Origin of the sequence: Gimesia fumaroli (genome assembly GCF_007754425.1) — a bacterium.
Classification (GTDB): Bacteria; Planctomycetota; Planctomycetia; order Planctomycetales; family Planctomycetaceae; genus Gimesia; species Gimesia fumaroli.
This window is the reverse complement of the sequence record NZ_CP037452.1, coordinates 5,223,390-5,684,762: the sequence shown is the minus strand read 5'-3', so window position 1 is coordinate 5,684,762 and position 461,373 is coordinate 5,223,390. Positions and strand designations below refer to the sequence as shown.

General features: G+C 49.0%; 367 protein-coding genes, 4 tRNA genes and 3 pseudogenes (2 of these 374 running past the window's edge). 185 read left to right on the top strand and 189 right to left on the bottom strand.

Annotated elements, in window-relative coordinates; translation table 11 throughout:
- On the bottom strand, window positions 1–748 hold the 5' portion of the coding sequence (locus Enr17x_RS21655; protein WP_198000723.1) for a phosphohexomutase domain-containing protein. The gene continues 770 nt to the left of window position 1, outside the view; only the first 748 of its 1,518 coding nucleotides appear in the window; its start codon is at window positions 746–748; the stop codon falls past the left edge of the window.
- Between the two features lie 111 nt (window positions 749–859).
- On the opposite strand from Enr17x_RS21655, the gene holA reads away from it, so the two are divergent.
- From holA to murJ, 3 genes are all read left to right on the top strand, one after another.
- Window positions 860–1,876 (top strand): DNA polymerase III subunit delta, encoded by a 1,017-nt coding sequence (gene holA / locus Enr17x_RS21650; protein WP_145311779.1) that lies wholly within the window; start codon window positions 860–862, stop codon window positions 1,874–1,876.
- A gap of 233 nt (window positions 1,877–2,109) precedes the next feature.
- Window positions 2,110–2,532, top strand: coding sequence for a hypothetical protein (locus tag Enr17x_RS21645; protein WP_145311778.1), 423 nt, complete (start codon window positions 2,110–2,112; stop codon window positions 2,530–2,532).
- Between the two features lie 15 nt (window positions 2,533–2,547).
- Complete coding sequence (gene murJ / locus Enr17x_RS21640; RefSeq protein ID WP_145311777.1) at window positions 2,548–4,233, top strand: murein biosynthesis integral membrane protein MurJ; 1,686 nt, start codon at window positions 2,548–2,550, stop codon at window positions 4,231–4,233.
- Window positions 4,234–4,299: 66 nt separating this feature from the next.
- Here the strand turns inward: murJ and Enr17x_RS21635 are convergent, their stop codons facing one another.
- Window positions 4,300–5,334, bottom strand: a complete 1,035-nt coding sequence (locus Enr17x_RS21635; RefSeq protein WP_145311776.1) for a DUF1559 domain-containing protein — start codon at window positions 5,332–5,334, stop codon at window positions 4,300–4,302.
- Between the two features lie 386 nt (window positions 5,335–5,720).
- Here Enr17x_RS21635 and hemP point away from each other — a divergent pair, with 386 nt between their 5' ends.
- Window positions 5,721–5,903 carry a hemin uptake protein HemP gene (hemP, locus tag Enr17x_RS21630; protein ID WP_145311775.1) on the top strand — a complete coding sequence of 61 codons (183 nt, stop codon included), beginning with the start codon at window positions 5,721–5,723 and terminating at the stop codon, window positions 5,901–5,903.
- A 67-nt stretch (window positions 5,904–5,970) separates the two neighbouring features.
- Here the strand turns inward: hemP and Enr17x_RS21625 are convergent, their stop codons facing one another.
- Entirely contained in the window at window positions 5,971–6,537 is a 567-nt protein-coding gene (locus Enr17x_RS21625) for a hypothetical protein (RefSeq protein ID WP_232100807.1), read from the bottom strand.
- A gap of 296 nt (window positions 6,538–6,833) precedes the next feature.
- Here Enr17x_RS21625 and xylA point away from each other — a divergent pair, with 296 nt between their 5' ends.
- From xylA to Enr17x_RS21615, 3 genes are all read left to right on the top strand, one after another.
- Window positions 6,834–8,144, top strand: coding sequence for a xylose isomerase (gene xylA, locus Enr17x_RS21620; RefSeq protein WP_145311774.1), 1,311 nt, complete (start codon window positions 6,834–6,836; stop codon window positions 8,142–8,144).
- Between the two features lie 277 nt (window positions 8,145–8,421).
- Window positions 8,422–8,586, top strand: a complete 165-nt coding sequence (locus Enr17x_RS29710; RefSeq protein ID WP_198000059.1) for a hypothetical protein — start codon at window positions 8,422–8,424, stop codon at window positions 8,584–8,586.
- A 768-nt stretch (window positions 8,587–9,354) separates the two neighbouring features.
- The gene (locus Enr17x_RS21615; RefSeq protein ID WP_145311773.1) at window positions 9,355–11,556 is read left to right on the top strand and encodes a serine/threonine protein kinase; all 2,202 of its coding nucleotides are present in this window, start codon (window positions 9,355–9,357) and stop codon (window positions 11,554–11,556) included.
- Window positions 11,557–11,598: 42 nt separating this feature from the next.
- Here the strand turns inward: Enr17x_RS21615 and Enr17x_RS21610 are convergent, their stop codons facing one another.
- Window positions 11,599–12,909, bottom strand: coding sequence for a radical SAM protein (locus Enr17x_RS21610; RefSeq protein ID WP_145311772.1), 1,311 nt, complete (start codon window positions 12,907–12,909; stop codon window positions 11,599–11,601).
- A 317-nt stretch (window positions 12,910–13,226) separates the two neighbouring features.
- Here Enr17x_RS21610 and Enr17x_RS21605 point away from each other — a divergent pair, with 317 nt between their 5' ends.
- Window positions 13,227–14,393 carry an N-acetylglucosamine-6-phosphate deacetylase gene (locus Enr17x_RS21605; RefSeq protein WP_145314094.1) on the top strand — a complete coding sequence of 389 codons (1,167 nt, stop codon included), beginning with the start codon at window positions 13,227–13,229 and terminating at the stop codon, window positions 14,391–14,393.
- Between the two features lie 368 nt (window positions 14,394–14,761).
- Window positions 14,762–16,258 (top strand): protein kinase domain-containing protein, encoded by a 1,497-nt coding sequence (locus Enr17x_RS21600; RefSeq protein WP_145311771.1) that lies wholly within the window; start codon window positions 14,762–14,764, stop codon window positions 16,256–16,258.
- A 24-nt stretch (window positions 16,259–16,282) separates the two neighbouring features.
- On the opposite strand, the gene Enr17x_RS21595 is transcribed toward Enr17x_RS21600, so the two are convergent.
- The gene (locus Enr17x_RS21595; protein ID WP_198000722.1) at window positions 16,283–17,299 is read right to left on the bottom strand and encodes an AAA family ATPase; all 1,017 of its coding nucleotides are present in this window, start codon (window positions 17,297–17,299) and stop codon (window positions 16,283–16,285) included.
- A 341-nt stretch (window positions 17,300–17,640) separates the two neighbouring features.
- Between Enr17x_RS21595 and Enr17x_RS21590 the strand changes: the two genes are divergently transcribed.
- The 3 genes from Enr17x_RS21590 to Enr17x_RS21580 are packed head-to-tail and all read left to right on the top strand — an operon-like array spanning window position 17,641 to window position 20,907.
- On the top strand, window positions 17,641–20,097 hold the full coding sequence (locus Enr17x_RS21590; RefSeq protein ID WP_145311770.1) for a DUF4159 domain-containing protein: 2,457 nt from the start codon (window positions 17,641–17,643) through the stop codon (window positions 20,095–20,097).
- A 47-nt stretch (window positions 20,098–20,144) separates the two neighbouring features.
- Window positions 20,145–20,549, top strand: coding sequence for a hypothetical protein (locus Enr17x_RS21585; RefSeq protein ID WP_145311769.1), 405 nt, complete (start codon window positions 20,145–20,147; stop codon window positions 20,547–20,549).
- On the top strand, window positions 20,542–20,907 hold the full coding sequence (locus Enr17x_RS21580) for a hypothetical protein (protein WP_145311768.1): 366 nt from the start codon (window positions 20,542–20,544) through the stop codon (window positions 20,905–20,907). Before Enr17x_RS21585 ends, Enr17x_RS21580 begins: the two co-directional genes overlap by 8 nt.
- A gap of 25 nt (window positions 20,908–20,932) precedes the next feature.
- Here the strand turns inward: Enr17x_RS21580 and Enr17x_RS21575 are convergent, their stop codons facing one another.
- The 3 genes from Enr17x_RS21575 to Enr17x_RS21565 all read right to left on the bottom strand — a co-directional run bounded on the left by Enr17x_RS21575 (window position 20,933) and on the right by Enr17x_RS21565 (window position 26,041).
- Complete coding sequence (locus Enr17x_RS21575; protein ID WP_232100806.1) at window positions 20,933–21,796, bottom strand: dolichyl-phosphate beta-glucosyltransferase; 864 nt, start codon at window positions 21,794–21,796, stop codon at window positions 20,933–20,935.
- A gap of 211 nt (window positions 21,797–22,007) precedes the next feature.
- The gene (locus Enr17x_RS21570) at window positions 22,008–23,804 is read right to left on the bottom strand and encodes an outer membrane protein assembly factor BamB family protein (RefSeq protein WP_145311767.1); all 1,797 of its coding nucleotides are present in this window, start codon (window positions 23,802–23,804) and stop codon (window positions 22,008–22,010) included.
- Entirely contained in the window at window positions 23,804–26,041 is a 2,238-nt protein-coding gene (locus tag Enr17x_RS21565; RefSeq protein ID WP_232100805.1) for an outer membrane protein assembly factor BamB family protein, read from the bottom strand. Before Enr17x_RS21565 ends, Enr17x_RS21570 begins: the two co-directional genes overlap by 1 nt.
- A 287-nt stretch (window positions 26,042–26,328) precedes the next feature.
- Here Enr17x_RS21565 and hemB point away from each other — a divergent pair, with 287 nt between their 5' ends.
- The 3 genes from hemB to argF all read left to right on the top strand — a co-directional run bounded on the left by hemB (window position 26,329) and on the right by argF (window position 29,804).
- Window positions 26,329–27,315, top strand: coding sequence for a porphobilinogen synthase (gene hemB, locus Enr17x_RS21560; protein ID WP_145311766.1), 987 nt, complete (start codon window positions 26,329–26,331; stop codon window positions 27,313–27,315).
- Window positions 27,316–27,566: 251 nt separating this feature from the next.
- A complete protein-coding gene (locus Enr17x_RS21555) occupies window positions 27,567–28,772 on the top strand; it encodes an aspartate aminotransferase family protein (RefSeq protein ID WP_145311765.1) in 1,206 nt (401 codons plus the stop codon).
- A 114-nt stretch (window positions 28,773–28,886) separates the two neighbouring features.
- On the top strand, window positions 28,887–29,804 hold the full coding sequence (gene argF / locus Enr17x_RS21550) for an ornithine carbamoyltransferase (protein ID WP_145311764.1): 918 nt from the start codon (window positions 28,887–28,889) through the stop codon (window positions 29,802–29,804).
- 685 nt (window positions 29,805–30,489) lie between these two features.
- Here the strand turns inward: argF and Enr17x_RS21545 are convergent.
- Window positions 30,490–31,959, bottom strand: a complete 1,470-nt coding sequence (locus Enr17x_RS21545; RefSeq protein WP_145311763.1) for a YeiH family protein — start codon at window positions 31,957–31,959, stop codon at window positions 30,490–30,492.
- A 252-nt stretch (window positions 31,960–32,211) separates the two neighbouring features.
- Window positions 32,212–34,563: a cytochrome c biogenesis protein CcdA gene (locus Enr17x_RS21540; RefSeq protein WP_145311762.1), complete on the bottom strand. Its 2,352-nt coding sequence runs from the start codon at window positions 34,561–34,563 to the stop codon at window positions 32,212–32,214.
- 288 nt (window positions 34,564–34,851) lie between these two features.
- Between Enr17x_RS21540 and Enr17x_RS21535 the strand changes: the two genes are divergently transcribed.
- The 6 genes from Enr17x_RS21535 (at window position 34,852) to Enr17x_RS21510 (ending at window position 44,757) form a co-directional block, all read left to right on the top strand.
- Window positions 34,852–36,201, top strand: coding sequence for a hypothetical protein (locus Enr17x_RS21535; RefSeq protein WP_145311761.1), 1,350 nt, complete (start codon window positions 34,852–34,854; stop codon window positions 36,199–36,201).
- Window positions 36,202–36,364: 163 nt separating this feature from the next.
- Window positions 36,365–39,691 carry a PVC-type heme-binding CxxCH protein gene (locus Enr17x_RS21530; RefSeq protein ID WP_145311760.1) on the top strand — a complete coding sequence of 1,109 codons (3,327 nt, stop codon included), beginning with the start codon at window positions 36,365–36,367 and terminating at the stop codon, window positions 39,689–39,691.
- A 162-nt stretch (window positions 39,692–39,853) separates the two neighbouring features.
- Window positions 39,854–40,726: a DNA methyltransferase gene (locus tag Enr17x_RS21525; RefSeq protein WP_145311759.1), complete on the top strand. Its 873-nt coding sequence runs from the start codon at window positions 39,854–39,856 to the stop codon at window positions 40,724–40,726.
- Window positions 40,727–40,953: 227 nt separating this feature from the next.
- Entirely contained in the window at window positions 40,954–41,904 is a 951-nt protein-coding gene (locus Enr17x_RS21520) for a universal stress protein (protein WP_145311758.1), read from the top strand.
- A 286-nt stretch (window positions 41,905–42,190) separates the two neighbouring features.
- Complete coding sequence (locus tag Enr17x_RS21515) at window positions 42,191–43,465, top strand: molybdopterin-dependent oxidoreductase (protein ID WP_145311757.1); 1,275 nt, start codon at window positions 42,191–42,193, stop codon at window positions 43,463–43,465.
- Between the two features lie 131 nt (window positions 43,466–43,596).
- Entirely contained in the window at window positions 43,597–44,757 is a 1,161-nt protein-coding gene (locus Enr17x_RS21510) for a tetratricopeptide repeat protein (protein WP_145311756.1), read from the top strand.
- A gap of 47 nt (window positions 44,758–44,804) precedes the next feature.
- On the opposite strand, the gene Enr17x_RS21505 is transcribed toward Enr17x_RS21510, so the two are convergent.
- Window positions 44,805–44,993: a hypothetical protein gene (locus Enr17x_RS21505; protein WP_145311755.1), complete on the bottom strand. Its 189-nt coding sequence runs from the start codon at window positions 44,991–44,993 to the stop codon at window positions 44,805–44,807.
- Window positions 44,994–45,154: 161 nt separating this feature from the next.
- Entirely contained in the window at window positions 45,155–46,141 is a 987-nt protein-coding gene (locus Enr17x_RS21500) for a DUF1559 domain-containing protein (protein ID WP_145311754.1), read from the bottom strand.
- A 418-nt stretch (window positions 46,142–46,559) separates the two neighbouring features.
- On the opposite strand from Enr17x_RS21500, the gene Enr17x_RS21495 reads away from it, so the two are divergent.
- The 3 genes from Enr17x_RS21495 (at window position 46,560) to Enr17x_RS21485 (ending at window position 48,058) form a co-directional block, all read left to right on the top strand.
- Entirely contained in the window at window positions 46,560–47,054 is a 495-nt protein-coding gene (locus Enr17x_RS21495; RefSeq protein ID WP_198000721.1) for a DUF6717 family protein, read from the top strand.
- A 106-nt stretch (window positions 47,055–47,160) separates the two neighbouring features.
- Window positions 47,161–47,234 (top strand) — tRNA-Arg (locus Enr17x_RS21490).
- A 59-nt stretch (window positions 47,235–47,293) separates the two neighbouring features.
- Window positions 47,294–48,058, top strand: coding sequence for a hypothetical protein (locus tag Enr17x_RS21485; RefSeq protein WP_145311753.1), 765 nt, complete (start codon window positions 47,294–47,296; stop codon window positions 48,056–48,058).
- Here Enr17x_RS21485 and Enr17x_RS21480 read toward each other — a convergent pair whose 3' ends face one another.
- Window positions 48,059–49,051, bottom strand: a complete 993-nt coding sequence (locus tag Enr17x_RS21480; protein WP_145311752.1) for an adenosine deaminase — start codon at window positions 49,049–49,051, stop codon at window positions 48,059–48,061. It abuts the gene before it with no gap.
- A 54-nt stretch (window positions 49,052–49,105) separates the two neighbouring features.
- Here Enr17x_RS21480 and Enr17x_RS21475 point away from each other — a divergent pair, with 54 nt between their 5' ends.
- The 12 genes from Enr17x_RS21475 to hslU all read left to right on the top strand — a co-directional run bounded on the left by Enr17x_RS21475 (window position 49,106) and on the right by hslU (window position 65,895).
- Window positions 49,106–49,792, top strand: coding sequence for a hypothetical protein (locus tag Enr17x_RS21475; protein WP_145311751.1), 687 nt, complete (start codon window positions 49,106–49,108; stop codon window positions 49,790–49,792).
- A 106-nt stretch (window positions 49,793–49,898) separates the two neighbouring features.
- A complete protein-coding gene (locus Enr17x_RS21470; RefSeq protein ID WP_145311750.1) occupies window positions 49,899–51,236 on the top strand; it encodes a neutral/alkaline non-lysosomal ceramidase N-terminal domain-containing protein in 1,338 nt (445 codons plus the stop codon).
- 702 nt (window positions 51,237–51,938) lie between these two features.
- The gene (locus tag Enr17x_RS21465) at window positions 51,939–53,999 is read left to right on the top strand and encodes a PrkA family serine protein kinase (protein WP_145311749.1); all 2,061 of its coding nucleotides are present in this window, start codon (window positions 51,939–51,941) and stop codon (window positions 53,997–53,999) included.
- A 107-nt stretch (window positions 54,000–54,106) separates the two neighbouring features.
- Window positions 54,107–55,213: a DUF444 family protein gene (locus Enr17x_RS21460; protein WP_145311748.1), complete on the top strand. Its 1,107-nt coding sequence runs from the start codon at window positions 54,107–54,109 to the stop codon at window positions 55,211–55,213.
- 82 nt (window positions 55,214–55,295) lie between these two features.
- Window positions 55,296–56,825 (top strand): SpoVR family protein, encoded by a 1,530-nt coding sequence (locus tag Enr17x_RS21455; protein ID WP_145311747.1) that lies wholly within the window; start codon window positions 55,296–55,298, stop codon window positions 56,823–56,825.
- A gap of 24 nt (window positions 56,826–56,849) precedes the next feature.
- A complete protein-coding gene (locus Enr17x_RS21450; protein WP_145311746.1) occupies window positions 56,850–57,344 on the top strand; it encodes a hypothetical protein in 495 nt (164 codons plus the stop codon).
- Window positions 57,345–57,483: 139 nt separating this feature from the next.
- On the top strand, window positions 57,484–58,293 hold the full coding sequence (locus Enr17x_RS21445; RefSeq protein WP_145311745.1) for an IclR family transcriptional regulator: 810 nt from the start codon (window positions 57,484–57,486) through the stop codon (window positions 58,291–58,293).
- A 29-nt stretch (window positions 58,294–58,322) separates the two neighbouring features.
- The gene (locus Enr17x_RS21440; RefSeq protein ID WP_145311744.1) at window positions 58,323–59,474 is read left to right on the top strand and encodes an aminotransferase class V-fold PLP-dependent enzyme; all 1,152 of its coding nucleotides are present in this window, start codon (window positions 58,323–58,325) and stop codon (window positions 59,472–59,474) included.
- 216 nt (window positions 59,475–59,690) lie between these two features.
- Window positions 59,691–62,189 (top strand): PSD1 and planctomycete cytochrome C domain-containing protein, encoded by a 2,499-nt coding sequence (locus tag Enr17x_RS21435; RefSeq protein ID WP_232100804.1) that lies wholly within the window; start codon window positions 59,691–59,693, stop codon window positions 62,187–62,189.
- Window positions 62,190–62,251: 62 nt separating this feature from the next.
- Window positions 62,252–63,670 (top strand): DUF1501 domain-containing protein, encoded by a 1,419-nt coding sequence (locus Enr17x_RS21430; protein WP_145311742.1) that lies wholly within the window; start codon window positions 62,252–62,254, stop codon window positions 63,668–63,670.
- A 312-nt stretch (window positions 63,671–63,982) separates the two neighbouring features.
- Entirely contained in the window at window positions 63,983–64,543 is a 561-nt protein-coding gene (gene hslV / locus Enr17x_RS21425) for an ATP-dependent protease subunit HslV (protein WP_145219567.1), read from the top strand.
- Window positions 64,531–65,895, top strand: coding sequence for an ATP-dependent protease ATPase subunit HslU (hslU, locus tag Enr17x_RS21420; RefSeq protein ID WP_145311741.1), 1,365 nt, complete (start codon window positions 64,531–64,533; stop codon window positions 65,893–65,895). The genes hslV and hslU overlap by 13 nt, the downstream gene beginning before the upstream one ends.
- A 97-nt stretch (window positions 65,896–65,992) precedes the next feature.
- Here the strand turns inward: hslU and Enr17x_RS21415 are convergent, their stop codons facing one another.
- Window positions 65,993–66,904: a DUF1559 domain-containing protein gene (locus Enr17x_RS21415; protein WP_145311740.1), complete on the bottom strand. Its 912-nt coding sequence runs from the start codon at window positions 66,902–66,904 to the stop codon at window positions 65,993–65,995.
- Between the two features lie 363 nt (window positions 66,905–67,267).
- On the opposite strand from Enr17x_RS21415, the gene Enr17x_RS21410 reads away from it, so the two are divergent.
- Genes Enr17x_RS21410 through Enr17x_RS21400 form a run of 3 tightly spaced genes read left to right on the top strand, consistent with a single transcriptional unit; the run spans window position 67,268 to window position 69,267 of the window.
- Window positions 67,268–67,531 (top strand): zinc ribbon domain-containing protein, encoded by a 264-nt coding sequence (locus tag Enr17x_RS21410; RefSeq protein WP_145311739.1) that lies wholly within the window; start codon window positions 67,268–67,270, stop codon window positions 67,529–67,531.
- A gap of 2 nt (window positions 67,532–67,533) precedes the next feature.
- Window positions 67,534–68,160, top strand: a complete 627-nt coding sequence (locus tag Enr17x_RS21405) for a Maf family protein (protein ID WP_198000720.1) — start codon at window positions 67,534–67,536, stop codon at window positions 68,158–68,160.
- A 36-nt stretch (window positions 68,161–68,196) separates the two neighbouring features.
- Entirely contained in the window at window positions 68,197–69,267 is a 1,071-nt protein-coding gene (locus tag Enr17x_RS21400; RefSeq protein WP_145311737.1) for a tRNA dihydrouridine synthase, read from the top strand.
- Between the two features lie 98 nt (window positions 69,268–69,365).
- Here the strand turns inward: Enr17x_RS21400 and Enr17x_RS21395 are convergent, their stop codons facing one another.
- Together Enr17x_RS21395 and Enr17x_RS21390 are read right to left on the bottom strand one after the other, a co-directional pair.
- On the bottom strand, window positions 69,366–74,396 hold the full coding sequence (locus Enr17x_RS21395; RefSeq protein WP_145311736.1) for a GEVED domain-containing protein: 5,031 nt from the start codon (window positions 74,394–74,396) through the stop codon (window positions 69,366–69,368).
- A 389-nt stretch (window positions 74,397–74,785) separates the two neighbouring features.
- Window positions 74,786–79,504, bottom strand: coding sequence for a peptidylprolyl isomerase (locus Enr17x_RS21390; protein WP_145311735.1), 4,719 nt, complete (start codon window positions 79,502–79,504; stop codon window positions 74,786–74,788).
- A 658-nt stretch (window positions 79,505–80,162) separates the two neighbouring features.
- Between Enr17x_RS21390 and Enr17x_RS21385 the strand changes: the two genes are divergently transcribed.
- Window positions 80,163–82,103, top strand: a complete 1,941-nt coding sequence (locus tag Enr17x_RS21385; protein ID WP_145311734.1) for a preprotein translocase subunit SecA — start codon at window positions 80,163–80,165, stop codon at window positions 82,101–82,103.
- A 6-nt stretch (window positions 82,104–82,109) separates the two neighbouring features.
- On the opposite strand, the gene Enr17x_RS21380 is transcribed toward Enr17x_RS21385, so the two are convergent.
- The 4 genes from Enr17x_RS21380 to Enr17x_RS21365 all read right to left on the bottom strand — a co-directional run bounded on the left by Enr17x_RS21380 (window position 82,110) and on the right by Enr17x_RS21365 (window position 86,859).
- Window positions 82,110–82,889: an amidohydrolase family protein gene (locus tag Enr17x_RS21380; protein WP_145311733.1), complete on the bottom strand. Its 780-nt coding sequence runs from the start codon at window positions 82,887–82,889 to the stop codon at window positions 82,110–82,112.
- Complete coding sequence (locus tag Enr17x_RS21375) at window positions 82,886–83,668, bottom strand: amidohydrolase family protein (RefSeq protein ID WP_145311732.1); 783 nt, start codon at window positions 83,666–83,668, stop codon at window positions 82,886–82,888. The genes Enr17x_RS21380 and Enr17x_RS21375 overlap by 4 nt, the downstream gene beginning before the upstream one ends.
- A gap of 18 nt (window positions 83,669–83,686) precedes the next feature.
- Entirely contained in the window at window positions 83,687–84,958 is a 1,272-nt protein-coding gene (locus Enr17x_RS21370; protein ID WP_145311731.1) for a DUF6807 domain-containing protein, read from the bottom strand.
- Window positions 84,959–85,143: 185 nt separating this feature from the next.
- Entirely contained in the window at window positions 85,144–86,859 is a 1,716-nt protein-coding gene (locus Enr17x_RS21365; protein WP_145311730.1) for a COG1470 family protein, read from the bottom strand.
- A gap of 252 nt (window positions 86,860–87,111) precedes the next feature.
- Between Enr17x_RS21365 and Enr17x_RS21360 the strand changes: the two genes are divergently transcribed.
- Together Enr17x_RS21360 and Enr17x_RS21355 are read left to right on the top strand one after the other, a co-directional pair.
- The gene (locus Enr17x_RS21360) at window positions 87,112–88,080 is read left to right on the top strand and encodes an amidohydrolase family protein (RefSeq protein WP_145311729.1); all 969 of its coding nucleotides are present in this window, start codon (window positions 87,112–87,114) and stop codon (window positions 88,078–88,080) included.
- Window positions 88,081–89,107: 1,027 nt separating this feature from the next.
- Window positions 89,108–90,061 carry an IS110 family RNA-guided transposase gene (locus Enr17x_RS21355; protein ID WP_145311728.1) on the top strand — a complete coding sequence of 318 codons (954 nt, stop codon included), beginning with the start codon at window positions 89,108–89,110 and terminating at the stop codon, window positions 90,059–90,061.
- A gap of 52 nt (window positions 90,062–90,113) precedes the next feature.
- On the opposite strand, the gene Enr17x_RS21350 is transcribed toward Enr17x_RS21355, so the two are convergent.
- The 3 genes from Enr17x_RS21350 to Enr17x_RS21340 form a co-directional block, all read right to left on the bottom strand.
- On the bottom strand, window positions 90,114–91,478 hold the full coding sequence (locus tag Enr17x_RS21350; protein WP_145311727.1) for a hypothetical protein: 1,365 nt from the start codon (window positions 91,476–91,478) through the stop codon (window positions 90,114–90,116).
- A gap of 182 nt (window positions 91,479–91,660) precedes the next feature.
- Window positions 91,661–93,112, bottom strand: a complete 1,452-nt coding sequence (locus Enr17x_RS21345) for an APC family permease (protein ID WP_145311726.1) — start codon at window positions 93,110–93,112, stop codon at window positions 91,661–91,663.
- Window positions 93,113–93,164: 52 nt separating this feature from the next.
- Window positions 93,165–93,827 (bottom strand): class I SAM-dependent methyltransferase, encoded by a 663-nt coding sequence (locus tag Enr17x_RS21340; RefSeq protein ID WP_145311725.1) that lies wholly within the window; start codon window positions 93,825–93,827, stop codon window positions 93,165–93,167.
- 330 nt (window positions 93,828–94,157) lie between these two features.
- Between Enr17x_RS21340 and glgC the strand changes: the two genes are divergently transcribed.
- A complete protein-coding gene (glgC, locus tag Enr17x_RS21335; RefSeq protein ID WP_145311724.1) occupies window positions 94,158–95,393 on the top strand; it encodes a glucose-1-phosphate adenylyltransferase in 1,236 nt (411 codons plus the stop codon).
- 517 nt (window positions 95,394–95,910) lie between these two features.
- On the top strand, window positions 95,911–97,329 hold the full coding sequence (locus tag Enr17x_RS21330) for an arylsulfatase (RefSeq protein WP_145311723.1): 1,419 nt from the start codon (window positions 95,911–95,913) through the stop codon (window positions 97,327–97,329).
- Window positions 97,330–97,420: 91 nt separating this feature from the next.
- On the opposite strand, the gene Enr17x_RS21325 is transcribed toward Enr17x_RS21330, so the two are convergent.
- A complete protein-coding gene (locus tag Enr17x_RS21325) occupies window positions 97,421–99,307 on the bottom strand; it encodes a DUF1598 domain-containing protein (RefSeq protein WP_145311722.1) in 1,887 nt (628 codons plus the stop codon).
- 265 nt (window positions 99,308–99,572) lie between these two features.
- Here Enr17x_RS21325 and mutM point away from each other — a divergent pair, with 265 nt between their 5' ends.
- From mutM to Enr17x_RS21300, 5 genes are all read left to right on the top strand, one after another.
- On the top strand, window positions 99,573–100,418 hold the full coding sequence (gene mutM / locus Enr17x_RS21320) for a bifunctional DNA-formamidopyrimidine glycosylase/DNA-(apurinic or apyrimidinic site) lyase (RefSeq protein ID WP_145311721.1): 846 nt from the start codon (window positions 99,573–99,575) through the stop codon (window positions 100,416–100,418).
- A 205-nt stretch (window positions 100,419–100,623) separates the two neighbouring features.
- Window positions 100,624–102,351 (top strand): ATP-binding protein, encoded by a 1,728-nt coding sequence (locus Enr17x_RS21315; RefSeq protein ID WP_145311720.1) that lies wholly within the window; start codon window positions 100,624–100,626, stop codon window positions 102,349–102,351.
- A gap of 92 nt (window positions 102,352–102,443) precedes the next feature.
- Window positions 102,444–103,205: a 23S rRNA (guanosine(2251)-2'-O)-methyltransferase RlmB gene (gene rlmB / locus Enr17x_RS21310; protein WP_145311719.1), complete on the top strand. Its 762-nt coding sequence runs from the start codon at window positions 102,444–102,446 to the stop codon at window positions 103,203–103,205.
- A 388-nt stretch (window positions 103,206–103,593) separates the two neighbouring features.
- Window positions 103,594–104,568 (top strand): SDR family oxidoreductase, encoded by a 975-nt coding sequence (locus Enr17x_RS21305; RefSeq protein WP_145311718.1) that lies wholly within the window; start codon window positions 103,594–103,596, stop codon window positions 104,566–104,568.
- Between the two features lie 84 nt (window positions 104,569–104,652).
- On the top strand, window positions 104,653–107,031 hold the full coding sequence (locus Enr17x_RS21300; protein ID WP_145311717.1) for a polysaccharide biosynthesis tyrosine autokinase: 2,379 nt from the start codon (window positions 104,653–104,655) through the stop codon (window positions 107,029–107,031).
- A 12-nt stretch (window positions 107,032–107,043) separates the two neighbouring features.
- Here Enr17x_RS21300 and Enr17x_RS21295 read toward each other — a convergent pair whose 3' ends face one another.
- Together Enr17x_RS21295 and Enr17x_RS21290 are read right to left on the bottom strand one after the other, a co-directional pair.
- Window positions 107,044–108,399 carry a sigma-54-dependent transcriptional regulator gene (locus Enr17x_RS21295; RefSeq protein WP_198000719.1) on the bottom strand — a complete coding sequence of 452 codons (1,356 nt, stop codon included), beginning with the start codon at window positions 108,397–108,399 and terminating at the stop codon, window positions 107,044–107,046.
- Between the two features lie 24 nt (window positions 108,400–108,423).
- Window positions 108,424–109,884, bottom strand: coding sequence for a sensor histidine kinase (locus Enr17x_RS21290; protein WP_145311715.1), 1,461 nt, complete (start codon window positions 109,882–109,884; stop codon window positions 108,424–108,426).
- Between the two features lie 463 nt (window positions 109,885–110,347).
- On the opposite strand from Enr17x_RS21290, the gene glgA reads away from it, so the two are divergent.
- From glgA to Enr17x_RS21275, 3 genes are all read left to right on the top strand, one after another.
- Window positions 110,348–111,862, top strand: a complete 1,515-nt coding sequence (glgA, locus tag Enr17x_RS21285; protein WP_145311714.1) for a glycogen synthase GlgA — start codon at window positions 110,348–110,350, stop codon at window positions 111,860–111,862.
- A gap of 46 nt (window positions 111,863–111,908) precedes the next feature.
- The gene (locus Enr17x_RS21280) at window positions 111,909–112,904 is read left to right on the top strand and encodes a galactose-1-phosphate uridylyltransferase (RefSeq protein ID WP_145311713.1); all 996 of its coding nucleotides are present in this window, start codon (window positions 111,909–111,911) and stop codon (window positions 112,902–112,904) included.
- 353 nt (window positions 112,905–113,257) lie between these two features.
- On the top strand, window positions 113,258–115,453 hold the full coding sequence (locus Enr17x_RS21275; RefSeq protein WP_145311712.1) for an alpha-amylase/4-alpha-glucanotransferase domain-containing protein: 2,196 nt from the start codon (window positions 113,258–113,260) through the stop codon (window positions 115,451–115,453).
- 40 nt (window positions 115,454–115,493) lie between these two features.
- On the opposite strand, the gene Enr17x_RS21270 is transcribed toward Enr17x_RS21275, so the two are convergent.
- Window positions 115,494–116,774 carry a DUF1501 domain-containing protein gene (locus tag Enr17x_RS21270; protein ID WP_145311711.1) on the bottom strand — a complete coding sequence of 427 codons (1,281 nt, stop codon included), beginning with the start codon at window positions 116,772–116,774 and terminating at the stop codon, window positions 115,494–115,496.
- Between the two features lie 72 nt (window positions 116,775–116,846).
- Window positions 116,847–118,715: a DUF1549 domain-containing protein gene (locus Enr17x_RS21265; protein WP_145311710.1), complete on the bottom strand. Its 1,869-nt coding sequence runs from the start codon at window positions 118,713–118,715 to the stop codon at window positions 116,847–116,849.
- A gap of 175 nt (window positions 118,716–118,890) precedes the next feature.
- Here Enr17x_RS21265 and Enr17x_RS21260 point away from each other — a divergent pair, with 175 nt between their 5' ends.
- Genes Enr17x_RS21260 through Enr17x_RS21250 form a run of 3 tightly spaced genes read left to right on the top strand, consistent with a single transcriptional unit; the run spans window position 118,891 to window position 121,625 of the window.
- Entirely contained in the window at window positions 118,891–120,594 is a 1,704-nt protein-coding gene (locus tag Enr17x_RS21260) for a GntP family permease (protein ID WP_145311709.1), read from the top strand.
- 45 nt (window positions 120,595–120,639) lie between these two features.
- Window positions 120,640–121,221, top strand: coding sequence for a hypothetical protein (locus tag Enr17x_RS21255; protein ID WP_145311708.1), 582 nt, complete (start codon window positions 120,640–120,642; stop codon window positions 121,219–121,221).
- A gap of 20 nt (window positions 121,222–121,241) precedes the next feature.
- Complete coding sequence (locus Enr17x_RS21250; protein WP_145311707.1) at window positions 121,242–121,625, top strand: VOC family protein; 384 nt, start codon at window positions 121,242–121,244, stop codon at window positions 121,623–121,625.
- A gap of 127 nt (window positions 121,626–121,752) precedes the next feature.
- Here Enr17x_RS21250 and Enr17x_RS21245 read toward each other — a convergent pair whose 3' ends face one another.
- Window positions 121,753–122,274, bottom strand: a complete 522-nt coding sequence (locus Enr17x_RS21245) for a leucine-rich repeat domain-containing protein (protein ID WP_145311706.1) — start codon at window positions 122,272–122,274, stop codon at window positions 121,753–121,755.
- A 376-nt stretch (window positions 122,275–122,650) separates the two neighbouring features.
- On the opposite strand from Enr17x_RS21245, the gene Enr17x_RS21240 reads away from it, so the two are divergent.
- Both Enr17x_RS21240 and Enr17x_RS21235 read left to right on the top strand, forming a co-directional pair.
- The gene (locus tag Enr17x_RS21240) at window positions 122,651–123,583 is read left to right on the top strand and encodes a phosphatidate cytidylyltransferase (protein ID WP_145311705.1); all 933 of its coding nucleotides are present in this window, start codon (window positions 122,651–122,653) and stop codon (window positions 123,581–123,583) included.
- 3 nt (window positions 123,584–123,586) lie between these two features.
- On the top strand, window positions 123,587–124,228 hold the full coding sequence (locus tag Enr17x_RS21235) for a lysophospholipid acyltransferase family protein (protein WP_145311704.1): 642 nt from the start codon (window positions 123,587–123,589) through the stop codon (window positions 124,226–124,228).
- 82 nt (window positions 124,229–124,310) lie between these two features.
- Here Enr17x_RS21235 and Enr17x_RS21230 read toward each other — a convergent pair whose 3' ends face one another.
- Together Enr17x_RS21230 and Enr17x_RS21225 are read right to left on the bottom strand one after the other, a co-directional pair.
- The gene (locus Enr17x_RS21230; RefSeq protein ID WP_145311703.1) at window positions 124,311–124,718 is read right to left on the bottom strand and encodes a hypothetical protein; all 408 of its coding nucleotides are present in this window, start codon (window positions 124,716–124,718) and stop codon (window positions 124,311–124,313) included.
- A 132-nt stretch (window positions 124,719–124,850) separates the two neighbouring features.
- Entirely contained in the window at window positions 124,851–125,810 is a 960-nt protein-coding gene (locus Enr17x_RS21225; protein ID WP_145311702.1) for a DUF1559 domain-containing protein, read from the bottom strand.
- Between the two features lie 532 nt (window positions 125,811–126,342).
- On the opposite strand from Enr17x_RS21225, the gene Enr17x_RS21220 reads away from it, so the two are divergent.
- Window positions 126,343–127,929, top strand: a complete 1,587-nt coding sequence (locus Enr17x_RS21220; protein ID WP_145311701.1) for an arylsulfatase — start codon at window positions 126,343–126,345, stop codon at window positions 127,927–127,929.
- A 39-nt stretch (window positions 127,930–127,968) separates the two neighbouring features.
- Here the strand turns inward: Enr17x_RS21220 and Enr17x_RS21215 are convergent, their stop codons facing one another.
- Both Enr17x_RS21215 and Enr17x_RS21210 read right to left on the bottom strand, forming a co-directional pair.
- The gene (locus tag Enr17x_RS21215) at window positions 127,969–129,504 is read right to left on the bottom strand and encodes a hypothetical protein (RefSeq protein ID WP_145311700.1); all 1,536 of its coding nucleotides are present in this window, start codon (window positions 129,502–129,504) and stop codon (window positions 127,969–127,971) included.
- Between the two features lie 152 nt (window positions 129,505–129,656).
- The gene (locus Enr17x_RS21210) at window positions 129,657–130,625 is read right to left on the bottom strand and encodes a C-terminal binding protein (protein WP_145311699.1); all 969 of its coding nucleotides are present in this window, start codon (window positions 130,623–130,625) and stop codon (window positions 129,657–129,659) included.
- A gap of 352 nt (window positions 130,626–130,977) precedes the next feature.
- Here Enr17x_RS21210 and Enr17x_RS21205 point away from each other — a divergent pair, with 352 nt between their 5' ends.
- The 12 genes from Enr17x_RS21205 to Enr17x_RS21150 all read left to right on the top strand — a co-directional run bounded on the left by Enr17x_RS21205 (window position 130,978) and on the right by Enr17x_RS21150 (window position 147,063).
- Window positions 130,978–131,424, top strand: coding sequence for a hypothetical protein (locus tag Enr17x_RS21205; protein WP_145311698.1), 447 nt, complete (start codon window positions 130,978–130,980; stop codon window positions 131,422–131,424).
- A 146-nt stretch (window positions 131,425–131,570) separates the two neighbouring features.
- On the top strand, window positions 131,571–133,076 hold the full coding sequence (locus Enr17x_RS21200; protein ID WP_232100803.1) for an efflux RND transporter periplasmic adaptor subunit: 1,506 nt from the start codon (window positions 131,571–131,573) through the stop codon (window positions 133,074–133,076).
- A gap of 74 nt (window positions 133,077–133,150) precedes the next feature.
- Window positions 133,151–136,387, top strand: a complete 3,237-nt coding sequence (locus tag Enr17x_RS21195; RefSeq protein ID WP_145311697.1) for an efflux RND transporter permease subunit — start codon at window positions 133,151–133,153, stop codon at window positions 136,385–136,387.
- Window positions 136,388–136,454: 67 nt separating this feature from the next.
- Window positions 136,455–137,012, top strand: coding sequence for a hypothetical protein (locus tag Enr17x_RS21190; RefSeq protein ID WP_145311696.1), 558 nt, complete (start codon window positions 136,455–136,457; stop codon window positions 137,010–137,012).
- A 349-nt stretch (window positions 137,013–137,361) separates the two neighbouring features.
- The gene (locus tag Enr17x_RS21185; RefSeq protein WP_145311695.1) at window positions 137,362–137,796 is read left to right on the top strand and encodes a hypothetical protein; all 435 of its coding nucleotides are present in this window, start codon (window positions 137,362–137,364) and stop codon (window positions 137,794–137,796) included.
- A gap of 133 nt (window positions 137,797–137,929) precedes the next feature.
- Complete coding sequence (locus Enr17x_RS21180; RefSeq protein ID WP_145311694.1) at window positions 137,930–138,631, top strand: RNA polymerase sigma factor; 702 nt, start codon at window positions 137,930–137,932, stop codon at window positions 138,629–138,631.
- Window positions 138,628–140,649, top strand: a complete 2,022-nt coding sequence (locus Enr17x_RS21175) for a hypothetical protein (RefSeq protein ID WP_145311693.1) — start codon at window positions 138,628–138,630, stop codon at window positions 140,647–140,649. The genes Enr17x_RS21180 and Enr17x_RS21175 overlap by 4 nt, the downstream gene beginning before the upstream one ends.
- Window positions 140,650–140,843: 194 nt before the next feature.
- Window positions 140,844–142,151, top strand: coding sequence for a tetratricopeptide repeat protein (locus tag Enr17x_RS21170; RefSeq protein ID WP_145311692.1), 1,308 nt, complete (start codon window positions 140,844–140,846; stop codon window positions 142,149–142,151).
- A 72-nt stretch (window positions 142,152–142,223) separates the two neighbouring features.
- Window positions 142,224–143,879: a CRTAC1 family protein gene (locus Enr17x_RS21165; protein ID WP_145311691.1), complete on the top strand. Its 1,656-nt coding sequence runs from the start codon at window positions 142,224–142,226 to the stop codon at window positions 143,877–143,879.
- Between the two features lie 185 nt (window positions 143,880–144,064).
- Window positions 144,065–145,063, top strand: coding sequence for a DUF1559 domain-containing protein (locus Enr17x_RS21160; RefSeq protein ID WP_145311690.1), 999 nt, complete (start codon window positions 144,065–144,067; stop codon window positions 145,061–145,063).
- 507 nt (window positions 145,064–145,570) lie between these two features.
- Complete coding sequence (locus Enr17x_RS21155) at window positions 145,571–146,566, top strand: DUF1559 domain-containing protein (RefSeq protein WP_145311689.1); 996 nt, start codon at window positions 145,571–145,573, stop codon at window positions 146,564–146,566.
- Between the two features lie 176 nt (window positions 146,567–146,742).
- The gene (locus Enr17x_RS21150; RefSeq protein WP_145311688.1) at window positions 146,743–147,063 is read left to right on the top strand and encodes a hypothetical protein; all 321 of its coding nucleotides are present in this window, start codon (window positions 146,743–146,745) and stop codon (window positions 147,061–147,063) included.
- A gap of 70 nt (window positions 147,064–147,133) precedes the next feature.
- Here the strand turns inward: Enr17x_RS21150 and Enr17x_RS21145 are convergent, their stop codons facing one another.
- The 4 genes from Enr17x_RS21145 to Enr17x_RS21130 form a co-directional block, all read right to left on the bottom strand.
- Window positions 147,134–148,090, bottom strand: a complete 957-nt coding sequence (locus Enr17x_RS21145) for a serine/threonine protein kinase (RefSeq protein WP_145311687.1) — start codon at window positions 148,088–148,090, stop codon at window positions 147,134–147,136.
- A 79-nt stretch (window positions 148,091–148,169) separates the two neighbouring features.
- On the bottom strand, window positions 148,170–149,930 hold the full coding sequence (locus Enr17x_RS21140; protein ID WP_145311686.1) for a radical SAM/SPASM domain-containing protein: 1,761 nt from the start codon (window positions 149,928–149,930) through the stop codon (window positions 148,170–148,172).
- Between the two features lie 73 nt (window positions 149,931–150,003).
- Window positions 150,004–150,963 (bottom strand): hypothetical protein, encoded by a 960-nt coding sequence (locus Enr17x_RS21135; protein WP_145311685.1) that lies wholly within the window; start codon window positions 150,961–150,963, stop codon window positions 150,004–150,006.
- 38 nt (window positions 150,964–151,001) lie between these two features.
- Complete coding sequence (locus tag Enr17x_RS21130; RefSeq protein ID WP_145311684.1) at window positions 151,002–152,027, bottom strand: hypothetical protein; 1,026 nt, start codon at window positions 152,025–152,027, stop codon at window positions 151,002–151,004.
- Between the two features lie 655 nt (window positions 152,028–152,682).
- On the opposite strand from Enr17x_RS21130, the gene Enr17x_RS21125 reads away from it, so the two are divergent.
- Window positions 152,683–154,128 (top strand): DUF1501 domain-containing protein, encoded by a 1,446-nt coding sequence (locus tag Enr17x_RS21125; protein WP_232100802.1) that lies wholly within the window; start codon window positions 152,683–152,685, stop codon window positions 154,126–154,128.
- Between the two features lie 84 nt (window positions 154,129–154,212).
- Here the strand turns inward: Enr17x_RS21125 and Enr17x_RS21120 are convergent, their stop codons facing one another.
- Complete coding sequence (locus Enr17x_RS21120; protein WP_145311683.1) at window positions 154,213–155,502, bottom strand: outer membrane protein assembly factor BamB family protein; 1,290 nt, start codon at window positions 155,500–155,502, stop codon at window positions 154,213–154,215.
- Window positions 155,503–155,611: 109 nt separating this feature from the next.
- On the bottom strand, window positions 155,612–156,607 hold the full coding sequence (locus Enr17x_RS21115; RefSeq protein ID WP_232100801.1) for an NAD(P)H-dependent glycerol-3-phosphate dehydrogenase: 996 nt from the start codon (window positions 156,605–156,607) through the stop codon (window positions 155,612–155,614).
- A gap of 385 nt (window positions 156,608–156,992) precedes the next feature.
- On the opposite strand from Enr17x_RS21115, the gene Enr17x_RS21110 reads away from it, so the two are divergent.
- From Enr17x_RS21110 to Enr17x_RS21065, 10 genes are all read left to right on the top strand, one after another.
- Window positions 156,993–157,232, top strand: a complete 240-nt coding sequence (locus tag Enr17x_RS21110) for a hypothetical protein (protein ID WP_145311681.1) — start codon at window positions 156,993–156,995, stop codon at window positions 157,230–157,232.
- 584 nt (window positions 157,233–157,816) lie between these two features.
- Window positions 157,817–158,902, top strand: a complete 1,086-nt coding sequence (locus Enr17x_RS21105; RefSeq protein WP_145311680.1) for a hypothetical protein — start codon at window positions 157,817–157,819, stop codon at window positions 158,900–158,902.
- A 51-nt stretch (window positions 158,903–158,953) separates the two neighbouring features.
- Window positions 158,954–159,700, top strand: a complete 747-nt coding sequence (locus Enr17x_RS21100) for an NTP transferase domain-containing protein (protein ID WP_145311679.1) — start codon at window positions 158,954–158,956, stop codon at window positions 159,698–159,700.
- 215 nt (window positions 159,701–159,915) lie between these two features.
- On the top strand, window positions 159,916–160,863 hold the full coding sequence (locus Enr17x_RS21095) for a ribose-phosphate diphosphokinase (protein WP_145314087.1): 948 nt from the start codon (window positions 159,916–159,918) through the stop codon (window positions 160,861–160,863).
- 55 nt (window positions 160,864–160,918) lie between these two features.
- Window positions 160,919–161,419, top strand: coding sequence for a hypothetical protein (locus Enr17x_RS21090; protein ID WP_145311678.1), 501 nt, complete (start codon window positions 160,919–160,921; stop codon window positions 161,417–161,419).
- 39 nt (window positions 161,420–161,458) lie between these two features.
- Entirely contained in the window at window positions 161,459–162,373 is a 915-nt protein-coding gene (locus tag Enr17x_RS21085) for an SDR family oxidoreductase (RefSeq protein WP_145311677.1), read from the top strand.
- A 133-nt stretch (window positions 162,374–162,506) separates the two neighbouring features.
- Window positions 162,507–163,793: a 3-phosphoshikimate 1-carboxyvinyltransferase gene (gene aroA / locus Enr17x_RS21080; protein WP_145311676.1), complete on the top strand. Its 1,287-nt coding sequence runs from the start codon at window positions 162,507–162,509 to the stop codon at window positions 163,791–163,793.
- Window positions 163,775–165,220 (top strand): 16S rRNA (cytosine(967)-C(5))-methyltransferase RsmB, encoded by a 1,446-nt coding sequence (gene rsmB, locus Enr17x_RS21075; protein ID WP_145311675.1) that lies wholly within the window; start codon window positions 163,775–163,777, stop codon window positions 165,218–165,220. The genes aroA and rsmB overlap by 19 nt, the downstream gene beginning before the upstream one ends.
- 214 nt (window positions 165,221–165,434) lie before the next feature.
- Window positions 165,435–166,760, top strand: a complete 1,326-nt coding sequence (locus Enr17x_RS21070) for a DNA-directed RNA polymerase subunit alpha C-terminal domain-containing protein (RefSeq protein WP_232100799.1) — start codon at window positions 165,435–165,437, stop codon at window positions 166,758–166,760.
- Window positions 166,761–166,900: 140 nt separating this feature from the next.
- Window positions 166,901–166,971, top strand: a tRNA-Gln gene (locus tag Enr17x_RS21065).
- A gap of 73 nt (window positions 166,972–167,044) precedes the next feature.
- Here Enr17x_RS21065 and argS read toward each other — a convergent pair.
- From argS to Enr17x_RS21020, 9 genes are all read right to left on the bottom strand, one after another.
- Entirely contained in the window at window positions 167,045–169,009 is a 1,965-nt protein-coding gene (argS, locus tag Enr17x_RS21060; RefSeq protein WP_145311674.1) for an arginine--tRNA ligase, read from the bottom strand.
- Between the two features lie 131 nt (window positions 169,010–169,140).
- Window positions 169,141–169,473: a ribosome silencing factor gene (gene rsfS / locus Enr17x_RS21055; RefSeq protein WP_261343526.1), complete on the bottom strand. Its 333-nt coding sequence runs from the start codon at window positions 169,471–169,473 to the stop codon at window positions 169,141–169,143.
- Between the two features lie 107 nt (window positions 169,474–169,580).
- On the bottom strand, window positions 169,581–172,193 hold the full coding sequence (locus Enr17x_RS21050) for a sodium-translocating pyrophosphatase (RefSeq protein ID WP_232100798.1): 2,613 nt from the start codon (window positions 172,191–172,193) through the stop codon (window positions 169,581–169,583).
- Window positions 172,194–172,477: 284 nt separating this feature from the next.
- Window positions 172,478–172,894, bottom strand: coding sequence for a Minf_1886 family protein (locus tag Enr17x_RS21045; protein WP_232100797.1), 417 nt, complete (start codon window positions 172,892–172,894; stop codon window positions 172,478–172,480).
- Window positions 172,895–173,100: 206 nt separating this feature from the next.
- Window positions 173,101–173,952, bottom strand: a complete 852-nt coding sequence (locus Enr17x_RS21040; protein ID WP_145311671.1) for a PSP1 domain-containing protein — start codon at window positions 173,950–173,952, stop codon at window positions 173,101–173,103.
- Window positions 173,953–174,144: 192 nt separating this feature from the next.
- The gene (gene holB / locus Enr17x_RS21035; RefSeq protein WP_145311670.1) at window positions 174,145–175,200 is read right to left on the bottom strand and encodes a DNA polymerase III subunit delta'; all 1,056 of its coding nucleotides are present in this window, start codon (window positions 175,198–175,200) and stop codon (window positions 174,145–174,147) included.
- A gap of 27 nt (window positions 175,201–175,227) precedes the next feature.
- Complete coding sequence (locus tag Enr17x_RS21030; protein ID WP_145311669.1) at window positions 175,228–175,494, bottom strand: lipoyl domain-containing protein; 267 nt, start codon at window positions 175,492–175,494, stop codon at window positions 175,228–175,230.
- Complete coding sequence (gene lipA, locus Enr17x_RS21025; RefSeq protein ID WP_145311668.1) at window positions 175,495–176,394, bottom strand: lipoyl synthase; 900 nt, start codon at window positions 176,392–176,394, stop codon at window positions 175,495–175,497.
- On the bottom strand, window positions 176,381–177,127 hold the full coding sequence (locus tag Enr17x_RS21020; protein ID WP_145311667.1) for a lipoyl(octanoyl) transferase LipB: 747 nt from the start codon (window positions 177,125–177,127) through the stop codon (window positions 176,381–176,383). The genes lipA and Enr17x_RS21020 overlap by 14 nt, the downstream gene beginning before the upstream one ends.
- 510 nt (window positions 177,128–177,637) lie before the next feature.
- Between Enr17x_RS21020 and Enr17x_RS21015 the strand changes: the two genes are divergently transcribed.
- Window positions 177,638–179,770 carry a DUF11 domain-containing protein gene (locus Enr17x_RS21015; RefSeq protein ID WP_198000718.1) on the top strand — a complete coding sequence of 711 codons (2,133 nt, stop codon included), beginning with the start codon at window positions 177,638–177,640 and terminating at the stop codon, window positions 179,768–179,770.
- 184 nt (window positions 179,771–179,954) lie between these two features.
- On the opposite strand, the gene Enr17x_RS21010 is transcribed toward Enr17x_RS21015, so the two are convergent.
- Both Enr17x_RS21010 and Enr17x_RS21005 read right to left on the bottom strand, forming a co-directional pair.
- Window positions 179,955–181,478 (bottom strand): trypsin-like peptidase domain-containing protein, encoded by a 1,524-nt coding sequence (locus tag Enr17x_RS21010; RefSeq protein ID WP_145311665.1) that lies wholly within the window; start codon window positions 181,476–181,478, stop codon window positions 179,955–179,957.
- 272 nt (window positions 181,479–181,750) lie between these two features.
- Window positions 181,751–182,203, bottom strand: a complete 453-nt coding sequence (locus Enr17x_RS21005; RefSeq protein WP_198000717.1) for a TraR/DksA family transcriptional regulator — start codon at window positions 182,201–182,203, stop codon at window positions 181,751–181,753.
- 442 nt (window positions 182,204–182,645) lie between these two features.
- On the opposite strand from Enr17x_RS21005, the gene Enr17x_RS21000 reads away from it, so the two are divergent.
- A complete protein-coding gene (locus tag Enr17x_RS21000; RefSeq protein WP_198000716.1) occupies window positions 182,646–183,764 on the top strand; it encodes an LptF/LptG family permease in 1,119 nt (372 codons plus the stop codon).
- A gap of 21 nt (window positions 183,765–183,785) precedes the next feature.
- Here Enr17x_RS21000 and recG read toward each other — a convergent pair whose 3' ends face one another.
- The 3 genes from recG to infA form a co-directional block, all read right to left on the bottom strand.
- Window positions 183,786–185,861, bottom strand: a complete 2,076-nt coding sequence (gene recG, locus Enr17x_RS20995; RefSeq protein WP_145311662.1) for an ATP-dependent DNA helicase RecG — start codon at window positions 185,859–185,861, stop codon at window positions 183,786–183,788.
- A 23-nt stretch (window positions 185,862–185,884) separates the two neighbouring features.
- Window positions 185,885–186,376, bottom strand: coding sequence for a ribonuclease HI (rnhA, locus tag Enr17x_RS20990; protein WP_145311661.1), 492 nt, complete (start codon window positions 186,374–186,376; stop codon window positions 185,885–185,887).
- 143 nt (window positions 186,377–186,519) lie between these two features.
- Window positions 186,520–186,738 carry a translation initiation factor IF-1 gene (infA, locus tag Enr17x_RS20985; protein ID WP_002643979.1) on the bottom strand — a complete coding sequence of 73 codons (219 nt, stop codon included), beginning with the start codon at window positions 186,736–186,738 and terminating at the stop codon, window positions 186,520–186,522.
- Between the two features lie 394 nt (window positions 186,739–187,132).
- Between infA and Enr17x_RS20980 the strand changes: the two genes are divergently transcribed.
- The 4 genes from Enr17x_RS20980 to Enr17x_RS20965 all read left to right on the top strand — a co-directional run bounded on the left by Enr17x_RS20980 (window position 187,133) and on the right by Enr17x_RS20965 (window position 190,764).
- Window positions 187,133–187,303 carry a Flp family type IVb pilin gene (locus tag Enr17x_RS20980; RefSeq protein ID WP_145311660.1) on the top strand — a complete coding sequence of 57 codons (171 nt, stop codon included), beginning with the start codon at window positions 187,133–187,135 and terminating at the stop codon, window positions 187,301–187,303.
- Between the two features lie 167 nt (window positions 187,304–187,470).
- The gene (gene folK, locus Enr17x_RS20975; protein WP_198000715.1) at window positions 187,471–188,211 is read left to right on the top strand and encodes a 2-amino-4-hydroxy-6-hydroxymethyldihydropteridine diphosphokinase; all 741 of its coding nucleotides are present in this window, start codon (window positions 187,471–187,473) and stop codon (window positions 188,209–188,211) included.
- A gap of 137 nt (window positions 188,212–188,348) precedes the next feature.
- The gene (locus Enr17x_RS20970; RefSeq protein WP_145311658.1) at window positions 188,349–189,692 is read left to right on the top strand and encodes a DUF1501 domain-containing protein; all 1,344 of its coding nucleotides are present in this window, start codon (window positions 188,349–188,351) and stop codon (window positions 189,690–189,692) included.
- A gap of 403 nt (window positions 189,693–190,095) precedes the next feature.
- Window positions 190,096–190,764, top strand: a complete 669-nt coding sequence (locus tag Enr17x_RS20965; RefSeq protein ID WP_145311657.1) for a nitroreductase family protein — start codon at window positions 190,096–190,098, stop codon at window positions 190,762–190,764.
- Between the two features lie 41 nt (window positions 190,765–190,805).
- On the opposite strand, the gene Enr17x_RS20960 is transcribed toward Enr17x_RS20965, so the two are convergent.
- Window positions 190,806–192,179, bottom strand: a complete 1,374-nt coding sequence (locus tag Enr17x_RS20960; protein WP_145311656.1) for a dipeptidase — start codon at window positions 192,177–192,179, stop codon at window positions 190,806–190,808.
- A gap of 123 nt (window positions 192,180–192,302) precedes the next feature.
- Between Enr17x_RS20960 and lhgO the strand changes: the two genes are divergently transcribed.
- Together lhgO and Enr17x_RS20950 are read left to right on the top strand one after the other, a co-directional pair.
- Window positions 192,303–193,502, top strand: a complete 1,200-nt coding sequence (gene lhgO, locus Enr17x_RS20955) for an L-2-hydroxyglutarate oxidase (RefSeq protein ID WP_145311655.1) — start codon at window positions 192,303–192,305, stop codon at window positions 193,500–193,502.
- Between the two features lie 19 nt (window positions 193,503–193,521).
- Entirely contained in the window at window positions 193,522–194,697 is a 1,176-nt protein-coding gene (locus tag Enr17x_RS20950) for a glycosyltransferase (RefSeq protein WP_198000714.1), read from the top strand.
- 16 nt (window positions 194,698–194,713) lie between these two features.
- On the opposite strand, the gene Enr17x_RS20945 is transcribed toward Enr17x_RS20950, so the two are convergent.
- Window positions 194,714–195,085 carry a hypothetical protein gene (locus Enr17x_RS20945; RefSeq protein ID WP_145311653.1) on the bottom strand — a complete coding sequence of 124 codons (372 nt, stop codon included), beginning with the start codon at window positions 195,083–195,085 and terminating at the stop codon, window positions 194,714–194,716.
- 176 nt (window positions 195,086–195,261) lie between these two features.
- On the opposite strand from Enr17x_RS20945, the gene Enr17x_RS20940 reads away from it, so the two are divergent.
- A complete protein-coding gene (locus tag Enr17x_RS20940; protein ID WP_145311652.1) occupies window positions 195,262–195,951 on the top strand; it encodes a coiled-coil domain-containing protein in 690 nt (229 codons plus the stop codon).
- A 315-nt stretch (window positions 195,952–196,266) separates the two neighbouring features.
- Window positions 196,267–197,370, top strand: coding sequence for a hypothetical protein (locus tag Enr17x_RS20935; protein ID WP_145311651.1), 1,104 nt, complete (start codon window positions 196,267–196,269; stop codon window positions 197,368–197,370).
- Window positions 197,371–197,380: 10 nt separating this feature from the next.
- Here the strand turns inward: Enr17x_RS20935 and Enr17x_RS20930 are convergent, their stop codons facing one another.
- The 4 genes from Enr17x_RS20930 to thrS form a co-directional block, all read right to left on the bottom strand.
- Window positions 197,381–197,947, bottom strand: a complete 567-nt coding sequence (locus tag Enr17x_RS20930) for a hypothetical protein (protein ID WP_145311650.1) — start codon at window positions 197,945–197,947, stop codon at window positions 197,381–197,383.
- A gap of 199 nt (window positions 197,948–198,146) precedes the next feature.
- Window positions 198,147–198,689, bottom strand: coding sequence for a G/U mismatch-specific DNA glycosylase (gene mug, locus Enr17x_RS20925; RefSeq protein ID WP_145311649.1), 543 nt, complete (start codon window positions 198,687–198,689; stop codon window positions 198,147–198,149).
- Between the two features lie 32 nt (window positions 198,690–198,721).
- A complete protein-coding gene (locus tag Enr17x_RS20920) occupies window positions 198,722–200,089 on the bottom strand; it encodes an aspartate aminotransferase family protein (protein WP_145311648.1) in 1,368 nt (455 codons plus the stop codon).
- A 631-nt stretch (window positions 200,090–200,720) separates the two neighbouring features.
- Window positions 200,721–202,901 carry a threonine--tRNA ligase gene (thrS, locus tag Enr17x_RS20915; protein WP_198000713.1) on the bottom strand — a complete coding sequence of 727 codons (2,181 nt, stop codon included), beginning with the start codon at window positions 202,899–202,901 and terminating at the stop codon, window positions 200,721–200,723.
- 274 nt (window positions 202,902–203,175) lie between these two features.
- Here thrS and Enr17x_RS20910 point away from each other — a divergent pair.
- The 5 genes from Enr17x_RS20910 to Enr17x_RS20890 all read left to right on the top strand — a co-directional run bounded on the left by Enr17x_RS20910 (window position 203,176) and on the right by Enr17x_RS20890 (window position 211,395).
- Window positions 203,176–203,249, top strand: a tRNA-Val gene (locus tag Enr17x_RS20910).
- 272 nt (window positions 203,250–203,521) lie between these two features.
- A complete protein-coding gene (locus Enr17x_RS20905) occupies window positions 203,522–205,027 on the top strand; it encodes a TolC family protein (protein WP_145311646.1) in 1,506 nt (501 codons plus the stop codon).
- An 80-nt stretch (window positions 205,028–205,107) separates the two neighbouring features.
- Window positions 205,108–205,587 carry a hypothetical protein gene (locus Enr17x_RS20900; protein ID WP_145311645.1) on the top strand — a complete coding sequence of 160 codons (480 nt, stop codon included), beginning with the start codon at window positions 205,108–205,110 and terminating at the stop codon, window positions 205,585–205,587.
- Window positions 205,588–205,836: 249 nt separating this feature from the next.
- Window positions 205,837–207,930 (top strand): efflux RND transporter periplasmic adaptor subunit, encoded by a 2,094-nt coding sequence (locus Enr17x_RS20895; RefSeq protein ID WP_145311644.1) that lies wholly within the window; start codon window positions 205,837–205,839, stop codon window positions 207,928–207,930.
- A gap of 3 nt (window positions 207,931–207,933) precedes the next feature.
- Window positions 207,934–211,395: an efflux RND transporter permease subunit gene (locus Enr17x_RS20890; protein ID WP_145311643.1), complete on the top strand. Its 3,462-nt coding sequence runs from the start codon at window positions 207,934–207,936 to the stop codon at window positions 211,393–211,395.
- Between the two features lie 6 nt (window positions 211,396–211,401).
- Here the strand turns inward: Enr17x_RS20890 and Enr17x_RS20885 are convergent, their stop codons facing one another.
- Window positions 211,402–212,469, bottom strand: a complete 1,068-nt coding sequence (locus Enr17x_RS20885; RefSeq protein ID WP_145311642.1) for a hypothetical protein — start codon at window positions 212,467–212,469, stop codon at window positions 211,402–211,404.
- 332 nt (window positions 212,470–212,801) lie between these two features.
- On the opposite strand from Enr17x_RS20885, the gene Enr17x_RS20880 reads away from it, so the two are divergent.
- The 6 genes from Enr17x_RS20880 (at window position 212,802) to Enr17x_RS20855 (ending at window position 219,776) form a co-directional block, all read left to right on the top strand.
- Window positions 212,802–213,293: a MarR family winged helix-turn-helix transcriptional regulator gene (locus Enr17x_RS20880; protein ID WP_145311641.1), complete on the top strand. Its 492-nt coding sequence runs from the start codon at window positions 212,802–212,804 to the stop codon at window positions 213,291–213,293.
- A gap of 68 nt (window positions 213,294–213,361) precedes the next feature.
- Entirely contained in the window at window positions 213,362–214,060 is a 699-nt protein-coding gene (locus Enr17x_RS20875; protein ID WP_145311640.1) for a pirin family protein, read from the top strand.
- Between the two features lie 49 nt (window positions 214,061–214,109).
- Window positions 214,110–214,556 (top strand): DoxX family protein, encoded by a 447-nt coding sequence (locus Enr17x_RS20870; protein ID WP_145311639.1) that lies wholly within the window; start codon window positions 214,110–214,112, stop codon window positions 214,554–214,556.
- A gap of 395 nt (window positions 214,557–214,951) precedes the next feature.
- Window positions 214,952–216,670 (top strand): putative bifunctional diguanylate cyclase/phosphodiesterase, encoded by a 1,719-nt coding sequence (locus Enr17x_RS20865; RefSeq protein WP_145311638.1) that lies wholly within the window; start codon window positions 214,952–214,954, stop codon window positions 216,668–216,670.
- Window positions 216,671–216,914: 244 nt separating this feature from the next.
- Window positions 216,915–218,534, top strand: a complete 1,620-nt coding sequence (locus Enr17x_RS20860) for a hypothetical protein (protein WP_145311637.1) — start codon at window positions 216,915–216,917, stop codon at window positions 218,532–218,534.
- A gap of 3 nt (window positions 218,535–218,537) precedes the next feature.
- Window positions 218,538–219,776: a serpin family protein gene (locus tag Enr17x_RS20855; RefSeq protein WP_145311636.1), complete on the top strand. Its 1,239-nt coding sequence runs from the start codon at window positions 218,538–218,540 to the stop codon at window positions 219,774–219,776.
- Between the two features lie 63 nt (window positions 219,777–219,839).
- Here Enr17x_RS20855 and Enr17x_RS20850 read toward each other — a convergent pair whose 3' ends face one another.
- The 3 genes from Enr17x_RS20850 to Enr17x_RS20840 form a co-directional block, all read right to left on the bottom strand.
- Window positions 219,840–220,301: a DoxX family protein gene (locus Enr17x_RS20850; RefSeq protein WP_145311635.1), complete on the bottom strand. Its 462-nt coding sequence runs from the start codon at window positions 220,299–220,301 to the stop codon at window positions 219,840–219,842.
- A 50-nt stretch (window positions 220,302–220,351) separates the two neighbouring features.
- Window positions 220,352–220,576 (bottom strand): hypothetical protein, encoded by a 225-nt coding sequence (locus tag Enr17x_RS20845; protein ID WP_145311634.1) that lies wholly within the window; start codon window positions 220,574–220,576, stop codon window positions 220,352–220,354.
- Between the two features lie 169 nt (window positions 220,577–220,745).
- Window positions 220,746–221,753 (bottom strand): TIGR00341 family protein, encoded by a 1,008-nt coding sequence (locus Enr17x_RS20840; protein ID WP_145311633.1) that lies wholly within the window; start codon window positions 221,751–221,753, stop codon window positions 220,746–220,748.
- Window positions 221,754–221,959: 206 nt separating this feature from the next.
- Here Enr17x_RS20840 and Enr17x_RS20835 point away from each other — a divergent pair, with 206 nt between their 5' ends.
- On the top strand, window positions 221,960–222,148 hold the full coding sequence (locus tag Enr17x_RS20835; protein ID WP_145311632.1) for a CPXCG motif-containing cysteine-rich protein: 189 nt from the start codon (window positions 221,960–221,962) through the stop codon (window positions 222,146–222,148).
- Window positions 222,149–222,163: 15 nt separating this feature from the next.
- Here the strand turns inward: Enr17x_RS20835 and Enr17x_RS20830 are convergent, their stop codons facing one another.
- The 3 genes from Enr17x_RS20830 to Enr17x_RS20820 form a co-directional block, all read right to left on the bottom strand.
- On the bottom strand, window positions 222,164–222,373 hold the full coding sequence (locus tag Enr17x_RS20830) for a DUF1653 domain-containing protein (RefSeq protein ID WP_198000712.1): 210 nt from the start codon (window positions 222,371–222,373) through the stop codon (window positions 222,164–222,166).
- 37 nt (window positions 222,374–222,410) lie between these two features.
- Window positions 222,411–223,439 (bottom strand): class I fructose-bisphosphate aldolase, encoded by a 1,029-nt coding sequence (locus Enr17x_RS20825; RefSeq protein WP_145311630.1) that lies wholly within the window; start codon window positions 223,437–223,439, stop codon window positions 222,411–222,413.
- Window positions 223,440–223,527: 88 nt separating this feature from the next.
- Window positions 223,528–224,217, bottom strand: a complete 690-nt coding sequence (locus Enr17x_RS20820) for a DUF2293 domain-containing protein (RefSeq protein WP_145311629.1) — start codon at window positions 224,215–224,217, stop codon at window positions 223,528–223,530.
- Window positions 224,218–224,537: 320 nt separating this feature from the next.
- Between Enr17x_RS20820 and Enr17x_RS20815 the strand changes: the two genes are divergently transcribed.
- A complete protein-coding gene (locus Enr17x_RS20815) occupies window positions 224,538–224,738 on the top strand; it encodes a hypothetical protein (protein WP_145311628.1) in 201 nt (66 codons plus the stop codon).
- 18 nt (window positions 224,739–224,756) lie between these two features.
- Window positions 224,757–225,128, top strand: a complete 372-nt coding sequence (locus Enr17x_RS20810) for a hypothetical protein (RefSeq protein ID WP_232100796.1) — start codon at window positions 224,757–224,759, stop codon at window positions 225,126–225,128.
- Window positions 225,129–225,132: 4 nt separating this feature from the next.
- Here Enr17x_RS20810 and uvsE read toward each other — a convergent pair whose 3' ends face one another.
- Entirely contained in the window at window positions 225,133–226,062 is a 930-nt protein-coding gene (gene uvsE / locus Enr17x_RS20805) for a UV DNA damage repair endonuclease UvsE (RefSeq protein ID WP_145311627.1), read from the bottom strand.
- 3 nt (window positions 226,063–226,065) lie between these two features.
- Window positions 226,066–226,467, bottom strand: coding sequence for a TspO/MBR family protein (locus Enr17x_RS20800; protein ID WP_145311626.1), 402 nt, complete (start codon window positions 226,465–226,467; stop codon window positions 226,066–226,068).
- A 304-nt stretch (window positions 226,468–226,771) separates the two neighbouring features.
- Between Enr17x_RS20800 and Enr17x_RS20795 the strand changes: the two genes are divergently transcribed.
- Both Enr17x_RS20795 and Enr17x_RS20790 read left to right on the top strand, forming a co-directional pair.
- Window positions 226,772–227,086, top strand: a complete 315-nt coding sequence (locus Enr17x_RS20795) for an ArsR/SmtB family transcription factor (protein ID WP_145219324.1) — start codon at window positions 226,772–226,774, stop codon at window positions 227,084–227,086.
- A gap of 24 nt (window positions 227,087–227,110) precedes the next feature.
- Window positions 227,111–227,476 carry a DUF488 domain-containing protein gene (locus Enr17x_RS20790; protein ID WP_145311625.1) on the top strand — a complete coding sequence of 122 codons (366 nt, stop codon included), beginning with the start codon at window positions 227,111–227,113 and terminating at the stop codon, window positions 227,474–227,476.
- Window position 227,477: 1 nt separating this feature from the next.
- Here the strand turns inward: Enr17x_RS20790 and Enr17x_RS20785 are convergent, their stop codons facing one another.
- A complete protein-coding gene (locus Enr17x_RS20785) occupies window positions 227,478–229,703 on the bottom strand; it encodes a nitric-oxide reductase large subunit (protein ID WP_145311624.1) in 2,226 nt (741 codons plus the stop codon).
- 58 nt (window positions 229,704–229,761) lie between these two features.
- Window positions 229,762–230,304: a c-type heme family protein gene (locus Enr17x_RS20780; protein ID WP_198000711.1), complete on the bottom strand. Its 543-nt coding sequence runs from the start codon at window positions 230,302–230,304 to the stop codon at window positions 229,762–229,764.
- Between the two features lie 319 nt (window positions 230,305–230,623).
- Between Enr17x_RS20780 and Enr17x_RS20775 the strand changes: the two genes are divergently transcribed.
- The 8 genes from Enr17x_RS20775 (at window position 230,624) to Enr17x_RS20745 (ending at window position 234,639) form a co-directional block, all read left to right on the top strand.
- Window positions 230,624–230,944 (top strand): ArsR/SmtB family transcription factor, encoded by a 321-nt coding sequence (locus tag Enr17x_RS20775; protein WP_145311622.1) that lies wholly within the window; start codon window positions 230,624–230,626, stop codon window positions 230,942–230,944.
- A gap of 236 nt (window positions 230,945–231,180) precedes the next feature.
- Complete coding sequence (locus Enr17x_RS20770; protein ID WP_145311621.1) at window positions 231,181–231,573, top strand: hypothetical protein; 393 nt, start codon at window positions 231,181–231,183, stop codon at window positions 231,571–231,573.
- On the top strand, window positions 231,524–231,787 hold the full coding sequence (locus tag Enr17x_RS30410) for an arsenate reductase/protein-tyrosine-phosphatase family protein (RefSeq protein WP_390622497.1): 264 nt from the start codon (window positions 231,524–231,526) through the stop codon (window positions 231,785–231,787). The genes Enr17x_RS20770 and Enr17x_RS30410 overlap by 50 nt, the downstream gene beginning before the upstream one ends.
- An 11-nt stretch (window positions 231,788–231,798) precedes the next feature.
- Complete coding sequence (locus tag Enr17x_RS20765; protein ID WP_261343525.1) at window positions 231,799–232,110, top strand: low molecular weight phosphatase family protein; 312 nt, start codon at window positions 231,799–231,801, stop codon at window positions 232,108–232,110.
- A 7-nt stretch (window positions 232,111–232,117) separates the two neighbouring features.
- On the top strand, window positions 232,118–233,362 hold the full coding sequence (arsB, locus tag Enr17x_RS20760) for an ACR3 family arsenite efflux transporter (RefSeq protein WP_145311620.1): 1,245 nt from the start codon (window positions 232,118–232,120) through the stop codon (window positions 233,360–233,362).
- Between the two features lie 5 nt (window positions 233,363–233,367).
- On the top strand, window positions 233,368–233,631 hold the full coding sequence (locus Enr17x_RS20755) for a hypothetical protein (protein WP_145311619.1): 264 nt from the start codon (window positions 233,368–233,370) through the stop codon (window positions 233,629–233,631).
- Window positions 233,632–233,660: 29 nt separating this feature from the next.
- Window positions 233,661–234,080, top strand: a complete 420-nt coding sequence (locus Enr17x_RS20750) for an arsenate reductase ArsC (RefSeq protein WP_145311618.1) — start codon at window positions 233,661–233,663, stop codon at window positions 234,078–234,080.
- Between the two features lie 43 nt (window positions 234,081–234,123).
- The gene (locus tag Enr17x_RS20745; protein ID WP_145311617.1) at window positions 234,124–234,639 is read left to right on the top strand and encodes an ArsI/CadI family heavy metal resistance metalloenzyme; all 516 of its coding nucleotides are present in this window, start codon (window positions 234,124–234,126) and stop codon (window positions 234,637–234,639) included.
- On the opposite strand, the gene Enr17x_RS20740 is transcribed toward Enr17x_RS20745, so the two are convergent.
- From Enr17x_RS20740 to Enr17x_RS20685, 12 genes are all read right to left on the bottom strand, one after another.
- Window positions 234,620–235,357, bottom strand: coding sequence for a LamG domain-containing protein (locus Enr17x_RS20740; protein WP_198000709.1), 738 nt, complete (start codon window positions 235,355–235,357; stop codon window positions 234,620–234,622). The two genes, Enr17x_RS20745 and Enr17x_RS20740, sit on opposite strands and share 20 nt — an antisense overlap.
- Window positions 235,358–235,536: 179 nt before the next feature.
- Window positions 235,537–236,019: a hypothetical protein gene (locus tag Enr17x_RS20735; RefSeq protein WP_145311615.1), complete on the bottom strand. Its 483-nt coding sequence runs from the start codon at window positions 236,017–236,019 to the stop codon at window positions 235,537–235,539.
- Window positions 236,012–236,773, bottom strand: coding sequence for a nucleotidyltransferase domain-containing protein (locus Enr17x_RS20730; RefSeq protein WP_145311614.1), 762 nt, complete (start codon window positions 236,771–236,773; stop codon window positions 236,012–236,014). The genes Enr17x_RS20735 and Enr17x_RS20730 overlap by 8 nt, the downstream gene beginning before the upstream one ends.
- Entirely contained in the window at window positions 236,770–237,720 is a 951-nt protein-coding gene (locus tag Enr17x_RS20725) for a nucleotidyltransferase domain-containing protein (RefSeq protein ID WP_145311613.1), read from the bottom strand. The genes Enr17x_RS20730 and Enr17x_RS20725 overlap by 4 nt, the downstream gene beginning before the upstream one ends.
- 43 nt (window positions 237,721–237,763) lie before the next feature.
- The gene (locus Enr17x_RS20720) at window positions 237,764–240,364 is read right to left on the bottom strand and encodes a polynucleotide kinase-phosphatase (protein WP_145311612.1); all 2,601 of its coding nucleotides are present in this window, start codon (window positions 240,362–240,364) and stop codon (window positions 237,764–237,766) included.
- Window position 240,365: 1 nt separating this feature from the next.
- Window positions 240,366–241,775 carry a 3' terminal RNA ribose 2'-O-methyltransferase Hen1 gene (locus tag Enr17x_RS20715; protein WP_145311611.1) on the bottom strand — a complete coding sequence of 470 codons (1,410 nt, stop codon included), beginning with the start codon at window positions 241,773–241,775 and terminating at the stop codon, window positions 240,366–240,368.
- Between the two features lie 15 nt (window positions 241,776–241,790).
- Window positions 241,791–242,309 carry a hypothetical protein gene (locus tag Enr17x_RS20710; protein WP_145311610.1) on the bottom strand — a complete coding sequence of 173 codons (519 nt, stop codon included), beginning with the start codon at window positions 242,307–242,309 and terminating at the stop codon, window positions 241,791–241,793.
- Between the two features lie 22 nt (window positions 242,310–242,331).
- Window positions 242,332–243,444, bottom strand: coding sequence for an AAA family ATPase (locus Enr17x_RS20705; RefSeq protein WP_145311609.1), 1,113 nt, complete (start codon window positions 243,442–243,444; stop codon window positions 242,332–242,334).
- Window positions 243,441–244,181: an RNA ligase family protein gene (locus Enr17x_RS20700; RefSeq protein ID WP_145311608.1), complete on the bottom strand. Its 741-nt coding sequence runs from the start codon at window positions 244,179–244,181 to the stop codon at window positions 243,441–243,443. Before Enr17x_RS20700 ends, Enr17x_RS20705 begins: the two co-directional genes overlap by 4 nt.
- Before the next feature lie 194 nt (window positions 244,182–244,375).
- Window positions 244,376–244,543: an SEC-C metal-binding domain-containing protein gene (locus Enr17x_RS20695; RefSeq protein ID WP_145311607.1), complete on the bottom strand. Its 168-nt coding sequence runs from the start codon at window positions 244,541–244,543 to the stop codon at window positions 244,376–244,378.
- A 134-nt stretch (window positions 244,544–244,677) separates the two neighbouring features.
- Window positions 244,678–245,142 carry a DUF1569 domain-containing protein gene (locus Enr17x_RS20690; protein WP_198000708.1) on the bottom strand — a complete coding sequence of 155 codons (465 nt, stop codon included), beginning with the start codon at window positions 245,140–245,142 and terminating at the stop codon, window positions 244,678–244,680.
- A gap of 50 nt (window positions 245,143–245,192) precedes the next feature.
- Window positions 245,193–245,540 (bottom strand): ArsR/SmtB family transcription factor, encoded by a 348-nt coding sequence (locus Enr17x_RS20685; protein ID WP_145311605.1) that lies wholly within the window; start codon window positions 245,538–245,540, stop codon window positions 245,193–245,195.
- A 58-nt stretch (window positions 245,541–245,598) separates the two neighbouring features.
- Here Enr17x_RS20685 and Enr17x_RS20680 point away from each other — a divergent pair, with 58 nt between their 5' ends.
- A complete protein-coding gene (locus Enr17x_RS20680; RefSeq protein WP_145311604.1) occupies window positions 245,599–246,048 on the top strand; it encodes an SRPBCC family protein in 450 nt (149 codons plus the stop codon).
- A gap of 38 nt (window positions 246,049–246,086) precedes the next feature.
- Entirely contained in the window at window positions 246,087–246,521 is a 435-nt protein-coding gene (locus tag Enr17x_RS20675; protein ID WP_145311603.1) for a hypothetical protein, read from the top strand.
- On the opposite strand, the gene Enr17x_RS20670 is transcribed toward Enr17x_RS20675, so the two are convergent.
- A complete protein-coding gene (locus Enr17x_RS20670; RefSeq protein WP_145311602.1) occupies window positions 246,505–247,803 on the bottom strand; it encodes an SUMF1/EgtB/PvdO family nonheme iron enzyme in 1,299 nt (432 codons plus the stop codon). The two genes, Enr17x_RS20675 and Enr17x_RS20670, sit on opposite strands and share 17 nt — an antisense overlap.
- A gap of 253 nt (window positions 247,804–248,056) precedes the next feature.
- On the opposite strand from Enr17x_RS20670, the gene Enr17x_RS20665 reads away from it, so the two are divergent.
- The gene (locus Enr17x_RS20665) at window positions 248,057–250,477 is read left to right on the top strand and encodes a right-handed parallel beta-helix repeat-containing protein (RefSeq protein ID WP_145311601.1); all 2,421 of its coding nucleotides are present in this window, start codon (window positions 248,057–248,059) and stop codon (window positions 250,475–250,477) included.
- A 37-nt stretch (window positions 250,478–250,514) separates the two neighbouring features.
- Here Enr17x_RS20665 and Enr17x_RS20660 read toward each other — a convergent pair whose 3' ends face one another.
- From Enr17x_RS20660 to Enr17x_RS20605, 12 genes are all read right to left on the bottom strand, one after another.
- Window positions 250,515–251,135 carry a pyridoxamine 5'-phosphate oxidase family protein gene (locus Enr17x_RS20660; RefSeq protein WP_145311600.1) on the bottom strand — a complete coding sequence of 207 codons (621 nt, stop codon included), beginning with the start codon at window positions 251,133–251,135 and terminating at the stop codon, window positions 250,515–250,517.
- Window positions 251,136–251,275: 140 nt separating this feature from the next.
- Window positions 251,276–251,860, bottom strand: a complete 585-nt coding sequence (locus Enr17x_RS20655) for a carboxymuconolactone decarboxylase family protein (protein ID WP_145311599.1) — start codon at window positions 251,858–251,860, stop codon at window positions 251,276–251,278.
- Window positions 251,861–251,950: 90 nt separating this feature from the next.
- Window positions 251,951–252,532, bottom strand: a complete 582-nt coding sequence (locus Enr17x_RS20650) for a TetR/AcrR family transcriptional regulator (RefSeq protein WP_145311598.1) — start codon at window positions 252,530–252,532, stop codon at window positions 251,951–251,953.
- 128 nt (window positions 252,533–252,660) lie between these two features.
- Complete coding sequence (locus Enr17x_RS20645; RefSeq protein ID WP_145311597.1) at window positions 252,661–252,996, bottom strand: hypothetical protein; 336 nt, start codon at window positions 252,994–252,996, stop codon at window positions 252,661–252,663.
- 4 nt (window positions 252,997–253,000) lie between these two features.
- Window positions 253,001–253,420, bottom strand: coding sequence for an SMI1/KNR4 family protein (locus Enr17x_RS20640; protein WP_145311596.1), 420 nt, complete (start codon window positions 253,418–253,420; stop codon window positions 253,001–253,003).
- Window positions 253,421–253,619: 199 nt separating this feature from the next.
- Window positions 253,620–254,249 carry an SET domain-containing protein gene (locus Enr17x_RS20635; RefSeq protein WP_145311595.1) on the bottom strand — a complete coding sequence of 210 codons (630 nt, stop codon included), beginning with the start codon at window positions 254,247–254,249 and terminating at the stop codon, window positions 253,620–253,622.
- A 312-nt stretch (window positions 254,250–254,561) separates the two neighbouring features.
- Entirely contained in the window at window positions 254,562–254,951 is a 390-nt protein-coding gene (locus Enr17x_RS20630) for a DUF805 domain-containing protein (protein ID WP_145311594.1), read from the bottom strand.
- Between the two features lie 81 nt (window positions 254,952–255,032).
- A complete protein-coding gene (locus tag Enr17x_RS20625; RefSeq protein ID WP_145311593.1) occupies window positions 255,033–255,443 on the bottom strand; it encodes a DUF805 domain-containing protein in 411 nt (136 codons plus the stop codon).
- 257 nt (window positions 255,444–255,700) lie between these two features.
- On the bottom strand, window positions 255,701–256,057 hold the full coding sequence (locus tag Enr17x_RS20620) for a VOC family protein (protein ID WP_145311592.1): 357 nt from the start codon (window positions 256,055–256,057) through the stop codon (window positions 255,701–255,703).
- 202 nt (window positions 256,058–256,259) lie between these two features.
- A complete protein-coding gene (locus Enr17x_RS20615) occupies window positions 256,260–256,694 on the bottom strand; it encodes a GNAT family N-acetyltransferase (protein ID WP_145311591.1) in 435 nt (144 codons plus the stop codon).
- 96 nt (window positions 256,695–256,790) lie between these two features.
- On the bottom strand, window positions 256,791–257,396 hold the full coding sequence (locus Enr17x_RS20610; protein WP_145311590.1) for a hypothetical protein: 606 nt from the start codon (window positions 257,394–257,396) through the stop codon (window positions 256,791–256,793).
- A 712-nt stretch (window positions 257,397–258,108) separates the two neighbouring features.
- Window positions 258,109–258,669 carry a hypothetical protein gene (locus Enr17x_RS20605; RefSeq protein ID WP_145311589.1) on the bottom strand — a complete coding sequence of 187 codons (561 nt, stop codon included), beginning with the start codon at window positions 258,667–258,669 and terminating at the stop codon, window positions 258,109–258,111.
- A gap of 157 nt (window positions 258,670–258,826) precedes the next feature.
- Here Enr17x_RS20605 and Enr17x_RS20600 point away from each other — a divergent pair, with 157 nt between their 5' ends.
- From Enr17x_RS20600 to Enr17x_RS20590, 3 genes are all read left to right on the top strand, one after another.
- Complete coding sequence (locus Enr17x_RS20600) at window positions 258,827–259,015, top strand: hypothetical protein (protein WP_145311588.1); 189 nt, start codon at window positions 258,827–258,829, stop codon at window positions 259,013–259,015.
- Window positions 259,012–259,725 carry a methyltransferase family protein gene (locus Enr17x_RS20595; protein WP_145311587.1) on the top strand — a complete coding sequence of 238 codons (714 nt, stop codon included), beginning with the start codon at window positions 259,012–259,014 and terminating at the stop codon, window positions 259,723–259,725. The genes Enr17x_RS20600 and Enr17x_RS20595 overlap by 4 nt, the downstream gene beginning before the upstream one ends.
- Window positions 259,726–259,844: 119 nt before the next feature.
- Window positions 259,845–260,819 (top strand): phosphotransferase enzyme family protein, encoded by a 975-nt coding sequence (locus Enr17x_RS20590; protein ID WP_198000706.1) that lies wholly within the window; start codon window positions 259,845–259,847, stop codon window positions 260,817–260,819.
- Between the two features lie 375 nt (window positions 260,820–261,194).
- Here Enr17x_RS20590 and Enr17x_RS20585 read toward each other — a convergent pair whose 3' ends face one another.
- The 3 genes from Enr17x_RS20585 to Enr17x_RS20575 form a co-directional block, all read right to left on the bottom strand.
- Window positions 261,195–262,499 (bottom strand): P-loop NTPase fold protein, encoded by a 1,305-nt coding sequence (locus tag Enr17x_RS20585; protein ID WP_145311585.1) that lies wholly within the window; start codon window positions 262,497–262,499, stop codon window positions 261,195–261,197.
- Between the two features lie 335 nt (window positions 262,500–262,834).
- Window positions 262,835–263,758 (bottom strand): DUF4062 domain-containing protein, encoded by a 924-nt coding sequence (locus Enr17x_RS20580; protein WP_145311584.1) that lies wholly within the window; start codon window positions 263,756–263,758, stop codon window positions 262,835–262,837.
- Between the two features lie 1,513 nt (window positions 263,759–265,271).
- Entirely contained in the window at window positions 265,272–266,393 is a 1,122-nt protein-coding gene (locus Enr17x_RS20575) for a DUF3500 domain-containing protein (protein WP_198000705.1), read from the bottom strand.
- 523 nt (window positions 266,394–266,916) lie between these two features.
- Here Enr17x_RS20575 and Enr17x_RS20570 point away from each other — a divergent pair.
- The 5 genes from Enr17x_RS20570 (at window position 266,917) to Enr17x_RS20550 (ending at window position 270,131) form a co-directional block, all read left to right on the top strand.
- The gene (locus Enr17x_RS20570) at window positions 266,917–267,342 is read left to right on the top strand and encodes a hypothetical protein (protein ID WP_145311582.1); all 426 of its coding nucleotides are present in this window, start codon (window positions 266,917–266,919) and stop codon (window positions 267,340–267,342) included.
- A 125-nt stretch (window positions 267,343–267,467) separates the two neighbouring features.
- Complete coding sequence (locus Enr17x_RS20565) at window positions 267,468–268,208, top strand: dioxygenase family protein (protein ID WP_145311581.1); 741 nt, start codon at window positions 267,468–267,470, stop codon at window positions 268,206–268,208.
- A 152-nt stretch (window positions 268,209–268,360) separates the two neighbouring features.
- Entirely contained in the window at window positions 268,361–268,828 is a 468-nt protein-coding gene (locus tag Enr17x_RS20560; RefSeq protein ID WP_145311580.1) for a DinB family protein, read from the top strand.
- Window positions 268,829–268,933: 105 nt separating this feature from the next.
- A complete protein-coding gene (locus tag Enr17x_RS20555) occupies window positions 268,934–269,140 on the top strand; it encodes a hypothetical protein (RefSeq protein ID WP_145311579.1) in 207 nt (68 codons plus the stop codon).
- 106 nt (window positions 269,141–269,246) lie between these two features.
- Window positions 269,247–270,131: an SDR family NAD(P)-dependent oxidoreductase gene (locus Enr17x_RS20550; RefSeq protein ID WP_145311578.1), complete on the top strand. Its 885-nt coding sequence runs from the start codon at window positions 269,247–269,249 to the stop codon at window positions 270,129–270,131.
- Between the two features lie 13 nt (window positions 270,132–270,144).
- Here Enr17x_RS20550 and Enr17x_RS20545 read toward each other — a convergent pair whose 3' ends face one another.
- Window positions 270,145–270,570 carry a peptidase associated/transthyretin-like domain-containing protein gene (locus tag Enr17x_RS20545; protein WP_145311577.1) on the bottom strand — a complete coding sequence of 142 codons (426 nt, stop codon included), beginning with the start codon at window positions 270,568–270,570 and terminating at the stop codon, window positions 270,145–270,147.
- A gap of 59 nt (window positions 270,571–270,629) precedes the next feature.
- Window positions 270,630–271,532, bottom strand: a complete 903-nt coding sequence (locus Enr17x_RS20540) for a DUF1559 domain-containing protein (protein ID WP_198000704.1) — start codon at window positions 271,530–271,532, stop codon at window positions 270,630–270,632.
- Window positions 271,533–271,981: 449 nt separating this feature from the next.
- On the opposite strand from Enr17x_RS20540, the gene Enr17x_RS20535 reads away from it, so the two are divergent.
- From Enr17x_RS20535 to Enr17x_RS20525, 3 genes are all read left to right on the top strand, one after another.
- Complete coding sequence (locus Enr17x_RS20535; RefSeq protein ID WP_145311576.1) at window positions 271,982–272,677, top strand: GntR family transcriptional regulator; 696 nt, start codon at window positions 271,982–271,984, stop codon at window positions 272,675–272,677.
- Between the two features lie 63 nt (window positions 272,678–272,740).
- A complete protein-coding gene (locus tag Enr17x_RS20530; RefSeq protein ID WP_145311575.1) occupies window positions 272,741–275,386 on the top strand; it encodes a DUF1592 domain-containing protein in 2,646 nt (881 codons plus the stop codon).
- Window positions 275,387–275,489: 103 nt separating this feature from the next.
- Window positions 275,490–276,767 carry a DUF1552 domain-containing protein gene (locus Enr17x_RS20525; RefSeq protein WP_232100795.1) on the top strand — a complete coding sequence of 426 codons (1,278 nt, stop codon included), beginning with the start codon at window positions 275,490–275,492 and terminating at the stop codon, window positions 276,765–276,767.
- Window positions 276,768–276,811: 44 nt separating this feature from the next.
- Here Enr17x_RS20525 and Enr17x_RS20520 read toward each other — a convergent pair whose 3' ends face one another.
- The 11 genes from Enr17x_RS20520 to Enr17x_RS20470 all read right to left on the bottom strand — a co-directional run bounded on the left by Enr17x_RS20520 (window position 276,812) and on the right by Enr17x_RS20470 (window position 294,087).
- Complete coding sequence (locus Enr17x_RS20520) at window positions 276,812–277,714, bottom strand: transglutaminase family protein (protein WP_145311573.1); 903 nt, start codon at window positions 277,712–277,714, stop codon at window positions 276,812–276,814.
- Window positions 277,711–280,248: a circularly permuted type 2 ATP-grasp protein gene (locus tag Enr17x_RS20515; RefSeq protein ID WP_232100794.1), complete on the bottom strand. Its 2,538-nt coding sequence runs from the start codon at window positions 280,246–280,248 to the stop codon at window positions 277,711–277,713. The genes Enr17x_RS20520 and Enr17x_RS20515 overlap by 4 nt, the downstream gene beginning before the upstream one ends.
- Before the next feature lie 137 nt (window positions 280,249–280,385).
- Entirely contained in the window at window positions 280,386–283,751 is a 3,366-nt protein-coding gene (locus Enr17x_RS20510; RefSeq protein ID WP_145311571.1) for a transglutaminase family protein, read from the bottom strand.
- A 57-nt stretch (window positions 283,752–283,808) separates the two neighbouring features.
- Window positions 283,809–284,810: an alpha-E domain-containing protein gene (locus tag Enr17x_RS20505; protein WP_145311570.1), complete on the bottom strand. Its 1,002-nt coding sequence runs from the start codon at window positions 284,808–284,810 to the stop codon at window positions 283,809–283,811.
- Window positions 284,803–286,293, bottom strand: a complete 1,491-nt coding sequence (locus Enr17x_RS20500) for a circularly permuted type 2 ATP-grasp protein (protein ID WP_145311569.1) — start codon at window positions 286,291–286,293, stop codon at window positions 284,803–284,805. Before Enr17x_RS20500 ends, Enr17x_RS20505 begins: the two co-directional genes overlap by 8 nt.
- A gap of 432 nt (window positions 286,294–286,725) precedes the next feature.
- Entirely contained in the window at window positions 286,726–287,178 is a 453-nt protein-coding gene (locus Enr17x_RS20495) for a hypothetical protein (protein WP_145311568.1), read from the bottom strand.
- Between the two features lie 94 nt (window positions 287,179–287,272).
- Window positions 287,273–288,274: a DUF1559 domain-containing protein gene (locus tag Enr17x_RS20490; protein WP_145311567.1), complete on the bottom strand. Its 1,002-nt coding sequence runs from the start codon at window positions 288,272–288,274 to the stop codon at window positions 287,273–287,275.
- Between the two features lie 398 nt (window positions 288,275–288,672).
- Complete coding sequence (locus Enr17x_RS20485) at window positions 288,673–289,992, bottom strand: cyclic 2,3-diphosphoglycerate synthase (RefSeq protein ID WP_145311566.1); 1,320 nt, start codon at window positions 289,990–289,992, stop codon at window positions 288,673–288,675.
- Between the two features lie 216 nt (window positions 289,993–290,208).
- Window positions 290,209–291,147, bottom strand: a complete 939-nt coding sequence (locus Enr17x_RS20480) for a carbamate kinase (RefSeq protein WP_145311565.1) — start codon at window positions 291,145–291,147, stop codon at window positions 290,209–290,211.
- 17 nt (window positions 291,148–291,164) lie between these two features.
- Window positions 291,165–293,642: a Lon protease family protein gene (locus tag Enr17x_RS20475; RefSeq protein ID WP_145311564.1), complete on the bottom strand. Its 2,478-nt coding sequence runs from the start codon at window positions 293,640–293,642 to the stop codon at window positions 291,165–291,167.
- Between the two features lie 25 nt (window positions 293,643–293,667).
- The gene (locus Enr17x_RS20470) at window positions 293,668–294,087 is read right to left on the bottom strand and encodes an Hsp20/alpha crystallin family protein (protein WP_145311563.1); all 420 of its coding nucleotides are present in this window, start codon (window positions 294,085–294,087) and stop codon (window positions 293,668–293,670) included.
- A 348-nt stretch (window positions 294,088–294,435) separates the two neighbouring features.
- Between Enr17x_RS20470 and Enr17x_RS20465 the strand changes: the two genes are divergently transcribed.
- Together Enr17x_RS20465 and Enr17x_RS20460 are read left to right on the top strand one after the other, a co-directional pair.
- A complete protein-coding gene (locus Enr17x_RS20465) occupies window positions 294,436–296,253 on the top strand; it encodes an arylsulfatase (RefSeq protein WP_145311562.1) in 1,818 nt (605 codons plus the stop codon).
- Window positions 296,254–296,405: 152 nt separating this feature from the next.
- Window positions 296,406–297,107 (top strand): 3-keto-disaccharide hydrolase, encoded by a 702-nt coding sequence (locus tag Enr17x_RS20460; protein ID WP_145311561.1) that lies wholly within the window; start codon window positions 296,406–296,408, stop codon window positions 297,105–297,107.
- Window positions 297,108–297,253: 146 nt separating this feature from the next.
- On the opposite strand, the gene Enr17x_RS20455 is transcribed toward Enr17x_RS20460, so the two are convergent.
- Entirely contained in the window at window positions 297,254–298,879 is a 1,626-nt protein-coding gene (locus Enr17x_RS20455) for an SPFH domain-containing protein (RefSeq protein WP_145311560.1), read from the bottom strand.
- A 60-nt stretch (window positions 298,880–298,939) separates the two neighbouring features.
- Window positions 298,940–300,568 (bottom strand): SPFH domain-containing protein, encoded by a 1,629-nt coding sequence (locus Enr17x_RS20450; protein ID WP_145311559.1) that lies wholly within the window; start codon window positions 300,566–300,568, stop codon window positions 298,940–298,942.
- Between the two features lie 852 nt (window positions 300,569–301,420).
- Between Enr17x_RS20450 and Enr17x_RS20445 the strand changes: the two genes are divergently transcribed.
- Window positions 301,421–302,800: an alkaline phosphatase family protein gene (locus Enr17x_RS20445; protein ID WP_145311558.1), complete on the top strand. Its 1,380-nt coding sequence runs from the start codon at window positions 301,421–301,423 to the stop codon at window positions 302,798–302,800.
- 10 nt (window positions 302,801–302,810) lie between these two features.
- Here Enr17x_RS20445 and Enr17x_RS20440 read toward each other — a convergent pair whose 3' ends face one another.
- On the bottom strand, window positions 302,811–305,561 hold the full coding sequence (locus Enr17x_RS20440; RefSeq protein WP_145311557.1) for an MGH1-like glycoside hydrolase domain-containing protein: 2,751 nt from the start codon (window positions 305,559–305,561) through the stop codon (window positions 302,811–302,813).
- Window positions 305,562–306,456: 895 nt separating this feature from the next.
- On the opposite strand from Enr17x_RS20440, the gene Enr17x_RS20435 reads away from it, so the two are divergent.
- Window positions 306,457–306,957, top strand: coding sequence for a hypothetical protein (locus Enr17x_RS20435; protein WP_145311556.1), 501 nt, complete (start codon window positions 306,457–306,459; stop codon window positions 306,955–306,957).
- 91 nt (window positions 306,958–307,048) lie between these two features.
- On the opposite strand, the gene Enr17x_RS20430 is transcribed toward Enr17x_RS20435, so the two are convergent.
- Window positions 307,049–308,527 carry an IS4 family transposase gene (locus tag Enr17x_RS20430; RefSeq protein ID WP_145307888.1) on the bottom strand — a complete coding sequence of 493 codons (1,479 nt, stop codon included), beginning with the start codon at window positions 308,525–308,527 and terminating at the stop codon, window positions 307,049–307,051.
- 885 nt (window positions 308,528–309,412) lie between these two features.
- On the opposite strand from Enr17x_RS20430, the gene Enr17x_RS20425 reads away from it, so the two are divergent.
- Window positions 309,413–312,646 carry a hypothetical protein gene (locus Enr17x_RS20425; protein WP_145311555.1) on the top strand — a complete coding sequence of 1,078 codons (3,234 nt, stop codon included), beginning with the start codon at window positions 309,413–309,415 and terminating at the stop codon, window positions 312,644–312,646.
- A gap of 61 nt (window positions 312,647–312,707) precedes the next feature.
- On the opposite strand, the gene Enr17x_RS20420 is transcribed toward Enr17x_RS20425, so the two are convergent.
- The 5 genes from Enr17x_RS20420 to Enr17x_RS29700 all read right to left on the bottom strand — a co-directional run bounded on the left by Enr17x_RS20420 (window position 312,708) and on the right by Enr17x_RS29700 (window position 324,461).
- The gene (locus Enr17x_RS20420) at window positions 312,708–313,451 is read right to left on the bottom strand and encodes a hypothetical protein (RefSeq protein WP_145311554.1); all 744 of its coding nucleotides are present in this window, start codon (window positions 313,449–313,451) and stop codon (window positions 312,708–312,710) included.
- A 124-nt stretch (window positions 313,452–313,575) separates the two neighbouring features.
- Window positions 313,576–314,214: a hypothetical protein gene (locus tag Enr17x_RS20415; protein WP_145311553.1), complete on the bottom strand. Its 639-nt coding sequence runs from the start codon at window positions 314,212–314,214 to the stop codon at window positions 313,576–313,578.
- A gap of 26 nt (window positions 314,215–314,240) precedes the next feature.
- On the bottom strand, window positions 314,241–320,333 hold the full coding sequence (locus Enr17x_RS20410; RefSeq protein WP_145311552.1) for an Ig-like domain-containing protein: 6,093 nt from the start codon (window positions 320,331–320,333) through the stop codon (window positions 314,241–314,243).
- A gap of 388 nt (window positions 320,334–320,721) precedes the next feature.
- Window positions 320,722–321,417, bottom strand: a complete 696-nt coding sequence (locus Enr17x_RS20405) for a hypothetical protein (protein ID WP_145311551.1) — start codon at window positions 321,415–321,417, stop codon at window positions 320,722–320,724.
- A gap of 248 nt (window positions 321,418–321,665) precedes the next feature.
- A complete protein-coding gene (locus Enr17x_RS29700) occupies window positions 321,666–324,461 on the bottom strand; it encodes a patatin-like phospholipase family protein (RefSeq protein ID WP_198000703.1) in 2,796 nt (931 codons plus the stop codon).
- 227 nt (window positions 324,462–324,688) lie between these two features.
- On the opposite strand from Enr17x_RS29700, the pseudogene Enr17x_RS20395 reads away from it, so the two are divergent.
- The 6 genes and pseudogenes from Enr17x_RS20395 to Enr17x_RS20370 all read left to right on the top strand — a co-directional run.
- Window positions 324,689–324,898, top strand: a pseudogene (locus Enr17x_RS20395) (transposase); the annotation flags it as partial.
- A 397-nt stretch (window positions 324,899–325,295) separates the two neighbouring features.
- Entirely contained in the window at window positions 325,296–327,926 is a 2,631-nt protein-coding gene (locus Enr17x_RS20390) for an RHS repeat domain-containing protein (protein WP_145311549.1), read from the top strand.
- A 23-nt stretch (window positions 327,927–327,949) separates the two neighbouring features.
- Window positions 327,950–328,420, top strand: coding sequence for a hypothetical protein (locus Enr17x_RS20385; protein WP_145311548.1), 471 nt, complete (start codon window positions 327,950–327,952; stop codon window positions 328,418–328,420).
- 135 nt (window positions 328,421–328,555) lie between these two features.
- Window positions 328,556–328,981 (top strand): annotated as a pseudogene (locus tag Enr17x_RS30405) (RHS repeat-associated core domain-containing protein); the annotation flags it as partial.
- A gap of 299 nt (window positions 328,982–329,280) precedes the next feature.
- On the top strand, window positions 329,281–330,150 hold the full coding sequence (locus tag Enr17x_RS20375) for a hypothetical protein (RefSeq protein WP_145311546.1): 870 nt from the start codon (window positions 329,281–329,283) through the stop codon (window positions 330,148–330,150).
- Between the two features lie 17 nt (window positions 330,151–330,167).
- On the top strand, window positions 330,168–330,506 hold the full coding sequence (locus Enr17x_RS20370) for a hypothetical protein (RefSeq protein ID WP_145311545.1): 339 nt from the start codon (window positions 330,168–330,170) through the stop codon (window positions 330,504–330,506).
- A gap of 225 nt (window positions 330,507–330,731) precedes the next feature.
- Here the strand turns inward: Enr17x_RS20370 and Enr17x_RS30265 are convergent, their stop codons facing one another.
- Window positions 330,732–330,998 (bottom strand): integrase core domain-containing protein, encoded by a 267-nt coding sequence (locus tag Enr17x_RS30265; RefSeq protein WP_198000702.1) that lies wholly within the window; start codon window positions 330,996–330,998, stop codon window positions 330,732–330,734.
- A 78-nt stretch (window positions 330,999–331,076) separates the two neighbouring features.
- Between Enr17x_RS30265 and Enr17x_RS30110 the strand changes: the two are divergent.
- Window positions 331,077–331,504, top strand: a pseudogene (locus Enr17x_RS30110) (integrase core domain-containing protein); the annotation flags it as partial.
- A 168-nt stretch (window positions 331,505–331,672) separates the two neighbouring features.
- Here Enr17x_RS30110 and Enr17x_RS20350 read toward each other — a convergent pair.
- The 17 genes from Enr17x_RS20350 to Enr17x_RS29695 form a co-directional block, all read right to left on the bottom strand.
- Window positions 331,673–332,314: a class I SAM-dependent methyltransferase gene (locus tag Enr17x_RS20350; protein ID WP_145311543.1), complete on the bottom strand. Its 642-nt coding sequence runs from the start codon at window positions 332,312–332,314 to the stop codon at window positions 331,673–331,675.
- Between the two features lies 1 nt (window position 332,315).
- Window positions 332,316–334,043 carry a glycosyltransferase gene (locus Enr17x_RS20345; RefSeq protein ID WP_145311542.1) on the bottom strand — a complete coding sequence of 576 codons (1,728 nt, stop codon included), beginning with the start codon at window positions 334,041–334,043 and terminating at the stop codon, window positions 332,316–332,318.
- Window positions 334,044–334,139: 96 nt separating this feature from the next.
- The gene (locus Enr17x_RS20340; RefSeq protein ID WP_145311541.1) at window positions 334,140–336,047 is read right to left on the bottom strand and encodes an AAA family ATPase; all 1,908 of its coding nucleotides are present in this window, start codon (window positions 336,045–336,047) and stop codon (window positions 334,140–334,142) included.
- A gap of 572 nt (window positions 336,048–336,619) precedes the next feature.
- Complete coding sequence (locus Enr17x_RS20335; RefSeq protein ID WP_145311540.1) at window positions 336,620–337,108, bottom strand: DUF7919 family protein; 489 nt, start codon at window positions 337,106–337,108, stop codon at window positions 336,620–336,622.
- Window positions 337,109–337,110: 2 nt separating this feature from the next.
- Window positions 337,111–339,312, bottom strand: a complete 2,202-nt coding sequence (locus Enr17x_RS20330; RefSeq protein ID WP_145311539.1) for an RHS repeat domain-containing protein — start codon at window positions 339,310–339,312, stop codon at window positions 337,111–337,113.
- Between the two features lie 102 nt (window positions 339,313–339,414).
- A complete protein-coding gene (locus Enr17x_RS20325; protein ID WP_145311538.1) occupies window positions 339,415–340,008 on the bottom strand; it encodes a hypothetical protein in 594 nt (197 codons plus the stop codon).
- A gap of 8 nt (window positions 340,009–340,016) precedes the next feature.
- Window positions 340,017–340,643: a hypothetical protein gene (locus Enr17x_RS20320; protein ID WP_145311537.1), complete on the bottom strand. Its 627-nt coding sequence runs from the start codon at window positions 340,641–340,643 to the stop codon at window positions 340,017–340,019.
- 8 nt (window positions 340,644–340,651) lie between these two features.
- Window positions 340,652–340,840 (bottom strand): hypothetical protein, encoded by a 189-nt coding sequence (locus Enr17x_RS20315; protein WP_145311536.1) that lies wholly within the window; start codon window positions 340,838–340,840, stop codon window positions 340,652–340,654.
- Between the two features lie 35 nt (window positions 340,841–340,875).
- The gene (gene tnpC, locus Enr17x_RS20310; RefSeq protein ID WP_232100793.1) at window positions 340,876–342,450 is read right to left on the bottom strand and encodes an IS66 family transposase; all 1,575 of its coding nucleotides are present in this window, start codon (window positions 342,448–342,450) and stop codon (window positions 340,876–340,878) included.
- Window positions 342,451–342,494: 44 nt separating this feature from the next.
- Window positions 342,495–342,857 (bottom strand): IS66 family insertion sequence element accessory protein TnpB, encoded by a 363-nt coding sequence (tnpB, locus tag Enr17x_RS20305; protein WP_145305628.1) that lies wholly within the window; start codon window positions 342,855–342,857, stop codon window positions 342,495–342,497.
- On the bottom strand, window positions 342,851–343,198 hold the full coding sequence (tnpA, locus tag Enr17x_RS20300; RefSeq protein ID WP_145305627.1) for an IS66 family insertion sequence element accessory protein TnpA: 348 nt from the start codon (window positions 343,196–343,198) through the stop codon (window positions 342,851–342,853). The genes tnpB (Enr17x_RS20305) and tnpA (Enr17x_RS20300) overlap by 7 nt, the downstream gene beginning before the upstream one ends.
- Before the next feature lie 55 nt (window positions 343,199–343,253).
- A complete protein-coding gene (locus tag Enr17x_RS20295; protein WP_145311535.1) occupies window positions 343,254–343,598 on the bottom strand; it encodes a hypothetical protein in 345 nt (114 codons plus the stop codon).
- Between the two features lie 277 nt (window positions 343,599–343,875).
- A complete protein-coding gene (locus tag Enr17x_RS20290) occupies window positions 343,876–344,490 on the bottom strand; it encodes a pentapeptide repeat-containing protein (RefSeq protein WP_145311534.1) in 615 nt (204 codons plus the stop codon).
- The gene (locus tag Enr17x_RS20285) at window positions 344,490–347,018 is read right to left on the bottom strand and encodes an RHS repeat domain-containing protein (RefSeq protein WP_198000700.1); all 2,529 of its coding nucleotides are present in this window, start codon (window positions 347,016–347,018) and stop codon (window positions 344,490–344,492) included. The genes Enr17x_RS20290 and Enr17x_RS20285 overlap by 1 nt, the downstream gene beginning before the upstream one ends.
- Before the next feature lie 136 nt (window positions 347,019–347,154).
- A complete protein-coding gene (locus Enr17x_RS20280) occupies window positions 347,155–347,748 on the bottom strand; it encodes a hypothetical protein (RefSeq protein ID WP_145311532.1) in 594 nt (197 codons plus the stop codon).
- Complete coding sequence (locus Enr17x_RS20275) at window positions 347,745–355,496, bottom strand: RHS repeat domain-containing protein (RefSeq protein WP_145311531.1); 7,752 nt, start codon at window positions 355,494–355,496, stop codon at window positions 347,745–347,747. The genes Enr17x_RS20280 and Enr17x_RS20275 overlap by 4 nt, the downstream gene beginning before the upstream one ends.
- Before the next feature lie 110 nt (window positions 355,497–355,606).
- Window positions 355,607–357,025 (bottom strand): hypothetical protein, encoded by a 1,419-nt coding sequence (locus Enr17x_RS29695; RefSeq protein WP_198000699.1) that lies wholly within the window; start codon window positions 357,023–357,025, stop codon window positions 355,607–355,609.
- A gap of 779 nt (window positions 357,026–357,804) precedes the next feature.
- Between Enr17x_RS29695 and Enr17x_RS20265 the strand changes: the two genes are divergently transcribed.
- From Enr17x_RS20265 to Enr17x_RS20255, 3 genes are all read left to right on the top strand, one after another.
- Window positions 357,805–358,827 carry a glycosyltransferase gene (locus Enr17x_RS20265; RefSeq protein WP_145311530.1) on the top strand — a complete coding sequence of 341 codons (1,023 nt, stop codon included), beginning with the start codon at window positions 357,805–357,807 and terminating at the stop codon, window positions 358,825–358,827.
- 121 nt (window positions 358,828–358,948) lie between these two features.
- Window positions 358,949–360,994 (top strand): class I SAM-dependent methyltransferase, encoded by a 2,046-nt coding sequence (locus tag Enr17x_RS20260; RefSeq protein ID WP_145311529.1) that lies wholly within the window; start codon window positions 358,949–358,951, stop codon window positions 360,992–360,994.
- A 69-nt stretch (window positions 360,995–361,063) separates the two neighbouring features.
- Window positions 361,064–361,639, top strand: a complete 576-nt coding sequence (locus tag Enr17x_RS20255; RefSeq protein ID WP_145311528.1) for a class I SAM-dependent methyltransferase — start codon at window positions 361,064–361,066, stop codon at window positions 361,637–361,639.
- 196 nt (window positions 361,640–361,835) lie between these two features.
- On the opposite strand, the gene Enr17x_RS20250 is transcribed toward Enr17x_RS20255, so the two are convergent.
- Window positions 361,836–362,531 carry a tetratricopeptide repeat protein gene (locus Enr17x_RS20250; RefSeq protein WP_145314080.1) on the bottom strand — a complete coding sequence of 232 codons (696 nt, stop codon included), beginning with the start codon at window positions 362,529–362,531 and terminating at the stop codon, window positions 361,836–361,838.
- A 36-nt stretch (window positions 362,532–362,567) separates the two neighbouring features.
- Between Enr17x_RS20250 and tnpA (Enr17x_RS20245) the strand changes: the two genes are divergently transcribed.
- The 3 genes from tnpA (Enr17x_RS20245) to tnpC (Enr17x_RS20235) are packed head-to-tail and all read left to right on the top strand — an operon-like array spanning window position 362,568 to window position 364,890.
- Window positions 362,568–362,915 carry an IS66 family insertion sequence element accessory protein TnpA gene (tnpA, locus tag Enr17x_RS20245; protein ID WP_145305627.1) on the top strand — a complete coding sequence of 116 codons (348 nt, stop codon included), beginning with the start codon at window positions 362,568–362,570 and terminating at the stop codon, window positions 362,913–362,915.
- Entirely contained in the window at window positions 362,909–363,271 is a 363-nt protein-coding gene (gene tnpB, locus Enr17x_RS20240) for an IS66 family insertion sequence element accessory protein TnpB (RefSeq protein ID WP_145305628.1), read from the top strand. Before tnpA (Enr17x_RS20245) ends, tnpB (Enr17x_RS20240) begins: the two co-directional genes overlap by 7 nt.
- A 44-nt stretch (window positions 363,272–363,315) precedes the next feature.
- On the top strand, window positions 363,316–364,890 hold the full coding sequence (gene tnpC / locus Enr17x_RS20235) for an IS66 family transposase (protein WP_232100793.1): 1,575 nt from the start codon (window positions 363,316–363,318) through the stop codon (window positions 364,888–364,890).
- Window positions 364,891–364,908: 18 nt separating this feature from the next.
- Here the strand turns inward: tnpC (Enr17x_RS20235) and Enr17x_RS20230 are convergent, their stop codons facing one another.
- The 6 genes from Enr17x_RS20230 to Enr17x_RS20205 form a co-directional block, all read right to left on the bottom strand.
- Window positions 364,909–369,006, bottom strand: a complete 4,098-nt coding sequence (locus Enr17x_RS20230; protein ID WP_198000698.1) for a glycosyltransferase — start codon at window positions 369,004–369,006, stop codon at window positions 364,909–364,911.
- Between the two features lie 75 nt (window positions 369,007–369,081).
- Entirely contained in the window at window positions 369,082–371,355 is a 2,274-nt protein-coding gene (locus tag Enr17x_RS20225; RefSeq protein WP_145311526.1) for a glycosyltransferase family 4 protein, read from the bottom strand.
- A gap of 1,003 nt (window positions 371,356–372,358) precedes the next feature.
- Window positions 372,359–373,312 (bottom strand): hypothetical protein, encoded by a 954-nt coding sequence (locus Enr17x_RS20220; RefSeq protein ID WP_232100792.1) that lies wholly within the window; start codon window positions 373,310–373,312, stop codon window positions 372,359–372,361.
- A gap of 370 nt (window positions 373,313–373,682) precedes the next feature.
- On the bottom strand, window positions 373,683–374,915 hold the full coding sequence (locus Enr17x_RS20215; protein WP_145311524.1) for a recombinase family protein: 1,233 nt from the start codon (window positions 374,913–374,915) through the stop codon (window positions 373,683–373,685).
- Window positions 374,916–374,926: 11 nt separating this feature from the next.
- On the bottom strand, window positions 374,927–375,172 hold the full coding sequence (locus Enr17x_RS20210; RefSeq protein ID WP_145311523.1) for a hypothetical protein: 246 nt from the start codon (window positions 375,170–375,172) through the stop codon (window positions 374,927–374,929).
- Between the two features lie 464 nt (window positions 375,173–375,636).
- Window positions 375,637–376,965, bottom strand: a complete 1,329-nt coding sequence (locus Enr17x_RS20205; protein WP_145311522.1) for a hypothetical protein — start codon at window positions 376,963–376,965, stop codon at window positions 375,637–375,639.
- 187 nt (window positions 376,966–377,152) lie between these two features.
- Between Enr17x_RS20205 and Enr17x_RS20200 the strand changes: the two genes are divergently transcribed.
- On the top strand, window positions 377,153–378,631 hold the full coding sequence (locus Enr17x_RS20200; RefSeq protein ID WP_145311521.1) for a tyrosine-type recombinase/integrase: 1,479 nt from the start codon (window positions 377,153–377,155) through the stop codon (window positions 378,629–378,631).
- A gap of 27 nt (window positions 378,632–378,658) precedes the next feature.
- Here the strand turns inward: Enr17x_RS20200 and Enr17x_RS20195 are convergent, their stop codons facing one another.
- The 7 genes from Enr17x_RS20195 to Enr17x_RS20165 form a co-directional block, all read right to left on the bottom strand.
- Window positions 378,659–379,321 carry a ThiF family adenylyltransferase gene (locus Enr17x_RS20195; RefSeq protein WP_145311520.1) on the bottom strand — a complete coding sequence of 221 codons (663 nt, stop codon included), beginning with the start codon at window positions 379,319–379,321 and terminating at the stop codon, window positions 378,659–378,661.
- 56 nt (window positions 379,322–379,377) lie between these two features.
- Window positions 379,378–379,881 carry an MPN domain-containing protein gene (locus Enr17x_RS20190; RefSeq protein ID WP_145311519.1) on the bottom strand — a complete coding sequence of 168 codons (504 nt, stop codon included), beginning with the start codon at window positions 379,879–379,881 and terminating at the stop codon, window positions 379,378–379,380.
- Window positions 379,878–380,960 carry a hypothetical protein gene (locus Enr17x_RS20185; protein WP_232100791.1) on the bottom strand — a complete coding sequence of 361 codons (1,083 nt, stop codon included), beginning with the start codon at window positions 380,958–380,960 and terminating at the stop codon, window positions 379,878–379,880. The genes Enr17x_RS20190 and Enr17x_RS20185 overlap by 4 nt, the downstream gene beginning before the upstream one ends.
- A 227-nt stretch (window positions 380,961–381,187) precedes the next feature.
- On the bottom strand, window positions 381,188–381,502 hold the full coding sequence (locus Enr17x_RS20180) for a hypothetical protein (RefSeq protein ID WP_145311518.1): 315 nt from the start codon (window positions 381,500–381,502) through the stop codon (window positions 381,188–381,190).
- Window positions 381,503–381,555: 53 nt separating this feature from the next.
- Entirely contained in the window at window positions 381,556–381,837 is a 282-nt protein-coding gene (locus tag Enr17x_RS20175) for a hypothetical protein (protein ID WP_145311517.1), read from the bottom strand.
- Between the two features lie 66 nt (window positions 381,838–381,903).
- The gene (locus Enr17x_RS20170) at window positions 381,904–382,125 is read right to left on the bottom strand and encodes a hypothetical protein (RefSeq protein WP_145311516.1); all 222 of its coding nucleotides are present in this window, start codon (window positions 382,123–382,125) and stop codon (window positions 381,904–381,906) included.
- A gap of 211 nt (window positions 382,126–382,336) precedes the next feature.
- The gene (locus Enr17x_RS20165; RefSeq protein WP_145311515.1) at window positions 382,337–382,744 is read right to left on the bottom strand and encodes a hypothetical protein; all 408 of its coding nucleotides are present in this window, start codon (window positions 382,742–382,744) and stop codon (window positions 382,337–382,339) included.
- A 124-nt stretch (window positions 382,745–382,868) separates the two neighbouring features.
- Here Enr17x_RS20165 and Enr17x_RS20160 point away from each other — a divergent pair, with 124 nt between their 5' ends.
- Window positions 382,869–383,090 (top strand): helix-turn-helix domain-containing protein, encoded by a 222-nt coding sequence (locus tag Enr17x_RS20160; RefSeq protein WP_145311514.1) that lies wholly within the window; start codon window positions 382,869–382,871, stop codon window positions 383,088–383,090.
- Between the two features lie 6 nt (window positions 383,091–383,096).
- Here Enr17x_RS20160 and Enr17x_RS20155 read toward each other — a convergent pair whose 3' ends face one another.
- Window positions 383,097–383,411 carry a hypothetical protein gene (locus Enr17x_RS20155; RefSeq protein WP_145311513.1) on the bottom strand — a complete coding sequence of 105 codons (315 nt, stop codon included), beginning with the start codon at window positions 383,409–383,411 and terminating at the stop codon, window positions 383,097–383,099.
- Between the two features lie 208 nt (window positions 383,412–383,619).
- Between Enr17x_RS20155 and Enr17x_RS20150 the strand changes: the two genes are divergently transcribed.
- From Enr17x_RS20150 to Enr17x_RS20105, 10 genes are all read left to right on the top strand, one after another.
- The gene (locus Enr17x_RS20150) at window positions 383,620–383,937 is read left to right on the top strand and encodes a hypothetical protein (RefSeq protein ID WP_145311512.1); all 318 of its coding nucleotides are present in this window, start codon (window positions 383,620–383,622) and stop codon (window positions 383,935–383,937) included.
- Window positions 383,938–383,980: 43 nt separating this feature from the next.
- On the top strand, window positions 383,981–384,241 hold the full coding sequence (locus Enr17x_RS20145) for a hypothetical protein (protein WP_145309594.1): 261 nt from the start codon (window positions 383,981–383,983) through the stop codon (window positions 384,239–384,241).
- Between the two features lie 11 nt (window positions 384,242–384,252).
- On the top strand, window positions 384,253–384,900 hold the full coding sequence (locus Enr17x_RS20140; protein WP_145311511.1) for a DUF4031 domain-containing protein: 648 nt from the start codon (window positions 384,253–384,255) through the stop codon (window positions 384,898–384,900).
- Window positions 384,901–385,245: 345 nt separating this feature from the next.
- Complete coding sequence (locus tag Enr17x_RS20135; RefSeq protein WP_145311510.1) at window positions 385,246–385,641, top strand: hypothetical protein; 396 nt, start codon at window positions 385,246–385,248, stop codon at window positions 385,639–385,641.
- 60 nt (window positions 385,642–385,701) lie between these two features.
- Window positions 385,702–386,289, top strand: a complete 588-nt coding sequence (locus Enr17x_RS20130; protein ID WP_145311509.1) for a hypothetical protein — start codon at window positions 385,702–385,704, stop codon at window positions 386,287–386,289.
- Window positions 386,290–386,778: 489 nt separating this feature from the next.
- On the top strand, window positions 386,779–387,273 hold the full coding sequence (locus Enr17x_RS20125) for an Imm7 family immunity protein (RefSeq protein ID WP_145311508.1): 495 nt from the start codon (window positions 386,779–386,781) through the stop codon (window positions 387,271–387,273).
- Window positions 387,274–387,647: 374 nt separating this feature from the next.
- Window positions 387,648–387,989 (top strand): hypothetical protein, encoded by a 342-nt coding sequence (locus tag Enr17x_RS20120; RefSeq protein ID WP_145311507.1) that lies wholly within the window; start codon window positions 387,648–387,650, stop codon window positions 387,987–387,989.
- Between the two features lie 355 nt (window positions 387,990–388,344).
- Complete coding sequence (locus Enr17x_RS20115; RefSeq protein ID WP_145311506.1) at window positions 388,345–388,704, top strand: hypothetical protein; 360 nt, start codon at window positions 388,345–388,347, stop codon at window positions 388,702–388,704.
- A gap of 269 nt (window positions 388,705–388,973) precedes the next feature.
- Window positions 388,974–389,594 carry a hypothetical protein gene (locus tag Enr17x_RS20110; RefSeq protein WP_145311505.1) on the top strand — a complete coding sequence of 207 codons (621 nt, stop codon included), beginning with the start codon at window positions 388,974–388,976 and terminating at the stop codon, window positions 389,592–389,594.
- Between the two features lie 34 nt (window positions 389,595–389,628).
- Window positions 389,629–390,081 carry a hypothetical protein gene (locus Enr17x_RS20105; protein WP_145311504.1) on the top strand — a complete coding sequence of 151 codons (453 nt, stop codon included), beginning with the start codon at window positions 389,629–389,631 and terminating at the stop codon, window positions 390,079–390,081.
- Between the two features lie 165 nt (window positions 390,082–390,246).
- Here Enr17x_RS20105 and Enr17x_RS20100 read toward each other — a convergent pair whose 3' ends face one another.
- The 7 genes from Enr17x_RS20100 to Enr17x_RS20070 form a co-directional block, all read right to left on the bottom strand.
- A complete protein-coding gene (locus tag Enr17x_RS20100) occupies window positions 390,247–391,371 on the bottom strand; it encodes a hypothetical protein (RefSeq protein WP_145311503.1) in 1,125 nt (374 codons plus the stop codon).
- Window positions 391,372–391,676: 305 nt separating this feature from the next.
- Window positions 391,677–391,865 carry a hypothetical protein gene (locus Enr17x_RS20095; protein WP_145311502.1) on the bottom strand — a complete coding sequence of 63 codons (189 nt, stop codon included), beginning with the start codon at window positions 391,863–391,865 and terminating at the stop codon, window positions 391,677–391,679.
- 228 nt (window positions 391,866–392,093) lie between these two features.
- On the bottom strand, window positions 392,094–392,357 hold the full coding sequence (locus Enr17x_RS20090) for a TfoX/Sxy family DNA transformation protein (protein ID WP_145314078.1): 264 nt from the start codon (window positions 392,355–392,357) through the stop codon (window positions 392,094–392,096).
- Window positions 392,344–392,760, bottom strand: a complete 417-nt coding sequence (locus Enr17x_RS20085; RefSeq protein WP_198000696.1) for a VOC family protein — start codon at window positions 392,758–392,760, stop codon at window positions 392,344–392,346. Before Enr17x_RS20085 ends, Enr17x_RS20090 begins: the two co-directional genes overlap by 14 nt.
- A gap of 182 nt (window positions 392,761–392,942) precedes the next feature.
- Window positions 392,943–393,413, bottom strand: coding sequence for a DUF1569 domain-containing protein (locus Enr17x_RS20080; RefSeq protein WP_145311500.1), 471 nt, complete (start codon window positions 393,411–393,413; stop codon window positions 392,943–392,945).
- An 88-nt stretch (window positions 393,414–393,501) separates the two neighbouring features.
- Complete coding sequence (locus Enr17x_RS20075) at window positions 393,502–393,873, bottom strand: VOC family protein (RefSeq protein ID WP_145311499.1); 372 nt, start codon at window positions 393,871–393,873, stop codon at window positions 393,502–393,504.
- Window positions 393,874–394,352: 479 nt separating this feature from the next.
- The gene (locus Enr17x_RS20070; RefSeq protein ID WP_145311498.1) at window positions 394,353–394,562 is read right to left on the bottom strand and encodes a hypothetical protein; all 210 of its coding nucleotides are present in this window, start codon (window positions 394,560–394,562) and stop codon (window positions 394,353–394,355) included.
- Between the two features lie 112 nt (window positions 394,563–394,674).
- On the opposite strand from Enr17x_RS20070, the gene Enr17x_RS20065 reads away from it, so the two are divergent.
- From Enr17x_RS20065 to Enr17x_RS20050, 4 genes are all read left to right on the top strand, one after another.
- The gene (locus tag Enr17x_RS20065; RefSeq protein ID WP_145311497.1) at window positions 394,675–394,986 is read left to right on the top strand and encodes a hypothetical protein; all 312 of its coding nucleotides are present in this window, start codon (window positions 394,675–394,677) and stop codon (window positions 394,984–394,986) included.
- A 111-nt stretch (window positions 394,987–395,097) separates the two neighbouring features.
- A complete protein-coding gene (locus Enr17x_RS20060) occupies window positions 395,098–395,370 on the top strand; it encodes a hypothetical protein (protein ID WP_145311496.1) in 273 nt (90 codons plus the stop codon).
- Window positions 395,367–395,897, top strand: coding sequence for a P1/P2 acidic ribosomal protein (locus tag Enr17x_RS20055; protein WP_145311495.1), 531 nt, complete (start codon window positions 395,367–395,369; stop codon window positions 395,895–395,897). Before Enr17x_RS20060 ends, Enr17x_RS20055 begins: the two co-directional genes overlap by 4 nt.
- On the top strand, window positions 395,860–396,507 hold the full coding sequence (locus Enr17x_RS20050) for a host-nuclease inhibitor Gam family protein (RefSeq protein ID WP_145311494.1): 648 nt from the start codon (window positions 395,860–395,862) through the stop codon (window positions 396,505–396,507). Before Enr17x_RS20055 ends, Enr17x_RS20050 begins: the two co-directional genes overlap by 38 nt.
- A gap of 171 nt (window positions 396,508–396,678) precedes the next feature.
- Here Enr17x_RS20050 and Enr17x_RS20045 read toward each other — a convergent pair whose 3' ends face one another.
- The 4 genes from Enr17x_RS20045 to Enr17x_RS29690 form a co-directional block, all read right to left on the bottom strand.
- On the bottom strand, window positions 396,679–398,055 hold the full coding sequence (locus tag Enr17x_RS20045; RefSeq protein WP_145311493.1) for a tyrosine-type recombinase/integrase: 1,377 nt from the start codon (window positions 398,053–398,055) through the stop codon (window positions 396,679–396,681).
- A gap of 134 nt (window positions 398,056–398,189) precedes the next feature.
- Window positions 398,190–398,276 (bottom strand) — tRNA-Ser (locus tag Enr17x_RS20040).
- 50 nt (window positions 398,277–398,326) lie between these two features.
- Window positions 398,327–398,566, bottom strand: coding sequence for a hypothetical protein (locus Enr17x_RS20035; protein WP_145311492.1), 240 nt, complete (start codon window positions 398,564–398,566; stop codon window positions 398,327–398,329).
- A 270-nt stretch (window positions 398,567–398,836) separates the two neighbouring features.
- Window positions 398,837–399,103, bottom strand: a complete 267-nt coding sequence (locus Enr17x_RS29690) for a BON domain-containing protein (protein ID WP_198000695.1) — start codon at window positions 399,101–399,103, stop codon at window positions 398,837–398,839.
- A 438-nt stretch (window positions 399,104–399,541) separates the two neighbouring features.
- Here Enr17x_RS29690 and Enr17x_RS20025 point away from each other — a divergent pair, with 438 nt between their 5' ends.
- Together Enr17x_RS20025 and Enr17x_RS20020 are read left to right on the top strand one after the other, a co-directional pair.
- Window positions 399,542–401,338: an ArnT family glycosyltransferase gene (locus tag Enr17x_RS20025; protein WP_198000694.1), complete on the top strand. Its 1,797-nt coding sequence runs from the start codon at window positions 399,542–399,544 to the stop codon at window positions 401,336–401,338.
- 51 nt (window positions 401,339–401,389) lie between these two features.
- The gene (locus tag Enr17x_RS20020) at window positions 401,390–402,736 is read left to right on the top strand and encodes a CehA/McbA family metallohydrolase domain-containing protein (protein ID WP_198000693.1); all 1,347 of its coding nucleotides are present in this window, start codon (window positions 401,390–401,392) and stop codon (window positions 402,734–402,736) included.
- Window positions 402,737–402,744: 8 nt separating this feature from the next.
- Here Enr17x_RS20020 and Enr17x_RS20015 read toward each other — a convergent pair whose 3' ends face one another.
- The 3 genes from Enr17x_RS20015 to Enr17x_RS20005 all read right to left on the bottom strand — a co-directional run bounded on the left by Enr17x_RS20015 (window position 402,745) and on the right by Enr17x_RS20005 (window position 409,368).
- On the bottom strand, window positions 402,745–404,745 hold the full coding sequence (locus Enr17x_RS20015; protein WP_145311489.1) for a hypothetical protein: 2,001 nt from the start codon (window positions 404,743–404,745) through the stop codon (window positions 402,745–402,747).
- Window positions 404,746–404,987: 242 nt separating this feature from the next.
- Entirely contained in the window at window positions 404,988–406,445 is a 1,458-nt protein-coding gene (locus tag Enr17x_RS20010; protein ID WP_145311488.1) for a DUF1501 domain-containing protein, read from the bottom strand.
- 253 nt (window positions 406,446–406,698) lie between these two features.
- Window positions 406,699–409,368 (bottom strand): FAD-dependent oxidoreductase, encoded by a 2,670-nt coding sequence (locus Enr17x_RS20005; RefSeq protein WP_198000692.1) that lies wholly within the window; start codon window positions 409,366–409,368, stop codon window positions 406,699–406,701.
- Window positions 409,369–410,359: 991 nt separating this feature from the next.
- Between Enr17x_RS20005 and Enr17x_RS20000 the strand changes: the two genes are divergently transcribed.
- Window positions 410,360–410,569, top strand: a complete 210-nt coding sequence (locus Enr17x_RS20000; RefSeq protein ID WP_145311486.1) for a hypothetical protein — start codon at window positions 410,360–410,362, stop codon at window positions 410,567–410,569.
- Window positions 410,570–410,584: 15 nt separating this feature from the next.
- On the opposite strand, the gene Enr17x_RS19995 is transcribed toward Enr17x_RS20000, so the two are convergent.
- Both Enr17x_RS19995 and Enr17x_RS19990 read right to left on the bottom strand, forming a co-directional pair.
- Entirely contained in the window at window positions 410,585–411,493 is a 909-nt protein-coding gene (locus tag Enr17x_RS19995; protein WP_145311485.1) for an aminotransferase class IV, read from the bottom strand.
- Between the two features lie 18 nt (window positions 411,494–411,511).
- Window positions 411,512–412,540: an FAD:protein FMN transferase gene (locus tag Enr17x_RS19990; RefSeq protein WP_145311484.1), complete on the bottom strand. Its 1,029-nt coding sequence runs from the start codon at window positions 412,538–412,540 to the stop codon at window positions 411,512–411,514.
- Window positions 412,541–412,590: 50 nt separating this feature from the next.
- Between Enr17x_RS19990 and Enr17x_RS19985 the strand changes: the two genes are divergently transcribed.
- The 7 genes from Enr17x_RS19985 to Enr17x_RS19955 all read left to right on the top strand — a co-directional run bounded on the left by Enr17x_RS19985 (window position 412,591) and on the right by Enr17x_RS19955 (window position 422,293).
- Window positions 412,591–413,634: a formylglycine-generating enzyme family protein gene (locus Enr17x_RS19985; RefSeq protein ID WP_145311483.1), complete on the top strand. Its 1,044-nt coding sequence runs from the start codon at window positions 412,591–412,593 to the stop codon at window positions 413,632–413,634.
- Between the two features lie 142 nt (window positions 413,635–413,776).
- Window positions 413,777–415,105: a Gfo/Idh/MocA family protein gene (locus Enr17x_RS19980; protein WP_145311482.1), complete on the top strand. Its 1,329-nt coding sequence runs from the start codon at window positions 413,777–413,779 to the stop codon at window positions 415,103–415,105.
- A gap of 137 nt (window positions 415,106–415,242) precedes the next feature.
- The gene (locus Enr17x_RS19975) at window positions 415,243–415,692 is read left to right on the top strand and encodes a GNAT family N-acetyltransferase (RefSeq protein WP_145311481.1); all 450 of its coding nucleotides are present in this window, start codon (window positions 415,243–415,245) and stop codon (window positions 415,690–415,692) included.
- Between the two features lie 87 nt (window positions 415,693–415,779).
- Window positions 415,780–417,312, top strand: a complete 1,533-nt coding sequence (locus Enr17x_RS19970; RefSeq protein ID WP_232100789.1) for a hypothetical protein — start codon at window positions 415,780–415,782, stop codon at window positions 417,310–417,312.
- 475 nt (window positions 417,313–417,787) lie between these two features.
- Entirely contained in the window at window positions 417,788–418,666 is an 879-nt protein-coding gene (locus Enr17x_RS19965) for an ion transporter (protein ID WP_145311480.1), read from the top strand.
- Between the two features lie 151 nt (window positions 418,667–418,817).
- Window positions 418,818–419,966, top strand: coding sequence for a VWA domain-containing protein (locus tag Enr17x_RS19960; protein WP_145311479.1), 1,149 nt, complete (start codon window positions 418,818–418,820; stop codon window positions 419,964–419,966).
- A 68-nt stretch (window positions 419,967–420,034) separates the two neighbouring features.
- Entirely contained in the window at window positions 420,035–422,293 is a 2,259-nt protein-coding gene (locus Enr17x_RS19955) for a VIT and vWA domain-containing protein (RefSeq protein WP_145311478.1), read from the top strand.
- Between the two features lie 13 nt (window positions 422,294–422,306).
- On the opposite strand, the gene Enr17x_RS19950 is transcribed toward Enr17x_RS19955, so the two are convergent.
- The 16 genes from Enr17x_RS19950 to Enr17x_RS19875 all read right to left on the bottom strand — a co-directional run bounded on the left by Enr17x_RS19950 (window position 422,307) and on the right by Enr17x_RS19875 (window position 438,000).
- The gene (locus Enr17x_RS19950; RefSeq protein WP_198000690.1) at window positions 422,307–423,665 is read right to left on the bottom strand and encodes an MFS transporter; all 1,359 of its coding nucleotides are present in this window, start codon (window positions 423,663–423,665) and stop codon (window positions 422,307–422,309) included.
- Window positions 423,666–423,927: 262 nt separating this feature from the next.
- Window positions 423,928–424,824 (bottom strand): hypothetical protein, encoded by an 897-nt coding sequence (locus tag Enr17x_RS19945; RefSeq protein ID WP_145311476.1) that lies wholly within the window; start codon window positions 424,822–424,824, stop codon window positions 423,928–423,930.
- A complete protein-coding gene (locus tag Enr17x_RS19940) occupies window positions 424,824–425,684 on the bottom strand; it encodes a hypothetical protein (RefSeq protein WP_145311475.1) in 861 nt (286 codons plus the stop codon). The genes Enr17x_RS19945 and Enr17x_RS19940 overlap by 1 nt, the downstream gene beginning before the upstream one ends.
- 3 nt (window positions 425,685–425,687) lie before the next feature.
- Window positions 425,688–426,416 (bottom strand): hypothetical protein, encoded by a 729-nt coding sequence (locus Enr17x_RS19935; RefSeq protein WP_145311474.1) that lies wholly within the window; start codon window positions 426,414–426,416, stop codon window positions 425,688–425,690.
- The gene (locus Enr17x_RS19930; protein WP_145311473.1) at window positions 426,416–427,672 is read right to left on the bottom strand and encodes a DUF6754 domain-containing protein; all 1,257 of its coding nucleotides are present in this window, start codon (window positions 427,670–427,672) and stop codon (window positions 426,416–426,418) included. Before Enr17x_RS19930 ends, Enr17x_RS19935 begins: the two co-directional genes overlap by 1 nt.
- Window positions 427,673–427,678: 6 nt before the next feature.
- Window positions 427,679–428,815, bottom strand: coding sequence for a hypothetical protein (locus Enr17x_RS19925; protein ID WP_145311472.1), 1,137 nt, complete (start codon window positions 428,813–428,815; stop codon window positions 427,679–427,681).
- Between the two features lie 21 nt (window positions 428,816–428,836).
- Window positions 428,837–430,678, bottom strand: a complete 1,842-nt coding sequence (locus Enr17x_RS19920) for a glutamate mutase L (RefSeq protein ID WP_145311471.1) — start codon at window positions 430,676–430,678, stop codon at window positions 428,837–428,839.
- A 66-nt stretch (window positions 430,679–430,744) separates the two neighbouring features.
- Window positions 430,745–431,140, bottom strand: coding sequence for a hypothetical protein (locus tag Enr17x_RS19915; protein ID WP_232100788.1), 396 nt, complete (start codon window positions 431,138–431,140; stop codon window positions 430,745–430,747).
- 397 nt (window positions 431,141–431,537) lie between these two features.
- Entirely contained in the window at window positions 431,538–432,311 is a 774-nt protein-coding gene (locus tag Enr17x_RS19910) for a TatD family hydrolase (protein ID WP_145311469.1), read from the bottom strand.
- Between the two features lie 11 nt (window positions 432,312–432,322).
- A complete protein-coding gene (locus Enr17x_RS19905; protein ID WP_145311468.1) occupies window positions 432,323–432,805 on the bottom strand; it encodes an ExbD/TolR family protein in 483 nt (160 codons plus the stop codon).
- 11 nt (window positions 432,806–432,816) lie between these two features.
- Window positions 432,817–433,233 (bottom strand): ExbD/TolR family protein, encoded by a 417-nt coding sequence (locus Enr17x_RS19900; RefSeq protein WP_145311467.1) that lies wholly within the window; start codon window positions 433,231–433,233, stop codon window positions 432,817–432,819.
- A complete protein-coding gene (locus Enr17x_RS19895; RefSeq protein WP_145311466.1) occupies window positions 433,230–434,093 on the bottom strand; it encodes a MotA/TolQ/ExbB proton channel family protein in 864 nt (287 codons plus the stop codon). Before Enr17x_RS19895 ends, Enr17x_RS19900 begins: the two co-directional genes overlap by 4 nt.
- Before the next feature lie 34 nt (window positions 434,094–434,127).
- A complete protein-coding gene (locus tag Enr17x_RS19890; protein WP_145311465.1) occupies window positions 434,128–435,186 on the bottom strand; it encodes a tetratricopeptide repeat protein in 1,059 nt (352 codons plus the stop codon).
- Between the two features lie 28 nt (window positions 435,187–435,214).
- A complete protein-coding gene (gene lspA / locus Enr17x_RS19885; RefSeq protein WP_145311464.1) occupies window positions 435,215–435,778 on the bottom strand; it encodes a signal peptidase II in 564 nt (187 codons plus the stop codon).
- Window positions 435,779–435,844: 66 nt separating this feature from the next.
- Window positions 435,845–436,864, bottom strand: a complete 1,020-nt coding sequence (locus Enr17x_RS19880) for a vWA domain-containing protein (RefSeq protein WP_145311463.1) — start codon at window positions 436,862–436,864, stop codon at window positions 435,845–435,847.
- 161 nt (window positions 436,865–437,025) lie between these two features.
- Window positions 437,026–438,000, bottom strand: coding sequence for a LolA family protein (locus tag Enr17x_RS19875; RefSeq protein ID WP_198000689.1), 975 nt, complete (start codon window positions 437,998–438,000; stop codon window positions 437,026–437,028).
- A 326-nt stretch (window positions 438,001–438,326) separates the two neighbouring features.
- Here Enr17x_RS19875 and Enr17x_RS19870 point away from each other — a divergent pair, with 326 nt between their 5' ends.
- The 6 genes from Enr17x_RS19870 (at window position 438,327) to Enr17x_RS19845 (ending at window position 444,730) form a co-directional block, all read left to right on the top strand.
- A complete protein-coding gene (locus Enr17x_RS19870) occupies window positions 438,327–439,466 on the top strand; it encodes a hypothetical protein (RefSeq protein ID WP_232100787.1) in 1,140 nt (379 codons plus the stop codon).
- Window positions 439,467–439,621: 155 nt separating this feature from the next.
- Window positions 439,622–440,368, top strand: coding sequence for a hypothetical protein (locus Enr17x_RS19865; RefSeq protein WP_145311461.1), 747 nt, complete (start codon window positions 439,622–439,624; stop codon window positions 440,366–440,368).
- Between the two features lie 67 nt (window positions 440,369–440,435).
- Complete coding sequence (locus Enr17x_RS19860) at window positions 440,436–441,704, top strand: DUF11 domain-containing protein (RefSeq protein WP_145311460.1); 1,269 nt, start codon at window positions 440,436–440,438, stop codon at window positions 441,702–441,704.
- 494 nt (window positions 441,705–442,198) lie between these two features.
- Window positions 442,199–442,534 carry an STAS domain-containing protein gene (locus Enr17x_RS19855; protein WP_145311459.1) on the top strand — a complete coding sequence of 112 codons (336 nt, stop codon included), beginning with the start codon at window positions 442,199–442,201 and terminating at the stop codon, window positions 442,532–442,534.
- Window positions 442,535–442,686: 152 nt separating this feature from the next.
- Complete coding sequence (locus tag Enr17x_RS19850) at window positions 442,687–443,802, top strand: serine hydrolase domain-containing protein (protein WP_145311458.1); 1,116 nt, start codon at window positions 442,687–442,689, stop codon at window positions 443,800–443,802.
- A gap of 118 nt (window positions 443,803–443,920) precedes the next feature.
- A complete protein-coding gene (locus Enr17x_RS19845) occupies window positions 443,921–444,730 on the top strand; it encodes a lysophospholipid acyltransferase family protein (protein ID WP_198000688.1) in 810 nt (269 codons plus the stop codon).
- On the opposite strand, the gene Enr17x_RS19840 is transcribed toward Enr17x_RS19845, so the two are convergent.
- Window positions 444,690–449,264, bottom strand: a complete 4,575-nt coding sequence (locus tag Enr17x_RS19840) for a putative Ig domain-containing protein (protein WP_198000687.1) — start codon at window positions 449,262–449,264, stop codon at window positions 444,690–444,692. The two genes, Enr17x_RS19845 and Enr17x_RS19840, sit on opposite strands and share 41 nt — an antisense overlap.
- A gap of 317 nt (window positions 449,265–449,581) precedes the next feature.
- On the opposite strand from Enr17x_RS19840, the gene Enr17x_RS19835 reads away from it, so the two are divergent.
- From Enr17x_RS19835 to Enr17x_RS19815, 5 genes are all read left to right on the top strand, one after another.
- Window positions 449,582–450,298 carry a pyridoxine 5'-phosphate synthase gene (locus tag Enr17x_RS19835; RefSeq protein ID WP_145311455.1) on the top strand — a complete coding sequence of 239 codons (717 nt, stop codon included), beginning with the start codon at window positions 449,582–449,584 and terminating at the stop codon, window positions 450,296–450,298.
- Between the two features lie 654 nt (window positions 450,299–450,952).
- The gene (gene glnA / locus Enr17x_RS19830; RefSeq protein WP_145219061.1) at window positions 450,953–452,365 is read left to right on the top strand and encodes a type I glutamate--ammonia ligase; all 1,413 of its coding nucleotides are present in this window, start codon (window positions 450,953–450,955) and stop codon (window positions 452,363–452,365) included.
- Between the two features lie 361 nt (window positions 452,366–452,726).
- Window positions 452,727–453,170, top strand: coding sequence for an Hsp20/alpha crystallin family protein (locus tag Enr17x_RS19825; RefSeq protein ID WP_145311454.1), 444 nt, complete (start codon window positions 452,727–452,729; stop codon window positions 453,168–453,170).
- 576 nt (window positions 453,171–453,746) lie between these two features.
- The gene (locus Enr17x_RS19820; protein ID WP_232100786.1) at window positions 453,747–454,562 is read left to right on the top strand and encodes an HAD-IIA family hydrolase; all 816 of its coding nucleotides are present in this window, start codon (window positions 453,747–453,749) and stop codon (window positions 454,560–454,562) included.
- A gap of 227 nt (window positions 454,563–454,789) precedes the next feature.
- On the top strand, window positions 454,790–455,581 hold the full coding sequence (locus tag Enr17x_RS19815; protein WP_145311453.1) for a phosphoadenylyl-sulfate reductase: 792 nt from the start codon (window positions 454,790–454,792) through the stop codon (window positions 455,579–455,581).
- 11 nt (window positions 455,582–455,592) lie between these two features.
- Here the strand turns inward: Enr17x_RS19815 and Enr17x_RS19810 are convergent, their stop codons facing one another.
- A complete protein-coding gene (locus tag Enr17x_RS19810) occupies window positions 455,593–456,393 on the bottom strand; it encodes an endo alpha-1,4 polygalactosaminidase (protein WP_198000686.1) in 801 nt (266 codons plus the stop codon).
- A gap of 272 nt (window positions 456,394–456,665) precedes the next feature.
- On the opposite strand from Enr17x_RS19810, the gene Enr17x_RS19805 reads away from it, so the two are divergent.
- Window positions 456,666–458,171 (top strand): sulfatase-like hydrolase/transferase, encoded by a 1,506-nt coding sequence (locus Enr17x_RS19805; RefSeq protein ID WP_145311451.1) that lies wholly within the window; start codon window positions 456,666–456,668, stop codon window positions 458,169–458,171.
- A gap of 19 nt (window positions 458,172–458,190) precedes the next feature.
- Here the strand turns inward: Enr17x_RS19805 and Enr17x_RS19800 are convergent, their stop codons facing one another.
- Together Enr17x_RS19800 and Enr17x_RS19795 are read right to left on the bottom strand one after the other, a co-directional pair.
- Entirely contained in the window at window positions 458,191–461,082 is a 2,892-nt protein-coding gene (locus tag Enr17x_RS19800; protein ID WP_145311450.1) for an outer membrane protein assembly factor BamB family protein, read from the bottom strand.
- A 96-nt stretch (window positions 461,083–461,178) separates the two neighbouring features.
- Window positions 461,179–461,373, bottom strand: partial view of a hypothetical protein gene (locus Enr17x_RS19795; protein WP_145311449.1) — the 3' portion only. The gene runs 465 nt beyond the window's last position; 195 of the gene's 660 nt are visible here — the last part of the coding sequence; the start codon falls outside the window, past its right edge — the gene reads right to left on this strand; its stop codon occupies window positions 461,179–461,181.

The window sequence follows — 461,373 nt, the reverse complement described above, 5'->3', positions numbered from 1 at the left end:
CGGTAACCATGATGGCCCCTTGGGCCTGCAGATGATTGGCGGCGTACGACAGGACTGCCGGTACCGTCAGTCCCAAGTCAATCACCCGGCAGCCGTTTCGCCGTAGTGCACTGGCGACGCCTGTGATGATATCCGGAGAGGAAGGTCGTTCGTCAAAACCGATGACAACACAAGGACCTCGACTTTTTTCCGGGCCAGGGTATTCAAGAGAGTGAAGTACTGTATTCTTTGGGGAGGCGATAGGCTCTTGAGGGGCGACTCCTTTAAGAGGCAGCTGTTCCCAGAGCAGGTTAGAAAAGGCACCCGCGATATGGGCTGCCTGGATTCGATTGATTTCGTTCAGATAAACGCCCCGGACCCCTTCTGCGGTAAACAGATTCTCTGGTGCGACGCGTTGCTTTTGTGTCTGCTGAAGTCGTTTGACGGTTTGGGGAGACAGATTGCCCGTTTCCGTGTTATGTGGACATGTGCGGCATTTCGGATAGAAGGCTGCCAGTCGCGAGAGGTGAATGGCTTTCGAAATCGGATAATCTTCGCCGGGACACTGAAAATAGACTTCTGCTGTCTGTAGGAGCACGGGGAGCCGCGGTTTGAGAGGAATCGCGGCCTGAGGTAGAATCTGCGTCTCGTCTTCCGGTTGATTACCGGCATGAGATTCGGATTTCAGTGAAATGGTTTTCGACTCCCGATGGATTTGTTTGTTGTATTTGCAGGATCGGCGGACAGCATCACTCGAAATTAACGGCAAAATTGAGTGTAATATCTAATAAGTGTCACCCCGAGGTGACTTTGGTTGAGAACGCTGTTTCGCGGCTCAATTTACGTTATCCCACTGTTTCTGGTCAATAAGAGTTCTTAAATGAGTCTGCATGTTACGGAATTCCTGCTGAATCCCGCTAAGAACGAGTTTGGTCCGATTGTGGTGCTGCACGGCGATGATCGCTACATGAAGCAGGAGGCGATTAAGGCAATCGAGCCGATTGTGCTGGGAGACGATGAAGACACCAGTATGACCCGTTTCGATGGAAAACGGCTTGAAAGAGAACTTCCCCCGTCAACTCTGTTTGATGAGTTGAAAACCGTTTCCATGTGGGGAGATAAGCGTCTGGTGATTGTCGACGAAGCGGAAAAATTTGTGTCCGCATTTCGAGGTAAATTGGAAAAATACCTGGAGGCACCGTCAAAAAGTTCATTGCTGATTCTGGATGTTAAATCGTGGAGTAAGGCGACGCGACTGGCAAAGCTGGTTGCCAAAATCGGCCTGGATCTGGAGTGTAAAGAGCTTAAGGGGGGGCAATTAGCAAAATGGATTACTGATACTGCTGGACAATTGCATCAGAAGCAGATCTCACGCGAGGCTGCCTTACTGCTGGTCGAAATGGTGGGAACCCATTGTGGACAAATACATCAGGAATTGGAAAAGCTAACCACATTTGTGGGAGAGCAGCCACGCATTTCTCCCGATGACATTCGTGCTGTTGTCGGCGGCTGGAAGGCAGAGACCACCTGGGCGATGACGGGGGCTGTGCGTGATGGCAATATTGGAGACGCACTCAAGTACCTGGATCATCTGCTGGTAGCTGGAGAAGCACCTCAAAAAATACTGGGGGGATTGACTTTCGTCTGGCGAAAATACTTCAAGGCCACACAGCTGGCAGTGCAGGGAACTCCATTAAAACAGGCATTAAAAGAGGCTGGCGTCTTTCCCCGAGATGTCGATTCTTCCGATCGCTATCTACGACGCTTGAGTCGTCAGCGGGCGGAAAAGATCAGTCACTGGTTGCTGGAAACCGATCTGAATCTGAAAGGAAACAGCCGTCTGGCGCCGCGATTGGAATTAGAGCGTCTGCTGTTTTTGCTTAGCGGAAAACCGTGAGTTCATTGTAAAGGTTCTGATACAAAAAACTTAAAGTGTGGACGTATCTTCATAAACATCCTTTCAAAATTCTTTATTTCTGCCCAGAATGAATCTTGCCTTGAATATCGTGCGGGGGTATAACTCAGCGTTAATAAGGTTTTTGCGAAACTCATTGGCACTGTTTGAACCTTGCAGTGATTGACTAAGTTTCGCTCATCTAATGGGATCTCAGACGCACATTGAGGTGAAGCATGTCGTCCGAACTCTTAGATCCAAGTAATGTCGCCAGCATCTATGAGGAAGCACCTCTGGAAGCTGATCGTCATAAATGGATCGAAAGTCAGAAGAATGGCTCTGACCTGGGCAATCTCGCGATCTCTGACTGGTATGCAAATCATTGGTACTATTTTTGTATCGGTAAGAAGATTGAGCACCTGCTGGGAAATCGATGCTGGCAGGAATTCAGCGAGACCCGCTTTGGTTTTTTAAAATCGCTCGCGCTTGAAAATGATCTATTAGCAGACCGTATTCTCGATCGAATCTTCTGGTTGCGAATGGAGAATCTGGATATCATTATCTGGGCTAGAGAGTGGAGTTTACCACTGGAGCGTGTGATTGATATTCTTGAACTGATCGATATCAACTCAGCACGTCTTGAACCAGTTTTGACCTGATTCAAAATGTGAATAATGGATGATTCCGCACCACCTTCGCTTTCGCAGGAAGAACAACCTCAGGTGGCTGCCGCTGATCATACGCGCGGACTTTTTTCAGGACTTCGCGTTGTCAGCCTGCTGACGTTGTTAAGTCGATTGCTGGGAATGGTTCGGGATATTGGTATGGCAACGTTGTTTGGCAACGGGCCGATCATGGATTCCTTCTCTGTCGCATTCAAGCTGCCGAATCTGATGCGACGTCTATTAGGAGAGGGAGCACTCTCGACTGCATTCCTCCCTACGTATATCCGGGAGCTGGAACAAAAAGGACGAGAGTCGTCGTGGAGACTGGTAACAGCGGTACTCTTCTGGTTGATGATCTTTTCCGTTCTGGTCGTCACAGCCGGCGAAACGCTGCTGATCATGCTGAGCAGTCTGGCTGAACCCGGTTCGGAAGCACAACTTTTGTATTGGTTGTCTGGTCTGTTATTGCCTTACCTGGTCTTGATTTGCCTGGCAGCACAGATTAATGCCACTCTGCATGCGCTGAATCATTTTTCGATTCCCGCACTGTTGCCCACAATTTTGAATCTGTTCTGGATGATGGGAATCTGGCTGATTGCACCATTCTTTCCGGATCCACAGACAAAGATCACCGCGATTTGTCTTTCTCTGCTAGCGGGTGGCGTTGTGCAATTGTTGCTGCCGTTATTGAAGTTATTTCGCCTGGGCTATCGTCCTCAACTGGAGTGGTCGAATGGATTCAGCCAAGTGAAAATCATTGCCGCCAGTATGGCTCCCATTGTTGTTGGACTGTCGATTACTCAATTCAATACCTTGATCGATAGTCTGTTGGCCTGGGGGCTAGCAAAGCCGGAAGGCATTTATGTTATGGACATTGAGGCAGGGCCTCACTTCTGGCAGATTTTTGAGTCAGGAACTGCTTCGGCGCTGTATTTTGGCCAGAGGATGTATCAGTTTCCGTTGGGCGTGTTTGGTGTTGCATTGGGGACGGTGCTTTATCCCCGGCTTTCCCGCCATGCAGAACGAAAAGAGGATCATTTATTGCGCCAGGATTTACTGTTGGGGCTGCGATTGGTCTTGGGCGTCGGTTTGCCAGCTAGTATGGGGCTGTTTTTAATGGCAGAACCGCTGTCGTCGCTTTTGTTTCAGTACGGTGATTTCGATGTGTTTGACGCCTTGCAAACAGCGGAAATGATTCGCTTTTACGGCATTGGAGTTTTTGCGATCATGGCAGTCCTGATTTTGAATCGTGGATTTTATGCCGTTGGTGATACCCGAACGCCGGTCAGGATTGGGGTTGTGATCGTGGTTTGTAACCTGCTGTTGAATCTGGTTTTCATCTGGTGGTTGAAGGGAAGAGGGCTCGCGTTGGCGACCTCTCTGTCAGCGATGATTCAATCGGTTCTCAGTCTCTGGCTAATCAGAGAAAAAGTCGGATCAATTGATCTTTCAAAGATCTTGCACACCTGTCTTCAGGCCAGCCTGGCGACGTTTATAATGTCAGCAGTGATCATGGTGGAATTGCAGGTGATTTCGTCCTCGGATCAATTTCTGACTCGTCTGATACGTGTCTTTATTCCCGTCGTTTCAGCAGTCGTCGTTTATCTGCTACTGGCTCGTTTGTTAGGGATGAGTGAAATCATGACACTGCTGCGCTTGGGTAAAAAAACAGTCGATGATCGACAGGAGACATAAAAAGCCCTCCGGTAAATCCAGAGGGCTTAATAAGCTTAGTTATGTCTGCTTGATAGATTTGCTGGTTTAGAATTCACCAATGACTTCGCCGCCACTGCGAGTGCTCAGAGCTCGGTAGGTTCCCAGGTCGATGTTTTCACTGAGGGAACGAACTGCACCGTCCATCAGGAGCGCATGTACGATACCAATGTGATAGCTGCGAGCAGTGACCGCGGCATAGGTCGGGCCACTACAGGTCTGCGCTTCCCGGCAGGATGTATAATCGCCGGCATCAAGTGCGCCATCGCTGGCGTTGGGAATCGCAAGTTTCGTATTTGGAGGCAGCGTGGACGTGAACCCGGTCTGGTGTACACGACCATCGACCCATTCAGTGTGACCGCTGTTCGGTTTATTATCAGTGCCAAATAACGGCACAACATCACTGGCAACACTAGGGATCGTGGGTGTGCCGCTACCCCCATCACGATTATAGGCGGTAAACGCCTTGACTTCTGCAAAACAAAGGGTGTTACTCATGCCGTCGGTGAAGTCGCGTGGCTTGGTTTTACTGTTGGGATAAAACGCACCATCGCCGCCGCTCAGGCTGGAATTGTTAAAGACGTGCCAGGTGCCGCCGTTGTATCCATAACTAACGGGATAGTGTACCGGAGCCCCTCCTGAAGTGCGGATTCTGTCATTGACTTCACTGGGGCACATAAAGAAGGGGGTGCGTGTGTAAGCAATGCTGGGGTCACTCTGACCGCTGTAGGTTGTCGTGAAATCAATATTATTGTAGAGGTTGGCTCCATCAGCGAAGGGGAGTATGCGGGCATGGATGGACCACTGACCTCCGGATGTATAACCACTCGAACCATTAGGGCCGACACAAAAAGCAGGAGGGAATGCCGAATGAGCGCTCAAGTAGTTGTGTAACGCCAATCCGATCTGCTTCAGATTGTTTTTGCATTGACTGCGACGTGCTGCTTCACGCGCCTGTTGTACGGCAGGTAAGAGCAAAGCGATCAGAATCGCGATAATGGCGATGACCACCAGCAGCTCAATCAGAGTAAAACCATGTTTGCGTTTGCCGGGTTTCCGGCAGTGTAGAAAATGTTGCCCCATTTCTTTTCTTTCTTCTAAAAAAGATCGTGGCAACGTGCTGTTCAACAACTGGTTTTGCAACGTGCAAACAAACACTACAGGTGTCTGGGTGAGTAAGCCGTCTTGCCGATAAATCACGAATTAGTATGAGACTTGATAACGAGTCTTTGTTGACATTGAGTCTCAGGATCATTATATTAGCCATCAGTTTCATCACGTGCAAGCAAGACAGGCCTGTTTTTCGCAATAATTGATGCGATAAATAAGTCCTGTAGAGTAGGACTCTCATTGTGGTTCATGATGGTGCGAACTTATGTATATCGCATTTCAATTGGTGGTCTTGAAGTCTGCCAGGGGCGTATTGAATTGCATTTTGAATTCTCTGTCTATCTGGTATCCAAGAAATTATGAGCGAACAAAGTGATGTAGAACGCCAGGCTCCGGCGTCCGCCCCCAAAGAAGAAGCACCTGCAGAAGTAATCTGCTCAGATACGATCCTGAAGGGAAATCAGGAAGTGTTGATTCAACACGGCGAGACTACTTATCGTTTGAGGATCACCCAAAATGGCAAATTGATTCTATGTAAGTAGAACTCGTGTCCTGTTAAGAAAAAGTGGCTTCTGTGAGAGACTTTAAGCCTCTCACAGGAGATTGCCCTTAATTTGAAAAGGCAATCTGCAGGCTATCCAGAATGTCCTGCTCCAGTGCTGGGTCGCGTCCAAGAGGAAGCCAGCCAGGAGTGTCACTACGCTGTTTGACCAGATTCAAATCGCGTCGTAAGCTCAAATCCTGTAGAAAAGTGGCTCCGCCAGGGGCGCTCGAGGTCTGAGTCGGTACATCTTCAATTTCTTTGAAGGCTTCCACACCCAGCAGGTAGCCTCCTTCTACGGGCGTGACACTGACAAAGACACGGCGCCGAATTGATTGCAGGCTGCTTTCCAGTCGATTGTCAAAACCGACGGAATCACCGTGCCAGGGCTCCAGCAGGTTGGCCCCGACTTTATAATCGGTCTCAATTCGGCCATCCAGCTTATTTTCGCGGGCAATCGCGAATTTGTAGTTGTGAATCGTATCCACAACTCGCTCCCAGACCACATCCTGATTCGTACCCGAAATTTGAATTGGATTTGACAGCGCCGCAGTAGGCGCAGCCTGAAATCCACCTGACGCACAGCCAGTACATAGCACACATAACATGATGAAATTGATAAGGTTACGAATCATTACCGGTTGCCGTCACTCAGACTGCTTTGCAGTAAATCAATGCCTGGACAGGCGAAATCAGAGTGTTTACTCCGTTGTTTTTATTCGACGGGGCAGGTGAAAGGGGATTAGCTGATTTTCTTAAACAGCCGCGAAGTTTCCCAGATTGAGAAATTTGAGGCAAGATCACTTTGAAAATCCATTTGTAATGTTTGTTCAATAACTTTCCGAGCCTACACCCGGGAAAAGATTCTGTTTAGAATCTTTGTTTGAAGTGATTGTCTTAAAACGTTTTAACCACTTTACAGGTAAGCACCATGGAATACTTTGCAGACGTCCCCAAAATTGAATACGAAGGCCCACAGAGTAAAAATCCACTTGCATTCAAACAGTACAATCCAGAAGAGCAAATCGAAGGCAAATCGATGCGAGATCTCTTTCGGTTCAGTATCTGTTACTGGCATACATTTCGCGGTACAGGAAGTGATCCGTTTGGTGCTGCGACACTCCAACGCCCCTGGGATGATGGTTCTAATTCTGTAGAAAATGCACTGAAACGCGTGGATGTCGCGTTTGAATTTTTTGAGAAACTTCAGGCTCCTTATTATTGTTTCCATGATAAAGATGTGTCACCAGACGGTGAGACCTTGAAAGAGGCAAACGAAAATTTCGACCGCATCGCCGATAAGCTGCTCGAAGCACAGGAACGAACGGGCATCAAGCTTTTGTGGGGAACAGCCAATCTGTTTTCACACCCCCGCTTCATGCATGGTGCTGCGACCAGCCCCAACGCCGATGTCTTTGCCTATGCAGCGGCGCAGGTTAAAAAAGCGATGGAAGTCACATATCGTCTAGGAGGAGAGAACTATGTGTTCTGGGGTGGCCGCGAAGGATACATGAATCTGTTCAATACCGACATGAAACGCGAACTGGATCATCTTGCACGGTTCATGCATATGGCAGTGGAACACGCTCAGAAGATCGGTTTCAAGGGACAGTTTTTGTTCGAGCCGAAACCAAAAGAACCCACGAAGCATCAGTATGATTTTGATGCGGCTGCCTGTCTGAATTTCCTGCGCGCCTACGATCTGCAGGACCATGTGAAACTGAATATCGAAACGAACCACGCTACGCTGGCCGGTCATACCATGATGCATGAGCTGGTTTATTCTTCCATTCAGGGAGCACTCGGAAGTATCGATGCCAATACGGGGGATCTTTTACTTGGTTGGGACACAGACCAGTTCCCGACCGACATTTACCTGACCACGCAATGCATGCTGGCGATTCTTGATCAGGGAGGCCTGGCTCCCGGCGGTGTCAATTTTGATGCCAAAGTCAGACGTGAAAGCTTTGAGCCGATCGATCTGTTTTATGCTCACATTGGTGGTATGGATGCATTTGCCCGCGGTGCAAAAATTGCAGCACAGATTCGCAAGGACGGCGTGCTGACCGACTTCGTCGCCAAACGCTATGCCAGCTTTAATGAAGGGATCGGAAAGAACATCGAGGACGGCAGCGTTTCTTTTGCTGATCTCGAAACTTACATGTTAGCGAAGGGGGACTCGGCTCCGAATCTCAGTGGTCGTCAGGAATGGATTGAAAACGTGATCAACGACTATCTCTGATCACCTGTTTTTTTAAAAATTTGATGAGAATAACCCTCTGTATTCACTGTAATTACAGAGGGTTATTTTTTATTAATTCTGAAGAAAAATAACTTTTCGCCACTCGCTTCCTAATCACGAACTAAGCTTACTAAAGGCTTCCAAGGCAAGCTTTCTAAAATGATGGGTCTATCGATTATGCCGTTTATTAAAAATGTACTGATTCGGCATGAAAATAAGATTCTGATCTCGTTATCAGAAGATGACCTGTTGATATCACGTAGTGGGGAGGAAAGTGATGATCGAGTCTATTATGGATACCTGTCGTGAGTATTCCACTTTTTATATCAATTACCTGAATAAACGGTGGGATAATATTTCTCCGATGGAATACGGACTGGTTCTGGTTGCGATTGCCTTCATTGGCTGGGTTCTGATGAGAAACGGTACCCGCAAAATCTGAATCCAATATTGAACTGGTTGCGCAATACGCAGGTTGAAAAAATTAAATTTCCCCTGCCGAACCCGTTCTATTTCTTCTCCTCGAATTCCCCTTGTCAGCATTCCGAAAATGGTTAAGATTCCTCCTCTTCGTGGGTCACGTCTGTTTAACGGCATCTTGTAGGATCGGCTTGTTTTTTCGTTTTTTTGAAAAACGATGCAATTAGCCAGTCCACTGAATGCCGATGAATTTACAACCTTTGGGAAACAGAGACCACTTAAAATCAATCTATTGGAGTTGAGGTGAATTTTGGTTATCGAACCAAATCACCCGTCGACGAGAAGATTGACAATGCATACAATAGAAATAGTATTCTGTCATTTCAAATTCCGTCGGAGGATCCTAAACCTTAGCATGGACCGGAGTCATTAGTGGTGAGTGCCAGGCACTACCCGATTCACCGTCCTTCTTGCAGCGACCCCACCGTCGCAATGTTATGACAGCAATACGACAAAAGTCGTGACCTCCTGGAGGCACGGCTTTTTTTATTGGGTTTTATTGAGTGACAAATTTGCATTAGCTTCGATCATCGTCATGGTCCGGTTCTCAAAGAAAGTCCATTCGGTTCTTGAAGCCTGTTATGGAACATGCCACAATCAATGTTCATTTTTACGTTTGACTAATTCGTAGCGGGCGTTTTCCACAAATGGGGATTCTCAAGGTTGGGAAGACGTAATCGAATTCAGCCAAGTGTCACTTATCGGAATTCTCTGAGATCGATCTTTTTTCATGAATGCATCAAAGTCTTCGCTCGGTAGATCATTTTCCCAATCGTTTATGAAGTCCTTTACTCGCTCCCGGCTTTTTTCGAAAGGGAGCATGTGGGTCTGGCCGATTGCCGGGACTGTCCTATTACTGGTTCTTGCATTCATTGTTCGTTCCGTTGTGGAACAGTCGAGTAAACAGACCGTTGCTGATAATCTGGAGACGATTCTCAATGCGGATGTCGCGGCTTTGAATATCTGGTTGGAACGCGAAGAATCACTGGCAGAAGTTTTAGCTGAAGAGCCGCGCATTCAGAAATTGACGGGAGAATTGATTGAAATTTCCCAGCAGAACCCGGATGACCGTGAAGCCTTGCTGCATTCAAATTCACTCACAGAACTCAGGGCTGAATTCGAGTCCGAACTGGAACATCTGGGATATCTGGATGTCGGACTCTTCAGTCTGAGTGGGAGAGTCATCGCTTCTTCGCGAGATGAACCGATTGGAAGAGCCGATCTGCCGATTCAGATATCCGCTTTGGAAAAAGTCGCTCAGGGAGAAGCCACTGTTACGCGACCTTTCGAGAGCCTGTTTGCACGCGAAACCGATTCGGGTGAATTAAAAGCAGGCCTGCCGACAATGCTGGCGATGGCACCGGTCAGGGACGCTGCGGGAAAACCAATTGCAGCATTGGCCCTGTTAATTCGACCGGATATCAATTTTACACGAATTCTGTCCGTGGCGCGTGCTGGTAAGACGGGCGAAACCTATGCCTTTGACAAAGAAGGGCTCATGCTATCTCAGAGCCGTTTTGATGAAGATTTAAAAATGATCGGTTTGATTCCGGATCGCGAGGATTCGCACTCGATTCTGAATATTCAAATCCGAGATCCTCAAGTGGATATGCTCAGCGGGAATCGTCCTACGTTGAGGCTGGCGGATCGTCCATTAACACAAATGGCCGCCGCAGCCGTACAGAATCAGAGTGGTGTGAATGTCGACGGCTATCGAGATTATCGAGGCGTCCCTGTAGTGGGTGCGTGGACTTGGCTGCCTGGGTATGAAATGGGGGTCGCGACTGAGATGGACAAGTCGGAAGCGTTTCGCCCCCTGTACTTATTGCGCTACAGTTTTTGGGGACTGTTTGCTCTTCTGGTGGTCGGCTCAATTGCGATCTTCATCTTTACCGTGATTGTCGTCAGAAAGGAACAGGAAACCCGCCGCGCCGTCATTAAAGCGAAGCAGTTAGGACAGTATGCACTGGAAGAAAAGCTGGGTGAAGGCGGCATGGGCGTTGTGTATCGTGGCCATCATGCCATGCTCAGACGACCGACTGCGATTAAACTCCTGGATATCGAAAAAACGACAGATGAAGCCGTTGCCCGGTTTGAACGAGAAGTGCAGTTAACCAGTCAGCTAAACCATCCGAATACGATTGCCATCTATGATTACGGTCGCACGCCTGAGGGGGTATTTTATTACGCGATGGAATTGCTGGAAGGCATCAACCTGGATGATCTTGTCAAACAGTTTGGCCCCCTTCCGGAAAAACGCGTCATTCATCTGTTGAAGCAGATTGCCGGTTCGCTTTCAGAAGCACATCAACTGGGCGTGATTCACCGAGATGTCAAACCAGCCAATATCTTTTTAACTCATCGTGGCGGTGTCTACGATTTCGTCAAGTTGCTCGATTTTGGTCTGGTGAAAGCCGTGGATGGTCGTGAACAAGCTTCGTTGACCTCGACAAATGCTATGGCTGGGACCCCCATGTATCTCTCACCGGAAGGCATCAACCACCCGGATCAAGTCGATGCCCGGAGCGATATTTATGCGTTCGGAGCCGTCGGGTTTTATCTCCTGACGGGAACAACGGTCTTTGAGGGGGATTCCATAATAGAGATCTGTATGAAGCACAGCCAGGAGCAGCCGGAAACTCCTTCTCAACGACTGGGGAAACCTGTCGCAGAAGATCTGGAACAGATTATTATGAAGTGTCTGGAGAAAGATCCTGCAAAACGACCTCAGACGGCAGCAGAACTCGTTATGTCGCTTTCTGAATGCCAGTCTGACGGAAAGTGGACGATCCAGGACGCCTGCGACTGGTGGAAGCATAAAATGGAACAGAGGCTGAATGCGACGTTGGTCCAATCTGCGCCTGCGATCAAGGCAGCACCCTCATCGACCACCGATGCGACGTTGATCGTCAATCTCTCGAAGGAAGAGTAAACCTGCACCTGGAGTGGTTGTTTTTTTGCTGAGAAACCAGGCTTACTTCTTCATCGCTTCCAGAGGAATGAAATGCGGTGGATCATCGCTAGAGTTGACTGGAGCACTGGTTTTATTCGCCAGAATTCCCGGTGCGGCTGTCTGACTGTGATCTGCACCTTGATAGACTCCGAAATCGTTAAAGAAGAATTTCTTGGCGATACGATAGACAAAGCTCTTCTCGGGAACTTCGTTGCCGGGAGAATATTGTGACGTCCGCGTTTCCAGATTTTGCAGTTCCTGCATCGCCTGTTTCCGGGCAGTGGAATCTTTCGCACCATGTTTTTTGACGAGATTTTCCAGTAGATCAGGGCGTTCCAGAATAATGCAACCGCGTGTATTTTGCTGCACCACTTCGCGGAAATCTTTCAGGAACTCGGACTGCACAAACTTTTCTTTCAGGGTTTTGCTTTCGTCATGAATCGAATCGGTGGCAAACTGAATCACGGGGCAAGGTTCAATATCGCCCCACGGATTGATGTGATGGCTGAGTCCGGTTGCTGCGGGACAGAGGGCGGTCCCATTGTGATCAAAATAAGCATCGATCACGCCGATTGGTTTTTTGGCTCGCATCTCCACGACAAATTTACGGGCGCGCAACTGTTCTTCCGGAGAGAGTGCCAGTTCAGGGTTTGGTTCCGGACCAGCTACCCGATAGATGTGATACCAGGTATACATCACGCCCATGTCGATTAGCTTATCGACCCATTCTTCAGTAAGCAGATCATCGATGTTTGATTTACATAAGCTGGTACAGACACCTGTTAAGAGTTTATTGTCCAGGCAGTTCTGGATACCCTGCATGGTTTTTTCATAGACATCATTGCGACCTCTGCGTTGGTTGCTGATGATTTCGTTGCCTTCCACACTGATCAAGGGAGTGGCATTTCCAAGTTTGCGGAGCTTTTTCGCGATTTCGTCGGTGATGAATTGGCCGTTGGTAAAAATCTGAAAGTAACAGTCGGGGTGGCGTTCCAGGATTTCCAGTAACTGCGGGTGCATGAAAGGCTCGCCCCCCAGGATCCCGAAAAAGGAATTCCCCATCTCTTTCGCTTCTTTGATCAGACGCGACATGGCTTCGACGTCGATTTTTTCCTGCTTGGCAGCGACATCGACCCAGCAACCCTGACAGCGCAGATTGCAACTGTTGATGACAGAGATGTAAAGAAACGGGGGGAAAAACTCGCCACGTTTGAGTCGTTTTTTGTGCTTGTGAACTGAGAGCGCGCCTTTGAAACCGAAATTATATGCCAGCTTCCAGACAAGTCGTTTGTCTGTCTCAAATAAGACGCGTTTGGCCATTTTCAAATACATGAAGGATCTCAGTTCCGTAGGACAAGCTGGGGGATAGTGGACAAAAATAGTTCCATATTCAATTTTACTCAGTCGGGAGCCAGGAAGCACCTGTTTGTCTTAAAAAATACTTAGAATTTTTGCATAGTACACAAACATTTCGTCACTCACTGTAAATTGCATGGATTTCATGGTATAAGAATTTGTTCTGGAAATTCTTTTTTTGACTTTGGCGTATAATTCTTATACTTTCTAAGTCTAAATAAAACAGTTCCGCCGCTCAAAAGTAAAGACCTTTTTCATTTCGATTCAAATTGTTTAAGAGCTCGAGGCAATTGATGGAGTTAGTTGGACGACGATACGATACATTCGAAGCGGTCAGCATTAAGATCAACGGAGACAAAATCACTTCTATTGACCTGCTGCCAGATTCGGAAGCAGCAGGTTTGCCTTTTATCGCACCAGCATTATTTGACCTGCAGATCAATGGATACGGCGGCATCTGGTTTAATAAACCTGGTTTGACGGCTGATGAAGTTTGTCAGGTTCTGGAAAAACATTATCAGTATGGCATTACCCGGTTATGTCCCACTTTAATCACCAGCTCCTTCGATGACTATGTGAGTGGCTTTACCGCAATTCGAGAAGCATGCGATCAAAATAGCTGGGTCGATCAAATGGTCCCTGGTTGTCATCTTGAAGGTCCCTACATTTCTCCGATTCAGGGACCACGCGGCGCGCATCCTTTAGATCAGGTCCGGCCCGCTGACTGGGATGAATTCTGTCAGTTACAGGAGCTATCGGGAAATCGGATTCGATTGGTCACATTGGCGCCCGAAGTCGATAATGCAATTCCCTTTATCAAAAAAGCAGTCGCTTCAGGAGTCGTGGTTTCGATCGGCCATACCGCAGCCGAGCCCGAGCAGATCACTGAAGCCGTTGATGCAGGGGCACGCTTAAGTACGCATCTGGGAAATGGTGCACATGGCACGCTCCGCAGGCACCCCAATTATATTTGGGAACAACTGGGCGAGCCGCATTTGATGGCCAGTATTATTACCGATGGCTATCATCTTCCCGCCAGCGTGGTTAGAACGATCATCAAAACGAAAGGGGTCGAGAATACGATCATTACCTGTGATGCCTCCGGGTTAGCAGGTTCACCTCCCGGAATCTATGAAGAGGGCTCCGTCAAAATGGAAGTCCTTGAAAATGGCCCGATTGTGATCGCCGGTCAGCGTCAGCTGCTTGCTGGTTCCGGGGTGGAGACCGATACTTGTGTCACGACTGCCATCGATATGGCGGGGATCACTTTGCAGGAAGCGGTGGATATGGCCGGGGTAAATCCCGCACGATTATTAGGCTTTGAGGAAATTCGGCTCGAAGTCGGGGCAAGAGCAGACCTGATTTTGTTCCACTACGAAGGTGCGGGCTCTCGAATGAATCTACAAACCACTTTATCTTGTGGTGCTGTGAAATATGGGACCCTGCTGGTCAATTCCTGAATCTGTTCTGTCTGGAACGAATACGCTCGTCGCCACCCAGAAAAATTGAGAAAAATCTTTCTGCTCGGGTGTTCACTGATTCCCTTCCCCTATTTTTGATGTTATAATTAGGTATTCTTATTCCGAACATTGAAACTTCATACGGATAAATTTTGTATCTATTTCAGGGCCGTCTTAATATTATTTTATTGGCTCTTCTACATATTGAGATGACATCAGGCTGTTGGATTTCAGGTAAACGAGGCGTTTTTTTTATTATTCGCGAAACATACGGGTTGTTTTGATCAAATGTTCCCGTCGTGTTTCCATCAGGTTTACAGCAAATCTTGTTTCTTGCCAGATGTGCATCTGCAGATCATGGACCGCGAATGATTTTTTTTAATAAGAAGTCACCCAAGAAAAAACTCAGTGAGCAAATCGTCGATCTTCGTCTTGTGACACAACAGGAGATGGACGGTTGCCTGCAGGAACTGCAGGAGAAATCCACTGATGATGGTAAGTTGATCCGTTTGTTAGAGCGGAAAAACCTGATCACATCCTTTCAGGCCGGTCGATTAAAAAGTAATGAATTCGAAGGTCTGGTTCTTGGTGATAATAAATTAATGTACCAGAACGCTTCAGGCAGTTTCGCACGAGTCTATCGAGCTGCTTCGCTGGTTGACGGTCGCATGGTCGGCGTTAAGGTGCTCAGGCAACGCTGGGCTCAGGATCCCGAGACGGTCAAAATGTTTCATCGGGAAGCCGAAGTCTGCAAACAGTTTCAGCATAAGAATATTGTTCCCATCTTTGATGTCGGCGTTCAGGATGGCATTCATTATTTCACAATGGAATTTGTGGAAGGTGGAAATCTGCGTGATTTTATTACCATTCGCAAGAAGCTGTCCCCCTCTGAAGCGATCAAGTATACCGCTGATATTTGCGAGGGGCTCGAGTATGCCAATCGTCTGGGATACACGCACCGTGATATGAAGCCGACTAATGTCTTGATGTCCATTCAGGGTGTCGCGAAGCTGATTGATTTTGGTCTGGCTGGCGAAGATGATGCCAGCGGTGCTGGCGAGGCCCATCAACGTGCAGTTGAATATGGGACGCTCGAAAAGTCGACTGGCGCGCCACGAAATGACCCCCGGAGTGATCTCTATTTTGTGGGGACAGTTTTTTACGAACTACTTAGCGGCAAACCTCCATTCCCGCGGACCAAAGACGTCGAAGAACGAAAACGGCCGTCGCGTTATTCACAGGTTCCTTCCATCACAACTCTGGAACCGAATCTCCCCACTCCGATTGTGACTGTTCTGGAAAAGTTGATGGCCTATCAGCCAAATGAACGCTATCAGTCAGCAACAGAGGCCATTCAGGACTTGCTCGAAGTCCGCGCCCAACTCGGTGACTCTGATTCAGACAGCGGACCTCCTTCAAGAGAAGCAGATGTCAAAACGGCTGCCGAGCAGGAACTGCAGATGGCCATCGCGCCTCCGACCGTCTTATGTGTCGAAAGCCGTCCTAAGCATCAGGACGTGCTGCGAGATTATCTCACGAAACATGGCTACCGGGTTTTGATCCTGAGTGACATCGATCGGTCAATGAACCGCATTAAAGAGAATGCTCCCGATTGTGTCGTCTTCATGGAAGATTCTATTGGGGCAGGAGCCGTCGAGGCATTTAACAAAGCTTTAGCGATGAACCCTGATCTAGCCGCGGTGCTTGTTCTGTCTGAGAAGAACGCCGCTGTCAAGAAGACGTTGAAGAAAACAGACCGCTCTCGGATTCTGGTCCAGCCAATCAAAATCCGAAATTTACGAGCGAAAATTCAGAAAGTTCTGCAGCACCAGTTAAATGACTCGGCGGAACTCACCGCTTATTAAATCTCCAGGTTTCTTTGGTAGCGCTCACTCGTATTTGGGAATATTCGGTTCAGGAATTTCTTCGAGCAGCCGCGCTACGATGTCTTCGGTCACCATTCCTTCTGCCTGTGCCTGGAAATTTGTAGAAATGCGGTGGCGCAGCACTGGGACAGCCACGCGACGGATATCACTCAAGGAGACGCTGGCGCGTCCTGACATTGCCGCAATTGCTTTCCCGCCGGCAATCAGATATTGACCGGCTCGGGGACCGGCGCCCCAGTCAACCATCTGTTTAATGAACGCAGGTGCAGATCCGTCTGACGGACGCGTAGCCCGCACTAGCCGGGTGACGTAGTTAATCGTCATCGGGCCAACTTCAATCATATTGATCTGTCGTTGCAGATAAATGATTGATTTTGCCGAGAGTACTTTCCGAATTTCCGGTTTCTCACTGATGCTTGTTGATGCCAGGATTTTTTCTTCCTCTTCCAGATTCGGATATTCCACTTTGATGTTGAACATGAAACGGTCGAGTTGCGCTTCGGGAAGAGGATAGGTGCCTTCCTGCTCAATCGGGTTCTGTGTGGCGATCACAAAAAATGGATCGGGTAAATCATACGTCGTCTGCCCCACCGTCACTTCACGTTCCTGCATCGACTGCAATAAAGCGGCCTGAGTCTTAGGAGGAGTTCGGTTAATTTCATCGGCCAACAGAATATTTGTAAAGACAGGGCCTTGCACAAATCGGAAGGAACGTCTACCGGAATCTTCTTCCTCAAGCACATTCGTTCCTGTGATGTCGGATGGCATCAGGTCCGGAGTAAACTGAATTCGTTTGAACTCACAGTCAAGAATCCGGGCAATGGTACTCACCAGCAAGGTCTTTGCCAGTCCGGGGACTCCAACCAGCAGACAATGGCCGCCGGTGAAAATGGCTGCAAGAATCTGTTCGATGACATCATCCTGCCCGATAATGACTTTGTGTAGTTCATCGACCATAACGTCATGATGGCGTTTTAACTTTTCAAGGAAATCGTCGAAGTCGCGTTTTTCGTTAGCCAATGTTTTTCCATTCTCTTTATTAAATCATGAAGCTGGTCTGATTTGACTCCGCCAATCTTTTTCCAACGTCGGCAGTCGCTTCTGGCTGATATGAAAATATGCTTTCCGGGAACCCAATTATAGTCATCTTAAATGACAAGAGAAACAGAGACCCTGTCTTGCATAAGCAAAACTGGTACAATTAGAAAAACCGCCAAAAAAGGGCTGGGATCATAAAAAACAGCATAATATTGGTAAGTCAGGATATTTGTTGAACAATAATGGGGGTGATGTCAGTTCTGGATCATGATAGAGTCAGCTTTTGTCTAAAAGTCTTGTCAAGAGATAGAAAGAGAGATGCGATGGATCGATCACATCATCAGAAAGCGCATCGGGCGTTGCGCTGGATCATTACAGGTGCCATTTGCATTTTCTGGGGATTGCAATCGTCGGAGACGGTATCTGCTCAGGAACTCTCAGCGAAAGCGGTCTCTGATTCCATCGAACGCGGACGGGATTTTCTGGTCAAAAAACAGAACCAAAACGGTTCATGGCCTGTTCCCGGTAACACGTATCAAGAAGGCATGAGTTGTCTGGCACTAATGGCCTTAATCAACTGCGGCATGACAGCAGAAGACGAACCAGTCCAGCGTGGTTTGAAGTATTTAAGATCATTGCGCGCTCCCAAGCCCAAAGGCACCTATCAAACCAGCCTGATGATCATGGCTCTGGCAGCGGCTAAAGACGGGAAACGAGATTTACCCCTGATCGCCTCATTGGTCCAACGTCTGGAAAAGAGTCAGGTAAAAACGGGACTCGACGCTGGGGGCTGGAGTTATGGTCCTGGAATGGCGATTGGCGGAGGTGGAGTTGCAGACCGGAGTAACAGTCAGTATGCAGTACTGGCTCTTCGGGATGCCGTTCATGCAGGTGTTCCCGTCAGTCTGAAGACCTGGAAATTAATCAAACAATATTGGAGCTCCCAACAAGGGGGCGATGGCGGCTGGGGTTATCAATCGAGAGCCGGCAATAGCCGAGGCAGTATGACGGTTGCCGGCATCGCAACAATGGTCATTGTCAATTCCATGCTGGGAGACGAGCTGGAAATCAATCCGGATGGGACTCCCGTCTGCTGTGATCAAAAGGAGGCCGATGAGTCCATCGAACGTGCCATCCGTTGGATGTCCAGCCATTTTTCGGTGGGCAGTAATCCCGGCGTGAATTCCTGGTTACTCTACTACCTGTATGGTCTTGAACGGGCCGGTCGGCTCAGTGGGACCCGATTCTTTGGCAAACACGACTGGTATCGGGAAGGGGCTGCATTTCTGGTGAAAAGGCAGTCTCAACGGGATGGCTCCTGGAGAGGCACCGGACTGGAATCGGATCCTGTCTTAGGGACCAGTTTCGTCTTGCTGTTTCTATCCAAAGGTCTCGCTCCGGTTTTGATCAATAAGCTGGAATACAAAACCAACCAGCAGGTGAATCTGAAACCCGGAATCATTCCCAATTGGAACCATCACCAGAATGATATTCTCAATTTGACTGATGCCTTATCGGGCCGCCCCGATTGGCCAAAGTTACTCACCTGGCAGACCGTCAATCTGGAGCTCGCCATAGAGGGAGGCGGCGTGCAGGTTCTTCGTCAGGCGCCCGTGCTGTTTATCAGTGGCCTGGATAATCCGCAATTCGGTGAAAAACAGGTCACGATCTTAAAACAATATGTTGAGCAGGGGGGCTTCCTCTTTGCAGTAGATAATTGCAATGGAGCCGGATTCGATCGTGGTTTTCGCACGTTGATAAAAAGTATGTATCCCCAGGGAGAAGCACAGCTCAAAAGGCTGACTGCAGAACATCCAGTCTTTCGCTGTGAATATCTGCTTGATGCAGAAAGCGTCGAGCTATACGGCGTTGATGTTGGTTGTCGTACGTCAATTATATACTGTCCCGATGATTTGGCCTGTTTATGGGACAAGTGGATGAAGTTTCCCCCCAAGGACCGTTCGCCCCAGGCCAATTCGATGATTACACGGGCCATTCGGATTGGTACGAATGTCATCGCTTATGCTACCGGGCGTGAACCGCCGAATAAACTGGATCAGGAAGAACTGGCAAATCAGGGTGGGGCGCAGGATCAAATTGAACGAGGTTTTTTACAGATCGCCAAGCTCCGTCATACTGGAACCTGGGATGCTGCCCCTCGAGCCCTGCGAAACCTGTTAAAAGCACTCAATCAAAAAGCGGGCATGATTGCTTCAACCAAAACACCAACACTACCCGCCAGTGATCCCAACCTGATGAAGTACCCACTGCTTTACATGCATGGGCGGAGTCAGTTCAGTTTCTCTAAAACAGAAATCGCGACTGTAAAGCAGGCACTGGAAAATGGTGCCGTCCTGTTTGCTGACGCGTGTTGTGGCTCAGAACCTTTCGATCGCAGTTTCCGGCAACTGATGAGTGAGATGTTTCCCACAAAACAATTGAAGCGCATTCCTGTAAGCCACCCATTGTTTTCAGAGCAGACCGGCTATGACGTTCGCAAGGTCAGGCGTCGCCAGATGGAAGTGGACGATATCAATCAGCCTCTTAAAGCGAAAACTCTGGTCGTAGAGCCGTTACTGGAAGGAATTGAAATTGATGGGCATCTGGCTGTGATCTATAGTAAGTACGATATCAGTTGTGCTTTGGAGCAGCAGGCTTCGGTTGCGTGTGCAGGTTATATCCCTCAAGATGCAGTTAACCTGGCGCTGAATATTGTCCGCTATGCGTTACTGCAGGATATTGCCTACAAAAAGAAAATCGATGGCATTAAAGTCGATTAAGTTCACAGCACAAATTTCGCCATTCGAATCTGGAACAAGAAAAAGTGATGAACGAGCAGGAAGAGTTACAGAAAAATATCACAACAGGCGCCAGGTTTGTCGGAGCAGTCATTGGTTGTGTCTTTGCCGGTATCGGAGTTACTGTCTTAGGATTTTTGTGGTTACAACCTTTCGGCAGCTTTCACTCTCCTCCCTTGTTTTTTCGGGTTTTTGGGTCGTTTATCGCGATTCCTTTCATCGCCATCGGGAGTTTTACTGCCTATAGTTCAATCAAGGCGAAGGGGGTTCTACCAAAAGCCAATTTTGAACGATCCGAATCAGTGAGCGCAAAATCCGTTTCTTATACCTGCCCTAAATGTAATGCACCTCTGTCAGATAATATTGATGTTTCACCTCACGGAGATGTCAAATGCAATTACTGTAACAGCTGGTTCAATATCCATCATGAATAGCAAGACGAAGCAATCAGCCAGGCGCCCCTCATTGAAAGTGGTCGTCCCCGTCATGTTGTTTTGCATATACTATCCCTATTCCTGGTTAATATTATCCAAAGGGAGTTGGACCGGCTATCGCTGGAACTGGATCAAAATGTGGCCCGCCTTACCGGGGCTAATGCCACGAGCGATATTTTTTCATCACATTCCAGACGTTCTGGCACTCGCCGGTATGCTTGTGATTACCATTGTGTTGGCAGGGCTGCTCATCTATCTTGCCTCACGACGCAACTGGCTGTTTGCTGTTGTGGCACCACTCACCTTTATTCTGTCGGCACTGAACTCAATGGTCGCGTATAGTCTGTATCGCATGTAATTATTGAGGTGAGAGAAAAGTATTCTTAAGCGGCTTTGCGCGTTTCTTCTCTCACTGGTTGAGCAGCTAAATTAGCAAAAGGAACTTTGATTGATGGCCTGAGATAGTTCCAGTAAATCGAACATAGTTCGAAAAACGCTTTGAGAAAATCATGCGGTTTGACTTTTGAACCAGCGACATCCATCCAACGAGTCAGCGGGAGTTCATAAACCGTTTCTTCCAGAGCCGGGCATTGATAAAATTTTTCCAACTGACGGGCCCGCGCCAGAAGTTCCACATCGAAAATCCAGTTTGTCAGAAACGGAGTCGCAAACAGTGCCTCGCATTCCGGCGTCACGCGGAACAGTTTTGCCCCGCATTGAGAATCATAAATGGGAAGTTTCAAAACGATCGAGGCGGCAGTCGCAAACGTACGGCCCAGATAGTGCCTTAGCTGTTGTCGTTCAATCTGCCTGCCCAGAAGTTTGACTCGCGCTCCGATGACCATTGAGAGCTGGGAAGTCTGATCCAGCTGTGCAGCAAATTCCGGAATCATCTCCAGTGGAGTCGCCAGATCTGCATCCCAGAAACCGGCATAGTCAACACCAGCATGCATTGCCTGCAGCATTCCCTGCCGAACGGCTTCTGCTTTGCCTTGATTTTGGGGCAGGTGTAGCACATCAAATGCATCAGGCACCGCTGTTTTCAGGTCGTCCAGAATCAATGCGGTCCGGTCGCTGCTGCCATCATTCACGAATAAAAACTGATGGTTCGGGTGTCTGATCGCATACTTGCGAAACTGCAGAACCTCTAATCGTTTTTCTTCATTGTAACAGGGGATGACAATTATCGCGGCTGACATATATTGGCTGATATCCGATTTCACTTCAATCGCAGACGAAATACGCATTGATTGAGTTGGTAAGACTGGTTGGCCATTTACACCAAAACGCGTCTAAAGTACAAAGACGCATTTAAGTGAAGGGGTGAGATCGGGGTGTATCAAAAAAGTGAATTTATGTCAAAACTGATCTGCTGAATCAGGTCTCAGTGGCGCGTAAAAAAACAGAAGTCCGATTGACTCAGACTTCCGTTTTTTAGATTATGAGATCTGTAACTCTTTACTCTTCAGTAACTTGGATCGAGTAGAGCTGGGATCGGTCAGACACGAACATCTTGCCGTTGGCGAAGGTAGGTGTGCTGTAAATCGAAGAATTGAATGTCTTCTCGTCCAGCAGTTTCTTTTCCTTGCCGGCTTTGAGAATAATCAACATTCCATCTTCGTTTCCGATAAAGACCTTTCCGTCGACAACCATGGGAGAACCCCAGCAGGCTGCGAACATGTCATATTCCCAATAACGCTTCCCGGTCTCGAAATCGAGACAGTGCACGAATCCACTGAGGTCAGGAGCATAAACCAGTCCGTCGTCAATCGCGACGGTAGACATCGTTCGACGGAATAACAGCTCACCTTTTTTGCCGGTCAGCTTGCCGTCAACGTCTTCACCGCCGTAGTGCCAGATCTGGCCTGAGTTCGGGTTGTCTTTCCAGCCATCTTTGCCATCGGAAATCTGAGGGCTGATATCACCGGTTTTCGTAGCGTCAATGCGGTAGATATGACCGACGCCTTCGCCATGCTCAGGGTCCTGGCCAACACCCAGTACAACGCTGTTGTCTTTAAAGACAGGCGTACTGATGATCGCATTACGGGTGCCACGTCCCCCCAGTTCCCATTTTGAGTCTTTGGGGTTCAGGTCGAACTTCCAGATTAGCTTGGCATTCCCATCGCCGTCCCCTTCAGGAGAGAAGGCATACAACCAGCCGTCTCCACCGGGGAAGTAGATTTGCGTCTTTCCATTGACTTCACCAATCGCAGGTGAAGACCATTGACCGTGCAGAATCTGATCAAAGGGAGTATTGTCTTCCCAGAGCAGTTCTCCGGTTTTTTTGTTGACCGCCAGGAAGCAGGGAGCACGAGGTGCCGGGACTTCCAGGTGTGCTTCATCAACTCCGTTCGAGGTGAGCAGGTAAACGTAGTCGCCGTGAACTACGGGAGAACTGGTTGCGAGGTTGTGAGGGAAGACACCCAGGTCTTCAATCATATCCAGCGACCAGATGATATCTGCATCTTGTTTGTCGGTGTCTTTTTCATCTTTATAGGGGCCGTCGTTTTCGTTGTCATAAAACCCGTCTGCATCCAGACACATCAATTCACAACGATTTGTGACAACCCATACACGATCTCCTTCGATACAGGGAGCAGCACAGATGCCCTGTTCCGGCCAGTCATTGACACGACCCTGGGGAAGTTTTTCACGTGACAACTGCCATTTGAAATCACCTGTCTTTTCATCAAAGCAGAGTACAACGCCCAGGTCATCTTCGTACTGCGGACGGTACTTTCCACCATTATTGGTTCCTACGTAAACCTGGCCATTTGCGACAACCGGGTTTCCGTAAGTTTGTGAGCCCAGTTTGGAGACCCAGTTGATGTTCTCTCCTTTTTCATCCCCTTCGCCGGGTTTGAAATTGAGAGAAACACCGGTCGTTTTATTGACCATGTTCCGAGAAGGGGAACCGCCCCACATCGCCCAGTCACCTGTGATGGTCCCTTTTTTAGCAGCAGCTAAAACTGCTGCTGCTTTTGCAGGAGCCGGCTTGGTTTCAACCGGATTTCCGTCAGGGTCTAAAGCCGGGCCTGGTTTCATTTCAGGTTCCGCGTCGGGAACATCCACTCCTGCTTCTGCTGTGGTAGAGCCTGCTTCTGGCTCACCCAAAGGAGCGGAGCCACCTAACTCGGTTTCCGTTCCAGGAGCAGGTTTCGTCGCCGAGTCTTTGGACTCGCAACCTGTTGTCAGCATGACTGCACAACATGCAATTGAGTTGAGCAGAGCAAATCGTATGAGTAACTTTTTCATTATTTATCCTCAGAGACAATGATGTTATCGACGTAAGCATCGGCAAGACGGTAAAGATAAAGTCCGGGACTTCCCTTCAGGTTAGCGTGGGGATCTGTAGCTTCAATAGTCCATTCTTTTGGCTCAGGCTTTTCGCGAGGCCATACTTTACCTTTCACTGTTGCGACACCATCCTTGATATCGACTTTGAGCTTCATGGTATACCAGACGTCCGGATCAGCACGGAACCGAACTTCCTTAGCCATTCTCTTATGTGGTGCCCAACTTTGAATCGCCAGCTTGCTGGAGTTCCCTTTCAGGATCAGGTCGTAACGATTCACGGTCACACCCATACTGGCCAGTTTCCGTTTTTGTTCTTTCAGAAAGACATCAGCCTGAACGGTATAACCGTTAGGGGCCAATTGACTCATATCAGATGGACCAAGCCAGATATTGGCACTCGGTCGGCCTTTACCGGGGCTGGCTTTGAGGGCCGTTGTTCCATCCACTTTGTTAGGCTGCAATTTCAAGAAGGCATTGATCCACGCCGGTGGAACCGCCTTACCTTTCAGTTCTTCTAAATCAAACTTCCAAGGCAGGGGAGGGAAGACTCGGATACGAGATTCCGCTGAAGCATCGCCGACCTTCACTGAAATCGTTCCCGCTGTCGGGACTTTCAAATCAGTAGGCGTCGTTACGCTCATGCCGTCTACTTTCGCAGCTTCGAGCCCTTTTCCAAGAGTAATCTTGGCATCAACCTTTTTGATAAACTGGCCGTTTGCATCATAAGCCAGAATCTCATAATCGACTTTTTCTCCTTGACCGACAGCCACTTCATAGGGGACCAGTTGAATCGAAGCGATTTGATCCTGCTTTGGTTTTTCTTTTCCCAGTGGCGGAACAGGATCGCTGCTCGGCTTCAGGGTTTCATTACCAATGCAAATGGTTCTATCGCGAGTGACAAAATAAATGCGGCCATCAGCAATCGCGGGTGACGCGTAAATTTCGTCCATGCCTTTGTCAACACGGGCCAGCAGTTGGACGTGAGAAAGTTCTTCACATTTTTCGCGGCTCGGTTTGAGAATGTGAATGTTACCATTCACTTCCATCACATAGAGTTTGCCATCGGCCCAGACAGGAGAACCTTTTCCGACGGTTCCCAAGTTGTATGTCCAGAGTTCTTTACCGTTTTTGCTGTCATAAGCATACATCCGACCGGTGTCAGCAACGGCGTACAGAATTCCGTCTTTGACAAGCAGGCTGGCATAGCCGGCTTTGATCCCATCGACACGCCAGACGCTGCCGGTTTTGGTGATATCACCACGGAGCGAACCATCGATGCATTGAATTCGACCGAAGTCAACGGTGTCGATATTATCTTCACCGTGTGAAATGTAAACGTATTTCCCATCGGCAACGGGGGAGCAGTTCAGGCCGCGCTTGGACATCGCGAAGCCCCATAGTTTTTCCCCAGTGCGGGCATTCATCGCGTAGCATCCGCCGTCTGCGTTTCCGGCGATCAGCATCCGTGTCCCATCAATCACGGTCACAATGGGAACGGAATAGTTAGTGTCAAAAGGAGCACCGCCGGGCGCTGCCGTCCAGAGCAGTTTTCCGGTCTTCTTATCGAATGCATAGTAAGTCTGTTTTGGAGGAGGGACAGCTGTCTTGCCCCAGTTCAGTTGCAGGAAGCTGACTATCACCCGATTTTCATCAACGATCGGTGTTTGTGTTCGCCCACCATAACCGGAGATCTTTCCATAGTCTTCTGCCAGTGAGGTTTCCCAGAGGACTTTTCCTTCAGGAGAGTAGCATCGGAACAGACCGCTGACGGAATGCACAAACACATTCCCGGTTTCCGTATCACCGGCCATGCTGGCCCAACCAACACGAGGTGAGGGGATATCGGTCTGGAAAACGTTGAAGACATCTTTCCAGAGAACGTCCCCTGTTTTCGCATCCCAGCAGACAACCTGTTCCTGGGCATTAATTTTATCTTTGGGGTCTGTCACATCATGGTGTGTGCGACAATTCAGATAGACTCGACCGTCTAACACTATCGGAGCCGAACGTCCGCCGATGTCTGACGTCCAAAGTACGTTTTTGCCGTCAAGCGACCAGACATCAACCAGATTGGTTTCACGGGAAATACCATTATGCTCGGGGCCACGCCAATGAGCCCAGTCGCCTGCATTTGCAAGAGAGGCGGTGAAAAACAGCATAACGGAGCCGACAAGCACCATGTTCATTCTTCGCATCGAAGATCCTCACTGTTCATTTATAGAATGTGGTAGCACTGATGAAGGAGTACAAACCCCCTTGGGGCCTGTTATCTCAGCTCTTTTAAGGTGGGAGGGTTCATCCCCTACATATAATACAGTATTGAAGTTGTCGCGCTATTGCAATGGTCTAATCTGAACTCTCAACCAGATTTAATAAGAGCATATTCCTTTATAATTAGGACAGTTTCGGCCATAATCAAGGTTTTGACGCTAATATTTTCACGCATTCTGATCCTTTTTGATTAACAAGGGTTTAATATATTATGTTTCCTCAAATACGAATGAGGCGAAATCGCCGAACCGATTGGTCTCGACGGCTGGTTTCCGAAAATCAACTCTCTGTGAACGATTTAATCTGGCCTCTATTTATACAGGATGGCGCGAATCAGAAAACAGAGATTCCCTCTATGCCAGGAGTTCAGCGTCTCACCATTGAACACCTGATCGAAGAGGCCCGGTCTGCTGCAGAACTAAAAATTCCCGTCATTGCTCTATTTCCAGCGACCGATCCCGCCAAGAAAACCGAAGGAGGCGAAGAATCGTTCAACCCGGACAATTTAGTCTGTCGTGCCGTCCGTGCATTGAAGGCCGAGAATCTGAACCTGGGAATTCTGTGTGACGTCGCCCTCGACCCTTATACCAGTCACGGGCAGGATGGTCTGGTAAAAGACGGATACGTCGTCAACGATGAAACGATAGAGGTCCTCTGTCGCCAGGCAGTCGTTCAAGCAGAAGCCGGCTGTGATATTATCGCCCCTTCTGACATGATGGATGGACGCATCGGTGAGATACGGGAAGCCTTGGATGAAGCCGGATTTCAGCATGTTCAGATCATGGCGTACGCTGCCAAATACGCGTCTGCGTTTTATGGTCCGTTCCGCGATGCCGTGGGATCAGGGACAAATCTGGGGACCGGCGATAAACGGACCTACCAGATGGATCCTGCCAACAGCGATGAAGCAATGCGAGAAGTGGGCCTGGATATCAACGAAGGGGCCGACATGGTGATGGTCAAACCCGGGATGCCTTACCTGGATATTGTCCGTCGCGTCAAAGCCGAATTTGAGATTCCCACGTATGCCTATCAGGTAAGTGGCGAATATGCCATGATTTCGGCTGCCGCCCAGAATGGCTGGCTGGATCGCCAGCGCTGTATCCTGGAAAGCCTGCTTTGCTTCAAAAGAGCCGGCGCAGATGGGATATTAACCTATTTTGCAAAGGAAGTTGCGGAAATACTGCAGGCAGGATAGATGAAAATTTAGTGAGGAATCGGATTCTTTCCCTGAGTTTGATGCCCCAAAGCAAGATTTTTGCTATAATCTCCGGCTTCTTTTTGGAGAGATGTCATTCCTCTCGCTATGCCTGAACGAGTGTGGTCTTCACGAGTTTGGAAAAGTTTGCTGTTTTTTCGAACTTCAGTTTGAGAAATAGTGTCACAATTCTTTTCCGAGAGTCCGATAATCTATATTTACGGAATTTTTAAACTAAACGAGGTGCATCAGTGCAACTAACGGGACACGCCAGCAGTCAGGAAACGATTGCCTTATTCGACAAATACGTCATTCCCAATTACGGTCGCTATCCGATCAGTCTGGTGCGCGGCGAAGGCAGTTATGTCTGGGATGCTGAAGGCAAACGCTACCTCGATCTGTTTCCCGGGTGGGGCTGTAATATCCTCGGCTATAGTCCTGAGCCGGTTGTTGCCGCCATTCAGGATCAGGTTTCCCGATTGATTCACGTTCCCAACACCTGGTACACCGAAGCCCAGGGGCGGTTTGCGGAATTCCTGTGTACCCGAAGTTTTGGCAAAGCCTTCTTCTGTAACAGTGGAGCGGAAGCAAACGAAGGTGCGCTGAAGCTGGCACGTCTGCATTTTGATGGAAAACGTCCGAAAATTATTACCTGCGAAAACGGGTTTCACGGCCGAACATTCGCCGCCGTCACTGCCACCGCGCAACCCAAATACCATGAAGGACTCGGTCCGTTGGTTGCCGGGTTTCGGTATGCTCCTTTTAACGATTTGGAAGCTATCGCCAGCCTGGTCAACGATGAAACCTGTGCGATTATGGTCGAGCCGGTTCAGGGAGAAGGCGGCGTGAATATTCCCGATGAAGGATACCTCGCCGGCTTGCGAAAGATCGCCGATGAAGCCAACTGTCTGCTGATTTTTGATGAAGTGCAAACCAGCATGGGACGAACCGGCACCTGGTTTGGTTATCAGCAGTGGGGCGTGCAGCCCGATATCATGACGATGGCCAAAGGCATCGCAGGCGGAGTCGCCGCGGGAGCGATCATTGCCACCGATGAAGTTTCACCCAGCTTAAGACCGGGCATGCATGCCAGCACCTTTGGCGGAAATCCGCTGGCGATGGCAGCCGGACTGGCTACCGGACAGATGATCGAAGAACAAAACCTGCTGGAAAACTGCCAGACGATGTCCGATCAGTTTAAACAGTTTTTTGAACAGCTCCAGAATGAGTTACCCATCATTCGAGAAGTGCGTGTGCGTGGAATGATGGTCGGCGTCGATTTGAACATTCCCGCAGGCCCAGCCGTCGGAAAATGTATGGACCGCGGGCTGCTGATCAATGCCACGCATGATACGGTGGTTCGTCTGCTCCCACCATTGAATGTCACGGCCGAACAAGTCGAAGAAGGCTGCGATTTAATCGCAACTGTGCTGCGGGAAATGGCCGAAGAAGCATAACAAAAAAGTCATTTCAGAAAACAATTTGATCCATTCACACATTCCTGTTCGAATCTTAATTTAAGAAGCGAACAGGAATTCCTGTTTTTAACAAGTCGTTGATTGAGATATCCAATGAGACATTTAGTCACGTTACACGATTTGGAATCGTCAGAGATCCTTGAAATTTTTGCCCTCGTCCAGGAACTGAAAGACAAGCGAAATGCGGGCGAACGCCCCCAGCTGCTTCAGGGACGAACAATGACACAGGTGTTTGAAAAACCATCCCTCCGCACGCGGCTCAGTTTTGAATCCGCCATGTGGGAGCTGGGAGGCGGCGCCAGTTTCTTTACCTGTAAAGAAGCAGGCCTGGATGGTCGCGAATCCATTGAAGATGTCGCCCGCGTCATCGGTCGATTCTCTGATGTCGTCACGATGCGAACCTTCTCACATGAGTTGATTGAAACGTTCTCGCAAAATTCCCAGGCGAGTGTCATCAATGCCCTCTCCGATTTAAGCCATCCCTGCCAGGCGCTCACCGACCTGTATACGATGCTGGAAATCGCCGGCGATCTATCACAGCAGAAGCTGGCGTATGTCGGGGACGGCAATAACGTCGCGTATTCCCTGGCAAACTGTTGTGCCAAATTAGGTGTCCCCTTTGTGGTCTCCTCGCCGGAAGGCTTCGAATTACCAGATGAGTTTGTGAACGATCTCAAACAGAAAATTCCCGCTGCTCAAATCGAGCTGGTATCCGATCCTCAAAAAGCGGTCGCCGGTGCTACCGTCCTTTATACCGACGTCTGGGCCAGCATGGGGCAGGAAGCAGAAACCGAAAAACGCAAGAAGATCTTTGCCGCTTATCAGATCAATTCCAGTCTGATGGCCGCCGCTGGAAAAAATTGTCGTTTGATGCACTGTCTCCCCGCCAAACGCGGTCTCGAAATCACTGATGATGTTCTCGACAGCAAACAAAGTATCGTTTTTGAACAGGCGGAAAATCGAAAACATCTGGCGAAAGGCTTGCTGGTCTGGTTGATGCAGCAGGCGTAACGCTCCTGAGATCATCTTCAGTATTAAGCCCTGGCGGATTTCGTCGGGGTTCTTTTTTTACTGCTCCTTTCTGAATTCGCTCTGATCGTTCAGTTGAACGAACTGGCCTTGACGGGCACACGCCAGCAGCGAAACTCCGTTTCTGCGTCGCGCGCGAGAAAACACTTTTTTCAGTACTTCGAAATGCTTCTCTCTGTCGAAATCAGCACTATAAAACCCGCTGGTTTGACGCGTTTTTTGAGAAAACTCGTTCGTGACAGGTGCTGTTTGAGCACATGTTTTTTGCGACAAACTGCGACAAAGTCTACACAATTTTGCCCAATTCTGATCAAGGTTCAAGCCATTTATAGTTTTCAAATGACGCTCATTTGACTTGACGAGGTGACGCCGATCGCGAAGATCTTTCTCAGTCGCAAGCAAGTCGGAAACGGCCAACAGACAGCGATTAAGAGTCTCAGTAATGAGTGAGAAACAAATCCAACAGTGGTAACGAAAGAGGTTCTGCAGCATGCTTGTTCTGCCTGAAAAGGGAAAATGAACGCCAGCCCACGGTTGGCTGGCCTGTACCGGTTGACTGCCTGATAGAGACAGGCAACCGGTCGTGTGTGCATTTTACCCGAAATGACTCAGGCCATGTGACATGAAAATTCCACAGTCATCATCGCATGTGTACCGGCAGCGTTAACTACTTGTTAAAGACTTCGTTGACGACATCTTTATAGAACACAGAGAACATCAACCAGGCCATCAGCAGCGTCAGTAGCAGGTTTAGAGATTGACCGCAGACATACAGAATCAGCGGCTTGCCTCCTTTTAGGAATTTCGCCAACTCGCGGAAGTTGGTTTCCAGGCCAATGCTGATAAAGGCCAGGCAGAAGAACCAGCCTCGAAAGACCTTGGACGATTCCTTCACCATTGCCGGAACAACAACATCTCCTCCCTGCAGGTAAACATACAGCAGCGAGAAAATCGCAGACGCGGTGATAAAACCCAACACGAATTTGGGAAACCGATACCAGATTTCCCAGGCGTCCGGCTTGATGTTGGATTCTTTGGTCTCGATAAAACTTACCCAGAACACGGCGACGCCGAACGCCGTCACGCCGATGAGAATGTTTTGAATCATCTTGATTGTGATGGCGACCTGTTCCGCTTCCGGGCCCAGTATGGCGCCCGAGGCAGCGACAGCTCCCGTCGAGTCAATTGTGCCGCCCATCCAGGCTCCCCCCAGAATCGGGCCGATGCCCAGGGCTTTGATCACAGCCGGCAAGACAATCATCATGATCACGGTAAAGCTGAGTGAGAGACCAATGGCAAACGACAGCTCCTCCTTTTTTGCTTTACAGGAAGCGGCCGTCGCGATTGCTGCGGAAACACCACACACTGACATATCGGCCGAGATGACCATGTTCAGCGAACGTGATTCCATTTTCAGGATTTTCTGACCGAAGGCATACGTACTGATTAACACAATCGGCGTCACCACCCACGCGACATAGATGCCCGGCAGTCCCAGGATTAACAGACGACTGAAGAGCACACTCGCGCCCATGACAACCAGCCCTGTTTTGATATAAAGTTCCGTCTTCAAAGCGGGCTTCATCCAGTTCGGAGTACCAATGGTATTACTGATCACCAGCCCAATCATCAACGCCCACAGCGCATACTCCAGGTTATATCGTTTGACAACCACCTGCCCGGTCAGAATATACGCCAGCGCCGCCAGCAGAAATACGCCGAGAAAACCGACCGCGAATTTCGCCACGGATTGCTGCATCGCTTTGACGCCAATCGAGAAAGCGCACAGGCTGATCAGAAAGACCACGCCTAACGGAATCAGCAGATTATTCTTCTCCGGCGGAAAAATGGAATCCAGCGGATTATCAGACCAGGAGCCCGGCTTTGCCAACCAGGCTTTGAGCGGGCTGTGCACGCTGACTTTTTCGCCGGCTGCTTTTGCCGTCGTGACCTGATCTGAGAAATCAGCGGGCAAAGAGAAATACATGGCCAGGAAACAGATCAGCAACAGACCTCCGCCAATCCAGACCGCCCACCAGTCTTCAGCCGTCTTCATCTCGGCCCACGTCGAACGACGGAGGGCTGCTTTAACAATATCACTTTCTTCAGGTTCAGGAGTCGGCGCGGTATCTGGCATAGATTGCAATACTTTCTGGTCGCAACACATTCTGAGCGGAACGGCGCTAGCCGCCGGTATTCCCAATGTTTTTACCGGTGGCTAGCGCCATGCCGCTCAACAAATCGAATTTAGAGACAACAAACTTCGAATGCATACCATACAAAAAAAATAAGGAATCGAAAAGCGTTGATGCGTTTGTTGTTTGCAGAATCAGTGCATCATTGATGCCGCGTGACAATGGCTACTATTCTCTTGTTGCGGTCAGCAGGCTTAGTTTGAAGCAGGCGCGAGGGTTGATGCCATTTCCTTCTTACTGGTTTTAGCCGGTTTTGGCGGTTCTTCGACCGCCTGTTTGAGTGCTTCCAGCAGTGTGTCCTGGGTATAGAGGTCGCGGATGATAATCGGCTTCTTTGGGTTGTTCGCCGGGAAAATGACAGTCAGCGGAATACTCACACTCTTAAATGTCTCCAGCCACTCTTTGATTTCGGGCGAGTAGTCCGTGTAGTCAGCATACATGGGAACCACATTGTGTTTCTTGATCATCTCCAGCGTTTCAGGTGTGTTGAGTGCGAACTTTTCATTTGTTTTACAGGTCAGACACCACTCGGCAGAAAAATCGATCAACACGGTCCGGTGATCAGCACGCAACTGATTCAATTCCTGCGTACTGAACGGGACCCAGGGGAGATCGTTGGTCGACTTCTGGCTCATGTTATAGCCGAAGAAACAGATACCGGCCGTCAATGCGAGTGCAGACACACGGACAATCGTTTTCTGCCGGAACGGAGAATTATGTGAATACAGACTGCCGATCATCCAGAGTCCCGTGGTAATCCCCAGCAGCATGATCAGCACGGGAATCGTCAGCGATTCATCCAGGAAGGAAATGATAAAGATCACCGCCCCCATCAGCACGATGCCGGAGAATTCTTTGAACCGCACCATCCACATCCCCGGTTTGGGAAGCCATGCAATCGCTTTGGGAAAGACACTGAAGACCAGATAAGGCGACGCCATCCCCAGTCCCATCACCAGCCAGACCAGGTAAGTAATATTCGGCGTCTGTTGAACCGACCAGGCCAGTACCGGCCCCAGAAACGGGCCGCTGCAGGGCGTTGCCAGCAGTGTTGCCAGGATGCCTGTCAGAAACGCGCCGGTTAAGCCCTCTTTCTGTTGACCCCCGGCTGCCGAACCGACCATGCCCGGCACTGGAATTTCAAATACGCCCAACATGCTCAAGCCCATCGCATACACGATACAGGCCATCACGATGTTGAATTTCGTACTTTGAAACAATCCGCCCCAGCCCAGTCCCGCGAAGACCGCCAGAGAAGCCAGGCTCAGAAAAACCGTCAAGACCCCCAGGGAATAGAAGATATTCAACAGGAAGATTCGCATCCGGCTTTCGCCAGCCTGCTGCACAAAGCTCATCACTTTGATCGCCACGACCGGCAGCACGCACGGCATCACGTTTAGAATCAATCCACCCAAAAATGCGAAAAACAGATAGGAAGAGAGCGTCTGGTTTTTGTCATCGGAGACAATGATAATTGCATCGTCGTCCGTATCGTCCGTGGCTTTGAGCTCGGCAATCGATGACAGCGCCACCGGAGTCGCGTTGGTCAGATTACCCAGTTTGAATTCGACGGGCCAGGGGCGGCGACAACTTCCCTTATTACAAATCTGATACGTCAGTTTGCCTTCCACGCCGATTTCGCTGGCACCGGGAATTCGCTCAAATTCACGTGACCAGACCACTTTGTCATAATGTGTGCGTTGTGTGTATTCGTCATGTGTTTCGACTTTGGGAGTCGGATTGGATGAAAAACGTTTGGAAACTGGCTTTAATCCCTCCAGCTTGAAGATTTCAATGTGCGTCGGTAGTCCCGCATTTTTCTTGTCCTGATCCAGCGCGAACGTATGAAATTCTTTATCCAGTGTCATGGTGATGGTCAGGGTGACCATTTTTTCCGGATCTGTTTTTGCCGGTGCCAGGTCAAACGTCAGTTCGACCGGATCAGGAACCGAACGGCGTTCGGGAGTTGTCTTGAACGAGAGCGGCGCGCTGACCTGTTTTCCCGATAACGTCGCCGTAAACGCATACTGTGAAGGCACACAGTTTTTAGCATCGCAAACCTGATACAGCATTTGTCCTTTGATCAGCACATCGGCTGGGTTTTTCACGTCCGCCTTCACTTTGAAACGGCGGCTCCAGATCACATGCTTCGTATACTTATCGATCTCTTTTCCGAACAGTGGTTCAAAAACGGTTTTCGGCGGATGATCGGCGTTGAAATGCTGATCAACGGGAGTTAAACCTTTCGATTCCTCAATGACAAATTTCGTTGCGCCACCGAAAGTCGGATTGGTGGAATATGTATAAGATCCTTCCGGAATGATCATCGTCAGCGAAAGCGTCACGGTATCGCCGGCTTTGGCATCCTGAGGCAGCAGGCTGACACTGATCTCCGCTTTCTTGGTGGGCTTTGTTACCGCAGCTTCTTTCTGGCCGAACAGATCCGGCAGGGAATTTTTTTGCGCAGCTAAATCCAACGCTGAGCAGGCGAGAGCAGCGAAGATGATCAGGCTGGAAACAATGGTGGTAAGGCGGGGAGTTTTCAAAATGAAACCCTTCCAGAAAACTCGGAAATCAGAAGAACCGGCCCGTGAGCCAACTTATTCAATTATATCGGTATCAGGACTGTTTTCTTCTGTGAAGTAAGTCACAAATCCTGACTGATACATACGGATTTTAGTTTTTGGAGTCAACATTGACAACAATTTACGAACCTTATGCAATATTACTATCTTTTAGTCCGAAATTGCTTTGTAATACAGGGTAAGGGGAGTTGGCACCATTCGCGCTCCCAGTTTATTTGACGGAACTCGTTGGCACGCGGAGTTTTAACAATGGTAACCCATCAAAGAAATTTGATCAATTGTAGATATGGATCAAAGTCAAAACGGCTGTTTTTTATCACACTCCTTACGCTCAACATCTCCGTCGCTGCTTTCGCGGATGAACCCCTGATTGCCCCTAAACCAGCAGAATCCCGCCAGGAAATTGACTTCAAGGACTCGATTCCGTTCGGCTTAAAGCCCGTGGAATATGGAACAGGAACTCTGTCTGACCCTGTTTCGGTCATGAATCAGCGGCTCAAAACGAAAACACAGAAACTGGCCTATGATTCCGAATGGGGGTATTTGCGCAATGTCTTGAAGTCGCTCAACATTCCCGAATCGTCACAGTTGATGGTCTTTTCCAAAACCGCCCTCAACCCCCGTTTAATTAAACCGACCAATCCGCGGGTCGTCTACTTTAATGATGATGTGTACGTCGGTTGGGTGCCGGGAGCGCGGGCGATGGAACTTGCGTCCGTTGATCCGCTGCGCGGCTCGATCTTTTATGAACTGGAGGCCAAAGCCGCAAGACAGCCGCTGTTTGTGCGCTCAGAACAGTGTCTCTCCTGTCATGGGGGAAGTTCCAGCCTGCGGATTCCCGGCTTATTGATCCGTTCATTCCTGACTGATCTCCACGGTCGACCGATCTCGGGCTATTCGCAAATCTCTCATGACAAGCCATTGGCAAAACGCTGGGGTGGCTGGTACGTCACCGGAACTCATGGCGAAATGGTGCATCTCGGAAATTTGTTTGGTAAAGATGTCATTGAGGAATCAAAAGAAAATCCCGCGTTTCGCGCGAATCTGGAATTCGTTGATGTGTTTGTGGATACTTCAAAATACTTGAATCCGCATTCCGATCTCGTGGCGCACCTCGTCTTAGATCATCAGGTGCACGGACACAATTTAATCACCCGTGTCAGCATGGAGCAGCAGTTAGGTTTACAATCCGATGTGGAAGATCGGCTATTGCGATACCTGTTGTTTCTGGATGAAGCAGAGCTGACAGGTCTTCTGAAAGGAACCACCGATTATCAGACATGGTTTGAAAAGCAGGGCAAACGTGATGCGCAGGGGCGTTCGTTAAAAGACTTCGATTTGAAAACGAGACTGTTTCGCCATCGTTTGAGCTACCTGATTTATACAGACAGCTTCAACAAAATGCCGGCTGCCGCCCGGCTGCGGATTCTGCGAGAGATCTATGCCTTTCTCAATGCTACCGACACGGAACTGGAACAGGCCTGGGACGTTGAACCTGTGAATTTTCCTCTCTCGGAACGGCGGGCGATTCAACAAATCGTCGCGGAAACACTGCCTGACCTGCCGGAATTCTGGAAACAGCCTGAAAAACAGCAATAAAACGCCCTTCTGACCGCCGCCGACAATCTTTTCAGGCCCGAGGAGCGGGCATTGCCTTAAACCCTCGTCAGCCACTATGATAGAAATGCGGGCTGCGCCGACAGTTACCCTTACAGGTACGGTGATCGGGTCTTTCATCAGAGTTTAACCAGCTTGAGGTACAATGCTTCGTTTCAATCATCAATCCCTTGGGAATCGTCTTTGCTGGACATTGTTTTGTATTTTTTGCTTCGCCGGCTTCGTTATTTCTCCCGTATCAGCGGCTGAAAAATTTGACGGCCTTAAGGTTCCCGAGGGTTTTCGCGCAACCCTGTATGCCGATGATGATCTGGCACACGACATCTATTCCATGACCATCGATTCTCAGGGGCGGGTTGTGCTGTCCGGCCCCGGTTATGTGCGCATCCTGATCGATGCTGATGGGGACGGCGTCGCGGAATCCTTCAAGCAATACGCCGATGGTCCTGCCACCGGTGCACAAGGTATGTACTTTCTCGGTCGCGATTTGCTCTGCACCGGAGATGCCGGCCTGATTCGTTACCGCGATCAAAACGCCGACGATCGTGCCGACGGAAAACCGGATATCTTTTTACGTACCAGAACGGGGGGCGAGCACAATACGCACTCCATTCAACGTGGCCCCGATGGCTGGTGGTATCTGCTGCTGGGAAACACCGCCGGCATTAATGAAAAATATATCACCCGCAAAACCTCGCCCGTCAAAAAACCGTACGCGGGCACGCTGATGCGGCTCAGTCCCGATCTGACGGAAGGTGAAGTCATCGCCGACGGATTTCGAAACGCTTACGATTTTTCTTTTTCGCCCAATGGAGATGTCTTCACCTACGACAGTGACGGCGAACGCGATATTTCACTTCCCTGGTATCGACCGACGCGCGTGTTTCATGTGTTGCCCGGTTCGAATGCCGGCTGGCGGAGTCGCAGCTGGAAACGCCCCGATACGTTTTTTGATATGCCGCCCGCGGTCGCCGCCTTTCATCGTGGCTCTCCTACCGGGGTGACCGCTTATCAGCATCACAGGTTCCCGGCTCCTTATCAGGGCGCCCTGTTCGTCGCCGACTGGACCTTCGGCCGAGTGCATGCGATTCCGCTCGAAAATTTTGAAGGCACTTATGCCAGTGAACCGATTGACTTCATTACCGGAGTCGGGCAGTTCGGCTTTGCCCCCACCGATCTTGAAGTCGGCCCCGATGGTTGTCTGTATGTCAGTGTCGGTGGTCGGGGCACACGCGGCAGTGTATTTCGTATCGAGTACACGGGACCGGTGGAAGCACAAAAACCGGAATTGAATTCTGACGAATCGACTTCGATCGAAGTGACACAAACGCTCGACTCCTGTCTTTCCGCACCACAGCCGCTCAGCAGCTGGTCTCGCGAAACATGGCTGCCTTTAGTGAAAGCCGTACCCGTCGAAGCCTTTTACCGGGCTGCCCTCGATAAGAGCCGTCCTGATGCACAGCGCATTCGGGCCATCGAAATCATCACCGAGTTGCTGGGAGGCTTTCCCGATCGCATCGTTGAACAACTGTTACTCGATCCATCAGAGGCTGTCCGCGCTCGGCTGGCGTGGTCGTTGGGCTATCAGGATCAACCCGAGCAGAAAGCAGAGTGGCTGAATGCCCTGCTCAAAGATCAATCGCCGCTGGTAGCCCGATTTGCTTTGCAGACATTACTCCAGTTGGGAGATCAGATTGATCAAAGCCAATGTCTGTCCGGCCTGCAGCAAACATTGGGCGCGCAAGAGCGTTATGTCAGACAGTCCGCGGCCCGTGTCGCCGCGCGATTGAGCGAAGACTATTTCAAGGCCCTTTCTGAACAGGTCACCAGTTCCGAAGGCGCTGCCCTGATGACACTCGCCTATGCCAGCATCCTCAAGCAGGGGGGCGTGGTGCCTCTTGCGGTGCGAACAGGTATCACCGTGTTTGAAGGCGACTATCAAACCGACCTGCGTCTGGATGCACTCCGCCTGATTCAGTTAGGGCTTGGCGATTTGGGGCCACCAACCAAAATGGCGGCCGTCTTCGATGGCTATGCGAACGGCGTTGATCTGTCCGAACACGAACGCCACCTCGATCCGATTCGCATTCGTCTGATGGAAGCCTTCCCCAGCAGTCATGAAGTTCTCGATTACGAACTGGCCCGCGTATTGTCCATGCTTGCCCCCTATAATCCCAAACTGCTTGATCAGATTCTGAGCCGAATTACCGAAGATTCCGATCCGGTAACCGACATTCATTATTTGATTGTTGCCGCCCGCATTCCCAGTGATCGTAGCCGGGCGCAGTCGAAGAAAATTGCCAACGCGCTGGTACAGATTGATGAAAAATTACTCCGCCTGAAGTTGCCCCAGGATACGAACTGGGATGACCGGTTTAAGGAACTGTATGCCCAACTTGTCAAAATCGACGCCGACCTGCCTCGGCAGATTGTCGAACAGCCGGGCTTCGGTCTGCCGGGACATGTGTTGTTCCTCAGTCAGTTACCCCCACAGTTTCTGGGAACTGCCATCAAAGCCTTTGACAAAAAAATCAAAGCCGATCCGAACTTTCTCTGGAACAGCGATGTGGTTTTCGTTTTCGGCGAATCAAAGGACCCCGCGCATCGCGAGATGATTCGTGACCTCTATGAAGATTATGCCCTCCAGGCCGCCGTGCTGGCTGTCCTGGCAGCGTCTCCTGAAGAACAGGATCGGGATAAGTTCATTGCGGGTTTGGAATCGTCGCAAATTGAAGTTCTCGAATCGTGTGTCTCAGCACTGGAAAAACTGGCGCCCGCCACGAAGCCTGAAGAAACAGTCCGTCTGTTTGCGGCGTTACGACGTCTGGGCAGTGATAAACGAGAGCAGAAACTTCAGGCCCGCATTGTCACCCTGTTACAGAAGTGGACGGGACAACAACTGGGGCTGACAGCAGACGTGAACGATTCTCAAAAGCGACGAGCCTTGATTCAGACCTGGGAAGACTGGATTGCGAAACAGTATCCCGAAGTGTATACGGCACTCTTAAAGCAGAGTGGACCGGAGACCGAGAAATTCTTCGCGCTGCTGGAAACCGTGAACTGGGACGAAGGCGACAGCGAACGGGGAGAAGCGTTATTCCGGAAACGGGCCTGTGTGCAATGTCATGGCAATCGCAGTGCCTTAGGTCCTGCTTTAGCCGGGGCTGCCAAGCGTTTTTCCCGCAAGGATCTGTTTACCGCGATCGTCGCGCCCAACCGTGATGTTTCGCCCCGCTATCAGACGACCGTTGTGGGAACCGTGGACGGCAAAGTTTATACGGGCCTCGTTGTCTACCGTTCGGTGGATGGCCTGACGCTACGCAATTCTAACAATCAGACAACACGCATCGAAGCGGAAGAAATCGATTTCGAAAACAAAAAGAGCACCTCATTGATGCCCCAGGGACTGCTCAAAGATCTCACCCCAGAGGATCTGGCTGATTTATACGCTTATTTGCAAGGTCTCAAGTGAATCTGCGCGATAAGAGTAAAAAAAGGTATCAAAAGTTAAATTCTTAAGTAGAATAGTCACTCTGAAGTGGAGCAGGATGGTTTCCGCTTTAGAACGCAGTTGAATCGAGAACTCATTTCAAGAGAGCATATCTCAGTTTTCCAGCAGGAGGCTTTCAGACGCGTGTCGACTTCTGAAGAATCACCGGCGAAGAAAAAACGAACGCGAAAAATGCCCGAGCCCTACAATGCGCTCGATGGCAAACGCTGGATTCAGAATTCGATCAGTGTCTGGAGCGATCTTCGCAAGTCGACCGAAGAGGTCCGGCTCAAGCACCCGGCCATCTTTCCTGAAATGCTCGTGGAACGTTTGATTGAAACCTTTCTGCCGCTCAAGGGAGAGACGATTCTCGATCCCTTTGCCGGTTCCGGCAGTACGATTGTGACTGCGGAAAAAATGGGGAAGACCGGTATCGGCATGGAACTCTCGGAAGAATACGCGGCGCTGGCCCGTCAGAGAATTCTAGACGTTGCCAGCCAACAGTCAGAACAGGCAGCATCTGACTCGGATCAGGCCGAAATCAAATCGCGGGTGATGCATGGTTCGGCAATGAGCCTCTCGGAGCATGTCGCTCCGGGCAGCATTGATTTGTGTATTACTTCGCCCCCTTACTGGAACGTGCTGAATCAGCGCCGTTCGGCCGACCATAAAGCAGTTCGCCATTACGGAAATCATGAACAGGATCTCGGCGTAGTCGAAGACTATGAAGAGTTTTTGACCGAGCTGACACAGGTCTTTCAGCAGGTTCTGGAAGCACTGCGTCCGGGGGGGTACTGCTGTGTAATCGTCATGGATTTACGAAAGAAAAGCCAATTTTTCCCTTTTCACAGCGATTTAGCCGCCCGGCTCCAGCAGATAGGCTATATTTATGATGATTTGATTATCTGGAACCGTCAGTCCGAATATAACAATCTGAGGCCCCTCGGGTTTCCTTCTGTTTTTCGGGTCAATAAGGTTCACGAATTTATTCTGTTGATGCAAAAGCCAAAACAGTAAATGGCAATTCAACATTGAGAGTCGGTATAACCCGTTTTTCCATTCCGAATTCGATTAAAGCGACTCCCATTTATTCAGAGTGTCATTCATGATAGTATACTCGATCCAAATTGCTCTAAAGACGCGATATAAACTCTGGATAGAGTCTAGGAACAGACTCTTACATTTGTCATAATAGAAGATTGAAGCCTGAATCTTGCTGAAATCAATTAGAAGAGAGTAAACCCATGCAAAGCCTCGACTCCATTTTAGTTGGCGTAGATTTGACCCACGCAGACCGACTGGTTGCCGCCGATTTGAACGAACAGACGAAGGAAGCGGTCGAACGTGCGATCTGGCTGGCCGGCTTGTTCAATGCCAAACTGGAATTTATCGCTGCCATTGATCTCTCGGCGCACACCAAACACTTGCTGGAAGAAGATCGGTTACATCTGACAAATAATGTGGAAGACGAAGCGCATAAAGTGATGAGCAGTCTGATCCAACAGGCAAAAGACCACGGCGTCGAAAGTACGTCGAAGGTAGCGATCGGTTCACCGTGGCGCGAAATTGTTCTCGAAGTCATCAATAATAAACACGATATGGTGCTGGTGGGAACGCGTCCGCATGGCTTTACCGGTCGTTTATTCGGCGGCACCGTGATGAACCTGTTCCGTCAATGTCCGTGCCCCGTCTTTGCTGTCAAGAAAGACGAAGAGCCGGACGTTCCGGAAATTGTCGTCGCCAGCGATATGAGCGAAGTCAGCAGCGATATTCTGCATTTTATCGTCTCAGCGGCTCAAGTTGCTGACATGAAAATTCATCTGGTACATGCTATCGATACACAGCTCGATCAGCGACTCAAAGGCCTGGGAGTCGGGGAAGAGACGCTCAAAAAATGTGCCGAGGATATCATGGAAGAGGTCAAAAACGAACTCAACGAACAACTGGCACAGACCGACTACCGCACGCTTTCCTACGGCGTGCAGGTGCATGTGCTGGAAGGTTCTCCCGACGTGGCAATTCCCGCATTCATCGAAGAACACAGCATCAACCTGCTGGCGATGGGCACACTGGCCCGTTCCGGCATCAGCGGCTTCTTCATCGGCAATACTGCCGAACGCATGCTCGAAAAAGTCAAATGCTCCGTATTGACTTTCAAACCGTCTGATTTTGTTTCACCTGTAGAGCCTGAGTAATTTTCAGGATCGAATACAATTTTAAAAAGCGCCTCGTTGATAACAGTCAGCGAGGCGTTTTTTTTGTTGTAACTCATTTTGGAAGTGTCCGTCGGCATTTTGAACTCTGAGCGAATGACCGATTTACAATTGAAGACGTTTTTTTCATTTCTAGTGGGGGGAAATGCGGGCATTCTGCTGATTCAACTTTCGATTTATTACAAACTCGTTGACGGAATGCTTCAATGGGCACCAAAATAGATCGAATTGAAAGATTTCTGTCACCGTTTTATAAAAAGGTGCAAGCATGTCTGGCTCATTGGAAGCATTCCTTGCAGAACATTCGCGGTTATCGCGACGGTACTTTTTAAAATATGGCGCAGCAGGAGCGGCTGCCTGTACCGCCATCAATCAACTACAGGCAGAGGTTCAGGATCGAGACCCCGCATTACAACAGGCGATTGACCGACTCGAAACCAACCTCACCATTCCGAAATCATTTCGAGATGTCTCGCGGGGAAATCCCAAGCCGCATACTTTGAGTGAAGAGAAACGAAAACAGGTCGGTTTGACGCGCGAGACCTGGTCTCTCGAAGTGATTAGCGATCCGGAAAACAAAGCCCGACTGGGAAATCCCCTCACAAAAGAGAATGGAAACGCACTTGATTTTGAAGCGTTACTCAAACTGGGAGAAAAACACGCGGTCCGGTTTTCCAAAGTGATGACCTGTCTGAATATCAGAAACCCGCTGGGTACCGGGATCTGGGAAGGGGTTCCCTTACGTGAAATTCTCTGGCTGACGAAACCGCGCGATAACATCCGCCGCGTGTTTTTTAACGGGTATCATAACGACGATCCCAAACAAATCTTCAAGAGTTCGCTGCCCATTGATCGTGTGCTGGAAGATCCCCCGGGATTACCACCTGTGATTCTGTGCTACAAATTGAATGGTCAGTGGCTGAGCCCGGAACGCGGTGCGCCCGTGCGGATGGTGGTTCCCGAATCATACGGATTCAAAAATGTGAAATGGCTGACTCACGTTTATTTTTCCAATTTGTTTCACGCCAACGATACCTACGCCAACGGGAATAATGACATCGACAGCACACTGAAAACGTTCGCGTCGACGCTCTCCTGTCCCAAACAGGTCAAACCGCTTCAGCCGATTCCGATTACCGGCTATGCCCAATCGGGCACTGCAGGATTGGCGAAAGTTCAGGTCTGGATTCAAAAGAATGGCGAGAGTTTACCCGGCGATGACAAATACTTCACCTCAGCACCCTGGATCGATGCGGAAATCCTGTCTGCACCGGCTTCCGATCGATGGGGCGGTGATCTACCCGATCACAAAATTCCGCCCGAAACCATCGGCTTCGACAACAAAACAAGAAAACCCATCGCATGGCCGATGCCATTGATGAAAGCACACTGGGCGATTCTGATGCCCGGCTTACCTGCAGGGAAATATACGCTCCGCTGTCGGACGATCGACGCCAACGGCAAAGCCCAACCCATGCCGCGCCCTTTTAGAAAATCGGGACACGTTGCCATTGAAAAAAAGGATTTGTTGGTGACCGCTTAACCTGTTCTTCATCGAGAAAAATTCTGCAAACGATCACTATAAATTGTGATGAATATCGTTCACTCAGAAAATCATTCAGGTTAGACTTGATCGTTTTATGATGGGCGCAGGTGCTCAGGCGTTGCTTGTTCATGTCAATCATTCTCGCATCGTATTATTTCGGAGTGAATCGCATGCCTGTTTTTCTAATCACAGCAACCGATGAAAATGATAAACGCGAAACACACCGCGTCGAAGCGGAAAATTCGCAAGATGCCTATCACGACCTGGAATCGCGTGGGTTTTCTGAGATCGTCCTGCACACCGACGATGCTGCCGCGGCGACTTCGAGTCTGTTCCCTAATCGTGCGGAAATAGAAGAGCTTGTTTCCGCTGCCGACATGGTTAAGTTTCAGAGTCTCAGCAATTTTCAGTTGTTTTTATTATCAGTGGGAAAAGGATTATGGAGTATCCGCTTACCGTTAGTGATTCTGGGAGTGGTGTTGCTTTATCGCTGGAAGTTTTCAATCAGGTTGATGATCATTGATTATGGATTTCTGTTTTTGTTATTCGTTCCGATTCTCATTTCGTTCTGGTCGGTCTATTTTTCAACCGGACAAAAATATAATAAGTTGATGCAGTCATTCGCCTGGGCGCGCTGGCAAGAAGTGCTTAAACGAGTGCCCGCGCTACGCGGGCATGTTCCCGAATTCGAATTGGAAGCGCGTCGCGCAGTTGCCTTAACGGCTTTAGGCGATTTTGATCAGGGGCTGGCTGTAATCAAGCCGTTTGAAGCAGATCCAGAAATACCCCGCTGGATGTATCTCGAACGCCTGTCAGAACTATATGAAGTAGTGAATGATCAGGATCAGGTGATTGAATGTATGCGACTGGCTTGGGAAGAGGCGCCGGGAAATCCGACCGTGCAGATGGATTATGCGTATGCACTGTTGAAGTATCAGCAGAATCTTCCATTGGCACAGCAGTTACTGACCGAAGCAGAGCAGCAACATCTGGATGAATTACTGAAAATGATTCTGTACTATTTCAAAGGACTTCTGGAACTCAATCTGGGGCACTGTCACGTCGCGAAAGAGCAGTTTCTCTCCTCTTTATCTCAACTCTTGCCAATTGCAGCCAGTCAACCATTACTGCAACTCTTTGTAGATCTCAATCGTGCCTACCTCGCGATCGCCCACGCCGAATTGGGAGAAAGAGAGCAGGCACAAAAACTCTACAAACGGGTTGAGCCCCGCTTGAAAGCACTCGGCAGTACATCGATCATGGATCGTTATGCAGCAGCGATTGCCTAATGTCAATTTTGGAGAAGACGAGGGGCATTTCGCCTTCCTTCAAAAGCTCATTTCTTCCCCTTAACCTGCTGTTCGCGATTGGCGGATTCGGCTGCGAAGACTTCTTCTTTTTCCTTTTCCATTTCGCTTTTGACATCGGATGTGATTTCTCCGGAAGTTAATGATTCCTCGCTGGAACCACAGCCGGGAAGCAGACACAGAGCGAGAAGTAGTAGATAATATGACAACAGTTTCATGGGATTTCCTCTTGATGAGATCTGAGTAATTTCAGGTGAATGAAAATAATGGGGGGAGCGGCTCCGTTAACTGCAGGGCCACCTTCGATTCCGGGGGAAAACGTCAGAAGCCCTGCGAGTTCACGATCAAAATTACGAAGCCTGTTCGAAGTTAATGGTGTTTAATATTCACCAACAGACTCACGGTCATTCGTCAGGCTGATTCGACGCATGATTTCGCCGTCGATGTTGTAACTGATGAGTCGCACCGAACCATCGGCCAGGCAGGCGTTCATGCCGCCCTGGTGGGCTGAACCAAAGAAGGGATGCCAGTTCGTCCAGCTGACGCCCCCTTTGTCAACCACGGCGACAGTGTTCGTCGGAGCGTCCGTGTCGTACAGCGGAGTCAAGCCGTACTCGTCGCCAGCACTATTCTTACCGGCTCCATGGCGGATCACACATTCATCCCAGCCGGCATTGACCCAGGGCTCATTGTCGCCGCCATCTTGTCCATGTCGATCTGGGTGCAATGCTTTTTCCGCCACCATAATGGTGTTGGAAGCGCCGTCTTTAATGTCGTTGATACGAATTTCACGTGAATCAGTTCGCACGACGACCCCTCGCTGACCAAGACTGAGAGTCGAGGTAATTCCGCCTTCACGCTGCCCACCATTTCCAGCATAATCGCTACGATAATACCCACTACCATATGAAGTCGGCTTGCGACGGGAAGGGCAGTAATAGGCTTTGATTCCTGTTCGGCCAACAAGCGGATAGGTTCCCACAGGATCGGCATCCGTTCCCAGATCGTACACGTTTGCCCGATCCATGTAAGGCAGAATGTGGTAAAGCCAGCTCCAGCCGGCACGTTCCTGGGCATTACAGCAGGCATAAGATGCGCCGGCGCCATCGCGGGCACCCGTAGGCAGCCGATCAAAGACATCGTGGAAGTTGTGAAATGCCAGGCCAATTTGTTTCAGATTGTTTCTGCACTGTGTTCGGCGGGCGGCTTCGCGTGCCTGTTGAACGGCCGGCAGCAAAAGGGCAATCAGAATCGCGATAATTGCAATCACGACCAGTAATTCAATCAGCGTAAATCCGCGGCGATTGGGGGAAGAATGTTTGAGCGCACCGGTGGCCGGGGAAGAAAATGGACGTAACGTCATCATTTTCCGATCTCCTTAATGTGAAAAAGAAAAAGAATGTAAAACTGTTTTTCAACTTTTCAAGGCGGGTGATGCCGGTGGTGGGTCTTGACTGACCTTATTAAGGAACAGGGAGCAATGCCCTTTCCTGCTGCTGCGAGTATCCTATCTTCGAATTGTTAATAAATTGTGAGCGATCAATGAATAGTGGGACTGTTAACAATGGTCGAGGTGGAACTTGCCTTAAAAACAGCACTGGGCAAAACGCTGAACGGACAATCAGAATCGGTGAAGTTAGCGTTATCTCGACTGTTACCAAAGAGTCTGATCGCACCAACAGCTGAATTTCTTCCACCAGATTTTTTCGCAAATAGAACGACTTTTTTGTTAAACTGTCTCAAATCAATCTATTGACCCGAGAATCACGCGTGAGGAATCAACGATGAGCACAGAACAAGCCGCAACTGATGAAACACACCCGTCCCGATTTCACTGGCAACGGCTGATTCTGCTGATTGTAGGGCTGATTTTCCTCGCAGTGGGCGTCGCCTGGCAACTCAAGCTGCTACCGTTCGGAAGCAGTTTGCCTCGTCAAAACGCGATCATGGTCATCGCCCCTTATCAGCATCAGGGAACCTGGGTTTTCGATGACAGTTCCGCCGGTCTGGTACAAGAACCGTTTGTTGCCGGCGTTCCCGAGATGATCGATGTCATCGTCGCCGACATTCCTGACGCCGACGAAGGGTTTCGGCTGCTGTTCTCTGCCAAACCGTTCCCGAAGTTTCAGAAAAAGCTGATCTGGCTGCGTGGTGATCAGGGGGGCAACTATTACCGCTTCGAAGATTCCGACATGGAAGGCTGGATCTGCCCCGCCATGTTCAAATATTACGAGACCGCCCCCAAAGAACTCTACGTCAAAGCCGAGCCGATGAAATAAGCATGCAAACCGAGCCAGGCGGGCCTTTTTTGTGTCACTCTCGAAACACGAGAGGCAGACATTTGACGAAACAATAGAACCCCTACTATAGTAGGACCATTCACAGGCCCCCGTAGCTCAGTTGGATAGAGCAATGCTTTCCTAAAGCATAGGTCGCAGGTTCGAACCCTGCCGGGGGTATGTTTTCACAGGGACGGCTATTCAGCTCCGTTTATGTCATTTCCAGAAGGAATCCTTTCATGCTTAAGCCGCTCAGTATTTTTATTTCCTGCTGTCTCATCGCACTTGGAATTCTGTTTGCGGGGACCTCACTCCAGGCAGAAGAGAAAGCCAAAAGCTATTACCTGATCGGTAATTCTCTGACCTGGGATACCGTTCCTTCGTTGCTCGACGGCGATGTGCAGTGGCACGTCGATTGTGGCAAGAGTCTGCCTTACATTTATGAGCATCCAGAAAAGCCCTGCGTTAAAGCTTCCACACTCTGGCCCACGGCACTCAAAGAGAAACAGTACGATCTGATTTCCGTACAGCCGCACTACGGTTCTATGCTCGCGGAAGATGTCGATACGATTTCCAAATGGGTCAAAATGCAGCCCAAAGCGACATTCATCATTCATACTGGCTGGGCACGCAGTGCGACGCGGGCCGATGAATATGCCAGTACAGACGTTTCTGGCAAGCTGCAGCATAGCCCCGCGTATATCAACGCCCTGATTGCGGCCCTGAAAAAACAATTTCCCGATCGAGAGTTTAAACAAACCTATGCGATCAATCTGCTGGAACAGGTCGACTCTGACATTAAGCAGAACAAGGCACCTTTCGACCAGATTACGGACCTCTATCGCGATAAAATCCATATGAAGACCGACAGCGGCCGTTACCTGATGCACAATGCAATGCGGCACGCGATGGAACAACCACGGTCTGAAAAGGGCTACGAAAAAGTCGATCCGAAAGTGAAACAGTATCTGAATCAGGTGCTTGATACGCTCAACCAGCTGTAATTAAAACTCCGGTAGTTCGGCAATCAGTTTCTGCTTTTCCTCGTCAGAGAGAAACGCCGCGGTGAATGAATTCCGGGCGAGTTGTACCAGATCCTCGCGCGTTAGACCAAAGGCTTCCTGAATGGCCTGATAATTTTCGTTGACGTAACCGCCGAAGTAGGGAGGGTCATCGGAGTTTACGGTCACCAACAGGCCGGCATCCATCATTTGCTTGATCGTGTGATCCGACATTGTTTTAAAAACGCATAATCGTACGTTGGACAGCGGACAAACGGTGAGTGGAATCTGTTCTTCCGCAAGCCGTTTGACAAGAGCCGCATCTTCCATACAACGTACCCCATGGTCGATGCGTTCGGCGTGCAGCTGGTCCAGAGCTTCATTGATGTATTCCGGCGGACCTTCTTCACCTGCATGGCACACCACCCGGAACCCCTGCCGACGGACTTCCTCGAACACGTTCACAAATTTGGACGGGGGATGCCCCAGTTCCGAAGAATCCAGGCCGATGCCGATAAATTGATCACGGAAGGGAAGTGCCTGCTGTAGGGTCTCCATCGCTGCTGCTTCTGAAAGATGTCGCAGGAAGCTGAGAATCAGTTTCGAGGAAACGCCAAGCTCTGATTGTGCTTCCCGAAGCGCCGCTGTGATACCATTGATGACCGTTCCCATAGGAATATTACGGGCCGTATGTGACTGGGGATCAAAGAATATTTCGGTGTGCCGCACGTTCTGGGAAGCCGCTTTTTTCAGGTAAGCCAGAGTCAGATCGTGAAAGTCTTCTTCCGTCTGTACCACACTGATCGAGGCGTAATACAAGTCGAGAAACGACTGCAGGTCAGAAAAGTTATACGCGGCTCGCATCTCATCCACCGACTTGAAGGGGAGCGTGATCTTGTTCTTCTCCGCAAGCGCAAAAGCCAGCTCTGGTTCCAATGTTCCTTCAATGTGTAAATGTAGTTCTGCTTTGGGCAGTTGAGCAATGAAATCGTCCATGTTGTTCCTATTGAATGAGAATCAGCTTAAGGTTTCTTCAGTTTTTTTTTTGAATTGTCTGAAAAGTTTTATCAAGGAACAAGCCAGATTTTTGAAGAAGATACACAAATACAACTTGATTCCGCATCTGGTAGCATTAACAAGGCTTTGTTCCCGTATCACTGGTTGAAGCGAGTTCGTTTTCTTTGGCTCAAGACGAATTCAGATTTTTATCAGTATGGTGAACCAGTTGATTGTTGGGAATGTCTCGGTTACTATACCGGGTTACACACATGGCTTTGGGTGTATAGGCAAATGGCGCTTTTGTTTGATGGGATAAGTATAGTGAAGTCAATTAATGCTTTTCTACTGTTTTCTATTTTGATGGCAGGTCTCACTTCAATTCTCCTGTTAAGTGATGAGAAACCGGATGAACCGATCTCGACGCAACAGATTGCTGAGCAGCCCGTTCTTACTCCAAATGTGATGCCTCCGAAGGTGACGATGTGTATGTACGTGCAAAGTGCCGAGATCACAAACGAGGGGATTCTCCATTTTGTAACGGAGAATAGTGGCGGTACCAGATACTACTATTTCAATGCCAAAGACCGAAATATTGTGATCGTCGAATCTGCGGAAATAGAAGCTGATCAGATCCAAATCGAAGATCTTGAGCATGGTGTTCTGCTTATTACAGTTCCTGAAGCACTCAATCTGGATATAGAAAATTTTGGAAAATCCAATTCAAATCAAAATCAATAAGCGATGCAGGAGGCTTCGTTTTTCATTCGCCATCTTGTAGGATTAATTCTGTTGGTTTGATCCCTGCGGTTCCTGCAGAAACGCAGATTGTGAGCAAGATTGAAAAATGAAAGCGAAGATCACCATGATAAGAGCACTTTTGTTTTGTCTTTTGGGACTCTTATTTTCTGTTCAGACAGAACTGAAAGCGGGTGACTGGAAAGTCGGCATGGCCCGGGTGGATATTACGCCGACAAAGAAAATCTGGCTCGGCGGTTACGCTTCTCGCAAAAAGCCGGCCGAAGGTACAACGCACCCCTTGTGGGCCAAAGCGTTGGTCTTCGAAGACAATCAGGGAACCCGCGCCGCGATAGTCACTACCGACCTGATCGGGTTAACACGGGAGATTTCCGATGCGGTGGGAAAACGCGTCGCTCAGAAAACAGGGATCACTCGCGAACAGATTCTATTGAATTCCTCGCATACCCACAGCAGTCCCGTCGTACTCGGCTGTGCGTCGCTGGCCTATGATTTGAGTCCTGTGCACCAGAAAGAGATTGAGGACTACGCAAAACAACTTCAGGATAATCTGGTCAAGGTCATTGTAGAGGCCAGCCAGTCGCTGTCCGAGGCATCTCTCAGCTACGGCGAGGAACGGGCCACGTTTGCTATCAATCGACGAGGGCGGATCAACCCGGATGGCCCTGTTGATCATACCGTTCCTGTGCTCAGGGTGAATGATGCCTCTGGCAATATGCGAGCAGTCCTGTTCGGCTATGCCTGCCATAATACTACGATCGCGTTGTTCGAATATTGTGGCGACTACGCCGGCTTCGCACAGGTAGCGCTCGAGAAAAAGTACCCGGGAACCATGGCGCTGTTTATGATCGGCTGCGGCGGTGACGCCAATCCCGATCCGCGCGGCACGCTCGCTTTGGCAGAACAGCATGGGAATTCTCTGGCGGCAGCCGTGATACGAGCCGTTGATCAACCGCTGGAACCGATTCAGGGGCCGTTGACCGTCAAAATGCAGCGAACCGATCTGCCGTTTGTGGAACCACCTTCCAAAGCGGAATTGCTGGAACGGCAGGGAAAGGGAGACGTCTATTCTCAGCGGCTGACGAAGTATCTGTTGAATCAACTGGAAGAGCAGGGCGCGATTGCAACCTCATATCCCTTTTCGGTGCAGGTGATCACGTTTGGTGACGATTTGACGTTGATCGGCCTGGGAGGTGAGACGGTGATTGATTATTCCATTCGGCTGCACGAAGAATTATCTGACCGTCGTATCTGGGTCGCCGGCTACTGTAATGAAGTCTTCGCCTATGTCCCCTCCGAACGGGTTCTCAAAGAAGGCGGCTATGAAGGGGGCGGTGCGATGAAGTACTTTGGTTTTCATGGCCCCTTTGAACCAGGCGTGGAAGACCGCGTCATTCAACTCGTGCACTCTCTGGTGGCGCCGTAGAACCCTGCGCAGATATTGCTCAGAAGATAAGAGCGTTATTTCATTTGGTGGTTGAATGAAAATTACTCTGAATGCCTCCTGCATACAAAACAGAATGCGCCAAAAAGTTTAAACACATTGTCGCATCTAAACGTAGTAATGCTTGCAGGTAAGGTAGCGCCGCACTTCATCAAAACGTAACAGTTCCAGTCTGTCCAATCTGATCAGATTCAATACGTTCAGGAGTCCTCTCTTTCGTTTAAGCTTGTCAGAGCGTTTTCATGAAGGTTTCTCTAACTGCCTGTTATTTAGGAACTTACTGAGTGTTTAATTCGATGTGCTATAAAGAACAATTTTGACGCGTCAAAGATTGCTATTGTCTCAAACACTAGCGTGGGAAATAATAGAAGTGCTCGAAACGTTGTAAAAGTCACTTACATCCCTGTGTGGCATGCTCTGAGAGCCGTCGAGTCACGTCCACACGATAATCCCTGATTCACAATTAGGTGTTGGCCATGGATGGTCTTAAAACAACCTCGTCACAGATTTATTTTTGTATGAGGGAACTTTCCCTGCGCGGATTGTGTCTCGCACTTACAAAATTTCGGTCTTTGTGAAAGGCAGTCGAACTTTAGAAAAATTCTTCAATCAAATCACCTCGAACTTATTGGCCGATAATTCGACCTGCCTGAATGCAAGTCGTCACGCCAGGAGGAAAGTCCCATGGAAAATGGTCGATCAATCTTAAATCAAATCTCTGGTCAGCTTAACTCTGACTCGTTTCTACAGGAACATTGGCAGGGGACTTTTGATGAGTACCTCGATCTTGTTCGAGCAGACCCCAAAGTAACGCGAACGGCGTTCCAGCGCGTCTATGACATGATCATGAGCTATGGAACCTATCCCGTCGAAGGCAAAAAGGGACTGATTCGCTATCGCTTCTTCGATGATCCAGTGAATGACGGCCGCGATGGAATCTTCGGGCTCTCGAAACCATTGATGGATCTTGTGAACGTCTTCAAGTCGGCAGCCCTCAAGTACGGCAGCGAACGCCGCGTGTTATTGCTGCACGGCCCCGTTGGGAGTTCCAAAAGTACGATCGCCCGGCTGTTAAAGCAAGGGCTCGAACGCTACTCCCGCACCGAAGAAGGTGCCTTGTATAGTTTCGGCTGGAAGGAAGAAGACGGTTCAATTCTCTGGGACCCGATGAATAGTGAGCCCCTGCAGTTGATTCCGTTGAAACATCGGCAGGAAATTTGCGATTATCTGAACGAGGGACGCGATCCCAATAAAGAAACAGACTATATCGTCGAAATCTCCGGTGAAGTCTGCCCGCTCAGCCGGTTTATGTTCAACGAAAAACTGGAAAAAGCCAACGGCGACTGGACCAAAGTCATGGATCAGATCGTTGTCAAACGCATTACGTTTTCCGAGCAAGATCGAATCGGCATTGGAACATTCCAGCCTAAGGATGAGAAAAACCAGGACTCAACCGAATTAACGGGGGATATTAATTATCGTAAAATTGCCGAGTTCGGGAGCGAAAGCGATCCGCGCGCATTTAACTTTGATGGTGAGTTCAATGTCTCCAACCGGGGACTGATTGAATTTATCGAAGTCCTCAAACTGGATGTGGCGTTTCTGTATGACCTGCTCGGCGCATCTCAGGAACACAAAATCAAACCGAAGAAGTTTGCACAGACTGACATTGATACGGTCATCATCGGCCATACGAATGAGCCGGAATATCGTCGTCTGCAGTCGAATGAATTCATGGAAGCGTTGCGTGACCGTACGGTGAAAATTGATGTGCCTTATGTCACGAAGCTGAGTGAAGAAATCAAAATTTACGAGAAGGATTACAACACCAAACGTGTCCGCGGCAAACACATCGCCCCGCATACGCTGGAAATAGCAGCCATGTGGGCCGTACTGACTCGCCTGGAAACGCCCAAGCATCACGGCTTGACGCTGGTTCAGAAAATGAACCTGTATAACGGCAAATCGCTGTCTGGTTTCACGACAGAGAATGTGGAGCAGCTTCGCAAGGAGGCCAAGTCAGAAGGTCTGTTCGGGATTTCACCCCGTTACGTGCAGGATAAAATTTCGAATGCATTGGTCGTGAATTCGCAAAGCTCCAACTTGAATCCGTTCATGCTGTTGAATGAATTGGAAGAAGGGCTGAAGCATCATTCTCTGATTGCGAATGAAGACATGCGTGATCATTACCGCCAGTTGATTACCGTTGTGAAGGAAGAATATACCGACATCGTGAAGAACGAAGTTCAGCGTGCCATCGCCGCTGATGAAGAAGCACTCACACGACTGTGCGGTAATTATCTGGATAACGTCAAAGCCTACACGCAGAAAGAACGCGTGAAAAACAAGTTTACGGGCGAGTACGAAGAGCCGGATGAACGCTTGATGCGATCGATTGAAGAACGCATCGATATTCCGGATACCCGGAAAGATGATTTCCGCCGTGAGATCATGAATTACATTGGTGCTTTGTCCATGGATGGGAAATCGTTCGATTACAAAACGAATGAACGCTTGCAGAAGGCCCTCGAAATGAAATTGTTCGAGGACCAGAAGGATACGATCAAATTAACCAGTCTGGTATCGAATGTGGTCGATGCGGAAACGCAGGAAAAAATCGATATCGTCAAAGCCCGGTTAATTCGAAATTACGGTTATGACGAAGAATCAGCAACGGACGTTCTGCAGTATGTTGCCAGCATTTTTGCTCGCGGCGATACAAAAAAGAACAGCGACGCTGCCTGACCTGAACGTATCTTTTCATTAACTCATAGGAATAGCAGCCGGGAGAAACAAGAATAGATTGAGAGCCGACTCACTCTGATTCCCTGTTCTGAAAGGGGCTCAATAATATGGTACGCAGAATTGATCGTGACCAGCAACGGTTCGAGAAAATTATCAAAGGTAAAGTGCGACAGCAGCTCAGAAAATACATCAATCATGGCGAAATGATTGGTCGTAAAGGACGAGAAACCGTCAGCATTCCCGTACCCAATATCGAGATTCCCCACTTTCAACACGGTGAAAAAGGGAGTGGCGGCGTCGGGCAGGGTGAAGGCGAAGTCGGCCAGCCCATCGGTCGTGGAAAGTCCGATGGCGATGGTCAGGGCCAGGCCGGCAATGAGAAAGGCCAGCACATTCGAGAAGTGGAACTCACCCTCGAAGAACTGGCGGATATGCTCGGCGAAGCACTCGAACTGCCGCGGATTGAGCCCAAGGGAGACGACGCTCTCACATCGAAAAAAGACCGCTATACTTCGGTCAGTCCGACCGGCCCCGATTCGTTGCGGCATTTTAAGCGAACTTACAAACGCGCTCTCAAGCGGATGATTGCGACTAATAATTACGATCCCAAAGATCCGCTGATTATTCCGACCAAAGACGACGAGCGGTTTCGAAGCTGGAAGACGGTTTCTGAACCGCACACGAATGCGGCTGTGATTTACATGATGGATGTTTCCGGGTCGATGACCGACGTCCAGAAAGAAATTGTCCGCACGGAAGCATTCTGGATCGATACCTGGCTCAAGCGTCAATATAACGGGATCGAACGACGTTATATCGTGCACGATGCTGTGGCTCATGAAGTGGATGAAGATACGTTTTACCGCGTTCGTGAGAGCGGGGGAACACGTATCTCATCCGCTTACCGGGCAGCCGACCATATTATTAAACGGGACTTTCCCCCATCACTGTGGAATATTTACTGCTTCCAGTTTTCCGACGGAGATAACTGGGGTGAAGATAACACAGAGTGCATTGAGAATCTCAAAGAAAATATTTTTCCGATCTGTAATCTCTTCTGTTATGGCCAGGTCAGAAGCCCATATGGCTCGGGAGATTTTATCAAGGAACTGCGTAAGTTCGAAGAAGAGTTCGATAATCTGATTTTGTCTGAGATTGACGACAAGGAAGCCATTTACGGTTCGATTAAAACGTTTCTGGGAACCGGAAAATAGAATTAACAGTATGTGCTGCCCTCAGAAGCAGCACGCAGTCAGCCGGTGGTTCAAACTGCATTGATTGCTGACGGAGGCTCGTATGGTAGTAACAACACATCGCCCCTTACCAAAGGAATTAAGCGACATCCAGCAGGAGATGGAGCAGCATGCGCTCGATTATGGACTCGATTTTTTCAAAACGATTTTCGAAGTCCTCGATTATGAAGAGCTCAGCATGTTTGCCGCCTATGGTGGGTTCCCGGTGCGCTATCCGCACTGGAGATTTGGTGCGCAATATGACGAGCTGATGAAAGGCTACTCTTACGGCTTACAGAAAATCTATGAGATGGTGATCAACACCGACCCCTGCTATGCGTATTTATTGAGTGCGAATGATATTACCGATCAGAAACTGGTAATCGCCCACGTTTACGGGCACTGCGACTTTTTCAAGAACAACGCCTGGTTCGCGCATACGAATCGCAAGATGCTGGATCAGATGGCCAATCATGCCACGCGGATGAATCGCCATATTGATACGCACGGCTATGAAACCGTGGAAATGTTTATTGATACCTGCCTCTCGCTGGAGAGCCTGATCGATCCCTACGCGCCGCATATCAAACGGGAAGCAAAAGCAGAGCGCAAGCCTGAGACAAAACGACAGGAAGAAGAGACAGGCGAAGCTTCGGGCGGCCGTTTTCCGGCGAAGAACTACATGGATCGCTACATCAATCCGGATGAAGTACTCGAAGCCGAAGCCAGTCAGAAACGTGAAAAAGCCCGCGAGATGTCGGATCAGCTGAAGTTTCCCAAAGAACGCATGCGAGACGTATTGTACTTTTTGATTCAATATGCCCCCTTGGAAGACTGGCAGCGGGATGTGCTGTCGATCATTCGGGATGAAGCCTACTACTTTGCTCCGCAAGGGCAGACGAAAATCATGAACGAAGGCTGGGCCAGTTTCTGGCATTCCACCATCATGACGCGGCACGGTCTGACGGACGAAGGACTCATTAACTACGCCGACCATCACAGTGGTACGATGGCAACCAGCCCCAATCGGTTGAATCCCTATAAACTGGGAATTGAACTGCTGAAGGATATTGAAGAACGCTGGAATAAAGGACAGTTCGGCCCGGAGTACGAAGACTGTACCGACATGTTCGAAAAAGAACGTTGGGATAAAGATCTTGGATTAGGCAGAGAGAAAATCTTTGAAGTCCGCCGCATTCATAATGACATCACGTTTATCGATACGTTTCTGACGCCCGAGTTCTGTTACAAAAATCGCATGTTTTCCTTCGCGTTTAACGATTCCAATAAAACGTATGAAATACAGTCGCGCGAATTTGAACAGATTAAGCAGCAGTTACTCAACAGCCTCAGTAATCATGGGCGGCCTGTGATTTACGTGCAGGATGCCAACTATAAAAACCGGGGCGAGCTTTATCTCGAACATGAATATATGGGAGTCGAGCTCAAACTGGACTATGCCCAGGATACGCTGGTCAATCTGCATCGTATCTGGAAGCGACCGGTGAATATCGAAACCGTCGTCGATGATCGGCCGACGATCTTGAGCTACGACGGCAAAAAACATCACACGAATTCAAAAGAAAAAACCTAATATCCTCGTTAGGAGGATTTCAAAATGTCTGTACTCAATCAATTAAATCACGAACTGAAACAGTTAACCGGATTTCAATCGGCGCAACCAACAACCGTCACTCTGGCTGCGAAAGGCAAAATCGAAATCAACATTGATTTTACCTCCGTCGATTCCATGAGCTGTTCCTTTCAGGAGATTCGCGTCAATGTTCCGTCTCTGTCACAGTCGACTTACGACAAATTAAAAGAGTGGGGCCAAAAACTCTGTCAGCGGATCACCTATCTGCTGGAGAATATCGGGCCTCTCGAATATGACGAAGATGCCGGTCAGGTACTCATTCGTTCGACACCACCCGATCAGAATCAGGCGGGAACCCAGTTCTATGAAATCATTCTCTCCTCCCACGCCAATGGTAATTTCAGTTTAAAACGCTTCGCCAGCCAGCCGGGTCAGGGAGGGCGGACCCAGGTCGATTTGCAGGTGACGCACGAAGTCTTGCGTAAGCTGGTTGATGATCTGGTCGATACCGTTCCCTGAGTCGGCAAATCCGATTCGGTACTTGAATGCCTTAAGTGATAATTCGCTTAAGGCATTTTTATTTATAGACTTAGGTTATGAAATGTAAACTTGGGTTTCATACTTGACGAGCGGTGTTTTATATGTAAAATCATATTTCATGAGTAAAACATTACAAAGAACTGATTCAAGAATATCGTATCGAGTACCTGCTCTGGAGAAGGGGCTTGAGGTCCTGGAGTTGCTGTCCGGGATCTCCCGACCGCTCTCTTTAACAGACATTGCAGACCGTCTGGGACGAACCAAACAGGAACTGTTCCGCGTGATGGCGTGTCTGAATGAGCAGGGGTATTTGATCCGGGATGCCAATCAGGGTTATCGGATGAGTACGAAACTGTTCGAGCTGGGGGCCAAGCATGCCAGCACCGAAGCGCTGATTGCCCGTGCGACTCCGCATATGGAAGCCTTGACGAATGAGCTCAAGGAGTCGTGCCATCTGAATATTGTGGTTCGCAACAAGATGCTGGTGATTGCCCGCGTTGATTGCGATGCTGATGTTTCACTGGCCGTGCGCATCGGTGCCAGCTTCAAATTGCATGAGCGCAACAGCGGCCATGTCGCACTCTCGTTTCTGCCGGAAGAACAGCGTCAGAAATACTGGGAACAGCACGACCTTGCTTCCGGTCAGATTGAGGAGTGGGAGTCGGATTATATCGACATCAGGCGGGCCGGTTTTCGTACGATGGAAAGCACGTTGATTGTCGGCGTCCAGGATACGGCGACGCCGATTCTAGGCGCTGATGGAAGGCTGCTGGCTGTGTTATGCGTCTCTCATATTTTACGTGTTGGCGAGTCTGACGACAGTACCCGGATTTCTTCTACCATGTTGGATTGTGCTCAGGCCATTTCAAGTGAATTCGGGCCGACGATGATTAACAAGTCGGACATTGAAACGCACAGTGTCAACTGAAACAAGCGGATGAACCAAACGGAGTTTTCATGCTGGATCAACAAAAACGACAACAGGATTTTCCCAGTTTGTCGGAACGCGTCTATTTAAATACCGCCGCCGAAGGCATTCCCCCGCTGGCAGTAGGGGAAGCATTTCAGCAGTATTTTCAGGATAAGCTTCTGGGTATGGATGGTCGCACACTGCATGAAGCCCAGTGGGACGCAGCCAAAGCGTTGGTCGGGCAAATGTATGGACTGAGTTCGGATGAGGTCAGTATCTGCTCCTGCAGTTCCGAAGCGTTCAATCTGGCGTATCAGGCATTGCAGCTGAAAGCCGGAGACGAAGTCATCGTCAGCGATCTGGATTTCCCCGCCAGTTATACCTTCGGCTTACAGCCAAGCTGCCCGGCGACGACGAAAATCTGGAAGGCTCGCGACTGGAAACTGCGTCTGGAAGACTTGCAGGAACTTCTCAGCGATAAAACGCGCGTGGTGAGTATCTCGCTCGTCAGTTTCTTCAACGGGTTCAAGATACCGTTAAAAGAAGTCATTCAGACCATTCGCCAGCACTCATCCGCTCTGATCGCTTTGGATGTTACGCAGGCACTGGGACGCATTCCCCTCGATCTGGAAGACATCGATCTGATTATCAGCAGCACTCACAAATGGATTCTCTCTTCACATGGCGGCGGTCTGGTGGGAGTTCCCTCAGCAAAAGCGAATGAGTGGACGGTTCCTGCGGGTGGCTGGTTCAATCTGAAAGATGCTTTCGGCGATCAGCGTTTTGATAAAGCGGAAAGTCTGCCGGGCGCAGCCAGCTTTACCGTGGGCATGCCCAACTATCCCGCCGTGTATGCCATTCGTGCTGCGTTGGACTATATTACCCAGACCGGCGTCGAACAGATCAATCAGGCGGCATCCCCTCTGGTCGAAGCATGCCTGGAAGGTCTCAAGCAGACGTCGGTCGAACTGATTTCACCTAAAGAGTCGGAGAATCTGGCGGGCATTATTGCGTTTCGGCATCCTGAAGCCGAACGCATTTATCAACACTTACACAGTAAACAAATCCATCCCATGTATCACGCAGGGCGAATTCGTGTCGCTCTGCACGGTTACAATACGATGGAAAACGTGGAAACGTTCCTGCGAGAGTTAAATGTGGCATTGTCGAAAAGTTATGTTGGGAATGCGGTGAGTTAAGTCGGAATACAGCGTAAAAAATTGCTCGGAAGTCATTTAAAATATGTATTTTTGCTGATTTCTGAACCAAATGGAATATAATAGTAAGGTAAGTATATATTCATTCTTCAAACATTCTTACCTTCACGCACAAGCCACCAATTGTTCGGGTGAGAGATAAGCGCTCATCAAATAAATTTGTGGTCCTACCTCAAACTGCTGGGAATAATAATGAAGATGCCTGCTCGTTTACGAGATCGTTTGTTTTCTTTCGTAAAAAAACAGTCTCCCTCCGGGTTATTGATCGCAGCCGTTGTGCTCACTGTTTCTCAACTCTCCGCTGCTGAGAAACAACCGAATCAGCAAGAGATTCAATTTTTTGAAGCCAAGATCCGGCCGCTCTTAATCAAGCACTGCTACGACTGTCATGGGGCAGACGCGCAGGAGTCCGGGTTACGCGTTGATACATTCAAAGGCATCGCCAAAGGTGGTAAAGCCGGCTCGCTGTTGGTTCCCGGGAAACCGGACCAGAGTCTGCTGATCACGGCGGTCAAATATCAGGCTTCCGATTTACAGATGCCACCCGATGAAAAACTCAGTAAGCAGGAAATCGAGGATCTGACCAACTGGGTCAAGATGGGCGCGCCTTATCCCAATGCAGATTTGAGTCTGCTCCGAGCGTCCAGCGAGAAAGGAAAATACGATCTGGAAAAGGAACGCCAGTTCTGGTCCTTCCAGCCGGTTAAGAAGCCGGCATTGCCTGCTGTCAAACACAAGGACTGGGTGAAAACTCCGATCGACCAGTTCGTATTATCGAAACTGGAACAGGCAGGATTGACGCCTGCGAAACCGGCTGACAAACGGACGTTGATTCGCCGGACCACCTTTGATTTAACCGGCTTGCCGCCGACACCCGAAGAGATAGAGGACTTCCTGAACGATACATCGCCTCAGGCATTCGAGAAAGTTGTGGATCGTCTGTTAGCGTCACCACATTACGGTGAGCATTGGGGGCGGCATTGGTTAGACATTGCCCGCTATGCCGATTCCAATGGTCTGGACGAGAACATTGCCTTTGGGAATGCCTGGAAATATCGGGATTACGTCGTAAACGCGCTGAATAAAGATAAGCCATATGACCTGTTTCTCAAAGAACAGTTGGCCGGTGATCTGCTGGAACCCGCGAAGGATGTTGCTGAGCGTAACGAACGCCTGGTTGCCACCGGGTTCCTGTCACTGGGCCCCAAAGTGCTCGCGGAAGTCGATGAAACCAAAATGGAAATGGATATCATCGACGAGCAGATCAACACGATTGGCGTCTCTCTGATGGGCATGACGTTGGGCTGTGCCCGCTGCCACGACCATAAATTCGATCCGATTTCGGCTCATGATTATTACGGTCTGGCGGGCATCTTGAAAAGCACCAAAACAATGGAGCATTACAAGAAGATCGCCCGCTGGCACGAGAACTCACTTGCCACAAAAGAAGAGCTCAAGGAGCAGGCCGAGTGGGACAAGAAGATCAAAACAGAAGAAGAGAAAATCGCCGCTCTGGTGAAGTCTGAGAATGAGCGTCTGAAGAAAGAGGGCGGCAAAGACTTTAAACTGCCGAAGAAACCTGAGCCCTCTTATTCGAAAGAAGCGAAAGCAGAACTCAAAACACTGCGGGATCAAGTCGCCTCGCTCAAAAAAGAACGCCCCGAGGTTCCCACTGCCCTGGGGGCAACCGAACGAGAAATTATTGATGTCCCGATTCACATTCGAGGCAGCCATCTGACATTGGGAGAAACTGTGCCGCGGCATGTTCCCGTGGTATTGAGCCCCCAGCCTGAAAAACCATTTTCGAAAGAGACAAGCGGCCGTTTGAAATTTGCCGAATGGCTTACGAGCCGCGAGCATCCCCTTACGTCACGGGTTTTCGTGAACCGGGTCTGGCGCTGGCACTTTGGCAAGGGAATCGTAGCGACCCCCGACAACTTCGGAAAACTGGGCGCAAAGCCGACGAATCAAGCTTTGCTCGACTGGATGGCTGCCAATTTCATGGAAAAAGGCTGGTCAATCAAAGACCTGCATCGCATGATTCTGCTTTCCAATACCTGGCGGATGAGTAGCGAATTCAATGAGAAAGCAGCTACCGTTGATCCCGATAATAATTTGCTGTGGCGGGTCGATGTACGACGTTTGGATGCCGAGTCTATTCGTGATTCCATTCTAGCAGTCAGTGACGGCCTGGATCTGACCATGGGCGGCTCACTACTGACGGTTGAGAATCGTGCGTTCGTATTCAATCATGAATCCAAAGATGCAGTCACCTATGATTTTGATCGTCGCTCTTTGTATCTGCCCGTTATTCGAAACCATCTGTTCGGGATGTTCATGCTGTTTGATTATGCAGACGCCAGTGTATTGAATGGGAATCGCTCTTCAACCACCGTGGCACCGCAGGCGCTGTTCCTGTTGAACAGTCACCTTGTTGAAGAAGCATCGCAACGTATGGCGGACACCATTTTAAGTCAGACCGCATTGTCACCGGAACAAAAGATACAACATCTGTTTTTAAAATCGTTTGGGCGTTTGCCGTCGGAATTAGAAGTCAGCAAATCATTGCAGTTCCTGGATGAGCTGGAAAAAGATTTGCAGGCGGAACAATCCGATTCGGAGAAACGTATCCATCGCAGCTGGCAGGTGCTCTGTCAGTCCATTTTTGCATCGAGTGAATTTATCTATCTCAGATAACCTGGATGTGAGACAAAAGTTAATATTAAAGTCATACCCATAGAGATCAATCGAGACACGCCATGAGCATCCTACCTCAATCCCTGTTTTCCCGCCGCGATCTGTTGAAAAAATCAGCCGTGGGTTTTGGGAACCTTGCCTTGCTGTCGATGTTGAATGAAGAAGCACAGGCTGCTTCTTCCAAAGATCCGTTGGCTCCCAAAGAACCACATTTCACACCGCGGGCCAAACGCGTCATTTTCCTGTTCATGAAGGGCGGACCGTCCCACATGGACACGTTCGACTACAAGCCTCAGCTTCAAAAGTACGATGGCAAGCCTCTGCCCTTTGATAAGCCACGCGTTCAGTTTGCTCCTACTGGAAACCTGTTGAAATCGCCGTGGAAGTTCAAGCAGTACGGCGATAGCGGAATACGCGTCAGTGAACTCTTTCCGAATGTCGCCGAATGCGTGGATGACCTCTGTATCATCAATTCCTTGCATGGAACTAACGCCGCACATGGGGGCGCGTTACTCAAACTGCATACCGGCAGTGATGCCTTTGTGCGTCCCAGTATGGGCTCATGGGTGACTTATGGTCTGGGAACGGAGAACCAGAATCTGCCCGGCTTCATCACCATTTGCCCGACGCTTGCACATGGCGGGGTGAAGAACTGGAGCTCTGCGTTTCTACCGGCTCCCTATCAGGGAACACCCCTCGGAAATGCCGCCGTTGCCGCTGAACAGGCTCAGATTGAATATATCAAAAACAATTTTCTCTCACGCAAAGTTCAACGCAAGCAGGTCGAATTCCTGAATGATTTAAATCGTCTGCATCAGGACCAGACCGGACCGAATCAAATCCTGGAAGACCGGATTGGTTCATTTGAGCTTGCCTTCCGCATGCAGGAAGAAGTGCCACAAATTCAGGACATTTCGGGAGAAACGGAAGCAACCCGGAAAATGTACGGCTTGGATGAAGAAGTCACTGCAGACTTCGGTCGGCAATGTCTGATGGCACGCCGTTTTGCTGAGCGGGGTGTTCGCTTCATTCAGGTTTCGCACAGTGATCAGAAAGTCCAGTGGGATCAACACAGCAACTTACTCGAAGGGCATGGAAAGAATGCGAAAGAAGTTGATAAACCGATCGCCGGTTTATTGAAGGACCTCAAGCAACGTGGCTTATTAAAAGATACGCTGGTCGTCTGGGGCGGCGAATTCGGTCGTACGCCAACGGCTCAAGGGAAAAACGGTCGCGACCATAACCCGGAAGGGTTCACCATGTGGCTGGCTGGGGGCGGCGTGAAAGCCGGCTTCCAATATGGTGCGACTGATGAGTTTGGCTATTACGCAGCCAAAGACAAAATGCACATTCATGATTTCCATGCCACCTTGCTGCATATTCTCGGAATGAATCATGAAAAGCTGACTTATCGCTACGCGGGACGGGATTTCCGCCTGACTGATGTTGCCGGTCATGTGGCACACGGCGTACTGGCCTGATGGGTTTGTCCATCTGACAATTGTCGATTGAATCCCAAAACCCTCTTTTTGAAAAAATGGAGGGTTTTTTGATGCGCGATGAACCACATACAGCAATCCTGCGTTCTTATATTCAGTGAGAGTGTAGAATCACGATCTCTTTGTCTGAAATCAGCCTGTGCGATGCGTTGCAGAGATTGAAAAACGCAATTGCGGCAGACTATGATTCAGGTTCAGTGACCTTGCATGTCCGGTGGCTCTGATCTATGGTGTCTCTGCGTGGCCTTTGCCGGGTTTTTGTATCAGCATTGATTTATGAAATGTGAAGTAGATATGAGTTCAAAAGACAAAAAGAAATGGCGTTCCACGACGATATTAACTGTTCGACACCAGGGGCAAGTTGCCATCGGCGGTGATGGACAGGTGACTCACGGTAATACTGTGATGAAAAGCGATACACGTAAGATTCGCAAGATTCTCGATGGGCAGGTCATCTGTGGATTTGCCGGTTCGACGGCAGATGCATTCTCCTTACTGGAACGATTTGAAGTCAAAGCCCGTGACTATCCCGGAAATATGCCCCGCGCTGCAACAGAACTCGCGCGTGACTGGCGTACTGACCGCGTGCTGCGAAAGCTGGAAGCACTGATCGTGGTGATCAATACCGAACACAGCCTGCTGATTACCGGGCAGGGCGATGTAGTGGTTCCCTCAGACGGCATTATTGGCATCGGTTCTGGAGGCAACTATGCTACGGCTGCCGCGCGGGCACTTGTCGGTCATTCTGATTTGTCGGCAGCAGAAATTGTAAAAACATCTTTAGGTATCGCATCAGACATCGATATCTATACGAATAATAATATCATCGTGGAGGAGCTGCAGTGCAAGAGTTAACGCCGCGACAGATTGTCGCAGAGCTGGATAAACATATCGTTGGTCAGGATGACGCAAAGCGCGCTGTGGCGATTGCCTTGCGGAATCGCTGGCGCTGGCAGCAACTTCCAGATGAACTTCGAAAAGAAATTACTCCTAAGAATATTGTGATGATCGGCCCTACCGGAGTCGGCAAGACGGAAATTACCCGTCGCCTGGCGCAGCTAATTGATGCCCCATTCATCAAAGTGGAAGCAACCAAATATACGGAAGTCGGCTATTACGGACGCGATGTTGAGAGCATGGTTCGTGATCTGGTCGATTCAGCAACGAATCTGGTCCGTGAAAAGAAACGCGTCGAAGTGGTTGATAAAGCAAAAGTTCGTGTTGAAGAACGCCTGCTTGATCTGTTGGTGCCGCGTCCAGAATGGGAGCCTTCTCGCACAGATTCAACAGAAGAAGCGAAGGAAGACGATTCCCAGGAACGCTATGAACGCACCCGGGATAAATTTCGCAAAATGCTGAAGAATGGAGATCTGGAAGACAAGGATGTCGAGATCTCCATCGACCAGAAAAGTTCGCCGGTTCAAGTATTCTCAAATATGGGTATGGACCAGATGGACGTCGATCTGCAAGGCATGTTCGAACGGATCATGCCTCAGCAGAGCAAGAACCGCAAACTGACAGTTGCAGAAGCGCGCAAAGTACTTCTGGAGCAGGAAGTGGAAGGTTTGATGGATAAGGATGCCATTGCGGAGGAAGCAATTGAACTGGCCGAACGTAGCGGAATTGTCTTTGTCGATGAAATCGACAAAATCTGTACGTCTGAAGAAGGGGGCAGCCGTGGCGGTGATGTGAGCCGGCAGGGGGTGCAGCGTGATTTACTGCCGATCGTTGAAGGCACAACTGTGCAGACCCGAAGCGGTTCGGTAAAGACTGATTATATGTTGTTTATCGCAGCTGGAGCCTTTCACCGGACCAAACCTTCCGACTTAATGCCCGAGCTTCAAGGGCGTTTTCCGATTCGTGTGGAACTGCAGGAGCTGACCCGCGATGACTTTCTGAGAATTCTGACAGAGCCGACCAGTTCGATCACAATGCAGTATCAGGCATTGTTGAAAACGGAAGGGATAAAGGTCAAGTTCGAAAAAGACGGACTGGAAGAGCTGGCCGAAATTGCGTTTCAGGTGAATCAGACGACACAGAATATCGGTGCCCGTCGACTGCACACGATTCTAGAGCGTCTGTTAGAAGAGGTCAGTTTTGAAGCACCCGACCTGAAGACAAAGAAGCTCACAATTGATGCCGCGTATGTGCAGCAAAAACTGCATGCCATCGTTGAGGATGAAGATCTCAGTAAATTCATTCTGTAAGCGGCATCAATCAAGTTCAAAACAAAAAACTCTCCCCGATCATAATCTTCGATCGAGGAGAGTTTTTATGTTTCCTATTTTGTATTTCACTGGGAAATTAGAACTCGCCGATTACATTTCCGTCGCTGATCTTTCCTAGATTTTCATAAGTGGTACCATCGAGATTTTCGCTCAGAAATCGAACAGCGCCATCACCCAGCAGGAAGTGAGCGCCCCCTGTATGTCGACTGCTGAAAGCCCATTCTCGTGTTCCGTTAATCAAAGCAGCGGGATGATTTTCAGTGAGCCAGACGACGGAGGCGGTTTTTCCGTTATCGTAATAACCAACCCAGATGGCTCCGTTATAAGTGATGCTTCCCACGCGGCCTCGGGCGGTTTCCCCAATCATGACTGTGTTGCTGGCACCATCGGTAATGTCACGTAGTCGCGTATTGCTGTTCGACCAGAAAGAACCATTCCCAGGAGCGCTATTATGCGGATTGGAATTCACAGCATTATTCGCACCCCGGCTTCCATATACGCCTTTGTAATTGGAAGTTGCATGGCCGCCTCGATCGGAATTCAGTTTACTTCCCGAATCAGAAGGGCAACGAAAAATCGGAATCGTCGTTTTAGATTCATCAGAAGGGGCGGCAACCAGATGCGTGCTCCGCACATTCAAGGCATTGTACAGGGGGGCTTGCTCAATAAACGGGAGCAACATCGTTCCCCAGCCCCAGCCGGGCAGGCAGCCACTGGTGCTCGAAGATGAATTGGCCTGACAGGTGGAAGCTCTCGAAGGCTGAACCCAGCCTGGAGGAAAGCAGCGGTGGGTTTCATGGTAATTGTGCAGGGCGATTCCCACTTGCTTCAAGTTATTTTTACAGGTGCTGCGCCGGGCCGCTTCCCGGGCCTGTTGTACGGCTGGAAGTAACAAGGCGATCAAGATCGCAATAATGGCGATCACAACGAGTAGTTCGATCAAAGTAAAGCCGCGCCTCCGGCCCGGTTTTAACTGGTAAAACTGCATCAAGACTCTCCAATAGGTAAAATAAGAATTAGTAAATGATTTCAATGTGTACCACCGCTGGAGTGGCAAATTGTGGTGGTAGGCAGTCAGGCATTCATAATAGGAAATTGATATTAAGAAACGCCGATGTGAGGGAACGCAGGTGAGATAAACCGCGTGATTCAACATCACTCAATGTAGTAAACAACCTGTTGTTGAATACCGAAAAGAGGTCCAATCTCACGGTAAAAAATGAAATATTCACAAAACTGTTGTATGATTAGTTTAATAATCCTTGATGCGTCCCGGAACCCCCGTCATAGTCAGTGAGTTTCAAAGAAATACTAATTAAATCACAGAAAGTTTTTCTGAAAGAAGACAGAGATGGATGAAGACTGGGGTTATGGTGACGAGGAGCAGTGGGACGAGTCAGAATTCGATGACGATGATGTAAATGAGACGGTTGCCTGTTCAAATTGTGGGGCAGAGATATATGAAGACGCCGTTTCCTGCCCGATTTGTGGCGAGTATATCACGACAAATACTCATCCATTCAGTGATCGTCCCAACTGGTGGATCACGCTGGGAATCGTGGGAGTGATCGCCACTATATTGAGTTTGCTCTTTCTGTCAGGTGGCGAGAGATGAACATGAAATCGGATAAGATCATTTTGGGGTCCCGTTCTCCACGTCGGAAAGAGTTGCTCTCGCAGATTTTTCCGGAAGCATCGATTGAAATTATTCCGCCACAAGATTCTGAGGAAGCCGGTTTTGATCAGCTTTGTGATCTGGAATCCATTCGCCAAAGGCTGATCTCGATTTGCACCACCAAAAACGACGATGTCTATCGGCAGGTCAATCAAAGCGGGGCTATCAGCACTCCCATTTTGACAGCAGATACGATCGTGGTCATTAAAAGACCGGATTCAGGCTATCATGTGTTGGGGCAACCTCCCACAGGACCGGAGTGGAAACAGACGGTTCGTAACTGGTTTTTAGACGCCTATGCAGGGAAGACACACCGGGTGATGACCGGGCTTTGTCTTCGAGAAGGAGAGCAGTTGATCACGGAAATCGCACAGACGCTCGTGACTTTTCATGATCGGGATACTGTGGACCGCCATCTGGAATGGTATCTTTCCACAGAGGAATCAGTGGGAAAAGCCGGAGGATATGCTGTTCAGGGGGCCGGCAGTGTCTTTGTGAACCGCATTGAAGGCAGCCTGTCGAATGTAGTAGGATTACCGCTGGAAAATGTATTAAGATTACTCACTTAAACGCCTGCGCGTTTAGTTCGAAGATGAAACCGCCTCATGTCATTGATCAAATGGAGTTCTACGGAATCTCCGGAAATTCAAATTGGAAATCGGCTGCTCAGTTCCCGCTATTTTCTGTCACCGCTGGCAGGATATACGCAACATGCCTTTCGTGTCGCGTTACGCGAATTGGGGGGCGTGGGGTTATGTACCACCGATCTCGTACTCGCGTCACAAATGCTTTCCCGCAGCCGGAAAGCGAAAGCGCTACTGAAAACGTCTGCTGAAGATAACCCGCTGACAGTGCAGATATTTAGCGGCATCGCTCAAGAGTTAGTTGTTGGCGCACGCTGGTTGGAACAGCAGGGCTATGAAGCCGTCGATATCAACATGGGGTGTCCGATGGCCAAGATCAATGGAAATGGAGGTGGTGCACGAATTATGTGTGCGCCGGATGCAGCCTGTCAAATGGTGGCGGATGTGGTTGATGCCGTTTCCATTCCTGTGACGGTTAAAATGCGTCTCGGTTGGGATCGCGATTCCATTACCGCGCCTCTGCTGGCGCGAGAATTCGAAAAAGCAGGAGTGGCCGCGATTACCATTCACGGTCGGACCCGCAATCAGGGATTTGGCGGAACCGTTGATTTGGAGGGAATCAGGCGGACAGTGGAAGCAGTGCAGCAGATTCCTGTGGTCGGCAATGGAGATGTCTGTACGGTCGAGGATGCATTTCACATGAGAAATGAGACCGGCTGTGAAGCCGTCTCCATCGGTCGCGGGGCAATGCTGGATCCGTGGATCTTTTGTAAAATCGAACGGACCGTTCGGGGAGAAGAACCCTTTGTTGAACCGACCATGGAAGAGCAAATCAAATTTCTGGTGCGTCATTTTACTCTGATGGTCGCACAGCATGACGACTACGGATGCACTTTGATTCGTAAATTTGCCGCCTGGTACGGTGCCCGGCTGGGAATTCCTGAAGACCTGGAAGATCGGTTGCGCCGAATTCAATCGATCGATGAGTTTCATGAAATCGTGAAACAGATTCGTCTGCGGCATGGAGAGCGGGCCTCTTCTATTCCCACGGCTCTGATCAAAACACCCAACGGTCCAGTGGAACGCTGGTAAACAGACCTGCTGAAAGAAGACTCTCCTGAAATGAAAGCAGCCTCTGCAGAACGAAATTCCGCAGAGGCTGTGTTTGTGATTGTCGTCAGTAAGCGATCTTAGTTTGTAAGATCATGGCCGCCAGCGTTGAAGATATCCAGTCCCAGATCCAGCAGGAACCAGTCATCACCACGGGCAACGGCACCATATAGCTCATCGACATCACCATCATCAATGACAGTGGTATCATCGAGTCGAATATTATTCACGCCGGCAGTAAGGCTATCGACGCGTCTGTTGATACTTTGCACGCGATCTTCAGAAGGCACTGACGAAATCCATTCTGAATAGATTCCAAAGAGTTGTGCCAGACCGTTATCATAAACGGTTGAACCACCGATTAAAATATCCCCGTTTGCTCCGTAGTTTAAGTGAATCGCTTCATTGTGGCCACGAACCAAATCAGCTCCGTCACCACCAATCAAAATATCATAGCCATCAGGACCACCTTCGAGCGTGTCGTTTCCGTCTCCACCGATCAGGACATCATTACCCCAACCACCGATCAGGGTGTCGTTTCCAGTGCCGCCGAAGAACATCGACTCTCTATTGTAGAACTGATCGTCCGCCTCGATCCAGTCATTTCCGCCCAGACCCCAGGCATAGATGCCACCAGTGGGCTGGAAATAGGGCTGTGACGTAATTGGATTGATGATAAAGACATTATTTACTTTAACCTGGATCAGGCCTTGGTGATTTTGCGAGATGATGATTTCGTCATCACCCTGTGTGCCTCTAATAAACAGTGCTGATTTACCAGGACGGTTCGGGTCGGGCAGTAAGCCGGTGAAGTTTTGTGATAGAACGTTAATCTTATAATCTTCCACTTCACCATCTGCTGCGGCGCCGGTTGTGGATAACCCACCAGCTGAACTCAAACGGAATCGGGCAGTAACCTGGCCAACAACGACAGTTGGTGGCACTGCGATCGAAACAGAGTTGCTGCCTGCAACCACGGCATGGCTGCTGAGAACCTGCTCGTTGGCTTCCCAGACTCCATTGCCATTGAAGTCAATCCAGGCATCAACGAAACCGGTGCCAGTTGAGAATATCGTCACTGTAGTGGCGGTGTCACCGGCGATGATCGGGTTGAACAGAATTCCGTCATCGTCATCCAGATTGGCATTCATAGATTCCTGGCCGTCAGCATCTGCAGTGATACCCTGACCCAGGAACAAGCCGTTCGCATTGATGGCGTGTCGTGCACCGTCCTCTGCCAGCAGGTTCGGGAACATGTCGGGAGCATCACCAAAATCGACACCCGCTCCAGGATTTCCGACCTGAGCTACGATCAGTGCCGTCTCAGTAATCGTTTCTGGAGTGGTTGTGCCAAATGGTCCGGCAAATTTTAATACCTTACCCAGGTCAGTATCGACAACATAAAGATTATCATCTGGTCCAAATGCCAAGCCATATGGCTGTTGGATTGTGGTTCCAAATGTAAATTCCTCAAAAATGCTTACGTCAGAGAGATCAAACCGGAGAATACTCTGCGTCGCACCATTGGCAACATAGAGATATTCTTTTTGATCTAGACCTGTACCTTCGGTCTTGATGGTCAAACCACGGGGGCTAAACAGACCACCTGTCCCCGCGGCAATGAATGGACCGCCAGGAACGACATCCCCGTTGGAATCAAACTTCAAGATTTCGTTTGTATTGAAGCTGGCAACATACAGATTGCCAGCGGAGTCAAATACCATTCCGTAAGGCTTGCCCATGCCTCCTTCATTGCGAGATACAAATTCTCCCATGTAAGCGCCGGTTGATCCATTAAATTGCAGAATGCGATCACGAGTAAAACCAGTGTCGGCGACATACAGATTTCCATCCGGCCCGAAGGTGATGAATCTTGGTTCTTTCAGATTCGCCGCTCCGCCAGTGTCAATGAAGATACCGCCTCCAATTGTTGAAGGTGTCCCGGTTAGACCATCGTATCGCAGAATTTGCCCGGTACCGGAACTGGCGACATACAGGTCTCCATCGGGGCCGAATGCCATACCATTGGGAACAACAATTCCACCTGCTCCGGCATCCACAAACGGATTATCAGGAGCCGGGGCACCCGTCTGGCCATTAAATCGTTCTACGGTATGGTCAGATCCGCCTGAGCCTTCAAAACCGTTACTGACGTAGACGTCTCCCCCCTGTCCGAAGATAATATCGCGTGGGCTGTTCAAACCGGATGACACAAATTCGCCCAGATAGTTTCCTGCCTGACCTTCGCCTGTATCAGCGTCTTCATAAGCTGCGGAAATGGTTTGCCCGAAGACAACATCCAAAGTTCCATTTTCCGTAACGAGGGGACCAGGTGAAGAAAAGATGGTTCCTACAAATTCACCACCATTACCGGCGGTTTCTGTTAATGTGACCGTTTCAGAGTCTCCACCAGAGGAAGTGACCAGTACGTTGACCGCTCCGGTTCCGACTAAGTCGCCATCTGTAACCGTGATCGTAATTAATTGACCTGCTTCATATTCGACTGCATCAAATGTGACGACACCTCTACGGGAGGCAGTCAAATCAAGGCGGTAGTCTTCGACTTCCCCGTCAGGGGCAAGGCCCGTTACATCCAGACCTGCCTGTGAACTGAATCGGAAGCGGGCAAACGTTTCACCAATACTGAATGCAGCTCCTTGCGGAACGGCAAACTTGATGGTATGCGTGCCCGTCGTCAGTGCTTCATCAACGACGATCTGCTCACTGGAGTCCCAGACGCCATCACGATTGAAGTCAACCCAGCCTTGCAGGAAACCATCTCCGGTCACATCTACCAAGATCGACGCGAAGGCATCACTTTCAGAAATGCCATTCGAGAGGAAAACAATCCCGTCGTCATCCAACCCATCACCAGAGGCATCCAGGCTGGGAAGTCCATCGGCGTCTAAATCGATCGAGGCGCCAAGTCTCAGATTCCCTACAAGTGTATGTCGGGCTCCATCATCGGCAAGCAGCGTTGGATATGTGTCTGGCGCATCTCCAAAATCACGGCCATAGTCGGCACCCGTGGATAAGCCAAATGCGAGTGTATTAATGCTGTCTTGTAGTCCTGCGAATCCAATCAAAGAGTCTGTTCCAAAGTCGACATCAACATCATCGCCGGTACCATAGAAGCCATCATTGCCTATGCCGATCGTATTGGAGAGGCTTCCACCAACATCAATGAGCTGAGATGGTGAGAAGAAAGTGGAATTCGAAGTATGAAATAACCCGAAGAAGTGGCCTGCTTCGTGAGCGGCAATATTACCTACAGCTTCACCAATCAATTCAACCATGGTGCTGGTGAAGTTTTTGATGATATTATTCAGGGAGTTAGGGTCAGCTTGATTTGTGCTACTGAGCAGGTCCAGTAATACGACAGAATCTTCCGTAGTATCAAAGTTTCCAACATCAATTGATTCGGCAATGCCGATGGTACTGATTCCCAGTTCTGCGATCGTACCACCGATAATGATTCGACTGACATTTTCCTGTCCAAACGGATCGGCATGATCACGGCTGTTTAAAATCCGAATCCCGTAGTCACCGGGATTAGTCGTGGTGTTGTAGTCACCATTATTTCCGAGCACCCCAATATCTGCAAAGTTTTCTTCAATCGTTGCCAGGATCGCGTCAATCACGGCATCTTCATCCGCAGTCGTCACATCATTCCAGTTATCAAGAAACGCACTCAAGGGGGAGAGCGTAGCGGTAGTGGAATCCAGAGTGTCGTCAAAGATAGACGGGTCTACTGTGGCACCATCAAAATCAATGAAGATTGTCTGAATGGCGTCCGGGCCGACCATTTGGGTTTCCAGTTCAGGACGGAACGCTCTGAGCTGGAGATCGTACAGGCCGAAATCTCCAGTCACTGCAACATAATAAGTTCCAGTAACGGGAGCTACGATAGAGGCGGCCGCATTTCCGTCACCAGGAAGAGGGCTGTCATCAGGATAGAGATCGGCCAGAAAACGTGATGATTCAAACATCGTCTGTCCCGTCGGGCTAATCAGTGAGACAGTTTGTCCCGCACCATACAGGTTAGCCCCCAGGATATCTCCTGCTTCCAACTCAACAGCATAATAATCGATATCCGATACATTTAACCCGATGGTGAGGTCATACAGACCTTCAGAGCGAGCACTCGCACCGACACCATTTCCGCTGGCAGAATCAAAGGGATCACTGGGGCTTCCTGTTCCAAAACTGCTGACCATGACGTAATAGTCACCATCCAAAGGAGCGACAAAGTTAAGTAGACTGTCTAATCGAAAGCCACCATCGTCGTCACTAACGAGTAGTGATCCATCACTGGCATAAATGGCAACAATCGGATCCAGGTTAAAGAACTGTGTTGTATCTTCTACTGAGACGGTAATCCGTTGTCCGGCTATCACATTTGAGATTTGGTAAAAGTCAAAATCACCTGAATCGGTGCCTGCGCTGCCCCCGGTCCCATAAGGACCATTGCCAAGAGTTGCACCCAGGATTTGAACTTGTTCTCCCGAGGTCAAACCTAAATTATTGGCCAGCAGAATGGAGCCGTCATCTTCGGGAAATTCACCAAAGGTTTGCGTAAACCCTGTATTGGCGAGAAATCCAGCGAGATCAACTTCCGGATCGTCATCAGCGCCCGTCCCGAATCCAGCAATCAGTTGGGCATTCGAAATCACATCGTTGGAGCCGCTTGTACCGATGACTTCATTTTCGTGTGTCGCAAACGAGAGTAAATCAGCAGTTGTTTGAAGATTTGGAGGGTTACCTACTTGCCCTTTATCTTTAAACGCCAATTCTTTCACTTCTTCTGAAACGGGGGCGTTTAATTCTTCTTCAGCGAGGTCTTGAGCAGAAATTGGAATCTGTGGGGTGATATTTCCACTTCCAGATGCGATAGGGGCGACATTACCTGTGTCACCGAATATATTGGGATCGAAGATGTTGCTTGCCGAAAGCAAGGTCCTGTCTTCCAGGCTCTCGACGATGGAAATCGAAGTCGAAAACGATTTCATCCGTTGATTGCGCAAGCGTGTATTTCGACCCTTGAGAAGATAGTTGAGAAGTGAACCAATTCGACCTGGCTGGTTACGACGTTTAGTTCTCGTAAACATCATTTGCATCTTTCCATATCATGCCAAAACAGAGTACTCGATCTGAAGCGAGTCGCGTGTCTGTGAGTAGTAGTTGTCTGTAACTTATTTGTAATAAATGGTTTATGTGTATTTGATTGAGCAAGATCGCCTTGAGATGCCATCTTGTTCGCGTTAATCAAAATCAACTTGTAAGGTTTATTGTTAAAATGGGTAAATTTAACACTGATTGTGCAGCAGTAAAACTACGGATGTCAAGCAAAAGATAGAAAAGATCATCCGAAAAATAACGGTTACTTATGGTTTTAAGGATCAATGGGAGACAGAGTCTTCTCTTCTGGACGTCTGAACGTTCAATTTCTCACCTTCTTATAGGCTTTTTCATGGAAAAAGCCTGGTCCCTGTATTGATGTTTAATTGAGCCCCCCAAAATCTGAATCAAGGTAGCCACTGAAGAAATCATCCGATTCGTCGTAAGTGCTGAGTTTTCGTTCTCCCGGATCCAGGACGGGCTCCATGAGAGCACTTTCGTGACTATGGTCGTAACCCAGAAGATGGCTTAGTTCATGCAGCAGGACAGTCAGAAGATCAATCTGGCCGTCTGCAGAACTGAACAAGGCAGCATCAAATATTCCCAACGCTGTTTCGTTGTATTCTTCATTCAGGAACGGAGTCGAATCAACAAACCAGCCCCACCCTGCGGCATTCACATCCAGATAGACCGTATTGGTTTCGGCATTTGATTTTGCGATTTGATTCCCTGGAAGTTCGACGATCTCAATCTTCACATCGTCCAATTGTGCTGAGACCGAATCCCCGTGGGTTTCAGTCAGCTGTTCTGTAGCAGCCTCAAGCACCGGATCAACCAGGTCTAAAGTCAGGCTTTGGGAATTTGAGTCTTCCGGATTGATGAATGAGGTGATCAGATTATTTTGCTGCCAGATTTCATCAAAATTTGAAGGATAGACAAAGAAGTTTCCGCTTCCCTGAACTTTCCGGTAGTTAGTAATAAGCAGAGACAGGTCACGAACATTCACTTTCCCTGAGCGATCAAAGTCAGCAGCCCAGACACCGGGGGCTGCGGACTCTCCCGTTGTTTGGTTGTAAACGTTAATAAAAAGGATCAGGTCCCTGATGTCGATAGAACCATTATCATTGAGATCATACAAGGCGGGAACCAGCGTCAGATTGACTGCAGCTCCCTCAGTGACGGTGGCTGCTCCGACCGATGAGATCACACTACTATTTAAAATTTCGAAATTCAAATCGGCAACGGGCTCGATGTAGTGTCCGTCAGTCTCTAATGCTACAGGTTTGACTGAGAGATGAACACGTGCCAGCAGGACGTGTGATTCAGCTCCATAACCAGAAAGGTTGGTTGAGGCTCCTAAACCAGTAATCATTCCTGTTTCATTATCAATGATTCCAGTTTGATTCTCGGAAAAGGCAGAGCCGTACTCAATCGAATCTGCAACCAGATACTGGGCATCAAAGTTAAAGTCAACCAGAGCAGAGGCGACACCATTTTCAGATGAATTGGTGATACTCACCCAGATCTCGACAAGAACCGGGTTCCACTCATCAATGAAATCGACATTGGCAGGTAACGAACTCAGTTCGCCAGAAGATCCTGGGTTCGTGGCACTCCGCTTTACAATCAGGTCGGTACTTCCCAGGACGGCTTCCGCTTCGTAGGCACCAATATCCACACGAGCTACAGTGTCGTTACTACCGTCGGCAATGCGTGATGAACCTCTCTGGTCTAAGGTCAATGCCGGCGTAAAGGTATTGGGGTCAAACGCGAGATCACCTGCATCAATCGCGATGCTGCCTGAATCAAGCGCATGGGTTTGAGTCAAACCGCCATTGTCCGCCAGGGGAAGTAATCCCGGGTCCTGACCCGTGATAAAATTGACCCCTCCCAGAAGATCTAACCCACTGGTATCTTCGATGAGGCTGTAATAGCCACTTAAAGAACCCAGCCCATCGGCGCCACTGCCCGATGCTGTGTTATCAGCAATAATCGTATGATTGGCCCTGATTTTTTCCTGGATGAATTGAAAGTGGAGTCCTCCGCCGTCCATGTCGGCATGGTTTGCGGCGATTGTGCTGTTGTCGATTGTTCCACTATCGAAGTTGATATGATCTTCAAAGAAAATTCCTCCGCCGTTCTCGCTCGCCGTATTCCCCGATATTGTTGAATTCACAACAGCAACCGTAATGGCGCTGGTATAAATTGCCCCGCCGTTTCCAAACACGGCTTCATTTTCAGAGAATGTACTATTGCGTACCGACAGATCTCCCAAATTCTGGTATAAGCCGCCACCCGAACCAGAGCTTTGGTTCATATGGAACGTCGAGCCGGAAATACTGGTCGTGGTTTCATTGGCATAGACGCCGCCACCATCTAAGGTATTTTGAATCATATTGTTGATAAAGGAAGAACCAGTCACGGTGAGTAGGCCCTGATTTTGATAAAGTCCACCTCCACCGCCAGTGAAACCGGTATTATTCGAAATGACGCTATTGATTAAGGTGACATCAGAGTTCACGGCGTAGATACCGCCGCCAGAACCTTCAGCATCACTATCATCAATAGTGGACTGAGTCAGTGTGACCGAACCGAAAAAGCTGGCAATGGCACCACCACTGGAAGTGATCGCATGGTTTGATTGCAAAACCGTATTTGTGAGTTCAAGCGTGCCCGTATTATAAATAGCCCCACCCAGCCCCATTGATGATTCATTATTCAGCAATTGGCTGTTGCTGAGCACCAGATGTTCCGCGTTGAAAATAGAACCGCCGTTATCATTGGTCTTTCCCTCGATCAAAATCAGGTTTTGCAGACTGACCAGAAAAGTATTGCCTGCTAATCCATCGGTAATTTTAAAATGGCGGGACGAATCACCACCATCGAGAGTGGCGTCGAGGGTTAACAGCGGATCTCCATTTTCTGAAGTCGGGGCGATAATCGTGAGGGAATCGGTAATCTCAAGCTCTTGATCTCCCCCTTTAAGATCTATTGTCTGGGAGATGATGTTCGATGTCTCTTGATCGATAAATAAAGCCGGATCGAACATAATTGTATCAGAGCCATTACCCGCAGCGGCGGCTCCCACTGCAGTATCAAGATTGGCGGCTATAATCGCATTACGCAAGGTAACTTTGGTTGGATCGTCCTCAAGCAACGATGTGACCAGAATCACTCCTTCAGGAGCCATCGAAAAAGTGACAGTACCAATTTCGGAAAGGGCGCCCAGACTGTCTTTGACTCGGTAAGTAAAACTATCCAGTCCGATATAAGTTGAACCATTGGAAACAAAATCAACTTTCCCGGTTGCAGGGTTGAAGGTGACCGTCCCTCCGTGAGTAGGCTGGGTTTCGATCTCCACAGAATAGCCTTCACGCAATTCACCGGTTTCCATGTCAATAACAATCGATTCCCCGGATTCAGTCGTATCATTCTGGAGAACATCTAATGAATCCATATCACCCTGGACTGCCAGGTAATCGTCGTTGGCAATCGCAGGGTCATTCACAATCACTGTCACAACCTGATAGTCAACAAATTCCTGGTCACCATAAATTTCATCTTCAACTAGATCGGTGATATTGTTAAAGCCTACGGCAACGGTAATTTCATAAACTCCGAATGCCATTCCCGGTGAAGTGTAGATTTGGAGTAGTCCTGTCGTCTCGTTCACGTCATAGGACATTCCCGACGGGACCGATGCGGGAAGAGACAGCGCAGGGAGATCGCCTTGTGAAAAGTATTGGATTTCGGAATTACCATTGACAGCTCCCATGTCTGCGTCGACTCCTACCAGTTGATATTGAATCGATTCTCCAGGTCGGACCTGTAAATCCGGAATATCTAACAGATACGGTTTGGCATTCTCCACATCAGTGGCATCCGTAATCATGTCATTCGTCGCATTCACCTGAAATTGGCGTTGCTGAATGTTGCCATCTTCATCTTCGACTGTGACAGTGATCGTTGCCGACCCGGTGAAGCTTTCATTTGCCGTTAAAACCAGCGTGGCATTTTCATCATCGGTGAAGACATCAACCGTTTCCATCGTAACGGTAAAGTCAGGGAATTCATCCGTCTCTGGAATTTTACTCAGCGCGTCACGGACTTCTTCTCCCTCGACGAGATATCCAAAGATGGTATTCTGGAAATCATAATTTCGACTTACGTCATTGGTGACAATAAACTGGGAGAAATTAAGATCATCAGTCACAAGCTCGTCCGTGACAGGTGCTTTATACATTGTAAGCAGGCCCGACTGCACATGCTGAAGTTCATTGTGAAATTGATCATCGAAGTAACTGGCGACGCCTGGAGGCAGAGTACCGAGGTCGAAACTGGGGTTGAAACCACCCCGCAAAAAGCCACCTCCAAAAATTCGGTGGAATTCGACACCGTCATAAAAACCAGCTTCGGCTAAGGCCGTAATCTTCTCGGTGGCCCTTGATGCGCGGCCTTCAAATAATTCAAAGACCATGTCGCCGTAACCTGCGACAGAGATACGCAGGCTGCGATTGCCTTCAAGAACCCGAACTTGGACCTTTGTATCGTCGCTGCTTACAGCAGTATATTTTAACTCGCCATTGTCAGGATCGAATCCATCCAGCGCCACGTGCAGGCCAGTCCCGGAAATCAAATTCTGGTCGGCAATCTCTTTCAGGTACGGCCCTTCTGACATTGTAATCGCGACACCGGTTGCCGTGGATAAATCTTGCAGGGATGTGATCGTACTTCCGTCGATCAAGGTCCCATCATCGAGTCGCCAGATAGGACGTACATCCTCTTGGAGAAGAATACCAACGGTAGAAGCGTTCGCGTTCAATGTGCGGTTCGCATTGGTCACATCAACAAACTGCAGAAATGAGGCACCATCTTCCAGTAAAGCTTTTTGCTCTGTCGTATTGGCATCCCAGGCAGCACCATATAGAGTGACATTGGCGGCCGTCAGTGCCTGTGCGAAACCAATCAGGTCCTGTCCGCTGAGCAAGGTTCGATCTTCCAGCTTTTCTGTAGCAGAAATCGGAGCAATGGCTCGTTTCGAACGGCGATGGTGTTTGCTTCTTCGGGGACGCCACAGGTTGTCAACGAATTTTGAGATCATTTAACTGGTGTCTTTTTTATATTGAGAACTAGCTTGGTTGATAATTTTCAACACTCAGGCCTGTCGCATTTGTATAGAAAAAGCCTGACTGTTCAGTTAAAGATTTTAAATGCCGCGTCATACCTAAAAAAACAGGTAAATTAGAATGTTTCCAATGTTTACGATAATTGTATGGTGTAGATAGTCTGTTTGTGTTTGACGTAAGCAAAAAACGAACTGCACCGAAAGTGACGATTGGATGCAAATAATCTAACATTTGATCCAGAAATTCAGATTCGATTGTTGTTTTAAGTCAACAAATTATAACAACTTACATACTCGGTGGCTTTTTGGGACTGTGCTTCCGAAATCGAAGAAAATTATTTTGTTGTAAGAACGTTCATCGGTTAGAATTAACAAAAATGGCTTAGAGCCTAGAGAGCCTGGTAGGGATAGATTGATGTAAGTTAAATTATGTAATGACTTACGAGATAGCCAGTTTGCATCCTCTCTCATCAAACTAATAAGAGACCTGAACGACGTGAAATTCAGTTTCTTCCGTTACTTTTCAGTCCCTGGTCCGTCATAATTCTGTTACCACATTTATCTGTTTTTGAGCCATCATGGTTCAACGAATCGTATCTGTTATTGAGAGAACCCCAATGATCCAGGAGGCAAATTGAGCATCGCATCCCATAGTTATCATTGGATGAAAGCAGGGTTTCGTCCCAAGCAGTCACGCTTATCTCGTTGGAGTGCAGTGGCTGATCAGATCATTCAACGCTGTGAAGATCTGAAGAAAATGACCGACGATCGCTTGGAACGCTACTCTCTGGAATTGCGCTGGCGCGCCAAATCGGGTGAGCCATTAAAGAAAATTCTTCCGGAGGCTTATGCTCTGGTACGAGAATCCGCCTGGCGCACGAAAAACATGGCGCATTTCCCCGTGCAGTTGATGGGGGGCATTGCTCTCTTCGAAGGCGGCATCGCTGAGATGCAGACGGGGGAAGGAAAAACGTTGACCGCAGTCTTGCCGGCTTACCTCCGTGCATTAATGGGGAAAGGTTGTCATGTCATCACCGTGAATGACTACCTCGCGCAACGTGACTCGGAAATCATGGGTCCGATTTTCAATAAGCTGGGGCTTTCTGTCGGCTGTATTACCGCTGATATGGAAGACGAAGATCGTCGCATTGCTTACGGTCTGGATGTTACATACGGCACCGCGAATGAAATGGGCTTTGATTTTCTCCGCGATCGCATCCGGATCGGAGCCAGTGCACCGGGCCAGTTAGAGCAGGCTATTACAAATCATAAGGCATCAGGAAAAGAGCCACTCGTACAACGTGGAAATTATTTCGCGTTAATCGATGAAGCCGATAGTGTTTTGATTGATGAAGCACGTACCCCTTTGATTATCGGTCTCATTCAGCCGAATGACGCTGCTTCGGTGAACCTGTTTCGCTGGAGTAACCGGGCAACACATCAATTAGAGTCTGAAGTCGATTTCGTCTATGAACCGAAAAAGCGGTCTGCATATCTGACGGATCAGGGATGTCGCAAGGTCTTGCTGATGGCAAAGCCTTCTCTGCTGGATTCCATTGATACCGAACGGATCTATAAACAGGTCGAACAATCTCTGGTAGCCCGGTTTGGATTCCTCAAAGACCGGGATTATGTCGTCGTCGATGATGAAGTTGTCATTGTCGATGAATCGACGGGCCGCATGATGGACGGCCGGAAGTGGCAGGATGGCCTGCACCAGTCAATCGAAGCACAGGAGCACGTTCCTATTACCGCTGCCACCGGACAGGCAGCACGCATCACCGTACAAAGTTTCTTCCAGAATTATTCGCATCTGGCAGGTATGACGGGGACCGCCGCATTAGCGGAAAAAGAGATCCGTAAGACCTATAAAGTCTCTGTGACCTCGATTCCCACACATCGCCCCTGTATTCGTAAAGGGAGCAAGCCGCGTCTCTTCAAAACCATGCAGGATAAACGCATGGCAGTGGTCGAGGAAATTGAACACATCAGAAAAAAACGCTGCCCGATTCTTGTCGGAACACCTTCCGTAGAAGCATCGGAAGCGCTGGGTGATTTACTGGCGATGAAGGCCATTCCGCATCAGATCCTCAATGCAAAGTATCATGCGCAGGAAGCGGAAATTGTAAAGAAAGCGGGCGAGCCGTCGCGTGTTACCATTGCCACAAATATGGCCGGGCGTGGAACCGATATTCTACTCTCCGACGAAGTCCGTGAAAACGGAGGTCTGCACGTCATCGCCACCGAAATGCATACGTCCGCTCGGATTGACCGCCAGTTGATTGGTCGGGCAGCCCGGCAGGGGGATCCGGGAAACTATCAGTTCTTTCTCTCTCTCGAAGATGAATTGCTGCGTTGCCTGGAGCTGACTCAGCTCGGAAAAATTATTAAATCCGCGAAAGCAGATGACAAAGGAGAGCTGCCGGGGAGTTGGATTTCTTTCTTCAACAATACGCAGAACTTCCTGGAGAAACTCCATCACAAGCAGCGCCGTGATATGCTGAAACACGAAAAGCACCGCATCGAAATGTTTCACAAAATGGGACTCGATCCCTATCTGGAGTGGACGGACTGAAACGGTTTATCTGCTCGCATTCAGGAACCGCGCCCGGGCATTCTCCCACGTGATCTGCGTTTCGATTTCCATTCCCAGGTCAGACTCTTTCAGCTTGTTCAAACTCGATTCCAGATAGAAAAACGGCAGATAGGAACCGAATAATATCTGCTGGTAGGGCACCTGTTTCATTAACTTCTCAATTCCGCCGACTCCTTCCAGCATCGCAATTTCAATCGTGAGATTCGGGTTTTCAGTTAGCCTGGTTAAGTTCGCCCCTCTCAGTGACTTCATTCCATTCAGAATCGTCACCTGCAGTTGATCGTGTTGCTTCATCAAATCGGGTAAGGGCTCAAAGTTGACATCGGGGATACGCATCAACGGATGATGCGTCCGGTCATCTTCCATCCGCATCGCGATCTGCACAAACAATTTTCGCTCTGCCGCCATCGCGAACAGTTTTTTGACCGCGGGATCGCTCAGTTGATATTCATGATAATTGGGATGCAGCCGCACGCCGGGCATCTTCCATTCTTCATGGCAGGCAATCACGTCATCTTCCCAGCCGGGCAGACGAGGGTTGATCGTTCCCACGGGGATCAGCAAGTCAGAGCCATTCGTTTTACAGTCTGCCACCAGTCGCTGATTCACCGTGCGAATGTCCTTATGCAGCAAACCGTCAAAACTGCCGGCGAATGCCTGCTGGATCTGATTCTGTTTCAGTTTTCGAACCAGCTGATTCGTTTCATCGTGCGGCAAACGTCGGAACGGCCAGCGGGAGAGGTACACATTCACGTCAAAAATCATACTTTGATCCCCTTCTTTTTCAAAATGGGGGTCAGCAGTCGTTTCAGATTCCCACCCAGAATAAGTCGTTTGGATACTTCAGGAATGTCGGCCCCCTGAACCTTGGCGAGTTGTGAAGAAAAACTGCGGCCCCCGATATCGCTGCCATACAGCACGCGGTCGGCCCCCAGCGTTCGCACCGCCATTTCCGTGATTCCGGCAGTCGGATCAAATCCGCCAATCCCGGCATACAAGTTGGGACTGTCTTGAATCGCCCGCAGTCCCAGTTCCCAGTCGCCTCCGATATGCCCGGCGATCAATGGTGTATCGGGATGTCGTTTTGCCATCAGAGCCAGGTCGCTGGGAGTCGATTCACCTACCAGATTTCCCCCGGTTTTGAACCAGGTATGCTGGTAGATTAACGCGTTCAGTTTCGCCGCATGTTGAATGATCGGGTCAATCGCCGGATCATTGCAGCGAGAGGCCACCCACAATTTTACGCCGACCATCGGGCCGTTTTTGACACAGCGATCCAGTTCTTTGATGCTTTCGTCTACATACTTTGCATTGAGATACACAAAGCCAAACGCACGATCATGCCAGTGGCTGATCGCCTGCAGCACCTGATCGTTCTGCTTGCGAAATTGTTTGGGACTCGGATCGGTGAGAAAAGGCCAGCCCATAAAAAAGACCAGCCGTTCCACTCCCATCCGGTCCGCATAACCCATCAACTGGGCGATGCGTTCATCGGCCGTTTTTCCATCCACCCCAGACAGGTGGCAATGTAAGTCCCAGATCATTGTTGATACTTTCCGCAATCAATTCTGTTTGGCGTTTAACTTGAGCGAGGCGGTAGGAGGGTGAGCATAATTCTGCCAGACTGTTTCTGTGCTCGGATGGGCCTGTCCATCGTGAACCAGAAAACGATAGCGGCTGACATTTGGTTTGCCCGGTTCAATCCCCCAATCACCCAGCGCGCTGGGCGTAAATACCATGTAGGGCATCGAAGGGTGAATTCGTACGGGTTCGGGAAAACGAAAATTCGTAGGGTGACTCAAAATGGTAAAACCACTCCAGCTGTTTTTCTTGTCGCGTGTCCCCGAAATATCGCACCAGCGTGAACGATCGTGATTACCATTCTCGCGCGTCTTGCCGTTCGATGTCAAAAACCGGCAGTTCTCTTTTGACCAGCCACGACCGCCGCGAATCGCCATCCCGCCGTAATGGTACTTGGGGAGTTTGAGTTCACTCTCCGTACCGCAGCGGGCTTCTGATGTAATATCATACAACCAGAAGTCCGGCTTTTTACCGGGCTGATTCCAGACCCGAATCGTCCACACTTCCATCAGTGCGGGCTTTTCTTCCGGGCCGGTCAGATCAACGTGTTCCTGCTCTACTTTCAATTCCGCAAAGACGGGACCTTCCTGTTTCGAAATCAATCTGTGAAAACGAACGCGTCCTTTTTTACTTTTGATTTCCCAGAAGTTCGTTGCCCGTCCTTCGAATTTCGCTTTGGTATAAGCCAGGAACTGACCGCTCTGATGCGCGTGATCCGGGGGAAATTCGTCAGAGACAATCTTACCGCCAGGAGTCCAGATCGGATGAATGTGAGCACTGCGTCCATACAGTGGGTCGAGTAAATCTGGCGCTGGAATATGCTTGTAATTGTAATTTAAAACCGGACGATCTCCGATTCTCATCTGATACGCCTTCCCGGTATCTTTGATTGTGACTTTGGTTTTGACATCAAGTTGTTCCGCTTTCAGATCGAATACCCGCTTGCTTCCCGCGGCCGTCTTTCCCGGCAGAATGAACCAGAGCCGGTCTGCTTCCGGTTTTCGATTTTCAATCTGTGCAGGAATCTTCTGTGAATTCGAATCTGTTGTTTCCACGAGGTAAACCGCGTCCTGAGCAAACCCGGTTTCAGGCAGCGTCACAAACACCGGTTCATTCTCCATCGCCTGTGCATCGGTCTGGATGGTGATCTGCCCCAGCGTGGCATCGGCCGCATTGAGAGTCGCCATGGGAGCGGCCAAACAGAACACCAGCATCAGTAATAAGCATCGAGCACTGTGAGGCAATGAAGTCATCTGAATCTCTCAGGCAAGGGGAGAAAATCCTCGGCATAGGCCGGTAAATGGATAATCTCTATGCTACTCCCTTATTGAAGGGACTTGCAATCTTACAAACGTTGTTTGTGTAAGATCATCGGGAATGCCTCGGCAAATTCAAGTACAGTTTATGAGCTGTTCTGAACGAATTTCGGGGAACCGTCTCAGGGATACAGATAGAGCACAGGCAGATAGATCGGCTGTGGCTGGCAGGGGCAGGACTGCACAGGGCCGGGTTGTACCGGAGCCGGTTGAGTGGCCGGAGTCGTTTTCTTTGGCTGAGGTGCTGTTGTCGGCTTGGGGGCAATTTGTTTCGCCAGAATCGTCTGGTCCCATACATCCACATCCAGCGAGTGGCCTTGCGAAATCAGTTGCGCCTGCGATTTCACATTCCCGGCTTTGACCGCTTTCACTCGTGCCCGTAGCGTTCGCGATTCACCGCCTGCCAGTTGGTCAATCGTCAGCGTCAGTTGACGTCCTGCCTCGTGTTCCAGACCTTCCGGCAGATCCAGATCCAAACGGATCTGTTCCTGGCTCAGACGACCCTGGTTATGAATGATCAAAACGAGCGGGAAGACATCTCCCTCGCTGACGACTTCAGGCATTTGAACCTTGAGCTCAACTTGTGGATTCGAGATTTCCGTCGAACTTGCCACATTCGAAACCAGTTTGATTTCCGAATTGGTTTTCACGCTCCCCGCCTGATCCAGAAAGACCTTCACCTGCAGTTCGCGCTCTTCATCAGGATCCAGTCTCGCAATCTTCCAGTGCAGATGATTTTGATTGACGTCCGCCGGCGGTGAGAGATCCACCAGGCTGACGGCAGGGGAAATGGTCTCGTCCACACGCACATCATAGGCGGGTCTTGTCCCCCGGTTGGTGACCAGAATGGAATACGTCAGCAGGTTCTGCACGGTGCCTTGCGCTGGTACCTGCTTCTGAATCTGAATATCAAGCTGTTCTTCCGCTCCGGGAGCCGTTACCCGTGTGAGCCGATCCAGGTTGTTTCGGTCGAGTGGCTGTTCCTGGCCTACCTGCAGATGTTCTCCGCCGGGAAATCGTTCGTGATATAGTGTCGGGCGAATGACTTGTTGCGTCTGTGTCTCCGCACGGGCCAGATCAATCAAACGCCAGCTTTGATCAAACAGCAGCCTTTCTGATGGCTCAAACCGCCCAGGAACTTCCCTTGATGATGGTTTCGCTTCTACAAAAAAGGCATCGTCAATTGTCGGGTCCAGCAGCTCTCGCTCAATAATGCGAATTTTTTGAACGTCCATCACCAGCGAAGGTTCAGCCGTCGGTTCCGGGGGAAAATTGAATTCCGGTAAAGACAAAGGCATCTCGGGTCGCATCGGTGTTTCTTCTCGTACTGCGATTCCGGAGAACGAATCGGTTAGATCCCCAAACGAAACATACAGTGGCTCTGTTTCCATTTCGACAACAGGAAGTGTCACTTCCAATTCAACGGCAACGCGCGTGTCGATAGGAATAAACTCTGGGATACTGGAAATCACTTCCGGTTCCGGGGGAACTATGGCATCCGCCACGTTTTTAACATGATCTTCCGGCATCGCCAGTAACAGCAGCACCGTCAGAATGATGGCAACCGCACCGACCGTCGAAGCCAGTGACCATTCCGGATCGGTCCCATACAATGATCTGAGTTTCTGCATCCAGACCGGGGCGTAGTCTTCAAACTTGAAAGAGAGATCAAAATTTTCGATCTCATCAGACAGGTCGTTGTTGTCCCAGTCAGATTCTAAGGACGATTCGACCTCGGTTTTTTCCATTTCGCTGTGAAGGATTTCCTCTGTCTCCGATTCGGAAGACAGTGGTTCACGACGATTCAAACTCGAGTTGAGGTCATCTGACTCGGGCATCACAATATCAAATCCGTTGAATTTGTTGGTTGCCGATCCTGGCAACGCGAATCCCAAAATAAGCGAAGGAAAGATACACAGTGCGTGAAAATTAGCAAAAACAGCCCGTAAAGGGAAGTGCGATTCAATTTCCACACCCAATCGGGTATTTTATTGTAAAGATAGATAGCTATCGCAGACTGTGGAGAATCTGGTATCCTGTAATAGTCAACATTGTCGAAGCAGAAATCGTCAGCGCAGAGGAACAGCATCATGCACCACATTGATCGTCGTACCTTTCTCAAAACCGCATCCACAGGTCTGATCGCCGCTCAGACCGGCATCAGTTTGTGTGCCGAAAATTCGAAGCCACAGCTTCCAGCGAAAGTCGTCGACACGCATACACACTTCTACGATCCGACGCGTCCCGAAGGTGTTCCCTGGCCGAGCAAAGGATCTTCTCTCTACCGCACGGTCCTCCCCAAACATTTTGTCGAATTGAAAAAGTTCCAGCCGGTCAACGCCACCGTGGTTGTTGAAGCCAGTAAGCTGGTTGAAGACAACCAGTGGATTCTGGATCTGGTAAAAGAGAATCCGGTCATCATCGGCTTCGTCGGACGTTTGACGCCCGGCGATCCCATGTTCCGTACGCATCTCAAACGCTTCGCGAAAAATCCGATCTATAAAGGCATTCGTGTTAATTACAATCTGCTCGAACCCGGCTTGTCTCAGAAGCAGTTCATTGATGACATGAAACTCATGGCCGACATGGGACTGCAGGTCGACCTGAATGGCGGCCCCGTCACACTGGATGGTGCCCGCCGCCTCGCGGAAAAAGTTCCCGATCTGCGCATCGTCGTTGACCATATCGGCAACGTCGTGATCAAGGGAGAGGAAATCGATCCCGAGTGGAAACGTTATATGGAAGCCCTCGCCGATCAGAAGCAGGTCTTCGTTAAAATCTCCGCACTGGTCGAAGGCGCCTCTCGCCATCGTCCCGACAACGTGCCCGCCGACGTGGACTACTACCGTCCCACGCTGGACGTGATCTGGAAACAGATCGGCGTCGACCGTATGATCTTCGGCAGTAACTGGCCCGTTTCCGAACGCGCCGCCGACTATGTCACGCTGCAGAAAATCCTCGTCGACTACCTGCAGGACAAAGGCCAGTCGGCCCTCGACAAAGTCTTCTGGAAAAATTCGAAACTCGCCTACCGCTGGGAAAAATATCCCGGCGAGTAATAGAATTGTGAGCGGAATGGCGCCAGCCACCGTTTTTGAACCAGCATTCAAATTGCGAATAACGGTTCTACGCCCGCTTAACATCCAGCACCAGTGCATCAATATCTCTGCGACTGAATAAACCCGCTCTTGAACCGAACGCGGTATTCCCGAAACTCCGGAGTTATGCGTCGCGCGCGCGAATGAGCACCCTCGTTTCAGGTGCAGATCGAGCATGTTGAAAATATGAGTACTATAAAACCCGCTGGTTTCAGCCATTTTTGAAAAAATCGCGGGCTGAAACTTATGCGGGTCGACACACTTCGGCGCACTTCTGCGCCACTTGGGACATCCCCCGTCTTCCATGGACAACTGCTCGGCACAGATTCCCGTATAAAAAATTTCCATTTTCTGTTGACTCCCTCACGCCGTTGAAAAGAATCCACCGAACAGAGCCGGGATCACGAAATCCCAGTAATGAAGTCGTATAACTGTTTACATGAGTGTTACCAATGTGTCCGGTCTTGACACTTGCTAACAGTGAGTACGACACGAGAGAGAATCCTATCAGATATCCCCTGAACGACCTCAGATAAACAGTCCACACCGAAACATCGGGAACCGTGAAAAAATGGACTACCACGAAACCACACGAAAAATGTGTATCGTTGATTCCGGTTCAATGTAGGGGTCAACCCATGTGTTGACCCGCCTGGCTATACTCTGTTGTGGTGAGCCGAACGAGGGAATCAGAGAAAAGTTCGCACAACCTCCTGCATTCCACATCGATACCACGGGCCGACACATGGGTCGGCCCCTTGTATCTGCTCTTGACTGTCTAGAGTTCTTTGTTTTGATAGGCAGATAAAGCCAATGCTTCCCGCCTTTAAAGGCGGGAAGCATTAGTGGCGAGTGTCAGATCGTGTCCGCCCCTGGTCTTAAAGACCGATTCGTAGCTGGATCGCCACTCGCTTCTCATGCCTTAACCCGTACAGTCGCCTGAGCGGTGCACCACCACCAGCTCGTATTTGCAAGGAAGGGCCTTAGCATGCATCAGCTTAACACAGAAGACGTCGGAATTGATATTTCAAAAGCCAAGTTTGATGTCAGTTTCCCAGATCGTTCCAAGTCCGTCGTTTATCACTACACACCAGCCGGGAGAAAAAAGTTCATCGCTGTCCTTATGAAGCTTCAGCCAATTCGAGTCTGCCTGGAAGCAACCGGCGGCTGGGAAAACAGGCTGGTTGCCTGTCTGCACAAGCACCAGATTCCTGTTTCGGTTGTCAATCCCCGACTTATCCGGGACTTTGCCCGAGCGAAGAATCAACTGGCCAAAACCGATGAGATTGACGCGCGCATCATCAGGGAATATGCCGAGGTGATGGACCCACGGCTCACTCCACCTTTAACAGAGGCCCAGCAGAAAATGCGTGAATTTACTTCTCGCCGGGAACAGACCAGCAAGATGATCATCCAGGAAAAGAACCGTCTGGAGACCATTGTGGACCAGGACGTCATCAAGATGATTGAACAATCCATTGCTTTCCACAAAGAACAGCTCAGGCAGATCGAGAAGGAACTGAAGGCACTGATTGACGCCGACGAGGAGTCCCGTAAACGTTCGAAAATCCTGCAATCGGTACCAGGCATCGCCAGTATCACGGCAACTCTGCTCATCTCAGATCTGCCGGAACTGGGGAGCCTGAATCGAAAGCAGATCTCACGGTTAGTCGGTGTCGCACCCACGAACCGCGACAGCGGAACCATGAGGGGAAGACGGACGATTGGCGGAGGACGAGTCCGGATCCGGAACGGATTGTACATGCCCACCGTAGTGGCCTTGAGGCACAACCCGATCATCAGTGCGTTCTATAAACGGCTCGTCAAAAACGGAAAACCGAAAATGGTCGCACTCGTGGCTGCCATGCGCAAACTGCTCATCATTCTCAACACCATGGTCAAAGAAGGAAAACAATGGGAGGCAAACGTGAGAAATTCCTGAATTTTTAAGACAGTCGCTACATTTTTTCGCGCTATTCGTGGTAGTAAAATAACTACTTCGATTGCAGTCCCGCCGTATTCACCGCTTTTACACGATACTGGTACTGCTTTCCGTTTTCCGCTGTCTTGTCGACGAATTGAAATTTTAACAGCGGCAGCACCGGCGTATCCCCGTAGCTCATGCCCTGAAACAGCGGGCGCCCGAAACGGTTGGTCGGTTTTTCGGGAAGCTGGCCGATCTGTTTGCCGTTGCGTTCGATGATGAAGGAATGCAGGCCGCTCTCGAAGTCGGTTGGTGCGGTCCAGGTGATCTTGCCGGTCGAAGAATCGACTTTGACGTTGGTCGGTGCCGGGGGCGGCGTGGTGTCTTTGGTGGCTCCCGTTTTGACAAAGTCGAGCCAGGCCATCGCGACGGTCTTGTTCGGCAGCCAGACAGCAGTTGCCTTGTCTCCCTTATAATCCGCGAACGGAACGGGCGTCTCTTCGCTGTTCAGCGGTGCCAACCAGCCTTCGCTCACATCGATGGTTTTTAAAGGTTCGCCCACTTTCTCTGGCAGACGCATTTGCAGACAGGCGTTGAAGAAGGGGATCGCCAGATAACGTGAGTCGCCTGTTTCGTGACCCGTTTTAGGATCGGGGGCAAAGCCGATCGGGGCGCCTTTGGCGCGGTAGTCTTTAAACATCGCCAGGCTGCCCGTCCAGGCACGGCTGAAACGTTTATTTTCTTTCTCTTTAAGACCGGGGTTGGCCATCATCGGAATCTGCATCGCTGCCTCGGGAATGGTGGGCGCAGTAATCTCGCCGGCGGTCCAGTAGCCAAAGGCGGTTCCCGACTGAAACCAGATCGCGACAATTCGTTCGGGGTATTCCATCTGCATCAGGCTCGACCAGAACCCGCCTCCCGAATGTCCCCACAAACACCAGGGTGCGGTTGCGACTTCTGGATGACCCGAGTGTTTCGCCAGCTTCTTCAGTGATTCGATGAAGACTTTGTTTGAGCCGTTCCGCGGATCACACCACAGGCGGCAGTTCTGTTCTTTCGCCTGATGAAAGCTGGGGCCGAGCAGGGCACAGTTGTTTTTTCGCGCCAGTTCCTGCCAGTGCAGATCGTGGGCCGCCGTCACGCTCCCCGTGCAGGAACCTGAACCACAGCCGTGCTGATGCACAATAATCCCGCGGACCTCTTTAAGCCCTTCGGGAATCCACAGAGTATAAGTCACCCCAATCTGCAGTTGCCCTTCTTTCGGATCGGTGGGTTGTTCGTAGGTCGTGCTATAATAGGGCGGCTGAAACGAAGCATCGACTTTCGGCAGTTCCAGCGGTTCAATCGTTTTGGTTTCTTCCGCAAACACAGGGAAGGAAACCGTCTGCATCAGAAACAGTATGGCGAGGGGCATCAAAGAAGCGCGTGATTTCATGGTTGTGATCCAGTAATAAAAGACCGGGGTAGGTTTCAGTTTCGATGGACATTCATATTACGCAATGATGCGTTTGCATGCCAGTTAGTGTTGCTTTATTCGAATGAGTCCCGGGAAAAGAAAGACATCAACATGTGCAGTCAAAAATGGAATGGGAAGGAACCGGCGCGAACGCCCTGCGGCTAATTGGGAACGTCTGACTGCTTGTTGCGGCTCATCCAGTACAGAGGCACGCCGATCAGAATCGGGATCACTCCCAAGAGCGTCAGTCCCCAGGCATACATCAGGCTGGAATACAGCATGTAAAGCGAAGTGCCGCAGAACAGCAGCGGCGTAATCGGATAGAGGGGCACGCGAAATGGACGTTTCAGATCGGGGAGTTTAAAACGCAGCAGGATCAAGCTCAGGCCGGTCAGCAGGAAGAAAATCCAGAACAGGGGCGCTGTCGCTGCCAGCAGGGTTTCAAAGCCGCCCCCGTAATCCTCCCACTTGATGATGTCCCAGTTCAGTAGTTGAAATGGGAGTTCGAGCAGACTTTGGCCGGCACCGGTGCCGACCAGTACGATCATGGCAACCGAAATCAACCCCTGCGTGAGCAGTGAGTAAATCGGGGCGTTGACGCGATGATTCCAGCGGGCCAGCATCGCAAAGAACCGATGATCCATTCCCAGACGGACATTCACCCGCGAGCCGGTCAGGATCAAACCGTTGATCGCGCCCAGAGAGGAAATCATGATGATCACACTGATCAGTTTCTGCCCCGGATCTCCCCAGGCATTTCCCAGCAGCGTGGCGGCTGGTGTGGGGGAATCGAGCAGTCCCTGATAGCCCAGGCCGAACAGGTAGGCCGCGTTGATCAGCAGATAAATCAACAGGATGCCGATTGTGCCGACCATCAGTGCCCGCGGAATATTTCGGCCCGGTTCTTTGACTTCCGCAGCCACGAACGCGGCGTCATTCCAGCCGCCAAATGCATACAGTACGAACACCATCGCCAGCCCCAGATTGGCTCCGGAACCCGACTCGCCGCCGACTGTTTCGGGCACCGGCGTCGTGTTGGTCATGCCGAGATAGATCCCGGCACCGGCGATCGCAGCGAGTCCAATGACTTTCGCCAGCGTTAGAATGTTCTGCGCCCATTTCCCCACGACCAGCCCCAGCAGATTCAAAAAGATCAGGCTACAGACCGACAAAGAAGCCAGCGTCACTGTCCAGCTGTTGGATGTTTCGGTATTCGGGCCTTGTAAAAACGAAACCGCATAGTCTGCGAAGACATATGACATGATGCCGATGTTGGCCGGGTTGATGACGATGAATTGAGCCCAGCCAAACAGAAAGCCGGTTCCGTGGCCGTAAGTGCGCGAGAGAAAAACATAGTCTCCCCCCGTCTCTGGGATCGCGGCAGCCAGCTCGGAATAACAGAGTGCACCGGCCAGCATCAGGATGCCTCCCAGTCCCCAGACGACAAAGCCCGCTTCGATGGAGCCGGAAAAACTGAATACTGCACTTGGCACTTTAAAGATCGAAACGCCGATCACGATTCCGATAATGATGTTGACCGTGTCCCACAGGCTCAGCTTTTGCAGGTAGCGTTCCGTCGATTCGGCCACTGGCGCTGGTTGATCTGAAGACATAGATTGTCGGGTTCCCGAAAAGGCTGATTCTGAAAAGAAGTGCTACTCCGGATCAGTCTGGTGATTGCCCGACCAGAGCCGCTACAGGCATGGTCCAGATATCCAGCGTCTGTTCCGACTTGATCTCAAAGCCGGCGTCTTTCAGTAAACCGACGGCATTGATGGGCTGGCAGTCGACAATATGCGGGAAGTGCTGGTGCATCCATTTGTAAGTTTTCTCCAGGAAGCTGTCATTGTCTCCCTCTTTAGGCAGCGCCATGGAAACCACGCCCAGTCGTCCGTTCGGCTTTAATACGCGTCTGATTTCCTTAAGCACTTCGGGAATCGTCTCCAGCGGGAACAGCTCCAGCGTAAAGCTCATGCTGACCACATCAAACGTGTTCTCGTCGAACGGGAGTGGCGGCGTATTGGCGACAGACAGTTCGACACGATCGGCGAGCCCCGCTTCCGCGACTCGTTTTTCAGAGACTTTTTTCATCCCGTCCGAGATGTCGACGCCATAAACCTTGCCCGATTCTCCCACCGCTTCCGCCAGCGTTACCAGTGAGTGACCGGTGCCGTAGCCGATTTCCAGTACGGTTTCCCCTGCGGAAATGGCCAGCGCTTTCAGCCCTTTTTCGCGGGCGACATGCTCGTTAGAGTCGGCGATCATGTCATAGGAATGGCTGATGCGATCGTAAAAAGACTTGGTGAGTTTTTCATCTGAATTACTCATGGCTGCGTTCTCCGGAAGCTAAGGTGAGAGGGTAACACCTCGGATTATAAATCGATCAATTCGCGGAGAGAAGCTAGAACGATCAAAACAATGTGAAGTTCATGAATTTGCAAAAATGAAAACCTGCTTTGGGTAAAATCACTCTGGCTTCGATCCTGTTTTTTTCATAAGAAAAGCCAAGTTCATCAAATCGGAGATTTTTTAGAATTCCTTTCATCGTCGGAGCATGCTACAACATAGAGATCATACGTTATTTATTTACGAAACGTGATCGCGGATAATGGAATTCGTCCGCTGAGATCGTGTTCCATATTTAGGGAGGGAGCAAGAATGCGAAATGTTTTGGCTTTGGTTCTGGCCGGCGGTAAAGGAACGCGACTGGAGCCCCTCACCCGGGATCGGGCGAAGCCTGCGGTTCCGTTTGGAGGCGGATATCGGATTATCGATTTTACTCTTTCCAACTGTATTAACAGTGGTTTACGTCGGATTCTGATTCTGACGCAATATAAAGCAGCCAGCCTGGATCGCCATATCAATCTGGGCTGGCGGTTTCTCTGCCGGGAGCTCAATGAATTCGTTGACGTGCTGCCGCCGCAACAGCGGATTGATGAGCAGTGGTATCAGGGAACCGCGGATGCGGTTTACCAGAATATTTACACCATCGAACGTGCTCGTTCAGAACATATTTTGATTCTCTCCGGCGATCACATCTACAAGATGGATTACTCGAAACTGATTCGGGATCATAAGGAATCCGGCGCAGAAGTCACGATCGGCTGTATCCCCGTCGATCGGACCGAAGCAACCCAGTTCGGCGTGATGGGCGTTGACGAGGATATGCGCGTGGTCAAGTTTGAAGAAAAACCGGCTTCACCCGCACCGATGCCCAATCACCCTGATAAAAGTCTGGCTTCGATGGGCATCTATGTCTTCAACACGAATTTTCTGTTTGAGCGTTTGTGTTATGATGCGACGCAGTTAGACAGTTCGCACGATTTCGGCAAGAATATTATTCCTTCCATCATCGATGATCATCTCATCCGCGCGTATCCCTTTCAGGATAAAAATACGGGGGACGGGCATTACTGGCGGGATGTGGGAACGATTGACGCCTTTTACGAGGCGAATATGGACCTGGTCTCGGTACACCCGCAATTAAACCTGTACGATAACACTTGGCCGATTCGATCTTATCAACCGCCGGAACCACCTCCGAAGTTCGTGTTTGCCCAGAGTGAAGGTTCCAAGCCTCGTGTGGGGCAGGCGGTAGACAGTACGGTCTGTCCGGGTTCGATTATCTCGGGGGGCCGCGTCAGTCAGTCGATCATTTCGACCAACGTGCGCGTCAATAGTTGGGCGGAAGTCGATAATTCGATTTTGTTCTCCGGTGTGAATGTCGGCCGCCATGCCAAAATTCGGAACGCGATTATCGATAAAGGGGTTTCGATCCCCAAAAATTGCGAAATCGGCTATGACCTGGAGCAGGACAAACGCCGTGGATTTACCGTTTCAGAATCGGGTATCGTTGTCATCGGCAAGATGGATGGATTTCCCGGCGAAGGTTAATCCCCTCAAAGAATGCCGCGGAAGCATCTCATTAATCGAGATGCTTCCGTCAGGCAGTGCGCATAAAAATTCCCGGAAGCAGTAGCCCAGGGGGGGGAAGGACTTGTACTACTTCCGGGAGGCGATTGTTCGCTCTTATATTTTCTGTGTCTTGATTGATTCGAGACAGCTGACAGATTGCTTTGACAGCTTCAAAAAGATCGATGCCGCAGCTTCCGTGCTTTGGGCATTCGATCTTTCCATTGAGAGAATAAAATCGCTCAACGGACACCGGTATTTGCTTGAAGGTTGAAAAAGGAATTGATAACTGTCAATCTGAGGTGTGATGTTATCAGGAATTGTGTTTTCGAAGTTTGTCAATCAGCGTGATTGCTGATGGTGCGGGGAGAATAAATTTTCAATCCGATTCGGTCAACCCCAATATAAAACGTTTTTTAAAAATGATTTCTGAAAACATGATCCGCGTGTAAATATTTCAAAAAGCGACTCAAACACAAAACAGGAAAGGTTCTGGCATATGCTTTTGCGATTTGTTTTTCTTTCAACATTGTTGTGTTGTCTGACTGGGTATTTTTCCCCGGTCTCCGAGGCGGCAGAACAAAAACCCAATATCATTTTTATCATGGCAGATGATCTCGGTTATGCCGAGCTCGGTTGCTATGGTCAAACAAAAATCAAAACGCCGCACATCGACAAGCTGGCTGCAGACGGGATGAAGTTCACACAGGCATATGCAGGTTGTATGGTGTGTCAGCCTTCGCGGAGTGTGTTGATGACGGGGCAACACACGGGGCATACCGCCGTTCGTGCCAACGATCTAAATCAGCTGTTGTATGAAGAAGACAAAACCGTAGCCGAAGTGTTGAAAGCAGCCGGCTATGCAACGGGCATGTTCGGCAAGTGGGGCCTGGGTTATGCAGGAACGTCTGGACAGCCTTTGAAGAAGGGCTTTGATACCTTCACCGGCCAATTACTTCAGGTACATGCTCACTTTTATTATCCCTTCTGGATCTGGCACAACAATGAAAAACGGATGCTGCCGGAAAACGAAAATAATCAGCGGGGCACCTATATCAACGACCTGTTGCACGAAGATGCGATGAATTTCATTCGCGAAAATCAATCACAGCCTTTCTTCGCTTACCTGCCTTACATCATTCCGCACGTCGAACTGGTAGTGCCGGAAGAGTCCGAGCGTCCCTATCGCGGGAAGTTTCCTAAGAAGCAGATTCTGGACCCGCGTCCCGGCTATATCGGCTCGGAAGACGGCCTGACGACCTTTGCCGGTATGGTTTCACGTCTGGATGATAATGTAGGCGAACTCGTCGCGATGCTGGAAGAACTGGGCATTCGTGACAATACCTTGATCATCTTCACCTCTGACAACGGCGGGCAGGGGGGAACCTGGAAAGAAATGACCGATTTCTTTAACGGGAATGCACCACTTCGCGGTCATAAAGGAACGATGTACGAAGGGGGTCTGCGGGTGCCGTTCATCGCCAGTTGGCCGGGGAAGATCAAACCGGGAACAACGTCCGACCTGCAGATCGGCTTCTGGGATATTTTGCCCACCTTCGCACAAGTGGCAGGGACCAAAGTGCCGGAAGGCGTTGACATCGATGGCATTTCGTTTTTGCCGACGCTGCTGGGGAAAGGGACACAGGAGAAACAGAAATATCTCTACTGGGAATACACGAAGGATAAAATCCGTTCGCGTGCCCTGCGGAGGGGCGACTGGAAAGTGGTACAGAATCGCATGAATCAGCCGGTCGAACTGTATGATCTGGGTAAGGACATTGGTGAAACGAAGAATCTTGCCAAACAGCATCCAGAAAAGGTCAAAGAGTTGACCAAAGTCATGCAGCAGGCTCATACAGAGCCGCGTGATTTTCCTCAAAACTTGAAGCCCATCGGCATCAAAGGTTATGTGAAATAGAGTTGTGTTTCCGGCAGTCAAAAATAAAAACCGCGGCCTGATGAACGGGCCGCGGTTTTTTTATGTCGTCTGATAGAATTCAATCAGGATATTAGTTAGCCAGATCCCACCACCAGCGACCTACGGGCAATGCAGGGGCTTTGGATTGAGCGGAGACGGCTCCGACTTCCTGTGAGACTTTCAGATTGTTCTGGTTTTTGACAACAGAACCCGTGTCGACGCGAACGCCGCCTGCGACCTGAACGACAACATCTTTACCGTTGAATACCCGGTGATTCACAACGGTGTCAACGGTGTGAGCCGGTTCGAACTCGGCGGGATGATAAGCACCGTTGGCGGCAAATGCCGTCATTTCCCAGCTGGCACGGTCAGCCAGTTGTTCGTTTCGCATCAGAGCAGCCACGAGAGCCAGGTCAAAAATGTTCTGCAGGTCGGCATATACCAGATCCTGTTGTGCCAGTTCCTGATAGTGTTTGGTGAAATTGGCAGCGAATTCCCGGTTCAGCTTTTCTGCCTGACCGGTTTGCAGCCGTTGCCCTTCTTTGGTCACGATCTGATTTTCAGACTGACACAGAACGGAGGAACCAACCACCTGATACGCGGTCCGTTCGGCGTTGTGCAGTACGGAGTCGTACTTCATGGTCAACCACCAGCGGAGTGCTTCCAGGTTTTGTGTGCCTTTGTTGTCCTCTTTTGCCAGCAGGTCAAAGTAGCTCGGGATATTTTCGCCAGCATCCATTTTTCCAATGCCGATCAGCTTCATGCGGTAGTCGGCTTCGATCAGAACGCGGGCCACACGTGAAGTATCGGGAACACCGTACAGTGTAATGTCCTGCACGCCCAACTTTTCTTTCAATTGACGAGTCCAGCTGCGGACGCCGGCTCCGGCACGCAACGGGCCGCGTGCATTGGACTGAGCGACGAATTCTTTAACACGGGCCAGTCCTTCAGCACGGGGGTCAAAAGAGCAACCGAAGATCTTTTCACCCTGGTTCGAGAAGGTACGCAGTACGGTAACGAGGTCGTCCAGCTGCAGGACAGGGCGGCCGCTTTCAATGCCAACTGCCAGTCCCTGCTCATTGTAGATCCAGGCTTCTGCCGGACCTGCAATCACAACTTCGTTTTCTTCCGGGTATACAAAGACGTATTCGACTTTCGTCAGTCCTGCCAGCATCTTCATGGTTTCGACAGGAGAACGTCCTTCTTCGATCAGCTGCTGGACTTCTTTTTCCAGTCGTGTCAGCGAAACGAGACGCAGTTGACTGTTCTGAGCCACGTTTTGATTCAGGTCGGCTTCACGGGCTTTAATTCCCAGAGCCGCCAGTCGACCGTTGAGTTCCTGTTTACTGATGTGGTGCAGCAGGCCATTGGGATCAACGCGGACACCACTGTCAAACTGTCGGATTGATCCTTCACCTTCACCAGTGTCTTCCCAAAGTCCTGATGTCTGTGTCTGAATCAACTCGATCAGCTGAGTAAAGTCTGCTAACTGTGATCCCCCGGCCATTGACATGGCTTTGGTGCGTTCGCCCATCGCTTTGGTGCGTTCTTCTGCCAGTGGAATCCGGTTGATGGTTCCCAGAGCAGCAACAAAGTCACCCGAGTTCAGTTGAGCCTGCACGACCATTCGCAACAGTTGTGTCCGTTGGTGAAGGTTCTCAACCGTTTCAGCAACTTCAATTGCCTGACCGAATTCACCCGCTTCTAAGTGCGCGGCGACCTGTTCTTCAGGAGCGACGCGTGGTGTTTCGACGACAGGTTCCGTTTGCACTTCAGGAACCACAGCCACTGTTTCTTGTTCTTCCAGAACAATCGGCGATTCTTCTGGAGCTTGAATTTGTTCCGGAGTGTTTTCTACAGTCACAGCCGGTCGTGGTTTGACCAGATAATAGGTGACTGCCAGAACGATAGATAAACAGGCGACTGTTGCCAGAACTGAAACAGCACTGGAGCCTACTTGAGGGTTTTTAGGGCGCATGGACGCTCTCCGATTGGGCACTTATGACGAACGGACTATCTTGCGGTTCGTATGTATACTTTCTGCAAGATCGGGAAGTTATAGACTTTAGGTCTAGGATCGTCCAACTTTGCCCCAACGTCAAGCGTAATCTTAAATTTCTTGGCCTTCCTATTTCAGCTCAGCTCCGAGATCCAGAGAACAGTTACAAGTAGTAGAATAGAAACACATCGTTCAAAATCTGTTACGCCGTCCAAAACCTTTCATTGATACAGAGAGAATATTCGTGCCAGAGCTACCCGAAGTCGAGACGATGGTTCGCGGCATCCGCGAGGCGGTCGAAGGGCGTCAGATCGTCGAATTTCGAAAATGCCCCTGTTCCTGCAAACCGCTGACGATGACTCCCAGCTTTAAAACCATGCGGACAAGGGTTTTAAAGCAACAGGTGATCGCGGTCCGGCGATTCGCGAAACGGATCATCCTGGATCTGGAAAATGAGAGTTCCTTCGTCATTGAGCCCCGAATGACTGGACTGATGCTCCTTTCGGACCCGCCCGATGTAGAACACTTGCGGCTGGAGTGGCGATTGAAAAAAGGGCGATCGCAGCACTCACTCTGGTTCTGGGATCGCCGCGGGCTCGGCACGGTGCGACTGTATCGCAAAGCGGAATTAGCGACCGCCTTAGGGCCCGACAAACTCGGCCCGGATGCGTTGCTGATCACGTTGAAGGAACTCAAGCAGCGTTGTGCGGCAACCAGTCGTGCGATCAAGGTTGCGTTATTGGACCAGAAACTGGTCGCTGGCATCGGAAATCTTTATGCCAGCGAAATTCTTCACGTGAGTCGAATTCACCCCGAATGCGCTGCAAATCGATTATCGGATGCAGAATTACAGACGATGCATAAAGCCATCAAACGGATTCTCAAAACCGCCATTCGTTATGAAGGTTCAACGCTGGGAGATGGCACATACCGAAATGCCTTGAATCAATCTGGCAGCTATCAGAATCAACATCGGGTCTATAGTCGCGAAGGAGAAATCTGCGGTTCCTGCAAAGGAGCCGAAATTGTGCGCATGGTTCAGGCACAGCGTTCTACGTTTTACTGTCCCTGTTGTCAGACGACGAAATAAGAGTTCATTTACCAGGCACTGTAATCTGGAGACGAGAGAGATTCTGGTGAAGTAGCTTCTCCAGTGCTGAATCTGACAAATTTCAATGAATTGCAGTGAGATTCGCAGAATCTTGCTTTTCTATTCCAACGCTTATGGCTTAAGATCAAAGGGTAAATGGAGCTTGTCCCCACTCTCCCTCTGATCCATTGGTTGATGGAACTTCATGTCGTACCGTGCTTTCAAAAAACTGTTGGGCGAAACCAACCTCGAACGGAAATGTCGTTTTCTGTTTGGCGGCGGTTTGATGGTGCTGATCACCGCCAGTTTTTCATTGAATACCTGGTTGAACAATCAGGTGCTCGACGACCAGAATATTACCTCTGCCCGTTTACTGGTCGCGCCGATCATTCTGGAAAAGCACTGGAAGTGGTCTGAGAACGATAAGAACTATAAAGACCTGATCGAGAAAATTGTTCAGTCCGTGAAATCAAAAGATCTCGGCGATTACAGTTGGGCGGTTTTTAAACCGAATCCCTCTGATGCCGATTCCAAAGAACGTCCCATCGACAGTGCAGGTTACGAAGCGCTGGAACGCATTAAGCAAGGCGAAACGGAGATTTTTTATCAGGATGAGACCGAAGGACGGTTTCAGTACTATAGCGCGATCTATGCTTCGGAGTCCTGTGTCGACTGTCATCGACTGCACGATGATCCAAACTTGCAGCTCGGCGGTCTGATCGGGATCGTCAATATCCGCTTTCCCTCCCAGAAGGTAGAGCAGGCGCTCAACTGGAACAAGGCGATCAACCTCGCTTCCGCCATCGTGACTGCTTTTCTCGCGATGTTAGCCGCTTATGCGATTGTACGATATGTGATTGTGAAACCGGTTTTGCACTTAAAAGACGTCAGTGACGAAATTGCCCACGGCAATCTCGATTTAAGAGCCGACATTCGCACGGGAGATGAATTCGAAGAACTGAGTTATGCGTTCAACCGTATGTTGCGGCACCTGGTCACCGTGCAGGAAGAATTGCGAACGGTGAATACCGACCTGGATACCAAGGTCGATGAACTGGCCCAGGTCAACCTGCGACTGTACGAAATGAATAAACTGAAAGACGAGTTTCTGGCGACCATGAGTCACGAGCTGCGCACGCCGCTCAACAGTATTCTGGGCTTCAGTGATCTGCTCGCGAATGCCAAAGATCTGGATGAAAAACAGAAACGATATGTCGCCAACATTCAGATGTCCGGCAAAAATCTGTTGGCGCAGATCAATGACGTACTTGATCTCGCCAAGATCGAGAGCGGCAAGATGGAACTGCAGCTTACGGAAATTGCCATTGCCGATCTAATTGAACGCCGAGTCGGCACGATGTTGCCTCTGGCGGATAAGAAAAACATCGAAGTCACTTCTGAGATAGACCCGAAGATTCCGATTCTCTTTCAGGACTCCGTGAAGATTCAGCAGATTCTGAACAACCTGATTTCCAACGCAATTAAATTTACACCCGAAGGCGGACGCGTTCACGTTGCGGCGACTCTTTGTGAAGATGATCCCGACATGATGGAACTGGTCGTGGAAGATACCGGTATCGGGATTCCCCTGGATGAGCAGGAGCACATCTTTGAAAAATTCCGTCAGGGAAAATCGTCTCCCGAATCAAGAGACGCGCTAACCCGTTCTTATGAAGGGACCGGGCTGGGGCTTTCGATTATTCGCGAACTTTCAAAGTTACTCGATGGCGAAGTCTTTCTGGAGAGTGAATTCGGTCGCGGGAGTAAATTTACTGTCAGACTGCCTGTAAAGATGAGTGTCGATCAGGAACATCTACTTTCCGATTTGAACGATACGTCTGTCGGCATGAATCGCATAAATACCTCGGATCTGGCCGAGTATGCGCAGGAAAAACTCGCTCAGAACAAACATTCTGAGACGCGCACTCCTTGAAACTGCCGCAAAGAGGCTCTACTCTTTTGCTTCTACCCGGTACTGGCCGTTCTTTTTATTTACCCCCGTTGTTGACTCAGGAAGTTGAATCTGTGGCTTTGGAGCTGAAAAATCCTCATAGCGTTCTGGCGGCACTGCAGTCGCGTCCCATTGATGTCACGGAGATTCGTCTCTCTGCGGGTTCTGCACAGGGAAATTGGGGTGATGTTGCCGATGAAGCACGCAGCCATCGTATTCCCGTCGTGATCAAGAAGTCGGCACCACAGAAAATGAAACGCAAGCAGTCGGAAGAGCAGGGGCGCCGCACTGCAGGTTCCGTTGCACTGGTTAAGCCGCGCACGCCTTCCTCGCTGGGAGAAATGTTTGCGGAACCGGAGGACGGAAAAGAACTGAGTGGTCTCTGGCTGGCTCTGGATTGCATTCAGGACCCGCATAACATCGGCGCCATTTTTCGTACGGCTGCCTTTTTTGGTGTGCGCGGCATTGTGCTCACGAAAGATCGTTCTGCACCACTGAATGCCACCGTTTATGATGTCGCTTCAGGCGGAATGGAAGCAGTGCCGTTTGCTGTGGAAACGAATCTAAGCAGAGCCATCACCGATGCAAAAAAATCCGGCGTCTGGGTGATGGGAACCTCCGAGCATGCTGAAGAAGATGTCTCTGCGTTTCAGCAGGATCGCCCCTGGATGGTGGTGATCGGAAATGAAGAAAAGGGACTCAGACGACTGACACTGGAACAATGTGATGTGGTTTGTCGCCTGACGCCAACCGGGATTGTGGATTCGTTGAATGCCTCTGTCGCCGCCGGAATCATGATCGCCCGATTCTCTCCCTTTGGTCCCGATGTAAAATAACGCAACCTGGTTTACCTCCAGATTGCTCCGATAATGCACACAATCATCAAAATGTCGATGATTGCTATAACGCGTGTTTCGGGTACCGGTTAGAGCGGATTTGCCCGTTATCTCTCTGCACCAGGTTCCAACTTGACCGTTGCGCTCCGTCGTACGACTGCTCATTATTTTGGTTATATGGGAAATGCCTGCCTATAATACGAAGTAAGGTCGTGGACTGCTGAGGTTCGATAATTTCTAAGAGGAATACTCGCAATTCAGCACGAATTTCGCGCAAAAGTCGTGCTACATTGAAGGTAGAGATTCAGGGTACTCCGATTGACAGGCTTGGGCGTCTGCTGATTAATTGTGAGTCCCCGTCAAACATTATCAATGCAGGAAAGAACACGTGACAAATTATTTAGTAACCGGCGGAGCAGGGTTTATTGGTTCTCATATCGCAACGCGACTGGTCAAAGAAGGGCACTCCGTGCGTGTGTTCGATAATCTCAGCACCGGGGCACTGAAAAACCTGGCACATCTTCAGGACCAGGTCGAGTTCGTTGAAGGCGATCTGCGGGATTTGAAATCCGTCGAACAGGCGACCAAAGGCATTGATATCGTTTTCCATCAGGCCGCGCTGGCTTCGGTACCACGGAGCATTGATCATCCGCTCGATACACACGAAGCGTGTGTGACAGGAACGATTCATGTGCTGGATGCCGCCCGACGACTGGGCGTGCAGCGTGTAGTCTATGCCGGTTCGAGTAGTGCGTATGGAAACCAGAAACAAATGCCCAAGCATGAAGGTCAGACACCGGAAGTGCTCTCGCCGTATGCCGCCGCTAAGCTGGCAGGAGAACTCTACTGTCAGGCGTTTGCGAATTCTTACGACCTGGAAACCGTCCGCATCCGTTACTTCAATGTCTTCGGCCCGCGTCAGGATCCCAACAGTCCGTACTCCGCTGTGATTCCGTTGTTCGCCTCTGCCTTGCTCGAAGGACGTCGCCCCGTGATTTATGGAGACGGCACCCAGTCACGCGATTTTACGTATGTCGACAACGTGGTACAGGCAAATCTGCTGGCTTCACAGGCCGATGCCAGCGTTGTCTCGGGAAATGTCTACAACGTTGCCTGTGGCAGTTCTTTGAATTTGATCGATCTCTTGAAGTCTATCTGCGAGCAGTTAGGGAAACCTTACAATCCCGATTTTCAGCCGCGACGGACCGGAGATGTGCTGCATTCCTGGGCGGATATCTCTGCAGCGCAGCGGGATCTCGGCTATGAGCCGGTCGTGGATATCAAAGAAGGCTTACGCCGCACGATTGACTGGTATGCCGAATATGTCAAATCGGAATCCAAACCATGTCTGGGTGGCTGCTGACCTTTCAGCTGACACATCTTATAGAGACCAACTTTGAATTATTGCTGAATCTCTCAGCGTTTAGATAGATCAGGACCGAGTGTCGTGAGTACCGAATTTCAACCTCTGGATCAACAATCCGATTTTGCCATTGATGGTATGGAAGAGCATGCGCCGACCAATTCCTCCGGCCCCGGAGTCGATATTGTACGGTTGTTGTTTCGGAATAAATTTCTGCTGATCACCGGCCTGATTGCGGGATTGATGCTGGGACAGGTAGCCTACATAAAGCTGGGCCCCATCTTTTCTGCCAGTACCAAAATCCAGGTTTCACAGAAAAATGCCGTGCCGATTAAAGAGGGAGAAGCGCAGACATTCGGTGAACTGACTGCACACATCGACGTGATTAAGAGCCCGCGCATTGTAGGCGAAGCGGTCAAAGAAGCGAAACTGAATGAATTGCCTTCACTGGCGGGCGAAAAAGATCCCACGCAGGACATTATCGATACGTTAAAGGTCAAACGCATTTCGGGGAATGATCGTGCGTATTTGAATATCCTGAGTATCACCTATGAAAATCCGCTGTCACAAGACGCCAAAGCGGTTACGGAAGCGGTCGTCAAAGCATATCGCAAATATCTGAACGATGTCAGCGACGAAAACACCAAAGACATTATCAAGCAACTGAATGAGGCGAATCAGCAGATTCTGAGTGATCTGGAACAAAAGAAAAAAGAGTATAAAGAGTTTCGGGAAAAAGCACCCCTGTACTGGGAGCATACACCCGGCTCAGAGGCCGCTGTCGCCGGCAGCACTAACGTGCACCAGGAACGAGTCAAAGCCATCGATAACGAACGCCGTCTCAATTTGCTGAAACTGACGGAACTGAAATCAAAAATCGATTCCCTCAAAGCGGCGATCGCCAGTGGAGAATCAAAAGAAACACTCGAACTATTAGCGCAGCAGTTTCTGATGGGACAGACCCGCGGACAGGCCGGCAGCGCCAATGGCAACACAAGTCAAGGACAAATTGCGACACCCAACACGACGCAGGTAGACCGCGCGCGTACTGCTCTGGAAACACACCTGATGCCGCTGTTGATTCAAAAACATCGTCTCGAACGGGACTTTCAAAAAAATCATCCTGATCTGGACGCTGTCAATCGTAGTATCGAAACCGTGATCAATCTGTATCGTCGACAGGGGTTGGATATTTCGGCTGAGAATCTCGAATCGGGCGACTTCAAAATCGCAAAAGTAAAGGATGTCGATTTTGTCAACGTCTATCTCAAATCGATGGAACAGCAGCTCAAAGAACTCAATAATCGGGAAACAGAACTGACCAAACTGTTCGAACAGGAAACGGCGCTGGCAAAAAAGGTGGGGAACTTTCAAGTTGTCGATCAGTCCTACAATGAAGAAATCGCCCAGCTGAAAACACAACGCGAAGAAATATTTAAACAGTTACTGGTGGAAAAGGTCTCGCAAGGGGATGGCGGTTATACATTGACGCAGCTCGCTCCGGTCAAAGATGAACTGGTCATCAAACGCCAGTTGAAATTCCTGATAGCAGGCGGCGCCGTCGGACTGGGACTCGTCCTTGCCATCTCTTACTTCCGGGAAATGCGTGATACCACTGTGAAGTCGGTCGATGAAATCAGAGATCAACTCCACTTGCCAATTCTGGGTGAAGTTCCCACGTTTGCCGAGAGTGAAGCCGCCATGGACGACAGCGAATTCGACCCGGCTCTCTGGTATTATTATCGCCCGGCTTCCCGGGAAGCCGAAGCGTTTCGTTCATTACGTACGTCTCTTTTGCTGAAGACAGATCGCAGCGGTGCGAAAGTCTTACAGATGACCAGCGCCGAACCCGGCGATGGAAAAACGACTTCCATTTCCAATCTCGCTCTGGCGATTTCACAAACAGGACGAAAGGTTCTGATCGTCGATGCCGACTTGCGGCGTCCTACCGTGCATAAACTATTCGGTCTGTCAAACGCCATTGGTTTAGGCGATGTCATGGCCAATGAGATCGATGCCCAGACCGCGATTCGCGAAACCAGAATCAGCAATCTCTCCATCATGACCGCAGGAACACTGCCGGAGAATCCTTCAGAAATGCTGATGTCGCGGCGTTTCACCGATTTAATCAAACAACTGCGAGATGCCTACGACTACGTTCTGATCGATACGCCACCTCTGGTCGTCGTCAGCGATCCTTCAGTGATTGCTTCAACGGTTGACGGTGTGCTGCTGGTCGTCCGTCTTGATAAGAACCGGCGTGGAGTCATGCGAAAAGTGCAACAGGTGATTCAGACAAACGGTATTAAAGTCACCGGTATTCTGGCGAACGGCATTTTCTCCGGCCGCTATGGCGAATACGATTACGGGGCCGGCGAAGGCTATCAGGAATATTTTGAGGCACAGCCGAAAAAGAAAACGACACAGCCCGTTGTTCCGGCAAATACGGAAATTACCAGCTGATCGATTTCGCTATTATTCGAGCTCGATATCCAGCTCTTCGATTTTACGATACAGACTGGAAAGACCGAGCTTTAACCGCTTGGCGGCTTCACGCTTATCGGTACTGTCTTTCAACACGCGCGTAATATGCATCCGTTCGTAATGCCGCAGCGCCAGACGCAGATCGTCAACATCCGGTAACGGAGGTTCGTTCTGATGCAACTCTGGCGGCAGATCATTCAGGCAAATCAGCGTGTCATCGCACATCATGACGGCACGTTCGATCGCATTATCCAGCTGCCGTACATTGCCTTTCCATTCCGCCGACATCAGCGTCCGAATCGTTTCGCTGGTCGCGCCGGTCACCCGCTTTCCCATTTTATGAGAATGCTTTGTAATGAAGTATTCGACCAGTTCCGGAATGTCATCCACGCGCTCGCGTAGTGCCGGAATGTGAATTTTCATCCCGTCCAGACGATAGAACAAGTCCTCTTCAAACTCCCCTTTCTTGACCATCTCGGCCAGATCCTGGGTCGTTGAAGCGATCAGCCGGACATCCACTTTCACTGGTTCGGCACTACCTAAAGGCAGGATTTCGCCATACTCAATCGCCCGCAGCAGTTTACCTTGTGTGCCTAAAGGGAGTTGAGAGATTTCATCGAGATAGACGGTGCCGCCATCCGCATTTTTGAAAACCCCCGTCTGTTCTGCCTGCGGATATTGAAGTGAACTGGCGGCTGATCCAAAGAGTTGTGACTCCAGTAATTCAATCGGACGCATCCCGCAGTTCACCGCCAGAAAACGTTGTTCCTTTTTCGGTCCATTCGCATGAATCGAACGGGCAAACAGTTCTTTCCCCGTTCCCGATTCACCAAACAGCAGGACATTCGAATTAGTAGCGGCAATCTTGCGAATGGTACTTTGCAGTTTCTGCAGGGCTTTACTGCTGCCGACAATCTCTTCGATTCCCGGGCTGCGTGCCAGTTCGCGTCTCAGAATCTGGTTCTCATAAAAGATTTTCTGATATTCAAACAGGCGATTCAGTTTGTGGGACAGGTCATCAAAGATCACCGGTTTGACCAGATAATCAAAGGCGCCCGCTTTAAACGCCGAGATCGTGTTTTCCACGGTCGCATACGCGGTAATGATCAATACGAAAATGCTCGGCTTAATATTCTGCAGGCGCCGCAGCAGTTCAATGCCGTCGCCGTCCGGTAATTGCACATCACAAATCGCGACATTAAAATCCCGATCCCGCGCCAGCTCCAGTGCTTTGGCGACCGTCGAGGCCTGCATGGTTTCGTAACCTTCACTGGTCAGATATTCCGCCAGGGAAGTTCGGATGACTTCTTCGTCTTCAACGATGAGTACAGATCGATTCAGTTGCACGTTGGGTTCAATCCTGTTTTCTGCTTATGTCGTTATTACAAATTTGATTTCATTCGCCGGGCCGGGAGGAATCTCCGCCAACCCCTGTAGTTCGTCACAGTTCAACGAGACGATAAATTTCGCGCCAGCTTTGACGCTTTCATCAATTTCGATTGTTCCGGAATTCGAATGCTCAAGAATATTTTTGCACACAAATAAACCAAGGCCTGTTCCTTTTGACTTGGTTGTGAAGTAAGGCTGGAACAGTTTCGGTTTGTCTTCTTCCCGAATGCCCTGACCATTGTCATGCACGGAAATCAGAATCTGGCCGTCGCGGGCTTGTGTTGTGATTTCGATCGATTCGCCTTCTTCTGTCGCATCCATTGCATTCAGAATCAGATTCAAAAACACCTGCACCAGCTGGTCACGGACGACCTGTACCACCGGCAGATTCTCAGCAAACCGGGTGATGATCTTTTTGCCTTTTTTACGTTTATAGTACTTTGAAATATTCAAAGACTCGGTAATCAGCTCGTTGATATTGCAGCGATTGCGTTCCGTCGTCGCCGGTCGACTGAAATCGATCAGTTCCCGCAGAATGCGTTGAATCCGGTGCAGCTGGCCATCGACCTCCTGCAGACGTTTGCACGTGTATTCGTCGTTATTATGCCGATTTAAAAGCTGCACCAGCGAACTGATTCCCGCCAGCGGGTTCCCCACTTCATGCGCAATCCCGGCGGCCAGCAAACCAAAGGCGGCATGTTTTTCCTGCTGCACGAGTAACGCCTGCGATTCCTGTAGATCGCTGGTACGGCGGGCGATTCGTTCTTCCAGCAGTTCCTGGTTCTGCTGAAGCTGCGCATTCGCAGCCGAGAGTTCCATACTCGTGCGTTTCACCAGACTCGAAAAGGCAATACTGGCCCACGCGACCCAGCCCATCCAGACAATCATCAGCAGTAATTGCGTCAGCCAGTCGGCAGGGATGGAAGGGCTCGTAAATAGAATCGTGGTAAAACTGATCAGGTGCAGTCCCAATGTCATATACGCGATCGCCGGCGAATGCCGGATCGAGCACACAATCAACGAGAGCAGATAATAAAAACGGAACGGGCTGTTCAGGCCGGCATCGTAATGACAGAGCAGACCGATAAACAGCGCCTCCATCACCGAAATAATCAGCGGCCACTCGCCCAGAAACACGCGACCGCGAAAACTGAAATACGTATCGGCGAGTGCATAAATCGCACCCAGTGTCAGAATCCAGTTGAGCTGCGGAACCTGTATCGCCGAATTATTCCCCACAAAGTTGACCAGCACGTATCCGACACACAGGCCAAACCAGCGGATGCGCAGCGTGATCTCTTCGGCCGGCAGTTCCCAGGTAAAGGCATCGTGATGAATTTTCGCTTGTGCTGCTGGTGTGGGGGGAGACTTTGCCTGCGCAGACTCATTTTGTGAAGCGTCTGTAGAATTCGGTTGATTTTCCAGAATCGAAGGATCATTCATATCAGAAATTCAGACTCAGCGTCGTACTCTCGAAGGGCGGCAAAAGAAGGTTCATAAATGCTACTATTATTATATGCGTGTCGCTTTGAATGACTGGTTGAATGATGTGCGCATTTCATCCGAAACGGGCATTGATGCGGAAAGCCCAGGCTATACTATCTCCAATCTGAAATTGATCCGCAATTACACATTCCCAATTTTGCGGCAGAAGTTCGCTATTTTTACTGAACAAACAGGTAAAACCAGACCACCGCACCAACGAGAGTCGCACACACTCATGGGAGGCCTTCCCAAATAGACACTTTTGATCTCGAGATTTCTGAAAAATCTTTATGAATTGAGCGATCCAATACCGGGTTTCGACTCCACTTGTGTTTACAGATCCGTTACTTTCAACCGATAATACCCTCTATAATATTGTAGACACGTTCAGAGATCTGAAATCCAGATAGATCGGGAATTTATGAAAATCGTTTTAGCGAGTTCCGAAGCGATTCCATTTGCAAAAACAGGTGGTTTGGCCGATGTCGCCTCGGCCCTCTCAAAAGCGCTGGCAGAAGCCGGGCATGAAGTCACTCTGTTTATGCCGTATTACCCTCAATTGACGGCGAAACGGGGATTGAATCCGGATGACTTTGAAGTCTGCCCGGAAAAGGTTTCGATTACCGTCGGCAGCAAGGAAGTCGAAGCCGGTCTGCGTAAAGCCAGCTTTCCCGAGTCCAGCGTCACCGTCTATCTGATTGATCAGCCCCGCTATTTTGATCGACCGGAACTGTATCACGAAAGCGGTCGCGATTATCAGGACAACTGCGAACGATTCATTTTCTTCAGCCGATCGGTGCTGGAGTTTGCCGACAAACTCGGTTTGAGCCCCGATATTATTCACGCGAATGACTGGCAGACCGGATTGATCCCCGCATTATTGAAAATTGAATATCAGGACCGCCCCGGTTTTGAAAAAACGGCTTCGGTGTTCACCATCCACAACATGGCCTTTCAAGGTCAATACTGGCATTGGGATATGCTGCTGACCGGCATCGACTGGAAATACTTCAATCGACATCAAATGGAATTCTTCGGTCAGCTCAACTTGTTGAAGACCGGCATCGTGTTTTCCGACATGATCACGACTGTCAGCCCGACGTATGCACAAGAAATTCGGACCGAACGCTTCGGCTACGGCTTGAACGGCGTTCTCGATACGCACGCTGATCGCCTGGTCGGCATTTTGAATGGGGTCGACCCGACAGAATGGAATCCTGAAATCGATCCGAATCTCGCAGCCCACTATAACGCGTCGACCGTCACACAAGGCAAGCCGCTCTGTAAAGCCGCCCTGCAGGAAAGGATGGGCTTGCCCCAAAAGCCGGAAGTCCCGCTGCTGGGAACTATTTCACGCATGACCGATCAGAAAGGGTTCTCTCTGATTCTGGACGCTGCCGAGAACCTGCTGGCGACGGATGTGCAAATGGTCTTTCTGGGAACCGGCGATCCCTATCACGAAGCCTCTTTTACCGATCTGGCAAAACGCTTTCCCAACAAAGTCGCGACCTACATCGGCTTCGATGAGAGTTTAGCCCATCAGATTGAAGCCGGCCTGGATATCTTTCTGATGCCCAGTCAGTTTGAGCCCTGTGGTTTAAACCAGATGTATAGCCTGATTTATGGAACCGTGCCGCTCGTGCATGAAGTGGGTGGACTCGCCGATTCGGTCGTCGATGCCTCGGGAGAGAACCTGGAAAACGGCACTGCCAACGGATTTTCCTTCTGGCATTTTGACTCAACCGTGTTGTATCGACAAATGCGTCGTGCGATCGACATGTACCTGGATAAACCGATCTGGAATCAACTGCAGCACACAGGCATGTCCAAAGACTGGTCCTGGAAACAGAGTGCGCAGAATTATCTCTCGGTCTATCAACGCGCCGGCAGCTACCGTGCCAATAATACCGAATCGGTTTCTGCCTCGCATGGATGAGCGGTGAACGTCTCTTTTTTTCTGTCCCCAATAGCTAACTGTTTTTATGTCTGAGATCCGCACCGATCCTCTTACGGGTTATACCACCATCTTCGCACCGGAACGTGCACAACGTCCGATTGCGCTGTCTCTTGATCCGACTCCCTCTGAAATCACGCAAGAACAACTTGAGTCGGATCCGTTTGCCGAAGGCAAAGAAGACGAGACGACTCCCGAATTGTACGCCGTGCGTTCTGCCGGTACTCAACCCAACCAACCCGGTTGGCAGTTGCGGGTTGTCGCGAATAAATATCCCGCACTGACTCCCTATGCTGTCGCAGCCTGTGGTTCGAATCATTATGGCGTGCATGAAGTCATCGTCGAATGTCCGCAGTTTGAGACGCAGATCACGCGTCTGGGGTCATCCCAGTTTCAGGAGATCTTCCGTGCCTATCGACAGCGCGTTGCCACGCATCGCGAGGATCCTCAACTGGACTATGTGATCATTTTCAAAAACCAGGGGATTCTCGGCGGCGCTTCGTTAGGACACGCACACTCGCAACTTGTCGCCAGTCAGATGGTGCCAGAGGCCATGCAACAGGAACTCAAGGCCGCACAGAAACATTTCGCCGAGACGGGCAGCTCTCTGTTTGAAACATTATTTCAGAAACAGCCGAATGGCGTTTCAGGTCTGGTGATGTCGACTCCCCATTTTTACGTCGTCTGTCCCTATGCCAGCCGTTTCGCGTTCGAAACCTGGATTATTCCGCGCACACTCAACACCCACTTCGATCAATCCACCGATCAGGAACTGGATGATCTCAGCGACCTTAGTCGGCGTCTATTACTGGCTTTGGAAGACATCCTCGGCAGTCATGATTTCAACTTCGTCATCCAAACCCCGCCTTTCGCGACCAGCGATCAAAGCGGCTATACCTGGAGTCTGCGCGTCTATCCCCGGCTGGCACATCTGGCCGGCTTCGAGCTGGCGACGAACATGTATATCAATCCGGTCTTTCCCGAACAGGCAGTTGAAATGCTTAAAAAACAGCTTGATTCCTGAGTCCCTCTCCCCGTTTGGCTCAGATGTAAAATAGAGAATCCAGCCCCGGATTCGGACTTGTCCCAGTTAATCAATCTGGCGAAAAATTACCTGCTTTAACATTTGACCTTCCTTCGACAGTATTTCGGGACTGCAAGTATCGATTTTACGGGGACTTGGATTTTATTCTCATAAAAAGTCCTCTATGATTAATAAAAGATTGGCTTTACTATAAGCCGGTTTCGTTCCAAGTCCTGCGGGATCAGTGATTAAAGCAGGAGCGGGTGGTGCTCGCTCGTGTCATAAGTCAAATAATACTATTTCTTAGCGTAATCGATAGTTCTGTGTATTACACAGATGAAAGGATGCGGCCCATGGGCTGTCGACTTCGGCTCGTATTAGTCATTCACAACCATCAGCCAGTCGGGAATTTTGAAGGGGTTTTTGAAGAATCCTATCAAAACAGCTATCAACCCTTTCTGGATGTTTTGTCAGAATACCCTGATATCCCTTTTTCTCTCCATACGTCAGGCAGCCTGATGGAATGGCTGGTCGAAGCACATCCCGAGTATATCGATCGAGTACGGGGACTGGCGGAATCCGGACAGGTAGAGATTCTGGGCGGACCATTTTACGAGCCGATTCTGGCGGGCATTCCCCGCTGTGACCGCATCGGTCAGATCACCGCATATACGGATTACCTCAAGAAACTTTTCGGCACGCCGATTCGCGGAATGTGGGTTCCCGAACGCGTTTGGGAACAGGCCTTCGTGTCTGATCTTGTCGATGCTGGCATGGAATACACGCTGTTGGACGATTCCCATTTCAGCGCCGCCGGCGTTCGGGCTGAGAAAATGCACGGGTACTATCTGTCGGAAGATGAAGGCCGCCTGCTCAAAATCTTTCCCGATAACGAAACCCTACGTTATCAGATTCCGTTTACCGACCCTGTCGAAACGATTCACTACCTCAAAGAAATTGCCGACCATCATCCGCACTCCGTTGTTGTATTTGGTGATGACGGCGAAAAGTTTGGCGCCTGGCCGGGCACGTACGATCATGTCTACCGGGATGGCTGGCTGAAGCGTTTTCTTGATTTGCTCCGGCAGAACAGCGACTGGTTAAAAGTCACCACAATGTCCGAGTCCGTTGATACGGTCTCGCCTATGGGAAGCTGTTATCTTCCCGATGCCAGCTATCGTGAGATGACCGAATGGGCGCTCACCTCAGATCGTCAGCTCGAACTGGCTGACCTGAAAGAAAAATTTAAGGACGTCGAAGGCTTTGATCGTTTGAAGCCGTATTTGCGTGGCGGATTCTGGCGCAACTTCCGGGTGAAATATTCGGAACTCAATGAAATGTATTCCCGGATGTTGCTGGTCAGTAATCGGCTGCAAAGTCTGGAAGCGACCGGTGTGGAAGCAGACGACCTGCCCATTCTTCACGAAGCACGTACCGAACTCTATCGCGCACAATGCAACTGCCCGTATTGGCACGGCGCCTTTGGCGGGCTGTATCTCCCTCATCTGCGGAACGCGATCTACAAGCATCTGATTGCCGCAGACACGTTACTCGAAAAAATCACACATCGCGATGCCAACTGGCTGGAAGTCGAAGCCGCTGATTTCAACCTGGATGCCCGCAAGGAAGTCCGTCTGGCCAGCAATCGTCTCGTCGGATTTCTGGCTCCCGCTCACGGCGGTCATCTCTACGAACTGGATGTCCGCGGCGCGAAACACAATATTCTGGCAACACTGAATCGTCGCCCCGAACCGTATCATGACATTATCCGTAAAGCAGCAGAGGAACGGACAGAGGGATCTCAGAACGGCGAGGACATCGGCAAAATTCATAATGCCGTTCGTTTCAAGCAGCCTGACCTGGAAAAGAAGTTGCACTACGATCACAGTCCCCGTAAATCTCTGGTTGATCATTTCTATCAACCCGGCGTAGATCTCGAAACGGTGGTCAACGGCGGCGGAGAATTAGGCGACTTTGTGCAGGGCGTGTATCTCAGCTCGCTGCGTCGCACCGATGATTACTGTGAAGTGCGGATGACCCGTAAAGGGCACGTTGGTCCCTACGAAGTGGAACTGACCAAAACCGTCTCGCTAGCCAAGAATGCAGCGGGCACATTGGAATTCCACTATGAACTGTCACATCTGCCGACAGACGTTCCCCTGCATTTTGGAGTCGAATTCAATTTTGCCGGTCTCGCCGCCGGTGCCAGTGACCGATATTACTACAACCATCTCGGCAAGCAGCTGGGACAGTTGGAATCGAAACTGGATCTGGAAAAAATTGACCGCATCGGTCTCGTTGATGAATGGCTGGGGCTGGACGCTGCTCTGGATCTCTCCTCGCCTGCGAATATCTGGACCTTTCCGATTGAAACCATCAGCCAGTCGGAAGGTGGCTATGAACTCGTGCATCAAAGCTCGGTGGTGATTCCCCACTGGGAGTTTGTTGCCGACGAACAGGGACGCTGGTCTGTTACGATTACGCTTTCAATGGATACTTCAGCCGCGCAAGCAAAAGCACTCAGCGAAGCAGCCACTTCCGGAGCGTGACTGTTCACTGAGCGCTTTAAAAAGTCGATTAGATTTAGATCTAGGAAAACAGTTCGGTCACGACTTCGCCGCCATCCACGATTTTCATCGGGCGGCCCAGCGGACTCATGTTTTCCTTCTTCGGGTCTACTTTAAGCGAATGGCAGATTGAGCTGAAGAGATCGGTGACGTTCACGGGGCGATCTTTCACAGCCGAACCATCGTCGGTTGAAGCGCCAATTACCTGTCCCCCTTTGATGCCCCCACCGGCGAGGGCGGCATTAAAGACACGCGGATAATGATCTCGCCCCGCGCGGGCGTTGATCTTCGGCGTACGACCAAATTCACCCATCCAGACCACCAGGGTTCGATCCAGCATGCCACGCTGTTTGAGATCGGTAATCAGCGCCGCCATTCCCGCGTCGACTTCCTTTGAACGGGGGGAGATCACTTCAGAAAGGTTAAAGTGATTGTCCCAGCCATTGGAACGGACTTCGATAAACGTCGAACCCGCTTCCACCAGGCGGCGTGCCAGCAGGCAGCCTTTCCCAAAGTTGCTTTCTCCATACTGTTGACGGAGTGAGTCGGGTTCCTTGCTGAGATCAAACACTTCCGTCTGTGGGCTTAAGACCAGCGAAGAGGCTTTGTTATAAATCTTGCTATGATTCTTCACGACTACTTCACCGCCGCGACTCGCAAATTCGGTATCGAGGCGTCCTAACAGACCCAGGCGTTTCTGATAGCGTTGATCAGGCACAGTTGCCGCCACATTATTGGGAATATTGCCCGGGTTGTTGATGTTAAATGGCTCATAGTCCACACCCAGAAAGCCAGCACCAGTGGTGGCACCAACAGAAACGATTGAAGGTATATCCAGCTCGCGATTGCCAATTTCCCGTGTAATATTGGAACCCAGGCTCGGGTGCTTTACGCTGCCCGAGGGCACATAACCCGTATGCATCTGATAGGTGGCACGTTGATGATTGCCTTCTTTGTTCGTCATCGAACGAATCAATGCGATATCCGACATGACCTTGGCCGTATTTTTCCAGTCTTCGGATATTTCGATCCCGGAGACAGAGGTTTGAATCGCACTTTTATCGCCCGCACTCGAAGTGTTGGGTTTGGGGTCAAATGTTTCAAACTGGCTTGGTCCCCCCGCCATCCAGAGCAGAATCATCGAACGGCCCTGCTTGCGGAGTTCTTCTGCCGAGACACTCATTAAGTCGTGAAAACTGAATGTTCCCGCAGCCAGTGCCCCCATGGACACATTGCGGAGAAAGCTGCGGCGTGAAAAGCCTCGACGGCTCGTCTGAACGTGTTGGTGATGATAAAGACTCATGAAAAACTCCTCAGCCTGAGGGATGGTATTGATTCAAAGTAAACGCAACGCGAAATCGGTTTGCTCACACAATCAGCGTTTAGTAATGAACTCACTGGAATTGAGGAGACTCCACATCAGATCCTCCAGCGCTTCTGCACGATTGCTGGTTTCCTGAAAATAATCCAGGCATATCTTCAATTCCGATTTGCTCGGCTCTCGTGAGAGCGTCAGCAGATACAGTTCCTGCACGGCGTCTTTGTTATCAGGATAATCCTTGGCGATCTGTGCCAGCTTCGTATTCCGGTTTGTTCCCAGCAAGCCGTTGATGGATGTGGAATTCATCATGAACAATGCCTGCGGAACGTCTCCGGTGATCTCTTCTTGTGATGTGGAAGGATCAAAGGTAAACAGACTGCTGAATTGTCCGCGGCCCGTTCGGCTGGCACGGAAACGTCGATCACCGCGGTTGGGATTGGCCTGCAGGTCATCCACGCCAAATACCTGCGTGATGGCCGTGAAAATCTGATCGCCTCGCAAACGAGTGGGGGATTGGGCAGCAAACGGGGTGTTTAGTTGCCCCTCTGTTCGCTTCTGCATTTCTCTCTGATAGGCCCGCGTGTTGGTAATCGTACGGCAGAGCCATTTCAAATCGTATCCGCTGGCGGTGAAACCATCGGCCAAAGCGTCGAGCACTTCCGGGTAGACGGCACTGCGTTCGGGGCCGATATCATCTATGGGCATGTAGAACCCTTCTCCCAGCATTTCCGCCCAGAGACGATTCACAATCGCTCGTGCAAACCAGGGATTGGATTTTGATGTGAGAAATTTTGAAAGTGTTTCCCGGCGATCCAGATCGTCCAGACCTTTACCGGGAGATTTTTTATCGACAAATAAGACCGGATGCACGACCGTCCCGGCAGATGTGGGGTTGTTCAAGTCAGGCATATAATATTCCGACATGAATCGACGGGCGTTGTCGGGCACCGGGATACTTTTCAACTCTTCGGCGGTTAATGCTTTATCTCCGTCTTTGTCAGCACGGGAAACCAGCCGTTCAAAGCCCCGCGCCATGCGGGTACGCTGGACTTCGCGTTCCGTCAGTTTGCCATCCCGGTTACGGTCGTAGGCACGAAACAGCATCGTCGGATCTTGCAGCATTTTCATGCGTTGTGCAAACTGGTTGCCGTTCTGGTTCATCGAGACCACTTCAAACGTCCGCGGCATCGCATCACGCACCGGACGCACTCGCACACGAGGGAAGAACGCCGCCAGTTCATGAAAACTGTCCCGCTTCCATTTGTCGGTCGGATGATCATGGCAGTTGGCACACTGAATCTGAATTCCCAGAAAGATGCGTGACGTTTCTGCCGCCAGTTCAGCCGGATCACCCTGATGGGCGAACATCAACGCCGTGTTTCCATTTTCGCGGACATCACCGGTGGCGGTCAACAGCTCCGTGGTGATCTGATCCCAGCTTGTATTTTCATTGAGTTGTGACGTCATCCAGGTGACGAACGAACCTTCATTCAGACGGGAACGCGCATCGGTGGCCCGCAGATAAATCACATCCCGCCAGTAACGTGCCCAGTTGACGCCGTACTCTTCCGACTTGAGTAAGTCATTGATGACCGCTTTCCGCTTGTCGGGGTTAGAATCCAGTCCAAACAGAATCACTTCCGATGAAGTCGGCTTTCGTCCTGCCAGATCAAAGGTCACACGGCGGAGAAAGTCTTCATCATTGGCCAGCGGTGCCGGCTCGATTTTTGATTTCTTCAGCTCCGCTTCAATCAGTTGATCGAGTTTTTCTGCCAGCGTCGTTTCGTCGACTCTTTGCAGTTTCTTCGATTGTGTTGAACTCTTTGTTGCTGCGAAAGTGGAAGACTGGCATAATGGGACCGACACTGTAAATAGAAAAAGACAAACTATTTGTGTCGTTCGTTTCACGGAAAAACTCATCATGACATTTCACCTGATTGAATTAGGGTAAATGGGCTCCGGGCAAAATGCGGGAGTCAGACAGATGCGATTGCGTGTCTGATGTGTATTAAACCCGATCTGGATTAGAATGTGTCGAAAAAATGGTGATTTTCGAGAAATAAAATAATCAGAACCTGAAAACCAGACTGGTAGGACAATGGATCAGAGCGCTTGGGTCATCGTTGTTATCTTGTCAGGGGTGGCCATCGTGATTGGTGGCGTCCTGTTTTTTCGCCTGCACGCCTTTCTGGCGTTATTGGCAGGGGCCATTTGTGTAGGCGTTTTGACGCCCGCTCAACAGATTGAAGAGACAGCCCTCCGAAAAAACAAGCTCAAAATCATTGAGGTCAGCAAAGACAATCGCCAGATCGTCGTGGAGGTTGATCAGGCGGGCACCATTCAGCCCGGCATGATGCTGATGATTCTAGGCACAAATCAACCCAACTTCCCCTTGATTCCGATTGCCGAGACGGAAGTCCAGCGCGTGACCGCGAAGTTTACGGAAGGGAATAAAAAAATCAGCATCGCCGACCTCAGTATCCGCGATGACAGTGCCAGCCGTCAGATCAGCCTGGACGATTTTGCGATTACGCCCTCCAATTATCAGGCCGCCATCGTGCAGGGCAAACAATCGGTGGGAGAACGCGTCGCAGCCGGCTTCGGTTCCACCTGTGCCAAGATCGGCATTTTGATTGCACTCGCCGCCATCATCGGCATGTGTCTGCTGGAAAGTGGAGCCGCCGAACGCATTGTTCGTTCCTCCGTGAATTTTGTCGGCGAGAAACTGGCACCGTTGGCATTCATGGCGAGCGGTTTTTTATTAGCCATTCCAGTCTTCTTCGATACGGTTTTCTATCTGTTAATTCCACTGGGGAAAGCCATGCGCTTTCGCACAGGCAAGAACTACCTCCTGTATGTGCTGGCGATTGTCACCGGGGGCACGATGGCCCATTCGCTGGTCCCTCCCACACCCGGCCCACTGTTTGTCGCCGAGCAACTGGGCGTTGATATCGCCACGATGATGATTGGCGGCATGATCGTCGGCAGTATCGCCGCCTTCTTCGGTTTGGGGTACGCGGTGATGATCAACAAACGCTGCGTCCTGCCGTTCCGCGATTCCGCTGACGTGACTAAAGAAGACCTCACCAAACTGGCCTCCAGCAAACTGGAAGATCTCCCGGGGCTCTGTTTATCGCTGACACCGATTGTGCTGCCCGTGTTGTTGATCGCCGGCTCGACGATGTTGAAATTTGAATCGATCAAAAATCTCTGTTCGCCTGAAGTGCAATCGTTGATCAAGACACTCGGAAACAAAAACCTGGCGCTGGGCATCGCCACCATCATCGCCCTCGGTACGCTGATTCGACAGAAGAAATCGTCCATGGCGGACCTTTCCACATCCATTCAGGCGGCCCTCTCAACGGGGGGCGTGATTATTCTGATCACGGCAGCCGGCGGTGCCTTTGGCGGTGTGTTACAACAGACGGGCGTCAGCTTTCTGATTGAATCCCTGCCCGATGTCTCTCCGCTGATGCTGGTCACACTGGCGTTTCTGATTACCACCGCGATCCGCAGTGCCCAGGGCTCATCGACCGTCGCCATGATTACCACCGTCGGCATTCTGGGCGGAATCGCCGAATCGACGGCGCTCGGCTTTCACCCGGTTTACCTGGCACTGGCGATCGGCTGCGGCTCGAAACCGATCTCCTGGATGAACGACAGCGGCTTCTGGGTCATCGGAAAAATGAGTGGCATGACCGAAGGCGAAACTCTAAAATACGTCACGCCCATGACGGCTCTGATGGGCATCGCCGGTTTGGTCGTTGTTCTGTTAGGTGTGCAGTTTTTCCCAATGGCGTGAGTTTTGAATATGGACAGTAAAGACGAGTTACACATAGAAAATCAGGTGTCCGATTCATCGGCAAGTGTAGAAACGAAAGCAGTTTCCCCCTGGCGAATCGTGAGCTGGGTTTGTGGTACCGTCATTTTGGTCAGCGTTTTCTCATGTATTGTGATGGCGGTGCTGCGCAGCGAGGGACTCAGGGAAATCAAGGTCACAGCACTCGATGCAGAACTGGAGCCGCGCGATCATAGTCTGCCATTGATTAAGCAGTTTGATGCATTGCCAGACTATGAGATACTTGTGAGAACAGAGGGCTTATTCAGAACCAATCTTGGAGCCAAACCGAACAAGTCTGCCCAAGAAGGTCTGACCTGGAGGCTGAAAGAACTGATTCCCGTCAGTGAGATTACCAGCATTTGCTTACAGGATCAGGATAAGGTCATCTCGGATGCACTGGTTGAAGTGCAGATCACGGGACCTTCAGTGGTTGCCGGTAACTACCGTTTTGATTTTCAAACAGAACACTCTGCTGAATTGGGTGTGAAATCGTTTTTCAAAACTCCTGTCGGGCAGGCGATCAGTTTCGCGTTTACGATGGCTATTGTCATCGTTTTGCTCCGATTCTTCAGTTTCTTTTTTATCTGATTGGCCCAGCGGGTAACAACATGGAAGTCAACCATCTGGATCACTTGGTCTTAACGGTGATAAACATCGAAACGACGCTGACGTTTTACGAGACCGTATTGGGCATGCAGCGAGTGTCGTTCGGTGCAGGGCGGTATGCACTGACATTTGGCAATCAGAAAATTAATCTGCACGAAGTAGGACACGAATTTGAACCCAAGGCCGAGCACGTGCAGGCTGGCAGTGCGGATCTCTGTTTCATTCTTAAAACCCCGGTAGAAGAAGCGATCAAAGATCTACAAAGCCAGGGCGTGGAAATCATTGCCGGCCCCGTAGAGCGAACCGGCGCTCTTGGGAAAATCAGGTCTGCCTATTTCCGTGATCCTGATGGGAATCTGATTGAAGTCTCGAATTATGCGGACTAAGAGTCGTCTGCTTGTTAGGATGTGCATTGTTTCTGGCTCTGTTGTATCCATCTAAAACTTCACGCATGACGGGAACGTTTCATGAACTGTGAAGCCACGAGCGTCGTATCTATTTTGTTCGCAAAATTCAATCTGATTTTACGGACGATGCAGGTAACTGCTCTGGTGGACTCTGTTTGTTTGAAATAGTAATCACCAGCTTTTTGTCCCTCTGTGTGCTGGAAGTCAGGTTCTCTTTGAGCTGATTGATCTTGGACTGTAGCCGATTCACGGTAGCGGGCGTGACAGCTGTCTGTTCCAGATTGATCGAAAGCAGATAGGGTTTGTTTTCCAGGTGACGCAGACCCTGATCGGTAATATTCGTCCCTCTCAGGTTGAGTTCTCGAATGTTTTCGAGACCCTTTAGACGCTCTAATGTGGCGTCAGTGACGTTACAGTTTTCCAGTTTCAAAAAACTGAGATAGGTCATTCGTTCGAGATCATGTAATGTTTCATCGGAAACCTGGTGATTATTCGCATCGATATTAAAGACTCTGGGTTTGACAGGGAGATTGATGAATTGCAAATGCGGTCTGAGAAACGCTGGCATGCTGCTGACTCCGAACCAGGTATAGCGAACGGTTGCTCCGGCATTCTTTAGTCTCTTCACCAGGGCTTTTCGTCTTTCAAAGCAGTATCGGTGGTAGGCGTGGAATGAGAGAAACCCGATCAGGAGGAGGGAGAGCACCAGCCATTTCGGTTTTCTCAATCCAGATTTGAGGCCTATTTCCATTTTGCATGCTTACTTTTCAGTAGATTGTTTGAATGCTGTGGTTACCAGGTTTGATTATCCGTTGTTTTCCCGATCGATGCCAGAAAAAGAATGATCTTATTATAAATCAAATCCTCTAGTGGGTAGTCACTCTACTTTTTTCTTGATAATGAATTAAAATGAGATCTTGAGATTGTGTGCTCAAGAATTGCAACGATGTCCTGGCCTGTCACTTCTGCTCTTTATCTACCTGTCGATATTGGAAAGCCTGATTATGTGGGATATCCCGCCACATTCGTTTTATGCCATGCTGGTTGTGTTGGTTTTATTGCTGACCGCGACGGCCTGCCGGCTCATTCTGGCGCATGTTAAAGCGGAAAAAGATTTTACCGAGCTGCGACATCGGATTCAGTCCTGGTGGTGGATGATTGGTATTCTTTTTGTCTGTCTGGTCGTCAGTCACACGGCTGCCATCATTTTGTTTGCCTTCATCAGTTTTCTGGCGCTCAAAGAATTTTTCTCCATTGTACCTACCCGTCAGGCGGATCGACGCGTCCTGTTCTGGGCCTATATGGCGATCCCCGTTCAATATTATCTGGTCAGCATCGGCTGGTACGGGTTGTTTATCGTCTTTATTCCCGTGTATGTCTTTTTACTGTTACCGATGCGCATGGTTCTGATTGGTGAAACGAAAGGCTTTATTCATTCGGCGGGCATCATTCACTGGGCGGTGATGCTCACCGTGTTCTGCATCAGTCATATTGTGTATCTGCTGATGTTGCCGGTATTAAACCTGGATGCGGGAAGGATTGGTCTGGTGATCTTTTTGCTGTTCATGACGCAGTTCAACGACGTCTGCCAATACATCTGGGGCAAGTTACTGGGCAGGCATAAGATTATTCCGAAAGTCAGTCCTAACAAAACCTGGGAAGGCTTTTTAGGCGGCGTGTTGACAATTACGCTCGTCTCTGGTTTCCTTGGTCCCTACTTAACGCCGCTCACATTTCGCTTCAGCCTGCTGGCTGGTTTGCTGATCAGTGTGTCCGGCTTTATTGGCGATGTGGTGATCTCATCGATCAAACGGGATCTGGAAATCAAAGACAGCGGCAGTCTGATTCCCGGTCATGGGGGAATTCTGGATCGCTGCGACAGCCTGATATTTACCTCGCCTCTGTTTTTTCACTTTCTCTATTATATGAATTATTAAAACATGGGTCGTCTGCTCAAAATCCTGTTTTTTGCGTTCATCGTCAGGCCGATTGTGGTCATCGTGCTTGGTTTGAACCTGCGCGGGAAACAGAATCTGCCGCAAGCAGGTCCCGCAATGATTGCGGCCAACCATAACAGCCACCTCGATACGCTGGTGCTGATGAGCCTGTATCCGTTATCCAAAATACACAGAGTGCGGCCCGTCGCCGCCGCCGACTATTTTCTCAAGAACCGATTTCTCTCCTGGTTTGCTTTTAACTGCATCGGCATCATTCCCATCAATCGGACGGGCCGACAGCGAAAAAGTGAACTGTTTGCCGGCTGCCATCAGGCGCTGGACCAGGGAGAGATTCTGATACTGTTTCCGGAAGGGAGTCGCGGTAATCCGGAAGAACTGAGTGAACTCAAACGCGGCATCTACCATATCGTACACGACCGGACCGATACCCGGGTGACACCGGTGATGATGCACGGACTGGGCCGCGCATTACCCCGTGGCGAAGCGTTACTGGTTCCCTTTAACTGTGACGTGATTATTGGAAATGAACTTCCCGATGCCGAGACAGCAGAGCAACTGGTGAATGGTATCAAAGAATCGTTCCTCGAACTCCAGAAGTACTGCATCACCTGCTGGCAGGCTTGAATCAGCAAATTTCAAAGCGTTACTGTTTCAATAAAAACGGCCCCGATTACAGAAGTAAAGGGGCCGATTGTTGCTTCGGTTTTTATTTCGACTTCAATTCAAACGTGTATTTGTTTTCGCCGTCGGCTTTGACATCGGCGGTGAGTGTTGTTTGCGAGTTGTATTGAGCGGGGATGTAGGATTCGGTGATCGGTTCGTCGTACTGGTCTTTTTTACCGGTATCACGAGAGGCGGAAATCAGGACTTTTTTCTGACCAAGCTGGCTGTCAAACATGAATTTCCCGTTCTCAATGCCGCCTGCAGAAGAGCCTCCTTTCCCGTCCGCCGGGTCGAAGACGATGCTGCCTTCAGAAAGTGGTTCTCCATCAAAGGTGACGGTTCCTTCCACTTTCACGGTCGTGGGCGCATCTGAGCTACCCCCGCAGCCTGTAACACACAGCAGCGAAGCCGCGAAACAGACAAGTTGTAATCGATAAGTATAACCTCTCATGTTCTCTCCTTTGATCAGCGAGGCGAGTGCACCTCCAACTGCGTTAATTGATGCAGACTCAAGTTGTGAAACAGAAATTGCCTGTAGACCAGTCAGGACGGGACCACAGGCAATTCTGAAATGGGAACGAGTTTAAAATTCTCCGATGGTTTCTTTTCCTTCGCGTGTTCCCAGATGCTGGAAGGTGTTTGTATCGATATTCTCGGAGACAAAGCGAACAGCCCCGTCGGCCAACAGAACGTGCACGCCTCCTTCATGACGGCTGCGTGCATGAATTTCATTGTTTTCACTCCCACACGCGCGGCAGGGTGCGTCTTCGGTCCCGTTGCAGTATTGGGCCAGATCACCAGTGGGGGTATTGGGGGGACGGATAGTGGTAAAGGTCAGCCCCCCGTTGTGATAGCTGTTATGATAACGTCCGCGCAGGTCATGGGTGCCACCACAGACGACGTTACCGGCACCCTGTGCTGAAATCGAATCTTCGGCAATATTGATTTCGCTCCCCATAATGGTATTTGAGGTACCGTCTACCACATCACGAATACGTGTACTTGAAATATTATAGAACATCCCGTTTAACTTGGGATAGGTGGGGTTACTTGTTGTGCCCTGAGCAGTCGATCCGGAACAGAGCAGATAGTTGCCATGAAAACCTTGCTGTGAGATTTTGCCGGCTTTGGGATCAGAGGGACAGCTGAAGAGGGGCACGCGTGTTGTTGCTTCAGGCCAGCCACCAGGAAACTGGTTCCCTTGAATGCGTGGCGTAATGGTATTGTAGAGCGGGGCCTGATCGACGAATGGCAGCAGCATGTGAAACCAGCCCTGTCGCGTATTGGAGGTCGCTGCAGGAGCAGTCGAAGCAGCGTTCACGCGGCACACGGTCGAAAAAGGAAACACGGTATGGGTTTCATTGTAGTTATGCAGACCCAGCCCGATCTGCTTCAAATTGTTCTTGCAGGTCGAACGTCGGGCTGCTTCGCGTGCCTGCTGGACGGCCGGTAACAGCAGGGCAATCAGAATGGCAATGATCGCAATCACAACCAGTAATTCAATCAGCGTGAATCCACGTCTCTGTAAATGCTTCAAGTACATGTTCCTTTTCCTTTGAAATGTATTTATGAGAAAAGTCAGTATCAGCAGAAAAATATTTACCAGAAAATAACGAATCGATTTCCAGAAATATCAATATATGTTTATTTGTTGGTCGATATATCAGAACATAAGAGTGGCTGATTTTTTAATGTTTCAATACATGCAATCAGAGTGAAACGATGTGATTGTGTGAAATTAATACAATAGTATATTAATGAACTGATGTATTAATTTAGTCTACAGTGGGATGCGCAAAAAAGTCAATTGATATCTGTCTAAAAGCAGCTTTGGCGCAATCATCTCCCGTTTAGAGCCATCACAAATTAGCGATGGCCGTTCTTGATTCCCCCATCAATTTAGCCCGGCGCGCTGCTTCCTGCGGTGCAGTTTCCCTACTGTTCTCCTGTATTTTCGATCTGGAAACCGATTTTTCAGATTTCTCTCTGAGAGGCTGACATCACGTTGTGCAGACGTTTATAGTAGAGTCTTGCTTTCTGATACGCATCTTGAGTTACTTCAGGGAACGTGAAAAATGGTTTCGACTTTGCTTCGTCATAGCGCCTGTATTTTATTCTGTCTGCTCGCTCTGGTATCAATTCGGGGTACCAGTTACGCAGAACCTGAAAAGAAAGCACCTCGTCCCAATATCATTCTGATCATGTGCGATGACATGGGCTGGTCTGATATCGGCTGCTATGGTGGCGAAGTACAGACGCCGCATCTGGACCAGATGGCTCGGGAAGGCCTCCGGTTTACACAGTTTTATAACAATGCCGTTTGCTGGACCACGCGTGCTTCACTCGTCACCGGGCTTTATCCGCGCTATCCCCGGCCGCACCTCAATCTGAATATGGTGACGCTGGGCGAAGTGCTGCAGCAGGCTGGCTATCAGACTGCCCTCAGCGGTAAATGGCATCTGGGAAGAACCGATTCCACCCACCCCGTTTATCGCGGCTTTGAAGATTTTTATGGCCTGCTCGACGGATGTTGTAACTTTTTTGATCCTTATTATCGTGATCCCAAATACAAACGCGGGATTACCGGAGACGGGTATCGCTTCTTTGCGAAAAATACGACGCGCATTACCGAGTTTCCGGATGATTTTTATACGACCGATGCGTTTACCGATCATGCCATTCAGCAGATCAAAACGTATTCCAAAACAGATCAACCCTTCTTTCTGCACCTGTGCTATACCGCGCCCCATTACCCGCTGCACGCCAAGCCGAAAGACATTGCAAAATACAAAGGTCGCTATTCCGCAGGCTGGGAAGCGTTACGCAACGAGCGACATCAGCGACAGTTGAAAATGGGGCTCGTCGATCCCCGGTGGAAGCTTCCTGCCCGCGATAAGGAGTCGGCAGACTGGGAACAGGACAAGTATCCTCGTGACTGGCAGGAACGTCGCATGGAAGTCTATGCGGCTATGATTGATTGTATGGATCAGAATATCGGTCGCCTGATGGCAACACTCAAAGAGACGGGCATGGATGAGAATACGATCGTCATGTTTTTGTCCGATAACGGACCGGACGCCAGCGAACCGGGCGGCGCGAATCCCAAACAGATTCCGGGACCGAAAGAGTATTACACCACATGTGGTCCCAGTTGGGCTTTTCCGCAAAATACGCCGTTTCGCCGGTTTAAAACCTGGATGCATGAAGGGGGCATTTCGACCCCCTTTATCGTCCGTTGGCCGGGGAAGATTCAAGCTGACACGCTTACAAAGCAACCCGCACATATTATTGACGTGATGCCAACCTGTATCGATCTGGCGGGAACGAACTATCCGGAAACGTTTCAGTCTCGCAAGATCATTCCAGTCGAGGGGAAAAGTATTCTGCCGATTTTAAAGGGAGAAACACGCACGCCGCATGAGTCCCTGTTCTGGGAGCTTCGAAATAATCAGGCAATCAGGCAGGGCAAATGGAAACTCGTCGCTGATCGTACTATCAACCGTTGGGAACTGTATGATCTAGAGCAGGATCGGACTGAAACCAACAACCTGGCGGCTCAATATCCCGAGCGCGTCGCAAAAATGAAAGCGGCCTGGCAGAGTTGGTCTGAAAAAACAGGTCTTGCAAACCAGAAGCATCAGCGTGGGAAGCAGATTCCTTAAGATGAATGCAGCGAACGACCAATATCGCTCGCACCGCGATTAGTTAAGAAAACCGAGCCAGCGTTTTTTCTGATCTTCGTTTAACTGGCTTTCGTCAGGCACTTCTTCCTCTTCGCTGCGTTCCAGATTCAGACCCAGCTTCTTTTCTTTCTTGCGAATTTCTTCTTCGCGTCCCTGGAGCATAGATTCCGTTCGTGAGAGTCGGGCGCGTTCAATCGAAATTTCGACCTCGGCTAAGCCCAGATTATGTTCCAGATCGTGATGCAGCGTCTGTAACTGTTCCAGCAAGTCTTCAGGCGCATTATTCAATTGTTCCCAATTGACCGGAACGAGGGCCGTTTCTGCTTCACGAACTCGTTTGATTAACAGACTGATATATTGATCGCGCTCTGTGACGGCTTCGATCAATTCTGCCTGTGATGCCTGATCATAATTGATTTCAGCAGGCGCTTCCGGCAAGGGGGGCTTATAGCTGGCCAGTGTGCGTCCCGATTGTTCTGTTCCTTCATTCCCGACTGCTGGCTGTGGTACCTGAGGTGGAGCAGGGGCGGGCGGAGGTGCCTGTTTCCTGGCGAGATCTGCGTTGACATCGACTCCCTGACCAGAAAGCAGTTTTTCTTTCATGGCCTCCCAGCCGCTTGCCGTTGAATCGTCAGCGGGGGGACTTGTCTCCGGTTCCTCAGGCGTTTGTTCCTGCTCGGCGGTGACTGGCTCTTCTTCTACCTGGGTTTCCCGGTCAGGAGAAGCGAGATATTCGACCAGACTGGATGGCTTGGGAGCCACAGGTCCCTTTTCCAGCCCGTCTTCAACCATTTTTTTCAATTCGGAGATCTGCAGTTCAATTCGGGCCAGGGACGATTCCGTATTCATTCCCTGCCATTGCTCAAGAACTGATTGCAGGTCCTGCGAAAGTTTTTGCTGCTCTTCAATGACTTCTTGAGGGATACCACCGCCGGAGATGGTCATGCCTCGGTCAGCGCCCGTGCGATGTCTGCGATCGAGCTGTTCGGCGACCTGTTCCAGACGTTCTGTCAGGATCACCACCAACTGTTCTTTTTCCTGCAGTTCCGCTTCGAGCTCTTTAACGCGTTGGTTTTCTGCAGCCGAGAGTTCTTCGTTCGCACGCTGGCTCTGTTTCAGTTGTTCGACAACTTCACTCAGCCGTTCTTTCAGGGTCGCGACCAGCTGCTCTTTTTCATGCAACTCGGCTTCCAGCTCTTTCACACGCTGATGGTCCACAGCGGCACCGTGCAGGGAATGCTGGTCGTGATCCAGTCTTTCGACAACCTGTTCCAGTTGTGCGGTGAGGGTTGTCACCAGCTGTTCTTTTTCCTGCAGTTCTGATCGAAGTGCTTCAACGCGCAAGTGATCGCCGGTAGAGGGATCAGAGGCTTTCTCAGGAGTAGAAGCTCCAGGCGCTGATGGTGTTTCAGAGACAGGCGGTGTTTCAGGCTTTACTGGTGGTGTGGGCGTACGCTCTTCCCGCTGAATCGAATCAGAATCACCAGGTGGCGACGTCGATTCAATCATCTGCTCTTTGATCTCAGATGGGGGGGAGTGACTATTGGGGTCCATCCATTCTTACCTGAATCTATTACCTTTCAGACTGTTTTTAAGCTAAAAATAAAGAATGCCTACTCTTAGCCTAGTTCATTTTCACGCAGTCTTAATGGGTTTCGCTGATTCAGTGATGCGATTTTTCTACATCTATTTGCGGATGGTATCAGTTATTCAAATACTGACGGGTTTACCACATTAGTGGTTTCCCTCCCTACGAGGACATCTGCCACCTGTCGGGCCGCCTGTTGTCGAAGTTCGTCCAGTGATTCCTGTGAAATAAAGGCCGCGTGAGGGGTCGCAATGACCCGTTCGTCTTGAAAAAACGGGTCCGATAAATCCGGTGGTTCCGGATCGAACACGTCCAGAGCGGCTCCGGCGATGTCCTGGTTTTCAATGGCGGATTTCAATGCGGCAAAATCAATCAGTCCGCCGCGGGAAGTATTGATAATCAAAGCAGTTGACTTCATCTGTGCAAACGCACTTTGATCGAACTGATGTTGTGTCGCTTCCGTAAGGGGCGCATGGATGGAAATGACGTCACTTTTCTGAATGAGCTCCTCGAACGGCACCATGGTCGTCCCGGTGCCATAATCATTGCCGGACGAATTCGTGGCAAGCACATCCATACCAAAGGCCCGCGCCCGCTCTGCCACGGCCTGACCCGTCAGTCCGAAACCGAACAAACCCATTGTCAGCGAACTGACTCTCCGAGGCAGGGGAGCCGCCGACAGATCATAGATTCCCTGTTTTGTCTGGTGGTGAAAAAAGGCGACATTGCGCAGACTCGCCAGCATCAACGCCATCGCATGGTCGGCGACTTCCGGGATGCAGTAATCGGGAACGTTGGTCACTGGAATCTTGCGCGAGGTTGCATATTTGACGTCGATATTATCCAGGCCAATTCCCAGACGGGCGATGGTTTTGCAGTCAGGGGCAGCGGCGATTACGGCTTCGGTAACCTGAGCCCAGCAGGTGGCAATCGCATCGACGCCCGTTGCTTTTTCAATAAGTGTCTGTTCATCAGCACCGGGCGGGGCTTCGATGACTTCGGCATCAACGAGCGCTAATTCTTTGCGTTCCACCTCGCAGTCAGGCCAGGCACGATCGGTAATTAAAACACGAAATTTCGCAGACACAAATCACTCCCTTTCATTGTGAAAATGTTGCAGCGCTAGATGCTCTCAGGATCGCGGTTTTTGCACTGGTTTACAAGTCTATCCCTCCTGAAAATATAAAGCAGCCTTGATTACCGGATCCATAGAGTCAGGTTGATGACAGTGCATTCATTTCTACGACGGTACCAGTTAGAATGTGGTTCAATGCGTTTTTAAAATAGATCCGCTAAAATTAGATGCAGGAACGACTTGCGAACTCGATTCAATGAAACGTGTTTTGTGGCCTCAATTTTGCGTTAAAAAGAGATATCTTGACACAATTCTGTTTTGGTGCCATGATTCAAGTGAAGAGTCAATCATTCTAAGGGTTTTTATGTATCAATCGTTGATTGCCATTCTGATGCTGCTTTCGATGCTGTCCCACACCTTGCTGGGTTGTGGCTGGCATCACGCGCATGACTGTCATGCAGGGCAAAGCAATTCCTGCCAGACGGTTGCCTTGTGTGAACATCAGGCAGAAGACACGCATCACGATCATGAACACGCCCACCATCAACATGCGGAACCAGCGTCTGAAGAACAGCCAGCCGCTCCGGAATCGGATCCTTGTCAGGAAGGCCGCTGTTCGTATCTGGCTTCTGCATCTGTGAAAGTCCTGGAAGAAACGCCCCAGTTTGTCGACCTGTTGCCTGCCTGGGATCTGCTCTATTCTGCTCAGGAAAAACAGTACGTGGAGCACATGTTCCAACTCGCCTCGCTGTCTTCGATTGCAGCGCCCGGAGTGCGCGCACAGGCGCAAACCACCGTCTGGTTGCTATAGGCACCGCTTTTCTCTAATCGTCTTTCGATATTGCTTTGGGATGAATCTGCGCTGAAAAACGCATCGATTCCAACCCCGCAAATCGCTCAATCACGATACCCGTTGCGCACATTTTATAAGCACATGTACTGCCTGAATCGAGGCTCATGATGAATCAATCAATGCTGAAACAAAACTGGAAATGGATTTTAACTCTGGTCATCCTGATACCGGCCGGGTTGCTGGCCTGGAGCTCCCAGGAACAATGGCTACCAGCGGTTCAAGGGTGGACCCAAAGTAAGCAGACCGCAGAGAAGCAGGCCAAGAGCAACGAATCTGCAGCCGCGCACGATGACGAGTCGCACCACGATCACGACCATGCCGGGCATGCCGGGCATGACGAAGCCAGCTCGCTGGAACTCTCTCCCCAGGCGCGAAAAAATGTGGGTCTGACCGCAGATAAGGTGATTCCGGTCAAGCTGCAATCATTCACACGCACGATTACGATTCCTGCAATCGTGGTCGAACGGCCGGGGAAAACCAGGGTTACCATCGTCGCACCCATGACGGGCATTATCACGAATGTGAATGTGCTTGCAGGAGAAGCAGTCAAGCCAGATCGTGAGTTATTCAAGCTTCGGCTCACTCACGAAGATCTCGTCCAGGCACAGACGGCCTACCTGAAAACACTGGGCGAACTCGATGTCGAAAAGAAAGAGATCGAACGGCTTACAGACATCACGAATCGTGGAGTGATTGCCGGTAAGGTCTTACTGGAACGAGAGTACGAAAAGGAAAAACTGGAAGCGATTCTGAAATCACAACGTGAAGCACTCTTATTACACGGATTCAGTGATGCCCAGGTTGATCGAATCGATCAAACACGCCGCTTGATTAAAGAGCATCAGGTTTATGTGCCTATACTTAACGATCAATCTGGTGAAGTACAGTTGCCAAATATGAAAATACGGCGGATTTCGGCAACGGAGGATACCTTACAGAAGCCCAGAACACTCCCACCCCAGTCGATGTTTATTGTCCAGTCCATGAATGTCAGCAAAGGCGACTTCGTTGAGGCAGGAGCTACGCTGTGCGTGTTAGCAGACTACAGTGACCTGTATCTCAAAGGTCAGGCATTCGAGCAGGAAGCAGATGAACTCACACGCTGTATGGAAAAACAATGGCCCGTTCAGGCGATTCAGGAAGTGAATAATAAAGAGAAAAAACTGATCAACAATCTCAAGATTGATTATCTGGATAACCAGATTGAAACCGATTCCAGAACATTTTCCGTTTTTGTAGACCTCCCCAATCGGGTTCAGTATGACACCGTTCGCCAAAATGGAAAACACTTTGTGACCTGGGAATACAAGCCGGGACAGCGGATGCAGTTGCGGGTTCCTGTTGAGATCTGGCAGAAACAAATCGTACTTCCTGTCGAAGCGATCGCTACGGAAGGAGCCGAACATTTTGTATTCCAGGAAAACGGCGACCATTTTGATCGGCGTCCGGTTCATATCCTTTATCAGGACCAGATATCAGCGGTAATCGAAAATGATGGCTCGATATTTCCGGGTGACAAAATTGCGCTCGCCGGGGCACATCAGTTACAGATGGCATTGAAAAATAAGGCCGGCGGTGGAGTCGATCCGCATGCAGGACACTCGCATTAGCGTTCTGACGACGAGAAACCAATGTAAACATCGCCTACTTTTTATAATACACGTTAGAGATCTGGATCATCATCATGTTGAATGCCATCATTCGATTTTCTCTGAAACAGCGACATTTGACGCTGGCGTTCTCGCTGTTTCTGATTGGCTTTGGAATCTGGCAGGCGTTCAGCATGGGAATTGATGTCTTCCCGAATCTGAATCGCCCGCGTGTGGTTGTGATGACCGAAGCGCCGGGTATGGCGCCCGAAGAAGTGGAATCGTTGATCACTTTTCCCTTGGAAACCACATTAAACGGAGCAACCGGCGTGCAGGCCGTGCGCAGTTCGTCCGGCGTGGGGATCTCAATCATCTACGTCGAATTCGAATGGGGAACCGATATCTACAATGACCGGCAGGTGGTCAATGAACGGCTGCAGCTGGTGACCGAACAATTGCCGGACGGCGTCAAGCCACAGTTGGCACCGATCTCCTCCATCATGGGACAGATCATGATGCTCGGTATGTGGAGCGAAGATGACAAAACGTCGCCACTCGAAGTCCGCACGCTGGCAGACTGGGTGGTCCGACAACGGCTGCTCACGATTCCCGGTGTCTCACAGGTTTTTACGATGGGGGGCGGGCGCAAGCAGTTTCAGGTCCTCGTCAATCCCGAGGCACTCGTCAAATATGGAATCACGCTGCACGATGTCAGGCAGGCCTGTGAAGAGAGTAACGTCAATGCGACTGGCGGATATCTGGATGAGCAGGGGCCGAATGAATTTCTGGTTCGCGCATTGGGCCGCATTCAAACACTGGAAGATCTGGAAAAGGTGGTGGTCACTACCAAAAAAGGACGCCCCATCGTGCTTTCTCAGGTCGCCAAAGTCGTCGAAGGAGCCCAGGTCAAACGAGGAGACAGTTCCGCGTTTGTGAAACAGGAAGACGGCACGTTTGCCGGCGGTAACGCTGTGGTGTTGACCGTTAATAAGCAGCCCGATGCTGATACACGACGCGTCGCCCAGGATGTGATTCAGGCTTTAAAAGAATTAAAACCTTCGCTACCAGCAGATATCCGCATTCAACCCGAGCTCTACTCCCAGAAATCGTTCATTGATCGTTCTATAGAGAACGTAATTGACGCGCTCGTCGATGGCGGGATACTCGTGGTGATTATTCTGTTTCTGTTCCTGATGAATTTTCGGACTACCTTCATTACCTTAACGGCGATCCCCCTTTCTATTGCTATCACTGCGATCATTTTTGCTGTTTTCGGCCTCTCGATTAACACCATGACGCTGGGAGGGCTGGCGGTCGCGATTGGAGAACTCGTTGACGATGCCATCGTTGATGTGGAGAACATTTTCCGCAGGCTGCAGGAAAATCGATACCAGAAAAATCCCAAGCCAACCCTGCTTGTTGTATTTCAGGCAAGTTGTGAAATTCGAAATTCCATTGTTTTCGGAACTATCATTGTAGTGTTGGTCTTTATGCCGTTATTCGCACTGTCGGGTATGGAAGGCCGCCTGTTTGCTCCGCTGGGAGTTGCCTATATCGTTTCGATTCTGTCGTCGCTGCTGGTTTCCCTTACATTAACCCCCGTGCTGTCTTACTGGCTGCTCGGAAAGAAATTCGGGTCACCTGTCAGCTCTGATGATCCATCCGAGCACAAGGCACATCAGGACGGACCTCTGCTGCGGTTCTTGAAATGGATTGCCGGTTATGTCATCAGTTTCAGTATTCGTCTCTCCAAGCCCATGTTAATCGCGGGCGTCGCCGGTGTGTTTTTTGCGTCGCTAATGTTGATGCAACTGGAACGCGATTTTCTGCCCCCCTTTAATGAAGGGGTGGCGCAGTTGAACGTAGTCTTGCCGCCGGGGACCTCGCTGAAAAAATCCAACGAAATATCTGAGACCGTGATGGATCGGCTGAAGAAGATCAAAGGCGTCTCCGCGTTTTCTCGAAGAACGGGTCGTGCCGAACTCGACGAACATGCCGAGGGCGTGAATATCTCCGAATTCATTATCACCTTTGATCCGGAGTCGGGCCGCAGTCGCGAGGCAGTGCTCGACGACATTCGCTCTTCCATGGAAGACATTCCGGGAATTGTGATCTCGGTCGAACAACCATTGGCGCATTTAATATCGCATATGGTTTCCGGAGTGAAAGCCCAGGTTGGTATTAAAATCTATGGCGAAGATTTAACGGTTCTGCGCAATACGGCTAAAAAAATGGAAGGGGTGATGAAAAGTGTGCCGGGGGTCACGGATGTTCTGGTTGAACCGCAGGTCGAAATCCCTCAGCTGCAGATTAAACTCAATCGAGACAAACTGCGTTTGTATGGCTTAACCCCGGCTTATGTGAATGAATATATCGAAACCGCAATGAATGGTCTGGTTGTCTCGCAGGTCCTGCAAGGCCAACGCACGTTTGACCTGTTGATTCGCATGGATGAGAAATACCGGGAAGATCTGCAGGCATTAAAACGACTGTCGATCGAACTTCCCAATGGAGGCACAACGCCACTCTCGTCGGTCGCCGATATTTCCGCCTCTTCAGGACCCAATACGATCAATCGCGAGAAAGTTCAGAAACGCATTATTGTGCAATGTAATGTGTCAGGACGGGGCCTTGTTGATGTTGTCAAAGATATCCAGGCGAAGCAGGAACCAATAATTAAAGCGCTCCCCGCCGGTTATTTTGTGGAATACAGCGGCCAGTTCGAGAATCAACAGGCTGCCTCGCGCATGATCTCGGCACTGTTTGTGGTCTCCATGCTGGGAGTCTTCCTGGTCCTGTATACGATGTTTCATTCCGCGAACTTCTCCCTGCAGGTGATGGCGGCACTGCCAATGGCCTTTATCGGCTCAGTGATCGCGCTCGTAGTGACAGGGCAGACATTGACAATTGCGGCAATGGTCGGTTTTATCTCACTCGGCGGGATCGCGTCGCGGAATGGGATTCTGCTGCTCAATCATTATCTACATCTGGTGAAGTACGAAGGGGAAGACTGGACCCGCGAAATGATTGTCAGAGCAGGGCAGGAACGGCTGGCCCCCGTATTGATGACGGCACTCACTTCAGGCATCGGTCTGGTTCCGCTGGCGTTATCGCAGGGAGAAGCCGGAAAAGAAATTCTGTATCCGGTGGCGACAGTGATTATCGGCGGCTTATTAAGTAGTACGATTCTGGAGTTCTTCATCCGGCCGGCACTCTTCTGGAGCTTCGGTCGTAAAGCAGGCGCCCGGATTGTGGAACAAAGTGGAGTTGAGATTGAACTGATTGAAGAACGCGAAGAAATTCCTGAGCCTGTTACCGCAGGGCATGAATGAAACCATTAGATCTTGTAATGTTATTTGTTAAGAAAACTATAATGAAAATTTTCCAAAAAGGATTTGAATGATGAAACGTACTTTCACAAATTATCTCGCATTGGCTTTCTGCATCGTGAGTCTGACTTTCGCCGGTTGTAAAAACGAAGCAGATCAGGGAAAAACCTTTGATGAAGCGGCACCCGAAGACGTGACGATGGACGAACACGATCATGGGCACGATCATCCCAGCGAGGGACCGCACCATGGTTCGCTAATCGAACTGGGTAAAGAGGCCTATCACGGTGAGCTGGTGCATGATGAAAAAAGTGGCGCGATCACCGTCTATATTCTGGATGGTGCCGCGAAAGCAGCCGTTCCCATCAAAGCAGAATCGGTGTTGATCAATGTCAAACATGATGGAAAAGGGCAGCAGTTCACGCTGGCTGCTTCTCCCGAGAAAGGCGATCCCGATGGCAAGTCTTCAAAATTCATGACTGAAGACAAAACATTGGGAGAACTGCTGCACGAAGGTGATACGACAGCGCGGCTCGTGCTGGATATTGATGGGAAATCCTTCACAGGAGAAATTGATGCCCACGATCATGATCACGATCACGGCCATGACGAAAAACATGCCCACTAATTGATAAACGACTTCAATTTGATGTTTAGAAACGCCGTCTCCTTTTCGGGGAACGGCGTTTTTTTACGATGGTACTGTTTTTACAGACATGCTCCGGTTGCGAATATTTCTCGCATGGTCCGCGTAAAAACAGTGTTTTCAGAAAATATCAGAATTCTTCCGGTTTTCCTGCACGGATTTCCTGACTCGTGACACCAATAGATTAGACGGTAGAAACAATCAGGCCTGTTCCTTTACCGATGTGAATCTATCAATTTCTTTTAGATCAATTCTGATCAAACGATTAATCAATCTGCGGACCGGTTGAAAGGCCGGAAGCAGAGTTTTGAACCTGAGGGAGAACAAACTGATGAAAACTTTATTGGCTTTCTGCGCGACACTGGGGCTGTTGATGGTAACGAGCACCGCTTCGGCCCATACTTCACCCGAAGATCTGGCGGCCCGCTGTGTGGGCGCTGTTAACGGAATCGTGGATCGCTGCCAGAATGCAGCCGCCGATGAGACGCAGGAGTGTCTCCAGAAAATCCGCCGCTTGTTAGCGGAAGGACGGGAACGGGCTGCACGACGCGTGGCTGCGGACTGCATTGAATCGGCCACAGAACGGACCGAAAACTGTGCCAAACGCATCAATCGAATTTGTGACGAATGCGTTGATCAACTGGTCAGTCTGGGAGCACCACAACTGGCACGCCGCGTGAATAGTGCGTGTGAGGATGCAATTTCTGATTTGCGGTCTACTCTGCAACGCCAGAAAAACGCCATTCGCAGTGCATTCGGAGGATAAACCACGAAAAACAATTTCTTGTGTCCAGTCCGTCAACCGCATAAGATAATTTGTGCGGTTGACGGCTTTATTCTTAGCCTGAGGTCGTTCGCAGCTGGCGAACACTTTAAACACATTTGATTAAGTCATCTCAATGACACCCACTGATTTTCCCGCGATCGATGATCCACCCAGCGATGCGCCGACCAGGTGTTCGTCGAAGGAACGTCATCAGCCAGGAAAAGAAAATCAGCCAACAGCAAAGAACCACGAAGAGCGACAATTCATTTTGTTGTTACTCAAACGCGATTCACAGAGTTGGAATGAATTTGTGGAGCGATACGAACGGTTGATCGTCAGTCGTATTCTTTCCACCTGTCGTGAATGCGGGTTGTCTCCCCGGCCGGATCTCGTGGATGATTGCGCAGCAGAAGTGATGGCGGCTTTGTTTCAGAACGAGATGCAGGGACTGCGCCAGTTTCAGGGACGCAGTAAACTCTCAACCTGGCTGGCAGTGATTGTGCGGCGGATCACCTTAAACGTGTTGCGGCGGCAAAAGCGGGACAACGAGAAAATTCGCCCCAACGATAGCCAGTTCGATATCGCCACGGTTCCCGATTCATTTCCTCAAGAAAAGAACGAACAGTCTGCCGAAGATCGCTCTCAACTTCAGGCGTGTATGACCCGGTTGAAGCAAACGGATCGTCAGGCACTGGTGATGTACTTTGATCAGAAGAAGAGCTATGCCGAAATCGGACGTGCTTTGGGAATTACAGAAAACGCAGTCGGGCCGAAATTACATCGTGCCCAAAAACGATTGAAAAAACTAATGAAAGCCAGTAGTAGACAGACATGAAACCAAATCACGCACCACTCCTGATATTGATCAAACTGCGGGAAGGTCATCTTTCCGACGCAGAAGGTTTGTCGGTGCGCGAGCAGTTGGCCTCGGATTCGCTTCTGTTACAGCACTGGAAAACGTTGAGTCAGTTATACCAGCAACCGAACAAACCCATTAAGGTTCCGCAGCACTCAGACATCGACGCAGAATCGGTTGCTGCATTTGTCGAAGAGGAGATGAGCCCGGAGCAGAGCGAGGCTTTCGAAGCGGCGTGCTGGGATCAGACAGAGTTGCTGCGCGAAGTCATCGCCGCCTATCAGGCAGCGCATTTCGATTTTTTAGTCAGCAGCATTCCCGAAGAATATGCACAACAAACATCCCGGCGGATGCGCGATATTCTTTCAGAACAGACTCGACCAGCGGATGCTTCGTTAACAGAGGCAGATTACCTGGCACCCATCGAAGACGAGCAGAAAACAGTTTTGGAGTCGGCTTCAGCCGCTTCTACCAAATTAGAAAAAACACCGGTTAAAACGCACTCCCACAAAACGCGTTCACAAAGTCCTTTGCGGGAACGGTCTAAGAAACGCAACGGGGCGCTCTGGTTCTCGGTCGCAGTCGCTGCGGTTCTGATTGTCGTCATTCCCACTTATTTTGTGTTTGTTCACAACCCCGCGAAAAATTCGATCACAAAAAAAACATCGCCTGGGCCGATTCCTTTAGTACCGGATCATTCCAATTCAAACTCGAACAAGCCATTAGATGTTGAAATAGCTCCCGAAATAGCCGTGGTTCCTGAATCAATACCCAAGGCTCATCAACCCGAGACGCCCGACAGAGAAAACGAACTCAACGCGAAACCGCTTGTTGCACAGAAACCAATGCTGGATAACCCCGCAGCACCTGTTCAACTTTCTCTGGACTGGACGAAAGTGGCAGGCATCGTCGGTTTGAAAACAGATCGTACTTCCCCTTGGAAAGGCATCCTTGCTGAGGGTGCCACGTTGAAGGTAGATCAGGTGATGCATCTGGAATTACGCACGTTGCCGTTCAGTTGGTTGCAGGGAACACTGGGGTCTGGTCTGAAGCTAGTCATGGACGCCAATTCGGAGGCTTCGCTATCGGTTCAAGGTGTTCCACAGAAAGAGAATCAGACAAACATTGATCTGCAGTTACACTCTGGCAAAGTCGCTTTCACTCATCTGAATACAGGTGACGTTCTGCGACTACAACACCAACGGCAGGAGTGGCTGGTTGAGGTGAAACAGGATGAGACATCCCTCGGTTTCCATCAGCTGGAGGGAAATAAACAGGAACTCATCGCATTTGCAGGAGAATTGCTCGTTACCGCGCCATTTTCAGAACAGCCAATTTCATTAAAGACAGATCAAATGCTGGTGATGAAAGATCAGTCTGTCAGTCTGCCTTTGAAGCTGGCGGGGAATCAAAACTGGCGTTCCAAACCAGCGGGAACGTTGAAGTTAAAACCAGCATTAATTGATCGCATGAATCAGAGCAAAAACTTACTCGCTTCCCTGATGACGGTGCCTGCGGGGCAATCCGGTCTCGAGGTACTCGCCAGTACGAATCTCGGATTCACACTCGATCCCACGTTTGCTGTGCCACGTGCGACTTCGTCACTGTCAGAACTACAACGGACCGCCGCCATTGAATGGCTACTGGCGGCGAAAGACGATCCGACCACGCGTGCTGTCTGGAACCGGATTAAAGTGATGGAGAATTCGACGACTTCCGCTATTTCCATCCAAACCTGGTTTCAAATGGCACAGCGGAAAGTGCCCGCAAATCAGCAGCTTCTTAAAGAACTGTCCTTAGGTCTGGGAGCGAAGCAGCCACTCTTTGTTCGACAATGCTCCATTCACTTTCTGCGACAACTCACGCGCCAGAGATTAGCGGAATATGACGCTGGTGCGCCCACTCCTGCAGCTATCAACAGTGTTCGCCAGAAACTCAGACGGGCAACTGTTAAACCAGGTCGACCCTCGGGCAATACGAATCGGCGTCAACGTTGACTTTCTCGGCTGTGTATGAAGCCTGTTGTCACAAGTCTGCAAGGCGTGTTATAATAGATGGATTACGCAGTAAGCAGGTGTATTTATTCATGGAAATGAGTAAGATTGCCTATTATTAATGATCGCAGTGAACTGGCTAATGCGTAGTAGATGTCAGGCGACATTAGATCATCTCCGGTTAGTTGTGTGTGTTTATGACATCACAAGTCAAAGAATCTCAGAGCAGCGATCAGAAAACCAGACGCCCTTCCAGAATCATCGTGGCGGGCCTGTGTATCGGGATTGTTGTTGCCGGCTTGCTCTGGAGAAAAACGGCATGGATCAATTTCTGTCAGTGGCAGGCTGAACGGAATCTGCAGTCGCGTGATGCTGAGCAGGCATTGAGCTGGATTTCTCAAGCCTATCAGGCAGACACGCAGAATCCTGAGACCCTGTTGATTTTGGCGCGTGCCTATCGTCGTGCACACGAAGTGGAACCGGCCATTAAAACTCTGAAGCAGTTGTTTAAGGTCGCAGGGCCTTCAGAAGAATTGCATCGTGAGCAGTGGCTCGTCGAAGCGCAGGTGGGAGATGTTTCCAACCTGGAAAAACATCTGGCCGATATGTTGATTGACCCGAAGGGCAATGCACAGGATATCTGTGAGACGTTTGTGAACAGTTGTGTTTTAAATTACCGTTTCCATGATGCAATGCGAATTATCGAAGTCTGGCAGGCAGACTTTCCGAATGACCCGCTTCCTCATTATTACCTCGGTCGTATTCTCGAACACCAGGGAGACTGGGAGAAAGCTGCCAGAGAATTCAGCACTGCATTGGAAGTGTCTCCCGGGCATATTCCTTCAGCCTATAATCTGGCACGAGTCAATTTATCGCATAATCAGGTGGATGCCGCATTGGACAACTATCGGCTGTGCACAAAATATCAAAAGGAACATGCAGCCGCACTCGTCGGCATCGCACGCTGTTTGCGAATGAAACAAGATTCTCAAGCCGCCAGAGCAACGTTGAAAACGGCGCAGCAAGTTCCCGAGTCGCAACGACTGAAAGATTTTCGTGCTGTTGGTGACCCCGCTTATGTGGCCAGGAATGCAATCCTGTTGGAATTGGGACAATTAGAACTTACTTCAGGAAACTACAAAGCAGCGGTCGCTTATTTAGAAGACGCGATCGAGCAGAATCCCAAAGATCGAAAGGCACGACTGGCTTTAGCCGACGCCTATCGAGGATCAGGAGAACTTGAGAAAGCAGAGCAGCAGATTCAAATCGTGCAGAAAACACAGCAGGCGATCAAGCGTCTGGATGAGTGTTTCGATCTGCTTCAAAAAGATCTGGAAAACGCCGACCTGCGGGCTGAGATCGGACAAATCTTTCTGGAGCATATCTCAGAAAATCAGGGAGTCGTCTGGCTCAAAAACGCACTGTATTACGATCCCCGGCATCAACGGGCCAGGCAGGCATTAGAGGAGTATTACGCAAAACAACGTTCCTCATCTCATAACTGATATTTTCAATCATTTTATTAGGCCAAGATTTCTTACTGAGGTGTTCTCATTCAACGATTTATTGTGTGCAGCATGTTGCTCGCGGTTCTGGTGGGGTGTCGTTCCGAAACGCCGGTCAGTTCTCCTGCTGATAAAAAAGAAGCGGAAGCCGCCACGCCCACTCCGTCTCCCATCAATTTTGCTGATATCACCGATTCGCTGGGGATTGAGTTTGAATATCATAACGACGAGCAGGCAGACACGTATGCCATTCTGGAATCCATCGGCGGTGGAGTCGCTGTTTGGGACTATGATCTCAATGGTCACGCCGATCTGTTTTTTCCGGGCGGCGGTTCATTTAATGGCGGGAAGCAACTTACTGGACTTCCCTCGGTATTGTTCAGTCAGGTCTCAGCGGGCCAGTACGTGAATCAGAGTTTGAATTCCGGAATCGCACCAAGTCCCTATTATTCGCATGGCTGCGCGGTCGCCGATTATGACAACGATGGATTCCCGGATCTTGTCCTCACAGGCTACGGGGGGATTCTCTGCTGGCATAATCTCGGCGATGGCACGTTTGAGGAAGTCGCACAATGGTCCGGGTTGATCGATCCCAGCTGGAGCACCTCTGCCGGATGGGGAGATTTAAATGGCGACGGGGCACTGGATCTCTATCTGGCGCACTATGTGGACTGGTCATTCGAGAACGATCCCGTGTGCGGCGATCCTTCCGGAACGAGAGATGTCTGCCCTCCACGACAATTTACTGGTCTGGATGACCGGGTCTTTTACAGCAATGCAGATGGAACGTTTCGCGATGCCTCGCAAGAAGCAGGCCTCGTAGAAAAGGGAAAAGGTCTGGGCGTTATTCTGGGGGACGTTGACGGCGACCTGGATCTCGATATCTATGTGGCCAACGATACGACGAATAATGTGCTTTATCTGAATGAAGGGGATGGCAAACTGCAGGAAGCCGGTCTGGCACGAGGCGTCGCCGTTGATGATCAGGCGGTGGCGAACGGCAGCATGGGAGTGGATCTCAGTGACTTCAATACGGATGGGCTGCCGGATCTATGGGTTGCCAATTATGAATCGGAAGCATTTGCCCTTTATAAAAATATCGGGAAAGGGCAGTTTCTCTATGCCAGCAGAGAGACAGGCGTCAGCGCCATCGGAGATCTGTTTGTCGGTTTTGGAACGCAGTTTGGTGATTTTGATTCGGACGGCGATGAAGACATTGTTGTCACAAACGGGCACGTGATTCACTCACCCCGTCATACAACAGTGAAGCAGCTGCCGCTGGTTCTGGAAAATGAAGCGGGGCAATTTCAGACACTGAAGTTTGACAAAGCAGACTACCTGGGCCAGTTGCATTACGGTCGCGGCGTTGTCGCCGATGATCTTGATCAGGATGGAGATTTAGATCTTGTGTTTGCCAATTGCAATGAACGGGCAGCAGTTCTTGAGAACCAGACGAAGACGGACTCCGGGTGGGTTCAAATCCGGCTGGTGGGTACTGACTCGAATCGCGATGGCATTGGTGCCCGTCTGACAGTTCATACCAGTAACGGGGACCTAACGCGATTTGTTACCGGTGGTGGAAGTTATTTGTCACAAGGAACTTATGTTTCACACTTTGGTATTCCTTCCGATGTGGAAGTGCAGGGGATCACGGTCCGCTGGCCATCCGGGAAGACTCAGACGGAATCAAAAGTGCCCCTCAATCAACGGCTGACCTTCTTTGAGTGATTTTCCTGATCTCATGCGATTTGGCTGAATCTGGTGAAAGAATGTTGAGTCAGAGATTCTTTAAGTTATGATATGCTAGGTATTAATTTTTAGTGAATTCGTAAAGATACTACATCAAAGGTTAGTAAGGATCCCAGTCTATCTATGGCCTAGTAATTATTTCTATTTATTGAAGGGAGAGTTCTATGAAGCGCCTCATGCGACCACGTGGTTTTACGTTAATCGAATTGCTGGTGGTGATTGCCATCATTGCAATTTTGATTGCATTATTACTTCCCGCCGTTCAACAGGCCCGTGAAGCCGCCCGCCGTTCTACCTGTAAGAATAATCTGAAGCAGATGGGGCTGGCGATGCACAACTACCATGACGCACATGGAATGTTTCCGATTTCAAATACACCGTCGGTACATGATTCAGGTACCGGAGGAAGCTGGTCTTGGCGCGGCATGAGTGCCCATGCTTTGATGCTGCCTTATATGGATCAGGCGAGCGTCTACAATCAGATCGACTGGAATGTTCGCTATGATATGGCACCGAATAATACGCTGGATAATACAGTAATTCCTGCATTTTTGTGTCCTTCCGATTTAAAGTACCCAGACGGGAATCCGGGAAATAACTATGTCGTCAGTGCCGGTCCATCCATGTACTGGAAGGTTGGCTTTGGAGATCAGGTCGGAATGTTTAATGACCGCAAGCCTGTTCGTGTGAGCGATGTGCTAGATGGAACATCCAACACGATCGCGGCGAGCGAGAGTACCGTTGGTGATAACAACGGAAGTAAATTCAATGTCAAAACTGATCTGGTTCGTGCTCAGGCTGTTCCCTTTTCAGAACGAAGTTTTGTTTCCAAAGCAAATCTGGATGCCTATGGGACACAATGTTTGACGGGAACCACCAATACGCACAGTCATGTGAATCGGGAATGGATGAACGGCATCGGTGGCCAGACCATTTTCAACACTTTAAACGTACCCAACTCACCGAACCCGGATTGCCATCCCTGTTCTGGTTGTGGCTGGTATGATTCGATCGGTGTCTGGACTGCCCGCAGTCGGCATACCGGCGGCGTGCATGTTTTGATGGGAGACGGCGCTGTCCGTTTTGCCAGCGATAATATCGATTTCACGATCTGGCAGTCTCTTGGTTCTGCTGCCGGAGAAGAAACGGTTGGCGAATGGTAAACCAGCTGAATTGAACCTTACGTTTTTCAGAAGAGCGATTCTCAGTTGCATGAGTCTCGCTCTTTTTTTGCGCTTCTTCATTCTCTGGAACGAGTCTCAAGGAAGGACATGATGCGATCTGGCATGAGTTCTTTAGTGATTCGACTTCATCAACGCTCACATTGATGATCGCACTTCTTGCGGAGCTCTGAAAGCCAACTTTTCAGAAATCAGATTCAAAATGCATGTGATGAACGAATGAGGGCAGAGCGCTTTGAGGAAGCTGTTCAGTGTACCTGCGTTGATTCGAATTGGCTGAAATTCAATTTTATGTTTTGTTAACTAATTCAAGATGCTTCTGAACCAGTTATTTAGAGCAATCATAAGTTGCTAAAAATGCCTGTTATGGGCTAATATCGTATTGATGATATATTCTATAAAGTAGTCAGGGATACCGATCCGAGGATTAAATAAGGTGTCCGTTCGGACTAATTTATTATTTTTTTACTAATTTTATAGGAGAGTATTATGAAGCGACTGGTTCGACAACGGGGGTTTACGTTGATCGAATTGCTGGTGGTGATTGCCATCATTGCAATTCTGATTGCGTTATTACTTCCCGCCGTACAACAGGCTCGTGAAGCGGCCCGCCGTTCCACCTGCAAGAACAATCTGAAGCAGCTTGGTCTGGCGATGCACAACTATCATGACGCGCATCGCATGTTTCCGATTTCCGATGCTCCGTCTATCCATGACTCATGTACCGGAACTTGCGCATGGCGGGGTATGAGTGCCCATGCTTTGATGCTGCCTTATATGGATCAGGCAAATATCTACAATCAGATCGATTGGAATTTGCGGTATGATCAGGCACCAAACAACGCGTTGAACAATGAAGTGATTCCAGCGTTCCTGTGTCCCTCAGATCTCAAATGGCCCGGCGGAGACACTGGCAATAACTATGTGGTGAGTGCTGGTCCCTCTATGTATTGGCGTGTCGGTCAGGGTGACCAGGTTGGTATGTTTAACTTCAGCAAGCCAACACGCATCCGAGACGTATTGGATGGTACATCGAATACGATTGCTGCCAGTGAAAGTACCGTGGGTGACAATACCGGTAGCAAGTTTAATGTAAAGACCGATTTAGTCCGTGCTCAGTCTTTCCCGTTCTCTGAACGAAGCTTTGTGTCTAAGGCAAATCTGGATGCCTATGGGACTCAGTGTCTGACAGGGACATCCAATACTCACAGTCACGTGAGACGCGAATGGATGAATGGTATCGGTGGCCAAACTGTCTTCAATACATTGAACGTACCCAACACACCCAACCCGGACTGTCATCCTTGTACCGGCTGTGGCTGGTACGATTCGGCTGGAGTCTGGGCTGCCCGCAGTCGTCATACTGGCGGCGCGCATGTGTTGATGGGCGACGGTTCTGTCCGTTTTGCCAGCGATAATATTGACACAACCCTCTGGCAGGCTCTCGGTTCAACTTCAGGCGAAGAAACCGTTGGCGAATGGTAAGCCGAATAATTTGAACGATTAAGTTTTTTAAGAGAGCGATTCTCGTTATAATGAGTTTCGCTCTTTTTTTAATCCCATTTCTGCTGGTTCCACAGACTGTTCACAGAGATAAGTGGGCCTGAGTGAACTCATATGTTATCAATCAACTAACTTCCGATCGAAAAAGGACCAGAACGATGAAAGCAATTCCGACCATTCTAATGCTGTTTGTCATGACTTGCGTGGGCTGTGGAGGCGGTGATGCCGGTAGTGAAGATGCCGCTGCTGAAACGAACAATATTACTTCAACAGCCGATATGAAAACTGCTTTGGAATCGATTGCACAAACAGGCGAAATGGGAAGTGCCGCGATGGGCTTTCGTGAAACACTGGAAGGTCTGAAGCAATCGGATGCTGCGAAAGCCGACAAGCTGCTTTCCGATCTGGAAAAACTGGAAGCCGCCTCTTCACCGGCCCAAACCAAGAAAATCGCGAAGCAGATGGCAGGACAGCTTTAATTCAAGTCATTATTTTGATCTAAGCCCTTGATTTCTTCGATCAGGGGCTTTTGTTTTTGATACCCCGTTTTTATCCAAGAGAATAGTCCGAAGCATCTGGCTGGCAGGTTGTCTGCTGGTATCTTTCTAAAAAATCAATTGCTTCATGTGCGTTGAACCATCTTTGCTCAGGGTCAGAAGTGAAGCATTTTTCGATGAAGCGGTTTAAGGGAACTGGGAGACTGCTCACAACACGTTTGTGATCTTTACTGGCAAAATATTCTAGGGAATCGAGCCAATCGTCTCTGCGCCGAGGCAGATGATAAGGCAATGTTCCCGTCAGCATTTCGAATGCGACAACACCGAGCGAATACAGGTCGGAACGAGGATCAAGGGGCGAAGTCTTACCAGAGAGATAGAGTGCCATTTGCTCCGGCGAGGCATAACCTGGTGTTGCTCCGGGATAAGTGGGATGCAGCCAGGTTGGGTCAAGTTGGCACGAGTGTAAATTGGTCGCTGCCTGACACGATCCGAAGTCCAGTAATTTCGTAGATTGTCGGCAGGGCGCATTGGTATTCATCGTCAGGAAAATATTTTGGGGTTTGAGATCCAGGTGGACGACTTCGTGTTTATGAATCTCTGTCAGTGCCTTTAGTAGATCAAGAATGATGGGGAGTGCATCTGAAACCGAAAACGTTTTCTCGCGAATCGCTTCTCTCAGTGTATCTCCCTCGAGCAATTCCAGTGCTAAGAAGGGCAGGTGGTTTTCAGTTAAACCACCTGCGAAGAAAGGTACAATGTTTTCATGCTTGAACAGAGAAAGCAGATACATTTCCCGGCAAAAAGCCTGTGTGCATCGTCGCGAACGGGCGCATTTGCTTTTCAGTATTTTCAGTGCTACCCAGGAATCAGATTCCGGATCGTAAGCCCGGTAAATATATGCCAGCCCCCCTTCTGCAATTTGTGACAGATGACAATATCGTTCACAGGGATTTCGAGAGCTGTAGAACGTCTTGAACACCTGAAAACCAGATCGATTCTTCTGCATTTTTTCACTAGCAATATTACTATCATGCTATCAGACGTACTCGATACCGGGTGGTATGGAGAATAATGATACGGGAAGATTATTCCTTTTTGTTTTTCAGGCTGGGATCAGTGAGTGGCACCAGTGTGGCGAATTGTCCTTCCTCAGACGAAGTGCTGCAACCACAGCTGCCAGAGGATGCCTCACTGCAGGAAGAACAGCCTGGAGATGCTGTGTTGTTCTGTTGATTTAATCCAGAACTTAGTTGTACAAACTGCACTCCCGCTAAATCTTCTTCCTCAGTGCAGTTGCTGAACTTTTCCGGCACTGCGAATTTTTCATTCCAGTCCCAACTATCGATGGAAGTTTCCTCGTCGCGTTCCATCCATCCTGGGAAATTTTCCCGTAAATCTTTTCGCAGCCAGAGGCGTTGTTCCATCGACTTACGGCGTCGGGTGCACTCCGCTTTGGTCGGGTGGTGAATGTTGCCTTCTTTATCTGAAAGAAGCCAGGCACATCCTCCGGAGCAGTAATCGCGAATCCAACAGTCGTGACAGTCCTTCGTGGTATGCGCATTGATTTTCTGATAGTACTTCATGACCAGAGCCCGATCGAGCCCGGAGGAAATATGTCCGATGACATATTCCTGCATTTCACCATAACGGTGGCAGGGATACATATTCCCCCTGTTATCAACGACTGTGGTATTACGGCAGACTCCACAAGTGACCCCCAGGGTTCCATTTTTCTTAAGCGGTCGTCTGGCTTGATGAAGTTTTCTCATTTCGAAGGGGCCGACGTGTTCGCGTCTTTTCAGGGTTTCCACAACGTCCAGCAGATCCTGTTCTGATTTTTCAGCCAGCGCGTCCATCTGTTCTTCGGTCAGGGCGGCGGGAGAGGGATCGCCGTGCGGTAATGGTTCAATCGGCCCGATGCCAATCAGTTTGAAGCCCAACTCTTCAAAGAATTGCGATACTTTTTTCTTGTCATGGTATCGATTTGTCAAGTTGGCTCGGATCTTGATGAGTGGTAGTTTGTGTTTTTCGTATTGTTTATTTGCGTAAACAGCATTGCGGACGATCGTATCGTATGAACCTTGTCCGTCCATCGCCGGTCGGTTGTATTCGTGCATTTCGCGCCAACCATCGAGACTGATAAACAGGAGGAATCGATGTTCGACGATGAAATCAACGACATCTTCTGAGAGGAGCGTCCCATTGGTAATCAATTCAAATGTGAACTGTTTGTTCGACGTTTTCTCAATCGTTTTACAGTAATTCACCACGCGTTTGATCATGGGGTAGTTGAGTAGCGGTTCCCCACCAAAGAAGGTCACTTGCAGATCGTTGCGATTTCCAGATCGCCAGACTAAATAATCGACGGACTGTTTCGCAACGGGCCATGGCATCAGTGTGTGCTTCTGATTCGTGCCGTTCCTCCATTGATAACAGTAGCGGCAGCCAAGATTGCACCCTTCGGCCATCAGCATTTGAATCCGACGGGGCTTATGATTCCAGAGATATTCCAAGTCTTGTTCTGTCGCGTGATGCGCTTCTTCAAAACGAAAGAACCCCCGTTGCTTCAAATCGTGCAAAGCCAGTAACACACCAGCTGCATCCAAATCTGGATAATTCGCTGAGATCGCATCCATCGTTTTCGGAAGGGGGGTGCCTTCCTGGATCTGTTGCAGGACCGTAAACGCAAGATCGTTCAGGCCCGATGTAGTACCTGTGGCTCGATCAAATAATAGCCGGTCTCCCTGATATTCGAAGACATGAAACGAACGAGGGTCAATCTCGAGCGCTTCTAAACTGGAAAAAGAACCAGTGGGTTCTGACGTACAATCGATTTGGTGTTGCATAAGTTCCCTCGCCGGCGCTGGTATTTAAATTCGGATACAAAGCAAACTGAAACACGATCTAAACAATGGTGGTTTAACCACCAGGTGGCGGTGGTGGTGGTGGATCCCAGTAATCAGCATCACCGGTATTGGGACACCAGGGGTTGAGCGGGCCTTCGTTCGGCACATCGGATTGATCCTGGCTTGGTGAAGGACAGTGCTCGTCCGTGTTGTCGTTAAATGGTCCTGGAAAAGTACCACACGATTCATCAGTCGAGGTTGAAGAGCAGGATTCATCAGCGTCGTAATGACTACAGGCGGCGTCGTAATCCGTCGTGGCACCTGCCACGGTCCCACAGCGTTCGTCCGGCGAAGTATTGGAAGGAAATGTCGACGCATTACAGTTTGAATCTACCCCGGCTGATGAGGCACAATTCATATCAGCATTGCCTCCGACACAATGCTGGTCAGTATCACGATCTGTGCCTCCGTATGAGGTTGTATGTACCCCGCAACCAACGTCGGTAACCGTTGCACTACAGTTTTGATCCTCAGCTAGTCCGATATTGTGCTGATGACCGCACATTTCGTCCGGATCTGTCCCACCTGTGGCCAGCCCCTTTGAACAATGCTCGTCAGTCTGGTGATGGTCGTCACAGTCACCGCAGTTCTGATCGGCGTCGATACTGGTGGCACTGCAGTTTTCATCAACTTCATTGCCGGCGTTGGGGAGTTGCGACATCTGGCAGTTGCCATCATTGTCCGTTGCCGAACATGCTTCATCATGATCCATTCCATTCGGGCCACTCGTATTGAATCCAGGACTGGCAGTTTGTCCGCAATTGGAATCGGGGGTCGCCGGACTTCCCGTATTGCAGGCGGCATCGCTGGTGCCACTGCCACAGCCCGCTGCGGCAGCGACATTCATTGAGAAATCCGCAATGTCAAATAGTGTGATGGCAAAAGTTGCCCCACCAACTTTCCGGATAAAACGGCGACGTGACAGTGTATCATCATCTGAATTACTGACGTCCGTATTTTCTAATGCAGCCATCACATCCTCCATTCATCAAAAAGGCAGAGAGCTTAAGATCACACATGACTGCCACGTTCGCGCAGATGACGACGGATTATCAACACGCCGATCAGCAACACGATGACAGCAATATTTACGATCAGCAGCCACCAGCGATAATCGCCGTTCATGGCATTCAGGTTTCCGCGCTGATTTGGGGGATTCCGAATTTCTTCGGGAGCTTCGGCCCATCGCCAGCGAGGCCAGACCTCTGAGAGTTGCTGATGTAATTCAGAAATGTTCTGCTTGGCTACCGATTCAGAAACCGGTTTATTCAAGCGATAGTAAGTGTCGCAGATGAGAAACTGGAAGTCGTTCTTGACTTTCGCTTCGATGTATTCCTGAACGAAGGGAAGAAGTTGATCAAAATTGGATGTGTTGCCAACCTTGGCTAGTGCCTGGTCCTTATAACGTTCCAAAATCTTGAGATAAATTTCTAGCGCTTGCGATTCTGTGATTTTTGCATCCGGCTGCGGGAGCAGATCTTGTACGAAATCGGATCGTTTGTTTCCAGACTGCGAAGAATTTTGAAGTTCTAAAATCATTTGCCTGGCAAAGAATAGAACATAGGGACGGAAGACGGGGTTGTTTTCCATCTCGGTGAAGAATTCATATTCTTTAAGCTTGGTGAATGCGTTTCGTAATTGATTCTGGTTTTGTAGCGATCCGCCACTAAAACGCTTGAAATAATTTTTCACCTGTTTTGCTGCCGGTTTAAGCTGTTGTTCGGTGGCACTGGCTTCCTGTCGTAAACGGTATGCGGTTTCGAGCAACTCATTTTCGGCAGCAGTCTTTTGTTTGAGCTGGTCGTATTCCTTTTCGGCCTCAGAGAGCTTTGCTCTGAGTTTTTCGTATTGTTCTCGCGTCTGCGGATCAAGCTCCTCCTTTGTTTTGGGAGAGCTTTTCCATTCTTTGCGCTCCTCCTGGCTCATCTCTAAGCTATCTGCGGCGGGCATAACATCGGCGATAAAAAAGAAGGCAAACGCATTCGTAAGACAGAGAATCCATAAATGATGCGAGAAGCGATGAGAGAAAAGAGCCATGTGAAATCTCCTTACCTGCGTCCAACGAGTGTCTGTGATGGCGATAGATACACATGTGATATGGTTTAAGTGTGTTCTAGCCGCAAAACATTCAGATGTTGTTAGTGAACGACATGGTGCTTGTCGGTTCATATTACCTGTCCAAAACGATCAGTCAATTAAAAAATTATAACGAGGTCCAATTTTCCTTACTGTCGGCATATCGGTAATGCAGCTGAGTCGCAGATCTGAATAATCTAATCTGTTATGTATCAGAGAGTTTGATTCTTTCAGCATTCCAGTTCGTGCCGTTTCATTTTTTTTGGATTGAGGCTTTTTTTATTCAATCCCTAGCAGGATGGGGGACTGTCGATCCTGACCGGACGGGAAGCACTTTGAGAGATTGTCTGAATCAATCGATATTGTTTGAAATCCTTAGAAAGCACTTTTCAGCTGCAGGGGTGATGCTCCGTTCCAGGGAACTTATTAATTGAGCTGGATGGAATATGGATCGTGATAAAATGAAACGATTCAGGTGATCTCAATGATTGGAAAACGCAATCCGGCCAGAATCCTTCTATTGCGTGTTAGACACGGTCTGGTGACATATGTTATAATTCCGATGTAATCAGCAGGGGCGGCTCATCTCGCTGCTAAAGAATATTCGTTAGGAATCATGGTTGACGATATGCAGAATCAGTCATCAGAGCAGAGCTCAAAGTTGCAGAAGCATGCAGCTGCACGGCGTCAATTTTTGAAGTTCGGCCTGGGTGGGTTCGGAAGCCTTTCCTTGCCGGGGCTGTATCAATTACAGGCGGCTAATGCGACAAAGAAAGCCAAAGAACGTACTGCGGTGATTCTGGTCTGGTGTCGTGGCGGAATCAGTCACCTGGAGACCTATGATCCCAAACCGGAAGCGGCTGCGGAATATAAGGGCCCTTTTTCTCCGATTGCGACCAAATCCGAGGGCATGTTCCTGGGCGAGTTGTTGCCGCGTCATGCTCAAATTTCCGATAAGTTTTCGATTTTGCGTTCGATCACGCATACTGGTGGCGGACATCCTGCCGGCTCATTGCAAGTGCTTGGAGGCGACAAAGATCGGATCGATAAACAGAAGCCGAAGCTGCCCGATTTCATGTCGGTCGCCAATTATCTGAGGCGTGAAAAAGAAAGCGTGCTGCCGAACTACATCGGCGTGAATGCGATTACAAACTACGATAGTTTTCAGATCGCCGGCCCGACTTATCTGGGGCCGGGCGCAGGACCGTTCCAGATTCAGGGGGATCCGAGCAAACCGGACTTTAAGGTTCCTAACATCGGGCTCTCCGATATTCAGGAAACGCGGCAGATTACCAGACGAATTTCCTTACGTCAAAAATTAGATCACTTACGCCGCGACCTGGACCTGGAAGGGGAAATGCGGGCGATGGATGAGTTTGAGTCGCAGGCAAGCAGTCTGTTGACCAGTAAACAGTCGGCCGAAGCCTTCGATTTAACCCGCGAGCCACAAAACGTACGAGATCGTTATGGAATGCATCAATGGGGGCAGCAATGTCTCATGGCGCGGCGGCTTGTCGAAGCGGGCGTGGAGATTATCACCACGGAATTGTCCGGCCCGTTATGCGGTCGAGTGGGAAACTGGGATGATCACGCTGTAAATCATCATGTCTTTGACGCCCTTAAATATCGCGCTCCCTATTTTGATCAGGCAGTGACAGCTTTGATTGAAGATATCTATGATCGTGGTCTCAATGAGCGCGTGCTCGTTGTTGTCGCGGGAGAATTCGGTCGTACGCCCAAGATTTCTTACGCGAAGAGCACCGGGGCAGGGATAGCCAGTGGGAGCGCGGGAACCAGGCAGCCCGGTCGCGATCATTGGCCGCGAGCCGCTTCGATGCTGTTTGCCGGTGGAGGCATTCGCACCGGACAGGTGATTGGAGCCACCGATCCAAAAGGAGAGGGGCCTGTCGAACGGGCCGTGACCCCACAAGATTTTCTGGCGACAATCTATGCTCATCTGGGCATCGATTATGCTAACACCTTCCTGCCGGATTTTACAGGACGTCCTACGCCGATAGTGGCACAAGGGCATGCGATTTCAGAACTTGCCGGTCGTGCCTGACGAGGCTGCGATCTGCTAAGAATTAAATCGCGTAGAAAAGAAAAAGCCCCTTCTGAATTCGTTCCAGAAGGGGCCTCTGTTTTCTTATTTGCCTTTGATGGCGTAAAGTCGATCAAAGGAACGCAGGTAGATGACTCCTTCACTAATTGCAGGAGTGGAATAGAACGTACCCGGTAATTGATTTTCAGCGATGACCTCTCCGCTGTCAGCATCAATCACCGTACAAAGTCCATCGGTACTGAGGAAATAGACTTTTCCATCACCGGCGACCAATGAAGAAAAGTATTGTCCCTTCATCCGCTTTTTCCAGAGCGATTTGCCATCTTGCAAATTCAGGCAGGTCGCGACTCCATTCTGGCTCACCATATAAAGTTTGCCGTTCAGAATCAGGGGAGTCGAAGAATCGGGAGTGGAAACATCATACTTCCACAACAGGCCGGATTGGGTGATATTACCTGTCGCACCTTGTTTGAATGCTTTGATGTATCCCAGTCCGCCGCCACCCGGGTTCCCCGATGTGGCAATCACAAGATTTGCATTCGCTACAGGGGCCGCGATGATCCGGCCAAACGGGCTGGGAATATCCAGACCGCCGGCAATCCAGAGCTGTTTTCCCGTTTGAGGGTCGTAGGCATTCACATGATCGGAACCGGAAACCAGCAGTTCGGTTTTGTCGTCGTTCTGAAAAATGGTGGGCGTTGTGTAGGCGTCGGCACCATCTTTTTGAGCGGGCAATTTCCGATTGGCTTTCCAGACTTCTTTTCCGGTTTGTTTATCAAAAGCGACGACATAAGAGGGGCCTTTGGTCATGCAGGTGACAATTAACAGGTCTCCCCACAACCGCGGTGTTGACCCCATGCCGAAGGTGATATTGTAAGGTCCATAGTCTTTGACCAGATCTCGTTTCCAGACAATTTCTCCCGACTCCGCATCCAGGCAGACCAGCAATCCCGTACCGAAAAAAGCCCAGATATTCTGCTCATCAGAAATGGGAGACGGGGTGGCTGAGTTATGACGGTCGGCCCACAGATTACGTGGTCCCGGAGCTGACAACGATCCGGAGCCGACCTTGACTTTGCGAATTTCCTGACCACTTTTGCGATCAAATGAAAGAATCCACAGTCCGTTATCATCGGTTTTCGTGGTGACATCAATCCGATTGGCGGTCACTGCGGGAGAGGAATTGGCACGTCCAGGTAATGAGGCAGACCAGAGGATTCCTTCTTGCTCAGACCATTTCGCGGGCAGATTTTTCTCAGTGGAAATTCCACTGCCGTTTGTACCGCGAAATTGCGGCCAGGTTTCTGCCTGAGCGAGAGAAGAAAATGACAGGGAAACCATGAGGGAAGTAATAAGCAGTCCAGAGAATCGCATGGAAAGACTCCTGAGTTGGTGTGAATGACAATTTCGAGAGCTTCAAAGGTGTAAGGTATCTAAGACGCTCCTAACGCGATGTAATGTATCTCACACATTGCCGGGAAAATTATTCTTCGCGTTGGGGGCGTGTCATTAATGTTTGCGTTGCATCGTCCGGCGATTTGCCTTCAAACAGAACACGGTAGATTTCCGTGGTGATCGGCATATCGAGTCCTTTCGCATCGGCGAGGTCGTATACGCTTCGCGTGGTATTGACCCCTTCTGCGACCGCATCCATGCTGGAGATAATCTGGTCCAGGGTTTCTCCCTGTCCCAGTCGTTCTCCCAAGCTTCGATTGCGGCCAAACGGACTCATACAGGTGGTGATCAGGTCGCCAACGCCAGCCAGTCCGGAGAAGGTAGCCGGTTCCGCACCCAGTGCCGAACCGAAGCGGTTCATTTCCACCAGACCACGGGTCATGATCGCCGACTTGGCATTATCACCGTATTTGCCTCCGTCGCAGATGCCGGCAGCGATCGCAATCACATTCTTTAATGCGCCAGCTAATTCGACTCCGACAATATCGACGTTCGTGTAAACACGAAATCGTTCTGTGCTGAACAGTTTCTGGGTTTGTTTGGCAAGCTGAATGTCACCGCTGGCAGCGACAACACTGGCCGGCAGACGGCGGGCGATTTCTTCCGCATGGCTAGGGCCTCCCAATGCGACAACAGGGCGGGGGCCCAGTACGTCGGCGATAATTTCACTGGGGCGATAAAAGGTTTCTTTTTCAATTCCTTTGATCACACTGATGACGGGAGTTCCATTCTGGAGATGGGGCGCCAGCGTGTGCAAAGCGGCACGCAGAAATTCGGTGGGAATCGCCACCACCAGAAAATCGGCGTCTGCTACTGCTTCATCAATGTCTGACGTCACATGGATGGTTTCGGAAAATGTGACGCCGGGGAGCAATCTTTTGTTTTCACGGTGTGTTCTCAGATCTTCCGCGACAGCAGGTTTGCGAACCCACATGGAAACATCAATCTCTGAAGATTCCGTGAGCAACGTTGCGCAGGCAGTTGCCATCCCTCCACCACCCAAAATTGCAACTTTTGTATCCATAAAACATCCATCTTTCATTTCTGAGCCTGAATCGTCTTAATTATTCGTCGGTGATAGAGATCCCTCCCGTTCGCTGCAGCATGACAGGAAGAATACTCATGATCCGAATACTTGTAATATAACGAGAATTGTCGCGTAAGCCAAAGAACCCAAAAATTACTGCCGATGGTATTTCTGACAGGAGTATCCCGGGCTGAGATTGACTCCCCCAAATCCTGCAAAGGTCATTTGTGCTGATTTTCTCGTACAACTCCCATAATCAGAACAGTAGAAATGTTTTGCGACAAATGACAGAAATAATCGTTGCAGATATTAAATTTTCACACATTACCAAAAAATGTAACCTACGTTTTGCTTGGTAAATATTTAATCAAGGAGCAATCTTATGAAACAGGTTACCGAGCAAGAATCTGTCACATTTGAGGACCGTCGCCAAAACCGCGACAACAATCGGCCTGAAGGAATTGGTGAGCGACGCCAGTTCAGTAACTCGTACAATTCAGAGAATGAAGACGTCAATGAGCTGGCACAGGCCATCGACCAGTACAAACTGCTTCACCGCCGACGGTTCATTACATTCGAAGAATTGCATTCGGTCGTCACCGGTCTGGGTTACCACAAATAGACCGAATCAGAATCGACTGATCGTTGTCAGGTGAAGAGGAGACGTACCTGCAGGCTGCGCGATTCCTGCAGAGAGTGCGACTTCTTCTCATCAGGTATCTGTATCCGGCTCAGTTTCCGACGTCTGGATATATCCGCTGAATCAAAAGCCCCCCAAGATAATACCAAGGTCGTATTATTGCGCGACGCTGATTGCGTAAAGTCATTCAGCGTGTGTCCGTGATCAAACATCGATCCGGCCCCTCTCTTTTCATTTTTCACGTTTCTGGTGAGAAACTCGCTAAATTGCTTCGCAGGCAGTCTTTTTTTCTTACAAATTTCCAGAAAATTCTAACTTTTCCTCAAGTTTGCCGCTGCCACGCTTCAGATTGATGTTGACCTAATCTCCAACATTTGGAAAATCCCCTCACTAAACCACCCCAACATCGAAGAGTTAAGCCGCATTGTGTTGCTGACTCCCCATTCAGACAGAGCATTTCCGCTCATACACTGATTAATCCCATATTTGCAGGTTGAACATTGAAAGCTTCCCTTCTTTGTCTTGCCATTGTGTTTTCAGCCGGACTTCAATTGAATGCCGCTGAAATGACTACGATTTATACACCCTCAGAAGACTTTGATGCCATCATTCGTGGCCAGAGTCCGCCGCCAACGTATGAAGAGTCGGTCCCATTCGGGACGACGCCTCCTAACGGTGGAACTTATGCGGCTCCGAATGGGCAGCCTTTTGATCCCAATGCGGGAGCCGGTAATTTGTATGGATCGCCGCCCGCAGCCTACGATCCTTTTCTCACACCTGGTGCCGGCGTGGATCCCTATATGGGGCAGCAGATGTCGGTACCCGGCTATTCGGGGGGCTTGAACGGGCCACAGCCCTATCGTTTTGGCTGGTCTTCCCGATATGAATTTGGGATTTTACCTAAAGCACGCACCTATGTTCAACCAGGGGGAGCCCCCGGCGGGAACTTTGCTGTTTTTGAAACCGACATTGATCTGACCTACACCACTCCCACACGCAATGGTTGGATCTTCGCATTTTCGCCGCAATTTGACTACCGTGGCTGGGATGGTCCTCAGTTTGTTTCGTTACCCGGCAAGGGATTCCGGTTTGGCAGTGATTTGCAGTTATCAACTCCCGCCAATGGATTGTGGAGTGTGCAATTAGGCTTTACTCCCGCTCTGGCATCCGATTTAGCGAAAAGTTTAAGCTCAAATGCCTGGCAGTTTGACGCGCGGGTCGTGTTATTCTTCCGACCTTCTGATACCTGGATGTTTGCCGCAGGGGCTGCTTACTGGGATCGTGTGGGAGATTATGTGATTCCTTATGCTGGTGCAGTTTGGACTCCCAATGACCTTTGGGAAATTCGTGCCATGTTCCCGAAATCCCGCGTCAGCCGTTTCCTGGGAAATGTGGGTGACAAGAGCGTCTGGCTCTATGGTAGCTTTGAATATGATATCGAAGCATTCCAGGTAGAGCGGGCCGGCGTTGTGGGCCGTGATCAGGTGGAATTCAAGGACTACGTCATGATGATCGGTTTACGCGGCGACAACGGATGTATGTCGATGTTCCTCGAAGCAGGGGGAATTGTAAAACGGGAAGCTGACTTCAGAAGTGGTGGCGGATTTGATATCAAAGATGGATTCATCGCCCGGTTTGGGGTTCAGTTTTAATCTGCTCTCGCTTCCCAATTCCAATCTCACCCTGATTAAGGAAATTCATTCGTGAATCCTCCTGCAGCTGTCATCCTTGCCGCTGGTAAGAGCACAAGGATGAAGTCAGAGCTTCCCAAAGTTCTGCACCCCATTCTGGGACGTCCGATGATAGAATATGTTCTGGATGCGGCTCGTGCCGCGCATTGCCAGAAACTGGTCGTGATCGTTGGTCACAAAGCAGACGAAGTGAAAGCAGCACTCGCCCACCATTCCGACGTGGAATTTGCCTTGCAGGCAGACCAGAAAGGGACGGGGCACGCTGTGATGATGAGTGCCGAGAATCTCGCTGAGCATGATGGGCCCGTTCTGGTCCTCGCCGGCGATACGCCACTCTTGAAAGGGACTTCGCTGGCAAAATTACTGGAGATTCAGCAGCAGAATCAGGCGGCTTGTGTGGTCGGAACCGCGACGACCAAAGCCAATGAAGGTCTGGGACGCATTGTTCGCGATGCAAACGGCCAATTCCTGCGGATTGTAGAACAAAAGGATGCCACTCCCGAAGAAGCCGCCATTGAAGAGATCAATACAGGTTGCTTCGCCTTTGATGGTCGACAGTTATTCCATGCATTGGAAAAAGTGAAACCAGATAACAGTCAGGCGGAATATTACCTGACTGACTGTGCCGAGATTCTGCTTAAAGAAGGACAGACTGTGCTGGCTGATCCAGTATTCGATATCCAGGAAGCGATGGGGGTGAATACGCAGGAGCAACTGGCTGAAGTGGCTGAGATTCTCAAACAGGCACCCTCTGAATAATCGATAGAGATTCGCTCGTTTTGCTACTCGTCAATTTCTGTAAAGTGCGTCTAAAAAGCGGCATTTAGGGACTTTCGCACGAAATCGAAAGCTCATGCTTGACATCTTTCACTCGATAAGCGTGAATAGAGATGTATGCCAGACAGATCTGTTCGGCGCTGACAGCCCTTGTTCTTGCAACCCAAAGTATCGCACCAAAGCAGGCTTCGCTTTCAATGTATGATCATTTGACTCTTCTTAGTGGACGAGCTCATCCCCAATTGGCTGGAGAAATCGCGGAATATCTCGGCGTTCGTCTGGCATCGGTCGAGTTGTCCAATTTTCCCGATGGGGAAATCAGTCTGAAACTGAATCAGAATGTCCGGGGGCGAGACGTCTTTATCCTTCAGCCAACTTCGCCTCCTGTGAACGATAATCTGATGGAGTTGCTGATTCTGATGGATGCCTGTCGACGGGCGAGTGCAGAACGTATCACTGCTGTCATTCCTTATTTCGGATATGCGAGACAGGATCGTAAAGACTCTGGCCGTGTACCGATTACATCGAAACTGGTTGCGAATCTGATCAATGAAGCAGGGGCCGACCGGGTGCTGGCGATGGATTTGCATGCAGCGCAGATTCAAGGCTTTTTTGATACCCCCGTCGATCACTTGTACGCCGCTCCGATTCTGGATCGTTACTTCAGATCGCTCAACATTCCGGATAAAGATCTGGTGGTCGTGAGCCCTGATGAGGGCAGTATCAAACGAACGCTGCAACATAATAACAATATCGGGGGCACACTGGCGATTGTTGATAAACGCCGCAAAAATGCCCTGGAAACACAGCAGGCGAATATTATTGGTGGCCCGATTGACGGGAAAGTGGCACTCCTGTTTGATGATATGATTTCTACGGCTGGCTCGATCGTCGGCGCAGTCAATGTCGTCAAAGAGCAGGGAGCCCGCGAAATCTATGTCAGTGCATCCCATGCGGTGTTTTGTGGCCCTGCCATTAAACTGCTGAGCGAGGCGCCCATCAAAGAAATCGTGGTCACAAACAGTCTGCCGATTCCTGATCAGGATAAACTCTCTAATTTAAGAACGATATCCATTGCCCCCTTGCTGGGTGAGGCCATTCGACGTATTCACCGTAACGAATCGGTAAGCCATCTGTTTGATTAGCGACGCTCCCGGGTAAAACCCGCAGGCAAGCTGCAATCAGAATGAAGAGACTGCAATGGCACGAAATGAACAAGACCGCGAAGACTTGATGCGTGAAGCGACCGCGTTATTTCCCCGTGCCGAATTGCAGGTGGTTCATGAAACGCTTCCTCTGTTCTGGGGATTAAAGAAAAGCGGTCATTTTTCGTTTTACTTTGGCAGCGATCCCGTCTATCAATTTGATCAGTCCGGTTTCTTGAGACGCGCTTATATCGAGGGCGCTTTGTATCGCACTCAGGGAAACACACTGGCGCGGTTGACCCGGGTCAGGAATTCAGAAGTAACCATTCTCAACCGCTACGATCTGTCTATAACAGAGGTGGAATCGTTATTGCAGACAATGGCCGAGCGGTTTCGAAAGCTGGAATCGACATTTCTTGAAGACTCTGGTGTTCAGACAATCCAAACTCTGCCAGACAATGCGGAACGTGAATTATGCGACCAGATTCAGGCTCACGTTCAACTGGTTCTGCAGCATTCCGATCAACTGGCGTCGCGGATTCGTGGTAAACGCTAAGTCAGTTTGTCAGTTCCCCCTTCTGAAAATGGTGTTTAGATGCATAAATTGATTATCGGCTGTGGTTATGTCGGCTTGCCTGTTGCGCAAAAATGGCTGGAGCAGGGGCACTCTGTTTCGGCACTCACACGTTCTGAAGCACATGCCAGCGAATTTAAGCAGCGGGGGATCACGCCTCTGATGGGGGATATTACCCAGCCCGATTCCCTCAAGGGACTGCCCGAATCAGAAACCGTGCTGTACGCCGTCGGCTTTGATCGTTCGGCTGAGAAATCGCGACGGGAAATCTACGTCGAGGGATTAAACAACGTGCTGACGGAAATCAAACAGCGAACTGAGAAAATGATTTACCTCTCCAGTACCAGCGTTTACGGTCAGTCCACTGGCGAATGGGTCGATGAGACATCGGTTTGTGAACCGGAACGTGAAAACGGTCAAATTTGTCTCGCAGCAGAGCAATTATTTGAACAGCACGGCTTAACACCGAACGGGGCACAACGCGAAACCGCAACCGCTGTGATCCTCAGACTGGCTGGTATTTATGGTCCCGGGCGACTTCTGGCCCGAATGCAGCAAATCAAGGCTGGCGAACCGCTGACAGGCAGACCGGATGCCTGGCTGAATCTGGTTCATCTCGCTGACATCGTAAATACAATCCTGAAATGTGATACAGACATCCATCTGGAATCGCACTACCTGGTCAGCGACAGTCAGCCGATTACCCGACAGGAGTACTATGAAACACTGGCCCGACTGCTGAAGGCACCGCATCCTCAATTTGCGGGTGACTCGCCAGGGCAGTCCGCCTTGAAGTCCCTTCGCATGCACAGTACCGAACGTGCAGCGGGACTGAATAAACGTTGCTCTAATCTGAGGTTACGTGAAACTTTGGGAGTCGAGCTTGTTTATCCGACAATTCAGGAAGGACTTCCCCAGGCCATCGAAAATACATAAGACATCGTAAGTCATTGATCTGCTCACTTTAGATTTAGTTATCAAGTGTGTATGCTGTGACGAATCAGGCTGTCATAGACGTCTCTCTGAAGAGGCGTTCCCAACTATCCAACAAACCGTTTTCATTTCGCTCATGTCCAAAACTTATCAAGTAAAACCCGTTTCAGGTCCCGTTGAGGGAACTGTCAGACCTCCGGGGTCTAAAAGCATTACCAACCGTGCCTTAATCGTCGCGGCTCTCGCTCAAGGCACAACTCATCTGACTGGTGTGCTCGACAGCCAGGACACCCAGGTGATGATCGAAAGTCTGAACCGCCTGGGAATTAGCGTCAAACACGATCCTGAATCATGTTCTATCGAGGTAGAAGGCTGTGCTGGAACGATTCCGCAATCGTCAGCTTCACTCTGGTTGGAAAACAGTGGCACCAGCATTCGTTTTTTAACAGCGCTGTGTGCGTCCGGGCAGGGAGAATATGTATTAGATGGCAATGCACGCATGCAGCAACGCCCGATTCAAGATCTGGTAGCAGCATTAAGCAGACTGGGAGTCGATGTCGCCTGTGAAAATGGGACCGGTTGTCCGCCGGTTCGCGTAAAAGCGAATGGACTGCCGGGTGGAGAAACTGCCATTTCAGGCAGTGTTTCCAGTCAGTATTTAAGTGCCTTGCTGATGGTGGCTCCTGCCGCGCAAAGTCCGATCACCATTACCATACTGGATGAAATGGTGTCTAAGCCTTACCTGGATATTACACTTGGTGTGATGGCCCAATTCGGCGTGACCATCGATCGGCTCGAAGAGACAGTCTGGAGAATTCAGCCCCAAACCTACCAGCGATCGGTCGCTTACGATATCGAACCCGATGCTTCTGCAGCCAGCTATTTCTTTGCAGCAGCTGCGATTACTGGCGGGGCGGTTACGGTAGATGGTTTGAATCAGGATGCATTGCAGGGCGACATCAATTTTATCCGGGTCCTGGAAGACATGGGCTGTGAAATCAAACGCGGACGCGTCAATATCACTGTTCAAGGTAAGCCCCTCAAGGGGATTGACGTGGATATGAACGATATCAGTGACACCGCCCAGACGTTAGCCGCCGTCGCGTTATTTGCAGAAGGACCGACCTGTATCAGAAACGTGGGGCATATTCGCCACAAAGAAACAGACCGGCTGGCAGCGATTGCCACCGAATTAAAACGCATGGGTATTCAGGTCGAAGAAACGGAAGATTCCGTCACCATTTATCCGGGGAAAATCCAACCGGCGACCATTGAGACTTATGATGATCATCGGATGGCGATGAGCTTTGCACTGGTTGGTTTGAAGGTGCCAGGCATTGTTATTGCAGATCCCGATTGTACTGTGAAGACCTATCCTCATTTCTTTGATGACCTGGAACGGTTGTGTGGTCAGCCATTGTGAAAAAGAAAAACGTCTGGAAGCAAAAGACATCTTCCACTGCCCCTGAGACCGAGCCTGAAAGTATACCTGTGCCACAATTTTTTCGTTCGGCACGCGAACTCGCTTTTTTTCTGCTCGAAGAATATCGCCTGAACAATCAATTTATCAGCGATTCGCTACAGCGCTGGGAACGTCGGATTGATCTTTCTTCCAAAGATCGGCGGCTGGCAATGGAAATCAGCATTGGTGTGATTCGACGTCAATTAACGCTGGATACATTGATCGAAAGCCAGTTGACGCGTCCCCGCGAAAAAGTAGAGGCTCCCTTGTGGACGCTGTTGCAAACAGGCGTGTATCAATTGGTGATTCTCGATCAGATTCCTGTTCACGCGGCGGTTTCAGAGACAGTGGAATTAGCCGGCAAACTGAAACGGGTACGCTGGAAAAAAATGGTCAATGCCATTTTACGCTCCATCGACAGACTGCTGAACGAGGAGCTTGCGACAACGCCGCAAGCTAACACCATTCCCTTAAGTGCGGATCGCTATCGTTGCTTTGAATTAGAGTTATTCGACGATCCCAAAGACAATCCTGCTGGTTATCTTTCCAAAGCATTCAGTTTCCCACAGCCACTCATTACAGATTGGCTGGCTCGTTTTGGGTGGGCGCAGACACTACAGATCGCGCAATGGTTTAATCAACGGAATAAATTGTATTTACGTGCCAACGTTTTGAAAATAAGCCGTGATGACTTGCTGGAAGAATTGAAACAGGCAGGCGTCCCAGCCAGTCTGGGAACAGAGCCGCAGTCGATCAGGCTGGAGGAAATCGTTCCACTGGAATCGCTGGTTGGATTTGATGCCGGCAAATTTACGGTTCAAGATGAATCTGCCATCGCTGCCGGGAACCTGCTTAATCCCCAACCGGGTGAAACCGTTTTGGATTTGTGTGCGGCTCCCGGAACCAAGACCACGTTGCTGGCAGAGTTGATGTACGATCGAGGGACTGTTGTCGCTACGGATGTCAGCGACGATCGCCTCGATAAAATTGAACAGAACGCATCACGGTTGGGATTGAACAGCATTCAAACGCAGTTAATTCATCCCCAGGAGACAACCCTGCCTGAAGGACCCTTTGATGCTATTTTGGTTGACGCCCCCTGTTCCAATTCCGGCGTACTGGGGAAACGTCCCGAAGCACGTTGGCGGATTGAAGATGCGGCAATCAGGGAATTGACAGGAATTCAGAGCCACCTGCTGCATCTGGCACTTGATCACCTCAAGCCGGAAGGACGGTTGGTGTATTCGACCTGCTCTTTCGATCCCAGAGAGAACGAGGATCTGCTCCAGAATGTTCTCTTGGATTATCCGGAACGCAAGATCACTCAGGAAAATCGGCACATTCCCAGTGCTCCCTGTGATGGCGGTTACCAGGGACTTGTCCAATAAAGGTGCTTTTTCTGATTAAATGTACATGTTTCTGGCGTTGTGGAGGGGTAAGGTACATAACCACAGCGAGAAAAAACGCGAAACAGGCCTTGATGGTTGCTGTTTGCTTAAACAGATTGTAAGATTCGGGTTTATGAAATTTGGCAATAGCTTGTGTGAATAAAATCTATTGTCTGCTTCCCTCTGCGCGCCAGCTGCAATAAAGGAAAATAGTGTGAGTGTCGACGAATTAATTGACGTAAAAGGTGTATTACAAAGCTCCGAAGGCGTAGGATTCTCGGATGTAGAACAGTTGTCAGAAATTGTCTGCTCTGATCAGGTTTCTGAGTTACGCAATGAAGTGCAGGCGCTCGTCAAAAGTATTGAAGAAGGTCAGGCTTCTGTCGGGCTGACTGCAAGATCCGGCATCGCTTTGCATTTGTTGGGACAACACAAAGATGCAGTTTTGCAACTTGAGAAAGTGCAAGACAATGCAACCGCCAGTTTCTATCAGGCGGTTTCTTTAATCGCTTTGAAACAGTACGACGAAGCCGATAAACAGTTAGAAGCAGCAGCCAAGCTGGGCTACGATTCCATTGAATGCTCTCTCAGAAGAGCAGAAACACTGCGTCTGGTAGGAAAACTGGACGAAGCAGAAGCGATTCTTTCATCCATCGCCAAAGATGCCGCCGGCCGTGCAGAGTATTCATTCCAGATGGGATGTATCCGCTCGGACCGAGGCGATCTGTACGGAGCCATCGAATATTTCGAACGCGCCGTCGACATGGACCCGCGTCATTCACGAGCGATTTTCCGTCTGGCAGGAGAAAACGCCTCACGCGGAAACGATGAAGACGCGATTCGCCTTTACGAACAATCACTCTCCAGTCCTCCCTTTTATCTCGGTGCGATCCTGAATCTGGGTCTGCTCTATGAGGACATGGAAAACTATCCCGCCGCCGCATTTTGTTTCCGACGGATCCTAGAAGCGGATCCGAACAACGAAATGGCTGCGATGTACCTCAAAGACATCGAAGCGGCTGACAACATGTATTACGATGAAGAGACCGCACGCAACGAAGCCCGCATGAAACAATTGCTGGATCGTCCTGTGACCGACTTTGAACTTTCCGTTCGTAGCCGCAACTGTCTGCATGCGATGGATATTCATACGCTGGGTGATCTGACCCGGGTCAGTGAAAACGATCTGTTAGCCGGTAAGAACTTCGGTCAGACTTCTCTCGACGAAATTCGTGAGATGCTCTCCTCCTTCGGCTTGCACATCGGTCAGAACCTGCACGAGGCTCTGGGGACAGAAGGCGGTTACGCTGCCTTGCCGCCTGAACTGGCTGATAACCCGGTCACAGAAAAGCCGATTTCCGATCTGGGACTTTCTGTCCGTTCAAGAAAATGTATGTCGCGTCTTGGAATTGGCACCATTGGTGAACTACTGCGTCGCAGTCCGGATGAGTTGCTGGCCAGCCGTAATTTCGGTGTGACCTCGCTCAACGAAATCCGCGAAAAACTGGGCGAAATGAACCTCAAGCTGCGTAACGATTAGTGAATCCGAAAGATGCGGAATTTCTCTCAGAGAACTCTTGCCAGATCTTTCCTGATTCAATAAACTCCGGTGCCGGGTTCAAAGCTGCTACCGTGGCGAACCCGAGCTGAGCTACTGTGTCTGAGATACAGAAAATACATTACCCGGTAGTGTAATGGTAGCACAGCAGATTTTGATTCTGCTAGTCAAGGTTCGAGCCCTTGCCGGGTAATCTTCAATAAAAAACGCATTCCAATCTGGAATGCGTTTTTTTACGTCTAGTTCAAACAAACCGCTGGTGCGAACTACATTCGCTCGCAGGTTCGAATTCCTAAGAGAGACAAGCCGTGTTCAATCACCCGTGCCGTTAAGTCGCAGAGCAGCAGTCGGCTGGTTTTCACCTGTTCCTCTTCGGCTTTCAGCACGTGGCACTGGTTGTAAAATGAGCTGAAGAGATTCGAGAGTTCAAAGAGGTAGTTGGTCAGATAATTGGGTCGGGCCTCAATCCCGACGCTCTCCAGAATTTCTGAATAACGGTTGATCTGCAGCGCTAAAGCACGTTCCGTCTCTTCCTGCAGACGCAGGGCTGACTGATTTGCTCTCAGGGACTTGCGGTCAATCTGTCCCTTTCGGAAAATACCTGAGACCCGGGCATACGCATACTGCATATAGGTTGCGGTATCGCCTCGATTCGCCAGCATCTTGTCCCAGTCAAACATGTAATCGCTGTCTCGATTGTGCTTCAGGTCCGCGTATTTGATGCCACCCAAGCCGATGATTTCGGCAATTTGCTTTCGTTCTGCTTCACTCAGTTCCGGACCATCCGGCTTGGCTTCATCATTTTCAGCAATGATTGTGTAGGCTCTTTGGATCGATTCATCCAGCAGGCTTTCCAGGCCGACATTATCGCCTGCCCTGGTTTTCAGTGGCTTTCCATCTTTACCCAGTACAGATCCAAAGCTCACGTGCTGCAGTTCCAGATTCTGGAAGCCCCACTCTTTCACAGTGGCAAACAGCAGTTGAAAATGCTCGCTCTGTCGGGAGTCAACCACGTACAGCACGCGATCCGCTTTCAGTTCCTCCGCTCGGTATTTGATTGTCGCCAGGTCAGTCGTCGCGTAAGTAAACGCACCATCCTGCTTCTTAACGATAAAGGGGGCTTTGAAGCCTTTGACAAAAACACAGATCGCGCCCTGACTTTCTTTGGCGAGTCCTTTTTGTTTGAGGTCTTCCACGACATCAGCCAGCATGGGATGATAAAAACTTTCCCCCAGCGACATATCAAAATGGATGTCCAGCCGATCATAAACTACTTGGATTGCCTCCAGGCACGCGGGGAGAAACTGTTTCCAGAGTGCGAGGTTCTCGGCATCGCCGGCGTGCAGGTTAGCTGTTTCTTCGCGGGCCTGTCGAGCGATATCGGGGAAGGCGACCGCTTTGCTGTGCAGGTCCTCATCCTGTTCCAGCGCGGTCAGCTTTTCCTGCATCGAGGTGAGTTCCGATTTTCGTACTGCGATATCGGATTTCAGCTTCTTCTCTTGTTTCTGGATTTTTTTATCGGTCTGGTCGGCTGTCGATTCCAGCGTTTGCAGCTTGGCTTCCAGTTGTTCAAGATCGTTCTGCCTTAATGGGACAGCTTGCTTTGTACTATGGTAGTCAGAGAGTTGGTTGACCAGTCGATACAGGCGTGCCAGTTCATGGACTGGCTCTTTTTCAAAAGCGGCTTCATTCAGAAAGTGCTTGTATCCAAAAGTGATCATCCCGAACTGGGTGCCCCAGTCGCCGATGTGATTGTCGCCGACCACATCGTGGCCCAGAAACTTCAGGATTCGGTAGTTGGCGTCCCCGATGACGGTGCTTCTCAGGTGGCCGACATGCATCGGCTTGGCCACGTTGGGGGCCGAGAAGTCGACCACGACCTTTTGTGGAGTTTCTGTAACGGAGACTCCCAGTCGGTCATCCGTGACAAGCTGCTGTGTCTGTGCTTCCAGGCAGTCTTGTTTCAGTTTGATATTGATAAACCCGGGACCAGCAACTTCCAGGGGCTCGCAGAGATCAGATAGATCCACTTTTTCCACGATCTGGGCTGCCAGATCTCGCGGGCTGGTTCCCTTGATCCGGTTTGCTAAAGGCATCGCGAAGTTGGCCTGGTAGTCGCCAAATTTGGCATCCTGAGATGCTTTGAGCATTTCAATGACTGAAGACGGATCTTCTGTCCATTCAGCCAGAACGGGTTCAAATCGTTTTCTGAGTTCAGCGAGAATATTCATTTGATCATTCCAGTAGTGAGACCCTGATCTCTCTCTTTAATGGAAAATGTATGTGGCAATCCAATAGATGACGCCCAGAATACACGCTGGGCGCGGAGAATGGTAGAAACAGCGGTCTCTTCTGTCCGATGTCAGACGGAATCCGCTTTATCAGCGTTATGGGACTGCCAGTCAACCTTGGTGGCATCGGCCCAAAGGCGTTCCAGGTCGTATAATTCACGAGTTTCTTCTGTGAAAATATGCAGTACGATGTCTCCGTAATCGCCTAGAATCCATTCACTGTCCTTGCCTTCGATATTGCGACGGTGCGTACTATCGCGCTTCATTAATACGCGAATCTCTTCCGCGATCGCGTTGCTCTGTCTCATGTTTGAGGCAGTTGTGATTATGAAGTAATCAAATAAAGGCGTGATCTTAGCCACATCGAGCACAACGGTATCTTTGCCCTTAAATTGATCACAAATCCTGGCACAGAGACAGGCACGTTCCAGACTGGACGCACTTTCAATAGAATCGGGTTGTTGAGAAGGTTCAGTGTTGATTTTCGTGACCTTTAGCCTGTTTCAAATACTTAAAATAGCTCTAATGCGTATTGAATAATAAATCCGGCTATGACAACAGAAACCATACTCATCAATTTGATCAGAATGTTCAGGCTCGGTCCACTCGTGTCTTTGAATGGATCACCAACGGTATCACCAACTACTGTGGCTTTGTGCGCATCAGTTCCTTTGCCGCCATGAGCACCCGCTTCAATGTATTTCTTAGCATTGTCCCAGGCACCACCGGCATTAGCCATCATAATGGCAACTGCAAACCCACTCGTCAAGGCACCTACCAGGAGGCCGACTACGCCGGGAACTCCCAGAATGACCCCAACGGCAACCGGTGAAAGTAATCCCAGCATCGCAGGCAGGATCATCTCACGTTGGGCAGCAGCTGTACTGATTTCGACACAGGCGGCATAATCGGGTTCGGCCTCATTCTCCATGATTCCTGCTATTTCACGGAACTGTCGACGTACCTCGTCTACCATCGCCCCGGCCGCGCGGCCTACCGCCTTCATGGTCATTGCACAAAAGACGAATGCAACCATCACGCCAAAGAAGATACCTACCAGTACCTTGGGGTTCAGCAGCGAGAAATTATAGAAGCGGGAAAAGTCGGGCACCGTTGCTTTCTTGACGTCGACGCATTCTCCCCGTTCCAGTAGCTCGGTGATATCGAGGCCTCGGATCGTCGCGCCGACTTCGGCTTTCTCAATTTTTTCCCGACCGGGAGTCACTTGAGAAACGTTCAATGCCGGGAACAACAAGAACCCCTGATTGTTGTGTTCGGGCTCTTTTCCTTCCGAATTCACGGTTCGCAAGGCAATACAGTTTGAACTCAGCTTCAAGGCTGAAGCATTCGCCATGTCATCAGAGATGGTTTCTACAATCGCTGAGTTTTCGACCCAGCGTTCAAATCCAATCCGGACTTCTTCGACATACGCTGCCAGCAGTGCCAGGGCGGTCAATGCGGCTGAGCCAATCGCAAATCCTTTGCCTGTAGCAGCCGTTGTATTTCCCAGGCTGTCCAAGGCATCTGTTCGCTGGCGGACAAAAGGTTCCTGTCCGCTCATCTCGGCATTACCACCGGCGTTGTCAGCAATCGGGCCATAGGCGTCCGTCGCTAAAGTAACACCCAGCGTACTCAACATGCCGACAGCGGCAATCGCAACGCCATACAGGCCCATCGCGAAAATCTGTGAATTGGCAAAATCAAATCCCGTACAGAGTCCAAACGCCAAGATAATTGCGACGCCGATCACCAGGATCGGAATCCAGACGCTGTAAAAGCCTTCGGCAATCCCGGCGATGATGACTGTTGCGGGACCGGTGGAAGATTGATCTGCAATAAACCGGGTTGGCTTGAATTCATCACTGGTTGAATATTCAGTCCACTTACCAATGAGCCAGCCTGAAACCAGACCGCACACAATGGCGCCAAAGACGCCGAATAGCGGGGTGCCTACAAGTAAGGGAGAGTCGGCAGGAATGCCTGCAGACTGAGAGGGAATTACCAGCATGATCCAGACCAAGGCAAACGAAGCAATAATGACGCCAATTGCGCTGGTGTCGATTCCTTTGGCGAGTGCTTTTAACAGATTTTTTTGTGATGCGCCTTCTTCCGTTTTCACCATGAAGATACCAGTGACGGAAAGAAAGATTCCGATCGCTGCCAGACACATCGGCAGTAACAGGCACATCATTTGCATTTTGGGATAGCCGTGATAGGCGGCGACGCCGAGCGCACCACTGGCAAGGATTGAGCCGCAGTACGATTCATACAGGTCGGCTCCCATGCCGGCGACATCACCCACATTATCACCCACATTGTCTGCAATTGTTGCCGGGTTGCGTGGATCATCTTCCGGAATTCCCGCTTCGACTTTACCCACCAGGTCTGCACCGACGTCAGCGGCTTTTGTGAAAATACCACCGCCGACTCGTGCGAATAATGCCTGACTGCTCGCGCCCATACCAAAACAGAGCATGGTCACGGTGATCTCCGCCAGATCCATTTTGACGACCCAATGCAGCACGCCGAACCACAGGCTGATATCCAGTAAGCCTAAACCGACTACAACCAGCCCCATGACAGCGCCACTCCGAAAGGCAACCTGCAAGCCGTTGTTTAAGGAATCTTTTGCGGCATGGGCGGTTCGCGCACTGGCGAGAGTCGCGGTTCGCATACCGAACCAGCCGGCTAAAGCAGAAAAGAAACCACCTGTTAAAAATGCGAAAGGGACCCAGTGTGATTGTGTATTCAATCCAAATGCCATAAAGGCCAGTAAAGCACAGACGACGGCGAAGAAGACGGTGACGACTTTGAACTGTCGATCCAGATAAGCGCGGGCACCTTCACGAACATGTTCGGCGATCGCCTTCATTTTGGGATCACCTTCACTTTGATTGACCATCCAGCAGAAGAAGCGGAAGGCGGTAAATAAAGCAAAGATCGCACCAGCAATTGCGACGAGCCAGCTGATCACAACTGTTTCAGAAGCTGCCTCAGGTGGCGGGCTGGTTGTTGTATCTGCGGCGAATAATGAAGCCGAACAGAACAGAGCCGGAAAAGTTAAGGTGATGAGAGTTGTGAGAAAACGAACGGGAGAGAATCGAGCGCGGAAATGAAACCTCATCCTTAGAGTTAACCCCATTTTAAAAGCTGTTGTAAATCTTGTTGTAAAACCTCAAAACCTCAATTGATTCCGGGCAACTGTCAGCACGCAATTTTAGATGCTCAAAAAGTCACAAGTAAAAACATTAGCAAAACTCTATTCGGGGAGTGTAGCACGTGGCGCTCAATTTGCAATAACAGTAACTTAACAAAGTTCGCTAAACGCAAAACTTAAAAGCAGTGCAAAACGCAGGCGCAAAGAGAGTGAGTCAGCTGCAATGAGAGAGAGAAAATGGATGAGAGGACTTAAGCCTGCTCTGCAGTACTGCGATTGAAAACCTGGCTCGTATCGATCACATAGTCAGTATCGAAGGCCTGTTCGAAATCATACAGATCAACGAAATCTTCCAGTCGATCATTTTCTGTTTTGCGCATTCTGCCATGCTCAATCATTTCAAAGACCATCTTGCCGAAGTCTTTTGTAGCATGAACTCCCCACTGTTTAAAGACAGTCAGTGTCATCAGGCCAAACTGTTTTAGAGCAAGAGTCCGGACGCCTTCCAGAAGTTCCTGGCCGGAAACATGCGATTCTTCCTGCTCAGTTTCATTCGTGACTGAGCGTGCATAAATTTCTTGCGCCTGCTGTAACGCTTCAAATACAAAGTCGTATGCATTGGGGTGATACTGCAATTTTGGTTGGGACAGATTTGTGGCAGATGTCATTATTTCACCCATACCCTTTAGAAAACTTTATATCTACGGTCTAGAGAGGAGTCTCTTATCCTAGTGTTTCGATCTGAGCGACATTGGTCAAGACTATCTTATCAGATAACGCTTCAGATATTGAAAAATTATCTTGGGGAACTTCAGGAAACACAATCCTGTTCACCCTGTTTTTTACTATTCAAAATCGTGTGAGTTGAATCTGTTCATTGATTCGTAGGAGTTTCTCCTTTTTTCTTTTTGATGACTTCCAGAATCTCTTTTCTATGGACAATTGTCTTTCGTGAGTCCGGATAGACCACTTGCACACATTCAGAAAGAATTTCCTGATTCGTCACTTTGCCTTCGCCCTGTATGGTGATCACGGTTGAGCCAATGGGGGGCAGTTCTTTCTTATAGTTTCGATACGTATCATACTCGTAGCGCAAACAGCATTTGAGTCGCCCGCATCGTCCTGATAGTTTATTCGGATCCAGCGATGTTTTCTGCAGCTTGGCCATTTTCATGGAGACCGGGGGCATTTCTGTCAGGTGCGTACCACAGCAAACGGTTTTGCCACAATCGCCATAGTCGGCCAGTAGCTTGGCTTCATCGCGAACACCAATCTGCCGCATTTCAATCCGCGAGCGATATTTACGGGCCAGTGCTTTTACCAGCTCGCGAAAGTCGACACGTTTTTCAGCGAGATAATAAAAAATGACCCGTTCACCGCCGAAAAGATGTTCGACATCCACTAGCTGCATTTGCAGTTTGTGTTCATTCACCAGTTCCTGGCATCCCTGGAATTCTTTTCGTTCTTCATGACGGTTCTGGTCGCGAGTACGATAATCATCGTCTGTGACCAGGCGGATAATGCGTCCTGTCGGATCAGATGTTTTCATAAACGAACGGACTCGCTCCGTCGCTGGCGAGAGGACCTCACCCCATTCGTGGCCGCGATCACTTTTGATAATCACAGTGGCGTTGCGGGGGAGTTCGGCCTGGCCTTTGAAAGTAAATTCGCCAATCAGTCGCGTCGAACCGTAGCGAACAATATAACCTGATACTTCGGTATTCATTTATGACAATTTCATTGATTTGAGATTGAGCCAGGCGACCAGAATGGAATTGAAAAACATCTTAGAAATATCGGAGGCCTCCCGGAATCATTTTAGTATACCGAATCCGGAGCGGGCAATCTTCACATATTCTCGGGAAAATGAATTTTTTGAAAACTGCTGCAGTCCCCTTCCAATGCCTCTGAGCCCTGTTTATTTCATCTGTATACCTCTTAGATCTTCGCTCAAGCTTTCAATACAGAGTGCGATCGTGGCGTTTCTAGCAATTTCTTCTTCCGTCTGCAGCATGCGATCCAGCAGATTTCCGATTATTTCGATCTGGTCTTCCGGTTCTCCTGGAATCCCGGCAACAAATTTTCTGATAGAGTCAGACTCTAAGCCCGAATTGCAGCCAGCGGCAATCTGCAATGCCTGATGATAAAAATCAGCGCAAAATTTAATGATCCAATTCGCTGTTTTCCGTTGTGCCGCCGTATTCCCTCCGACATCGTCAATGGCTTGCATGACGGCCTGCGAAAATACCTGGGGCTGGAAAGGATGTTTGCCGAGGATACGGGTGATATTTACCCGCAGTGCTGCCAGATTTTCGTCCAGAAGCTGCCTGGCGGTGTTCAGTGAGCCTTCCGAGACTCGGGCAATCTGGCTTGCCTGTTCTGCAGAATCAAGTAATTGTTGTTCGATGAGTAAATCAGCGACATCCTCTTGTGACAGTCGTCCGAATCGCATCAGCTGGCAGCGGGATCGAATCGTCGGCAGGATCGCATCCAATTCGCTGGCGATCAAAATCATCAAATAGTTGGCAGACGGTTCTTCGAGCGTTTTAAGCAACGCGTTGGCACTCTCTGCGTTCATTTTGTCTGCATCATCGATGATGGCTATCCGTCGATCTCCGACCATCGGGCGTAATGACATCTCATAACAAACGCCTTCACGGCCGCGGTGGTCATCCCCACCGATGATCAAGCTCAACGGCAAAATGGCTTTATCGGGCGGGCACTCGACCGAAATCAAATCGGGATGAGTTCCTGCCACCATCTGCTTACAGGAAGCACATTCGCCGCAGCTCGTCAACTCGTCTGCTGATGTTTGATCACAAAACAAACATTGTGCCAGAGATAAGGCGACTCGTTTTTTACCAATTCCGGCATCTCCGGCAAACAGGAGTGCGTGCGGCAGGCGGCCTCGAGATAATGCACGTTGCAGCATTTCCAGTATCGGTTGATGACCTCGGATTTGATCGGTTGTCATTCTCGGTTTCCATTCTGATCAAACAGATCAACGTTCCTGCTCAGACTCAGCTGTGACAGCAGGATCAATCCAGCCTAACACCGTGCCTTCCTCAACTTCAGTACCTGGCTGACACTCACAGGCGATGACGGTTCCCGTACAGGGAGACTCAATGTCAAAGGTCACTCCCGGCATCAACAGTTCGACAACACGATCTCCAGCAGAAACCTGCTCTCCTACTCGCGTGAGCCATAAACTCACTGTCAAACGTTGGTTCACAGTGCCTAATGCAGGAACAATGATCGGGGTCGTCATTCAGGAATCATTTCCCAGTACAGCCGCCATTTCGCCTGCATTGTAGCTGGAGCGAACAAACGGTCCACTGGCAACCAGTTTAAAGCCCATTGCCCGGACCTGATCGCCGACTTCATCAAATTCTTCCGGCGGAAGAAATCGTTCGACCGGTAAATTCTCAGGCGTTGGTTGCAGATATTGTCCGATTGTAATCATATCACAGCCGGTGGCCCGCAGGTCGGCACAGACTTCCAGCACTTCTTCTCTTGTCTCACCCAGTCCCAGCATCAACCCGCTTTTGGTGATGATGGACGGATCTGTTTCTTTGACTTGAATCAGCAAATCCAGGGTTCGCTGATACACGGCATTGCGACGGACCCGGTGATAGAGCCGAGGGACCGTTTCGGTATTGTGATTGAATACGTCAGGGCGCGCTTCGGTGACTCGATGGATGGCCGCGCGATCGCCGCGGAAATCGGGTGTTAAAACTTCGATGTCGGCTCCGGTGCGCTCTCGGACTGCCAGGATGCAGTTATAAAAATGCTCAGCACCGCCATCGGGTAAGTCATCCCGTGTGACGGATGTGATCACAACATGTTCCAGCCCCAGCCGAGCCGCTGCTTCCGCGACGCGTTCCGGCTCATCAATCTGAACGGTCTCGGTTTTTCCCTTCGCAATCGAGCAGAAACCGCAAGGCCGCGTGCAGACATTGCCCAGAATCATCAATGTTGCCGTTTTGTGAGACCAGCATTCCGTGCGGTTTGGGCACTTGGCGCTTTCACAAACGGTGACCAAATTTAAATCGTCGATCACATTACTGGTAAATGACATTCCCGGTTTGGGAAGTGGCCGTTTCAGCCACTTGGGGAGCCGCTGTCGTGGAGCAGGTTGAGTGTCTGTCAGAATATTAAGTGTGGACATAAACTTTTTTCTTCACTCTATTCAATAAGGGGTGTCGTGTGAAAACAGGGGTATCCCGATATCCGAACCGCGAAACAAGGTTCCGCACAATACTTTCGCGAACAGAACTCATACTGGCCTCGCGCGTCAGCGTGGCGGACAGCGATGTCAGGCGATGATCGTATCGATTGGAGTCAACCAGGCGCAGTAATTTCATGTCTGGTGAAACATTAATATAGAACCCATAGTAAGAAATCCAGGATTTGATCGCAGCCCCCAGACAGGCAAACTGCCCACAACGACTGGAAATTCCTTCGGAATCGGGTTGGACCTGTGCTTCTACGCTTTGCTCGGCGGCCATCGCTATGATCGCCTGTTCCAGTCCCTGCTTATACTCCTGAAGTCCAATTCCCAACTGTTTTAAGGGGAGAACGGGGTATACTGCCAGTTGTCCCGGTGCATGGAAGATGGCGCCGCCACCGCGGTTCACCCAGCGGGTTTCGATTTGGCCCGATTTGAACTCCTGGTGGGAATCCACCAGTTGGGCGTGGCTTCCTTCACGTCCGATTGTAATCAGCGGTGGGTGTTCACAAACGAAAAGCACGGCTGACTCACTTTGATCTCGACGCAGTTCCTGTAAAGCACGTTCCTGTAATGTCAGCAGCGAATCAAAATCAACACAGCCCAGCATATAGACTTTCATCGTTCGATCTTGATGATGTGCGTGTTGAATAAAGGGCTGCTTGGTATTCATGGTTCCGTCAGGAAGGGGACAAGTTTACATTTAAGGCGGGCTTTCCGCAGTCTACCGCTATTTTCAGCGGTTGGGCGCATGAGTCAATCGAAGGCACTCAAAAAGTGGGACAGTCTTCCTTGATCCACCAGGCAGGGGACTCAAAGACATTCTTCCCGTTAAGTTTTTAAGGGGATGTCATCATTGGATTTTACGGTGACTGCTGAATAATCCAACAGCATAATGTCTTATATTACACCAACTTGCAGAAAATCGGCTGGTTCCGTCAGGGGGGGACGACTGGAAATCGTCATAACCGGAAAATCTTATAATTTCGGTTTATCTTAAAAAATCAGCATATCTGGTTCAATTCCGGGAATCCTCACACCCGATAAAGAGAGATGGATAATAATAGCACACCGTTTTGAAATTTATTTGATCTCACCAGCTCTCACAATTCTCGTCATGTCAATCCAAAACACAAATCAGTCCCTATCCAGCAGTAAATTCCAATCGGTAAGGAGAATCACAATGCGACGCGGAAAAAAGATGCTCGCGATATTTTCAACTATGGTAATGAGTGCGAGTATCGCAACCGCCGATGATCGCATGTTTGAATCAAGGTCCCCTTTTGATTCAGCTCCCCCATCAAAATCGACGAGTGAGTTCTACTCGGGGCAATCGAAGGCGGATGCTTCACCTGTCAGTAACACGGGGCGAATCACCATTTCACAGCCCCGACAGAAAGCAGCTGTCTCACGTCAGGCAACGCAATACAAACCAACGGGCAAAGCCAAGCTCTCACAGGTTCCGAACTACTATAAAGAACTGTTCGGGCAGGAGCGGCCTTATCGTCGTCTGGAAAACAAAGACAAGACACCAGCGGCAAGCCAGTCTCCCTTCCAGCAGGTTGGACATGCTGAATCAGAAAACAGCCAGAAAAAATTCCGCTACGAAGAGTTCACTTCAGAGCAAGCGGGTAAAAAAGATATTGTTCATGCTGAATTTCAGGAGGGCAATCGTCAATCTGCTCAAGGTAAGATTCAACAGGTTAGTGCGGGTGGAAGAAGCACCGAGCAATTTCGTTTGCCAACGGACTTCAAACGACCTGCTCCAGAACCCACAAATGTTGTTGTTCCTCGAATTCCGAATCAAAAGACAGTTGAGAACAAACATCATCTGACTTTCGGAAATACGCAACAGGAAAATAAAGTAACCCAGCCTACAGGAATTACGATTTCTGCTTCACCAAACAGTCGTCGCACTAATGAGCCGACTTTGAAACCCGTTGGTATTTCTTCTGAAGAAGTCAGCGGAAAGGTTTCTCACAAGTGGATTAAGAAAAGCGAAATCAATGTCGGCCAGGAATGTGAGTTTGAACTGGTGATCAAGAATGAAGGCAAGCAGTCTGCCAAAGATGTTCTGGTAGAAGCATTCTTTCCGGTCTCTGTTCGACTGACAAATTCTGTTCCTCGTCCGAGTTCCAGCCGCGATCATCTGGAATGGAAATTTGAATCGTTGAAAGCCGGCGAAACAAAATCAATCACAATTTCCATGATCCCCAGTCAGCGTGGTGCCATCTCGGCTTCTGCCCATGTTCGCTTCACCAACGTGTTGACCGAATCATTCACTGTTGCAGAACCACTGCTGCAGGTCGCCGTCAAAGGACCTACCAACGTCATGATTGGCGAACCAGCTTCACAGTCTGTGACGATCTCCAATCCGGGGACAGGAACCCTGCACAACGTTGTTCTTGAAGCTGAAATTCCCAAAGGACTGGAACACGTGACAGCCGAGTATCTGCAGATGCAGGTCGGTTCACTCAATCCAGGTGAAACGCGAACGATTCGTCTGGCATTGGCTGCCGTCATGGGCGGTGAGCAGGTTGTGAAAGTGATGGCAAAAGCAGAAGGTGGTCTCCAGCAGGCGACACAAGCTCGCGTCAATGTGATTGCACCTAAGGTACAGGTTGCCATTGATGGACCGGGGCTGCGGTATAAAGGTCGCAGTGCTCAGTATGTCATCACAACTCTGAACGATGGTGCTGCTGCAACCAACAATGTTCGTGTCTTACACAAAATTCCAGCCGGCTTCGAATTTGTCAAAGCCGATCATGGCGGTCAGTTTAATCCGGAAGATTCCACCATCAGCTGGTTCCTGGGACGTATGGAACCTGGCCAGTCTGCGAATGTAAATCTGGAATTGAAGACCAAAACGATTGGTAACTACGTTCATCATGTTCGAGCGATCTCAGAACACAACGTGAAATCAGATGCTCAGATTCAAACTCGAATTGAAGGTACAGCACAACTGGTTCTCGAAATTGCCGATCTGGACGACCCGGTTGAAATCGGTACAGAAACTGGTTACAAAGTCGTCGTTCAGAACGACGGTAGTAAGTCTGCTTCCAGTGTTTCTGTCTCTTGTGAATTGCCACCAGGAGTTGAATTGATCTCTGCAACCGGCCCGACTCAGCACATCGCTGAAAATGGTGTGGTTGTCTTCAAGTCGCTGGGAGATCTGGCACCCGGAGATTCAGTTCAGTACCAGGTCATCGTGCGGGGTACTGTTGAAGGAAACCATCGTTTCCGAGCACGTCTCGCCAGCGATTCCATCCGCGATCCACTACTGTTTGAAGAGTTGACTCGATTCTATCGAGACTAATCGAATCAGAGTGTGACGAGAAAAAACAAAACCAGGTCAGAACAATCTGACCTGGTTTTTTTCGTTGAAGCAGAACCCAATTGGGACAACGAACCTTGTTTCAAGTAGTTTGTACGCTGATCATTTCTCTGGAATCCAGCTGTTGTACTAGATTCCGTCTCAGAGGGGCCGCAGAGAAGTTGGATTACTTCCTCTGCCAGATGACGAGCTGATGATGCGGTTTTCCCTGCTTGCCGTTGGAAATCTTGAGTACCAGATTATTCCGCGTTTGATTCTGGCTTAAGACCTGACGGAATTCACTCAGATTTCGCACGGGAGTCCCGGCGACTTCTTCGATGACGTCATATAAACCAACAACGCCATGAAGCGAACTCTGTTGGTCTACATTCATCACCAGTAATCCCGACTGTGATTTCTCAAATCCCAACTGGTCGGCGAGATCTTCGTTCATGCCGTAGAGTTGTAGGCCTGTCAGGATATCCTGCGCTTCGGAATACTTGACTTTCTGGAAACTCATCGGTTCCGCCGGAGTTCTGAAGCGTCGTGAAGATTGTTGAGATTCTTTTTGCTTCCGCTCCAGTTCGTCAAGAATTTGTCTGTTAGCCAGTTCGACCATCACATTCACTTTGCGGCCATTTCGGAGCAAAACCACGCTGACTCTGTTGTCGATGGCAGTCAGGCTGACCAGGTTGATCAAGTGATTCTGATCCAGAACATCAATTCCGCCGAAACTCAGGATGACATCATCATATTTCAAATTTGCACGAGAAGCGGGCGTGTTTGAAATCACTTTCACAACGCGAGCACCTCTGACACGGTCCATTTTTAATCGTCCCGCTGTTGCGACGCTGAATTCGGGGTCGAGCTGAACGCCGAGGTAAGCCCGATACACCTGACCGTATTTGACAAGCTGATTAAAGACGTGTCGTACCAGCTTACTGGGAATACTGAAACCGATACCATCATTGCCTCCACTGTTGGAAGCGATCGCCGTATTGATCCCGATGATCTTCCCTTCCAGGTCAATCAGGGGGCCACCACTGTTACCAGGATTGATTGCAGCATCGGTCTGTAAAAAGTTTTGATTAAGAACTTCCGAACCACTGCCTAATTGAAGCGAACGGCGTCCCTTGGCGCTGATGATTCCCAGCGTCACCGATTCGCTTAAACCAAACGGGCTTCCCATCGCCAAAACCATGTGTCCGATATCAAGCTTGTCGCTGTCGCCCCAGTCTGCCGGGGTCAGGTCTTTGACGCTGATTTTCAAAATTGCTAAATCGGTGTCTTTGTCTTCCCACTTCCGCTCGGGGTGAATCACGCGACCATCGTGCAGTTGAATCGAAATCGAACGTCCATTCGAGTCACGGACGACGTGTCTGTTCGTCACGATATACAAACCAGGAGCACCTTCGCCACGCACAATTACGCCGGAGCCGGTCTCTTCCACGGCACCGCGTGGAGTCTGACGCTCGCATTGAATATGCACTACACTCGGGGTGGCCAGTTTTGCGATCTTGGCCAGATGCTTACTGCCATCGTGTAGAGAAGAGTGTCCAAATATCGCAGAATGCTGTTGACGTCGGTTACTCTGTGAAGGAACTTTCGCTTCCAGTTGCTTTGAGTTCAGAGGAGACTCAAAGCAGGTATTCCATAGAGAAGCAGAAGCAATAAGTGCAAGCACGAGCAAAAGCGAGTATCGGTTTTTCATATTGCAAATCTCTCAGCGTGACTCAGGAACCTTTTGCATACCAGCTATTTCTAGCTACGGCTAAAAAGGCAATCCTTCGCCAACTGCCGGACGATTTGATTACATGAAGTCAGTTGCAAAGCTGATTTCATGTAATACGCAGGGAAACCAGATTGATTGCGCTGAGGCTCTCCAGAGATCGAATCAGCTATGAGGGAATGTCGTTTGTGGAGAGATGAATAAACGCAATCAAGTCGCTGGGACCCTCTGTCGTTTATTATCGGAGGGAGAGATTATTTTTCGAGATCTAAATCGTGAATTCTGACTTCTTGATCGTTAAGACGTCCTTCGTACTCGTAGGCGTTTTCCCAATCGCTAGCAAGATCATGATTGGTTAAGCCCATTGATTCGCGCTGTTGTGCACAATCGACACAAAACATCGTATATGGAACCGCCTTAAGCCGCGCAATCGGAATATTTTTATTGCAGTTCTCGCAATGACCATAGCGACCTTCCTGGATCAATGAGATCGCACGGCGAATCTGCATCAATTCTTTATATTCGATTTCCGCCAAGTGCGATTCCAGCCCCTGACGTGTTTCACGCAAGGCGGCATCACCACTATCTTCTACTGTAGAGCGGCTGGCAGAAGATCCTTCTGAACTGTCGCTCACCAGCTTTTTAAGCTCATCTCGTCGATTCAACAGTTGCTGATGCAACCGGATTATTGCGTCTTTTCGGACCACGCTCATTTCCCCTCATAAAAATCATTTTCGGCAAGCAAATTCAAAAGTGGGCTTTTATCAAACATAGCTTTTAAATGAGCTTAAGTTATTAGAAACATTGCTAGATTTTAAATCAAATGCCTCCGTGATTATTATTCAATACGTGAATTAAATGTCGAGAGTTGGAAACTTTTAAAATTCAAAAAATCTACACAAGTTAATAATATCTAAATACTTATGGGGGGATCAGAATTTACGATTCTGATCAATTTCGGCTAAACGCCACTCGTTTAATTCAAATTTTGCTGATACGACTTATGGGTCGCATGTTCAGTGGGGTGTCGTCTTCTTTATGGCTTCCTGATATTGACCGATCTGTTTGATTCCTATGTAATACGCGCCCCTGTTTTTCCGCATCTTCATTATGGGTTGATTGATCAGCCACAGTCAGCGATTGGGAAACGTGTTTACTACCTTCGACCGTTATTTATTAAAACGCTATTTTCATGTGTTCATCATTGGGTTCATCGCTACCTACGGACTCTATGTCGTATTCGATGGATTTACGAATATTGATGGCTTTCAGGCGGGCATTAAAGATGATTCTTCAACCAGCCTGCTGATGATCATGCTGGAATACTATACATTTCAGTCCAGCATCTTCTTTGATATGGTCAGCCCGATCCTGACGGTCCTCTCTGGAGTTGTCGTGTTTTCGCTGATGGTTCGGCATGGAGAGCTGAACCCGGTTCTTTCGGCGGGAATTCCAACGTATCGACTTGCGATTCCGCTCGCTTTGGCAACGATCGTGGTCAATTGCTTTATTGTCGCAAATCAGGAGCTCTTGATCCCCAACATTGCGGATAAGGTTCAGGCAGAACGCGGCGATTTGGGAAGTAGTTCTCAGTTTGTTGAACCCGTCTATGATTTCAGCACTCGGATTATGATTAACGGACAGGAACTCTATCTCACTGATAAAAAAATGGTGAATGCCGAGTTTGTATTGTCAAAGCCGACAGTACATGACTTTGTGACTGTCAAAGCCAGTGAAGCCTTTTATCAGCCTGGAACTCTGGACAGTCCAGGAGGCTGGTTACTTAAAGATGCCAGACCTAACTATGCAGAACTGGAAATCGCTGAGTTTGCGAAAGAAATGATTCTCACTGGCACAAATCCCAATGATATTTTTATCGTGACAGATGTCGGCTGCGATCAACTCTGTAACCGCAATACCAGTGCTTTGATTTCGACGCCCGAATTAATTGCTCGCATTAATAATCCCTCTTTCAGTGATCTTTCAATTCGCAAGCAGACGCTCGACCTGCATTCCCGCTTGACCCGACCTTTTATGAACCTGATTGCTGTCATGATGTCGATTCCGTTTGTGCTGCGGAAAGAGAGTCGTAGCCAAATCTTAAATATCGCCATCTGTTCCTGCGTTATGGGGAGCCTGTTTGCGATTTCGCAGTGCTTCTTTTATCTGGGGACAGCCCGGATTATTACTCCCGATCAGGCTGCCTGGTTTCCGGTGATCACCTGCGGCGCAATGGCCGCCTGGTTTTCCAATCGTGTCTGGACCTGACGGGGAATACTGGAAATGAACTTAACCGCTTTGTCCCAGATCCATCAGCTGACCAAATCGATCCAGCACCCGAATTTTTAAAGGGGCAAACCGTGGTTGATCGAATGCCCCCGTTTCTACCAGGCGTAGCGACACCTCTCGTGTTTCCTGTAAGATTGCTTCATCACGTCTCAAGTCAGCCACCCGCAGAGGGAGTTCTCCATGCTGACGGGTACCAAAGATGTCGCCTGGACCTCGTGCCTGGAAATCCGCTTCCGCAATTTCGAAGCCATCGGTCGTCTGCTCCATCACCGCCAGTCGTTTTAAAGCGTCTTCACTTTCGGTATAGGAGAAGAGAAAACAATGACCACGATGCACGCCGCGTCCGACACGACCCCGTAACTGATGCAGCTGTGACAAACCAAAACGGTCGGCTTGGAGGATCACCATTAACGTTGCGTTAGGAACGTCAACACCCACTTCAACCACCGTGGTGGAGACCAGCACTTGAATGCTGCCGCGATGAAATGCATTCATGATCTGAGCACGTTCTTCGCGATCCATCTGTCCATGCACCAGGCCAATCAAGGCGGAAGACAACTCGCTTTTCTGCAGCTTGCGATAGACTTCTTCTGCGCTGGAGCGAATGTTCTGCTCATCCTCCGAATCGATTCTCGGACAAACAATATAGGCCTGTCGCCCTGCTGCAATTTGAGCCCGCAAAAACTCCCACGCCTTTTTCCTCTGTGGCGTTGTACTCACACGGCTGGTCATGACTGGCTGTCGTCCCGGCGGAAGTTCCGAGTTCACCGAAATATCCAGCTCTCCAAACTGAGTCAGGCACAGGCTGCGGGGAATCGGCGTGGCCGTCATTACCAGCATGTGCGGCGTATTTTCGTCGCTGGTGAAATGCGCTCTCTGCATTACACCAAACTTATGCTGTTCGTCAATAATCACCAGACCCAGATCATGATATTTCACGTCCTTCTGAACGACCGCTTGAGTTCCGATGATCAGTTGCTTTTGACCGGTTGCAATCTGTTCCAACGTGGTTTTCCGCTCAGCGGCTGAAAGGCTACCGCTGAGAATACATCGCTCGACCCGGCTGTGTTTCAATATCGTATTGATCGTCTCCCAATGCTGTACCGCCAGTAACTCGGTCGGCGCCATCAGCACTGCCTGATAACCGCCGGCAATCGTGGCCAGCATCGCATAAATCGCGATCGCTGTTTTACCGGCACCGACATCCGCCTGCAGCATCCGATGCATCGCACGACCCGAACCCAAGTCGGCACTGATCTCTTTCACGACCTGATTCTGCCCTTCGGTGAACTCATAAGGAAACAGTCGTCGAATTCGAGCATCGATTTTCGCAGTCACTTTGAGCAGTGGCGCATTATCCACACACGTCCACATCCGCCGACGCATCGCCAGTCCCAGTTGAAATTCCAGTAGATCATCAAAGATGACACGATGCACGCCGGCGTGATATTCTTCCATAGTCTGTGGCTTGTGCATCTGAATTACCGCTTGGGATAACGGTATCAGAGAGTGTTCTTCGCGAAACGCTTCCGGCAGATAATCGGGAATCAGATGCGCATATTCATCGACGGCCGCACGTACCATCCGCCGCATCTGATACATCTTGATGCCTTCGGTCAGACTGTACTTTGGCAGAATCAAACCTTGCGGGTCATCCAGATCTTCTTCCAGTGCCTGGTACTGCGGATGCGACATTTCCCACTTACCTGAGCGACGCTTGGCCTTGCCTGAAAACATCAGAAACTGGCCTTGAAAGAAGCGTTTGATAACCCAAGGCTGATTGAACCAGGTTCCTTTGAGAAAACCGGTTCCGCAATCCAGTAGAATGGAGGTGATCGTGCGACCCCGGGAAATCGTACGGGCATCCAGATCAACTACTTTTCCGCAGACCGAAGCGGGCTGGTCATCTTCCAGTTCATTGACCGGGCGGACATCAGTCAGGTCAAGTACGCTGCGCGGCAGATGCCACAGGACATCTTCCACGGTCTGAATCCCGATTTTGGAGAGTACTTCCGCGCGTTCCGGACCCACTCCATTAAGAAATTGAACGGGAGTTTCCAAAGGGGATTCGGTCATCGCATTTCAGAACCCGGGGTTGATCAATCAGACTGACTCTGCAGTTTCAAAGCATATTCGACAGCCAGTTCATCACAGCGCTCATTTTCGGGATGACCGCTATGACCTTTAATTGTGGTGAATTTCACTTCATGCTGCTCCAGTAGCGCATCCAGTTCTCGCCACAATTCTTCGTTTTTGACGGGCTTCCAGCTCTTGCCTTCCCGTCGGCGCCAGTTATTTTTCTTCCAGTTAGGCATCCACTCCAGGGAGCCTTTCGCTACATAGACACTATCCGTAACGATCTCGACGCGCGAGCGGCGTTTTAAAAGCTCCAGGCCGGAAATCACAGCCTGCAACTCCATTTGATTATTCGTCGTGACCGTTTCGCCGCCCGAAAACTCTTTTTCCGTTCCCGTCGAGGGATGTCGCAGAATCACGCCCCAGCCTCCGGGCCCCGGATTTCCCCGACAGGCGCCATCCGTAAAGATTTGCACAAACGGAAGACTTTCCGGTTTCTCTGATGAATCGGGCATAATGCTTCAGGCGCAAGTCTGACGGGAAAAGAGTATGAATCTAAAGTGAATTCAGGTCGAACTGCAAACGCAGGGAACTTTACTCAAGGGGTGATTCATCCTGCTGCGGGTTCAAGAAACGAGACGGGATCAGAAAACGCAGTCTATCTTTCTCGATAGACGATTCGTCCTCGGTTCAGGTCATAGGGTGATACTTCGACCACAACTTTGTCACCAGGAACAATACGAATGAAGTGCTTTCGCATTTTGCCGGCAACGTGCGCCAGGACCTGATGCCCGTTTTCCAGTTCTACTCGAAATTGAGTATTCGCCAGTGCCTCTGTCACTGTACCTTCGACTTCAATGGCCTCTTCTTTGGCCATAACAATGGTATCCTATCCAATAAAGTTCAAAAAATGGGAATAAGCGAAACAATTCGCATAAACCTAACTCCTGACTGTTCCTGACCAAACAGGGATCGACAGCCGGAGAAAATCTGTTCTGCTTATTGTGACAGGGGACCGTCGAATATGCCAGTCTGAACAGACTCCCAACCGTCAATCCTTCTAATTCCCTTGGAAAATACCGGTATCTGATCCGCAAATTTCCAAATTTAGGACAACTTTTCCAGTTTTTACGGATCTCCTTGTCAAACGTGAGATAGATTTATCTAAAGGGAGTCGGAGTGCGCTCTCTTGAAGAGATTTCGTCTATTCACCACTCATTCTTTTCCAGACAGGCAAATTCAGACTGCCATTTGTCGTAAGGGTTGTTGAAATGCAATTTCTAAAAAGATTGCTCATTGAAGAAGATGGTCCCACCGCAGTCGAATACGCAGTGATGCTGGCTGCCATTGTGATGGTCTGTCTTGCTGCCATCGCCGCTGTCGGAACGAAGACGAACGCCTTATTCGAAAATGCGACGACGGAATTACAAAACCACGGCTAAGCCTCTTTTCTGTCCGCCCTCCCATTCTTTATCGTGCGACAGACATCCAGCTCCCGCTTCCCCAATCGCGCCTGCTAGATTTGCACTTCTCCCCTGATTGACTACACTGCAATCACGCAATGAAATCGAGTACGAAACACACTTTTCTTCAGTCTCACGGAACGGCTATGCCAGACTGCTATATCGCGTTGGGAGGAAATCAGGGAAATGTCCGGGAAACATTCTCCCAGGCATTGGAGCGTCTGAATCAGCATCCTGAAATCGCACTGATAGAGACAAGCCAATGGGTTGAAACCGCGCCCGTCGGCAGCCAAACCGATGCCACCTTCCTCAACGGGGCCGCGCATCTTTCCACCAGTCTCTCACCGGAAGCATTGCTGGCAGAATTGCAAGCGGTCGAAACGGAAATGGGCCGCGTTCGCGAAGTCCGCTGGAGTGCCCGTACGCTCGATCTGGATCTGCTGCTGTACGACCAGCTCATTCTTGAATCAGCGGGTTTGCTCATCCCCCATCCTGCCTTCTGGTACCGTCGCTTCGTGCTCGATCCGTTAACTGAAATCGCCGCCGATGTTCTGCATCCACAGAAACAAATCACGATCAAACAACTCCGGCAGCGTTTACTGAAACGGCCGTTTGTTTTTTCTATCGCAGGTCTTCCTCCTGACGAGGCAGCAGCACTGATTGACGGCCTCAAAGCGCAGTATCCCGATGTCGTCTTTACCTGTTGGGAATTAACCGAAAAAGTTCCCCAGGCAGAAGAACCCACACTGATTGCCTGGCTAGGCGCTCCGTATTCGGCCCCCAATGGGGATTTACTCCCTGTTTTGCCGCGTTTGGACCTGTCTGGAACGGGTTCTTTTACTGAACAAATCGTTCATGTCTTGCAATCTGCGCTGGATTTCCAATAAAAAACGTCTATACTATAATATTAAGGTTCGCCGATATTTTAATGATAAGGCTGTTCAGATTCTCACAGAAGGATGGATTCTGCCAGTCTCGCCCACCATCACTCTTCCCACCGTTTTGAATTTGGAGACCTGACACGATGTTGAATATCCTGGGTTCTCAAAAAAGTAAGTTTTGTGATCAGATTACTCGTAGAAACTTTCTCTCAATCGGTGGTCTCGCTTTAGGCGGCATGTCGCTTCCTCAAATCCTGCAGGCAGAAGCAGCAGCTCCGAAACGCAAACAACATAAAGGCATCATTATGATCTTCCTGCCGGGAGGTCCACCCCACCAGGATATGTGGGATATTAAAGTGGATGCCCCCAGCGAAATTCGTGGTGAATTCAACGCAATCCAAACCAACGTTTCCGGCATTGAAATCGGTGATCAGTTTCCACGCATGGCACAAATGGCCGACAAGTTTGCCTTCATTCGTTCCATGGTCGGTTCGGATGGGCGACACGACGCCTTTCAATGTCTGACAGGTCAGCGTTTCAATAATCAGCCTCTGGGGGGATGGCCCAGCTTAGGCTCGGTTCTTTCTAAGAAATACGGCGTTGTCGATCCATCGATTCCCCCGTTCCTCGGCCTGTCTCCCAAGATGGGGCACATGGAATGGGCTCGTGCAGGAGACCCCGGCTTTCTGGGGCTGGCACACGCACCGTTTCGACCGAACGGTGAAGGCATGGCTGACATGACGCTGAATGGGATTTCTCTGGACCGGCTTGATGACCGCAAAAACGTACTCCGCTCGCTCGATCAGTTCCGTAGTAACGTCGATGCTTCTGGCATGATGGAAGGCCTCGACTCCTTTACGCAGCAGGCGTTTGGAATTCTCACGTCCAGCAAACTCGCCGACGCGCTCGATCTTTCCAAAGAAGATCAACAGCTTCGCGATCGTTATGGCCGGGGAACCAAACAGCTTCGCGCCGATGGTGGACCGAAACTTCTCGATGATTTCCTCACCGCCCGCCGTCTGATTGAAGCCGGTGCCCGTTGTGTGACACTTGCCTTCAGTCGCTGGGACTGGCATGGCGGAAACTTCAAACGCGGTCGCGAAGACATGCCGATGCTGGATCAGGGTGTCACGGCCCTCGTCGAAGACCTCGAACATCGCGGCATGCTCGACGACGTTACCGTCGTTGTCTGGGGCGAATTTGGTCGAACCCCCAAAATCAATGCGAACTCAGGCCGCGATCACTGGCCTCGTGTTTCCACTGCATTGCTCGCAGGGGGGGGCATGAAAACCGGTAAGGTCATCGGTTCCACCAACCGACTGGGTGAATACGCAGAAGACCGTCCCGTGCATTTCCAGGAAGTCTTTGCCACCCTGTATCACAATCTGGGCATCGACGTCGAAACCACCACCGTCACCGACCTCCAGGGACGCCCGCGTTATCTGGTTGACAATAACCAGTACAAAGCCATGCCCGAACTCGTCTGATTAACCCGATATCTAAATAGACGTTGTATGCCACTGTTGGCTTGCTCAACTGTGAGTGTGGAAACGTTCGATCAACATTAAAAAGTAGGGGGAGACCCATGTGTCTCCCCGCGAGATCGACGTGTTTTTGGGTTAGACAGTTTGAACCGTAATTTTCGTCCCATCGATTGGTTAACTTTTTCGAACCTCACCAGGCGGGTGGCCACATAGACCCGCTCCTACATCACATTCCCACCTTCGGCGCATCGATTCTCAACAACGAATCGAAATCACCACGCTGTACTTTTCAATCAACTTTCTGTCAAATACACGTTCAACGCACATTGATCATCTAGCACTGTAAGTATCTATTCGAAAAAACAAACGCCAGCTTTGTCTGGTGAAGAGACTTGAAGGACCAACGATGCCCGATCCATCGATACCCGAGACTGTAGAATCCATCATTCGAGCACGCAGGACGGAAAAAGTGCTCTGTGATATTGAAGCACATCGTCCTGTTCCCGCCGATGTCGCGGAACGCAATCGAGAAATCGTACTCCAGTCGATTAAGACCGCGGGTTGGGCTCCCTTTCACTATCCGCGAAAAGTCGATGGCTTAGCGGAACCGTGGCGCGCCCATGTTTTATGGCATGAAGAAGCACAACAAGCTGCGATTTACCTGCGCGATGAGTTAGGCGTGACCTCGAAAGGACCCCGGTTGGCAGCCGCTTGCAGTGCGCTGGTCCTGGTGACCTGGTTACCGGAGTTTTATGACCTGGAAGCACAGAACGCATCCAAAAGTGACCGTGAAACACAACGCGCACGTGACGAAGAACACCTGGCTGCGGCTTCCTCCATGGTTCAGAATTTGTTACTGATGTTGACCGCCCACGGTATGGGAAATTACTGGTCCAGTGGTGGTAAGCTGGGAGGCCCCGAGATGTTCAATTATCTGGGCATTCCCAAGCAGGAGCGATTGCTGGCGGCCATCTTTATTGAGTACCCGGAAATGATGGATGATTCAACAGATCGCAAACCAGGAAGTCTGCGAAACGAGCGGAGTGATCAGTGGATTCGTGAAGTGACTCTGTAAGAACAAAAATCGTTCACATTCAGCAGGATCTCAACCAGCAATTAAACCTGAATCTCCGACAGTTCCTGCCAGAGCAGGGCACTGGCCAGAGTTCCCTGTCGAAAGGCTTCGAGTGAAAAGCGTTCATTCGGGCTGTGCAGGTTGTCGGTGTTCTGTCCCCACCCCAGCAGCAATGTCTCCACCCCAACTAGAGATTGAAACGTTTCGACAACCGGAATCGAACCCCCTTCGCGAATCATCACCGGAGCTGCTCCGAATGCCTGTTCGATGGCAGTGCGGGCGGCACTCATATACGGACTATGAAAATCAAACACCAGTGCCCGGCAGCCATGATAGTCGATGAATTCCATCGTTAAGCCTGGCGGCAATTGTTCGCGGAGAAACTGTTCGAGTGCTTTCGTCAACGCAGCCGGATCCTGATCGGGTACCAGGCGGCAAGTGATCTTTACGCGGGCCTGTGCCGGTACAATTGTCTTGGGGCCTTCTCCGGTATAGCCGGAAATCATCCCGTTCACATCACAGGTCGGCCGTGCCCAGCGACGTTCGAGTGTCGTAAACCCGGTTTCACCGGCGACCGCATTCACGCCCAGAGCGTTCATGAATTTGGCTTCATCGAAGGGCAGTGCGGCAAACTGATCCCGCTCTTCCTGTGTGAGTTCAATCACGCCGTCATAAAAACCGGGAATCTGTACCCGTCCCTGATCATCGTGTAGAGCCGCCACCATCTTCGCCAGCCCATTGCCCGGGTTGGTTACCGCACCGCCAAATACGCCGCTATGCAGGTCTTGACTGGGACCGTTGACGATGACTTCACACGCCAGAATGCCCCGCAAGCCGTAGGTGATCGCGGGAATGCCCGGTGCATACTGACTGGTATCGCTGATCACTGCGATGTCGCTCGCGACCAGGTCTTTGTTTTCTGCAAGAAATCGATCGAGGTTATCACTGCCGACTTCTTCTTCGCCTTCAATCACGAAGACCACGTTTACCGGCAGTTCTCCGTGGGTTTTCATCCACGCTTCCACCGATTTGATGTGAGTATACATCTGCCCTTTGTCGTCGGTCGCACCGCGGGCATAAATATGTCCGTCACGAATATCGGGTTCAAAAGGGGGCGTTTTCCACTGGTCCAGCGGATCGGGGGGCTGCACATCATAATGACCGTAAACCAGGACCGTCGGCTTATTGGCCGCTTTTTTCCAGGCACCATACACAATTGGATGCCCGGCTGTTTCAACGAAACGGCTTTCAATGCCCGCTGCTTCGAGTTGCTTCAAGACAAACTCGGCGCCCCGTCTGGTTTCCGAATTCAAAGTGGAGTCGGCACTCACGCTGGGAATTTTCAAAAAATCAACCAGCTCACTGACAAACCGATCCTGATGTTCTTCTAAATAATTGCGAACTTGCTCAACCATTGTTTTCCTGTAACCTTGATCCTGCTAAGTTATGGTATCACTGAAGGTGAGAGAGACTCTGTGAATGATGTCATGCTGTCTGAGTATAAGAACCTGCGGACCATTTGAGTATAGAAGTCATCCATGAAAACGGTAGATGTCGCAATAATTGGCGGGGGAATCGTCGGCCTGGCCACCGGCTGGCAAATTACCCAGCGGTTTCCCCACAAATCCATTTTACTTCTCGAAAAAGAAAAACAGGTTGCCCAGCATCAGACCGGCCACAACTCAGGCGTGCTGCATTCGGGTATCTATTATAAACCTGGTTCCTTAAGAGCCACCAACTGCCGCGAAGGCAAACTTGCCATGGAAGCCTTCTGCGATGCGGAAGAAATTCCCTGGGATCAATGCGGGAAAGTCATTGCCGCCATCAATGAAAGCGAATTCCCGGCACTTGATACAATCTTTTCACGCGGGCAGCAAAACGGCGTCACTTGTGAAATGATCGACGAAGCACGGCTCAAAGAATTGGAACCGCACGTTGCCGGCATTCGCGGCATCCATGTTCCGGAGACCGGTATTGTCGATTACAAACAGGTTTCCGCCCGACTCGCCGAACGCATTCAGGAAAAAGACAACCGGCTCCTCACCGGCACCGAAGTCATCGGCATCCAGCATCACAGCGATCACATTACCATCCAAACGAAGCAGGGCGACTATTCTGCGAAACAGGTCATCAACTGCAGCGGCCTGTTCAGCGACCGCGTCGCCCGCATGGGCGGTTCTCACCCCGCCTGCAAAATTGTTCCCTTTCGTGGTGAATATTATGAACTCAAGCCGGAAGCAGAGCATCTCTGCCGCGCTTTGATTTATCCCGTGCCCAATCCCGAGTTCCCGTTCCTCGGCGTGCATTTTACAAAAATGATTCACGGCGGTGTTGAATGTGGCCCTAACGCTGTTTGGGCTTTTGCCCGCGAAGGTTATACGAACCGTCAGATCAATGTCCGCGATCTGCTCGAATCGGCTACATATCCCGGCTTCCTGAAGATGGCCTTCAAATACTGGAAAACGGGGCTGAAAGAGATGTGGCGGTCGTTCAGCAAACCCGCATTCGTCAAAGAACTACAGCGGCTGATTCCCGAGATTCAAGCCGAAGATCTGGAAACCGCTCCCGCCGGCGTCCGCGCGCAGGCTCTCGGCCCCGACGGTAATTTGATCGATGATTTTCTGATCGATGAATCAGACCGCATGATCAACGTTCTCAATGCGCCTTCACCTGCTGCTACATCGTCGCTCCGCATCGGTTCGATGGTCACCGATCGGCTCGCATCCCGATTCGAATAATCAAAGGAACTCATCTGCAATGCAGGCATTGATCATCACCTACTGGGGGTATGCAACGATCGTCTTCTGGATCGTCCTCCTGGCCCCTTCGCTAGTGATGATGATTCGCAAGCGTATTTCCCGTTGTGTGCCTCATACGGAGATCCCCACGGCATGGCCGATGATCTCGGTGATCGTCCCTGCTAAAGACGAAGCGGAAACGATCGAAGTGACGCTCAATTCTCTATTGGCTTGCGATTATCCTCGCCTGGAAATCATCGCCGTCAATGACCGTTCTAACGACGAAACCGGCATGATCATGGAACGTGTCGCCCGTGAAGCGGCAGCTCAGGATCAGGCATCGATGCAGGTGGTACACATCGAAGAACTACCCTCTGACTGGCTGGGAAAGTCGCACGCCATGTATCAAGGCGCCCAATGCGCGAATGGCGAACTGCTGTTGTTTACCGACGGCGACATCATCTTTGATAAGAACGCGATCACAAGTGCGACCCGTATTCTCCTGCACAACAAACTCGACCATCTCTGTCTGTTGCCACAACTGGCACGTGGCGGATTGATTGAAATGGCGTTCATCACCTTCTTCGGCTTTCTGTTGACGGGGGGGACGTTTCTCTGGCTGGTGCCTACCCGCTGGAACTTCGCCTACCTCGGTATTGGGGCGTTTAACCTGATTCGGACAGACGTCTATCAGAAAATCGGCGGCCACGCTGCGATTAAGCTGGACGTACTGGACGATATCAAGCTTGGCAAACTACTCAAAAACCACGGTTATCGACAGGATTTTTATCTGGGTATTGAAGAACTCAAAGTCCGCTGGCAGCCTTCCGCCTGGGGCGTGATCACCGGCGTCGAGAAAAATTCGTTCGCCTCGTTTCACTATTCCGTGATCAAACTCTCGCTGGCCACGATGCTCTACGTCCTGTTTTTCCTTGCCTCATTTGTGATGCCGTTCCTGTTCCCGCTTTCACAATCAATTGGCTTCTTGATAACGGTGGTCCTGTTACATCTCTGCTACGCCGTCATCGGGGTCCTGTTTGCTTCCGGGATCCGCGTCACACCCTTCCTGTTCTTCGCCTCCCTGGCCCTCGCCTTCGCCATCTGGCGCTCCGCCTGGATCACCCTCAAAAACGGTGGCGTCCGCTGGCGCGACACCATCTACCCGCTCGATGTGTTGAAGAAAAACCTGTATTAAAGGCAAGGTTACATCCTCAGGAATCGTAGCGTAGAGGCAGCCCCATGTGGCTGCCCGCGATAAGGATGTGGATTGCATGACAATGTACGAAGTTGATTCCGATACTGTTCCGCGCGCTCACCGACCCGCTTGGATGCTTATCGGCCGCTGTGAATTCGACTTCAGCAGTCTTCTGATTTTTAAAATCAAAAAATACCGCTGTTTTAAAGCGGTTTAACTCAGTTGTTGATGATGAGAAACCGACTGGCACGGAACCTGCATCATAGTCTGCTATCAAATCAAAGTCGTGAAGAGAGTTGATTTGGCCCAGAGTCAAGACAGGCAAAAGAAGGCAACCGCAAAAATTAAACATATTAGAATACAAGGCCATTTCTTTCTTGATTGTCACTCTGTGAATCAACTCTTCCGATTTTGAGTTTGTTGGTGAATTACTGTCAGGCGAGAAACGTGGCAGAAGAAAACATAATTGAGTCAATCGTAAGTTACTGTTTCAGAAAATCGGGACCAGTCTTGGTACAAGACGTGTGTGACCCAAAACGTAGAACAAACAAAGAGGAGAGAAACATGTCATTTTTAAAACTGAGTTCGGCATCGGCCCTGGCTGCATTCGTTCTCGTCGGATGTCAGTCAAATTCGGAATCTGTCGAGCAGGCGCGTAAGAATGTAGATGAAGCAAAACAGGAAGGTCAGCAGGAAATTGCGCAAGCCCACAATGACGGAACCGCTCAGATTCATGAAACGCGGCGCATGGGGACCGAAGACATCAAAGAAGAAATGAAAGATGTGCAGGAGTCACTTCGAGACGGTGAAAGTGTGGAAGACCTTCGCGAAGAACAGCGAGATGTTGTTGAAGCGAAACGTGAATTGAATGCCGCACTTGCCGAGGCAAAAAAAGCGAAAGCAGAAGACGTAGAGGAAGCGAAAAAAGAAGCCGCCGAACGTGTTGAAGAAGCCAGAAAAAATCTGGCAGAAACGAAAGCCGCTGCTTTGAAGAATGCCACTGCAGAAGTAACTGAATCGACGAAGGCTCTGAAACAGGAAAAAGAAGAGGTGATTCAGGCGGAAGCGGCTGTTGCTGCTGCGAAGACGAAACTGGAAAAAACCAGCGAGTCTGATAAAAAGGATGCCCAGGAAGCATTGAAAGATGCAGAAGAAACCCTGGCAGCAGAGAAGAAAGACGTGACTGAAGCCGAAAAGAGACTTGAGAAAGCGAAGCAGGAACTGGAAAAAGTGAAAAGCCAGATCAATCAATAATTGACTGACTTTGAAATTCTAACTCCTGAGCAACCCGGATCCAAATGGATGCGGGTTGCTTTTTATTGCGCCAGTGGAATCACTCAACAATCTTTGGGAGCGGTTGACAGGATTCCGTCTGCAGCGAAGAGAACGTGTCGACATGCTACAGCTCATGATTAAGGTACAATTATAAAATTAACTTTGGTCTCATCATAGTAAACCCCATCTGTTATACTCAAACCAGCATCAATCTCAGACTCGCGGGTGCCACTGTCGGCTGGTCCGACAGTGCTGCCAGTGAGAACGTTCCTCTCATTAACAGCGCAAAAAATTATGAAACATTTCCTCTGCTTCTGTCTTCTGCTCATTTTCATTCACACAGAAAACCAGAATCTACAGGCCCAGTTGACCGTTCCAAAATCATCGGCTCCGAAGGGAGCACCGATTAAAACCACGGTCACGGTCACGCTGCTCACAGAAACCACCAGTTCGGCCCTGTATGCCCAGCAGTGGGGCCGCGTCTTTCGCGATCTGAATATTTCCGTGCGGACCCGGCGGGCTGTGCTCGATGATAAACCCAAGATCGAAGAAGACCTGAGAGGCACCTTACGCGAAGTTCGTTTGACGGGCACCCTCGACCGCAACGGCGAGATTCATTTTCCCGGGCATGAATTCTCTCGTAGCGAACTGGCAAGACTTAAAGAGTGGATCAATGAACTCAAAACTTTTGGTGCACAGGGATCACCCGAAAGCAAACCGCTATGGGGGCTCTCACAAGCACAGTTTAAAACGGTTTTCACGGAACTCTCTCAACCGTCCCCCGCCAATGTGCAGGGACTGACGCTGAAAGCCGCCATCAGTAAACTCGACTTTTCCAAATCACTGCCGGTGCGGTTTGATGTCGATGCGCAGAAACGGATCGCAGGCGATGCCGGTAATCAAACCGTCTCGGCCGATCTAGGCAAGCTCGCGAAAGGAACTGCGTTGGCGATTGCCCTCAAGCAGTATGGGCTCGCCTTTCATCCCTTGCGCACGCCATCCGGCTCATTGGAGCTGTTGATCTCACCCTGGGAGTCGACCACCCAGCCCTGGCCCATCGGCTGGGACTTGAAAGAATCCCGCCAGAAGACGGCTCCGCGGTATTTCGAATTGATTCCAGTCCAACTCATTAATGTTCCCCTCAAAGATATGCTGATGGCCGCGTCCAAGGCGTCAGGCATTCCAATGATTCTCGATGAATATGAGGCCGCTAAGAAGCAGGTTGATCTCGACAAGATCAAAGTCACCGTTTCTAAAAAACGGACGACCTGGGGCATTCTGATTAAAAACGCCATAGGTCGGGACGGACTCACCCGCAAACTGGTCATCGATGAACGCGGACAACCCTTTATCTGGATCACCGTCTTTAAGCCGCGTGTTGGACCATCGTCACAGTAACTGAGTTACTTCAAGGAACGAGCGGTTCAGCTGGGCTTGCTGCTGGTGCAGGGGGAGGTGGAATAATCTCTACCGAGAATCGGGCGTTCTTGCGGATCTGCGTTTTTTGAACGTGCGGTTTCAATTTTACTGAAGGTGGTGCGACGCTCATACCTTTGTTCGGATTCACCGCTGGTTTTGAATCCGTTTGTATTTGTAAATTTGATTTCATTTCCGGCATCGGTTCCATCATTGGTTGCAGAGCACCCTCTGTCGCACTCACGTTGATCACACGCTCAACAGCAGCCGCTTCAGCCGCTGGATTATTTCCCACCAGATCAGGTCGGACATACTTTACATTCCGTCCTGGCGTGACCCCGTATTGCCAGTGTAAATAGGAAACCTGTTTCGCCTTGTAGGGAAAGTGGAACTTCTTCTCAAAGAAGATGGCCGGTGCGCGGAGTGTGTTGTAATCCGCCCAGAAACTGGCCAGATTATACCGCTCCCGATGTTGAAAACACCCCTGCTGACTGAGCAAGACAGCGCAGACCAGCAGCAGTATGCTTCGATGCCAGCGGGAGACGGGTTTTTGTTTCATAGAACAACCTGCACAGGCAGTAGGAGACGGTCACACGTGATTCAATCAGAATTGCCGGCAATCATTGCGCAGCTTCGCCGACTGGTTATAGACTTTCATCGTCGAGACAAATCGGTCGGATTCAATCAATTCCCAGCGAATGGAAAATTCGCGCGGGAAATAATTCCTGTTTCGTAAAACAGGTAGAATAGGGTGAGTATTAACGCCACATCTGTGCAAAGATTTTCCCCAGAGCGGGGATCTGATAATGGGCATTCAGGCCACTCGGGTTGGGAAGCACCCAGACTTCTGACTCGCCAATGGTCCGTTCCTGCAAGCCGATCTGTGCCCGGTTCTCCTGAAATGCCTTCCGATAAGAGGTGATTCCCAGGAAAACGACTTTTTGCGGCCGGAATTGGATTACCTTTTGGGTGAGGATATCGGCCCCCTCATAGAGCTCTGTTTTCGAAAGTTCGTCGGCCCGTTTGGAAGCACGGCTGACAATATTCGTCAGACCACCACCCTGCTTGAGCAGTTTATAATCCTCGAACGGTGAGTAGAGCCGCTCGGTAATTTTGCCCCGATACATGGCGGGCCAGAAACGATTGCCGGGACGCGCAAAGTGATGTCCCACCGCCGCCGAATACAGGCCCGGGTTGGTGCCGACAAACAGCGCCTTCAATCCGGTTTCAATCAGATCAGGAAGCTGTTTATGAATGGCCTGTTCCAGATCTTCCGCTGTTGGCTTCCAGATTTCATCCACGCGTTTCAGGCTCCCGTTTCTTTTACTCTACTTCAATCGATGAAGCCGTCATTCCGTAGCGCGTCAATGGCACCTTCGAAGGCTTTGATGGTGAAGTCAATGTCTTCGTCGGTGTGAGCTGAAGTCGTCATCGCGCCCCAGCCGAACCAGTCAACGCCATTCAGCAGCAGAGCACAACGAAATGCGTGTCCCAGCTGGGCATCATGCTTGCGGTCCAGTCGATCAAAGTCATTGTTGTACGGCACGAATGAATCATCGGTGGGTCGCGGCCCGTCGTAGCCGGGGAAGACTTTGATAATTGAGAACTGACCGTAGACAACCCAGTTCACATTCTTGCGAGTGAGTACTTCGTTCATGCCCTTTCGCAGTTTGGCCGCACTCTCATTCGCTTTCCGGCAAGGCTCTCCCGTCGCGACCTGTTTCAGAACCGCAATACCCGCAGCAGCGGAAAGCGGATTCGCATTGTAGGTTCCCGGGTGTTTCATTTTCTGACCAAAGGGATTGTCAAAAGCGATTGCCTGCATCAGATCGGCACGCCCTGCCAGACAACCACCGGGCAGACCGCCGGCGACAATTTTCGCCAGGGATGTCAGGTCGGGCACGATCCCACAGACTTCCTGCATGCCGCCGGGGGCGACACGGAACCCGCTGATGACTTCATCCATAATCATCAGCACGCCTTTGTCAGCCGTCAGCTTGCGCAGTCCCTGCAGAAATCCGTCTTCTAATGGAACGACACCCCAGCGACTGCCGGTTGCTTCGATGATGAGGCAGGCGGGGTCATGCTCGGCGATCGTTCGTTCCACCAGATCCAGATCGTTGGGACGAATGATAATGAGTTCATCAGAAACCCCATTCGTGACGCCGGGCATCGCATAAGTTTTGTCATCATGTGGCGGCTCTGAAGCCTGGGTGAGCAGATCGTGCCAGCCATGAAAGTGCCCTGCGAATTTGATGACTTTTGTTTTTCCGGTCGCGATGCGTGCCACACGCAGTGCCATCATGGTGGCTTCGGTACCACTGCTGGTGAACCTAAGCATCTCACAGGAGGGAACCAGCTGACGTACCAGATCGCCCCATTCCAGTTCCATCTCGTGACATGCACCGAAGTGGGTTCCCTTCGCGACCTGATTCTGGACCGCCTTAACCATATCGGGATGGCTGTGTCCCAGAATCAGCGCTCCATGACCACTCCAGTAGTCGATAATGTCGTTGCCGTCGACGTCATACTTATGAGCATCCAGCGCACGATCGACATAAATCGGGAACGGTTTCATGTACCGGCCGTCATGCGTCACACCACTCGGAAACAGTGCACATGCTTTTTGGTAATCTTGTGCCGACGTCGGGAATTTTGCAAAAAAGTCGGATTCAATCTGTTGTCCCACTGCCTGGCTCATAGCGTTGTGCTCACAAAAACAAGGTTGAAATAATGTGGAAGCATTACAACGCATTGGGTTCCACTCTGGGATTGTCCAATCATTGGGTGGCACTGTTGGCTTGTCCAACAGTGAATGCATCCTGGTCGCAGATTTGTTTACTTTAAAAAAGTAACAAATTCGTTTCCTTCAATTTATATCGGAATCAGGAGCAAATATCAAAGTGATCAGAACACAAAAAGTAGGGGGAGACCCATGTGTCTCCCCGCGGGGTTGACGTGTTTGCTGGAAACCGTTCGAAAGCTTCTGCCGGTTCCTTTGCACGAGTGATCTTTTATAGAACGTCGCTAGGCGGGCGGACACGTAGGTCCGCACCCTACGATTCCAATTCGCTGGTGACAACAAACGCTCGTGTTTTTTCTACCACGAAAATCACGAAACTACACGAAATGTATCTAAAGTGGGTGGCACCGTTGGCTTGTCCAACGGTGAATGTGAAAGGTTTCTGTTACTCTAAAAGATAACAAATATGGGGCGAAAAAAATTCTGGCCTCATAGTTTAATACAGGGCTTTTTTCGAGCCGATGATCGCAGCACGGCCGGACAAGCCGGCCGTGGCACACGACACTTCGAAATCTTCGTTTCAGCAATCTTAATACTCGTTCGCTTTTTCCGTCTGTCCTTCGATGCCGGAGAACGTGCTTTCGACCACCTGCCGCACGAGCCGTTGATCGGCTTCCTGTTTCAGCTTGGCAATCGCATCGGTTAACGGCATCGGTCCCAGATCGCCGTCGATGCGGTCACGCACAGCGACCGCGTTCTGCTCGGCTTCTTTAGGGCCCACGATGAACATGTACGGAATCAGTTCCAACTGGGCATCGCGAATCTTCGCGTTGACCTTCGAACTGCGCGTGTCGATCGAAATCCGGAACCCGTTCTGCCGCAGTTGAGCGGCGACTTCGTTCGCGTAATCCAGTGTCTTATCACTGACCGGTAGCACACGAATCTGTTCCGGCGCGAGCCAGAGCGGAAACGCTCCGGCGAAATGTTCAATCAACATACCGGTGAAGCGTTCCATCGAACCGAAGGGGGCACGGTGAATCATCACCGGACGATGCGGTTGATTATCCGAACCCGTGTATTCCAGCTTAAACCGTTCCGGCAGATTGTAATCGAGCTGCACGGTTCCCAGCTGCCATTCACGGCCGATACAGTCCGAGACCATGAAGTCGGCTTTGGGACCGTAAAACGCGGCTTCCCCTTCGCATTCGCTGTACGACATGCCCGATGATTCGAGCACTTTCCGAAGACTGTCTTCTGCATGCTGCCAGTTCTCTTCACTGCCGACATATTTATCGCTGCCGGGCTCACGCAGTGAAAGCTGCACGCGGAAATTGTCCAGACCGACCGACGCCAATACGAATTTGACCAGCTCCAGCGTCGCCTTGAATTCGCCTTCGACCTGCTCGGGAGTACAGAAAATATGCGCGTCGTCCTGAGTCAACCCGCGAACCCGCAACATGCCGTTGAGTTCTCCGGTCTGTTCGTGACGATACACGGTGCCGAACTCAGCCAGACGTACCGGCAAGTCCCGATAGCTGCGCGGCATCGCTTTATACATCTCTGCATGATGCGGACAGTTCATCGGTTTGAGCAGATAACGCTCGTGTTTGTGCTCCCAGTCCTTGAGAATCTGAATCTTCTCTTCGCGGCTGGCACCGGGAGGAAACTCGAAATCACAGTTCATCACGCGAGACGACTTGAAGAAGGTTTCTTCTTCCTCGGCTGACAGGTCGTCTTCTTCCAGTTTGCGGACCCAGAAATCGACCAGTTGGCCGGCATCGTGGCCGAACAGCGGTGCGAATTGGGAATCGCGATAATAGGGGAAGTGACCGCTGGTTTCGTACAGTTCCACGCGACCGATGTGCGGCGAATAGACGGGCTGATAACCGAGTCGAGTCAGTTCCACTTTGATGAAGTCTTCCAGAACCGCGCGAATGGTGGCGCCTTTCGGCAACCAGAGACAGAGCCCCTGACCAACTTCCGGGTTAATCTGAAACAGTCCCAGCTTTTTCCCCAGCACGCGGTGATCGCGGCGCTTGGCTTCTTCCACCTGTTCCAGATATTTCTTCATATCTTTCTTGCTGAACCAGGCTGTTCCATACAGACGTTGTAGCGGCTTATTGCCCGCATCGCCCTTCCAGTACGAACCGGCAATCGACAGCAGTTTGAATGCTTTCACTTTACCGGCGTTGGGAATATGCGGACCACGACACAGGTCGACAAATTCACCCTGTCGATAGAAGCTCAGCTGCCCATGATCGGCCAGGCCGGTTTCAATGTGCTCGGCTTTGGAATGCTGATCCATCTCGTTCACGAACGAAACGGCTTCGGCACGATCGAGTGAGAACCGTTCGAACGGTTCTTCCTCTTTGATGATCTTCTTCATCTCTTCTTCGATTTTAGGGAAGTCATCTTCGCTGATGGTGTGTTCCAGACCAAAATCGTAATAGAAGCCGTGAGGCAGGGTGGGGCCGAAGGCCAGCTGAATGCCGGGCCAGAGCCGCATGACTGCGCGGGCCATAATATGAGCACACGAGTGTCGCATGACGCCGAGTGCTTCGGGATCACGGTCAGTGAGCAGCTTGAGATTGATTTCTTGAGAGTCCGAGATCTCTTTCAAAGGGCGAAACGCATCACAAATGGTTCCATCCACTTCCGCGGCCACGACCGCATTGGCCAGCCGCTCACCAATTGATTGGGCCACATCGAGTGCAGTACTGTTTTCAGGGAATTCCTTTACGCTTCCATCGGGTAATTTGATTTGAATCATTCGATTTTTGAACTTCATCTAAAGTCGGAACCACCACAGTCGCCGTTACAAAGGGCTCACCGCTCAGGCAGTTCGAAGGAGGTAGAGTCTTTATATTCGACAGGCACAGCCCGCGTCAATGTTCGCTGTTTTGCAGCAAAATCAGCGGAAACCTGTGAAATTGATATGATCGGTCAGACAGGACCAGAGACTCTTCCATTCAGCAGTTTTTTTCACAGAAAGTCTTCTGGAACTTGACGATATCGACCTTGATCCGTAACCTTTTGAAACCTCAGGACGATTAGCTCAGTTGGTTAGAGTGCCACGTTGACATCGTGGAGGTCACTGGTTCGAATCCAGTATCGTCCATTTCTAAAGCCCTTGTCTTTTAAAGACTTAGGGCTTTTTTTTGTGAGCACTGTTCTCGGTGCCGCATCGCTTACCTGATCCCAGCGTTCCGAATAATCGTCATGATTCATCAGGAATTGATCGTCAAACCGACAAATTCGGCATTGCACGCACAGCCAGACCACAAGTCAGGACGATTCTTTCCGTGGACCGTGCCAATTTTTTTTACTGACTCTGATCAGCCTCCTCTCTTCACACGGATGTGAAATCAGGGATTAGAACAAGGTTTCAGGATGAAGGATCATCCCTCAGTCAAAGTGCGCGGATTTGGCCTGGCGCTTTCTACAGCTTTTATCATGGGATGTGCGACGCATACTGCCAATGTCCAGGAGGCATCGACGGCCAAAGTTGCGCTCGCACCAACGGCTGATGAATCTGCTCTGCAGGAAACGAAATCCGAACCTTTGGAATCTGATACGCAGATCGTAAAGACCGGTGCGGAAGCAACTGCCCGGGAATTGACCGACGGAACGCAGTCTGATCTGGTGATACAACATCCGCCGCTTTCTCAGACGCTGGGTGAACTCGAGATGCTGGCCGTCGACCAGAATCCCCAACTGGTGAAACTCTATCAGGAATACAATGCTGCTTCGGCCCGATCGCATTATGTCAACAAACTTCCCGATCCTAAACTGGGCGCGAATGTGTTTGGAGATCCGATTCAAACCGCATCCGGCTCGCAACGGGCGGTGCTGAGTGCCAGTCAGGCGATTCCCTGGTTGGGTAAACTGAATGCAGAGGAGCAGCGCGCCTGCTTTGAAGCCTTCGCCGTCCGAGCCGACTATCTTTCAGAACGCCTGCGCGTGATCGCCGCTGTTCGTACCGGCTGGTATCGTCTGTACGTGATCGATCAACAGATTGCCACAGCGACCGCCAATCAGGAACTGTTGAAGTCCTTGATTGACGTGGCCAATGCCCAGGTTGCTACTGGCACTGCCACTCAGGGAGACGTCCTGCTCGGTACTCTGGAGCTCAGCAAACTCGAAGAGCGACTGCTCACGTATCGCAAGTTACGAGTCGCGATGCAGGCAGAAGTCAATCGGCTGGTCGCCCGCGATGCGGATCTGGCCGTGTTGCCTCCGGAAGAACTGGAAATTAAATTTCCTGACATATCGGCTCCACAGATTTATCAGAGTGCTATAGATTCGCAACCGGAGATTCAGGCGGCCCAGCTTCGCACGCAAGCCACACGGTGGGGTATTGAAGTGGCCCGTTTGAGTCGGCGGCCCGAACTGACTCTCTCTGCCAATTACTTTTTCACTGATAATAACCGTCCTCCCTCAAATCTATATAAGGTCGGTCAGGACCCCTGGTCGCTTGGGGCTCAGGTCAGTATTCCGCTCTGGAAAGAGAAATACGATGCCCTGGAAAATGAAGCGACCTGGAAACATCTCGCTTCAAACTACTCGGAACAGGATCTCCTCGATCGCTATGATGCCCTGATTACCGAACTGCTAGCCGAAGCCCGCCGTGCCGAAGAAACCGCAGTGCTCTATAAAGAAACGATCCTGCCGCAGGCGCGTCAGACTTTAAGAGCCGACCAGGAATCGTATTCCCGCGGATCTGTCGAATTTGATCGCGTTATTCGCGATTATCGCAATCTGTTGACACTGGAACTGGGTTATCATCAGGCCATTGGCGAACTCGCAATTTCTCTGACACAGCTTAGTCGCGTCGCCGGCGAAGACTTTTCTTTGTCTAATGTGCCTGTTGTTCCTGCATTGCCCGGTGAGAACTGAGCGGAACACATCTGGACTTTCTGTTAGCAATGCGATACAGTGGTAACAGGTTTGGTAATACGTATTCAGGAGCCTGTTTCATGCACCGAATTGGTCGAGCGATGTTGATCTGGATGACAGCAGCAATGTTGTTCATGCAGACTCTCTGCCCGGTCACTCTATTCGGCTGCTGCTGTCAGAAGTTCAACGCCGAGGAAAATTCGCAGACCCACTGTTGTCGACTTTCTCAAATAAGTCCTGTTTCCGTGGTGAAACAGACAAGTTGCTGTGCTCAAGTTACCACATCCACGACTGCGAATGAAAAACAGCCAGTCTGTCGCGGTAAGTGTCGTCAAAGTGACTCTGATTGCCACTGTGGTCGCACGAACAACACACCCGCGCTACCGGACACAAACAGCGGTCCGCTACAGGAACAACAGCTGTTGTTTGAGATTCTGGCACATCCGCTGGCAGCCCCTGTGACTCAGACGGATCACTCTGAAGGCTCTGTTTGCGTGAGTCACAGCCCGACGCAGCCTTTCAAGTCTGTGCAGATTCTACTCTGTGTGTCTTTGCTATAAAGGCACACTGCGCACTGACTGAATGCCGTTTCATTTTTTCTGCGCACGCATCACGGCTATTTTGTCCCCGTCTACTTTGACTTCCAGGACAAAAGGTTTCCGAATTCTTATGACCCGTCTGCCATTCTCTCTGATGGCATTGAATGAACACATTTGAAACAGGGCGGCTGGCCGGTTTTCCCGGCACGGTCCAATGCTGGTTGTTAAGCGCCGGCTGGTCGCTCTCTTGGTTTGTTTTGGAGAGGCAAGATGACAACATCTTCCACAGAAGAACCGGCAAAAGATCCTGTGAATACCGAAACGCCTCCACCCCCGGATGCAAAATCGGGCCGCTGGTGGCTGAGAAAATTGTTGCCGGCAGCGCTGTTTCTTTCGGTTGGTCTTTTTCTGATTGTGTTGCTGGGAGTCGCACAGCGACTGGGATGGATTCAGTCTGGCATATCCCCCTCTTCTGCGACCACGGAAGGGGGCAAAGCGCAGATCTTTACCTGTCCGATGCATCCACAGATCCGCCAGCCCAAACCGGGCCGCTGTCCGATCTGTGGAATGGCGCTGGTGCCGGCCGCGAAGTCCGGTGCCAACATCGATCAGATGGCCATCAATATTGATCCGGCGCAGCGCAGGTTAGCGAACATCCAGACCGCCAAAGCAAAACTGGAATCTGTCAGCACCACAATTGAAACGATCGGTTCGATTGAAATTGACGAGAGCCGTCAGGCCACCATCGCCGCCTATATCAACGGGCGCATCGAAAAACTGTTTGCCGACTATACAGGAGTGGAAGTCGACAAAGGAGATCATCTGGCGATCGTCTACAGCCCCGAATTGTATTCTGCGCAGGTGGAACTGTTGGAAGCGGGGAATGCGCTCAAGAAAATGACCTCAGGTGCTCTGTCCGTCGTGCGCGAGGTGCAGGAGAAACTGGTAGAGAATTCAAGACAGAAACTCGTCGAGCTAGGTATGACAGACGCGCAGATCAAGCAGCTGTTATCAACTGGCAAGGCCGAATCGCGACTGACGATCTATGCTCCTATCGGCGGAACCGTGACCGAAAAACTCGCAGAGGAAGGTAAATACATCAAAGCCGGCGAGCCCATTTACCGCATTGCGAATCTGACTACCGTCTGGCTTGTGCTCGAACTCTATCCCGAAGATGCCTCTCGGATTCGCTTCGGCCAGCGGGTTGACGCCGAATTGCAGTCTCTGCCGGGAAAAACTCTGAAAGGCCGCGTGGTGTTTATCGATCCAACGGTGAATCCCAACCGCAGAACAGTGGGCGTGCGCGTGGAGTTCAAAAATGAAGACGGACAGCTCCGACCCGGTGATTATGCGAAAGCGCAAATCAAAGTTCCCATTGGCCCGCAAGGGAACGTTTACGATGCCGAGCTTGCTGGGAAATGGATCAGCCCCATGCATCCGCAGGTCATACGCGATCAGCCCGGCGACTGTCCTATTTGTGGTATGAAACTCGTACCCACTTCACGTTTTGGGTATACGGATCAACCAGTTCCACAAAAGAAAGCACTCACGGTGCCTCGTTCTGCGATCCTGATGGCCGGCGACCACAGTGTCGTCTATGTCGAAACCAAACCGGGGCGTTTTGAACTCAGAAACGTCACGCTTGGATCGTTGCTCGGGGATACTGCCGTGATTCTTGAGGGGGTGAAACCGGGCGAGAAAGTCGCTACTGCGGGGAACTTCCTGATTGATTCTCAAATGCAACTTTCGGGCAAACCGAGTCTGATTGATCCGCTCCGATTTACTCCCGCGAAAAAAACGAAGAAAAATACTCCGCTTCAGTTTGATTCATTCAAAATTGAAACAATCTCTGGGAAGCCAGGTCAGTCGCTGGAGAAACTATACGCGACTTACTTTGCGATTCAAAAGCAGTTTGCCGCCGATCAAAAAATTACAGAGCAACAGGCCAGAACACTCAACACGCTGGCTGCACAACTGGCACAGGATTCCCCGCTCAGTCAGCCGATCAAAGATGAGTTGCAGCAGATCGCCAATAATTCAGAGCATCTGCATCATCTCTCTCTCGAAGAGGCACGCAAGAAATTCAAGCCAATCAGTCATGCTGTAGTCAAGCTGGCGACTCAGGTGAGAGGCGGCGAAACTAAACCGCCGTTCCATCATTTCTTCTGTCCCATGGTCCCGCAAGGTGGAGGCGACTGGCTGCAATCCGATCACAAACTGTTGAACCCCTACTTTGGGAGCAAAATGCTGCACTGCGGCGAACTCGTGCCAACCTTTGAAACAGCGGCAAAACAACCAGCACCTCCCGGACAGTCACAGCAAAAACAGAAGCACTCATCACCTTCAAGGCCCAAGGGAGAATAAACCATGTTACGCGCCTTGATTTCTTTCAGCATTCGCGAACCGCTGATCATGTTCTGCGTCACGGCGGTCCTGATAGGCTTTGGCTGGTATAGCGTACGCGAAGTGCCCATCGACGCCATTCCCAACATCGGCGAAAACCAGGTGATCATTTTCACCGCCTGGCCCGGTCGTTCTCCCAAAGACGTCGAAGACCAGGTGACCTATCCTCTCTCTGTTTCGATGCTGGCCGTCCCCGATGCGGAATCGGTACGCGGCAAAAGTCTGTTCGGTTACAGTTTTGTGCAGGTCACCTTCAAAGACAGTACCGATTTTTACTGGGCCCGCTCCCGTGTTGCCGAACAGCTGGGGACAGCCGCTGCGCTCTTGCCGGAAGGAGTCGTCCCAACCCTGGGACCGGATGCCACAGGCTTAGGGCAGGTACTCTATTATGTGCTGGAACCTCCGAAAGAGATGAATCTAGCCGAGTTGCGCAGTCTGCAGGATTTCGTCGTGAAGTATGAACTGCAGGCCGTCCCTGGCGTCAGTGAAGTTGCCAGTGTGGGAGGTTATGTCCGACAATATCAGATCGAAGTCGATCCGGATAAGCTCCGTTTTCACGATATCCCCCTCGACCAGGTGATCGATGCGGTCCGTAAATCAAATATTGACGTCGGCGCGAAAACGGTAGAATCAGGCGGAATGGAATTCATCATCCGCGGTCGCGGATTTATCGGCGCGGGACAAAATACGGAACAGGCAATTGGCGATATTGAGCAAACCGTCATTCGTTCGAAGGAGGGAGTCCCGATTCGCATTCGCGATCTCGGACGCGTCCAACTCGGCCCGGAATTCCGCAGGGGAGCCATCGATCTCAACGGTTCTGAAGCAGTTGGCGGTGTTGTTGTTATGCGATTTGGTGAAAACCCCCGGAAAGTGATTGATAGTATCAAAGCCAAGATGGCACAGATCGAACCAAGCCTGAAGGGAGTGAATTTCAAGCTCATCTACGATCGCACAGGATTGATCAATGAAACTATTGCCACCCTGACTGATGCGCTGACACAGGAAGTGATCATTACCGCGGTCGTCATTCTGCTGTTTCTGCTGCATCTCCGCGCGAGTATTGTCGTCGCTGTCACGCTACCCGTTGCCGTGTTGATGGCGTTCATCGCCATGAATGTCTTCGGCATTGATGCGAATATCATGTCGCTGGCCGGCATCGCGATTGCCATCGGCACCATGGTCGATATGGGGATTGTCGTTTCCGAATCGATCTACGACAGCCTTGCGGAATGGGAGGCGGAAGGGAGTCCCGGCGGTAAAGCACAGCGGTTGAAGGTCATCCATACTGCGGCCACTGAAGTCGCCCCCGCGGTCGTCACGGCTGTGATGACAACCGTCGTCAGCTTTTTTCCCGTCTTCATGCTCACCGGTCGCGACTACAAACTCTTCGCACCGCTGGCCTGGACCAAAACGTTTTCGATTACTGCCGCCTTGATCGTCGCCATCACGCTGGTGCCTCTGTTAAGTCGACTGTTGCTTAATTCCAATCAACGGCCCCTCCGTCGACGTTTGATCGTCTCTACCGTGTTTGCGCTGGTATGCGGCGTTCTGTCCTGGAACTTTGGAGCCGATTATCTCGCGCGGATTCCCATTCGTCTGCCGGTGCTCGTCCTGTTGAGTACAGGCCTGGGTGGAATCGGCTGCTTCTGGATGCTCAGCGAGCGGCTCAGACCCGTTGATGAAAATCCGGTGGGGCGCCTGATTCACTTTTTGTATGAACCGACGCTGCGATTTTTCATGAAACACAAATTCCTGTTTTTTACGTTTCCCACCTTCATCGTGCTGCTGGGACTGGGATCCTGGATCGGGATGCCGACGGTATTAAAGCCGTTCGAAAAAGTTGCCCGGTTTCTGGGAGTCGAACCCAACGAAGTGCCTGGCTGGGTCGAGGTCAAGCATCTGTTTCCCGGTCTGGAATCGAATGACTGGATCGCTCTCGACGAAGGGAGCTGGTTCTACATGCCGACGCTGTATCCCGCTGCCAGTTTTTCACAGGCGATGGAAGTTCTGCAGACGCAGGATACGCTGATCAGAGAGATTCCCGAAGTCGAAAATGTACTCGGGAAAATCGGCCGCATCGAGTCGGCTCTCGATCCGGCTCCCGCGGCGATGATTGAAACCTACGTCATGCTCAAACCCGTCGATCAGTGGCGGCCCGGTGTGACTACGAAGCAAATCTGGGAGCAGATCAACGCGGTTGCCACACTGCCCGGCGTCACACCCGCTTCGCCGCTGCAGCCGATCGAAGGCCGCGTGGTCATGCTGCAGAGCGGTATCAAGGCACCGATGGCGATTCGTATCTTCGGCGACAGTCTGGACGGGCTGGCCGAAGCATCGATCGCCGTTGCCGACCACTTGAAGCAGATTCCCCAGGTCAACGCAGCCACGGTGAACCCTGATATCGTGTTGGGGAAACCCTATGTCGAGTTTGACGTCGATCGGGAAACCGCGGCCCGGTACGGCATGTCCACGGCGATGGTGAACCAGATCATCGAAACGGCTCTGGGAGGTTCGAATGTCACGCGCACCGTAGAAGGTCGCGAACGCTATCCCATTCGTGTCCGCTATGAACGGAATCTTCGCGAGCAGATCGACGAATTAAATCGCTTGCCCGTCGTCACGCATTCGGGAGAAATCATTCCCCTTTCCCTCCTGGCGAGTATGAAAACGACGTGGGGGCCCGGCGTGATCAACAGTGAAGACGCGCGTCTGGTCGCACACGTCTCCTTTTCCTCATCCGGGCAGGAGGGCGCACTGGAAACGGTGAACGCGGTGGAGACCAGCCTCCGCACTGCACAAACAGAGGGCTCGTTAAATTTGCCTGCCGGCTATGCCCTGCAGGCGGTCGGCTCGTTTCAGAACCAGATCGAAGCCAACAACCGCCTGATGTGGGTCGTGCCACTCGTGATTTTTACAAACCTCTTCATCATCTATCTGCAATTCCGGAATCTGTCGATCGCTTTCGCTGTGTTTTCTGGTATCCCGGTCGCGTTTGCGGGGGGCATGATCTTCCTGGGCTGGAACGACATTCAAATCAATACCGCAGTCTGGGTCGGTTTCATTGCGCTGTTCGGCATCGCCGTGGATGACGGCGTCGTGATGGCGACTTACCTCGATCAGGTCTTTACCCGCAAAAGGTTGAAGACCAGGGAGGATATCCGGAATGCTGCGGTCTTGGCCGGGCTCAAGCGGATTCGTCCCTGCCTGATGACGACTTTTACGACGATCATTGCACTGATGCCCGTCATCTTTTCTACCGGGCGCGGCTCCGATGTCGCCAAAGCGATGGCCTGGCCCGTGGTCGGCGGCATGACTGTCGAACTGATTACACTATTCGTTGTGCCTGTGATCTTTGTCGCATATAAGGAATTCAAAATGAATCTCGGTCTGAGTGATTCTCACTGGGCGGGAGTGGAAGATTAAGTCTCACTATTTCAATAGATTAGACCAGTGTACTTTCAACGCTTCGATGTCGAGTTCCTCGTTCCAGTCGTCATCCCAGTTGATCCCGGTTTTGGTCTGGCTGTCAGGGTTCAGACCGAGACGCATCGGCTCATAGACCGGGCTGGCGCTGAGGTCAGCCGGACTTTGTCCTTCCGAAAGTGCCTGCAGGGTGACGCTGATCGGGGATGCGTGCCTATAGGGAGTATTTTTTCCTAAGAGCTGCGTTTTGAGGAAATCGGCGTGGTCCAGCACGGTTTCCACTGCCTCCAGGTCTTGTGTTCGAGTCAGTGCTAGTAAAGCTGCAAGTTTCTGCTGACCCGCCTGTTCCCCTTCAGCGGAATTCAGCAGGTTCATCAGTGTGGGGACTGCCCGTTCCCGGGCCGACTCGGCATACAGATAACAGACCGCCGTTTCCCACCTCGTTTTGTACCTGTCTTGGAACGTTACTCTTTGTTCAACGGTTTCCTTGAGTGCGGCTTCGGCCTTGGTACCGCCAATCGCACGGAGACAGTAGGCGATCTGCACGGTCCGATAGGGACTGACATGATCAGAGCGTTCAAAATCTCGTTCTAAAGCGGCACTCAGAGGCGCGACGACTTCCGGCCCGCGTTCGATCAAGTGCGACATCAGGTTGTGAACGCTGCCGGTCGAGTGCGGACCGAGTTTGCCCAGCGATGCAATCAATCCCGGCGTCGAATTCGCCCGGCTCGTCGTGACAAAGATCAGCACAAACGACAGCGTCAGGGCGACCGCATTCACGCCGAATGGCAGCAGATTCTTCCGCAACCATTCATCTTTAATTGTGAGGAGCTGCAGCACGCGGAACAGCAGATAAAAGACCCAGCAGAGCACCACCAACGCACCGATTGCCAAGGGGATCATGAGCAGGCCCCCCAGGATCAACAGCGGCACACCAAAGTACAGAAACCGTTTGACCCCCGTCGCCAGCGGCCGACTGAAAATCAGGGATAGAACCATCCAAGCGAAAAAGATGCCAATCAACGGCCAGAGAAAAGGAAACCGCATCTCGGTCGCACTGTTCGCGCAACTCATACACGCCTCCGCCGACTGTGTCGGCAGAAAGAAGAGCAATATAATACAGGCGACGAGAAATTTCATGGATAGAGTTGTTTTTAGAAACAGTGAAGAGAATCGTTCTTGTCAGCCTCAATGATACAAAAAGCTTCTCCTTGATCCAAATATGAAGATGATCAATTATCCTTTTGAATTCGCTTCTGGGTGTAATGTATTCAGTTTATTTGAAGCAGCTTCATTGCCCCTTAGGCATACGCATCGAAATGATTGACCCTGAAAAATCTCAGAAAACAGGTTGACGGGACGATGGTTTATATATAAACTATATGCAGAGAGGTCAGGAACCAACTATGAAACAGCAACAATTACAACAGGAATTGAAGAAGAAGCAGGCATTTCAGTCCCCTGAAGTCGAGGCGATTCTGAACGTGTTGCGGACCAGCGATCAGTTTCAGAACCGCCTCGGTAAGTTGTTTCGTGAGTATGGTTTGACCTGCTCCCAATATAATGTGTTGCGGATTCTTCGCGGCGAAGGACAGCCGCTGCCCAGTCTGGAGATTGCCAGTCGCATGGTGCAGGTTGTGCCCGCGATTACCGGGCTGGTCGATCGGCTGGAAGAGCAGACGCTTGTCGAACGTAAACGCTGTCATAAGGATCGGCGGGTTGTCTATGTGGCGATTACTCCGAAAGGGGAGCAACTGTTGGATGAAATGGACAATCGGGTCAGTGATCTGCACACGCAGTTAATCGGCCACTTGACGCGAACGGAACTCACGGATTTGAATCGTCTGCTGGTCAAAGCACGACAGAGCTGTTGCATTGACTCTGAAGCGACGGTGTGATTTTTTTTCGCTAAATAGTTTACGTGTAAATAATATAGAGTTGAACTAATTTCAGGAAAGGGCTCAGAATGATTCGCGTACGAAAGGCACGGCAGCGGGGCCACGCCGATCATGGCTGGCTGAATACGTATCATACATTTTCCTTCGCCGACTACCAGGATTCGGAACAGATGCGGTTTCGAGCACTGCGGGTCATGAATGAAGATGTCGTTCAGCCCGGTCAAGGCTTCGGCACACATCCGCATCGGGATATGGAAATCGTGACTTATGTCCTGGAAGGTGCGCTCGAACACAAAGATTCGATGGGGCATGGTGAAGTGTTGAGAGCGGGTGAATTCCAGCGAATGTCGGCAGGCACAGGCATCACGCATAGCGAATTCAATCCGTCAGAGACCGAGCCCGTGCACCTGTATCAGATCTGGCTATTTCCCGAACGAAAGGGGATTGAGCCGAGTTACGAACAGAAACGTTTTCCTGAAAGCGAACAGCAGAATCAATTACGGCTCGTCGCTTCGCCCGGGGCAGAGCAGGGAGCGCTGTTGATTCATCAGGACGCACAGATTTATCTGTCGCAAATCGACAAAGGCAAAACCGTCTCGCATGAACTGGCAGAAGGACGGCACGCCTGGTTACAGGTGCTTCGTGGAGAAGTCCTGCTCAATGAGGTTGCACTGGCTACCAGCGATGGTGCTGCCGTCAGTGATGTCAGAGAGTTAACAATTCAGGCCACCGAGAAAGCCGAGATCATGCTGTTTGATCTGGCTTAAACACGATGTGAATTCACACGCAAGACTCATTTTTAAGGGAAAGAAACAGATGTCACACCATCTTTTAGAGGGGCTCGTCAGTTTAGCGGGCCGTACGATGATCGCAACCATATTTCTGATGAGCGCTATTGGAAACAAGGTTCCGCAGTTTAATAACGTCGCCGGTTACATGGCTTCGGAAGGTGTTCCGCTTCCGAAAGTCATGTTAGCCGGTGCGATTGTATTCCTGATTGTCGGCAGCCTGTCGGTCATCACCGGCTTCAAGACCCGCATCGGCGCCGGGCTGTTGTTTGTGTTTCTTGTGCTGGCGACGTACTTTTTTCATGACTTCTGGACCATTCAGGACGCACAGGCTCAGCAGGGGCAGATGATTCACTTCATGAAAAATCTGGCATTGATGGGCACGATGTTGTTTCTGATGGCCAACGGCCCCGGGCGGATGAGCATGGATCATCGTCTGGTTTCTCGAACGCAAGACAGTCAACTCAAACAGTAATCACAAAGGAAAATTTCGTTTCTTTGAAACAGCTCGCCCACTGTCATTCATGAAATGTCAGTGGGTTCTTTTTTTGTCTGTATCCGGTTTTGGTTTCGAAGTGGCCCGCCATCATATGGAACGCTCTCAAAAGATACGGCAGTCGGCTCACTTCAGATGTAAATAACGCACAATCCCTACAATGTGACCCGGGTTTGAGGCGAATCCCGTTTTTCGTGGGTTAATCCGCTTGGTTGGCACCTGTGTGATCTAAGCTTTCAGCGCACTCCAGGTGCCAGAATGATTCCCAATCGGGTGACAGATGATTACGTCGTGGCGCGCTCGTAATAGTACTGAGAAGTATTACACAGAAGAGGCAGCGGTAATAAGACGTTCCATCAACGAGGAAAAGAACAGTGGCTGAGATCCAATCTGAACAAACCTGTTTGAAAGCATTTCGCGACGCCGTAGACGAAGCCGGGATCGTCGCGATCACCGATGTGAAGGGGACGATTCTTGAAGCCAATGATAACTTCTGCAAAATTTCGGGCTACAGCCGCGAGGAACTGATCGGTTCCGATCACCGGATTCTGCGTTCCGGGTATCATCCTCCCGAATTCTTCCGAGACATGTATCGTCAGATCGGTCGTGGAAAAACCTGGCGGGGAGAGATCTGCAATCGAGCTAAAGACGGAAACTTCTACTGGGTGGATACCACGATTGTCCCGATGTTTAATGAGCAGGGGAAGATCAAGGGATATCTGGCCTTGCGGATTGATATCAGCGAACAAAGGCGGCTACTCGATAGTTTGCATCAGCTTGCACACCGAGATGCCTTAACCGGACTACCGAACCGGGCCGCGATTCTGCAATCTATTCAGACAGTCATTAATCGCAAATCAACCAATCATTTTGCTTTGTTATTTATGGACTTTGACCGGTTCAAGTTGATCAATGACAGTCTGGGACACGACGTGGGTGACAAACTTCTGGAAGCCGTCGCCGACCGCTTAAGAAAAGCGGTCCGTTCGACAGATTCGATTCAGGCGGCCCGTATGGGGGGCGACGAGTTTGTTGTGCTGCTGGACAATTTGTCGGCACCAGAAGATGCGGTTTGCGTTGCTGAACGACTTCAGAAAGATTTAGCGATCCCCTATCAACTGGGGGGGTATACAATTTACTCCAGTGCCAGCATCGGGATCGTCACCAGCGAACATCTTGCGGATACAGCGAGCGAGATGCTCAGCAACGCCGATCTTGCCATGTATGAAGCGAAAGCAGCGAAAGTGGATCGCCCGATTGTTTTTGATCAGGTGCTGCGCGATAAAGCCCAGAAGCGACTTTATATTGAAAATGAACTGCGTGACGTCATCTCACGCGATGAATTAACACTCTTTTATCAGCCGATCGTCGATTTAGAATCGGGAGATTTTCGAGGCGTTGAAGCGCTGATTCGCTGGTTCCATCCTGAAAGTGGCATGATTCCGCCTGATGAATTCATTTCGATTGCGGAAGAGATGGACCTGATTATTCCCGTTGGTAATTTTGTATTAAACGAAGCCTGCCGCCAGCTCAACCGATGGCGTAAGACTCTGGGGCCGCTTGCCCCGGCCAATCTGCATGTGAATGTATCGCGTAAGCAACTGGAACATCCGACATTAGTGACTGTCGTGAAAAACGTACTGAGAAAGTATGAAATTCCACCCGAGTGTCTTCATCTGGAAGTCACCGAAAGTATCATCATGCACGATCGTGAAATTTCAGTGTCGACATTGAACGAATTGAAAAAACTGGGCGTGAATATTGACGTGGATGATTTCGGGACAGGGTATTCTTCCCTGTCTTGTCTGTGTGATTTTCCGATTGATGTATTGAAACTGGATCGTGAGTTTGTCAAAAAATCCGATCGCGACCGGGAAGTGATGTTGATCGAGGCGTTGATCATTCTGGCTGAAAAACTGGGGCTGGAAGTGATCGCTGAAGGCATTGAAAACGCAGAACAACTGGCTTTGCTGCAGGCACTGGGTTGTCGGCTTGGCCAAGGTTATTTCTTCTCGAAACCACTGATTGCCGCCGATCTGGAACAGGCAATTCTCAAAGAAGATTGGCCCTCTCCCAGTATGGCCGGCGTCTGATCTATCACAGAAACGCGATGAGAAGAATTTTCTCACCTCTTCTGGCTCACCTTCCTCATTGGAGGACTCTTTGTAACAGCCACTCCATCCCGCTGCGCACCTGGATTCCAGATCATTCATTTTAATGATCAATTTTCCATGAACCATCCGATTTTCTGTGTGTCATGAACCCCGTGTTGCGTTAATCTAAAATGACGCTGGTATTATTGATGAGTGTGGTTTTCAAGAGGACGAACCAGAGAGGATGGGATTCTTCAATCAATTGTTTGGAAAAAAAGACTTTGAATCGGGCGACACGCCTGACACGATGCCGTGGGATGCTCGGCCTTCAATCTATGAGCATATCTGCGCGCACATTAATCCGGATCAGATTGGATTAACGGAAGCGGGATATCAACTGCCCGATGAAGCACGCATCAACGAGGGGGAAGAACTCCGGTGGGCCGCCGGTGCCCTGGATGGCGTGATGACGCATCATGGCGGGAACGGCAACGCTCAGGAGCAGGTTCAAAAAACTGTATCACTGCTGCTGAGTTATTGTGATCAGCCGACTGCCGCCAATAAATATGCGTTATATCAGCACATTGTCAACGAGAGTATCGTTTCGATGATTGATGCCGTGATCGCGAGTCTGTTAGACGAGCAGAAACTCAACCATGAGCGACTTTACGAACTGGCTTATTCGTTCATGACAGAAACGCCGGATCGCGAAACGGTCAAATTCGGTATCGCGATTCTCGGACTCTATCAGGTTGCTGAAAATACGCCTTTGTTTCAAACGCTGGGGCGACACGATGAGTTCACACTTTATTGCGCGGTTGCACTCGGGAACACAGCTGACAAAACTGATTTAGCCTTGTGGGAACTGGCACGCAACGTTGATGGCTGGGGACGAATTCACGTTGTAGAACGGCTGGCAGAAACCGAAAACAGCGAAATCAAAAACTGGCTGCTTCGCGAAGGCTACCGCAACTCCGTGTTATATGAATACCTGGCCTTCACCTGTGCCACCACAGGCGGGTTGCTTGCTGCGCTGAGTGAGCCGCACGTCGATTGTGAACTGCTTACATCGGCGGGGGAACTCATTGAAGCACTGATCAACGGTGGTCCCGCGGAAGATATGGACGACTATGACGACGGCGCGATTGTGGTCGATTTGTTTTTGAATCACATCGATTCGTCTGCTGAAAGTTTGGCTGATTTTCTGCACGTCTGTTCGATCCAGCAGTTTTTGAAAAATGAGGAAGCTGACTGGGAATCGCGTTCGGAACGAGGTTGGACAGCGCAGCGTTGCGAGGGACTCCTGGCGATTTGCAATGAGATTCTGGAACGACCTGAATGGCCAGACCGTGTTCGAACATCGCTTAAGAGTCCGGTTGAGCAGGAATTTTATGCAGCCGATCAGGTTGCCCGCGTGCTCAAGTTGCCGACCTGGAATTATCAGTGGAAACGTCTCCAGGAACAACCTCACGATTCCAGTCGCTGGTTCCATGTCATGCTGGCCTGTGATGAAACGTACATCTCACAAGTGTTGGATTTCGCCGAACAGGTTCTGGATCTTGAGCAGATCGCCAGCGGCGCAGACGAAACGCTCGGCATCGGTGCGGAATTTGTGCAGCATTCCTGTCTCGATTGTATTCTGCAGGAACTGCGTCGTTTTCCGGGGCACGGCGCTACTTTAATTGCTACGGGATTGAAAAGTCCTGTGGTGCGCATCCGAAACATGGCGGTGGCGGCCCTGGCGACCTGGGGTGAAGTCGCATCTACATTTGAGCCATTAAAACAGGCAGTCGAAGTAGAACCGAGTGAGAGTCTCCGTCATAATATGCAGAAAATCCTCAAAGGCGAGCCGCTGGAAGAGTAAACGATGACGGACCAGACAACCGAAGCACAGAGCAAACAGGATGTGCAGACGACAGTCAACGACTGCAATCAGTTTGCCTGTGAACTGTTCTCGAAATTAGCCGGGGAAAGCGAAGGGAATCTCTTCTTTTCGCCAGGCAGCATTTCAATGGCACTGGCGATGACACTCGCTGGAGCTAAGGGAGAAACGGCGCGCGAAATGCAGGAAACACTCGGGTTCTCTCTGGAGCCAGCGCGTGTCCACGAAGCGTTTCGACGTTTGCGTACAGAGACCAGAACCGGTGGCGTGGAATTGAACGTCGCCAATCGACTCTGGGGACAAGCTGGTTATCACTTTCTGCCCGAGTATTTGAAAACGACAGAACACTATTATGCAGCCGGTTTGGAAACGGTCGATTTTCAGAATGCCCCCGGTGAGACAGCCAGCCAGATCAATGCCTGGGTTACGAAGCAGACCAACGGAAAAATCGACAGCTTGGTCTCGCCTCTTCAATTTAATGAATTAACGCGGCTGGTGCTGACCAACGCCATCTATTTTCTAGGCGGCTGGGAAGATGAGTTTCAACCGGAGGCGACAAAAGAACAATCGTTTCAACTATCCCGGAGCGAGGAAACGATCGTCCCGCTGATGCATCAGACGAATTCGTTTGGTTACGGTGAAGATGAAGAAATGCAGGTGCTGGAACTTCCCTACCGACGGCATGAATATACGACCCGGCTCGTCGAGAGCGAAGACGGATTTTCTTACATGGAACACGAAGAAATTCCCGGCGGCGGGAGTGATTTCGTCATGAACATTTTATTGCCTCGCGAACCAGACGGATTGCCTGCGATTGAAAGTCAGCTCCATTCAGCCACTTTGCAAAAATGGATGAAAACGCGCAGTCATGAGGTCAATGTGAGCCTCCCCCGATTTCGCGTCGAAGCTTCAATGGACCTGGATCAGCAGTTACAGTCCCTGGGGATGCAGAGGCCTTTTTCACGAGACTATGCCGACTTTTCTAATATGTCTGATGATCCGGAAGGCCTGTTTATCGGTGCCATTTTGCATAAAGCGTTTGTTGAAGTGAACGAAAAAGGGACCGAAGCCGCAGGCGTGACAGGGGTGATCATGGCGGGGGGCTGTGCCAGGGATGAAGAACCGCCGAAAGAATTTCGAGCCGATCATCCATTTCTGTTTCTGATCCGCGATCGACAAACCCGGTTGATCCATTTCATGGGCCGGTTGGCCAACCCCTCTTAGACTGCCGCGAATTGATCGCGGGCGTCCCGCGCGTTGCCGGTCCATAACAATTGAGAAAGTACTTCACGCATCGGCAGATTGCTTTTTGGGTCTCTTCTTCCATGACAGGATGGCGTCAATCGAGAGTGGCCCGGCTCCCACAATCAACAGATACAGCGAGCCCAGCAGCATTGAGAAATCAGTTCTCGCAGCGTGTGCCATGGACCAGAAACCTTCTTCAGACAGCATGGGGATTTTGGTCGAGAATATCGCGACCAGCATAATCGTAATCGTCGGCAGCACCGCCAGCCGGGTTAGCAGTCCCAGTACAATCAGTACGCCACATACGATTTCAAAACTGGCGACGAAATAGGAGAGGAACTCCGGTTCCGGTAAACCGATCTTCACAAAACGACCGGCGCCACGGATCTCGGGATACAGAAACTTCTGAATCCCTTCCGAGAGAAACACCAGTCCCACCAGCAGCCGGATCAGGATCACAGCGGAAGAAGCTTTCGATTTCAATGTTTTTTTGATCAACTTCATCACATTGGTTCCTTTTAAAATTGATGTATTGAGAACCATTGACGGATAGATCAGCCACCCGTTCGCCGCTGAGTAAACGTGCTTTTCTTATTTGCATTTACGACGTTATTTGTCTGGGGAACCGCCGACTGCATGATTTTAGAACGCGCGGGGATCGATTTTTTAGATTCCTGGTCGGTTTTCTCCTGCGTCTTTTTTTTCATGTCCTCCAGGTGCTTTTTCTTAGCGACCCGTTTTTCTCGATCTTTCTTTTTCTGCTGTTTATTTTTAGCCATTTGGCGATTCTCCGCGAGGGGGGGATGTTAAATTGAATTCTCTGACAGTTCCACGGCCATGATGCTGCGCGTAGAATCAAACTCAGACAGAGATATAGTGGCGCATTTTAACAGCAATCCATCCATTTAGATAGAAACAGCGCTAACAGGTCTCAGACTTCTTTATGATTCAATCGTGGTTCAACCAAAGTACCAGTCCCAGAATCAGTAAGAGCCCAATCCAGATGAGCATCGACTGAATCGTGGCTTTTCGCGCCCGTTCGACTTCCCACCAGCTGCGAGGTCGAACTCCCTGCAGCAGAAATGTTGCGACGCCGGCCAGATTGATGCAGATCAGGTTTGTGACGGTGAGTAGAAACGCTCCTCCGGCTAATGTATAGGACCCATTGCCGAGCAGCATGCCGCATGCGACCAGCGGCGGTACCAGCGCGACAGCCACCATCACCCCAATCACCGCTCCCGAGAGGCCTTGCGTGAACGCCAGCGTTCCGGCACAACCCGCGGCTAACGCCAGCAGGATATCGCCGATATCGACTCCGGTGCGTGAGGCAATCGAGGGGATTTCCGGGTCGACCACGAATAAAAAACCACCGACGATCGATAAGGCAAAGGCGGTTCCCGAACCGGCAATATTGGTTTTCAATGCGCTGCGCAGCAGGTCAAAATCGCCTAAGGTCACTGCCAGCGCCATCGCCACATTCGGTCCCAGCAGAGGGGCGATCACCATCGCTCCAATTATTACGGCGACATCATCTCGCAGTAACCCCACTCCCGCCACAACGACCGAGAGCATCACCAGCCCCATAAAGACCCGGGTGACGCCCAGCCCCTCGCTGACATTCGAATAGAGTTCCTCGCGGCTGATACGTTCCTTGCCGTTATTCTTCTCTTTTGGTTTGTCTGCTTCCTCTTCTTCTTCATCTGGCTCCGGTTTCAAGCGGGGCAACACCGCTTCCACCGGAAACAGGAGCACGTGAAACCCTTTCGTGTCTCCGTATGCCTGTTCAAACCGATCCATGATCGGCTCTGTTTCCTCGGCTGGAACCAACAGGTGCAGTACCAGTTGGTCAGAGTCTGTATCCCGCCAGCGGCCGAGAACTTCTCGTCCTTCCAGCAGATCATCCAGATTCTCATGGTTGCTATCCGGAATGAATATTTGCATGACCCGCAGAATCATGGTGGTTCTCTCGGTTGAAGATGAAAAGATAAGTTCTGATTGAATTCAAAATGATTCTACATGCAGCAGACCGAATATGGTAGAATGAAGCAACCAGAGTCGTCCACTTTTATCGACACTTCAAAGTCGTGAGCGGTGAGTTCGTGTGGATATGGATATCTGAAATCCAAGCCTGTCAAAGTTGATGATTGAGAAAGGTAAAAGAAATGCAGGATGAAGCCACTTATCTCTGTGATGCTTGCGGAGAAGAAATCGTCATTCCCGTTGATTTGACCGAAGGCACCGAACAGGAATATGTCGAGGATTGCCCGGTCTGCTGTCACCCGAATGTGATTCACGTGCACGTTGACCCCGATGGTGCTGTGCGCATCTGGGCGGAAGCAGAGGACGAATAGGGGAAGCTGTCCCGTTTATTCAGGGCCGATATATTGAAATCGGGCTACTTCGCGTCCATCGACCTCAACTTTTTCCAGAAACATGATTTTGGGGCGAACCCAGAGGCCTTTCTGACCGTAATCGGGGCTGTAGACCACCATTTCTTCCTCTGTTTCACTGTGGCGGGCGACTCCAATGACGAGATAGTCGTTCCCTTTATAATGACGATACCGACCGATTTTCACTTCGCTGATTCTCCTTACTCTCACTTTGTCTCGGCATTTAAGCCGATGCCTCTTCCATCGCGCTACTATATTCGCCGCGGCGGGCATCTCGATTGCATTTCGCGCGATGAGCAATCGACTTCTGAGCCGTTTCCACGTTTGCCGGATCGCCGGCCCAGATGCTCATGCCAGGTTGTTGAATGGCCCGTGCAAACGAGTACGCCAAGGCCCAGGGAACCCGTGACTTGTATTTCACGTTCATCGCATTCAGCCGTTCCGAAGCGAGTTCACTCGATTGACCGCCGGATAAAAAGGCCACGCCGGGAACAGCCGCGGGCACAGTGCGCCGGAAACAGGTGACCGTTGCATCCGCAACATCATCGACCGAATTTTGCTTGGGACATTCCAGACCTGGCACAACCATATTTGGCTTCAAGATCATGCCTTCCAGTAGTACGCGTTGGGCCGCCAACTGTGCGAAAACCATGCGCAGCGTCTGCTCGGTCACGTCGTAACAGCGTTGCAGTGAATGAGCCCCGTCCATCAATACTTCCGGCTCGACAATCGGGACGAGCCCTGCTTCCTGACACAGGGCCGCATACCGTGCGAGCAGATGGGCGTTGGCTTCCAGACAGCCTTGACTTGGGATTCCTTCGCCAATCGTGATCACCGCGCGCCATTTCGCAAACCGGGCGCCTAATTGAACATATTCTTCTAATCGTTCCCGCAGACCGTCCAGACCTTCTGTAATTTTTTCACCCGGGTGACCGGCCAGAGGTTTGGTGCTTTTGTCGACTTTGATGCCGGGAATGATGCCCGCTTCTTGCAGAACCTGAACGAAAGGCGTGCCCTCTTGTGTCTTTTGGCGGATCGTTTCATCGAACAGAATTGCCCCGCTGATCGATTCATTCAAGCCGGGAGTCGTCACTAGCAGCTCCCGGTAAGCGCGTCGGTACTCTTCGGTCTCTGGAATTCCGAGCTTCGCAAATCGCTTGTGGCAGGTAGGCATGCTCTCGTCCATCGCCAGCAGGCCTTTGTCGTCTGCTACCATCGCATAGGCTGTTTCGATCAGTTGTTTTTGACTCATCTTCACTGCTCCCCTTGCTAGACCTGAAAAACACCGGCAGTCGATCTCACTTTTGAGTTGCCTGCACAGAAAGAGTGCCTGACTTCCTTCACTGTAAACCATTGGCTTCGTTCAGTGCAAGGGCACGCTGCAGGGGACAGTCTGACGAGGCCGCAGACGAACTGCGGTAAGCGTTTAAGAGCTCCTTCGAACGTCGGGCCAGCATCCGCCGCACTTCCCGCCGTTTCCCTTTCACACGTGGAATGGCCATTTCATCATAGGCGGTTGTCTGATGCCGCATCCAGGCAATTACGGCTGCTTCCGCCCGCTGTTCAACGGGAATCCGTTTTGTACGGGCCACCGTACCGCTTCCAACCGGCGTGGCATGATCTGTGATCGCGCGTGCCATCTGTTGTGCCAAGTCGACGTGTGCGGGGTGAAAGTCCAGAAATGCCAGCACGGAACCAAAGAAATCCTCTACGTATTCCGCCTGAACTTTTTCGCGGCGTTGTGCTGCTGCCGCCTGTTTCTTCGCATACGCGTCGGTCGAACGCTCGGCTTCTAGATCCGCACGAATCCGTTTGATCGTTTCTGAGGGCGCCCAGACGCCTTTTGAAAAGGTCCGCCGCCCTTTTTTCTCCTGCACGATCCAGAAATCACCTGCTGATTTCACCCGCCGCGTCAGACCAGCATCACCGGGAAGCAGCAAAGCCCAGCCCGCGGGAACTGTATGAATCGTACCGTCGGCGGCCTTCACGGAATCCGGCGTGGGCCCTGGGGAGAAGATATTGTCGGTCATGTTACTTGTAATTTCGAAATAAAGAATCAGATCAAGAAAATTATTTTAGGAACGTAAGTGGTCCAGGAAGATATAAATGAACTCGTTTGGCATCCGATGTAATGCCAGCCGATCGCGATTTCAATCAATCTGGTCGGTCAATCAATAAGGTATTGGAAAAAACTTACGAAAATTCCGAAATAATAATCGGAGTTCCTCAAATTGAGAGGGGTTGTCGTTTTCTGGAAGCGGAATAGGATTTAGTAAGATCTGATCTTGCTGAGCTTTAAAAGCATTAAGCTCGTTTGATCTCTTTCAAATTGAAAAAGGAGTAGTGCAGCATGACCGCTTACACAAAAGTATCAGATGAATATCTTCAATCAGAAGCAATTCTGGGCACGGGCTGGCGCGGCAGCTTCGGTGAACTCGCTGTCAAATTGGGCAGAACCACACGTTCCGCCTTGCTTGCGGTACGCATGGTTCAGGCATATCAGAAAACAAACCCGGGATGGAATCCAGCGAACGTCTATCGAGTCAGTTAATCAAACAAGGTCGAATCAATGATGGCACGACTCTTTCTGGCTGCAGTAGGTAGTCTCTATATCATCCTGGCACTCTGGTGTTCGTTCGCGCCGGAATCGACGTCGCGGACGGTCGGGTTTACTCTGAAGCCGGGTTCCGGGCAGTCCGAGTTTCTGACTGTCTATGGCGGGCTGGAACTGGCGCTGGGGATTGCATTTCTCTGGCCCCTCTACCAGAAAGAGGCGACCGTGTATGCACTTTTCATCTGCCTGGTGCTGCATGGCTGCCTGGTGTTATTTCGTACCCTCGGCTTTTTTCTGTTTGACGGCATCGAATCCTCAACCTATTCGCTGGCATTGGGGGAATGGGTGATCTTTCTGATCAGCCTGGGGTTCTGGATCAGAAAGTGATTCCTCAGCGTCGACGTCGCTGGAGTGCCCGGCTCAGCTTTTGAACGGCCTGTTCTTTCGCTTTGGCTTCCACTTCGACAGTGAGTTCCCGGTCTTCCCAGTGGCGGGGGAAATCTTTGACGTCGATGAAATCGTGATGGGGCTTGGGATTCTTGCCCTCCCAACCCTCTTTGGGGCTGGAGAGGTGGAACAGAGGTTCCCGGTTCCAGGTGGCTAACGCCTGCTCTGTTGCTTCCTCGATCGACAATTCGTCGCGTAAACAGCGGTGGTGATGCACATCGTAAACCAGTGGAAGTCCGGTTTTATGACAGAGTGGTAATAGATCAGATGGCGTATACGTCGTATCGTCATTTTCGACAGTCAGCCGGCTGCGAACCCGCTTCGACAGACGTTTCAGATTTTGCTGGAACCGTTTGAGTGCCGCTGGCTTGTCGCCATACGCTCCGCCGCCATGAATGTTGAGGACGTCCGCGCCCACCCACTCTGCGACCTCGGCCTGATATTCCAGTTCGGCAATCGACCGTTCCACGACCTCTTCACGCGGCGAATTCAGCACCACGAACTGATCGGGGTGAAAGCAGGTGCGCAGGCCATGTTTTCGCACATAGTCTCCGCACTGTTGAAACCGTTTGACGATCGCTTTTCCACCCGGGAGATCGCGCATCTGATATCCACATTCAGCATGCGTTTTCAATGGGAGAATCTGGCTGTTGATGCGGAAGCAACCAATGTCGTGTTGCACACAATATTCCAGCGCCGCTTGTAGCGACCGTGCATTTTCCTGACAGAGTTGAGCCAGTTTCTCGAGCGCTGCCGGGCGATCCAGGTTTTTATTGGCTTTGACCGTGGTATTGCGAAACTTGATCGGCTCATCCTGAAACTGGCAGCAGAGTCCCAGTCGGATCGATGATGTGGGCGTTTTCTGCTGAGACAAACTTCAGACTCCCCGATTCATCCAGAAAATACTGATCTGCAATACTGAGGCGATTGAAACCCAGACGAAATAAGGCAGCTGAGCAATCGCGACCCAACGGACTCGTGGCCAGACCTTGACCATCATCCAGACGATGGTTGACCAGACGATCAGAATGTCCAGCGTTGCCAGTGGCAGATTTCTCATGCCGAACAGGATCGGCGTGAAACAGAGATTGGCGACCAGGTTGATCGCAAAGGGGACCGCAGTGGCATTCGTGAGCTTGCCGCGTCCGGTTTGCACAAAGACATAACCAAAGGAAACGATAATGATCGGATACAAAATCTGCCAGATCAGGCTGATCGTCCCTGGAGTGGGAGTCCAGCCCGGTTTTGAAAGCGTATTGTACCATTCCAGCCAGGTCATCGTTTTGAGTCCGTGTTAGAATTAAATTTATCCAATTCATTATGGTGCCAAAATGGGAATTGGTAAGTCTGTTTTACTCTATTTCTTTATCGCGATGTGCTGGATTTCTGTGGAGTTAATGTCAAACTTCACCAGGATACACAAAGAAAAGTCCCTGAAAACGGCAATGACGAATTTCCGAAGCTGTCCCTGCATGAACTTTTTGTTACAATCAGCCCTATATTCCCCGCATGTGCCGGTTGTCGAGACAATCCGATTCGCTTGAAAACAGGGGAGAGTTCTGATTTTGGGTGGTGGGGTAAATATGTCGAAAGATCGGCTCCAATCCGACTTTTGTGCAGAGAAATTAAAAGCGTTGGGCGAGCCGATTCGGCTGCGCATCATTGATCTGCTGCGTGACGGCGAGCGAACGGTCAGTCAGACCGCAGAGCAGCTCGAAGAAGAAGTCGTTAATATCTCACACCATCTCGGCATCCTGTATCACGCAGGGCTGGTCGTCAAACGCAAAGAAGGCCGCTTCGTCGTTTACAGTCTGCATCCAGATGTTTCCGCCGTCAGTGAAGCAGGCAAACAGCATCTCGACTTCGGCTGCTGCCGCCTGGAAGTGCCCGACGCGTAAGCGACTATTCATCGAGGCACCTCAATGTCGACAGAGATCCGCATCAAACGTATTTATGAAGATCCAAGTCCTGATGATGGATACCGGGTGCTCGTCGATCGTCTCTGGCCGCGTGGCATGTCGAAAGCAGTCGCCCAGGTCGACTTGTGGCTGAAAGAGTTCGCTCCTTCCAACGAACTGCGCAAGTGGTTTCACGCAGATCCCTCCGACTATGACGAATTTGTGAGACGCTATCAAAGTGAACTCCGCGATCAACGGGCGGAGCTGAAAGAGATTGTCGCTGAGTGGAAGCAGCCGACGATCACTCTGCTGACGGCAATTAAGGACCCCCAGCGGAGTCATGTTCCTGTCTTGAAAGCGTTTTTGACGAACCTGCTTCTTAACGGCTAGGTTACTCTGTTCTTCGAAAGGAGTGGCCGGTTTTTAACCCCGCGATGAAGATTACCAGCGCCACTGCCCCCAGAAAAAAGATCGTGTCGCCAGGCACACGCATCCAGCGCAACGTCTGCATCAGGTCCCCCTGCATAAATTCACTACTCCGGGCATACCAGTATCCCTGTTCAACGGAAGCTTTCGTCTGTAGCAGCCCGACCGGCAGCAGACTCAAGATACACATCGCCATCAATCCGATATTGAGTGACCAGAATGAGAAACGCAGGATACCTTCTTTCCATTCCTTGCCGGGAATCAGTACACGCAGACACAGCAGCATCAACCCGATTCCCAACATTCCATATACACCGAATAGTGCAGCATGCCCATGGAGCGGCGTGGTGTTAAGTCCCTGCATGTAATACAGTGCGATTGGAGGATTGATCATAAAGCCAAACAAGCCGGCGCCGATCATGTTCCAGAATGCGACCGCGACGAAGAAGTAAATCGGCCATTTATACTTCTGGACCCATTTTGATGTTCTCGACCGCCGCAGGTCTTCCGTGGCATCAAATCCGATCAGCACCAGAGGTACCACCTCTAATGCACTGAAGACAGATCCCCACGCCAGTGCCACGGTTGGTGTTCCCGAGAAATACAAATGGTGACAGGTACCGATAATCCCGCCCGACAGAAATATTGTTGCCGAGAGGAGTGCCGCACCTGCCGCGACTTTAGGGCGAATCAAATTGAGACGCATGAATGTGAACGCGATGACTGTGGTCGCGAAAACTTCAAAGAACCCTTCGACCCACAAGTGAACCACCCACCAGCGCCAGTATTCCACCATTGTGAGATGTGAATGCTGCCCCCAGGTCAGACCGGCACCATAGAACAACGCGATCGCTCCGGTAGAAACAGCCAGCAACGCGACAAGATGCCTTTGTTGTCCTGTCTGTCGCAGCGCGGGAAGCAATACGCGGATCATTAAAGCCAGCCACAACAGGAGTCCGACCATTAGACCAATCTGCCACACTCGTCCCAGATCTACATATTCGTATCCCTGATGTCCAAAGTAAAATGCGACCGTGTCACTCATTTTGTTATTGATACTCAACCACTCGCCGGCAAGAGAACCAACGACCACCAGCAGCAATGCGCCAAATAACACATTCACGCCGAGTGTTTGTCCCTTGGGTTCGTGGTTACTTACCAGCGGTCCGATGAATAATCCCGCCGCCAGCCACGCCGTCGCGATCCAGAACAGGCCAATTTGAATGTGCCAGGTTCGGGTTACACTATAGGGCAGCCATTTGGAGAGTGGGAAACCATAAAATCCGTCTCCCTCGACTCCGTAGTGCGCAGTGATGACGCCTAATAACATCTGCACTAGTATTAAAGCCGCCACAATCCAGAAGTATTTAATTGTGGCCCGTTGTGACGGAGTTGCCTCCCATAGGGCCAGCGGATCGGATTCCGGAATTGTGAGGTCCTTTTCTTCTTCGCCGCGCTTCGAAGCGTACCACCAGGCCATCGCAGAAATTCCTGCAAGCAGCATGATAATGCTGACTCCGGTCCAGACGATGTTATCACCAGTGGGGCGATTGCCGACCAGGGTTTCGTGAGGCCAGTTGTTGGTGTAGCTGGTCACGTCATCCGGTCGATTTGTAGAAGCCGCCCATGCTGTCCAGAAGAAGAATGCAGATAGCTTGTGCAGACGATCCGGATCGGTGACGGCGCCTGCTGGGATCGCGTAATCGGGATTTCCAGCAGAGAATACCTCGGTGTAATGGGCTAAGTTAGACTGAAACGCTTCAGCACGCACCGGGTCAACGGTGACGATGCCGGTTTCAGGATCATATGTATTGGTCCGCATCAATTTTGTTAAACGGGCCGTCAGTTGCGCCTGCTGTTCTTTTATGAGATCTTTGAATTCCTTTTTAAAATCGGTTTGCGACCAGCGATCGAGAATGAAGACGGCTTCCCGATGCAGCCAGTCTGCGGTCCAGTCGGGAGCAACGTAGCTGCCATGCCCCCAGACGGACCCAACTTCCATCCCACCCAGAGACTGCCAGACATTCTGGCCGGCGGAAATATCGTTGTCAGCAATGAGAATCTGGCTGTCGGTCGTTACAACACTTTTGGGAATCGGCGGCATTTCTTGATAAATGCGGGTTCCGATCCAGCCGAGGACCAGAAATGAAACTCCAATCACCGAGGCAAAACCAATCCAGAGTTTATTCACGACAGCCAGTTCTCCATGCTAAGGTTGATATTTGATGTGATTCAGCATCAAGTGACGATTATTCAATCGGTAGCGTGTAGCTCATGGCCCCGATAGCAGCTCCTTTTTTCGCGTCTGCATAATGCGGATGACACATGACGCACTTCTGCATGACAACGGGAACCGGGGTCATCGTGCGCAGATAGGGTTTTCCGTCTTTTTCAATGATCTGCTCGACAAGGGCTTTTCCGGCAAGTAACTGCTTTGCTCCCTGTTTTTCGAAGTCATCATTGGCGACATTTTCCGCCTCATAAGGTTCGCCTGTCAAATCGATCAGGCGGACTTTGTGGTAGCCCTTTTTATCCATGGACTTAAAGAGAGCCACGAATGCGCTGCCGGCCGGATAGTCGTTTTCATCGTTCACATATTTGTCGGTGATGAGCACAATAGACGACTTGTAAATGTCATCCAGCATCCTCACTGTTTTCCGGGTTCGTTCAAGTGCCGCCTTTGAAGGCCCGGCCTGTTTAATTTCCTGCGGCGTCTCAGCGGCAACAAAGTTACTTACAGCCAATGTCAGAAGCAGAACTGTTGTGCCAAGCGCTGTCACAATTTTCAACATGTCTTTCATTTCCTTTTGTCAGATTGAATACGGGTACCAATTTCATAAACAAAACAGGACTGGTGGGTCCGGTTTTGTGCCAGTGTAGCGAGTCGAAAGTGGATGTCAATATCCATAAAAGGGTTGGTTTTCAAGAAACTAATTTACTGTTGATGGTCAGTTGTGAGATGTAAGTCATAAATATATATAGGGATAAGATAATCGGATATCAGGGGGCAAGAGAGTCCAGATTGAGAACGCGTTTTTTTTCCAGTGGGCAGCCAATTTGTATTCAGACGGTTGACAGAAAATAACGATATGGTATTATGGCGGTATTGCCATGAAAGAAAAAACACGCAAACAATATGAAGCCCGCGCGAAGATTGCCAAAGCGATGGCACATCCGAGCCGGCTGCTGATGCTGGATCTGCTCCAGAAGCAGGAGATGTGCGTTAACGACTTAACGGAGAAAGTCGGCGCAGATCAATCGACTGTTTCCAAGCATCTAGCCATCCTCAAGGAAGTCGGCCTGATCGATTCTCGGAAGGAGGGGACTCTCAGCTACTACCGTGTGACCTGTGGCTGCCTGGACGGGTTTTTCTCGTGTATGGAAACGGTACTCCTGGCCGATCTCGAGGGGCGTAAACAGTCTGTAGAATAATTTTTTTAATGGTTGTATGGCTATATTGCCAATATGGAATGTATTAGGTTTTCGATGAAACGCTTATTCCAGAGTCTCATTGGAATAGCATCAGCAGCAGGTGCTTTTTTTATAACAGCCTGGTTATTACATCCGAGTTGAATGCGAGGATTTGTTTCATTGGTGGACTACTGATGGTTCTGACATTGATTCTAATTGGGGTTCTGGGTTGCTCGAGTGAAGGGGGGCATTGACCAATGCGTCAAACCACCCTTACGATTTTTTTTGTATTCATTCTGTCGCTATTGTTTTTTTGGATGAGATCAACATACACCCAAAGCAATTTCAATAAGTTGCTGACTCAGAATTACGAATTACTTTTACCCGCTGATACGGAAGCGACAGTACCCCAAATCACTACAAAAGAATGGAGCAGAACTTCAGAATGGACCATCGACACAGGCCAGAGCTGGAAAGAATATCGAACATGGTTAGGCAAACAGATCGGCGGTAGGTACCGCATTCTTTCTGAAGCGGAAGGTCAGGTTGATTTGAGGAAAACTTATCACTCGGAAATACATGATATTAAGCTGACAGCTTATGAAGAGAGGGGAAAAATTCATGTCGTTTTTAGACTGTCCCTCTGGTGATACAAACGGAATCTCGATGTCGACCCTGTTATGTTCAGAGCGCGAAATGGATGTCAATTTAAGAGGACCATTAATGAGTAAATCCATGGTTTTGTTTCTTTGCACTGGTAATTCTGCCCGCAGTCAGATGGCGGAAGCTTTTTTAAGGCAGCATGCAGGAGATCAATATGATGTTCATAGTGCCGGGTTAAATCCCAGGGAGTTCATCCATTGACGATCCAGGTAATGGACGAGATTGGCATTGATCTTACAGGACATCGGTCGAAATCACTCCCTGAATATCTGGGAAAAACAAGTCCCAAATGGGTGATTTTTGTCTGTGAGAAAGCGGAAAATTCCTGTCCGCACGTGTGGCCTTTCTCACTTCTTACGGAATCCTGGAGAATTGAAGATCCGGTTGACTTTAATGGTGATGAACTTGAGCAGCTCATGAAATTTCGTTCGGTGAGAGACCAGATAGAGGCACGAATACAGGAGTGGGTTATTCAAAATAACAAGTCTTCCGCGATTGATGTTCAATTAGAGACAAAGGAGTAAAACGACGATGAGTGCAGCCAGTGATTGCTCGGCGATCGAAACCAAAAGCATGGGTTTTTTTGAACGTTATCTAACCTTGTGGGTTGGACTTTGTATTCTCGTCGGGATTGTATTAGGTAAAGTCGCACCGGGTGTGGCTCAGACTCTCGATCGGATGGCGATCTATGTAAATGATGCGCCCGTTGTTTCGATTCCGATTGCCGTCTGTCTGTTTTTCATGATGTATCCCATCATGGTGAAAATTGATTTTGCCGAGGTCTTGAAAGCGGGGAAATCAGTTCGACCCGTGGGACTGACGCTATTTATCAACTGGGCCGTCAAACCATTCACGATGTATGCGATCGCCAACTTTTTTCTGGGGACTCTGTTTCTGTCATTCATTGGCCCCGAGGCGGTCGACTATGTCAAATTGCCCTTTGGTGCCGACCTGGCGGTCGGTGTTGAATACGGCGCCGGGAAAGTGGTGCTCGTGGATGGCGTGAAAATGCTGGAAGTTCCCCTCTGGCGAAGCTATCTGGCCGGCTGCATTCTACTGGGGATCGCACCCTGTACAGCCATGGTGCTAGTTTGGGGGTATCTGGCAAAAGGAAGTAATGGGCTTACATTGGTAATGGTCGCCATTAATTCTCTGACGATGCTGGTGTTGTACGGCGTCCTGGGAGGCTTTCTGTTGGGAGTGGGAAAATTGCCAGTTCCCTGGCAGGCATTGCTGCTTTCGATTGGTGTTTATGTGGCTCTGCCTCTGGTGGCAGGGTTCTTTTCCCGTAAATGGCTGATCGCCAGTAAAGGGGAAACATGGTTTCGAGAGAAATTTCTCCACGTACTAACACCGGTTACGATTGTGGCATTGTTAGTAACCTTGATTCTGCTGTTCTCATTTAAAGGAGAAACGATTCTCAGTAATCCCATGACGATTCTCTGGATTGCGATCCCACTGTTTATCCAGACTGTTGCGATTTTCGCACTGGGATATCTGCTTTCAAAAGCGCTGGGATTGACCTACGAAAGTGCCGCTCCCACGGCCATGATCGGTGCGTCGAACCACTTCGAAGTCGCCATCGCGACAGCAACGATGCTGTATGGACTCTCGTCGGGAGCTGCATTGGCAACGGTCGTAGGTGTCTTAATCGAAGTTCCTTTAATGCTGATGCTCGTCCGATTTTGTGTCAGGACTCAAAACTGGTTTCCACATCAGACGAGTACCGATGTCTCTGAGACAAAATCAACGACGACTGTTTCTGTAAATGAGTGACAATCATGCAAAATGAAAAGCAAAAAGGCTGCCATGGAAACATGTTCCCCGACAGCCTGCATTTGAAAGATAACATACCGAACGTAGGCAAAGTATTCACCGTCTGGATGAAAAAGCCAGAAGGGAGTGTACTTCCAGTGCACTCTGATCGTTCGATTGAGATTAATAATGATCAGTGGGAAGCGTGTCAGCTGTGTGTTCAATTCGAAAGTTGTTATAAACTCAGCATAGCTAAACTGGCTTTGGAATCTGCTGTAGCCAGTCAGTAATCATCTTTTATAAAAAAGGTATTCAAGAAATGAAACGTGTTTTAGTTTTATGTACAGGAAATTCATGTCGTTCGCAGATGGCGGAAGAACTCTGGGAAACGCTGGGCGCTGGTGAATGGCAGGCAGACTCGGCCGGCTCCAAACCCTCTGGCTACGTGCATCCGCTGGCGATTGAAGCAATGCGTGAGCTGGACATCGATCTGTCAGAGAATACCAGCAAGTCACTCGACCAGTTTACCGATGAGAAGTTCGATATCGTCGTCACCGTTTGCGACAACGCCAAAGAATCGTGCCCGGTCTTCACGGGCGCCACGCTGACACTGCACTGGCCCTTTGATGATCCTGCGGATGCGACGGGCTCTGATGCAGAAAAAATGAAAACATTCCGCCGCGTTCGCGATGAAATCAAAACAAAAATACAAACGTTTTTAGCTGATGAATCCGCTTAAAAATAGAATTGAATGAGTAATCATGAATAATAAGGAGAAGACAATGAATCAGGAATCCGCCGTCGAATTTCCCGGCCAGTATCGCCTGCATGTGGCACTCAACGTTTCCAATCTGGAACAGTCAAAACCGTTTTACGAGATCCTGCTGGGCGTTAAGCCGAGTAAGGAACGCCCCCGCTATGCCAAATATGAACCCGTCGATCCTTCGGTCAATCTGACTCTCAATGAGGTCGATGGCGATGTGACCGTCGAAGGCGGTTCAGCGCATTTTGGCATTCAGGTCAAGTCGGTGGCGGAAGTGCATGCTGCCATGGATCGCTTCAAGGCAGCCGGGATCAAAACGATTACGGAAGAAGCGACCACCTGTTGTTACGCGGTGCAGGACAAGGTCTGGGCCGTTGATCCCGATGGACATAAATGGGAAGTCTTCGTGGTCCTCGAAGCCGACGCGAAGGATGAACTCTATGCCCAATCAGGCTGTTGCGGCCCCGAAATGGTGACATTGAAAGCGTGTCCGGACTCCAATGCAGAGACCGGATCTAATCCGTCAGCACAGTAACCCACTGGGCACTGTGGATGATTCCGTTTTGTTTGTTGTTAGAGCTGTCAAGCAATTTGGTTTTGTCCGGTTTCAGGAAATCAAATAAGACGACTGTGTTCTCGTCTGCCTTATTGGATTCTGCCGGTTCAAATTCTTTGTCATATCGAGCGACTTTGGAAATCTGAAACATCCGCATTGTGCCTTTTCCGAACAGTCCGGCAGGTTTGGTTTGCGTCTCTTTCCATTTTTCCTGAGCGCCCAGAAAAAGTTTCCGTTCGGGATTAAAGGGCCCTGGCTTCGGTGCGGTCATCTTGTGGACGAGTTTGCCATTCAGGTAAATCGCCTGCTCGTTTCCATCATACACCAGTGCCACGTGGTCCCAGCCTGCTTCGGAATTGGGATCAACGGGGGCTGAATAATTCGTGCCGTTATCACTTTCCCAACCGGTCGAGTGCCTGTTCGCACGAATCGAGATCCACAGGCTGTTTTCCGGATCTCCCTCAACTCCCTCACAGCAGATTCTGCCGCTCCAGTCCTTGACCCAAGCTTCAACCGTAAACGCGTTCCATTCAGAAAAATTGACGTGTGGCAGTGTGACATAGCTGTCCTTGCCGTCAAATTTTAAGCCGTATTGCACCTTGGCTTTGTCTGGATTTTCGGCGATTAAAATTATTGGTGCTAGCAAGTAACAAGCGTAACAACACACAGCGAGTAAGAAGAATCTGAAATTCCTCATGTGTTCGAATCCTGTTTGGGGACACATCGATAATAAGCCTGTGGTGGAACTCTGTCCTGTTTTTAAACAATTGTACTTATAATGAGTCTCCTGTGCTCAAAATAGTGTCTGGAAAAATTAAAATTCATGTTAATTTCACAAAGGGGCGATGAGTAGCTCAATGGAACCTGAAATGAATTCTACTGATAGCTGGTTAGCATAATGGCATACAGGGAATTTAGATCAAAATCCCATATCAGCTTGAGATTTGTCCGCGAAAGTAAGAGAGTTGTCTGGTCTTCATCAGTCAATGATTGATCGAGTCGCCAGGCGAGGCCGGTTTGATCGGCGATTGAAAAAAAATGATTGATGGACGAGGATCCTGTTAAAAGCCATGATTTCATTGTCATCCAATTAGGGAGAGATGAGAGATTATCATTGCCATAAAAATACAACCAGATACCAGTCAGCTTACCCTGATGGATTGCTAATTGAAGATTGACTTTATCCGTTTCCCCATAGAGCAGAACACAGTTGTTTTGTGGATCTTTTCTGCGCTGGTACCCCTCAGCGTCAGGAATATCAATCGCTTCAATCACCTGCGTACGGCTCATGCCCAGCTTGAGTGGTCCCAGCTTTCCCGTTCTCAGAAAGTCAATGATGATATTATCTTGATCAATCATTGATACTTGCCAGACGAATTCGTACCAGCAGATCATTCAACGCCTCCGTGGCGCGGGGCTTCTCAGGCAGACTGGTTGTCTCCATCGCCTGCTCCAGTTCCCCCACGAGTCGCTGATATTCGCGTCCATGAAATTCCATGTCGGCGGCATCCAGTGTTGACTGTTCTGCCCCGTGAAGTTTGCGTTCGATCAATTCCGGAATATAGGACAAACCGGCTGATTCATTTAAGGTGATCAGATTCGGTTCGACCTCGCCGGTCCGCATCAGATGCAACCCTGTGAGCAGCACTCGATAGACATACAACAGCGGCTTGACCCGCGGCGGATCCTCTTTCTGAAACAGTTTCCACTGTGTCGCCGCAAAACCGAGATAATGGTACGCGTGATATTTCGTCACACAGTCGGGAGCAAGTGCCTTCAACTCTTCGTATTCGGGTGTCGCATGCACGACCAGGGGCGAGAGTAATTGCTCCAGCACATAGCCGTTCTTCTTGAGCATCAGCTGAAAGAACTTGCCGACATCATGAGTGACGAGATCAATCTCCATCCCCTCGACGATGCGCGAACGCTCTACAGTTTCCTGTCCCCCTTTCAATCCAATGACCGTTTCCAGAGGCAGAATGTGGATGCCCCTGAGATCGTAGTCGGAATCAGGAGAAGGGAAGCCGTAAATATGCGAACCGCTGATTGTTGCAAACAGCAGCGGATACGGATGTTGTTCGACCTGGTTTTGTAATCGAGGATCAAGGTTCATGGCAGTTCTTCCAGCGTCGCCAGTCGGCGGGCTTTGATTAAATATTCGTTCGCTTTTTCATAGTCGGGACGGTCCGGCAGTTTGGTTTCTGCCTGTGCCTGCTCAAACTCTTGATGCAGGCTCTTCCGCCATTTCTCGGTTTCATTCCAGGGGACTTCACCCCGTTTAATTGCCAGTAATTGTTCCCGGTAAGGACCGGCGTCGACAACCACGTAACCTTCGCGCAGGAGTGTGATCCCGGAAATCAGCAGCCGAATCAGATGCATCACATGTTTCCATTTGACTTTTCCCTGATTTTTAATGTCGGTCTGCATCTTCTTGAACTGAGACATCACATAGCCGTTATAGGTCTGATAGACAATCCGCGTCAGAAAGATTTCCCGCATGTCCAGCAGTTCCTGACCGAGAGGGGTGATCTTCTCGACCAGGGGAGTGTAGAGACATTCCAGCACGTTCGGGTTCGCCTTGAGCGCCAGCACCAGAAACTTCTGCAGTTCCCAGTAGGTCTCCTGTGTCTCATGACAATCCAGTTGTTCCGGCACTCCATACAGCGACCACTGCAATTCCGCCGGCGGCAGATAGATGCCGCGATAATCGGTGTCAGAGTTCTCGTCTTCCAGACCAAAGGCGCGTGAGCCGATGATACACTTGAAAATGACGCGTTCGAACAGATCACTGCGATGTGCGTTGATCTCGCTGTTGCCGATCTCGCCCTCTTTAAAACTGGCCAGCAACGTGAGTTCATCCGCCTTCAACGCTTCTTCCACGCCGTCCGGAAACTTCACTCGATAGGAGTGATCCAGGTCGCGGGGCGAACGTACGATGACTCCCACCGCACCCCGGGGATGCAGCGTGCGCCCATTCGGGCCGATGATGTCTTTCACCGTGACGATCTGCGTCCCTTCTGAGTAGATCAGATTCGGATGATAATGCGTGCGTTGATTCATTAGAAAAGTCTCCAGACTGGCATGTCGTGCCAGTGATCTATTTTTAAAGTCGAGGATCGACTGGTTCACTTTCCAGCGCGAGTACACCGAACACACATTCATGGACCCGCCTTAATGGTTCCCGGTTCACGAATCGTTCCAATCCCTCAATGCCCAACGCAAATTCCCGCTGTGCCAGCGATCGTTTTCGCCCTACATTGCGGCTCCGTAATCGGGACAGGTTCTCAGCAGCGTCATAGTCGGGGCCATAGATAATCCGCAGATACTCTTTTCCCCGGCACTTGACCGCAGGCTGTACCAGTCCCTGTGTTCCACGCTGGACCCACTCCCGTGGTTTCACAACCATGCCTTCTCCACCCTGATTTGTCAACTCGGTCCACCAGTCAATTCCCGCCTGCGTACTGACAGCATCAGTCAGATCAACACTATGATACACTGTCGCCAATAACAGTTCGGGATCCTGCTGGCAGACGCGTTCCAAAGTCTGCATATGCCACAGATGATTTTGATCGATGTGAACGCGCCCCTCGGTTGCCAGCAGATGGAATGGGGCCAATTTCAGATCATTCAGTGATTCCACAGGCCAGCAATACTGCCGATACGCGGTGACAAACTGCTCGATTGTCGTCTGACGACTGCGATAGCGCGCCAGGACGTCATCCGCCTGCGCACGTTCATCAGCAGGTAGACGCTCGGTTGCTTGCGCGAGTGCATCGACGACTTTCGGCAGCGCCGCGTTCCCCGCAGCACCGACGGCAGCATATTGTGACTGCAACAGCGCCTGTGCTTTGCTCGACCAGGGCATGAGTTCACAGTCGAAGCAGGCCCAGGGCGTCTGAAATTCATTCCAGAAGTCGGCAGCACTTAATGCCAGACGCAGCCGTTCCAGAAATTCTGCTTCCAGCGATTCCTGATTGAAAAACCGCCGCCCGGTTCGTGTGTAAACGATACCGAGTTCTTCTTCCATCACACCAAACCGATTACGCGCTGTTTCCTGATCACGACAGACCACGATCACGGCCCGCGAACCCATGTGCTTTTCTTCGCAGATCACCTCGGGAATCCCCTGGCTGCGAAAATACGAAAATGCTTCCGCCGGATGCTCCAGTAAGCCCGCTTCAGTCGATGTTTCCGGAGGAGACATCGTGGGCGGAAGGTAGATCAGCCATTTGGGATTGGCGGCGAAACGACTCATGACTTCCAGCGCCGCGGTCGCGTTCTCTTCCCGAATTGTGATATTGGGTTGTAGTCGCGTCGAGACAATCCGCTTGCCGATGACGTCTTGCACATCTAGCAGATCATCGTGCTGCTGTTGTGCTGACTGTGTACTCGACCCCGCCTCGGTATAGAGGGGTTTCGCATATTCACAGTAAATCTTGCCGGCAGGTACCGAGACAAATTGTTTTTCAGGATAGCGCAGCGCGGTCAAACAACCTCCAAAGACGCAGCCCGTATCAATGTTGACTGTCCGGTTCAACCATTGTGGATCAGGAACCGGCGTATGACCATAAACGACATGGGCATCACCGCGGTATTCTGCCGCCCAGTTATAGCGTACGGGAAAACCAAATTCGTCTGTTTCTCCTGTTGTTTCACCATACAGAGCAAACTCGCGGACTTTCCCGGAACCTCGTCCCTGCAGTTCGGATTTCATCCCCGCATGTGCCACGACCAGTTTGCCCTGATCGAGCACATAATGGCTGATCAGGCCGCGCAGAAATTCTGCCATCGCCTGGCAGAACGGCTGTTGAGTCTCTGCGGGCAGGGCGTCGATTTCAGCGACGGTCTCGGCCATTCCGTGTTTTAAGTTCACGTTCTTACCATTCAGTTTGCGCAGCAGTTTCATATCGTGATTGCCGGGCACACATAATCCGGTTCCCTGCTGAACCATGTTACGCGCAATCCGTACGACATCCAGCGACCGCGGCCCCCGGTCGACTAGATCGCCCAGAAAGACCGCTTTACGTCCTTCCGGATGGGTAAAATAGTCAGCCCCCCAGAGCGGGTCTGGTTCGTCGACGGTTTTCAATTCGTAACCGAGTTGCGCCAGCAATGCTTCCAGTTCATCACCGCAGCCATGAATATCACCAATGATATCGAACGGGCCACATTCTTCACGCCGGTTATTCCAGAGCGGAACCCGTTCCACTTTGGCCGCTTCAACATCTTCGATCGTCTTCATCTCAAAAACATAGCGAAACCCTTCTCGTCGGAGATGTTTCAATGATCGTTTCAGTTGGGATTTCTGATTTCGTACCACATGCGGCCCGAAGGCGCGGTCCGGTCGACTTTGATTGCGTGCCTGGCAGATCTTTTCAGGCGTGTTCAATACAATGGCAACCGGCAGGCAGTGATATTGTCTGGCTAACTGCACCAGAGGCTGTCGCGCTTCTTTCTGTACGTTGGTCGCATCAACGACGGTCAGTTTCCCCAACGCCAGTCGTTTGGCGGCAATCGTATGCAGCAGGTCAAACGCTTCTTTAGTGATACTCTGATCGTTTTCGTCATCGCAGATCATACCCCGGCAGAAATCTGAGGAGATGACCTCGGTTGGCAGAAAGTGTTTCCGCGCAAACGTGCTCTTGCCTGATCCACTCGGACCAACTAAAACGACAAGTGATAAATTCGGAATCGAGATTTTCATTTTAACCTTCTTCCAGGCGTTCAAAAATTCCCATCTGTGTCGGTGCGCCTACTTCTTTGTCTTCGGGACCGACTGACAGAAACCGAACTGTGTAACCAAAACTGTCTGCAATTTGTTCTGCCCAATTCTGAAATTCAGCACGCGTCCATTCAAACCGGTGGTCGGAGTGACGGACCTGCCCTCCCGGTAGCGACTCCCACATCACGTTGTATTCACGGTTGGGGGTGGTCAGTACAATGGTTTTCGGTCGGGCAAATTCAAACAGCATTCGTTCCAGAGCCGCCAGTCGAGGGGGATCAAGATGCTCGATCACTTCGACCAGCGCCGCAGCATCGAAACCTTCCAATCGGCGGTCGCGATAAGTCAAAGAGCCGTGAAGCAGTTTGACTCGATTGGCCTGCCGTTCAGGAAGTTGTTTCAGCTTGAGCCGTTTCGTGGCAATTTCCAGCGAACGTACTGAGACATCCAGTCCGACAATCTGTTCGAACTGACGATCTGTCATCAGTTCACGCAGTAGCTTTCCTTCACCGCAGCCCAGGTCGAGGACACTTCGCGCCCCACTGGCGCGGAGTGCCGCGAGTACACTGCCGTGCCGTTGCTGATTCAGGCTGGTTGTTTTTTCCGGGAGATCTTCTTCCAGTGCATCGTCCATTTCTTCCGCTTCGAGATCGTCTGTCTGCGCTTCTTCAACCAGTCGGGCCAGCGCACTGCGATACAGACTTGGCTTGAATTTCAGATAGCGGCGGCTGATCTGTTCTTTCAGTGGATGATCGGCTAACCAGCCCGCGCCTCTTGCGAGTAGTTTTTCCAGTTCATCGCTGCCTACAAAATAATGTTTCCGATTGTCAAACACTGGAATCAGCACATACAAGTGATTCAGTAGTTCGGCGACCGCTTTGGTTCCTTCCAGTCTGACCGAAAAACAGGGACTCTCGCCCCATTCCGGGAAGAGTTCATCCAGGGGATATGTTTGAGTACTGACGTCATACCCCAAGGGTTCGAAGACAGCGCGAATGAATTCCTCGCCACCACGCACGGGCAGCACGTTGATTTCAGACGTCAGACGCAGGGGAGTCTCAACCAGTTCCGGTCGATGGTTACAGCGGCCATTGAGGGCCGATCTCAGGACCTGGGAAATCGCAACGCTCATAAATGAGGAGGCAACGTAAGGTCGGTCATTCACATACTGATCGAGTAGAAACGATTGCTTGCGTCCCTTGCCACGGACCATACCCACCGGATCCACGTCCAGCAGCAGAGATGCCGTACAACGATCCTCTGTGACTTCAGGGTAAAACAGATGCGCTTGCCCGAAGCTCAGGTCGAAGCTCTGCAGGCGATCGGGGTGTTTGTGCAGCAGATATCCCAGATCGGTCGCAGGAGTATGGTTGGCTGTGATCGATAATAACACGTAAAGTGATCCTTATTAGTCAAAATTCCAGTCTTTTGGCAATTCGCCTTCGCAGACGGCACAAATAAACCAGTTGTCTTTGATTAAATTTGTCTGCCCGCATTGAGTACAGCGACGAAAATCAAACGCTGGTTCAAAATATTCAGGATGTTCAATTCCGATTTGATCCAGAGCGGAATCAACGGCATGCCAGGATTCTGGTTCAGGGCAATACCCGGTGGACTGATTCGTGATGTTTTCAATGACACAGTTTTTATCTTGGTATGCAAAGCCCATTTCTCCTGCGCTCAAAACATTGTGCCCCGATGCGCAGACAACATGCTCATTGTGGCGATCAGTAAGTTTCAGTCCGCCGAAAGTGGCAATGACAAAGGTTACAATCAGCGGTTGATTATGAAGAGATTCAAAATCAAGTTCCTTCAACCGTTGATTTAATTCCGGTTGAGTCGAGATGGGTGGGGTGACGGGTGCTTTCAGGGCACGATCTTTTATCTCGGCTGGTCCAACGTATTTGTATTGCTTTGGGGGAATCATGTCTGTTTAAGCTCATTTTTATTCAACTTCTTGAGTACACAAGCGAATGAGCTTCCGTGCTGGTGGGAGGTTCGCAGCGTTGTGCAAGTTGCTGGATCACTTTTTCCGGTACCACCTTCGTTCGTTGCTGATTCTGTTTTAGAATCGTCTTCAGCGGCGGTTCCAGATAGACGATTTCGATGCGGGCACCGTAATCGGCAAACAGATTAATCCACCGTTGGCGCGTCGGGCGCGAGAGGTTGGTGGCGTTATACGCGAATGATGTTTTCTCACGCAAAAATTCACGGCAGCGCTCCTGAGCCACTTGGGCGACTTCCCCCTGATTCTCTGTAGGGTGAATCTCCAGTTCTCCGCGGACTTCATCCAGCGAAACGACTGGAAGATTCGCACGATGCTGCGCCAGCCAGGTATCTTTTCCACTGCCGGGCAGTCCCGCCAGCATGGCGACGGTACAGGTATAGTCTTCATGGGGAATGTAATGCAGGTTGGGTTCTGAACTGCGGTAAAACAGGAACCGGGCCTGATCGTTGGCAAACGGATACGGTTGTTCGAAACAGTCCAGTTCTTCCGCGATCATTTTCCAGAAACGCAGGTGTTCCTCGGGACGACTCATTGAATCGGTCGAACGACCGCGCGTGTCAGCCAGCGCGAACAGATACAGCAGTCGATGATTCACCAGCCATGAAAGCGAAATGATTTCATGTTCCGGCTTCGATTTTTCCAGCAGAAACGCCGGTCGGCCATGAAAACGGACCAGACGGCAGATGGTTTCGCGGGTTTCCAGGTCGCAGTCCAGTTCACGCAGAATGCTACGTGCGAGATGTTCCCCTTTGACAGCATGTTTGGGAGAACGAATACGGCCGGTATCAGGGTCGGTCTGTGAAGTCAGCGGTTTTGCAGCATCATGGAGCAGGGCGGTGAAGATCAGAACCGTTTGTTCCTGAAGCGACAAGTCTCCCCATTCGTTTAGTTCAATCAGTTGACGGCAGACCATTTTCGTATGCGTCCAGACATCCCCTTCCGCATGCCAGTCTGCATCTTGCACGCACTGGGACATCGCCTGAGACCAGGGCTGATCTTCGGCCCAGTGCAGGATTGTTTCAAGATTGGATTGTGAAAGGGTATCCCAGTTCATGACCAGATATCCGCTTGTTGGGAAAGCAGGTTCGGCACCATCACCTGATGCTGCCAGTGGCTGCTCTGTTTGATTTTCTCTACAAATTCCGGCCGAACAAATTTGGCTCTGCCGGTCACGGCTTTCGTTGTTTCCGTTCTCAGATAGACTCCTTCCATCAGGCTATCTGTCCTGTTCGTCATCGGATTTTCAAACGCACTGTCAAATGCGGAGTCTCCAATCAGCGTTTCCAGTGTTTTTCTGGTAATCGCGCCTTGATGGATTACGGGCACGGTTTCAATGCCGGTGCCTGCCAATAACTCAAGCCGACGTGGCAGGCTCAGGAAGACCTGCTGGATTTTGTCATAGATATCAAATTCAAAAAAGTAGTGCGGCAAGCTACGATAGTGAATCGAATGCCGGGCGTAGACCCATTCACCAAACAGAATGAACCGGTCTTCCAGCATACGTTCCAGATCAGAGCGTTTGACGACGGCCCATTGTTTGAACAGATCGTATTGCGGATGCATGCCTTCATTAATCAGGTGGCCGCGGCATTGCAGAACCAGTTCGCCGCTTTGGGAAAAATGGAGACCGACATTGGTGCCATCAATTTTTTCTTCGACGATTAAAGACGGATCGGCAATAAACCGTTCCGATTCCTGCGCACCGAGACGTTTATCATCAGCGGTCCCCGTAGAGCCGAACAGATGAGGTGTCCGTGGATATTTTACAAATTGATCGTGGGAACGGCCCATCGGTCCGGACTCTCTTTAACAAAAGTGAAGGGGATGTTTCCGATTCAGCAGCATCAGGATACACAGAACATCTGTGTTGATTCTGGCAGATCGCTACTGACATGAGAACTCAAAGTCTGAAAAAACACACACAGATTCAGAACGTTGTATGTGTGCTGTTTATTCTCTGAAAAAAGTGATCACGGTTGACGCCGTCAAAAGCAGCCCCGCTGGAGGCAACACTTTTTGAATCGCCTGCCGGAACCACAGGGGCACAAATCATTGCGGCCCAGTTTCTCTTCCAGCAACTTGACGCCATGTACAATCCGCGTACCCCGCTTGACCTGGGTTTCTGACGGAAACCCTTTGCGGCGTTTGCTCATCGTTTCAAAAAAACGGTATTTCGTCGAATTCGTTGTGTCGCATCACACACCTCCCGTGGGCAGAGAATAGAGTGGTTTGCAAAAGAAGACACCGGAAACGAAGACAGGTTCGCTGACGAAGTATGAATCATTTCTTAATCGGGAACCACAAAGCTCATGTGCATCTCGGCATGCCGCAGGTGGAACCGGTCCCATTCTTCGGGGGAGAGCATACCGAAAGCCGGGTGATCCGCGTTGCGGGCTTCTAGTTGCTGGCGTTTGATTGCAGCTTCTAGCGCTGCCAGTCCCTCTTCGATGGAGGTTTCCTCAGGAGTCATTCTGGCCGGAGCATTGAGGCCGGGGGGAATGCCTTTGCTCAGGAATTTCCGTTTCATGAATAAACGCACAATCAGACGCATCGGTGCGGGAAAGCAAAAACCAAATCCGTCAATTGAGGCGTTCTGAGAGATAGCAAGATGCATGAGAATCTGCCCCAGAGACCAGTTTCCGATGGTATGCACGTTGCTGTTTGCCATCTGTTCTGCATCAGCCAGCAGATCATCCAATGAATTATAATGCACGCTACGGCGGCCTTGAATTTTTTTAGTCTTCACTGCCATTGTAGTTCTCTTTCTATACAAAAATGATTTCGATTGAGGGGCCTGCCGTTTCAACTTTCCTCGTCTGCAGACATCTCCTCCAGCAGGTCGCCCAGAGCGTCCAGCGATCCTTCCCAGAATTCCCGGTGTTTCGAAATCCATTTCTGTGCTTCATTGAATGGCTTGATCTGCAGTTGAAAGCGGTGGACTCGCCCCTCCACGCGGCGTGAGATCAAACCTGCCTGCTCCAGCACGCGGATATGCTTAGAGACAGTAGGCTGTGCGATCTCGAATGGTGCTCCCAGATCACTGGCGGTCACTTCGCCCCGCTTGGCCAGCAGCGACAGCATCTTCCGGCGTGTGCCGTCTCCTAAAGCGTGAAAAGTTCTGTCGAGCTGGTGTTGATAATGTATAGCCATATGGCTATATTAAATCGAGGTGAGTCAAATTGTCAAGTTCAAACAGTTGGGAGAAACGATGGTTGCAGAATCTTCTGAGGAGAAACTGGTTTTACGTCGAACCTATGCGTCGTCGCCGGAAGTTGTCTTTCAGGTTTGGACAAACCCGGAATCCATGCGGCGCTGGTTTCGACCGAGTCAAGAATTTACCCATCAATTGATCGAAGTTGATTTGCATGTCGGCGGACAATATCGCGTTGCCTTCGAATCTCCAGAGGGCATTGTTGATGTCTTAACTGGCGAATTTCTGGAAGTCACTCCCCCGCATAGGCTCGTCTATTCCTGGATCTGGGAAGAACCGAACGAGCATGCAGGGATCGAAACACAGGTCACGGTCGAGTTTCTGGAACAGAATGGAGGCACCGAACTCGTGCTGACACACGAACGATTCACGAAACCAGATATCAAAGAGCGTCATCTGGGTGGTTGGAGTGGCGCACTGGATCTTTTGCATGAGTCGTTTACTTAAAGATAAAGAAGAATCACACGCTCGTTTCGAGGAAAACCATGTTGAACTATAAAAAGATCGTACTCGGGACACTGGGATACGCGGCGATCACATTTCCGCTGGCGATTGTCTGGCATCTGGTTCTATTTAAAGCTACCTATGACAGGCTGGGGTACTTCAGTCGAGAAGAACCGATCATCGCTTTCGGCTTCGCCGCGATTTTCATACAAGGGGCGATTCTATCGTTGTTGTATCCGTTTCTGTGCGGCGGACTGTCGTTCGTTAAAGGGGCCATCACCATCGCGCTGGTCATGGGCATTTATCATTGGACCATGCACGTGCTCGCAGCCGCTGCCAAGCAGAAGATTGAGCCACTGTCTCTCTGGTTCGGTCTGGAAACGGCTTACCTGGCAATTCAATTCACATTAGCGGGGCTGCTGCTGGCGTTTATCTATCGCGAGTCACCACGTGTTGTAGTTAACTCAGATCTTTGACGGAACTGACGCAGCGAAAACCGAGACAACGCCCGCGTGCCAGCGGCGGACGTCCTCTCCGGTAGGAACTGCGGCAGAGTGAGGCGGGGCCAACCCAGCTTCCGCCTCGCTCACTACGGACCAGTGTCGTGGTACGGTTTAAGGGGTTTTGATGAGTTGCTTCCAAAGTCTGATAAAAGTCTGCATCATACCAGTCACGGCACCACTGCCAGACATTGCCGGCCATATGATGCAGGCCAAAGGGAGACATTCCTAGTTGCATATTCACCGGTGCCAGTGGCAGTGTCTGAGCACGGTAGTTGACTTTCTGCCGATGCAGGCCAGCTCGGAGTCTGACGGGCTCAGGCTTAGCCTCTCCCCAGGGAAAAGGGCACGATTTCGAACCTCGGGCCGCATATTCCCATTGCGCTTCTGTTGGCAGGCAGCTTCCCGGGGTTTCGTCAGAATCATCCAGATAACTGGTCCACAGGCGGTCGTTGGCCCATAGAGAATAGGCGTTCGCACCATACCAGGACACCAGAATCATCGGCCAGGTTTCACAGCCGGGCAGGGGCCGCCATTCACTTTGATTCCGATGAATCAGCATGTGGATGTCGCGATCATCATCTGTGTTGAGCATGAACCAGTCGGTAAGAAATTGATCAGGCACTTCACCCACCGAATTCAGGAACCGGCAATATGCGGTTGTCGAGACTGGTTCGGCGTCGACCAAAAACGAATCCAGCTCAACGATATGCAGAGGCCGTTCATCCGCAACCGCTTCAGTCAAATCACTGCCTATCTCTACTTCTGCAGCCGGAAGTTGCAGGCATCGCATCCCATCGGTTTGACGGCGGTACAGCGTAACTGATTCTGTGGTTTCCAGCTTCTCAAACAACCCGGATACAAAGCGGCTGGACTTCTTCCAAATACCATCCAGTTGTGAGAAAGGGATGAGCTTGGCAGCCTGAGCGTTAGTCTGTGGTTGACGAAAATGTTGACTGCTGCGGGGGAGATTCCGTTTCAGATACACATAAACCAGTTCAGCGAGATCAGAGATTCGAAACGGCTGACGGGTGAAAATGGATTTATGTACTGGATCAGAGGTTTCGGAGGGGAGGGCAACGTTGAAATGTTCTTCCAGTTCCATCATCAATTCGACGTAGTCCAGGCTGTCACACTTGAGATCTTCAAGCAGTCGACTGTCGGGTGAAATTTCTGCTCGAGGCATTCCCAGAACTTCGGATGTGATATCGCAAACACGGATTTCAATTTCGCTGAGGCTGAGAGCTGGTGCGGTCATCGAACTAAATTCCAAAAGCGAGGGGGCTGACGCTCAAATTCTGACGGTTTCAAATGGTGTCTGCTGCTGAGATTGATACCCAGTCTACCTGTTTTGACTGACTATAACAGTGATTAACCAATTTTGTATTTGTGTATAGCTGTTGTGACTGGACGTAGAGGAAACACCTCCTTTTTGTCGAAGTTACGGGTGGCCTGCATTGTAAATAAGTTCTCTTGTCTTCTAACTCATACTAGAAACAGACGTGTATTTCATGCTTGCCCGATTTCTGCGTTCTCCGTCTCTACTGAGCCTCTTAACCTGCTGGCTATTTTGCTTTATAGTCACAGCACAATCTTCCGCTCAAGACCCGGAATGGTTTGAAGAGGATGCTGATCTCTATCGTGCCTATTTCGACTTTTCGGGAATGGCAGGTGGTGTGAATGATGCCGGACAGGGACTGCTGTTTGTGCCCCTGGCTCAGGATGAAGAGAGCCTGTTCTTCGCCGACTTGCGAGGAAACATCTTTGATAATTCCTCGGCTGAAGGAAACTTCGGTCTCGCATACCGTCGGATGATCGATGATCAGTGGATCGCGGGCGCTTACGGATTCTATGATGTTCGTCGCAGTGAGTACAATAATATCTTCAAGCAGGGAAGCTTTGGTTTGGAGTTACTCAGCATCGAATGGGACTTTCGCGTTAACGGCTATGTTCCCAATCTGAAGCAGAAACGCGTCGACTCGCTCAGTACCGCCTACCTCAGCGGTAATAACATTGTGATGCGGGCGGGTGAGGAACGTGCCTACTGGGGGACCGATTTTGAAGTGGGCCGACTGCTGAAAACATTTGATAACATGAATGTGGATGCTGAATTACGCGGATATGTTGGCGGCTATTATTTTGACAATTCGGCACCCGGCTTCAAAGAAATTGCCGGTCCTCGCGCCCGGGTCGAATTTCGAATGTTCGATCTTCCCTTCTTGGGCAATGGATCGCGTGTGGTATTGGCAGGTCAGTTTCAGCACGACGATGTGCATGGCTCTCAGGGAACGGGATTGTTAACGGTTCGTATTCCGTTGCCCGGAAATGGAGACAGCCAGAAGCTGACGCGTTTCCAGCGGCGGATGGTGAATCCGATTGTACGTGATATCGATATTGTGCTCAATCAGGCCAGGGGGCCGGAAGAGCATACCAAATTGCAATTGACCGGACAGATGCTGAATGACATTACGATCATTGATGCCAATACGGTGAATGCGGAAGCGGTCTTTAATGGTGCGGGGACAGACAGTGTCGTTCTGTTTGACGGAAGTGCAGGAACGATTTCAACCGGCACCGGATTTGTCTTCAATAATGGACAGTTAGCGCTGGCAGGCGGCAAGAGCGTCAACGTAGTCGGTTGTAATTCCGGTGCGGTTACCAGCTTTAGTTATGGTTCACAGCCAACCGTCATTGGTGCTAATCCTGCAAGTGACGTCTTCACCATGGCGGATAATTCCAGCATTGTCGGGATGGATATCATCGGCGGTAAAAACGGGATCTACGGGAATAATCTGAACGGGTTCACGATTGCCTGCAATACCATTACGAGTGCATTTGAGGACGGGGTGCATCTGGATGGCAATACCAACGGAAATATCACAGGGAACACATTTGTCGATAATGGACTACCGACGGATAACGACGGCCTGGAAATCGAAAACTTCACCGGGGGAAGCATCACGGGTAATATCGCTCGCGGTAACAAATATGGATATTATCTCGTGACGGTCAGTGGCGGTATCATCCGCGACAACCTGGCAGAGCATAATGTCTATGATGGGTTTGACTTCGATACATTTAACGGGGGAACTTTCACACGTAATATTGCACAGCATAATGGCGAAGACGGGTTCTACTTTGACGACGATATTACAGGGGGCGTCTTCTCGAATAATATCGCCCGACATAACGGAAACTTCGGGTTTAATATGGATGGGATGACCGGGGGGACCTTCAGGGGTAACCGGGCTGAAGATAATGCTTACGCCGGGATTGCTTTCTTCGATGATATCACCGGGGGGACGATCTCGAATAATGTGGCGGTACGAAATGATGACGGGTTTTATTTCGATAATGACGTCACCGGTGGAACCTTCTCAGGCAATATTGCCAATCAGAACCGCTACAACGGTTTCTGGTTTGCGGACGATGTCTCCAACATGACATTCACGCAGAACAGTGCAGCGCACAACGGCGTCAACGGGATCAAATTTGAAGGGACCGTTTTAGCAGGTGCCATGATTAGTGAGAATACGGCGATTGCCAACGACGACGATGGCTTCGACTTTGAAGATATCAATGGCGGCAGAATCGTAAATAACACGGCGACAGGCAACCTGGAAGATGGCTTTGACTTTGATGATAATTTCGTCAGCGGCGTATTGCGTAACAACACCTCGATTGGAAATGCATTTAACGGCTTTGATTTCACGAGCCCGATCCAAGGTGGCATGATTACCGAAAACAGTGCACAGAGTAACTCAGGTAACGGCTTCGAAATTGACATCTTCAGTGGTGGAAACACGGCGACCTTCTCGAATAACTCAGCCACACAAAACTCAGGTGCAGGCTATGATGTTATCTCGGGGACACCTCAGAACGGCGTCGGAACGAACTCCGGGTCTGGCAACGGAAGTAACAACGGATTCTGATCAATAGGAAGCAGTAGGGACAGGGGGACTGCTTTCCTCAATGGCCAGGTTCAATGCCTTTCTCGAACCTGGCCATTTTTTCTTTTAACAGACGATTTTCCTCCTGCAATGAGTGAATCAGTGGCAACACTTCCTTTTGAGGCAGCCGCGGATGGATATGCTGTGGGCAGTTCATATCCCAGGCTTCTATTGAAAACAGAATGGCACGTTCAACGCGCGCAGAGTAGGTGGTATCTCGGACCTGCTTAATCAGTTCCGGGTCGTCTTCGATCACGCGGGCACTGCCCCAGATTTTAACTCGGCGGCGATTGAGATAATCCATCAGAAACAGGAACGCCTGTGAGTTTTCAGCCAGATTACCCAGGCTGATAAATTGTCGATTGCCGGCAAAATCCGCAAATCCCAGTGTGGTTTCGTCGAGAACTTTGAGAAAACCTGGATTGCCGCCCCGGTATTGAATGTAAGGCTGCCCGGACTGGTTGGCCGTACCCAGATAAAACATATCCCGATCCGATAGAAAGACAGCCAGGTCAGGTGTCACTTTTGTCTGCCAGCCAGACCCTTGTTCCATTCTGCTATACTGTGAACGTGATCCTTTGCTGGATTGGATCGCTTTTACGGATGAAGTAAAAGCAATATCGCTTGCAGGTCGATTCATGTCTGGTTTCTCTTTAACGGACTGAAAAAAAGCCGGGACTGGTGGATCACACCACAAGCCCCGGCATTCGCAACAGAACAAATTCGTCTGACTGTCTTTAGAGGAGACCTCGCATCAGTCAGGCAATCGTCTGCCGATGATTAAGCACAGGTTGAACCTTCCGTATGGCAGCACGCAGCGCCCTGAGCGTTCAGCGGCTCGACTTCAGGGAAATCGATTTCGGTATCGGCCACATGGTTGAAATAATTCGTGAAGATATTCAACGCGACATTCGCGACAACTTCCGCAATCGCGGCGTCATCGTGACCGGCATCGCGCACGTCCTGCACATCCTGATCGGAAACAAACCCTTTCTTTTCCAGAATCCTGCGAGAGAATGACAACAGGGCAGCGGTGGAGGGATCGGCGTCGGTACCGGCCCGATTCTCCGTAATCTGCTCCGGGTTCAGGCCAGCCATTTTGCCCAGCGTTGCATGGGCGGCCAGACAATAGCCACACTGATTCGCTTCACCCACTGTTAAGGCAATCTGCTCCCGATTTTGATTCGAGAGCACGCCTTCGGCTAAGGTGCCGCTGAATTTCAGATACGCGTCCAGTACAGCTGGCGAGTGGGCCATGGTCTGCATCAGATTGGGGGCCATTCCCAGTTGTGCTTTGACTCCCTCCAGTAATGTTTTCGATTTTCCTTCTGCTGCTTCAGGCGCAATGGCGGTTAAACGTGGCATCGTAGTTCTCCTTCAAAAATGGGTAGTAAAAAAGTGAAACTCAAAAAATACAGACAGGTCTGTATGATTGCTGCAAAATAAAAAGAAACTCTACTTCCGTTTCGCTTTGGCAATCAGCATGTAAGCTGCTTCTTCGGCAATCTGTGCTGCTTCGGAATTTCCTTCACTGACTGAGGTAACAATGGCCCCTTCGACCAGGACAGATATCGCGGGGGCGACCACGGCGGCCTTTGGTCCTTCTGCTTCAATAATGATCTCCGTTAACTGGTCTCGAAATCGTCGTTTGTGTTCGGTGCAAAAGACCGACGCGGCATGCCGTGGATCGGCTAGCTCTGCAGTGGCATTGATAAAGGAACAACCCCGGTAATCCGGGCACTCAAACCAGTCTTTCAGGCCTGCGAAAAATGCTTTGAGCGAATCCAGCCCCCGGGACTGATGCTCCATCATCCGTTGCTTCATAAACAGATCAAACTGTTCTTCGCGATACTTCAACACCTCCAGAATCAGTTCGTCCTTGGAGGAGAAATGGTTGTACAACGTCATCTTGGCAACCCCCGCCTCGGCGATCACCCGGTCAATGCCCACCGCGCGAATCCCCTCTGCATAAAACAACCGTTCGGCTGTTTCGAGGATTCGTTTACGGGCACTGGATGGTCTTTGTGTTTTGCTCATACTTAAAATATACAGACCTGTCTGTTTTTGTCAAGCGGCAATTCTGAAAAAAAATGAAATCGGTTTTTTCTGGATTTAATTCAGAGCGGGAACTACTCGGTTTCCCCCCCCGGTATTTCAGGCTCAATTCAGATTTTCGTAGGGTGAAACCATTTTCGATCGATCATGATCAACGGGGCAAACAGGTAACCCAGCTCGTTGCCCCGGCTGACATATTCTCCTTTGATGTTTTTGAACTTGTACTGAAACCAGCAGCCTTGGGGCGTCCAAATCACAATATCTGATGTCGCCAGTCCATGACTCCGATAGCGGACTTGTCCCGACTGGTTAAAATAATAGCCACCATTCCAGGTGAGATAGAGATAGACGCCGACATAGATCGCAAGATAAATCAGTAGAGTTAGAACGATATCTTTGACGATTTTTTTACGCGACCACTGTTTTTTATCAGTGGTTCCATTCATCTGATTAAACCACTTCCAATTCCTCTAGAAACTGGTCGAGGGAGTCACACACTTTTTCGACATATCCCCCTTCATTGGGAGCAAAGATCCAGACGGAATAGCCGTCATTCGGGTCGACACAGAGCAGGTCTTCATCCCCTTCCGCGATGGTCAACCAGGTTTTGATGCGGTCATAAGGAATTTCATTGTCTTCATCATCAACGGTGGTCGTTTCGCCGGTGACGTATTCGATCATCTCGGCATAGAGTCGGGCCTGTTCAATGTACGGCGCGACGTCTCCTTCGTTGAGTTCGAACGGTTCAAGCAGGTCCTGCCGATCGGTGATGCCCCATTCCCGATCGTTGTGATTCGCATAGGAGCCATCGAGAATCGAATCGAGCCACTTTAAATAATTCTGCGGTAAATTCACTTTCGGAGCAGCCATCTCTGTACCCTTTCTTGAACGCGGAAGGAAGGAGGATGCTTCAGCCGGATCCAACTGGAGCTGTCAGCACACAAATGTCAAACGCGCTGACTGGCGAAGGAAATTCGTTCGACTTCAAGAATTCCATCGGCAGATCTAAGGCTCCATGATACCAGGCTGGAATTCAGAACTGCAAGTAGGAAATGACCGTGCGATATCGTTAAGTCAAGACGCCGTTCCCGTTTCTGCGGGGAGGCGTCGGTTCTGCTTCTTGATAATAGTTCGTCAGAATCGATTGCATTTCCCGGTTGCCTTTCGAGATTTCCAGAATTTCGTTCCACATCTCTTCGCTGAGCAATTCCTGGAGCGGCTGCTCCAGATGGGGGATGCGATGAAATACCTTCAGCAGTTTCTTGTCCCACACCTTGTAGTATTTCGCCAGGTCGTCGGGATAGACGATTTTGCGGCGGGTCCCTTCGTCAATGCCGCGGAAGGGGGTGGGGATATTCAGATAGCCGTAATCGTCGGTCAGCTGTTCGCCGGGGTGAATGTCCCGGATGGCAATTTCAAAGTCGTACGCAGTGGTCAGGCAGTTCGAATGAAAGCTGTGGTTGACGTAGCGGCCGTTGTCCCAGCAGAGGACCAGATTTCCCTGGTTGTTTCGGAAGGAATAAGTGTCGAGGATCTGCTGATAGATCTCTTCCATCGACTGAAATTCGAGGGCGCTGAACTCGCGGTCCAGTTTATCGAGGACCCAGGTAATGGAGCCGGCGGGGATGAATTCGGTGGCGACGACGCCGTAGCCGATTTCGTTGCTGATGAATTTGAGCTCGGTTTTGGGGTGTATCATAGTTTGTTTCCTAACCCGAAAACGGGCGAATACACGAAAGGAATGTTGAAGCGACAACCCATGACGACAGGGCTGACCTCCAGACAGTGTTTAGTTCACAGAGCACCTCGTTTGTTACAAGAATCATTTCAGGAGGATATATACCGTGGAGACAGGGGTTTGCACAGCGCCGACATGAATAATTTTACATGAATTCGGAGCAGAATTTCTGCCAGGCGGAAGCAACTGGTTCCAGCCTGAGGTGGTGGGACCGCAGCGCGCAAATGTTGCTGCTGGAAAGCGGGTAGGGCTTTGTCGCTACAGGTCAACGGGTTAGGTCAGCGGGACCGTTTTCGGATCAGGGCCATATTCGTTTTCGCCCGCATCGCCGTCCAGAACCATCAGGATAATCGTGATCAAGGCACCGATTGCTGGAATCAGTCCGGCAAACAGCCAGAGGGCACTTCGGCCGGTATCATGCAGACGACGGACCGTCACAGACAGTTTGGGCATCAAAACGAGAAACATGTAAATCAGTAACAGCCAGAATCCCAGAAAGGAAATCTCGCCCGGACCACTCATCATCGAGCCGACCGCGGTTCCGAGTATGCAAACCAGGATCGCAAAGAGCGTGTCGAGCAGAGTAAACATCCAATACTCCATCCGACGGGCACGGCCATCCAGGACGGCATACTTTTTCAAGACTGTCAGATACCAGTGCATGATGATCGCTTTCGAAAATCGAATCAGAAGAGGCGCAGACTCATCCCGTAAATGAATGCTCTGCGCCTCATGGATTCATGATTACGAATTATGGGGCTGAGCTGACTGAGAAAAGCTGAGTTCAGGTTCAGCAGCCAGTTTCGGATTCGGTCCGTAATTGTTCGATTCTGGATCACTGTCCAGAATGGTAAAGACAAACAGGATCAGAGCACCGACAAACGGGACCAGAGAGATCAGCACCCACCAGCCACTACGGTTGGTATCATGCAGACGTCGAACGGTAACCGCCAGACTGGGTAAAAAGATAAACAGCGTATAAAGAGCAGGCAGGCTCAGGGCAAACAGGCCGTTCTTGCCACCGATGAGTCCGCCGACCAGACCGACTACAAAGGAAACAATGATATTAAACAGAAAGAACATCCAGTATTCTTTTCTGCGTGCCCGTCCACTGAAATCTGCATATTTGTTGATGACTGCCAGGTACCAGTTCATGTCGTAACCTTTCGTTTCACTCGTGATTTGATGCTTGAAAAAGACTAGTTTAATGAGCGAACGCCTTTTCGCGACAACTTCGAAGCTGTAACCAAACAGCCCGACGATCTGCGTGAAAAGTAGCTTACGAAAGTGTACGCGCAGGAATCTGTTCAGATTTTCAAAGGAAATCGAAAGGGTGAGAGTGGAAATATACTGGTTATGCTGACTGCACTGTTCGCAAAGGGTTGAGGGATTTCACTCACGCTGGAATGTTCTTACTCGGGGTCAGACCAGACGCCAAATTCATTCCCCGCTGGTTCGGTGAACTGAAAGCGTCTGCCGCCGGGAAAGGAGAAGATCGGTCTGATAATGGTTCCGCCGGCTGCTTCCACTTTCGCCAGAGTCTCTTCCAGTCGCTCACTATAGAACACGATGAGTGCCCCGCCGCTTGCGGTGGTAGAGCACAGGTTCGCTTTGAAAAAGCCGCCGTCCAGTCCTTCGTCCGAGAACGCGGTATACTCGGGACCATAGTCAGTGAACGACCAGCCGAAGGCGGCTTCAAAGAAGGCTTTCGTGGCCGCCAGATCGTTGGACGGGAATTCGACGTAGTTCATTTTTTCATGTGCGGGCATGGATGGTGTTCCTGATTGATTAAATGTGACTGAGTGCCAGGTTGTGTTGATTCAATCACTTTGTTGACGATTTCCCAAACGGAATGACCTATTAGCCGAAGGGCGTTAGCCCCGGTTCTTACTCAGTCCGTATTAAAACACACATCGTACAGTATTTCTTTTACAAAGACGAATTGAAAAAAGAAACACGACCGGAAGGAAATTAAGCCGTAAACTGCATTCTGATTAACGGGTTCCCCGTAGGTTCATGAATGGACTCCGATAACGGCGTAAAACCGTAACGCTGATAAAAATTGCGTCCAATACTGTTGGCTTCAAAGACTTCGACTTCCAGATCGCCGCGTAATTCCTGTGCCTTGTCCATCAATGCTTTCCCGGCACCCGTGTCATGAAATTCCGGTTCAACAAAAATCGCACCGACTTCATTCCCCAGTAAGGCAATGAAGCCGATGACCTGTCCCTCCTGCTCGATCACCCAGGTTTCTGCATTGGGCAGATACAGATTGGGGATATTATCGCGTTCCTGATCGAGAAATTCCTCTGTCATAAACGGATGGGCCAGCCGGGTCGCATTTTCCCAGGCCGCTAAGACAGCGTCCAGATCTTCAGCCCGGTATTCGCGAACAATTCGATTCATGTGAGTTCCTGATGAGTGATTGAGAAGAGAGAGCCGTGACTCGAGACGGATGATGATACGCTGACGACACGCAGAGGGCGAACAGGTTCGCTCTAATTATGGAAATTTCTCAAACGGCCACGGGGCTTTCATACCGGTTTTCATCCACTCGTCCAGTTTTCTAATGGTTTCCTGTTGTTTTTCATAAGCCTTTGAGCCATAGGGCTCGTTGTGCGCAAGCTGCAAAAACATCGCACGCGCCTGTTGTGGATCAGGACTCTTCTGATAGATTATCATTTGCTTGTCGCGAGACAGAGGTAGCCAGCTATAAGGACCAGTGACCAGCGAGCTCAATTGCCACATTGCGATTGGCACTCCAAGACAGTTTTTCCCTTCCGCATAACCACCACGCACCCAGACATGTTCATGCTCTGGTTCGATGTTAGCCTGATACCAGTCACTGCTGGGGGTAGGGCGTTCCCAGGCAGAAATCAGAAAACCGGCACCAATGACTCGTTGCTCCGTATGTCTCATACCACAGATGGCACATTTGAAATAGGTTTCGCTGATCACAGGAAACAGATACAGAAAACAGCCAGCGATTGCGAATACGATAAGCCAGCGGAGCACCCGCCTTTTGCGAGGCCGTGCTTTGGTTGTGGTTTCTGGTTGGCTCTTTTCGATGCTCATCAACGACCTCAGAGAGAAGAGAAGGTAGTTCATTACCTATACCATAACCGATTGATCTGAGAGTCACTACACAAATCAGACAACCCGGTTTATTTCTGGAACGTTAGTTTGTTTATTTCAGCATGTAATATTCTGACCTGCTGATCTTATGAGTGTATTCGACGTCTGAACCAAACGGCTGGCAGTATTATGAACAGCAAAAATGGATATAACAGACTCACCATCAACGTCCAAAGGGTCGTTCCATCCTGCCAGCGAAAGTATCGGTAGTAAATGCCCCAGGAATCACCCCAATAGATTTCACGGTCAAACTTTGGTTCGTTGTCTATTTTAATCAGGCTTCCACGGTAAGGGCCGTACTCTGCATCGTTGAAAAAGGCAATCCGACAATCCCAGACACTAACATGAAAATCGTGTCCGAACGACACGCGATGCTTCCATGGATTCAGTACAGGTTTAGCCAGGCAAAGCATAACCGTGCAGACCATTAAGATCGTCGAGATCAAACACGCAATATTGAACTTTCGGTTTTCCATTTGCTGTTTTCAAGCTGTTTTTGAATCAGATTCGTCATGCGTATTGTGAGTGTCTTAAAACGGTTGTTTAATAGCATCTTTGAGAAAACAATTGATTATATCGAACGAGGGCAAGAGTAATGCCTGCCGTAGTAACTGGGTACGAACGGAAGACTTGAAATTCAGTTGCCACGTAAATGAGTGCTCCGGTTCCCGGCTCTGATATGCGTCTACTCTGGTCGTGATGATTTAGCTGTATCTTCTTTTCGTGGCGGAATGAACGAACGAAATTGAAGCGATTTTTCGAAATCTTCAAGTATCTGCTCACGGGGCAAATCAGAAACCATAGAGATATGAATGTCGATCCAACGCTGACTGTAAGCCATATAGTAGTTAACGTGGTGCTTTGGCGCCTTAGCCGGAATGTTCTTGAAGTCGTATGACACTTTAACGAAATGATCGCCCTTCATTATTTCAACGGAATCGACGTCGATCAAAGGATTGCGTTTCATCTTGGGCCAGTAATGCTCAAAACAACCCGTGTGCGTTATAGATTTATTTGCAGGTTGCTCTACGAAGGCAGAGATATTGAATCCATTTGCGGATGCAGCCTGGTATTGGTATCCGCTCTTGCGCAGTTGGCCTTGAAAGACGGCGAGCGTCGGAGTGTCTGCAACGATGAACCAGGATTCACCCAAAATTGGCGCCACAAAGCCATCGGCTTTAAGTGATGCGGAAGAATGCAGGCAGATGAGTAATGCAGTTACACAAACAGAGGCGATGCGATTCATTCGGTGATTCCAAGTGAAGAGGTAAGCACTGTCTTGACGCTTGACGATCGATAGACAGAATTTGATTCTCTCTAAGTATAAAAGGGTTTCTGCCTATGATCAATTGAAGCTTTATCGGCTTGCGTTCACAGCCAGGCCGTACCTGAAAATCACAGAGTTGGATCAGTTTATTGCTGGGCCAATGGTCGCCGGGAATATGTCCGACAACCGGCAACACGACATTGACGTAGGACTCAATGCGATCTATGCTAAATCGATGATGGCAAAGCCGGTTCTCTGGCTGATTTCGTTCATCCTGAAACAAGCGATTGCTCGACATCTGCGAGAAATGAGAAACGATTCATGACTGCTGCCAGCGGCTCGGACAAACCACCACATGGAATCAATCGCCGCCGAGTGATTCTGGGACTATTGGGCCTGCCTGTATTCATTGCCCTGTTTCTGTTCCTGCCTGCTGGCACATGGGCGTGGCCGAAAGGCTGGCTGTTCGTCCTCATTCTGCTGGGCGTCATTTCAGCCGTATTTCTTGTTCTGCAACGTGTGAATCCGGAAGTCATCGTTGCCAGAAGTCGCTTCCACGAAGGCACAAAAGGCTGGGACAAGATTCTGCTCAGCTTTTACTTTCCAGCAATGGCGGCCGTCTTACTCGTGGCGGCTCTGGATGATAGCCGATTCCACTGGTTCCCGGTCCCGTGGTGGGTTTGCGGTGTCGGCTACGCTTTGCTGCTTGCCGGGATTGGAATCGTCACTTGGGCCGAAAGCGTGAACAAGTTTTTTGAAGTCACCGTGCGGATTCAAACGGATCGGGGGCATTCGGTGATCGACACCGGCCCCTATGCCATCGCCCGACATCCCGGTTATGTCGGGGGAATTCTTCATGCCATTGGCATGGCACTGTCGTTGGGTTCTTTGTGGGCATTGATTCCTGCAGGTTTGGCCTCAATGGTGTTGATCGTGCGGACACAGTGGGAGGACCAGACGTTGCAGGAAGAATTGAACGGGTACAAGGAATACGCTATGAGGGTTCGGTACAAGCTGATTCCGGGCGTATGGTAAGGGTAAAAGATCACTTGGCGGGTATAGAAGGTGCCATTCAGTCCTGCCCCCTTTTATCTCCTGTCTTATCATCGTGGCTGTCGGGCAGGCGAGGTCGAGAAATGGCACAAGGAACGACAATGCGAGAGTTTCAATCGCTTACGAAACGCGGGCAGCTTGGCAGATACCGCAGGGCTCTTGGGGATGCGCTTGCAGACTACCCCATCCATGTGAAGTCCGTCCGCCTCGTCTCTGACGGTTCCAGGCCCGTGTTTCGAGTGGACACGAACGCTTGCAGCTACGCAGCAAAATTCCAGAACCCCCAACAGCATGTGCTCTCGCAAATGTACGGAGAAGTACAGTTTCTCGAATATCTTTCTCAGCACACCGATTTACGAGTCGAATCTCCTTTGGCCAATAGCCGCGGAAAGTTGATAACCCAAATCCACAGTTGCTGGCTTCCGGAGCCAGCACATCTTGCGCTCACCCATTGGCTCACCGGCCGCCACCTGGAGAACGCGCCAACCGCACGTTCCTATCACTGTCTGGGACGTTGTGCTGCCGAGCTCCATAAGGCGTCTCAATCGTTCCGACCGCGAAATGGATTTCAGATTCTGACCAATGATCGCGTCTACTACTGGGACGAAGAAACGATTTTGTCCCGACGCGATCGAAAGCTGCTTCCCAAGAGACGTCAGGAATTGTTTCGCACAGGGACGAGACGTGCTCAGCGAGCAATTCAACGACTTTGGAAAAACGGAAAGCCAACCGTCATCCACAACGACCTGCATCCCTGCAACATCAAGGTCCATCACCAGCGCCTGGGCTTGTACGACTTTGAAGACATTACCTGGGGATTCCCCGAACAGGACATCGGCACGGCCATGTATCACATAAGGTTCCGCGATGACTTTGGGACGTTGCTCGATGCCTTTCGACGAGGCTATGAGGAAGCACTCGACTGGCCGCTCGCATCATCGAAGCAACTCGACAGCTTCGTCATCGCCCGCCTGCTGATGTTTGCAAACTACGTCGTCAATTCAAACATCCGCCCAAAACAGCACCTGCCCCGATTTCAGTCAAAGCTGGCCGCACTCCTGGGAGGGGTAAGCTGAAATTAAGGTTCCTGGAACCTTTGATCGACTTCGATATTCGCTCTGCTTCCTCTTTGGTCATTTCACTTTCACCCGCGCATTAAAAAATCTGGAGGTGTTCGGGGTGGCCGTAATGACCACCCCGAACGCCGCCAGATTTTCTGATTCAGAGAATCCTGATTACTTCCCAGGAAATAACCGCATGCGGTTCAGTGTGGGGTTAGTTTAGTTTTTGAATCTGATTCGTCAAGTGGATTGGGAGTGTCTTAAAACGGTGGTATTACAGGGTGTTCGCTTAAACGCATGAGTAGATGTGACAATCCTAGTTATTAAAGCACTTCGAGACGACGTTGATTTCACAACACGCGCTGACACCCGCTCGCGTGCAACGCTTGATTAGTTTGCTTTAAACGGGTTCGCCGGATCATTTCCAATTTCTTCGAGCATTTGACGCACAATGAAGTCGGCGAACTCGTCTGGAATTGGCCCAGTTGGTGTACCATAACGAGTAATGACATTGGAATGAATTGGAACTATTGATTCGCGAGAAAATGCTTCTTTCCAGAGCTGGGCAATGCCGTAGGCTTGGTCCTCGTGGATCAGATGATATGCCAAGCTAGAGTTCTTGAGCGTTTCCACGTTAGAAGGTGGAAGTTCGCAATCTTTCGCGAATAGGGTCTCAGGAGATTCCTTTTGGGGGATTTGATCTATGAGATGAGCAATACTGCGAACACTATACCGAAAGTGTGCTGCGGCAATGAACCGGAGGAGACCAGAGGATACGTACTTTAGCTGGCGACCAAATCTGTGCCTCAGAAGTTGCATAGCAATACAGAGCTTGTCAGGCCTTCGATCTACACCTTCTGAGCGATCGTAAAACGTCGGGATGTTGAGAACACCGCCATTTATTCTTGAAAACAGATCAACCAGTTTTGGACTCTGGCCATCCATCAAAGGAATCTCGGCGCGCATGCTCCTTGCGTGTTGCATGGTGGCGGGAATCGAAGGATCACTTCCTGCCATAACAATTATAACCTTTCCAAGTTTAAGTTCCCTTTGCCCAATGTTTAGGGCACCATCCCACAACAACGGCAATAACAGCGGAAAGTTTGTGGGTGAACTGTCAAATTCATCGAGAAACAGCAAGGGGATGTGGTCCTCGACTTTTAGGTTTCGAGCAGACTCCAGCGGTGGTATCAGGTCTTCGTTTCTCTGTAGACTTGCCATGTTGAAAACAATAGGCCGAATACCAGTATATGCCAGAGAGCTGGCAAGACAGTTTATGAAGTGGGATTTTCCACTTCCTGGAGAAGCGAGCATTACGAAATTGAGCGGACGCTGCTGCGATGAATCATCAATATAGGTCGTGATTTGCTCTGCCGCCCGGTCGATCTGGAAAAGGTGATCAAAGTCGAGTGTAGCGTAGCCAGGAAGTCCCTGAACACTCAGGCGAATGCTCGCCAGTAGTAGGACACGCTCGAGAAGTGTTGCTGATGGATGCGAATTTGATAGAATTGCAGCCGCTACGTTTTCTTTGGCCTGTTTGTAGGCATTCTCATCACGAACTGCCCAAGCGCGGATGATTGGCGTTGCGCGAGCAATTGTGTCTGCAATTGCAGTTTCTCTTGAGCTTGGCGAGGCGACCGACGAAGCAGACTTTGATTGCGAACGACGTCGTCGAGTTGCCTTTTTCTTTGCCATGAACCGATCCTTGGGAATCTAACTTGAATTAGACTGAAATTGTTTCAGCATAATCCATTTAAAGGGATGTCTAGTGGAATTTTGTTTAACGAGAGAGGAGCTGTCAAGAGACAATTGAGGAAGTTGCGATGAACAAAGAAATTAGGTTGAATGACTCGAATCAAGAAAAGCGGAATTCTGAACGACGACCCAAACTCATTGAACAGATGCGAAATAAGTTGCGAGTGATACACTATCTGCTTTGGGTGCGCAGGTACTTTGTCGCTGGCTCCGTTCCGAATGTTGATCTGTAAGTAAGCTTCTCACAAACGTTGATTAAATCGTGCATACCATTGTTAGCTGGCTCCCTCGGCAGCCGGCGGCGTTAATTCCAGGATCGCCTTTACGCAAACACCACTGTGTTCCTCGTTCGTTGTGATCGGACCATCTTCTCCCCATTCGACTTCTTTTGTAACACCGAATACCATTGCACCCTGGACACGAGCTCGCGATCCCTTCGGGAGACAGATCAGCTTCTGGGCAATCTCATTCTCCGCGTACATATATACCCACTCACCGTTGAAGAGTGTGACGTGATCTCGAATCGTTGCGCCTGCCTCAAGGCCAAGAGCATCGCATTCATTCGGACTAACCGACCAAAACCGATCGATTGTGAAGTCCACGACGACATCCCTCCCCTTCATCATCTTTGGCAAAAGCTTGAACTTGCGCAAGACTTCTACCGCATCCGCAGGCTCTGTGTCTGGAAGCTCCCCTTTGACGGCGGCGCCTATTTTCCTGAGCACCTCAGGTACGTCATGGAGGATCTTCGTGGCGAGATCGCTATGCGTCGTGAAGGACGCAACAAGGTGCCGCCTCTTGAGTTGGTCCTTCAAACGGAGCAGCGCTTCTGCACCGGGACCTGTCTCCACGAACTTGGGCAGAATCGGTTGAGTGTTCTCATCAAGGATGTAGATAAGCGACGGGAGCTCGCAACGTTGGGCCTCTTCATATTCGAGATGCGTCATGGACAAGTCGTGTCCGTCAGGAACGCTACCATATCGCATTCCGAAGATACCGATATAGACCTGACAAGACGCGACCACTGCAAGGCATTCGTCAACCGGTGTCCCAGGCTTGGAACCGAAGTACTCCATACCCCTGATAATCGTCTCCAGTTGGGTCAAGGCATCTCGCACCGCACGTCGGTAGTCCTTCATATCCTCGAAGGTCGAGCCAACGAAGATCGGTACGTGCTGTTTGTTCTCTCCGGTACTCATCACAATCTACCTTTGCACGTTTCATCCAGCAAACTTGCTATTCACCTGCGTGATCTTGTTCACATTTGAAGCTGATATGGAACAAAAATATGAAAAATGACCTGTTGCTGTTTAGATATGAACACCGTGGGGCATCATATCACATATAAATTCTGTACATGGTATCATAAGGGGGGGAGATTTCCAGCGAAGGTTTGAGTCTAAAAGTCAAAGATATCCCAAAGAAATAGGGACTCCCAAGAATAATCGCTTTAAGTAAGACTTTCGATATTCGAAAGTCTTACACCAACTCTAATTTTTACCCGAATTTGAGTCTAAAGTGTCTGATAAACTTATCCCTAAAATCAAAATTCACTTAACTCATTTATTTAGTCGTATTTAATACGACTGCGACCGAGCAATATCAACAACGTCCAAGTGATTTTCATTAGCCAGTCATAACAAAACCCCCTGAGCCAACCGCTTCACGGCCACCTCACACCACTGTTTTTCCATCTCAATGCCAATAAACCGCCGCCTGCGGTTTCTGCAGGCCTGGGCCAAGAGCATGGAACTGCCGAAACAGTCCAGTCCAGGACGGTATCTCCCTCGCTCGTGCTGGTCAGGATGTTCTGTTCCGTTGGACCTGGCGGAAACAAAGTAGGGGGGGATCAATGTCCTCGTGCCGATCTGCCATCTCTGGTATCACTCTTCTCAGATCTGGAGTGACAGGCTGTCCGGAATAGTCCGCGAACATCTTGCATTCACTGCTCATCTCCTCAGCTTCACAATTTTCATCTCAGTGGGTAAGTGGGGATCGGGTAGAATTATTTTTCCTTGACCCACGGGAGGGCAAAACGTTAGCGAACGCTTTGCCGCTAAGAGTGGGGTTGGTTTTTAGTTGTGAGGTTTCTTCTGATGGGTGTGCTGGTTCTGGCGGGCAGCCACATAGGGCTGCTCCTACTTTTTTTACTCGAGGGTGTATCTCATTTAATGGGCTGTTACCTGGCTATCGGGTTTGTCCGATGCGAGTGTGGACTATTTTCTGCAGGGGCGCGGGGCAGTCAAGGGGGATGCGTGAATTGTTTTTGGGAACGTCAATTGAACGCAGTGCGAAGTTTTACGAAGTTCCTGGGTACGCTCACGATGCGTCTGCGAAAGCCATCGATAGCGGGGGTGTGTCTGAGCAGCGGTTTTGAGAATCGGTCTGAAACCAGTGGGTTTGATAGTGTGCTTGTGGCACTGCTGCGGGATGTTTCAGTGAATCTGTTAGTGTCTCTCGTGCGCGCGACGTTATCTCCGCATCAGCATGGGGAACGGCAGGTCGAAGTCAAGTTCATTTTATTCAATGTTGCTGGGGACGGTGATGGGATCAACAGGTGGAGGTAGGGTGTGATTTCTTTTCACTGTTGGTCAAGCCAACAGTGCCACCGAATGTGGGAGGCGTTTTATTTCGAGTGCGCATGCAAACAGGGAGAACGGCGGGCGCTCTCCCTGTTTGGGAAAAATGGATTGTCAGATCATGTGATCAGGTTTACTTCTGATGGTGATTTTTGAAATGCTCTTTGAGCAGATCACGACCGAAGTCGCCGTCGAATTCGCGCCAGACGGCGTGTACATGATTGGCGTCGTTCTGTGTGTTCGCAAACTCGATCAGGAAGACTTTGGATTGAATTCGGTAGTAGTGGAATTCGCCCCGTTTCTGGCCGCCACTCCAGGCAAAGTAGAGATGGTCGCCGTCTCTGAGGTTCCCCAGATAGCGGGTCCCTTTGAGAAGCTCCGGTCGGAAGCGCTGCAGGTAGACATTCACCAGACGCAGCAGTTGTTTCTGCTGTTTGGGATCCAGGTCGGCATATTGAATGCCTTTGTGTTCCACCAGTCCCTTGTCGACGACGGGATCGTCGGTCGTCAGGACTTCTTTGAGTACGCTTTTGGCCAACAGTTTTTTATCCAGTCCGGATGTGTCGATCGTGGCAATCGCCAGCTGATCGGGGTTAAACGATTTGACCAGGTTCAGTGCCAGCTGCTGTTCTTGTTTGAGAACTTCGACCCCCTTCAAGGGGCCTTGTTTCACAGTCGCCGGGTTGGAGCCGAAAAAGGAGGGAGTGACTGAGAATTTCTTGCCGTCTACGATCGTCAGATTGACTGACAGGTGATGTCCTTCGAACCGCCAGCCCCAGGTTCCCTTGGCGTCGGGTTTGCCGAAGATGGAAACATAATATAGTTCTGGATTGCGAACGTCTCTGCCTTCCAGTTCGAACAGGACCTGTTCCAGAGCCCGGATCGACATCATTTCCAGATAGCCCCGGTGTGACAACGCGGTAGAAGGCAGTGTGACGGCAAAGATGCGTTGTTGCGGCGTCATCTTGGTCATCGGCAGACCGTAGCGGACACCTGCGGGTTTGATCGCAAAGTCAGGAATGAAATGCCAGTTCGTCCGTTCTTTATCGTCCAGTTTGAACGTAGCCTGTTTTCGTTGTTCTTCTGTCAGTGAAGCCAGGAAGCGTTTGGCGGCGGCTGCCATTTCACCGCTGGCTTTGGAGATTTGTGCCTGTTGTGCTTTGGTGACTTCGGCGGCACTCAGGGGGCTGTCCGACAGACTGAAACAGAAGCAGGCCACCAGGGCCAGAGCGGTGTAGTGGTAATTGATCTTCAAGGTGCAGGTCCTCATAAAAAGATGAAAAACAGGGTAGGCTTAAGTGATCGCTTTCTCGTGATATTAAAGCGGATCGGAATCTCTTATCTTCATTTGTTGAGCCCATCTTATCAAACGGGATGGAACAGGAATAGTTAACCGGGAGCCTTAGGGGAGCAGGGGGGCTAAATGTTTTCCCTGATGCTTTCCCAGTAACTTATGGGGCAATGTTGGTATTAAAGCGTGTTTTGCCAGACGTTTTCAATGAATTTCAAATCCTTTCCCGATTCTGTTCAATATTTCGATTCCGATCTCGAATAACCGTCCAAGATGCCGAGTGCAATCAAGTCAAGCCAGCACAACGACTTACTTTTATCTAACCAAAATGGAGGGAATCATGAGCAAAAACGGGAACGTTTTGTTTCTTAATTATATCTAATTAAAGTCAGGTGAAGGGAAAGGATTGAATTTTTTCTCCTGTGTTTCTATTGGAATCAACGAAAAATAACTCTTTCAAACATACCGAAAGTGGGAGCTGGCTCAAATGAAAGATCTGCTTACAACCACTTCATCGATCATTGTGATTCTCTTTTGCTGCTGTGTCTTGTTTCTCGGTGATGATGCAGATCAGCACCTGTCAGAACCGGATTCAGAAATGATAACCGCCCGGAACCATAAAAAATTCCTGAAGGCACGCCATCCGCTGGCCAAGACCACTCTGTTTCGTCGCGTGCAATCCGTGAGACTCAAGGATGGAGTATTGATGTTTGTCACTGCCGACCAAAACGGGTTGAAAGAACACTTTTTTATCATACGTGACAAGAATGTCATCTTAGTCAAAAAGGATGCCGGCGATATGCCACCGGATTCGATCAAGTTTGATGCTGATGGGCATGGCGGGATACAGGTGACTATTCCCAACACGTTTGAACTTGATCCATTGCAGGACTTGCTCTCATGCAGGAACTGAGGTTGATTTACAGAACGAGTTACGAAATATCCCACTTTTTGCGAAACCTGTTTCCCGCTCGGCGGTTTAATGTTAAAATGGTTTATCGATAAACATTTAGACTAACAGCGATCAGGGGACACGCGATGAATTTTCAATTGCCAGAATGGGATCGACGGAATTTTTTGAAATGGTCTTCTTTCAGTGTGGCGGCGTTTACCACGCCGGGGCTCATGGCCGAAGAATTAACCCGCACACCTGCGATGACGGAAGGGCCGTTCTATCCGGACAAAATGCCTCTGGATACGGATAATGACCTGCTGGTGATTAATGATTCGATTACACCTGCCGTGGGAGAGATTACCCATTTGACCGGTAAGGTTCTGGACGCAAAAGGGCAACCGCTCAGAAATGCCTTCGTCGAAATCTGGCAGGTTGACAGCAAAGCTTCCTATATTCATACGCGTGGCGAAAACAAAGATGGTCGGGACGGAAACTTTCAAGGCTATGGCCGTTTTCTGACCGATTCCAAAGGACAGTATTACTTCCGCACCATTAAACCGGTTCCCTATCGAGCGGGACGCGGGTTTCGTACGCCGCACATTCATGTCGCCGTCAGTAAAAACGGGAAACGGATTCTGACGACCCAGTTATTGATTAACGGTCATGAACTCAACTCGGAAGACGGCGTCTACCGTCAGATTCGAAACCCGGAACTGCGTAAGTCGATTCTGGTCGATTTCAAACCGCTGCCTGAATCCAAGCTCGGCGAACTGGCTGCGAATTTTGATATTGTCCTGGGAAAAACGGCCGAAGAGAATGAAGATGGGACCATCAAAGGTGGCATCGGAAAATCAGAACTCACGCGCCGTCCTCGTAGGAATTGAGGTCTGTCTCTTCCATTGAACTCCCCAGTTTGAAAGCGGCCCGTGGTTGAACATCAGCCTGTCGGAGACGATAATGAAGTCGTCTCTACGAACGGGTGAATTTGTTTCACGTTCGGTTCAAACCTTTTTTTCAAACTGAATTCGAGTGACTTATGGATATCGCACAACGGATTGAAGAGTATCTGGCCGGGCCAGATGCATTACGCCAGTCGATTGCCGGCATGACGGCTGCGGAAATGGACGCGGCTCCCGTACCCGGGAAATGGTCGACGCGGCAGGTCATCTGTCATATTGCTGATTTCGAACCGGTGTATGCCGATCGGATGAAGTGGATCATCGCGGAAGAAAATCCTCCGCTACCGGGAGGCGATCCCGATCTGTTTGCAGAACGACTGGCATATGATCAACGGGATATCGAAGAGGAGCTGCAGTTGATTACTGCCGTGCGTAAGCATACTGCGCGGATTCTGAAAACACTCAGCCCCGAGCAATTTCAGCGATCGGGGACTCATTCCCGTGATGGAAAACTGACGATCGCTGATTTGCTGGATCGAATTACCAACCATATTCCACATCATATCAAGCTGATTCAGGAAAAACGGGAAGCCTTAAAAGGGTAAATGGTCTTTGATGTTTTGTGGGGACGATGATTGGCGTTGAATGCTCAAGCGATTTACTCTGATAGGGCGAGACATCTTCTCTGTCTTTAGAAGGAATGGTTACCGATGACAAACCTTGGGTTGGAATCCAGTGTAGTCGAATGGGTTATGGAGTATCCCGAAGTTCAGTGCGTGTTGGAATCATTGGGAATTGACCAGTCTTGCCAGGGAAAATCTCTTGAATTTGTGTGTCAGCAAATGGGGCTGGAGCCTCATTTTGTATTAAAACAGCTGCACGAAGTCATCGACGATGATTCAAACGTGAACGAGTGATCCCAGCTTGCTTGAGAACGCTTGAAGAAACTCTTTACCCTTTTGGCGGTATCCCGTACACTCCTCGCTCGGGCATGGAGTTTGGACAGAGGAGTGAGAGTGAGCGATGCAGAGTTTATGTGGGAAAAAAGCACTCATAACGGGTGCTGCCTCGGGGATTGGACGTGAAATTTCGCTGCAGTTAGCAGCGGAAGGCGTCGATCTCTTTCTGCTGGATATCGAAGAAGACGGATTGGCTGATACCGCGGAAACCGCATCGCTTCTGGGATCTCAGGTATTCAGTCAGCGTTGTGATTTATCCGATTCTCAGCAGATCACCAGTGCCGTAAAGATGGTCCTGGATGAGTGGGGTTATATTGACATTCTGGTCAATAATGCCGGTGTCGCGTTTTACGGGCCCACGCATACGATGACTGCCGCTCAATGGGACTGGTTGCTGGCAATCAATTTACTTGCGCCGATTCAGATGACGCGCGAATTGCTCCCTACATTAATCAATCGCCCTGAAGCTCACATTGTGAATGTTTCCAGCATCTGTGGGCTTGTTTCCGGCTCTCGATTCAGTGCCTATCAAGTCAGCAAATTTGGTCTGCTCGGATTTAGTGAAGCACTGCGAGCAGAATACAGTCGGCAGGGACTGGGTGTTTCCACGATCTGTCCCGGCCCCGTCACGACGCGATTATTCGAAACGGCTCCCTGTGGACGCGCTGATAAAACAACACCCGTGCCTCCACGGTGGCTCTGCAGTACACCCGAAGTCGTCGCACAAAAAACCATCAAAGCCATCTACCAGGATAAAGGGTTGTGTCTGGTTGGGTGGTTCGCCTATTTGCTGTATTACCTGAAACGATTGGCCCCCTGGTCACTCGACCTGGCCCATCGATTCGGACGTCATAAAAGAATGAAAAAGAAAGTAGAGCAGCTGAAGCAGGGCCCCGTGCTGCAGACGGCAGAAAAGTGTGCCTCAGAATCGCATTCGAATGCCGCCTAGTATCGCAGGATGGTTACGGTTTGCTTGCTAGCTCAAAATCATGAACGTGATCACCGTCTTGTGTGATGATCACTTTCAGAATGCTCTTGCGGTTATACTTCTCCGGAATGATGTTCTTAAACTCCTCTTCCAATGTTTCGCCAACGCTGCTCTTAATTTTCTTGCCTGTCGATTGACTGGAATCAATCTCGACCCGGTATTCCCCTGCCAGCGCGCCGCCGCTGGAATCAATCAGATACGTTCCGTCTGTAATGGTAGTTCCTACCGAGGTCCCCGGCCCTTCCGGGATTAATGTGATCGCCCCAGAGGGAAGCGGCTCTCCCTCCAATGTGACTGAGCCTTTAATTTCCAGTCCCTGAACGCGATCAGCTGATCCACAACCAGTAGACAAGATCAAGAAGAAAGAGAGAGAGAGGTAAATCAGATTGCGGGGCAGCATGAGACAGGTCCTTTTCAGAAATACGAAATGGAATCGAGCCGGCATATCATCCGGTTCGTTTAGTATTCACCGATTACTTCGCCACCAGCCATACTGCTCAGGCTTTGCCAGGTTGTCAGGTCGATATTATTTGAGACAAATCGAACCGAGCCATCACACAACAGGGCATGCACGCCACCGGTGTGCATGCTTCGCGCAGCAACACTACGGTTACCTGGGGTACCTTCCATAATACATGGTAATCGGCCTGCCTCGTTCACGCAGCGGGTAACGAGATCGGGAGACGTGGAGTTAGGCCCGACACGCGTCATCAATGGATACGCGTCTGGCTCATCGTTCCAGATCCAGGCCCGCAGGTCCCAGGCGGTCGTCGCAGGTTTCAGCATTTCCATCATCGCCAGTGTATTACTGGTTCCATCTGTAATATCACGGAACTTGGCACCAAAAATATTGTTGAAGGGAGACGCAGCACCTTGATTTGCGAAAGTATTGCGGCCCCAGTTAAGGCCATAATTTCCACGAATGCTTTCACCGGCCATATAGAATTGGTGAGGAAAAATGGCGTCTCTGTCACTGGGGCATTGCCATGTTGGAATGGGAATGATGCGGGCCGGGTCGTTTGAAGTGAGGTGCCAGCTGTCATTGTGATTATAGAGATTGTAAATGTTAGCCTGATCAATGAACGGTAGCAGGAAGAGGCAGAAGGGGGTTCGCTTCGTACTTGAAGTACCGGGAATATTGACCCGGTATAGCATTCCCGGGGGAAATCGCGTGTGCGCATCATGGTAATTGTGTAACGCCAGGCCCAACTGTTTCAGGTTATTTTTGCAACTGGATCTGCGGGCTGCTTCACGCGCTTGCTGCACCGCGGGTAATAATAGCGCAATCAGAATGGCGATGATCGCAATGACGACCAGTAATTCAATCAGAGTAAATCCGCGTTTTTGAGTCCGTAACATCATTCGAGCGCTCCTCAAGAAAGAAAGAGATTAATTAGTTGAATGGGCAGCAAAGAAAGAAATTTCCATCGAAAGGTCGAGTTGCTGCGATCACCGTTCTTAGAGATAGCTTGACTATTATTATGCATAATATATAATGCATAATGCGTAATGTCAATAAGGCAAGATTTAAATATGGGTCTCTCTGTTACTCTGACATGAATTAAATTCACTTAAGCTGCTATTAAATAATGAGATATAGTCAGTAATTAGAGTTCAGCGGGCGCTAAATAATAGAAATGAAAGACCGAAATGATTCGCATGGGATCTAGGAGAGTGGTGCACTATCTGTGGATATTCGTCTTGAGTGGTTAAGATGATGTATTATGCATAATGTGTGATCAGAGAGGGCCAGAATGAATTTGATCGCCTCTCTTATTTTTCAAGCAACTCTTATCGAGGAGTTTTGGGCAATGAATCCGGCGGCATCTCTCTCAGCGCATCAGTTAAATGTAGGCTCGCTGCGTTTTGATATCTTCAGTCAGATACTGCTCTCTATCTTTACGGGAGAGTACCAGGCGGGAACCCGTTTAAAAGTGCAGCATCTGGCAAAACAATACGGAGTGAGCAGTACGCCGGTCAGAGAAGCCATCGTAGAGTTAACGGGCATTGGAGTCGTCGAATTAATTCCGAATCGTGGAGCCGTCGTTGCCCCGTTTGGGATTCCTGAGATACGAGAAATCTATCACGTTCGTCGAATTCTAGAAGTCGAAGCGGTGCGCTGTGCCTGCGATTGTCCTGATCTCAACGAGATTGAACAACTCCTGAAAGATACAAAAGCACTACAGCAGGAAAACCGTGATGAAAACTGGGGCGTGCGTTGCTCCGATTTAGATAAAAGAACACACATTGCCATTGCGAATGCCGCGGGTAATGCAAGGTTGAAAGCGGAGTTGAATCGCTACGATCGACTGATGCATATCATTCGGGTGTTAGTGAATGACTGGGAACCTTTTCTAGATCAAATTCATTCCGAACATATCGATGTCCTGGAAGAAATCCTTCGACGGGATAAAGATGCTGCAGGCGAGGCCATGGCCCGTCATCTGAAAGCAACCTGTGAACGTGCCATTGAAGGCGTATTTTTGCATGGTGTTACAGAGTCATAAACAGTCTTGAGTTAGTTTAATCTCATAGAGACCAATTCCGGATCTTACGAAAGTGACTACCCAATGCTTAGCTGCATGTTTCTTCAACAGGAATTGCAATTCAATCAAATCGGGAGATGTGTCGCCTGGTTGGGCATCACATTGATCGTTTTTTCCCCAAGTGGATTTGCTGCTGACTCTGTCAGTCCCCCATCGAATGAGTTTGTTCATGCACTGATTAGGAAGTCTTGTATTGACTGTCACAATGATGAGACGACCGAAGGCGGACTCAATTTGAAACGACTCGACTGGCAGCTGGAAGATCCTCAGATACGTCGCCGCTGGATACAGATTCACGATCGCACCGCTGCTGGAGAAATGCCTCCCGAGGCAAGTGACCTCCCGCCCACAGAACGCAAGGCTCTGGTAAATCAGCTGTCAAAGGCAATCCTTGATGCGGACATACAGGAAGTTCGCGAAGCAGGACGTGGACCGATGCGACGACTGACGCGTCATGAATTTGAACAAAACCTGCGCGATCTGCTCAAGCTGCCTTATCTCGATATTAAAGATATGTTGCCGGCAGATCGGGAGCAGCACCATTGTAATAAAGTCGCTGAAGTACTCGATATCTCCCGCATTCAGATGGAGGCGTATCTCAATGCCACAGAAGCCGGATTGCGTCAGGCGGTTGCCTCAGGTTTAAATCCACGGAAACCAGAACACCATCGGCTGCCTGCCACACGCATGTTTCTGACCGCGCAGACATTCGGCGAACGTGAGGCGATGTTTTACGCGAAACATTCACAAATGGTTCCTCTCACCGGCGCTGATCTGGCACGAATCCGTAAAGACAATCAACACGATCCGGAAATGGAACTGGCCATCTTTCGGTCGGCTTCCTGGCCTTATTATGGATATCCGGATGTATTCAAAGCAGTTGAACCAGGCACGTACCGTCTCCGTTTTTCCGCTCGCGCAGTGCGGCAGTTACCCGATTTCAGTCTCAGGCCGGCCCGAAATTCCATTCCCATGAATTTTCGGGCACGCAAACGATCCGGTGCCGATGTTTCAGGTGATGTCCGTGCCACTCGCGACATCCTCGATATTCAACCGCAGGTTGACGAATACGAAACGACCATCAGGCTCAAAAAGAATGAAACTTTCGAGTACAGTCTTTTAGGGCTGCCGGTTCCCCGTGCTATCAATCCACCGAATGCGCCGCTGTATTATGACTTTCCCCCTATGCCCGAGGGAGGACATCCGGGAATCGCGTTTCAATGGCTGGAAGTGACCGGGCCCATTGACTCTGCCAAATGGCCTCCCCCTTCCCATAAACAACTTTTTGACGACCTTCCGATTCGAAAAGCAAGTCAAGGTTCATTGGCTGTCGAGTTGGTATCCACCCATCCCAAACAGGATGCAGTACGGCTCCTCAACCGTTTTATTCATCTCGCGCAGCGCCAACCAACGCCTGCGGATGTCATCAAAATATATGAACGCCTCGTTTTGAGTGAACTCAATCAGGGGGCACCTTTGGCTGAAGCGCTTCTGACAGGCTATAGCGCGTTTCTGTGTTCTGGCCCGTATTTATATCTCCCGGAACCCCAGTCAGATTCTCTCTACAGACAGTATGCCGTCGCTTCTCGGCTGTCGCATTTTCTGGGAAACACGCGTCCCGATTCCGAATTGATGGCGCATGCCGCGAATGGGGAACTGCTGGATCCGGGCATCTTGCAGAAAGAGACCAATCGATTATTACAGTCTGAGGCGAACGAGAACTTCATTACGAATTTCACAGACTACTGGTTGTCGTTAAAAGAGATTCGTCGTGATGAGCCTGATGCGCGACTTTATCCGGAGTACCGCTTTGATGACTATCTGATTGAATCGATGGCAGCGGAAACACGAACGTTTTTTAAAGATATGATTCACAACAATCGACCCGTCACAGCGTTCGTGAATGCAGACTATGCTTTCATCAATGATCGACTTGCACGGCACTACGACCTGGAGCCGGTCAGCGGATCGCGTTTACGGCTCGTTTCTCTGCCGGCCTCAAGTCCGTACGGAGGGTTACTTACACAGGCAGCGATGATGAAAGTCACGGCCAACGGAACTACAACGTCACCTGTTTTACGTGGTGCCTGGATTATGGAACGTATTATGGGAGACCCACCTCCACCGCCGCCGACTTCGGTTCCTGCTGTGGAACCTGATATCCGTGGCGCAACCACCATTCGCGAACAGTTGGCCCGGCATACAAAAGACCCTGTTTGTGCCGCCTGCCATGCACGCTTCGATCCGGTCGGTTTTGCACTGGAGAATTTTGATATTATGGGAGCCAGGCGTCAGCGCTATCGTAGCCTGGGTCGTGGTGAGAAAATAACGGGCATTGATCGTGCCGGGCATGCGTTTGCCTATCATGTTGCCGGGGCCATAGATGCCAGTGGGCAGCTTAGAGACGGTCGGAAATTTCGGGATATTCAGGAACTCAAACAAATTCTTATGGCCGATCCCAGACAGCTTGCTCGAAATTTGATTCATCAGTTCACCGTCTACACGACCGGCGTGCCGGTCCGGTTTTCAGATCGACCTGCCATTGAGGCAATCCTCGATCAATGCAGTGCAAATGGATATCGGACGCGTGATCTTCTGCAGGCGTTGGTGCAAAGCCGGATTTTCCTCGGTAGTGATCCTGGATCTCAGGTGACACAAAATTCCGAATAACGTTTTCGATATCACAGGCATACTTGAAACTCGATGCAGTATTATCAATGACTAGAAGAGAATTATGACTTCAAAAACAAATTGCTCGAAGACTATAAAGTTGATGTCCCGACGCCGCTTCCTGCGTGGCGCAGGTGTTTCGTTGGCACTTCCATTGATGGAGTGTCTGACGCAACAGAGTGACGCCGCTCCAACGGGGAAGTCACAACCCGGACGCATGCTGTTGATCTCGAATAACCTGGGAGTATTACCGAAGCCATTCTTCCCAAAGACAACGGGTGCCAATTACCAACTCTCGCCCTACCTGCAGGAGCTTAAGGACTATGCTCAGGATTTTACGGTCTTCAGCGGCTTGTCTCATCCGGCCTGCGAAGGAGGACACTCGACCGAAAACTGTTTCCTCACAGGTGCCAAACATCCTACAAGTAGCGGCTTTCGAAATACTGTTTCACTCGACCAGTATGCCGCAGAGCATCTGGGGCGACAAACCCGTTTCAGTACACTGAATCTTGGAGTGAATATTGATAAAGCCAACCGCAGCCTGTCATGGACCAGGGACGGCGTTCTGTTACCGGCTGAAGACAGCCCGTCGCGTCTCTTTCAAAAAATGTTTCTTCAGGGGAGTGACGCGAAAATTAAACAGCGTCTGCATCAGCTCCAGCGGCGTGGCAGTATTCTGGATGCCGTATCGGAATCGACGCAAAATTTCAGTAAGCATCTGGGACACAACGATCGGGCACGACTCGATCAGTATTTTACATCCATTCGCGAGCTGGAACAGAGACTGGTTGCCGCGGGCGAGTGGGAGCAAAGTCCCAAGCCGAAAACCGATCAGGAACCGCCTCAAGACATCGTGGACCGGGCGTTACTGTTCGAAAAATTCGAGCAGATGCTAACAATGGCAACGCTGGCACTGCAGTCGGATTCCACACGCATTGTTACATTAATGGTTGATGCGTTTGCAACGCCTGTCTTTCAGTTGAAGGGGGATGAGAAAAGTTCTACCGCTTACCACCCGCTCAGCCATCACGGCATGCGTGCGGATCATCTGGCCCAACTCGAAAAAGCGGATCGGCGTCAGATGAAACTGTTAAAACAATTTCTGAAAACATTAGCGAGTGTGCAAGGCGAAACCGGTCGGCTGCTGGACAGTACGATGGTCTTGTATGGCAGCAATATGGGGGATGCTAATACACATGATAACACAAATCTGCCGATTCTATTGGCCGGCGGTGGCTTTCGGCATGGTCAGCATCTGTCTTTCAATCGCGATAACAACGCCCCCCTGTGCAATTTGTATGTGAGCATGTTGCATCAGCTTGGTATCGAGACCGATCAGTTTGGATCAGGTCAAACGACACTGACAGGGCTTAAATCCTGATGTCACTCTGGGTTGCCTGTACTTCCGGTGGTGCTCAAACAGAATCAATTCTGTTTCTGAGTCGAAGAAACTTCTTCCGGAGCGACATCGACTGAAACGTTCATGCGATGTTCGCCACCCCCGACAATCGTTCCCTGGATTGGACAGACATCATAATAATCTCGCCCCCAGGCGACGGTAACATGGTCGGTTGAGGCGGGTACATTATTCGTCGGGTCGAGATCAATCCAGCCTGCTTTTTCACCACAGTATACCGAGAGCCACGCGTGTGACGCATCGGCTCCTACAAGACGCGGTTTGCCCGGCGGCGGTTCTGTTCTTAAATAGCCACTCACATAACGAGCTGCCAGACCCAGTGAACGCAGGCAACCAATCTGGAAATGGGCAAAGTCCTGGCAGACACCATGACGCTGTTCAAAAACTTCATTGATTTCGGTATGCACGGTGGTCGCACGCGGATCATATTTGAAGTCTTGATAAATGCGAGCGGTGAGATCAGTCACTGCCGCTAGGATCGGGCGATCCTTCACGAATGAAACCTTCACATAATCCAGTAGGCCGGGGAATAGTTTTACGCCCGCAGAATTGAAAACGAACTGATACGCGTCGAGTGTTTCCGGAGATCGGTCTTTTTCCAGTTGAGTGACGATCGACTCCCACGGGGGTGTTTCATTTTCTGGTACTTTGGGAATGGGGGAAACCACAACATGGCTCGTCGCCGTCACGGTCAGCCCCAAGTGGGGTTGATCGATCGAAAAATAAGAGACATCGTTGCCGAAATAATCTTTGCGATTTGTAATACTGAAAGGGTCCGGGTGAATCAGCAGCTTAAACTCATGGCACTTCTGATGCGGCAATTCACGCGGGGCCAGATGTACCAGGTTATGGCAGACCGGCACCGCTTGAGAGTAGGCATACTTTGTGGTGTGTGTGATTTTATATTTCATTGCGGGCTGATGTCTGAGAGTTGGTGAGAAGGAACAGCATGCACGAGATACCGGTGTGAAATCGCTTCTGAAAGCTTCGGTAGCTGAAACTCCCAGGTTTCAATCAGACGTTCGAGTGGTTCATAATCTCCCAGACTATGTGCTTCCGCTGCCTCCTGGATATCTAACATTCGAACTGAATGCAGCAACGTCATGGCCAGTCTTTGTTCAGCCGTATAACCCGGTTGTTCATGATTGCGTGGCAGCCGTTCCACATGTTTGGAAAGCTGCATGAACTGGAACACCAGAGAACGCGGGTTGGTTTCATCAGTTAATAAAAGATCGAGGACCGCCGCTAATTGCAGATTGGCCAGATAGCGAGAGCGGTAGGTCATCAAGCTGTCAGCGACTTCCAGAACGGTTTCGAAAACTGGTCCCTGTGCTTCGGGCATCGGGATAAAGCAGTTTTTGACGAGGCTGATAATCTGGAATGAACGCTCTACCCGGCGACCCAGTTCGAGAAATCGAAAGGCCTGGGTCCGTGTCATGCTTTCCATGACGATACCGCTAAACGCGGACAATTCGGTAATCAGGTCATCGGTTTTTGTCAAAACATCTGCCAGATTGGTGACGCCGAATCGTTCGGGAAGAAAGCCTTTGTCGATGCGGCGGATGATCCGCCAGGTATCAAGGGAAATCCGGTCTCGTACGATTGAACCCAATCGGAAAAGTTCACCAATCACAGAACGCAGCGACGCGGATTGCGTTTTGTCGAATACGGATGTCGGCAAGACATGCTCTATGGGCGGCATCTGGTTGCGCATTTTATCGATGGCATAACCTGGCTCGATCTGGCCTTGATCGGCCAGACACCGCAGTAATACTGGCAACTCAACATCGCTCGTAGAGCGGGTTTCGCCACTCATTCGGTTGACTGCAGCACGCAATAACCGGGCCAGTGCTTCAGCACGTTCCAGCTGACGTCCTAGCCAAAAAATATTATCCGCAGCACGACTGGGAAGTTCGGAGCCGCTTCGACGTAATTTGATCGTGCGCCCCTGTTCTTTCAGCAGTGTCACATGTTCGACGGGACTGTTTGATAATACCCAGGCGTCTTTACTGCCTTCTCCTTTGCGAATTGAGACTTCCAGTGGATCAAGTGCAGAAGATGTTCTTGCCAGTGCGCCTCGCATGACCGTATAGGAGTCGCCGCTGGCAACCGCATAGGCACGCAGCGCCAGGTGTGCAGGCTGAATTTTTCCGCGCCAGACCGGCACGCTGGATCGCATCACTTTTTCCTGTGCAGCGTATTGTTTGGGATTGGCCTTGATCAATTCCGTCAGTTTTTTCGGTGACATCGCATTCAATGATTCAAGTGAAGGAGTGTCTTTGCCACGAATACGAAATGCAGGTTGAATTATCAGTTTCTCAAGATTTTTGAGTACATAACTCAACTGATCCGGCAGACCGCACCACCACGAGGCCACGCCAGGCATCAGTAATTCTTTTTTCAAAAGTGATTGTGATAAGCGTGGCATAAAGGCCATGAATGCTGCAGATTCAAGTAAGCCGCTTCCCAATGCGTTCGCGATTCCCACTTGTCCCGATCGGGCTGCCTGGGTGAGTCCGGCGACTCCCAGGTTGGAAGACGCGTCCAGTTCCAGCGCGTCGCAATCACTGCTGTTTTGTCGTCTGAAGATGACGTCTACCGGAATCAGACCACCGAGGGTTTTGAGCATCACTTGTTTTTTGCGGACAGCGAGGTCTCCACCTTCAACGAGTGTGTAACCCAGATAGCGTGCCAGATAAGCATCTTCAAAGTAATTTGGACTCGTTGGACCGTGACTCAGCAGCACGACCCGCGGGTTTTCCTGTCTCTGGGGCGCCAGGCTACGTAGAGTTTCCTGCGCTGCGATAAAAAATGGCGCCAGTCGTTCAACATGATATTGTTGAAATAGATCCGGAAACATACGCGAAGTCAAAATGCGATTTTCTAAAGCGAAGCCGATTCCGGATGCTGCTTCCGTTCGATCCGCCAGAACCCACCATTCCCCGTTAGGAGAACGTGCCAGATCTGCTGCATAAAAATGGAGAAAGCGATCGTCTGGCAGTTCTTCTCGCTGATAGGCACGCAGAAATCCGGGATGAGAGAAAACTAATTCCGGCGGTAAGATCCCCTCCTTCAATAAGGTTTGTTTCCCATACAGGTCTTTCAGAACCAGATTCAGTAACCGGGCACGTTGTTCAATCGCCGTTGAAACGGAATTCCACTCTTCAGTTGAGATCAAAAAGGGGATCGCATCCAGTTCCCACGGGCGTGGTTTATCTTCCGGAGTGACATAGCCACTATAGGCAAAATCATTGGCTTGCACTGTGTTTTGTGCCTGCTGCCAGCGATGTTCGAATTCTTCCCGGCCGATTTGCACGACGGCGTCTAGAAATAACTTCGAATGGGGACGCGGCTGAGTGGCATCCATCATGAATTCATCAAAGACACCTCCGGGAGGAGAGTAGCCTTGAAAGATATTATTCACGGATAGCGGAGGTGTCGACACGTTCACTCTTGTTCCTAAAGAAAAGTATGTAAATCAACCGACGGATTTACCACATCTGGTTTGATGAGTAAAGCAGTGCAGGTAGAAAATAAGGCAACCCGGAGGCTGTTATCGCTGAAGACCGGATTGCCGTTATTTTATACGATGCCTCGGTTCCGGCGAAGGTCAAGTGTCATCGGAAACAGAGGGTTTTTCTCATCTGCAGGGATTGATTTCGTGCCTCCCGTGTGTCCCATCTTGAAAAAGCGGGCTGCACGGCGACCTTCTGCTTCATAAGCGTTCACAGGAAATGTTCCGGGATTGAGTCCGCCCGGATGGCCGACATGGTAAGTACAGCCTCCGACTGAGCGGTTCACCCAGGTGTCCAGTATATCAAAGACCAGTGGTTCGTCGACCGGAATAGTAGGGTGCAGACAACTGGGGGGCTGCCAGGCACGATACCGCACCCCGGCGACAAATTCCCCTTCTGTGCCTGTGGAATGCAGCGGGATTTTTCGACCGTTACATAACAGGATATGACGTCCGTTCGACATCCCGCGCACTTTTACCTGTAAACGTTGAACCGAAGAATCAACAAAGCGTGCCGTCGCACCTCCTGCGGGTTCTTCTCCCAAGACGTACCAGGGTTCGATGGCAGTTCTCAGTTCCACATGAATCCCGCGATTTTGGACTTCTCCAATGAACGGAAATCGAAATTCATAGTGAGGTTCAAACCAGTTGGCTTCCAGTGGAAAACCTTCCTCAAACAATTCTTCGATGACGTCTTCAAAATCCTGGTGGATAAAGTGCGGCAATAACCAGCGATCATGAATCGAAGTATTCCAATCGACCAGATCCGGTGTATACGGTTTTTTCCAGAAGCGGGCGACCAGTGCGCGAAGCAGCAGTTGCTGCGTCAAACTCATCTGCCAGTGCGGTGGCATCTCGAATCCGCGAAATTCCACCAGCCCCAATCGGCCCGTAGCACTGTCCGGAGAATACAGCTTATCAATACAGAATTCTGCACGGTGCGTATTGCCCGTCAGGTCAACCAGCAGATGCCGGAATACACGATCCACCAGCCAGGGGGGGCATTCGCCATTTTCAGGAATCTGTTCAAACGCAATCTGCAACTCGTATGTCGCATCGCGTCGGCCTTCATCAACGCGTGGCGCCTGACTGGTCGGTCCAATAAACCGTCCAGAAAAGAAATACGAGAGTGAAGGGTGGTTATGCCAGTAGGCAATCAGACTTCGCAGCAGGTCCGGGCGTCGTAAGAAAGGACTGTCGGTCGGTGTGTGAGAGCCCAACACAATATGATTTCCACCACCGGTGCCCGTGTGGGTGCCGTCCAGATCAAATTGTTCGGTTCCCAGACGCGTATGTCGTGCGTCTTCGTAGACCCCGGCTGTGATTTCAACCAGTTCCTGCCAGTTATGAGCCGGTTGCACGTTGACTTCAATCACACCCGGATCGGGGGTGACTTTGATGTGTTTGAGTCGGTAATCGGTCGGCGGAAGGTAGCCTTCCAGAATGACGGGAATATCCAGTTCTTCTGCGGTTAACTCGATCTCTGTGACCAGTTCGAGATAACTTTCGAGTCGATCTACAGGAGGCATGAAAATATGCAGGTTGCCTTCTCGCGGTTCAAAGCAGATTGCGGTGCGAATGATCCCGGAATCATCGGAGGGAGGCTCTGTTTCAGTTTGCTCTTCCTCAAGCGGTTTCTCAAGAACAGCCCCAGAGCCGACTCGCTGGAGAACCTGATGTTGCACACGACCGTTTGTCTTTTGTGCGGGACGTTGAAAGGCGGTGTGCTGACGTAATCTCTCATAATCCGGCAGCGCTTCCGTTTCTTCAAAGGGAACTACCGGCACGGGAGAATAGTCATTGGAAGTGGGAGCGGGGAGAGAATCCAGTGGCAGTCGAAGTCCCATGGGAGAGTCACCGGGAATCAAAAACAGATTCTCAGATCGAACCGGCCAATGGCCCGTTTTCCACCGCGGCTTGGCATTCCACCATTGATGCATTAACGGAAGCAGAGAACCGACGGGGGCATCCAGTCCCTGCTCAAAGACACGTGCCAGGCGAATTCGTTCTTCTTCGTCTTCAAGATCAGAATTCAAAACGTCGGCATTCACGGCCAGGCGTCGTTCTTTCCATAAATAGTACATCGCATCTTCGTAAGCGAGTGTCGCATTTTCAGGATTGAGGCTCAGTCGCTTCGCAAACTGTTTTGCAAAAAGTTGCGCATGTTTGATCTTGATACCATTGTCCTGGTCTGGGTCGGCCAGCAGTCGCACATTTTTCCAGATTGGTTGCCCGTCTGTTCTCCACATGCATGTCATGGCCCAACGCGGCAATGATTCACCGGGATACCATTTTCCCTGTCCATAATGAATCAGGCCGTCCGGAGCAAACCGTTGTCGCAGGAGTTCAATCAGATTTCCCGATAGACGTCGTTTGGTCGGACCAACGGCGGCGGTTTTCCACTCATCGCCTTCCATGTCATCGATGGAAACGAACGTCGGTTCTCCCCCCATTGTTAAACGGACATCATTGTTTTCTAACTGCTCATCCACCAGATGACCAACCGATTCAATCCGCTGCCACTCTTCTTCTGTATAGGGTTTCGTAATCCGGGCGTCTTCATGAACCCGGGTCACTGACATTTCATGTCGGAATTCGACTTCGCATTCCCCGACACTTCCGCTGATGGGGGCCGCATTAGAGGGTTCTGGGGTACAGGCCAGGGGGATATGTCCTTCACCAGCAAGTAAACCGGATGTCGGGTCGAGGCCGATCCAGCCGGCACCAGGAAGAAACACTTCAGTCCAGGCGTGTAAATCGGTAAAGTCTTCCGCGGCACCTGAGGGGCCATCGAGTGACTCGACGTCGGGTTTGAGCTGAATCAGGTATCCGGAAACGAATCGGGAAGCGAGTCCCAGATGTCGCAAGAGTTGTACCAGCAGCCAGGCACTGTCGCGGCACGAACCGCTGGCCAGTTTTAATGTTTCTTCTGGTGACTGGACTCCGTGTTCCATGCGAATCACATAGCGGATCATTTCCTGTAAACGTTGATTCAGACCAACCAGAAAATCAATGGTTTTGATCTCGGAGCGGTCGATTGAATCGATCAGGGCTTTGAACTCCGGGCCTGGTTCGATCTTGGCCAGAAATGGCTGTAAGTCTTTCGCCAGATTCGGTTCGTATTGAAACGGATATTCCATCGCTTCCGGCTCGAGGAAGAAGTCAAATGGATTGACCACGGTCATTTCCGCGACGAGATCAATTTCCACTTGCAGATGGCGTGTTTTTTCGGGAAATATCAGCCGGGCCAGATGGTTGCTGTGCGGGTCCTGCAGCCAATTGACAAAATGCTCTTCCGGAGTGACACGCAGCGAATAGCTGCAGATTGGTGTGCGACAGTGTGGCGCAGGACGCAGGCGGACGACTTGTGGAGCCAGTTCCACGCTACGGTCATACTGATAAATTGATTTATGATTTAAGGCAATGCGGATCATGTTGTATCATCATTCAGATTAAAAAAATAAAATGTGTCGCCGATGGTATTGAATCCATTAACTTGTCTGGGTCTGGCTGGCAGTCTGACGAGTTTGTGTCTGGGTCTGAGGAGACTGCTTTGATGTGAAAAAGTCATCTTGAATGGCTTCCCCAACGAGATTCAACTGCTTCTGAAAACCGTCGATATATTGGTGTAGCCCTTGCTGGATGATATTTTCGACGCTGGTGTAATCCATATTCGAGCATAATAGCCCGATGCGTTGTTCGGTCAGATTGCTAAACGTCCCTGCCGTACTTCCCGTGATACTTCTTAATGACTGCTGTGCTTTTGCCAGGCAAAAGTGCATCGACCGGGGAAATCGACTGTCGAGGATTAAGAAGTCGGCGACGTGGTCAGGCAGAATCTTACCATATTGGCGTCGGTACATGGCCAGGGCACTGGCTGATTGCAATAGTGCTGACCAGCGGACAACATCAAGTGCGGAACCCACATCGTGTGCGTCAGGGAGTAAAATGTAGTATTGTACGTCGACGATACGCGATGTTTTATCGGCTCGTTCGATCATTCGTCCAACGCGTGAAAAATGCCACGCTTCACCATGAGACATGGTGGCGTCAGTTGCACCAACCAGCATATGACTAGCCAGTCGCACACGTTCACAAAATTCTTGTGGTTGGTCCAGTGTCGCATCGAGACTGGCTGCTGAGCGGACCATGAAAAAGAATTGATTCAACTGTTCCCAGACCACCGAAGGAATAATTTCACGGATGGTGCGGGCATTTTCTCGTGCAAATGAGGCGCAGGAAAGAATGGAATTCGGATTTTTTTCGTCAAACAAAAGGAATTTTAAGACATTCTCGCGGGTGAAAGACTCATATCGTTCTTCATAGATGGCTTGATCACCGGTTGTAAAGATCAATGGTGCCCACTGATTGCCGAGTGTGTCAGTCTCTCCCAGCGTCAGATTATAGTTGACGTCGATAAAGCGTGCGACGTTCTCGGCGCGCTCAACGTAGCGACTCAACCAGTAAACAGAACTCGCGACTCGACTAAGCATTCTTATCCTCCCAGGCTGCTCGTGAAATGTGCGGCTCAGGGATCGAGTTACCGTTTCGCAGGATCCACGTATCTTTACTGCCACCGCCTTGCGATGAGTTGACAACCATGGACCCCTCTTTTAAAGCAACTCGTGTCAGTCCGCCCGGCATCACATAAATGTCTTTTCCACAGAGGACGAACGGACGCAGATCAACATGTCGTGGCTTGAGTTCATCTTCAACCAGTGTGGGGACCGTCGAGAGGTTCAGCATCGGCTGGGCAATCCACTCTCGCGGATTCGCGCGGATCGCATCGGCACACTTATCCCGTTCTGCTTGAGAGGACTGAGGGCCCATTAAAATTCCATAACCCCCCGATTCATTCGTTGGTTTTACAACGAGCTTGTCCAGATTTCCAAGCACATGATTCCGTTGCTTTTCATCAGAACACAGATGGGTCGGAACGTTGGGCAGAATGATTTCTTCGCCGAGGTAATATTTGATGATGTCTGGTACATAGGCGTAAACTGCTTTATCATCAGCGACTCCCGTACCAGGGGCATTCGCTAAAGTTACACGTCCTGCCCGGCATACATCCATTAAATGATCCACGCCCAAAGCAGAATCGGGGCGAAAACATTTGGGGTCAATAAAGTCGTCATCGATCCGACGATAGATGACATCGACGCGTCGCAAGCCCCGTGTGGTTTTCATATGGACGTAGCCGTTTTCGACGACCAGGTCAGAACCTTGAACCAGTTCAACCCCCATTTGCTGAGCAAGAAACGTGTGCTCAAAATAAGCCGAATTGTAGATGCCTGGTGTGAGCACGACCGCGGTCGGATCAGTCACTCCTTCCGGTGCGCAGTCCAGTAGTGTTTTCAGGAGTTGTTCAGGATAATCTTCGATCGGTGCGACAGACATGCCTTGAAAGACGTGTGAAAATGTTCGTTTCATCAACTCGCGATTTTCAAGGACGTATGAGACGCCAGAAGGACAACGCAGGTTATCTTCCAGAACGTAGATCTGGCCATCACGATCGCGGATCAGGTCCACTCCGGTGATATGGCACCAGACTCCCTGCGGGGGGTGATATCCTTTGCATTGAGAACGCAATGTTTTGGAAGAAAGGATCAGTTCTTCCGGGATTTTGCCATCTTTTATTATTTTGCAGTCATTGTAGAGATCATCAACAAACAGGTTCAGAGCGTGAATTCGCTGGCGCAGTCCGCTTTCGACCATTTTCCATTCATGTGCGTCAATGATCCGCGGCAAGAGGTCGAAGGGCCAGACTTTTTCGGTTCCCGCCTCATGGCCGTAAACATTGAAGGTGATTCCCATGTTTTGCAGGCTGAGGTCGGCTGTTTTTTGCCGTTGCTGCAAACTACCCTCGGAGAGCGTTTGCAGTCGCTCGACAAACTTTTCCCCACTTGGTCTTGGATGACCGTCGGGGGCGAACATCTCATCAAAACTTTCGCCAGACTGATAGGGGGCTAGCCTCATTTAATTTGATTCCTCAACGAGCGTTTTGGGCGGAATTACTGCAATTGTACTATATGAAATAGAATTAAAGCAGATTGCGTGCCGTTGCTGGTTCTTCTTCGCTGTTTACAAGAATCAGTGACGAATTCTCTTGATTTAGCGAATTTCTCAAGGTCCCTTCGCGCAAAGTGCCAGCATCTCACCTAAAAGCGTGCCTGATATTTAGGCAAAAACCGTCTTTTAGGAGACTTATCGAATAAGTCAGCTGTGCGCTCATTTCTGACATTAAAAAGGGGACTCGAAGTTCGACAACCAATTTCGTACGTAACTCTAAAGGTTAACAGTTCTTCAGGCATCGCGTATAGAGCGGAAGGCGAAATTTGAGAATCGGAGGGAAATTAGAGGCTTTCCCATCAAATCAATTTTAAATTAGCAAGTCATTTGTGATGGACCTTAATTCGGAATTTCTTTCAGATCGAACGTAAATTCATTCGTACCCGATCCCACTTCGACCTTGAGGGGACTGGTGGCGATTTTTTGTGCCAGCTTGGGAATGGCGAGGGACGGCTTTGGTTTGGGGGCCGTTTCAATTCCGGGAATCACTGGTTCTTCAGGAGGGGGATTGATGGTCACTGTATAGGATCCGAGTGCCACCATTGTCATCGTTGTTTTTCCCTCATCGTCGAGCGTGCCACCTCCGCCTTCTCCCGTTTGTTCATTTACGAGATCGACCTGCACGTCAGTCACAGGTTCACTGCCATTTTTAATCAGAATCGTAACATCGCCCCGTGGTTTATCTGAACCGGGCGAATGATCACAGCTGTTGAGACCGACAAGGAATAAAACTAACAGGCCAGTCAGAGCGAGTTGTCGACATGCGGAAGGGGAAAACGGAATATATTTCATGATCTTATCCAGCAGCATTGTTTGATAGAAGTTAAATCGCCATCTCCCCTGATCCAGGGGCAGGGGAGTTCAGGCAGATAGAATAAGAGGGAGATTAATACTCTCCAATCACTTTACCATCATCGCGCACACATAATTGTCTGAGCGTATCCATGTCAATGTTTTCAGAAATAAATCGAACGGAACCGTCGGTTAAGACAGCATGTACGCCCCCGACATGATGCGAGTTAATGATGGTGTTGGCTGAATAACGACTGTTTCCCGGTGAGGGGGCGGTCGATTTCCAATACGCATTCGGAGGATAGCGAACCGTTGTGGTACCAGCGGCATACCAGAAGCCACCTGCACTAAGTGGAAGCGGAGTCCGTGCATTCCAGGAAGTCAGACTCGAATTAGCCCAGCCGTGCCAGGCACCCAGAGCATTCGCACTTTTCTGAGTGCCACTCACTTGTCCTGACTGTTCTGCAAGGATGATGGTATTCGTGGTTCCGTCTGTACAATCGCGAAATCGCTTGCTTTCATAGGGAATCAGCATTCCCGTATTACAGTTACTGGAACTGCTTGCCAGAATATCTCCCGTACAGACATTCGTTCGACCTGCCGGGTCCGGTGTTGCTCCCGAGATACCAACATAGTCAATGATCATACTTTGCAGGCTGGAGTCCGCATTGCTGGCAGAGTAATTAAAATCGGACGTGTTGGTCATGCCATAGGGATTGGAAGGACACTTATAGACGGGGAGACGAACCGAATATAGAACTGTGTTTCCCGGAAATCCTGAATGCGCCCAATAGCCGTTGGCTCTGGTTAACTGGTTATAGACATTTGCCTGATCCAGGTAAGGCAGAACGCCGACGCGCCAGTTGGGGAAAGAGCCGGTTTGTGAACCGATCGGTAAGACGGTGAAATTATCGTTGTAATTGTGCAGTGCCAGACCGAGTTGTTTCATATTGTTTTTACAGGTTGAGCGGCGGGCCGCTTCACGCGCCTGTTGAACTGCTGGCAGTAAGAGTGCAATCAGAATTGCAATGATCGCAATCACGACGAGTAACTCAATTAAGGTGAAGCCTCGTTTGGGGTGAGATTGGTATTTCATAATCGGTACCTGTGGAAGGAAAAGGAAGGAATGTAAACCGTGAGGATTTTTATAGAAGCAATTTGGATGCCATAATTAACTATTGTTACAAAATAATGCTAAATAATAGGAGGTGAAACACTTATTGGATAGGTTTTATGCATTATTTCAAAATCGATTCCTGGTATTGGGAAAATTTTGTAACGTAAGTGTTTTATTTAAAATGACTTATGGTTAATTGACTGATTGGGCGATTTTGCACGATTTCGATCGTTTCATGATACGAGAGTGAGTCGGCTCCAAGTTGTATGCTTAATCGATACTCAGGTTCTGCACAAAATCGTTGCTGATCAATCGGCTTATTTCAACATAAACGATCAGGGAATGGGCCGTTTGAACCAGGTATGATCGGGGACCTGTCAGCGTATGAATTCATCGATCATATCTGAAAGCGGTGTCCCGGCGGTCTGCTGGAATTCGTACCGGACTCGGACGATAGGAATGGTTGTCTGGATGACGTGAGACAGTCCGGCTGGCGTGGCGTCGATAATGAGATCGGCCTCGGATGTCTGGATTGTTTGGCTCAGCTCAGCTCGCTGCGTCTCTGAGTATCCGAGTGCGGGTAAGATCGGCCCCATATGCGGGTATTGTTGATATGCCTTTGCGATACTTCCGACAGCGAACGCGCGCGGATCAATCACCTGCTTTGCCTGAAACTGATTTGCCGCGCAATAGCCGGCTCCTATCTTCATTCCTCCGTGGAGGAGAGTCGGGCCGTCCTCAACCACAAGTACCCTGCGATTTGTAATTTTCTCCGGTTCCTGAACAACAATTTCAAGATTCGATTCAACCACGACGGCAGTTGGATTCAATCGTTGGATATTTGCTTTGATTTGCGAAAGGCTTTCAGATTCCGCAGTCGCCACTTTATTGATCACGATCACGTCCGCCATTCGCAGATTTGATTCGCCGGGGTAATACTGCACTTCGTGACCGGGACGCAAAGCGTCGGCAACGGTAATCAGTAAGTCAGGCCTGACAAATGAGAAGTCATTGTTGCCGCCATCCCACAAAATGATGTCTGCTTCCTGTTCGGCGGTGCGTAGAATCAGTTCGTAGTCGACGCCGGCAAAGATCGGAAGCCCCAACTCAAGATAAGGTTCATATTCTTCGCGTTCTTCAATCGTACAATCATATGCATTCAGATCCACTTCGGTAGCGAATCGTTGGCAGCGCTGTTGTTCCAGTTCGCCGTAAGGCATTGGATGTCGAATGACGCCTGGAGTCAGTTTCAATTCAGAAAGTCGGCTGGCAATCCAGCGTGTCAAAGGACTTTTGCCGGCACCCGTTCTGACGGCCGTGACGGCAATCACGGGTTTGGCTGACTGCAGCTGAAAGTGGTTCGGTCCCAGTAAAACGAAACTGGCTCCGCATGACTGCACGAGCGAGGCCGTATGCATCACTGTGTCGTAGGCGAGATCACTGTAAGCCAGAAAAACGAAATCGATTTCAAACTGGTTAATGAGTTCTGGTAATTGTTCTTCTGGGAAAATAGGAATGTCAGATTCATAGTCCGGCCCCGCCAGTGACTGCGGAAAAACGCGCGTATCAATGTACGGTATTTGTGTGGCGGTAAAAGCACAGACATGGAATTCAGGATGCTTGCGAAAGAATGTCTGAAAATCATGAAAGTCACGTCCTGCCGCACCGGCAATAATACAATTGAATTTCGAGTGCATGAATTCAATCCTTTTCTCTAGAGCGTCTTACATTTTACCATAGCGTGCTTCAATCAAATGTACTCGGTCGAAATAGACTAGGAGACGCTACAGTAAACCTGGGCACAGGCTAGTGCTTTGTCAAGCTGGAATTTGAGGGTGGGGAGTGTTGTTTACGTGCTCCGTTGTCGCACTCTCGTGATATCTATTAACCCAAAATTTAAAAATGACACTCCACTAGTCATGTTCAATGATCGTTCCCGACTGACCCTGTAACGCCTGCTCAAGGTTGTCAACATTGCAGATAATCGTGCGGCAGTCAGTTCTGGATGAAAACTGGATTCCGGCTTCGACCTTCGGTTGCATACTGCCTTCACCGAAATGTCCCTCCTCAAGCATACGCTGTGCTTCAGAGATTCCGATTCTGCCGATGGGACTTTGGTTTGGTGTGTTAAAATCGCAATAAGCACAAGGGACATTGGTCAGAATCAAAAGAAGCCGTGCATCAACCAATGTACCCAGCAGCGCGGAAGTCAGATCCTTATCCACGACAGCTTCGACGCCTTGCATTTGACCTTCATGGCGAATCACTGGAATCCCACCCCCGCCCGCAGCGACAACGATCACACTTGCGCGAAGCAGCGACTCAATTACAGCGACGTCAACAATCTCACGTGGCTGGGGAGAAGGAACGATTCGCCGGAATCCACGTTCGCCCTCTTCCCGCAACGGGAATCCGCGTTGACGAATTTCATCTGCCTGGGCTGCGGTGTAGAAGGGGCCAATTGCTTTCGTCGGGTGAACGAACGCCGGATCGTCCTGATCGACGACGACTTGTGTCAGAATGGAAGCAATCGGGCGATGCAGGCCTCTCTCATCTAAAACATTGTGTAAGGTCTGGGTAATCACGTACCCCAGTTCACCTTCAGACTCGGCAACACAGACCTCGAGCGGAATCGCATAGGCTTTGCCCAGCGCTTCTTCGACTCGAATCAGCATATGCCCGACTTGAGGTCCGTTGCCATGCGAGATCATTAATTCGCGATCATCAATCAGTAGCGGCGAAAGTGATTCAAAAACCAGCTTGGCAAACTCAAACTGTCGGGCCATCGTAAGGGGGGCACCCGGTGCTGCAAACGCATTGCCTCCCAGCGCCAGGATCGTTCGGTCTGTCATGAGCTGTTATCCAGTGGTTATTGTCCCGGTAGTGGTGGTCTGGGATCAGGAGGGAGCCCCAAGGGGGTTCCGGGAGTCCACAACAGGCGGCCTGTGTCGGTCAGCATTTGTTGCTCCAGTAGTGTGGCGATTTCTGTCAATCGTTCCAGCACGCGGCCATGAAAACTACGCTTGTCAGATATATCCCCCGCCTTCATGCCGGTGAACAGTTCGATTGCCTGATCGATATCGGACACCGCCCAGACGTGAAATTGTTTTTGACGAATCGCTTTGACAAGATCGTCTCGTAATACAAGATTCTGTGCGTTCGATTCCGGAATGCAGACTCCCTGTGTTCCCGTCAGTCCCGATTCATTACAAACATCGAAGAAACCTTCGATCTTTTCGTTCACACCTCCAATTGCCTGCACTTCACCCCATTGATTGAGGGACCCTGTGATGGCCAGATCCTGTCGGAGTGGAACATTCGCCAGGGCACTGAGCAGACAGAGCAATTCTGCGATCGAAGCACTGTCTCCATCGACGCCGCCGTAGCTTTGCTCCATTGCAATACTGGCGGACAGAGTTAAAGGTTGCTCACCCGCATAATAATTTCGTAACAGCCCTTCAAGAATCAGCATCCCCTTGTCAAAGGTATTGCCGCTCATTCGGCTTTCTCGTTCGATATTAATAATGCCGGCGGTACCGACGCCCACACTGGCCGTCAAGCGGGAAGGTCGCCCAAACGCATAATCTCCGAGGTCGGCAACAGCCAGCCCGTTAATCTGGCTGACTTCGGTGCCTTCCACCTGAATCAGCAGCGTTCCATCTGAAATCAGTCCACGGATTTTTTCGGCAATCAGGTCAGAACGATAGACGCGTTCCTGTACTGCCTGGCGAACATATTTTGCTTTCACGACTTTGAGTTTTTTCTTGCTGGCCCAGAAACTGGCTTCACGTGCCACATCTGCGATATGACTGAAGACCGAAGTTACTTTTTTCTGATCACTTGCCAGCCGCGCTCCAACACAAACCAGCTCTGCGATTGCCGATGCGTCAAAAGGGAGTAGCTCTTCTTTTTCTGAAAGCTGACGGACCAGGCGACCATAAATCAAGCCTGTCTCGGTATCTCGATTCATTTCCGGATCAAAGTCGGCTTTCACTCGAAATATTTCCCGAAAGTCTTCATCGTGCAGGTAGAGTAGATGGTAGATTAAGGGTTCACCCAGCGCAACCAGTCGTACATTCAGCGGAATTGGTTCGGGCTGCAGCGCGGTCACTGTAAACATGGCGAAGGGATCTTGTACCTGAATGCCGAGCGATCGACTTTTGAGTGTGCGTTTCAATTCTTTCCACACAAATGGTTCAATGATCGCATCCATCAAATTGATAACCAGATAGCCGCCATTTGCTTTCAGTAGACTGCCTGATTTAATCCGTGTGAAATTGGTAATCACGCGGCCGGCTCGATCCACAACCCGCTCGATGGTTCCAAACAGATTTCGGTAATTGGGCGCGTCTTCCACAATGATCGGCGGCTCTTTCAAATGGCTGTTGTCCACGACAACGTTGATGTGGTATTCCAGAAAACGCTGCTCCGGGTCGGTTGCTCCTTCCCCCATCATCATCGCTGCAACTTGAGGCGGCATATCAGAGACATCACGGAACAGATTCAGATGGTCAATGATATGTTTTTTGAGACGGTCAAACCATTCATTGAGTTTGGGGTGATCGTACTTTTGCTGGAGTTCCACAGCCAGCGGTTCCACCAGATGGACGGCGAACCGCTGCGCCACTTCACGAACGTCGGTCGAAAGTTGTCGCTGGATTTCCCGTTGTTCCTGTAGCACGCGACCGGCCATTTCTACCAGTTCGTCCTGGTGGCTGTCCAGAACTTTCATTTCCTCAGGCGTCAGTTGCTCAATTTCTTTCTGCGTCATGGGACGGTTATCTTTGAGCGGGATGAATAAAATTTGTCCGTCCGGAAGCTGCTGGACTGTCATGCCGTGTTGCTCTGCCAGCTTAAGGAGTTTGTCGAAGACCTCGTCGCCGCGCTTGCGATAGACCTGTCGGAGCTTCTCTTTTTCTTTACCAAAGTCTTCTTCTTTAAAAGCTTTCGGCAGAGATTCCTGCAGCTGTTCGATCAGCGTTTCCATATCTCCACGCAGCTGGATACCTTGTCCTGTGGGAAGGTGGATTGCCAGTGGACAATCCGGTTCATCAAAATTATTGACATAGACCCAGTCGGGAGGAGTGGATGCATCCAGAACCCGTTCACGCAATGCGTGCGTCACCAGTTCCATTTGGCCTGTTCCCATCAGCCCGGCGATGTAGATATGGTAATTGGGATGTCGAATTCCCGTTCCCAGATCAAGAGCCCTGAGTGCACGAGGCTGGCCGACGATTTCAGTTAAAGGATCTAATTCAGCGGTTGTTTTGAAACCGAACGATTTGGGATCAAGATCTAAAGTGACTTCGCTCGCATTCAGTTCGCGGTATTCCGTGGTGTTCGTCATCAGTTTCCTCGGCTGGCCGGCTAAATCAGGGTTGCTGTTTGAGTTTTTGTTTGGGAATTCTCAAGATCAATGTTCCCGATTGTGCTTCGCGTTTCACATGGTGAGGGTCGACTGCTTGGTCCAGTGAAAAACGACGGTAAAAGCTTCCTTTCCGCCGCTCAATACAGACGCCTTGTGCCGATTTTTCGACGCATCCCGTGTGTCTTGTGCCAGAGATAGAAAGCGAATGCTGATTGACTTCGACGTGAATCTCTTCAGGGGGCACACCGGGAACATCAGCTTCCACAAAATAATTGTCTGTGGTTTCATAGATATCAATGTCCGGCTGCCAGACACCGCTGGGGCCAGTAAGCCCCCATTGGCCATGAATCAATTCATCAAAAGCCTGATCGATCTGCTGTTCCAGATTTCGCAGTCGAATGGGTTTCCAGGGTAAATGCGACATGGGATCACCTGTTATCAAATTCAAGGATCAGAAGCATGTAAATAGGATCAACGACTCTTAATAGTCTACCCGGATCAGACTGGCTCGTCTACAACACCAAATCTGTTTGAGATAAGTTGCTCGCCGGATGCTCTGCCAATCAGGTGTTTTCAAAGAGGTCCGTGAAAGCGAGAGTGCGGCTGAATTGCTTTGTAGAAATAATGTGATTTCGCTACAGCTTCATATTACGATGCAGTATCATTGAATTGTCTGTCAGACGAAACAATCAGGGATTCCCGTCTACAACACTTCATATTATCCGGTTTCGAACTCGGTTTTTTATCTTTACCCCCCATTGAGAGCAGCGAAATGAAATCTATCATTACTTTTGGCATGCTGGTTTGCGTTCTCACCAGTAGCATGTTGGCAGAGGAAAAGCCCCAAGCACAAACGAAGCGTTCCTCATCTGAATCGGCAGAAAAAGAGTCGACGCATCCCAACATTGTTGTGTTTCTGGCGGACGATCAGGGATGGGGGGATGTGAGCCACAATGGAAATACGAATTTGCATACGCCGAATATCGATTCACTGGTTCGTGATGGTGTGCGGTTTAATCGCTTTTATGTTGGCGCAGTCTGTGCTCCCACACGAGCCGCTTTTCTCACAGGACGCTACCATGCCCGCACGGGAACCACGGGAGTCTCAAAAGGGGAAGAACGCTTTAATTCGGATGAATATACGATTGCGCAAGTCTTCAAGAAAGCGGGGTACGCGACGGGCGCATTCGGGAAATGGCACAATGGAACGCAGTATCCCAACCATCCCAATGCGAAAGGGTTCGAGGAATTTTACGGTTTCACCTCCGGACACTGGGGGCATTACTTCAGTCCGATGCTCGATCATAATGGCACCTTCGTGAAGGGGAACGGTTACATCACCGACGATTTGACAGACAAGGCGATGGCATTTATTAAAAAACAGGTCCAGGACAACAAACCGTTTTTTACGTACATTCCTTATTGCATGCCTCATTCTCCTATGCAGGTCCCCGATCAGTTCTGGGATCGCTTTGCAGATAAAAAATTAGAGATGCACAATCGAGAGCCAGGGAAAGAACAGCCCGATCATCTCCGTGCCGCCCTGGCAATGTGTGAGAATGTCGACTGGAACGTCGGGCGTGTCCTGAAAGAACTCAACCGTCTGGGAATCGCAGATAATACGATCGTGATCTATTTTTCGGACAACGGCCCCAACGGATTTCGCTGGAATGGGGATATGAAAGGCAAGAAAGGCTCACTCGATGAAGGGGGAGTTCGTTCGCCATTCGTCATCCGCTGGACGGGCCATCTGCCCGCCGGTCATGAGGTCGACAAGATCGCTGGTGCAATTGATATCTTGCCTACCTTGGCCGATCTGGCAGGAATTCCACGTCCCGAGCCAAAACCCATTGATGGCGTCAGTCTCAAACCACTCATAATGGATTCAGCATCTGATTGGCCGGATCGCATGATTTTCTCAAGCTTGCGCCAGCGGATCAGTGTTCGTACCGATCAGTATCGTCTGTCACATAAAGGGGAACTTTATGATATGACGAAAGATCCCGGCCAGCGAAACGACATCGCCAAACAGAATCCAGAGGTGGCCGCAAAATTGAAGCAGGCTGTCGCAAGCTGGCAGAAGTCGGTCTGGCCGGATGGTTATTCAAAAGATACGCGACCGTTTTTAATCGGGTATGGCGGCGCACCAACCACCCAGCTGCCGGCCCGCGATGCGATTTCACACGGCGGAATCAAACGTTCCTCACGTCATCCGAACTGTTCCTTTTTTTATCATTGGACTAATACCGATGACAGCATCACCTGGGATGCGAAAGTAGTTGAAGGGGGAACGTACGAAGCAGTGCTGTACTATACCTGTCCTCAGGCAGACGTTGGTTCAACCGTTCAACTGAGTTTCAATGGCAGCAACGTTCAAGGGAAGATCATAGAGGCTCATAGCCCGCCACTTCAGGGAGAAGCGCAGGATCGGGCCAAACGGTCTGAATCGTTTGTGAAAGATTTCAAACCGATGGTGCTGGGAAAGATCAAATTATCTCCAGGAACCGGCCCATTGACCCTGCGTGCTCTGGAAATTCCAGGCAGCCAGGTCATGGATTTTCGTCTGCTGATTCTCAGGCGGGTTCCATAAGGAAACTAATTTATTCGTGATCAGAGCTATCTCGATTCTAGCCGGAAACTGTCTCAAATGACTGGAATCATCTCAAAAGGCAGGTCATAATACTCACTAACGAGATGTTGAGTCTAAAACTCTTTTAAATCACTTTACTTGATGGATACACCATGAAACATCACCTGACATTTTCTGCGATCTGCATCGCATTACTGTGTAACGTAACGACCTACGCCGGCGACAAAGGCTTCACTCCTCTGTTTGACGGCAAGACCCTCGACGGCTGGGTTCAGCAAGGCGGGAAAGCCAAATATGAAGTGGTCGATGATACGATCGTTGGCACCTCGGTCCCCAAAACCCCCAACAGCTTCCTCTGCACAAAAAAGATGTACGGTGACTTTGAACTGGAAGTCGATTTCAAAGTTGATCCATTGTTGAACTCAGGCATTCAGATTCGCAGTAATGTCTTCGATGATGACAAGGTCCTTAAAATCAAAGACAAGAATGGCAAAGAGTCAAAGAAGAAAATTCCTGCAGGTCGTGTTCACGGCTATCAGGTCGAAATCGATCCTTCCAAACGTGCCTGGTCGGGTGGGATTTACGATGAAGGCCGACGCGGCTGGTTGAACAATCTTGCTGATAACAAAGCCGCCCAGAAAGCGTTCAAGCAGAACGAGTGGAATCATTACCGGATCGTCTGCAAAGGGGATTCCATTAAGACCTGGATTAACGGCGTCCCCGCCGCTGATCTTAAAGATGGTCTGACACCGGAAGGTTTCATTGCCCTCCAGGTGCACGGCGTCGGGAACCATCCCGAAAAAGTTGGCAAGCAGGTCAGCTGGCGCAACATCAAAATTAAAGAGCTGAAATAATACGAGCGAAGTAAAATATCAAAAGTCTGCGTCGCAGGAAAGCCATCCCGAGACGCAGTTTTTTATGCGCTCCTCACGACCGATTGTTGCTCGAACAAAACTGGGTTCTTCCAATTCTCCCAGACTGTTTTGGTACCCAACGGTTCTTACTTTGAGCTTGTTCTGTGCACGGTGCTTGACTCCGGCTTTAGAGGTATTGTTGCCCGTACGCCGAATCCACCACTGACGCCGTTCATATCAGTCCACAGCGTTCCTTCGCCCGCGTAGAGAAAGTTGAGATCGATGTTTTCAGGCAGGTTTGTTGCAAAGAACCAGTCGTTATAGGCTTTTGCTGATCCGAATGCTTCCACGGCCAGTTTAAACCGGTCGGCTTTGGCTTCTTCTACCATTTTTTTGCCTTCGTTTGTGGCTTCTCCCAGAATTGTGGCAGCCTGCGCTTTCAACTCTTCCGTTTCTTTGTTGATCGCAGCCACCAGCTTTCCGGTTTCAGCATGAATCTTCGCAGCCTCGCGTTCACCGCCGGCCTTTGCTTCTTCCACTTGCTTTTCGGTATCTGCGTCCACGGTATCGGTCGCCAGTCCGACTTTATTTTCCGCTTCACGCAGCTTGGCTTCTTCCTTGGCTGTGGTCTGTTCTTCTTCCCGAGTGAGTTTCATTTCATCTGCAATGAACGCCATCTGAATCGGTTCACGTACCTGTTTGGGAATATACACGTGGCGAACCAGACCGTACAACAGCGTGATCTCTTTGTCGTCCAGCACACCATGAAACTGTTCCAGGCAGGTTTTCTGATAGACCTCTCGATCACTGCCCACCAGTAGCTGGACCGCCTTGTATTCTGATCCATTATTACGGCAGATAGATTCAATTTGAGGCAAAACAACTTTTTTCTCAACCTGGTCCACATTACCGAATGTACGAACTGCATGGGGGGCCTGGCTGGGCATCAAACCCCAGATTCCGGTAAAGTCGATATGCATTGGAAATCCATCCGCACTTGGAAACGCGATTCCACTGTGCGTGTCAGCAATCAGAGGTTCTCCGTTTTCATCGACAAGAGTATTCCCCTCGGCATCACGTTTGACTTCCACTCGTATGGTACTGTGACGGAAGCCGATTTCCACGATATCGATTTGTTGCTCACGTCCGTTGATTGGATAGTTTCCAGGAGGAAGCACCTCTTCCTGAACACCTTTTTTAACGCCCGTGGCTTTATTATCTGACAGTTGAGTGACGACGCCCACGTACCCGGTTGGGATCTCAACCCAGCCTGCTACTTTATTTGATTGACCGGATGTGAAATCGATTTGTTTCTTCACTTCGACAGTGTATCCGTAAGGATTAATTCGGTAACGTCCGGGATGCAGCACCTTGCGGAGCACCCCTTTGTATTCGGTGTTCCCGATATCACCGTCAACGAGGAAGTCAGCTCCTTCGAGGTTCTTTCCCAGTTTACAGGTGACTTCGCCGATTTCTCCGGGCTTGATTACAACGTCATCGACAATTTTACGTTCCCACCAGATCGGGCAGTAGAAATGACGTCCGGGGCCGCGTAGTTCTGCCTGCACTCCCATCTGTCCTTTTTGAGCCCACATGCCGGGTTCTGCTTTGTTCCGACTTCCAAAGATCAGCGGGCCTTTGTATCGCAACTGCAAACTCTGTCCCTCTTCAACGTAGATCCGGTCTATGGTCCAGTGAAAGGCCAGGCCTGCCATGAGCAGTAACAACAGTAAGATCGTAATCGGAATGGTTAATATTTTGATTTTATTCATGAGTCTTCTCCTGAAGAGAAATTTCTATTTTGTTTGGTTATGATTGAATGCTCGTCAGATTTAGTTGCCAGATGTTTTCGAGAGGGCAGGTTGAGGTACCGCCTGTTTTTCATCGACGAAATTATCGAACACTCTCATCAACGGAGAGTCCGCCGTATTGGTCATGATCTTCTTGAAGCCCGGTGCGAGCTTCTGATAGAGGACATAACGACCAAAACTGGATCCATCGCCGCCGAAGGCTTCCACCGTTCGTTTCCATCCGGCGGCATCAGCAACATTCTCAAAACCGATCACAGCTGCTTCCGCACGTGTCTTTGCAAGAATCGCCAGGGCTTTATCTTTGGCGGCTTCGAGTTCTTCCTGCGCTACCTCTTTGTCCCGTTCCGCTTCTTCAAGGGCGACTCCCTGTTCCTGTTTCGCCAGGGTGATCTGTTTAATGATCTCCCGTTCCGCATTAATCAGTTCTTTCTTCTGTTCGATTAATGCGGTTTCCGTTGCGAGTACCGCTTCTTGGTCTTTCTGCAATGTTTCCTGTTTGTATTGCCCTTTCTTTTGAACGGCAAGTTCTCGATCTCGTAAGGGTTCGGCAATCGCTTCGGGTGGTTTAATCGTGGTAATCAAAGCTTGTACAATTTCAATGCCTTGCTCTTTACAGGTTTCAGTGATTTTGGTTTGAAACTCTTTCTGGAAGGCGGCCCGGGTTTCGCCACCAATGAATTCGCGGGCGCTGGTGTTGGAACCGCGTAAACGGCAGAAGGCACGCGCATTCGGCATGATGACCTTATTGATGATCTCATCCGCGATTTCTGTTGAAGTAAGTTCATCGTTGGAGACATCGTTGTAAGTCACATAAGTTTGGGCCGCCGTTTCCGGTATCACACGAAACTCGATCACGCCGTCGAGGGTAATCGGAAAACCATCCTTACTGGGAAACATCATCACCCCTCCCTGTGACAGGTCAAACCGTAGCGAACGCGTGTCGATAGCATTGATCCGAATGGTATAGGGATTGAGGTAATACGTCCCCTCATCCAGGGTTGTCTGTTGGGGCCCTCGATGATCGGCTTCCACCAGCAGTTTGTTGGGATCCTTCGGCATGGGCCCCGCCAGATTCGTGACAATACCTTTATAACCGGCTGGAATGACTTTGGGCTCCCAGAGTTCGATGATCTCAATATAGTCACTTTTATATCGAGGCGGACCAATCGGTTTCTTGGTGATCCGGTCGATCACCAGTGCGTTGATGGCATACCGACCCGGCTTGAGAACTTCCTGGATGATCCCCTTGTGCTTTTCGCTGGTTGACATGAAATCTCCCGGGGGCAGATCTTCGCCGTACAGGCGAATACGAACTCCCATTGAGTCGGCCGGGATTTCAACCATCGGATAGATTTCCCAGTTCCAGTGGTAACAGTTATAAAAGTAGCGTCCTTCCGGCAAGACTTCTCGCTGCAGGCCTTTGTGGACGGCTTTTTTCAGGGTGGCGTCAGGCGAGATTTCCTGGTCATTGGTAAGGTCAATCCCGGTCTTTCTCGTTAAAACGGCAAAGTGTTTGGCGGGGACATCAATGCGAAACTGTGTGTAAATGATGTATCCACCAATGACGAAAAATAATCCCGCCAGAAAGAGTCCTACAATTCCAAACTTGATCCAAAGCATTCTGGCTTTCATCTTATACTCGTCCCTCATGTCTGTTCCTCCCGTTGAATTGAAGCCAGCTTCCACAGGAATCTCTGAGCCGGCCCTTGCTGTTGTTTCTCTTCATCATGAAGTTGTGAATATTCTCTAACTATGGTCTGTGAGGGTAATAAAGTTTCCCCCGTTTGTAAGTGCAATCATCATCGATCGTATCTGTGATAATCATATTCAGTATTGGTTATGTGATGTAAGGCGTTAGTTGGTAATGTCTTAATGCTTTTAATTGAAACCCGTTAATAAAACGAGCAAGAGTTATGATCGAAAACGGGAAAGGAGAGAACAGAGATCAAAAATAATTGGCAGTGATGGCGTGTTCTCGCGGATATTTACAAACACAAAATCCCTGAAAATACGGTGAAAATCCAACATCCTTCTCCTAAATTTCGTAATAAGCATGAAGGGGAGAGGAAAGGAGGCAGGGAGGCCAGAGGGCTCGCGAGATGCGGACCCGCCATCCGACTCGCGGTATGAGTATCTAAGAGAGGAGGATAGATGGTACGGGTAATCAACAGTATTGAAAGGCAGCTTCGTAATCGAGGGTGAATTTCGAGATAAGAGGCCCAAAGCCGTTGGGCTGCGGCATCCTGCAGACGGGGAATTGCGATTCACGCGCTTACGAAGCTGAGTGGCCGGTGTTGGAAACGACAGCGGTTTTTTTTATGCGCCGAAGATTGCCAATCATAATTAGTGGATTCTTGTGCCTCTAGCTGACGTTTTACCTACAACAGACACATCCCTCGGTTGCATTGCCTCAGCGGGGGTAGCACAATGGTAAGAAGTCAGTCCCTTAAAAGGAGACAAGGCATTAAATGATCAGATTACCAACCTGGGAGACCTCTTCGAATGCGCGAAAAAATAGTGGCTTTCATTTTGACCTTGATGGTGTTGTCACATCAAGGAAACATTTCTCAAGCAGCGGAGCCGCATGACGATCGGTGTGTGATTCTTGTGAGTGTGGACGGCTTGGCCAACTTTTATCTGGATGACCCCCTGGCTGATATGCCTACGTTGAGAAAGCTTGCTCAAGACGGCGCCCGTGCAGACGGAGGCATGATCTGTTCGTTTCCGACGGTCACCTGGCCCAACCATACTACACTCGTCACCGGCGCAACACCTGCGAAACACGGTGTCATCGGGAATAATTATCTGGACCGTAAAAGTGCTACGTCGGTGGCATTCATTCCTGATCCGCTATTCGATAAAGATCAGATTGTCAAAGTGCCCACGATTTACGATGCCGCTCATCGTGCCGGGTTGGTGACTGCAGGAATTGTCTGGCCGGCGACCCGGAATGCCCGTACGCTCGACTGGACTGTTCCCGATATGTTTGGCAAAGAAGCGTGGCCGAAGTACGGAACGAAAATCTGGTTGGAAGAACTGCGACAAGCCGGGTTGCCCGTTGATCTACACGGTTCCTGGACGGGAGAAAAAGGGGGCGGCGTAAAACGGGACTGGCTTTATACACGCATGACGCGGCATCTGTTCCAGAACCATCCCCCCAATTTATTATTAATTCACCTTGTCGAGGTCGACCATGTGGAACACCAGTACGGCCCGAAAACTCCGGAAGCCTACTGGTCGGTCAGCTATGCCGACGATCGTCTGCGGGATATTGTCGAAGCGGTCAAACTCTCTCCGCATCGCGAGAAAACAACACTGGTCATTGCCAGCGATCATGGTTTCTTCCCGATCTCAAAAGATATCCGTCCCAATGTTCTGCTCAAGCAGGAAGGGCTGCTCTCCAAAGAGAAAAAACAGGTCTACTGTCTGTCGCAAGGCGGAGCCTGCATGGTCTATATTCTGGATGATGCCAATCGCGCAGAGAAAATGAAACTGCTGAAGGAAAAACTCGCAGCCATTGAAGGCGTGCAGGCCGTGCTCGATGCGGATGAATACACAAAACTCGGCCTGCCGACTCCAGAGCAGGATTCTCATGCCCCCGATCTCTGGCTGGCAGCGAAATCCGGCTACTCGTTTACAAACAGCGATTCAGGTGACGACGTCGTGACGCCACGCAAAACTCCCGGCGGAACACACGGTTACCTTCCCGATCAGCCGGACATGCTCGGTTCCCTGGTCATTTCCGGACACGGCATCAAGCCGGGCACCAAGCTCGGCAAGATCCAAAGTCTTGACGTGGCACCGACCATCGCTCGTTTGCTGGGCGTCAAACTTCCCACCGCCCAAGGCAAACCACTTACTCCAGCCTTGCAGGAAGATTGATCCATACAAGTTACGAAAATCGATGTTTGACCTCTTCAGGATTGATAGCACTGCTGGTAGCATCGCTTTCCTGTTGAGGCTGACAGCGACTGGCCAGTGTGCCGAGGATCGGTGAAATCAAAGCAGTCCAACCGGTCTGGTGGCTCGCCCCCAGACCGCGGCCTGTCTCTGCATCGAAGTATTCGTAGAACAATACCAGATCGCGCCAGTGCGGATCGTTGAGTAAAACATCGGTCCGCGCATAACTGGGGCGATCACCTTCTTCGTTGGACAGGAACAGTTTCGAGAGCCGCTTGCGAATTTCGTCGGCCACTTCCTGGAGGTCCATGTAATTACCCGATCGCGTGGGGCATTCAACCCGGAGCGATTTACCGTAAAACATGTGATACCGTTCCAGCGCTTCAATCAACAGATAGTTAAGCGGAAACCAGATCGGGCCGCGCCAGTTGGAATTACCACCAAACAGACCGCTATCCGATTCAGCCGGCTGGTACTGTACTCGTAGCATCTCGCCATTCAGTTCATATTCGAACGGGTGTTCTTCATGATATTTGGATAGAGAACGAATGCCGTAGTTCGACAAAAATTCGTCTTCATCTAACAGATAACGCAGCATTCGCATCAGTCGATCACGCGTCGGAATTGCCAGCAGACGATGACCGCCGTCAGAGGTTTCTGAATCACGTTCCATGTAAGTCATGAATTTGGCCAGGTCAGGGCGGCTCTTGAGGAACCAGTCCATGCGTTTCCGAAAACCGGGCAGCTTGTCGATCGTTTTATCGAAAATAACATCGACGGTGAATAAGGGAATCAACCCGACAATCGAGCGGATTTTCAATGGGATACTGCGGCCATCCAGGTGCAGATGATCGTAATAAAAACCGTCCTCTTCATCCCAGAGTCCGGTACCGTCAAGCGAATTCATCGCTTCGGCGATCGAAACATAATGCTCGAAGAATTTCGAGGCCATGTCCTCGTAGGCAGGGTTACCATCGGCCAGTTCAAAGGCAATTGACAACATGCTCGAACAGAAGAAAGCCATCCAGGCGGTTCCGTCTGCCTGTTCCAGGTGACCTCCTGTCGGAAGTGGCTTTGAGCGATCGAAAATTCCAATGTTATCCAGCCCCAGAAAACCGCCACTGAAGACATGCTTGCCGCGAATATCTTTACGATTCACCCACCACGTGAAGTTGATCAGCAGCTTCTGAAAGACGCGTTCCAGAAAGTTGCGATCCCGATCGCCGTTGGATGCCGTCATTTGATAAACGCGCCAACAGGCCCAGGCGTGAACCGGCGGATTCACATCGCTGAAATTCCACTCGTAGGCCGGCAGTTGTCCGTTGGGATGCATATACCATTCGCGGAGAAACAGAATCGCCTGTTCTTTTGCGAAATAGGGATCGATTTTGGAAAACGGGATCAAATGAAAAGCCGAATCCCAGGCCGCGTACCAGGGATATTCCCACTTGTCGGGCATCGAAATAATATTGCGATTATATAAGTGTCCCCAATCAGCATTCCGCGGACTGGGCGCACCAGGCGAAGCGGGGGTCGGCTTCGTTTCACCTTTCCCGGAAGCTTGCAACCAGCGAGGAATCACATAGTGATAAAACTGTTTTGTCCACAAGAGCCCGGCATCAGCTTGCCTCATCACTTGTTGTTCGTCAACAGAAAGTCCCGGCGAAACAAGCGATTCAGCATAGCGATCGGCCTCTTTAATCCGTTGCTTAAAGGCATCGTCAAAGCCGGCTCCAAACGCTTCGACTGGAAGTTCGTCGACAGCCGACATTCGTAACCGAAATTGGACGGAATCACCGGCGGGAACCGTACACTGAAAATGAGCCGCCGTTTTGGTTCCTTTGGGACGTGGATTGATCACCCCTTCGATGCCATCAACAACCGCCAGATGAAAGGCATCTTTGCAGGAAGGGCGCCTGCTCTCAGGATCGTCAAACCGCCAGGTATTGGTTTCGTTTTCTGTGAACAGCCATTGGGGAAGCGCACCGTCCGGACCGGCGTCGGCGTAAAGCTGAAACTCGCCCAGTGTTTCGTGTTTTGCAACAAGCTGGTTGTCTGCCACCTGAGACAGGCTCGGCTTTTCATCTGGCCGATCAAATGTCGAGCCCCAACTCCAGGTATTACGAAACCACCAGGAAGGGAGAAAATGCAGCGGCGCGTCTTCCGGACCACGATTAAAAATCGTTACGCGAATTAAGATGTCTTCGTCAGCCGCCTTTGCATATTCAATCTGAACGTCGAAGTAGCGGCCTTCATCAAAGATGCCGGTGTTGGTCAATTCGTACTCAGGTTCTTCTCGCGAACGCCTTGCATTTTCTTCACGCAGCTGAGCATAGGGAAATTCGGCCTGGGGATATTTATAGAGTGCCTTCAAATAAGAATGGGACGGCGTCGAATCGAGATAGTAATACGCCTCTTTGACATCCTCGCCATGATTGCCTTCCGGCCCGGTCAAACCAAACAGCCGTTCTTTGAGAATCGGATCTTTCCCGTTCCAGAGTGCCAACCCAAAACAGAGTCGGCATTGACGGTCGCAAATTCCCAGCAGGCCATCTTCACCCCAGCGATAGGTCCGCCACGTGGCTTCTTCGTGGGTAAAATTCAGCCAGGGGTCGCCGTCGGCAGTACTCTCACGTACAGTACCCCATTGCCGCTCTGCCAGATAAGGCCCCCAGCGTTTCCAGTTCGCACCCGACTCACGACGTGATTCTGAGACAAGACGTTCCCATTCCGGTTCTGGCATAAATGTTTCAACTTTTAACAGTCAGGCAGAGGCAGGCGTGCCTGATTTATTTGCAGGAAGTGCGCAAGAATATCGCGTTCCTGCGCGGGAAAAAGCGTTATAACTCTACGATATATTTCTAATTCAAGCAATGCGAATCTCATTCCGATCGGCAAGATTAAAATGGGCATCAGTGGTCAGGGACATCTGGTGCAATTCAGGAATATTCATCCACAATCATTGGCACAAACATCTGTGATGATCACCTGGATATTTTCGACTTGACTGCCTCGCGCCACCCGCGATAACCCAGTTATGCGTCGCGCGCGAGAGCACTGCTGGTTCAGGTGAATCTGTGAAACCGGTTTTAACCGCACCTGCAAAAAAACGCTTGTTTTAGACCAATTTTTCAAATGAAATCCTTCAAAAGTTATGCGGGTCGACACACATCGGCGCATTTCCAACACAGTCCGGTCCACTCTCCGCCCCTTGAGGCACACTCCCAACCCCCGTTCGCACCACATCAAAATCTCCTTTCCTCTTGACCCACTTACGCAGTTCGCAACAATCCGTTTCACAATTATAATGTTCTCTCTGGTAGGGGCGAGCTCGCCCGCCTGGCGAAATTCAATCACAAATCACCGCGTAAACGGAACCAGAGCGGCCCACAAAAAAGAGAGCAACTCGGCACCAACCGCCGTTTGCAACCAGAGTGCGAAAACAACCCAGCGGCAAACCAATCCTACCAGATATCACCAGACCAGCTTAGATGAACTTTCAACACCATTTTCTGTACCAATAGATGGTCGACGGTAAAGACTCCAGATCCCTTTGATCTTTTCCTGGCATGGTGTATGATGAAAGATTCATATCGGAAATAGCAATCTGGTATACGGTTTCAATAGGCTGGAATAACATGCAAGTGGGAATAGCGCTCGTTGTGGTTGTCTGTCTGAGCATCAGCGGTTGCTCGGGCCAGCAGGCTTCTGTTGACAAAATGACTCATCAGACCGGCGATTTTGACTCGCTGGTTGAGGCTGCCCGCCAGGTCTCTGACACGATTTCAGATACCCATTCTTCCGAAGGGCACACCTTTACGCTCGAGATTATTGGCGGTTATCCCGATAAAGAAGAAATACTGATTGCCTGTGATGACAGAAGTGCGTCAGATGTCTCGACCAACTTTGCGCTCGTCAAATGGAAGAAGGTTGATGGAGTGTGGCGATTCGACTCGATGGAGTCTGGATGGGACGACTTTGGCATGCTGTCGATTATCATTGAACAGCAAATCGTCAACAAACTCTGCCGGGCACTTGATGATCAATTTAAACCGCCCCGGTCCGACCCGAAGAAAAGTGCAGAAACCGCTGAGGCTCTGATGAAACTCATCGAAATGAGTAAACAGAAGCAGGATTAAATTCTTTATTATTGAACGAATTAAAAGTGTCAGGGGAGAAAAAGGTGTCAGGAACGAATGGCACTGCCTATTGTAGCGTAACAGTTTGCGTTCATACGATTGCCTTCCGTTGTTGATGGTAATGGTATCTTGGTTGCTTCAGCAAAGCCAGCACTTTGGTGCGGCGTTTATTGGCTCTGGGTTCTGTTCGACCAGTGCGATGCCCCACACGTTCGCTGCTGGGGACCTGTTGTCCGAGTGCAACCAACTCATCCGTGAGCTTCGTGACGGCTCCCAACAACCAACTGGCAGCCAGCATCTGTTGCGTGGTGGCAAACGAGAGGGAACGCGGATCACGGTCTGTTGAGAGACTGCTTTGCAGCATTTTGAACCGAATCAGATTGTACGCCAGCAGGCACGACCAGAGTTCGGTGAGCACCATGTCCGGAGACTTCGCACGCAGAATATCCATACCCAGCGAACACTTGATGCTGCGAATATCCAGTTCGATCAGCCAGCGGCTTTGATACATGGCGGCGATCCAGCGCGCCGGGGATGCTTTCCGATCTGTGATGCTGGTGGCAATCGTAAACGTTTTGGCGCGATACCCCGGCTGATTGGTCTGCACATCGACCAGACGCAGAGTGAGCGTCAGCGGTTGTTGCCAGAATTCCTGACGGGGCATCCAGTCAGGACGTTGCAATGGTCGTGACCAGGTCACCAGTCGCTCCCGTTTGCTCAGCCGCCGTGCGTTCTGGGGATGATCGTCACGCAGGTGATGATTCTTCATCAAAACCTGCACGCCCCGCGCACGGCACGCACTCACCAGCCAGTACGTGCAGTAATACGAGTCTGCCACCAGGGTATCTCCCGGTCGGAGTGCATCCAGCATTTGCCAGAACAGGGCCGTTTCGCCACTGCCTTTTCCGCTGTAAGGCCCGCTCACTAGATCCACCAGCAGTCCGGTTGTCATCGAGATCAGAGAAACGCAGCGTAGAACGGGGAACCCGAGCCCCGGTTTCTGAGTCGGGTTCTGTGGATAGGCACGCTGATTCTTGGGAGTATCGGCGGCCGTGAGGGTGAAGCCATCAACCAGCAGAATGCGACCGCCGGTGCTCCGTGATTTCATATCAGCGATGCTGGAAGGACTGAGGCGTGCCGCCGACTGCTCTCTGGTCTGGACACGATTCTGATCACAGGCCGCTTCCGCATCAGCGGCAATTTGTTGGACAATGTCTCGAATGACGATAAACGGGATTTTGAGTCGCGCACGACAATAAGCACTGGTATTCGTACTGCAAACCCGTCGGCCCAGCGCGGCACACAGGTTGGCAACACGGATCACGGCCGCTTTACAGCTGCGTTGCTCGCCGGAAAAGAAGACCTGAGAAATTAAGGCCCAGAGCGTGATTGCGGGAGAGTAAACGTCATCCTCGCCGGAACCAAAATTGATTTCGTGTTCATCAAAGACCTGCTGCCAGCGCTGATCGTTGATTACATCAGATAGCGGAAGCGAAGCATTTTGCATCATCGAGCGGTTGAAAAGAGAAAATGATGCTGCATTCGAATGGGAAGCTGGTATAAATGGCATAGAACCTTCCTTGGTCAAATGTCTTCATACACCACCCAAGGAAGGCCTTGCCAGAACGCAGCATAATGCCAGGAGAGGTTTTGCCAAACACAATTTCCAGCGAACTGGCAAAAAATCAGAAAATTAAAACCGTGACTGCGTCACGCCGAAAGCGTTGCGCAAACACAAACTCAAAAAACAGCGGCAGTGCCATTCGGTCCAGACCCCTTATTCTGTCCTTGGCAATCGGGAAGTTGTTCCACAGGTTCCGGTGAAGAGTTGGAAAAATCGACGGCGATTCAGGTGAACCTGCCGCACACGTTCCGCAGATTCCAGTGCTCGCATCGCTCATCTCGCGCGCGACGCACTAAAAGACATAGATTCCAGATCGGCGGGAGCCAATCAAGTTGAATTCGTTCAGAAATGGAGACAGATGTGTGCGGGTGTTAAACAGGACGTGGTTTTATTGAAGGTCAGCTTGACCGGAAGGAGTGCAGAAAGAATCGTTCCAGGCAGACAAAATAAAACGCTGAACCGTGAGACGATTCAGCGTAAGTGTTTTTCAACGAAAAGCGGAGAGAGGGGGAATCTCTGACCGCTGATTTGTTGCCGGGCTTCCCTTGCATTTGAGGCTTCTATAATAGGTCCAAACTGCAGATCGTCAAGAACATTTATCTGGTATTGATTCATTTAAGGCAAAAACGAATGCCACAAAACTGCCACAAATATTTTGATGAGAAAATATATTCTTACTTATTCGTCGGTAATATGGGACCTGCCAATCTTGAAATTGAGTTTTGTGTGTTTACTAGTGATTTCAGTGTGTACGTTATTGAACTGTTGGCGTTGTGTTCATATGATTGAATGGCTGCTGCAATTTCAAATGTTGCTGAGGGGAGATGGCAAATGGAAAAACAAGATCAAACGCAACAGTCTTTTTATTATAAAGCTGAACTATTTGTCTGGCGACATTTGTTCTTATTGGTTGCTTCAACCGTGAGCATTATTGTGGCTTTACTCGTTCCACAGGTCACAAATATTTCTTTTTATGCTCCAAGACCTTTTTTTGATCGAACTTTTTTTGTCAGCAGCATAGCCCTGTTTGTGTTCTTGAATATTACAATGATTATTAACTTCGTCAATCCCCAAGTTCCTCTTTTAAATATGGTGGGGCTTGGGTTCTTGCGGAAGATACTCTTCGCACCTGCAAAATGGATGAGCCGATTGCTCGCGGGGATGACACATGGTACTGGCTGGTTTAAGAGTACATCTACTCGTTTTGTAGTTTCGATCATCATAATGATTATCGGTGTTATTGGCACTTACGTAATTGAATATAACCTTCATACGCCTTATCTACTTGTTGGTGGATTCCTGAAAATGCTCGCTCTCTGGTTGGCAGTTGTCGGAATATGGCTCCTGTTTGGAGCTTTTTTTGAAATAAGAGTATTCAGCAAAGAAGAACTTAAGCAAGAACATTTGAGTGATGCTCACTTGCATTTTAAAGTCTGGAGAAAATGTGGAGAGGTGTTATCCTGGCTATTGATAACGAATTTGATCCTTGAAATCATGTGGGTTCTTCCCAGCCTAAAGTGGGGAATGAAATCATTTCGAATTTACGCCATTTTTGCGACAATTCAAGTATTATGTACTTTTATCGTCCTAGCTGGATTGATGGATTACCTGCAATACCCTGATGGAAAGAAGCGTTCTAAATACCCGGTTCGGTTCTTGGCGATTCTTGCAGTCATTCTCGTTATGTGGAGTCAAAGTGGAGATAACATTTCTGATCCCGTAAATTCAATATCAGGATCTGCTGAAACAATGGAAGTTTCAGATCAGGAAAAGAGCGTTAATATCAATAATTCCTGGTCAGTAGCACTGGAGGACCGTCTTGATGCGATGCCTGAAGGGCCAGTAGTGATCGTTGCAGCCAGCGGTGGGGGATCGCGGGCAGCGATTTTTACTTCGCTGATATTTCAGATGTTAGCAGAAGAAGAAATGACGATTCCTCGCGTCTCGGAACCAATCGCGAAAAATACAGAAATCAGCACTAAGTCCGTCGATGATAATAAATCAAAATGGACAGACCATATTTTATTGATCAGTAGTGTTTCAGGAGGTGCATTAGCGACAGGACATTTACTAGGTGATGGGAATAAACAACCTCTAAGCACACAAAAGTCTGACCAACTGAGTAGTTCAAGTTATGATTTATTGACGAGAACTGAAGAAAAAATCCTGACTTGGATGAAGCAGGACAAAACGAAAGATGAGTGTGGCAAATTCCAGAAAGCAGATGATAAAGCAGAACCGATGTCTGCGGAAGAAAAGAAGAAATTTGAGTTAGTCAAAAAAGTCCTTTCGCGGATCAAGTCTCAGGCGTTGATGGATGATTCAAAACATGAAGCTGATACCTGGAATAAAAAGGGAGACACTGCGGAGAAGATTACAGAACGAGTGTTGTTACAGATTGCTGAGCGATCATTTCAATCACAGTATGTAGACAAAATGAACATGAATTTCATGGCTCCACTTCTCCGAGGTTTTTTAACTCCGTTTGTCAGTCGCGGAGAAGGGTTGTACTATTTTTGGGAATATCAATTTGAATGGGAAGACCATCGGCAGTTGAAGAAGTATTCTAAAAAGAATCCTTTATTGCTGGTGAACACCACCGATCTCGATACTGGTAGGAGGGTCATTGTTGGGTTTCCTTCCATTCCTCAAGGTTTTCTTCTCGATTCTCCTACGCATGGTCTTACGGCAGATGATTATTCAGGTGAGACGTTAATTCCAAGCGATGAGATGAAACATGCACCTGTTTGTATAGCCGATTATGCAGGTGATTCGAAATTGGATTTATCTTTAACCCGTGCAGTTCGACTTTCCGCAAACTTTCCGTGGGGTTTTGATTCCTCTGTGATCTCTGCTGAATCAATTCCCCAGTTGAAAATGCATAAACATGCTCCTCCTGTTCGTGGGATTGCTGAGAGAACGAAACTGCGATTACTTGATGGCGGCGTCGTAGATAACACAGGCGTTGATTCGCTCTATGCTGTGATTACAGCGTTACGGGATGCGGCAATGAAGGCCCCGAGTGGACGAGAATCTCGTGTTTTAGAAAATATAAGAAAGCGAGGTGTCGTTATTCTGGAAATTGATTCAGGTGCAAAACCTGCTGGGAATAACCAAACGCTCGATCAGTTTGGTTTTTTCACTCTTCCCATAACTGGATTAAATAATGCTGTTTATACTAATGCACTTCAAAAACGAGATGAGTTGATTACTAAGATTAGTGCAATTCTATCTTACCCCCCGCATGCTAACATTCTTGCTGGCATAAAAAGAAACCAAGTAATATCTTCTCCACAGGTTACTACTAAGGAAGATCCCAAGAAAGAAGAATTAGTTTTGCCTGTAACTGCTCTGTTGCCTCTGCTTGATGCTTCATATAACCCCCTTGACAAAGAACGTATTACCGTTATTCATCACCGTTTTAAGTGTAATCGAATCAATGACACGGAAGCCGATGTGATTACTGGGTTTGCTTTGGGACCAGATGATAAAGCGACTGTATTAGCATTATTTCTTTATGAAGTCATTTCCTGGAGGACCTTTCAAAAAGAATTAAAGACGCAATTCGAATATTACAATTTAATTAACAAGAAAGAGGTGAGCCGACGAGATGCAGGAAGTATCACACAGGTCAAGAATTCCTTATCGAAGCTTTCAACATTTTATCGCGATCACCTCAATCAACTAAAGAAGCTATCATCAGAAAATCTAGTAAACAAAAAACTGATTTGTTCTTTAGAGCACCGTCTCTCATATTTAGAAAATGCTTTAGCGGAGCTAGATGATTCCAGTATCCAAAATTCAAAAAATGAAATGAGTGATTCGAATGATGTATTCGTGGCTCCAGCTGATGCACAATTAAAAATATTATTAGATCTTCCTACGGAAAAAGAGCCCCAGGATGGACGCGGGAAGTATTTAGTTCTAAAAGAAAATCAGAAAAATAATATGATGCAACCACAATTGGAAGTAGAATTGAATCAGATCCGACAATCCAAGATGAATATCGACAAGATGAATCAATCACGAGATCGTATGTATCGTTCTCTGTCCAAAAAAAAATGATATTATACTGAAAGCTTAAAGTCTGAAAATGGTTTCACATTGATAGGATGCTTTTGGTTTTTTATCGATTAGTGGGGATATATAGGTCACGATTTCGCTGTTCAAATTCCGCTTTTCTCACATTCCGGTCACGATATTTGATGGCTTCCGTTTCAGGTGATGGCGTAAACAAAGCATTTAATGGAGTGGAATTAACGATTTTCACCACAGGAGTTGAGACTGCTTTGCCTACAAAATGAATTCCATCAGCCGTCTTTCCAGCAATTGTGGTAGTACCCGAAACTACGGTTACGGTAGCCTGAGGAATCCCGGTCCGTTCGAGCCAGGAACTTTGATTGTCGGAATGCTTCTGCAAGCTTTCTGCAATCTTTTTCATTTGAGACTTCCCATGATGATAAGAGACACGCGGCTTACATTTGTGGATGAAATCCCATTTGCTTGCGAATTGGATTCGGATGGCTTTTTTCCCAAAATCATAATTTATCGAATTTCTGCGGTACGTCACCCGGGGGGCACCGGGAAGCATCTGAACTTCGAGGTAGAGTCTCTCATGGGTTACTGGATCACTCACGACAACGATCGAGGGGCCTCCCGGAAAAAAGGGACCTTGAAAATTTCTGTCGCCGGTATAATAGTATTTGTGAACAATAACCGTGGGGGGGATATCAACGATATCGCCATGCTCACTTTCTTTTATAATGGCTTTTGGATTGCCTTCGTCGTCAACTCCCGGGTCCATCACCACGATTTCTTCCGCAGGAGAAACACGGGCGACATGATCTATCGCGAAAATCGTATTGGTCATCAGAATGGTGATTCCTATTGTTAGACAGCACGTCCGGGTGGTGCGTTTGTTTCCAAGCATCTTTGTTCAAATCCTTTTGAATTTTATTTGTATTGAAAACAATCAATGTTTCACTTATGTGCAATTACTCGTAATGAAATAACAGCTCAACCCGGCTGATATGATTGTAAAAATCCTTGATTCGTAGATCTTTCTTTTTGCTTTGCTCAAACAGATACCGTGTTTGTCCCTGTTCAACCCAGAATCCTTCGAGTTTCTGTTCAAATAAGACCGGGCGCCCTAAATCATCACTCTCCGGAGATGTGGTTCCGGAAACAGATCCCAGGCCGCGAAATGTGACATAAAACTTATTTCGGCGAAATCTTTGGAAAATCGGTCTCTGAGTATTCGGTACTAATTTGGGGTCCTGTGTCGCTCTGAGGTTAATACTCCAGCTGCCATTCTCTTGTAACATCACAGCAGTATTTGAGATGGCACAGTGATTCAAATTCATACTACTGGCAGATTGCTGATAAATCTTTGTGATGACCGGTTCTGTCGTCAACGAGTTAGAAGACAAGTCGACTTCTGCATCTGTCAGATTTAATACAGCGTAGGTGATCGAGCTGACGGGGGTTGCATTCGTTGCCTGGTAACGATAGCTACTTCCCAGCGAGCAACGTTTTTTTGCTTTCACTTTATGGGGAATCAGGTTTCCTGCCCAGGCAGTAATTAAACTGCCACCAAGCAATGCCAGACTGGTCACGATGGTCACAAATCGCATCTTATTATCCTGTTCGTTCTAACTAACTATTTTTTCGAATAAGGCAGTTTGGGGAGTCTTTCTGAAAAACGCGACCAAGCTGATGGGGTTTTAGAGGGCTTCCGAGTTTCTGTTGATATTGGTTGTGCTTTATCTGGTCTCACAATGGAAGAAATGCCGAATAACTTCTGTTGGAAATCATGGGGATGCTTACTCGATGTTTCGTATCCAATTGGTCGCACATGCCCTGGTGCCTGCTTCGGTTGAGATTTCATAAAATTCAACTTCTTCAAAGCTTTGAGTGGGGAAGAAAACTTGAATACACGCACAGGAGTAATCTTTTCTTCAAAGGAAGTCTGATTGATATGTTTATCAAAATTCTTATGATTTAGCGTCGATCGCGTTTGTGGGGGCGTCAACAAAACAGGAGAAGCAGGGGGCAATGTATTCACAGATCGGGAGCCAGACCTCTGAGAGGCTTTGACATTTGTGTGACTTCTGCCCGATTGTGACGGGATAGAGTTCGTCTGACTTTTCTGGAAAATGGCACTATCATCCGATTCCAGATTTGGTGGCCCCCCTTCCTGCAAGGGCACATTCTGCGTGTCTGCAGGAGGCGTCCATATTTCTCTCGCTCCGGGAACGAATGCAGGGTCCTTTCCCGGGATGTAACGAGAGGGCGGTCGGATATCCTGAGGACGGTAGCCTTCCTGTAAGGTGCTGTCCTTTAAATTCAACCCCGGGCCGGTATAGCCGGACGGATGGTTATAGGGAATCGTCTGTTGGGTCCGATACAGGTCGCCACGGCGTTCTTTCTCTGGAATATCCAGATATCCATCAACTTTGCTGCTGGCAAAATCGCTGACTTTATTTCGCAGTACTCGTTGACGGTTACGTGTGACAAATTCCAGATCACGCAAGTTGAGTGTGTCGAGATCAGCGACCGCAGGCGCCCAGCGCAGTCCCATGATATCAAACAGAGTGGGGTAAATAACTGATTGGGCCAGAATTATATTTTCCTGAAGTGCAGACTCCGCTTGCGGCAAAGGGCGAAACAAGACACCCAGTCCGGGAACGTCTTCGAGGAAGGGGACCCCTCTTGAAGTCCGAGAGGCTTTTAATGCCACCTGATAACGGCTAACTTCGCGCAATTCATAATTACCTGTCTGGACATCAGTGTCGATGAAGTGTCGTTTAACACGACCCAGGTGTTTTTCATCTGCACGGACCGGTTCGCGAATATTGGTGGTGTATTCGTAGTTCAAATGGAAGACGACGGCTTGGCCATCCGGTTGAATGACCGGGCGGACTTCAAAGGCGGTTCCCGTTTCAAATTTGTAAACAGATGGATCGGGGATGAGACCCTCGAGTTGAGAGCCAAATTTGGGTGGGCTTGATGGTCCCTGGCTGAGGTACTCCTCGTCCATCACGGAAGGGGTACCGGAAAGTACGTTACGAATTCGCGGCGAAGTTCCCTCGGCAGTGTATGTTGCACTGGCCGGCTGCCCGCCGTAAAGTTTTGTCAGCGCCAGGAAATTGGGATCGTTCATTAACGCCCCATAATCACTGTAGGCGGCTAATGCGGATTCAAAGGCTTCGTTGATCATAATATCTCTTTGGGGGAGATCGAATTCCATCGTTGCCTGAGGTGAAACACGGGCAAACTGTCGGTTATTCGTTAAAATACTGGTTTCATCAACCTGGGCAAAACTCACATCCCAATAGCGGCTCGTTTCCCGCACGTATCGAAATGCCGGCCTGTAGAATTGTGTGTTAAAGTCATCTTCCAGGGCAGTCGCGATGCGTTGCATGTAATTATCAATATTCGCTGTGTGTGCCCGCGTTCCTTCTACAAGTTCAATGAATTTCTCTTCCACATCATCGACGAGCATGTCCAGAAATTTCTTATGATCTAGAGGAAGACGCGACCCTTCCAGCAATTCCAGTGCAATCTGTTCTTTGATCTCGGCGTCGAACATCTCTCGAAAACTCTCGTTGACTTTCTTGATTGCTTCCTCTGCTTTCTTTTTCAGGTCATCATCTTTGTAGTGTGCCAGAATGCTGTCGCGTAACTCCAGCCAGTCTCGAAAGGCATCTTGAAGGTTCGATTTAGATGATTTCAGGTTTGCTAAAATTAACGCACCGCGTCTTTTATAATCCCTGGTTTGTTTTTCAATCGCTTTGACAAGTATGGAATACTCTTTGATTCCAATCGTGATCGTCGCGATTACTTGGGGGCTCTTGGTTTTATCTGCTTTGACTTGTTTTATGTCATTGTCACCCTCAAAATAATTCTCTGAAAGAGAGTTGAAATAGCCGTTTTCTTTAATGAGAATTGCTTGATGGTCAAGTTCGAAGTAGTGGAATTTATTACAGAGCCGGTGTAGTCTCTGGTACTCAAGAGCTAATTTTTGGATCATCTGATTCCACATTTTCTTCTGAGTGTTAGTTTTAGGTGTGATATTTGTAATTTTCAATTCTTTTTTATTATTCTTATTAATGAACTGATATTCGTAATTGATACCATTAAGTTGTATCTTATAGGTTTTATTGCTTGTCCAGGTCTTTGAATCACGGTTTTGAGTATCAACATCGGTTGGAAGTAAAATCAGTGAGTTCACATCTTGGGACAACACCGTAATCATATTTTGGAATTCTTGTGTCAGTTCCATGAGTTCTTTGATGCGTACTGTTTTCGCTTTTCTGACGGCGTTTTTAGCGTCGGATTCTTCGCTGAGGGCAGCCTTTCGCATGTCTTTGTAGTTCCCGATCCGGTCTTCAATGACGGAGCGTTCAAGAATACGTTCCTTCAGTTCAATCTCGGTGACCAGACGGCTTTTGAAGATTTGCGCTAAACGAATGAATTCGCGCTGCAGGGGGGTGAGCGTATCATCGCCCGCTACATCTGCATTGAAGAAGCCACGCAGGGAAACAAACTTGGCATTGTGCGCCATGAAGTGAAACTTTTTGAAATCATGTTTTTTCGTCATCCCTGATGCGATGAAGTAATCTTGCTCGTCCTGGGGCAATTGTGTTTCGATTTGCATTTGAAAATCGGCCAGGATCTCCATGCGAACACTGTTTTTCGCCAAAGCCATCATGAAGAGTGCCGAAGACAGGCTGGTGGAATCCATTGAGTTCAGAGAAAGAAGTTTGTTCCCCGTTTTCAGAAATTCCGAGTCCAGTTCATGCAATGCCTGTAAAAAGTCGGCTCCGAAGAAGGCTTCGACGTATTTGAGATCGCGTGCGTGCTGCGAATGATCAGGGCACATGGCATCAATATTGGCTGCTTTCTGACTGGCGACTTTGACGATCGAATTTCGCAGTATTTGAGCTGATTGACTGGTTAAAAATCGAGCATGGTCAATGTAGCGCTGGATTTTAGAGGCGACGACTTCCATACGGTCGCCGTGCTCACCATTAATCTGAATTGTATGCAGGGAAATTCGAACCTGACCGACCGGAGCGTCGATCTGATTGATCATCGTGCGGACTTCATTGACGCCTTTTAACGGGCCTCGCAGTTGAATGAGGCCTGTACCAATTACAGAGATCGAAACCTGCTCGACTGGATCGTCCGATTTTGGTGAACCTTCGGCATAAGAATCGGGATCTTCATGCGCCGCTGCTACCTGTTTTCGGAATTCCTCAGCATATGCCCGTTCTTCTTTTCGCTGAGTATCATCCCATTCGTCGTTCAGACGGATCTCTTCGGCTCTGGCTGTTTCCACAGCAGCGAGAGCAAGCTGGATTTTAGACCGGGTCTGAGCAGAATCCGCTTGTGCTGTGGACAGACTCAGTCGAGCTCGTTTCAATTGTTCTACCGTGTTTTCTTGTACGATCGAGTTATTTAGTTCCCTCAATTCTTCTTTGTCTTCTTGTTCTTCTGTTGTTCCCTGTTGCTCATAAGTCTTGTTTTGCAGGAATTCTTTTCTATTTAAATCCCCTTCCATTCTCTGGATATCACGTTGTATCTGCTGAATTTCGTTGCTTCTTCGGGCTAACGACTGCTGCAAGTCTTCCAGTTTGGTTTCGGATTGTCGGGCCTTGACAGCTGCGTTGATAGCTGCCTTTTCATTTCGCTTCCGAAGATCTGTGGCTGCTTCGGCAAGTTTCAATGCGACTCCGGCGAGCTGGGTCTTCATATCGACGCCGTGCCGATTATAGGAGCGGATTTTTCGATTGATAATCTGAGCGACACGGTGGGCATCTCGGAAATAGTAGAGCCGTGCAATTCGCGTGACAACTTTATCTGAAGGGTTGAACCCAACACTGTTTTCTCTCGGGTTTGTGTATTCAGGATAAGGAACATAGTTCCCCGTCGTTCCTGTAATTCCACGGGAACCTGCCAGGGAAATATCATCACTGATGACTAACTTAGGGACGTCGTAGGTTCCAGTCAGGGCTATACCGTGCAGGTCTTTGGCACCCGCTGTAAACTGAATCTGATAGTTTCCTGCAGATGTCGCATTACTCAGTTTAATCTTGATCGCATTACTGTCTGGAATCGGCTCAAGGCTGGTAATTGTTACAGGAGGATTGGCCCCTCCCACTTTTGTTACAGTCACAGTATTGTTAGCGCTCGTCGCATTATTGAAGACTAACGAAGTGTAATCAAGAGGATAATTTTTATCGAACGAGATTGTGAATTCGTTCCCGCTGGGAATCTGACTGAATAATGAAGCATCAACGATGCCTTTGATCGGGCCTTGAGTGGCGATGCTGACCTGTATCGGATCGATCCTGACCGATTCGATAACCTGATTTCCCTGCATGAGCATTGGGACCAGCGTGTATTTGCCGACAGTTCTTAAATTAATAGTCAGTTCAACAGGCGCAGGGGTCTCTGACAACGCTCCGATATTGATAAATGCCAGATGACTTCCCTTGGAATCGTTGACGACCAGTTGCGTGCCATCTGCATTTCCGCCACCGGTTGTTTGAACCGTGAACTTGATTTTGAACTCTGTCTGGTTTGTAAAGTAATTGTTGGGATCTCGTGTTTCAAGTAGAGAATCAGTATCAGAATTGTAAAGGGCACTTGTAATCCCCACACCATCGCGGACGTACGTTGCTTTATTCACTTTGATACCGTTTGTCGAATATGCATGAGCGGAATCCTGTTCCAGCAAGGCATAGATCGTTCCCGGAAATGTGATGTCTTTTGTGGGAACGTTTAATTCGTATTGCCAGACATTACTTGAATTCGGGTAACGCTGTCGGTTGATCACTTCGATTTCTTTTTTAAAGACGTTGTTATCATTAACGAAAATGAATTTTTCGTTTCCTGTAGCCGACGATAATCTGACGCGCAGATACCCGTCATACATTTCATAGATCGTGGCAGGAACAAAATTGGGCGTTCCATATTTGTGAACCGAGACTATGCTGATCACGGGTTTGAGAGTTGTTTTAGGATAAACGAGACTTGTGGGACCGCCCTCTTCCGTCCAAACCGTAAGGGGAGTAGGAAGGGAAGTGATTTTCAATTGGTAGGACCCCGGTTTCGTGATATTTGAATTCGGGATCACGAAAGAAGCTTGATTATTATCCGCACTAACTTGTACAGGCAATTGTAAGGAGACTGTTGTTGTCGCTCCTTCTAATTGCTTCAGATCTAATGTGTAGCTTTTCCCCGTTTCAAAAAAAAGCCCCGATACTTTTTCTAAGGTGATTTTCGTGCTCGTGGTCGCTTTTAAAAGAATCTGTTTCTTTCCTTTATTGACTAAGGCGTCACCGGTCCAGATGATTTCTCCTTCGCTGGCAACCTCAACAATTTTAAATGTATTGGGAGTAGTATCTCCCAGTACGAGGGGAGTGAGAACGGCGGGCGGGGTGGATGTTGCTATGCCGCTTACTTGTGTTAATGCTTGTTGGTTGGGGGCAGGGGCAGAGTTGATGGGACTGGCCGAACGGGTGTGCCGTTGAATCGGGATGGCTTGTACTTGCTCTGATTGCGAAAAGGTCTCAGGAGCGATCGGTTGTTGAAGTTTGTTCTGGTTCTCTGTTCCGTGTTGAACCAGGGGGCTTTGGAGCCGTATAAAATCGAAGTTGACCAGGAAGTGACTGAGTACCCCCCCACCAACAGCGATCAGCATGCCCAACAAAACAAGAAAGATGATTCCTAAGGCCCGTAACATTTTAACCATCCTTGGTCTGAAATTGACTCATTGATAATTTATTGAATCCCCGAAATTCAGGGAGTTGTGGTATCCAGTAAATGTCCCCAGTCGATCTGGGTGCATTGTTAGAATAAATACGCAGGCATGGGCATATCTGTTTTAAACAATACTATGTGTTATTTGTATATATATGACATAGGTTCTTTGTGTACTCTATCGGAGGGTTTTAGTGTAAAAATGAAACGGTTATTCTGATTTTATGGAAATGATCAGTTTGGGATATTGGATCCGGTGTCGAGGAAAGAATTCGATTTATGTTGCCAAGAAAAAAGCCAGTAACATCTTAAGGATGCGACTGGCTCTTGAAGGGATTGGAAATCGGCAGATTTTGCCGGATAGCATTTGCTTAATATACCGTTGCTTTAGGGAGCGAGCCAAATCTTGCGGTCCCCCGTCTAATTACTTTGTAATTTCCTTCGATCGTGTTTCTCGACTGATCCAACAGACTGGAATAACCTTCATGGGTCACCAGTGAGCATTTGCCAGCGGGATTCTGAGCCTCGATCCGAATTGGGGGCAATGTAATCGTTCCGAGCGATTTGAACGGGGGGTGTTGCATTCCAGGTTTTTTGCACTTCGTTTGAATGACAAACTGCAGCCGCATCGTCACTGGAATACCGGGCGTTTCAACCACAAATTTGACTTGATACCTGCCATTACCCTGCGACTGAAAAACCATATTTTCGTAAATGATGGCAGCCTCAGTCTCATAGGCTTGTCCACAGGTTCCAAACTGGTTGTAAGGAAATCGAGCGGGCTTGGTAAATATCGCGTCGAGTGCACAGGGATTGCTATCTTGGATGCTCTGACATGGTTTCTTTGCTTTGAGGGGGCAAGACTTGTCACTGCAGCTGTCTGCTTGACTTTGGCTTTTGGAACCCTCAATGGCTCGATCAGTAATCTCTCGGATCTCGGGCAATTTGTTGAAGGGGGCCTGAGAAGGGTATATTTTGGTTTCTGAAAATACCTGGCTATTTTGAGCAGGCGAACCTGAAATCTGGGCAGCGACCAAAACCAACGCATAACTTAGTGTGGCTGACATTTCTCGATTCTTTCCAAAAGGGGAAAAGTGGACTCAAAGAACTGATCCTGGATGCAAGGTAGAACTGTTCAGACTGGTATTATGAGTTTACAATATACGAAAAGTCATATAGGATTTTTTTGTTAAATGAACAAAATTTCCAAGGATATCGTATTGGTTTCGCGACATTGTAGGAACAGGTAGAACATGCTTATTAGAGGGATCGTCGGGCTCATTCCGCAGGGGATATTTAAGGAAATAGAATCGGCTTAATGCTTGTGGGCTTTTTCCGAGATCTCGTTTGGTTTATTAAACTCAAATTCACACCACTCGATGAGCTCTTTAACAGTTGGATCCGACTCTTGCTCTGTTCTATCTGGGTACTTTTCTTTGCGCCAATTCTCAAATGAATGAAACATGGAAGAGGCAACGTGGGACCCCAGTGCGCGATAAGCTTCAAACTGGTCATCATCAAAAAATTGATCGGCTGTAGTCTCATGGGGAAAATCTTTGTGATGAATAGCATAGCTTTGAACGGCAGGGGGTTCATGCTTCAAATCGCTACGCTGGTGATGTGCCTCGTTCCGAGTGCCCTTGTAATAGTTATGGATCAATGATGACTTCAAAAAGATCAACCAACCTGTTGAGGCTTGTGCAGCATCACCTTTGCGATCTGGATCTTCAGGATAATTAATTTTGCCAATCAGGTAATGGGCTTTACCAGGATCGCCATCCTGGTCAGGACGTAATTTGGTGACATCAATCTCGACTTCCACGTTTTCATCAATATAGATCTGATTAATCACATTAATGAGCGAGCTGAAACTGTAGCCTGGGTCGCATTCGGCATCACTGGCGATGATTAATTGACAACGCCTTTGAAACAGAGGATAGAGGCCTATATTATCACCAGTGTGCCCTCCATCTGATAGATTAATAAAACGTTCCTGACTATTGGTATCACTCATGAGCTCAGCGCGAAGAAACCAAGGCCACCACGCACTCTTTTCAAGATATTCAGGTGGAAACAGGCGTAATTTATTTCTCCATTTTTCTTCAATCCATTTTTTTTTGGGTTTTTTCTCTGCAGGGTACTGGATGATTTCTTCGGACGTTGTTGCAGCACATTCCCCGTCATAAACTCGGGGATTCAGCAGCCAGTATCCGAGTCGGACATTAAACATTGTCAGAGCGAATGCCCGTACAAAAGATGTTTGAAACCCCATGTTACTTGAAGCGGCTGCTCCGGAAATCGTCATGGCCGTTGCCAGTTTCGTTGTTCCATTTCTGTAGATATCAGTAGGGACATATCCCGTCGAACTGGAGCCACAGTATTCGCGTGAAAAAATAAAGTGATCGGATTTGCGCGTTCGTCGTGCCAGGTCACGCGAACCTACTAGATTTAAAGCGCATAAAACAATGTGATAGGGAAAGGGATTATTTTTATGCTCTCCCGAACGATTTAGGTCCCGGATGGTCATGGTGCTATGTTCGCGTATCAATTTCAACTCACCCGCTTCGTGTCGTTCAGTCTGGAGATAGGTTTCTGTAAGTCGATCACGATAATAGTAATGAATACTGAGTCGATTTATATCGATAAGAAAACCAAAGATGAGTAACAGGATTGCGCTGATGACTGCGAGCAAAATTCCCTTTTCTGTCGAGGTAATGCCAGCAAAGTAAATGACCCATTCAATGCAGATCATGAAAGTACAAAATAGAAATAGCGGAACAGCAATTTGGAGAATCAATAGTGGAATTTTTGAAGCCAGAATTGCTATCGGACCACTATCTGATTTCGGAGTATTTCCTCGTAAAGCAAACAGCCGAGTAACTAAAAAAGAGAGCGTACTTAAGACAAGAAAAAACATACCAGGCGGAGTTTTAGAATTATAGAATCCCAACTCTTTCGGTCCTAGATGTTTTCCTAAAACCGCCCAGACGCAGAATGCGACAAATGCCATGAAAAGAAACACGAGTGTGGTATTAAAAGTGACGGCGATCGTTGCTCCTGATAATGAACGACGCTTGATTGTCCATAGAGTGCTGCGTTTACAGAGAAACAGAGTATAATAAAGCATCGTTCCTATCAAATTTCCCAAACTGAAGAAAACTGGGATGAGAAAATTAGAAAATGTAAAATATCGGGGGGCGACAGGCTCATTTTTCTCGATGAGAAATGCGATGAAAATTCCAGCAATAAGATAATATCCGACAAAAACGCTCGTCAAACAAGTTCTCTCAACGAGATCTTCCTCTGTTTCACCCAGGTTTCCTCCCGGATTTGTCCAGCGCGAATGAATAAATGGCATCAGATAAGCCAGGATAACCCCAGCCAGAACCCCAATAACCATTACAAGGTAATGATGATCATTACGTGCGAGTATCATGGTCCAGTTAGACCATTTAATACATACTAAATGATCAGGAGTTAGTGGCATTTCACCCACCCAGGAAATAAAAGCAATCGAAAGACCAACGGTGGTTAGAAGAGGCAGTGCTAACAGAATAAAAGTTGATAAGATGCCGACCAGAAATAATCCGACTGCACGCAAAACATCTTTGCGAAACAGGCCTTCACGCAAAATTAGAAAATCTCCATGTTTTCGTAAATGGTGCATTTGATCGGCACGTGACAACGGAAAGTTGTCTGAAAGATTAAAGTTGGAAAACGCCTTTTGATCTATGCTCACGTCATCCGCATCGGAAGGAGTGTCTGGTTGGGGGCATGACATCAGCGAAGAAAGGCAAGAGCCAATGTATCCACCACCGGAAACTGTAGTCATATAGTCTACCAGCCGCAGGGAATTCTGTTTCGCCAACTTTTGAAGTACACCAAGAGCAAATGTTGCCGAGCGGATTCCTCCCCCTGATAGGGCTAAGCCGACAGGAGGCTGTGAATCATTATTCAATTGGGCGGCATCTCTGCGTTTTTTAATGTAATCCTGCTCTACTATTCGTACTTTATCAGGTAAAGTCAGTCGACCTTGCGGTTTGTTCTTCATCATTATATGCCAGTTGATATTCTGTGGGATAGGTGTTGTGCTGTTTTGTATTCTTGCCATTGCGTATACGTGAATGCAAGTGCATATTCATTTTTTTCATTGCTTTAGAATCCCAGAGGTAGGCAGCTAAAAAAATGGAGACTGAGGATTTCGTTCACTTTGTCGAAAGATGCAAGCCGGATTGACCATTCCCTCGTTTCTTGATCCATGTGGAATGCGAGAGAATTAGTTATCTTGTATTCAGAAGAAGGGGCAGATTTATGAAATGAAAACTTTATACGGAAGGACAGTTTGTCTTTGTTTTGCGCCAGACTGAATCAGGGACACTTGTAGCTGAGGTGACCCGCAAAATGGGGATCTCCGAGCAGGTCTTCTACCGCAGGAAGAAGCAGTATGCGGGGATTGGTGTCGCTGAATTAAGACGACTGAAGCAACTTGTAGCCGATCTCAGCCTCGATAAGAAGGTGCAGCAGGATGTAATCCAGGGAAAGCTATGAGGTCTGTTCATCGTCGCGTACTGGTGAAGCGGCTCCAGGTCGGTTAGTGCCAAAGCTAACGCCGTTTGCAGGGCATTGAATTTTCCACGAGCTAGCCATCTCTACAAAAGTATTCGAGACGAGCGGACCGAAATATGAAACCGGCTACGTGATTTGACCAGTAACCGCGTGTATTACGGTTATCGGCGATTGCATATCCTGCTGTCGTGCGAAGGTTGGCACGTCAGTGGAATGCCCCCAAAAGTTGATCCAGGGTTATGAGAGTTCGGGTTAGGTAATTGACCAGGAGAGCGCCCGGACAACCTATGTTTATGATGCCGCCGGTCGAGTTACGCAGCGTCATTATCCCGACGGCACACGGATCACCTGGACCTATGACGCCGTCAGCAATCCGCTGGTGATTAACAGCAGTGAGGGCTCCTTCACTCGTACTTATGACGCCGTGGATCAGGTCCAGAGCGTGGCCTGGCCGACCGGCAAGATTGTCACCTGGGTCTATGATGCCATCGGCCAGCGTTCCACACGCGACATCTCTACCGGCACGGTGACGTACACCTACGATGCTCAGGGTAACCTGGCCTCATTAGTGAATGAACAGTCGGAACGGACCACGTTCAGCTATGATGCGGTCGGCCGCGCGACTCGCAAACAACTGGCAAACGGCACCCGCACCAGCATGGCCTATGACGCCGCCGGTCGGGAAACGCAGATCACGCACTTTACGTCAAGCAACACCCCCTTCTCCTCTTTTGCCGATACGTATAATGCCGCCGGCAATCGAATTCAGCGTGTGAATCTGGATGGGGACGTGACGACATGGACTTACGATTCTAGTTCACAGGTCCTTTCCGAACGTTATACCGATTCACTGGGCACGACGATTACCACGTTTGCCTATGATGCCGTCGGGAACCGGCTCGTTGAAAACAACGATTCCACGATCACCACCAGCGTCTACGATGCCGCCAATCGTCTGGAAACCTCGGAAGAGACGGCAGGCATCACCACCTACACCTATGATAAAAACGGCAATCAGACCTCGATCGAAGATCCGGTGAGCGATATTACGACTTATAGCTGGACCTACGAAAACCAGTTGGCGGAAATTGAAAGCCCTAACGGCGATCTGGTGACCTACACCTATGCCCCGGTCAACAAAAAGAGCGACGAACTCCGTCTCTCCAAAGAGACCGATCTGGAATTCACATCCTACATGTGGGACGACCAGAACATCATTCTGGAACAGGATGAGGTCAGCACCGTGGACGCCGAATACACGGTGATGCCGCAGGCGTACGGAAATCTGATCAGTCAGACCCGGGATGCGGAAAGCAGTTTTTATCACTTCGATCCCCTGGGCAGCACCCGTGAGTTAACCGATGCCTCAGAGACCGTCACAGACAGCTATCTCTACAGCGTCTTCGGCAAAGTCAAAAGCAGCACCGGCACCACCGTGAATCCCTATCAGTGGGTCGGTAAAGAAGGTTACTATCATGACACCGAAAGCGGACTCTACAATCTTCGCAACCGTTTCTATGGAGCTGGTGAAGGACGCTTTAAGTCCGAAGATCCGATTGGTTTTGATGCCGGGGATGTAAACCTCTATCGATATGTGGGTAACAATGCCGCAACGGATACTGATCCTAGTGGACTGCAGGGGCATATCGAAAAAAGGAACAAAAGGAAAAAAGGACTGGCTGCTTATTCTCAAGGATTCGATGCACTTGAATCTATTCAGTGCGAATGCTTTCGATCCTCTATGATAACATTGAATACAAAAACGGGAGAGACCTTCCAGGATGTAGAGTGGGTCAGAACCAGAGTGCCAAAAGGATGGACCAAAGAGGAAGCATGCAACACTGTTTGTAGTCACGACAATCGACACGGATGGACAGGGAGGTGGGAAAATGCTAACGCCCAAATAGACCCTGAAGTCGACAGAAGAGAAGCCAAGAAATGTGGCAACTTTAAAGAAGGTTTCCTATTAGGCGGAGCAAATATTACTGTTGCGTTTACATTTGGGTATTGTGGAACTGAATCGCAACAATATTATCGAGAAATGTGCCCCGGTGTCTCAGACAGAGTTCAAGCCATTAGCGTGGGGGCTGCCGGATTGGCTCGAGAAACAGTGATTACTATTACGGGCCTAAAAGCTGCGCAGTTTGCGGTACAAGGGAGTAATATTGCCAGAGCTACCTGCGTCGCCGTGAATTCCTATGACATCTATGGAGCCGGTGAAGCAGCGGTGGCGCTTTTACAATCCGAATCTCTGACAGATGCGCTAATTAATGCCGGATTCCTGTCGCTGAGTCTCATTGGAATTAACGGCACAGTCAGGGAAACAGCGCAATCCGTACAGGATTTGAAAAGAGCATTGAAAACAGGTACCTACAAACTGGAAGTAAAACTGAAAGGGTTCAAAACATCCGCTCCTGATGCGAACGATGTTACCAAATTGGATATAGACAAAAATGGCAAACTAACCGATGCAGACATGGAATTTCTGGGAGAACTTGATGGGCACAGAATCCATCAAGCCAAGGATGGCAGCTTGTGGGCCTGCTCGGATTGCCGTAAACTATCACCCGATGATGGAGCTGGATCCTGTAATTCGGGAGGGGGCAATGCAAGAAAAAGCCTGTCAGATGAACTTGATGACATAGAGCAGCAGTTAAAAGATACAACTCTTTCAGGTAAAAAGAAACGTGAGCTTCGTAAGCGAAGAAAAGAAATAAAGGAAAAATTAGGCGAATCTACGGATGGGGCTCCAAGGGCAATAGATGAAAACTTGGAAGGGCTTGATGATCCAATTTCTGATCATTTACAGGGAACAGGACAACTTGATGAATTTGATAGCGCTAATTGGAGCCCGTTTAGTGGTAATGACATTAGACGCAGAAATTTAACTCGACGTCAACTTCTAGAAGAGATAAATGCCCGCGAGGCTTCAGGAGACATTACAGAAGGAGAGGCCACTAGATTACGACGCTTACTTGCAAAATATTATGAAGGTCGCGACCTTGGGTAATAGGGAACTAAAAGGTAGATCAAATGGATGTTCAAATTGACTTTCGATATAGAACGTACGATTCGTCTCAATGGGTTACGTTACCGATTACAGCCGAAGAATACTTTGACACTAGTGACCGAAGAGATAAAGAAAGGCTTGATCTGTATTTTGTTGAGCAATATCTCGATGTGCGGAAATTTCTCTCTAAACCCTTTGATTCTATTCGCGGTATTACCATCAGGTTAAATGACCCTGAACTTGGATACGATCGCAAGCTGGAATATGCATACTGGAATCATGGAAAATGTGTCCTAATCCGAAGAGAAAGTACTGTTCCCAATGAAAAAAAAGAAGAAATAGTTGTGCAGATTGTTATTCCAGAACCTCATATATCTGCAACAGTTAAGTTTCAGCCTAAGGATGATGGTGTTTCGATCGATGAATATGTAGTCAATATAGATGGTAAAATGCATGAATATCTACCTGATAATGAACGAGGTGATCTTCAATAGAGAACAGAAAAGTGGGCAAGGTCAGAAATCGAGAGCCCCAGCGGCGACCTGGTGACCTACACCTATGCCCCGGTCAACAAAAAGAGCGACGAACTCCGCCTCTCTAAAGAAACGGACCTGGAATTCACATCCTACATGTGGGACGACCAGAACATCATCCTGGAACAGGACGATGTGGGCACCGTGGACGCCGAATACACGGTCATGCCGCAGGCGTACGGGAATCTGATCAGCCAGACGCGGGATTCGGAGAGCAGCTTCTATCACTTCGATCAATTAGGCAGCACCCGCGAATTGACCGATGAATCCGAAACGGTCACCGACAACTATCTCTACAGCACGTTCGGCGAAGTCAAAAGCAGCATCGGCACCACCGAAAACCCCTACCAGTGGGTAGGCGAACAAGGCTACTACCGCGACCCGGAAAGCGGTCTCTACAGTCTTCGTAACCGCTTCTATGGTCCCAACGAAGGCCGTTTCAAATCAGAAGACCCGATCGGCTTCGACGCCGGTGACAGTAACCTTTATCGTTACGTTGGTAATAATGCCGCGACTGACACTGATCCGAGTGGAAATGAAATTGTCAAATACGGTGGAGGAAGAAAACCAGGTCCTGCTTCTCCAGGGATTGGGGGCAGGAACCCGTTGGACGAAGATTTCAGGAGACGTCCTCGTCGTAACCGCACCCCAAAAGGGTTTTGGCAATTGGGTAAAGCGGCCTTTACAGTCTTCGCAACCGCTTCTACGGTCCCAACGAAGGCCGGTTTAAATCGGAAGACCCGATCGGCTTTGATGCCGGCGACAGGAATCTTTATCGCTACGTTGGTAACAACCCTGCCACCAGTATCGACCCATCGGGGTTGAAAAAAGCAATCTGGGTACCGTATGGGGGTGTATGGGGTTATGTACCTTTTTGTAATGGTACAATTAATTGGGTATTAGATAATGCAGAAATTGAAAAACTAAAAATCTTGGCTAAGGTAATTGTTGATGCCCGATTTCTTATCACTTTTCTTGCTAAAAGCAAGGATACTTTGATTTGTTTAGGAATAAGTGAAAAGGATATTGAATTACAAATCTCAAAAGCACAAGATTTAGAAGAGTTTGCAATGGCATATGGTAGGGCAATCCTAGAATACATTCCGCAAGGTTATTCTAATCCGGGTACAGTGAGAACTTTCGATTTTGCTGAATATGAAGGGAGGAAGCCTTGGATCAAAAAACTGCTCCAAGTTGGCTTAGAGGGATTCGTAATAGGCTTAGATGTTGGCTTGGCGGAAGGTGTAAACATGATGCCATTTGGGCTGCGCACAGCTATGAAAGCACGAAGGCTGAATACTCCTCTTGGTGCGTTTCATAAGGCAGCTGATGTAATTCGAAAATTCGCAGGAAAGTATGGTGATGATATTTTCTGTCAGGGTGGGAGAGCAAAAGGAAGACTATCTGATTTTGATTTTGCAGTTCGAGTTTCACCTAAAGAGTTTGAAGAAATCGTCCGTAAGAGGTTTGGAAATCCTAATCCGGGGAGCGCAAAGTTTAAAACAATGCAAATGGCACTTAAAAGGGGCAGGATTCATGCAGGTGAAGCTGGATTCAAAAGTCTTAAAAAAGAATTAGTTAAAATCTTGGGCGATTATGTTGATCCAAAAATACTTAAGAAAGTAGATATCTCAATCGTCCGTCGTGGAGGTTTATTTGATAGAGGCCCACGTGTACCAATTCTTCCATAAAAGAAAGATTGACTACTATGAATTCTCTTTACTGCACTGCATTCGTTAGGACAAATTTAAATTATTGTGATTTCATTCATGTTGTTGAATCAATTCTTGATACTAAAAGCGAGAACGCTAATATTGAAACTGACGACCTTGATATTTTTGTAGATAAAAATGATGATTATGACCCAGCAAAAATTGATTTGACAGATGGATTTCTTTTTTATCCATATAGAATGGAAATCGATTCTATTAAAGGCTCAAGGGAATATAAGGAATCACTTTTAAAATTTATCCGTAACTTACGTAAAAAAGGTTATGATGTGGTTCCTGCTTGTGATTATGAAGACTATTTAAACTCACCAGAGTAATAAAGACAACGGATATAAGTTTACTTGAGTTATGCCTAAAATAGAAATCAATCCAATATTTTCAATAAAAGTTGGACGTTGGATTTAGTTTTCCTCCGGTCGGGAAATTGCCAGAATCAATCCGCTGCTGGATCGTTTAACCATGGTCTTTGACGCGGCGGGACAAAATACCGTCCGCATTGTGGAGTGCCCCCAAAAGTTGATCCAGGGTTATGAGAGTTCGGGTTAGGTAATTAAATCAGCAGTGTGACGCTGGAGTGGAGGGAGAGATGGAGCCGGAGGCGGAATCTCTCCCGGAACAGAAGCGGCACACTGCAACGCAAATTCGGCGGGGGGCTGACCGCCCAGGGAACTGTGTGGACGACGTTGGTTGTACATGCTTCGCCACTCGTCGATCACAGTCATCGCTTCAGAAATCGTCGTGAACTCTTCGCACGCTAAACATTCATCTCGAAACCGACTGTTCTGCTCTATGTCGAAGAAGGCCTGCAAATGCGTCGAAAACGCTCCAATGGAATCGGAGCTGTAAAGCTGTAAACACGGCTGCCAGCCTGTCGCACCAATTAGAGTTGGAGCATGGACGTCATGACCGATCAGTTGTTTAATGGGCAGCGGTTCCGGCTGCTGACGTTAGTCGATAACTTTTAGTCGTGAGTGTCTGGATATTCGAGTCGGTACGCGGCTGTCCTTAACCGATTCGTGTGGATAACGGTCCTGAGTTCATTTCGAAGAGCCTGGACTGGTGGGCTTACTTCAACAAGGTAACTCTGGATTGCAGTCGGCTTGGAAAACCGACGGATAATGCATATATTGAATCGTTCAACGGACGGGTTCGCTAGGAATGTTTAAACCAGCATTGGTTTTTAAGCCTGGCAGATGCTCAGGAACAAATCGACCAGTGGCGGCTGGACTACAACGAAAACCGCCCACATAGCTCACTGGGAAATCAGACCCCGGTGGAGTTTGCGAAAAAATCATGCCCGGCGCGCCGGGCATGATTACCTTGAATTTCTAACATTCCAACTGGATTAAGGTTGGGGGCAAGGTCAGTGGTGCTAGGGTTTTATTTTTGATCGGACAGAAACCGGGGGGCTTTTAAGGGATAAAACGAATTTGAAACCGCTCCTATAATTATCACATACCGACAATTCACCCATGAGCCGAATTTACACTCGAGTTGCTATCAGCACGCCGCCCTTTATTCCTGCTGCCTGTTCATCACTTATGAGATCAACACCTTGCCAATTTGAAATGTGGATGATATCTCCTAGTGGTTCAAAGAGCTTCTTGTAATCACTTAATCGATTATGATGAACCTCACTCGAAGGTCTATTGCCAGAGAAATCAGATTTGATTTGCAGGATGAATAGACCCCCCGGCTTTAAGAATCGAAAAAACTTTGCCGTCTCTTCACGCGGGTCCACTCCCAGTTTCATTTCTCGATCGAGTTCGTAATGGTACCAACTCATACCTCGCACGAAAATTACATCGAAATACTCTTTGTCAAAATATAGCGATAGATCAGAGGCACTTACAGCAATAAATTGAGCCTTAGAGTTCCGTTGTTTTGCTGCTTCGATTCCGACACGAGAGATATCAACCCCCCATACACTAAGACCATGAGAAGACAACAACGACGAATGAAGACCCATTCCGCATCCTATTTCTAATAGCTTGTTGCCGGCTTGCATATCGAAACGGTCTATTAAGTGTGTTTTCAGCCACGCATTCTCCTTTTCTTCATTGTAAATGAATCCCCCCTTTGAGTACTTGGCATCATAAAAGTCTGTTTTTCGGCAATCCACCATTTTATTTCCCCTTGATTTGAGTCAACTCCTTATCATTCCGATGCTTTGACAGCCCACCGATGGAGTGGTCTGAGCCCAGCTTCTGTCTTGCGATGCTCTCTGCAGTCATTTTTTTGATTTCTTCACGCAGATTTGAGCCGTGTCCGCTATTGACCTGATCATTAGAAAGTGAAGGATTGTGTAACCGCCGGAGTGCAATTACATCCTGCATTGCTGCAGCTTTAAATCCAGCCTGAATACAACGTTCGTAAAATTCACTGTCAGCACCAGCAATCCAAGGGGCCATGCCGTTGCAGGCTTCGTAGACGGACTTTTTCATGACTGCTGTAGAATTAACTACAGATCCTGATGGTGATGCAGCATAGTAAATTCCAGAGTGATGGTATGGCTTTTTTGAGAGTGCCTGCCACATTCGCTTGCTACTATCATCGTACGTCACAAACTGCTCCATAGAACCTCCAACGATATCATATCCCTGCTCAATCAACTGAATGCTTTTATAAAGTCGCATTGGTAAGGAGAGGTCATCAGAATCCTGATTAGCAATGATGTCATGTTCAAGATAATCAAATAATCGATTATATGTTATATAAGGTCCGACTGGTTGATCTGTATTTTTATACCAGCGCACATTGCTCAACCGTGAATACTTTGCGCCTATTGGGTCTTCATTCACACCGTCATTGATCAAGTGAATGGTGGTAATAACAAAATTCTGGTTCAGAACTGATTTGATAGAGTCCTCAAGGTAACGATAATTAGGCTGACTGTAGGGCAAAATAACATCACAGGAATATGTTTTCTGTTTTGTTTGAGGTTTAACGGGGGAAAAAACTTTAGGGATGGATCTACCTATCCTCTCATTTTGGTTATTTGAAGGGTTTGTTTCAGTGGGACTTACTTTATCTTGAATAAGTGTTGGGGCTTTGAGGGGAGTAAAACCATTTCGTGATTTTGGGGGTCGCATATTCGATTCAAATGATAGCTGCTCAGAAACATTTGTTGTCCTTGCCGAATTAAGCTTCAAGTTAAATTGGTCTCGAAAATCCTTGGCTTGTCGGTTTCCACTGGCATTTGCTCTAGGATAAATTGTTGAAGAATCGCCAATATGTTGAGCCAAACTTGGAGAGTGAACAAAATAAGAAAGTTGGTTACGTTCACACCAATATCCGACTACAGAATCAATATGGTGCAAGCCTTCTGCTGGGCCAAAATCTCGATGGTTTAATACCATTGAATCACTTAAAATAGCTCGAGCCGCAGGGTTCGAAAAAATATATGCAAGGGCGCCCCAGCTTTTCCATCCCCGATCTTCACGGATGAACCCCGGTTTTTCTGTTTGGGGATAATGGCTTGGACAATATATTGAAACAACTCCAACTTGTTTTGCAGGCCATAATGAATGCTCCAGATAATCACGAATGTCAGAAGTAAACAATACATCGTCCTGACATAGTAGAAATGCTTCTGCTCGTGGATTGCGTAAAACCAGTTCGGTTAAAGCCAGATACCAGTTGGGAAATGCACCTAGAGTTTCATCTCTTCTTGACACAGGTAGTCGGTTAAATTCAAAAGGGATTTCTACACCTGGTTCTGCGAATAGTCGAGGAGAATCCCAGCCCGCAGCTTTGAGACTGTCTAGGGTTTGAAGTAGTGTGCTTTTCTTACGTGGTGCTGTTGTAATACCGACAGCCCAGTGCTTGACATTGCGAACTCTGGAATTATCCATTCGAGAGCACTTCCTAAAATTAATATTTATAGTGAGAGGTCAATCTGCCCACGAAGTGAACACAGGAAGGACATTTTACAGGTTTGTTACTAACTATTAGACATGGTTAAGTTCGATTCCAGTTGATTCTTCAGAAGTAATAAACTCAATCGAAAGTGAATCAGAGATATCATCTGTTAAATACTCAACTGAGTTTACTTTGATTACCGAAGCTTCCTGGTAATCGTCAGGATCATTCTGGGCTTTCTCCTGAATCTTTGATTCGACTATGTCTGAAACGAGACGGCTTATAATGCGGCCTCCTTCGCGCCCATTCGAAGTTTCGTTCAAATCGTGTCCTTTTTTTCCAATCAATCTAGCAACATCAGGATGACACTCAATCGTTTTCTGGCGCTTAATACTCCACTGTTTACTCATATGATTGAGTCGACGTTCGGCAATTCCAATCATAGATTCTTCATCTAGAGAATTGAAAACCATGATTCTCTTGATTCGGGAAAGAAATTGAGCCGGAAAAACAGGTTGGCTCGATCGCTCATGTCTTACTTTTGACAAAATCTGTTTGACGCGCTCTGCAATTTCCTCAGCAGGTGTTCCATTTTTAGACATTTGAGATATTTGTTTGTCACCTGCATTGGTGGTCAGAATGAAAATCGCCCGATCTGCATACGCCTTTTGTCCGCGTTGGTCAACAATCCATCCTTCATCAAACAGATTCAAAAAAGGTTTCCAGATATTAGGGTGGCATTTTTCAGCTTCGTCCAACAAAAACACGGAATAGGGATCCGAGTTCAATTCGTTAACAAGACGTCCGCCTTCTTCATGACCGACATAACCTGGTGGGACTCCCATGATGCCGGAAACACTGTGTGGCTCGGTATAATTTCCCATGGCATAAACCTGGACACGACGAGAAGTCGAATAGAGTTCGGCAATGCGTTTGGCCAGTTCGGTCTTTCCGACGCCTGTCATACCAGCAAATAACATGACAGACGCTGGTTTGCCTGGTTCGTTTAAGCCGGATTTAATCAAACTCAGTTCGTTAGCTACCAGACGAACGGATTCATCCTGACCCACGACTGCATCCAATAAAGGGTCTTCAAATCCAGTCGTCTGAGATTCTCCTGAAATGGTTTCTGCTGGAATCCCCGTTTTTTCTGATATGGCTGCAACGATATCGGAGAAATGGATTTCATTCCGTTCCATGTTGTGCTGTGTGCGATCGAAGTCGATATTGGCACAAATCTGTTGAAGTAAATTGACCGATTTTGCAGGATGGCATTCATTGAGAATGAAAGTTGATGTGAGTGCAACAGCGCGTTCCGCAACGCTTTCATCAATTGAAATCTGATATATATTTTGAAGCATCTCAGCGTGTCGCCCGGCAATTGTATTTGCAGTTCCCTCAGAGGGCTCGTCCAGTTCAACACGGGTGAAATAATCGAGCATTTGGGCATCACTGCTGACGAGGTCGTTGAACTCCCAGCTAGACATCACGCCAATCACGCGCAAATTCGCCCGACTGATCATGGACCGCAAGAGAGGTTTATTAGAACCACCCTGGCTGCGTCTTAAAAGCGATCCAATTCCATCCAGGCAGAGTACAATTCCCTGCATCTTGGCAATGCTTGCAAAAATTGATTCCAGGCAGGCACGGCTATCTTCAGGACCAACATTATGACAATCCAGCCAGAGAAATCGTTCGTTACTCAAGAAGGGACTCTTGCCCTGGGTATTTTTCAAGGCAAGGGAGCGAATTAACGTGGTCTTGCCGACTCCTTTATTTCCCGTAATCAGGACATGTTTTCCAGGCAAATAAAGCGAACGCAGAATTTTATCAACCGCAAATCGCATTCGGTCATCATCAACAATGCCATGCTCTAAAGGACTAAGATTGCTGTTAGCCCAACTTGTTAAATCAACAACTGGCAGTAATCCAGCAAGGTGCTGCAAGATGTCATTGGTTTGATCGACATTAGAATTTTGAACAAATGAATGTTCCATGTTGAGGGGTAACCTTCAGTAATTAAACAATATAAAATACTCAAACAGGCTAACTTGAATGTACGCTGGTGCAAGTAATTATGTTCAGACAGGATGGGCGTAAATACTTGTCTTTAATAGAGCTTAAGATGATGTCAATATTTATTTTACGAAAATGTTCAATATGCCAGAGTGGTTGAAGTATATACAAGAGGTCAGATCGCTTCAAGAAAAAACTACACGCTTTTACCTCCTTGAACTCCATTTATGTTTAGTAGGAAGTTGGGATGAGATTTGTGTACATCTTGGATTACTTACCGAGTAGATGTTTTGAGAGAACAGGCTACGCTCTGCACCTGATTCACACGCTGGGTCCGATTGCCGGCGGCATTGTACGTATCGGCAAAAGAGGAGAAGGGGGTGTTGCTTGAAGTGAAGTGTGTGATCTGCGTTTCCCGACCAGCGGCGTCATAGGCCATGCTGGTGAGACTAGAGCATCATAAACCGGGGTTAAATATCCTGTCGAAGATTGGATCTGGCGATTTGCTGACCAGCCATCTCTTTCTTTCAGATCTCCAATTAACTTCCGAATTTCACTCGCTCCGCTTGATTAGCTTTTTACCTAATTCTACTGCATTAAATGGCTGGCTTGTATCAAAATTCCTCAATGCTTCTAAGAACTCATCTGGTGGTAGGTATGAGTGTTCTTCTATATAATGAAGTATCATATCCGGTGATGTGAATACGATTTTTTGCTCTCGTGAAGGAATCCTGAGTTCTGTGCAACCTAGATGACGCATTCCGCCAATCTTGCACCTGATCTTTGGATACGCTTTACACAAATTACAGGGGTGTTGTCCTCTAATTCGAGCAACATGGACATTGATCCCCTTTGGTATGCAGCAGATCAAGTCTCGTAATTTCTTAACCAGTGCGTTGTCTATAGGCCCAACTGGGAACGAGTGATTACTATCCAGCCAGCCGATAGTAAGAAGTTTTTCAAATTCACAGTCATCGGCGAACTCGTACCAATATTTGTTGTCGGTGCCCCGCCTTAAAGGGGAAAGATCCTCAGAATACATTTTCAATATTCCTTTGTGCATGCTGCCCAAATACAATTTCCCATGCTTGGTTCTAATAACTTACTAAGCTTAGTGGGGTTGTATACGGTTGTTGAGTTTTTAAGGATGCAGAGTGGGGGGCCTGCTGGATGTCCAGGTGCGAAAAGAGTATAGTCCGGAATTTTAGCACCTTCTAAGTAGGTAGCCATTCCTTCTATGTTATTCATTATTAAATCTCTGACTTCTAAATCATCGTGAGATTTAGCAGCATAAAGAAGTTTTTCCCAGTTCTCTCCTTCCATATATAACCCTGTTAAATCTTGTATATTAATATCTTTTCGTGGTAGTGTAATCGAAGTTCCTTTGGGGACGGTAGTGTCAGGGCATTTTAGGTATTTGCCATGGCCAGCAAATGCACGTCCAGGTCCACCTCGCAAAACAAGTGCAGCTTCTTTATGGCCTCCAGTAGTTCCCAGCGCACGCGTTGTCCTCTGCAAAGGGGTGCTACAGCTTTGTTGAACTGTTTTACAAACTAATCTTCTTCCCGTGCTAGTGGCTACTTTGAATGTACTTCCAATAGCTCCTGTTACTGTCTCAGTAGTAGTAGCAAGATCACAGGCATCCAGCGTCATCAGCTGCCTGCGACGACCAATGTGGATTGCGTCATGCGTTATAATATCGATCTCCCCTCCGCAACGATCGAACGTCTTTGCATATTCCTCATCTTTGGCTGCTATCCTAATTCTTTCTTCAAGACTTTCTTTTTTGGGTATGAATACTGGGATAAAAAATGACCCAAATCTTTCCCAGAAACCATAAGAATTAACCTCTTCTAACTGCCTGCACTGATCTGGGGATAACACATAGCGGTAACCATCTACATCCCAAACTCTGGGCAAATATCCATTATTCGGACCAATGGACCCTTTCACGATTGTATATTTTCCGGACCATCCTCGTCTTCTTTTACTGCAGCTGTCATTGCAGGCCTCGGCGATAGTCCATCCAGGTAGTTTTTTGGTCTTAATTCGAGACCTTATTATGCTATGCTTTCTACCAACGATTCTGGTTCCCTGGCATTCACATATAAGCTCAAGGTACCGGTTGGTATAATCAAGCTCAGTCCTCCATTTACTTGGTCGCTTGATATGCCCCTGCAAACCACTCGGATCCGTATCCGTCGCGGCATTGTTGCCCACATAGCGATAAAGATTATTGTCACCGGCATCAAAGCCGATGGGGTCTTCTGATTTGAACCGGCCTTGGTTGGAATCGTAGAAACGGTTGCGAAGACTGTAGAGTCCGCTTTCGGAATCCCTGTAATAGCCTTCTTTGCCCGCCCATTGGTAGGGATTCACGGTGGTGCCGGTGCTGCTTTTGACTTCGCCAAAGACGCTGTAGAGGTAGCTGTCGGTAACGGTCTCTGAGGCATCGGTCAGCTCACGGGTGCTGCCCAGGGGATCGAAGTGATAAAAGCTGCTGTCCGCATCCCGGGTCTGACTGATCAGATTCCCGTAGGCTTGCGGCATTACCGTGTATTCGGCGTCCACGGTGCTGACCTCATCCTGTTCCAGAATGATGTTCTGGTCGTCCCACATGTAGGATGTGAATTCCAGATCGGTCTCTTTGGAGAGACGGAGTTCGTCGCTCTTTTTGTTGACCGGGGCATAGGTGTAGGTCACCAGATCGCCGTTAGGGCTTTCAATTTCCGCCAACTGGTTTTCGTAGGTCCAGCTATAAGTCGTAATATCGCTCACCGGATCTTCGATCGAGGTCTGATTGCCGTTTTTATCATAGGTGTAGGTGGTGATGCCTGCCGTCTCTTCCGAGGTTTCCAGACGATTGGCGGCATCGTAGACGCTGGTGGTGATCGTGGAATCGTTGTTTTCAACCAGCCGATTTCCGACGGCGTCATAAGCGAACGTCGTAATCGTTGTTCCCAGTGAATCGGTATAACGTTCGGAAAGGACCTGTGAACTAGAATCGTAAGTCCATGTCGTCACGTCCCCATCCAGATTCACACGCTGAATTCGATTGCCGGCGGCATTATACGTATCGGCAAAAGAGGAGAAGGGGGTGTTGCTTGACGTAAAGTGCGTGATCTGCGTTTCCCGACCGGCGGCGTCATAGGCCATACTGGTGCGGGTGCCGTTTGCCAGTTGTTTGCGAGTCGCGCGTCCGACCGCATCATAGCTGAACGTGGTCCGTTCCGACTGCTCATTCACTAATATAGACTGGTCGCGCTAAGCGTTGTACGTATCTTAGTTCGGCAGGCCCTACATGCTTATAGCTTTCTCACGGACTCTAACGTTCAGAGCAGGTAATTGTCATTTTCGTTTTACCTGGATTTTGCCAGGCGCGATTCGAGTGGCGACCGCAACACACGCTTCCTTATTGATCCGAACTTCAAACTCCTTAGTGCCTTCTTCACCAAGGTAATCGTCCATATCACCGAAATAGTTCATGGGAATGATCGAGTTCGTAACGTACTCATGTGTCGCACCAGTAGAGGGTTTTATCCAAAATGATTCTTCAGACTTTTCTAACTCGAATAAGCCGTAACTCAGATAATTTTGAGAAAGAGAACGCAAAAAGGCTCGGCCTTCTAGTTTTCTGATTTCCGATTCATTTAGATACTCAAGATTCTCAAATGCTTCTTTAATAGCATCCTCATAAGCCTGCATGAGTTCGCTGTTCGACTCATCATAGAGGTAGGCTTCGTCTTGCACCCCTTCATGACAATCAGCGCAGATCCAGATAACTGATCCTTTTACTATTTGAAAACTCCCTCTAACATATATTTTATCCTGTGCTACGAGGGACTCAAGTGCAGGATCAACTGGAGACCCATTAACCATCGGAATAATTTTAGTTGAATCGCAATATTCACATTTATGTGGTTTACTCTGTTTCGTTGTCATTGTAGACCCTACTGTCTTTTAGATCGCTGGCAAGCATCGAATTTTTTTTGCCATTTTACCAATCGCCTAAAAATAACTTCTTTCTCCACCGGGGTTCCGCCATTTGTTTGCAACCACTTCCAAATGTATTCCGCTGCCTCTAATTCTAACTTTACTTCAGTATTTTGTGAGCCAGTCTTATTCAGATATTCTATCCAAGCTTTGATTCGGTTTTCAACACTTTCACCTTTGGAACGGCCTTTCGCCCACTTTAAATACTGTTTGAAATGTTTATACTCCTCAAGAAATTCTATTCTAGTTGCATCTTTTCGTAAGAAAATAACGGGATTGCCTAATTCATCAAGGCTAAATAATGCATTGATTCTCTTTCGATTTCGCTCAAAACTATTTGGGTCTTCTGGAAATAAGCGATTTCGTTTGTATAATAGCTTTCTTGAAGCAGTTGTGTCCCATTCAATACGAACCCCCAGTTTTCTCAACTCTTTCAATTCCTCTAATTCTTCAGTGAGGAGTTTGTCACCCCTCCTGACTGTATCGAGGTTTGCAAGTTGCCCTTTTGTTTTTTTTGCTGCTCCTTCTAATGCATCCTCCGTTTTGACGATCAGGGTCCCGTCTTTAGTTCCACTCGCTGACACCGCATCATCTACCTGAGCCAGAACTCCAGATTCCCCTGAGCATCGTAGGTGTACGTCACCGTGCCGGTAGAGATGTCGCGTGTGGAACGTTGGCCGATGGCATCATAGACCCAGGTGACAATCTTGCCGGTCGGCCAGGCCACGCTCTGGACCTGATTCACGGCGTCATAAGTACGTAACCGTTTCAGCAAATACACGGTCTATCAATGACTGAACTGAATCGCTGCCGGGTTCAGCGTCGGCGGGTGTAGTGGGCTTCCGGGTGTTGCTTCAGCCATTGGTCTGGCAGCAGTTCTTCCAGGCGATCGGCGGCGTGATCGGTGATCCGCGTCAACACATCGCGCAGATAGGCAAACGGTTCCACTTCGTTTGCTTTGCAACTGGCCATCAGGCTGTAATGCACGGCGGCCGCCTGGCCGCCCCGGTCGCTGCCGACGAACAGATAATTCTTCCGGCCGAGGGCACAGGGACGCAAGGTGCGTTCGGCCAGGTTGTTGTCAATCGACAGGATGCCCTCGGTACAATACCGCGTAAACCCGGACCAGCGGCTTAACAGATATTGAATCGCCGCTGCCACCGGACTTTTCGGTAACAGACTGCGCGCGGTTTCCGTCAACCAGTCGCAGAACTTTTCCAGTATCGGTAGCGCCTGTTTCTGTCGCAACTGCCAGCGGCGTTTCCACCAGTGTTCGCAGTCCGCCGGCTGTGGCAGATCCGACTTCAACACGCCGGCTTCCCGTTCGATCGCGTATAACTGCTGGATAAACAATAATGCCCGGTGAGCGGCTTCCGGCTGCACCGTCCGCGCATCGTAAAACTTGCGTCGCGCATGCGCCCAGCACAAGACCTGGTGAATTCTGCCTGACCGGTACAGTTCTTCGTAGCCGGCATACGCGTCTGCCTGCAGATAACCGCAAAAGTGTTCTAAAAACGCCTGGGGACCGGCGCGTTCCCGGTTCGGGGTGAAATCATAGACCGAATACGGGTGCGCGACATCGCCACAGTAAACCCAGAACCGGCCGGTCCGCGTGCGGGAAAGCCGTTGGTCCTGGACGGGAATCGTCGTATCATCCGTATGTACGACGCTGGATTGCAAAACCCGGCTTTTCATCAGATCAATCAGCGGTTGCAGTAATTCTGCGGTTTCCAGGACCCAGCGGCTCATCGTGCTCCGCGAAAGCTGTACGCCATTCCGGCTGAGAATGGATTCATGACGATACAGGGGGAGATGATCTGAGTATTTCCCCACCAGGATCGTCGAGAGCAAGCCGGGGCCGGCGAAGCCTTTGGCAATCGGCCGGGCAGGAACTGGAGCCAGCGCCACATGCTCTTCACACTCCCGGCACGCGTATTTGAAACGTACGTGCTCGATCACTTTCAGGCTGGCAGGAATGAATTCTAACTGTTCGTGGCTGATTTCTCCGATCCGCTGCCGTGTCTGGTCGCAGCAGGGACAGCGTTTTTCCGATTCGGTCAGGTCATGCTCTACCCGTTCCCGAGGCAGATGATCGGGCAGCTTGTTACGGCCACCGCCACGACGGCGATGTGCGGAAACCGTCGTGGGAGGAGGTTCATCGTCCTCGGGCTCGGCCGCTTCCTCTGGAGTATCGGGTTCGTCAAACAGACTCATTTGATTGGGGGCGATCTTTTCAGAACGGGCGCCAAACCGCTGTCGCAGCAGCCGATCAATGAAATGTTTGAGTTGCTCGACTTCCCGCTGTTGCTCTCCCACGGTCTCACCCAACTGGTGAATCATATCATGGCAGGATTGGACGTCGTTCGGCAATGAGGATCGTTTCTGGTTCATGTTCCACGTCTTAACATAATCGTTGTCAGGCGGGAACTGTTTTTTTATGAAGTCGATACTTTTTCTGAAATCTGATAGCGTTTTCTGCGCTGCACGCTGGTCAGGTCGATGCCCTGCAGCAGGAGCCCCAGGTCGATTGAGGACAGTTGTAGGCCATGTGTGCCCTCCGGGCTGGAGAGACGCTGATATGTGCCCGCTTCCAGCCGTTTATACCAGATGGCCAGACCATCGTGGTCCCAGTACAGCAGCTTGATCCGATCCTGTTTTTTGTTGAGAAACACAAATAGTCCCCCGTCGAGTACGTTTTGCTGCAGGTAGACTTCGGTCATTCGCAGGAGGCCGTCAAAACTTTTGCGCATATCGGTGGGGACCGTGCAGAAATAAATGCGGGTGGGCAGATTCAGCATGCGCGCTGCTCCAGCGCGGCGAGCACGGTTTCGAGCGTGGTTTGATCACAGCCGTTTCCGACGCGAACCGAGGTGCCCTGTGAGAACACGATTTCAATCGGCGTGGCAGGGAGTTGGACTTCAACGGGCAGAAAGGAAGCTGCAGCGGTTGTCTCGGCATCCCGCTTTTTCAGTTCCCGTCGCCAGTAGTGGTAAGCTGGTTCGCTGAGTCCCTCACGCTGACAGAAGGCACGGATCGAGAGTCCGGACTGCAGTCGGTCAGAAAGGGTTTGTCGCCAGAACGCTTCACGGTTCGGGTTCCGTCGCTGGTCGGCACGCGGGGTTGGCTGGGATGCGGGCATCGCTTTCGCTCCTGAATATGCTGGTGGTTAAAACACATGCAGAATACGATACACGTCAAGGTGTATTTTGTGGGCCGGTTACACAATAAGCACCGGTATTGGTGCTGCAAATCTGTCGGCCCAGCGCGGCACACAGGTTGGCAACACGGATCACAGCTGCTTTACAGCTGCGTTGCTCCCCGGAAAAGAAGACCTGAGAAATTAATGCCCAGAGCGTGACTGCCGGTGTGTAAACGTCATCCTCGTCGGAACCAAAATTGATTTTGTGTTCATCGAAGATCTGCTGCCAGCCCTGGTCATCGATCACATCGGCCAGCGGAAGCGAAGCATTTTGCATCATCGAGCGTTTGAAAAGAGAAAATGATGCTGCATTCAAACGGGAAGCTGATATAAATGGCATAGAACCTTCCTTGGTCAAATGTTTTACCCACACCAACCCAAGGAAGGTCTTGCCAGAACGCAGCATAATGCCAGGAAAGGTTTTGCCAAACACAATTTCCAGCGAACTGGCAAAAAATCAGAAAATTAAAACCGTGACTGCGTCACGCGGGAGTCGTTGCGCAAACACAAACTCAAAAAACAGCGGCAGTGCCATTCGTTCCTGACACCTTTTTCTGTCCATTTTATTCTCTTCCAAACCTGGCTGAATAAATTGACTATATGGGCACATAATCGGCTTACAGACCGATTGTTCCATCGAGCAGTGCGTCAGTAAAATCTGCCTGGTCAAGTTCAGCACCCTGCAGGTCAGCTTTAGACAAATTAGTATGACGAAAATTGCAATCGTAAAGGTCAGCTTGACGTAAATCAGCTTCTTCAAAGACGCTTCGTTCGAAGTTTGAATGGGCTAGCTTTGCTCTCCTTAAATGCGTAAAACAAAATGAAGTGCTTCTTAAATCAGATTCAATGATACGTGCTCTGTAAAGATCGGCTTCATCAAAAGAAGCTCCAATCCCACGTACGCGCCAGAAATGGGCGAGTGTCAAGTTTGATTTTACAAAGCTGACTTCCCTAATACTTCCGAACTGGAAATCAGAAGTCGGTAGGTCGCATTCATCAAAACAGGCGTAATCAAGTACGGCATAAGAAAAATCTGCTGCCGGCAATGAAATACGTGATATCTTAATACCACGTAAATCCGCATTATTTTCAACCTCTTCTGCACCTGGTAACTGAGCTAATGGTTCAACCCAACTACGATCAGCGAGAATCGAACAAACAACTTCTTTCTTTAACTTCTCTCCTTGAGCAGTCAGCCAACGTTCACGAAGCTCTTTTGGTGTTAATTGCATTAACGTGAACCTTTAAAATTACGATTCGGAATCCATTTAATGACTTTCTCTCGACCAAGTTTATCAAGTCCTACGATTCCAATTTCTTCAATATTTTCTGTTGGTACTCTTCTTAAAATTGCTGTTTCACCTTCTCCTTTGCGCAATTTCTTGACAGCTTTAGATGCATACCGGTGAGTGTCCCAGCCTAAAACCCCTCTAATTTTAACCACTAAGCCTCCTTCTAAAGCAAAATCAACTGGAAATTGTTGTGTCGGATTACCTCCCAAACCTGATGTAGATGCTAAACCTCGGAAAGCGCTGTCTGGAACACCATTTACATGTTCACCAAGATTCGTATTTGTTCCCCCTCCTGGTAATCCATTTTCAATAATTTCTGGAATGTCGTCGACAGAACTACCAGGTATTCCATGATAACCAGAAGTTAAAGATCCTTCAACTGGGTTGCCAAGTTCGTCAAAGACTTGAACACTTTTAAACGCACCAGCACTTCCACTATCTCCTTTTCCTTTTTTTGGCCCCCCCTTTGGTTTTGCTGGAATAGCATCGAGGGCGTCCTCTGTTTTAATAACCAGAGATCCTTCTTGAACACTATTCGGTGGCACTGCCTCATCCACATTATTAGCAAGCACCCCAACGGATTTATTAGCTTTGAGTTTGTATAGTTGGTACCCTTTTTGGATTGCCTTACCAATCACGACACCGCCAGCAATAGCGATTACCCGGGCTCCGGCTGCATCGCCTTGTCCCCTTCCAGCTGAGAGTAGTACATTTAGTCCTTCCAGACCAATAGCTAGCCCTTGGGTACCGGGACCGAACGCGAGAGCAAAAGCGACGACATCAATCGCAAATTGGAGCCTATCAAGCTTACCTCCGTGCTCCAAATTATAATTGTCAACAAGCTGCTGGTATTCACTTTCGATCTGAGATTTTAAATTTGATTGATCGTAGACAGAAAGCGTCTTAATCCCTTTCGGGTCATTTTCAAATCGTCCCCGTTGGTCTCGAATATGCGTCAACTCATCCTTGCCATATAGACACTGAAGTTCAAGCAATCTAGGATCGACATCGCGACTCCTATCTATTACAACCCCAGTTTTTTTGTCGAGTACTATAGCAGGTTCCAAGGCATTTTTACGATTAATCACGTTCTCGGCTGCTTGAGCTAATAGGCGTTCCAGTACTGCGCGATGTACTTCTTGTTGGTATCTTCGCTCTTCTTCAGCCCGCTCAGCAAGTGATTTGACTCTAAAACCTTTCCATCTCCAGTATCCGGTAAATCGGCCTCTTGATCGACATTTATTTCTACACACATCTGCAAAACTCAAATTCTTTGTTTTTTCAGCCTCAACCCATGATAATTCCGTTGCATATTCCCACTGATATAAACCGGATTCTATCAGCTCATCTGTTTTAGTTTCACATTGGCAAAGTATCGTTCTCTCATGACTACCATAGCTACTCTGATTCCCTGATATAGCAGGACTACCTGTGCTAAAGGGAGCCAGACCGTTCGGGTCAGTTATCGTCGCTGCATTGTTACCGACATAGCGATAAAGGTTCACGTCTCCGGCATCAAAACCAATCGGATCTTCGGACTTAAAGCGTCCTTCACCAGCTCCATAGAAACGGTTGCGAAGACTGTAGAGTCCGCTTTCGGCATCATGGTAATACCCCTCTTTGCCGACCCATTGATAGGGATTCACGGTGGTGCCGATGCTGCTTTTGACTTTGCCGAAGACGCTGTAGAGGTAGCTGTCGGTGACGGTCTCTGAGGCATCGGTCAGTTCGCGGGTGCTGCCCAGCGGGTCGAAGTGATAAAAACTGCTGTCCGCATCCCGGGTCTGACTGATCAGATTCCCGTAGGCTTGTGGCATCACCGTGTATTCGGCGTCCACGGTGCCCACATCGTCCTGTTCCAGGATGATGTTCTGGTCGTCCCACATATAAGAGGTGAATTCCAGGTCCGTTTCTTTAGAGAGGCGGAGTTCGTCGCTCTTTTTGTTAACAGGGGCATAGGTGTAGGTCACCAGATCGCCGTTGGGGCTTTCGATTTCCGCCAGTTGGTTTTCGTAGGTCCAGGTGTAAGTGGTAATATCTCCGACGGGATCTTCAATCGACGTCTGATTGCCGTTTTTGTCATAGGTGTAAGTGGTGATGCCTGTCGTTTCATCAGAGGTTTCCAGACGATTGGCGGCATCGTAGACGCTGGTGGTGATCGTGGAATCGTTGTTTTCAACCAGCCGATTTCCGACGGCGTCATAAGCGAACGTCGTAATCGTTGTTCCCAGTGAATCGGTATAACGTTCGGAAAGGACCTGTGAACTAGAATCGTAAGTCCATGTCGTCACGTCCCCATCCAGATTCACACGCTGAATTCGATTGCCGGCGGCATTATACGTATCGGCAAAAGAGGAGAAGGGGGTGTTGCTTGACGTAAAGTGCGTGATCTGCGTTTCCCGACCGGCGGCGTCATAGGCCATGCTGGTGCGGGTGCCGTTTGCCAGTCGCGCGGCCGACCGCATCATAGCTGAACGTGGTCCGTTCCGACTGCTCATTCACTAATATAGACTGGTCGCGCTAAGCGTTGTACGTATCTTAGTTCGGCAGGCCCTACATGCTTATAGCATTCTCACGGACTCTAACGTTCAGAGCAGGCAATTGTCATTTTCGTTTTACCTGGATTTTGCCAGGTGCGACCCGAGTGGCGACCGCAACACACGCTTCCTTATTGATCCGAACTTCAAACTCCTTAGTGCCTTCTTCGCCAAGGTAATCGTCCATCATTCCAAAATAGTCAATGGGAATGAGAGAATTGCTAACAAACTCGTGTTTTGCACCGTCAGAGGTCTTAATTAAAAATGATTTTGCAGTCTTTTCTAACTCGAAAAATCCATCATTCAGATATTCCCGTGAGTATGAACGCAAGAAGCGAAAGCCATTCAGTTTTCTCATTTCCGCTTCATTTAGCACCTCAAGATTGTCAAAGGCGTTTTTAACCGCATCTTCATAAGCCTGTACGAGTTCGCTGTTCGATTCATCATAGAGATAGGCTTCGTCTTGCACCCATTCACCACAATCCGCACAGGACCATATTGCGCTCCCTTTAACTAGTTCAAAACATCCCAAAAGGGCAATTTTATCTTGTAATTTGAGGGTATAAAGCTCGTCTTCCGATGGAGACCCATTAACTCCAGGGATAATCCGAGTCGAATCGCAATATTTACATTTGTGAGGTCTTCCCTCTTTCGTTGTCATTGACACCTCTTCTGTTTATTCAGTTTTTCTAAGCGTTTTATCGTATCGAGCTCAGTTTGGTATCTTATCAGATTCCGGGAAGCAACTTCAAGCTCCTGTGGAGTTCCATCATTTGCCTGCAACCATTTCCAAATGTATTCTGCTGCTTCTAATTCGACGCTCGGTATTGTTTTAGGATCAGTTTTAAGATACTTTGACCAAGCTTTAATCAAATCTTCAGCACTTTCACCTATGGGGCGACCTTTCGCCCACTTTAAATACTGTTTGAAATGTTTATACTCCTCAAGAAATTCTATTCTAGTTGCATCTTTTCGTAAGAAAATAACGGGATTGCCTAATTCATCAAGGCTAAATAATGCATTGATTCTCTTTCGATTTCGCTCAAAACTATTTGGGTCTTCTGGAAATAAGCGATTTCGTTTGTATAATAGCTTTCTTGAAGCAGTTGTGTCCCATTCAATACGAACCCCCAGTTTTCTCAACTCTTTCAATTCCTCTAATTCTTCAGTGAGGAGTTTGTCACCCCTCCTGACTGTATCGAGGTTTGCAAGTTGCCCTTTTGTTTTTTTTGCTGCTCCTTCTAATGCATCCTCCGTTTTGACGATCAGGGTCCCGTCTTTAGTTCCACTCGCTGACACCGCATCATCTACCTGAGCCAGAACTCCAACAGACTTATTCGCTTTGAGTTTATATAGCTGATACCCTTTCTCGATTGCTTTACCAATTAGAACACCACCAGCAATCGCGATTACACGGCCCCCAGCCGCTTCATCTTGCCCTCTTCCTGCTGATATTAATGCATTTAATCCTTCAAGTCCAATGGCCAATCCTTGCCCACCTGGTACCCAGGCAAGACCAAAGGCCAGGACATCTATATAAAACTGTAATGTATCAAGTCGCCCACCATGCTCTAAATTATAAGCAGTAACAAGCTTCTGGTATTCAGTCTCTATTAACGACTTCAGTTCTGTCGGAGTAAGCTCCATAATCCCCTCAGGCGTTGTTTCATAACGCCCCCATTGATCAGAAATGTGCGCTATATCTATGTCAGGGCATATTCTTTTCAGGGTTTCCAGATCTCCTTCGGCTCGATTCCATGTGATTATTTGCCCGGATTCAAGACGTATTAATGCAGGCTCGATTTTGACTTTACGATTAATCACGTTCTCGGTTGCTTGAGCTAAGAGGCGTTCCAGTACTGCGCGATGTACTTCTTGTTGGTATCTTCGCTCTTCTTCAGCCCGCTCAGCAAGTGATTTTACTCTATAACCTTTCCATCTCCAGTATCCGGTAAATCGGCCTCTTGATTGACATTTTTTTCTACACACATCTGCAAAATTCAAATTCTTTGTTTTTTCAGCCTCAACCCATGATAATTCCGTTGCATATTCCCACTGATATAAACCGGATTCTATCAGCTCATCTGTTTTAGTTTCACATTGGCAAATTATCGTACTCCCATGACTGCCATAGCTGCACTGATTTCCAGACACAGCACGAATACCGGTACTGAAAGGAGCCAGTCCACTGGGATCAGTTAGAGTCGCCGCATTGTTACCAACGTAACGATAAAGGTTACTATCCCCGGCATCAAAGCCGATCGGATCTTCGGACTTAAAGCGTCCTTCACCAGCTCCATAGAAACGGTTGCGAAGATTGTAGAGTCCGCTTTCGGTGTCATGATAGTAACCTTCTTTACCGACCCACTGATAGGGGTTCACGGTGGTGCCGGTGCTGCTTTTGACTTTGCCGAAGACGCTGTAGAGATAGCTGTCTGTGACGGTCTCTGAGGCATCGGTTAACTCACGGGTGCTGCCCAGGGGATCGAAGTGATAAAAACTGCTTTCCGCATCCCGGGTCTGACTGATCAGATTTCCGTACGCCTGCGGCATCACCGTGTATTCGGCGTCCACGGTGCTGACCTCATCCTGTTCCAGAATGATGTTCTGGTCGTCCCACATGTAGGATGTGAATTCCAGATCGGTCTCTTTGGAGAGACGGAGTTCGTCGCTCTTTTTGTTGACCGGGGCATAGGTGTAGGTCACCAGATCGCCGTTAGGGCTTTCAATTTCCGCCAACTGGTTTTCGTAGGTCCAGCTATAAGTCGTAATATCGCTCACCGGATCTTCGATCGAGGTCTGATTGCCGTTTTTATCATAGGTGTAGGTGGTGATGCCTGCCGTCTCTTCCGAGGTTTCCAGACGATTGGCGGCGTCGTAGACACTGGTGGTGATTGTAGAATCGTTGTTTTCAGCGAGTCGGTTCCCGACGGCATCATAGGCAAACGTAGTAATCGTCGTTCCCAGCGAATCGGTATAACGTTCGGAGAGAACCTGCGAGGTGGAATCGTAAGTCCAGGTCGTCACGTCCCCATCCAGATTCACACGCTGAATTCGATTGCCGGCAGCGTTGTACGTATCGGCAAAAGAGGAGAAGGGGGTGTTGCTTGACGTAAAGTGTGTAATCTGCGTTTCCCGACCGGCGGCGTCATAGGCCATGCTGGTGCGGGTGCCGTTCGCCAGTTGTTTGCGAGTCGCACGACCGACCGCATCATAGCTGAACGTGGTCCGTTCCGACTGCTCATTCACTAATGAGGTCAGGTTGCCCTGGCCATCGTAGGTGTACGTTACCGTGCCGGTAGAGATGTCGCGTGTGGAACGTTGGCCGATGGCATCATAGACCCAGGTGACAATCTTGCCGGTCGGCCAGGCCACGCTCTGGACCTGATTCACGGCGTCATAAGTACGAGTGAAGGAGCCCTCACTGCTGTTAATCACCAGCGGATTGCTGACGGCGTCATAGGTCCAGGTGATCCGTGTGCCGTCGGGATAATGACGCTGTGTAACTCGACCGGCGGCATCATAAACATAAGTCGTCCGGGCGCTCTCCTGATCAATGCGGACGGTATTTTGTCCCGCCGCGTCAAAGACCATCGTTAAACGATCCAGCAGCGGATTGATTCTGGCAATTTCCCGACCGGCGGCATCGTACTGGAATGAGGTGCGGTTGTTACGGGCATCCTGGAACGCAGAGATCCGACCTGCCTGATCGTAAACAGTGGTCGTGCAATCGCCGTTGGCATTGATTTCTGCAATCGCCTGACCGGCAACATCATAAGTCGTCGTCGTGACCTCACTTAACGGATTCGTGCTGGCGGTAGCACGGCCCGCGGCATCATAAGTCGTCGTCGTGATTTCGCCCAGTGGATTAGTAATGGTAATCGGACGTCCCGCACTATCGTAAGTTGTGGTCGTAATTTCGTTTAACGGATTTGTAGAAGCAATGTCCCGTCCCGCGGCATCGTACGTGGTGGTCGTGACGGCATTCAAGGGATCGGTCACGGCAATGGCTTGACCGGCGGCATCATAGGTTGTTGTCGTGATCTGATTGAGCGCATCAATGGTGCTGACGACTCTCCCCGCAGCATCGTAAACGCTAGTGGTTCGATAGCCGAGCGCATTAATTTCCGCAATCGCCTGACTGGCCGCGTCGTAAACCGTCGTTGTCACATCATCATTCGCATTGACGGAATTGATCTGCTGGCCGGCAGCATCATAAGTAGATGTGGTGCGATATCCCAATGGATCAATTTCCGCAATTTCCTGGCCAATGGAATCATAGACTGTTGTTGAAATTTCATCCAGCGGATTAATACTGGAGGTGGCACGACCGGCAGCATCATAGACCGTGGTCGTAATTTCATTTAGCGGATTGATGCTGGCGACTGCCCTACCAACTGCGTCATAACTGGTGGTGGTAATCTCGTTCAGCGGATTGGTACTTGCGATGGTCCGTCCGGCAGCATCATAGGTCGTTGTGGTCGTTTCACCGAGTGGGTTGATACTGGCGATTTCCCGGCCCGCGGCATCATAGGTGGTTGTCGTGCGTTCGGCTTCCGGATTGACGGTAGCAATTGCCTGACCGGCGGCGTCGTAGACGGTGGTGGTAATCTCTGACAGCGGATTGATGCTGGCAATGCTGCGACCTGCCTGATCGTAGACGGTAGTGGTAATATCATTCAGCGGATCAATGCTGGCGATCGTCCGTCCTGCGCTGTCAAAGGTGGTGGTCGTAATTTCGTTGAGCGGATTCGTTGAAGCAACGGCCCGTCCTGCGGCGTCATAGGTTGTGGTGGTGATTTCGTTCAAGGGATTCGTGACGGAAACCGGCTGGCCTGCGGCATCATAGGCGGTGGTCGTGATCTGGTTTAGTGGATCGGTAACCGCAATGGCCTGACCGGCGGCATCAAAGGTGGTTGTGGTACGATCACCGAGTGCATTGATTTCTGCCACAGGTTGGCCAGCGGCGTCATAGACGGTCGTGCTAATATCACCATTGGCATCAATGATACTTATCTCTTGCCCAGCCGCATCGTAGGTGGTTGTCACGCGATTGCCGAGCGGATCAATTTCAGCGATTTCCTGACCAACGGCATCGTAGACGGACGTCGTGCGTTCCAACAACGGGTTCACGCTGGCAATTGCCTGACCAGCGGCATCGTAGACGGTCGTGTTGATTTCGTTTAACGGATTGATACTGGCGACCGCTCTACCAGCGGCATCGTAGGTCGTTGTCGTCGTTTCATGCAGTGGATTGGTGGTCGCGATTTCCCGGCCCGCGGCATCGTAGGCCATTGTCGTGCGCTCATCCAGCGCATTGATCGAAACAATTTTCCGTCCGGCACTGTCATAGACGGTAGTGGTTCGCTCGGATTCGGGATTCACCGTGGCAATCGCTTGTCCGGCGGCGTCGTAGACGGTGGTGGTAATCTCTGATAACGGGTTCGTATTGGCAATGGCCCGACCTGCAGCATCATAGACAGTGGTGTTGCGCTCGCCCAGCGGGTTGACTTCCGCAATCGTGCGTCCGGCATTGTCGTATACGGTCGTAGTAATTTCGTTGAGCGGATTGGTGGAAGCAACGGCTCGTCCCGCCGCGTCGTAGGTGGTTGTGGTGATCTCATTTAACGGATTGGTGATCGCAGTTGCCTGGCCGGCGGCATCGTAAGTCGTCGTGGTAATCTGTCCCAGTGGATCGATCGAGCGAATCTGGCGACCGGCGTCATCGTAGACGCTGGTGGTCCGCTGGCCTAAGGCATCGATGGAGGCAATCTGCTGTCCAGCGGCGTCGTAAACGGTGGTGGAGATGTCGCCGTTCGCATTGATCGTGCTGACCTGTCTGCCTGCGTCATCGTACGTGGACGTGGTGCGCTGTCCCAGGGGATCGATGGTGGCACTGACCAATCCCTGCACGTCATAAACGGTCGTGGTCCGTTCGCCTTCCGGATTGACGTCTGCAATTTTTTGTCCGGCGGCATCGTAGACCATCGTGCTGCGCTGGCCCAGCGGGTTAATCGTGGCGATCTGTTGCCCGTCATTATTATAGACAGAGGTGGTAATTTCCCCCAGGGGATTGATAGTGGCGATCTGCCGTCCGTCAGAATCGTAGGTGCTCGTTGTGATGTTATTTAACGGATCGATGGTGGCGGTGACTCTGCCATTCGCATCGTAAACGGTGGTGGTTGTTTCATTCAACGGGTTGGTGACCGCGACTGCGCGTCCGGCGGGATCGTAGGTGGTTGTGTTCCGGTTACCCAAAGGGTCGATAGTGGCAACCGGTCGGGAAGCGTCGTCATAGACGGTGGTGGTGCGATCACCCAGCGGATTGATGGTGGCGATGGCGCGATTATCGTCGTCGTAGACGGTCGTCGTACGCTCACCCAGTGGGTTGATGGTGGCAATGGGCAAATTATCGCTGTTATAGACAGTCGTCGTAATCGCGCCCAGAGGATTCGTGGAACTGATTTGGCGTCCGATCGCGTCGTAGGTGAATGAGGTGCGGTTTCCTAAGGCATCGACGGAGGCTGTTAACTGATTACTGGTGTTATAGACAGATTGCTGTGTCTCGGAGTCCGGATTGGTGATGGAAGTCTGGTTGCCATCAGCGTCGTAGGTATACGATGTGCGATAACCGGCTGGATTGATGGTGGCGATGACGCGTCCGTCATTGTCGAGGACGTTGGTTGAAATTCGATTGAGGGGGTCGATAGTTGCAATCGGTCTGGCGTCAGTATCATAGACTGTTGTTGTGCGATACTGCATCGGACTGATTTGGGTGACGGGCATCCACAGATTGTTGTAGACAGTGGTGGTGATTAAGCCGGAAGGAACAACGGTGCGAATGGGGTTGCCGATACCGTCGTAGGCAGTAGTTGAACGTGTTCCCAAGGGAGTGACTGTAGCAACAGGTCGCTGATTCACATCATAAACAGTGGTGGTAATTTGCCCTAAGGGGTTTTGGGATTGAATCCGCTTTCCATCGGCGTTGTAGGCAAATGTTGTGCGTTGATTCAGAGGGTTTGTCTCTGCAACAAGCCGGTTGTTTTCGTCCCACGTCTGTTGTGAGACAATGCCCAAAGGAGTCGTCGTGGCGGCAAGTTGATTATATTGGTTATAGGAAAACGTCGTTCTGTTGCCAGAGGGGGAGATTTTCGAAATCTGATTTCTTGCATTGTCGTAGACATTCGTTTGCCTTAACCCAAATGGGTTGATCGTACTTGTGAGGAGGCCATTTGAGTCATAAGTAAAAGTGGACCTTGTACCACTGGGGTTTTCTATCAGGTTGACATTGCCAAGGGAATCATAGGCAAGAGTTGTCCGTGTACCATTCCAATTTTCCCATCCACTTAACCGGTCATTCGAGTCGTAATTATAACTGGCTACATTTTGCACGCCTGTTTCCAGACCTGATAAATACTTTTGGTTTTGGCTTCCAGTGCGATGTGTGAACGTTGTACGAATTCCGGTGGGAGAAAGTCTGCCAGTTGGATAGTTATCTTGATAGGGGTAAGACCAGAGTTGCCCATTCTTTTCAATACTTAGTGTGCGGCCTAGATCATCAGAAATGACTGTTGTTCGACGTTGTTCAGGGTCTAATACTACTTGAGTTGTAGCATTGGGGTAAGAAACATCGAATTCAGATCCGCCTGGTAAAACATAAGAATTGACCCGATTCTCTGAGTCATAAGCAAATGTGGTGACATTACCGCCGGGAGCTTGTACAGAAGTAATGTTTGAATTGGCATCATACGAAAGAGAATAAACACCTCCCCCAGCAGGTTCGAATGTTTTGAGCTTGCTGCCATCTTGAGAGTAGGAAAGTTTGCTCTCGCGATTACTTGTGTCAAAGATGCTTATGATATTTGGTAGGGTAGCCTCGTTACTATATTGAAATGTGTAAGTTTGGCCTTCCGGACCCACCAATGAATCGGGGACAGAAGCTTCGCCAACCAGTTTACGGTTGATTTGCCAGATCGCACCAGCCTGATTGATTTTGATCAGGTGCATATCTAGATTAAAAGTCCATGTTGTATTTTCCACAAGATTTTCAAGAGTCCAGCCAGTGAGTGTCTCTTTGAGCGTCATGCTGATGCCGTAGGACGATGTGTAGTCGCCATTGGCATCTTTGTCATTGAATTCATAAGCCCCACCATCGCCTAATACGATCATCACATTGTCTGTGTTAATTCCCCCCGAACTGGACGAACTGCTCGATGAACTGTTTTCTACATCAAGAGGGATGAATTGCGCATCAAAATTGGGGATAAAACAAAAGCCACCGACTCCCTCGATTTGTATTGAAGAAAGATATGAGAACTTTGGCTGGAAATTGTTTTGCCCATTTGTTGGCGGTGAAAATGAACCAGCTAAAGAACCGTTTGTTTGAGGGATCAACACTATGCCACTCATTAGCTTTATCCTTGTATTATATCCATTTTGGATTTTCAATTTGTTTAGTGTCTATCATTTCTACTGAATTGAGCGGGAAAGACTCACTTCAGCATGTATTGCATTTGAAGCTATGGATCGATTGGATGATTTTCGGTTGGGAATATGGGAGGGACAAATTCACATGGTGCATGAGGCGGCCGCGATATGCTTCCACCACCTGTAAAAATACCACCAGGAATCCCGCCTCCGTTGTCATCGCCTACCCATCCTGTGACTAAAGGCTGCCCACCCGGACGGCTTCCAGAGCCACCTCCACCACCTGTCGGACTGTTGATATATCGAAATAAAATCGAGCCTGACCATAAGGTGGTGCCCGATGCGGTACATTTGATTGTGTAGCTTACTCTTGAAGAAGATGTGCTTGAGTCAGGCTTGATGATAGCGGTGCATCCGCTACTTTGCAGAGTTCCACTTGAAGACCATGAAATTTCTGAGCATTTTCCAGAACCTAAGACGGCTTTTAGTTTGAGTCCCTCTTGCGTTTTTGCATTAGAATTAAAATATGTATGATCCGCATTTGGGTAATTTGCATACTTTGAACCACCTCCAGTAACATTCACAGCAACAACTGTTGGGCAGTTTCCTGATGTAGAAGAACCAGAAGGAAATGAGCTTGAGCTGGTTGATGCACTGGTTGAGGTACTGGTTGAGGTACTGGTTGAGGTACTGGTTGAGGTACTGGTTGAGGTACTGGTTGAGGTACTGGTTGAGGTACTGGTTGAGGTACTGGTTGAGGTACTGGTTGAGGTACTGGTTGAAGGTGGAACATAAATTGAAGAACTAGATGAAATAGAAGAGGAATTACTAGTTGAAGGTGGAACATAAATTGAAGAACTTGACGAAGAAGAAGATGTTGACGAGCTTGGTGAACTGGGTGCTGATGAACTGGGTGCTGATGAACTGGGTGCTGACGAACTAGGTGCTGACGAACTGGGTGCTGACGAACTGGGTGCTGACGAACTGGGTGCTGACGAACTAGGTGCTGACGAACTTGAAGGGCTTCCCGATGAACCAGAATCGCCTAGGCTGGAAAGCATAGCCATGGCCCCCATACTCAACTCAGGCGCAATATAAAATGATCCTTGGGTTGATTCGGTTTCAGAAAATGAGATACGAATATTTTGCGGCCAACCGTTTGCGATCGTTTTATCTGCAGGTAAATCTGAATTCAATTTTAATAAAATTGAATTCGATAGATCACAAATGCTGTATGCTGTCCATTCAGGACCTTGAATATCTCCTTCAAGTTTAAACCAAACTTCAAAAGTCCCATTTTTTGTTCGGGTAGCTACAAAAACTGCTCTATCTAGTTTTTGCCTGGGAACGAAAGGTGACTCCCAAACACAGCTTCTCAGGGTACGTTCGCGTAAATCTAACTGGTACTCACCATTAAACTCTAAAAGGGTATACTTAGCACCGTTTATCCAAACACGAACTTGATCAGAAATAGCTAATTGCCATTTGTGGTCAGCAGGATTGTTGCTCATATGATTTTAATCCATTGTTGTGAACGTATGGTTCTTTGTTTTAGGAGGTATTAAAGTATTTCCCGCATATCCATGAATTATATGGCAACAGAAAACTTACACCTTATCTGTACAACAGTGTGATATTATTGGTCTGTCATCAACTAATCAATACTAATCAGAAGTACAAATTGAGTTATTTCACTGTTTGTCTATTACAAATTAGCATGTTATTTTGTATATTTTTGAGTAATAAGTAGCTTTGGTAGTTTGAACAAAGAAGTGTATGAAAAATGAAAGAAAACATTTAGTTGATAAGGGTGTTTTTGTGTAGATGTGTAGTGTCGAGTCTGCCCAATATTGATATGTGGATCAAGCTCATTCAGCTGTTCCAGTGATGTTTGTCTGAACAATATGCACTTTTTCTGTCGAAGCCTTTCAGTACATTTTGCAAGTAGTTGAAGATGGATTCTTACTAATAGTGAGTAATGGGCATAGATGTTTATCCGCTTCGAAAATCCTAAATTAAACAGTGAGTGACGTTGTGTTACTTAAAGCTGAATTGAATAGTGTGAAACGAAATGATGCTGACGTTTCTTCTCTACCAACTTAGCCAAATTGATTGAAATGAAGTACGGGAAAGGATTTGATTATCCAGTTTGATAAACAATTCAAGATAGAAACTTGAAAGTTGTTTCTTTACAAAATGGTTTTATTGAAACATGAAATCTTTGCAGTTAAAAAATTTCGGTGAAACTCTTTGCCTGTGTAAAAAAATTCTTAGTTAGAAGATTGATTTAATGATTGATGAACTTTGTATAATTGGTCATCCCAGTCGACTTGGTGGAGCAGATACGGAACTTGATCACCAAATATATTGCTGGCAGGCAATGGGTGTTGAAGTTCATATTTGCCCGTCAGGACCACTCGATGATAATCAGAAGGCAATGCAGATGGAAAAGCGTGGGTGCATATACCATGAGGCTAATGATTGGGCTTCACTGGAAGGAATGCACTGTATATCGTTTTGTAATGGGCAATTTCTAAAGCATGTTGAATCGATCAAGCGATATGCGCGTACAACCACATTTGTGAATTGTATGTCCTGGAATTTTGATAAAGAAGTTGAAGGCCAGTCTAAAGGTTTTCTCGACTTTCATCTTTATCAGACACAGCATTCTTTTGATAAGGTTAGCCGGAAACTGAAAGGGCATGGGACTTATCGTCCCCTTTACTTTATACCGTACTTTCACGCTGAAGACTTTCCGTATATTGATGACCGACTACAGGACAAGTTTCGTTTTGGAAGAATCTCTCGCGATGATGGAGATAAGTTTCATAGCAGACAACTATGGATCTATGAGACAATGACTTCACCTCTGGTAAAACAGGGGCTGATTCTCGGCTGGGGGCCCAGTGTGGAAAAGAAATTTGATCGGCTTCCTGAATCATATATCAGTGTGCTTCCTCCAGGAGCGATCAGTCAGCGTGCCTTTTACGCCCAGTGCGAAGCGATAATCATGTCAACTGACACTTTCGAAAATCTTCCGCGAGTAGGTTTTGAAGCAATGGCATCTGGATCAATCCTGATTGTTGACAATCGAGGTGGCTGGAAACTCGAAGTTGAAGATGGTGTGACAGGTTGGCTTTGCAACGATGAACGTGAATTTGTCTACAAAGCATCTCGCTGTGCGTTCGAACAGGAAGAGCGCAACCGGATGCGACTTGCTGCTCTGAAAAAACTTCAAAAAGAATGGGGGTTGCAGCCTGCAATGGACTCATGGGCACGAATCTTTGGACAATGGAAAAATTTCGCGTGTTAACTGGTTCATAGGAGAATTTACCAGAGAGGTTTAATGTCTAGTAGCGCAGTTCTTATAGAGCCTAGATATTTCTAAATAACGCAAAATTAATTGATACTAGCTTAAAAAGAAGAGTCAAGGAATGGTTATTCACTCGCTATCCACGAATGATGATTTGAGGACGTTTTATAATACAGTTTATGAAACTCAACAAGAAGCGAATTCAGAATCTTCTGCTCATGAAGAGATTCTCCAGTTCATCAGAAAGCATATATCCTGCCAACATTCACTTTTAGATGCATCCTGTGGACGCGGAGCGCTTTTACGAGGACTGCAAGAGGCTGGTTACCAGAATGTTACTGGCACAGAAATTTCAGATGCCATTGTGGCTGAACTAACTAGCAAAAAAGATTTTCCGATATTTCGCTTCAGTTACGATGATCTTGAAAAATGGAATTCACCAGAAGATCGTTTTGATGTCGTGATTTCATGCAATGTTCTCGATCATTTAGCAAATACAGACATGGTGTCACGAGGGCTAAAAAATTTACAGAGGATTTCTAAAAAATGGTTGCTCATTAGCATTAAAGATGGGGGGGATGATCATACATCTGATTCGTTAGCTCAGGAAACTAGCGGAGATGGTGGACTGCAGATGATCAAGAAGAATTACGAAGACTGGAAGAGTCTCTTGAATGATGAAATGGTTGTCGAAAAAACTTTTATCGATGACAAGCAGAAACCATCCATTTTTTTCTTTTTTGGTAAAACACATAAATACATCTGGGAAAACGAGCATCAGGAATTCGAATTAAACTTTCACATTGGCAAAGGAGGAGATTGGAGATATGGTGATCGTTGGATGGAGGCGAAATCATGTCTGCAAGAATATCACTCTCTCGATTATTCAGTATTTAAAGACAAGAAAATCATCGATATCGGATCTGGTCCAAGATCGATGTGTGAATGGTTTAATGAGGCAAAGATCACTTGTGTAGAACCCCTCGCTTCCCAATATCTAAATCTACCCAAGTCGCAATTAGACTTTGATGGCATCGAAAAGGTCTTTAGTAATCCTGCTGAGGAATTTTTACCTGAGTTACAGAACACAGCTGACTTTGTCTGGTCACATAACTGTCTTGATCATTGTTACTCTTGGAAAAAAGTGATTGATAATATTTATGAATACTTAAAAGAGGGGGGAAGTTTTTACATCAGTACTGATACAGAAAAATCTTCACACATAGGCCATCCGGGAATAGTATCTGCGTCTACATTTATCAAGTACTGCAAGGATACCGGGCTTGATATAAACTATATACATATGAGAAATTCTGGGGAGCCAGTCTGGATTAGAACATTGACTATTAAAGGGAAAAAAAGAAGTGATATTCGAGGCAAAAATCACCCTTATGAGAAATGTTCGGTAAATTTACAGAGTTCTGTTTCATGCAAAAATAATCAACTGATAGATTATTCAAAGAGGAAAATTGAAGAGTTACAATTATTTAATTTGGAAACTATTCAGAAAATAGGGTCGCATGAGAATATCGCTATCGTAGGAAACGGTCCAGTCAGCAAAACATGCCTTGCTCGTATCAACGAGTCAGACATAGTTGTACGTTTTAATGACTGGAATCGTCGTAAAAATTACAGTAGTGAATTATCTGGTACTCGCTGCGATTTACTGTTTACACATTATGATATTAACCCAATTCTCGGTCAAAAAAGTTTTCCTATTCCCAAATGTGTAACTATTGCTATCCCATCACCTTTCCATTGCGATAGAATCATTGAGTTTACTGAAAAGTGGTATTCGACTTGCCGAATATCGATGGTTAATCCCTACATCAATCGCTTAATTTGCGAGGTACTAGGGCTGAATAGTGAAGGCTGGAAACACCCACTTCCTACAGTTGGATTTACTTTTTTGTTTAATCTCTGGATTCAATTGAGAGACACAGATTCAATAAAGCATTGTTATGTGACTGGATTTGATTGGAGAGTCGATATTTCTACGAAGACCGTAGAACGAGTAGATGTATCTGGCAGTGAGCTCCCAGAGCATTACAACCATTCCTATTTGCGTGAGAGCAAATGGGTTTGTCGAAATCTTTTCACTGATTCCCGGTTCGAGTTTTCGCCTCTGGCAGAAAAGGCTTTGGGTTTTATGTCAAATTATCTTTAGTTCTCTAGCTTTGAGCTAAGAGTTGTTTTTGTTCAATCTAATTACAAGTCAGAAGACCAAGGCTATTCAATGATTGACTATGGAAAAGAAGACTTACGCTATTCAGAACTTTATAAACTAGGATATGGATCGGGGCCAGTTGGATTACTGTTAAAATGGGTGCTTGATTCTGGCGTCCAGCTTAAACAAAAAACAATCGTCGATTGTGGATGCGGTAATGCGGCACTTTTAACACGTGGTATCGAATTCTTCCAATACGTAGGAATCGATCTGGCCAGCTATCAAATTGAAAAACTTAATCAATCAACGTTAATGAAAAAAAATAATACTGAATTCATTCATGGGTCGATCGACAGCATTCCATTCAAAGACCAATCATATGATATAGCTTGGTGTTGTGATGTTCTTGAGCATATTGACGAAGCGAGCATTGACAAAGTACTTAAGGAAATTTCCAGAGTAGCGTCGCTTGTAATATTAAGCGTTTGTACAAGAGCTTCCGTCATTCTTGATTCACAGGGAAATAATCTCCACCTTACCGTTAAAAATGAAGAATGGTGGAGAAAGAAAATTTCTAAAGTAGGGAAAATTCTGCATGAAACGGCGTTATGTGGAAATAATATTTCAGTAATTGTTGAATGTTAAGACAGATGAAAGTTCTTCATCTCAGTGAAAGTTATTCATGTGTGTGACCTTCACCCGTTTTCTGATCTATCGGGAATATGTGAAACTCTAATATCTTTTGTTTTTGAATGAGAACTAAATAATATTAATTCAATACAGAAGTATTACAGAGCGGAAATGGGGGGAGCTGTTTCTGTATAAAAAGCAAGTAAATTTTTTAGTCAGTCACATTTTCTAAAAGTTGTGCAGCTTCTATATGACTTGGAAAGAGCCGAAGTGTTTTTTGCCAGGCTAATTTTGCGTTGTGAGTGTCTCCCCTATTTTTATATGCGTGACCTAGTAAATGCCAGGTCTCAGGTGATTGAGGTCGAAGCTCTAGTGATTTTTTGTAGTTGGCAATAGCTTCATCAAATTGATTGAGCTGTAGGTATGCCGTCCCCAGATTGTGGAAAGCCGAAGCATCATCAGGATCCTGCTCGGCCAATCTTTGCAAGACATTCAGTGAGTCCTCTGGCGTAGATTGTTCGAAGTGTAAACGGCAAAGCTCTCTCAGTAAATCGAGTTCTTGTGGTTTCTGTTCAATCTTGTTCTGCAATAATTCAATCGCTTGATTAGGATGACCTTGCTGCTCCAATAATCGGGTAGAAAGAATGAAGCCATCAATGTGGGTTTCAACCTGTCCACGCATTGTCATCACCAACTGTTCGACCTGATCCAGTTTCCTCGCTTTTAGAAGAGTATCACCCAGACATTTCCAGGCGGTGATATAGGTCGGAATTTCTTCGATGATGAGGCGCCATTGTTCTTCCGCCTGTTCGTGCTTGCCCATGTCATCATAAACAACGGCGAGGTTATGTCGAGTTTTGTGTAACCGGCCCACAAAATACACCTTGACGTGTATCGTATTCTGCATGTGTTTTAACCACCAGCATATTCAGGAGCGAAAGCGATGCCCGCATCCCAGCCAACCCCGCGTGCCGACCAGCGACGGAACCCGAACCGTGAAGCGTTCTGGCGACAAACCCTTTCTGACCGACTGCAGTCCGGACTCTCGATCCGTGCCTTCTGTCAGCGTGAGGGACTCAGCGAACCAGCTTACCACTACTGGCGACGGGAACTGAAAAAGCGGGATGCCGAGACAACCGCTGCAGCTTCCTTTCTGCCCGTTGAAGTCCAACTCCCTGCCACGCCGATTGAAATCGTGTTCTCACAGGGCACCTCGGTTCGCGTCGGAAACGGCTGTGATCAAACCACGCTCGAAACCGTGCTCGCCGCGCTGGAGCAGCGCGCATGCTGAATCTGCCCACCCGCATTTATTTCTGCACGGTCCCCACCGATATGCGCAAAAGTTTTGACGGCCTCCTGCGAATGACCGAAGTCTACCTGCAGCAAAACGTACTCGACGGGGGACTATTTGTGTTTCTCAACAAAAAACAGGATCGGATCAAGCTGCTGTACTGGGACCACGATGGTCTGGCCATCTGGTATAAACGGCTGGAAGCGGGCACATATCAGCGTCTCTCCAGCCCGGAGGGCACACATGGCCTACAACTGTCCTCAATCGACCTGGGGCTCCTGCTGCAGGGCATCGACCTGACCAGCGTGCAGCGCAGAAAACGCTATCAGATTTCAGAAAAAGTATCGACTTCATAAAAAAACAGTTCCCGCCTGACAACGATTATGTTAAGACGTGGAACATGAACCAGAAACGATCCTCATTGCCGAACGACGTCCAATCCTGCCATGATATGATTCACCAGTTGGGTGAGACCGTGGGAGAGCAACAGCGGGAAGTCGAGCAACTCAAACATTTCATTGATCGGCTGCTGCGACAGCGGTTTGGCGCCCGTTCTGAAAAGATCGCCCCCAATCAAATGAGTCTGTTTGACGAACCCGATACTCCAGAGGAAGCGGCCGAGCCCGAGGACGATGAACCTCCTCCCACGACGGTTTCCGCACATCGCCGTCGTGGCGGTGGCCGTAACAAGCTGCCCGATCATCTGCCTCGGGAACGGGTAGAGCATGACCTGACCGAATCGGAAAAACGCTGTCCCTGCTGCGACCAGACACGGCAGCGGATCGGAGAAATCAGCCACGAACAGTTAGAATTCATTCCTGCCAGCCTGAAAGTGATCGAGCACGTACGTTTCAAATACGCGTGCCGGGAGTGTGAAGAGCATGTGGCGCTGGCTCCAGTTCCTGCCCGGCCGATTGCCAAAGGCTTCGCCGGCCCCGGCTTGCTCTCGACGATCCTGGTGGGGAAATACTCAGATCATCTCCCCCTGTATCGTCATGAATCCATTCTCAGCCGGAATGGCGTACAGCTTTCGCGGAGCACGATGAGCCGCTGGGTCCTGGAAACCGCAGAATTACTGCAACCGCTGATTGATCTGATGAAAAGCCGGGTTTTGCAATCCAGCGTCGTACATACGGATGATACGACGATTCCCGTCCAGGACCAACGGCTTTCCCGCACGCGGACCGGCCGGTTCTGGGTTTACTGTGGCGATGTCGCGCACCCGTATTCGGTCTATGATTTCACCCCGAACCGGGAACGCGCCGGTCCCCAGGCGTTTTTAGAACACTTTTGCGGTTATCTGCAGGCAGACGCGTATGCCGGCTACGAAGAACTGTACCGGTCAGGCAGAATTCACCAGGTCTTGTGCTGGGCGCATGCGCGACGCAAGTTTTACGATGCGCGGACGGTGCAGCCGGAAGCCGCTCACCGGGCATTATTGTTTATCCAGCAGTTATACGCGATCGAACGGGAAGCCGGCGTGTTGAAGTCGGATCTGCCACAGCCGGCGGACTGCGAACACTGGTGGAAACGCCGCTGGCAGTTGCGACAGAAACAGGCGCTACCGATACTGGAAAAGTTCTGCGACTGGTTGACGGAAACCGCGCGCAGTCTGTTACCGAAAAGTCCGGTGGCAGCGGCGATTCAATATCTGTTAAGCCGCTGGTCCGGGTTTACGCGGTATTGTACCGAGGGCATCCTGTCGATTGACAACAACCTGGCCGAACGCACCTTGCGTCCCTGTGCCCTCGGCCGGAAGAATTATCTGTTCGTCGGCAGCGACCGGGGCGGCCAGGCGGCCGCCGTGCATTACAGCCTGATGGCCAGTTGCAAAGCAAACGAAGTGGAACCGTTTGCCTATCTGCGCGATGTGTTGACGCGGATCACCGATCACGCCGCCGATCGCCTGGAAGAACTGCTGCCAGACCAATGGCTGAAGCAACACCCGGAAGCCCACTACACCCGCCGACGCTGAACCCGGCAGCGATTCAGTTCAGTCATTGATAGACCGTGTATTTGCTGAAACGGTTACAGTTTTGTAACCACACAGACCGACATCTATACTGGTAAAGTGGCGATCGATTTGTTCATTCAGGACTCGCAGATATGTTTTTTCTGCATCAATTAACCGACCAAAGTGGTGGTGTAACATCGCTTGCCGAAACAAAAGTTCCTTGTCAGCGGGGAAGTGGGTCAGCCCCTGGCTGCAATAGTCCCAAGCCTCCTGGTGTTGCTCGTTTTGAGAAAGGGCATTGACCAAGAGAGCATAGGCTTTACGGACTTGGGATTCACTGGGATGAGAGACATCCAGACATTGCTTAAGATACTTGATGGCCTCTGGATATTTCTCATCATCTGCATAAGTCATTCCCAGATTGAAGAGCACAAAGGGATGGTTGGGGCGTTCCGCGTTATCCAGTTCGAGAAGCCGATAATCGCGTTCCAGCTTTCGCTTTCGTCCTTCGACACTGTGATCAGATCCTGAATGCACGACATACAGATCAGTCCAGGAGACATCGCCTCCTCTTCTTCGGATAGCGGAGATAATCTGCTCATGAATCCGATGCTCGAAACGTAAATCCGAGTAATTCCGGAACAGTTTCACATGATCCACGGCTGTCATACTGACGTCACCTTCCGGTCCCGGACAGTGAACCTGCATGATAAAGCCCAGCAAGTGGTCCGGATGGTCTTGTGCCGCCAATTCTTTCAGCTTTCGACCGCATTCTTCAGTGATGGTATCATCGGAGTCCATCCAGAAAATCCATTTTCCTTGAGCGTGTTTGATAGACTCATTGCGTGCGGCAGAGAAATCATCACACCAGGGGAATTCGAACATGCGGGCACCGTACTCGCGGCAGATGTCTGGGGTGCGGTCTTTTGAGCCGGTGTCAACTATGATGATTTCATCCACCCAGGGACGAATGCTTTCCAGACAGGGACCTATGGTATCTTCATTGTCGCGGACAATCATGCAGAGTGAGAGTGTATGTGGATAATCGACTTTGTCAGCTTCTATTGTGTCTTGAGACAGTTCTTTTTGTTCGACTGGTGTTTGCCATTTCTCTCGATATTTCTGCTCATTTTCTTGCATGATTCCTGTAAAATTAATATTTGATCCAATGAAAGAGCGGCTACCGAAGTGATGCACGAACGAGTCGGCAGCAATTATGGTACGGTATCCGGCAGCGTTGGCCCTACGACAAAAATCATCGTCTTCAAAGCATCCAATGCCGAAGCGTTCATCCAGTGTCCCAATTTTGTCAACCAACGTTCGTTTGAAGAGCATACAAAAACCGACCAGCCTGGATTCATCCAGCGATTGCTGATCATGTCGTTTTCCCCAATCCCAGGCGAAACCATCCAGGCTGGCTAAATCGGTATAAGTCACAGGTATCTGCTGAGGTCCGCTAATATTATTGGAAACAGGGCCCACAATTCCAATATCTTCAGAAGAGTGTAATCGTGTCAGCAGGCGATGTAACCAGCCCGTGGTCATCAGAGTGTCATTATTCAGAAGCAAAACATTTTCTCCTGAGGCAGCCGCGATTCCCTGATTGACCGCTGCTGGGAATCCTCGATTGTCGGAATTCAGGATCATTTGGGCGTCAGCTAGTGAGCTAAGATATTCGGGAGTACCATCGGTGGACCCATTGTCGACCAAAATGAGTTCATACGGCTCATCGGTTCGCATTCTTAAGCTGTCGATGCACTGTTGCGTGTAGGGTAATTGATTATGCGTCACGATAATAATGGAAGTCAGGCCATAATCCGGTTGGGGGCGTTTGGTCGCAGTAATCAAATACTGATAGGCATAGAATTCTTCGACTTCCTCAGGAGGGAGACCATCAATGTGCAGACTGCCGATTTGAACTTTGCCCGGGTATCCCTGTTCTTGCCATTGCTGGTATCCCGGTCCTGGCACGATTTGGAGTTGGTCGATCTGGTAACCAGCGCGGAAGAACAGTTTTTCAATTTCTCGCCTGGTGAAAAATCGGTAATGAGTCTGATCAAGCAGTCCAGCACGTTCGTAAGTCCAGTTTCCTTCAATCAACCCGGCGAGCACACTTTGATTTCTGACATTGGGAATGCTGGCGACAATCGTTCCTTCCAGAGTCAACCAATGGGCAATCTGCTTTAAGATCTTTTCCGGAGACTTCAAGTGCTCAAGTACGTCCGCACAAACCACACAATCAAATTCTGCTTCAGAAAATTCATTGGAGAGTGTTTCAATATCGTGTTGAACGACTCGGTCCAGACGTTTACGGGCGTCCTGTGCTGCCAGTGGATCTAATTCAACTCCTGCAACCTGTGCTGATTGGCGCTGTTTGAGCGATTCCCCCAAGCGTCCCGTGCCGCATCCCAGGTCGAGTATTGTTTGTGCTGTTGACGGAATTAAAGCCACGACTTCTGGACGAGGGAATTTGAAATAGGGACGGTCTTGTTTGGATGAATTTTGAGAAAGTGCAGGAATTATTTTATCTCCAACTTTTGATTCTTGGGAATGCTTACTTGAGGAATTTTCCAATAATGAAAGAGCCCGTATTACTGCTTGCTCGCTCAAGTCTATATGGTCTTCCTGCACCGAAAGCGCTTCTTCTCCACTGGCACCCTCCAGATCGGTAACTTCCGCTAACAATGATTGGTGACGACGATTCAGCAGTAACGAAAAAATGCGATCCGCTTTTCGAAACAAAAGTTCGTCAACCCCATATTTTTCTTTGTACACATCGAATGCATTTACCCATTCTTTTTGAAAAAAGGCCCCCCAGCCCACCAGAGACATCTGTGCCTTTCCGAAACAGTTCTCTGCATTCGCAAACAGATGGGGATGCTTGAGCCCGTGGGCAATCCGATCGGGTGATGCCAGAAAGGCTTCATACAATTCAGGGATATTATGGATAATGCAATCATCGTCCTGCGTGAAAATAATTGGATGCTGCGCTTGTTGAGCACATAAAAACCGTCCATAAGTAACTAGATTTTGATCGGCTTGAATGACGCGTACGCCCTCCATGTCGATTTCCAGATGTATTTCCGGATTGTTATTCCAGATCAGGATGTCATCAATGAACGCGTACTGTCGCAGATGGGAAATGATTTGACCGATATTGTCAGGACGTTTCCAGGAAAGCAAACAGGCAGAAACGGATTTATCTGGTAGAGGGATATGGTGACTTCTGTGATCTTGTTCTTCGGTTGAAGAATTTACAGGAGAGGGGGGCGGAACGTTCATAGAAACGCTGGTTTTTGATTGCCGCTCTTCAATCGATGTCAGTAACGTCAGCATACGATGCTGATACGTATGCTGAGAAAACGCCAACTCGTGTCCCTGCCGAGCAAGTTTTTCCCGTTCTGACTCATGTTTCAGGTAATAGTCTGCTTTGTCGAGCATTTCTTCAGGACAAGTATAGGTGGCAAGATGCTGACCCTCTAAAAACAGTTCAGACTGTCCGTTCTCAGCCAGATCGTTGGTGAGCAATAGACTGCCACAACCTAATGCTTCGAACACGCGCATGTTGATGTCATTTTTGATACTGCGGTTGAAGATCAGACGGGAGGCAGAATAGATGCGGGCCATCTCTTCGAAATACTTCTGACCAATAAAGTGGTACGGGTATTTTTGAACGAGCGTATTAAGTAAGTCACAGCGTTCCTGGCCAATCAGATTTCCCACAAAAGAAAAATCATACTGTTTCTCTACCTGATAGGGACGGTGGATTTCTGGATCACAAGCTAATGGCAACCATAGTGCGGATGAAATGCCTTCATTTTGTAGTTTTCGGGCACCATCTTGTTGTGCGGCAAATACGAAGTCGTAGCGAGACGCTTTTTCCAGACACCAGGAGAAATCCATGTGTGTATCAATCACCCAGCAAGCCGCTGGTCTGAGATGCGCGGGTAAATGATATTGAAAGCCGTCATCAATATTGAGAAACAGATCAAACTGATCAGCGGGAATATCTGGAATTTCTTCTGGCAGGAAGTGTTCTACTTCCGTTAATTTTCCTAATGCACGACGACAGTAAAATCCAGTCGTTTCGGGACGTGCCTGATTGTCAAAAATGAGAGCGATACGCTTGATATTCACGGTGTTCCTCACTGAATTGAAGCTATTGTGCTTTGATGGCATAGCAATAGAAGTTGCTATCATTTCGGTTATGCATTAGATAAAGTTTCCCAAAGGCTGTCTCAGCTTATTGAAAAGTTGTTGGTAATCGCGTTCGATGACATCCTTCCATCGAAATCGTTCTTCATATTGCTTTCTTCCATTTTCCCCATACAGGTTTAATTGCTCTGGGTCGTCGAGCAGTTGGTTCAGCTTCGAAGTCCAGTCTCTGGCAACTCCTGGTTCACAGAGTAGTCCTGTTTTCTGGTCTGAAACACTAAAAGGAAGGCCACCAGTATTGCTGGCGATTACGGCTAAACCACTGGCCATCGCTTCAACTGAAGTTCGACTCAGACCATCGGGAACGACCGTCGGTACGACACAGAGATCAGAGTGCCGATACCATCGAGGAAGCTCTGCTTGTGACTTCCAGCCCACATATTTTACAAACTCATCTTGTTCCTGAGGTGGATCAGAGGTAACGATCAATTCGAAGTCTTGCCTCGTCTTCCAGAGCTGTTCACAAACTGCCAGTAACACAGGAAACCCTTTGATCGGTTCATGGATGAGCCCGGCAAAGATGATGGAAACTTTGGATTCACTGATTTCTGAGGGGCACTGTTCGTCTGCAGGCGGTGGCCAGGGGAATCGGGATTCGTCCATTCCCCAGGTGACGACTTCAACACGGTCACAAAAGGATTCATATTGTGCTGCAATAGTGGGATTCAATACCAACACTGCTTCCGCATTTTGAAATGACTGCTGTAGGAGTTCATTGTATTCAGTCGATCCGACTCCGCTAAGCTGTCTTTCTAACTGGTGAAGTTGACCGGATCGATTTTTGACCAGGCAATTAAAACACGTCTCTGGGTTGATAAATTGATTGTTTTCGCAAGGAATAACACCTTGAGGTCCTGGAAGTATCTGTAAATTATTCAAGGGACAGAGACACTCCAGAGCCTGCATTCGCAGAAAGTAAGGAAACTCATTGACCGCATCTGCCAGATGTGGCTTGAAATTCCAACTGTCTGTGATGAGCACACAGTCTGGCCCCCACTCTCGAACCGTCCTACGTATACGATTCCGAATGGTATTTGCTTTCCAATCTTCTGGTGCAAAATTCAAGATTTGACTTTGAATAGGAGCACCTGCTTCTATTTGACCGATCTGCCAAGGATCGTAACGGACACAGAAATGTTGTACTTCATACCCAGCACGAGTTAGAAACTGGACCAGTTCGGTGGTATGGATATTGCCGCCCCCCGTCGACGGCCAGTTATACAAAAAACTAACGATGGCGATTTTTTGGTGGGGATGAGATACAGGTTGTTGATGGTTTGGTTTCTCTTGTTGCGGGGAAAGAGAAGCAAAGTTCTCTGAAGGATTCGAGACATCAAATCGTTTTTTGGATTTAGACGATTCATCTTCTAAAATGCGATCGATGAGCATTTTAAAACGTTTGCCGATATTTTCCCGAGAAAGTCTCTTGCGCAACTCGGCCCCAAATTCAAGCGTTCGCTTTCGATATTCATTCGAGAACCAGAAGTCCTGATCCTCGACCGATGCGACTTCAAACCCTTGTTTGGCTAAATATCTAACGTTGGAACTTCCCGAGATCATAGCTAGAGATAAACCTGAGGCAATACACTCAATGGCCTTGGTTGGAGGTTTGTGTCTGGCCCGAAAGTCAGTTCCCTTGATGTCAATGGCACAACTGGCAAGCTCAGCCCACTTAATATGTTTATCTGGTGTCCAGTTCTCAATGTGAACCGATTGACTTCCATTGAATCCTAGTTTGCCTGGGGGAACAGTTGATGCTTCCTGATCTAGATTCGTAAGAATCCACAATTCTCGGGGTAAGGGATTCTGGTTAACCCACTCAATTAAAGGCGGGAGATTCGAACAAATGCCCGTCCATAAAATCGGATCCTCTTCTGGCCTGGGGGCCAAGGATTTAGAAATGAATCGCAGGTGATGATCAAGATATTCCACAGGCGCATATGAATGGAAATATTTTCGGAGCGATTCAGAGTGTGTGATGATCTGTTGGCACTGAAATAGCTTCTTTCCGTCCCGGTCTATATCACGTACAAATCCGTATCGATCTACAGGGCAGTAAATAATCGGGACATCTGCAGGTCTTGTCTCCATCAACTGCGGAAAGTCATATTTAACGATAATAGCCAAGTCACAGTGGGGAATTGAGTCTGCGAAAAATTCGATATCAAAATATTGCGATAGTTCCTCTCCCAGCTCTTTTCCGGTCCATTCCCAGAAACCAATACCATGGTAAATAGGACCTATACAAATATGTTGTTTCGACTCTGTCATCTACTTTCCAACCGAGTATATAGCCCAATTCAAGAAGCGATACTTGAGAAGAGCATGATATGTAAAGCTGAAGGGACTAAACGAGTTTTCGTCTTGTTGAAATCAAGAATTGTTTCAAGAAAAGCCTCGAAACGACACTTGACTATCCTCGTGTTTAGTGTGTCTATATGTTATGGTTGGTAGCTGTGAAATCAAGTGAAACAATAAAGTTTAAGTACACAAATTTGCTGGCTCTAACCTTACCACAATACATGGACATTGCTGTTTATCTTCTCTGGTAAAAGAAGATACTGAGAATCGTATCTGTCAGTTTTCTTTAGCGCTGTTTTAAGAGAATGGGGATTTTAGAAAAATAACTTAATGGAAAATTGTTCTCGTATTCTCCCCCAGATATGACCATGTATCGTTTAGAAACGCGAACTCTTACTTTTCAAGATAGAGAGCCTCAACAACTATCAAATAAACGACTTAGGGCTAGGCAGTTGTGTCTGCAAGAACAATCATAAACGTCACCTGCGCGTCGGGAACTCTCATTATCAGGCCAAAGTACCCTGAATTTTGATAAATCGAACCATGAACCTGACTGCAGCTAAAATCCCAAACTCACTTAGTAAACCAACTTTTGGTATCAGGGCTCCATATGCGGGATAGATAAAAAAAGCATCCAGAGGCTGCCCCGAAGACAGCCCCTGGATGATCTCGAAACCAATCTGTTACTTTCTCTTTTCACCACTGATAACAGATATCTCGCTCCGCAACTGGCCTTCTTTTGCATGTACTCAGGCCCCGTTTGCAACTGGACCGGATCGATTGAGAGTTAACAGTCGGCAACGCAGATCGCCAACAGAGGGTCTCTGAGAGCTGTACCTGACATATGGAGCACGGTAGCTCAATTCACTTCTCTGCAGACCGATACACCAGGTAAATAAATCGAAATTCTCAAACCTGGTCCACCGATCCCCTTAGTCGGAATCGTTCTCAAAGAAACTATACTTGTGATCTGTTATGTTCCCGCAGATTTACGACGCAGATCAGGCATGGTCTTACCTTCTGCTTCGAAAGACATCTTTAAATAACGGCGGGCTGTGACATCAGAACAATCCATTATGTCACTTATTTCTTCCAGAGACTTCTCTTCGTCTAGCAATTTTCGAGCTCTTGTGGCTATTGCTTTCTGCAACTCTTCCTTTGTCGGCATAGAAAGGCCATCCTGGGCATAACTCCATTCCAGAGCCTTGTCGATGGTAGGGGGAGAACAGCCATATTTTTCTGCCAGTTTCAACTTTGACCAACGAGATTCCCACAAAACTCGTGCTTCGGGGCCTATCTTGGAAAGGTCATACTTGGGAGGCCTCTTGCCTCCACATTGCAGTTTGACATTATCTTTTGCATCAGGATGGGTATCCAGATAGTATTCAACAGCTGCCCGCACTGTGGGAGGTGTGACGTCGAATTCTTTGGCCAGTTTAGCATACGACAGTTCTTTTTCCTGACGTCGATGAAAGACCTCTGAAGCATAAATCTGATACCAGTGCTTCTCGTGAGGAACATCAAATTCGATTTCTTCAAACCATTCTGGCCCTATACCGGTAAACCGTTCGGGATCAGTGGCAAATGCCGCCGCAGATTCCAGTTCCTTGCCTTCTGGACCGATTGACTCTACCCGTAGTTTTGCGCGACGTCGAGGGGTTGCCTGATGCTCCGGCGGCCCGTCAAGCATATCTGATTGCTCTTCACCTTCTGGTTTACTGGAATTATGCTTCATAAACTCTATGCAGTGTGGAAGAGGTCCCAGGCGACATAGCTTCATTTTGACATGTCCATCTGTGAAACATTCTATCCGGTCAATGTGTAGAGATAATTCCAAGTTACCCCGGGTGGCATTTTCACCTGCCAGCACATCGTCTAAACGATTCAAGCTTTCGAGAACAAGTTCCGGGTTGAGTAACTCTGACATGTACTGTTCTCGTTTCTGTCGCCGTTCAAGTTGTAGTTTGATATCACGCTCTCTGCTTTCGGCCCGCTGATAATCCAAATGAATCTCGTCACGGATTGATTGTGGGAGTTTTGGGTCGGACAAAGAAATCATCCACCCCTTTTTCTGATCAGCTATGCATTCAATCTCATGTAACAGAGAACCTTCTCGTCCTGAATCATCCTTCAGTAATTTATTCATCTCCTGCTGTATTTCACGTAAAATAACTGGGTACCAGTGTGAATTGGTTAGACTATCGATATCCATTGTGATTCTCCCTAATACAAGAATTTATTCGAAAAGAAAAAGCTACGATGGTATAGCAGCCGATCGTAGCCAGAAATAAAAGGGTTCAGCCTGAAGGGAACAGACGACTTTTGATAGCATCTATTACCATTTGACGAAGCCATTTTTCAGGAATCGTTTTATTGTTGGAGCAGATCCCGGACTTATAGCCTGGGCAAGTGTAAGCTGTATATTCGCGAGTTTCATTGTTTTTCGTGACATAACTACCGCCCCGACTTGGAACCATAGATCTGTTGCAATGGCCGCAGCGAACCAGGCCTGTCAATAAATAGCGAAGTGTCATACCTGGAGCAGGAGCTTTGATCTGCTTGTCCGATTTCGGTGTGGTTTTAGCTAGTGCAGCTTTCCGTAATTTTCCACGCGTTTTTCTTATTCGTCTGACTCGATCAAATACATCGGGCTCCACAATTGGCGTGCAATAGTCATCGATACACAGCTGTTCTTCGACAGGGATCTTTTCAATAACCCGGCAATCACTGATGATGTCTGTTGTGACCTTGGGCCAAACCATTTTTCCTATGTAAATTTCATTATCAAGCCATGAACCCACTGTGGAACCATGAAACGGTTTTTGGTGCTCTGGTACATCCTCATGATTATTAAGAAATTTGCATAATCGGTCTTGTCCCCAGCCTGTCTCATCAGCTTTTTGGAACAGTAATTTTATTGTGTTTGCTGTTTCAGGATCTGGAACAATAATGCTGTAAGAATGAGAATGGCCGTTTGCATTTTCCTGTCGGGTTTCGAGTTGATAACCAAATGGAGGTTTACCACCCGACCAGCGACCTTGCGAAATCGCATCCCGTTTACCTCTGAAAACACGATGTGCTTTCGTTTTTCCTTCTTCGACGGCGCGTATTTCTTCAATAGAATTGTAAATACGTCCTTGAGGAGTGTTGGGATCTCCAAAATTGGATTTTGCATCCAGGATTAACACCCCATATTTGTTATACAAATCACGACGGATCTCTTTCAGATCGTCCACTCTTCCAAATCGGTCAATATCATCAACCAGGATAACATCAGGACTAATAGCACCAGACTTGATGTCAAACAGCATATTCTGGTAACCAAGTCGTTTTCTGAGCAGTCGTCCGGATATTCCATCATCGCGATAGTCAGCCAGATTCTTCCAGTGTTGATACCCACATCGCCTCAATACCAAATCAATTGTATTAAATTGCTGATCAGGGCTTGATGGGTTCTGGTTAGGGTCGCTCATTCGACCGTAACGGATGTAATTGAGAGGTTTTCTGAAGTCTAACTGTGGTCTAATCATGATCTTTTACCTTATTCATTATGTCGTTTGATCTTTTGCCATAATTCTCTGGCAACCGATCTGGCGATAAATTTAATCAACCTCTGTTGCTGTCTTTTTCTTACCTCTGTTGCTAACAGGACCTGCTGGTCAGGTGAAAGACCGTTCGGAAAAGGAAACTCTCCTTCAGCGATCAGTTTTGCTACTCTGTCCAGCTTTTCAGGAGTTGAGATTAGATCAGCATTTTGTGTGGTCGATTTGAGAATAGAGTCACTCATGGTTCGCTCCTTAAAAGAAAGGAGTCTGGAGTGCCTCTCCAGACTCAGAATGTAGAATCTTGAGTTCACAGACCTCTTACAAAGTGCGAGAATTTTGTAAGAGTTTGGAGTCAGATTTAGAAAATGGAACTGTTGATTAGGCGCGGCAAGAGGCACTAGTTCCGAATAGTAAGAAGATCCAGGAGTCAGCCAAGCAACGTAGTACGAGCAGATAAGTTGGTGGCGACAATGCAAGATCAGCGTTTCAGGCAATCTCTTTTAGACTGGACGAGCTAGAAGAATTCTTCTAAGACGCGGATAAACTATCTGAGCTCTCTTCTCTGAACCCAATCAAAAGTATTTGAGACAAAGAACCAGGAGAAATCATCAATTTAGTAAGAAGAGTGGTAGGGGGGAATTGAAAACTTATGTATCAGCGATGGTGATTACGGCTGTGATTTTGACACGAAACAGTACTATGACTCTTAAAAAATATGTATTTGGGTCGGATCCAAGCGGAGTATGTAGGTTCGAGGCTCAGCCCCTTTTTCAACCAATTTCCAGAGTGATTCGGGCAGACGTTCATTCAAACGACTCCAAGATGTTGCCATGGCTGATAACGACCCTGAGCCTAGTGGAAATAAATCATTTTCAGTAACACAGTTTCTGCGTTTTGCTTTTTTAGCCAATAAATGTAGAAATTCCCATTTTCTGCCCTTAATCGGACCAGATATTTTTCTGTTTTCCCAGTACGCTTCTCTAGACTTTTTGATTAGAACTAAACCGCCGGTTACAATGGCTTCTTCGATGTCATCATTATGTTGTTCATCATTTTCGTATAGATCTTTCATATCTCCCAAAGCATGGGCAATCCGGTCTGTTGTTTCTTGATCCAGAAGTGCATTCAGTCTGCTTTTGATAGACTCGATTCCATAGTTCAAATCCGTTTCAGGAAGTAACAACCAGTCCAATTGCGGTTTCAGTCCAAAAGCGGCATAGACCTGGGTAAGTATGACCGCTGAGTTTATCAAACGGTTCTGTTTGCCGCTTTTTAACAGGTGTTTACATTCCAGCCAGTCAGTCTCCAGTTTTTTCCACTCGTTTTCGAGTTGATCGACTAACTGTCGATACGGGCGCCCCGTTGCTCTGGTGGCTTTAATAGTAATCGCTCTTAATTTGGATACAATCTCATACCATTGCCGAGCCCGTTCCAGAAAACAGCGGACGATAAAATTTCCCACAGGGTCTAGCTCATGGTTGAATGCAATAATAAGTCCACCATGTTGAACTCTTTTACCGTCAGCATCCTCAGAAAATTCCTGCACTGGATCAAAATAATCTGAACTGTTTACTAATGATAGGTCGGTGTTTTGAGCCAGATGGTCAACTTGCGACAAAATCATTTCTAATTCATTGAAATTTCCATTTTTTTTGTCCAGATAGGTCGTGTCTTCAGCAGTTATTTCAATAGTCCCTTCCATCACGGTCAGTCGGGGAGGATTCTGCTCTTCCAGTTTTTTTCGAACCAGTTTTTTCTCAGTTAATTGAGATAAGGATTTCGCGCATCTCAAGATGCCTTGTTCCAGAGACTCAATCAATCGACGTTCCGGTGTATCTGCTCCGGACATCAATGTGATAAACGGCCAGTTAGCATATTCTTGAAACCTCAGACGCTGGCTATATTCCTCAAGAGCAGGGCAGACATCATTCCTGATACAAGCCTGCAGCTTTGCCCGAGGATATTCATAACTTGGTTTGTCTGCCCGGGGGAGATTGCTGTCGAGTCTTCGCTCTGCCAATTGCAACGAATCCATAACGGTCTTATATCACTCCTCTAATTCGTGTTCTTTTTATAAAACTATGCTCAAACTCTTACAAACATTGTGACGTTTTGTAAGCGAGTTGTGAACGCCAATTTTTAAACTGATCCCGACTGATGGGTTTCATCGGAAGAAACCTGTTCGATACCAAAATTCAAGGGCAGTTTTAAAGACGCGTAAGATGGTTCGTAAAACAGACGACACCAAACCAGAAGACTTTTCCCAGAAACAGGTGGAACCTGTTGCGAAAAGTTCGACCTGGTGTGATAAATATAAAGCCAAACATCGCTGGATTCGTATCGAGAAATTCCCGGACGGGATTGAACCGCCTCAAAAAGTACGTATCTACAGACAAAACGACTACTTTCGGCTTCAGTTCTGGGACCCAGCTGCGAAAAAGAACCTCACAGAACGGGTCGACGGTGACCTGGTGACCGCAATCTTTCGTGCCCGGGAAATTGAGGAACGACTCAAACACTTTCGCTCATCCGGGCTGGGTCGAGGAAAACTGAAAAATCAGAGTCTGCTGGACCTCTATCAAAGTCACTTACAACGTCGAGCCGATGCCGGTGAAATCGATCCCAAAACGGTCAGGCGATACGGATCAGCATTAGAGCATTATCGCTGTTTTGTGAATCAACCACTGATATCAACGGAATGTCCATCTGCCACTAACGTCAATCGAGAATTGGTCTTACAGTTTCAATCGCATCTTAAAAATCTGCAGATTTCTTCAAACGGGCACCCCAATACAGAGAAACATTCCATGGTTTCCACTGATTATGTTCTCGATGTCGTAAGGGGAATGTATATTTGGGCGGCGGATCCCGATCGTGGGAACTTGATGCCATCCGGCTTTCGAAACCCTTTCCAAGGAAAATTCAGACAAACTGAGTCAGTTGCACCGGACTTGTTTGGTGAGCCCGACATCACAGTCCCCATGGCGGTAGAATTTCTGAAAAAATGCGACAGCTATCAGCTTCAACTGTTCGCCCTGTTGATATTTTATGGCCTGAGGGCTTCCGAACCCTGTTTTCTTTTCCGGGATAACCTGACCTCAGATGGCTGGTTGAAAGTCGTCTGCCTGCCCCAGATCAGTTACAGGACCAAGGGGAGACGGGATAAGCGGCTGCCTTTGCTTGAGCCTATTCGGACATTGTTCGAGAAGCATTCCCGCCACATGCAAGTAGGGTTGTTACTTCACCGGCGTAGCGTGTGGGAAGGAACTGAAAAATCACCATTGGTTAATTATTCCCTGAATGAGATCACCAAGGAGTACAACAGTCGTTGCAGAAAAAGCACAAACCTCAGTGCAGAGCAGGGGATACAGATTCGAGATCAATTACTCCAGGAAGCGGGCGGACTTAAATACGATCATATTGAAAACGAATTTCATCGCCTGGCTGATCAGTTATCCTGGCCAGCCGAGGCGACGCTTAAAGATTTCCGCCATCTGTTCAGCACAGCCATGATGAACGCCGGGATGCCAGAATACTACCGTAAATACTTGATGGGCCATGCCGTCAGCAAGTCTGCAATCAGCACTTACACCCACCTGGATCAGTTACGAGAACATTATCTGGAAGCCTGCCAAAGACAGTTTCAGCCCTTGATCGTAATTTTCACCAGTCGCAGTACTCAGATGTGTTCAGCAGCTTAAAAATGCTTTATTCGAAGAGACCGGAGTTTACTCACCGGCGAGAACCAGTTCACTTGACAGTAAATTCAGTGCCAGATCACGATCAACGGACAAATCTCGCAGCCAGCGTGCGAACTGATGCAACATCAGCCCGGCAGCAATGCCGGCGGTATAAATTGTACTGCGGGAAGTACACGCACCAGCCTGAGCTTCTGCCTGACGAAACAGTGTCGTCGTGTAGTGCTCCTGCGAGGGCAAGTCTGTAACTGTCAGGATCCGCATCACTTCTCCCTGCATCCGCCCATCGCACCAGAACGAACACTGCTCCCGGAGCGATCGCCAGATCGCAGAGCGACTGCTGATCGAGTCCACACAGACAAATACGACTTCCCCTGTGGGCAAGCCCGGCCGAAAGCGATTAGTCACCCGTTCCACTTCTATTCTGGCATCGATGGCCTGGAGCGTCTGGGTCGTTGCCTCAACTTTGAATCGCCCCACATCCGTTGCCAGGTATCCCTGCGTTGTAATATTTGTCGCTTCCACTCGATCAAAGTCCACTAACTGGATTTTTTGCGCTCCCAGAGACGCCAACTGCAGGGCTACCTGCCGACCGATGGCCCCCACCCCGACCACAGAAATCGTCAGTGAACTCAGTTTTTCGGCTGGTACCAGATCCGACTGGCGTACAAAACGATTCATAACTTGATTCATGTTTTTTCTTTTCAGTAGATATAATTTGCTGATTTGAAGTAATCGAGTCCTAACCATCAGAGCAGAAACCGCGACCACAGTTCCGAATAGTCCGCATCTGGATCCGGCCAGAACTTCGACTCCCATTCCAGAGCCGGAGCCGCTTCCCGAATACAGCGGATATATTCCCCTTCCCAGGCCGCGTGGTTACTGCCGGTGAACTCACCCCGGAAGTCGATACCAACCGAGAGCTGTTCCGATTCTGTTTTCCCCGTCTGCTTCAGTTCCCCATAAGTGGCCCCGTAACGAGCCAAAATAAACATTACGGCCCAGTCGCAGTTGCCAAACACGCGGGCAAACGTTTCATGATCAACCCTGCTGGGCTCAGCAGAACGCCCGGGATGCGTATGAATCCAGATCCGGGCAAACTGTTCCGGATGCCGCCCGGCGTCAATCTGATCATCAAAGAAATCGGCGACCGCTGCATCATCGAACGATACAGTCACCTCGGTACATGCCTGGCTGACCAGGACAATGTCTTTGACGAACCGGGGATGCTCGGCATCGGTGACCCCGGTCACGCAGGTAAATCAGCTTGGCCCAGGCATACGGACTGAACTTCAACAGACGCTGTTTCTTGCGACGCTGACGTTTCCGACGTGGTCGGTGCAACAGGCGTCGAGTCAATGGATGAGTCTTCGGATGGGGCATGATCTTCTTCCTCGCTTTCATTAAAACAGGCAGGACAGAGTTCGGAACAGAGACAGGAGCAGCAGCAACATTCGTCGCAAGCGTCACAGGTTGACAGGCAATCGCGGCAATAGATTTCGTCACAGGAGTTGCACTTATCAGTGCAACTGGCACAGAGGAGATCTCCACAATTCGAACAGCGGTGAAGGCAGCAATCACAGATCGTGTGCTCGCATACTGCACAGGAGCAGACATCTTCACGGGAGACTGAGTCACCACAGTCGGCACACACGACATTGAACCAGCGACAGAGCGAGACGTAAGCAGATCCCGAGTTGTAAGTCTGCAGGACCTGCTGAATCAGCAAAAAGAAGTCACACAGACGCCCCTCAGTGAGGGCCCGCTTGAGGGGAATTTTCCCCTCTCCTTCACAGAGCGTGTCTGCCTGCACGTGCGGATGATGGACGTCATCTTCTCCCGTTTGTGCCATTGAAATGATGCGATAAGGCTGGGAGTCGCTAAGCGCGCTCCAGCGAAAGCGGATCTCAAAGGTACCCAGGTCGATGTTTTCCAAAACGACGGACTGTGTCAGGACTACGATTTCCTGTTCATCCCAGTCAATCTCAACCGACTCGAATTCATTTGGTAACGCACAGAGTTCGGCATAAAGTGTATTGAGAGAAGGTGCCGGTTCGTGTTGGCTGCTTTGAATGAGTTCATCCCGAAAGGTCGAACATTCTCGAAATAAGTAATCGAACGACTGCTGCAGCCGTTCCCGGCAAATTCGCATGGCAGCCTGATACTGATACCGAGAGGCTTTCTGGTACAGGCGCTCCCAGCGTTCCACTCGGTCCCAGGCAAATGTGGGAAGTGACTTTAGACTATAAAGTCGGGCCGCATTCTCCTGATACTGAGCAGCGATTTTCATAGCAGCCCTCAACCAGAGTTTCTGGCGAGGTAACACGATCATGATGATCTCCTTAATAGAAAGAAGGCCACCTGCCAAACAGGTGGCCTTCAGGAACCAGTCATTCAATAAGATTTAACGGTAGCCTCAGCGACGTCGACGGGCTCTAGACCCTGATTGACTCTGGAAACGAATATTGCCCCCATGGACCAGAATGGCAATCAGGGTGAGAGCCCCAATGATGAATAGTCCCCAAGACTGGAGTGCGACGCCGATCAGCGCAGATACAATCAGGATACTGAGCAGATAGAGACTATTGAGTCGTTGTCGGGCTCCCATGAGGCTCCTTTCCAGTGAAGTATCGGAATACAGAGTTTGATATCGAGGTCCGCCCCCTCAATCTTGGTGGGAGTAATCGAGACGCGGTCCTCTTCCTGCAGCACATAGTCTGCCGTGGTCGGCTGGCGGTTGACTCGAATCAAGTAATCCTGAGGACTTCCGTGGGGCATACGTTGTTCGAAGAGCACTGACACGGTCAGTCCTTCTGTGATGTCAATCTGATCGGCAAAGCCGCTACCATCGTTGTTAATAAATAGAATTTTCATACAAGACTCCTTTGTGTTTGAGAAAAAGTGCTGCTGCAGTGTCAGCAGAAACGTCAGTAGTCTTCAGGTAGCAATATAGTCGTTGTACTCCGGTCCGCTTCGGTAATAATCCAGAACTTGATCTGGTCAGCTGTGTGGTAGACCGACAGTAGACGATCTCTATTCTTAAGCGCCGCATCATTGGCTTCCGCATCTTCCGGGCAGCAGTCGCCCCAGTCACCGGCAACATGTCGGGCCAGGGCGCGCTGCTGCTCATGTGAAGGCAACTGTTCCATTGCATTGGGCGTTGCCAGGATAGTCCCCGGTGAAAATGCGGGAGGATTCGCGCGAATCATGGTCGTCTCCTGAAAGAAACACGTTGGTTCAAAATCAGTAGATCACGAAGATGGGAATCCACGACCTTAAATCAAATCGAGCACTTTGCTGTGCCGTTGTACAAACAGAGCCACATTCTGCTGTAGACCAAGTTCATCCCAGTCCACTGCCTGCGGCGGACGCAGGTCTGGTTCCGAATCGAAATAAACTTCCAGGGGATTAACCAAGCTGAAGCCCCGCTGCCGGATGGTACGCACGGCTTCACCAGTGGCCATTACGACCGCCGCGTCCAAGTCTTTTTGGGTCATCGTTAGCTCCTTCGGAAAGAGAATACGACCACCCACAGCAGAGCGGTCGTGAAGTAAAACACAACCACCCCGCTTCCACGAGGCAGTAACAATCGTCTGTCAGCAATGAGCTGACATTAAACCTGGCTCCCTGTCGTAAAAACAACAAGCCACTCAGCCCCATAGGACTGAATGGCTTCTTAGGAGAAGTAGCTTCATTGAAAACACAGACTCAATGAGGCAACGCAGCAGGCTTAAGTGAGTCAGAGTTTGTCGCAAACGGAGAAAGATTTAGATTCAGGGATTTCGCAACGGTAATCTCCAATCCGCCATGAAAGGTATCTGAGATCAGTATTTTCTCAGGTTCAAACTCTTCGTCTTCGACCAGAATCACATTACTGGCTTTCAGGTTGACAAAATGGTGAAAGGTTCGAAGACCGGTTTCGTCAGCATAGGTAATACACAATAAACCTTCGGATGTGACCAGGATGTCCTGCACGTTAATCAGATCAGACGAATGTCGCTGAATTTCAATAATCTGGGGCTGTTGAGGCCCATCCATTTGCTCATTAGGCACAATAAACAGAATGGCGATCAGAATCACTAAAAAGATGATCGCACATAAGGCTACTTTTTCCATGGATGTCTCCTGTCAAAACTGCAGATTTGTACTCAGATTGATGTGATAGTTGTCAATTGTAAATCCCATGAATGATACTCATAGTCCGTGGTTTTATCGTCGTTGTCAAGTGTTAAATAACTGTATGGCAAAACGAGCAGATATTTTGGTGAGATTTGGACAACGAGTCCGGGAACTTCGCAAAGAGCAGGGCTATTCTCAAGAGAATTTTGCCTATGCATGTGAGTTGGATCGGACCTATGTGGGTGGGATCGAACGCGGCGAACGGAATCTTACGATACGTAAAATTGAACAGATTGCCGATACACTTGGAATTAGTCTATCCGAGTTGCTTGAAGGTGTATGAGGGGGTTTAAATCGCCGGGTCAATAACCAGAACAGCTCCCAGTTGATCAGATTCGTCCCCCAGAACTTGGGTGGCAGCTTCAATAGTGCTAAATAGACGAGAATTCTTTACACTGGTCGCATTACTCTGGCACACAGCATACCGCAATTGTGCTGTCAGAAGCTGCATTCGTAACCGTTGGATGTCTGCTTCTCTCCATTTCAGTTCAATCTTATCGCTACCAGCATAGATCTCGAAAATCTTTGAATCTTCGAGATCCATTTCTTCAGTCCAGTATTGCAGGGCAGCGCTGATTAATATCAGGTGTTGTTGCTGTAGCATTGATCTCCTTTCTCTAAAAAGCATTTCAGTTAAGGCTATTGGACGTGTGTAGATTCAGCGATCTGAAAAAGAGAAATCACTATATTCTCTGACAGCTATGATCGAGGCTTCATCTAATATGCCGCATTATCACGTTGGATTTAGTCTCCTACCAAATTGAATAAAGCGATTTATACGCGAATTAGGGAAGTTCGTCCTGGTCGTGAAGATGATTCAATCAATGGAGTCCACGTTTCGTTACTCTCCCCGCGGCGAGCTGAAACGGGGCGATCTATTTCGAGTCTCAGGCGGTCCCATCTATCGGGACAAACGCCGGCTCGGTCACCGCGGGACGTTTGAGTTTCTGTATGCATTTCAAATCGGGAAACGCGTCTACATCGAAGCACGCGAAGTGGATCCGAATTACGGATACGGCCGAAGTGCGACGCTGTTTGTAAAAGGTCGATCCTATCGCCGGCCGGCAACGCCTGGCGTGATGGTGAAAACTTACAAAGTCCGGAAACTGAGAAATCAACAAACCATTTAACCGATACGAATCGGAATCAAACCCATTACGAGAGGGAGTCAAGATGCAAAAACAATTTACATCCAGCGTTGAACGCAACATCGAAACCATGATTGGTTCCGATGGAGAGGTCTATTTATCTGCCAACGATCTTTGTGCTTTTATCAAACGAGGCTCTACAGTCACTCAGAAAATCGGACAGACAGTTCCGCATCCGTTGGTTGCAATGCAAACAAAAGCGATCTGCTCGGCGCTGAATACGCTTTCGAATTCGATCGAGATGACTGCTCGCAAAGAAAAAATGAAACAGCCTTCGAGGAACTAGGAAGAGGTGTTATGCAATTACAACAGCAAACTTTATTCGATGGTTTAGAAACAGAATTCCCAGAGCAAACGGAGTCTCTGGTATATGTTGATCGCTATCAAGATTGCAGTCATCTGTTCGTCGATCCGGAAACCCCACTGGATGAACTGCACTCTTTTGCAGAGTCTCTTAATCTCCCGGGATCCGCATACAAGACGACGGGAGCAATTCCACATTATCGCTTGAACAAATCACAGCGGAACAAAGCGCTTGAACTGGGGGCGATGTCCTGTGATGACGCTGGTGTGGATGCGATGACGCACGCCTGGAAATTGCCGGTGATCGGAATCTGTGTCACAGTCTCAGCTGATCCGTCGGTGCCAAACACAAAAGACGTCAGACGGACTTTTGGTTTCCGTGATCTACAGCCAGGTGCATTACTCAAAGCGGCCGTCAGAATGCAAGGACAACTCGGTGTCACGATCAAAGTAATTCGCGTCGTCTCTGTCCGGAAAGAAGCTTTGAGCAAAATGGAACATGATCGCGAATACGGGAAGCGAGAAGCGGCTCGTGAAGGGTTTCCTCATCTGACCGGTGCAGAATTTGTGGATTGCTTTTGCAAGAAATATAAAGTGGTCCCGTCGACGCCGGTGACGCGGATTGAATTTACCTATGTTTGAAGGGAGTCCTATTCATAATGTTCAATTGGTTTTCAAGGAAAAAGAAACTGGCAGAGTGTCTGGAAACACGAACAGACATAGACGATCCATCGGCTGGATTCGACATCATGACTATGTCACAAGTATCCAATGTAGAGCGCATCGAGCTACCGGAAGGCCCAGTAGTTTTAATCTGGCCAAAAGAACTTCACTCACACAGTCTGAGTCAGATTTATCGATGGTTCAGCTCTCTACTCAATCATCAAGAGAGTATCCGGCATCACAATTTAAATCCCAATGTTTCACATCCCGGCAATTGGCACAGGTACGGAATGGAACCGCAGCAGCAGGAAGGAAGGGATTGATATGCAGGAACTTCCACCTCTTCAACTCAACAGGCTCGAACAGAAAGCATTGCTGATGCTTTTCTGGAACCTCCTGATGCAAGGTAAATCCGCCCCCATTGGTAAAAGTGAATTTATTACTGCGCTACGCGATTGCGATGATGAAGAGCTGAATAATTGGTCCCATTCAAACGTAAAGTCCTGCCGGGAGAAATTTATCAAGCTGGGATTTGTTGAGGGGCATGATCTGAATTCGTCTGGTGAAAACCGATACTACAGTTCTCATTTGCAGGCGAAGAAAGCAAATCATTTAGCAGCAACTTTTTTCGCGGTCCTAGCCAGTTTTGTTCTTTTAATCACTCTGATATCCCTGGTTTTAGAAGTTGCAAAATCAATTGTATTTATTGTCAGTAAGTGACCTGGTAAGGGTTGTTACCCGGTCATTTTTTTAAACCAACTTTATAAAGGATGAGTAGTCATGCAAGTCGCGACCGTAAATGAAAACAGAATCGATGCTCGTAAGAAGTATGCCGAATATCTGAAAGCCGTGAAAGATCGACATTGTAAAGAGTACGAAGCCCTCAAGAACGCATATCGTGAACTCTCAAAGGGTAACCAGGTGATCGATATTGTTGCCACGATTCAAAACGCTGGAGTCGACCACCTTAATCGTCCTCGACTGGCGATCGTGAGGGCTGATGCAAAGCTCTGTTGGTTCCGATGGACTCATTTAAAACGACAATGGGGTGCGCCCAGTAAACCAATCTTTTCGTCGTCTAGCTCATGGAATCCATCGAAAGCCCAAAGCGTTGTTCTTCCCAGGGAAACCCTTCCAATCGAGAGCAATCCGCGAGATCGCGTTTTACGGGCGGTGGTTCCAAGCATCCCCCCTTCACTACTTCCTGATGGGAAGCTATCAAATTACCACATTCTCTGGGAAGCCGAATGGGAGACGATTCCGGTCGATCCTATGCTTCTGAAACACCTGGGAAAAAATCTCTACGTTGTTCTCGCTACCTGGGATTTGACTCCTTTAGAGCAAGCGGTTTTACGCGACTCTCAATAATTTCCAATGACCGGGTAATGTAAATTACCCACCCATTATTTTTAACCACTTTTAGAAAGTCGAAACGATGATTGAAGATCCCAAAGCTGGCGAATTTGTATTCAAACTCACAAGTAGCTGTTTCACTTATACCGTCGAAATTGTGGAAGCTGATACCTGCACATCATTGGTGAAATGTGAACACGGGGAGACGTGGGAACTAAATAGCGAGCTATTTCGGAAAGATGACTTTGATGGACTGGCTGAAGAACTCCAGAGACGTCGTGAGAATATAAATTCTGAACTCAGTGGGATCGGCTCCCGCAAAACCTATAGTCACATGCGAGTTTGACCGGGTAATGGTGATTACCCACTCATTGCTCGTGAGGTACCCATTGTTGACTAGCTATTTCACGATGTTATGATTATTTCTCTGACAGGGAAAGATGCTGACTTGACGACTTCTGTGAAGTCACTCCTATTTATTGATAATGATTGAAGGGATTTCACATGTTGCTCGGTTTTGGCTGGTGCCACCTACGCAGTAACCGTTCGCCCTTGAGTACAGCCACGTTAGCGACTGCTGTCTCAATTGATGCTGAAATAGATAAGGCGGATGAAGAACTGTGGCAGAACTTTAGGGAATGGATGGAACAGTCTGCTGGATCATTTCTGAAATGGCAACTATATGAAGGGCTCAATAATGAGCATGGCCTGTTGACATATTGTGTGTCACGGAATCACAGATCATCGGTTGTTTGGGATATGCTCGAATGGATTTCTAAAAACGGTCCTGGTAGTTATGGATTATTTTACTGTCATGATGACGAAGACGTTATGGAGCAAACTGGTTACAACCGGAATCCTCCGATGGATTATGATAATGTTTTCCGAGTTCACCGCTTACTCAATGGGGAACTGACAGAATTAGACGATCCGTTTTTTGGTATGATTGAAGGTAACATATGCCCGGTGCATCCCTATAATCGCCCAGATGAAGATTAAGTATTGAACTATTGAATTAGCAATACTTGGGGCTATCTTGCAAAAAAATAAACGCAACATGTCCGGGAAACGAACATTACCCGGACATTTTTCTTTTTTGGGATTGAAGTGATATATTCGAGAAACATTGACAGCTACAATGCCTTACGTCAATTCACTGTCTACGCGTTAGTCCACAAAAGAGAGGACTATGAATGAACACAACCAATCAAATACTATGTCTCATATTGATGATCACCGTATCTTCCATTAACGGTTGCGGACAATCACAGTCAAAGTCGCCCACTCTAACACCGGTCACAGCCCCAAAACGAGAGAAGCTTGTATCGATTGTGGATGGACCACGACCAACTGCAATTAGAGGAGCCGCTTTTGTGGACACTCATCGTTTCCATGAAATAGAAAATACCGACGAAAAATGGGTTTGTATAGAAGGAACTGTAAATCGCACAGGTGAAATTATGGGGGCTTCGTTTGTGTCAGTTACCTGTCCCACATGTGGAACACATATTTATTGTGAAAGTTTGAATCAATTGGATAAATTCGCAATCCCTAATGGGATCCGCATTATCATCCGTGGTCGCGTGTTTAATGACAATAAGCTTGCGGAGTCAATGCCGATTTCACAAAATGAGATTAATGTTGCCCTGGATGGAGAGTCAAACGCTGAACTGATGAAGTCACCTAATTCAGCAACAGACAGAAAAGAAAAATAAGACGTCCAAGCTGTCGTTGTGGTGGAATTTTAAATCAACGTTACTCGCGCGCTGTCTCATCAAATCATACTTTTCCTATTACAAAATTGACACTCAAGAGATACTCTTAATAAAAGTGACCGGGTGACGGATATTCCCAGACGCTTTGTATTTGCGGGATCAATGAATAAAGACCGGGTAAATGATGTTACCCGGTCATTATTTATAACACATTTTAGCCCGATGGTAGATGATTTACTCGGATCCCCGCCTTGCAGGTTGACGTGTGCATTTGAACAAATATAATTGATGTTTTCATCTAGTCTGTAGTTGTAGGTTAAAGTTTGCTCAATTCCTGGAAGGTGTGAGTGATTTTATGAATATTCAAGAGTTTATTAGCACTGCCATAACAGAGATAGTTGCTGGTGTATCCGAGGCGAACAAATCGATTGCGGAATACCATTGTACTACTGGCTCACACTCTTTTTATGGTGGGCAAGCAGCTCTGAACCAAATGACCGATAACCATGGGCGACTGGTTACAATGATCGATTTTGATATTGTGCTGGGAGACAATGAATCCAGCAGTCAGACAGGCGGAATTGGAGTGTGTTTAGGTGCTGTAAATATTGGTGCGAAAGGTGAGTCTAAAGGTGAAACATCTGCACATTCTAGGATGAAATTCAGTGTGCCTGTTGTACTTCCCGGCGGCTACGGGATAAAAAGAAATGAGTGAATACCCATGAACGGTAAACGGTAGTGTTAATAATTCAATCCTGAACCGTGAATAACTTTAGCTGGGGCTAGCAGTTACCCCCGGCTTTTTTCATTGACCGGGAAACGATGTTTACCCGATCATTTATTTCAAATAATTCAAGGTCGGTTAGTTTTATACTATTTGTTAAAGAAACAGGTTTGTTTTGGCAAAATCATCTCCAAATTCGAACACATATTATAGTATTTGTGTCAGCCTTAGATTAACTCCCTTGATTGAGGATCTATCAAATGTTTGATGGAATTGTCTACGCTCGAGCTGATGCGATGTCTGACCAAGAACGTCGCTGGTTTGATAATATTAAGAAGGCGATCTTCGAGAGCGACAAAGCATTTACAGATGGGAATAAGGAAGATTATTGCTTCGAAGCACTCTGTAAAGGAATTGACACAGCGAAGACCCTTCGTTTGTCACTTCGTGGTGATGATTGTTCTACAACTAACAATAAAAAACGATTCACTGAGTTTCTGGATCTAGATATCCCTGGATTCAAAAGTGATATCACTTTATTCGATCATCGCCAAGAAAAGAACGTAAGCTATTCCTTCTCAAGTATGATTTACGCAATTCGCTGTATGATCCATGAGAATGAAAATCTGAATGCCGCAGAACAACCTGATTATCATATTCTGCTTGATTGGAATTTTAAGGCTCCTGAACAAGCACTAGGAATTTATAAAGGCGATCAGATCACTCTGAATGCACGAAGTATCTGGCTGAGATTACGCGAAGTACTGGTGAAATTCACTCAAGGAATAGAGGCAATGATTGCCATAGAAAATGGTCGTGGGTGCTCAATGGGACCGGCTCCTTACAATTCAATCCGTCCGATTAAGCACGACATTTCCTAATGACCGGGTAATGTGTGTTTCCAGGACTTTGACTATGTGTGATGCAATCCTGATTTACGAAGAGCATTTTTCATCAGCTCAAATCGCTATAAAAGAGCTTGATGACTATACTTCAAAATATAATGGTCAAAGTGTTGTCACGTTTAAGCACAAACAGAAACCATATCTCCTCCCCTACTACTTTAAAGGCAATGAAACAATAGAATTCGCCAGCTGGGAGCCGCATGCCTCGCTGGAGGACTTTACTGAGTTTTTTCAAGTTATTGGTGCAGAGGGAGTTGAGATACCGGCGGTAGCGGCTCAGCAATCAAGTGTCTGGTTCAATGTGGAACCGAGACGAATTCGAGGGTGCCTTATCAGAAGACACAGTGATTCATTAATCTTTATTCTGGTTAAGCCGGCATCAGACGATTTCAAGCAGATGACGCACTTCGATTGGGAGCCGGTTTATGTTGGTGAAGAATCAGATCCAGAGATATTCAACTGAATGACCGGGTAACACATATTACCCAGTCAAATTATAGAAAGTGTTGTTTAAAAACGCATTTGAGAAAACGTTTGACTATATCGAACAAGGGCAAGAGTAACGACTCGCATCACCGCCGCTCCGGTGAATGCTAGGTTAGATAACAAGTACACGATCGCCTTCCCGCTAATCATTCTTTGGATATATACGAGCGACCCAGTCCTTGTCCCCTTGCGACAATTGGGTTGGCGCATCAACCTTAAAATCCCCAATGGTCCATTCGGACTGGATCGGATAATGCATGATCGATTTACGATCGTAAGGCTTTGTTAGTCCAAAATGGTCGGGTGGCCATTTCTGAAGTAGATTATGAAATACCATTTCACGAGACCAGTTGTTTGGTGGACCAGCAAAGAATCTATAAACAGCTTCTTCGTCCCACGGAATGGTCGCTTTGGGATTTTGATGTTCCTTTAAGAGTCCGATCGCATGCCCGAAGTAAAGGAGTATCGCCTTACGCATGTCTCCTTCTGGCCAGCTTGGATCGATGTTCATAGTGGCTTCTGAAGACGAGACGTTAAGTGCATCAGTGCCAACATAAGACCACGAGCTCAAACCTTTCTTGAATGAGACGCGGATTTCTGCGTCCTTGGGGTCAGCACCAAAACTAAACTGAAGGTTTGCGTGCTTCGTCCACTCACCAGCGACCTCTGAAACCGTTCGGTGGATATCGTCATCGCCGTCAAGAAACGCAATCTTGAGGCGAGTACCCTTTTGCCACAGTTTTAGTCCACCAGAAGACTGTGGCTGCTCACGGGAGGTGACAGTTGTTCGGACCACGGTGCTTCCACCCGATACCGTCTCCATTGCCAGTAGTAGTTCTTGCGAGCGGGACTCACGTTGCGAAATAGTCGTGAGCGATCGTTTGGCCTTTTCGACGAGGGATTGTGTTTTTGACTGCAGATGTTCGATTTCTTTGGCCGACATCTTTAGCTTCTCAAGTCCCGTATCCATGGTGGATTGGGTTGTCCCCAGTTTCGCTTTAGCTTCGGTTAAGGCCTCACGCGCTTTGGCAAGTTCATTTGACATATCGCTCAGACGGTAGCCGAAGAGAAATAAGCCAACGACCGTGAAAATTCCCAGAACTGCAACCGCAAACTTGCCGAACCGAACAAGGTCTTTGTCGAAGACGTACGTAACGTCGCCATTGTGTTGGCTTTTCGGCGCCGTAGAGATTAGCATCGTATGGCAATAACGACACTTGATGGCCTCGTCTTGGATTTCTTCTTTGCAGAACGGGCAAATCTTCATTCGAATAGCTTACATTTGTTTGTAGGTTGTTGTTGTTGCCTAACTGCTTGTATACAAAATATTAGTGCTCTAGGGTTATCAGGATTATAGCCAATTGTCAATTGATGGAATATGAACCTGTATCCACTTCCGGGGTTTTTCAGGAAAGACTGAAATGACAACGGATGTTGCTTCTCTCCTCTCTATCAGGATTACGCCGCGTGATCACTGCGGTTTACCAATTGTCCAAACTCCTTGACTTGATGTGAAATGAGTAGCAAGTGATACACTCTGCCTGTCCGGGTAATACCTGTTACCCGGTCAATCTAGTAGTCCGAATGTCCTTGCATCTCGTCATCCTCGTAGATGTAGCACTCACCGTGACAGGAACTACAAGAACGATCATCATGTCCGCCGGTCGTATAGCGACGATGCGCTGTCTTGTCCAAGCCAGTACCTTTGCAGACCGGACAAACCCGTCCCAGTCTCTGTCCTTTCTTTTCCTCTTCAGGCATCGTTGTGCCCTTTCTACATTTGATACAAATTAGTCTCCGGGTAAGACCTGTTTAACTGACAATTTGATATCACTTAGCTTACCTTAAGGAACAATGTCCGGGTAACGTGCGTTACCCGGACAACATCTTAGAGGGTGTCGTTTAAAAAAAAGTTTGAGGATATTCAACGAGGGCAAAAGTAACGCCTAGACTTCTGGTGTTCGCCGGTGTAGTGCTTGAAGGCGATTATTAACTGATTTGATTTCTGAGCTCTCTTTTTCTATTTTCGTCAATCTCATTCCAGTGTTTATCTTTCAGTGCCCCTTCAAATGAATACAAGTAATAACATACAGGCAATACCTCATTGGCATACTTTTTCTTTATCATTCGATGAGCTTCAGCAGGACCAATAACCCTCAACTCATTTTCAGAGAAGATACCTACTTCGTTGAGACGTACCGCAATTTTTTTGCCGATATTCCGTAGCTCGATTAGCTTTCTATTCTGTTTCATAGCCACTCTGATATTCTTCTTTTGGCTCTATTACCTGGACGATATCGAGATATACTCCATTGGGATCTTTCACAACGAAATGGCGTTGTCCCCAATCTTCTGATCGAAGACTTAAAACAAGATCCAAGTCTCTTTCCTTTGCCTCGAAATATGCTGATTCAGCGTCATTCGTTTCCACACTAAATATTACCCCGGAGCCATTATGTGATTCATGAAATATTTGAGGTTGCGTAGGTTGATTTGGTAGCATAAATCCAACTTGAACTCCTGATCCTGATACCAGGTGAAGATACCATTCATTTTCAAAGACAACTTGGAAATCAAAGTTATCAGTATAAAACGCTTTCGCATCCGTGGTGCTCTTGACAATGAACACTGGAAATGAGCTATTGATTTTGATCATAGTAGTTTCCAAATATAAAAGTACGATCATCCAAAGTTTTAAATCTCACCTGCCAGCATTAGTTCGTGGGCAGCACTAACTTAATCAGTAAAACGTTTGTGTCATTACCAGGCCAGATGTTGAGGTGAATGAGTGAAGCGAGCCGGCCATGGCGTTGTTTTTCGGCGCATCGTTGGGATAAATCAGACAGGATGTACAAAACTAAGATGGAGTGCCGCGTGTCGGCAGTTGAGTTCGTCACAGTCGGCTTTCGATATTTTTCCGAAAAAGGGATGTTTTTCAATTGGCCCGTTCACTTTATAGTAGTTCACCGCTTCTTTGAAGTAGTCGACGGTAGCAGGAACATCAAATTCCTTGTCCGGCCAAAAGAAAGCTTCGCCCTTTGCTGGCAGTTTAATACCCGGTTTTAACGGTTTCGAATTAATCACCATCCGCTTCATCAACGGCATTATCAGCCTCATAAAAAGTGGCGGTGGTGGTCCTTGAACGCGCCCCGTAGCGACGTCGAGACTCAGCGCAAGGTGATTTAGAATCTCACCAAATGTATGGTTTCCAGTCGTTCGAACGTCTTCCGATGCCAACTTTTCTACTTCTGCGAGAATTTCATCAAGATTTCGAAATTCTAATTTTCGTCGTTCAGTATTGTCGACCATTGTGGTTTACTTTCAAAAACGGTTTCTTCCAGTTGGATAACATTTCACATCTCCGGAAGCAAAATGAAGAGACATGAGTAAAGGTACTCTATACATGTTGATCAATTAAGATCGGGTTGCCATCTGGATCAATTATTTTGAAGTTTGAAGGCCCGCTTTCACCGCTAATTGAATCATCTACTACCTCAATGCCTTTGGATTCAAAATCCTTTTTTAATTCTCGTACATCAGTAAATGAGTCCGTATTTTCTGCATTCTGGTTCCAGCCAGGATTAAAAGTTAATATGTTACTTTCGAACATGCCTTGAAACAATCCAATGTTTGTTTCTCCGTTCTTCATTATCAAGAAATTATGGGACTCAGAACCTGCGAAAACTTCAAATCCTATTTTCTCATAGAATTCTTTAGATTTCTTCAAATCTTCGACACTCAAGCTTATTGAAAAGCAACCAAGTATCATATTGGCCTCCGTGTACTGAGTTTTGAATATTAACTATTGATAGACAGAATTTGACTCTATCTAAATCTAACAGGATTTCTGCCTATCATCAATTGATTTTGTGTAGGCTTGTTTACACACCTGGGGTATCAGGGAAGACCGGCATGACAGCGAAAGTTGATGCTCTCCTCCCTATCAGTATCACGCAGATTGACCACTGCCGTTCGTGGGGCGCCCAAACTCCTTGACCTGATGCGAAATAAGTCACAAGTGATGCACTATGCCTGTCCGGGTAACTGTGGTTACTTGGTCAACAGATCTAACCAGCCATAGGAAAAAATAATGACCGGGTAATAACCGTTACCCGGTCATTTTTCATTAATGGATGGCCGCAAGACGCGATATCTTTTCATTTAAGCCCAAACGGACGTCTCTGCGGGAGAACGCGACACGAGGCCTCTCAGGGGCTCAGACGGTCGCAAGCACCGAAACTGTGAAAATTAATGAACTTTCGGTCGATCTGCTTGCTTGGGTTCCGGACCGATCTCGGAGTGATACGGAAACATCTTTTTCGCAATGGCCAGGACTGGTTTCAACTGGTCCATTGAGAGGCCTCGTAGCGATTTATTTTCACGTGCAGCAAATCGATTAAGCGACCACCAGTCCTCGTGTTCGAGTTCCAGCGTGATGGTCTTTTTTCTTCTCTTCATCCAAATGGCCTTGACTTTTTTTTACGAGTCGACGCGAAATTGTAATTGCAGCGAAAAGCCGGGGCCGAACGATGGAGCGGGAAGTTCTGGTAAATTTCAAGAGCGGACGAGCATGGATGCAACTCCGCTTTATAACATTTCTTTCCCAGGTAAGGAAGCCGAAACGATGCTGGATAAGCTCCCCCTCAATGGTAAGAAGACGTACGTCGTCGCCATCGTCACCGTGATATACGCGGTCTGCGGAATTCTACTTGGCGACATGCCCACCAATGAAGCGATGATGTTGATCGCCGGCGCGCTGGGCATTACCACGATTGGCCATAAGATCGACAAGTCTAAACCCATTACAATGGAACTTGGTGAAACCACTTTTGCTGAGTTGAGGACATTCACGCCGAACGAAGATCCGTCTTTGCAGGAATGAGCGGCCTACTCAGAATCATCGCTGTTGTTTTTGAGTGGCTATTCTCTCTTCATCAGAAAAAGTACAGCGATCAAAATGAACGACTCGAAGAAGTTGAAAGGATTCAACAGGATGCGAGCAAAGGAAACGAACAGGCGGTTCAGTCCCAGTTTCATCGCTGGCGTACTCGTGCTCGGATTCGTCGCAATAAGCGGTTGTAATGTCTTTGAGCGTTACGAACGCAAACCAAAACCGGACGTGATCACTGTTCCTGACCAGATGGTCCCGAACAAGCTCGACCAGGGCGAGCCTGCTCCCTTTGATGGCTGGCTATTCTCCACTCCTCTTTTCAATGAATACGCCCCCCACTGGCAAAAGGGGCCATACGGGAGCGACCACGAATGATGTCGATCTATCCAGATCCGGAAGAATCAAAGCTACGCGATTCGATCTGTTTGCTCATAGTGCTGATCATCGCGTTTGTTCTGCTCTTATTCACTTTGCCTGGCTGCCAGGCAGATCAGCGGACGTATCAGCCGTTTGTTGAGCCCCCTGTTCCAGCTGAGCGCCCCGTCGAAAAGATCCGGCCTGCGATCCATGATGCCGCGGTCCGTGTCGATGAGGTATTGGAAAAGACGCCGGTGCCGGCCGTCGCTGAAGTCCTGGCCGATGATGCCCTGGACATGATTGAGAAAGTGGATCCCTTACCAAAACCAGCAGCCCCCGATCCCAGGGCGGCTGAGATTATAGAGCCGGAATTAGAGCCTGTGATTATTCCGGACGAAGATCAAAGCGAACAGACAGAGTCCGATATAGGGACATGGATCATCGTTTGTTTCGCTCTGATCGTTTTGATTTATGTTTCATTTCAACTGCTGAAAGGTTTCAAGACCGATGTCAAAGACTCTGAGCGCAACGGATCGACCAGCTGAATGCCTGGGCGTGGATCCCGTGATCGAGTCCGTAGAGGACCTCGATAAAGCCATCTATGAACTTTCTTTTCTGGGAGCGTTGGACACCTCGATCGACGCCCGTTGTACTGAGCAGATCGAATCCCTCAAAAGCCAGTACGAGAAAAAGAAAGTGCTGCCCTTCCCACCTGGTCGTATCGTTTACATCAAAGAACGTGTCGAGCAGCTGACGGCTCTGGTCTGTGATTATTGTCGAGCCCATCGATCAGAGCTGCTCGAGGGTAAGAAGAAAACCAGAACGCTGCCGCACGGTTCGGTCAGCTTCAAAGATCAGCCGGCCAAGGTTGAGTATCGCGCCGGTCTGAAAGAAGCGGACAGCATGAAACTGCTCGACAAGCTTTTGAATTCAACATTGATCGAACTGATCCTCGCCTGGTTGAAATCCATTTGTATCTTTGGATCGAACAAAGAAGCACGCTTGTTATCCGAAGTCGTCGAGCTGAAGCCGAAACTCAGCATCACGAAGATCAAAGAGGCGTACGAAAAGAAACGACTGACGACAGAACATCTGAAACAACTTGGTTTGAAATACACCAAGGAATCAGAGAAGTTAACGGTCAAATATGTTTGAATTTTCAATGTTCTTTGCTCATATTATTTATCCTCAAAATAGTTTACGTTTTTTTGAGATCGCTCATTATTTTTGGGGAACTTTAATAGTATTCTAAAACCCGATCCCCACTACTAACCAATTTCCCATTTACTGTAAACTCAGTTAGAAATCAGTGAGGACGAATAAAAATCATTTCGGTCTAAGTTTCGTCATTGCACATTTTACTGTTGAGCAATGTGAGAAAGCCTTAACAAGTTGTTTTCTTTTTGTTTCTGGGCGTGAGTGAGTGTAAGTGGCAGTCATTCCTAAGCCGTGACTGGCTCCATTTGTTGCTGAAATGGAATGCCCCATCAGTTCACTGCGGATCAATGGGTCCACATTTCCGTCTTGTAGATATGTGGCAAAGAGATGCCGGAGAGATTTGGGAGCTGTAAACCGAGGTAGTTCGATTTGTTTTGTCAATCTGATAAATTCCGTTCGTATCCGGTCGGTTTTCAAAGCACCGCAATCGCGCCAGATTGTTCGTGAGAGTTTCGTCCACTTGTTTCTGTTAATGGCCTTGCCGGAAGCTGTTTCTTCTTGCGCTACTCGTTGCTTGAGTAAGTCTTCGAGTTGCTTTTCAGTTTGGCCATTTAGCTCAGGCGTTGCTGAGGCTGATGAATAACGGCGTTGCAAAAAGACAGGCCCTGTGAGTCGATCACCAACCGTAATCTTTAGGACATCTCTCAGTTCATCAATCAATGGGATTTCGCGCTCATTGCGAGTTTTAACTTGCCAGCCTAAATGAGGTTTGTTTCTTACGTAGAGCATTCCTGTTTTCAGATCGAGATCGTCGGGCAGCAATAGATGCGTGAGTTCTCCTGGTCGGAGACCTGTCAGTATGAGAGTGAGAAAGATAGGAAACTGCCAGTCATCACAGGCTTCCAGAAATGTCTTTTCCTGATCGGGGCTGAAGATAGAAACAGCTTTGGCATTTTCGATCGGGATGCGGTCCAGATCGAGACAGGAGAAGGGGTTTTCGGCATACGGAGAAAGATGTCGTCGTTTGATCGCGTAGCCGAACATGCTTCGGCAGCATTGCAAAATGTATTTGATGCCTTTGTCGAGGAGGGGGCGCTTCTGTGAATTCTCATGCCCATTCGGCGCGACTTTGATCGTCCGTAGATAATGCACAAACTCCTCAGCATGTCTGGCCTGGAACTGAGAGGTTTTCGACGCGACACCTTTCTCTCTGACGAAGTTGATTAGATGGGTTGTGGCTGCTCGATAGCGACGGATGGTTTGCAGGGAAGAACGCAGAACCTGCTCGTGATGGTTGAGCCATCTGGTTTGCAATTCATCGATCTGTACCGGTTCAAAATTGAAAACGGAATGAGTGTGTGACTCCAATTGAGAATTGATCTGGGCTGCCATCTGACGCGCATGGTCTTTGTCAGGACCTATCCGGGGACGTAAACGTTTACCGTTTTCTTGATAGGTGAGGTACCAGATTTTACCGCGCAGATCGCCGCGGACTTTGCCGATACGGAACGATGTCTTCCGATTTTGTTTTGATGATTGCTTCATCAACAGAACCTTTCAGAGAACCCCCGTGCCACAAAACGCCACAAAAAGTGCCACAAATGGGAAGCTCTGGAGCGGTCCAGAAAAAGCAAATGCCGCTGAGTTATAGGCTTACAACTCAACGGCAATCAATTAAGCGGAGAGAGGGGGATTCGAACCCCCGGTCCCGTTACCGGGACACAGCATTTCCAGTGCTGCACAATCGGCCACTCTGCCACCTCTCCGAGTGGTTCATCGTCGGTCAAGCTTTGTTAACCAGCTTGAAAGCTCGTACTTAGTCTTCTGAAGCAGAAGCGAGCTTCTGTTTGATTGCTTCTTCTCTGTCTTCAATTACCTTCAGGGACTTGAGACGATTGACAATCTGAGTTCTTTGTGCGTTGACCTGACGCCATTTAGGGTGCTTTTTTCGTGCTGCATCAGTGATGTTCTGCTCATCGAGTACTTTACCGTAATCTGCGATGGCGGTTTCAGCGTTTTGTAATTGTCGTTCCAATTGAGCTCTTCGTAAAGACATTGTCTTCCACTGTCCCTTATGATGTATTAATGACCGTTTATTCGTGATCCGGGTTCACCCCGATTATCTGTGCGTAAAGCGAGCACTTCCCTTTTTAGAAATGCAAGGGAACGAAGATTCTAACAAGATCAGATTGGATTTGACAACGGTCAAGTCGCGTAACCTGCTGTATTGACGTGTTTTTTGTCAGAAAAGTTTACGTATGATCATCCTTCATGGCAATCTGGAACGTCGTTCCTGCCATATCTGATTGATCACAGACCGTATTTCTCAGTGAGAACTAAGAGGTTCAGCCTCATTTTGTGTTGGTTCGACGGTCAAGCGGTTGTGGACCTGGCGAACGCCGTCGACTCGACTGACGGATTCCTGAGCCAATTGTTTTACGTAATAGCTGCTGACAATGCCGGTTAGAAACACCTGTTCCTGCTCAATCTTATATTGAACATTCTGGTTGGCAATAAGACTGGAAGTTGAAATAGCATGCTTTACCAATTCACTGAGCTGGTGGGCATGATCAAAGGCGATGTGCTGTGACATAATGGACCGATACTTTAAGGATCTTAAAAAATTTACCCTATCCTTATACATTTTTCTCATCCTGAAGTTAGAAGAAAGTAGTGCAGCCTGCATTTGCACACATTGTTCTCTTCGGCCCTGGGGTTTGAGGGCTATCAGGAAAAATGTAACGATCTGATTGATTTCGTAGCTCTGGGCAGGATTAGGGATTATAATCCTGAGAATTGGCATGAGTGGACTTAATGCCAAGTAAGGAAAGTGTTTATATCTCAGAAGTTAAATACTGATGACTACTGGTTTCTTCGAGGCTTTTCTCTCAGAAACAGTGTTCCTTGGTTTTTCAGTCCGGTACAATCAAGGGTACTGGATCAATGGACGTGCAGTGATCTGCTCGCTTGGCTGCCGCTGGGCCGGGTATGTTGCAGGCGATACTGTGTTATTCGTAGAAGGATGAGCCTCTTGGTAATTATCAGTGACCAGGAACTATTACAACGGTCAGTAGAACCTGCTCATGATTTGTTTCCGGTGATGCGACGGGCGGCCGTGATGTCGCCGCTGGTCATCTTACTGGCTTTAGGGCCCGGATTACTGGCGTTCCATTCTTATCGGATCGATGAACTCTCTGCCTGGTTTGGATTGGAGTGTCTTGGCAAAGCCCATTTGATCAGTGACAGCAGCAACGCACTGATCTCTCAACCTCCGTTGGTTCGGTGGCTTTGTACGGGGCTCCTTTCCATCGTCGGACACTGGTCTTCTTCACTGGTTCTTTTTTCCTATTTTTCGACAGCCTGCATGCTGATTGTTGCCTATCGATTAACAAGAAAAGTATGCAATCCGCGATATGCACTTGTGTTCTGTTTTCTGCTCGCATTTCATCCTGTGGTCTTGAAGCAAATACAACTGATTGAATCGCCTGCGTTTCCGCTTCTCTTTGCCTTACTGACGATTTGGGGGTACATCACCCATATCCGATCAGAGTCTGGAATCGTGTCGTACAAGCTGTTATGCGGCGGGATTTCATTAGGACTGTGTTTATTATCCGGAGGGGCTCTGGCATTGGGAGTCCTGTTGATGTTGTCCCTCTATATCGTGAATCCTATCGATCTCCCCAAAAGCCGTTCTGCTGCAGAACAGAGAAAACTACCTGTCTTAAAACAGGCAGTGCGAGCCTGGAAATCGATATTGATTCTGGGGTTTACCGGTTTTGCTGTCGGGGGCTGGTGGGAATTGATGGCAGCGTCGCAGATTGATGGATTCTGGGGGAAATGGTTTGCCGGTCCCGGGCAGCCGAATATCAGCTTGTATTGGAAATCAGAATTTTATCCTTCTTATTTTGTCCGCGACGTCATTTCCTCAATGGGCTTTTTACTGGGGTTCGCGTTGTTTGGTTTATTTCACGGAGTCAAGCGTGTTCTCAATCCCGTAGGTAATCAACAGGAAATCGCCTGGCTGCGATTGGTTGTGATCTGGGTGTTCTGTGGGGCATTTTTCTGGTGGGGCGTACAATTTCTTCCGCAGATGGAAACCAGTACCCGGGCCATGTGGAAATTATTCTTTATCATTCCCATGATGGCAATCGTGGCTTGGGAATTTCAACAGATTGCGCTCCGTCGCGTCAGTTATCCTACTGTGCTTGCTGTATTCACCGTGGGAGTGCTTTCGGTGATTTTTATCAGTGCATCGCAGGGAGATACGCTCAGTCCCCAGATCTCGGCCCGTTTTTTACGCCAGTTGGTCACGCTTGGTTTATCGCTGGTAATGGTGCTGTGGTACAGTCATCGCTTTAAAAAAGAGCATGGGCATCGTGTGGTCGAGATGGCATTAGTTATTGCATTGTCGAGCCTGCATGTTGTGTATGGTGTGTATTCAATCCCCAAGCCGAATCCGGCGGGGGAACGGCTCTTGCAATTTGAACATCAGCTGCGACTTACCCAAAACGTGACAAACTGTGTTCTGGTGAGTAAAACAGATGAACCTCCACTGGAACTGACGTTTCTCATCTTCTATCTTTGGGGCGACATTGACTTCAAGCAGATCCAGGGGACTGTACTTCCACAGGATCTTAAGCTCTCCACTGTAGACAAGACTGATTCGACTAAAGAGAAGCAGGTGATAATTCGCTGGGGGGCTTCGCCTGTTTCGCTACGGAACCTCGTCAATGCCGGCTTTAGTTTAAAGCCGGTGGCCTCACCTGATGTTTACAAGCAACAGGAACTGCAGGCAGATTTAATCAGCAAATCGCCTCAGGGTTTTTAAGTATTGAATTTGTATTTTGATCGTGAATATTTTTACTTCGGAGTAACAACGATGAACCGCTTAGAGATCACACGTAGTCGCGTGATGCACTATTCATTTCTGAAATCAGGCCTGTTATTAGTGGCCTGTCTCCTGATTCTGGGGGCGAATACCGAAGCAGCAGAACCTGTTCAACTAAAAGAAACAGACAGTCAGAAATGGTATAAAGGAAACTTGCACACGCACTCTCTCTGGAGTGATGGCGATGACTATCTCGAGATGATTGCCGACTGGTACAAATCGCACGGGTACGATTTTCTCTCATTTACCGATCACAATGTGCTTTCCAATTCAGAGCGCTGGACCGTTCCCGAAAAGAATAAAGGAAAAATGAAAGCTTATGAGAAATTGAAAAAACGTTTTCCTGATTGGATTGAAGAGCGGAAAAATAATGATGGCCAGACTGAGGTCCGTCTGCGCAGGTTTGAAGAAGTGTCGGACAAACTGGGGGAGCCTGGAAAGTATCTGCTGATTCAAAGTGAAGAAGTAACGGATCGCTATAAAAATATGCCCGTGCATATGAATGCTACTAACTTACATTCTCTGCTGACGCCGCTTGGTGGTAAAAGTGTTTATGAGGTGATGCAGAACAATACGAATGCCTTGCTGGCACAACGGGAACGGACCGGGCAGTCCATGATCATTCATCTGAATCATCCCAATTTTCATTATGGAGTTACGGCAGAAGAATTGATGAAGGTTGTGGGAGAAAACTTCTTTGAAGTTTATAACGGCCATCCCGGCGTGAATAATAAGGGAAATGATACTTACCCCAGTACCGACCGGATCTGGGATATTATTTTGACCAAAAGACTGGCTGAGTTGAACTTGCCGATCATGTATGGTTTGGGTACTGATGACGGCCATAATTATCACAAAATTCCCAGTCGTGCGAGTGAGCCGGGCCGGGGGTGGGTCGTTGTGTTATCGGAGAAGCTGGAGCCTGAAGCACTGGTTGAGGCGATGGAAGCAGGGCGTTTTTATGCATCGTGTGGTGTGAAATTGAAATCTGTTACCTATTCCGATAAGGGAATTCAAATTGAAATCGATCCGGAAGAGGGAGTGGAATACACCACGGATTTCATTGGAACACTGAAAGATTATCCCAAAGCTGGCATACCGAAATTAGACAAACGAGGTCAGGAGTTGCATGCCACAAAAAAGTACAGCAAAAAAATCGGAGCAACCTTGAAGTCAGTCAAAGGTACTTCACCCAGCTACGATTTTAACGGCAAGGAAATTTACGTTCGGGCTCTAGTGAGATCAACAAAACTGCATCCTAATCCGGCACAACTGGGGGAAGCCGAACGTGCCTGGGTTCAACCTGTTGCAGGACCAGCTGCACCCAAGCAGGATTAAGCTCAAGCTTATTTGGCCGACTCTGATTGAATGAGGCCGCTGACTCTGGTGACAATCAGAGTCTGGCGGCTGAGGAGTTGATTACTTTTAGTGCTGTAGACAGAAGTTTCCATCTGTGCGATTCCAAAGGGAATCTGATCCGAGATCCAGAGGTCATTGCGATAGCGCAGTTTTTGTTCTGCGTCTGTTTGAGAAGCGATGGTAACTGCAACTTGTGAAGCCGCCAGTTGGCAGCGAAAAGCATCTTCGCGAAGTGGAGTAAATAAGTGTCTGATCTTGCCCGGGTTATACTTTCGCGGTCGTGGCATTCCATAAAAGAATCGGTAAGCCGCGTATTTTTGGGCTTGAGTCACATCTGCCTTCGGCCAGCGTAAGAACTCTTTCGGCCATTTTCCTGCTTCGAAAGCAGGCACATCTATCGTGTATTGCTTTGACTCGACTTCCTCTGTCCCGAGGAAATGTGAGACTTGTATTGTTCTCAAGTTTTCGTCAATAGCTTGATCTTCAGCAGGTTGGACTACGCTGATTCTGAGTTTGACCAGACGACCATCGTTGGCCGGACCTGAGAACTCGACAAAGGGTTCTGGAATCTCTGTTGTTGGCTCAGGTATTGAAGCCAGCCAGGTGGTCAACGGGCGCTCCATCGCAGGAGGGCGTTGATCATAATTAATCCAGCCGGATTGTTTTAAGGCTGCGAATAGCCAGGGAGCCTGCCAGGGGTTATGCAAAGGGTGATGGGCTGAAAAGACGGATCCCAGCAGGCAGATCACTCCCAGAACCTTCAGCCAGCGTTTGTGGGAAAACTCATCAAGGAGTGGAATCATACTGATCAGCCAGAAAGGTGTGAGCCACAACATCCAACGTAGTGCGGCACTGTTACCTCCGTAGTTGTAATTTCCCGTTCGCGACAGATAAAACCCAAATACAATCAAACTCAAGCAGACGCTGAGCCATAACAGGGGGTGCAGGATATGGTCCTTTGTTTTTCGAATTCGCAGCCATGAAATTAAGGTCAGCAGGTAAATTGGTGAGAGCGAGAAAATGCCGTGATGTCCCAGCGTGCAATGGAACAGGTATACCAGTGGCGAATCCAGGTTCTGATCGAGTCCCTGGGGATTCTTCCAATAGCTGGGGATGCCCCGATGTTCGTATAAATATTTCTCCGTCCCATAATACATATAGAACGGCTTCCAGCCGCCTGTCGCAGCATAGTTGGTCGCGAAGAATCCAATCAGCGGGAGCAGTGCCGCGGGCGCGAAAACGAGGCACGTGAGACGGGGGTTCGCTTTCAGCAGGAGACCGAAGACGATTAAACCGAATAACGCGGCCGGTAATTCATTACAGCAGGTAAACATCGCAAAGAAACCAGCCAGTAGAAAATACCGTGCCTTTTGTTCCTGGTCGAGTACAATTCTCATCAAGGGGAACAGTGTGAAAACCGCGCTAGCGGCGGCGATCGAGTGATTGTTCAGCGTTAATAGAAATGGTGTTAAGAGTGTCGCAAAGCAGGCAGCTGTGACAACGAAGTAGCGGGTGAACTCGGTTCGTGCATACCGCTCGGCCATCATGCAAATTAAAATCAGGGCAATCAGCATTGGCAGTAGATTGACAATGATTAAAATAATGTGTGCGACATCATAGAGGTTCGAATTTAAGTTCATCCCTGTGGTTGATTTGATCAACCAGTACAAACCAGCCACTATGGTCGGGAAGAGCGGGGGCTTTGAGGAATAAAAGTGTCCGTCGTGTCGAACTTTATCGATACTGGACCAGCTGGATCGCTCATTGATCGTATCGATCTGATAAGTGCCTTGTTCCACAAGCGACCAGATGGTGCACCATCGTGAACGATCATTGGCGCTCTGCAGAGGGACACTATTGAGAATTGCAGCCAGATTCTGGCCCATCGTGACTGTGAGCAGTAATACGTAAACGAACCATCGTAATCGGATCGAATTCGTATTTTGTTCCAGTGGTGAGATCGATGGCGAGGTGGTGGAATTCGGCATAAATCAGAGGCATTTTCTGAAAGGACGCAGGTTGAATCAACGCGAATGACGAAAAGCAGGCATGACTTAGGTTAGACTGGTTTTCGGAGTCAACGTGCAGGTTATAATATGCCATGAAAAAAGCAAACGGGGAACGACCGCCTTTGCCGCCAGTTTTTGATTTTTTCAGTAAATAAGCCTGCTTAACAGCACGGATTTAGAGATGACCGGGCATTCTGATAAGTGGCTGCTGGTACGAATGATTAGAATAATTCGTGAATCGGTTCTCCATCTTCGATCGCGAAATTCGGTCGGCCTTTCTCATCAATATACTGGGTATCCAGGGGAACTCCCATGTATTGATAGATTGTGGCTGCCAGGTCTCCCGGGCGAACGGGGCGATGTTTGATCTCGGAACCATCGTGTTCGCTGGCACCGATTACCTGACCGTGGTTCATACCACCACCGGCCAGACACATCGACATGACTACCGGCCAGTGGTTGCGGCCATCAGTGCTGCCTTGCGTTCCGGACATTGGAGAGCGACCAAATTCTCCCATCGCAATCACCAACACCTGATCCAGAAGATTGCGCTCTTCCAAGTCCAGAACAAGCGTTGTCAGCAAATGGTCAAACAGCGGTAGCAGGGGGCCAAGGCCATTTTTAATTCCACCGTAAGGAGGAATATTGTCGCCATGATTGTCCCAGGTTCCGGAAGCGGTATGGTAACTTAAATCAAGTGTCACAAATGAGCTTCCTGCCTCGACCAGACGACGGGCCAGCAGTGCCTGTTGGCACCAGAGATGTTCTCCGTATCGATCTCGTGTAGCTGGGGATTCCTGATTCAAATCGAAGGCCTGCTGCACGCGCTGCCCCAGTACCATGTCGTAGGCACGTTGACTGTAGCTGTCGATGGCTGACATTGAGCCGGCCTGATCAATGTCACTTCGTAACTTATCGAATTGCTGCATTAAATCGCGTCGGCTTTTCATCCGTTCGTAAGACAGGCCGGGGGCAAATTGGAACATTTTTCCGCCACTCGTTTTCCCGGAATCTTTCCCCACCAGATCATAGACAGGCAGGTCTGCAGCATCGTTGGCGATGAAGGGATCGTATTGTTTTCCCAGGTGACCACCCCAGGCGATATGTGAGTGGTGTTTCATAAACGCGACGTAGGGAGGCATCCCGGGATGGTTCGCGCCATGGTGTTTGGCTACGATCGAAGCCATTGCAGGGTACTTATCACCTTTACGGTTCGTTCGAGGAGTGGCGCGCAGGTTGGCAGTCTGCATCACCTGGTTTGGCTGATGGCTGCTCATCTTGGGGTCAACGGAACGAATCAAGGTGAAACGATCCATCATCGCGGCTTGCTTCGGCAAGCGATCTGTAATGGTGATCCCGGGGACGGATGTTTGAGTAACTCCGAACGGCCCCCGGTTTTGAATCGGGCGGTCCGGTTTGGGGTCCCAGGTATCAATGTGACTCGGTCCTCCCGTCATCCAGAGGAGAATCACACTATTTTTGGGCAAGGACGATTTCCCAGCAGACTTGAGTTGGTCTGAAGCTTGTAGCAGTTTGGGGACGGATAATCCTGCCAATCCCGCCAGTGAAGCCTTAAGCATATTCCGCCGACTACGTAACACCAAACCTTCATGAACCAGCGGGTTGAACGCGGTAAATGCATGCTGGTTGTGAGTACGTGAGTGGTTTCTGGACTTCATTACTGATTCCAATTTCCGTTCTGCTTTGATATATAAATCGCGCGACGCCGCAATTCATATATTTAACGTTCTTAAATATATCGTCATTCTCTGATGCATTCAATATGATTCCAAGTTCGGTAGGGAAAATAACTGGAAATTGATTGGTGTCAGGCAAAGCAGGAAGCATGCCTGAAGCAGGTGTTCTTCATGAACAAGGCTTCTATACCAATTATCTTCAGTTAGATCAGACGGTGCAGAAAAACGGCTTCTATTATTTCTCTGGCGGGGCCGGTTCGAACGTGACCCAGTTCAGGCAGGTATTGGTTCCTGAATTTGATTTACCAATCTCAATCGTTAAGCGTCGGTCCGAAACAGTCACACGGGCGTTTCGTTCCAGGAAAAGGCCGTCATTGGTGGCTTCATCTTTAATGACCTGTTTTCCCTCAACGGTCACCCATTGTCCAATTTGTTCGTGTCCTGAATCTCCCACGCACACGGTTACGAGCCAGGCACCATTGGGAACTTCACATTCCCAGGTATCGTGATCTCGTGTGAATATAAAGGTGTCACGGTAGGGTTCGGGAACTTTTTTTCGTTGTCGTTGATTTTGACTGAGATTTCGCTGCCAACCATAGCCTCGTTTCGCGTTAAAAACATCGCCATGGTCTGCTTCAAAGTCGGACAAAGGAGCCGTTTTCTTCCCTGTGAAATTGATTCGTCGGACTTTCTTGGAAGTGGTATTGTCTAGGAGGCCATCCTGATCTTTAGAAGCTACTTTTTTCTTCCACTGAATTGGTTCACCTGGCGTGAACAGACTGGGGTCATCGACGTCCAGAATTCCGTCACCATCCGCATCGTCAGGCTTCACCCGAGAATAAGGGCGTATGGGCAATTCCTTCAATGAATCCCACAAGCGTTGGCAGTATTCGCCACGGCTGAGTCCTTTATCAGGGAACATTGGCAGGTTGGCGACTTCCACTGTCTGGTAAGCCAGTTGCCTTGTTTTCTGTCGCCATTCCGTGGTCGCGGGCGCATCCGGTTGAAAATCAACCTTACGGACTTCCATCGGTAAAACTCTCCGTGCAGCCAGTCTGTTGATGGCGACAAATGCCGGGTGCGCTGGTTGTAAATCCCGAAAAGGCCAAATCAAGACAGCAACTCCCTTGTCTGAGGCTCCACACAATGCATGGCGAACCTGCTCCAGTTTCTCGCGATGATAGGGGATATCGCGGGGAGAGATGTCCTGTTGTAGAGAAACCGCTGCCGTCGCACCCGCAGCTTGCCCCAGAGTGACACATTGATCATGCAGGCGAATCGCCGCGCTCACGATACTGCTGTAACCGACATTTTTCTGTGCACCCAACAATCCATCCATGTCGATCGGAACCAGACTTCGCAAGGGAAATACCGACCGGTCGCTGACCAGTCTAGTATTTCGTCCCGGTTTTTCAAAATCAATCCAGGGTCCCGTATTTCCTTCTGATTTCAAATAGGCGCGTCCAGTACGGTGGAAGTCATAGTGAAACTGCCAGGCGAATAACCCATCGGGATACATGACCCGTGCAAAACGCTCACGCGCAAATTTTTTGGTCGGTCCATCCATGTTTCGGCCATCCTGCTCGCGCATCATGTACATGGCTTTGAGACGGAGAGACTCGCGGATATAGGGTTTGGGGGGTAAGTGGTCTGTCGTATCAAATTCCCGACTTAGCTGAAAGTGTCTGAAGCTGTTGGTTTTATCTGAGGCCCGGTTGTGTACGAAGTTTTGCAGATGATAGAACAGGCATAGCGAATGCCGTTTAGCATCGTCAAAAATGATCTGTCGCTGACGACGATTCATGAGCACAAGATTCTTGGTCGACGCTCCTGGCTCTGTTTCTTCCAGTGCATCAACAACATGTTTTGGCAGTCGTTCCAGAGGGTAATCCTGGCCCAGCATGTAATTCAGCAGGATGCTGGTCTTGTGATCTTTACTCGTATAGCCATCCACGATCCGACGCACGGTAAAAATCGAAAGCTGTCGCGGCGATGCTTGCCCTGCGTCCGGCCAATGGGGAATCGATCCCAGACGCACCGGTCGATCCCATTTAAGATGTTTCATCTCAGCCAGACTCAGTTTTGAGGTCCGTACAAAATTACGATCATCATAGCGATCCGGTTTCGAAATAGGCGTGTCTTTCTCTGCTTCTTCAACAATCATTGCCCAGGTAATCGGATTCATTTCATTGGCAGGGTAATCATTGGTATTCACCGGGGCGCTCGGTTCGTTGTAACGTGATCGCGGATCAGCACCGACTTCAAATTCTGCGCCTGCAACCTGGATCGCGTCACCCCAGTCTGACGCATCGATGGTTAGTTTCGCGGTAATGTGCAAGTCCGGCGTTTCTGAACCGACGGGAGCAAACCAGAGCCCCGTGAGTTGTGGTCTTGACGTTTTCTGTTTCAGGTCGGCTTTCACTGGATAGTGTCCGGTGATCAGTCGCACCTGGCCGTTATCGATATAAGGTTGTAGCATTTCCCGAAATATGGCTTGTGCCTCTGCAGGACGAAAAGTAGACGGACCATGAAACGGGCGTCCTGGCATCGGGGAGCCATACTTCTCTGTGTTGAAAGCTTCAATGCGATCCATCAGTTCTTTAAACAGGCCACTCCGATGAAACGAGCGCTTCATCGGGTGCCAGTCAACTCCCCAGCCAACTTTGCCGGGGCCTTTATTTTCATCTACGCAGGCCAACGCCTGTTCGGTGTATTGCCCGCCCAGCCATTCCCCATCCAAGACGAGCGTGATTGATTCCACTCCCAGGCGTGCGGCCTGCATCGCAGCTGCCCACCCCGATTCGGTTCCTCCAACTATTAGTAACTCTGTTTTCTGGTCAGGGGGGTGTGCGCAAGTCACTTTTGCACAGAAAAAACAGATCAGGAGCGCGATCATATTTCTCATAGAAGAGGCTCTTATTGTTAGGGTTGTTTTTATGGATTCACAAGGAGTGATAACTATGGCATATCTCATCATAAGTCATGTTCTCGTGAAAAGTCATCTGTCATTTTGTTTCGAAACCGAGTTTGGTTCGAATTAAGAAGAGAGAGTGACCGTCATAAGAAAATGGTTCGATTTCAGGACGAGCTCTCAAATTGGATTGCCGTTACATATTTTGGATTGTGTTTAGAAATTCTAATGAAACGCTCCATTTGGTCTCATTAGACAGCCTTTTTCAGAAGTTTTATAGGGCATTCCGTGTTAGCTTTTGATTTATTTTATTCATGATTCTAAATTTTCGGGAGTTATCTGATGTTCTAATTTCTGAGGTAGAAGCGGGTTTTACTCAAGTCGAGTTAAATCTGGTCTGGCTGAAGACGACGATGGAACCAATAGCATTGTGCGACTACACGCGATGTCTAACAACGGAGGTGCGAACGTCTGGCGATTTCGTAACTGGGCTGCCATCGTTGAATGAAAATAAGCCCTGCGATCTGTTTACGATTGGGTAGATCCCAGGTGATTTTCTGCCCGATGTCACATCAGCTCAGCATTAAGGAACGGCATTTTTACGAGAGACGTTGAGCAACAGAGAGGGCGGGGCGGATTTGGATGGATTTTGTGTGAATAAAGTCATCGATCGAACTAAATTGATTGGGATGATCTGGCTGGGACGTCAAAGGCTTGCATCGACTGATTGTGCCTTCAGCCACTTATCCAATGTGCTGGCCTGATATTCATCAAAAAGATCCTGCAAATCAACTATGGCTCGACCGGTGTGGAAGGCATAGTTCTGGATAAGCTGATTACCTGAATTTGCCAGTTCTATTTGACCAGCAGACAGGTACGATTGAATTTTAGATATTATAGGCTGGTGTGTACTTGTGATGCCTGCTATTTTATTCCAGAGAGAGAAGCCAATTTGAATCAACGGTGTAACACAGGGAGTAATCTGATGAAACCGAAAACCGCAGTGCTACTGATTCTGACCGCCTCCGTATTCTTTGCCTGCGCAATTATCCTGGCAGACGATTTGCTGGAAGGCACAAAATGGAATCAGATTGTGATGTATTCACTCATTGCGCTGTGGTGGATCTCTTTTGTGTATTTGTCCGTGGCATCCAGGCGTCCCAAGCAGACTATGGTAAATGGCACAGATAAATAACACTTCCATCAGGTATTAGTCTGACTGTGCTTGCTTGAGGAGATCAACTCCCACCATCTCACTCCATGCAGCTAACAGTTTTTTCGTGATCGGCCCGACTTGACCATCGCCAATTTTAGTACCATTAAATTTCGTCGCCGGCATGATGGAGTAAGGTGTGCTGGTGAAAAAAGCTTCGTCTGCGGTGATGACGTCGTAAGGAAGAAGGCGGCACTCTTCGATCGGCAAATCGAGTTGCTCTGCTAGTAGAAAAATCGTTTGTCGGCTGATTCCATCCAGACAATTGATCGTACTCGGTGTGCGAATACTGTTGCTCGTCACCAGAAAAAAGTTGCCACCTTTGTTTTCCGAGAGAAAGCCATCAGTGTCGAGTAGCAGGCTTTGTGCCATTGGGTCAATCAGTTTCACTTCCGACTCAGCCAGTGTATACAGGAAGCGACTACGATTTTTGATCCGGGCGTCTAGCGACTGGGCTGGTTGAATTCGAGTAAAGGGAGTCACCGCATGGCATCCCACCCGATAGAAGTCGGCCCAGTAGGAGAGATCAAGCGGCAAGGTGACAATCATGACCGTCGGTTTGGATTCTGCCGGTTTTTGCCCGCTGGAAGGAACCCAGGTTCCGGGAGTGACATTGTGAATAATCCAGGCATCGGTGCCGGGGGCATAGTTAGGTTCGTTTTTCTTCCAGACTTCCAGAGTGAGTTGTTCCAGTTCATCTGCCGTCATCCCTGCGTCAAAGCGGGCTGCTTTCAGACTGAGAAACAGACGGTTGATATGATCACGCAAACGATAAGGTTGATGTGCGAAGGTACGCGTGGATTCAGTGACTGTCATTCCCAAGCTGATCGCACCATCAAAAATGGATATCTTTGCTTCATTTGCAGGAACATATTCGCCATTTAAATACACAAGATTCTCAGACATGGGAGTTCCTCTCAAGATTTATTTTTGTTCAAGTTCGTAACATGAAAAACAGGCTGATTCGTATGATCTGAGTTGACCTGCTTCATGTCTCAAAATCAAACACGCGGTTCCTGGTTTCTGATTCAAAAGTTGAATTCCCCGATCTGGTCCCAGGACACTGATGGCAGAAGCCAGGCTGTCCGCCGTCACACCATTCGGGGCAATGACGGTGACCCGACTCTGATCGGTCAGCCCCAGTCCTGTCTGTGGATCAACGATATGTGAATACCGTTTGCCGTTGATCACAACATGCTGTAACGCATCGCCGGAAGTCGCCACCGCCAGATTATGTATCTGCAGATACCGGTCAATCTTGGCATTCGGGGCATCAGAAGAAGAGACCCCAATTTTCCACCCGCAAGTACCTGGAGGAGGGTCACCTAATACAATATCACCGCTGGCATCAACCATTGCCCGGGTGATGCCCTGTTCTTTCAAGACGCTGAGGGCAATATCCGCGGCGTAGCCTTTCGCAATGCCTCCCAGATCCAGTCGCATGTCTTTTTGGGTCAGTTCAACGGTCTGATTTGGAAGGGAAATCTTCATCAATCCGGAACCGACTTTGGAGCGGGCCGCCTCGAAGCGTTGACTGTCAGGCAGTTTTTTTTGTCGCCGAGCCCGACGCCAGAGTCGTACCACGGGGCCAATTGTCACATCAAATGCCCCCTTTGTTTCCTCTGAGAGTGCTTGACTTTTTTTCAGTAGTTTTAGCAGGTGAGGACTGACTTTGATTGGTTTTCCGGGGCCAGATAACCGACATAACTGATTTAACTCACTTTCCGGATCGTAATCGCTGAGTATTTTGTTAAGTTCCTTTATACGGGCAAAAGCATTTTGAGAGGCTTTGTTTGCGATTGGTTTGTCGGTAGCATATAATACGATGCTCCACTGCACCCCCATATGTACTTCCTGAAATTCATACCGATTCAGAATTTCGCTATCTGTGCACTGTTGATTGCCTGACAATGTGGAGAGCAGCAGGCAAGTCTGAAAAACGTATGACATCATCAACCCTGATAAAAGACCGATTGAAGCTTACCAATACGGAGTAAACTAATATGCTTAGCGTATGTCGTTCCAGTCTCTTAATGCAAGGCAAATTCGCATTCCTTGCCGCAATGCTGTTTTCTGTTTCACTGGCGAATGCCGGTGATAAAGCCAAAGAGATGAAGCCTTATACAGAAAAAATTGCGAATACTGATGTTTCTTTTGACATGGTTCCCATTCCCGGCGGTGAATTTATAATGGGGAGCCCTGCGAATGAAAAAAATCGGGAAGACGACGAAGGCCCTCAGATTAAAGTCAAAGTCGATCCATTCTGGATGGGCAAACACGAAGTTACCTGGAATGAATATGATATTTGGAGTTTCAATCTCGATATTCAACGTCGTAAGCTACTACGGGGAAAATCGGACGCTAAAGAAAAAGCTGCCGATGCAGTAACCCGCCCGACTAAGCCTTATACTGACATGACATTTGACATGGGGCACGATGGCTATCCGGCAATCTGCATGACCCAGTTGGCCGCCAAGACCTATTGTAAATGGTTGAGCGAAAAAACAGGTCACTATTACCGTCTGCCGACTGAAGCAGAATGGGAGTATGCCTGCCGTGCTGGTACAACGACCGCTTATTCATTTGGCGACAATCCGGAAAAGTTAGATGACTATGCCTGGCATTATGCCAACTGCGATGACACCTATCAGAAAGTCGGCCAGAAGAAACCCAATCCCTGGGGACTGTATGATATGCACGGCAATGTCTCTGAATGGGTGCTCGATCAATATATTCCGGATGCCTACAAAAAATGGAGTGGTAAGGGAACGCTGAAATTTCCGATCAATGTGCCAACGACTCTCTATCCTCGTGTCGCCAAAGGTGGCTCCTGGGATGATGAGCCAGAAGCATTGCGAAGTGCAAACCGAATTGCTTCCAGCTCTGACTGGAAAATTCAGGATCCACAGATTCCACAAAGCATCTGGTATCACACCGATGCAATCATGGTGGGATTCCGAGTGGTACGTCCTTTAAAAGTACCAACGGCTGAAGAACGAAAAAAATATGGTCTTGATCCAGCAATCCCTGAGGATGAAGGACGCTGATCAAAAGCCAGTGTGACAGAATTAATTCGAAAACAGATGCATTGAGAGAAATTCAACAAACGATTTGTCTCGCTTTATGCATATGTAAGTTAGGTAACGTATAACCGACCAAATCCACCTGCAGATTAGGGAAAGGCCTCTGATGACTCAATCTAACAATCAATCAACCTCCAGACGTGACTTTTTGAAAACAACAACGGCAACAGCTGTTGGAACTGGAATTCTTGCCAGTTTAGGATCGGCGGCTCATGTCCATGCAAGCGGTGACGATCAAATCAAAGTTGGTCTGGTAGGCTGTGGTGGCCGCGGTACCGGTGCTGCTTCACAGGCCTTATCTACAAAAGGGAATGTGAAACTGGAAGCAATGGCTGATGCATTCAAAGATCGAATGGACAGCAGCCTGAGTAACCTGCAAAAGCAGTTTTCCGGTCGACCGGAGAGAGTCGATGTTGCCGAAGAGAAAAAATTTGTCGGTTTCGATGCCTATCAGAAACTTCTCGACAGTGGCGTCGATGTTGTGATTCTGGCAACACCTCCCGGATTCCGTCCGATTCACTTTGAAGCCGCCGTCAATAAAGGCGTGCATATCTTCATGGAAAAACCAGTGGCAACAGATGTGACCGGTGTCAAGAAAGTCCTTGAAGCCGCTAAAAAAGCCAAAGAGAAAAATCTGGCGGTCGGCGTTGGTCTGCAGCGTCATCATCAGGCCCCTTACATTGAAACCATCAAACGTCTGAAGGACGGAGCGATTGGCGATATTACTTCCATGCGTTGCTACTGGAATAGTGGTGGTGTCTGGGAACCACGTCTGGCTCGTGAAGATGCCAAATCAGAAATGGAATACCAGATGCGAAACTGGTACTACTATAACTGGTTGTGTGGTGACCACATCAACGAACAGCACATTCACAATATTGATGTCTGTAACTGGTTGAAAGACGATTTCCCTGTCAAAGCATACGGCATGGGGGGACGTCAGGTTCGTACCGACAAGAAGTATGGTGAAATTTTCGACCACTTTGCTGTTGAATTCGTCTATGCAGATGACACTCGGATGTACAGCCAGTGTCGACACATTCGCAACTGCTGGAATAGTGTGACCGAACACGCTCAAGGAACCAAAGGTTCCTGCGATATTAGTGGTGCCAAGTATGAAACCGACGCTGGTTACAAATGGAAGTATCGTGGCAAGAAAGCCAACCCATATCAGGTAGAACACGATGATCTGTTTGCTGCCATCTATAACGGAACGCCCTATAACGAAGCGGAATACGGCGCCAAATCAACCATGACTTCAATTCTGGGACGTCTGGCGACCTACAGTGGTAAACCCGTCACCTGGGACGAAGCGATGGCATCGAATGTTGATCTGATGCCAAAAGAATTCTCTTGGGAAGCGACTCCCGTTACAGTACCTGATGAAAATGGTTTCTACCCGATTCCAACTCCAGGTGTGAGCAAAGTTCTCTAAGATTTGTTTAATGCCTCTTCCAAGGCCGATTCGTTCATCCCGAGCGAATCGGTTTTTTTTATTGGCTTGAGTTCAGTAAACTCACTCGATGGATTCGAATTTCCTGTCATTCAATTTATCTGAAACTCACTACAACGATGACTTCTCAACATCAGATTACAGCTGTCACTCCTGCTGACTATCCCCGTGCATTAGAAGTCTGGGAATCTTCCGTAAGGGCCACGCATGACTTTCTGACAGAAGCAGACATCCATTTGCTCAAGCCACTCGTATATGATCAGTGTCTGATAAAAATGCCTCTTGTCTGTATCCGCGATGAAACAGACTCAGTCATTGGTTTTTTGGGCGTAGATGCACCAAAAATTGAAGCTTTATTTATCGAACCTGACTGGCGGGGAAAAGGTCTGGGACGCCAACTGGTGGATTATGCAATCAAGAATCTGGAGGCGGAACTGGTCGATGTGAATGAGCAGAACGTAAAGGCGCTTGGCTTCTATCTACATCTGGGATTTGAAGTCGTACATCGCTCTGAACGTGACGGTTTTGGAAAACCGTTTCCCTTATTGCATCTGAAACTACCAGGCTGAAACAGTCGTTGAATACGCTGCAGGTGCATTTCTATTTTGAGTATGGTATCGTAAAGGCCTCTCTTTTACTTTCCAGGAGTCAGAACCATGCCCGTACGTTTCATTCAATGTCTGCTGATGGCTGCTTTTTTATTACTTTGCTCGTCGCTGAGTTTTGCCGAATCACCGCTCGAAATTGGTAATCGACGAGAGTTGTTTATCGATGACGCGTTAGTGGAAAAATTGACGGGAGAAATCGAGATTCGCCTCCAACATCCTATCCCGCGTGAGGTGGTTTTTAAATTTGATCAACCCTGGGAAGGGAGTAGTTCTGGTTATCATACCATTTTCCAGGACGGCGATTTGTATCGGCTTTATTATCGCGGCTCCCATATTATTGTTTCAGACGATGGGATAAATACTGGCAGCCACAAGCCCTTTTATTGCTACGCGGAAAGTGAGGACGGCATTCACTGGACGCGACCTGAGTTGCGTTTAGTTGAGTTTCAGGGATCAAAGAAAAATAACATTATCCTGGAAGGGTTGGGCACACATAATTTTGCACCCTTTAAAGATGAAAATCCGAACTGCAAACCGGAAGCAAAGTACAAGGCACTGGCAGGTACTCAAAGTGAAGGAGGCCTCTACGCTTTTCAGTCAGCGGATGGAATACACTGGAAGTTGATGCAGGAAAAACCGGTGATTACGAAAGGAGCCTTCGATTCACAAAATCTGGCGTTCTGGGATACCGATCAGCAGACCTATCGAACCTATTATCGCGTCTTTTCTGGAGGAGTCACCACTTCCAAAACCTGGAAACCATCAGGAAACCGAGCGATTCAAACAGCAACCTCGGATGATTTTCTGAAATGGAGCAATGTCGCCGATCTGACGTACGAAGATTCTCCCGACGAACAGCTTTATACAAATCAGGTGAAAGCCTATTATCGGGCGCCCCACATTCGCATCGGCTTTCCTGCTCGCTATGTGGAACGAGGCTGGTCGGAATCCATGAAGGCACTTCCCGATCCCAAGCGCCGCCAACAGCGAGCTTCTTCAGTTGAACGTTATGGGACCGCACTCAGTGAGGGGCTTTTGATGGCCAGCCGCGATGGCATTCATTTTAAACGTTGGAACGAAGCCTTTCTCCGTCCTGGGATCGAACGAACTGGTACCTGGCAGTACGGGCATCAGTTTATTGCCGAACACGTTGTCGAAACAAAATCAGCGTTTCCCGGTGCACCAGACGAATTGTCAATCTATGCAGCCGAAGATTACTGGCACGGAAAAGGAGGATCACTCAGACGCTTTTCAATTCGATTGGATGGGTTTACTCCGGTACACGCTTCGATGAAGGGGGGAGAACTGGTCACAAAGCCGTTTACTTTTGAGGGGACGAAATTATCTGTTAACTTCGCGACGTCTGCCGCCGGTAGCATACGAGTGGAAATTCAAACAGCAGAGGGGCAGCCGATTCAAGGATTTACTCTAAAAGAGTGTGCGGACCTGTTTGGCGATACGGTCGATCGGACGGTGACCTGGAATCAGAAAGCAGATGCCAGCAGCCTGCAAGGGAAGCCGGTTCGTCTGCGTATTCAATTAAAAGATGCCGACCTGTATTCATTTCAGTTTCAAAAGTGAATCAGATCAGCCCCTTCAATTCGCCAGTACTGTCACCAAAGCGGTCAGACATCACTTTTGGAATCTTCAGGATCATGACAGTCGTCACAATACTGAATCAGGACGGGGCGAACGGACTTTTCAAAGTAGTCCGCGGGTTCCGGCTCCGCAGTAAAAGTGCTTCTACACAACAGGCAGGCAATCTAACACCAGAAAACGATACGCATATTCAGACCTGTTCCAGACTGGGAGGGAAATATGTGCAAAGGCAAGGAGCGGGAGAATTCTCTCGAATTGAATTAAACTCTGGTTATAAACGGATTCAGAATCTGAGAAAAAGTAGTGATCTGATATGTTTCCAGTTGCGTATATCAATCATGTTATGAAGGACCGTTTTGCTCGGTGAGACATGTTGACCTCATCAAGGTTTATCAGACATAATCCCTTTGCAATACAAAGAATCCTTATCCGCGGCTTACTCTTGGAAAGTATTTGAATGTCAGATCCAAAACCTGCTCAAGAAAAGAAACCTCAAACCTGGCGCGAGCAGATGTATGAGATAATCTTTGAAGCAGATACCCCTGCCGGAAAACTGTTTGATGTTGTGCTGCTGATTGCCATTTTAGTGAGCATTCTGGTGATCATGCTCGAGAGCGTCAAATCGTTAGATGCGAAGTATGATCGCCAATTTAGTATTGCCGAATGGTTCTTCACGATTCTTTTTACCATCGAATATGTCGCGCGGATCATCTGTGCCCGTCGACCGCTTCGGTATATCTTCAGCTTCTATGGTCTCGTGGATTTGTTGTCGATTCTTCCCACCTATCTGATTTTTCTGGCATCGGTCGATACAGTGGATATGCAGCGACTGGGGGTCATTCGAGCGTTGCGGCTGCTGCGTGTGTTCCGAATCTTCAAGTTGGGGCATATGCTGACCGGTGCGTCGGAATTACGCCATGCCATCTGGACCAGTCGTTCAAAAATTATTGTGTTTTTGACAACGGTCCTGATTGCCGTCGTTATTGAAGGGGCTGCGTTACATTTAGTGGAGGATAATGCCCAAAGAGAGGCTAAATTAAATGGTTTTGATTCGATTCCCGAAAGCATGTACTGGGCGATCGTCACGATGACAACCGTCGGTTATGGTGACATCACACCGATCACCCCTTTAGGGAAATGTCTGGCGGCCATGATTATGTTTTTTGGATACAGTCTGATTATTGTTCCTACAGGAATTGTGACAGCCGAGCTCGCACATTCGGGATCGAAATCGGACTCATCTCGAATTACGACTCAGGTATGTCCGGAATGCATGAAAGAAGGGCACGATTCCAATGCGATTTTCTGTAAATATTGTGGATCGCGCCTGAACTGAATGGCTGCCATTCGATCTTTATCCTGGAAGAAGTTCCTGAAATCGAGCAGATTTTGGGAACTTCTTTTTTGCGCACGCCGTCCAATGAGCGGTGCTCGGTGTGAGGCACTTCATTTCTCAGTAATCCTGTGCTTATCCAGGAGAAGTTTCCATGCGCAAACTGTTTCGAATTGCAGCGTTAATTCTATTTACTTTTTGTCTGTCGACCCAAAAAAGTCAGGCGAAAGAAAAGCCACAGCCAGCACAACCTTCAGTCGAATTGGCGATACTGCTTGATACGAGTGGCAGTATGAGTGGATTGATCAATCAGGCACGCACACAACTCTGGAAGATTGTCAACGAACTGGCCACCGCGAAACAAAACGGGAAGATTCCCGTGATGAAAGTCGCTTTGTATGAATATGGGAAGAGCAGTCTGCCTGCCAGTGAAGGCTACTTGCGGCAAATTGTGCCGTTGACGGAAAATCTGGACCAGATTTCGGAGGAACTGTTCGCATTAAAAACCAATGGCGGTGAAGAATATTGTGGTCAGGTCATCCAGGCAGCTACGAATGGCCTGCTATGGAGTGAAAACCATGACTGTTTGAAAATGATCTTTATCGCCGGGAATGAAGGCTTCAGTCAGGGGAAAGTGGACTATAAAGTGGCCTGTCCGAATGCCGTCCAGAAAGGGATCACCGTCAACACCATTTTCTGCGGCCCCGAACAAACGGGGATCCAGACGGGGTGGAAAGAAGGAGCATTACTGGCAGACGGTTCTTATCTGAGTATCAATCAGGGATTAGAAATTGTGACACCTGCCACACCTTATGATAAGAAACTGAATGAATTAAGCCGGGGAATCAACAAGACCTATCTCTTTTATGGCTCTCAGGAAGAACAGAAAAAATCCACCACCAGTCAGTCAGCAGCAGATTCTTTATCTCAGGAAGCAGCTCCTGCATCTGGTGCAGAACGTGCGGCTTTTAAAGGCTCAGGCCGGTATCGTGCCAAAGGCGATTTGATCGAAGCACTAGCTGGTAAGAAGGTCAAACTTCAGGATCTGAACGAAGCAGAACTCCCAGCCGAACTGAAAAAACTGTCACCTGAAGAACGAGAAGCTTATATCAGTGAGAAGCAAAAAGAGCGAAAGCAAATTCAGTTACTGATTCAGGAGCTGACTAAAAAACGAAAACAGTTTATCGCAGCCGAAATGAAAAAACAGAAAAATCAGGCACAGGATAATACATTCGATGCCGCCGTGATTCGAGTGATTCGTTCCCAGGCAAAGAAAAAGAATTTCCAGTTTGAGTCAGAATAATGTAGTTCAGAAGTCGAATTCTGAATCTTTCATTCCACCGGAAGCCGTTTCAATCAAGGGACAATGACATGCGATCTTATCTACGCGGTTTCGGCATTATTGGTACTGCCATCCTGCTTTCCACTGTCAGCACTGTGACGCATGCCTGTTTTATGCGGGCTCCTCAACCGGTTCAGGTCTGGCTGGATCATATCAATGTCGATATTCAGGATCAGGTCGCCGTGAAGACCTATCGTTGTGGCTTCCGCAATCCCAACGGCAGGGCCATCGTCGGTGGTACCTGTTACATGGAACTGGAACCGGGGACGCAAGTTAACAACATGTCTGTGCTTGTTGACGGAAAGGAAATGCAGGCGGAAATCCTGGATGTTGAAAAAGCAAATCAGGTGTTTCAGGAGATTGTGAAGAAAGGCGGCTCTCCTGCATTACTGGAATATTATGGCAACCAGCTCATCCAGACAAAAATTCCGAGGGTCGAAGCAGGGAAAACCGTGATGGTCAAACTGACTTATACTACGGTGTTGAAGAAGCGGGGCGATCTGATTCGCCTGCAGATGCTCAATACGAATCCCAAAGCGTTAATGCAGCCGCTTAAAGAAGCATCTGTTACTGTGAATATTCGCAGTACCGAACCCATCAAAAATATATATAGTCCTACACATGAAGTGAAACTAGTTGAGAAGAAAGACTGGGATATTTCCGTCGAATGGAAACAGAAAAATTATCTGCCAAAACATCCGTTTGTACTTTATTATCAGACAACCCCCGATGAAGTCGGCGCCAGTCTGATTGCACATCGCGAGCCAGGCGAACCCGGTTATTTCATGATGATGCTCTCACCCACTCAAGGGCAGGGCGTTGGGAAGTTGACCGATGAGAATATCCTGCCAAAAGATGTGGTGTTCTGCGTCGATACCTCTGGTTCTATGTTGCAACAGCAAAAGATGGAGCAGTCCCGCGATGCTTTAAAGTATTGCATCAACCACCTGCGTCCGGGGGATCGGTTTAATATCATCGATTTCAGTACCACGGCGCGGCATTTCCACCAGCATGGGCTGATCGAGTTCAACGAAGAATCAAAGCAGAAAGCGCTGGCTTATGCCGATGCGATGACCGCCCGCGGTGCCACTGCGATTGAAGAAGCGTTGTTACTTTCGTTAAAGCACCTCGAAAAGGATGTTTCACTTAGGAATCAGCGGCTGAAAATGATTGTCTTCTCAACGGATGGTTTGCCCACTGTGGGAGAACGCGATGCCAGTAAGCTGTTGAAAACCATTTCAGAGAAGAACTCGCAACATGTCAGGCTGTTCGTATTTGGTGAGGGATACGATGTGAATACAAAGCTACTTGACTTTCTGGCTCTCGATCACCGTGGAGAAGCAGACTATATTTTGCCAGACGAAGATTTGACGAAGAAAATCAGCCAGTTCTTTGACCGGGTCGGCAGCCCGGTCATGACGGATGTGTCGATCGATTTTGTAGACGCGGGAGTTACCGATGTCTATCCACGTCATGTAAAAGATATCTTCAAAGGCGAACAATTACTGATTTATGGACGTTATACCGGTTCAGGATCAAAAACGGTTCGTGTTACTGGAACCATCAATGGTGCGAAAGTCACTCAATCCTATCAACTGGAATTTCCCAGGAAATCGGCTGATGATAAAAACAGTTTTGTGCCGCGACTCTGGGCGGGACAGAAGGTTGATTATCTGATTGCGCAAATTCGCAATAGCGGACAGGCAAAGCCAGATCAGGAACTGGTTGATGAGATCACTTTGCTAGCAAAGCAGCATGGGATCGTAACTCCTTATACAAGTTTTCTGATGGCCGATGATACCATCACAGAGCAGTCTCCAATGCCTCTACTGGGAGTGTATCGACGGAAACTGGGACAGAAAATTCAGGAAGAACTGGAATATCAACCTTTCAAACGTTCAACAGGTGGAAGTGGTCAACAGGAAAAAGTCATCGATGCGCAAAGCTCCAGCCGGGACCGACATGCAGCGGGGAAAAGTGGAAATGCGGCTCGCTATTACGAACAGGCCGAACGTGAAATGAAGAAATTCAACAAGAAAGGTTCTGCACTACAGGCCATTCGTTATATCGGAAATCGAACCTTCTATAAATCGAAGGAAATGTTCTGGAATGAAAGTCTGTATGATCCACATTTGCATCAAGATCTTAAAACAATTGAAGTGGGATCTACAGAATATTTCGAATTGCTCAAGCAAGATCAGCGGCTGGCCAAATATTTCTCACTGGGGAATGTGATACTGCAAATTGATCAGCGCTGGTATCAGGTTGCGGAAAAGTCTCGATCGTAGGATGCCGTTTAAATTAGACGGCTGGTTCTGATTCAGTCTCTTCTTGTTCTTTAAACAATCGAGGGGGATGCGCTGACCAGACAGCAAATGCCGCTACGAGAGGCATGGCTGTGAATAAACACAAGACCGGGTTGTACGAACCAAAATAATCGATCGACATCGCGACCGGCAAAGGGCCGAGTGCGGATGCCAGGATCATCATCGACCAGGCAACGCCGCGGACCGCACCCTGATTCATGCGTCCGTAATAATTGATCCAGACGACTGTCGCCGTGCTGCGAAAAATACTTCCGGTCATCCCCAGTAAAAATGAATAACCGACTACCATCCAGACGGCGGGCATCGTCAGGACGATCAGATTCGCAACGGATAAACAGAGCATAGAGAAGCAGAGGATATAGCGGCTGGGAAGTCGGTCCGTGACCCAGCCTGCTGGAAACATCAAGACCGTTGCACAAATCGCCTGGAACGACATCATTCGGATAGCCCAGTGTTCGGGAACGCCATGGCTGCCGAGTAATGAAATCTGGTGAAAGACCAGACCGGTGCCTACCAGGGCATGTGTTGTGATCACGGATAGCAGTTTCCAGAATGTAGGATCACGTAGTACTTCTCGCACTGTCCAGGATTCAATTGTGGCGGTAATCAGCGGTCGCCTCGGTTTTTTGCCAGGAGTTTCAGGTTCTGGTTCAGGTTCGAGTGCAGGATCAATCCCATCGGGATGCAGCCCCAGGTCTTCCGGGCGGTTTCTGACAATCAATATTCCAGGCACAATCAAACAGACAGCAACGGTGACGGCATGAAAGATCCAGCCGGTTTTCCAACCATAGTGATTGATCAACCAACTATTGAGTAACGGTACGGTCATGACCGAAAAGGCACTACCAAAACCAGCCAGGGCTGTCGCACGTCCTCGTTTCTTTTCAAACCACTCTCCTACCATCCAGACTGAGATTAATGTGAGGGCGCCCTGTCCCAGACTGCGCACCAGGCTGAAGCCGATATAGAGCTCTGGGAGCGTGTGGATGCGGGACATGAAAAAACAGGCCAAAGCCAGTCCTGTGGCTGTAACCGGGAGAATAATTCGGGCGCCCCAGCGATCCAGCAACCGACCGACAAAAGGCAACAGGCAGGCACTGACAATGGTGGCAAAGCCATAAGCTAAGGAGTATTGCGTTTCCGTTAGTCCCAGGCCAGCCCGCATCGGGTCTTTGAACACGGCCACTGAAAATGACTGGCCGGGAGCCGACAGAAATTGCGCCATGGCAGCAATTCCCAGCATCGTCCAGCCGGGAAAGTATTTGTGGGTGGTGGAGATTTCCTCGTGATCTTTTTTTGGTTCCGCGTCAGCACAGGCAGGCTGCGAATTCATTTCTCTTATTTTCTTCCCTGGGATCATTAAGCAGTCGGCAGGGCGCGCGACCGGTGGGCAGAATTCGAATATAGCAGAAGCAGAAACGAACGCGTAGGGTATTGAGTGGTTGCTTTAAACAAAAATCAGTTCTTCACACAGATTTTATCGAAGTAAACTGTGTGCTATTTCTATCTGGTTTTTGATTGAAATTTCTGTTTTATCATATTGAGGTGAATAGACTTAACAGAGTTGAGGTTACTGGTCTCAAGACGGAAACAATCTAGATTCCCAGCCAGTCGTTAAACAGAAAATTGAGCCGGCCACTAAGTAGGGCAATTCGTCCCATCACCGTATAAGCAAAGCTGGCACCGAAGGTAACCATCAGAAACCAGACGCCCAGTCGCGAAATATATTTGACGATACCCTCATGTTCGATCGAGAAAAAGAAATAGACCATACACGACAGTACGCCGACAATCACAATTGAATTCCGCAAAGATTCGATCCACAGGAACGAGCCTTTTGAATCAAAGACGATGAACGGCATAATCGTGTTTTGGATTTGCCCGACAAAATCTGCTTCAAGATAGCTGATGAGACGAATTCCTGCTGTAGCGCCAATAAAAAATGCCAACGGCCAACGTGCAATCCAGTTCCCCTTAGGCGCCAGACGCCACAGAAGCAGCACACTCAAGACAAGAGGGACTAGATAAAGCCAACTGACTTGAGCCCCTTCTTCCATATCAGGGAAAAAACTGATCCGAGCCAGACCAGGCAAGAGTTTGGCGAACAGATTTGTTACTATTTCAGTCCAGAACGCGACGACCATTGCATAGCCCGCAGAGACTCCAACAAAGACTGATTCCGTAAACTTGTAGAGCGGATTGTCACCATAGAGAAAGGAAAAGATAGCCAGCGTGCAAAAGGCGGCAACCCACAAACCTATGGTTCTTGACAGGCTAAAGCTGACGCCCGGTTCGCCTTTTTCTGTCGCGGGAACCTGCTGGTATTTCGACCATCGATAAACCTGCTCTGGAGATTCCGGCTGTGATGCTTGGGCTTCGACGGGAACTTCTCGTACGTAAATCGCTCCTTGAGATCTGAATATTTGAATGGACAGCAGACCTAATCCACCAAATACCATCAGCAGTGTCCAGATGAGTGTTGACTGTTTCATTAAGCCATTCCCTGCTTTCGTTCCCAGAAATAAATCACGTTACCCAACACAATCAGACTAATCAGCAGCACGTGTGCTACCAGTTGTGGCCCCATGCGTTTGAGTCCTTCTTTGGCGTTCGGGTTGTCTTTCAACTCAGGATAACCATTGATGATTGCCTGTTCGTATTCTGCAGCGCCTTTGATGGCGGCCAGCATTCCATCGAGTTGCTGAGGGATATAAGGCAGCATGATCGGTGCCTGCACCCCGGTGCAACCGACGACTGTCGGAATATCAAACGGGGCCGAACCATACAAAACCCATTCTTTCGAACCGGGGTAGCCGGCACTGACATTCGCTAACAGGTCAACCTGTTGAATGTTCTTGAGATTTTTGGTGAGTGGGATGTTCTCTAGATCCGTTCCATTGATGTCGGAAGAATAGGATTTTTTTAAATCTTCTACTACCAGTTTGATGACCCCTTCATTGCCGGCCCGAAATCCCAGATTCACATACTTGGAGCCATATTTTCCTTTGTAAGTATCAGGGAATTCACTTTCCAGTAGATCAATCGAACGCTGAATCATCGGGATTCCCTGGGGCCAGAGAGTCATGAAATAGAGATTATGTTTTTTCAAGGCACAATGCCGGGTGAATGCCGACGCCATTGGCTGTAGCTCACCCTCGCTGGCCGGGTCATAGTCTAAGGCGACTACCACATTCGATCCGTCGGGGAGATCATCCACGGCATGAAAAACAGCCATGACCTGATCGGATGGTTCTTCCGGAAACGTGGTGCCCATGATCAGCGGCACTGAGACGGCAATAAACATCATTAAAAAGATCCAGCGACGATCAAGGTTTTGTAGTATTTCCAGCATCGTTCACGCCTCCTGATCTGATCCAAGGTAAGAACGATCGACGCCTAATAGAACTTTCAATGAAGTTGAGGCGACCCCCAGTGCAATTCCGATCGTGATCGCTCGCATACCGGGAGTGGTGAAGTCGTCCATGATGATTTCCGATAAATGGGATAAATGAAAATCGCTATAAGTGATGCCGCTATTACCAAGAATAGGTTCATTCGGGAGCCAACTGGTTAACCAGACCCCTGCATAAGTCCGTCCCAGTAACACGATCACGGCGATCAAGAGAAGAATAGTGGCTTCGGTATTTTTCGCTCGGAACGCACGAAATGCAGCTGAGGAAATATAGAACGCCAGCAAAGCAAACATCGTGGCTGAAAGCGGGTAAAAAATGTATTCGAATAACCACCAGAAGGTACTCCCCTCTGCGAGGTAGTCTCCGGACCAGGCATATTCGGGAAAATTGATATTCGGATGCACGCCGACTTTCAGTAGTCCGACAATCAATGTGATGAAAAACGCGATCAGAGTAACGGCTGAATATCCCCAGCCCGGCTGCTGCGCGGAGATTTTCTGCAATTGCATTTTCAGCAAGTTACCGCCACCCAGGATAAAAGCAAACGCCGCCAGAATATTAAACCAGGCCATCGCATCATTGCCCCAGTCCACAAACTTGGGGATGAATGCCGTACAAATCAGTACAAATCCCGTGACTGCGGATATAAACAGGGGGATGGTTCGTTTCATTATTTAAAACCTCCTTTACCGAGGATATTCTCTTTAATATAGGCCTGAGCAGACTGCAGAAAGGTCTTGCGTTCTTCGTCTGGTGCGACACCCCGCGATTCAATAGCAGAGAGCGTCATGATCAGGCAGCCGGCAATCAGCAACAGTCCTCCGATTAATTTACCGAAGTCCTGTCCTTTCAGGCTGCCTAACTGTTGTGGTTCTCTTGAAAGGTAAGCGGATGCAGCAAAAAACTCTTCTCCAATCAGGGTGAAATCGCAGGCCGCTACAAAGAAAGGGAGCTGTGTGGGCATTGCGGTCCCTGCAACCTGAATCGCGCCGACTGAGTTACCGGTTTCTGCCAGAATCAAAGACTCTGCATAAAATGCACCCATGTAGAAACAGGCGGCCGGTTTGTCGCGGACCATTTTCCCCGTCACACTGGCGACGTACCCGAATTGTTCGTCAGTGATATAATAAATGTCGTCTTCGTTGTATTCGTCAGGGCGACCTGCGGCGAGGTAGGCGGCTTCAACCGTATCCCGGGCTGTTGTCATGACTAGAGATCGAGATGTCGGCACTTCAAGATGGGCACGATAGTCGGCCGTTGTTTCTGCAACCTGGGCCAGTACCGTGATTCCCGCAACGGTCTGAATGTCATTGATATCCTGAATGCCAGGTACGAACAGACAGGATCGCCCCATTTCGGTCGCACGTCCAACGGCATCTGTGATTGCTTCCAGGCCGGCGATTTTGCGTACCTTGAGTTTTTTTCCTTTGCGCGCCATTTCGATGAATATGATCACCGAACCACAGATCAGAAACACAAAAACTGCGAACCAGCTGCGCTGCAGGTTAAACCACTGCAGCGAGGCAATCACCGGTTCGCTGATGACAACCGGTTTTGATTTCTGACTTTCCTGCCCAACTGCTTCAATACGATACAGATAAGGCACGTCGGTCTCACAGTTGGAATCACGGAATGTATTCACTCGGTAAGTCGGTTCGCCAATGTTCTCGTACAGGGACTCGTTGCTGTTAGCCTCTTTGCGGGAGATGATATAACGTAAAACCTTGCGTGGTTTTGTGTTTTCCTCGTCATCTGGCGATAGGGTCCAGAAGAGATCGATGCCTGTTCCTGCGTCGCCGGGAACATCTTCCGCTCTGAAATCCGTCGGCGGAGCCGGTGGCTCTGCGGCGTTCGCTCCCGCCAGACCTGCTGTTAAGAGCAGGAACGGAAGCATGAGTCTGAGAATAACATCTTTTCTGAAATGCATCACAATTTATCCTTCGATGAGTTCCACATTAGCGCGGGGAACAATCACTTTATTTCCTGTATGCAAAATCACCTCAAGCACCCGTGACTCAGAACCAGATTCCAGAGTCTGTAATTCCGTCGGCATCTCTCCCACTTCTCCGAGCAGTCCGAAATAAGGTTCACGAATAATTCGAACCGGTACACCAGTATCTAAAATGCCCAGCGAAACTTCCTGTTTTGCCTCGGTTTGGGGGGCGGCCTTCATTTTTTCATCCAGTGGGATCACAATTTCAGGTCGCATCACACCCGCACGAATTTGTGTAGTCCCATTGACGGCGGCTTCGGATCCTTCCCGTTCTTTGAGAAGATTGAAGGTTCGCTCTGCCATCGCGATATCACCAAAGCCTTCGGTGATGATCAGAGTCGTCCCAATATGTTCTGATCCCGTGACGGCGACTCCCAGGTCATAGCCCAGAATTTCTTTCAGATCCTCGTCATCCATTCCGCCGGAGATGATGGCCGCTACGCCAATTTCAATCCCTCGTATGACGGCTTCTCCCGTCATACGGGCACCGCCGATGATGATTTTTCCCTGCATCGATTCATCAAGTAGAGAGGCGATCAATGGTTCATCTTTATCCTGGCAGGCAAACTGAATGGTTCCATAAGCTTCTCCGCCAATCCCCAGAATGCCCTGCAAGAATGTCACTTCCGACTCGATGACGACTCCTTGTTCGGGAATGACTTCTTTAATCGTGCCTGCCTGATAAGCGCGGACCTGAATCGGCAGGGGCGCTCCGCGCAGAATAACCTGGCCTGTCACATGAGAGATGGATTCAATCGTTCCAGCCGTTTTGGCTTTCGTTTCTGCTTTGAAGAAACCAAAAATTCCTTTACTGCGGGCCAGTACGTCGCCTACATGAATTTCGTCTCCCACCGAAAACAGCATGCAGCCGGGGACTTCAGAGGGAGCCACCGAAATTTGATTGGCGACATTAACGGGTGTGACATCACCTGGCATGAAGGTTTGAGCGACGATCTGCTGAGAGGTGGCTTGATCGCCGACCTTGACCAGCACATCACCCGGAATGGGGAGAATGCGCCGGCTGGAATGTAGCACTCGCTGACGGATTTGTAATCCTGGTGAATATGCTTTTGCCATAATAGCCAATTCTCTGAGGGGTTATCGTTGTGCCATCAAATGAGTGTCGGGGTAGAGCTTCATTTCCTCGACCCAGCTCGTCAATTCTGCCAAGTGATTTTGTTCGTCAGCAGGGACCATGAGCGGTCTGCCTCGAGCATCAAGAATCAAACCGACTGTGCCGCCCCGCGCTTCGAATTCCATTCGTTTTCCTGAACCGGCTCCAAAGTCATAACCGCGTCTTGGTTCTACTATGACTGTTGCCGACTCATCGTAACCCAGAGGAAAAAGTTTCATCTCACCGCAGACCATCTCACCGGTTTCATTCAGTGAGTTTCCGGAAATTTGATACTGAAAACAGGTTCTTCCCGATCGATAAAAGCCGCGCGGGGCGATGCAGGTTCCCAGATAGATCAAGCAGTCCCGCTCAAATACCTGTAAAGCTGCACGGGAATGGACCTGAGCCAGTACACCCAGGTGAGGCATCATGAATATACTGTCTTTGGCGAGTACCGTCATTCCTTCTGGCTCAAAGGCATCGACCATCATGGCTGCAGTTTGATTCATGTTTGGAGCGTGTGAAAGGACACCACCTGAACCAACCAGTAGATTCAGTTTCATGTTATCCACAATCGATTGACCGCTGGTGTTTTGACTGAATGTGTCTCCAACCGTTCGTTGCTGCTGGACTCCTTTGAGTGTTGTTGCGAATTCCTTGTGTTGAATATAGGCCAGTCGCAACGCCTCTCGAGCGACCGCCTGTTCGAATACCAGACCTTCCTTTGTCTGGGGAATGGTGGTCGGGCGGATCATTTTGTTTTTGATGCGGTTCTGCAATTCTCGTGGATCCATCTCCAGATGCACCCAGCGTAAAATCATGGGAAGCGTTGCAGAAGCACAGACGTTTGAGATGGAATAGCTCATTCCCAGATTGGCACTCACGGTACGGTTAAAGGTCCCGTCGAATACACTGAAGACATCTGTCGTCGCACCACCAATATCTACTCCCAGAGCGTTGATGCCTTGACGCTCCGCGATCGTTTGCAGAATATTTCCCACGGCACCGGGGGTCGGCATGATTGGGGCATCGGCCCAGGAAATCAGTTTGTTATAACCCGGGGCATGTGCCATCACATGTTCCAGAAACAGATCGTGGATCGCATCACGAGCAGGGGCCAAATTTTCCTGCTCCAGTACCGGACGGACATTCGCTACGGTGGTCAGTTTGACATCTTCATCAAAGGCTTCTTCAACCAGTTCTTTCGCTTCCTGATTGCCGGCGTAAATGATGGGCATTTTATAGGTGCCACCAAAGCGGGGTTGCGGCTTGGCGGGAGCAATCAGTTCTGCTAATTCGACGACATGTTTTTGAGTTCCCCCATCTGTGCCACCGGCCAGCAGAATCATATCGGGACGCAATTCACGAATGCGTTGAATCTGTTCGTGAGGCAGACGTTTGTCATTGGAGCAAATCGTATCCATGACAATTGCTCCGGCACCCAAGGCAGCTCGTTTGGCACTGGCGGCAGACATTTCGCGTACGACTCCCGCGACCATCATTTGCAACCCTCCACCGGCACTGGAAGTCGAAATATAAATATCACAGCCGGTATCACCCTGTGCAGGGCGAATGATTTCCCCATTTTCATCGATCAGTTTACGACCCGCTAATTCTCCCACTTCGGTTACGGCATTCACAACACCGACGGTTACGTCTGCAGCTGGCTCTTCTACAGTAGTGGGAGCTTCACCTCGAAATGTCTGCCGATACTCGCCATTTTTTTTCTCAATCAAAATGGCTTTGGTGGTGGTGCTTCCACAGTCCGTGGCCAGGATGACATTGATTTGATCAGGGTCTAATTTTTTCTCTGCTGTCGAGTTCATATTCTGATTAACCATCCGTGTAAATATGAAAGCGGGTCGGGCACGATTCGGGTTGATTGATCTACGTCAGGAATCATCCTGTTTGACAATGATTTCAGAGTGGACCAGAGATTGATCCATATTCAGGGAGGATATTTCAGAGTCAATCTGTGGGGAACTCAAAGTCTCCAGACGCTGACACAACCATTCAATGGAGCCTCGCTTTTCAAGAAATTCTGCGAAGGTTTTTTGTGCTTTGGGATCGACCAGGAATGACAGGAAGGGAGCAAAAAAATGAATCGCCTGTGAGCCGATATAATTTAAGGGGCGGCAGGTTTCCAATGAGAGGATCGCCAGCGTGACCATATCCCGCCGAATCACTTCCCGGCAGATGCGGTCAGCAATCTGTTGTTGCTCTGCTGTCGGAACAAAATCTTCCGGGCGTTCTACCGCGAAGGCGTGCGCAAGCCACTGTTTGATCATTACCATCCTAGCCTGTGTCCAGGTTTATTACAGCGTCTCCACAGCCATGCGGATCAAGTCAATTAACATGAGAGATACTATGGTTAAATGAGACGCGCTTTAGTAATACCTGCTGTGGGTTCAATTGACGCAAGTTATGTCTATGACTCAACTAAATGTAACAATAGCAGGATTAGATAAAAATGAAAGTATCCTCTCGGAATAAATGCAGATTACGAAAGAATCAGCTCGGAGTAAATCCAGGCGAAATCAGGGGGGCTGACGTTTCTTGAGGTCAGACTCAAAAAAAATGACGAGGCTGACATCTAGCCTGTGTCCAGTTTTACTGTTGCGTCTCCAAGGCTGTTTGGACCGAGTATATAAGATTGAGGCACGCTATGGTAAAATGTGATGCGATCTAGTTGATTTTGAAGAGCGATTTCGCGTTCGCCGTTGTGATTTCTGCCATCTCTTCGGCCGTTTTGTTGTGGAGTTCTGCCAGGCAGGCACAAGTGTGCTTTACAAACGCCGGTTCATTTCTCTTGCCTCGCATGGGAACAGGTGCCAGATATGGGGCATCTGTTTCCACTAGTAGTCGATCCAACGGAATCTGACGGGCCGTTTCGCGCAGTTCATCATTTTTCTTGAAGGTTAACATGCCGGCAAAAGAGATATGCAGCCCCAGTTCCAGACAGGCAGCGGCGGTTTCCGGGCTTCCGCAAAACGAGTGCATAAGCCCTTTGAGGGGAGCGTTCTTTGCCTCCTGCTTTAATAACTCGACCACATCAGCTTCTGCTTCACGACAGTGAATGACAAAAGGCAGGTCCAGTTTTTGCGAGAGATGGATATGCTTGCTGAAGTATTCACGTTGTAATTCGATAGGCGCATAATCCCAGTAGCAATCCAGGCCCGTTTCACCAATTCCTACGACTTTGTCAGTAGTCGAAAGTGCTTCAATTCGTTCCCAGTCGCCGGGTTTCATTTGTGCGATATAGTTAGGTTGAATCCCAACGACTGCGTAAACATTGGGAAAGGTCGCCGCGAGGTCAACGGCGCGCTGGCTGCTATCGGCTGTAGTGCCGATGGTTAGGATGGTTTCGACTCCTTCATCAATCGCACGTTGCACGGTTTCAGGACGGTCAGGATGAAAGGCTTCTTCATCAAGGTGGGCGTGAGTATCAAATAATTTCATCGTAAGTGAGTTCAGTTTTGGGACGTGATTGATTTCTTTTGGGGAGTGATCTTGCTTACGTCGGTGGCAAAATTAATGGAATTGAATCCGGCAGCCAGGCAGGTATCGTAGGTGCGAATCATTTCACCCAGCGGGACATCCTCATTGATATCCAGAATCACAGGAATCTCCGGAGCCAGTTCTGCCAGTTCGGTCAAAGTCTGTTTTAATTGTTCAAACTGAGCATACTCGCGCTCATTCAATTCTACAATGGTCTGGTTATCTTGCCGTTTCAATTTTAGCCAGACTTCCCCTAAAGGCTGCTCCTGTGGAATAGTTTCCGTTGATTCAATACTGCCGGTTGCCAGTTCTGTAGGGAGCAAAAACTCCCGAATCTGATTCGCCGAGGCACTGATAAAGAAGATTAACAATAGAAACACCACGTCGATCATCGGCGTCATGGTCGCCTGATCCTGAATGTCGTGTCGTGTATTATGGTGCGAAGGGATTTTCATAACAGACAGGCTTACTCGTTCAGGACGGCAAATTGAACATTGGAAATCCCCGCACGGGCACAGCTGATGAGCACGCGTTCGACGATCTGATACGGAATCCGTTGATCCCCGCGAATGCGAATTTCCGTTTCTTTTCGCTTCGTGTCATCAATAGACAGAAGTTGCGCGTCCAGTTCTTCAGCCGAGATTTCTTTGCCGCGCAGGTGCAGTTTTTTATCTAAGGTGATCGTGATGATCATCCGCCGCGGTGTTTCTTCCGGTTCGCTTTCATGCTGTGATGCTAGCGGAAGCTCAACGGCTTCCAGTTTTTCATTCTGAGTCAGATGAGTGGCTGCCAGAAAGAAAACGATTAGCAGAAACACAATGTCAATTAAAGGGGTAATGTTAAAGCGGATTCCCTGCTGACGGACACGGGTTGGGATTTTCACGTTTCCTGTCCTCCGGGGGGATGTGTCGGACGCGCTGCCTGCTGGGACGCGATTCGTTGTGCCGGTTCATCTTCCGGTCGTTTGCGAGGAGGTTTTCCGGGCTGTTTACCAGGAAAAGCCACACTGCGTTTGAAGTCAGCAAACACATGTTCTGCTAGTAAAGATGACTGTGCAACGAGTTCGTCAATCCGGTTTCGAAAGAAGGCAAAGCTGGCAAGAGCCGGTACGGTTACACTTAAGCCGAACAGCGTCGTGATCAATGCTTTAGAAATACCGGGGGCGAGTTCTGCGACATCCGGATTTGCTTTGGCGGTGAATTCAGAGAATGCCAGAATCATCCCCCAGACGGTTCCCAGTAGACCTAGCATGGGAGACAGGGTTCCAATTACTGAGAGATATTCAATCTTGCGATTCAAACGCGCTGACTGCTGCATGGCAGCATCTTCCATCGCTTTCTCAACCGCACCATAACCCATCTGTACTTCCGCTAAACCAGCTGAGAGCACATAAGCTAAAAAGCTGGGATTGGACTTACAGACCGAGTCGGCACTGCGGTACTGTTGTTGGGTAATTAATCCGTGTACTTCTTCAGCCAGCCCGGGTGGCATGAGAGCATTGCTGCGGATGCTGATGATGTGTTCGACAATCAGCGCAACCATTGCCACACTCAGCACGGCAATAATAATTCCAATTGCGCCAGCATCATCAACCAGTTGGCGGAGATCAATTTTTGCGGCACCTGCACTTTCAGCGTCCGCAGGGGCATCGGCGGCTGAACAGAGGGTAGGGGTTGCCAGACTGATGCAGAAACAGACAAGGCTCAAACAGGCAAATTTTAAAAAAGGCTTACTTCGATCCATCAAATTCTTCTTTTCCAGACTTGTATGATTCAAATCAATTGGGGACAGTCGTGGGACTGTTGTTGGATGTATTGGGTTTTAGGAGTTGATTCACCATCTGTTGTGCGATTTGTTTTGAAGCGGATTTTGGAAAGCGGGCAACGGTTTCCTGGTATAGACGCAGGGCATTGGCTGTTTGACCTAGAGCCAGTAACGAGTCCGCCGCTTTCAGATTTGCCTGAGCAGATAACTGTTGATTGGAATCATAGGCTAAGGGAATCCAGAGAAACGAAGCAGCAGCCTGACCGTGACGTTCCAGCATGGCATAACCGGTGCCCAATAGAAAATAAGGACCGGCACGCAAGTGCTCCGGAACCTGATAAAGATTTCGTTCCCAGCGCTGCAGTTCTCTATGACTGACATCGCCTTCTCTTAAACGGAGACGCCAGAGTTGAGTTCGTGCTAATTGCTGGATGTTGATGTTCGTACTGGTTGCCAGTGATCTCATCGCGGCTTCAGCCTGCGCCTGATAATCTGGAGCAGTCAGTAGAATACTTGCCCCCATTAATTGTTTGAGTTCGCTCTTGTCTGTCAGCCACCCCCGCGCGGCACTACGGGCCGGAGAAAGTGTTTCTTTGATGGACCAGTCCAGAGGAATCAGGTCGAAAGAACGCGAGTCCGGCTCACTTTCCACCATGATCTGAAACCGCAACGCTGCCTTCAGGTCATCGCCCTGACCTAACGCAGCTTTGACCATCAAGGCCAGGATTTCACGCCGTACCCAAGACCGATTTTCAATATTTAGCGATTCAGTAAACGAGTCGATTGCCTTTTCATATTCCCCATTTTGTAGTTGTTCCAGCCCCTGTTGATGTTGCTCCGTTTGTGGAGTATGGACTTTGACGATTTGTGAGCTGGGATATGTGCGCACAAAACCGCTGGGAAGCAGCTTGACTTTAATGTTTGATTGCGTGAAATCCAGAATCGTGCAGGGGAGCGTTGCCTGGCCGACGTGATGATCAGGGCGAACTTCGATCTTATCCTGGGCACAGGTGGGGACTGTTTTGGGTAATAGAAAAACAGTGATCGAGATGGCGAGAGCAAAAGTTCTCATAATTTTCTTTCGAAGTCAGCCGAATGGATTACTCCGTTGTAGAGGGGGTAACCTGCTCAGTCGAGGACGATTCAACCTGGTTGCCTTTCGCGTTTTGATCTTTTGTAAATAACCACGATACCAACATCAGCAGGGCGCCCCCTGTGATGGCCATGTCAGCCACATTAAAAATTCCCGTGCGTAACGGGCCGAAGCCGATGTTCAGAAAGTCAATCACGATTCCATTCAGAAAAACGCGATCAATTAAATTACCAATCCCACCAGCGAGTAGCAGAGAAAGTGCAATGAATTGAATCAGTGGCATCTGCCAGCGAAAGATTAACATACCGCTGACTATGATTAAGAAGGCTGCGTTCGCAATTACCAGCAGAAAAAATCGGACTGGTTTCGAAAGACGGCTACCGACACTGAGAAAAGCCCCTGTGTTTTCAGCATATTCCATGCGTAGCGTATTATTGAAATAGGTTATGGCCGGCTCAGATTTGAGTTTTTCAAAGGCGATCTTTTTGGTGTATTGATCACAGCCGACACAAAACAGCAAACAGGCTATCAGTAAGGTATAGCGAGTCGCTTTGGATACCGTCACAGACATGAATGATCGACTTTCTGGGGGGAGTGAATTTGATTTGGGCTGAATTTGTCAAAATTGTAAAAACAATTAACGGTTCTTGATAAACTTGCGGACATTATAATAACGGTAGCTGCCGCGGTTCTGTCGAGCGAGCTTGTCGAGTGAATTTCCTTCTTTGACGGGGAAACCTTCTCCGAACTCAATACAGTGAATCTTGGCTTTACCACCATTGCGAACACGAATTTCATTCAAATCCGCACTGGATAACTGAGGATGCTTGGCATCTGTCAGAAAGAATATGACATCCGGTTGAAAACTTAAAGCTCTCTTTAGTGCCGGGAGGTGATCCGTGCCTCCATCTGGTTCGACACTCTGGATAAACTGACGGGCCAGGGTACGATTGATATCAGTTGCATACAGCAATCCGGCTGCTTTGCCGCGCTGCTGCATCGCCCTGGTACTGGTGTTATAAAAAATGATCTGAAACTGCTGGTGATGATTAAGACCAGCCAGGCTGGCGATCAGTTCTGAGCGGGCTTTACGAATGGGAGCTCCTTGCGGTGCTGCCATACTGCCCGAACAGTCGAGGACAAATACAAATCGCTTACCGGAATCGACTGCATCAAAAAAGTTCACATTTCCCGTCCCCATTACAGGTGGGGCGAGTGCTGTGCTGGGAGACATTAACTGATCGGTTGTTAAATCAGTGGATGGGGAATTGGGAATACTGGGAGTCTGAGTTGGTCCTGCTCCCAGTAGTTTTGAATTCAATTCCGGGAGGCGAGGGTCGACGGGGGGCTGATCCAGAACTTCTGTCACCTGATTTTGAGGAGTCAGTTGGTTTGGAGTGGTTTCCTGAGATTCTTGTTCTGATTCCTGAATTTGCTCTGCTTCAGGCGATTGTTTGACATAAATCCCGACACTTCGGAGATTTCCTTCCTGTCCCCCTGTCTGGCCACTATCACACCGATTAAGACTGGAGACCAGAATCAGCAGGATTAAGGAATGGATCGCAAGCGAGGCAGCCCAGCTGGGAACCACATGCAGAGGAGAATTGCTCTGCCATCGTGATTTCTGCTGTTTTAATTCTGTAAATGCTGCCGGCATAGTTATTCTGGTCCGTTGAGTGGTTTCCTGTGATAAAACTGCTCTGGTTGATGCCTTGTTTTCTTAAGTTGTGATTTCAAATGAGATTAGGGTCGTGATTCTGCTGGGGATGAACTGCGTACTCCTACTGACGGAATGAGTCTCTTACTACATTTACGTATTTATTGCGTTAATTGTTTAAGATATTGATTCGTAATATCAACCGGAAAGACGCCATCGGGAGGCTCATAGGCAAATTCGGTTGCTGGAATGGGGGCATTGAGAGTGACTTTGGTAAAGTTGAGCGTCACCATGCTTTCCAGAGTCTCTTTATTTTTTTTCAGGTACACGATTCTTCTGGGAAAGAGTGTTTGTGGATCCAGGTAGATTCTGACTCCATTGGGGACATAGGCGGGTAGCTGCACTGGGGAAGCAGGATCTCCCCCTTTCCATTGTGCCAGAAACTCGTCTTTCCAAGTCCCATTCAAGACGGTCAAGGCCTTACCGTTGACCTTGCGTTCTGACACACTCTCCAATTTCATGTTTTTCTGGATCGAAGCTAACAGTCCGGGAAGTCCACCCAGGCCTAGTTCTGCAACGAGCATGTTTGGCTGTGATTTCGGGTTCAATTCGGCTTGTTGCAAGATCGCCTGCACATCGCGACGGGTAACTCGTGAGGTCCCTTTGATATTATGCTCGGTCCAAAGTACCTGCCCATCACAAATTTCTAGCAGGGTCCCGACAGGCTTATCATTTTTCTTCTGACTCTGGACTTGAAATTCCAGCCGAAGCTTCAGGTCTTTGCCTTGCAGATAGCTGCCACTGATCACAAAGGGTTTGGGCCCGATTTCTACTTTTTCGGTGATCTGTGCTCTGATAGAGCTGTAGCTCAGTAGTTTTTCGCGTGCGCGTTTAAGTAATGCATTCGCCTGGGCCGGATTTTTTTTCAAATTCTTTTCCGACTCGTCTGCCGGGGCCGCGGTCTTTTTGGGCTGGGGCTCTTGAGACGCCCAGGCTAGAAGGCGGTCTGGAACACTCTTTATATCCCCTTTTATAGTATTGGCTTGTGGCGAATCAGCCCAGGAAGAAATCATGAAAACGTTGCTCAGGCCGACCACAAGCAGGAGACAAATTGTCAGAGTTAAAATGCGTAACATGTTCTAATTGTTCGGAAAAAAACGAATTTACCAAAGAATCGGACCACAATAGTCCGAAAACAGATGTATGAGGCCATCTATGTGCCTCTAGTTGGCTGGAGTATTTCAGTCAGCAGACCGTTTTAGCTCAGAATGAAATCTTTGAAATATGGGACTCGCTGTATTTTAACGATATTTCGGGCTTGGGGTCGACCTGAAAACTGAGTCTTTTTTGAACCGAACGTCGACCGTTCCAAATTACCAGGGATCGACGTCTTAGTTTGTGATGGACGGTTCTTCACTTAACAAGTCGCATTATTCGTCGTGGTGTATTCGAACAAGGGGTCATGATGAAGTACTACTTCCTGGCTTTAGGAACATTGGTTGTTGTTTGCGTTGGCTGTGCAGCCGATGGGCAACAGGTTATTAACAAAGGTGAGTACCATGCTCCACCGGCTGCGATGATGCAGCGTCCGGGGCCTATGGTAGATGGACCGGGACCCGGCGTGTTGCCGATGTTGGCTCCCCCTCCAATGAGTGCATTTGCTGCTCGAACCTCACAAATTCGTTTTGTGGGTCCAGCAGGGATGAAGGTGGGCTGGCAGGTAGCTGAAGGCTATGCCGAGAATCAGATCACTGCACCCGGACGTTACAATTTTAATCAGGGGGCAACCTACCGGTTAAAACTGTCACACATTCCCGGACGTGCGATTCCGGCTTTGTATCCTTCGTTGCAGGTGTATCCTTCACACCCGACTACGGACGCTTATCTATCTCATAACAGTATCCCTCTGGAGATCACTCCGGAAGATCTGGATCAGGTAGAAAGCAACAACTTTGTCACCAAGGTCATCTATCTGCCAGATGAAAAGTTCCAGGAACTGGCGATTGCCGGTGTAGAGACTCTCGTCTCAACACGTCTGGATCCCGGTGTGGACCCTGTCGCAGAAGCTGATCGTCGTGGTACGATTATGGCTGTACTGAGAATGGGTAACATGGATCTGGAAATGCCTTCTGGAGATGGTGCAAACGAAACAGTTTCACAGGTTTCTTACGATGGTGATGCAGGAGCACACATGGCTCCGATGCCCATTCCCGGAGATTCCATTGGTGTCGCTTCTGGTGTGCCTGTTCCCACAATGATGGGCGGAATGGGAGCACCCGGACAACCTGCTTACAATCCGATTGCCGGTGCTGGTCCAACTCCTGCCTGGGGTATGCCAATGACGGGAACACCAATCGGCCTACCTGGACCACCTCACATTCCATTGGGGGGACCAGCCAGCTTGAAATCTTATACAATCAGAAATACGTCAAAAACCAATTTACCCAAACCAGTGGATCACTTCCTGGTGGACGTCAAACAGAATCCAGCACCAAGTTTGCCCAAACCTGTTAAGTATGTCCAATACTCAGAAAGCCACCCGGTTCACTCTCCCGGTCAGGTTTCTTATCCAAGAACCATGGCACCAGGACCAGGGTATTAAAAGACTCAGGACCCACGTTGCACTTCCTGCACACTGTTGCAGGGAGTGCAACCCCTTGTCTTTTTGTGTTTCAAGTCTTTACTGCAGTCGCTTCTAAATCGGCTAAATTATCTTCTGTCATCCTCCAGGACATTTGATCCTAGAAACTCTTAGTCATGACGATATTTAAACGACAAAACCGATCACGCTTATTAACAATGCTGTTAATGACCATGATCGTTTTTGTCATGGAGCTACCCTCGGCCTGGTCTCAGCAGGTCATCGGGGGACGTAAGTATAATGCGGGGAATCAATTCTATCATCCCCTGAATCAACGCACGCCACCCGGAGTCGCCGGTCAATGGGCGGCGCTGTCCGGGCAGGTTCAAGCCGGTTATATTCAACCGATGAAATTTTCCCTGCCTTCCAAAGGCACAGTCACCTTTTTTGATGGTGGTCCTCAACAAAGGATTCAAAAAGCCTCTCCCGCTCCGATCGGGTTTGCTGTTGGATATGTTTATCGAGTCAAACTCAGTGGTATGCCCGAATTTCCGGGAGTCGAACTCTATCCGACCATTGAATTGATAGATCGTTTGCATCCGCCAGCAGGGTTAGCAGAACAGTATCCGATTCCTGTGACTTTTACTCAGGAAGATATCGAACTGGCTCTGTCGGGGAGAATGGTCACCAAAGTGGTTTATCTGGAGCGACCTCAGACCGCGGTGCCCGCCAAATTTGATCGACAGCCAACACAGGCAATCACGGCTCAGAAGAACCTGATTGCTGAGGCAGATTTATTAGGTCGTCCGATGTTGATCCTGCGAATGGGGGGACGGCTGCCTTCAACTCGGGGAGAAGATCCTGCTTTTTATGGAAGCGGGGCACCTGTTGTTGAAATCAAAAACTCAAACGTAAAACATTGATACTTAACTCATTGAAGGATCGTCTGTGGTGAACTTGTCGTACCGAATCCGAAGAGGAGCATTGCGAATGCAGCGTGTCTGCTCTGCGGTAGCGATAATGCTGCTTGGCTTCTGCAGTGGGTGTTCCAGTTTATCCCCCATCACAGTCTCTACGCCTTGGAATAAACCAATTCCTAAACAGGTAGAGGAACAATCACCGGCCGTACAACATGCCGACTTTGATACAAAAGTAGGAGCAGTGCGTCTCGCGGCTCCTGCACAGGTCGCGGCCCAGGCTGTGGCTCCCGCATCGCCAGTGCAACAGGTGGCCTACTTTCAGCCCGCTCCCGGAATGGCACAACAGTGTCCTCCTTATTCTGAATTTTCTCCGGCGGTCGCACGAGATTTCTCTCTGCCTGCCGGGACTGATCCTGCGGTCATTGAAATGTACCCGGATGAATATCTGTTTGATGGTGGCGATCGAGAGAATCCAGTGCACTATGATGACTACCATCGTCTGGGACTGGATACGGAAGACACTATCGTTGAGTATCAAACTCACAAAGGGAAACACGAAGTGAAAAAATCAAATCGGGTCGCCGTTTATGCACCCCGGTTTGCAGCGATTCGTTCGGCCAGCTCACCTCTCTCCGGAACGTCTGTTGATACTCTTGCAGCAACTGAAGACACAGTACATGGCGTCGGCCTAGAAGCACGTACGGTGATTACTCAACACAAACAGCGCGAGCAACTGGAAGGCATTCGCATGCGTTCGCGTGCCAGTGGTGTGGAAACAGAAAGTCAACAGGGATCTGTGGGGCAGACTGCGTATATCAGCGGTCATACCAAGCTAAACAATCTGTTCCAGGATACAGGAACAGAGACCACCGGGCAGTTTGAACAATCGGATGAAGCCCGAATTGCCTATCAGGTCCAGGCTGCAGCAATTTGGTCACGAACGCAGTTTCCTGTTATTGCAATTCGGGAACAATCGGCCCATGAATCCAAACGAGCCATCAAACCTGAAGAATATATTGGTGTCGAAGACAAACGAAAAACTGAAGGGGATCTGCGACTTATCAAACTGGCAGATAAGAAAAATGCGGAACCTGGTGACGTGATTACCTTCACCATTAAATATGAGAATGTCGGTGATTTCGATGTCGACGGGATTAAGATTGTGGACAACTTAACGCCTCGACTGGAATATATTCAGGATAGTGCCACATCGGATCGCAAAGGGCGTCTGGTTGTCGAAGACAATAATGAAGGCAGCTTGATTCTGACTTTCGAAGTCGATGAAACAGTGAAAGGACACCAGGGGGGCGTCGTGACCTTCCAGGCTCGTGTTCGTTAGAGCTGGAGAAGATCAAACTGAAAATACTTTGTGGATTCCCGCGAATCCTAAGCCCGCTGTGCAATATTGCAGAGCGGGCTTTTTTCATTGCTTTACGCACGGGCGACTTATTTCTTCCTGTTTTCAGGGACACATTAGGAGATTTGCCGATGCCTTCAAAAGATGCAGAGGTGCTCTGTGGACTGTTTCAAATTGTAACAGTATGAGGTATTTTACTGCAGTGTGATGAGGCAAGTCCTTCAGAGCAGATTTCAGCTCTGTCTAGATGTTGATCTGTAAGCGGCTTTATAATAGGGGCTTAGGTGTGCTGCTTGTTTATAGGAAACCACCAGTCCGTAAAATTCTGTATAGATGTCGCCATTGGCACATGAATTGCCGATATTAGTTCGGTGGATTGGAAACGTATTGCGAAGCAGTTTTAGGACTTTGTTGTTCATTATTTATTTTCTTGTTTGCTTCGCTTCATTTTCCCTTTAATAAAGGAACCGATTGCGATGACAGTTCAACAGGGAGGAATTCTCCAGGTCTATCATGCGGGCCCCCTGTGTGTGGCCGGATTTGGTGGGAGAGATATTCTGGATAGCTTCAGTGTGAAAGATATTCGAGATGAGTTATTGGAACTGGTGAAGGAGCAAGATTGTGAAACACTCGCCATCGATTTGACAGGCGTCAAATTGATCCCCAGTGGTATGCTCGGTCTTCTGGCATCCATGAGAGATCTTAATATCGAGATTCACCTTTACAATCCTTCAGATGATATTCGTGAAGTTTTGGAGATCACAAAGTTGAATCAGTTCATGCATCTGCATGATGTGGAGATTCCCTATTAGTGGAGAGATCGGAATTAATCAAACAGCGAAAGTCGATTACCGTTGGCTTTCGCTTTTTTGATGCGCAATCAGCTTTTCAAATTTGAAAAGATTGATTAGGCTGGAAATAGTTTATTACTCTCCCTGTACTCTGACTTATACAGGCTGGAAGAATGCCTCAAATTAATGCCGAACGCTGGAATGCGGTTGAACAACTGGTTGATCATTTCTATGAAACAGACCAGGTGCCGGCGATTGCCCTGCAGGTCATGGTGGAAGAGGCATCACGCAGTTACTTCAAAGGGCGACAGCGAGTTAGCGATGAAAGAGAATCTTTACGCGAAGATGCTATTTTTCTGGTTGCTTCGATTACAAAGCCGATTGTTGTGTTGGGGGTACTGAAACTGCTTGAAGCGGGAGACCTCTTGCTGGGTGATCGGGTAAAACGATTCATTCCTGAATTCGGTTGTGCCGGTAAGCATGGCATCACGATTCGGCATCTGATGACGCATACTTCCGGATTGCCCGATATGCTGCCGAATAACCGTGAACTGCGTTCTGCGAACGCCCCCCTTTCCGAGTTTGTCAAACAGATTTGCCAGATCGCTCCCGATGAACCACCGGGGAGAATGGTGCAATATCAGAGTTCGGGGATTGCCATTTTAGCAGAGGTGATACAGCGAGTCACCGGTCAAACCTGTGCAGAATATTTAACACAAGTACTATTTGAACCACTGGAGATGAGAGATACATCGCTGGGAGTTCCTGGCGAATGGTCGACTGGGAATCAGCCGAAAATCGATCGGATCACCGAAATTCGAATACCGGAAGAATTGAACATAGAACCGCATTGGGGCTGGAATAGTCCGTACTGGAGAGGCTTTGGTGCCCCCTGGGGAGGGTTATTCACGACTCCCTCTGATTTAGCGAACTTGGTTAAGATGCTACAGCAGGGGGGACGCTACCGGCAACAGCAGATCTTTTCTCCCCGAACTCTAGAGGAAGCCACGCGAAATCAATTGAATAACATTCCTGGTTTATCGAAGTCAGCCCGACAGGGGAAAGGCTGGGGGTTGGGTTGGCAAATTGTGACGCCAGCCAATAGTGATTATTATGGAGATTTGCTGTCTCCCAACGCGTACGGGCATGGCGGAGCAACAGGTACTGTGTTGTGGATTGATCCTCGGCTACAAGCGTCCGCCATCATCCTGACGACCCAGCCTCAAGAACCTCATGGGCGTTTTCTGGCCCGCATTTCGAATACAATCGTTGCAACAATCGAGCAGTAACTGTCCGTGTGTTGATTGCGAGAGTTTATGTTGCCATATTTTTTTTATTGAGACTATAATTGGGAGCAGCAAATCCTGTGTTTCGTATCATATATCTTGTTTTACACGAACTTTGAGAATGAATCCAGAAACAGTCAGCATCTTGATACTCGTGTTTTATGCTCTCGTTGTTTTAACGGTCGTTGTCTATCAGGCGGTGAAGCTTCCCGATGGATGGCAAGCCTGGATTTTATTTGTGATTGCTCGGGTTTATGTGCCGGCTTTGTGGCATGTCAGGGCAAATCGCCGTTGTCCCTTTCCAGGTGATTCAGCTGCGATCATCATCGCCAATCATCGCAGTCCTGCTGACCCAGTGATTCTCTGGTATAATTCTCATTTGGGAAATCCAAAGAAAAAAAAACGCTGTATCAGTTTCTTAATGGCCCGAGAGTATTATGAACTTCCAGGTCTGGTAGGCTGGATCTCGCGGTCCATGAAATCGATTCCCGTTGATCGGAATGGAAAAGATGTTGCTCCTGTTCGTGATGCACTTCGTAGATTAAAGCAGGGAGATCTGATCGGCGTCTTTCCTGAGGGGGGGATTCAGGAAGGACGCCCTATTGTACATGCGAATTCAGGGATTGCCTTTCTGGCACTGCGTTCTCGTGTACCCGTTTATCCAGTCTATATTAATAACTCTCCTGGCGGTAAAAGTATGGTGGAACCATTCTATTCATTTTCGAAGACATCATTAGTCTATGGCGATCCGATTGATCTTTCCGCCTATTATGATCTCCGCGCTTCGAAAGACGTACTGGAAGAAGTGACCACACTCATGATGCAGAGACTTGCCGAATTGGGGGAGACCGAGTATCTGGGAAGCCCCACATCTGAGGAGCAGGAACAGCTTATCCAAATGCCAGCAGATCATTATCGCTCAACGAACTGAAAAACTGATCGTTTTCCTGAATTCGATCCTGCTTGTGATGAGCAAAAATGTTTCTGGTAGGAAGTCGACGGATGCCGGGAGAAAGCATTGATTTTCTCAATCCCGATGTTTCATGTTGATGTCCCAACTGGTGCTCTGATTCATGAGAGATCGTCGTCAAAAGGTCGATTCGTTCAGTTACTGCCGAGTTGACTCGAGCACGCCAATCAGATGTGCTGGAAGTAGAGAATTCCGAGTGAGACCAAGGTGTATTATCCACAAACCATCCATATCCAGCAGCTGAGACATCGATCAGAATTGTTCCAGGCAATGTTCTGGCCAGGATTTTCTCGGGAAGATCTGCGGCTTTGGTTCTCGTGTTATTGAGTGTCTGATATTCCGCTGGTGAGATAGATTCCACGTAAGTCTTGGTGGCTGCCTGTGCGGTCGAAATCGCTTTTTCTATTTTGAGAGGAGTTGCCATTTGTTGTTGAAATAGTGCGATCGAGTCTGCGTTCAGGTTTTGTGAAGACCAGGCATTCGGGAAATTGGGAGGCAGCGTCACATGGGAACTGTCCAATTTTGATTTTCCATAATTTGAGATTAACATTATCAGGTCGCGATAATTCACTTTTCCTGACTGATCATAATCCATGAGCCAGGCCTGTGGTACCTGCAAGCTGTTACTGTTCTTGCCATAAGCTTTGATAAAAGAGATAACATCTCTGATATTGATTTTGTCGTCATCGTTTGCATCGTAGGGGACCGCCCAGAATTCGGCATCCGCAACATTGACGGCTCCCATTTGATTATTGACCTCATCGGCCAGTTGAAGATCAGGTTGATCAATCGTAAAACCAGCCTGATAAGGACCGACGCTCTGGGTATCGAAATTGATGCTGACTTGATCATTTTCAGTGGGCGAAAACTCAATGCGAGCGAGTAATACAAACTGATCATCGCCGACGTCGCTCATGCTCGTGCTGGCTGAGATGCCTTGAATCGATCCATTTTCATCAATAATTTCACCAGACTGATTTTCCGAGAAAGCAGCACCAAACTCGATACTTGTTGCTGTCGTATAATCTGTATTGTAATTCAGATTGAAAGAAAACGCGTTAACTCCTGTTTCTGACGAATTGGAAACACTGCCCCAGACTTCGACCCAATATGTCTCCCATTCATGCAGGAAGCCGGCACTTTCAGGCAGAGTTGTTGTTTCTCCATTCGCAGAGGTGGAACTGGGTGATTTGACAATTCTGGTATCATATTGCGTAAAGAGCAGAGGACTTACTGTCAATTGAAACGAACTACTGGCTTCGAGTCCTGCCAGATCAGTGGCTGTGACCACAATCTCGTAGTTGCCTGCATCTCCAATACCGGGGTTAGCACTCAATACTTGAGTTTCTGGATCAAAAATGAGCCAGTCCGGTAACGCTGCATTTCCAGACAGCATCGCAGATAATGTAAGCTGATCTCCGTCTACCATATTGGCATCAGAAAAAATCCCATTGAGATTCAGTAAGAGGGAACCCCCTACCTGAATGTTTTGATTAGAAATGGGCCCTGCGACGGGAGCCACATTGGTAAAATCATCATCGAGAATCAGACCTGTTGCCAGATTGACTTCCCCTAAGTCGTAATGATCCTGGTCCAGAAGCTGGATTTCGATTGATTCATCGTCTTCGTCAATCAGATCATCCAGAATACCGACGATAAGCGGAACTGACGTTTCATTGGCAAGGAAGGTAATTTCTCCTGTCAAGCTGATGTAATCATCACCGGCCGTGGCGGTTCCAGAAATCTGGTAAGTCACAGTCAAAGGTTGATCCAGATTGTCTTCACTGCGGGTGAATGTGAATTCAAGATTCGAGGTGCTGAGTTCTTCGATTCCGGAAGCGGGCGATTCAATACTCACAATCGGGACAGCGGTGTTGCTGTCGATGAAATCAACAAGCGATTGATATTCGTATGCCTCTTCAAGGGCTTGATCCATATTATGTAACAGTCCCCAGTCGCCCCAGTCTTCAGACTCACCGCTGCCGGTAAATACATATTGATTATACAGATCAACGCCAATCTGATCCGCACCGTTCAGTAACACTTGATAAACATCATACATACGAGGGCTAAGCGAAGCTTCATGCACGGCTGCTTCGGCCGGCCAGTTGGCAGCGCTGGGATGCGATCCACCTTCATAGGTGACCAGATCAATTTCCCGACCCAGGATTGCGGAATATTGATTTGCAATATTCTGATGATCGACCAGGCGGGCCAGACTCCATGGAACCGATTCTTCCAGAATCGTATCGATCACATCATCGGCTGTAGTGAATTCATCAAAACTAGAGATTTGATCATATCCGAGACCGGCATATGCGGTCACTGAGATTGCATCGAAGTTTCCATCCATATACGCGAGCAGGTTTTCCAGAACCGATGGTGTTGCTTGCTGGCCTGCGACTACACGTACGAGACGATCTTCCTGTCCAGCAAAAACATCCTGCCAGATTTCAAAATCATGCTGTATTTGACCGGCCGCAAATTCAAACCAGTTCATTCCCTCATTTTCGGGTAGATTCAGTTGCTCATCGATCCAGTAGCTGGTCTCAAAACCATAAGCGTAGTTCCAGATTTCATTGGACCATTCAACATAAACCGTCAGTTCTGGATCAAGGTTATCACGGACCATTTCCGCAAACTCACGTACGAAGTCATCGTCCGCCATATGGGGCATGTTAAACCAGGGGTTGGCATCCAGTGTATTAGAGAGCTCAATCATATATTCCGGGGCAATGCCGTTATGAAACTCGGTATCGTCATCACTTCCAAAAAAGGTCGCATCGCTGACTTTTGCTCGGTCATCCCAGGAGACAATGTCGGAACCATTCGTATGCATCCAGTCCATAAAACGCAACGTTTCAAAGGGAGCCAGACGCTCAAGGAACAAGGGATGGAAAGGAGAGAAAGTATCACCTGGCTGCCAGTCCTGACCGACAAAACTTTGGTCATTGTAGTCGGGCAACCACAGGTTAAAATCGCGGAAATAATTTGTAGGATCAATACCACTCACAGTAAGTAAGATATCATAGTTTTCTGGCAGATCGAGGAGTGCGTAATGGCGCCCTTCAGGGGTGATTCCCTGTTCAATGATTCCTGGAAGCCAGACTGTTGCTTCACCATCCCATTCTGCCCGATAGATACCGGCGGGATTCACGTTCCCTGTCAAGATTGGAGCAACAAGTTGTTGAGTAATGGTTTGCCCCTCTTCGTTGGTGGTTGAGTAGGATTCGGTAGGCCAGCCATTTTCATCCAGATTGATATCGAACAGTGTGGAGCCCCAGTCTTGTGAAAATGTAGACTCATTGTAGCTGACACTCACCCAGGATCGCATGGTGTGAGCCATGTCGGTAAAAGTCCAGGCCGTGCTCCAGTCCGCGATGCCTTCCAGGTTCATGCCGACCTCCATTGGAAAGTCAGTGTCCGGATTAGGAAGAATCGGCGAATTGACGTTTTCGCCTAAGAAGGAAAGCAATTGCAAATTTGTGGCATGGATTCCCAGATTTGTATCCTGTAAATATTCCGGAATTTCCGGACGATCAAACTGAATGTACTCGAATCCTGCAACCAGGTCTGGTTGAAAAGGAACGTATGGTGTCGGATCGAAGCCACCCGGCTGGAGTGTATTGTTGTTTTGGTAGAACGGATCATAGTCATTTGCTTTTTCCCAGTCAGTATAAGCCACCATACCGACCTGAAGTGTTTCCGGTAAATCCGGACGTGGGACACGACTGTTGAGGACCCATTCTTCACCGGGGATTTGATAGAGCGTATAGACGGTATCACCTATGCGGGCAATCTGCAGATTGATCACAGAATTATTGCCCATATCCTGCAGGAAGAGTTCGGAGTCGCTGTTACGCGTTGTTTTGGTTTCCAATTCAAATTCATCTCCTGAATTTCCCCAACCGAGAGACAGAAAGACATAGTTCTCTCCATTGTTGGTGCCGTCATCCTCTTGTGATCCCTCGCTCCAGTCGAGTTCGGGATTAACAATATTCCGCGGAGTACGAATCATCAGTCCCGCCAGCGAGAATTCTGAACCGTTTGGAATGTCGTCGAGGTCGCTGTCTCCAATGTCGTCACGGTCTCCAATCTGTACTTGAGTCGTCACAACAAAATCACCAGTGATTTCCTTGTAGACCAAGGGACCGCGGTAGTCATCAAACCAGACGGTTGTATGAGGCGCGAATACCATTTTACCGGGCTGTGTGTCATCGATGTCCCAGGTTTCCAATTGATCCCCGCCCCAGCCTTCTGTTTGAAAGATCCGTTGCCAGTTGGGCAGTGTATCGGCGTTTTCAAAATCATCGCTCAGGTCGGTTAAATCGTCGGCTGCTAATAACTGTCGCTCCTCAAGAAATTCTGTTTGAGAGTATGCATAGCTTGCCGCATTTCGTCTTCGTCTCGCTGAATGGTTTGTTTTCTGAAAGAGGTTTTGGCAGATATTGGTGATAAAACGTTTGTAGAACTTGCTGGATTTATGGAAAAACATAGTCATCTCACTGCTGAATTGAAGTTGCGAATCAGTTGGAAACAGGGAACTGGATGCTTGATCCGTAAGTGATTCGTCAGCGAGTACTAAAATGCGACAAAAGAGTTTGTTTTTGTTCAGAAAAAATATGATTGCCCGAGATTCGCAGAGTCCGGTTCTGGATATTCTCTCAAAATCCAATAATATACGTTTTATCTTTTTGAGATTTCAGAGAACTTTTTTGTCGTTTGATTGTCGGGAAAGTAGGACTTTGTCTCAGTTCTGTTTTTCTGATTAGAATTCTCGAATCTAACTCCGCTTTAGAAAGAAAATCTACCATGCCAGGCCTGGGTGTTAATATTGATCATGTAGCCACAGTTCGACAGGCCCGTTTAACCCATGAGCCGGACCCGGTCTGGGCTGCGGTGCTGGCAGAATTAGGGGGCGCAGATGGCATTACGTTGCACCTGAGAGAGGATCGCCGTCATATTCAGGACCATGATCTCTATACAATGAAGAAGACGGTTCAAGTCAAATTGAACCTGGAAATGGCAGCCGAAGAAGAGATGATCGCGATTGCTCTGGAAGTCCGACCCGATCAGATTTCACTGGTACCGGAAAAACGAGAGGAATTGACGACGGAGGGTGGTTTGGATGTCATCTCAAACCTCGAACGTGTCAAAACCTGTGTGCATCAGCTTCAAGAAGTGGGCATTGAAGTCAGTCTGTTTATTGATCCAGATCTTGACCAGATCGCTGCCTCGAAAAAAATAGGTGTGCATGCAGTCGAACTGCATACAGGCCGTTATGCAGACGCCTCTTCGGCAGAAGAACAGCAGCAGGAATATGAAACACTCCTGAAAGCATCTGAGTTTACTGTTGAGCAAGGCCTGAAGCTGCACATGGGCCACGGTTTAACGTATCGCAATGTGAGAAAAATTGCTGCGATTCCCAATCTGTGTGAGTTGAATATCGGGCACAGCATTATCTCTCGTGCTGTCCTGGTAGGAATGGAACAGGCGGTTCGTGAGATGAAAGCATTGGTCACAATCTAAGCTTTCCTGGAGTGTTTGTTACCACGAAGTGGTGCAAGGACTGATTTACTTAAGAATGGTTAATTATAGGCTGTGATGCGGTTTTTCAAAGCGACTTGTTTCACAGGATTTGCTAATCGTTAAGAGTCTCCAATTCTATTTGATTGTCAGGAGTTAGGAAATCTCAGATCGAGCAAGGATTTATCCTGAGACAGGAGTCTGACAGTAGATTTCTACGGGTTGATTCGTTACGGTAGTAATCTGTCAAACAAGATGTACCTGCTGAAGAATCCGTCAACATTGAGCGTGGTTGCATCTTGTGCCTATGGGGTTCGGTATGGTTGCGATCTCCTGCAATCGCTGTTGTTTCCAACCGATCTACTTAAAATCATGATGAAATTAAGTAACCAGGGAAGTATGGGGTTTGTCCTTGAATTCACTTTGTCGGTGAACAGGGCTGAAGTGTCTCATACGAAATAAGTAAAGTGAGAAGTGTTCCGATAGCAACGTTCGTTGGTTGATGGATTACTTTTCCGAGGCGGGATGAAATAAGAGAATTCTGCTTCATGCTTTACTAGACTTATTGTGAATATGATCGGTTCTTCGCGGGACAGGGGGGATGACGGGCCTCTTTACCTGCTGTTTCACTCAGACATTATAGAGGAGCAAATTGCGATGACTCCCAAAGATTTTTTTGCTTTTGCAGAAAAAAACGGCGCAAAGATGGTCGACTTAAAGTTTACCGACATCTTTGGTACCTGGCAGCATTGTTCGTACCCCATCAGTACCTGGGACGAAGGTACTTTTGAGGATGGCGTCGGTTTTGATGGATCTTCTATTCGTGGCTGGCAGCCGATTGACAGCTCAGACATGTTGGCTGTGCCAGATCCAGAGACTGTTAAGTTGGATCCCTTTTTCAAACAGCCAACCGTCAGCGTTCTGGCTGACATCGTCGATCCGATTACCAAAGAAGATTACAACAAAGACCCTCGTGGTGTCGCTAAAAAAGGTCTGGCTTATCTGAAGCAGACTGGTATTGCTGACTCCTGTTTTATCGGGCCAGAACCTGAATTCTTTATCTTCGACGACGTTCGCTATCTCTCTAATCAGAGAGGGGCCATGTATGAAATCGACTCATCAGAAGCGGCATGGAATACAGGTCGGTCTGAAGAAGGGAACCTGGGGCATAAGGTGGGATATAAAGGGGGATATTTCCCCGTATCACCAAGTGATACCTATGGTGACCTGCGTGCAGAAATGGTTGAAGAACTACAAAAAGTGGGTATTGTCGTTGAAGCACATCACCACGAAGTCGCGACTGCCGGTCAGTGTGAAATCGATATGGAATTCGCACCGCTGATGCAGATGTCTGACCAGTTCATGTGGTACAAGTACATCATCAAAAACGTTGCCAAACGCAATGGAAAAACTGTGACATTCATGCCGAAACCCGTTTTTGAAGATAACGGTTCCGGAATGCACACTCACATCTCTCTCTGGAAAGACGGAGATACATTGATGTATGGTGATGGCTATGCTGGCATGAGCGAACTCGCTCTGCATGCCATTGGTGGTATCCTTAAACACGGTCGAGCGTTGATTGCACTGTCAAATCCAACCGCAAACAGCTTCCACCGCCTGGTGCCGGGCTTTGAAGCTCCGGTGACTCTGGCAATGAGCCAGCGTAACCGATCTGCTTCTTGCCGAATTCCAATGTATTCCGGCAGTCCTAAAGCGAAGCGGGTTGAATTCCGTTGTCCCGATCCGACCGCCAATGGTTATCTTAGCTTTACCGCTCTGATGATGGCCATGATTGATGGTGTTCAGAACAAGATTGATCCCGGTGAGCCTTTGGACCGTGACATTTATGACATGACACCGGAAGAGTTGGCCGAAACCAATGTTGCTCCCAAATCTTTGGATGAAGCATTGATCGCACTGGAAGAAGACAGTGCCTTCCTGACAGCTGGTGATGTCTTCAGTCAGGATTTGATTGATTCCTTTATCAAGCACAAGCGGACTGAAGAGTTGGATCCAATCCGCTTACGCCCTCATCCTTATGAGTTTGATCTCTACTATAACGCGTAAGCGTAGCAGGTTGAAAACTTCCTGAGGGAATTTGATATTAACTCGCAGTAAATCAATTGGTTTGCTGCGAGTTTTTTTACGGCTGGACAACGGAAGGTGCCATAATGGCGTCTTTTATTCGCTTACCGAGTGTGTCAAAATGGCAGTTTTTTTGTTGGCTTTGATTTTGTGAAATCTGGTGTGCGAAAAAAGGTTGTCTATAAGCTCCTGGTTTTATTCTACTTAAGGGGATTTTGTTTCGATTGGCGTCAATATGGCATGCGTTATGCTATGTCATTGATTGCTCAGGGGCGAGCTGGAAATAAAGCTTGGTCTTCGTAATTAAAATAATGTTGTCTCTTAATGATAAGGAGCAAGTCTCATGTTAAGCGCACGTTCTCACAAATTAGGATTTCCTTTTTCTGCGAATCTTCGTTCTGATTTAGATGATGCTTTTGGTCAATTATTCGGGAAGTCATTTCCAGGAATGGAAGGCGCTTATTCTCCCCTCTCGGTTTGGGAAGAGGATAGTAAGTACCATATAGCTCTGGATGTACCGGGGATGAAAAAGGATGAGCTCTCGCTGGATATCCAGGATGGTCATCTCATTCTGACCGGTGAGAGGAAGTCGGTTGAAGACCGTGAATATCTGCATAATGAACGCCGATATGGCAAGTTCAGGCGTGTTGTCCAGTTGCCGGACTGGGTAGATCCGGCCTCAGTATCTGCAACACTGGATGCAGGTGTATTGACGGTGGTTCTGGAGAAAAAACTGGAAATGCAACCGAAGCGAATTGAGATTCAGGATGTAACCAAGCCAGAGTAATAGTTGTGATTGCTCTTCCATTTTGAAAAAATTGTTGGTTGCGGCCCCGGTTGTCTATTACTTAGACAGCCGGGGTTTTTCATTACTGATTTTTGGAAATGAGACTGGCGATCCTGTTTGGTCTCGCATCAATTCGTGTCTATTTCCTGTGCAGCTCCGCTTAAATGCTAAGTCGAATGCAATGTGTCTATATGAGGTCTTGATAAAGATTGGATGGTTTTCAGATCAATCCTAATCTCAAACAAACACAGAAACGTGTATTGAGTAAACGAGTTACGATTACGGTGAGGCTTGTCTGATTTCATCCGTGCATTGAGTCCGGCACGGCAATTGCGAAGTCCCTTTAACATGTTTTGTTTTAAATGCGCTAAAACGCTTCAGCAGATGCTAATTAAAATGAATTGTTCTGATGGTCAATTTGGAGTTCAATTTTAGACAACACCTCGGGCTGTAGTTAACAGACAGTCTTCCATGACCCGATTCAAACACTGATTTTTTCAGTGAGCGCGCTCCAGCATCTGAAGATATCCCACCTGAGTTTCGACTCAAAATTTATTAATTCAAGGACCGAAAGCGATGTTACCAGGATACTTGATTGACATGGATGGTGTCATTTACAGAGGGACTGACCTGATTGAAGGGGCAGTCGATTTTATCAATGAACTCAAAAAGCGAGATCTGCCATTTATCTTTTTGACGAATAACAGCCAGAGAACCCGCCGCGATGTGGTCACGAAATTGTCCCGCATGGGAATTACGGTGGGGGAAGAACACATCTTTACATGTGCCATGGCGACAGCCCGTTTCCTTGCGCAGAGCAAGCCTAATGGAACAGCCTATGTCATTGGAGAGGGCGGCCTGTTGCATGCCTTGCATCGAAACGGATATTCGATTGTTGATCATGACCCCGATTATGTGGTCGTGGGCGAAGGCCGATCAATGAATTTTGAAATGATCGAAGCGGCAGTGCGGATGATTGAAAATGGGGCAAAACTCATTGCCACAAATATGGATCCCAACTGTCCCACACAAAATGGTCTCCGGCCGGGATGTGGAGCGATTGTATCGATGTTGGAGGCAGCGACAAAGAAGAAAGCCTTTAGTGTTGGAAAGCCAAGCCCTGTCATGATGCGAAGTGCCCGCCAGGAATTGGGAATTTCTTCAGCTCAGACTACGATGATCGGCGACACAATGGAAACGGATATCCTGGGGGGCGTGGAGATGGGCTACCGTTCCGTGCTTGTTCTCTCGGGAGGAACTGCATTGGGTGACTTGGATTATTACGCTTATCAGCCGGATCTGGTAGTAGACAGCATTGCTGATCTGAACAAAGAGGAGTTCTTTCAATTGGAAGGGGCCCGTTTTCCCAAGATGGAACGACTACTGGCCTGATTTTCTAACTGTCCTGAATCGGTTTGGGGGAGACCGTGATCTATTTCACTCTGAATGGGCGAGAACCCATTCATGCGCGCATTGAGGTATTACTGAGGGTTCGCTACAATTCCTGAGAATAAAGTGGTCAAATTAGATTTTGCACTACATTTGCAGGAATATGTTTCAAATTCAGCGATTTTCTCTTCGCATCAACACAGAGAGAAAATTGCCGCAGGAATACTTGAATGGCACGTCTCACACAAGCCGATTTAGCAGATCTCAACGAAGCATTTGAAGAACGAACTCCTCTTGAGCTGATTCATTGGGCTCAGGAAATGTTTGGTACCAGGTTGGCAGCATTGTCGTCAATGCAGCGTGCGGGATGCGTTGTTGCCCATATGCTCAGTCAGATCAAAGCAGATCTTCCGATTCTGTTTGTTGATACCGGCGTTTTATTTCAGGAAACTTTGGATACCCGCGATCAGCTAATCAAGGAGTACGGTGTCAACATTGTGACTCTTGAACCAGCGAAAACGATGCAGGAGCAGATCGAGGAACTCGGGATCTTGTACCTTTCCGTCGAAGGGCAAGAGCAGTGTTGTGATTTGCGAAAAACACAACCGCTGCTTCAGGTATCCGATCAGTACGATGCTTTGATCGGCAGTCTACGTCGTGCCGATGGAGGGCAGCGTGCCAATGTACCCATTTTAGCGATCGATCCCGCCATGAACTGCCTGCGAGTGAATATCCTGGCAAGTTTGTCCAAAGAGGAATTTCAAGCCTATCTCAAAGAGAATCAGGTCATCACGAATCCACTACACAAACAAGGATATCCAACGATCGGATGTAATCGTTGCACGACTCCGGTAATGGAAAGCGAACCGAATCGCGCCGGGCGTTGGCGACACCTGGGACCCTGGTCACAGTATTGTGGGATTAACCCGACCGATGTTTCAGGAAAACAGGCGCCCGCTATTGACCTGTCTCAGGATCTGGTCGATCGAATTCTGGGGCGTGAAACCGACTTCATGATCTAACCAGAGACCTTTTACTCAGCTACAGTATTCTGTGTCAATTCTTCGTGGAGCTTCGTATTTGAACTTCCCCAGGCAGGGATGAAACCCGCAGCACGGCTGTTCTGAAAGAATTGCTTCCGTGAGACATTTGTGTCGGCATAGCCTAGCGTGAATACCGAGGTAAAACCGTTTTTTCGAATCTGAATCATGTCCCGTTCTTTACTGGCAATCCAGGCACTCGAATGAGCATACGCCCCCGTCCAGAGTAACCCATCCGGGTTATTGGGATGAGCATGCGCCAGATCGAGTCCGGAAATAAAAGTGCCGGTAGCGTCGCCGACAAACACGCTTTTTCCAATTAGATTCAGCCCACGGTTTTGCATAATGAATTTCTCTGGCGAGAATGCTTTGATTAGACGGATCAGACTGATCATTGCTTTGACACTTTGAGCCCGTCGCTTTATTTCCCATTCTTTTCGGGTAATATACAGGTCGCAGGTATCCACTGCATCCAGAAACAGGCCATCGACATTCTGTTTATAAATATGTCTGACTTTTTGCTTTAGAAATTCACGCCATGGTTTCTCTGAGACATCAATATGCCAGGACTGAAATGCTTCGTTTTTACTCAGGATCATACTGTCTAATGATGTTGGTATTTTTTTCTCTTTCAGAAACTGCTCGAAGTTCGCTTTTTCCAGTTGACTCAGTTCTCCAATACTGATGTAAGCGATCACTTTGGTGCCAGCCTTCCGTGCATTTTTTACGATCTCAGCAATTTGATTTTGGCTCAGGCCGCGTAATTCAATTATTACAACTTGGCCTTTGCGCATTTTCTGTTGCAGCCTCTTTAAAACTTCAGAGTCATTTCCATAATAAAGCTGAAGCCCAGTCGGCTTGAACTCATTTTTTTCAGCCCCCAAACTTGATTGTGTCATGGTCAGGTTCAGACTGCATGTCAAAATCAAAATCAGGTGTAAAACGTATTTCATCAAGCTGGTTCTCGCATAAGTGATTTGTGTTTTCCCGGAAGCATTTGCTATTCTAAAGAAAGATACACTCGTTCCTAATGTATTTTCCACTATATTCATTGAAAAGACCAGCCATGCATCAAGATCTGAATAATCAGGGTAGTCGTCAAATTATCAGGGGGTTGTCTCTGGTGCTCTGTTTCTGGCTGCTATCTACGCTTTGTGTCCATGCCGCAGAAACGCCTCCCAACATTGTTTTGATCGTCAGCGATGACCAGGGATATCAAGATCTGGGGTGTTTCGGCAGTCAGGAAGTCATCACGCCCCATCTCGATCGATTAGCGAAAGAAGGTGCCAGACTAACCAACTTCTATGTTACCTGGCCTGCTTGTACTCCAAGTCGAGGCAGTTTGTTGACGGGGCGCTATCCTCAGCGAAATGGTGTTTACGATATGATTCGCAACGAGGCCCCCGACTACGGCTATAAGTACAAACCCGAAGAATACGAAGTCACTTTCGAACGCATTGGTGGCATGGATGTGCGTGAAAAATTACTGCCTTTGTTATTGAAACAGGCAGGCTATGTGAGTGGGATTTATGGCAAGTGGGATTTGGGAGTTCATAAACGGTTTCTACCGCTTGGGCGGGGCTTTGATGATTTCTACGGATTCAGTAATACGGGCATCGATTACTTTACACACGAACGTTATGGCGTGCCTTCCATGTTTCGAGATAATCAGCCTACCGAAGAAGATAAAGGCACGTACTGCACTTACCTGTTTCAGCGCGAAGCGATTCACTTTCTGAAAGAGAACCATCAGAAACCGTTCTTTCTCTATCTGCCGTTCAACGCACCGCATGGTGCCTCCAGCCTTGATCCCCGCATTCGCGGAGGAGCACAGGCCCCGGAGAAGTACAAAAAAATGTATCCGCATTTAAAAGATACCCTGGTGACGAAGAAAAAAACGGGCCGCTATGAATATCGGGAAACTTCCAAGGGGCCTGTCATCAAACAGGGGGTCTCTCCCAGCAAACGTCGGCTCGAATATGTTGCCTCCATAACTTGTATGGACGATGCTATTGGGGAAGTTCTGGATCTGCTCGATGAGTATCAAATTGCTGATAATACGATCGTCGTATTCTTTTCCGACAACGGGGGCGGGGGTGGTTCAGATAATTCGCCACTAAAAGGAAAAAAAGGGATGATGTTTGAAGGCGGAATTCGTGTTCCCTGTCTTGTGCGTTACCCGAAAAAAATCAAGCCCGGCACAGTCAACGAAGGTTTGCTCACATCTCTGGAGCTGGTGCCAACCTTTCTCAATGAAACCGGGATTCCGCTGCCGGAAGACATTGTTTTCGACGGATACGATATGCTGCCGACGTTAATGGGACAGACTGATTCTCCACGCAAAGAAATGTACTGGCAGCGTCGGGCCGATAAAGCCGCACGGGTCGGCAACTGGAAGTGGGTGGAATCAGCGAAAGGAAATGGCCTGTTTGATCTTTCAAAGGATGTGAGTGAAAAACATGATCTTTCCCAAACCCATCCTCGAAAACTGCAGGAAATGAAAGCCCAATTTGCTAACTGGAAAAAAGAGATGGCAGAATCAGATCCACGTGGTCCATTCCGCGATTTTTAATCGATCAGGAAATCACTCTTTACTGAGCAGCTTCGGTTTTCGGGGGGGGGAGTTCAACGAGCGAATCCAGAGGCAGACTCTTTTTGACCAGTTCCACACCGCAAACAAGAGGTGTGCCGGCACTGGCGGTAAAGGTCAGGTCCAGATTTCCATTCAGAGAGATCTGAGAGAACTCACGCACCAGAATCTGTTGTTGGGACGCTGTTTCCTGAAAAATATCGAGATCTTTGATGAGCGGTTTCCCATTTAAATTCACGCTGAAGACACGCTTCTTCGGTACAGAAAAATCGGGTTCCCGGAAATAGAGACGCAGGGTGTATTCATCGGGTTTGATATTTTTCAGGCTAATCTTTTCGACGCCGGTGATACCGGATGCGCCAACCCAAGGCCAGCCTCGCCCCCCTTCAATCCAGAGGGCATGTTCATAAAACGGCTGAACAGTTTTGGGTTCCACTGCCAGTTCCAGTTCTGGGGAAGGTCCTCCGACACTCGGAACATCCAGCCAGAGTGTGCCTCGGTGAGTCATGCGATCGCCGGGGGCACCAAAGTTTAAGCCGACGCGTTGCAGGTCTTTCACTTCGCTTTTTCCCCAGACCATCCATTGCTCATGTGTCTCCGGCAATGAAATGAGCGATAGCCCTACAGGAAGTGGATAACTGCACGTGCATCCCTGGAAATAATAGGGCACGTTGAGCAGGCCGTTGGCAGGAACGATACTATTCGTGCAGCCTGAACGCGGTCCGCTGATGTGGATTGTTCCACTCTCCACGCGTTTGTCATAAAAGGCGGCGGTTCCCGAACGCATGGTGTAGAGGTAGCTGTAATCAACGCCACCATCGCAGCCGTAACTTTTAGGAAACGCGCGGGGCTCTGATTGCCCTGTCAGCGGATTGGTGCGTTCTCCAATCACGGGAGGGGCAGGGCTCCAGTCATTTTTCTGATACGGGGGACGATACTGGCTCGGCTGTTTCTGGTTTCGATCGAACATTGGAAGTTCTGCGACCAGCTTTTTTGCCTGTATTTCATTCAGCTTTCTGCCGGTATAGACATCAGAAAATTGCGGTGCGAGCAATTTATATGGTGGACGAATTCCAGCCGGATAACCCTGCCAGTATTTGGAGTGTGAAATCATGACGCCATCAACAAAATGCGGTTGGGGGGCACGTTTGAAGTTGCCGATGCTGTCGTCGTACCACAAAACACCCACTGGTGCTTTCACCAGTTCATCCGGACTCGACCAGCCGCCGGTGTAGTTCGAAGAGCCTGGCAGTGCACCCACTTTTTCAAAAACCGTATATCCGTCTTTGCGAGAGATCCGTGCCTGAGATAGATTCTTGAATTTCTCTGCCAGTCTGGAGTGTGTTTGCTCCGTACATTTTACCAGCAGGCTGCCCCCATAAGGTCTGAGAGACGGGTATAGTTTTGAAACAAGTTGTGAACGTGAATCGCAGCCTGATTGTTGTGGCTCTGAGGCGATGATTAGTTGCGCAAAATAGGCGGGCAATTCAAAGTCTGACAGCGAGCCTGGAAGAAATGAGAATTTTGAAGCAGACCATCCTTTTGCATGGTACTCCTCGCGAAGAGTTGCGATTCGGTCTAAGTCCGTATCCAAGGCAACAACTTGCAAACCCTGATGATTGAGTAATCCGTCAATCAGTGTTTCATCGGGAATACCTGCGATGAAAACATAGCCACCAGCGGATAGACGTTCCGAAATGATGGCCGGTGTGTTGGCAGAATTGGGAGTATGATTACGTTTGTTTCGTTCTTTGATCGGAGAAATATAGGTCTTCGGTTCTTTTATTTCAGGCCCCAGGCAGTAGATATTTCCTTCCAGCGTGACAACAAATAATCGGTTCGCTGCTACGAGGAGAGAGTGGATAGTTCCACTCACTCCCGGAATCGGTTTGTTGTAAGCCAGTCGTTGATCGCCTGCCTGAATTTGTTGACGCAGGCCTCGTTTTCCATCAGGGCCGTAATTCTGTCCGTTTTCATGGCGCGCGGAATTCACGTCCCGATCAAACTGCAACTCTGTTTTCTCAAGTTTGGTCTCGCCGCGCCGTGCTGCTTTTCCTGCGGAAGTAAACCAGCCGCCAGGGGTGCGACCCGGTTTGGGGAGTTCGAATTCGATGAGTTCCCCCGTTTCTTTGTTGAGTCGTGCAGGAAACGCTGTTCCGCAGGGAACAATCAATTCATTTTCGGAAATCACGAGGTATCCCTGAGGAGTCACGCCACCAAACGCCTCGGCGGCATGGGGATGTTGTCCGTAAATGAATCCCAGACGATCATTGACCCATTTCGTAGCCCCTGTCTTTGTATCCAAAGCATAGATAAAAACACCTTCAAACGGCCAGACACCTGCTGCAAAATAGATCGTGTCATTTTCGATGACAGGACCACCGCGAACCGGCCAGACTGAAGTTAAGTGACGGTTGCCTAGAATCAGACGGCTAGAAGGGACCGCTCGGAACTTCCACTGCAGTTTTCCGGTTTGTGCTTCAATGGAATAAAGACATCCATCGTCCGAGCCAAAAAACAGCGAGTTATTCCAGGCAACCGGAGCCAGTCGCACGGGGCCATTCGTATAGAAACGCCAGAGTTCCCTGCCAGTTTCTACGTCAATAGCAGTGACTGAATTTGTACTGGATGATCCATAAAACAAGATCCCGTTTTTGACCACTGGTTCATAGCCTGCATCGAATTGCAATCGTGCATTCTTAAATGCTGGTTCCAGAGGAGGGAGTTGATGAACCCACTGGACGTGCAGGGACTCTGGAAGTGTTTCTGTCGTGGCTGCTGAACGTTGTGGATTCATTCTCCACATCGGCCAGTCATTGGCTTCAGTTGATCCTGAAAAGAATTGGACCAGTAAGACAAACAGAATTATCGGGTGTAAACAGAGGTTGGTCATTGGTCGCACCTTTTTCAGGTTTTGAGATCAACGGCAAAAGCAGGGTCGGGTATCAAGAATCGTATATGATCAAGCTACCATGTGATCAGAGGGCATTCAACTCACAGTATCGTTCAGCCCCTCTTCGGTGGGAGATTTCGGATCCGGTTTTGCAACCTGTTGGCTGGCCCAGATCGCTGCTGCGCAACATGATATGAGTTCCAGTAGCCAGAACAGGAAAGGCCAGGGGGATTCCAACTTGGCAATGGGAGAAATACGATGCTGCAGATACGAGGAAATTTCAAGCAGCTG

Bases quoted from the DNA above. Each gene is read 5' to 3' on its own strand.
- holA (WP_145311779.1), top strand. From the start codon at position 860: ATGAGTCTGCATGTTACGGAATTCCTGCTGAATCCCGCTAAGAACGAG.
- Enr17x_RS21645 (WP_145311778.1), top strand. From the start codon at position 2,110: ATGTCGTCCGAACTCTTAGATCCAAGTAATGTCGCCAGCATCTATGAG.
- murJ (WP_145311777.1), top strand. From the start codon at position 2,548: ATGGATGATTCCGCACCACCTTCGCTTTCGCAGGAAGAACAACCTCAG.
- Enr17x_RS21635 (WP_145311776.1), bottom strand. From the start codon at position 5,334: ATGGGGCAACATTTTCTACACTGCCGGAAACCCGGCAAACGCAAACAT.
- hemP (WP_145311775.1), top strand. From the start codon at position 5,721: ATGAGCGAACAAAGTGATGTAGAACGCCAGGCTCCGGCGTCCGCCCCC.
- Enr17x_RS21625 (WP_232100807.1), bottom strand. From the start codon at position 6,537: ATGATTCGTAACCTTATCAATTTCATCATGTTATGTGTGCTATGTACT.
- xylA (WP_145311774.1), top strand. From the start codon at position 6,834: ATGGAATACTTTGCAGACGTCCCCAAAATTGAATACGAAGGCCCACAG.
- Enr17x_RS29710 (WP_198000059.1), top strand. From the start codon at position 8,422: ATGATCGAGTCTATTATGGATACCTGTCGTGAGTATTCCACTTTTTAT.
- Enr17x_RS21615 (WP_145311773.1), top strand. From the start codon at position 9,355: ATGAATGCATCAAAGTCTTCGCTCGGTAGATCATTTTCCCAATCGTTT.
- Enr17x_RS21610 (WP_145311772.1), bottom strand. From the start codon at position 12,909: ATGTATTTGAAAATGGCCAAACGCGTCTTATTTGAGACAGACAAACGA.
- Enr17x_RS21605 (WP_145314094.1), top strand. From the start codon at position 13,227: ATGGAGTTAGTTGGACGACGATACGATACATTCGAAGCGGTCAGCATT.
- Enr17x_RS21600 (WP_145311771.1), top strand. From the start codon at position 14,762: ATGATTTTTTTTAATAAGAAGTCACCCAAGAAAAAACTCAGTGAGCAA.
- Enr17x_RS21590 (WP_145311770.1), top strand. From the start codon at position 17,641: ATGGATCGATCACATCATCAGAAAGCGCATCGGGCGTTGCGCTGGATC.
- Enr17x_RS21585 (WP_145311769.1), top strand. From the start codon at position 20,145: ATGAACGAGCAGGAAGAGTTACAGAAAAATATCACAACAGGCGCCAGG.
- Enr17x_RS21580 (WP_145311768.1), top strand. From the start codon at position 20,542: ATGAATAGCAAGACGAAGCAATCAGCCAGGCGCCCCTCATTGAAAGTG.
- Enr17x_RS21575 (WP_232100806.1), bottom strand. From the start codon at position 21,796: ATGCGTATTTCGTCTGCGATTGAAGTGAAATCGGATATCAGCCAATAT.
- Enr17x_RS21570 (WP_145311767.1), bottom strand. From the start codon at position 23,804: ATGAAAAAGTTACTCATACGATTTGCTCTGCTCAACTCAATTGCATGT.
- Enr17x_RS21565 (WP_232100805.1), bottom strand. From the start codon at position 26,041: ATGCGAAGAATGAACATGGTGCTTGTCGGCTCCGTTATGCTGTTTTTC.
- hemB (WP_145311766.1), top strand. From the start codon at position 26,329: ATGTTTCCTCAAATACGAATGAGGCGAAATCGCCGAACCGATTGGTCT.
- argF (WP_145311764.1), top strand. From the start codon at position 28,887: ATGAGACATTTAGTCACGTTACACGATTTGGAATCGTCAGAGATCCTT.
- Enr17x_RS21545 (WP_145311763.1), bottom strand. From the start codon at position 31,959: ATGCCAGATACCGCGCCGACTCCTGAACCTGAAGAAAGTGATATTGTT.
- Enr17x_RS21535 (WP_145311761.1), top strand. From the start codon at position 34,852: ATGGTAACCCATCAAAGAAATTTGATCAATTGTAGATATGGATCAAAG.
- Enr17x_RS21530 (WP_145311760.1), top strand. From the start codon at position 36,365: ATGCTTCGTTTCAATCATCAATCCCTTGGGAATCGTCTTTGCTGGACA.
- Enr17x_RS21520 (WP_145311758.1), top strand. From the start codon at position 40,954: ATGCAAAGCCTCGACTCCATTTTAGTTGGCGTAGATTTGACCCACGCA.
- Enr17x_RS21515 (WP_145311757.1), top strand. From the start codon at position 42,191: ATGTCTGGCTCATTGGAAGCATTCCTTGCAGAACATTCGCGGTTATCG.
- Enr17x_RS21510 (WP_145311756.1), top strand. From the start codon at position 43,597: ATGTCAATCATTCTCGCATCGTATTATTTCGGAGTGAATCGCATGCCT.
- Enr17x_RS21505 (WP_145311755.1), bottom strand. From the start codon at position 44,993: ATGAAACTGTTGTCATATTATCTACTACTTCTCGCTCTGTGTCTGCTT.
- Enr17x_RS21500 (WP_145311754.1), bottom strand. From the start codon at position 46,141: ATGATGACGTTACGTCCATTTTCTTCCCCGGCCACCGGTGCGCTCAAA.
- Enr17x_RS21495 (WP_198000721.1), top strand. From the start codon at position 46,560: ATGAGCACAGAACAAGCCGCAACTGATGAAACACACCCGTCCCGATTT.
- Enr17x_RS21485 (WP_145311753.1), top strand. From the start codon at position 47,294: ATGCTTAAGCCGCTCAGTATTTTTATTTCCTGCTGTCTCATCGCACTT.
- Enr17x_RS21480 (WP_145311752.1), bottom strand. From the start codon at position 49,051: ATGGACGATTTCATTGCTCAACTGCCCAAAGCAGAACTACATTTACAC.
- Enr17x_RS21470 (WP_145311750.1), top strand. From the start codon at position 49,899: ATGAAAGCGAAGATCACCATGATAAGAGCACTTTTGTTTTGTCTTTTG.
- Enr17x_RS21465 (WP_145311749.1), top strand. From the start codon at position 51,939: ATGGAAAATGGTCGATCAATCTTAAATCAAATCTCTGGTCAGCTTAAC.
- Enr17x_RS21460 (WP_145311748.1), top strand. From the start codon at position 54,107: ATGGTACGCAGAATTGATCGTGACCAGCAACGGTTCGAGAAAATTATC.
- Enr17x_RS21455 (WP_145311747.1), top strand. From the start codon at position 55,296: ATGGTAGTAACAACACATCGCCCCTTACCAAAGGAATTAAGCGACATC.
- Enr17x_RS21450 (WP_145311746.1), top strand. From the start codon at position 56,850: ATGTCTGTACTCAATCAATTAAATCACGAACTGAAACAGTTAACCGGA.
- Enr17x_RS21445 (WP_145311745.1), top strand. From the start codon at position 57,484: ATGAGTAAAACATTACAAAGAACTGATTCAAGAATATCGTATCGAGTA.
- Enr17x_RS21440 (WP_145311744.1), top strand. From the start codon at position 58,323: ATGCTGGATCAACAAAAACGACAACAGGATTTTCCCAGTTTGTCGGAA.
- Enr17x_RS21435 (WP_232100804.1), top strand. From the start codon at position 59,691: ATGCCTGCTCGTTTACGAGATCGTTTGTTTTCTTTCGTAAAAAAACAG.
- Enr17x_RS21430 (WP_145311742.1), top strand. From the start codon at position 62,252: ATGAGCATCCTACCTCAATCCCTGTTTTCCCGCCGCGATCTGTTGAAA.
- hslV (WP_145219567.1), top strand. From the start codon at position 63,983: ATGAGTTCAAAAGACAAAAAGAAATGGCGTTCCACGACGATATTAACT.
- Enr17x_RS21415 (WP_145311740.1), bottom strand. From the start codon at position 66,904: ATGCAGTTTTACCAGTTAAAACCGGGCCGGAGGCGCGGCTTTACTTTG.
- Enr17x_RS21410 (WP_145311739.1), top strand. From the start codon at position 67,268: ATGGATGAAGACTGGGGTTATGGTGACGAGGAGCAGTGGGACGAGTCA.
- Enr17x_RS21405 (WP_198000720.1), top strand. From the start codon at position 67,534: ATGAAATCGGATAAGATCATTTTGGGGTCCCGTTCTCCACGTCGGAAA.
- Enr17x_RS21400 (WP_145311737.1), top strand. From the start codon at position 68,197: ATGTCATTGATCAAATGGAGTTCTACGGAATCTCCGGAAATTCAAATT.
- Enr17x_RS21395 (WP_145311736.1), bottom strand. From the start codon at position 74,396: ATGATGTTTACGAGAACTAAACGTCGTAACCAGCCAGGTCGAATTGGT.
- Enr17x_RS21390 (WP_145311735.1), bottom strand. From the start codon at position 79,504: ATGATCTCAAAATTCGTTGACAACCTGTGGCGTCCCCGAAGAAGCAAA.
- Enr17x_RS21380 (WP_145311733.1), bottom strand. From the start codon at position 82,889: ATGATTTTTGACGTGAATGTGTACCTCTCCCGCTGGCCGTTCCGACGT.
- Enr17x_RS21375 (WP_145311732.1), bottom strand. From the start codon at position 83,668: ATGATCTGGGACTTACATTGCCACCTGTCTGGGGTGGATGGAAAAACG.
- Enr17x_RS21370 (WP_145311731.1), bottom strand. From the start codon at position 84,958: ATGACTTCATTGCCTCACAGTGCTCGATGCTTATTACTGATGCTGGTG.
- Enr17x_RS21365 (WP_145311730.1), bottom strand. From the start codon at position 86,859: ATGCCCGAGTCAGATGACCTCAACTCGAGTTTGAATCGTCGTGAACCA.
- Enr17x_RS21360 (WP_145311729.1), top strand. From the start codon at position 87,112: ATGCACCACATTGATCGTCGTACCTTTCTCAAAACCGCATCCACAGGT.
- Enr17x_RS21355 (WP_145311728.1), top strand. From the start codon at position 89,108: ATGCATCAGCTTAACACAGAAGACGTCGGAATTGATATTTCAAAAGCC.
- Enr17x_RS21350 (WP_145311727.1), bottom strand. From the start codon at position 91,478: ATGAAATCACGCGCTTCTTTGATGCCCCTCGCCATACTGTTTCTGATG.
- Enr17x_RS21345 (WP_145311726.1), bottom strand. From the start codon at position 93,112: ATGTCTTCAGATCAACCAGCGCCAGTGGCCGAATCGACGGAACGCTAC.
- Enr17x_RS21340 (WP_145311725.1), bottom strand. From the start codon at position 93,827: ATGAGTAATTCAGATGAAAAACTCACCAAGTCTTTTTACGATCGCATC.
- glgC (WP_145311724.1), top strand. From the start codon at position 94,158: ATGCGAAATGTTTTGGCTTTGGTTCTGGCCGGCGGTAAAGGAACGCGA.
- Enr17x_RS21330 (WP_145311723.1), top strand. From the start codon at position 95,911: ATGCTTTTGCGATTTGTTTTTCTTTCAACATTGTTGTGTTGTCTGACT.
- Enr17x_RS21325 (WP_145311722.1), bottom strand. From the start codon at position 99,307: ATGCGCCCTAAAAACCCTCAAGTAGGCTCCAGTGCTGTTTCAGTTCTG.
- Enr17x_RS21315 (WP_145311720.1), top strand. From the start codon at position 100,624: ATGTCGTACCGTGCTTTCAAAAAACTGTTGGGCGAAACCAACCTCGAA.
- Enr17x_RS21290 (WP_145311715.1), bottom strand. From the start codon at position 109,884: ATGAATGATCCTTCGATTCTGGAAAATCAACCGAATTCTACAGACGCT.
- glgA (WP_145311714.1), top strand. From the start codon at position 110,348: ATGAAAATCGTTTTAGCGAGTTCCGAAGCGATTCCATTTGCAAAAACA.
- Enr17x_RS21280 (WP_145311713.1), top strand. From the start codon at position 111,909: ATGTCTGAGATCCGCACCGATCCTCTTACGGGTTATACCACCATCTTC.
- Enr17x_RS21275 (WP_145311712.1), top strand. From the start codon at position 113,258: ATGGGCTGTCGACTTCGGCTCGTATTAGTCATTCACAACCATCAGCCA.
- Enr17x_RS21270 (WP_145311711.1), bottom strand. From the start codon at position 116,774: ATGAGTCTTTATCATCACCAACACGTTCAGACGAGCCGTCGAGGCTTT.
- Enr17x_RS21265 (WP_145311710.1), bottom strand. From the start codon at position 118,715: ATGATGAGTTTTTCCGTGAAACGAACGACACAAATAGTTTGTCTTTTT.
- Enr17x_RS21260 (WP_145311709.1), top strand. From the start codon at position 118,891: ATGGATCAGAGCGCTTGGGTCATCGTTGTTATCTTGTCAGGGGTGGCC.
- Enr17x_RS21250 (WP_145311707.1), top strand. From the start codon at position 121,242: ATGGAAGTCAACCATCTGGATCACTTGGTCTTAACGGTGATAAACATC.
- Enr17x_RS21240 (WP_145311705.1), top strand. From the start codon at position 122,651: ATGTGGGATATCCCGCCACATTCGTTTTATGCCATGCTGGTTGTGTTG.
- Enr17x_RS21235 (WP_145311704.1), top strand. From the start codon at position 123,587: ATGGGTCGTCTGCTCAAAATCCTGTTTTTTGCGTTCATCGTCAGGCCG.
- Enr17x_RS21230 (WP_145311703.1), bottom strand. From the start codon at position 124,718: ATGAGAGGTTATACTTATCGATTACAACTTGTCTGTTTCGCGGCTTCG.
- Enr17x_RS21225 (WP_145311702.1), bottom strand. From the start codon at position 125,810: ATGTACTTGAAGCATTTACAGAGACGTGGATTCACGCTGATTGAATTA.
- Enr17x_RS21220 (WP_145311701.1), top strand. From the start codon at position 126,343: ATGGTTTCGACTTTGCTTCGTCATAGCGCCTGTATTTTATTCTGTCTG.
- Enr17x_RS21215 (WP_145311700.1), bottom strand. From the start codon at position 129,504: ATGGACCCCAATAGTCACTCCCCCCCATCTGAGATCAAAGAGCAGATG.
- Enr17x_RS21205 (WP_145311698.1), top strand. From the start codon at position 130,978: ATGTATCAATCGTTGATTGCCATTCTGATGCTGCTTTCGATGCTGTCC.
- Enr17x_RS21200 (WP_232100803.1), top strand. From the start codon at position 131,571: ATGATGAATCAATCAATGCTGAAACAAAACTGGAAATGGATTTTAACT.
- Enr17x_RS21195 (WP_145311697.1), top strand. From the start codon at position 133,151: ATGTTGAATGCCATCATTCGATTTTCTCTGAAACAGCGACATTTGACG.
- Enr17x_RS21190 (WP_145311696.1), top strand. From the start codon at position 136,455: ATGATGAAACGTACTTTCACAAATTATCTCGCATTGGCTTTCTGCATC.
- Enr17x_RS21185 (WP_145311695.1), top strand. From the start codon at position 137,362: ATGAAAACTTTATTGGCTTTCTGCGCGACACTGGGGCTGTTGATGGTA.
- Enr17x_RS21180 (WP_145311694.1), top strand. From the start codon at position 137,930: ATGACACCCACTGATTTTCCCGCGATCGATGATCCACCCAGCGATGCG.
- Enr17x_RS21175 (WP_145311693.1), top strand. From the start codon at position 138,628: ATGAAACCAAATCACGCACCACTCCTGATATTGATCAAACTGCGGGAA.
- Enr17x_RS21170 (WP_145311692.1), top strand. From the start codon at position 140,844: ATGACATCACAAGTCAAAGAATCTCAGAGCAGCGATCAGAAAACCAGA.
- Enr17x_RS21165 (WP_145311691.1), top strand. From the start codon at position 142,224: ATGTTGCTCGCGGTTCTGGTGGGGTGTCGTTCCGAAACGCCGGTCAGT.
- Enr17x_RS21160 (WP_145311690.1), top strand. From the start codon at position 144,065: ATGAAGCGCCTCATGCGACCACGTGGTTTTACGTTAATCGAATTGCTG.
- Enr17x_RS21155 (WP_145311689.1), top strand. From the start codon at position 145,571: ATGAAGCGACTGGTTCGACAACGGGGGTTTACGTTGATCGAATTGCTG.
- Enr17x_RS21150 (WP_145311688.1), top strand. From the start codon at position 146,743: ATGAAAGCAATTCCGACCATTCTAATGCTGTTTGTCATGACTTGCGTG.
- Enr17x_RS21145 (WP_145311687.1), bottom strand. From the start codon at position 148,090: ATGCAGAAGAATCGATCTGGTTTTCAGGTGTTCAAGACGTTCTACAGC.
- Enr17x_RS21140 (WP_145311686.1), bottom strand. From the start codon at position 149,930: ATGCAACACCAAATCGATTGTACGTCAGAACCCACTGGTTCTTTTTCC.
- Enr17x_RS21135 (WP_145311685.1), bottom strand. From the start codon at position 150,963: ATGGCTGCATTAGAAAATACGGACGTCAGTAATTCAGATGATGATACA.
- Enr17x_RS21130 (WP_145311684.1), bottom strand. From the start codon at position 152,027: ATGGCTCTTTTCTCTCATCGCTTCTCGCATCATTTATGGATTCTCTGT.
- Enr17x_RS21125 (WP_232100802.1), top strand. From the start codon at position 152,683: ATGGTTGACGATATGCAGAATCAGTCATCAGAGCAGAGCTCAAAGTTG.
- Enr17x_RS21120 (WP_145311683.1), bottom strand. From the start codon at position 155,502: ATGCGATTCTCTGGACTGCTTATTACTTCCCTCATGGTTTCCCTGTCA.
- Enr17x_RS21115 (WP_232100801.1), bottom strand. From the start codon at position 156,607: ATGGATACAAAAGTTGCAATTTTGGGTGGTGGAGGGATGGCAACTGCC.
- Enr17x_RS21110 (WP_145311681.1), top strand. From the start codon at position 156,993: ATGAAACAGGTTACCGAGCAAGAATCTGTCACATTTGAGGACCGTCGC.
- Enr17x_RS21105 (WP_145311680.1), top strand. From the start codon at position 157,817: ATGACTACGATTTATACACCCTCAGAAGACTTTGATGCCATCATTCGT.
- Enr17x_RS21095 (WP_145314087.1), top strand. From the start codon at position 159,916: ATGTATGATCATTTGACTCTTCTTAGTGGACGAGCTCATCCCCAATTG.
- Enr17x_RS21090 (WP_145311678.1), top strand. From the start codon at position 160,919: ATGGCACGAAATGAACAAGACCGCGAAGACTTGATGCGTGAAGCGACC.
- Enr17x_RS21085 (WP_145311677.1), top strand. From the start codon at position 161,459: ATGCATAAATTGATTATCGGCTGTGGTTATGTCGGCTTGCCTGTTGCG.
- aroA (WP_145311676.1), top strand. From the start codon at position 162,507: ATGTCCAAAACTTATCAAGTAAAACCCGTTTCAGGTCCCGTTGAGGGA.
- argS (WP_145311674.1), bottom strand. From the start codon at position 169,009: ATGAATATTCTCGCTGAACTCAGAAAACGATTTGAACCCGTTCTGGCT.
- Enr17x_RS21050 (WP_232100798.1), bottom strand. From the start codon at position 172,193: ATGAGGTTTCATTTCCGCGCTCGATTCTCTCCCGTTCGTTTTCTCACA.
- Enr17x_RS21045 (WP_232100797.1), bottom strand. From the start codon at position 172,894: ATGACATCTGCCACAAATCTGTCCCAACCAAAATTGCAGTATCACCCC.
- Enr17x_RS21040 (WP_145311671.1), bottom strand. From the start codon at position 173,952: ATGAATACCGAAGTATCAGGTTATATTGTTCGCTACGGTTCGACGCGA.
- holB (WP_145311670.1), bottom strand. From the start codon at position 175,200: ATGACAACCGATCAAATCCGAGGTCATCAACCGATACTGGAAATGCTG.
- Enr17x_RS21030 (WP_145311669.1), bottom strand. From the start codon at position 175,494: ATGACGACCCCGATCATTGTTCCTGCATTAGGCACTGTGAACCAACGT.
- lipA (WP_145311668.1), bottom strand. From the start codon at position 176,394: ATGTCCACACTTAATATTCTGACAGACACTCAACCTGCTCCACGACAG.
- Enr17x_RS21020 (WP_145311667.1), bottom strand. From the start codon at position 177,127: ATGAATACCAAGCAGCCCTTTATTCAACACGCACATCATCAAGATCGA.
- Enr17x_RS21015 (WP_198000718.1), top strand. From the start codon at position 177,638: ATGCGACGCGGAAAAAAGATGCTCGCGATATTTTCAACTATGGTAATG.
- Enr17x_RS21010 (WP_145311665.1), bottom strand. From the start codon at position 181,478: ATGAAAAACCGATACTCGCTTTTGCTCGTGCTTGCACTTATTGCTTCT.
- recG (WP_145311662.1), bottom strand. From the start codon at position 185,861: ATGACCGAATCCCCTTTGGAAACTCCCGTTCAATTTCTTAATGGAGTG.
- rnhA (WP_145311661.1), bottom strand. From the start codon at position 186,376: ATGCCCGATTCATCAGAGAAACCGGAAAGTCTTCCGTTTGTGCAAATC.
- infA (WP_002643979.1), bottom strand. From the start codon at position 186,738: ATGGCCAAAGAAGAGGCCATTGAAGTCGAAGGTACAGTGACAGAGGCA.
- Enr17x_RS20980 (WP_145311660.1), top strand. From the start codon at position 187,133: ATGCAATTTCTAAAAAGATTGCTCATTGAAGAAGATGGTCCCACCGCA.
- folK (WP_198000715.1), top strand. From the start codon at position 187,471: ATGCCAGACTGCTATATCGCGTTGGGAGGAAATCAGGGAAATGTCCGG.
- Enr17x_RS20970 (WP_145311658.1), top strand. From the start codon at position 188,349: ATGTTGAATATCCTGGGTTCTCAAAAAAGTAAGTTTTGTGATCAGATT.
- Enr17x_RS20965 (WP_145311657.1), top strand. From the start codon at position 190,096: ATGCCCGATCCATCGATACCCGAGACTGTAGAATCCATCATTCGAGCA.
- Enr17x_RS20960 (WP_145311656.1), bottom strand. From the start codon at position 192,179: ATGGTTGAGCAAGTTCGCAATTATTTAGAAGAACATCAGGATCGGTTT.
- lhgO (WP_145311655.1), top strand. From the start codon at position 192,303: ATGAAAACGGTAGATGTCGCAATAATTGGCGGGGGAATCGTCGGCCTG.
- Enr17x_RS20950 (WP_198000714.1), top strand. From the start codon at position 193,522: ATGCAGGCATTGATCATCACCTACTGGGGGTATGCAACGATCGTCTTC.
- Enr17x_RS20940 (WP_145311652.1), top strand. From the start codon at position 195,262: ATGTCATTTTTAAAACTGAGTTCGGCATCGGCCCTGGCTGCATTCGTT.
- Enr17x_RS20935 (WP_145311651.1), top strand. From the start codon at position 196,267: ATGAAACATTTCCTCTGCTTCTGTCTTCTGCTCATTTTCATTCACACA.
- Enr17x_RS20930 (WP_145311650.1), bottom strand. From the start codon at position 197,947: ATGAAACAAAAACCCGTCTCCCGCTGGCATCGAAGCATACTGCTGCTG.
- Enr17x_RS20920 (WP_145311648.1), bottom strand. From the start codon at position 200,089: ATGAGCCAGGCAGTGGGACAACAGATTGAATCCGACTTTTTTGCAAAA.
- thrS (WP_198000713.1), bottom strand. From the start codon at position 202,901: ATGATTCAAATCAAATTACCCGATGGAAGCGTAAAGGAATTCCCTGAA.
- Enr17x_RS20905 (WP_145311646.1), top strand. From the start codon at position 203,522: ATGAAGGATCATCCCTCAGTCAAAGTGCGCGGATTTGGCCTGGCGCTT.
- Enr17x_RS20900 (WP_145311645.1), top strand. From the start codon at position 205,108: ATGCACCGAATTGGTCGAGCGATGTTGATCTGGATGACAGCAGCAATG.
- Enr17x_RS20895 (WP_145311644.1), top strand. From the start codon at position 205,837: ATGACAACATCTTCCACAGAAGAACCGGCAAAAGATCCTGTGAATACC.
- Enr17x_RS20890 (WP_145311643.1), top strand. From the start codon at position 207,934: ATGTTACGCGCCTTGATTTCTTTCAGCATTCGCGAACCGCTGATCATG.
- Enr17x_RS20885 (WP_145311642.1), bottom strand. From the start codon at position 212,469: ATGAGTTGCGCGAACAGTGCGACCGAGATGCGGTTTCCTTTTCTCTGG.
- Enr17x_RS20880 (WP_145311641.1), top strand. From the start codon at position 212,802: ATGAAACAGCAACAATTACAACAGGAATTGAAGAAGAAGCAGGCATTT.
- Enr17x_RS20875 (WP_145311640.1), top strand. From the start codon at position 213,362: ATGATTCGCGTACGAAAGGCACGGCAGCGGGGCCACGCCGATCATGGC.
- Enr17x_RS20870 (WP_145311639.1), top strand. From the start codon at position 214,110: ATGTCACACCATCTTTTAGAGGGGCTCGTCAGTTTAGCGGGCCGTACG.
- Enr17x_RS20860 (WP_145311637.1), top strand. From the start codon at position 216,915: ATGGGATTCTTCAATCAATTGTTTGGAAAAAAAGACTTTGAATCGGGC.
- Enr17x_RS20855 (WP_145311636.1), top strand. From the start codon at position 218,538: ATGACGGACCAGACAACCGAAGCACAGAGCAAACAGGATGTGCAGACG.
- Enr17x_RS20850 (WP_145311635.1), bottom strand. From the start codon at position 220,301: ATGAAGTTGATCAAAAAAACATTGAAATCGAAAGCTTCTTCCGCTGTG.
- Enr17x_RS20845 (WP_145311634.1), bottom strand. From the start codon at position 220,576: ATGGCTAAAAATAAACAGCAGAAAAAGAAAGATCGAGAAAAACGGGTC.
- Enr17x_RS20840 (WP_145311633.1), bottom strand. From the start codon at position 221,753: ATGATTCTGCGGGTCATGCAAATATTCATTCCGGATAGCAACCATGAG.
- Enr17x_RS20835 (WP_145311632.1), top strand. From the start codon at position 221,960: ATGCAGGATGAAGCCACTTATCTCTGTGATGCTTGCGGAGAAGAAATC.
- Enr17x_RS20825 (WP_145311630.1), bottom strand. From the start codon at position 223,439: ATGAGTCAAAAACAACTGATCGAAACAGCCTATGCGATGGTAGCAGAC.
- Enr17x_RS20820 (WP_145311629.1), bottom strand. From the start codon at position 224,217: ATGACCGACAATATCTTCTCCCCAGGGCCCACGCCGGATTCCGTGAAG.
- Enr17x_RS20815 (WP_145311628.1), top strand. From the start codon at position 224,538: ATGACCGCTTACACAAAAGTATCAGATGAATATCTTCAATCAGAAGCA.
- Enr17x_RS20810 (WP_232100796.1), top strand. From the start codon at position 224,757: ATGATGGCACGACTCTTTCTGGCTGCAGTAGGTAGTCTCTATATCATC.
- Enr17x_RS20800 (WP_145311626.1), bottom strand. From the start codon at position 226,467: ATGACCTGGCTGGAATGGTACAATACGCTTTCAAAACCGGGCTGGACT.
- Enr17x_RS20795 (WP_145219324.1), top strand. From the start codon at position 226,772: ATGTCGAAAGATCGGCTCCAATCCGACTTTTGTGCAGAGAAATTAAAA.
- Enr17x_RS20790 (WP_145311625.1), top strand. From the start codon at position 227,111: ATGTCGACAGAGATCCGCATCAAACGTATTTATGAAGATCCAAGTCCT.
- Enr17x_RS20780 (WP_198000711.1), bottom strand. From the start codon at position 230,304: ATGTTGAAAATTGTGACAGCGCTTGGCACAACAGTTCTGCTTCTGACA.
- Enr17x_RS20775 (WP_145311622.1), top strand. From the start codon at position 230,624: ATGAAAGAAAAAACACGCAAACAATATGAAGCCCGCGCGAAGATTGCC.
- Enr17x_RS20770 (WP_145311621.1), top strand. From the start codon at position 231,181: ATGCGTCAAACCACCCTTACGATTTTTTTTGTATTCATTCTGTCGCTA.
- Enr17x_RS30410 (WP_390622497.1), top strand. From the start codon at position 231,524: ATGAAGAGAGGGGAAAAATTCATGTCGTTTTTAGACTGTCCCTCTGGT.
- Enr17x_RS20765 (WP_261343525.1), top strand. From the start codon at position 231,799: ATGGACGAGATTGGCATTGATCTTACAGGACATCGGTCGAAATCACTC.
- arsB (WP_145311620.1), top strand. From the start codon at position 232,118: ATGAGTGCAGCCAGTGATTGCTCGGCGATCGAAACCAAAAGCATGGGT.
- Enr17x_RS20755 (WP_145311619.1), top strand. From the start codon at position 233,368: ATGCAAAATGAAAAGCAAAAAGGCTGCCATGGAAACATGTTCCCCGAC.
- Enr17x_RS20750 (WP_145311618.1), top strand. From the start codon at position 233,661: ATGAAACGTGTTTTAGTTTTATGTACAGGAAATTCATGTCGTTCGCAG.
- Enr17x_RS20745 (WP_145311617.1), top strand. From the start codon at position 234,124: ATGAATCAGGAATCCGCCGTCGAATTTCCCGGCCAGTATCGCCTGCAT.
- Enr17x_RS20740 (WP_198000709.1), bottom strand. From the start codon at position 235,357: ATGAGGAATTTCAGATTCTTCTTACTCGCTGTGTGTTGTTACGCTTGT.
- Enr17x_RS20735 (WP_145311615.1), bottom strand. From the start codon at position 236,019: ATGATTGATCAAGATAATATCATCATTGACTTTCTGAGAACGGGAAAG.
- Enr17x_RS20730 (WP_145311614.1), bottom strand. From the start codon at position 236,773: ATGAACCTTGATCCTCGATTACAAAACCAGGTCGAACAACATCCGTAT.
- Enr17x_RS20725 (WP_145311613.1), bottom strand. From the start codon at position 237,720: ATGAATCAACGCACGCATTATCATCCGAATCTGATCTACTCAGAAGGG.
- Enr17x_RS20720 (WP_145311612.1), bottom strand. From the start codon at position 240,364: ATGAAAATCTCGATTCCGAATTTATCACTTGTCGTTTTAGTTGGTCCG.
- Enr17x_RS20710 (WP_145311610.1), bottom strand. From the start codon at position 242,309: ATGATTCCCCCAAAGCAATACAAATACGTTGGACCAGCCGAGATAAAA.
- Enr17x_RS20705 (WP_145311609.1), bottom strand. From the start codon at position 243,444: ATGAACTGGGATACCCTTTCACAATCCAATCTTGAAACAATCCTGCAC.
- Enr17x_RS20700 (WP_145311608.1), bottom strand. From the start codon at position 244,181: ATGGGCCGTTCCCACGATCAATTTGTAAAATATCCACGGACACCTCAT.
- Enr17x_RS20695 (WP_145311607.1), bottom strand. From the start codon at position 244,543: ATGAGCAAACGCCGCAAAGGGTTTCCGTCAGAAACCCAGGTCAAGCGG.
- Enr17x_RS20690 (WP_198000708.1), bottom strand. From the start codon at position 245,142: ATGGCAGTGAAGACTAAAAAAATTCAAGGCCGCCGTAGCGTGCATTAT.
- Enr17x_RS20685 (WP_145311605.1), bottom strand. From the start codon at position 245,540: ATGGCTATACATTATCAACACCAGCTCGACAGAACTTTTCACGCTTTA.
- Enr17x_RS20680 (WP_145311604.1), top strand. From the start codon at position 245,599: ATGGTTGCAGAATCTTCTGAGGAGAAACTGGTTTTACGTCGAACCTAT.
- Enr17x_RS20675 (WP_145311603.1), top strand. From the start codon at position 246,087: ATGTTGAACTATAAAAAGATCGTACTCGGGACACTGGGATACGCGGCG.
- Enr17x_RS20670 (WP_145311602.1), bottom strand. From the start codon at position 247,803: ATGACCGCACCAGCTCTCAGCCTCAGCGAAATTGAAATCCGTGTTTGC.
- Enr17x_RS20665 (WP_145311601.1), top strand. From the start codon at position 248,057: ATGCTTGCCCGATTTCTGCGTTCTCCGTCTCTACTGAGCCTCTTAACC.
- Enr17x_RS20660 (WP_145311600.1), bottom strand. From the start codon at position 251,135: ATGAATCGACCTGCAAGCGATATTGCTTTTACTTCATCCGTAAAAGCG.
- Enr17x_RS20655 (WP_145311599.1), bottom strand. From the start codon at position 251,860: ATGCCACGTTTAACCGCCATTGCGCCTGAAGCAGCAGAAGGAAAATCG.
- Enr17x_RS20650 (WP_145311598.1), bottom strand. From the start codon at position 252,532: ATGAGCAAAACACAAAGACCATCCAGTGCCCGTAAACGAATCCTCGAA.
- Enr17x_RS20645 (WP_145311597.1), bottom strand. From the start codon at position 252,996: ATGAATGGAACCACTGATAAAAAACAGTGGTCGCGTAAAAAAATCGTC.
- Enr17x_RS20640 (WP_145311596.1), bottom strand. From the start codon at position 253,420: ATGGCTGCTCCGAAAGTGAATTTACCGCAGAATTATTTAAAGTGGCTC.
- Enr17x_RS20635 (WP_145311595.1), bottom strand. From the start codon at position 254,249: ATGATACACCCCAAAACCGAGCTCAAATTCATCAGCAACGAAATCGGC.
- Enr17x_RS20630 (WP_145311594.1), bottom strand. From the start codon at position 254,951: ATGCACTGGTATCTGACAGTCTTGAAAAAGTATGCCGTCCTGGATGGC.
- Enr17x_RS20625 (WP_145311593.1), bottom strand. From the start codon at position 255,443: ATGAACTGGTACCTGGCAGTCATCAACAAATATGCAGATTTCAGTGGA.
- Enr17x_RS20620 (WP_145311592.1), bottom strand. From the start codon at position 256,057: ATGCCCGCACATGAAAAAATGAACTACGTCGAATTCCCGTCCAACGAT.
- Enr17x_RS20615 (WP_145311591.1), bottom strand. From the start codon at position 256,694: ATGAATCGAATTGTTCGCGAATACCGGGCTGAAGATCTGGACGCTGTC.
- Enr17x_RS20610 (WP_145311590.1), bottom strand. From the start codon at position 257,396: ATGAACTACCTTCTCTTCTCTCTGAGGTCGTTGATGAGCATCGAAAAG.
- Enr17x_RS20605 (WP_145311589.1), bottom strand. From the start codon at position 258,669: ATGAATCGCATCGCCTCTGTTTGTGTAACTGCATTACTCATCTGCCTG.
- Enr17x_RS20595 (WP_145311587.1), top strand. From the start codon at position 259,012: ATGACTGCTGCCAGCGGCTCGGACAAACCACCACATGGAATCAATCGC.
- Enr17x_RS20590 (WP_198000706.1), top strand. From the start codon at position 259,845: ATGCGAGAGTTTCAATCGCTTACGAAACGCGGGCAGCTTGGCAGATAC.
- Enr17x_RS20585 (WP_145311585.1), bottom strand. From the start codon at position 262,499: ATGGCAAAGAAAAAGGCAACTCGACGACGTCGTTCGCAATCAAAGTCT.
- Enr17x_RS20580 (WP_145311584.1), bottom strand. From the start codon at position 263,758: ATGAGTACCGGAGAGAACAAACAGCACGTACCGATCTTCGTTGGCTCG.
- Enr17x_RS20570 (WP_145311582.1), top strand. From the start codon at position 266,917: ATGAAAGATCTGCTTACAACCACTTCATCGATCATTGTGATTCTCTTT.
- Enr17x_RS20565 (WP_145311581.1), top strand. From the start codon at position 267,468: ATGAATTTTCAATTGCCAGAATGGGATCGACGGAATTTTTTGAAATGG.
- Enr17x_RS20560 (WP_145311580.1), top strand. From the start codon at position 268,361: ATGGATATCGCACAACGGATTGAAGAGTATCTGGCCGGGCCAGATGCA.
- Enr17x_RS20555 (WP_145311579.1), top strand. From the start codon at position 268,934: ATGACAAACCTTGGGTTGGAATCCAGTGTAGTCGAATGGGTTATGGAG.
- Enr17x_RS20550 (WP_145311578.1), top strand. From the start codon at position 269,247: ATGCAGAGTTTATGTGGGAAAAAAGCACTCATAACGGGTGCTGCCTCG.
- Enr17x_RS20545 (WP_145311577.1), bottom strand. From the start codon at position 270,570: ATGCTGCCCCGCAATCTGATTTACCTCTCTCTCTCTTTCTTCTTGATC.
- Enr17x_RS20540 (WP_198000704.1), bottom strand. From the start codon at position 271,532: ATGATGTTACGGACTCAAAAACGCGGATTTACTCTGATTGAATTACTG.
- Enr17x_RS20535 (WP_145311576.1), top strand. From the start codon at position 271,982: ATGAATCCGGCGGCATCTCTCTCAGCGCATCAGTTAAATGTAGGCTCG.
- Enr17x_RS20530 (WP_145311575.1), top strand. From the start codon at position 272,741: ATGCTTAGCTGCATGTTTCTTCAACAGGAATTGCAATTCAATCAAATC.
- Enr17x_RS20525 (WP_232100795.1), top strand. From the start codon at position 275,490: ATGTCCCGACGCCGCTTCCTGCGTGGCGCAGGTGTTTCGTTGGCACTT.
- Enr17x_RS20520 (WP_145311573.1), bottom strand. From the start codon at position 277,714: ATGAAATATAAAATCACACACACCACAAAGTATGCCTACTCTCAAGCG.
- Enr17x_RS20510 (WP_145311571.1), bottom strand. From the start codon at position 283,751: ATGATCCGCATTGCCTTAAATCATAAATCAATTTATCAGTATGACCGT.
- Enr17x_RS20505 (WP_145311570.1), bottom strand. From the start codon at position 284,810: ATGCTTAGTCGAGTCGCGAGTTCTGTTTACTGGTTGAGTCGCTACGTT.
- Enr17x_RS20500 (WP_145311569.1), bottom strand. From the start codon at position 286,293: ATGAGGCTAGCCCCCTATCAGTCTGGCGAAAGTTTTGATGAGATGTTC.
- Enr17x_RS20495 (WP_145311568.1), bottom strand. From the start codon at position 287,178: ATGAAATATATTCCGTTTTCCCCTTCCGCATGTCGACAACTCGCTCTG.
- Enr17x_RS20490 (WP_145311567.1), bottom strand. From the start codon at position 288,274: ATGAAATACCAATCTCACCCCAAACGAGGCTTCACCTTAATTGAGTTA.
- Enr17x_RS20485 (WP_145311566.1), bottom strand. From the start codon at position 289,992: ATGCACTCGAAATTCAATTGTATTATTGCCGGTGCGGCAGGACGTGAC.
- Enr17x_RS20480 (WP_145311565.1), bottom strand. From the start codon at position 291,147: ATGACAGACCGAACGATCCTGGCGCTGGGAGGCAATGCGTTTGCAGCA.
- Enr17x_RS20475 (WP_145311564.1), bottom strand. From the start codon at position 293,642: ATGACGAACACCACGGAATACCGCGAACTGAATGCGAGCGAAGTCACT.
- Enr17x_RS20470 (WP_145311563.1), bottom strand. From the start codon at position 294,087: ATGTCGCATTTACCCTGGAAACCCATTCGACTGCGAAATCTGGAACAG.
- Enr17x_RS20465 (WP_145311562.1), top strand. From the start codon at position 294,436: ATGAAATCTATCATTACTTTTGGCATGCTGGTTTGCGTTCTCACCAGT.
- Enr17x_RS20460 (WP_145311561.1), top strand. From the start codon at position 296,406: ATGAAACATCACCTGACATTTTCTGCGATCTGCATCGCATTACTGTGT.
- Enr17x_RS20455 (WP_145311560.1), bottom strand. From the start codon at position 298,879: ATGAATAAAATCAAAATATTAACCATTCCGATTACGATCTTACTGTTG.
- Enr17x_RS20450 (WP_145311559.1), bottom strand. From the start codon at position 300,568: ATGAGGGACGAGTATAAGATGAAAGCCAGAATGCTTTGGATCAAGTTT.
- Enr17x_RS20445 (WP_145311558.1), top strand. From the start codon at position 301,421: ATGCGCGAAAAAATAGTGGCTTTCATTTTGACCTTGATGGTGTTGTCA.
- Enr17x_RS20440 (WP_145311557.1), bottom strand. From the start codon at position 305,561: ATGCCAGAACCGGAATGGGAACGTCTTGTCTCAGAATCACGTCGTGAG.
- Enr17x_RS20435 (WP_145311556.1), top strand. From the start codon at position 306,457: ATGCAAGTGGGAATAGCGCTCGTTGTGGTTGTCTGTCTGAGCATCAGC.
- Enr17x_RS20430 (WP_145307888.1), bottom strand. From the start codon at position 308,527: ATGCCATTTATACCAGCTTCCCATTCGAATGCAGCATCATTTTCTCTT.
- Enr17x_RS20425 (WP_145311555.1), top strand. From the start codon at position 309,413: ATGGAAAAACAAGATCAAACGCAACAGTCTTTTTATTATAAAGCTGAA.
- Enr17x_RS20420 (WP_145311554.1), bottom strand. From the start codon at position 313,451: ATGACCAATACGATTTTCGCGATAGATCATGTCGCCCGTGTTTCTCCT.
- Enr17x_RS20415 (WP_145311553.1), bottom strand. From the start codon at position 314,214: ATGCGATTTGTGACCATCGTGACCAGTCTGGCATTGCTTGGTGGCAGT.
- Enr17x_RS20410 (WP_145311552.1), bottom strand. From the start codon at position 320,333: ATGTTACGGGCCTTAGGAATCATCTTTCTTGTTTTGTTGGGCATGCTG.
- Enr17x_RS20405 (WP_145311551.1), bottom strand. From the start codon at position 321,417: ATGTCAGCCACACTAAGTTATGCGTTGGTTTTGGTCGCTGCCCAGATT.
- Enr17x_RS29700 (WP_198000703.1), bottom strand. From the start codon at position 324,461: ATGGCAAGAATACAAAACAGCACAACACCTATCCCACAGAATATCAAC.
- Enr17x_RS20385 (WP_145311548.1), top strand. From the start codon at position 327,950: ATGGATGTTCAAATTGACTTTCGATATAGAACGTACGATTCGTCTCAA.
- Enr17x_RS20370 (WP_145311545.1), top strand. From the start codon at position 330,168: ATGAATTCTCTTTACTGCACTGCATTCGTTAGGACAAATTTAAATTAT.
- Enr17x_RS20350 (WP_145311543.1), bottom strand. From the start codon at position 332,314: ATGGTGGATTGCCGAAAAACAGACTTTTATGATGCCAAGTACTCAAAG.
- Enr17x_RS20345 (WP_145311542.1), bottom strand. From the start codon at position 334,043: ATGGATAATTCCAGAGTTCGCAATGTCAAGCACTGGGCTGTCGGTATT.
- Enr17x_RS20340 (WP_145311541.1), bottom strand. From the start codon at position 336,047: ATGGAACATTCATTTGTTCAAAATTCTAATGTCGATCAAACCAATGAC.
- Enr17x_RS20335 (WP_145311540.1), bottom strand. From the start codon at position 337,108: ATGTATTCTGAGGATCTTTCCCCTTTAAGGCGGGGCACCGACAACAAA.
- Enr17x_RS20325 (WP_145311538.1), bottom strand. From the start codon at position 340,008: ATGACAACGAAACAGAGTAAACCACATAAATGTGAATATTGCGATTCA.
- tnpC (WP_232100793.1), bottom strand. From the start codon at position 342,450: ATGAACCAGAAACGATCCTCATTGCCGAACGACGTCCAATCCTGCCAT.
- tnpB (WP_145305628.1), bottom strand. From the start codon at position 342,857: ATGCTGAATCTGCCCACCCGCATTTATTTCTGCACGGTCCCCACCGAT.
- tnpA (WP_145305627.1), bottom strand. From the start codon at position 343,198: ATGCCCGCATCCCAGCCAACCCCGCGTGCCGACCAGCGACGGAACCCG.
- Enr17x_RS20295 (WP_145311535.1), bottom strand. From the start codon at position 343,598: ATGCCATTTATATCAGCTTCCCGTTTGAATGCAGCATCATTTTCTCTT.
- Enr17x_RS20290 (WP_145311534.1), bottom strand. From the start codon at position 344,490: ATGCAATTAACACCAAAAGAGCTTCGTGAACGTTGGCTGACTGCTCAA.
- Enr17x_RS20285 (WP_198000700.1), bottom strand. From the start codon at position 347,018: ATGATGCGGTCGGCCGCGCGACTGGCAAACGGCACCCGCACCAGCATG.
- Enr17x_RS20280 (WP_145311532.1), bottom strand. From the start codon at position 347,748: ATGACAACGAAAGAGGGAAGACCTCACAAATGTAAATATTGCGATTCG.
- Enr17x_RS20275 (WP_145311531.1), bottom strand. From the start codon at position 355,496: ATGAGTGGCATAGTGTTGATCCCTCAAACAAACGGTTCTTTAGCTGGT.
- Enr17x_RS29695 (WP_198000699.1), bottom strand. From the start codon at position 357,025: ATGAGCAACAATCCTGCTGACCACAAATGGCAATTAGCTATTTCTGAT.
- Enr17x_RS20265 (WP_145311530.1), top strand. From the start codon at position 357,805: ATGATTGATGAACTTTGTATAATTGGTCATCCCAGTCGACTTGGTGGA.
- Enr17x_RS20260 (WP_145311529.1), top strand. From the start codon at position 358,949: ATGGTTATTCACTCGCTATCCACGAATGATGATTTGAGGACGTTTTAT.
- Enr17x_RS20255 (WP_145311528.1), top strand. From the start codon at position 361,064: ATGATTGACTATGGAAAAGAAGACTTACGCTATTCAGAACTTTATAAA.
- Enr17x_RS20250 (WP_145314080.1), bottom strand. From the start codon at position 362,531: ATGCAGAATACGATACACGTCAAGGTGTATTTTGTGGGCCGGTTACAC.
- tnpA (WP_145305627.1), top strand. From the start codon at position 362,568: ATGCCCGCATCCCAGCCAACCCCGCGTGCCGACCAGCGACGGAACCCG.
- tnpB (WP_145305628.1), top strand. From the start codon at position 362,909: ATGCTGAATCTGCCCACCCGCATTTATTTCTGCACGGTCCCCACCGAT.
- tnpC (WP_232100793.1), top strand. From the start codon at position 363,316: ATGAACCAGAAACGATCCTCATTGCCGAACGACGTCCAATCCTGCCAT.
- Enr17x_RS20225 (WP_145311526.1), bottom strand. From the start codon at position 371,355: ATGACAGAGTCGAAACAACATATTTGTATAGGTCCTATTTACCATGGT.
- Enr17x_RS20220 (WP_232100792.1), bottom strand. From the start codon at position 373,312: ATGTCAGAGTTACTCAACCCGGAACTTGTTCTCGAAAGCTTGAATCGT.
- Enr17x_RS20215 (WP_145311524.1), bottom strand. From the start codon at position 374,915: ATGATTAGACCACAGTTAGACTTCAGAAAACCTCTCAATTACATCCGT.
- Enr17x_RS20210 (WP_145311523.1), bottom strand. From the start codon at position 375,172: ATGAGTGACTCTATTCTCAAATCGACCACACAAAATGCTGATCTAATC.
- Enr17x_RS20205 (WP_145311522.1), bottom strand. From the start codon at position 376,965: ATGGATTCGTTGCAATTGGCAGAGCGAAGACTCGACAGCAATCTCCCC.
- Enr17x_RS20200 (WP_145311521.1), top strand. From the start codon at position 377,153: ATGGTTCGTAAAACAGACGACACCAAACCAGAAGACTTTTCCCAGAAA.
- Enr17x_RS20195 (WP_145311520.1), bottom strand. From the start codon at position 379,321: ATGAATCAAGTTATGAATCGTTTTGTACGCCAGTCGGATCTGGTACCA.
- Enr17x_RS20185 (WP_232100791.1), bottom strand. From the start codon at position 380,960: ATGATCGTGTTACCTCGCCAGAAACTCTGGTTGAGGGCTGCTATGAAA.
- Enr17x_RS20180 (WP_145311518.1), bottom strand. From the start codon at position 381,502: ATGAAAATTCTATTTATTAACAACGATGGTAGCGGCTTTGCCGATCAG.
- Enr17x_RS20175 (WP_145311517.1), bottom strand. From the start codon at position 381,837: ATGATTCGCGCGAATCCTCCCGCATTTTCACCGGGGACTATCCTGGCA.
- Enr17x_RS20170 (WP_145311516.1), bottom strand. From the start codon at position 382,125: ATGACCCAAAAAGACTTGGACGCGGCGGTCGTAATGGCCACTGGTGAA.
- Enr17x_RS20165 (WP_145311515.1), bottom strand. From the start codon at position 382,744: ATGGAAAAAGTAGCCTTATGTGCGATCATCTTTTTAGTGATTCTGATC.
- Enr17x_RS20160 (WP_145311514.1), top strand. From the start codon at position 382,869: ATGGCAAAACGAGCAGATATTTTGGTGAGATTTGGACAACGAGTCCGG.
- Enr17x_RS20155 (WP_145311513.1), bottom strand. From the start codon at position 383,411: ATGCTACAGCAACAACACCTGATATTAATCAGCGCTGCCCTGCAATAC.
- Enr17x_RS20150 (WP_145311512.1), top strand. From the start codon at position 383,620: ATGATTCAATCAATGGAGTCCACGTTTCGTTACTCTCCCCGCGGCGAG.
- Enr17x_RS20145 (WP_145309594.1), top strand. From the start codon at position 383,981: ATGCAAAAACAATTTACATCCAGCGTTGAACGCAACATCGAAACCATG.
- Enr17x_RS20140 (WP_145311511.1), top strand. From the start codon at position 384,253: ATGCAATTACAACAGCAAACTTTATTCGATGGTTTAGAAACAGAATTC.
- Enr17x_RS20135 (WP_145311510.1), top strand. From the start codon at position 385,246: ATGCAGGAACTTCCACCTCTTCAACTCAACAGGCTCGAACAGAAAGCA.
- Enr17x_RS20130 (WP_145311509.1), top strand. From the start codon at position 385,702: ATGCAAGTCGCGACCGTAAATGAAAACAGAATCGATGCTCGTAAGAAG.
- Enr17x_RS20125 (WP_145311508.1), top strand. From the start codon at position 386,779: ATGTTGCTCGGTTTTGGCTGGTGCCACCTACGCAGTAACCGTTCGCCC.
- Enr17x_RS20115 (WP_145311506.1), top strand. From the start codon at position 388,345: ATGAATATTCAAGAGTTTATTAGCACTGCCATAACAGAGATAGTTGCT.
- Enr17x_RS20110 (WP_145311505.1), top strand. From the start codon at position 388,974: ATGTTTGATGGAATTGTCTACGCTCGAGCTGATGCGATGTCTGACCAA.
- Enr17x_RS20105 (WP_145311504.1), top strand. From the start codon at position 389,629: ATGTGTGATGCAATCCTGATTTACGAAGAGCATTTTTCATCAGCTCAA.
- Enr17x_RS20100 (WP_145311503.1), bottom strand. From the start codon at position 391,371: ATGAAGATTTGCCCGTTCTGCAAAGAAGAAATCCAAGACGAGGCCATC.
- Enr17x_RS20095 (WP_145311502.1), bottom strand. From the start codon at position 391,865: ATGCCTGAAGAGGAAAAGAAAGGACAGAGACTGGGACGGGTTTGTCCG.
- Enr17x_RS20090 (WP_145314078.1), bottom strand. From the start codon at position 392,357: ATGAAACAGAATAGAAAGCTAATCGAGCTACGGAATATCGGCAAAAAA.
- Enr17x_RS20085 (WP_198000696.1), bottom strand. From the start codon at position 392,760: ATGATCAAAATCAATAGCTCATTTCCAGTGTTCATTGTCAAGAGCACC.
- Enr17x_RS20080 (WP_145311500.1), bottom strand. From the start codon at position 393,413: ATGGTCGACAATACTGAACGACGAAAATTAGAATTTCGAAATCTTGAT.
- Enr17x_RS20075 (WP_145311499.1), bottom strand. From the start codon at position 393,873: ATGATACTTGGTTGCTTTTCAATAAGCTTGAGTGTCGAAGATTTGAAG.
- Enr17x_RS20070 (WP_145311498.1), bottom strand. From the start codon at position 394,562: ATGAAGAGAAGAAAAAAGACCATCACGCTGGAACTCGAACACGAGGAC.
- Enr17x_RS20065 (WP_145311497.1), top strand. From the start codon at position 394,675: ATGGATGCAACTCCGCTTTATAACATTTCTTTCCCAGGTAAGGAAGCC.
- Enr17x_RS20060 (WP_145311496.1), top strand. From the start codon at position 395,098: ATGCGAGCAAAGGAAACGAACAGGCGGTTCAGTCCCAGTTTCATCGCT.
- Enr17x_RS20055 (WP_145311495.1), top strand. From the start codon at position 395,367: ATGATGTCGATCTATCCAGATCCGGAAGAATCAAAGCTACGCGATTCG.
- Enr17x_RS20050 (WP_145311494.1), top strand. From the start codon at position 395,860: ATGTCAAAGACTCTGAGCGCAACGGATCGACCAGCTGAATGCCTGGGC.
- Enr17x_RS20045 (WP_145311493.1), bottom strand. From the start codon at position 398,055: ATGAAGCAATCATCAAAACAAAATCGGAAGACATCGTTCCGTATCGGC.
- Enr17x_RS20035 (WP_145311492.1), bottom strand. From the start codon at position 398,566: ATGTCTTTACGAAGAGCTCAATTGGAACGACAATTACAAAACGCTGAA.
- Enr17x_RS29690 (WP_198000695.1), bottom strand. From the start codon at position 399,103: ATGTCACAGCACATCGCCTTTGATCATGCCCACCAGCTCAGTGAATTG.
- Enr17x_RS20020 (WP_198000693.1), top strand. From the start codon at position 401,390: ATGAACCGCTTAGAGATCACACGTAGTCGCGTGATGCACTATTCATTT.
- Enr17x_RS20015 (WP_145311489.1), bottom strand. From the start codon at position 404,745: ATGCCGAATTCCACCACCTCGCCATCGATCTCACCACTGGAACAAAAT.
- Enr17x_RS20010 (WP_145311488.1), bottom strand. From the start codon at position 406,445: ATGAAGTCCAGAAACCACTCACGTACTCACAACCAGCATGCATTTACC.
- Enr17x_RS20005 (WP_198000692.1), bottom strand. From the start codon at position 409,368: ATGAGAAATATGATCGCGCTCCTGATCTGTTTTTTCTGTGCAAAAGTG.
- Enr17x_RS20000 (WP_145311486.1), top strand. From the start codon at position 410,360: ATGAAACCGAAAACCGCAGTGCTACTGATTCTGACCGCCTCCGTATTC.
- Enr17x_RS19995 (WP_145311485.1), bottom strand. From the start codon at position 411,493: ATGTCTGAGAATCTTGTGTATTTAAATGGCGAATATGTTCCTGCAAAT.
- Enr17x_RS19990 (WP_145311484.1), bottom strand. From the start codon at position 412,540: ATGATGTCATACGTTTTTCAGACTTGCCTGCTGCTCTCCACATTGTCA.
- Enr17x_RS19985 (WP_145311483.1), top strand. From the start codon at position 412,591: ATGCTTAGCGTATGTCGTTCCAGTCTCTTAATGCAAGGCAAATTCGCA.
- Enr17x_RS19980 (WP_145311482.1), top strand. From the start codon at position 413,777: ATGACTCAATCTAACAATCAATCAACCTCCAGACGTGACTTTTTGAAA.
- Enr17x_RS19975 (WP_145311481.1), top strand. From the start codon at position 415,243: ATGACTTCTCAACATCAGATTACAGCTGTCACTCCTGCTGACTATCCC.
- Enr17x_RS19970 (WP_232100789.1), top strand. From the start codon at position 415,780: ATGCCCGTACGTTTCATTCAATGTCTGCTGATGGCTGCTTTTTTATTA.
- Enr17x_RS19965 (WP_145311480.1), top strand. From the start codon at position 417,788: ATGTCAGATCCAAAACCTGCTCAAGAAAAGAAACCTCAAACCTGGCGC.
- Enr17x_RS19960 (WP_145311479.1), top strand. From the start codon at position 418,818: ATGCGCAAACTGTTTCGAATTGCAGCGTTAATTCTATTTACTTTTTGT.
- Enr17x_RS19955 (WP_145311478.1), top strand. From the start codon at position 420,035: ATGCGATCTTATCTACGCGGTTTCGGCATTATTGGTACTGCCATCCTG.
- Enr17x_RS19950 (WP_198000690.1), bottom strand. From the start codon at position 423,665: ATGAATTCGCAGCCTGCCTGTGCTGACGCGGAACCAAAAAAAGATCAC.
- Enr17x_RS19945 (WP_145311476.1), bottom strand. From the start codon at position 424,824: ATGAAACAGTCAACACTCATCTGGACACTGCTGATGGTATTTGGTGGA.
- Enr17x_RS19940 (WP_145311475.1), bottom strand. From the start codon at position 425,684: ATGCTGGAAATACTACAAAACCTTGATCGTCGCTGGATCTTTTTAATG.
- Enr17x_RS19935 (WP_145311474.1), bottom strand. From the start codon at position 426,416: ATGAAACGAACCATCCCCCTGTTTATATCCGCAGTCACGGGATTTGTA.
- Enr17x_RS19930 (WP_145311473.1), bottom strand. From the start codon at position 427,672: ATGCATTTCAGAAAAGATGTTATTCTCAGACTCATGCTTCCGTTCCTG.
- Enr17x_RS19925 (WP_145311472.1), bottom strand. From the start codon at position 428,815: ATGGCAAAAGCATATTCACCAGGATTACAAATCCGTCAGCGAGTGCTA.
- Enr17x_RS19920 (WP_145311471.1), bottom strand. From the start codon at position 430,678: ATGAACTCGACAGCAGAGAAAAAATTAGACCCTGATCAAATCAATGTC.
- Enr17x_RS19915 (WP_232100788.1), bottom strand. From the start codon at position 431,140: ATGATCAAACAGTGGCTTGCGCACGCCTTCGCGGTAGAACGCCCGGAA.
- Enr17x_RS19910 (WP_145311469.1), bottom strand. From the start codon at position 432,311: ATGAAATTATTTGATACTCACGCCCACCTTGATGAAGAAGCCTTTCAT.
- Enr17x_RS19905 (WP_145311468.1), bottom strand. From the start codon at position 432,805: ATGAAAATCCCTTCGCACCATAATACACGACACGACATTCAGGATCAG.
- Enr17x_RS19895 (WP_145311466.1), bottom strand. From the start codon at position 434,093: ATGGATCGAAGTAAGCCTTTTTTAAAATTTGCCTGTTTGAGCCTTGTC.
- Enr17x_RS19890 (WP_145311465.1), bottom strand. From the start codon at position 435,186: ATGAGAACTTTTGCTCTCGCCATCTCGATCACTGTTTTTCTATTACCC.
- lspA (WP_145311464.1), bottom strand. From the start codon at position 435,778: ATGTCTGTGACGGTATCCAAAGCGACTCGCTATACCTTACTGATAGCC.
- Enr17x_RS19880 (WP_145311463.1), bottom strand. From the start codon at position 436,864: ATGCCGGCAGCATTTACAGAATTAAAACAGCAGAAATCACGATGGCAG.
- Enr17x_RS19875 (WP_198000689.1), bottom strand. From the start codon at position 438,000: ATGTTACGCATTTTAACTCTGACAATTTGTCTCCTGCTTGTGGTCGGC.
- Enr17x_RS19870 (WP_232100787.1), top strand. From the start codon at position 438,327: ATGATGAAGTACTACTTCCTGGCTTTAGGAACATTGGTTGTTGTTTGC.
- Enr17x_RS19865 (WP_145311461.1), top strand. From the start codon at position 439,622: ATGACGATATTTAAACGACAAAACCGATCACGCTTATTAACAATGCTG.
- Enr17x_RS19860 (WP_145311460.1), top strand. From the start codon at position 440,436: ATGCAGCGTGTCTGCTCTGCGGTAGCGATAATGCTGCTTGGCTTCTGC.
- Enr17x_RS19855 (WP_145311459.1), top strand. From the start codon at position 442,199: ATGACAGTTCAACAGGGAGGAATTCTCCAGGTCTATCATGCGGGCCCC.
- Enr17x_RS19850 (WP_145311458.1), top strand. From the start codon at position 442,687: ATGCCTCAAATTAATGCCGAACGCTGGAATGCGGTTGAACAACTGGTT.
- Enr17x_RS19845 (WP_198000688.1), top strand. From the start codon at position 443,921: ATGAATCCAGAAACAGTCAGCATCTTGATACTCGTGTTTTATGCTCTC.
- Enr17x_RS19840 (WP_198000687.1), bottom strand. From the start codon at position 449,264: ATGTTTTTCCATAAATCCAGCAAGTTCTACAAACGTTTTATCACCAAT.
- Enr17x_RS19835 (WP_145311455.1), top strand. From the start codon at position 449,582: ATGCCAGGCCTGGGTGTTAATATTGATCATGTAGCCACAGTTCGACAG.
- glnA (WP_145219061.1), top strand. From the start codon at position 450,953: ATGACTCCCAAAGATTTTTTTGCTTTTGCAGAAAAAAACGGCGCAAAG.
- Enr17x_RS19825 (WP_145311454.1), top strand. From the start codon at position 452,727: ATGTTAAGCGCACGTTCTCACAAATTAGGATTTCCTTTTTCTGCGAAT.
- Enr17x_RS19820 (WP_232100786.1), top strand. From the start codon at position 453,747: ATGTTACCAGGATACTTGATTGACATGGATGGTGTCATTTACAGAGGG.
- Enr17x_RS19815 (WP_145311453.1), top strand. From the start codon at position 454,790: ATGGCACGTCTCACACAAGCCGATTTAGCAGATCTCAACGAAGCATTT.
- Enr17x_RS19810 (WP_198000686.1), bottom strand. From the start codon at position 456,393: ATGCGCAAAGGCCAAGTTGTAATAATTGAATTACGCGGCCTGAGCCAA.
- Enr17x_RS19805 (WP_145311451.1), top strand. From the start codon at position 456,666: ATGCATCAAGATCTGAATAATCAGGGTAGTCGTCAAATTATCAGGGGG.
- Enr17x_RS19800 (WP_145311450.1), bottom strand. From the start codon at position 461,082: ATGACCAACCTCTGTTTACACCCGATAATTCTGTTTGTCTTACTGGTC.